The organism is Allomuricauda sp. CAU 1633 (genome assembly GCF_017313225.1).
Taxonomy (GTDB): domain Bacteria; phylum Bacteroidota; class Bacteroidia; order Flavobacteriales; family Flavobacteriaceae; genus Flagellimonas.
Window position 1 is genome coordinate 631,996 of the sequence record NZ_JAFLNE010000002.1, and the last position, 387,503, is coordinate 1,019,498.

General features: G+C 41.7%; 323 protein-coding genes, 1 pseudogene and 1 riboswitch (1 of these 325 running past the window's edge). Of the genes and pseudogenes, 166 read left to right on the forward strand and 158 right to left on the reverse strand.

Annotated features, from left to right (window positions below):
* The 5 genes from J0X14_RS07810 to J0X14_RS19200 all read right to left on the reverse strand — a co-directional run.
* Positions 1–469 carry the 5' portion of a Gfo/Idh/MocA family protein gene (locus tag J0X14_RS07810; RefSeq protein WP_207097197.1) on the reverse strand. The gene continues 935 nt to the left of window position 1, outside the view, so only the first 469 of its 1,404 coding nucleotides appear in the window; the start codon lies at positions 467–469; its stop codon lies off the left edge, out of view.
* A gap of 160 nt (positions 470–629) precedes the next feature.
* Positions 630–2,303, reverse strand: coding sequence for a RagB/SusD family nutrient uptake outer membrane protein (locus tag J0X14_RS07815; protein ID WP_207097198.1), 1,674 nt, complete (start codon positions 2,301–2,303; stop codon positions 630–632).
* Positions 2,304–2,328: 25 nt separating this feature from the next.
* Positions 2,329–5,550 carry a SusC/RagA family TonB-linked outer membrane protein gene (locus J0X14_RS07820; RefSeq protein WP_207097199.1) on the reverse strand — a complete coding sequence of 1,074 codons (3,222 nt, stop codon included), beginning with the start codon at positions 5,548–5,550 and terminating at the stop codon, positions 2,329–2,331.
* A 737-nt stretch (positions 5,551–6,287) separates the two neighbouring features.
* Positions 6,288–7,904 (reverse strand): cytochrome C, encoded by a 1,617-nt coding sequence (locus J0X14_RS07825; protein WP_207097200.1) that lies wholly within the window; start codon positions 7,902–7,904, stop codon positions 6,288–6,290.
* A 617-nt stretch (positions 7,905–8,521) separates the two neighbouring features.
* A complete protein-coding gene (locus J0X14_RS19200; RefSeq protein ID WP_207097201.1) occupies positions 8,522–12,445 on the reverse strand; it encodes a two-component regulator propeller domain-containing protein in 3,924 nt (1,307 codons plus the stop codon).
* 901 nt (positions 12,446–13,346) lie between these two features.
* Here J0X14_RS19200 and J0X14_RS07835 point away from each other — a divergent pair.
* The 5 genes from J0X14_RS07835 (at position 13,347) to J0X14_RS07855 (ending at position 24,086) form a co-directional block, all read left to right on the forward strand.
* Positions 13,347–16,550: a SusC/RagA family TonB-linked outer membrane protein gene (locus tag J0X14_RS07835; protein WP_207097202.1), complete on the forward strand. Its 3,204-nt coding sequence runs from the start codon at positions 13,347–13,349 to the stop codon at positions 16,548–16,550.
* A gap of 13 nt (positions 16,551–16,563) precedes the next feature.
* Positions 16,564–18,123: a RagB/SusD family nutrient uptake outer membrane protein gene (locus J0X14_RS07840; RefSeq protein WP_207097203.1), complete on the forward strand. Its 1,560-nt coding sequence runs from the start codon at positions 16,564–16,566 to the stop codon at positions 18,121–18,123.
* 92 nt (positions 18,124–18,215) lie between these two features.
* Positions 18,216–21,518, forward strand: coding sequence for a VCBS repeat-containing protein (locus tag J0X14_RS07845; protein ID WP_207097204.1), 3,303 nt, complete (start codon positions 18,216–18,218; stop codon positions 21,516–21,518).
* 204 nt (positions 21,519–21,722) lie between these two features.
* Positions 21,723–22,859, forward strand: a complete 1,137-nt coding sequence (locus J0X14_RS07850; protein WP_207097205.1) for a glycoside hydrolase family 26 protein — start codon at positions 21,723–21,725, stop codon at positions 22,857–22,859.
* A gap of 36 nt (positions 22,860–22,895) precedes the next feature.
* Positions 22,896–24,086 carry a glycosidase gene (locus J0X14_RS07855; protein WP_207097206.1) on the forward strand — a complete coding sequence of 397 codons (1,191 nt, stop codon included), beginning with the start codon at positions 22,896–22,898 and terminating at the stop codon, positions 24,084–24,086.
* Positions 24,087–24,199: 113 nt separating this feature from the next.
* Here the strand turns inward: J0X14_RS07855 and J0X14_RS07860 are convergent, their stop codons facing one another.
* The 3 genes from J0X14_RS07860 to J0X14_RS07870 are packed head-to-tail and all read right to left on the reverse strand — an operon-like array spanning position 24,200 to position 29,644.
* Positions 24,200–26,164 (reverse strand): hypothetical protein, encoded by a 1,965-nt coding sequence (locus tag J0X14_RS07860; RefSeq protein WP_207097207.1) that lies wholly within the window; start codon positions 26,162–26,164, stop codon positions 24,200–24,202.
* Positions 26,136–27,137 carry a glycosyl hydrolase gene (locus J0X14_RS07865; RefSeq protein ID WP_207097208.1) on the reverse strand — a complete coding sequence of 334 codons (1,002 nt, stop codon included), beginning with the start codon at positions 27,135–27,137 and terminating at the stop codon, positions 26,136–26,138. The genes J0X14_RS07860 and J0X14_RS07865 overlap by 29 nt, the downstream gene beginning before the upstream one ends.
* Positions 27,138–27,154: 17 nt before the next feature.
* Positions 27,155–29,644, reverse strand: a complete 2,490-nt coding sequence (locus J0X14_RS07870; RefSeq protein ID WP_207097209.1) for a glycoside hydrolase family 9 protein — start codon at positions 29,642–29,644, stop codon at positions 27,155–27,157.
* Positions 29,645–29,782: 138 nt separating this feature from the next.
* On the opposite strand from J0X14_RS07870, the gene J0X14_RS07875 reads away from it, so the two are divergent.
* The 4 genes from J0X14_RS07875 (at position 29,783) to mgrA (ending at position 34,208) form a co-directional block, all read left to right on the forward strand.
* Entirely contained in the window at positions 29,783–31,144 is a 1,362-nt protein-coding gene (locus J0X14_RS07875; protein WP_242527951.1) for an AGE family epimerase/isomerase, read from the forward strand.
* Between the two features lie 81 nt (positions 31,145–31,225).
* Positions 31,226–32,095, forward strand: a complete 870-nt coding sequence (locus J0X14_RS07880; RefSeq protein WP_317194434.1) for an AraC family transcriptional regulator — start codon at positions 31,226–31,228, stop codon at positions 32,093–32,095.
* A gap of 56 nt (positions 32,096–32,151) precedes the next feature.
* Complete coding sequence (locus J0X14_RS07885; protein WP_207097211.1) at positions 32,152–33,210, forward strand: SGNH/GDSL hydrolase family protein; 1,059 nt, start codon at positions 32,152–32,154, stop codon at positions 33,208–33,210.
* A gap of 5 nt (positions 33,211–33,215) precedes the next feature.
* Positions 33,216–34,208 (forward strand): L-glyceraldehyde 3-phosphate reductase, encoded by a 993-nt coding sequence (mgrA, locus tag J0X14_RS07890; protein WP_207097520.1) that lies wholly within the window; start codon positions 33,216–33,218, stop codon positions 34,206–34,208.
* A gap of 139 nt (positions 34,209–34,347) precedes the next feature.
* Here mgrA and J0X14_RS07895 read toward each other — a convergent pair whose 3' ends face one another.
* From J0X14_RS07895 to J0X14_RS07910, 4 genes are read right to left on the reverse strand one after another with little or no spacing between them, the layout of a single operon-like run.
* Positions 34,348–35,085: a glycoside hydrolase family 26 protein gene (locus J0X14_RS07895; protein WP_242527952.1), complete on the reverse strand. Its 738-nt coding sequence runs from the start codon at positions 35,083–35,085 to the stop codon at positions 34,348–34,350.
* Positions 35,082–35,564, reverse strand: coding sequence for a hypothetical protein (locus tag J0X14_RS07900; RefSeq protein WP_207097212.1), 483 nt, complete (start codon positions 35,562–35,564; stop codon positions 35,082–35,084). Before J0X14_RS07900 ends, J0X14_RS07895 begins: the two co-directional genes overlap by 4 nt.
* A 55-nt stretch (positions 35,565–35,619) precedes the next feature.
* Positions 35,620–36,801, reverse strand: coding sequence for an AGE family epimerase/isomerase (locus J0X14_RS07905; RefSeq protein WP_207097213.1), 1,182 nt, complete (start codon positions 36,799–36,801; stop codon positions 35,620–35,622).
* A gap of 32 nt (positions 36,802–36,833) precedes the next feature.
* Positions 36,834–38,666 carry a sodium:solute symporter family protein gene (locus J0X14_RS07910; protein ID WP_207097214.1) on the reverse strand — a complete coding sequence of 611 codons (1,833 nt, stop codon included), beginning with the start codon at positions 38,664–38,666 and terminating at the stop codon, positions 36,834–36,836.
* Positions 38,667–39,292: 626 nt separating this feature from the next.
* Here J0X14_RS07910 and J0X14_RS07915 point away from each other — a divergent pair.
* Positions 39,293–40,540, forward strand: coding sequence for an alpha-galactosidase (locus J0X14_RS07915; RefSeq protein ID WP_207097215.1), 1,248 nt, complete (start codon positions 39,293–39,295; stop codon positions 40,538–40,540).
* Between the two features lie 9 nt (positions 40,541–40,549).
* On the opposite strand, the gene J0X14_RS07920 is transcribed toward J0X14_RS07915, so the two are convergent.
* Positions 40,550–41,563 carry a glycoside hydrolase family 5 protein gene (locus tag J0X14_RS07920; protein ID WP_207097216.1) on the reverse strand — a complete coding sequence of 338 codons (1,014 nt, stop codon included), beginning with the start codon at positions 41,561–41,563 and terminating at the stop codon, positions 40,550–40,552.
* Between the two features lie 506 nt (positions 41,564–42,069).
* On the opposite strand from J0X14_RS07920, the gene J0X14_RS07925 reads away from it, so the two are divergent.
* From J0X14_RS07925 to mobB (J0X14_RS07945), 5 genes are all read left to right on the forward strand, one after another.
* The gene (locus tag J0X14_RS07925) at positions 42,070–42,987 is read left to right on the forward strand and encodes a multiheme c-type cytochrome (RefSeq protein WP_207097217.1); all 918 of its coding nucleotides are present in this window, start codon (positions 42,070–42,072) and stop codon (positions 42,985–42,987) included.
* 26 nt (positions 42,988–43,013) lie between these two features.
* Positions 43,014–43,889 carry a DUF1080 domain-containing protein gene (locus J0X14_RS07930; protein WP_207097218.1) on the forward strand — a complete coding sequence of 292 codons (876 nt, stop codon included), beginning with the start codon at positions 43,014–43,016 and terminating at the stop codon, positions 43,887–43,889.
* Positions 43,890–44,929: 1,040 nt separating this feature from the next.
* The gene (locus J0X14_RS07935) at positions 44,930–46,168 is read left to right on the forward strand and encodes a site-specific integrase (protein ID WP_207097219.1); all 1,239 of its coding nucleotides are present in this window, start codon (positions 44,930–44,932) and stop codon (positions 46,166–46,168) included.
* 262 nt (positions 46,169–46,430) lie between these two features.
* On the forward strand, positions 46,431–47,015 hold the full coding sequence (locus J0X14_RS07940; RefSeq protein WP_207097220.1) for a BfmA/BtgA family mobilization protein: 585 nt from the start codon (positions 46,431–46,433) through the stop codon (positions 47,013–47,015).
* Positions 47,016–47,020: 5 nt separating this feature from the next.
* Complete coding sequence (gene mobB, locus J0X14_RS07945) at positions 47,021–48,043, forward strand: MobB family relaxase (protein ID WP_207097221.1); 1,023 nt, start codon at positions 47,021–47,023, stop codon at positions 48,041–48,043.
* Between the two features lie 270 nt (positions 48,044–48,313).
* Here the strand turns inward: mobB (J0X14_RS07945) and J0X14_RS07950 are convergent, their stop codons facing one another.
* The 7 genes and pseudogenes from J0X14_RS07950 to J0X14_RS07980 all read right to left on the reverse strand — a co-directional run bounded on the left by J0X14_RS07950 (position 48,314) and on the right by J0X14_RS07980 (position 57,929).
* Positions 48,314–49,651, reverse strand: coding sequence for a serine hydrolase domain-containing protein (locus J0X14_RS07950; RefSeq protein WP_207097222.1), 1,338 nt, complete (start codon positions 49,649–49,651; stop codon positions 48,314–48,316).
* 280 nt (positions 49,652–49,931) lie between these two features.
* Complete coding sequence (locus J0X14_RS07955; protein WP_207097223.1) at positions 49,932–50,894, reverse strand: amidohydrolase family protein; 963 nt, start codon at positions 50,892–50,894, stop codon at positions 49,932–49,934.
* A gap of 147 nt (positions 50,895–51,041) precedes the next feature.
* Positions 51,042–52,157: pseudogene (locus tag J0X14_RS07960) on the reverse strand (tyrosine-type recombinase/integrase).
* A gap of 452 nt (positions 52,158–52,609) precedes the next feature.
* Positions 52,610–54,010, reverse strand: a complete 1,401-nt coding sequence (locus J0X14_RS07965; RefSeq protein WP_207097224.1) for an amidohydrolase family protein — start codon at positions 54,008–54,010, stop codon at positions 52,610–52,612.
* The gene (locus J0X14_RS07970; protein WP_207097225.1) at positions 54,003–55,403 is read right to left on the reverse strand and encodes an amidohydrolase family protein; all 1,401 of its coding nucleotides are present in this window, start codon (positions 55,401–55,403) and stop codon (positions 54,003–54,005) included. Before J0X14_RS07970 ends, J0X14_RS07965 begins: the two co-directional genes overlap by 8 nt.
* 62 nt (positions 55,404–55,465) lie before the next feature.
* Positions 55,466–56,428 carry an alpha/beta hydrolase family protein gene (locus tag J0X14_RS07975; RefSeq protein WP_207097226.1) on the reverse strand — a complete coding sequence of 321 codons (963 nt, stop codon included), beginning with the start codon at positions 56,426–56,428 and terminating at the stop codon, positions 55,466–55,468.
* 109 nt (positions 56,429–56,537) lie between these two features.
* A complete protein-coding gene (locus J0X14_RS07980; protein WP_207097227.1) occupies positions 56,538–57,929 on the reverse strand; it encodes a hypothetical protein in 1,392 nt (463 codons plus the stop codon).
* 648 nt (positions 57,930–58,577) lie between these two features.
* On the opposite strand from J0X14_RS07980, the gene J0X14_RS07985 reads away from it, so the two are divergent.
* From J0X14_RS07985 to mobB (J0X14_RS07995), 3 genes are all read left to right on the forward strand, one after another.
* Positions 58,578–59,813 carry a site-specific integrase gene (locus tag J0X14_RS07985; RefSeq protein ID WP_207097228.1) on the forward strand — a complete coding sequence of 412 codons (1,236 nt, stop codon included), beginning with the start codon at positions 58,578–58,580 and terminating at the stop codon, positions 59,811–59,813.
* A gap of 262 nt (positions 59,814–60,075) precedes the next feature.
* Entirely contained in the window at positions 60,076–60,660 is a 585-nt protein-coding gene (locus tag J0X14_RS07990) for a BfmA/BtgA family mobilization protein (protein WP_207097229.1), read from the forward strand.
* A gap of 5 nt (positions 60,661–60,665) precedes the next feature.
* Positions 60,666–61,688, forward strand: coding sequence for a MobB family relaxase (gene mobB / locus J0X14_RS07995; RefSeq protein WP_207097230.1), 1,023 nt, complete (start codon positions 60,666–60,668; stop codon positions 61,686–61,688).
* A gap of 176 nt (positions 61,689–61,864) precedes the next feature.
* Here mobB (J0X14_RS07995) and J0X14_RS08000 read toward each other — a convergent pair whose 3' ends face one another.
* Both J0X14_RS08000 and J0X14_RS08005 read right to left on the reverse strand, forming a co-directional pair.
* Positions 61,865–62,488: an FMN-dependent NADH-azoreductase gene (locus J0X14_RS08000; protein WP_207097231.1), complete on the reverse strand. Its 624-nt coding sequence runs from the start codon at positions 62,486–62,488 to the stop codon at positions 61,865–61,867.
* Between the two features lie 64 nt (positions 62,489–62,552).
* Positions 62,553–63,134 (reverse strand): Crp/Fnr family transcriptional regulator, encoded by a 582-nt coding sequence (locus J0X14_RS08005; RefSeq protein WP_207097232.1) that lies wholly within the window; start codon positions 63,132–63,134, stop codon positions 62,553–62,555.
* A gap of 247 nt (positions 63,135–63,381) precedes the next feature.
* Between J0X14_RS08005 and J0X14_RS19240 the strand changes: the two genes are divergently transcribed.
* The 9 genes from J0X14_RS19240 (at position 63,382) to J0X14_RS08050 (ending at position 70,006) form a co-directional block, all read left to right on the forward strand.
* The gene (locus J0X14_RS19240; RefSeq protein WP_207097521.1) at positions 63,382–63,573 is read left to right on the forward strand and encodes a DUF1398 family protein; all 192 of its coding nucleotides are present in this window, start codon (positions 63,382–63,384) and stop codon (positions 63,571–63,573) included.
* Between the two features lie 34 nt (positions 63,574–63,607).
* Positions 63,608–64,276: a VOC family protein gene (locus tag J0X14_RS08015; RefSeq protein ID WP_207097233.1), complete on the forward strand. Its 669-nt coding sequence runs from the start codon at positions 63,608–63,610 to the stop codon at positions 64,274–64,276.
* A 99-nt stretch (positions 64,277–64,375) separates the two neighbouring features.
* Positions 64,376–64,960 (forward strand): Crp/Fnr family transcriptional regulator, encoded by a 585-nt coding sequence (locus J0X14_RS08020; protein WP_207097234.1) that lies wholly within the window; start codon positions 64,376–64,378, stop codon positions 64,958–64,960.
* Between the two features lie 60 nt (positions 64,961–65,020).
* Entirely contained in the window at positions 65,021–65,998 is a 978-nt protein-coding gene (locus tag J0X14_RS08025; RefSeq protein ID WP_207097235.1) for a cyclase family protein, read from the forward strand.
* A 7-nt stretch (positions 65,999–66,005) separates the two neighbouring features.
* Entirely contained in the window at positions 66,006–66,452 is a 447-nt protein-coding gene (locus J0X14_RS08030) for a DMT family transporter (protein ID WP_207097236.1), read from the forward strand.
* A 1-nt stretch (position 66,453) separates the two neighbouring features.
* Positions 66,454–67,179, forward strand: a complete 726-nt coding sequence (locus J0X14_RS08035; RefSeq protein ID WP_207097237.1) for a GNAT family N-acetyltransferase — start codon at positions 66,454–66,456, stop codon at positions 67,177–67,179.
* Between the two features lie 5 nt (positions 67,180–67,184).
* Positions 67,185–67,817, forward strand: a complete 633-nt coding sequence (locus J0X14_RS08040; protein WP_207097238.1) for an NAD(P)H-dependent oxidoreductase — start codon at positions 67,185–67,187, stop codon at positions 67,815–67,817.
* A 221-nt stretch (positions 67,818–68,038) separates the two neighbouring features.
* Positions 68,039–68,968, forward strand: coding sequence for a pyridoxamine 5'-phosphate oxidase family protein (locus tag J0X14_RS08045; protein WP_207097239.1), 930 nt, complete (start codon positions 68,039–68,041; stop codon positions 68,966–68,968).
* A 51-nt stretch (positions 68,969–69,019) separates the two neighbouring features.
* Positions 69,020–70,006: a type I glyceraldehyde-3-phosphate dehydrogenase gene (locus tag J0X14_RS08050; RefSeq protein WP_207097240.1), complete on the forward strand. Its 987-nt coding sequence runs from the start codon at positions 69,020–69,022 to the stop codon at positions 70,004–70,006.
* 146 nt (positions 70,007–70,152) lie between these two features.
* On the opposite strand, the gene J0X14_RS08055 is transcribed toward J0X14_RS08050, so the two are convergent.
* The 7 genes from J0X14_RS08055 to J0X14_RS08085 form a co-directional block, all read right to left on the reverse strand.
* The gene (locus J0X14_RS08055) at positions 70,153–71,013 is read right to left on the reverse strand and encodes a phosphatase PAP2 family protein (RefSeq protein ID WP_207097241.1); all 861 of its coding nucleotides are present in this window, start codon (positions 71,011–71,013) and stop codon (positions 70,153–70,155) included.
* 165 nt (positions 71,014–71,178) lie between these two features.
* Positions 71,179–72,552, reverse strand: coding sequence for an FAD-containing oxidoreductase (locus J0X14_RS08060; RefSeq protein WP_207097242.1), 1,374 nt, complete (start codon positions 72,550–72,552; stop codon positions 71,179–71,181).
* 201 nt (positions 72,553–72,753) lie between these two features.
* Positions 72,754–73,311 (reverse strand): sigma-70 family RNA polymerase sigma factor, encoded by a 558-nt coding sequence (locus tag J0X14_RS08065; protein ID WP_207097243.1) that lies wholly within the window; start codon positions 73,309–73,311, stop codon positions 72,754–72,756.
* An 18-nt stretch (positions 73,312–73,329) separates the two neighbouring features.
* Positions 73,330–73,662 carry a hypothetical protein gene (locus tag J0X14_RS08070; protein WP_207097244.1) on the reverse strand — a complete coding sequence of 111 codons (333 nt, stop codon included), beginning with the start codon at positions 73,660–73,662 and terminating at the stop codon, positions 73,330–73,332.
* Between the two features lie 250 nt (positions 73,663–73,912).
* The gene (locus J0X14_RS08075; RefSeq protein WP_207097245.1) at positions 73,913–74,401 is read right to left on the reverse strand and encodes a YHS domain-containing (seleno)protein; all 489 of its coding nucleotides are present in this window, start codon (positions 74,399–74,401) and stop codon (positions 73,913–73,915) included.
* A gap of 185 nt (positions 74,402–74,586) precedes the next feature.
* On the reverse strand, positions 74,587–74,994 hold the full coding sequence (locus J0X14_RS08080) for a nuclear transport factor 2 family protein (RefSeq protein ID WP_207097246.1): 408 nt from the start codon (positions 74,992–74,994) through the stop codon (positions 74,587–74,589).
* A gap of 284 nt (positions 74,995–75,278) precedes the next feature.
* The gene (locus tag J0X14_RS08085) at positions 75,279–75,917 is read right to left on the reverse strand and encodes a peroxiredoxin (RefSeq protein ID WP_207097247.1); all 639 of its coding nucleotides are present in this window, start codon (positions 75,915–75,917) and stop codon (positions 75,279–75,281) included.
* 91 nt (positions 75,918–76,008) lie between these two features.
* On the opposite strand from J0X14_RS08085, the gene J0X14_RS08090 reads away from it, so the two are divergent.
* Positions 76,009–76,761, forward strand: a complete 753-nt coding sequence (locus J0X14_RS08090; RefSeq protein WP_207097248.1) for a LytR/AlgR family response regulator transcription factor — start codon at positions 76,009–76,011, stop codon at positions 76,759–76,761.
* A gap of 210 nt (positions 76,762–76,971) precedes the next feature.
* Here J0X14_RS08090 and J0X14_RS08095 read toward each other — a convergent pair whose 3' ends face one another.
* Both J0X14_RS08095 and J0X14_RS08100 read right to left on the reverse strand, forming a co-directional pair.
* Entirely contained in the window at positions 76,972–78,021 is a 1,050-nt protein-coding gene (locus J0X14_RS08095) for a response regulator (RefSeq protein ID WP_207097249.1), read from the reverse strand.
* Positions 78,011–83,794, reverse strand: coding sequence for an ATP-binding protein (locus J0X14_RS08100; protein ID WP_207097250.1), 5,784 nt, complete (start codon positions 83,792–83,794; stop codon positions 78,011–78,013). The genes J0X14_RS08095 and J0X14_RS08100 overlap by 11 nt, the downstream gene beginning before the upstream one ends.
* A 256-nt stretch (positions 83,795–84,050) precedes the next feature.
* On the opposite strand from J0X14_RS08100, the gene J0X14_RS08105 reads away from it, so the two are divergent.
* The 39 genes from J0X14_RS08105 (at position 84,051) to J0X14_RS08295 (ending at position 131,610) form a co-directional block, all read left to right on the forward strand.
* Positions 84,051–84,833 carry a helix-turn-helix domain-containing protein gene (locus J0X14_RS08105; protein WP_207097251.1) on the forward strand — a complete coding sequence of 261 codons (783 nt, stop codon included), beginning with the start codon at positions 84,051–84,053 and terminating at the stop codon, positions 84,831–84,833.
* 735 nt (positions 84,834–85,568) lie between these two features.
* Positions 85,569–86,300, forward strand: coding sequence for a cysteine hydrolase (locus tag J0X14_RS08110; RefSeq protein WP_207097252.1), 732 nt, complete (start codon positions 85,569–85,571; stop codon positions 86,298–86,300).
* 151 nt (positions 86,301–86,451) lie between these two features.
* Positions 86,452–87,279: a CPBP family intramembrane glutamic endopeptidase gene (locus tag J0X14_RS08115; RefSeq protein WP_207097253.1), complete on the forward strand. Its 828-nt coding sequence runs from the start codon at positions 86,452–86,454 to the stop codon at positions 87,277–87,279.
* A 505-nt stretch (positions 87,280–87,784) separates the two neighbouring features.
* The gene (locus J0X14_RS08120; RefSeq protein ID WP_207097254.1) at positions 87,785–89,422 is read left to right on the forward strand and encodes a glutamate synthase-related protein; all 1,638 of its coding nucleotides are present in this window, start codon (positions 87,785–87,787) and stop codon (positions 89,420–89,422) included.
* Positions 89,415–90,644 carry a cation:proton antiporter gene (locus J0X14_RS08125; protein WP_207097255.1) on the forward strand — a complete coding sequence of 410 codons (1,230 nt, stop codon included), beginning with the start codon at positions 89,415–89,417 and terminating at the stop codon, positions 90,642–90,644. The genes J0X14_RS08120 and J0X14_RS08125 overlap by 8 nt, the downstream gene beginning before the upstream one ends.
* A gap of 6 nt (positions 90,645–90,650) precedes the next feature.
* On the forward strand, positions 90,651–92,600 hold the full coding sequence (locus tag J0X14_RS08130; RefSeq protein WP_207097256.1) for a thiamine pyrophosphate-dependent enzyme: 1,950 nt from the start codon (positions 90,651–90,653) through the stop codon (positions 92,598–92,600).
* Positions 92,601–93,230: a hypothetical protein gene (locus J0X14_RS08135; protein ID WP_207097257.1), complete on the forward strand. Its 630-nt coding sequence runs from the start codon at positions 92,601–92,603 to the stop codon at positions 93,228–93,230.
* On the forward strand, positions 93,230–94,267 hold the full coding sequence (locus J0X14_RS08140) for a Rieske 2Fe-2S domain-containing protein (RefSeq protein ID WP_207097258.1): 1,038 nt from the start codon (positions 93,230–93,232) through the stop codon (positions 94,265–94,267). The genes J0X14_RS08135 and J0X14_RS08140 overlap by 1 nt, the downstream gene beginning before the upstream one ends.
* Positions 94,264–95,061 (forward strand): hypothetical protein, encoded by a 798-nt coding sequence (locus J0X14_RS08145; RefSeq protein ID WP_207097259.1) that lies wholly within the window; start codon positions 94,264–94,266, stop codon positions 95,059–95,061. Before J0X14_RS08140 ends, J0X14_RS08145 begins: the two co-directional genes overlap by 4 nt.
* A gap of 131 nt (positions 95,062–95,192) precedes the next feature.
* On the forward strand, positions 95,193–96,257 hold the full coding sequence (locus tag J0X14_RS08150; protein WP_207097260.1) for a helix-turn-helix domain-containing protein: 1,065 nt from the start codon (positions 95,193–95,195) through the stop codon (positions 96,255–96,257).
* Between the two features lie 131 nt (positions 96,258–96,388).
* On the forward strand, positions 96,389–96,901 hold the full coding sequence (locus J0X14_RS08155; RefSeq protein WP_207097261.1) for a hypothetical protein: 513 nt from the start codon (positions 96,389–96,391) through the stop codon (positions 96,899–96,901).
* Positions 96,889–97,587, forward strand: a complete 699-nt coding sequence (locus tag J0X14_RS08160) for an NRDE family protein (protein ID WP_207097262.1) — start codon at positions 96,889–96,891, stop codon at positions 97,585–97,587. The genes J0X14_RS08155 and J0X14_RS08160 overlap by 13 nt, the downstream gene beginning before the upstream one ends.
* On the forward strand, positions 97,550–98,011 hold the full coding sequence (locus J0X14_RS08165) for a YHS domain-containing (seleno)protein (protein WP_207097263.1): 462 nt from the start codon (positions 97,550–97,552) through the stop codon (positions 98,009–98,011). The genes J0X14_RS08160 and J0X14_RS08165 overlap by 38 nt, the downstream gene beginning before the upstream one ends.
* 744 nt (positions 98,012–98,755) lie before the next feature.
* Entirely contained in the window at positions 98,756–99,463 is a 708-nt protein-coding gene (locus J0X14_RS08170; protein WP_207097264.1) for a hypothetical protein, read from the forward strand.
* 26 nt (positions 99,464–99,489) lie between these two features.
* Positions 99,490–100,548, forward strand: coding sequence for a PCMD domain-containing protein (locus J0X14_RS08175; protein WP_207097265.1), 1,059 nt, complete (start codon positions 99,490–99,492; stop codon positions 100,546–100,548).
* Positions 100,549–100,852: 304 nt separating this feature from the next.
* Positions 100,853–101,929 carry a BamA/TamA family outer membrane protein gene (locus tag J0X14_RS08180; protein WP_207097266.1) on the forward strand — a complete coding sequence of 359 codons (1,077 nt, stop codon included), beginning with the start codon at positions 100,853–100,855 and terminating at the stop codon, positions 101,927–101,929.
* Between the two features lie 45 nt (positions 101,930–101,974).
* A complete protein-coding gene (locus J0X14_RS08185; protein WP_207097267.1) occupies positions 101,975–103,540 on the forward strand; it encodes an arylsulfatase in 1,566 nt (521 codons plus the stop codon).
* 35 nt (positions 103,541–103,575) lie between these two features.
* The gene (locus tag J0X14_RS08190; protein WP_207097268.1) at positions 103,576–105,120 is read left to right on the forward strand and encodes an arylsulfatase; all 1,545 of its coding nucleotides are present in this window, start codon (positions 103,576–103,578) and stop codon (positions 105,118–105,120) included.
* A gap of 61 nt (positions 105,121–105,181) precedes the next feature.
* Positions 105,182–106,945: an amidohydrolase gene (locus J0X14_RS08195; RefSeq protein ID WP_207097269.1), complete on the forward strand. Its 1,764-nt coding sequence runs from the start codon at positions 105,182–105,184 to the stop codon at positions 106,943–106,945.
* Between the two features lie 3 nt (positions 106,946–106,948).
* Positions 106,949–108,181, forward strand: coding sequence for a carbohydrate porin (locus tag J0X14_RS08200; protein ID WP_207097270.1), 1,233 nt, complete (start codon positions 106,949–106,951; stop codon positions 108,179–108,181).
* Positions 108,182–108,193: 12 nt separating this feature from the next.
* Positions 108,194–109,207, forward strand: a complete 1,014-nt coding sequence (locus J0X14_RS08205; protein ID WP_207097271.1) for an HAD family hydrolase — start codon at positions 108,194–108,196, stop codon at positions 109,205–109,207.
* A 26-nt stretch (positions 109,208–109,233) separates the two neighbouring features.
* Positions 109,234–110,265, forward strand: a complete 1,032-nt coding sequence (locus J0X14_RS08210; RefSeq protein WP_207097272.1) for a DUF481 domain-containing protein — start codon at positions 109,234–109,236, stop codon at positions 110,263–110,265.
* Positions 110,266–110,411: 146 nt separating this feature from the next.
* Positions 110,412–111,599 (forward strand): formylglycine-generating enzyme family protein, encoded by a 1,188-nt coding sequence (locus J0X14_RS08215; RefSeq protein ID WP_207097273.1) that lies wholly within the window; start codon positions 110,412–110,414, stop codon positions 111,597–111,599.
* A gap of 189 nt (positions 111,600–111,788) precedes the next feature.
* On the forward strand, positions 111,789–112,457 hold the full coding sequence (locus tag J0X14_RS08220) for a hypothetical protein (RefSeq protein ID WP_207097274.1): 669 nt from the start codon (positions 111,789–111,791) through the stop codon (positions 112,455–112,457).
* 70 nt (positions 112,458–112,527) lie between these two features.
* The gene (locus tag J0X14_RS08225; RefSeq protein ID WP_242527953.1) at positions 112,528–113,166 is read left to right on the forward strand and encodes a hypothetical protein; all 639 of its coding nucleotides are present in this window, start codon (positions 112,528–112,530) and stop codon (positions 113,164–113,166) included.
* A gap of 31 nt (positions 113,167–113,197) precedes the next feature.
* Positions 113,198–114,022 carry a hypothetical protein gene (locus J0X14_RS08230; protein ID WP_207097276.1) on the forward strand — a complete coding sequence of 275 codons (825 nt, stop codon included), beginning with the start codon at positions 113,198–113,200 and terminating at the stop codon, positions 114,020–114,022.
* Between the two features lie 498 nt (positions 114,023–114,520).
* Positions 114,521–118,042, forward strand: coding sequence for a PVC-type heme-binding CxxCH protein (locus J0X14_RS08235; RefSeq protein ID WP_207097277.1), 3,522 nt, complete (start codon positions 114,521–114,523; stop codon positions 118,040–118,042).
* A 23-nt stretch (positions 118,043–118,065) separates the two neighbouring features.
* Complete coding sequence (locus J0X14_RS08240; RefSeq protein ID WP_207097278.1) at positions 118,066–119,586, forward strand: MFS transporter; 1,521 nt, start codon at positions 118,066–118,068, stop codon at positions 119,584–119,586.
* Positions 119,587–119,599: 13 nt separating this feature from the next.
* Complete coding sequence (locus J0X14_RS08245) at positions 119,600–120,466, forward strand: sugar phosphate isomerase/epimerase family protein (RefSeq protein ID WP_207097279.1); 867 nt, start codon at positions 119,600–119,602, stop codon at positions 120,464–120,466.
* Positions 120,467–120,502: 36 nt separating this feature from the next.
* Positions 120,503–121,633 carry a Gfo/Idh/MocA family oxidoreductase gene (locus J0X14_RS08250; RefSeq protein ID WP_207097280.1) on the forward strand — a complete coding sequence of 377 codons (1,131 nt, stop codon included), beginning with the start codon at positions 120,503–120,505 and terminating at the stop codon, positions 121,631–121,633.
* A 193-nt stretch (positions 121,634–121,826) separates the two neighbouring features.
* Positions 121,827–122,672 (forward strand): EboA domain-containing protein, encoded by an 846-nt coding sequence (locus tag J0X14_RS08255; RefSeq protein ID WP_207097281.1) that lies wholly within the window; start codon positions 121,827–121,829, stop codon positions 122,670–122,672.
* Positions 122,673–122,676: 4 nt separating this feature from the next.
* Positions 122,677–123,585, forward strand: a complete 909-nt coding sequence (locus J0X14_RS08260; protein ID WP_207097282.1) for a TatD family hydrolase — start codon at positions 122,677–122,679, stop codon at positions 123,583–123,585.
* Positions 123,585–124,484, forward strand: coding sequence for a UbiA-like protein EboC (gene eboC, locus J0X14_RS08265; protein WP_207097283.1), 900 nt, complete (start codon positions 123,585–123,587; stop codon positions 124,482–124,484). The genes J0X14_RS08260 and eboC overlap by 1 nt, the downstream gene beginning before the upstream one ends.
* A 3-nt stretch (positions 124,485–124,487) precedes the next feature.
* The gene (locus J0X14_RS08270; protein ID WP_207097284.1) at positions 124,488–125,657 is read left to right on the forward strand and encodes a 3-dehydroquinate synthase; all 1,170 of its coding nucleotides are present in this window, start codon (positions 124,488–124,490) and stop codon (positions 125,655–125,657) included.
* Positions 125,654–126,844 carry a metabolite traffic protein EboE gene (gene eboE, locus J0X14_RS08275; RefSeq protein ID WP_207097285.1) on the forward strand — a complete coding sequence of 397 codons (1,191 nt, stop codon included), beginning with the start codon at positions 125,654–125,656 and terminating at the stop codon, positions 126,842–126,844. The genes J0X14_RS08270 and eboE overlap by 4 nt, the downstream gene beginning before the upstream one ends.
* Positions 126,841–128,214 carry an alkaline phosphatase family protein gene (locus J0X14_RS08280; protein ID WP_207097286.1) on the forward strand — a complete coding sequence of 458 codons (1,374 nt, stop codon included), beginning with the start codon at positions 126,841–126,843 and terminating at the stop codon, positions 128,212–128,214. The genes eboE and J0X14_RS08280 overlap by 4 nt, the downstream gene beginning before the upstream one ends.
* Before the next feature lie 2 nt (positions 128,215–128,216).
* Positions 128,217–128,579 carry a transmembrane 220 family protein gene (locus J0X14_RS08285; protein ID WP_207097287.1) on the forward strand — a complete coding sequence of 121 codons (363 nt, stop codon included), beginning with the start codon at positions 128,217–128,219 and terminating at the stop codon, positions 128,577–128,579.
* A 128-nt stretch (positions 128,580–128,707) separates the two neighbouring features.
* Complete coding sequence (locus J0X14_RS08290) at positions 128,708–130,867, forward strand: TonB-dependent receptor (protein ID WP_207097288.1); 2,160 nt, start codon at positions 128,708–128,710, stop codon at positions 130,865–130,867.
* A 116-nt stretch (positions 130,868–130,983) separates the two neighbouring features.
* Positions 130,984–131,610: a hypothetical protein gene (locus tag J0X14_RS08295; RefSeq protein ID WP_207097289.1), complete on the forward strand. Its 627-nt coding sequence runs from the start codon at positions 130,984–130,986 to the stop codon at positions 131,608–131,610.
* 82 nt (positions 131,611–131,692) lie between these two features.
* Here the strand turns inward: J0X14_RS08295 and J0X14_RS08300 are convergent, their stop codons facing one another.
* The 12 genes from J0X14_RS08300 to J0X14_RS08355 form a co-directional block, all read right to left on the reverse strand.
* Positions 131,693–132,235 (reverse strand): hypothetical protein, encoded by a 543-nt coding sequence (locus J0X14_RS08300; protein WP_207097290.1) that lies wholly within the window; start codon positions 132,233–132,235, stop codon positions 131,693–131,695.
* 87 nt (positions 132,236–132,322) lie between these two features.
* Positions 132,323–133,351, reverse strand: coding sequence for a helix-turn-helix domain-containing protein (locus tag J0X14_RS08305; protein ID WP_207097291.1), 1,029 nt, complete (start codon positions 133,349–133,351; stop codon positions 132,323–132,325).
* Between the two features lie 213 nt (positions 133,352–133,564).
* On the reverse strand, positions 133,565–134,686 hold the full coding sequence (locus J0X14_RS08310; protein ID WP_207097292.1) for a hypothetical protein: 1,122 nt from the start codon (positions 134,684–134,686) through the stop codon (positions 133,565–133,567).
* Positions 134,687–134,709: 23 nt separating this feature from the next.
* Positions 134,710–135,819 (reverse strand): DUF2911 domain-containing protein, encoded by a 1,110-nt coding sequence (locus J0X14_RS08315; protein WP_207097293.1) that lies wholly within the window; start codon positions 135,817–135,819, stop codon positions 134,710–134,712.
* A 183-nt stretch (positions 135,820–136,002) separates the two neighbouring features.
* Positions 136,003–136,890 (reverse strand): type IX secretion system membrane protein PorP/SprF, encoded by an 888-nt coding sequence (locus tag J0X14_RS08320; RefSeq protein WP_207097294.1) that lies wholly within the window; start codon positions 136,888–136,890, stop codon positions 136,003–136,005.
* A 34-nt stretch (positions 136,891–136,924) separates the two neighbouring features.
* Positions 136,925–143,557, reverse strand: coding sequence for a gliding motility-associated C-terminal domain-containing protein (locus tag J0X14_RS08325; protein ID WP_207097295.1), 6,633 nt, complete (start codon positions 143,555–143,557; stop codon positions 136,925–136,927).
* Positions 143,558–144,050: 493 nt separating this feature from the next.
* Positions 144,051–145,592, reverse strand: a complete 1,542-nt coding sequence (locus tag J0X14_RS08330) for a phosphatase PAP2 family protein (RefSeq protein WP_207097296.1) — start codon at positions 145,590–145,592, stop codon at positions 144,051–144,053.
* Positions 145,582–146,595, reverse strand: a complete 1,014-nt coding sequence (locus J0X14_RS08335; RefSeq protein ID WP_207097297.1) for a transporter — start codon at positions 146,593–146,595, stop codon at positions 145,582–145,584. The genes J0X14_RS08330 and J0X14_RS08335 overlap by 11 nt, the downstream gene beginning before the upstream one ends.
* Before the next feature lie 224 nt (positions 146,596–146,819).
* On the reverse strand, positions 146,820–147,431 hold the full coding sequence (locus J0X14_RS08340) for an alpha-ketoglutarate-dependent dioxygenase AlkB family protein (protein ID WP_207097298.1): 612 nt from the start codon (positions 147,429–147,431) through the stop codon (positions 146,820–146,822).
* Positions 147,415–147,663: an Ada metal-binding domain-containing protein gene (locus tag J0X14_RS08345; protein ID WP_207097299.1), complete on the reverse strand. Its 249-nt coding sequence runs from the start codon at positions 147,661–147,663 to the stop codon at positions 147,415–147,417. The genes J0X14_RS08340 and J0X14_RS08345 overlap by 17 nt, the downstream gene beginning before the upstream one ends.
* 1 nt (position 147,664) lies before the next feature.
* The gene (locus J0X14_RS08350) at positions 147,665–148,378 is read right to left on the reverse strand and encodes a 2OG-Fe(II) oxygenase (RefSeq protein WP_207097300.1); all 714 of its coding nucleotides are present in this window, start codon (positions 148,376–148,378) and stop codon (positions 147,665–147,667) included.
* A gap of 16 nt (positions 148,379–148,394) precedes the next feature.
* Positions 148,395–149,243: a methylated-DNA--[protein]-cysteine S-methyltransferase gene (locus tag J0X14_RS08355; RefSeq protein WP_207097301.1), complete on the reverse strand. Its 849-nt coding sequence runs from the start codon at positions 149,241–149,243 to the stop codon at positions 148,395–148,397.
* Between the two features lie 205 nt (positions 149,244–149,448).
* Here J0X14_RS08355 and J0X14_RS08360 point away from each other — a divergent pair, with 205 nt between their 5' ends.
* Together J0X14_RS08360 and J0X14_RS08365 are read left to right on the forward strand one after the other, a co-directional pair.
* On the forward strand, positions 149,449–149,904 hold the full coding sequence (locus J0X14_RS08360; protein WP_207097302.1) for a (2Fe-2S)-binding protein: 456 nt from the start codon (positions 149,449–149,451) through the stop codon (positions 149,902–149,904).
* A gap of 22 nt (positions 149,905–149,926) precedes the next feature.
* A complete protein-coding gene (locus J0X14_RS08365) occupies positions 149,927–152,131 on the forward strand; it encodes a xanthine dehydrogenase family protein molybdopterin-binding subunit (protein ID WP_207097303.1) in 2,205 nt (734 codons plus the stop codon).
* A 57-nt stretch (positions 152,132–152,188) separates the two neighbouring features.
* Here the strand turns inward: J0X14_RS08365 and J0X14_RS08370 are convergent, their stop codons facing one another.
* The gene (locus J0X14_RS08370) at positions 152,189–153,316 is read right to left on the reverse strand and encodes a PQQ-dependent sugar dehydrogenase (protein WP_207097304.1); all 1,128 of its coding nucleotides are present in this window, start codon (positions 153,314–153,316) and stop codon (positions 152,189–152,191) included.
* Positions 153,317–153,933: 617 nt separating this feature from the next.
* On the opposite strand from J0X14_RS08370, the gene J0X14_RS08375 reads away from it, so the two are divergent.
* From J0X14_RS08375 to J0X14_RS08435, 13 genes are all read left to right on the forward strand, one after another.
* Positions 153,934–155,388 (forward strand): arginine decarboxylase, encoded by a 1,455-nt coding sequence (locus J0X14_RS08375; protein WP_207097305.1) that lies wholly within the window; start codon positions 153,934–153,936, stop codon positions 155,386–155,388.
* A 19-nt stretch (positions 155,389–155,407) separates the two neighbouring features.
* Positions 155,408–156,346: an agmatinase gene (gene speB, locus J0X14_RS08380; protein ID WP_207097306.1), complete on the forward strand. Its 939-nt coding sequence runs from the start codon at positions 155,408–155,410 to the stop codon at positions 156,344–156,346.
* Complete coding sequence (locus tag J0X14_RS08385; protein ID WP_207097307.1) at positions 156,339–157,313, forward strand: deoxyhypusine synthase family protein; 975 nt, start codon at positions 156,339–156,341, stop codon at positions 157,311–157,313. The genes speB and J0X14_RS08385 overlap by 8 nt, the downstream gene beginning before the upstream one ends.
* Before the next feature lie 2 nt (positions 157,314–157,315).
* Positions 157,316–157,636 (forward strand): hypothetical protein, encoded by a 321-nt coding sequence (locus tag J0X14_RS08390; RefSeq protein WP_242527954.1) that lies wholly within the window; start codon positions 157,316–157,318, stop codon positions 157,634–157,636.
* Positions 157,637–157,714: 78 nt separating this feature from the next.
* Positions 157,715–158,167: an NUDIX hydrolase gene (locus tag J0X14_RS08395; protein WP_207097308.1), complete on the forward strand. Its 453-nt coding sequence runs from the start codon at positions 157,715–157,717 to the stop codon at positions 158,165–158,167.
* The gene (locus J0X14_RS08400) at positions 158,133–158,549 is read left to right on the forward strand and encodes a VOC family protein (protein WP_207097309.1); all 417 of its coding nucleotides are present in this window, start codon (positions 158,133–158,135) and stop codon (positions 158,547–158,549) included. The genes J0X14_RS08395 and J0X14_RS08400 overlap by 35 nt, the downstream gene beginning before the upstream one ends.
* Positions 158,549–159,334, forward strand: a complete 786-nt coding sequence (locus tag J0X14_RS08405) for an RMD1 family protein (RefSeq protein ID WP_207097310.1) — start codon at positions 158,549–158,551, stop codon at positions 159,332–159,334. Before J0X14_RS08400 ends, J0X14_RS08405 begins: the two co-directional genes overlap by 1 nt.
* A 12-nt stretch (positions 159,335–159,346) precedes the next feature.
* On the forward strand, positions 159,347–160,720 hold the full coding sequence (gene rimK, locus J0X14_RS08410) for a 30S ribosomal protein S6--L-glutamate ligase (RefSeq protein ID WP_207097523.1): 1,374 nt from the start codon (positions 159,347–159,349) through the stop codon (positions 160,718–160,720).
* 66 nt (positions 160,721–160,786) lie between these two features.
* Complete coding sequence (locus J0X14_RS08415) at positions 160,787–161,161, forward strand: hypothetical protein (protein ID WP_207097311.1); 375 nt, start codon at positions 160,787–160,789, stop codon at positions 161,159–161,161.
* 643 nt (positions 161,162–161,804) lie between these two features.
* On the forward strand, positions 161,805–162,773 hold the full coding sequence (trxB, locus tag J0X14_RS08420) for a thioredoxin-disulfide reductase (protein WP_207097312.1): 969 nt from the start codon (positions 161,805–161,807) through the stop codon (positions 162,771–162,773).
* Positions 162,774–162,991: 218 nt separating this feature from the next.
* A complete protein-coding gene (locus J0X14_RS08425) occupies positions 162,992–164,338 on the forward strand; it encodes a DUF1080 domain-containing protein (RefSeq protein ID WP_207097524.1) in 1,347 nt (448 codons plus the stop codon).
* An 11-nt stretch (positions 164,339–164,349) separates the two neighbouring features.
* The gene (locus J0X14_RS08430) at positions 164,350–165,672 is read left to right on the forward strand and encodes a Gfo/Idh/MocA family protein (RefSeq protein WP_207097313.1); all 1,323 of its coding nucleotides are present in this window, start codon (positions 164,350–164,352) and stop codon (positions 165,670–165,672) included.
* A gap of 4 nt (positions 165,673–165,676) precedes the next feature.
* Entirely contained in the window at positions 165,677–166,855 is a 1,179-nt protein-coding gene (locus J0X14_RS08435; protein ID WP_207097314.1) for a Gfo/Idh/MocA family protein, read from the forward strand.
* Between the two features lie 61 nt (positions 166,856–166,916).
* On the opposite strand, the gene J0X14_RS08440 is transcribed toward J0X14_RS08435, so the two are convergent.
* The 5 genes from J0X14_RS08440 to J0X14_RS08460 all read right to left on the reverse strand — a co-directional run bounded on the left by J0X14_RS08440 (position 166,917) and on the right by J0X14_RS08460 (position 171,112).
* Positions 166,917–167,366, reverse strand: coding sequence for a hypothetical protein (locus J0X14_RS08440; RefSeq protein WP_207097315.1), 450 nt, complete (start codon positions 167,364–167,366; stop codon positions 166,917–166,919).
* A 182-nt stretch (positions 167,367–167,548) separates the two neighbouring features.
* On the reverse strand, positions 167,549–168,271 hold the full coding sequence (locus J0X14_RS08445; RefSeq protein ID WP_207097316.1) for a head GIN domain-containing protein: 723 nt from the start codon (positions 168,269–168,271) through the stop codon (positions 167,549–167,551).
* A gap of 86 nt (positions 168,272–168,357) precedes the next feature.
* Entirely contained in the window at positions 168,358–170,094 is a 1,737-nt protein-coding gene (locus J0X14_RS08450) for a PspC domain-containing protein (RefSeq protein ID WP_207097317.1), read from the reverse strand.
* A 9-nt stretch (positions 170,095–170,103) separates the two neighbouring features.
* A complete protein-coding gene (locus tag J0X14_RS08455) occupies positions 170,104–170,433 on the reverse strand; it encodes a PadR family transcriptional regulator (RefSeq protein ID WP_207097318.1) in 330 nt (109 codons plus the stop codon).
* A 196-nt stretch (positions 170,434–170,629) separates the two neighbouring features.
* On the reverse strand, positions 170,630–171,112 hold the full coding sequence (locus J0X14_RS08460) for a DUF4870 domain-containing protein (protein WP_207097319.1): 483 nt from the start codon (positions 171,110–171,112) through the stop codon (positions 170,630–170,632).
* A 167-nt stretch (positions 171,113–171,279) separates the two neighbouring features.
* Here J0X14_RS08460 and J0X14_RS08465 point away from each other — a divergent pair, with 167 nt between their 5' ends.
* Entirely contained in the window at positions 171,280–171,735 is a 456-nt protein-coding gene (locus J0X14_RS08465; protein ID WP_207097320.1) for a DUF4442 domain-containing protein, read from the forward strand.
* Positions 171,736–171,854: 119 nt separating this feature from the next.
* Here the strand turns inward: J0X14_RS08465 and J0X14_RS08470 are convergent, their stop codons facing one another.
* Complete coding sequence (locus tag J0X14_RS08470; protein ID WP_207097321.1) at positions 171,855–173,165, reverse strand: hypothetical protein; 1,311 nt, start codon at positions 173,163–173,165, stop codon at positions 171,855–171,857.
* Between the two features lie 141 nt (positions 173,166–173,306).
* Here J0X14_RS08470 and J0X14_RS08475 point away from each other — a divergent pair, with 141 nt between their 5' ends.
* The 4 genes from J0X14_RS08475 to nudK all read left to right on the forward strand — a co-directional run bounded on the left by J0X14_RS08475 (position 173,307) and on the right by nudK (position 177,206).
* A complete protein-coding gene (locus J0X14_RS08475; RefSeq protein WP_207097525.1) occupies positions 173,307–174,113 on the forward strand; it encodes a TIGR00266 family protein in 807 nt (268 codons plus the stop codon).
* Between the two features lie 125 nt (positions 174,114–174,238).
* Positions 174,239–175,939, forward strand: coding sequence for a GMC oxidoreductase (locus tag J0X14_RS08480; RefSeq protein ID WP_207097322.1), 1,701 nt, complete (start codon positions 174,239–174,241; stop codon positions 175,937–175,939).
* A gap of 2 nt (positions 175,940–175,941) precedes the next feature.
* Positions 175,942–176,535, forward strand: coding sequence for a gluconate 2-dehydrogenase subunit 3 family protein (locus J0X14_RS08485; RefSeq protein ID WP_207097323.1), 594 nt, complete (start codon positions 175,942–175,944; stop codon positions 176,533–176,535).
* Positions 176,536–176,618: 83 nt separating this feature from the next.
* Positions 176,619–177,206, forward strand: a complete 588-nt coding sequence (gene nudK, locus J0X14_RS08490; RefSeq protein ID WP_207097324.1) for a GDP-mannose pyrophosphatase NudK — start codon at positions 176,619–176,621, stop codon at positions 177,204–177,206.
* On the opposite strand, the gene J0X14_RS08495 is transcribed toward nudK, so the two are convergent.
* Positions 177,200–178,483: a D-alanyl-D-alanine carboxypeptidase/D-alanyl-D-alanine-endopeptidase gene (locus tag J0X14_RS08495; protein ID WP_207097325.1), complete on the reverse strand. Its 1,284-nt coding sequence runs from the start codon at positions 178,481–178,483 to the stop codon at positions 177,200–177,202. The two genes, nudK and J0X14_RS08495, sit on opposite strands and share 7 nt — an antisense overlap.
* A gap of 119 nt (positions 178,484–178,602) precedes the next feature.
* Between J0X14_RS08495 and J0X14_RS19060 the strand changes: the two genes are divergently transcribed.
* Positions 178,603–178,800, forward strand: a complete 198-nt coding sequence (locus J0X14_RS19060; RefSeq protein WP_242527957.1) for a hypothetical protein — start codon at positions 178,603–178,605, stop codon at positions 178,798–178,800.
* Between the two features lie 30 nt (positions 178,801–178,830).
* Here the strand turns inward: J0X14_RS19060 and J0X14_RS08500 are convergent, their stop codons facing one another.
* Complete coding sequence (locus J0X14_RS08500; RefSeq protein ID WP_207097326.1) at positions 178,831–179,772, reverse strand: LysR substrate-binding domain-containing protein; 942 nt, start codon at positions 179,770–179,772, stop codon at positions 178,831–178,833.
* Positions 179,773–179,899: 127 nt separating this feature from the next.
* On the opposite strand from J0X14_RS08500, the gene J0X14_RS08505 reads away from it, so the two are divergent.
* The 3 genes from J0X14_RS08505 to J0X14_RS08515 all read left to right on the forward strand — a co-directional run bounded on the left by J0X14_RS08505 (position 179,900) and on the right by J0X14_RS08515 (position 186,000).
* The gene (locus J0X14_RS08505; protein WP_207097327.1) at positions 179,900–181,750 is read left to right on the forward strand and encodes a sigma 54-interacting transcriptional regulator; all 1,851 of its coding nucleotides are present in this window, start codon (positions 179,900–179,902) and stop codon (positions 181,748–181,750) included.
* 176 nt (positions 181,751–181,926) lie between these two features.
* The gene (locus tag J0X14_RS08510; protein ID WP_207097328.1) at positions 181,927–182,478 is read left to right on the forward strand and encodes an OsmC family protein; all 552 of its coding nucleotides are present in this window, start codon (positions 181,927–181,929) and stop codon (positions 182,476–182,478) included.
* 81 nt (positions 182,479–182,559) lie between these two features.
* Complete coding sequence (locus tag J0X14_RS08515) at positions 182,560–186,000, forward strand: thiamine pyrophosphate-dependent enzyme (protein WP_207097329.1); 3,441 nt, start codon at positions 182,560–182,562, stop codon at positions 185,998–186,000.
* Positions 186,001–186,004: 4 nt separating this feature from the next.
* Here the strand turns inward: J0X14_RS08515 and J0X14_RS08520 are convergent, their stop codons facing one another.
* Both J0X14_RS08520 and J0X14_RS08525 read right to left on the reverse strand, forming a co-directional pair.
* Positions 186,005–189,388, reverse strand: a complete 3,384-nt coding sequence (locus tag J0X14_RS08520) for a tetratricopeptide repeat protein (RefSeq protein ID WP_207097330.1) — start codon at positions 189,386–189,388, stop codon at positions 186,005–186,007.
* Positions 189,389–189,538: 150 nt separating this feature from the next.
* Positions 189,539–189,961 (reverse strand): DoxX family protein, encoded by a 423-nt coding sequence (locus J0X14_RS08525; protein ID WP_207097331.1) that lies wholly within the window; start codon positions 189,959–189,961, stop codon positions 189,539–189,541.
* An 81-nt stretch (positions 189,962–190,042) separates the two neighbouring features.
* On the opposite strand from J0X14_RS08525, the gene J0X14_RS08530 reads away from it, so the two are divergent.
* Positions 190,043–191,161, forward strand: a complete 1,119-nt coding sequence (locus J0X14_RS08530; protein ID WP_207097332.1) for an adenylate/guanylate cyclase domain-containing protein — start codon at positions 190,043–190,045, stop codon at positions 191,159–191,161.
* On the opposite strand, the gene J0X14_RS08535 is transcribed toward J0X14_RS08530, so the two are convergent.
* Positions 191,158–191,637, reverse strand: a complete 480-nt coding sequence (locus tag J0X14_RS08535; protein WP_207097333.1) for a GNAT family N-acetyltransferase — start codon at positions 191,635–191,637, stop codon at positions 191,158–191,160. The genes J0X14_RS08530 and J0X14_RS08535 overlap by 4 nt on opposite strands.
* Positions 191,638–191,935: 298 nt before the next feature.
* Here J0X14_RS08535 and J0X14_RS08540 point away from each other — a divergent pair, with 298 nt between their 5' ends.
* Positions 191,936–193,708, forward strand: coding sequence for a PorP/SprF family type IX secretion system membrane protein (locus J0X14_RS08540; protein WP_207097334.1), 1,773 nt, complete (start codon positions 191,936–191,938; stop codon positions 193,706–193,708).
* Positions 193,709–193,714: 6 nt separating this feature from the next.
* Here J0X14_RS08540 and J0X14_RS08545 read toward each other — a convergent pair whose 3' ends face one another.
* From J0X14_RS08545 to J0X14_RS08575, 7 genes are all read right to left on the reverse strand, one after another.
* Complete coding sequence (locus J0X14_RS08545) at positions 193,715–194,323, reverse strand: FMN-binding negative transcriptional regulator (RefSeq protein ID WP_207097335.1); 609 nt, start codon at positions 194,321–194,323, stop codon at positions 193,715–193,717.
* 21 nt (positions 194,324–194,344) lie between these two features.
* Complete coding sequence (locus tag J0X14_RS08550; protein ID WP_207097336.1) at positions 194,345–195,346, reverse strand: DUF3500 domain-containing protein; 1,002 nt, start codon at positions 195,344–195,346, stop codon at positions 194,345–194,347.
* 141 nt (positions 195,347–195,487) lie between these two features.
* On the reverse strand, positions 195,488–196,378 hold the full coding sequence (locus tag J0X14_RS08555) for a DUF4382 domain-containing protein (RefSeq protein WP_207097337.1): 891 nt from the start codon (positions 196,376–196,378) through the stop codon (positions 195,488–195,490).
* 131 nt (positions 196,379–196,509) lie between these two features.
* A complete protein-coding gene (locus J0X14_RS08560) occupies positions 196,510–197,271 on the reverse strand; it encodes a hypothetical protein (RefSeq protein ID WP_242527958.1) in 762 nt (253 codons plus the stop codon).
* Between the two features lie 20 nt (positions 197,272–197,291).
* A complete protein-coding gene (locus tag J0X14_RS08565) occupies positions 197,292–197,819 on the reverse strand; it encodes a nuclear transport factor 2 family protein (RefSeq protein ID WP_207097338.1) in 528 nt (175 codons plus the stop codon).
* A 372-nt stretch (positions 197,820–198,191) separates the two neighbouring features.
* Positions 198,192–199,034: a DUF4249 domain-containing protein gene (locus J0X14_RS08570; protein ID WP_207097339.1), complete on the reverse strand. Its 843-nt coding sequence runs from the start codon at positions 199,032–199,034 to the stop codon at positions 198,192–198,194.
* 4 nt (positions 199,035–199,038) lie between these two features.
* Positions 199,039–201,438, reverse strand: coding sequence for a TonB-dependent receptor (locus tag J0X14_RS08575; RefSeq protein ID WP_207097340.1), 2,400 nt, complete (start codon positions 201,436–201,438; stop codon positions 199,039–199,041).
* Between the two features lie 208 nt (positions 201,439–201,646).
* Here J0X14_RS08575 and J0X14_RS08580 point away from each other — a divergent pair, with 208 nt between their 5' ends.
* The 7 genes from J0X14_RS08580 (at position 201,647) to J0X14_RS08610 (ending at position 206,583) form a co-directional block, all read left to right on the forward strand.
* The gene (locus tag J0X14_RS08580) at positions 201,647–202,756 is read left to right on the forward strand and encodes a hypothetical protein (RefSeq protein ID WP_207097341.1); all 1,110 of its coding nucleotides are present in this window, start codon (positions 201,647–201,649) and stop codon (positions 202,754–202,756) included.
* 248 nt (positions 202,757–203,004) lie between these two features.
* The gene (locus tag J0X14_RS08585) at positions 203,005–204,348 is read left to right on the forward strand and encodes a 2TM domain-containing protein (RefSeq protein WP_207097342.1); all 1,344 of its coding nucleotides are present in this window, start codon (positions 203,005–203,007) and stop codon (positions 204,346–204,348) included.
* 174 nt (positions 204,349–204,522) lie between these two features.
* Entirely contained in the window at positions 204,523–204,801 is a 279-nt protein-coding gene (locus J0X14_RS08590) for a 2TM domain-containing protein (RefSeq protein WP_207097343.1), read from the forward strand.
* A gap of 39 nt (positions 204,802–204,840) precedes the next feature.
* Positions 204,841–205,143: a 2TM domain-containing protein gene (locus J0X14_RS08595; protein ID WP_207097344.1), complete on the forward strand. Its 303-nt coding sequence runs from the start codon at positions 204,841–204,843 to the stop codon at positions 205,141–205,143.
* A complete protein-coding gene (locus tag J0X14_RS08600; protein WP_242527959.1) occupies positions 205,140–205,451 on the forward strand; it encodes a 2TM domain-containing protein in 312 nt (103 codons plus the stop codon). Before J0X14_RS08595 ends, J0X14_RS08600 begins: the two co-directional genes overlap by 4 nt.
* Before the next feature lie 9 nt (positions 205,452–205,460).
* Positions 205,461–205,793: a 2TM domain-containing protein gene (locus J0X14_RS08605; protein WP_207097345.1), complete on the forward strand. Its 333-nt coding sequence runs from the start codon at positions 205,461–205,463 to the stop codon at positions 205,791–205,793.
* A gap of 34 nt (positions 205,794–205,827) precedes the next feature.
* Entirely contained in the window at positions 205,828–206,583 is a 756-nt protein-coding gene (locus J0X14_RS08610) for a LytR/AlgR family response regulator transcription factor (protein ID WP_207097346.1), read from the forward strand.
* Positions 206,584–206,673: 90 nt separating this feature from the next.
* On the opposite strand, the gene J0X14_RS08615 is transcribed toward J0X14_RS08610, so the two are convergent.
* Positions 206,674–207,864 (reverse strand): LETM1-related biofilm-associated protein, encoded by a 1,191-nt coding sequence (locus tag J0X14_RS08615; RefSeq protein ID WP_207097347.1) that lies wholly within the window; start codon positions 207,862–207,864, stop codon positions 206,674–206,676.
* Between the two features lie 168 nt (positions 207,865–208,032).
* Between J0X14_RS08615 and J0X14_RS08620 the strand changes: the two genes are divergently transcribed.
* The 3 genes from J0X14_RS08620 (at position 208,033) to J0X14_RS08630 (ending at position 210,843) form a co-directional block, all read left to right on the forward strand.
* A complete protein-coding gene (locus J0X14_RS08620) occupies positions 208,033–208,725 on the forward strand; it encodes a DUF4331 family protein (RefSeq protein WP_207097348.1) in 693 nt (230 codons plus the stop codon).
* A gap of 21 nt (positions 208,726–208,746) precedes the next feature.
* A complete protein-coding gene (locus J0X14_RS08625) occupies positions 208,747–209,490 on the forward strand; it encodes a DUF4331 family protein (protein ID WP_207097349.1) in 744 nt (247 codons plus the stop codon).
* Between the two features lie 66 nt (positions 209,491–209,556).
* Positions 209,557–210,843 (forward strand): tetratricopeptide repeat protein, encoded by a 1,287-nt coding sequence (locus tag J0X14_RS08630; RefSeq protein ID WP_207097350.1) that lies wholly within the window; start codon positions 209,557–209,559, stop codon positions 210,841–210,843.
* Between the two features lie 97 nt (positions 210,844–210,940).
* Here the strand turns inward: J0X14_RS08630 and J0X14_RS08635 are convergent, their stop codons facing one another.
* Positions 210,941–211,492: a mechanosensitive ion channel family protein gene (locus J0X14_RS08635; protein WP_242527960.1), complete on the reverse strand. Its 552-nt coding sequence runs from the start codon at positions 211,490–211,492 to the stop codon at positions 210,941–210,943.
* Positions 211,493–211,555: 63 nt separating this feature from the next.
* Between J0X14_RS08635 and J0X14_RS08640 the strand changes: the two genes are divergently transcribed.
* On the forward strand, positions 211,556–212,536 hold the full coding sequence (locus J0X14_RS08640) for a magnesium and cobalt transport protein CorA (RefSeq protein ID WP_207097351.1): 981 nt from the start codon (positions 211,556–211,558) through the stop codon (positions 212,534–212,536).
* Here the strand turns inward: J0X14_RS08640 and J0X14_RS08645 are convergent, their stop codons facing one another.
* From J0X14_RS08645 to J0X14_RS08675, 7 genes are all read right to left on the reverse strand, one after another.
* Positions 212,537–213,529 (reverse strand): bifunctional helix-turn-helix transcriptional regulator/GNAT family N-acetyltransferase, encoded by a 993-nt coding sequence (locus J0X14_RS08645; protein WP_207097352.1) that lies wholly within the window; start codon positions 213,527–213,529, stop codon positions 212,537–212,539. It abuts the gene before it with no gap.
* A gap of 76 nt (positions 213,530–213,605) precedes the next feature.
* Positions 213,606–214,400: an anti-sigma factor domain-containing protein gene (locus J0X14_RS08650; RefSeq protein WP_207097353.1), complete on the reverse strand. Its 795-nt coding sequence runs from the start codon at positions 214,398–214,400 to the stop codon at positions 213,606–213,608.
* 3 nt (positions 214,401–214,403) lie between these two features.
* The gene (locus J0X14_RS08655; RefSeq protein ID WP_207097354.1) at positions 214,404–214,931 is read right to left on the reverse strand and encodes an RNA polymerase sigma factor; all 528 of its coding nucleotides are present in this window, start codon (positions 214,929–214,931) and stop codon (positions 214,404–214,406) included.
* An 80-nt stretch (positions 214,932–215,011) separates the two neighbouring features.
* Positions 215,012–216,319: an MFS transporter gene (locus J0X14_RS08660; RefSeq protein ID WP_207097355.1), complete on the reverse strand. Its 1,308-nt coding sequence runs from the start codon at positions 216,317–216,319 to the stop codon at positions 215,012–215,014.
* Between the two features lie 51 nt (positions 216,320–216,370).
* Positions 216,371–216,670 (reverse strand): GNAT family N-acetyltransferase, encoded by a 300-nt coding sequence (locus J0X14_RS08665; protein ID WP_207097356.1) that lies wholly within the window; start codon positions 216,668–216,670, stop codon positions 216,371–216,373.
* 14 nt (positions 216,671–216,684) lie between these two features.
* Positions 216,685–216,888 carry a (4Fe-4S)-binding protein gene (locus J0X14_RS08670; RefSeq protein WP_207097357.1) on the reverse strand — a complete coding sequence of 68 codons (204 nt, stop codon included), beginning with the start codon at positions 216,886–216,888 and terminating at the stop codon, positions 216,685–216,687.
* A 54-nt stretch (positions 216,889–216,942) separates the two neighbouring features.
* The gene (locus tag J0X14_RS08675) at positions 216,943–217,527 is read right to left on the reverse strand and encodes a superoxide dismutase family protein (protein ID WP_207097358.1); all 585 of its coding nucleotides are present in this window, start codon (positions 217,525–217,527) and stop codon (positions 216,943–216,945) included.
* A gap of 238 nt (positions 217,528–217,765) precedes the next feature.
* Here J0X14_RS08675 and J0X14_RS19115 point away from each other — a divergent pair, with 238 nt between their 5' ends.
* Positions 217,766–217,891, forward strand: coding sequence for a hypothetical protein (locus tag J0X14_RS19115; protein ID WP_262897099.1), 126 nt, complete (start codon positions 217,766–217,768; stop codon positions 217,889–217,891).
* Positions 217,892–217,894: 3 nt separating this feature from the next.
* Here J0X14_RS19115 and J0X14_RS08680 read toward each other — a convergent pair whose 3' ends face one another.
* From J0X14_RS08680 to J0X14_RS08695, 4 genes are all read right to left on the reverse strand, one after another.
* On the reverse strand, positions 217,895–218,596 hold the full coding sequence (locus J0X14_RS08680) for a DUF2490 domain-containing protein (RefSeq protein WP_207097359.1): 702 nt from the start codon (positions 218,594–218,596) through the stop codon (positions 217,895–217,897).
* Positions 218,597–218,604: 8 nt separating this feature from the next.
* Complete coding sequence (locus J0X14_RS08685) at positions 218,605–221,811, reverse strand: VPS10 domain-containing protein (protein ID WP_207097360.1); 3,207 nt, start codon at positions 221,809–221,811, stop codon at positions 218,605–218,607.
* A gap of 73 nt (positions 221,812–221,884) precedes the next feature.
* The gene (locus J0X14_RS08690) at positions 221,885–223,171 is read right to left on the reverse strand and encodes a metal-dependent hydrolase family protein (protein ID WP_242527961.1); all 1,287 of its coding nucleotides are present in this window, start codon (positions 223,169–223,171) and stop codon (positions 221,885–221,887) included.
* 10 nt (positions 223,172–223,181) lie between these two features.
* Complete coding sequence (locus J0X14_RS08695) at positions 223,182–224,603, reverse strand: amidohydrolase family protein (RefSeq protein WP_207097361.1); 1,422 nt, start codon at positions 224,601–224,603, stop codon at positions 223,182–223,184.
* 263 nt (positions 224,604–224,866) lie between these two features.
* On the opposite strand from J0X14_RS08695, the gene J0X14_RS08700 reads away from it, so the two are divergent.
* Positions 224,867–228,253, forward strand: a complete 3,387-nt coding sequence (locus J0X14_RS08700; protein WP_207097362.1) for a ThuA domain-containing protein — start codon at positions 224,867–224,869, stop codon at positions 228,251–228,253.
* A gap of 194 nt (positions 228,254–228,447) precedes the next feature.
* On the opposite strand, the gene J0X14_RS08705 is transcribed toward J0X14_RS08700, so the two are convergent.
* The 6 genes from J0X14_RS08705 to J0X14_RS08730 form a co-directional block, all read right to left on the reverse strand.
* Positions 228,448–229,023: a YdeI/OmpD-associated family protein gene (locus J0X14_RS08705; protein WP_207097363.1), complete on the reverse strand. Its 576-nt coding sequence runs from the start codon at positions 229,021–229,023 to the stop codon at positions 228,448–228,450.
* Position 229,024: 1 nt separating this feature from the next.
* On the reverse strand, positions 229,025–230,638 hold the full coding sequence (locus J0X14_RS08710) for a M1 family metallopeptidase (protein ID WP_207097364.1): 1,614 nt from the start codon (positions 230,636–230,638) through the stop codon (positions 229,025–229,027).
* A 53-nt stretch (positions 230,639–230,691) separates the two neighbouring features.
* A complete protein-coding gene (locus tag J0X14_RS08715) occupies positions 230,692–232,026 on the reverse strand; it encodes a M28 family metallopeptidase (RefSeq protein WP_207097365.1) in 1,335 nt (444 codons plus the stop codon).
* A 9-nt stretch (positions 232,027–232,035) separates the two neighbouring features.
* Positions 232,036–232,539, reverse strand: a complete 504-nt coding sequence (locus J0X14_RS08720) for a VOC family protein (protein ID WP_207097366.1) — start codon at positions 232,537–232,539, stop codon at positions 232,036–232,038.
* Between the two features lie 89 nt (positions 232,540–232,628).
* A complete protein-coding gene (locus J0X14_RS08725) occupies positions 232,629–233,765 on the reverse strand; it encodes a nuclear transport factor 2 family protein (RefSeq protein WP_242527962.1) in 1,137 nt (378 codons plus the stop codon).
* A 44-nt stretch (positions 233,766–233,809) separates the two neighbouring features.
* Positions 233,810–236,020, reverse strand: a complete 2,211-nt coding sequence (locus tag J0X14_RS08730) for a bifunctional alpha,alpha-trehalose-phosphate synthase (UDP-forming)/trehalose-phosphatase (protein WP_207097368.1) — start codon at positions 236,018–236,020, stop codon at positions 233,810–233,812.
* A gap of 103 nt (positions 236,021–236,123) precedes the next feature.
* Between J0X14_RS08730 and J0X14_RS08735 the strand changes: the two genes are divergently transcribed.
* The gene (locus J0X14_RS08735; RefSeq protein WP_207097369.1) at positions 236,124–237,926 is read left to right on the forward strand and encodes a glycoside hydrolase family 15 protein; all 1,803 of its coding nucleotides are present in this window, start codon (positions 236,124–236,126) and stop codon (positions 237,924–237,926) included.
* 57 nt (positions 237,927–237,983) lie between these two features.
* Here J0X14_RS08735 and J0X14_RS08740 read toward each other — a convergent pair whose 3' ends face one another.
* The 8 genes from J0X14_RS08740 to purL form a co-directional block, all read right to left on the reverse strand.
* Positions 237,984–239,795, reverse strand: a complete 1,812-nt coding sequence (locus J0X14_RS08740) for an acyl-CoA dehydrogenase family protein (RefSeq protein WP_207097370.1) — start codon at positions 239,793–239,795, stop codon at positions 237,984–237,986.
* A 32-nt stretch (positions 239,796–239,827) separates the two neighbouring features.
* Positions 239,828–240,193: a four helix bundle protein gene (locus tag J0X14_RS08745; protein ID WP_207097371.1), complete on the reverse strand. Its 366-nt coding sequence runs from the start codon at positions 240,191–240,193 to the stop codon at positions 239,828–239,830.
* 36 nt (positions 240,194–240,229) lie between these two features.
* Positions 240,230–241,420, reverse strand: coding sequence for an acetyl-CoA C-acyltransferase (locus J0X14_RS08750; RefSeq protein WP_207097372.1), 1,191 nt, complete (start codon positions 241,418–241,420; stop codon positions 240,230–240,232).
* 75 nt (positions 241,421–241,495) lie between these two features.
* Entirely contained in the window at positions 241,496–243,901 is a 2,406-nt protein-coding gene (locus tag J0X14_RS08755) for a 3-hydroxyacyl-CoA dehydrogenase/enoyl-CoA hydratase family protein (protein WP_207097373.1), read from the reverse strand.
* A 15-nt stretch (positions 243,902–243,916) separates the two neighbouring features.
* Entirely contained in the window at positions 243,917–244,363 is a 447-nt protein-coding gene (locus J0X14_RS08760; RefSeq protein WP_207097374.1) for a MarR family winged helix-turn-helix transcriptional regulator, read from the reverse strand.
* A 135-nt stretch (positions 244,364–244,498) separates the two neighbouring features.
* Positions 244,499–246,268: an AMP-dependent synthetase/ligase gene (locus J0X14_RS08765; RefSeq protein ID WP_207097375.1), complete on the reverse strand. Its 1,770-nt coding sequence runs from the start codon at positions 246,266–246,268 to the stop codon at positions 244,499–244,501.
* A gap of 91 nt (positions 246,269–246,359) precedes the next feature.
* Positions 246,360–246,812, reverse strand: a complete 453-nt coding sequence (locus tag J0X14_RS08770) for a GNAT family N-acetyltransferase (RefSeq protein WP_207097376.1) — start codon at positions 246,810–246,812, stop codon at positions 246,360–246,362.
* 228 nt (positions 246,813–247,040) lie between these two features.
* Positions 247,041–250,727 (reverse strand): phosphoribosylformylglycinamidine synthase, encoded by a 3,687-nt coding sequence (purL, locus tag J0X14_RS08775; protein ID WP_207097377.1) that lies wholly within the window; start codon positions 250,725–250,727, stop codon positions 247,041–247,043.
* Between the two features lie 536 nt (positions 250,728–251,263).
* On the opposite strand from purL, the gene J0X14_RS08780 reads away from it, so the two are divergent.
* Positions 251,264–252,856, forward strand: coding sequence for an amidohydrolase (locus J0X14_RS08780; protein WP_207097378.1), 1,593 nt, complete (start codon positions 251,264–251,266; stop codon positions 252,854–252,856).
* Positions 252,857–252,939: 83 nt separating this feature from the next.
* On the opposite strand, the gene J0X14_RS08785 is transcribed toward J0X14_RS08780, so the two are convergent.
* The 3 genes from J0X14_RS08785 to J0X14_RS08795 form a co-directional block, all read right to left on the reverse strand.
* The gene (locus tag J0X14_RS08785; protein WP_207097530.1) at positions 252,940–253,842 is read right to left on the reverse strand and encodes a helix-turn-helix domain-containing protein; all 903 of its coding nucleotides are present in this window, start codon (positions 253,840–253,842) and stop codon (positions 252,940–252,942) included.
* Positions 253,843–253,918: 76 nt separating this feature from the next.
* Positions 253,919–254,761: an SDR family NAD(P)-dependent oxidoreductase gene (locus tag J0X14_RS08790; protein ID WP_207097379.1), complete on the reverse strand. Its 843-nt coding sequence runs from the start codon at positions 254,759–254,761 to the stop codon at positions 253,919–253,921.
* A 127-nt stretch (positions 254,762–254,888) separates the two neighbouring features.
* The gene (locus tag J0X14_RS08795) at positions 254,889–256,100 is read right to left on the reverse strand and encodes an RsmB/NOP family class I SAM-dependent RNA methyltransferase (RefSeq protein WP_207097380.1); all 1,212 of its coding nucleotides are present in this window, start codon (positions 256,098–256,100) and stop codon (positions 254,889–254,891) included.
* 59 nt (positions 256,101–256,159) lie between these two features.
* Between J0X14_RS08795 and J0X14_RS08800 the strand changes: the two genes are divergently transcribed.
* Entirely contained in the window at positions 256,160–257,191 is a 1,032-nt protein-coding gene (locus J0X14_RS08800) for a WD40/YVTN/BNR-like repeat-containing protein (RefSeq protein WP_207097381.1), read from the forward strand.
* Between the two features lie 135 nt (positions 257,192–257,326).
* Positions 257,327–258,304 carry a GNAT family N-acetyltransferase gene (locus J0X14_RS08805; RefSeq protein ID WP_207097382.1) on the forward strand — a complete coding sequence of 326 codons (978 nt, stop codon included), beginning with the start codon at positions 257,327–257,329 and terminating at the stop codon, positions 258,302–258,304.
* Between the two features lie 16 nt (positions 258,305–258,320).
* Here J0X14_RS08805 and J0X14_RS08810 read toward each other — a convergent pair whose 3' ends face one another.
* From J0X14_RS08810 to J0X14_RS08850, 9 genes are all read right to left on the reverse strand, one after another.
* Positions 258,321–259,550, reverse strand: coding sequence for a GNAT family N-acetyltransferase (locus J0X14_RS08810; protein ID WP_207097383.1), 1,230 nt, complete (start codon positions 259,548–259,550; stop codon positions 258,321–258,323).
* Complete coding sequence (locus J0X14_RS08815; protein ID WP_207097384.1) at positions 259,543–260,628, reverse strand: GNAT family N-acetyltransferase; 1,086 nt, start codon at positions 260,626–260,628, stop codon at positions 259,543–259,545. Before J0X14_RS08815 ends, J0X14_RS08810 begins: the two co-directional genes overlap by 8 nt.
* Positions 260,629–260,844: 216 nt before the next feature.
* Positions 260,845–261,276 (reverse strand): hypothetical protein, encoded by a 432-nt coding sequence (locus J0X14_RS08820; RefSeq protein WP_207097385.1) that lies wholly within the window; start codon positions 261,274–261,276, stop codon positions 260,845–260,847.
* Positions 261,269–261,796: a hypothetical protein gene (locus tag J0X14_RS08825; RefSeq protein ID WP_207097386.1), complete on the reverse strand. Its 528-nt coding sequence runs from the start codon at positions 261,794–261,796 to the stop codon at positions 261,269–261,271. Before J0X14_RS08825 ends, J0X14_RS08820 begins: the two co-directional genes overlap by 8 nt.
* 33 nt (positions 261,797–261,829) lie before the next feature.
* On the reverse strand, positions 261,830–262,372 hold the full coding sequence (locus J0X14_RS08830; protein WP_207097531.1) for an RNA polymerase sigma factor: 543 nt from the start codon (positions 262,370–262,372) through the stop codon (positions 261,830–261,832).
* Between the two features lie 263 nt (positions 262,373–262,635).
* Positions 262,636–264,456: an ABC transporter ATP-binding protein gene (locus J0X14_RS08835; RefSeq protein WP_207097387.1), complete on the reverse strand. Its 1,821-nt coding sequence runs from the start codon at positions 264,454–264,456 to the stop codon at positions 262,636–262,638.
* A gap of 4 nt (positions 264,457–264,460) precedes the next feature.
* Positions 264,461–266,167: a phospho-sugar mutase gene (locus J0X14_RS08840; RefSeq protein WP_207097388.1), complete on the reverse strand. Its 1,707-nt coding sequence runs from the start codon at positions 266,165–266,167 to the stop codon at positions 264,461–264,463.
* Positions 266,168–266,226: 59 nt separating this feature from the next.
* Positions 266,227–267,174 (reverse strand): glycosyltransferase family 2 protein, encoded by a 948-nt coding sequence (locus J0X14_RS08845; protein WP_207097389.1) that lies wholly within the window; start codon positions 267,172–267,174, stop codon positions 266,227–266,229.
* Positions 267,175–267,216: 42 nt separating this feature from the next.
* Entirely contained in the window at positions 267,217–267,738 is a 522-nt protein-coding gene (locus tag J0X14_RS08850) for a DUF4199 domain-containing protein (RefSeq protein WP_207097390.1), read from the reverse strand.
* 160 nt (positions 267,739–267,898) lie between these two features.
* On the opposite strand from J0X14_RS08850, the gene J0X14_RS08855 reads away from it, so the two are divergent.
* A complete protein-coding gene (locus J0X14_RS08855; protein ID WP_207097391.1) occupies positions 267,899–268,168 on the forward strand; it encodes a type B 50S ribosomal protein L31 in 270 nt (89 codons plus the stop codon).
* 82 nt (positions 268,169–268,250) lie between these two features.
* On the forward strand, positions 268,251–269,426 hold the full coding sequence (locus J0X14_RS08860; RefSeq protein WP_207097392.1) for a GlmU family protein: 1,176 nt from the start codon (positions 268,251–268,253) through the stop codon (positions 269,424–269,426).
* 1 nt (position 269,427) lies between these two features.
* Here the strand turns inward: J0X14_RS08860 and J0X14_RS08865 are convergent, their stop codons facing one another.
* The 8 genes from J0X14_RS08865 to J0X14_RS08900 all read right to left on the reverse strand — a co-directional run bounded on the left by J0X14_RS08865 (position 269,428) and on the right by J0X14_RS08900 (position 278,716).
* Complete coding sequence (locus J0X14_RS08865; protein WP_410548702.1) at positions 269,428–270,459, reverse strand: family 16 glycoside hydrolase; 1,032 nt, start codon at positions 270,457–270,459, stop codon at positions 269,428–269,430.
* A gap of 115 nt (positions 270,460–270,574) precedes the next feature.
* Entirely contained in the window at positions 270,575–271,447 is an 873-nt protein-coding gene (locus J0X14_RS08870; RefSeq protein ID WP_242527963.1) for a helix-turn-helix domain-containing protein, read from the reverse strand.
* Positions 271,448–271,669: 222 nt separating this feature from the next.
* Positions 271,670–272,548: a sialate O-acetylesterase gene (locus tag J0X14_RS08875; protein ID WP_207097394.1), complete on the reverse strand. Its 879-nt coding sequence runs from the start codon at positions 272,546–272,548 to the stop codon at positions 271,670–271,672.
* A gap of 216 nt (positions 272,549–272,764) precedes the next feature.
* A complete protein-coding gene (locus J0X14_RS08880; RefSeq protein ID WP_207097395.1) occupies positions 272,765–274,102 on the reverse strand; it encodes an amidohydrolase family protein in 1,338 nt (445 codons plus the stop codon).
* 42 nt (positions 274,103–274,144) lie between these two features.
* On the reverse strand, positions 274,145–276,190 hold the full coding sequence (locus J0X14_RS08885; RefSeq protein ID WP_207097396.1) for an amidohydrolase family protein: 2,046 nt from the start codon (positions 276,188–276,190) through the stop codon (positions 274,145–274,147).
* 65 nt (positions 276,191–276,255) lie between these two features.
* A complete protein-coding gene (locus tag J0X14_RS08890; protein ID WP_207097397.1) occupies positions 276,256–277,221 on the reverse strand; it encodes a 2-hydroxyacid dehydrogenase in 966 nt (321 codons plus the stop codon).
* 63 nt (positions 277,222–277,284) lie between these two features.
* Complete coding sequence (locus tag J0X14_RS08895; protein ID WP_207097398.1) at positions 277,285–277,761, reverse strand: DinB family protein; 477 nt, start codon at positions 277,759–277,761, stop codon at positions 277,285–277,287.
* Between the two features lie 190 nt (positions 277,762–277,951).
* Positions 277,952–278,716 (reverse strand): hypothetical protein, encoded by a 765-nt coding sequence (locus J0X14_RS08900; RefSeq protein WP_207097399.1) that lies wholly within the window; start codon positions 278,714–278,716, stop codon positions 277,952–277,954.
* Positions 278,717–278,912: 196 nt separating this feature from the next.
* Between J0X14_RS08900 and mtaB the strand changes: the two genes are divergently transcribed.
* On the forward strand, positions 278,913–280,259 hold the full coding sequence (gene mtaB / locus J0X14_RS08905) for a tRNA (N(6)-L-threonylcarbamoyladenosine(37)-C(2))-methylthiotransferase MtaB (RefSeq protein ID WP_207097400.1): 1,347 nt from the start codon (positions 278,913–278,915) through the stop codon (positions 280,257–280,259).
* Between the two features lie 50 nt (positions 280,260–280,309).
* On the opposite strand, the gene J0X14_RS08910 is transcribed toward mtaB, so the two are convergent.
* Positions 280,310–280,603, reverse strand: a complete 294-nt coding sequence (locus J0X14_RS08910) for a GNAT family N-acetyltransferase (RefSeq protein WP_036385576.1) — start codon at positions 280,601–280,603, stop codon at positions 280,310–280,312.
* A gap of 161 nt (positions 280,604–280,764) precedes the next feature.
* On the opposite strand from J0X14_RS08910, the gene J0X14_RS08915 reads away from it, so the two are divergent.
* Both J0X14_RS08915 and J0X14_RS08920 read left to right on the forward strand, forming a co-directional pair.
* On the forward strand, positions 280,765–281,427 hold the full coding sequence (locus J0X14_RS08915; RefSeq protein ID WP_207097401.1) for an alpha/beta hydrolase: 663 nt from the start codon (positions 280,765–280,767) through the stop codon (positions 281,425–281,427).
* Positions 281,428–281,477: 50 nt separating this feature from the next.
* Positions 281,478–282,440 carry a lytic transglycosylase domain-containing protein gene (locus J0X14_RS08920; RefSeq protein ID WP_207097402.1) on the forward strand — a complete coding sequence of 321 codons (963 nt, stop codon included), beginning with the start codon at positions 281,478–281,480 and terminating at the stop codon, positions 282,438–282,440.
* A 121-nt stretch (positions 282,441–282,561) separates the two neighbouring features.
* Here the strand turns inward: J0X14_RS08920 and J0X14_RS08925 are convergent, their stop codons facing one another.
* On the reverse strand, positions 282,562–283,077 hold the full coding sequence (locus J0X14_RS08925; protein ID WP_207097403.1) for a DUF2892 domain-containing protein: 516 nt from the start codon (positions 283,075–283,077) through the stop codon (positions 282,562–282,564).
* Between the two features lie 170 nt (positions 283,078–283,247).
* Here J0X14_RS08925 and rpmH point away from each other — a divergent pair, with 170 nt between their 5' ends.
* On the forward strand, positions 283,248–283,406 hold the full coding sequence (gene rpmH / locus J0X14_RS08930; RefSeq protein ID WP_072882462.1) for a 50S ribosomal protein L34: 159 nt from the start codon (positions 283,248–283,250) through the stop codon (positions 283,404–283,406).
* A 98-nt stretch (positions 283,407–283,504) separates the two neighbouring features.
* The gene (gene carB / locus J0X14_RS08935) at positions 283,505–286,357 is read left to right on the forward strand and encodes a carbamoyl-phosphate synthase large subunit (protein WP_207097404.1); all 2,853 of its coding nucleotides are present in this window, start codon (positions 283,505–283,507) and stop codon (positions 286,355–286,357) included.
* Positions 286,358–286,395: 38 nt separating this feature from the next.
* On the opposite strand, the gene J0X14_RS08940 is transcribed toward carB, so the two are convergent.
* The 3 genes from J0X14_RS08940 to J0X14_RS08950 form a co-directional block, all read right to left on the reverse strand.
* Positions 286,396–286,977, reverse strand: coding sequence for a hypothetical protein (locus tag J0X14_RS08940; RefSeq protein ID WP_207097405.1), 582 nt, complete (start codon positions 286,975–286,977; stop codon positions 286,396–286,398).
* Between the two features lie 114 nt (positions 286,978–287,091).
* Entirely contained in the window at positions 287,092–287,532 is a 441-nt protein-coding gene (locus tag J0X14_RS08945) for a carboxymuconolactone decarboxylase family protein (protein WP_207097406.1), read from the reverse strand.
* A gap of 66 nt (positions 287,533–287,598) precedes the next feature.
* Positions 287,599–288,174, reverse strand: coding sequence for a Crp/Fnr family transcriptional regulator (locus J0X14_RS08950; protein WP_207097407.1), 576 nt, complete (start codon positions 288,172–288,174; stop codon positions 287,599–287,601).
* Positions 288,175–288,399: 225 nt separating this feature from the next.
* Here J0X14_RS08950 and J0X14_RS08955 point away from each other — a divergent pair, with 225 nt between their 5' ends.
* From J0X14_RS08955 to J0X14_RS08970, 4 genes are all read left to right on the forward strand, one after another.
* Positions 288,400–288,804 carry a hypothetical protein gene (locus tag J0X14_RS08955; RefSeq protein WP_207097408.1) on the forward strand — a complete coding sequence of 135 codons (405 nt, stop codon included), beginning with the start codon at positions 288,400–288,402 and terminating at the stop codon, positions 288,802–288,804.
* 156 nt (positions 288,805–288,960) lie between these two features.
* Positions 288,961–290,043: an efflux RND transporter periplasmic adaptor subunit gene (locus J0X14_RS08960; protein WP_207097409.1), complete on the forward strand. Its 1,083-nt coding sequence runs from the start codon at positions 288,961–288,963 to the stop codon at positions 290,041–290,043.
* 24 nt (positions 290,044–290,067) lie between these two features.
* Positions 290,068–293,334 carry an efflux RND transporter permease subunit gene (locus J0X14_RS08965; RefSeq protein WP_207097410.1) on the forward strand — a complete coding sequence of 1,089 codons (3,267 nt, stop codon included), beginning with the start codon at positions 290,068–290,070 and terminating at the stop codon, positions 293,332–293,334.
* Entirely contained in the window at positions 293,321–294,751 is a 1,431-nt protein-coding gene (locus tag J0X14_RS08970) for a TolC family protein (RefSeq protein WP_242527964.1), read from the forward strand. The genes J0X14_RS08965 and J0X14_RS08970 overlap by 14 nt, the downstream gene beginning before the upstream one ends.
* A 182-nt stretch (positions 294,752–294,933) precedes the next feature.
* On the opposite strand, the gene J0X14_RS08975 is transcribed toward J0X14_RS08970, so the two are convergent.
* Positions 294,934–297,354, reverse strand: coding sequence for a TonB-dependent receptor domain-containing protein (locus J0X14_RS08975; RefSeq protein ID WP_207097412.1), 2,421 nt, complete (start codon positions 297,352–297,354; stop codon positions 294,934–294,936).
* Positions 297,355–297,479: 125 nt separating this feature from the next.
* Positions 297,480–298,889: an NADP-dependent phosphogluconate dehydrogenase gene (gene gndA / locus J0X14_RS08980; RefSeq protein ID WP_207097413.1), complete on the reverse strand. Its 1,410-nt coding sequence runs from the start codon at positions 298,887–298,889 to the stop codon at positions 297,480–297,482.
* Positions 298,890–299,052: 163 nt separating this feature from the next.
* Between gndA and zwf the strand changes: the two genes are divergently transcribed.
* The gene (gene zwf, locus J0X14_RS08985) at positions 299,053–300,582 is read left to right on the forward strand and encodes a glucose-6-phosphate dehydrogenase (protein WP_207097414.1); all 1,530 of its coding nucleotides are present in this window, start codon (positions 299,053–299,055) and stop codon (positions 300,580–300,582) included.
* Positions 300,583–300,696: 114 nt separating this feature from the next.
* Positions 300,697–301,422, forward strand: a complete 726-nt coding sequence (gene pgl, locus J0X14_RS08990; protein WP_207097415.1) for a 6-phosphogluconolactonase — start codon at positions 300,697–300,699, stop codon at positions 301,420–301,422.
* On the opposite strand, the gene J0X14_RS08995 is transcribed toward pgl, so the two are convergent.
* Genes J0X14_RS08995 through J0X14_RS09020 form a run of 6 tightly spaced genes read right to left on the reverse strand, consistent with a single transcriptional unit; the run spans position 301,403 to position 306,668 of the window.
* A complete protein-coding gene (locus tag J0X14_RS08995; protein ID WP_207097416.1) occupies positions 301,403–301,948 on the reverse strand; it encodes an acyl-CoA thioesterase in 546 nt (181 codons plus the stop codon). The two genes, pgl and J0X14_RS08995, sit on opposite strands and share 20 nt — an antisense overlap.
* Positions 301,945–302,313 carry a 6-phosphogluconate dehydrogenase gene (locus J0X14_RS09000; RefSeq protein ID WP_207097417.1) on the reverse strand — a complete coding sequence of 123 codons (369 nt, stop codon included), beginning with the start codon at positions 302,311–302,313 and terminating at the stop codon, positions 301,945–301,947. Before J0X14_RS09000 ends, J0X14_RS08995 begins: the two co-directional genes overlap by 4 nt.
* A 3-nt stretch (positions 302,314–302,316) precedes the next feature.
* Positions 302,317–303,639 carry a DNA recombination protein RmuC gene (gene rmuC / locus J0X14_RS09005; protein WP_207097418.1) on the reverse strand — a complete coding sequence of 441 codons (1,323 nt, stop codon included), beginning with the start codon at positions 303,637–303,639 and terminating at the stop codon, positions 302,317–302,319.
* Positions 303,640–303,699: 60 nt separating this feature from the next.
* Positions 303,700–304,479, reverse strand: a complete 780-nt coding sequence (locus J0X14_RS09010) for an ABC transporter ATP-binding protein (protein ID WP_207097419.1) — start codon at positions 304,477–304,479, stop codon at positions 303,700–303,702.
* The gene (locus J0X14_RS09015) at positions 304,479–305,510 is read right to left on the reverse strand and encodes an iron ABC transporter permease (protein WP_207097420.1); all 1,032 of its coding nucleotides are present in this window, start codon (positions 305,508–305,510) and stop codon (positions 304,479–304,481) included. The genes J0X14_RS09010 and J0X14_RS09015 overlap by 1 nt, the downstream gene beginning before the upstream one ends.
* Positions 305,511–306,668 (reverse strand): ABC transporter substrate-binding protein, encoded by a 1,158-nt coding sequence (locus tag J0X14_RS09020; protein WP_207097421.1) that lies wholly within the window; start codon positions 306,666–306,668, stop codon positions 305,511–305,513.
* 55 nt (positions 306,669–306,723) lie between these two features.
* Positions 306,724–306,956, forward strand: a riboswitch (cobalamin riboswitch).
* A gap of 68 nt (positions 306,957–307,024) precedes the next feature.
* On the opposite strand from J0X14_RS09020, the gene J0X14_RS09025 reads away from it, so the two are divergent.
* On the forward strand, positions 307,025–308,887 hold the full coding sequence (locus J0X14_RS09025; protein WP_207097422.1) for a TonB-dependent receptor plug domain-containing protein: 1,863 nt from the start codon (positions 307,025–307,027) through the stop codon (positions 308,885–308,887).
* A 28-nt stretch (positions 308,888–308,915) separates the two neighbouring features.
* Here the strand turns inward: J0X14_RS09025 and J0X14_RS09030 are convergent, their stop codons facing one another.
* Positions 308,916–310,409, reverse strand: coding sequence for a S41 family peptidase (locus J0X14_RS09030; protein ID WP_207097423.1), 1,494 nt, complete (start codon positions 310,407–310,409; stop codon positions 308,916–308,918).
* Between the two features lie 210 nt (positions 310,410–310,619).
* Between J0X14_RS09030 and J0X14_RS09035 the strand changes: the two genes are divergently transcribed.
* From J0X14_RS09035 to J0X14_RS09070, 8 genes are all read left to right on the forward strand, one after another.
* Positions 310,620–311,129 (forward strand): RNA polymerase sigma factor, encoded by a 510-nt coding sequence (locus J0X14_RS09035; RefSeq protein ID WP_207097424.1) that lies wholly within the window; start codon positions 310,620–310,622, stop codon positions 311,127–311,129.
* Entirely contained in the window at positions 311,116–311,535 is a 420-nt protein-coding gene (locus tag J0X14_RS09040) for a hypothetical protein (RefSeq protein WP_207097425.1), read from the forward strand. The genes J0X14_RS09035 and J0X14_RS09040 overlap by 14 nt, the downstream gene beginning before the upstream one ends.
* Positions 311,536–311,546: 11 nt before the next feature.
* The gene (locus tag J0X14_RS09045) at positions 311,547–312,089 is read left to right on the forward strand and encodes a DUF4252 domain-containing protein (protein ID WP_207097426.1); all 543 of its coding nucleotides are present in this window, start codon (positions 311,547–311,549) and stop codon (positions 312,087–312,089) included.
* A gap of 3 nt (positions 312,090–312,092) precedes the next feature.
* Positions 312,093–312,623 (forward strand): DUF4252 domain-containing protein, encoded by a 531-nt coding sequence (locus J0X14_RS09050; protein ID WP_207097427.1) that lies wholly within the window; start codon positions 312,093–312,095, stop codon positions 312,621–312,623.
* 100 nt (positions 312,624–312,723) lie between these two features.
* Positions 312,724–313,263, forward strand: coding sequence for a DUF4252 domain-containing protein (locus J0X14_RS09055; RefSeq protein WP_207097428.1), 540 nt, complete (start codon positions 312,724–312,726; stop codon positions 313,261–313,263).
* A 117-nt stretch (positions 313,264–313,380) separates the two neighbouring features.
* Positions 313,381–314,196, forward strand: coding sequence for a mechanosensitive ion channel family protein (locus J0X14_RS09060; RefSeq protein WP_207097429.1), 816 nt, complete (start codon positions 313,381–313,383; stop codon positions 314,194–314,196).
* A 275-nt stretch (positions 314,197–314,471) separates the two neighbouring features.
* Positions 314,472–315,626 (forward strand): ImmA/IrrE family metallo-endopeptidase, encoded by a 1,155-nt coding sequence (locus tag J0X14_RS09065; RefSeq protein WP_242527965.1) that lies wholly within the window; start codon positions 314,472–314,474, stop codon positions 315,624–315,626.
* On the forward strand, positions 315,623–316,195 hold the full coding sequence (locus J0X14_RS09070) for a DUF4411 family protein (protein ID WP_207097430.1): 573 nt from the start codon (positions 315,623–315,625) through the stop codon (positions 316,193–316,195). Before J0X14_RS09065 ends, J0X14_RS09070 begins: the two co-directional genes overlap by 4 nt.
* Positions 316,196–316,374: 179 nt before the next feature.
* Here J0X14_RS09070 and purB read toward each other — a convergent pair whose 3' ends face one another.
* Genes purB through J0X14_RS09090 form a run of 4 tightly spaced genes read right to left on the reverse strand, consistent with a single transcriptional unit; the run spans position 316,375 to position 319,680 of the window.
* Entirely contained in the window at positions 316,375–317,718 is a 1,344-nt protein-coding gene (gene purB / locus J0X14_RS09075; RefSeq protein WP_207097431.1) for an adenylosuccinate lyase, read from the reverse strand.
* Between the two features lie 48 nt (positions 317,719–317,766).
* A complete protein-coding gene (locus J0X14_RS09080) occupies positions 317,767–318,339 on the reverse strand; it encodes a hypothetical protein (protein ID WP_207097432.1) in 573 nt (190 codons plus the stop codon).
* Positions 318,336–319,031 (reverse strand): SIR2 family NAD-dependent protein deacylase, encoded by a 696-nt coding sequence (locus J0X14_RS09085; RefSeq protein WP_207097433.1) that lies wholly within the window; start codon positions 319,029–319,031, stop codon positions 318,336–318,338. The genes J0X14_RS09080 and J0X14_RS09085 overlap by 4 nt, the downstream gene beginning before the upstream one ends.
* Positions 319,032–319,065: 34 nt before the next feature.
* Positions 319,066–319,680 (reverse strand): hypothetical protein, encoded by a 615-nt coding sequence (locus J0X14_RS09090; protein WP_207097434.1) that lies wholly within the window; start codon positions 319,678–319,680, stop codon positions 319,066–319,068.
* 95 nt (positions 319,681–319,775) lie between these two features.
* Here J0X14_RS09090 and J0X14_RS09095 point away from each other — a divergent pair, with 95 nt between their 5' ends.
* Genes J0X14_RS09095 through J0X14_RS09105 form a run of 3 tightly spaced genes read left to right on the forward strand, consistent with a single transcriptional unit; the run spans position 319,776 to position 321,385 of the window.
* Positions 319,776–320,429 (forward strand): TrmH family RNA methyltransferase, encoded by a 654-nt coding sequence (locus J0X14_RS09095; protein ID WP_207097435.1) that lies wholly within the window; start codon positions 319,776–319,778, stop codon positions 320,427–320,429.
* A gap of 44 nt (positions 320,430–320,473) precedes the next feature.
* Positions 320,474–321,001 (forward strand): SRPBCC family protein, encoded by a 528-nt coding sequence (locus J0X14_RS09100; RefSeq protein WP_207097534.1) that lies wholly within the window; start codon positions 320,474–320,476, stop codon positions 320,999–321,001.
* Between the two features lie 3 nt (positions 321,002–321,004).
* Entirely contained in the window at positions 321,005–321,385 is a 381-nt protein-coding gene (locus J0X14_RS09105) for a VOC family protein (RefSeq protein WP_207097436.1), read from the forward strand.
* A 3-nt stretch (positions 321,386–321,388) separates the two neighbouring features.
* Here J0X14_RS09105 and J0X14_RS09110 read toward each other — a convergent pair whose 3' ends face one another.
* From J0X14_RS09110 to J0X14_RS09125, 4 genes are all read right to left on the reverse strand, one after another.
* Entirely contained in the window at positions 321,389–323,074 is a 1,686-nt protein-coding gene (locus J0X14_RS09110) for an alpha-amylase family glycosyl hydrolase (protein WP_207097437.1), read from the reverse strand.
* Between the two features lie 98 nt (positions 323,075–323,172).
* Positions 323,173–323,949, reverse strand: coding sequence for a carboxypeptidase-like regulatory domain-containing protein (locus tag J0X14_RS09115; protein WP_207097438.1), 777 nt, complete (start codon positions 323,947–323,949; stop codon positions 323,173–323,175).
* A gap of 75 nt (positions 323,950–324,024) precedes the next feature.
* Positions 324,025–325,773 (reverse strand): DEAD/DEAH box helicase, encoded by a 1,749-nt coding sequence (locus J0X14_RS09120; protein ID WP_207097439.1) that lies wholly within the window; start codon positions 325,771–325,773, stop codon positions 324,025–324,027.
* A gap of 140 nt (positions 325,774–325,913) precedes the next feature.
* Positions 325,914–326,495, reverse strand: coding sequence for a non-canonical purine NTP diphosphatase (locus J0X14_RS09125; protein ID WP_207097440.1), 582 nt, complete (start codon positions 326,493–326,495; stop codon positions 325,914–325,916).
* A gap of 60 nt (positions 326,496–326,555) precedes the next feature.
* Here J0X14_RS09125 and J0X14_RS09130 point away from each other — a divergent pair, with 60 nt between their 5' ends.
* Complete coding sequence (locus J0X14_RS09130; RefSeq protein WP_207097441.1) at positions 326,556–327,008, forward strand: methyltransferase family protein; 453 nt, start codon at positions 326,556–326,558, stop codon at positions 327,006–327,008.
* A 246-nt stretch (positions 327,009–327,254) separates the two neighbouring features.
* On the forward strand, positions 327,255–329,147 hold the full coding sequence (gene serA, locus J0X14_RS09135; protein ID WP_207097442.1) for a phosphoglycerate dehydrogenase: 1,893 nt from the start codon (positions 327,255–327,257) through the stop codon (positions 329,145–329,147).
* Positions 329,148–329,359: 212 nt separating this feature from the next.
* On the opposite strand, the gene rlmH is transcribed toward serA, so the two are convergent.
* Entirely contained in the window at positions 329,360–329,833 is a 474-nt protein-coding gene (rlmH, locus tag J0X14_RS09140; protein ID WP_207097443.1) for a 23S rRNA (pseudouridine(1915)-N(3))-methyltransferase RlmH, read from the reverse strand.
* Positions 329,834–329,925: 92 nt separating this feature from the next.
* On the opposite strand from rlmH, the gene nadC reads away from it, so the two are divergent.
* The 4 genes from nadC to priA are packed head-to-tail and all read left to right on the forward strand — an operon-like array spanning position 329,926 to position 334,646.
* Positions 329,926–330,783: a carboxylating nicotinate-nucleotide diphosphorylase gene (gene nadC, locus J0X14_RS09145; RefSeq protein ID WP_207097444.1), complete on the forward strand. Its 858-nt coding sequence runs from the start codon at positions 329,926–329,928 to the stop codon at positions 330,781–330,783.
* On the forward strand, positions 330,784–331,764 hold the full coding sequence (locus J0X14_RS09150; RefSeq protein WP_207097445.1) for a YihY/virulence factor BrkB family protein: 981 nt from the start codon (positions 330,784–330,786) through the stop codon (positions 331,762–331,764). It abuts the gene before it with no gap.
* Positions 331,739–332,188: a DUF2147 domain-containing protein gene (locus J0X14_RS09155; RefSeq protein WP_207097446.1), complete on the forward strand. Its 450-nt coding sequence runs from the start codon at positions 331,739–331,741 to the stop codon at positions 332,186–332,188. Before J0X14_RS09150 ends, J0X14_RS09155 begins: the two co-directional genes overlap by 26 nt.
* A gap of 1 nt (position 332,189) precedes the next feature.
* The gene (gene priA / locus J0X14_RS09160; RefSeq protein ID WP_207097447.1) at positions 332,190–334,646 is read left to right on the forward strand and encodes a primosomal protein N'; all 2,457 of its coding nucleotides are present in this window, start codon (positions 332,190–332,192) and stop codon (positions 334,644–334,646) included.
* On the opposite strand, the gene J0X14_RS09165 is transcribed toward priA, so the two are convergent.
* Positions 334,647–335,339 (reverse strand): LytR/AlgR family response regulator transcription factor, encoded by a 693-nt coding sequence (locus J0X14_RS09165; RefSeq protein WP_207097448.1) that lies wholly within the window; start codon positions 335,337–335,339, stop codon positions 334,647–334,649.
* Between the two features lie 235 nt (positions 335,340–335,574).
* On the opposite strand from J0X14_RS09165, the gene rpsF reads away from it, so the two are divergent.
* From rpsF to hisS, 6 genes are all read left to right on the forward strand, one after another.
* On the forward strand, positions 335,575–335,913 hold the full coding sequence (gene rpsF / locus J0X14_RS09170; protein WP_036385486.1) for a 30S ribosomal protein S6: 339 nt from the start codon (positions 335,575–335,577) through the stop codon (positions 335,911–335,913).
* Between the two features lie 4 nt (positions 335,914–335,917).
* Positions 335,918–336,214 (forward strand): 30S ribosomal protein S18, encoded by a 297-nt coding sequence (gene rpsR / locus J0X14_RS09175; protein ID WP_014031368.1) that lies wholly within the window; start codon positions 335,918–335,920, stop codon positions 336,212–336,214.
* 14 nt (positions 336,215–336,228) lie between these two features.
* A complete protein-coding gene (gene rplI, locus J0X14_RS09180) occupies positions 336,229–336,681 on the forward strand; it encodes a 50S ribosomal protein L9 (RefSeq protein ID WP_207097449.1) in 453 nt (150 codons plus the stop codon).
* 98 nt (positions 336,682–336,779) lie between these two features.
* A complete protein-coding gene (locus J0X14_RS09185; RefSeq protein WP_207097450.1) occupies positions 336,780–339,911 on the forward strand; it encodes a carboxypeptidase regulatory-like domain-containing protein in 3,132 nt (1,043 codons plus the stop codon).
* A 60-nt stretch (positions 339,912–339,971) separates the two neighbouring features.
* On the forward strand, positions 339,972–340,442 hold the full coding sequence (locus tag J0X14_RS09190; RefSeq protein ID WP_207097451.1) for a DUF6495 family protein: 471 nt from the start codon (positions 339,972–339,974) through the stop codon (positions 340,440–340,442).
* Positions 340,443–340,572: 130 nt separating this feature from the next.
* Complete coding sequence (hisS, locus tag J0X14_RS09195) at positions 340,573–341,961, forward strand: histidine--tRNA ligase (RefSeq protein ID WP_207097452.1); 1,389 nt, start codon at positions 340,573–340,575, stop codon at positions 341,959–341,961.
* Here hisS and J0X14_RS09200 read toward each other — a convergent pair.
* On the reverse strand, positions 341,945–342,493 hold the full coding sequence (locus J0X14_RS09200) for an NUDIX hydrolase (protein ID WP_207097453.1): 549 nt from the start codon (positions 342,491–342,493) through the stop codon (positions 341,945–341,947). The two genes, hisS and J0X14_RS09200, sit on opposite strands and share 17 nt — an antisense overlap.
* Positions 342,494–342,634: 141 nt before the next feature.
* Complete coding sequence (locus J0X14_RS09205) at positions 342,635–343,723, reverse strand: M42 family metallopeptidase (RefSeq protein WP_207097454.1); 1,089 nt, start codon at positions 343,721–343,723, stop codon at positions 342,635–342,637.
* 102 nt (positions 343,724–343,825) lie between these two features.
* Here J0X14_RS09205 and J0X14_RS09210 point away from each other — a divergent pair, with 102 nt between their 5' ends.
* Positions 343,826–344,530, forward strand: coding sequence for a DUF4294 domain-containing protein (locus J0X14_RS09210; RefSeq protein ID WP_207097535.1), 705 nt, complete (start codon positions 343,826–343,828; stop codon positions 344,528–344,530).
* On the opposite strand, the gene J0X14_RS09215 is transcribed toward J0X14_RS09210, so the two are convergent.
* Positions 344,527–344,766: a DUF6095 family protein gene (locus J0X14_RS09215; RefSeq protein WP_207097455.1), complete on the reverse strand. Its 240-nt coding sequence runs from the start codon at positions 344,764–344,766 to the stop codon at positions 344,527–344,529. The genes J0X14_RS09210 and J0X14_RS09215 overlap by 4 nt on opposite strands.
* Positions 344,767–344,822: 56 nt before the next feature.
* Here J0X14_RS09215 and J0X14_RS09220 point away from each other — a divergent pair, with 56 nt between their 5' ends.
* Positions 344,823–346,142 (forward strand): GntP family permease, encoded by a 1,320-nt coding sequence (locus J0X14_RS09220; protein WP_207097456.1) that lies wholly within the window; start codon positions 344,823–344,825, stop codon positions 346,140–346,142.
* Positions 346,143–346,150: 8 nt separating this feature from the next.
* On the opposite strand, the gene J0X14_RS09225 is transcribed toward J0X14_RS09220, so the two are convergent.
* The 10 genes from J0X14_RS09225 to J0X14_RS09270 form a co-directional block, all read right to left on the reverse strand.
* On the reverse strand, positions 346,151–347,044 hold the full coding sequence (locus J0X14_RS09225; RefSeq protein WP_207097457.1) for a DUF4249 family protein: 894 nt from the start codon (positions 347,042–347,044) through the stop codon (positions 346,151–346,153).
* Between the two features lie 3 nt (positions 347,045–347,047).
* A complete protein-coding gene (locus J0X14_RS09230; protein ID WP_207097458.1) occupies positions 347,048–349,447 on the reverse strand; it encodes a TonB-dependent receptor in 2,400 nt (799 codons plus the stop codon).
* Between the two features lie 73 nt (positions 349,448–349,520).
* Positions 349,521–351,743: an NADP-dependent isocitrate dehydrogenase gene (locus J0X14_RS09235; protein ID WP_207097459.1), complete on the reverse strand. Its 2,223-nt coding sequence runs from the start codon at positions 351,741–351,743 to the stop codon at positions 349,521–349,523.
* 638 nt (positions 351,744–352,381) lie between these two features.
* On the reverse strand, positions 352,382–352,732 hold the full coding sequence (gene rplS / locus J0X14_RS09240; protein ID WP_207097460.1) for a 50S ribosomal protein L19: 351 nt from the start codon (positions 352,730–352,732) through the stop codon (positions 352,382–352,384).
* Positions 352,733–352,868: 136 nt separating this feature from the next.
* Entirely contained in the window at positions 352,869–353,177 is a 309-nt protein-coding gene (locus tag J0X14_RS09245) for a hypothetical protein (RefSeq protein ID WP_207097461.1), read from the reverse strand.
* Between the two features lie 5 nt (positions 353,178–353,182).
* Positions 353,183–353,857, reverse strand: coding sequence for a tRNA (guanosine(37)-N1)-methyltransferase TrmD (trmD, locus tag J0X14_RS09250; protein WP_207097462.1), 675 nt, complete (start codon positions 353,855–353,857; stop codon positions 353,183–353,185).
* A gap of 19 nt (positions 353,858–353,876) precedes the next feature.
* Complete coding sequence (locus J0X14_RS09255; RefSeq protein WP_207097463.1) at positions 353,877–354,323, reverse strand: GNAT family N-acetyltransferase; 447 nt, start codon at positions 354,321–354,323, stop codon at positions 353,877–353,879.
* A gap of 41 nt (positions 354,324–354,364) precedes the next feature.
* A complete protein-coding gene (locus J0X14_RS09260) occupies positions 354,365–354,970 on the reverse strand; it encodes a tRNA (guanine-N1)-methyltransferase (protein ID WP_207097464.1) in 606 nt (201 codons plus the stop codon).
* Between the two features lie 117 nt (positions 354,971–355,087).
* Positions 355,088–356,536 (reverse strand): glyceraldehyde-3-phosphate dehydrogenase, encoded by a 1,449-nt coding sequence (locus J0X14_RS09265; RefSeq protein WP_207097465.1) that lies wholly within the window; start codon positions 356,534–356,536, stop codon positions 355,088–355,090.
* Between the two features lie 132 nt (positions 356,537–356,668).
* The gene (locus tag J0X14_RS09270) at positions 356,669–358,057 is read right to left on the reverse strand and encodes a S1C family serine protease (RefSeq protein WP_207097466.1); all 1,389 of its coding nucleotides are present in this window, start codon (positions 358,055–358,057) and stop codon (positions 356,669–356,671) included.
* A gap of 133 nt (positions 358,058–358,190) precedes the next feature.
* On the opposite strand from J0X14_RS09270, the gene dapF reads away from it, so the two are divergent.
* The 4 genes from dapF (at position 358,191) to J0X14_RS09290 (ending at position 361,332) form a co-directional block, all read left to right on the forward strand.
* Positions 358,191–358,967 carry a diaminopimelate epimerase gene (gene dapF, locus J0X14_RS09275; protein WP_207097467.1) on the forward strand — a complete coding sequence of 259 codons (777 nt, stop codon included), beginning with the start codon at positions 358,191–358,193 and terminating at the stop codon, positions 358,965–358,967.
* On the forward strand, positions 358,961–359,494 hold the full coding sequence (locus tag J0X14_RS09280; RefSeq protein WP_207097468.1) for a GNAT family N-acetyltransferase: 534 nt from the start codon (positions 358,961–358,963) through the stop codon (positions 359,492–359,494). The genes dapF and J0X14_RS09280 overlap by 7 nt, the downstream gene beginning before the upstream one ends.
* Positions 359,484–360,527: an endolytic transglycosylase MltG gene (gene mltG / locus J0X14_RS09285; protein WP_207097469.1), complete on the forward strand. Its 1,044-nt coding sequence runs from the start codon at positions 359,484–359,486 to the stop codon at positions 360,525–360,527. The genes J0X14_RS09280 and mltG overlap by 11 nt, the downstream gene beginning before the upstream one ends.
* 160 nt (positions 360,528–360,687) lie before the next feature.
* Entirely contained in the window at positions 360,688–361,332 is a 645-nt protein-coding gene (locus J0X14_RS09290; RefSeq protein ID WP_207097470.1) for a hypothetical protein, read from the forward strand.
* Positions 361,333–361,380: 48 nt separating this feature from the next.
* Here J0X14_RS09290 and J0X14_RS09295 read toward each other — a convergent pair whose 3' ends face one another.
* From J0X14_RS09295 to dnaA, 3 genes are read right to left on the reverse strand one after another with little or no spacing between them, the layout of a single operon-like run.
* Positions 361,381–362,121 carry an SAM-dependent methyltransferase gene (locus J0X14_RS09295; RefSeq protein WP_242527966.1) on the reverse strand — a complete coding sequence of 247 codons (741 nt, stop codon included), beginning with the start codon at positions 362,119–362,121 and terminating at the stop codon, positions 361,381–361,383.
* A gap of 4 nt (positions 362,122–362,125) precedes the next feature.
* Complete coding sequence (locus tag J0X14_RS09300) at positions 362,126–362,578, reverse strand: low molecular weight protein-tyrosine-phosphatase (protein ID WP_207097471.1); 453 nt, start codon at positions 362,576–362,578, stop codon at positions 362,126–362,128.
* Between the two features lie 14 nt (positions 362,579–362,592).
* On the reverse strand, positions 362,593–364,017 hold the full coding sequence (gene dnaA, locus J0X14_RS09305) for a chromosomal replication initiator protein DnaA (RefSeq protein ID WP_207097472.1): 1,425 nt from the start codon (positions 364,015–364,017) through the stop codon (positions 362,593–362,595).
* A gap of 204 nt (positions 364,018–364,221) precedes the next feature.
* Here dnaA and J0X14_RS09310 point away from each other — a divergent pair, with 204 nt between their 5' ends.
* Positions 364,222–364,617 (forward strand): acyl-CoA thioesterase, encoded by a 396-nt coding sequence (locus J0X14_RS09310; RefSeq protein WP_207097473.1) that lies wholly within the window; start codon positions 364,222–364,224, stop codon positions 364,615–364,617.
* Positions 364,618–364,703: 86 nt separating this feature from the next.
* Here the strand turns inward: J0X14_RS09310 and J0X14_RS09315 are convergent, their stop codons facing one another.
* The 4 genes from J0X14_RS09315 to ribD all read right to left on the reverse strand — a co-directional run bounded on the left by J0X14_RS09315 (position 364,704) and on the right by ribD (position 368,002).
* Complete coding sequence (locus J0X14_RS09315) at positions 364,704–365,312, reverse strand: IMPACT family protein (RefSeq protein ID WP_207097474.1); 609 nt, start codon at positions 365,310–365,312, stop codon at positions 364,704–364,706.
* A gap of 148 nt (positions 365,313–365,460) precedes the next feature.
* Positions 365,461–366,324, reverse strand: a complete 864-nt coding sequence (locus J0X14_RS09320; protein WP_207097475.1) for an EamA family transporter — start codon at positions 366,322–366,324, stop codon at positions 365,461–365,463.
* The gene (locus J0X14_RS09325; RefSeq protein ID WP_207097476.1) at positions 366,325–366,927 is read right to left on the reverse strand and encodes an HAD family hydrolase; all 603 of its coding nucleotides are present in this window, start codon (positions 366,925–366,927) and stop codon (positions 366,325–366,327) included.
* A complete protein-coding gene (gene ribD / locus J0X14_RS09330; protein WP_242527967.1) occupies positions 366,920–368,002 on the reverse strand; it encodes a bifunctional diaminohydroxyphosphoribosylaminopyrimidine deaminase/5-amino-6-(5-phosphoribosylamino)uracil reductase RibD in 1,083 nt (360 codons plus the stop codon). The genes J0X14_RS09325 and ribD overlap by 8 nt, the downstream gene beginning before the upstream one ends.
* Between ribD and J0X14_RS09335 the strand changes: the two genes are divergently transcribed.
* The 6 genes from J0X14_RS09335 (at position 368,001) to J0X14_RS09360 (ending at position 377,386) form a co-directional block, all read left to right on the forward strand.
* Positions 368,001–368,486 carry a GNAT family N-acetyltransferase gene (locus J0X14_RS09335; RefSeq protein ID WP_207097477.1) on the forward strand — a complete coding sequence of 162 codons (486 nt, stop codon included), beginning with the start codon at positions 368,001–368,003 and terminating at the stop codon, positions 368,484–368,486. The genes ribD and J0X14_RS09335 overlap by 2 nt on opposite strands.
* The gene (prmC, locus tag J0X14_RS09340) at positions 368,486–369,409 is read left to right on the forward strand and encodes a peptide chain release factor N(5)-glutamine methyltransferase (protein ID WP_207097478.1); all 924 of its coding nucleotides are present in this window, start codon (positions 368,486–368,488) and stop codon (positions 369,407–369,409) included. The genes J0X14_RS09335 and prmC overlap by 1 nt, the downstream gene beginning before the upstream one ends.
* A 29-nt stretch (positions 369,410–369,438) precedes the next feature.
* On the forward strand, positions 369,439–371,433 hold the full coding sequence (ligA, locus tag J0X14_RS09345; RefSeq protein ID WP_207097479.1) for an NAD-dependent DNA ligase LigA: 1,995 nt from the start codon (positions 369,439–369,441) through the stop codon (positions 371,431–371,433).
* 262 nt (positions 371,434–371,695) lie between these two features.
* Positions 371,696–372,004 (forward strand): hypothetical protein, encoded by a 309-nt coding sequence (locus tag J0X14_RS09350; RefSeq protein ID WP_207097480.1) that lies wholly within the window; start codon positions 371,696–371,698, stop codon positions 372,002–372,004.
* 581 nt (positions 372,005–372,585) lie between these two features.
* Positions 372,586–374,475 (forward strand): BspA family leucine-rich repeat surface protein, encoded by a 1,890-nt coding sequence (locus J0X14_RS09355; RefSeq protein ID WP_207097481.1) that lies wholly within the window; start codon positions 372,586–372,588, stop codon positions 374,473–374,475.
* An 835-nt stretch (positions 374,476–375,310) separates the two neighbouring features.
* The gene (locus J0X14_RS09360) at positions 375,311–377,386 is read left to right on the forward strand and encodes a BspA family leucine-rich repeat surface protein (RefSeq protein WP_207097482.1); all 2,076 of its coding nucleotides are present in this window, start codon (positions 375,311–375,313) and stop codon (positions 377,384–377,386) included.
* A gap of 369 nt (positions 377,387–377,755) precedes the next feature.
* On the opposite strand, the gene J0X14_RS09365 is transcribed toward J0X14_RS09360, so the two are convergent.
* Together J0X14_RS09365 and J0X14_RS09370 are read right to left on the reverse strand one after the other, a co-directional pair.
* Complete coding sequence (locus J0X14_RS09365; protein WP_207097483.1) at positions 377,756–378,667, reverse strand: metallophosphatase; 912 nt, start codon at positions 378,665–378,667, stop codon at positions 377,756–377,758.
* Between the two features lie 266 nt (positions 378,668–378,933).
* Positions 378,934–379,755, reverse strand: a complete 822-nt coding sequence (locus tag J0X14_RS09370; protein ID WP_242527968.1) for a 5'-nucleotidase C-terminal domain-containing protein — start codon at positions 379,753–379,755, stop codon at positions 378,934–378,936.
* A gap of 6 nt (positions 379,756–379,761) precedes the next feature.
* Between J0X14_RS09370 and J0X14_RS09375 the strand changes: the two genes are divergently transcribed.
* From J0X14_RS09375 to J0X14_RS09400, 6 genes are all read left to right on the forward strand, one after another.
* On the forward strand, positions 379,762–380,295 hold the full coding sequence (locus tag J0X14_RS09375; protein WP_207097484.1) for a DUF6913 domain-containing protein: 534 nt from the start codon (positions 379,762–379,764) through the stop codon (positions 380,293–380,295).
* Positions 380,295–381,185, forward strand: coding sequence for a 4-hydroxy-tetrahydrodipicolinate synthase (gene dapA, locus J0X14_RS09380; protein ID WP_207097485.1), 891 nt, complete (start codon positions 380,295–380,297; stop codon positions 381,183–381,185). The genes J0X14_RS09375 and dapA overlap by 1 nt, the downstream gene beginning before the upstream one ends.
* 106 nt (positions 381,186–381,291) lie before the next feature.
* Positions 381,292–382,137, forward strand: a complete 846-nt coding sequence (locus J0X14_RS09385) for an outer membrane protein assembly factor BamD (RefSeq protein ID WP_207097486.1) — start codon at positions 381,292–381,294, stop codon at positions 382,135–382,137.
* A 21-nt stretch (positions 382,138–382,158) separates the two neighbouring features.
* Positions 382,159–382,485, forward strand: a complete 327-nt coding sequence (locus J0X14_RS09390; protein WP_207097487.1) for a DNA-directed RNA polymerase subunit omega — start codon at positions 382,159–382,161, stop codon at positions 382,483–382,485.
* 3 nt (positions 382,486–382,488) lie between these two features.
* Complete coding sequence (coaBC, locus tag J0X14_RS09395; RefSeq protein ID WP_207097488.1) at positions 382,489–383,694, forward strand: bifunctional phosphopantothenoylcysteine decarboxylase/phosphopantothenate--cysteine ligase CoaBC; 1,206 nt, start codon at positions 382,489–382,491, stop codon at positions 383,692–383,694.
* Positions 383,687–384,577, forward strand: coding sequence for a DUF4835 family protein (locus J0X14_RS09400; protein WP_207097489.1), 891 nt, complete (start codon positions 383,687–383,689; stop codon positions 384,575–384,577). Before coaBC ends, J0X14_RS09400 begins: the two co-directional genes overlap by 8 nt.
* Before the next feature lie 71 nt (positions 384,578–384,648).
* Here J0X14_RS09400 and J0X14_RS09405 read toward each other — a convergent pair whose 3' ends face one another.
* The 3 genes from J0X14_RS09405 to J0X14_RS19205 are packed head-to-tail and all read right to left on the reverse strand — an operon-like array spanning position 384,649 to position 387,269.
* Positions 384,649–385,116 carry a hypothetical protein gene (locus J0X14_RS09405; RefSeq protein ID WP_207097490.1) on the reverse strand — a complete coding sequence of 156 codons (468 nt, stop codon included), beginning with the start codon at positions 385,114–385,116 and terminating at the stop codon, positions 384,649–384,651.
* Positions 385,117–385,127: 11 nt separating this feature from the next.
* Complete coding sequence (locus J0X14_RS09410; protein ID WP_207097491.1) at positions 385,128–386,435, reverse strand: hypothetical protein; 1,308 nt, start codon at positions 386,433–386,435, stop codon at positions 385,128–385,130.
* Between the two features lie 60 nt (positions 386,436–386,495).
* Entirely contained in the window at positions 386,496–387,269 is a 774-nt protein-coding gene (locus J0X14_RS19205; protein ID WP_207097492.1) for a helix-turn-helix domain-containing protein, read from the reverse strand.
* Positions 387,270–387,503 lie beyond the last annotated feature (234 nt).

A 387,503-nucleotide genomic window follows, 5' to 3' on the forward strand; every position in this document is an offset into this window, starting at 1 on the left:
CTTCCTCGATGTTGTGCACCATCGGTTTCTCACAATAAACAGCTTTGCCGTGGTCCATGGCATCCATGGAAATCCGATCGTGCCAATGATCGGGAGTTGCTATGATGACCGCATCAATATCGCGCCTATTTAAAACTTCCATGTAATCATTTGTGGTGAATATATCCTTGCCAAAGACTTCTTTGGCATGTTTTAGCCTTCCTTCGTAGAGATCACAAGCTGCCACTAGTTTTGTTCCCGGTGTGGCCAAGGCTGCACGGGTATCATTGAACCCTTGGATGCCCATTCCAATGGTCGCTATTTGGATGGTATCGTTAGGGGTGTATTTTCTTTGGGGCTCATTGATGGCAAAATAGGGTCTGTCCTTTGAATTTCCCAATATCAAAGTGGGAGTCGTACCGGCCAACAATGCGGTTCCCGATAGCTTTTTTATAAAAGACCTTCTTTGGTTTGAACTTGTTTTTTTCATTGTTCGTTGTTTTTTCGAATCAAAATTTTAGTTGCCTTTCACATGAAAATGGTTGCTTTTGGAACCCTTCCGATTCCCGGTGAATTTTTATCGATAAAACCAAAGGGTGCAATTCCCGACTGGCACCCTTTGGTATGAATGAAGGTAGTGATACTTGTTTTTATTGCCATTCTGGATTTTGCTCCAATACACCATTGCTCAAATCTATGGCTTCTATGGGTATTGGAAAAACACTGTGCTTCGGCAATACGGGAATGCCAAGGTCTATACCCGGAATGGTTCGTTCTTCGTTGGGGAAATAAGTGTTCATGGTGGATTCCAGTACCCCCCAACGTGCCAAATCAAAGTATCTGTGACCCTCCATGCCCAATTCAAGTCTTCTTTCAAAACGAACGGCTTTCCTGGCGAAGGCTTGATCGGGAAATGAAACATAAGGTTCTACTTGATAGTCTGTTGGGTTCACGCCTTCCACCGTGGGGACATAGGTCATGTTCTTGGCCCTGTTCCGGACTCGGTTCACATAGTCAAGTGCAGTATCCAGATCACCGGTTTCCACAGCGGCCTCGGCGGCCATCAACAATACATCCGCATAACGTATGACATTGTAATTTATGCCAGAGCGATCTTGGCCCCATGGTCCTCCCGTGGACCGTGCTTCCGGTTCCGAGGCCCTGTACGTGTTTTTGGCCGCTAAATAAGGTCCCCCTGCGGATTGCACCCTTACCCAATCGAAGCCTGGATTTCTTCCAAACCCGTTGAAATCAATGTCCCGTCTTCCAACGGTATAGTCCAATCTGGGATCTAAAGGTCCACTATGAACCGTAAAGGGCTCATCGGAAGCAATGCCCTGGTCATTGGTGACATCCGTTTGGTTCCATGTGTCCAATAGAGGCAGACCTGACATATCTGTTTGAAAGGAGTTTACAAGGTCCTGTGAAGGTTGAAAAAAGCCACAGCAGGTATTCAAAGGTCCACCACCCGGATGGTTAAGTGCACCTCCCCGGTTACCATTGAAGGAATCCCCACTATCGTTGAAGAATTGGATGCTAAAGACTGCCTCCACTCCATTTTCCCCACGAAGGTTGAAGTTGTCCACATATTCGGTATGGAGCCCGTAAGGCCCATTGTTGATTACATCCTGGAGCACGGCTAGTGCCTCGGTGAATTTTTCTTGATAAAGATAAGCTTTGCCCAAATACGCCTTGGCGGCCCAACTATTGGCCCTTCCTACTTCGCCACTCACTTCTGGTAGGTTATCTATGGCCGCTTGGAAATCCTCTTCGATTTTATCCCATATTGGTCCTGGGTTCGGTTTATTGGGATCGTTGAGGTCCTCTTCGCTCAAAAATGGAATGTTCCGAAAGGTACGTTGCAGTTCAAAATTAAAATGCGCCCGTAGAAACCTTGCCTCTGCAATCTGTTGGGTGAGATCCACACCTTCGATAACTGCCGCCTGGGCAAGAACGGCATTGGCGCGGTTGACTCCAGCAAACGGTCCGACCCATTCGTCCCTAATGTAAGGGTTGTTGGTGGCCCAGTCGAAGTGTTCCAACAAATAAAGCTCATTTTGGTCACCATTGGTGGCTCCTTTGTGGGCATCGTCAGATACCACATCAAACCACCAGTTATCACCACTTGATCTGTAATCCTGGGTAAGACCGAATCGAAATCCATCGAGCATGGAATAGGCCCCGATCAAAAGAAGGTCGACCCCCTGTTCGTTTGCCAATGCATCGGAATTAAGACTTCCCTTGGGTGCAATGTCCGTGAAACTTTCAGAACATGAAAGAAGTATTAAGAAAACGCAAAGTGTTTTGACTATTGTTTTTTTCATTTTAGTGAGTTTTTAAAAGTTATGTTCAGAAGTTGAAGTTCAAGCCTAAAATGTATGTTCTAGGTTGTGGAAATCGTCCATCATCAACTCCTATGGTTAGATCACCCGCAGGGGGATTCGGATCATCTCCAGCGGCAGTTTGGCCAATTTCAGGTTCGGAACCGTTATAATCCGTTATTGTGAAAAGATTTGTTCCTTGTACATAGACCCTGGCATTGGTGATGCTCAAGCTGGGAATTTCAAAGTTGTACCCAATCTGAATGTTCCGCAGACGTAGGTAGGATCCATCCTCTACAAAATAAGAGTTTGGTTGGGATTCATTGTTCCTGATACTGGTGCTGAGAGCCGGAAGGCTTGCATCAGTATTGTTCGGTGTCCAAGAATCCAAAACCCTTACACTTCTGTTACTGTTCAGAAATGTTGGAAAATCGCTCTCTATTTTAGCGAAATGGTATAGTTCGTTTCCATGGACCCCTTGAAGGAATAGGGTCATAAAGAAATCCTTGTAGCTCAAATTGGCATTTATCCCATAGGTGAAATCTGGATGTGGATTTCCTAGAATGGTCCGGTCATCATCATTGATCACCCCGTTTCCATCAATATCACGGTACCTAAACCTACCAACACCGTCCTCAGCAGTGGCAAATCCTTGATCGGGAGCACTGGACACTTCATTGGCGTTCTGGAAAATTCCAATAACGTCACGTCCAAAATAGTAGGAGATGGGCTGTCCACTACTACTTCTTGTAATTGTCCCTGATCTAAATACAGATCCGTTCAAAAATGCATCGGGGTTGTTACTGTTGACCTTTACAAGCTCATTCTTATAAGCTGAAACGTTCAATCCAATATCCCATTTTAATTGGGAAGTTTGGTCAGGGTTGAAATAGTTGATGGAGAAATCAACCCCTTTGTTGTTCACTTCACCCGCATTAATAAAGGCGGGATTGGCATCAATGGATGTTGTTGGCAATGGGCTCGCTATGATCATATCCTTTGTGGTGTTGTTGAAGTAATCCACAGATATGCTCAGGTTGTCATCAAAGAACCGGGTGTCCAAACCAATGTTGAACTGATTGGAACGTTCCCATTTTAAATCCTGGTTCCCCAAGGAGGAGAGAATGGCACCCGTTGCTACGGAAGCACCACTTATGGGATAAAACCCCACCTCCTGTTGAGCCTCTAAGATGTTGACATCTGGGTTTGGTACTGGAATATCCTGATTTCCAAGTTGGCCATAGGATGCCCTTAGTTTTAAGTAGGACAGCCAAGAATCATCGGGCATGAAGTCTTCCTCACTGACGACCCAACCAACACTGGTTGACGGAAAAAGACCGGTATTGTTTCCTTCTGCAAAACGTGATGTTTTATCGTGCCTCAATGAAATTGAAGCCAAGTATTTGTTCTTATAGGAATAATTTGCATTAAACAGGAAAGAAAACAATGTACTGGCCTCCCAGCGACTGTCGATTATGGATGGCGTGCCCGTTCCAGCTCCCAAAATGAAGAAATCAGTGTCCTCCAAAAGGAAATTCTGAACTCGTGTCGAGGTTATCCTAAAATCCTCCTTAACAGCTTCAACACCGCCCAATAGTTGGATATTGTGCTCACCAAAATCTTTATCCCATCGCAAGGTGTTGCTCCATATCCAAGATATGGAACGGCTCTGGGTCTCTGTGAGCGCATTGGTCTTTGGTTCAGGAGCTTCGGGATTGGCCCTTGCAATATCATTTGTCAAATTGTCCACCACGTTGAATCCAAAAGTTGATTTGGCGGTGAAACCATCCAAGAACTTTACTTCGGTGTAAACATCCCCAATGAGGCGCAATGCCCGGTCGAAATTATCCTTCCCACGAATCAATTCCGCTACCGGATTGGATACGTTGCTCAGACCCGCTGCTGTTGAGGGCCCACCACCGGCAAAGTTCCCGGCTTCATCATATATGGGGACCAATGGGGGCATGCGCTGGGCATTTCCCACTTGGTTTTGGGCGAGCTGATCGGTGAAAGAGGCACTTAAATGTTCACCGACACGGACATTGTCCAGAATATCGAATTCTGTATTGATCCTGGTAACGATCCGTTCAAAGCCCGTGTGCAATTGTATCCCTTCTGTATTTTGATATCCCACGGACATCAGATAACGACTTTTTTGATTACCTCCACTGACGGATAGGTCATAGTTTTGGATAATACCTGTTTGGAATATCTCGTCCAGCCAACGGGTGTCACCACTACGGGTAATTTTGTTGTCATTCATGTCATAGGGCATGGTATCAGTTCCCCTTATGAATTCTGGGATAGTGGCGGTAGGGCCATTGCCATATTGGGGGTGGGTCGGGGTGACCCCATCATTGTTGAAGCTTTCCCAAAGCACGTCACCCAATTGTTGTGCATTAAGGACATCCTGGGTTTTGGCCACAGTTTGAAAGCCGACATAGGAGCTAAAGCTAATGGAGGGCTTTTCATCCCTAGACCCCGATTTTGTGGTGACAATGACAACACCATTGGAAGCCCTTGCCCCATATATGGCAGCAGAGGCATCCTTGAGGACGTTAATGGACTGTATATCATTGGGGTTGATCTGGCCTAAGATATTGGCATCCGTGGTCTGCATGCCATCGATGACCAATAACGGGCCATTCTCATTGGTGGTACCAAAACCCCTGATTCGGATCAATGGGGTACTTCCCGGTTGTCCGCCACCAACGACATGTACACCTGAAGCCCTACCTTGGAGTGCCTGTCCCGCATTTTGTATCGGAACATCCAAGGCTTCCTCAGTATCAACTTGTACCATAGCTCCTGTGACCGTGGCCTTGGATTGCGTGGTATAACCAGTAATGACCACTTCATCCAATTGCCTTGCATCTTCCTGTAAAGTAACATCAATGGTTGAATTTCCATTTATGGCAATTTCCTGACTGGTAAACCCAATGTATGAAAAGACCAAAATGGCATCGCTGCCGGCCTCAATGGTATAGTTGCCATCAAAATCCGCTGTTGTGCCATTGGTGGTCCCCTTTACAATTACATTGGCACCAGGTAAGGGCATTCCACTGTCATCGGTCACCGTTCCGGTAATGGTCAGCTGAAGAACAGAATTTTTGGGACTCTCGACCCGGTTTTCAAAATTGGCCCATGTGACTTGCGTACATAGACAAATAATCATTGATAGGAGCCAAATGGTTTTGGGCAACCTTTTTTCTTTGGGCCCTATCCGATGATAGACATTTTTTTGATCCATAATGATTTCAGTTTGTTAGTTAATTAAGGTTTAAAATGAAGTGCCATTGCCAATCCACTGGATATGATTTCAAAGGGTTGGTAGAACTTCATAGCGTTAGATAATGTGAAAGTAACCGTAGTCTATCCGGATAAGGTCGAATAACAGTTTTAAGAAGTCGAATTATTATCACGATTCATTTAAAAAATGTAAATATTTGATAATGAGATATATGTAATAATTATTTAGAATCCCAGAATAGGTACTTATGGTGTGATTGGGTCAATTACCGGAAGTTAATTTCTGTAGCAAAATAGTTGTTGAAGGAAATTTCCCATACGTTTTTCGTTTCCCTTTTCTTGCTCCCCTGGGAAAATTATGTATGAAGCAATGGGTATTTGGGAGAGTTATTTCTTGTATCAACATCGAAACATTAATGGTGCACAAGCACAAAATATATCCCAACGATCTATATTCCTTTCGTGGGTTCTTGTCACTCAATGCCAATGGTATTGCTCGATATGGAAAGTAATCCTCCACTTCCTGTATTGCAAGGAAGAGCAGAACTTATCCGATCCCCTAATCCATTTAATCCCTAATACTATTGGAGTGATTTATATATGGAATAGGGTAGTAACTCGTGTTAAACGAGATCGGTCCCTTTATTTCATAAGGGACCAATAAGGTTATTGGGGATTTATGGAAGGAGTTCTTCATATGGGCTGATGTTTCGGTATGGCCCCACTTGACTTGGTTGACTATAGGCATAACATATAGGCAACCAAAGCCTCTTTTTCTTCCTTTTCAAGTTCCAGTTCAAGTACGAGGTTGAAAAATTCCACGGCATCCCCAAGAGTGGGACAACGGCCGTCGTGGAGATAGGGAGGAGAATCCTTGATTCCTCTTAGGGGAAAGGTCTTGATAGGTCCTTCTGGCCTTCCGTTGTAAAAGCGTTCCACTTGAAGATCGTGCATGTAATCATCAACGAATGCGGGGCCCGAATGGCAATTGATACATTTGCCTTTACCGTAGAATATCATTTCACCCTTCAGTTCCTGTTCAGTTGCTTTTTCTGAAATGAGCCTGCCCATCGGGTTCAGTTTGGGCGCCGGTGAAAAATCAAGGATGCTGTTAAAGTCGCCCATGCGGTTGGTAACCTGTCTTTGTTGGGATCGTGGGCCAATATTTTGCTGCATTCCAGGATCCCCATCAAAGTATTCTTCAACTTCTGCAAAATGGTCCATACTGCGTATGGAACGCTTTGAAGATAATTGCATGAGTTGGTAGTTGCCCCTCATGGTAGGGGTGTCCGTGCGCAGCCGTGCCATATTGGGTCGCGAATCAGGTGCCAATTCAAAGGCCCCGTTGGTATGTCCGTTCACATGGCAGGAAAAACAGGATACCCCAACACTTGGTTCCGGAGTAACTCGGTGGGTCGTATGGTTGAACCATGTGGTGGCAGTGGGCCTTAATAATTCCTTTAAGCCCTCCATTTGTTCCGGTGTGAGCAGACCGTTGAAAATTTCATAATAATTGGCCAATGTAATTTCCCTGCCTTCCGTAACATCACCAAGCTCTTTATGTGTGGTAAGATACATTGGTGGCGGAAATTCAGGTAGATATGAATCCGGAAAATCGTGATCGACATCAATGCGCAAATGTTCTGGGTGGGCCTTGTTCCACATATCGGGAAACACCATGTGTGCCACAGATTGCAGTGGATGGGCCAGTGGTTTATACGGAAAAAGATCTTGGTCCTTTATTTGGTCCGGTGTCATGGCTCCAAGATCTTCCCATGAGGAAAGGCCCTTTGGCAAACGGGCGATGGGACCATTCATGATTTTTTTTCTTCCGCTTGACATATACACACCATTTATAGCCTTTCCACTAAAATCGTAACGCGTGGCCATGTACTTTTTCACATCACGCATCAACTCTGGCTTTTGTTTCTTGTGAAAGGAAATCCATGCATCCCACGACATGGGCAACTGGGGGGAACCAAAAGATGTTTTGCCCTTTCCCCCATAGTTCCAAAGATCAAAGGGTGTACGCTCTCCCTTTGTTATGTCAGGATAGGGTAGGAGTTCCTTAGAATTTGAGCTTGTGGGAGATGTACCCTGGCCGTTTGTTTCCGTATGAGGCAGGTGTTCCCTAAAATTGGAACTTGTGAGAGAAGTACTCTGTCCTTCTGTTTCCGTTGCGATGACAGCGGCCCGACTTTGGAGCATGTGAAGGTCGGAGGTTTCTGCCAAGGATTGGGCACTTTCGGTCGGGGCATTATTAAGCCATTTTCCTATGGCCAAAAAAGCAATAGTGGCAAGTAAAATCAGAATTATAATGTTCTTTCTGTTTTTCAAAATTAGTTTATCCTTCATTTTTTAAGTTTATATATTGTACGTTCCAAATAGCCATACACTTTGGTTCATAGCGGAAGGAAATTATCAAAGTGAGATGATTCGATATCTTCTCACTTGAATGTACGATAATGAACATATCCATTCCATAATTTAGTTGATCTGTGTCTCACTCTCGTCCATATGAACTTGACCAATACAAAGCCTGATTTCCATCTTTTATTGGCAAATCCAACCTAATCATATAAGGACTTTTGTTTGGTAAAGAATTATGATTCTTTTGCCCATGGGCGCAAATCCAATATTGTAGTTGGTGGGCACTGTACAATTCATTCAGGTTGTTTAGAAGTCCCATGAAATTTTATTACATGAAAGTAGTTCGGCTTTTGTCAGTACAGGTTGAAATTTTGTTTTAAGTGGTCGAATAACTATCTCGGACAGTGTTTATCGTGCGGTATCAAAGGGTCTGTGATTTAAAGGCACTACCCTTGATATTTAAGCCCTAAGCCAAGGCAAATGGGAAAGCCATCATTCAAGTGAAATCAATTCTCATGCGTTCAGGTCTTTCCATAATTGGGAAACTGTTATATGGAAAAGTGTCCATATGGGCTGAGATTTTCAAAAGTTGTTTCCGAGGGTCATTCCATATCCTCTCCAGAAGGGATAATTTGATCTTTTGATTGGTTTTTTCTTTTGTTGGCAACAAAGGAAGATGGATTTTCACCATAATATTTTTTGAACAGGGTTCCAAAGTACTTGGCGTCGGAAAACCCGACATTGTATGCTACTTCACTGACATTATAATCATGTTCCAGCAACATTCTTCTACCTTTTTTTAATCGGATTGTCCGTAGAAACTCGTTCGGGGAAACATCCATTAGGGCCTTCAATTTATGATAAAATGATGTTCTGCTCATCCCCATGGCCTCGCACATGTCTTTTATGGTAAAATTGGGATCACTTAGGTTATCTTCCACCAATTGGGTTAGATTGGACATGAATTTATCATCCAATTCATTGGAAAATTGAATTTCCTCCTCGGTTTCATTGAAGAGCAGGAATTTACGCTTTAATACCTGCCTGTTGTGCAAGAACCCTTCAATCTTGCTCAATAAAAGTTCATAGTCATAGGGCTTAACAATATAGTCATCGGCACCGCACTCCAAACCTTGCATAATGTTTTCCTTCGACCCAAGTCCAGAGAAAAGGATAATGGGGACATGGCAGGTCTCAATGTTTTTTTTGAGGGCCGTACAGAATTGAAACCCGTTCATTTTTGGCATAAGGACATCACAGAGAATAATGTCCGGTAGATTGTTCCTTATCATTTTTTGGGCTTCAAAGCCATTGCTGGCCGTAATGACATGATATTCATCCATCAACCTGTTCCTGCTGTATTCCATTAGATCTTGATTGTCTTCCACAATCAATACGGTTTCTTTGTTGACCGAATTGGATTGCTCCTGATCTGGCAGTACCATCTCTATGAATGTTACTTTAGGATCTTCCAAATTGGTCAATGGTTTAAAAGGAAATTTCACAGCGAATGTGGAACCCTCGGAAGATGATTGGACCAAAGTGACATTGCCATTTATCAAACGGGCCAAGTCACGGGCCAGAACCAATCCCACCCCGGTGCCGATACTTCCTGATGTTTCAACATTATGCGCCCGATAAAAGAGTCTGAATATTTTCCTTCGTTCCGCCATTGGTATACCTATGCCGTTGTCCTTGATGAGTATTTCACATTTTTTTTCATTGACCCTGAGTTCAACGACCACTCGACCACCTTCCAATGTATATTTTATCGCATTGGAGAGAAGGTTGCCAACGATCTTATCCAAAATTCCCTCATCCGATTCGATCAGTAAGGAGGTTAGGTCGGTTTTTAATTCCATGGAAATATTCTTCTTTTCCGCTAAAATCGTAAAAGCAAAAATTTTGTCCTTTACCAACCATATCAAATCCATGGGTTGTGGGTTAACGGTATTCTTGTTGGTCTCCAACTTTCTGAAGTCCAGAAACTGGATAAGCTGCATGTGCACCTTCTCCGCATTTTTAAGGGCAATGTCCAGATTTTGGCGTATTGGGGCACCCATTGACATATTTTTGATCAGATCTTTAAGTGGCGCCTTTATAAGTATCAAAGGTGTCTTGATTTCATGGGCCATATTTGCCAAATACTTTAGCTTGCTCCTAGAATGTTTTGTCAATATCCATAATCGGTAGGAATACATGATCAATCCCAGTAAAAAGAGGAAAAGTATGGCATATAATCCGTAGGCCCATGGGGTCATCCAAAAAGGTGGGTTGACGGTCAATGCAATTTGTTTTATCGGTGCAAGGAGCTCATCCCTTTGTCCAGTGATCTTTAGCTTAAAAGTATACTCCCCAGGATTTAGGTTGGTATAGCTTGCAACGGTGGATTCGGGGTTGCTTATCCAATGTTCATCAAAATTTTCCAACTTCCAGTGGAAAATACCCTTATCAAAATGCATGAAATCAATGCTGGTAAATCCGAAAGAAAATGAGTTTTGGGCGTAATCAAGCTCAATGGCCTCTGTATGGTTCAAAAGCGTATCGAGTGGTGAATTTCTCCCAGGAAGTACTTGCCTATGGTTGAGATAGAAGTCCGTGAACAAAATGGTTTTCTTGGATTCAATGGGTTGGATTTCAAATGGATTGAAGGTAATGACACCTTCGCTGGTCCCAAAATAGACATTTCCATCAGCATCTGTCAATGCAGCATCATAACTAAAATCCACCGATGTCAATCCATCGGACTTGGTAAAATTATTAACGTTTAAGGATTTGTCAATTTGAGACAACCCCTTAGATGTGCTGGCCCACATGCCATTCGTGCTGCTGGTCAGGGCAAATATGCGATTGGAGAGAAGCCCGTCTCCTGTGGTAAGCCTCCGAATACTTTGTTTGAACAAATTGATGGTGAAAAGACCTTCATAGCGGGTACCCACCCACAAGAGTTTGTTCTCATCCATTGCCAGACTTGAGATCATTGCGGATTTTAATTGCGAGGTGTTGACAAAGGGAAGGTTGCTTAATTGACCTGTATTGGTGTCCAAAAATTTAAGTCCCGTGGATGTGCCAATGGCCAATAAACCCTGTCCTACGCTCAGCAGGGTCTGGACATTTCCAATTTCAATGGGATATCGGTCCAATTGCCCTGTTTTAAGGGAATAATGGTATATGCGCTTTGTCTCATCTTCACTGAACCAAATACTGTTCTCGGAATTGGCATATATTTTGTTTGCGTTCACTGCGTTGAGGTCAGCATTATAGCTTTTTGTGCTCTTATATTTCAATTTTTGGGATGCCTTAAAAACGATGGTGGAATCGGTGTATGAAGTGGCCCAAATATTTCCGTACCGATCTACAGAAATAGCTCTTGAGTTTGAAATATGGTTTTCCCCATTTAGATCAATTTCCAAATGGCTCCACTTATCCGAGGTTTTATCCCAGATACTGATGCCCTTGTCGGTACCGAATCCAATAATGTCGGGAGCGACATTGAACAGTTGAAGGACAACATTGTTCCTAAGGGAATTTTTTTTGTACAGATAATGGCGTATGGTCTTGAAATTTAGGTTGCCAGGACTGTATACATTCAGTCCTCCCCTAAAAGTGGACACAAAAAACACATTCGAACTGCTTCGGTAGACATCATGTACGGATGCCGAACTCAGGGACTCGGTGTCGTTTTGATGCGGGGTGATCTTTCCGACCTCCCTTCCTTCAATTATGTCCCATATCAATAGGCCCTCGCCATCGATACCAACGATAATTTCATGGGAGGAAAAGCGCACAATGCTCCGAACTTTAAGCCCTTTGTATTCAGTTAGTCCAGTTGGCATGGAGAACTCGAAGTTTACCAGATTGAAAGAGCACAGTCCTAACTTGTTCGACCCTACCCAAAGTCGATTGTTCTCTTTATCAAAAAACAATGAAGCTATCTGTGAACCCCTTAGACCCGTATTTATATTTTGGGTCTCATCCAAAAGGTTGAATAAAATGTTCTTATTTGAATCCAGCACATAAATTCCGTTTTCGGTTCCCAGATAATAGTTGTTCGAATCATCCTGAATGATTGAGGAAGTCCTGACTTCCACTCCCCTGAGTTTTTGGGTTAGCTTTGAATCCGGGTCGAAAACAAAAACACCCTTGTAGGTACCGATCCATAATTTGTTCGTGTGATCGATGTAAAAATCATTAACCTCTTGCTCTGACTCTGGTTTTTCCCTTATGGTATGATATAGGACAAATTCATCCCGTTGGGATTCATATCGATATAACAGTCCACCTAAGGTAATGAGCCAGATTCTATTGTTTGAATCAATGTTGATATGATACTCCACATAGTTGGCGGTTCGATATTCATAAAGTTTGGGCAGATTGTAATGCTTAAAATCCTTTCCGTTAAAACGGTCGACCCCTTCTTCCGTGGCGATCCAAATAAATCCCTCTCTATCTTCAACCGATGAAAATACAGCATTGCTGCTCAACCCCTCACTTACCCCAAATTTTTGAAAAGTGATATTCTCCACATTTTGGGAGTACAGCAATGACGTTAGGGCCGAGTAAATTGCTAACTTGAGACATATTAGTGTTCTCTTTCCAAATAATGAGATTGCGTTTAACCTGAACATAATTATTGATGCATAATGGATTTGAAATCTTTTTGAACCGCTGAAAAATAAACGTATGGAAGACTAATTTGCGAACTTGGCCATACGACCAAAAAAACCATTGTTCCGTGGTATAAGGCAAGGTTAAAGATATATATTAAATTGAAAATCAAGAAAATCATCTCCTTTGGCAATGACATTTTAAGGGATACATCAAAATTGACAAAGGGAGGAAATACGAGATGAAAACAATTATAATGAAGGTCTTTGCCCTAAATTTTTCCTGAGGTTGTTCCTTGAAAAAAGGACATCATTTTTTTATCCCGAGCACTTGAATCTGCATGAAAGGTTGTTCAATTCGAGAATAGCCCCATCCTTAAAACCCCATTGACCATAAAACAATAACGATTGAGACAATTTTGTACCAGTGTTCCCGATCTAATTCATGATTTTCTTTTTAGAAGATGAATAGGGTTAAGTGGTTCGCATTGGTTTTATTAGTGTGTCTTTGACACACCAAAATCAAATGCTTTGGGCAATGATTCGAATGCTACATCCCCATATCCATGTTGGATTTATTGGTTTTTCAGAACCCATGACTTTACGTCAAAGACATGCAAGAATACGTTAAGCAAGTAAAAATCGTATTAACAAATGATTAAATTTTGTTAATCTTCTGATAATACATGTTATACATTTGGGATATCTAAAAAAAATGTTCCAAAAAATGCGAATATGATGTTTTGAAGAAACTTCTGGAGTCATTTTTTTGGTCAAAGTGTAATTAATTTAATAACGAACCTGATAACTCAAAAAGATTATGAAAGAACCTTTTTTTAAAAAGTTTATTTTTCTGCTGGCTTTTGTAGTATGTGCTTCGGGATATTCCCAACAACGTATTACTGGTACGGTTTCCGATACAGATGGGATGCCATTGCCAGGCGCCAATGTTGTGGTCAAGGGCACAACCAATGGCACAACAGCGGATTTTGATGGAAATTATGCGATTGACAATGTGCAATCTGGGGCCACTCTCGTGTTTTCCTATATTGGTTACACTACACGTGAGATAGCGGTCAATGGGCAAAGTATTGTCAATGCAAGCCTTCAAGAAGACCTTGAAAACTTGGATGAAGTTATAGTGGTGGCCTATGGAACCACTACCAAAAAAGATCTGACCGGGGCTGTTGGTGTGGTTAGTGGAGAGGATTTGGCAAAGTTCCCAACATCCACAATCGATCAGGCCCTTCAAGGTAAGACGGCAGGTGTACAGATTGTATCCAACTCAGGGGCGCCAGGTGCTTCCGTTGCCGTGAACATACGAGGTACGGGAACCTTTACGACCTCCACTCCTTTATATGTGGTCGATGGATATCCCACCCAGGACATATCTTTTTTAAACCCAAACAACATACAATCCATATCCGTACTTAAGGATGCTTCGGCCGGGGCCATTTATGGGGTAAGGGCGAGTAATGGGGTTGTGATAATAGAAACCAAAAAAGGTACCTCGGGAAGAGTGACCTTCGAAGTGGATACTTGGTCTGGGTTTAGGCTTGAGCCTCAATTTTTGGAAGTATTGGATGCACAGACCTTTGCTAACTTTGCAGTTGGCCTGTCACAGGAGAACAATGGTCCTGATGAGCCCAATGAGCAACTGAGCCCTTTTCCAGGTTGGAGCGATCCGAGCAGCCTTACCAATGTAAATTGGCAGGACTTTGCCTTTAACAGTGGTTTCAGGACCTCAACCAATATAACTGCAAGAGGTGGCGGGGAGAACTCCCGTTTTTCATTTACCGCGGGACTGATTGATGAGGAAGGAGTCGTGGTCGGTTCGTCTTATCGTAGATATAATGCAGGTTTGAACGGTCAGTTCGATGTGACGGATAAGTTTAGGGTCAAGGGGGATATTAAATATGCGTACACTGAAAGTGTAACAAAACTGAACCAAGGTTATTACAATATCGTTAAATTGTTGGGCAATGTGCCCCATTTGGCCGATGCCGATGCGGTTAACATGCAGGGAGGGACCAATGGGACCAACCTGCCTTATGATGGCAATGGCAATTATGGAGGTTTTCCGGATATTGCACTGCAAACCTTCCGTGGAAGCGAGAATGTTATAGGAAGGGCGCTTCAAAACGACCAAGAGAATGGTAATACCAATATCTTTGTGAACCTAGGGCTCGAGTATGACATTTTTGATGGATTGATGGCAAAACTTAATTTGGGAGGCAATTCAAACACGTTCTATTCCCAAGACTTTTTCCCAGAATATTATCGCAGCTCGGTGGCTGTCGATCTTCGTGGGGATGCCATTTTTGATGTCCAGACCAATTATAGCAATGAGTTCTTGGGTGAGGCTCTTTTGGAATATAAAAAAGAGTTTGGAAAGCATTCCATAAGTATTTTGGGAGGTATTTCAGCACAAAGAAACTATTTTAAACGTGTAAGGACCCGGGCCGCCGGTTTCTTGAACAATGAGATCCGTGATATTTCTCAGGCTTCCGATATACAAGCATTGGAAGGGTATAGGACTCGAAGGACATTGGCCAGTCAATTTGGTCGGCTGAACTACAACTTTAACAGTAAGTATTACGCCACGGCGACCATCAGAAGGGATGGTGTGGGAGATACATTTGGTCCGAACAACCTTTGGGGTGTTTTCCCTTCTTTTGCAGCTGGATGGAACATTGACGAGGAAGGCTTTATGGACGATAGCGTTTTTGATGTTTTGAAACTGAGGGGTAGTTGGGGTGAAACGGGTAGTTTCTTTGGAATAGATCCATTTCAGTTTGCGGTATTCTATTCTGCCGGAAATGCCAATAATGATGCCAACTACGATTTTGGTGGAACAACATCGCCAGGGCTTTATCCCTTGGTATTGCCGAACCCTGACTTGAAATGGGAGGCGCAGATACAGACCAATGTTGGACTGGAAGCCGAACTTTTCAACCGAAGTCTCTACATTACTGCGGATTGGTTCAAACGTGAAGCGTCCGATTTCCTTTTCCGGGAACCCATCCCAATACAAAATGGTTTTGGCTTTAGGGCTGTAAACTCTGGAAGTGTGGTCAACAAAGGGGTAGAACTTTTGGTGGGCCATCGAAAAAGTCAAGGGGACTTTACATGGGATGTTTCGGCTAATGTCACCTTTTTGGACAATGAAATAACGGAATTGACTTCCCAACAGGATTTTGTAGTGCTCAACTCGGAGTTCGTCCCCAGTTTCAGTACCGCCAACTTTTGGTTCGGTCTGACCCGATCTGAAGTGGGTGGTGAAGTTGGGTCCTATTATGCCTTTAGAGCAGATGGGCTTTATCAGACCCAAGCAGAAGTAGATGCGGACAATGCAAGTGCCCAAGCTGCTGGATTTGATTTCTACCAATCTGAAGATACCTCTCCCGGAGACCGGAGATTTAAGGATTTGAACGGTGACGGACGTGTTGATGGTGACGATAGGGAAATTATAGGAAGTCCGATCCCGGATTTCTTCGGTGGTTTGAACATGAACTTTAGTTATAAAAATTGGGATGTCGGTATCGATCTTTATGGTTCCTATGGTAGCGAAATCATGAATTTTGTGAGATTGGAACTGGAGACAGCAGGAGGATACGGTCTCGGTGATGCCTTTACCAATATTGGAAGGGAGTACTATGAAAAAAGATGGACCGGCCCGGGTACCACAAACACCTACGCCAGGGCAATCGGAAACGATGGTCAAATACAGAACGGCAGGGCATCGGACTATTTTATGGAAGACGGCTCCTTTCTGAGGTTGAGAAATTTAAGGGTGGGTTATAATTTGCCTACTACTTTGATTGAAACTTTGGGCATGAGCAGTGCCAGGGTATATCTGAGTGGTCAAAATCTTGTTACGCTTACCGGTTATTCAGGCTATGATCCAGAGGTGGGGCAAAATGCCGATATCAATGGGGTCAACAATGTCCAGACCAGAGGTATTGATGCTGGGCAATATCCTATTTCACCTTCTTTCACAGTAGGTGTTAATGTACAATTTTAAAAAAAATTGAGTTATGAAGAAAAATAAGTTTTTAGGAATTTTAGCTTTGATCATGGTCCTTGGAACCACGATCTATAGCTGTGATGATGAAATGTTGCAAGATCCCAAGACAGATGGGGTCAGCGATGCTACAGTGTTCACTTCGGAATCCACAGCCATTGCAACCGTGACGGGTGTCTATGACGCTTTTCAAGGCGCATATGGTGGTCCTGATGGTATACCAAATGAGTACAATACCAAAGCCATCCATACGATTGATAGGTTGACCCAAGATTGGAAGGGTAATGCTACGGACGAGGAATACAGGGATTTTGAGTTGAACCCTGACAATGAGATATCCAATAAACTTTGGCCGGTGCACTATTATGGAATTGGTCGGGCCAATGTGGTTTTGTACAATCTTCCGCCAGCAATTGAAGGAGGCTTCATTTCTGAGGATCTTGGAAGCAGATTGATTGGTGAGGCATTGGTACTTAGGAGTATATTTTATTATTACCTGACCGCTTCAATGGGAGGGGTACCTCTTATATTGGAACCCAATACAGGGGACTCTGATTTTTTTGCACCCAGAAATACCGAAGAGGAAGTATGGAACCAACTGGCTTTGGATTTGGAGGACGCGGCCCCAAGATTGCCATGGAGCTACGACATGGAAAAAGGAAGGGTTACCCGAGGTACGGCATATGCCATGTTGGGAAGCGTATATATGTGGTTGGGACGTTACGACGATGCCGTTGATGCATTGGAACAATTGGAGGGGCACTATTCCCTAGAACCAAACTATCTGGACATCCATGCGCTGGCCAATAAGAACGGTGTTGAGTCATTGTTCGAAATACAATTCAATGATGAAGGTAACCTAGGCTGGGAAAGAAATGAGGAAAAAACGTTTCTTCAATCCTTTAATATGCCCAATGAGATCAATGGGGGCTGTTACGGGGGAATTCCAACTGAGGCATTGTATGAATCATTCGAATCGGGCGACTTAAGGAGGGATTATACTATCATCCCCCCAGGGGGCGAACACCCAGATCCATTGATCAACATCTCGGACTATCCAAATGTTCAGGCCAATTATGGTGGAATCAATACCTGTGGTACGGTAGCCGAACCTTGGTTGGGTACAGATGGTTCCGTGGGAAGAACAGGCTATTATGGTGTAAAAACTTGGCGTAATCCGCTCATAAGTGGTTGGAACGGGCCGAACATCTTTGGTGGTCAAAACCACATTTGGTTACGATATGGGGAGGTTTTGCTAAGTCTTGCCGAAGCATATCATAAAAGTGGTAACGATGCCATGGCAATGCAAACATTGATGAGGGTACGTAATCGTGCTTGGGGCGGGACTGCCCCGACTCCAACAGGTGATATGATGGATATTATTTTGCAGGAATACCGCCATGAGCTTGGAGGGGAGTTCTCTCTTTGGCTCTGCTTGAGAAGGACAGGAGAAGTGGATTCATATATGCAGGATGTGTTCGGTATTACCATTCCCCCTGGGCGTGATCTTTTACCGATTCCCAGGACACAGATTGATGTTAACCCAAATTTGGAACAAAATCCTGGGTATTAATATTGATTAGTAATAAGATTTCAACAAGGACTTTGGATTGAATTCAAAGTCCTTGTTAGCTTTGGAAAAGCCGTTGGACTAAACGCTGTTTTATGAAAAGGATACACTTTCTTTTGGTTTTGGTATTGACCCTTTTTTCTTGTGGTGAAAAAGAACGGAATAACACCCTTCTTCAATTCAGCTTACTTTCACCTGTGGATACCGGAATCCCATTTTCAAATAATATCAAGGAAACGGATAGTCTCAACTATTTCACTTACCCCTATATGTACATGGGGGGCGGGGTTTCAGCCGGTGATATCAACAATGATGGTCTGCTCGACCTTTTTTTTACGGCCAATATGGAATCGAACCGACTCTATCTCAACAAAGGGAACTTCAAGTTTGAGGATATTACCGAGCGTGCCAATATTGCTGGTGATGGGAGATGGTATACCGGGAGTACCATGGTGGATATCAATAATGATGGCCATTTGGACATCTATGTAAGCGTATCGGGAAAAGGAGAAAACCGTCAAAATGCACTTTATATCAATAATGGTGATTTGACCTTTTCTGAAAAAGCCGCTGATTATAACATTGACCATAACGGTCATACCACCCAAGGCTCATTTTTTGACTATGACAATGATGGGGATCTGGACCTGTACCTGGCCAACTATCCACCCACACAGTTCAACAGCCCTGTGGAACTCTATGCCTTTAGAATGAAGAACCCAAGGATTGAGGCATCCGATATCTTGTTCAGAAATGATGGAGATGGTTCCTTTACGGATGTGACCGAGGAGGCTGGTATATTGAATTTTGGACTTTCCCTGAGTGCAACGACCGGGGATTTCAACAACGATGGTTGGCAGGACATCTATGTTTCAAACGATTTTGATTCACCCGATTATTTCTATGTAAACAACCAGGATGGGACTTTTAAGGAGGTTTCCCGAAATGCCCTAAACCATACATCCCAATACGGTATGGGAACCGATGTTGCCGATTACAATAATGACAACCTTCTCGATATCGGACAGATGGATATGACCCCAGAGGACAATAAAAGATCAAAAGCCAATATGGGCAGTATGAACCCGGCCCTTTTCAATAGGATGGTGGGTTATGGATTGCACCACCAGTACATGCAAAACAGCCTTCAATTGAATCGTGGTATGGATGGGAGTGGAGAGTTAAGGTTCAGTGAAGTTTCCCGGATATCCGGATTGGCCACAACAGATTGGAGTTGGGCCATTCTTTTTTCAGATTTGGACAATGACGGTTGGAAGGATGTCTTTGTTTCAAATGGATCCCGAAGGGATATCAACAATAAGGATTACTTTAAAAAATTGGATGTGAAATTGAGGTTCAATAAAGCACTCACATCCGACGAGATTGAAAATATTCCCTCTGAAAAAATCAGCAACTATGTTTTTGCCAACAATGGCGATTATACCTTTGAAAATGTTACAAGGGAATGGGGCATGGACAATAAGACCTTTTCCAACGGGGCATTGTATGCCGATTTGGACAATGACGGTGATATGGATATGGTCATAAACAACATTGATGAACCGGTATCCATCTACAGAAACAATAACCCACGCAACCATAATTTTATGAAGGTCAAACTTGAGGGAGCTCCAGAAAATAAGAATGGATTGGGCTCACGCGTGTTCGTAAACACCAATTCAGGTGAACAAATGCAGGAATTGACCCTTACCAGGGGGTTTCAATCTTCAATGGCACCCGAGTTGGTTTTTGGCTTGGCCGACCAAGAGTTGGTGGAAATGGTGAAAGTAATTTGGCCGGATGGAAAAGTGTCCCGTATGCAGGCACAGAAGGCGAATCAAGTCCTGACCTTTGACTATCATCGGGATGCGCAAAAGGCCGAGGGTAGGGATGTACCCGGAAAAAGGGTCTTTAGTACTCTTCCCTTGGACAAATTGGCCATTGACTTCAAGCATACAGAAAATACATATGATGACTATGAAAAAGAACCGTTGTTGCCCCATCAGACATCAATGCTCGGGCCTGGTCTGGCCGTTGGTGATGTCAATGATGACGGGCTACAGGATTTTTATATCGGAGGCGCATCGAAACAGGCAGGAGCCATGTTTTTGCAGACTGTTGACGGTAAATTTGTAGCTGCAAACGAGAAGACTTTTGTATCGGATTCGGAAGCCGAGGATATGGATGCGGTCTTTTTTGATTCGGACGGTGACCATGACCTTGACCTATATGTGGTGAGCGGAGGAAATGAGTTTGCAGATGGTGCAATGTTGCTTCAAGACAGACTCTATATCAATGATGGAATGGGGAATTTCACAAAATCAAAAAAAAGTCTGCCCCAAATGTACACTAGTGGATCAAAGGTGAAACCCGCTGATTACGATGGGGATGGAGATTTGGATCTGTTCGTGGGTGGGCGGTTGACCCCTGGAAAATATCCATGGCCCGCCAAAAGTTACCTGCTTGAAAACAAGGGAACCTTTTTTGAAGATCGCACGGAAAACCTGGCTCCGGATTTTGGGAATTTGGGTTTGATCACCGACGCCGTATGGACCGACTTCGATGCCAATGGGACCATGGATATCATTATTGTTGGGGAATGGACACCTATTCTGTTTTATTCAAATACCGCGAACGGTTTCATCAATGTAACCGATAGTACGGGCTTGGAAAATACTGAAGGATGGTGGTTCAGTTTGGCACAAGCGGATTTTGATAATGATGGTGACATGGATTATGTGGCCGGGAACCTTGGTTTGAACTATAAGTATCAGGCATCCCCGGATGAGCCGTTTGAGGTCTTTGCGGATGATTTTGACAACAATGGAAGTAAGGATATTGTATTGAGCTACTACAATTTCGGTGAGGTTTTTCCGGTTCGGGGAAGATCCTGTTCTTCGCAACAGATTCCTTCGATAACCCAAAAATTTGAGGACTATAATTCCTTTGCCTCAGCTGATTTGGTTGATATCTATGGGAAGGAAGACCTTGATTCGGCGGAAATCCATTATGCAGCGAAAACCTTTGCAAGTAGTTATATAGAAAATTTGGGCAATGGAAGGTTTTCCTTGCACAAGTTGCCCAATGAGGCGCAATTCTCATCCGTGAACGGTATTTTGGCAATGGATATTGATGACGATGGTTTCAAGGATTTGGTCTTGGCTGGAAACCTTTATGTCTCTGAGATAGAGACCCCAAGGAACGACGCATCCTATGGCACATACCTCAAGGGTGATGGAACGGGAAAGTTCCATGCGTTGCCAAGCATGGAAAGTGGACTTTTTATCGGTGGAGATGTGAAGGACTTGGCCCATATGGAAGTGGATGGGGAAAAATTCATGATCGCAGCAAAAAACAATGACTTTCCACAATTTGTAAAGTTGGTCAAAGGCAAATGAAGTTCATTCACACTATATAATAGGATTGAATAACCAAACGAAGTGTAAATACTGTTTTTTTTATCGCAAAATGATTAAAAAGTATCAAAACCTACAAATGTTAAAATTTATATTTGTAATTGAATTGTTAAAGTGATTTTTTTTGGTATTTGATACTTTGATATTCTCTTTAAAATACGGTGAATAGGCTAGGAGGGAAAAAGAATGAAAAACATGTGTTCCGGTTCAAATAAGGTTTTTTATGGCCTACTTGGTTTTCTTGTACTGATCATGCAATCCTGCAGTTCCTATAAAAAGTTTGTCGATCAAAATACCTCCCTTACCGATAAGACCCCCACTTTAGGAACTAAGTTGTTATATCATAAAGTAAACAACATAAAGAAAGTAGGGTATGCTTTTGGCCATCAAGATGCCTTGGCCTATGGGATTGGATGGAAAAACAAGGGAAATGTCTTCAAGAGTGATGTCCAGGATGTTACTGGTGACCATCCCGCCATTCATGGTTTTGAAATTGGGCATATAGAAAAAGGCAGGGTCCAAAATTTGGACACGGTCAATTTTGACCTGATGAAAAGCCTCATTCGAAAAGCCCATCAAGAAAAGGGAATAGTGACCATTAGTTGGCACCCCGATAACCCTGTTTCCCAGAAGAGCGCGTGGGATACCACCGAAGCTGTAAAGTATGTACTCAAGGACGGGCCATTGCATCCAAAATATAGAGGGTGGCTTTCCCGAGTGGCTGATTTTTTAAATGACCTAAGGGATAAAAAAGGGAACCTGATACCGGTGATATTCAGACCCTATCATGAAATGAACGGCAGTTGGTTCTGGTGGGGGGAGGGCAATTGTACTTCAGCGGAATATCGGCAACTTTGGCGCGAAACTGTTGATATCTTAAGCAACGAATTTGATGTACATAATGTGTTGTATGCCTACTCGGTAAATACTTTTCGGACAGTGGAGGAATACTTGAAATATTATCCTGGGGATGCCTATGTGGATATTTTGGGAGTGGATATATATCAGCATGGTACCGTGGAGGACTTTGTTGAGGCCCTAAATACAGATCTTGCGATATTGAAGAAAATAGGAAATGACAAAAATAAACCCTTCGCACTTACGGAGGCCGGGTTGAACAAAGTCCCTATTGAGGATTGGTGGACACGGATTTTGGATAAAAACATTGCCCAATATGATATTTCTTGGGCCCTGTTTTGGCGGAATGCATGGTCAAGCCACTATTTTGTCCCCTACTCAGGAGCAACAAGCAGCTCCGATTTTGTGAAATTCAAAGAGCTTCCCCATGTATTGTTTTTAAAGGATATCAAAAAAATTAAATGAAGGTTAATTTCTGAATATCTACCATAAATCCCGACTATGAGAAATAATGTTATCATCCCAAATTTCCCGACAAAATATCATAAACTCTTTAAAGAACATCAAAAATTGGTGGATAGAAAAAATGTGATGGACGTAAAGACCAATGGAATCTATAATAGGTACAAATATCCGATCATCACAGCTGAGCACATTCCCATCCACTGGCGCTATGATCTGAACATGGAGACCAATCCGTATGGTCTGGAAAGGATCGGTGTCAATGCTGCCTTTAACGCCGGGGCCATTAAATGGAACGGAAAATACGTTTTGGCCATAAGAGTGGAAGGGGCTGACAGAAAATCTTTTTTTGCATTTGCCGAAAGTAATAACGGTGTCGACGGTTTTACATTTTGGGACAAGCCAATGATACTTCCCCAGAACGAGGAACCTGATGTCAATGTCTATGACATGCGTTTGGTGAAACATGAGGACGGTTATGTCTATGGCATTTTTTGTACGGAAAGAAAAGATCCAAAGGCTTCCGCAGGTGATACATCCGCAGCGGTGGCCAATGCAGGTATCATACGATCAAAGGACCTCAAAAATTGGGAGCGGCTGCCAGACCTGATATCAACGGCAAAACAACAGCGCAATGTAACACTGCATCCAGAGTTTGTAAATGGAAAATATGCAGTGTACACTCGACCGCAAGATGGCTTTATCCTTACCGGGTCAGGTGGAGGTATCGGACTTGGCTATGTAGATGACATGACCAATCCTGTGGTCAAGGATGAAGTCATTGTCAGTAACAAGGAATACCATACCGTCTATGAGTTAAAGAACGGACAAGGACCGTCGCCCATCAAAACCCCTGATGGATGGCTCCATTTGGCCCATGGAGTCCGCAATACCGCTGCTGGATTACGATATGTGCTATATATGTTCATGACAGGCCTTGAGGACATCACGAAGTTAGTCCATAGGCCCGGGGGGTATTTAATGGCCCCCAACGATCAAGAAATCATAGGTGATGTCGGGAATGTACTTTTCTGTAATGGATGGGTTGTTGATGACGATGGCAAGGTCTTCATCTATTATGCTTCTTCCGATACCCGGATGCATGTGGCGACTACAACAATCGATGTTTTGGTGGATTATTGCAAGAACACCCCTGAGGATAAATTGTATTCCAATAAATCGGTCGAGGCCATTATTGATTTGATTGACAGAAACGAAGGATTGTATTAGTTCCAAAATAAACCCTCAAAAAAAGGGCAAGTATAAAGAAACAAAAGCCCAAAAATGGAATCCCATTTTGGGCTTTTTAAGGGTCAGTGTTTAGGAAAAATCAGCAGCTAATTCTAGTCGTTGATCAGAGAGATAAAACTTGCCCCTTCCAATTCCACTATGGCCAAGCCATTTCGGACTGATACCGTCCTGATGGTTTCAAAAGACTTCTCTTGATTTGTAGTATAGATCTTTAATCGTTTGATACGATTGGGGATTCCGGTGATGGTGGCATTTCTTGTGGCCCCTTTATTGACAAGATGAACGGCCAATTTGTTCTTCCTTGAACTTAAAAAGGCGGCAGGGGTCACAAGATCTTCACTGGAGGTTATTGGAATTGCTTGGAGCCCCTTTGGGGTGCTCCCCAACTGTTTTAAATTGAAGAATCTCTGAGTGGGATACAGGTCCTGGGAGTCGTTACCGAAGATTCCTCCCCCTGACATGGGTGAGTAATCCGATGTCAATTGCCATTGTAGGATGGTCAACGGCTGTGATATGTTCAATATTTTCAAATACACATCAATTTCATCCAATGCGTAGGTCGGCTCTTCAAAAATCTGTGGATAGCGCCAAGCCCCGGCATCTATGCTCCCCTCTCCAACAAATAACGGCACCCCCACCCGTTTGGAAATGTCCGACCATTTCAACAGATTTTCGTCGGTCCACCCTCTCCAGGAGTGAAAAGAAACCCCTCCGATGTAAGGTCTTGTCTCTGGGTCTACGGAGGCGATGGTGGTAAACTTCCATCCATTGGCATCTGCGGTATCCCCCAAAAGAAACTTGGTATCCACCCCCTGGGACCTGAGGAATGTTCCCAACTCCTTTATCAATATATTGTGTTCTTCCGCTGTCTGGCGGACATCTATTCCCAAATCTGACTCATTAAAAGAAAACATGGCCGTTTCCACATCATAGGCCTCTTCCAAATACTTTATGTAGTCCGTAATAGATCTATAAATGGCCATTTTTTTGCTTTGGTCCAATGCATTGCCCCGTGTTCCGTCCGGGTTGGCCCCGCGTACCCTTTCTCCGATGATGGCCCAATCGGGAGGGAACCATGCTGCCAATATTACCGGGATTCCCATTTTGTCCAAGCGTTGTGCCATTTCCATGGCTTCCCTTACTTTTGGATGAAGGTTTCCATTTTTGGCCTCCTCAATGGGATTTTTGGAGAGGTCTGGGTGCCATTGTCTCCAAGGCATCTCAACCCTAGACCATGAAACCCTTAGATTATCCAGGCTATAGTCGATGACCTGAGGATCCATTCTAGGGTTCTGTAACCTAAAATTGCCTCCAATCCCATCAAATTTCTCCCCTAATTGATCAGGAAAAACTTCGAGCTCAATGGGGGATGTATCTATCACACCCGATGCGCTTATCGTGAAGGTATTGCTATATTGGGTATGGGCAGGTATTTGTCCACTGGCCAACCCAAAGTTGAGCTCTATTTTTGGGTGAATGGAATCCAGGGCACGAATGCTCACCTCAGTTGGTTTTTCAAAAAAAATGTTCAATTCCCGTGTTGGGGAAGTTACCTTCACTGACGTGGATGGGGCCTTATAATCAGCACCATCAAATGATTTATTGATATCGGCTAAATGGAATTGGGATGGGGTTTTGATGGCAAATTCGGTATCCGACCCAAATTCCTCGGGCAATTCAATTCTAAAGTAAGCGCCATTGATCAAAGTGTCAACGGTTGAGGAAAAATCAATCTGTACAACAGTTGATTCCTTTGGATTGGAATACAGGGTTTCCTTCCATAGGATGCTGTCCATGGCATATGAAAAAACTTTTTTATCCACCTCCCTTTTAAAGTCAATGCGTTGACGCTCCTTTCGGGTGGCCCTTTCCTCGGAATTCTGGTCGACCAAGACCAAACTGGACCTGAACTCCATCAATTGATTGTCAATTCGAATGCCCGTGATGTTTCCCCATGTCGTAAATTCGGTCTGGGAGAATCCTGATAATGGCATCAATGCAACAATAAATAGTGTAAAACAATATTGTTTAGTGCTTGTTGGTAAACTGTATCTCATCTTTTGTAATTGTTTTATCATAACCATAGATCTCTTTGACCCGTTCCGGGGAGTTGGCGGTTTCAATCCAATTGGACCAAACCATGAACCAGGACCATTTGGGTTGCGCTTTCAAGACCAATGGTCTCGGTAATTGGCCAACCTCACCCAAGGCAATGGGCTTTCCCTTGGCGAGTTTTACCAATTGATCATAATCTTTTTGTTCATAATCGCCATGGTAGACATCGGTGGCCAATATATCCACATACTTGTGTCCTGGATAAAAATCCTTGTAATCATAGGCTTGGTCCCCAGGTATGTCCCTTGGTCCGTTGGCATTCCAAACCCAGATCAAATTGTTCAATCGGTGATGGTTCACCAATCTGTCATAGAGCTGTTTCCAGAGCTTGACAAAACCGTCTTTCCCTTTTTTATTGCCCCACCAAAACCAACTGCCATTCATCTCATGATAAGGCCTCCAAAAAATGGGGACCTTGGCCTCCTGTAATTTTTTAAGGTGTACGGCCACTTGGTCCACCTGCTGCGTCCACCTTTGGTACAACTCGGTACCAGGGGTCAGCATATCGTCCCACTCCTTCTTACTGATTTCCCCTTGTACGCTTTCTCTCCAAGAAAAGGGTGGGTCATGTTTTGGTTGCCCTACGTGCCACATCAGGGTTACAATGGCCCCTTCGTGATATTTATCAATGGCCTCTTTTACGATCCGCTCTCCAGGATCATCCTTTCCATTCCAGTAAAAATCCGTTCCCCAGACCGCAGGGGCCTTTCCGGAGATTTCCTTGGCCTTGTTGTAAAAGGAGCTTGGGTTTTCATTATAACTGTGCTGTCCGGCCAGGATTTTCCCATCCAAGGAATGGATGTAATCCAAAAGCACTTTGACCTCTTCCGTGGCATTCCTATTGACCGGGCCGTATTGGGCATTCACTATGGACAATGCCAATAGAAGTATGGTAGAACATATAATTTTTGTCATTTTTATGTTGTTGGATTTCAAGGTTTATTGAGCAGTTCGTCTGCTGCCAAAATCAGAAACAGGTAATCGGTGGTCCCCCCACCCAACACATATTCGGTCTGTTGCCAAAGAAATGGCCATTCCAACAGTTCTGGAAAGTCAGGGCGAATCAGGGCGGTACCAGAGCCGATGCCACCAGGGATAAAGGAAAAATCACCTCTATTCACCCCATAGGCTTGAGTTAGGGAACGAGACCCGACACCTGAGGCAAATGAGGAGGTATTGATACCAGGGTGTACCCCCAGGATGAAATTCATGGCATTGAGCAAATAGGTTTTTGGGAATATTTGGGGAAAACTGGTATGTAGGAAATACTGTCTCACTCCAAAGTTTTGGATGCCCCATCCCGCCCCCCAAATATTGGGCTCATAAGGTATTCCATATGGCGTTTTATTTCCCAAATCTTCCACTTCCTTAAAGTAACCATGTACGGAATCCGTAATTTTTTTATGGAAGGCCGGGTCGTCCACAAGGGGCAGCACTGGGCCCACTACCCATCCCAACCTTGAAACGGCACTGGCAATTGCATCAGCGTGTTCCACTAAATAATCAGCATATTTTTTATCCTTTGTGGTCTGTAAAAGTTCAACGGCCAGTCCTACTTTCAAAAGGGGGTTTTCCACTTCGGTCAAATCCCATATCTCAAGTGCTATGGATGAACAATCCTCTGCCAAAGTATCGTTGTACCCTTTTAGGGCCCTTGCCGTCGCGGTCAGGGCAGCAGCTGTTCCCAATTCCCTGAACGGGTTCTTTTCCGTAAACACCCATCGATCATCGGGAGCTCCGGACTGACCTAGGGCAATTTTGTTGTCTTCCACCTTATTTGAAAATATTTCGTTATCACTGTGGTTCAAGGGGTCCCCAAGCAACACATATTGCTCCAAGGTGGGTACGATGATCCCACGGTAGAATCGGCCCATGCTCTTGTATCCCCCAACGATGGACAATGCCCCATGCTCAATTTGCTGTAAAATATCCGGCTTCCCATCAGGGGTCAATAAATCCACCGTCCTCTGTGACTGGTCAATGGCGGTGTTGTCATAACCGACGGCAAAGATTTCGTAAATCTGGGAAAGCCCATGGATGGTTGAGGCCTGGGATTCTACCCGGAGGTCATAATCCCCCGCATCATGCCAACCCCCAATGTTGATTCCAGGAACATGCTCTCCCGATAGGTATTGGGTCAGGGTCTCGGGCCCTTGCAGATATCCATCGAAGTGATTGGTATTGGTTGGGGCCATTCGGGCGTCGTCCATGTGACAGAGTCCATGCCAAACCTTGTATCGGTCATTTACTTGCATGTGGCACATCTGTACGGGCAAAAAGTACTCCAAGGTGGGCTGCCAGATATGGCGCTGATAAACGGTGCTGCTTATTTGGAATGGATGCGTAGTGTATTGTCCGTAACCAATTTTGTACATACCGGGTTCCTTGATTCCCGAAAAGTCAAATTGGTAATAGCGGTATCTTAAAAAATCGCCCCAGGACTTTGGGGTCTCGGACAGGACCTCGTAGAGCGCCCCATTTTCTCCAATACGAAACAAATAAGCTCTCTCAACGGTTTCATCGGTTTTATCTGTTTCGATCACGGCAATTTTTTGCTGTGAAGGATGGTACCCCACCTGGGATACCTGTACAACAGGGCTATAGGTGAAATTTTCCAATGTTTTGGGTGTAACCAACCACTGCACGGCATTTTTTGTGGCTCCAGGGGCGATCTGTGAACGCACAATGAACCATCCGTTGCTGTGTTGGGCACGTCCATCCAAAAGTTGTAGTGGGGATCCGTTCATGTTTTCAATGACCAGGGTCTGTTCAGGTGTTTCTGGGGCGATGACCAATTTCTTGCCCATGGCCAAGGGTTTGAGTTCATAAATGCCATGTGCATTTTTTGAGCCTGGACCATTGGCTTGGCGATTGAACAATCCAAAAGATCGGTCCATATAATATGACTTACCGAAGAGGATCCCGGGAAACAGTTCCAAGTTCATCCCCACCCTCCCTATCCATTCTTTGGGCAGGGGCTCATCAAGATCAACAATTATCTTAAAGGATTCACCAGATGGCACAATTTTTAAGGTGTAAGCGAAATTCAGGTCAGGGTAATCAATGGGGTTAAACCCTTTTTTGTTTTTGGATTCATCGGGATATGCCATCCTAATGCTGATCTCCTGTTGTTCGCGATCTACCATTCGCTCACCCACCTTAGGAACGGGTTGCCATTGTCCAGGAGTGGCTTCAAGGCGGAGGTCACCATTGGTGGCCACCCGGATGCCGTTTTGAATGATGCCAACACCCCCTTGGTGGCTTTCAGGGTAGAAATCATGGGCAAGCATCACATTGGCGCCCCTACGCTCCAGATACTCCGAATCGTTGATGATAAAATCTTGGTTTTGGAGTTCATTAGAGCTTTGGGCATGTCCCAGTGCGATAGTGAAAAAAAGAAAAACAAATGGGAAAGACTTCATGGTTGGCCAATAATTCAGGTAAAATTATGGGATACACCATGCAACTGTCAATATTATTTTGTCAATATAGAGTATGATTTTTTCAAGAATATTTAAAATATAAGGATTATTATATCTTTATTGTTAATTATATCTCGTATGAAAACTATTTGGACCCTATCTTTTTTTACCATTATACTGATGTTGGCCTGTACAACCGATAAAGGAAAAAAACCTATCAGTCACGATATGGCACTGGAATTCCAAATCGCGGCCAACGATGATCTACTTGATAAATGGTATCCCTTGGTGTTGGATACTGTGGATGGTGGCTTTTATAGTGAAGTGACCTTTGATTTTAAGTTAGGGGAACGTCACCACAAGATGATCGTTACCCAAGCCAGGCATATCTGGACCACTGCAACCGCAGCAATCCACAATGGTAATAATGAAAAGGAATATCTTTCCTATGCAGAACACGGATTCAAATTTTTACGTGATCATATGTGGGACGGAAAAAATGGAGGGTTCCATAATTTGGTGACCAAAAAGGGAAAGCCCATAGTTCGTCCGGGCGAGGCCAAAACTGCATACGGCAACTCATTTGCAATTTATGGATTGGCCACTTATTTTGCAGCTTCAAAAAATGGGGAAGCATTGGATTTGGCCAAAAAGGCTTTTCGTTGGTTGGAAGAACATAGCCATGATAGTATATATAAAGGATATTATCAATCCATGGACATTAGTGGAACACCCATTGCAAGAACTGGAGATTTTCCATCGACATCGGATATTGGGTATAAAGACCAAAACAGTTCAATACATCTCTTGGAGGCGTTGACGGCTCTTTACAAAGTATGGCCAGATCCGTTACTGGGGGAACGGGTAGAAGAACTCCTTGTTTTAATACGGGACTCCATTACTTCAGATAAGGGGTATATGAATCTTTTCTTTGAGGCGGATTGGACACCAGTAACTTTTGTTGATGCTCCCAGGGATACCATTCAAAAGCATTATTATCTTGACCATGTTTCTTTTGGCCATGATGTAGAAACCGCGTATCTTATGTTGGAAGCTTCCGAGGCCCTTGGCGGTCTACAATTCGAACAAACGTTGAAAAAAGGAAAAATAATGGTGGACCACGCCATCAAGAATGGTTGGGACAACAAACTTGGGGGCTTCTATGATGGGGGATATTATTATGCGGGGGACGAAAAGCTGAGCATCGTGAATTATGATAAAAATTGGTGGTCGCAAGCAGAAGGTTTGAACAGCCTCTTGATGATGGATACTTACTTTCCAAAAGATTCCATAAATTACAAGGTGTATTTTGAAAAATTATGGCAGTACACCAGCATGTATATCATGGACGCCGATTATGGGGGTTGGTATGAGTGGGGAATTGACACCAGACCAGAAACCAAGCTTGAGCCCAAAGGCCATATTTGGAAAGGCACTTACCACAATTATAGAGCACTTGTCAATTGTGCGGCCCGAATTGAAAAAAATAATATGGATTGATTTTCAAGTAATCGTCCATGGTTGTCCAAAATAGGGATGATCCATAATTAACTTTCAACCAAAATGGAAAATGAGCATCTTTTGAAAAACGTACACAGGGAGATAACCCCACTTGCGCCGGAGGATAGCTTTTTGGTATTTGATCGGTTAAAGCAAGATTTTGATTTTCCGATTCATTTCCATCCTGAGTTTGAACTCAATTTTATCAGTAATGGAAAAGGGGTAAGGCGCATCGTTGGGGACAACCTTGAGGAGATTGATGATATTGAACTGGTCCTCGTGGGCCCCAACTTGGTGCATGGTTGGGAAATGCATAGGTGCACGTCAAGGGATATCCATGAAATTACCATTCAGTTCCATGACGATCTTTTTGATGATAAATTACTTTCAAGGGCCATCTTTATACCCATCAGGGACATGTTCTATCGTGCAAATCATGGGATTCTTTTTTCCAAAAAGATTTCAACGGACATAATGCCTAGGATATTACGTCTTTCCAAAACTGCAAATATTGACTATTTTCTTGAACTCATCTCGATTTTGCACGATTTGGCCAATTCAAGAAATCAAAGATTGCTCTCCACGAATGTATCACAGTTGAATGATTTTGAGAACAGTAAAAAGATCAAGAAGGTATATGAGTATATCCAAGAGAACTATGACCGAAAAGTATCACTGGGTGAAATTTCCGATTTGGTTAATATGAGCGTGGTTTCCTTCAATCGTTTCATCAAGAAGCGAACAGGAAAAACATTCATTGAATATATCAATGATACCCGTATCAGCTATGCTTCCCGATGGTTGATAGAAACCGATCTGAGCATCGGTGAAATTGGGTACAAATGCGGGTTCAACAATATGGCGAACTTCAACAGAGTCTTCAAAAAGGTCAAAGGTACGACCCCAAGTTTATACAGGGCTGAATTTATAGGTATCAAAAGAGTGCTATGAAAGTATTGCGCAAAATATGTAAGCCGGTCTTACCGGTCTTGATAATTTTTCTGACTATGCATCTTGTGGGGTGTGGAAGGGGCAAAAAAGCTGTTGTTCCCCTCTTCGAGTCCGACGATTCTGCTTTTAGATTTCAAGGTAGATTTTTAAAAGAAGATGGCCATACCACTTTGATAAGCCCAGCTTCCGGTGTTGAGTTCAATGCTGTGGGGGATAGCCTGGAACTGTTCCTCAAATCGGGCAACTCTCCGTACAACTATTTTTCCCTTTCCGTTGATGGAAGATACAGGGGCAGGTACCAAATTAACGGTGATTCCATAAATAGAATTGCCATCGCATTGCCCGCTGGTAGGTCCGAATCCCATGAAATAGCCCTTTACAAGGAACGGGAAGCATCAAATGGCTCCATTCTTTTTTATGGTGCGAAAACTGAAAAAATAACATCGGCCAAAGTAAAGAGGAAAACAAAAATCGAGTTTATTGGAGATTCCATTACCTGTGGTATGGGAGCGGATCTGACCACCGTGCCCTGTGGAAAGGGGGAGTGGTTTGACCAACACAATGCCTATTTCGCTTTTGGGCCAAGGGTTGCGAGAGCACTCAACGCTGATTATTTATTGAGCTCGGTATCCGGCATAGGGATGTACAGGAATTGGAATGACGAGAACCTTGAGGAACCCATTATGCCAGAGGTCTATGACAATCTTTTTTTAAATTCCGACAGTGCGTATCAATATACCTTTGACCATGTTCCTGACATCATTTGTATATGTCTGGGGACCAATGATATGTCCGAAGGTGATGGGTCTAAGCCTAGATTGCCTTTCAGCAGGAAAATGTTTGTGACCAGTTGTATTGCATTTACGGAACACTTATTTGGGATTCACCCAAATACCCAATTGGTGCTGCTCAATTCTCCCATGGTTTCTGGCGACAAGGGAAACGTGCTTCTGGAAAGTCTTCAGGAAATCAAGGACCATTATCAAGATACACGAAAAGTATCCATTTTTCAATTTGGGGAGATGAGTCCAAACGGGTGTACATCACACCCAAGCGTTGAAGTTCACAAGGTCATGGCCTACCAATTACGGCCCTTTCTAAAACAAATACTTTGAAATTTATGGAACCCTATATTGCAGAAGCCAAACGTTACGATACCATGCCGTACAGAAGATGCGGAAAAAGCGGTTTGATGCTCCCCGCAATATCTTTGGGGCTTTGGCATAATTTCGGATATGTCGATTTATTTGAAGAGGGTAAAAAGATACTCCATGCCGCATTTGACAAAGGTGTGACCCACTTTGATCTAGCCAACAACTATGGTCCCCCGCCAGGATCTGCAGAAGAAAACTTTGGAAAGGTCATGAAGCAAAGCTTCTTGCCTTACAGGGATGAGATGATTATCTCCAGCAAAGCTGGATGGGGAATGTGGCCAGGTCCCTATGGTGATTGGGGATCCAAAAAGTACTTGGCAGCAAGTTTAGATCAAAGCCTAAAACGCATGGGTTTGGAGTATGTGGACATATTTTATCATCACAGACCAGACCCGGAAACCCCTTTGGAAGAGACCATGACAGCATTGGACCTTATAGTGCGGCAGGGAAAAGCACTTTATGTGGGGATTTCGTCCTATAACCACCACGATACTTTGAAGGCTTCAAAAATTTTAAAAAGTTTGGGCACTCCTTGCCTGATCCACCAACCCCGTTACAACATGATGGACCGCTGGGTAGAGGATGGTCTTATGGATGTTCTGGGCGATGAAGGTATTGGGTGCATTCCATTTTCACCCTTGGAACAAGGAATTCTCACGGACAAATACTTAAAATCAATCCCTAAAAATTCCAGGGCAGCCAAAAGCACAGGTTTTTTGCAGAAAGACACAATCACCGATAAAGTGCTTACGAAAGTGAAAAAACTGAACCAATTGGCAGGCAACAGGGGGCAGAGTTTAGCACAAATGGCAATTTCTTGGCTGTTAAAAGATGAGCGAGTGACCTCGGTACTGGTAGGTGTGAGCAGCACAAAACAACTGATAGACAATTTGGGCGCTTTACAAAACTTGCACTTTACCAATGATGAACTGGAAAAAATAGAGACAATCTTGAAGTAAAGAAACCCAAAAAAATTGAAGTCCCGTCCTTTGATTTTTCTATAGTACGTATACATTGATTTATTTCGAACAACTTTTCTTGAGATTCATAGACAATAGCTAAAATTGCTCCAATTTAATGAGGGGGGCCTTACTATAGTTAAGAATTGGGCGGTAGCCGGTACATTTCTGGCAGGTCATCTGCAAGAATCACCTTTGGTTTGGACACAAACTCCATAAAATCATTGGCACTGGGCAAACCGGGTACAGGTGTGCAATACTTGTCTTGATAATTATACCAAAACATGGTAAAACCAATCTTAACATCGTTATGGGTCAAGGCTTCAAAGAGGTTATTGGTAAAAAAACCTGGAATGGCCCCGTTTTCGATTAAAGTGACAAAATACCTTGTCTCGGTAAGTGAAGCTATTTTAACCCTTTCCTCTGTCAAGTCGGACACAATCTTTAGTTTTTGGTTCGCCCTTTCAACACCAGCTTGGCCTTGATTATTGAAATTCCCATAATTGTCCATTCCCATGATAGCCACAAAGTCATCCCTGGAATATCGTGCCAAGTATTCGCTTTCTGAAAAAAATCGGTTATCTGGTGAAAAAGCAAAGAGCATGTTGTTCACAGACAAGGTGTTTTTAAGGTATGTTACCGTTAACTGCCAAAGCTGTACATATTCTTCGATGGTGCAAAAGGATTGCCCCCACCAAAACCAATCACCATCAAATTCATGGAAAGGCCTGAAGATGATGGGGACCAATGCACCATTGGAACCCACCAAGCTCTCGGTGAACGATGTTATTTTATCAAGCTTTAGCTTATAGTAGTCATGGTTTTCACCTCCCGGCAAGATACTTTTCAGGGCATTTTCCCTTTGAAATTGGGTCATTTCATTTGTATAGAAATGTTCGCCCCCAAAAGGTTCACGAAAGTACCAACAGAAACATTGACCAAACCCATATCAAAAGCCCTGAGGACGTCATCCCTGATCTGGTTTTCTTGTTGGAAAAACCAATTGGAAGGGGTTCCATCGTTAAGATCGTCCGTAATGAACATGAAGTCCGACCCCAATAGTCCTGGATCGCTCCCGGTCATTTTTTTGATATCAGAATCCCCGGCATTATCTTGATAGAAGCTGCTGAATGCATCTTGCTGACCTACAATAAAACTATTTTGTGAAAGCAATTTTAAATTGTAAAAGAGCACAACAGTCTCTTCTGTGGCATCTGGGTTTACCATGAAACTTCTGGTCTCCTCGGGTTCAAAGTCAAGTTCACCAGGTGGAAGTGGATTTTCCGGGGTTGGGTCTTCTTCAATGGGTTCAGGTTCATAAAAACCGGAATCCGAATCTTTGGAACAACTGCTCATTGTCATCGAAATAATTGTAACCAAAATAAGAAAGTATTGTTTAGTCATGGTCCAATCATTGGCACATTAAAATACAGGCACGGGTAGTATGGTAGGGGGCTTTCCACATACTCACCTTGTCTTCTTCTTTATAGGGCCGTCCTTCAGAATCGACCCTAAAATGCCATTCTCCATGCGCTTTATCGATCAAGAACTGTTTTGTGAATTCCCATATACCAATGGATTTTTCAATATAATCAGGATTTTGGGTCAGGGAATGGCCATATTTCAACCCGATAAGAGCCTCCACTTGGGGCCACCAATGTCTATCGGTGTCCAAATGGTTTGATACTGTGTCCCTTTCATTCATTACGGCCCCATCAGGATCCAAAGCTTCCAACAAAAAAGTGTCGATTACTTTAATGGCCGTTTCTTGGGTCTGTTGAACCAAGCTTTCATCGTTTAATGCTTTGGCCGCCTCAATGACCAGCCAGGCCGTTTCTATATCGTGCCCAAAGGAAATGGTAGTGCTCAGGAGGCTCCATTCTTTATCAAAAAAAAGATCATAGTGGTTTGACTTATTCAAAAACTTAAATTGAAAAAGGACAATCAACTCCCGCAGTGCATCACTAAGCTTTTGATGGTCATACACTTTCAATAAACTGGTGTAAGCTTCCAAAACATGCAGATGGGTGTTCATGGTCTTGGCAGCGTTCATATCCTTATCGCTCAAACGCATATCGGGTATGGGGGTCCAATCCTCGTAAAAAGCTTCATAATATCCCAAATTATGCCTGTCCCTTGCATAGGTTTCCAAATTTTCAAAAAGGGAAATGGCCCAATCCTTTGCTTCTTCCTTTTGGGAAAACAGGTAATACTCGGAGAGCGCATAAATGGCAAAGGCCTGGGCATACACTTGCTTTCTTGTATTGAGAGGATTTCCGTTATGATCTACTTCCCAAAAAACACCTTTATGGCCTTTATCTTTGAAATAGGTCTTTAAATAGGTGTAGGCCCTATTACAATTAGATTCGTATTTTTTTGATTTCAGGTAATTGGACGCAGCTGAAAAGGACCAGAGGATACGGGTATTCAGAATGATTCCCTTGGATGCTTTCGGCACAAGCTGGTTGTGAAAATCACGTTGCCCTACAAAGCCTCCGTATTGATCATCAATGCCAAAAGTTGACCAATACGTCAAAATATTGTCCAATTCACTGCGCAATTCATCTTTAAGTTCTTTGTAATCTTTGGACATGGGACGAATTAAACTTTAAACATTTTCTGTTTCTAATCAAGTTGTTCCCCAAGGGTGTCCCACCAGAATTTTTTGAGCAAAAGGATGCACAAGATCAATACGGCCAAAAGAATCAGTACCGGAATGTTTTGTCTGAATATCAAATACATGGGAAGCATTACCAAGACCGTTTGTGCCACAATACCTGTAAGTACGTTGAACATATCCCTTTTAAAATGGGTGTTTTTCTTGAAGCCTGGGTTTTCCATGCGAATATTGTCGCTTATGGGTTTCCAGAAGCCCCATGGCCTAACATCGGTATAAAACGAGCGCAAAACCTTTTCTTCAGTGGGCGGTGCGGAATAGGTTCCAATCACACATCCCAGTATGGAAGTTATCAGCAAAATCGGAAAGTAATACAGGTCTAGGGTTGCCGAAAAGACATAGGGAAGTATCAATGCTGGTACCATACCCGCAACCATTCCCCAAAAGAAACCATGGCCATTGAAACGCCACCAATGCCATTTTAAAATGTTGGCCACCACATAACTTCCAAAAAGAGCGGAAACCAACCATTGTAAGACCGAATTGACGTCTTCAACGAAGAAACCTAGGAAGATACTCACCAGGACAACTAAGATTCCAGAACCATAGTTCATGACCTTTACTTGTTTTGGGGTCACTTCCGTTTTTTTATGGTTAAGGTATATGTCATTGATCAGATAGGCCTGCGCCGCATTCAAGGTTCCTGCGAAAGTGGACATGAAAGCCGCCAAAAGTCCGGCCAAGAGCAGCCCCATTAGGCCCACAGGCGCGAATTCCTTTATGGCTGAGGGCAGGATCAATTCAAAATCGACCTCACCCGTGGCGGTGATCAAATCCAGTTTTTCATAATAGATCAAAGCAAGGGCTGCAAATCCGGCAATCATCAAATAGCGGATGGGCATGAGGATGACGGATACAAAACCACTCATTTTGGAAGCTTCCTTGGGGTTTTTGGCAGAAAGAATCTTCTGCATGTCATAATTGGGGGCTGGGCCAGCCAAACTCACCAAGATTCCTTTGAAAATCATCATCATAAAAAATATGGTAAAGAGACCATAACCATCAGACCTTATTTTTTCATTTACCTGAGGAATGATATTGGACCAATCAAGGTCCAGTTCCCAACCGAAAAAGGGAGTTCCCCATCCATCGGGAACGTTCAAGGGGTTGTTTCCTATGGCTACAAACCCCAAGTAACCGATGACTATGGCAGAAATTGTCATGATACCGAATTGCAGCACATCGGCCCAGACAATTCCGGACATCCCTCCTAAAAGTGAATAAAAAACGGCGAACAAGGTAAACACAACACCATAAAAGTGGGGCACATATGCAGCCGGGACGTCAAATGGAACATAATTTGCCAAAACTTCCCATGGGATAAAAATCTCCATGAATTTTCCCAATCCAATAAACCCATACGCCAAAAAACCGAGACAGCTCAAAAGGGCAAAGACCACCACAATGGTATGTGACAGTTTTCCACCTTTCCCGTTTCCAAAACGTGTCCTAATCCATTCAGCCCCGGTGGTCACATTGGACCTTCTCAGCCATTTGGACAAATACACCATTAAAAAAACTTGGTTGAAGATAGGCCAGAGCCATGGAATCCATGCACTTTTAATCCCATACACGAACATGAGGGTAACCAACCAAATAGTTCCAGATATATCAAACATGCCCGAAGCATTGGAAAGGCCTAACATGTACCATGGTATGGAGTTCCCGGCCAACAAATAGTCTTCCTTGCTCCTTTGGGCCCTTCTTCTTAGAATCAATCCAATGAAAATGGTCGCTAGCAAATATGTTGCAATGATCACAACATCTATGGTCCTAAGCATTCCTGTAAATCTTGGTTAACGGATATTCCATATCTAAAATTCTGTCTTTTATATGTTACGGGCCTAGGTTTTCTGAAAAAATATTTTAGCTAAATCGATTTTGTCAAATGGCCACCGATTTTACAATTATAACACCTTTTAAACCCAGCGTCATTTATGTATTCTAAACTTTAAAAGGTTAATTATTATTTATTTATTATCAAAACGAATTAAAAAAAGTGAGGTTTGCAATCCAAAAATAATTATTGGAATGCAGAACATATGATACTAATTTGTCATACTGGAATAGTATTCTGGCATGATGTGCTCGCACGGTTCAAAAGGTGATAAAGCCGAACATGTGAAATATTAAAAAAAAACACATAAAGTTTTGAAAACTTCCAAAATTATCAAGATTTAATGGGTAATTGACAAAATAATATTAGAAAAATAGCATCGGTACAATACTTTTGGTAATAAGAGAAATGATAACTACAGATTGGATGGTTATTGTACTGAGTTCTAAATAGGAAGGACTTCATAAATACCAGATTTTCAAGTTAGTTTAATCTTTTTTGAGTTAGTTTTTTTTACTTCAAGAGAAAACCCCGTGAAATCGGGGTTTTTTTCTATACAAAACATTCAATATGAACAATTTCAAGTCTATTTTTTATCGAATATCAAGAAGCATTTTCATTATTGGTCTTTTTTTGACTGTCACATTCTCTTGGGGTCAAAAATTTAATGGGCTTGCCAAAACCCCTCCTATGGGTTGGAACAGTTGGAACACTTTTGCCACTGATATCGATGAACGTCTTGTTATGGACACAGCGGATTTATTTGTCACCCTTGGTCTAAAAGATGTGGGTTATGAGTATATTGTTTTGGATGATGGATGGATGTCCAAAGAGCGTGATGAAAATGGTAATTTGGTAGCAGATCCACAAAAATTTCCAAACGGTATGAAGGCATTGGCCGACTATGTTCATGGCAAGGGTCTCAAATTTGGGCTTTATGGTTGTGCAGGCTCAAAAACATGTGCAGGATTTCCAGGGAATAGGGGACATGAATACCAAGATGCACGTTCTTTTGCGGCATGGGGAGTGGATTTCTTAAAATATGACTGGTGCAATACTGAAAATCTGAACGCACAAGGCGCTTATGAGACCATGAGAGACGCTTTGGCCAAATCCGGCCGCCCAATTCTTTTTAGCATTTGTGAATGGGGCAACAATCGACCATGGGACTGGGCAGAAAATGTGGGGCACATGTGGCGGGTGTCCGGAGATATTACAAATTGTTGGGATTGTGAGGTAGATCATGGTGGTTGGTCATCTTGGGGGGTATGGAAAATTATCAATATGCGAAAAAATATTCGACATGCAGCTGGACCCGGTCACTGGAACGATTTGGATATGATGGAGGTGGGCAATGGTATGACAGATGCAGAAGATAAAAGCCATTTAGCCATGTGGAGTATTATGGCATCTCCTTTGATTTTGGGCAATGATCTTAGAAAAGTAAATCCCAAGACCCTTGAAATATTGACAAATGACCAAGTAATAGGAGTCAATCAGGATCCTTTGGGAATACAAGGTTTTAAGGTATCAGATGATGATGGCATTGAAATTTGGGCAAAACCTTTGTCCAATGATGCTTGGGCGGTGGTTTTTGTGAACATGACGGACCAAGTTTTCGAATTGCAATATGACTGGCATCTGGGTGGTATTGAAGATAAGCTGAACGAACTTAGACTTAAAATTGACACATATCACTACACCATAGAGGACTTGTTCCAGCATAAAAAACTAGGTGATACTTCAAGAAAATTAAATACTGCTCTGGATAGTCACGATGTGTTAATGGTGTTGCTTGAGAAAAAGAATAAATCTTGAAAAAATACATTACTTATTGCCCTTGTCATAGCTCTGCAATTTCTTTTTGAAGTATTTTCCTTGCCTTGAAGGCGTGTAGCTGTCATCTGTATAGAGTCGTGGGGCCCATTGTTTGTCAAATACCCAGACCACATATGAAATTCCCCTTTCATCACAATATTCTGTTATGGCGTCGCCGTAGGATTCATCACTTATCACCGGTACATGTGCTCCGGGATCTTCTGGGCCGGAAAACCCCATTTCGGTTAGTATTACGGGATAGTTGTTCTTCACAAAACCCCAGTCCGCTGTCCATTTTTCCTCCCAAGGCTTTTCTCTCTTTTGGGGGTAGGGGTGACTTACATAGCCAATTCCTTCGACATCCAAAGGAGAGAATTTTACAGGTGTAAGGTCATAGGCCCAATTAAAGCCTGCCACAAGGGGAATGCCCTTGCCACCATTGGCCCTAAGGATGGTGATAATTTCCTTATTTATTTTTTTCCATTCTTCCCAGGTCACTGTACCGAACCTATTGTTGAATGTTGTAGGCTCATTGTAAAGCTCATAAAATGCAACTACGGGATTTTCACCATAACGTACTGCAATGTTCCTCCAAAAATTGAAGGTTTCTTTCATATCGGTATCGTACATATCAGCCAGATAAATGCCCGTTTTAAGGTTGCCTATGCTGTGCCAGTCCATAATTACGTAAAGCCCTTCTTCCCCCGCCCATCGGATGCCTTCATCCAAAAGTTGTAAATACTCTTTCTTGCCCCTTTCCCTGACCCGTGCTGGATGTACTGGAAATCGGACAAGGTTTGCCCCCCACCTTTTAATTTCCTGAAAGTAACTTTTGCTCCATAGACCATCCTTTTCCAATTTATCCGGATCACTTGAGCTCAGGCCACTAAAAACAATGGTCTTGCCATCTTCTGTTACAAAATTGTTGCCATCGACTGATATACGTTCCAACGGTTGTTGGGCAGTTATGAATGTACAGTTCACCATTAAAATGAAGAAATACGGTTTAATAAAATTTACCATGATCTTATGTTTGAGTGGTTAAAATATTCAAAAAAACCATCAATTTTCAATACGTTTTTGTCAATGTTCCGTAGAATAGATAGTTTATTGACCTTGAGAAAAGCAATGTCGGCCAAAAAGGGTATTTTGGTTAAACTTTCATGGTCTTTGTCGCGTGATAGTTTCAATAGAGATTAAGAGCATGGTAATGTAATATCATGAAATTCCGAAAACGTTTTAGATATCTCTTTTTAATATTGATGGCTGTTGGGGCGCTTTTTCTAGCTAGGAAGTATTTTAATTCAATGTACGAGAGTCCTTATATTTCTGTTGAACCAATTGCTATGCATGGAAGTGGTAAAGGGTTTGCGGGATCAAATAGGTGCATAGGCTGTCATAAGGATCTTTACCAATCCCATATAAAGACACCACACTTCTTAACCTCCAGAGAAGCTGATAGCGTCTCAATAGAGGGAAGCTTTATCCAAAACAATAGCTATTTGCTCAATGATGAGATTATTTTCATTATGAGATCCGAGGAGGATGGATTCTATCAAGAGGCATTTTCAAGGTTGGATAATGCTCTGATTGATTCCAAAAAAATGGACATAGTGATAGGTTCCGGGACCAAAGGACAATCTTATCTTAACTGGGAGGGTGATGATCTATACCAATTGCAGGTATCTTATTTTAAACCTTCCAAAAGTTGGGTCAACAGTCCAAACTATCCAAATGGCATTTTTGCACCAAATAGACCCATTCGGCAGCGCTGCCTTGAATGTCATGTCACTTTTGCAAAAAGCAGGAACACGTTCAACAAACCCCATTCATATGACAGGTCACAACTCATATATGGCATTGATTGTGAACGTTGCCACGGGCCTGGGAACGAACATGTAAACCACCACCTGTCCAATCCCAATGAGACGGAAGCCCTATATATTTTGTCGTATTCCGATTTATCACAAAAACAAAGACTGCAATCCTGTGCCCTTTGTCACTCGGGAACCCAAAGGCACAGGGAAGAGATTCCCTTTTCATTTATGACCGGTGATACCCTAATGGATTTTCCCAATCCTGAATATGACAGCAGCAGTTTGGAGTCGTTGGATGTGCATGGAAACCAATATGGTCTACTTTTGGCGAGCGCATGTTTTAAAGGGAGTAAGAGTATGGATTGTGTCAGTTGCCATGACCCTCACAAAAATCAGCGGGGCGACCTTAAAATGTTCAATGCCAAATGTATTGCCTGTCACCAAGGGACCGGGCCGGGCGGGGAAATCCCATGTAGTATTGAAATGGACTTGAGAAAATCCAAGGACAACAATTGTGTGGAGTGCCATATGCCACTAACCCCCTCCAAATCCATGTCGATTTATGATTCAAAAGATTCCTTGCTCGTCCCCGTAGAGATCAGGACACATTTAATAGGAATTTACGAATGACAAAGAACAGGAAAACTCATGCAAATATGAACTCAAATTTAAACAAGACTATGGATAAATCAACTTTTTGGATCGGTATATTATCGATGATTGTTATTATGGGATGTAGATCAAAAAAGCCCGAAAACAATTGGGAGAATCTTTTTAATGGTACGGACCTATCGGGTTGGGACACTTATATCGGGGCAGAATTTTCAGGAGGTGATTGGGAGGATTGGACAAAAGGGGAAAGGTTGGGTCTCAATAATGACCCGGATAAAGTGTTCAAAGTAGATATTTTAGATGGGGAACCTGTTATTCACATATCCGGAAAACGATTTGGGGGGCTTTCAACCCATCGGGAATTCCAAAATTACCATTTACAAATGGAATTCAAATGGGGTACCCATAAATATGCTCCCAAGGAAAATGCTCCCAAGGACAGTGGGTTACTTTACCATGCCGTAGGAGAACATGGGGCAGATAGTGGATTTTGGATGCGTTCCCAGGAATTTCAGATACAAGAGGGGGATACCGGAGATTATTGGGGGTGTGCAGGTGCAACTTTCGATGTACCGGTCAGACTTGAAGAAAATAATTTCATTTATGACCCAATGGGTGAGCTGCTACATTTTTCACCTGACAATGAACGTGGAAGACATGTGGTAAAGTCAACTGATGCTGAAAAACCTTCTGGTGAGTGGAACACTATCGATTTGTTTTGTTTTGAAGGGACTGCCATTCATGTAATCAATGGAAAGAAAAACATGATACTCTACAATTCTTCCCAAATCAATACTGCGGGCAATGAAATGCCGTTGGTGAAGGGAAAAATACAAATGCAATCAGAAGGAGCCGAAATATATTTTAAGAACATACGAATCAGGACTTTAAAAGAGTTGCCCAAAAAGTATTTAAGATAATTGCCCTTAAATTATTTGATCATGTGGAATTTCAGACCTCGTGGACCAAATGTGATTATTTTGTTGGTTCCGATTTACGTATCTCACAAAGGTGTCATGCCATTATACGTTCCCTAAGGTCCTTTATGATTATAAAAAGCACGGCCATTTCATTTCATTTCCAAATCAATATCAGCGGTCCATGTGGGCAATTAGTGTAATTATCTCAGGTTCGTTAAAAAGGATCTCTTTGTTTTTTATAGGGTTGCAGGGCCGCACCTTGATATCCCTTTTACGGGTCTTTGACCTATCAATGTAATTTAGGATGGAACTCATAACCCCCATCAGTCCTTGCACTAGGGATAGAAAATAGAGATTTATCAACCACATAGTTCATAAAATGAACCGTATTAGGCTGTATGTGATGATTGTAAATTTTCGAACTCCAAAAGCTTGGAACCATGGATCATTTCATCAAGTAATTGAGAATTTTAATAGCGTGAAGGAACTCTTAAATTTAATCGGTAGTATCCTAAATTCAACCATCGCTCGTGCAAATTTTCTTCAAAATCACAAAAGAAGGATAATCCCTTGTTCATTGCCATGATCGTGGCGCTATTCATTATAGCCTACTTTTCAGGACTTGGTCTGTGCTTACCAAGTTTGTTAAATTCAAATCAATAACCTATAAATATCTTTAAATAGTATTAATTTAGCGTGGAAAGTATATCGATATGGTCAAAAGTTACCTATTCGGTTACCTTTTTTGAAGAAATACGCGTAACATATTGGTCTATAGTTGGATACTGAAAATTTATTGGGTCAGTCATCCCGACTTACCTTATTTAAGTAAAATCAAAACACTGTTAATCTTATGATTTTCAGTGTTTTGTGTTTTTAGGCATATCGTTTGAATTCATTTAAAACCATCTAAAATCATATCAGGCGTGTTCCCATCGGGAGCAAACACTTACAGTTCTTGTTGTAACTTTAAATGACTTTTAGAACCATTTTTCTTGTGTTTTGACTTTCACAGTATTCACACTCTAAAAGGTTACAACATGCAGAAAAACAATCGTTTAACAATCAATTTCTTTACAAGAAAGCACAAGGTTCAATCCGAGAACCTAATTGTCTATTGCAGGATCACCATAGACGGTGAGCGCACCGATTTTAGCATAAATCGGGAGATAAAAGCCAATTTATGGGACAATAACCGTAAAAGGGGCAAGGGTTTTTCTAGTTATGTGATTTCCCTGAACAAGTACCTAGACCAAATTTATACAGGACTACATGAGGCCCATCGATTAATGATGGCAGAAGAAAAAGTAATAACTCCACTATCTATCAAAGCAAGATTTTTTGGGGAAGATGAGGGCGGAAAAACATTGAAACAATTGATTGCCTACCACAATGGAACCATGCACACTTCTTTACGTCCGGGAACCAGAAAGAATTACCACATCACAGAAAGATGCATAGGCATATTTTTACAAGAGGAATATGGGGTTGAGGATATAAAGCTTAAAAAGTTGAACTATCGTTTCATATCCGACTTTGAACAATACCTTAGAAAGTACAGACCATCTACACGAACAAAATGCACAAATAATGGTGCCATGAAGCACATGGAACGGCTTAAGAAAATGTCGAGGTTGGCCGTTCGGTTGGATTGGATAACGAAAGACCCTTTTGAAAACTATAAACTACGTTTTGAGAAAACCGAACGGGAATATTTGACAAAACGGGAATTGAGGTTGATTGAAGAAACCACGTTCACTAAGGATGGGGTTGAGAAATGTAAGGATGTGTTTCTTTTCTCGTGCTATACTGGTCTATCCTATATCGATGTCAAGGCATTGACCCCAGACCACCTAATTAAAGGAATCGATGGTAATGAATGGTTGTTTACCAAAAGGATAAAGACGGACGAAAAACTTAAAATCCCCCTACTACCGCAAGCAAAGGAAATCATCAAGAAATATGAAGATTCAGCCGAAAGAAGAATAGCGAAAGTCCTATTGCCTGTTTATAGCAATCAAAAGGTCAATTATTACTTAAAGGAAATCAGCAGAACCTGCAAGATTTACAAGAAAGTGACATTCCATACAGCAAGGCACACTTTTGCAACAACGATAACCTTGTCCAATGGAGTCCCTATAGAAACTGTCTCAAAGATGCTCGGCCATACCAAATTGTCCACTACCCAGATCTATGCCAGGGTATTGGAACACAAGATAGGTGAGGACATGCAAAACCTAATAAATCATATGCAAACTAGCCGATCAGCCGAAGGATGATAAGGATGTATTTCTTCTGTCCCGCTTGCGGGACGTAGGAATAGCAAGAGGGTGATGCGCAGATTGCGCCATCACGGTTGTTTTCGGGTCTTCAACGAGTTGAAAACCAGTTAATTGAACAGATTTTGGAATACTGCACATAATCAGGGGCTACAGTAGACTTTTCCGAAATCTACAGTAAACCCTTTGGGAAGCCCAATAAACACTGGAAATTTTTGACGAAAAAATTGACGCATTTTCACTAAAAAACAAAATCACACCTATGGAAAAGCAATCAGCAATTGGTAGAACAAAGAAAGGGAGCGGTGGTTGTTCCAATATCACCGTAAAGAAGGAAACAGCCACACGCTTTCGCAGTTATTCTAAAAAGTTTAACAGATCGCATAGTGAAGTATTGGACGGGATGATACAATACTTCAAGGAGAACAACCTTGACCCTTTTGGAGAGGGAACAAAGATCATCCTTGACAGCATCAAAAAACTGGAGCGTCAGATGATGAAAAAATTTGATAGGCTCATCGCCATTATCAAGAACATGGAAAAGACCAGTATCCGGCCCACCTATGAAATGATGCTCATTCTTTACGAGGCCTATGTAAAGGATGGAAGGAAACCGAGAAGGGAACCTATCCAAATTCAGGAAGAGCGAATGGATTTTTTGGAGCCTAGGAATACTGTTCCAAAAGTGGAGCACGAGAGAATGCTGCAAGAATTCAATGAATATAAAAAACGCTGCAATGAAATGCTCAACAGCGTTGAAAAGGTGGAACCCATGATGGGAAAACCATATCTAAAGATCAATATGGGCTTTGGGGATTTTGAAAGCCTGAAACATCAATTAAGATAACGCCCATGTACCTTATCATCTCAGCACAGAAAATGGGCAGTACCTATAACTCCAGTGTAGGGAACTATGTGGACTATCTGGAAAAGGAAAACGAGGACAGGTTGCCCGAACAGAGGGAGGAATTCTTTGACCAAGAGAACGACAGCGTAAGTCCTCAAACGGTCATCGATGAAATAGATGCCAATACGGCCAAACTGAGACAGAAAGATCCAAAATTCTACTCCATAGTGGTCAGTCCCAACCAAAGGGAGCTGAAGGCCATCGGCAATGACCCAAATCTGCTTAGGGAATATACAAGGAAGCTCATGGAGGACTATGCCAAGAGTTTCCATCGCAGCCAAGAGGTTAAGGCCGAAAACCTAAAGTATTATGCCAAGATCGAGCATGAGCGCACCTATCGGGGCTTCGATAAACAGGTACAGGAGAATGCCCCATACCGTGGCGAAATAGCAAGGCTCAGGAACGAGATACGAAAAGTGGAACGGGGCGAATCCATTGGGAATGTCAAAGAGCTTGAAAAAAGAATCAAAGAGCAAGAAAGATTGGCACCCCACAAACAGAACGGGCAACTGGTGGCCGCAGGGATGAAGAAAGAGGGGCCACAGACCCATATCCATATCATAGTCAGCAGAAGGGACATAACGAACACCTATACGCTTTCCCCAATGGCCAAGCACAAGGCATCCGAGGTTCAATTAAATGGAAAGACGGTCAAGAGAGGGTTTGATCGGGACAGTTTTTACCAAGCAGCCGAAAAGACCTTTGACAGGACAACTGGCTTCAAGAGGAACTATATGGATTCCTATGTGGGGAGAAAAGCCCATGCCAAGGAACCGGGCAAGTTCTTTGCCAAGGTTATGGGACTGCCCACCAAGGAAAAGGACATGGCCTTTAAATTGCTTAAAACGATGGGTATCAAAGCTCCCAGTATACCGACCAATAAAGTACAGATAGGGGTCAAAATCATCAAAGCCCTTGGAAGGGGTATCAATAAGGCAAGGGGAGCGGGTGAGGATATGGGCTACTGAGATTCAAAATGTAGGTTGCGCCCTACCGGGTTTTTGCTTCACGCTTATCTTCCCGATCGCTACAAAAACCCGATAGGATCCATGCGCAAAAGTTGAGGGTAGGATTTGGGGTTCTTTTTCTTATATTTTGAAACAGTTCGGTTTTAAGGGGAGCTTACACAAGGATTTTCAATTATTTTTTTCAGTTCTGTATTCATTTCAAAATGAAAGCCAACGCTTTTGATAAAATGAGTTTTAATTCATTTTATCTATTGTTGTAGTTTGTTTTAACTAGTTAAATAAATCAGATTTGGCGATCATCCTTGATATTAAAGGTAGTTTGTTTTCATTGTTATTTTCGTCTTTACTTCCGAAATATGCAATAACTAAATCCTTTTTGGGAGAAACATATAATCCAGACCCTCCAAAACCTGCTTTCCAAAAATCACCATCTTCCATAACAAATTCCCATTGGTATGTCTCATGCTTAATAGGCTCACCGTATAGTAAGTTTTTAGTATTTGAATCATTATCGGTAAACCAGTCAGTACTTTTAGTTTCTAATAATAATTTTGGTCGACCTTCCATTTGAATTGCCTCAAGATGTCTGGTAGAAACAACAGGATTATTATTTCTTCTGCCTGAGGGTGTGTAGAGCATCCCTAGACGGGCTAAATCTCTCAAAGTAGAGCTAAATCCAAGAGGTGACGCTGATCGGCCAAATGCTGCATTCATTATTACTGCGTCAGACATAGCTCCAGATTTTTTCCAGATCTCTTGTTCAATAAAGTTTGAATACTTTTGACCGCTTACTTCTTCAATTAATGCAGATAGGATAAGGGGATTAATGTCGGCATATTCAAAAACTTCGCCCGCCGGTCTATGTGAGGCAATTTCAGCAAAATATTCAAGTGGATTTTCTAAGGCCATTGAAGTATTTGGCCACCCCCATACAAGAAGCGATTTTTTAAAACAATCACCGCCATGTGATTCACTTGGAACACAATCGAGACCAGAAGTCATGTCTAGAAAATCAATGACTTTAATTTTTCCTGCATGACTCCCCTTTAACTCAGGTATATATACTTCCACAGGGTCTTCTGTATTAATTTTCCCCTGATCAATTAATATTCCGACGGAAAGAGATACCAATATTTTTGAAATTGACATATAAGTATGTTTATCATCTGGAAGCATCCGTGGATAGGATTCAAAAATAATATTCCCTTTATGTATTACAATTGCACCGTTTGTTGGTGAATTATTTATGTAATTTTTAAAGATGAAGTCTTTCTTATCCAATGCAAATTGAAATTGAGCTACATCTTCGCGAAGATGAATCGGTAGACATTTTTTGTATTGACCAGCTTTTATAATTGTATGTGGCCAAAACTCAGAAAAATGAAGATAAATATATCTGGAAGCATCACCTTGCAACGCCCAGGACTCAAAATCATCCCAGTTTTCATCATTAAATCTTTGATGTACCTTTTTAGATTTTTCCAGTGAAAAATCGATATAGTCACTTTCAGGAAAACCTTGATCATTAGAATTACTTTCAACAGTTTTTTGATTTTGTGTGCAAGAACACAATGTCAATAAAATAAATATTTGGATAGCAGACTTCATTTAGTTCTATTTTATAAACTACAATGGCCACGCGGCTATGGCGAGTAGTGTTGCGAGCTTGCTCGCAAGAGCTACAGGCATTTTTCCCAATGGCCACGCGGCTATGGCGAGTAGTGTTGCGAGCTTGCTCGCCAGAGCTACAGGCAGCCATTAGACGCTGATTCGCTATAGCCGTAGTTGGGAAAAGTACTTTTTTCCTTTGCGGCGCGCTGGCCTTTAATTGTTAAACTTGGAATAAATATAGCGAATAAGCGGTCGTTTCAATGCCGCTTATACATTGTTATGGGCTTTTGAGTTTTGAAATTTCTTCCTCACTTAGTCGAAGGAACTTGGCAGCATTATTAAAAAATATATCCTCCTTTTGTTTTAATGTTAGGAAATCAGCATTGTTAACCGATTGAATTCCAATTGTAATCAGTTCGGGAAATACCATCTGATCACTTCCATACATAATTCTATCTCCAAACCCAGAATTAATTAACGATTTCAGATAGGTATTCAATTCTTCTTGAGGTAAAATCCAATTGATAAGAGCGATATCGACATACAGGTTAGGGTGTTCATACATCATTGCTTTAAGATCGTCCACATAGGGCCATCCACCATGCATGATAAAAAGTCTTAAGTCGGGATATTTAAACAATACATCTTCTAGCTGTAAGGGATTGGCGTTGTATGCACGCATTCCACCCTGTCCGGGCAAAATGTGAAATCCATAATTTGGGCCTCCTGGTAAAACGTGAAAGCCAATTGGAATATCAAACTCTTGAGCTAATTCAAAGTAGGGTATTTGAGAGGAGTCGTTAGCTAGTATTCCTGCAAAAAAAGGTGTCATTTCAGCAATAGCCTTTACACTTCCATTTTCAATTTGATTTTTCAACTCATCAATATCCCTAGACGATTTTGCGTTTATAATAATATCTGGAGCTTCCTTTACCCATCCTTGTGCATTTGTTACCAGTGCCTTGACTATATTATGCTCTTTAAACTTGGATAGCATCAAGTTTTTTAGTTCTTCAGCTGATGTTGCTCCCTGAAAAGTTTCGCCACGTAATGTTGGGGGATGAGTCATACCAAGCATTTGATGCCCCTCATGAAATGCGTGGAGATGCATATCGATAATCGGTCCGGTGTATGTAGTTGAATTGGCATCATTAATAGTGGAGTTACTTTTCTCTTGTTGGTTATTGCATGAGGTTAGCAAAAGAAGAACTGTTAAAAAGGTAATAGTTTGTGGTTTCATATTCTTTCATTTATTGCCCATAACTTGATTATATACTGAACTTTGTTGGGCATATACCGCCAATTTGGTTGGCTATGCCCAAGTTTCTTAAATTATTGTTCAGTATAGTTTCCATTTTTATCTTCTCAGTATGCAATATAAAGATAATTAAAGGTCATCAAATGGGTTGTTGATGTTTTTGATACTATTCTCGGTTACATGGGTATAGATCATGGTGGTCTTTGGGTTGTTGTGCCCCAAAAGTTCTTGGATATAACGGATATCGGTTCCACTTTCCAATAAATGTGTAGCAAAACTATGCCTTAACGTGTGAAGAGTAACCTTTTTCCGTATTCCAGAACTCATAACAGCCTTTTTTAAAACGCTTTGAGCGCTTCTGGCACTATATTTTAATGTTTTTTGACCTTCAAACAGATATTCTTTGGGCCTGAACTGTTTATAATACTCCCGAAGAATCTTCAGAAAACTGGCGGAAAGTTAAGTATATCTATATTTTTTCCCTTTTCCGCCCTTTATGTGTATCAACATTCTTCTACTGTCAATATCATCGATTCTGAGATTCATAGCTTCACCTATTCTTAGCCCTCCAGAGTAGATGAGGGACAATAGTGTTTTATGTTTTAGGTTGTGGGTGGCATCGATGATGGACCTTACCTCCGCCTTGCTCAGGACAACAGGAAGTTTTTTCTCTTTCTTTGGTCTACTTAGGTTCAACGCACCAATATCGATACCCTTGAACGAAAAATACTTCTTTTTGCCATTTATACATTGATTTTGATATGATATGGATTTTCCTTCACGGACGATGAATTCATAATTAAAGGATTCGACCAACCTTTTTGAGTAGTTTCTAGAATTTCTCAAGATGGTGTACCTGAGAAAAAAACTGGTTACCTCAACGTAGGTGTCCACAGTATTGGGACTCAATCTCTTTTCCTCTAACCACCTCCTGAACTTATCCAAGTTTTGTTTGTTCAGTGAATCAATGGGCGGTAAATAAAGTTTTACTTTCTTTTTAGGTTTATCATTTTGCTTTTGCTTTAATTCGGTATAGTCCACATAGCAATTTATCTTGCACATATGGTTAAATACAAGACTTAAGTTCTGCCCCGTGTCCTTAATATAAAATTTGCCACTTGAATTGTCTCTATTCAACTCTTTTAGTTGCATAAGATGGTTCTCCAATGTTTCATTGGCATAGAAGCTAACGATGATAACATTTTCACCGTTTTGTTTTCCTTGAATCAGTTTTACAGTTTTCATCCAAATTTTTAAGATTCTTGAGGGTATGCTGCGCCAATTATTGGAAATATTATATTTCAAATTACGAAATCAATTCATATTAAGTAGTCATATCTTGTGAAGGATGAATGTTTTTCTAAGTTTTGGACATCCCAAATACCATCGCTGAAAGAACCGGCCATTGTCGGGCTATCATAAAATTGTTTCTACGATTTTTTGTATCTTAAAGGAATTAAAAGAGAGCAAATTATATCTCCGAAGTTCTTTTGATGGTTTTGTTGTGCAATCAGGTGTGCAAAATTTGAGAATTGAGTATAAAATACTGAATAGCAGTATATTGTGTGTGTTAGGCTAGGTCTGCCCCACCGACCATCAAGCAAAAGACTGCTAACTTAGTTAGTGGCCTTTTTTGATTTTATCTAGCGCAACGTTATAAAGCTATAATAAATCTAAAAAAGGACGAATTCTAGTATTCATTGCGTTTTTAGAGATGCTTTCAATTCACTAATTTTACTTCGGTCATAAATAGTATTTCCTTTCAAGACCAAATCTATACTTCCGACATTTTCAATGTTCACTAGTGGATTCTCAGTGAGCATAATTATATGAGCCACCTTGCCAACTTCAATGCCACCATAATATTCCTCAAGTCCAAAGAACTTTGGACCGCTTATGACTGACGTTGATAAAGCCTCCTTAGACGTGAGTCCCGTTTCAACTAGTAATGCCAATTCGCTATGTAAAGCGCCCCCCGGATAAACATACGAATTGGATGGACCACAATCTGATCCAGCTAGAATAGTTATACCCGCTTGATACATCGGTAACACCAAGCTCCGTTCCCGAGTGTCCATATCAAGCATCAATTGCCTTGCTTTAGGACTACGATTTTGTGCTTGCTTTATCCTTCTTTCGTACGTTTTTTGAATGCCAGGTCCTATCAGCGGTAAAAGGCTATCCACAGTAGGATCCATTTTGTCCAGTTGCATAATCACTTGTGAAACATATAAAGTTGGGGTGACATAGAAATCCTCTGAAGCCAGTTTGGCAATAGCATCTCTTGCGAGATCTTCATCATAGGTTTCAAGAATTTGTGGGAACATACCAAAACCTTGGTTTTGTTGTCTTAAACTATCCCCAATAGGAGAGGCAAGGCTTAGAAAAGAAAAAAGGTGTTCAACACCATCAAGGCCCAATTCAACAGCTTTAAAATGATCTGCGGACAAGGGTATATGTCCTGTTACTTTAAGACCGCGCTTTTCGCACGCTGTTATAATACGGTAATATAGTTCTGGAGATAGTGAACTGGCATAGATTTTCACAAAATCGACTTTTAGGTCTTCCAGTGAATCCAAAGCAGGTAGGATATCTTCTAACTTGCCGATTGGAATTGATCCGACCCAAAACGGATCGGCACCGTCAAGCTTTGGCCCTGAGGTAAAAATATTGGGTCCGGTCAGTTGACCTTCCCTTATTTCATTTCTCCATTGCAGTACCCTTTGTGAAATATCACCTCCCATATCCCTAACAGTGGTCACACCATGGGCAATAAATAGAGGCAATAAGTCTTTATTTTCGTTGATCAAGGAATCACCACCTCTAAAATGAACATGATTATCCCACAAGCCCGGCATGACAAACTTTTCTTTGGCATTGATAATTTGATTGGACTCATACCTATCTGCGGATGCCATATTGGCGACCAATTGAATAGTGTCGTTGTTGATACCTATGATCTTCCCAGGTAAAACCTTTCCACCAGCAACATCAATAACCGAAGCGTTGATAATTAGTAAATCAAATTTTTCTTTTGCTTTCGGTTGACAGGCAACCATAAGAATCATAACAAAACAATAGAGCGGTAGTTTATTCATTGTGAATAGGATTAATAACTCCGGATCTCATGACATGGGTTATTGTTCGAAAGTTAGTAATATCAATCGCGGGGTCTTTTTCTAGAATGATAAGATTAGCGAACTTTCCTTTTTCCAAGGTTCCAAAATCATCAGCTCTATCCATGGCCATGGCTCCATTTTGTGTAGCCATTACAATGATATCTTTAGGTTCAATTCCTGCTTTTTGCATAATTTCCATTTCATCGTATATGGATATTCCATGAAAAGTGCCTGGATTCCCTGCGTCCGTAGCCACTGCAACCCGTATTCCAGATTCATGCACTTTTTTCAAGTTGAGCATCATTATAGGTTCGGTTCTAAGACATAGATTCTTTAATAAGCTTATGCGTTCTTCAAGATTAAAATCTTTTGGTAGCTTATCTAAATAGTCAGTGCTTGTTTCTAAAAAAGTTTTTGCACTAACATCCAATGCATTATTAGCATCATCAAAATCACGTTTTTCCTTAAAGGATTTAAATGCTTCTAAATAACCTCTAGTTACAGTTATTGTTGGTAGGTAGATAATATCATTCTTTAGGGCCAATTGTATAAATTCTCCATCTACCTCTTTATCATCAACACTATGTACCAGAATCTTAGCACCAAGTCGTAACGCTTCTTTTGCTTGGTCTAAACTTGTGGCATGAACAATGAGTTTATTGTTTTGGTTATGGGTTTCATCCGCAACCGCTTGTAGGCTTTTCATAAAAGAGGAGTCCTTTAGCATAACCCCCCAAACTTTAATTCCTGTGGAACCTAGTTTACTGTATTGTTTTACGGTTTCCCTTCCCATTTCTGGCGATGACAAATACACCATTTGTTTGGCGTCTGAAGTATTAAAGTAGTCTAGTCGTTTTTCATCAGCACCAGAAAGTAATGGTCCTGATGCAGCTACATGAGGTGCTTTATAATTGTTTTCAGCATCTTTCTGTCGTGTAATGCTCCATAAAAACCCACCTACGTCATAAACCCCCGTAACACCGGAACGTAAATAGGCATCATAATAAGATTGAGGATTGGTCTTTAAATCATCTTGAAGTTCGTCAAAATCAAAATAGTCTCTAAAATCTATTACGTTTGGTCTTGCATCAAAAAATCCAGTTTGAGCAAAATGAATATGAGAATCTATAAGTCCAGGAGTTACAAATTGCCCAGTAATATCAATTATTTCAGCTGCTTTTGGAATGTTTACGGTTTTATCGCCAATCTCTACTATTGTACCACCTTGGATAATAATTATTCCATTTTTAATTACGTCACCTTTTCCATTATAAATGGTGGCATTTTTTAGTACAATCACATCACTTGGCTTATTTTGTGTGCAACTGCATATAATAACGAGACACATTAAAAAGTAAAATGGTTTTTTCATGTTTTCAAATTATAGCTAACATTCTGAATATGTTGTCTTGGCTGACGATGGGAGGCCATGCATTATCCTCCGTGATATTCCATATTTGGTAATTTTTCTTTTCTGATCAGGAAGCGATTGAACCATTCTAGGACATCTATTTGCCTTTCTTCACGGTATTCCGAAATACCATGATCCCCGCCTTCGTATAGAATCAGCCGGTAAGGGACTCGGTATTTACTGAATTCCATGGCCAGTAACAGAGAGTTTTCGGCTCTTACCCGCCAATCAGATGTCCCATGCAAGATCAATATGGGCACATCTTTGGGAAATCGGTCGGCCCATTTAACGGCTGACCTTCTGTTCAGTGCCGCTGTACGGCTAATCTTATAGTCCGGCATCAAATCCGCAAAAACATTCAATTCCATTTCCGGCCGGTTCCGACCGTTCAAAAACAGATCTGAAACCGCTCCGCCTACTACCACCGTTTTTATCTTGTCAGTCCTGATCAAGGTCATATAAGACATCATTCCCCCCCGGCTCCAGCCGTACATTCCTACCGACGAGGTATCGATTTCTGGAAAGCTTTGGAGTATATTGATTAGGTTAACTACGTGGTCCACGTCCTCTCCACCAAACTCATCTTTCACTTCGCTATTGCTTTCGTCTTTATAATTACAGGCTATAACTGCATACCCGCTTTCCACCAACTTGCCAAATTTCCTTGGTACTTGATCTGCTGTGAAAGGGTAGAATTTGGCGCTTCCGCCATCATTCCACAAAATCGTCGGATTGTTGGTTGTATTTTCCGGTACGGCCAGATACCCGTTAACTTTTTTATTATTGCTTAAAAAAGAGAAATGATAGTACTTGATTCCTGTCGCTTTTGCATAGTCCGATTGGGCGGAATTCAATTCACTTTCGGAAAACTCCCATCGCTCTAATAGTTGATTTTCATTGGTCTGACCGTAAGTCAAACCTATTAGAAAAGTGAAAAAAACAACAAATGACTTAATTCGGGCAACTTGTTTTATTTTTTCGTTCATAAGAATTACCATTTATTAATTTGTCATAATGAAGCACAACGTAATACTACATTCAGTAGGCGAGGAAGCTAGCCTATTGGCTTGTAGGTACTGTTACATAATATTTTACCTATTCCGGGGCATTTTGCCATTTATTCCAAACCGGACTCAAATCCACACCAGTTGCCTGAGACATTATAGACTCAATCTCATTATATTTAAATGCTCTTTGATTTTCATTTGACCAACTAAGCAATCCAAGAATAGCATCTTTAAAGGATTTTTTCCCGTTGCTTTGTTTTTGAATATAGGTATCTAAATCATAAGCCATTAAAGCTCCCCTTGAAAAAAGATTTTTCCCTATTCTAAAATCGGAGGCATATTGCGTCGAACCCAAAAGAGATAATTCCTTTAAGGATTTGGTTTTAATAAAATCCGGAGCATTGTCCACGGTGGTCTTCCACCAGTTTAACCTTTCCTCGTTAGTGAGGATTTCTTGGAAAGAAACATACCATATAAATCCTTCGTTTAGCCAGATTGTCTCTATCAGGGGCGCCACTTGCCATGCAAATGGGCGGTATCCTTCCCCCCAGGACCTTAATGGAACCCACGAATGTCCCATATGATGTATGATGGTTCCCAAATCTCTATTGGGATAAAATTCCTTTGAAATATCCCGGTGCGCCGTCATGCTATTTAAATGTTCCATATTAAAACCATAGTCATGTCTCTCTGAAATAGGTGTTAAAAACTCATAAACTAAGGTGTAATGAGGCATAGGAATGTACCCAAAATAATCATCCAGTTTCTGCAGCGATAATAAGCCTGTATTTCCAATTCCTTCTAAATCAATGATTGTCTCACTCTCACTATAGGCCACTACAAATAAAGGAATATGTGCTTCTTCAACACGAATAACCTGGACTCCCTCACCTAAGAGGTACTGAGCATCAACTAATTCGGCATAGTTCTCTACCTCATAATTATCCATCCCATATTTTCTTTTGGTGTCTGGCCGTAGAGTACTAAAAATGAGCCATGAAGAATCGGTTTTGATGGTTAATTTGATTGCTTCGCTTTCAAGGCCTTCAATAAATCCGAACGCGGAATACCCAAACAATCCAAGATAGTCTTCTCTGGCTTTGGAACTCGAAGAGGCATCCAATAAATCAATTTCCATTTTTTGTATGTCGACGGTATAACTCACTTTATTCAGAAGGTCATTACTTTCTCCAAATGTAAAGAAGCTTCCGTCCCCTATCATCCCTGATAATTGCTTTCCTGTAGTGGTATAACCGATAACATTATCAACAAAGGCCATATAGTTGGTCAGAATATAGGTTCCCGGGGCACTTCTTGGAATTACCAGTTTAGCATCTTTGGTTGCAAATGAATCAAAATTTATTTCAACGACAGCCTTATTCGAGCTTGTTTTATAGTTTAGAAAATAGGAAACCTTATGCTGAGCACATAAAGAGGCATTAACTATTATGATGGAAAATAAAACTATAATTCTATTCATGTTGCAAATGTCGTGTAACACCAAGTGGATATGGCTAGTTGCGTTGCGAACTTGCCAGCAAAAGCAATGGTAGCCCTTAGATGCAAAATGCATCTGTTGCACAAGTTAGGTAAAAAAGTCCCTGATAATCAATAAAGTATATAAAATCGCCCAACCTTTAAATATGCAGGGGAAATGAAGTTCCAAGAAAAGCGGTTTGAATCAAGTATCAAAATTTATTCATATCAAGAAGATGTATTCCATTAAATTTTTAAAGCTGAAAACAAATGGCATAAATATTATTATATTTGTCGATACTTAAACACATGAGATTTGTGTTCAAAAGTTGTTTATTGCTTTCCGTGTTCTTAACGGGAATACCTTCAAGATTGCAGTGTTAAAACAATGATTTTCAACAATATAGAATTTAGTCGATGATTCAGTCATCCCGACGAACCACTAAATAGGTGGTATCAAAGCACTGTCAACGGACTGATTGACAGTGCTTTTTGTTTTTATTGCATTCAATTGAATTCATTTAAAACCATATAAAAGGTGTAGAGTTCGGTGAATGGTTCGGTACGTTCATTGTGCATAATTTAGATAGCGTTTGACGCTGTTCATGGGTGTTTTGCAAACCTGTTTTGTCAAACCCGAAAATTATGTATTATGCGCAATTCCAACACTTTAAAAGTACTTCTCTTCACGCGGGACATTTCAAATAATCCCCAAAAGTTGACCATTTATGCCCGTATCACCGTCAATGGGAAGAGGGCGGAAATCAGTTTGAAACGCTATGTTTCGGTTAATGAATGGGACGAAAACAGAGGAAGGCTTCATGGACTTACCCATAAGGCCCGTTTATTGAACAGCTACCTTGATGAGGTTTATGCTGCAATCATGGACACCTATAAGGTATTGTTGCGGGAAGAAAAGGTGATCACGGCACAGGCAATCAAAGCCCGTTATCTAGGGCAGGACGAGCAACATAGTACCCTGCATGAACTTATCGAGTATCATAATAAAACACAAAAGAGTGTGCTCCGCCCCGGAACAATGAAGAACTATTATGGGACCAAAAAGTATCTTTTTCGCTTTTTGGAATCCAAATACAAACTCCCCGACATCCGATTGAAACAATTGAACTATAAGTTCATTACTGATTTTGAACACTATCTATTGAACGGCCCACAACTCCAAAAGGGAAAGAAATGTACCAATAATGGGGCTATGAAACACTTGGAGCGTTTGATGAAAATGGTCAAACTGGGCGTTAAGTTGGAATGGTTGGACAAAGACCCCTTCTTAAACTATAAGCTTAGATTTCATAAAACTGAACGAAGTTATCTAACGGAAAGGGAACTTAGGCGCATTGAACAAACGGACTTCACTGGAGCAGGTTATGAAAAGGTCAAAGATGCATTCCTTTTCGCCTGTTATACTGGCCTATCCTATATCGATGTCCGGGAACTTGAAAAGAATCAACTGGTACTTGGTATTGATGGAAACCAATGGATTTATACCAAAAGGGAAAAAACATCGGAAAGTGTAAAACTGCCCTTATTGCCCAAAGCAAAAGAAATCATTGAAAAGTATTGGGACAGTCCAGAGACCGATACTAAAATACTACCTGTACTCTCGAATCAAAAGACAAACAAATATCTAAAGGAAATTGCTAAGGCTTGTGGTATTTATAAAACCATATCCTTTCATTCGGCCAGGCACACTTTTGCAACCACGGTAACCCTTTCCAACGGAGTCCCGATAGAAACAGTTTCCAAAATGCTCGGTCATACCAAACTATCCACTACCCAAATCTATGCCAGGGTATTGGAACACAAGATAGGGGAGGACATGCAAAATCTGATAGAACATATGCAGACCAAAAAAGTAGCCAAAGGATAATAAGGTAGTATTCATTCGGTCCCGCTTGCGGGACGTAGGAATAGCAAGAGGGTGATGCGCAAATTGCGACATCACGGTTGTTTTCGGGTCTTCAACAAGTTGAAAACCAGTTGATTGAATTGATTTTGGAATACTGTGCAAAATCAGGGCCTACAGTAATATTTTCCGAAATCTACAGTAAACCCCTTGGGAAGCCCAATAAACACTGGAAATTTTTGACGAAAAAATTGACGCAATTTCACTAAAAAATAAAATCGCACATATGGAAAAGCAATCCACAAACGGTAGAATAAAGAAAAGAACAGGTGCTTATTCCAATATCACCGTAAGGAAAGAAACGGCCACACGCTTTCGCAATTATTCCAAAAGGTTCAACAATTCCCATAGCGAGGTCTTGGAAGGAATGATACAATACTTCAAGGAGAACAACCTTGACCCTTTTGGGGAGGGAACAAAGATCATTCTTGATAGTATCAAAAAATTGGAAGTGAAGATGATGAAAAAAATCGATAGGCTCATCGCCATTATCAAGAACATGGAAAAGACAAGTATCCGGCCCACCTATGAAATGATGTTGATTCTATATGAGGCCTATGTAAAGGATGGGAGGAAACCGAGACGGGAACCTGTTCAGATTCAGGAAGAGCGAATGGATTTTTTGGAGCCTAGAAACACTGTTCCAAAAGTGGAGCATGACAGAATATTGCAAGAATTCAAAGAATATAAAAAACACTGTAATGAAATGCTTCAAAATGTTGAGAAGGTGGAACCCATGATGGGAAAGCCGTATCTGAAAATCAATATGGGTATCGGGGATTTTGAAAGCCTCAAATACCAATTAAAATAACACTTATGTACCTTACCATCTCGGCACAGAAAATGGGCAGTACCTACAACTCCAGTGTTGGGAGCTATGTGGACTATCTGGAAAAGGAAAACGAGGACAGGTCACCCGAACTCAGGGAGGAATTCTTTGACCAAGAAAACGACAGCGTAAGCCCTCAATCGGTAATCGAGGATATAGATGCCAATACGGCCAAATTAAGGCACAAGGATCCGAAATTCTATTCCATAGTAGTCTGTCCCAACCAAAGAGAACTGAAGGCCATAGGCAATGATCCAAGTATGCTAAGGGAATATACAAGGAAGCTCATGGAGGACTATGCCAAGAGTTTCCATCGCAACCAAGAGGTCACGGCAGAAAATTTGAAATATTATGCCAAGATAGAGCATGAACGTACCTATCGGGGCTTTGACAAACAGGTACAGGAGAATGCTCCCTATCGAGGGGAGATAACAAGGCTCAGGAATGAGATTCGCAAAGTGGAACGGGGCGAATCCATCGGGAACGTCAAAGAGCTTGAAAAAAGGATCAAAGAGCAAGAAAGATTGGCCCCACACAAACAGAACGGGCAGCTGGTGGCCGCAGGGTTGCAAAAAGAAGGGCCACAGACCCATATCCATATCATCGTCAGTAGAAGGGACGTAACGAACACCTATACACTTTCACCCATGGCCAAGCATAAGGCCTCCGAAGTGGAACTGAATGGAAAGATGGTAAAAAGAGGGTTTGACCGGGACAGTTTTTACCAATCAGCGGAGAAGACCTTTGACAGGACAACGGGCTTCAAAAGGAACTATGTGGAATCCTATGTTGGGAGAAAAGCCCATGCCAAAGAGCCGGGGAAGTTCTTTGCCAAGGTAATGGGACTGCCCACCAAGGAAAAGGACATGGCCTTTAAACTGCTTAAAACAATGGGAGTCAAAGCTCCCAGTATACCGGCCAATAAAGTGCAGATGGCTGTCAAAATCATAAAGACTCTTGGGAGGGGTATCGATAAATCAAGGGGTACAGGTGAGGATATGGGTTACTGAATTCCAAAAAGTAGGTTGCGCCCTACCGGGTTTTTGCTTTACGATTATCTACCGGAACGCTACAAAAACCCGACAGGATCCATGCGCAAAAGTTGGGGGTAAGATTTGGGGTGCCTAATATCTACAGTAGGCGAGAACGAGCTATTACTTATAACTATCTTTGCTGGCAATGGTCTTTAAATCTGTTCAATCTTCTGGTAAATTTCTTTTTTAGAGTTCTCAAATAGTTCTCCACCAAACTCTTCATTGTCCAATGAGATTATTCTAATGTCTTTGATGCCCATAATACCGAAAACAAACTTCAAGTAGGTGGTTTGAAAATTCATGTGTTCATTTTTTTCGTTTTCTCCATAACCTGTGTCGCCACGACTTGACAGAATGAACATTTTTTTATTTTCTAGAATTCCAACATAATCCCCGTCTGGTTTGCCTGAACGGAATTTCCAGGTTTCGTTGATTCTCATGAGTTGGTCGATGTAAGATTTAAGTCCACTCGGAATAGACCAGTTATACATTGGTGTTCCCAAAACATAAATATCATGTGATTTAAACTCCTTTACCAATTCATCGCTAAAGGCAACACCCGATTGGTTTTCTTTTGTTCTTTCACTGGGTTTGACAAATGCACTGGCAATCCACTCTTCATTTATCGGTGGAACTTCCTCTAATCCCACTTCTCGGTGGGTAAAACTGTCGCCTGGGTTGTTCTTTTTCCAAGTTTGCTCAAAAAGTTGCGTCAGTTTTCGGCTGTGTGATTTTTCCTTTCGTACACTAGCGTTGATGATCAATACTTTGCTCATAATTCTTGATTTTTGATTATGAAACAAAGTTCTATATACGAAATAGGAAAAAAATTGACCTAGTTCAAGATGCGTTCATTTTTTTGCGCATTCTACTTAAAAATTCGGCTGAAACCCCCAAATAAGATGCAATCAGATAATTGGGCACTTTCTTTGAGATTTCTGGGTAAGTTTTTAAAAAATCCAAATAGCGTTGTTCTGCATCAAGAGTTTTGTTTAAGATGATTCTTTTCTGCAAACTCCCCAGATAATTTTCAAGGATGATTCTGAAAAAGCGCTCAAGTTTTGGAATCTGCCCCAACATTTTTTGAAAAGAGTGGTAGCCAATCTGTAGTAGAACGGTGTTCTCAATGGCTTGGATGTTGTAGATGGAAGGTTGTTGTTTTTGAAAACTTTCAATATCCGTTGCCCACCAATTTTCAATGGCGAGATAGAGTATCTCTTCCCTTCCTGTTTCGGGATTGATATAAAAAGCCTTTACTGCTCCATTAACAATAAAATTATCTGTTCTACATGTTTCTCCGTTTCTTAGAAGATAATCTCCTTTTTCAAGGGTTTTCTCGTCCCAAAAAGTCGCTACAAGGCTTTTTTCATCAGCGCTTAACGCAATGTATTTTGAAATTGATTTGATGAGTTGCTCTTTCATTTAATTTATGTGCAACGGTCTCCTTTAATTTAAATTCATAACTTGATTCAGGAAAAGAGGAGAACTAAAAACGACACCGTTTGGTTGGTTGTTTTCTTAAAAGTAGAAAATTAAGTTTAGGATGGGAGAGAACTGAGGGTTTTAGCCAGCTATGTTGTAAGTTATTTATCTGTCTATTACAAAAGAATTACGTTTCCAATGGGACGGACAATATATCATGGACCAAAGGACTTTATGCTAGAGAGAAATCCAAAATACCCGGAAATACCGGTGGAGGACCTGGGTTCACCAACATGGACAAACGGATTATCCAACATTTTGCAAACAAGCAGCTGAAGCCGGAGTTGAAAAATGGACCACCCATATGGTTGAAAAGACCATTACCTATTGGGATAAAAAAGGGCAAAAATTGATTGTTGAGCCCATACCTGAACTTTGAACAATGGGGGTGGTACAAACTATAACCATACCAAATGGAAATTCAAGAACTGAAAATATATACCCAAAGCCTTTTGCGACAGATTGATTTTTATTCAAAAAAAATTGGATTGGATGTAATCGATATGTCCGAAAATCAAGCAGTTTTTCAAGTGGGGAAATCAAAATTAAGGATGATAAAGAGCGAAAGGTTCCATCCCTATCACTTTGCCATCAACATACCCTGTAACAAAGAAATTGAGGCTTTGGAGTGGCTACGGAAGCGGGTGGAGATCTTAACGGATGGAATCCGTGAGATCCAAGATTTTAAATCTTGGAACGCTAAGGCGGTCTATTTCTACGACCCAGATCATAATATAGTGGAGTTCATCGCCCGCAAGAACTTGAAAAATGAAAGGCAAACGGATTTTGATGCGGCCTCTTTACTGGAGATTTCCGAAATTGGAATGCCGGTCAGTGATATAGAAACCGCTTTTAACACATTGTATACTATTGCAAATGTCGAAAAATATGATGGTGGATTTGAGAGTTTTTGCGCCATCGGGGATGAACATGGGCTGTTCATTTGCATCAATAAGCAGATCAAGTCTTGGTTCCCAATAGGGGACAAGGCCAACTCTGCTGATTTTGAGATCAAGTTCAGAGAGCAAGGAGGTAGACATGAAATAGCATTTGTAAATGGTGAAATAAGGGAATTAGGGTAGGGTATGGACCATGCTCGCTACCATCCTTGGGATGTCGGAAAGACCATTGAACACGAATGAACAAAACCTATTATTGATCATAGCTGATCGTTCAACTATATGTATGATGACTTAATCCATAACATCAAAGAACTTGTCCCCTTGAATGAAAGGGATGTCCAACTTGTCAAAGCTGCTTTTCGGCCCGTAAACCTGAAGAAAAAGGAGTTTTTGCTCCAAATAGGTGAACCATCGAACCATATGCGGTTCATAGCCGAAGGGTGTGTCAAGTTGTATAATATAGATGAAACGGGAAAGGAGCACATTCTTCAATTTGGGATCAAGGGTTGGTGGGTGAACGACCTATATGCCTATCTTACACAAAAACCGGCCAAATTTTTCATGCAGGCCATTACCGATAGCCTTGTTCTACAGATCCATAGGGACCAACTCGACACGCTCTTCGATCAAGTCCATATGATGGATCGGTTTTTCAGGATCAAAACCCAGCATGGTTATGTTGCACTGCAGGAACGCACCATTAATTCCATGAGCCAAAGTGCCGAGGAACGCTATTCTGAATTTATAAAAAAATACAGGGTCATGGAGCAGCAGATTCCACAGTACATGATCGCTTCTTATTTGGGAATAACCCCAGAGCACCTAAGTGCCCTTCGGAAAAATCTTGCGAGAAAGCTTTCTTAAGATACCTTAATTGATTTGACCTGCGTGGTTTGAAAATTTGCACAATCAAATTATCAAATCATGAAAAGTACACGTTTTTTAATGGCCATACTGCTTACCTCGCAGATGGCAACATTTGCACAACAAAAGGAGACCGTGGGCATGAGCCCATGGGGAAGCGATGATCAGATCGGTGCGCTCAACCTAATGAGCGATGTTTCCCGGGGCAAGGTATTGTCCCAAATTATATCTAGTAAGGTCTATGACTTGAGCGTGACCTATTTCGTGGGCATGCCGAGCTTTGATGCGTTGGGCGACCCGGGCTACCAATATTGGCTTACCCATACCCCTCACGGAACGGTGGTTGACAATCCAAACGGATTGGGCGAAACCATGAACCATAAGGTGAGCTATACCGGGGATGCCATCTCCATGTACACCCATATGGGCACCCACATTGATGCCTTGAACCATTTTGGACTGGATGGAAAGATATGGAATGGCTTCACGCCCGAAGAGCATCTTGGGGACAAAGGCTGGAAAAAGGCCGGGGCCGAGACCATACCACCCATCATTTCCCGTGGTGTGCTGATCGATGTGAAGGCGTCCAAAGGGAGGCTCCCGAAGAATTATCGGATCACTGCCCATGATCTTAAGGATGCACTTAGAAGACAACGAACAAGGCTGGAACCGGGTGATATTGTCATTATCCGTACAGGTCAGGCCCAGTTTTATCAGGATGCCGATCATTATCTCGACAACTATCCCGGTATCAGCCTTGATGCGGTAAAGTGGCTCGTTGAAGATAAGGGCATCATGCTCTTGGGCTCGGACAATCTTAGCTTCGAGGCATTCCCTCCCGAAAAAGAGGATAATTGGGTCCCCGTCCATACCTATCTCTTGGCGGAAAGAGGCGTGATGTTCATCGAACAGATGTACTTGGAAGAACTGGCCCAAGACATGGTATATGAATTTGCCTTTATCGCAGCTTCGTTGAAACTGAAAGGAGCCAGTGGTTCTCCCTTGCGACCTTTGGCCATTCCAATCAACACTAAATAATAGATAGATGAACAATCCAGCATTGATGCTTCTCTCTTTTTCGGTTGGAATAATGGTCGTTTTGCAAGGTGGGATCAGCGCCCGACTGGGAACCCTGCTCAATAATTCGCTGCTGGCCACATCCACGGCATTGACCTTGGGGGCCAGTTTTACCCTGATTACCGTGTTTATTACGGTACGACAGTTTCCAAGCGTGCATCAGCTAAAGGAGGTTCCATTGTACATGTGGGTGAGCGGTGGACTGTTGAGCTTTATTGCGGTGACCCTTTTCTACTACGTCATTCCGAGATTGGGCATTTCAAAGGCAGTGACCTTTGGACTGGCGGGGCAACTCATTTTCGCTGCAGTGGCCGGACATTTCGGATGGTTCAACATGCCCATCGAGCCAATTACCATCAAGAAAATTGTAGGATTGGTGGTGATGATCTCCGGGGCCATTTTAATCAAGTCGTAAAATGGATTTGATCGAAGCGAACATAAACAATCTGACCGGTCTTTGGAGGATAGCTGGACGTTTGGCGGGACAATACATGGAAGGGCCGGATTTCAGCCTGAGCATTGCGGGAAGTGGTGATTGGCCGAACAAACTCTGGTTTTCCAGGCCTGTTGATCAGCAAATCGTGGCCGGCATACCGCACAGGCATTTGGATAAGCTGGCGATTCCCATTTGGGGAAATGACCTTTCAACACAGGAGTTGATGCTCAAGAACCAGGGTTTTTTTGTGAAGTCGGAACAAGTCGCCATGTCCATAAAGTTGGATGAAACGCCCGCTCATTTGGGGCGTTTGGTGGCTCGTAAGGTGACCAATGAACGAATGGCCCTTACGTGGTCACAACTTTTTCAAGAAGCTTTTGGTTATTCGATAAGTGCGGATACGGTGATAAAGACCATGTGGGACATTGCCTATTTCATTGGTGCGGATGAGGAGGTTCCCGTCGGCACTGCAGTATTATTTATGGATGAATATGGCATAGCCGGTATCCACTCCATGGGAGTGGTTCCATCACAGCGTAGGAAAGGGTATGCACGTGACCTACTGGTCCACTTGCTGAATATCGCAAGGATAAAGGGTGCCGCACATGCCACCCTTCAGGCTTCCCAAATGGGCAAAGGGGTTTATCTGCAAACCGGTTTTCAGGAAGATTTTAATATTAAAACATTTATTAAACATAAAAACTAATGGATATGGATTTATTGGACAAACTCAATTGGCGGTATGCCACAAAAATATTTGATGCCACAAAAGAAGTGTCAAACGAAGAGCTCAATTTTTTAAAGGAAGCCATTCGCCTATCGGTTTCCTCATATGGCCTGCAGATGTACAGGGTGCTTATCATCGAAAACATGGAAATCCGCAAAGAGCTGCGAAAAGCCTCTTGGGACCAGGCCCAGATCACGGATGCGTCACATCTCTTTATATTTTGCAATTATACTGTTCATCACGGGCAACATGTGGACAATTACATCCAGCGTATCATGGATACCCAAGATAACTTGGATGCGAAGGGGCTGCAACGCTATGGGGAGTTCATTAAATCCGACCTTGCGAACAAGACTTCACAGGAACTTGATAGCTGGGCGGAAAAACAGACCTATCTGGCACTTAACAATCTTATTGTTGCATGTGCGGACAGGCAGATAGATGCCTGTCCCATGGAAGGTTTTGACAAGCAGGCCTACAATCGTATCCTAGGCCTTGATGAGATCGGTCTCAATGCATCAGTCATCGCACCTGTGGGATACAGATCAAGCAAGGATGAAACCCAAAAAAGAAGAAAGGTACGCAAATCTGTCCAAGAGCTGTTTGAAACAATTTAAAAGAATTGAGAATAAGGCAATGGTATCGAGATGCCAAAGAAGTGACAGTTATGATCAAGTATTTGGCATGGCCTAACTTTTTGATTCCAGTGAATATTGATGCCGGTATCGATGATCTCAGTTTAGTTCTTTTTTGGAGGGTATGTCCTTGAGATGGCTAGAAAGCATGAAATAAGTAGTTGAAAAATTAAGTTCCAACACAAAAATCCTACTAACGTGATATGAACAACGAGATATTTCATGACGGCGAACTTACCGTCCAACGTAAACTGGGAGTGGAGAGGCAGGCCAGCCGACTCAAAAGGATGGTAGCCCCTGCAATATCTCCTCAGATAGTACCATTTATCGAAACGCAGGCCCTAATCTTTGTTGGAAGCACCGATGCAACAGGACAGCCTTGGTCATCGGCCTTATATGGTGAACCAGGATTTTTACAGGTTCCTGAAAGTACCGAGTTGGTAATCGACCAGGAAATGATAAAGAGTCCCAAGGGGGATATGTTCTTTGCAAATATCGAGACCAATCCAGAGGTGGGCTTTCTTTTCATACACCCCGAGTCTCGGACTCGCTTCCGGGTGAACGGGTATGTGACACGGCTGGGCAGGAAGATTAAGGTGCGGGTTGGGGAGTCCTATGGTAACTGTCCAAATTACATCCAAGCAGGAAACTTAGTCATTGACAATACCTTTGATGCCAATCGAGGTACAGTGTTTCAGGGATCGGCCCTTGATGACAGGGGGTTAGAGATGATATCCCGTAGCAATACCTTCTACGTATCCTCAAGAAACACGGACGGAAGGACCGACACCTCGCATCGAGGAGGCAACGACGGGTTTGTTTCCGTGACACCCGAGGGAAACCTTATGATTCCAGACTACCCGGGGAACAATCTGTTCAACACCTTAGGCAACATACACCAATATCCGAGGACCGGACTATTGTTCATGGACCACGATAATGGGACAGTACTTCAATTGGCTGGTGAAGCCCGAGTACTCTATGACAGTGATTCTAAAAAACAACTTACAATCACTGGGGGTACCGGTGTATTTTGGATATTCCGCCCAATAAAGTGGATACGGACAGAGGGTCATTTTAATGGGACCTGGAATTTTCATTCCTACTCGCCCTTTAACCCAAAAGTAGAATAACAGGTCCCCTAGCGGGGCATTTTAAATAGTTTATAATAATAAATCAAAACAATGAAAAAAATTGGAATCAATGGAATGGGCCGTATAGGAAGGGCGTCCCTGAAGATCATCATGGATACCCCTGGACTTGAGGTCGTGGCCGTGAACGATATTGCCCCACTTGACAATATCGCATACCTCTTGCAATATGACAGTGTCCACGGGAAGCTGGATCGTAAGGTATCGGTGTCGGAGAACGTTCTTACCGTAGGAGACCATGAAATCCGCTTTTATAGTGAAAGAGAACCTAAAAATATCCCTTGGAAGGAGATCGGGGTAGATACCGTAATCGAAAGTACCGGAGTTTTTACCAAGGAGGAGGATGCTTCTATGCACATTGAGGCTGGGGCCAAAACTGTTGTAATATCTGGTCCGACGAAAAGTGTAGGCGTTCCCACAGTGGTCCATGGGGTGAATACCTCGGACGGAAAGGTATCCATCTTTTCCTGTGCCAGTTGTACTACCAACAACATTAGTCCGGTGATAGAAATCTTGGGTAGAAGAATAGGTATAAAGAAGGCAATCATGACTACCATCCATGCCGATACGGCATCCAACAGTATCGTGGATTCCCCTTCGGGAAATGTAAGAATGGGACGGTCGGGCCTGAACAACATTATCCCCACAACCACTGGTGCGGCAGTAGCTACCACAAAGGCAATGCCGGAATATGCCGGTAAGTTCGATGGAATGGCCTTCCGTGTCCCGGTGGCTGTGGGATCCGCATCTGATATAACTTTGGTTACCGAGCGGAAAACCTCCGTGGACGAAGTTAACGCTATTTTCAGGGAAGAGGCGGCAAGCCCACGTTACAAAGGTGTATTTGAAGCAGTGGACCAACCATTGGTATCCAGTGATATTGTAAAGGATCCACATGCCTCTATAGCTGACCTTTCCATGACTAAGGTAGTGGACGGAGATCTGTTGAAAGTGGTGACCTGGTATGATAACGAATGGGGGTTTGCTAATCAGATGATACGACAGATACTTGATAATTAGTGTCTTACATGGTGAAGAAGTTTATTTCCAAATCCCTATTTAAAGTGCGTTACGTCTTTAAATAGGGAATTTGGTTACTCCTTTATCTGTTTGACTTTTTCTACGTGTTATGAAATATTCAGGTTGGTTCTCTTCATAATTTTCGCCTAAAAATTCATGGCAACTCCAACACCGCTGGTCTTTAATACCAATCGCCAGCTCACCCTTTTTTCTAAATTTAATTTTTCCTGTTCTGAGGGATTTCCGTAACGCTTGTCCAGATAATTGTCGATAGCCTCGACCGTTGCTATACTTAGAGCAACGCTCAATGCAATATCCGTAAGCCAATGGGCACCGTTCCAAAGTCGCGTTAAGGGAGGAATACTGCCCAATAGATAGATACCACCCTTTAACCAAGGATTCTTGAATTGCTTGGCCAAAGCATGGGCATTACTGAAAGCGAGTGCTGTGTGCCCAGATGGAAAGGAATGAAAATCAGAATTTCGCTGAAATGGACGAAAATCATTTTTCTTCAGCCCCGTTCTTGGCCTGGCCCTACCCACCAGTGATTTGGAAATTTGTTGAAGTAGACCGGTAGCTGTAGCAGATGAAATCATTAGTACTCCAGTTCTACGTATCTTATCGTTGTTGGTAAAAAGGCCAGTGAGGTAAACAATACCGTTAAATGCATAGTTATTTTGTGGATTACCATAATACCATCCGTAATCTTCAATCAGTTTAGGTATATGCGGTTCTTGATTCCTGAACCACCTATCAGCTTCATCGTCAATGGTATATAAGCCCAAAGTGCCAATTACAACACCTCCAAAAAGCCCAACTTGGTTTTCCTCCCAGGACAATGGACGGACATAGGCATGACCAATACCTCCTACAATGCTGTTCAAATCATAGGTGAACTTTTCCCAGTTATTATTTTTGTTAGGTGCACTATTATTAATCTGCTGCGTGAATGCCATTGAGGTACAGAACAACAGTGTGGATAGCATGTTGATATAATGAATTTTCATAATCCAAACCTAATGTCCTTGCACAGACTTTTTTTTAAGGAAATAGGCACCATATTCAATTTTTGCTCATTGTTTTTGGTAGGAAAAACCCAGACGATAGTCTGGGCTTTATTATTGAATGATGTGATATGGATTTCTTTAGGCTTATGCTATACGTGAAGATGTTTAAAAGTTTATGGGCTTTAATTCACCCAACATAGTGGGTATGAGTTCTGATACCGTAGGGTGTATATGCACGGCATTCAATATGATTTTGTACGAAGCTTTCACATACATTAAATCCAACATTCCATGAATGATTTCATCTCCATTTAGGCCTAGAATGGTTGCACCTAGGATTTGCTCTGTATCCGCATCTATGATGACTTTCATGAAGCCGTTTTCCTCGCCATTTTCCCTCGCACGGGCAATTTTTGAAAAAGGTCGGTGCCCTTTTAACAGTTTTCTATTTGTTTTAAGCGCCTCCGTTTCTGTAATTCCAATTCTTGCCAAAGGTGGATCGGTAAATAGAGCATAGCATGGAATTCTATTTTTTGCCCCTTTATTTGTACCTTGAAAAAGAGTATCTGCCACAATTTCAAAGTCATTGTATGCGGTATGTGTAAAAGCTCCTTGGGCATTCACATCTCCCAAGGCCCAAACACCCTCCACATTCGTTCTCAAAAAATCATCAGCTTCTATATAGCCACGCTTATTCAGGATAATGTCAGTATTTTCCAAACCAAGGTCATGGGTGTTGGGTAATCTACCCGTAGCAACAAGGAGGTGAGTACCGGTCAAAGTTGTTGGTCCGTTATTTGAAGCAAGTTCTAATTTGATTCCATTAGCATGTGGGAATGCCCGAATACATTTTGCTCCTAAAAGAAATTCAATTTCTTCTTTTTCCAATATTTTTTTCAGTTCAATGGAAACGTCAGAATCCTCCCTTGGTACCAATTGAGAACTGGACTCAATTACAGTAACTTTGCTGCCAAACCTTCTGTACATTTGAGCAAATTCCAATCCAATATAGCTACCTCCCAAGATAATCAGGTGTTCCGGTACAAAGTCGACATCCATAATAGTGCTATTTGTGAAATAGGGGATATTATGGACTTCACTTGGTACTTGCGCCCTGGTTCCAATATTTATAAAGATTTTAGGAGCAGAAAGATGTTTGTTCCCTACTTGGATTATCTTGTTCTCCAAGAATTTGGCATGACCTTCAATAATGTCAAGACCAGCGAGTCCTGATAACCATCTATGCAAACCTTGCGACGATCTTTGTACAATTTCATCTTTACGTCTTTTAACGGTTTTCATATCCGTCTTCACCGGACTATGTATTGTAAACCCAAATTCGCTTCCTCTTTTTGCTGTATGGATAGCTTTGGCACTTGCAATCAAAGTTTTGGTTGGGGTGCATCCGTTGTTTACACAGGTGCCACCTAACCATTTTCGTTCAATCAAAGCTACTTTCTCACCCTTTGAGACCAATTTGGCAGCAAGGGAAGGCCCAGCTTGACCTGCTCCAATTATTATTGCATCATAATGTGTCATTATCTTTTTGGTTTAATGTGTTGTGGAGAATTATGCGGAATATGCTCCTGATTACTTGGTTGATCTGGATATGTTATGGATAAATCGATTGTTAATTTTTTCACCCTTGCTTTGATCCTCCGCAATATTTCAATCATTTTTATGCCCACGTAGTAAAAATGTAGTTGTAGGTTTGACCAAGTTTTCCATATAACTTCATTGCTAATTCCCATTCCACCAATTTTCATTTAGATATTGATGAAGTTTCTTCCTAGCCCTATGTAGCGATACCCAGCAAAGCGATTGGCTAATTTGTAATTCTTCACAGATTGCGTCTGTTTTAAAGCCTTTTTTCTTTAGTTCCAAAACCTGATGCTCACGTTTGGATAAATTGCTCATCCCAGAATTAAGAACCAATTCCAAATCATTTTCATTGATGCTTTCTGGAATTGGGTCATAGGTAAATTCATAATTGTATTCCATTTTTCTATCCGAACTCAATCTGGATTCTATGTTTTCCCTGATATGGTACTTTTTATTATTGTTGCCACGATAGTGGTCTGCGATTTTGTACTTTAAAATAGCCGTTAACCATACTCTTTCACTGGAGGCCCCTTTAAATCTATGCGCGGAATTCAATGCGGCAAGAAATGTATCCTGCACAATGTCTTCCACCATGTCATGGGGTAGTTTTTTATATGCGAAATTGAATAAGTATCCTTTGTACTTGTGTACCCAATTTTGGGGTTCTAATTGCTGAATGGAATGATTGGTTTGCATTGTTGATGTAATTGGTTATTAATTAAAATTTTGTTTTGAAACTTCTGTTCTTGGACTTGTCCTAATTGAATTTTGTAATAGCTTGTTCGATTTGAGGTGTTTCATTATGGAAGGGTTTTGGGTGTAAACCTCATAATCCATTCTACGGGCATGAACCATTATTCGCTCAATCAAAGCCAGTATAACCTCTTCAGCCAAATATTTAGATTTGTTGATGTTCAAAAGCATTAGCTGGTTTTTATTTACGAATCGATACTCGATGGAAGCGGATTGGCCATTCAGTACAAACTCATAAAACAATTTATCGTCATCGCTTCTGAATATGAGGGGAATTATGGCGTTCTCGTACATGATCTTTTTTTTCTTATGCTAAAGCTCCCGATTATTTAAGATGTAATTCTGGCAGATTATGCTGTTCTGTTCTCAAATTGCTCTCTGTATTGGGTTAAAAAGAACTAGAATTATTTTGTATAGATTTATATGGGATATAAAAACAAAGAAGGAGTAGATTATTGGTCTACTCCTTCTTTCAAGGGGTTTTTAAGGAAACCTAATTACAGTAAATGGCAGTGCAAAATTTATGCTTTTCCATCCAGTGAAATTAGCTTTTGAATTTTTCCATTGAATCCCAATTCTTATCTGCTTGGGAGATATGCTTGCCATTGCCTTCTTTTTCCCAAACCTCTACAAAATCCCCTTCAACATTTTTAGTGAACATGTAGAGTTTTCCGTTCACGATTCTGAATCTTGATGGGTCTGGCTGGAATTTTGCACCAAGAGAGACTGCAAATGCGCACCAACCCCCATATTGCGGTTTGTATTTTAAAGGATTTGCATCAAAAGTTTCTTTTTGCTTTTTGTTGGTAAAATAATACGCCACTCCGTCATAAGTGGATTTGTATTTTTTGTTGCCTAGTTCTGCCTTTTCCAAATCAACATAGGAAACAGGACTATACCCTTCCAACGCAATTTTACTGTCATCAATACTGTAACTATGGGATTGTGCGGAAAGTACACCAAGACCCATGAATAGGATAACAGCAAACCCACTTACTTTTTTAATTAAATTAAGATTGCCAATTGTTTTCATTTGATATATTTTTTATGAATGAATATGATTTGGGGTAAAAGTATGTTGGTGATCAAGATGGAAATTTAGTCTACTAACCCTCTTATCAAATACTTGCTCTTTTTATTCAGTGTTTTGACGGAAATAAAAAAAGCAGGATGTTGTTGGCACCCTGCTTTTGTCTTTCCCAGTTTCTGTGGCACCGTCTATAGCTTTCGCTCTGATTTCAAAATAGAAAGGTCATTGATACTTGCATACCTTTTTCGCATAAGACCATTTTCATCAAACTCCCAATTCTCGTTTCCATAAGCTCTGAACCATCCACCAGACCGATTGCGATATTCATACTCAAATCGGACTGCAATTCTATTCTCCGAGTGAGCCCAATATTCCTTTTTCAATTTATAGTCCAATTCATTTTCCCATTTGCTTGCCAAGAACTTCTGAATTTCCTCTCGGCCGTTGATAAATTGGGAACGGTTGCGCCATTCGCTATCAATGGTGTATGCCTCTGAGACTTTTATTGGGTCTTGACTGTTCCAGGCATCTTCCGCCAATTTTATTTTCTCCTCGGCACTTTCGCGTGTAAAAGGGGGTATAGGATTTTTTATCATTTTAATATGTAGGTATTGTTACAATAAAATAGGTCATCCGGACAACCTTGCTAACTACTAACTCAAACTAACTATTTATGTGCAATGTCTTTAAGTTTAAGGAGTTCTTGACAAATATCTTGGAAAGGTTTGGCACAAAACGTTTGCTTTATGCTTCTCTATTCTGTAATTGCCTTTTTGTCTCTGGGGACGAATTGTTTTGTGATTGGAAAGTACTCCTGAAATATACAAATAGGGTAGGGAAGAGGGAATTTCGACTTAATAATGATTTGAGGCAGTAAGTGTTAATCTGCTGATGGATTTGCAGTAAATCTTAGATACGCTGCTTTTTTGGTAACTTTAAACGGATATTGTTTTTCAGCCTCTTGATCACTTAAGGAAGGACTTACGATAACATCTTCACCTTGTTTCCAGTTGGCTGGTGTGACAACCTGATGTTGGCTGCTTAATTGTAGTGCATCGATCACGCGAAGAATTTCATCAAAGTTTCTGCCAACGGACATAGGATAAGTCAAATGCAATTTTATTTTCTTATCAGCCCCAATTATAAAAACAGATCTAATTGTATGTTTATCAGAACTATCTTTATGAATCATTTCATATAATTGGGCAATTTTAGCATCCTCATCAGCAATTATGGGAAATCCGATTTTGACATTCATCGATTTTTCAATTTCCAATTTCCAACCGTTATGGGACTCCAAACTATCCACACTAAGAGCTATTGCTTTGACGTTTCGGTCACTGAATTCTTGTTCCAACTGCGCTACAGCTCCCAACTCGGTTGTACAAACAGGGGTGTAATCTTCAGGGTGGGAAAATAGTAAGCCCCAAGAGTCTCCCAACCAATCATAAAAATCAATAGGTCCAATTGTGGTCAATGCCTTAAAATTAGGCGCACTGCTTTCCAATCCTAATGCCATGCTAATCTTCTGATTATAAACCCTAAATTAACATATTACTTTTATTTAATTTATATTTAAAAAAATAATTGTTTCAAATACTCGGAAATTGGTGGAAATACGAGCAGTTATAGTGGATGACGAGGAAAGGCACCACAACATATTGGGAAAAATGCTAAAGAATTTTTGTCCTGGAATACGTGTTGTGGGAAATGTCTTCTCAATAAGTGAAGCCATTCCACTGGTTGAAGGTGAGAAGCCAGACTTGGTCTTTTTGGACATTGAAATGCCCGGAGGAAATGGATTTACAATTTTTGATCATTTTGAAGAACCACCGTTTCAAGTCATTTTTACCACAGCCTTTGATCTTTATGCCATAAACGCCATTAAATATGCAGCTTTGGATTACCTGTTGAAACCGATTAACATTGGGGAATTGAAAAATGCCGTAGCAAGGGCGGAAAAGATACTTGAAAAGCAAAGCAAGGTAAACCTAGAAAAAATTCAAGTCCTTAAGTCAAATATTCAACTTGAAGATAGAAGTTTGACCAAAATAGCGTTGCGATCTTCTGAAGGGATTGATTTTGTGGAAGCGCAAGATGTGATTCGTGTTGAGGCCAATCAGGTCTACTCCAATTTCTACCTCCAAAATGGAAAAAAAATCTTGGTGTCCAAACCTCTGGGTGAATTTGAAAGTATGTTGGAATCCTGCAATTTTTTCAGGGTGCACAAATCACACATGATCAATCTTGACCATATTGTTAAATACGTAAAGGGCAAGGGAGGATATGTGATTATGAAAGATGGTTCAAATGTTGACGTTTCTGTTCGTAAAAAAGACAAATTTCTTAAAAGGTTTGTGTAGACTTTTCTTTTACCAGAAGTTTTAAAATCTTAATTCAATTCATTTCTTTTTTGGCTTATATTAAAAATTGATGTTTAGAGTTGACAGCTTGGACGCGTTAGGGATTTGAGAAAAAAGGAAGGCAATTAAAATATTGACAGACGATAACGATAAAACTATAACGGTTAACCAATTTGCAAGAAGGGTGGTTTAGAGGGTGTTTCTCAAAGATCAGTGTAGATCATTTGGAAAGCACAACAATACTATTGTTCCTGCAGGCGCATCATTTTCATATAGATCCTCGATTTCCACTTTAAATTCCTTCATTCTTGCATCGATATTGAGCAATTCCAACCTAGCTTCAATATTGGACATTGCAATCGATTTGTACTTTTTTGGATTGTTCTTTTCAGCCTGCTTTCTGCCGATTCCATTGTCGGTAATGATACAGTGAACTCTATCGTCCTGTTCTTTGAGACTCAATGTCAATTTACCCATACGATCTACCTTTCGTAAGCCATGGATTATGGCATTTTCCAAATACGGTTGAATGATCATGGGTGGAACCATGATGTCCTGAAACTCGTCAATTTCCAGAATGATTTCAAAATCAAATGAATTGTTGAACCTTGTCCGCTCCAATTTTAAATAGGTTTCCAGAAAACGCAGTTCTTCCACTAATGTAATGTATGGTACTAATGAATTTTCAAGGTTTTGACGCATTAAACCAGCGAACTCGGATACATAATCTATGGCTTTATCTGTTTCATTGGATAAAATGAATTCTTGGATAGAAGAAAGTGCATTGAATATAAAATGTGGATTCATTTGTGAAGACAGCATGTTCATTCGTGCCTGAAGGGCCTCATCACGTTCATTTTTAATCTGGTTCAAATGAAATCGAGAAGCAGAAATAACCGATGAAACACGAACTTTAAGAACCAAATGGTTAATGGGTTTCCTTATATAGTCCTGTGCGCCCAAGTCAAAACATTTGGTCAGGGTAGTATCTTCATCTTCCCCTGTAATTATGATAACAGGAAGATTGTGGTATTTGGGATGTTTCCTAATTTCCTTCAACAAATCATAACCACTGATTCCAGGTAGATTTACATCCAGCAAAACTAGGTCAAAATCTTGTCTGTCCAGTCGTTGGAAGAGAAACTCACCTTTAGGTATAAAGGAGATGTCAAATCCCTCTTCGGCCAATATATGATTGACTTGTTCCAACACTTGGCGGTTATCGTCCACCACCAAAATTTTAGCAAAGTTATTGGGCATTTATAGTATTTGATAAAAGTATTCTCAATCCTTCATCATCACCCGAATAAATTGCTTCTTCAAGTTTGTTGAATTCATCTGGGGGTAAGATCGAATTTAGCGGTTCGGCTGCAACAACCAATTTTTCAGTTTCAAAAATTGGTAGTCGATTAAGCAAATTGAACGATTTGTTCAGTATTTGTATTTCTTCTTTGTTTAATATTTTAGTTACTTGTTGCTTATCTTCAATCTCCACAAACAGGTATTTTTTCAATACCCTAACCAGTTCAGATACCTGAATTGGTTTGGTTAGATAATCACAGAATCCTGAATTAAGCGCTATTTCCCTGTGTTCCGTAAAGGCATTTGCGGAAAGACCAATTATAGGGGTTTTATTGTTCATTTTTCGAATTCGCTTTACGGTTTCGAAACCATCCAAATTGGGCATATGTATGTCCATGAAAACAATCTCAGGATTATACTTTTCGGTGATTTTGATTCCAGATTCCCCATCTTTGGCCAACATGATTTCGGATCCCAACTCAGCGAATAAGGCCCTGATCATTTCCTGGTTCATGGCATTGTCTTCAACCACCAGGATTTTTTTGTTGGGCGGAATCTTGAAATCTGCCAAGGATGTCTCTTTGTCCTCGACCCAAGAATTCTTGGCTTGCTCATAGGGCAGGTAAATCTTAAATGAAGTTCCATGGTCCAATTGACTTGTAACTTCAATTTTGCCATTCAGCAATTCTATCAAATTTTTGGTAATGGTCAATCCCAATCCAGTTCCACCAAATTTGCGATCAATTCCGGCATCAGCCTGTATAAAGGGATTGAAGATTTGTTGCAACTGATTTTCCGGGATGCCAATTCCTTCATCCTCAACGGTAAAAACAATAAAGGATTTTTCAAGTTTCGCATCAACATAAACGTTCTTTTTTTCTGGCGTAAACTTGATGGCATTGCCAATTATGTTCATCAAAATCTGTTTAAGCTTACTGCCATCCGTATGGATGTATTTAGGAAGGTTGGAGCGGAAATTACACATTAGATTTACTTCCTTTGATTTACCCAAACCCTTATTGATACGGCACACGGAAGTCACCATTTGGTTTAAATTGATGTCCTCTTTGGTAATTGTAAATTTACCGGCTTCAATTTTGGACAAATCCAGAATATCATTGATCACTTCTGAAAGTGATTCGGCACTTTGGTGAATGTTATTCAAGTATCTTTCAAATTTCTGGGTCAAATTCAAATCTTTGCCTTGGTTCAATAAAATTTGAGTGAAACCTACAATTGCATTGAGAGGTGTTCTTATTTCATGACTCATATTGGCAAGAAATTGTGATTTCGCCTTGTTGGAACTGTCTGCGTCGTTTTTTGCGAAGAGAAGCTTTCTTTCAGCTTCTTTTCGCATTTCTATTTCTTGTTGTAGATGTTTTGTTCGTTGCTTTATTCGCTCTTCCAGGGCAACATTCACCTTTGCTAGCTCTTCTTGGGAAATGGCCAACTTTTTGTTCAGGGCCATAGCTTTTTCGAATAGTACGGAATTTGTTATGGAAATAGCAGCTTGGGAAGCAATTACCCGCAATACTTCTAGATCACCTTCGGCAAAAAGTCCGGGAACCTGACGATTTTCGAGATAAACCATTCCAACAAGATCATTCTGTTTCAACAAGGGCAACAAAACCAACGAGGCTATTTGCTTGGATTTGAAGTAACTTTCCTTTTGGGAACAGATTTGGTCAACATTGTTGATTTTAATTTCTTTAACGTTGGTTATTGCATGTTCTATAAGGTTTGTGGGGAGGTCATGGAAAGACTCCAATTCAAGTTTTTGGAAATTATCCTTTTTGTGGTCTTTGGTGTCTATAAGCGCCTCTACATGTGGTATTTTATTTTTTATGAGAACTAGAGCGCCCTTATCAGCACCCGCATTCTCCATGACAATGGTTAAAAGACGTTGCACTAATTTGTCCAAATTAACTTCCGCGGATATAGCCTGAGTAGCCTTTATTAAGCTTTGAGCGTCAAAGCTTGCCATGGGTTTTTTATCAAGCCTTTCACCACGTGTCATCTTCAGACCTTGGAAATCTGAATTGACAAAATCCTTGGGCTTTGATACGTCTTCAAAGGCCATCTCTTGCATACGGGATTTTAGAAAGCCATACTTTCTATCAGGTAATAAGGTGCTCCCCAATTTGAATATCAGAGCGCGGATGGTTTTTAGATTTCCATCTTCTGACCAACGGAGGGAATCCTCAAGATGGAGCACGGCCGACTCGTAGTTGTGGCGGCTGCAACTTATCAAAAACTCCACCATCATTGTTTCCGCCCTAAAATTCTCTTGTGAACTATTGCACCAACCCCGTAATCTAGCCTGACGCTTATCTATGTTGTCTAGAAATGCTTCAGAAGGATTATTTTCCAGCATTAACTCACAAACCGATTTTAAAATCTCATTTCTAAAATAATGTGGCTGTGAAGTGGCATAGAGAATGAACTTTTCATTCAATTTAATTTGTTCATAAGCCTCGTCATATTTTCCTAGAAGACAATAAACCAAGCATTTGTGTACATAGTGTTCGGCCAGCTCGGCAAATAGCTTGTTTTCCAATAGAAAGTCAATGGCATCTTGCTCAATTGCTTTGTTCCACTTTGAATCGCCATTGTGAAGTAACTGAAGGTTATTCTCAAAAAGTGAGATTTGGAAATTAATATTTCTTTGGTACAAACTTGATAGAAAATTCGTCGCTTTCGAAGACTTGATGAGGTATTCGGAAAAAGCCGAATCGGATAACATCTGGTTCCTCAACTTAATTTTTAAAAAGGCGTATGTACACGCCATATCCCCGGAATCCATACAGAGCGATGTCCAATTATCTAAATCAGGGTGGATTGTGTCAAATGAGCTTCTAAAATGCCCAATAAGATTGTAAAAAATTGAAATCGTGCGGGATTTATACCTGTCAGATTTTAGCTTCTCGGCAAGAGTAACGCCTTCATTTGCGAATTTCAGCCCTAGATCAAACTTACCATATCTGGAAATCAACAGCGATCCCAGATGTACCAGTGCTAATGATGTGGAATCGGTAACTCCTTTTTTGAGTGAATGATTGACCATTTTCAGCACAATCAAGGGGTACAGGTCTTGGTTGTTAAATAGTGCAGAAGAAGACATATTGGCCAGTACTTCCATGAAGATCAGATCATCTTGATCTTCAATATGTTCTGTAGGAACAAGCTCATTTATCGGTAACTGCTCTATCATTGCGCTTAGCGAAAGATATTCACGTTGAATGAGTGATTCCAGGATGCCGTTGTTAAAGATATCTTTTGTCCCTTTTCCCAATAGCTCAAGGGCCTTCAGTCCTGCATTTATATTATCCTCATAATGTGCATGAACTTCATAAAATTTCATGCACATCAGCAAGGTCTCTACTTCTTGTAAAACATTTCTTGCTTCGGCCATGGCCTTTTTGGCAAGGGTATTTCCCTTAGCCATGTCATCTAATAGAAATTGGGTTTTCGCAAGACCCAGTAGTAATGCAAATCGATGTTTGGAAATATTGAATTGTCGACTCAGGGATAAACCAAAACTCAAATAGGCATTAGCTGTAATGGGGGAATTGGAATCATTTGCAGCATCCGCGGCTTTAATGACATATTCAAGGGCTTGAAGAGCGGTATTTTTGGAGTAAAGCCCCTTCGCCTTCATGAGATGATCAACGAGTTGATTTAACTCCAGCGAACTTTGGGTTTTACCCTTGGCAATTTTGTATTGAGCAATATTGAAATGTAATTCTTCAGGATTCAAGTCAAATCCAGGAATATCCAAGAATAATGCAACCTGCTGGATTTTAGTATGATTAAAAGCAAAAGTCCCCTTGGATGAATCAACTTTGGATAGTAAGCCTGCTTGATACAGGATTTCCAAAAGAAGATGAACAATCTTTTCTGGAAACCCACAAATTTCAACGAGCAATGGAATATCAAAAACCCCATTGTTATAGGCTGCTACCTTAAGTAAAACTTGTGCCTGATAAGATTGCAACGCAATTTGGGATTCTATTATAGGTACTACATTTTCTGCTACCTCTAGCTCCTTCACCTTTATGAATTCAAAATCCCACCTATGGGCCTTATGGTCGAAAGTGAGAACCTTTTGGTCATAAATAAGCTTTAGGAAATGATTTATATAATATGGATTTCCACGGGTCTTCTCAAAGATTACCTCGGCAAGTTGATTGATGTTTTTACCTTTTTCGGACAGCGTTTTGCCGACTATTCGTTTGACAGCTGGTTTAGTGAGTGATTTTAGCCGAATAGTGGCCGTCAAACTCTCGGTGTCTTCCAATTCTTTTTGTAATTGTAGCAAGGGATGATTTTCATCGATGTCGTTCGGATTATATGCCAAGACAAACATGACCCTGGATAAGGAGGCGCCCATCAAATAGCTAACCAATCTTAGGGAAGGTAGATCTGCCCAGTGTGCGTCATCTAAAAAAATTACACGCTTCAGACTAAGCGAATCTAAGACACGACAATATCTTGCAAAAACATTTATGAACCTATTCTGGGTTTCTATGGGATCTAACCTTTCTGGGGGAGGTATCTTCCCTATTAGTTCCTCTAGGTCGGGCATAACATCATAAAGAAGGGACAGATCGGAACCCAATCCTTCTTTAAAAGCCTCCGCAAGTTCCTTATGGCCGCACCCAGATTGTATGAAGATCCTTTGGACGACATTTTGAAAGGCTGTTTGAAACCCTAGATATGCAGGTGTGTAGTATTTATCAAACTTTCCGAATGAAAACAGGACACCGGGACCAACAATGTTTTCAGCAAAGGCCTTGCCAAAACTCGATTTGCCCATTCCCTCACCTCCTTCAACGAAAACAACTCCAGACGCCCCATTTTTTACATCATTGTAAACGGAAACCAATTTTTCCAACTCCTCCTGTCGCTCACAATAAACCTGATCTAGCTTTAAAACACCTGGATTATAATCCAAACTCAATTTTATATTACCTCTACGGTTTCCTGATCGGTTCAATTCTTTAATGTTGCTTAAATCCTTAATAATACCCAATGCGGAATGATATCTTTCGGAAGGATTCTTGCGTAACATTCCGGAAATAATCTTAAAAATACCTGTTTCGCTCCAGGGACAATCATTGGAAGCTTGGTAGCTTTTGGTGAGATGTTGATGCATTATTGCTTGACCGTCTGATCCGTCGACAAAGTAATTTCCCGTCAACCAATAATTTAGCAATATCCCTAGGCCATAAAAATCTGCTCTTTGATCAGGAATGTGATTGGTCCTTGAATTAAATTCTGGTGCAGCATATCGATATACTGATTTGCCATATTCTGTAACATTTAAGCTGTCGTATTTTTTTCTGATGGCACCAAGTCCTGTGATAATAAGATTTCCATTTCCATCAGGCAAAAAACGTTCTTCGTTCAATAATCCAAAGCAATAGCCTGCTTGGTGGACGGCCGAAATTGATTTGGAAATGGTCAAAGCCAACTCCAAAAAGTATTTAAATTCAGATTTGTTCTTAGGTGGAGAGAATGCATTTGTTTTGTACGTAGGTATGGAATAGGAAATCTCACCGCTCTCTTTGATCGTTATATCCTGAATGGAACAGTAATCAAAAAAACCAAGTTTCCTCAGGACCTCTATGGCATGTGGCTCAATTTCTTCATTTAAACGCTCTACAACAAAATACCTATTGGACAGGTCGTCTTTCTTAAGGTCCACATACAAAGATTTTGACGCTATCATTGGGAATAATTTAATCTTCAATGTAGTGAATTTATGTGAAAACATGGTTACTTTAAGAAGCTTAACAGCTACGTTAAGAAGATCTTTTTTGACGAATTATTATTTCATTTCAACTCGATTTTCAAAGACTCCTAAGAAGTTTTACGCTTATTAGAAAAATGCCTACGCTTAAACACTTCAGCTAGTAACGCCACGATTGTTAAACTAGTTTTGGGTCAACGAACAATAGTCAAGGAACTCAATAAAATCAGTAACCATGGAATATGTAAAGAAACTTAAGGAAATTATAGAGGTGAAGCAAAGCGTAAGAAAATTGGCCCATAAAAAGAGCGTATTTCTTTTTCTGATAAGCAATAGGAATAGTCAGTTGGAATCCGATGCAAACAAGGATTATCAATTTCTTTTTCACTTGGAAGTTTTGGATGATACTGTTGTTGAAGGGCCATTGGTGATAGGTATGTACAATGGCGTATTTGGAAAGATGAATCTAGATATGGAGTATGATAGTTTTCAAAAGCAGTCCTTTTTGGATGATGCATTGAGCAATCAACTGGCCATTTACTTGACACAAGAGCTCTTATACAGACCAAGTGAAGATAAATGGTATTTGGAGAATATGGTTGTCACCATGGCCGATTATTTGGTGAAACAGATTTCAAGGAGCCTGGCCAAAAATGATGGGCATAAAATGGGTATAACACCATTTCAAATGCAAAAATTAAAACATCATATCATAGAAAATATGGATCATCAGATTAGCACCACTGATTTGGCGTCCTTGGTAAAGTTAAGTGTGCATCATTTCATTAGAATGTTCAAGCGGACTACTGGTGAGACTCCACAACAGTTTGCGAAACGGTTGAAGATGCAACGCGCTAAGGAGCTACTGCTGTACTCTGAAGATAACATCATACAAGTGGGTATGGGCATAGGTTGTGATAATGCCAGTCATTTTACGCAATTGTTCAAAAGTAGCTACGGTATCACCCCGTTGAAGTTTAGGAAAGCACATCGGCAAATGACCCGTGCTGCTTCTTAATTATGAAGTTCAAATTCTAATTCTGTGAAAATGAAATACCAAGGAAACTACAATGAGTTGAATGAGAAAAAATTCAAAATGGTCAATGTCCATGAAGATTTTGCGCCACTTATGAAACGTATTAAGAGACATATTGAAGAATCGAGATTCGATTGTATCATTTGCTTGAATTAACATTGACGGGAAACACCCCATAAAATCAGTATAGATCAATAATCGAAATCAAAATCCAATCATGAAAATCAAAGAACTACTTGCAACAATTCCATTTAATCACCGGGTATTGGATTTATTCCGTAATCAAATAAAAAGCACACCTGAGGTCAGCAGTCACAATACCAATTATTGTGATTCCGGTAATCAAATAGATTATTACTGCGATGAGAATGGATGGTTTATTTGAAACCAGAAGTATCCGTTTTTATGTGACCTTATCATAAAACTTCACGCTCTAGCTTTAATGGGATTCTCTTCTTTTCCCAAAAATCACCTTTGGATCGTTCCTTGGGTGATTTCTTATTTTAATTTGAAACTATTGAAATCTCTAAACACCGCAATTAAGAAGCAAACATGGAACATCTCAGCTAAGATTGCACAAATTCAGCTATTTGCTGAGGCTACTTTTGGGTTAAATAACAATGGGATTACTAGATGACATCTTCCTCAACGCGAATAAAATGTCGTTCTATAATCCATCGAAAAATTAAATGAACATTTAACGCAAAATCAAAAAAAATGAAAAGTAAGATTACAAAAACTCTTTTATTGTTAGCTGTATTAATAAGTTCAAGCTACAAGCTCAGTGCGCAAATCCCGGATCCAGGATTCAAAGTGGATAAAACTACCGCAATTGTTATAACGGATCCACAAAATGACTTCTTAAGTCCAGATGGAGTAACATGGGGTGTAATTGGAGAAAGTGTTATGAAGAACAAAACCGTGGAAAACTTGGAAACATTGTTCAAAATAGCAGAATCAAACGGTATAAAAGTATTTATTTCTCCCCACTATTATTACGAGCATGACCACAAATGGCAGTTTGAAGGAGCGCTTGAAAAATTAATGCATGATATAGGGATGTTTGATCGCGGAGATCAATTGAACAAAGAAGGTTTTGAAGGATCTGGAGCCGATTGGTTGCCGAGATATAAAAAGTATATTGAGAAAGATTTTGTAACTGTTGTTGGTCCTCACAAAGTCTATGGTCCTGAGCAAAATGATTTGTCCCTTCAGTTGAGAAAGCAAAAAATTGACAAAGTGGTATTGGCCGGAATGTCAGGTAACCTTTGTGTGGAATCCCATCTTCGAGAATTATTGGAAGACGGTTTTGAAGTAGCTGTTGTAAAGGACGCTACAGCTTCGGCTGTCGCTCCAGGTTTTGATGGCAATATAGCGGCCGAAATCAACTATAGGTTTGTTGCCAGCCATGTATATACTACTAAAGAGTTTGAATCGCTCTTTAAATAGGCTGTGCAATTGTGTTTAGTGTGTTGGGGCAGGGTGAAAACCCTGTCCTTGTGCATCATGGTGCACTAAGGTGGTTTAAAGAGAATTCTTTTGGGTGTATTCTGTAACATTGTTGCCATTGAATAGTTTCCGGATTAAATTCTTTATTGCTATGAAAAATAGTTCTCCCTTCTTTTTAGGTGTAATTATAATTTTTACAATTTTTTTTATAATGCTCATCCCTATCGATGTGTTTCTTTCCGATGGTTATTGGTCACCATTTCAGATTGAATATACATCGCTGGCTATCAAAATGTCATTGATTTTTATAGTGGCCATGATAGGGATAAAAAGGTTAAAACTTTTTTCCTTAGCTGGGTTGTCCCGAAACAACAAGTGGACTTCTAAGCTCCTAAATACAATACCCTTTTACCTATTTCTCATAGGTATTTCTTCTGTGATTGGTAAAGATTTATCAGGAATAAGTATAACTAATCTTTTATTATTGCTTTTCGCCTGTTTATCCGTTGGATTTGCGGAGGAATTTATGTTTAGAGGTTTTCTTCAACCATTTTTTATCCAAAAGTATGTATCAAAGAAAAATGGTCTTTTTAAAAGTATTATGTTTTCGGCAATGTTCTTTGGAGCTTCCCATCTAATTAACTTAATGGTCAATGACAATGTTCCACAAGTGCTAGGGCAATCAATTTATGCCATATTGATTGGCTTCTTCTTTGGAGTACTTTTATTGAAAACGAATAAATTGTTTCCTATAGCTATCACACATGGGCTCATCAATTTTTTCTTTTTGTTTAATTCACTTCCAAGTATAAAAAGCAGTATGCCAATAGACATTGAACCTCAAACGAACTCTACATTGGTTGAACAAATACAAGTGAGTTTGCTGCCTATCATTATGTTTTTGCCACTTTTCATTGTCGGTTTGTTGGTGTTTAAGAAAATTGACAAAGAAAAGATCCTAGACAAGTTAAATGGATAGAAAAACTGGCCATTGCGTAACCCTCCCTAAAAATTGGACAGGTTGGTATTTAGTCAATAATGTGGCATGTTAATTTTTCCTTTCGGGCACCAACTTTACCATTTTGGAGTCATATTATAGATTTATAACCATTTGATATTCAGTCTTTTTTGTTTTAGAGCGTAGCCTTCACCTCGCGCCAAGCATTATAAAATTGAATTAAAAGGCTATCTATCTCTTCAAACCTTAAACTATCATCCCTAGGCTCCGGGCTATCCAATCGTGTTTGAATGATAGAATGGCAGTATATTTTTAAGAGGGTGGCCCAAGATTTATTGATGTTTGAACATGGAGGAGTAAAGACCTGAATAGCCAAAGAAAATTCTACTTTACAACCTGTAACTTCAAATCGTATTCTTCAGATATCCTTTGGTTATAGAATGGGCTAATTGGTTTGAAATCACGTATTCGAACGTGTTTGCCATGAGCAATGACTTTATTTGTCACATACGCAAGAAAATCGGGTATGGGCAACAAAACCAAAATTGAACAACGAATTCAGGTAGTGGAAGTTTCCAAATTGGAAAGTAAAGTTCCATTTTATGCCAAGGTGAACACCATTGACCTAGTCGTGATCAAACACGAAAAAGGGATTTCAATACTTTATGGTAGATGCCATCACAGAGGTGCTTTGCTTGCGGATGGGTATATCGATGGAAAAAACCTGATATGTGGGTTACATGGATGGGACTATAGATACGAAACAGGCATTAGCGAATACAATAATGCTGAGCGACTTCACAAGTTTAGCGAAACTATAGAAAATGGTTTTCTATATGTTGATGCCAATGAAATTGATGAGTTTGAATGGAAACACCCCCAACCCTTTAATACAGACAAGTATCTAGGGTTATATGCGGACACAAACCCAGAATCCACGGAACCATATACATTACAGATAAAAGAGCTAGCTCAAAATGGACTGAAGAATATTGGACATCATGGCTTTTCGGCATCAATGGGCGTAGATCGTGATACTTTGCCCAAGTGGGAAAACCTACAGTTTTTACCGGCCCAGTTGGCTAGAAAACCATTGTTGGATGATGCTGAGGTTTCAACCAAGGTAATCATAGGTCCAAATGCAAATAGACCATTGGAACTGGATATTCCTTTGTTTGTAAGTGATATGAGTTTCGGAGCCTTATCCAGAGAAGCAAAGATTGCACTGGCCAAAGGGGCAGAAATGTCAGGTACGGGTATTTGTTCAGGAGAGGGGGGGATGTTGCCCGAAGAACAGCAAAACAATTCAAGGTATTTCTATGAACTGGCATCTGCCAAGTTTGGTTTTTCATGGGATAAGCTCAAACAAGTACAAGCCTTTCATTTTAAGGGAGGCCAAGGCGCAAAGACGGGAACAGGAGGGCATTTGCCGGGAAATAAAGTTAGCAAGGAAATAGCCAAAGTGAGGGGTTTGCAAGCGGGTGAAACGGCCATATCACCTTCAACATTTTCAGAATTTAATGGAGTCCAGGATTTCAGGAATTTTGCGGATAAGGTAAGACAACACACAGATGGAATCCCCATAGGATTTAAGATTGCGGCCAGCCATATAGAAGAAGACCTTCAGTTTGCCCTTGATGTAGGCGTGGACTATATCATATTGGATGGTAGGGGAGGCGGTACGGGTTCTGCCCCAACTATTTTAAGGGACAATATCAACATACCGACCATTCCGGCTTTGGCCAGGGCCAGAAAATATTTGGATCAAGCGAAAGCCACAGGAGTTTCCCTCATTATAACGGGTGGACTTCGGGTTGCGGATGATTTTGTAAAAGCCTTGATGTTGGGTGCCGATGCTATTGCCGTTTCCAATTCTGCATTGCAGGCAATCGGATGTTTGGGAATGCGGGCCTGTGGCACCAATAATTGCCCAGTGGGAATTGCCACGCAAAAAGAATCCCTCAGGGAACGGTTGATCATTGCCTCTTCAGCAAAACAATTGCACAACTTTTTTGATGCTTCAAACAGTTTGATTGAAGTAGTGGCCAGAGCATGTGGTTACGACGATATATCAAAATTCAACCAGGAGGATTTGACCACCTTCAATTGGGATATGCACAAGTTGACAGGAATAAAATACGCGGGAATCACGACACATGTTTGAGATAATAATTGGAATAGTGGCCTTGGCGGCATTGTTGAGCTTCATCAATGCAAAAGCACTTAAATTACCTGAAACCATTGGGGTAATGCTACTCTCCATTGCCGTTTCATTGTTTCTGGGAACTTCTTCATTTTTACACCGGACCACATTTGCGCAGATCTGCCAAATAGTGGATCAGATAGAGTTTAGGGAAATCCTGTTTGATTTTTTACTTGGGATATTGTTGTTCGCTGGATCAATCCATGTGGATTTAAGCTATTTGCTTAAACAAAAATTGCCAATAATGCTCTATGCAACCCTTGGGGTAATCCTTTCAACATTTCTGATAGGCACACTTTTTTATTATGTGACCTTAGGTGTGGGACATCCCATGGATTATTTGTTCTGTTTGGTTTTTGGTGCTTTGATTTCCCCAACCGATCCCGTAGCTGTGTTGGCCATTTTAAGAAAGGCCAACGCACCAAAAAGAACTGAGATAAAGGTAGTGGGGGAATCCCTTTTCAACGATGGGGTGGGGATAGTGGTTTTCCTGTCCATTTATTCCTTGGCCACTATGATGCAAGAGTTTGAGCTATCACACATTGTCAAAGAATTTTCCCTAGAGGCAGGCGGAGGAATACTTATGGGTGCATGTTTGGGTTTTTTGGGAAGGACATTGGTTCAAAAGGTGGTCTCGGAACCCATCATTGCTGTTCATATCTCCCTAGCAATCGTCTTGGGTGGTTATAGCCTCTCCTCATTGTTGCATGTGTCCGGGGCCCTTGCCATGGTTGTGGCAGGATTGATCATGGGACAGGGACTCAGTTTGGAAAAAACTCCGGAAAAACTCAAACAACATATGGGTATTTTTTGGAACGTATTGGATGAAATTTTCAATGCGGTGTTATTTGTTCTGATTGGCATCGAGGTCATTTCCTTAAAGTTTGAACTGGTTTATCTGCCTATTTCCATACTATCCATTTTGATTATAATCCTATCAAGATATGTTGTGATTTTTGTTTTGGAACCCTTTTTACCAAAGGCACAAAGAGCTGGCAAGAAAGAGAGAATGGTCCTTACCTGGGCTGGATTAAGAGGGGGAATATCCATTGCATTGGCATTGACCTTGCCCGAAAGCGAAATAAGGGATGCCATTGTTTTTACAACATACATTGTGGTAGTTTTTTCCATTGTGGTACAGGGCCTTACCATAGAAAAACTTCTTATGCGCACATATAAATAGAAAACAATGAAGAAAGAAATGGTTTGGCATAGAGTATTGGACAACAAGCGGGAGCTACCCGAAGGTAGGGTAAAAACGGTGACTGTGGACAACCGAGACCTATGCCTCACCCATTTCAAGGGAAAATTTTCCGCTTTGGATAACAAATGCCCACATCAAGGAGGGCCATTGGGAGAGGGTTCCATCGAAAATGGTATGCTAAGATGCCCTTGGCATGGTTGGGATTTTCATCCATGTACGGGAAAACCTCCAGGAGGCTTTGATGATGGTGTGGAAACTTTCGTGGTTAAGGAAGAAGGAAACCAAGTGTATGTTGCCATTGCTTCACAAAAGGAACATCAGCCAACCATTGCCGATGAGATGATGGAAACCATGGTGAATTGGGGAGTTGAGACTGTTTTTGGAATGGTTGGACACAGCAATCTAGGAGTAGCCGATGCTATGAAAAGGTTGGAACAAAAAGGAAAGCTGAAATATTATGGAATCCGACATGAAGGCGCGGCCGCATTTGCTGCATCCGGCTATGCAAAACTAACAGGTAAACCAGCTGCGTGTCTGGGAATAGCAGGTCCCGGGGCGACCAATATGTTTACGGGAATGTGGGATGCCAAAGTAGACCGTGCTCCCATGCTTGTGCTTTCAGGGCAAGTCGAAAATCAGGTTTTTGGAACGGGAGCTTTTCAAGAAGTCGATTTGGTAAGGGCATTCCAAACCGTTGCAGATTTCAATCACGCCGTTCAAGAAAATTCAAAACACAGCGAACTCATGTCCCTGGCCATCAAAAACGCATTGTTGAAAAGGGAAGTTTCGCACATTACATTTCCCGATGAGGTGGCATTTGCTCCTAAGCAATCCAATTATAGGCCCCAAAATCCTGATGGGAGAATAACACCGACCAATATTGGCCCACCCCGTCTAATGCTGGATAAAGCCATCAAAATGCTTGGGCAAAGCAGACGACCTGTGATCATAGTTGGGCATGGGGCACGGTTTCATATGGAGCAAATAATCCGTTTTGCCAAAATTTTGAAGTGCCCTGTAATTACAACCTTCAAAGGAAAGGGACAAATCCCTGACAATCATGAATTGGGTTGTGGCGTATTGGGCCGAAGTGGGACCCCGATTGCTTCATATTTTATGAATGAAAGTGATCTGATCTTGGTATTGGGGGCTTCTTTTTCCAACCACACAGGAATCACTCCTAAAAAACCACTGATCCAAATAGATTTTGATCCTATGGCTCTCAGCAAATTCCATAAGGTCGATGCCGCTTTGTGGGGAGAAATTTCAGAAACCCTCTCCTTGATAGAGGAACGCACCCAAAATGCCATCGATACGGTTGACCAAAGGCCAGAAATTGCACAGCGATGGTCTATTTGGAGAGAAGAAAAAGAAAGTAGACTTAAGGATAATCGTGGTCATGGCATAAGTTCCATTGCCGTGTTTGATGCCATGAACCGTATAACGCCCGAAGATGCCATAATTGCTGTTGATGTGGGAAACAACACCTATTCCTTTGGACGTTATTTTGAAGCCAAACAGCAATCGGTATTGATGTCGGGCTATCTTGGATCCATAGGTTTTTCGTTACCAGCGGCCATGGGGGCTTGGGCAGCGCAAGGAGATAAAAGACCCGTTTGGTCCGTTTCAGGTGACGGGGGATTTGCCCAATATATGGCAGAGATGATGACCTTGGTGAAATACAACATGAACATAAAGCATGTACTGTTGAACAATTCCGAACTGGGAAAAATCTCCAAGGAACAAAAAGCGGCCAATCTTCAGGTTTGGCAAACCGGACTCCACAATCTGAATTTTGCTGAATATGCAAAAAACTGTGGTGCTTTGGGAATTAGGGTTGAAGATAGAAAAGATTTGGAATCCGCAATGATACAGTTAAGGAACCACGATGGTCCTGGACTGTTGGATGTAAGATGCGATGTAAACCTTATATAAATGTTGGTCTTGATACATATAGTGTTGGTGATTTTGGCAATCTATTTTTGCATTGGGTTATGTTTTGGTATCTATTTTGTACTTGCCGGGGCGGCCAAAATAGACCCACTTATAAAGGAAAGCAAATTCAATGTTCGATTTTTGCTGGCACCGGGAAGCGTGGCCACTTGGCCCGTTTTGATGTTGAGACTACTTGGGAAATCAACAGGTGCCAAAGGGGTAAACTTGATTAAAACGCATCGAATCATCTGGTTGTCCATTGCAATCATTGTTCCCGGCCTATTGTTTTTATCCATAGAGAACCTAAGTTTTCAAAATATTGATGTACCAACTTCAGACAGACCACAAAGTGAGTATGAAAAAGTTTTGAAATCCAAGGAGAACAGATTCTTGATAGCATCAATTGTGCACGTTCAGGATAACAAGATGCAACTGGACGTGACAGTGAAAAAGTCTTTGGAGTATCCTACCCTGACCCTATACGCCATTGGAGAAAATGGAGATCGAAATAAACTGATTGGGCAAATTGGCTCAAAGGGAACATACCGCTTTACAATAGAAGATAATATAAATGGCATTTTACTTTATGATGCCCTTAAAAAGATAACAGTAACAAAATTTGAATTCTGATGGGACTGGACTATCAATTTGTATTGTGGAACAGAAATAAAAAGAGATATGACATCATCATTGTCTTTGGAATGTTGTTCTATCTCTTCCTGTTTACGGGTTTAACATTGATATTCAAGTCACAAACAACAATGGAAACCCTTTTGATACGCGCTTTTGGAACCTTGGCATTGCTGATGTTGCATATCATCTTGGCAATAGGGCCACTGTGTAGGTTGAATACAGCTTTTTTGCCCTTGTTATATAATCGACGGCATTTGGGGGTCAGTATGTTTTTGGCTGCGTTGGTTCATGGGGGATTTTCCTTGTTTCAATTCCATGCCTTGGGCAATACAAATCCAATTTACTCGCTTTTTACCTCAAACATGGATTATGGCTCACTCACCAATTTCCCGTTTCAGGTTATGGGCTTTTTTGCATTGCTCATTCTGTTTGCCATGGCGGCAACAAGTCATGATTTTTATTTGAAGAATCTTTCGCCCAAAATTTGGAAAGGACTACACCTAATGGTCTATATAGCATATGTTTTCATATTGTTCCATGTTTTCTTGGGAGCTTTTCAGCAAGAAACATCTGTACTTACCGTGTCTTTTATGGGATTGGGTTTTCTAAGCCTTGTTACCTTGCACATTATAACCGGAATCAGGGAAGCTGGAAAGGAAAAACAGGAATATGAAATCAATGTAGATCAATGGTTGAAGGTATGCCATGTGTCCGATATAAAAACGAACAGGGCTAAAATATGCACTATTGATAATGGGCCAGTGGCCATCTACAAATACGATGGAAAAATTTCCGCCATACATAATACCTGCAAACACCAGGGAGGCCCTCTTGGAGAGGGGAAGGTCATAGATGGATGCATTACCTGCCCATGGCATGGGTATCAGTATTTGCCTCATAACGGACAATCGCCACCACCTTTTACAGATAAGGTCCAAACCTATCAACTTAAACTGGAAAAAGGTATTATTTATTTAAACCCGAGAGCTTTGCAGGAAGGGACTTACGTGGAACCGATACAGATAGAAAAATGAGGGAAGATAAAGAGTTTTATGTGGGCTATTTTGATGAAATGGGCCCAAATACGAAAAGAAATATCAAGGGATTCATTGTGCTTGTGGTCTTGATAGTAGTATTCTGCGCCATGGTCTTTGGTTTGTCGCAGCGACCATTTGCGAACAGTACATTCGAATTTGGCTCTGATACCGAAATTACTGGGATTTACCATGAAATGCCCTATCCTATGTTACGTGTTGAAGTTGCCGAAAATGAATACAAGAACATCGTTCTTTTAGGTTTTGGCAAATCGAGCATAAACCCCTTTTTGAAAAAGATTAGAAGGAAGGGAACCCGACTTACGGGAAAGATTTTGACCATCAAAGGAAATTTGATCTATTATAACGGGAAAACCTTGATTCAACTTACCGATGAAGAAAATGTGAGCATTAAAAACCAGTTGTTTGTTTCAGAATTACCAATAAAGGATGAGATGGGCAGGGTTTCTTTTATGGGGGAAATTGTAGACCCCAAATGTTATTTTGGGGTAATGAAACCCGGTTATGGTAAAATTCACCGTAGTTGTGCTGTGCGGTGTATTTCTGGAGGTATTCCTCCGGTTTTAGCCACTAAGGATAATGAAGGGAACGATAGATATGTACTATTGACCGATTCCTCTGGAAACCCAATCAATGAAGCCATTTTAAACTACATTGGAAAACCCGCCAAAGTAACCGGTCACTTGGAAAGAATGGAGGATTGGGATTTTTTGCGTCTCAATACAGGTGACATTGAAGTTTTGGATCAAGAATCCGGAATTTACGTACAGTAAATCTTCAAAACAGTTACAATAAGGTAAACTTCTGAAATCCTAACGTAACCAACTGAAATAGAAAGAGATTATTTTTATATTTATGGGCATCTTGCGCTTTTTTGGGCAATCCATTTTTTTCTTTCTCTTTCATGAACATAGGAATTCAGAATATTGTACCTATCCTGATTGTCTTTCAGAGCACTCTTTTTGCGATTTACCTGTTCACCTATAAGGGCCCAAAAAAAGTCAGTAATCGAATCTTGGCTTTTTTCTTGGCTGTTCTTGCCCTACAGTTTCTTGCCCTTTTGAACCTAATGGGGCAGACCCGTTTGGAAGAAGTGTTTGCCATACGATGTATTTTTGGGTTTCTATATGGTCCACTCCTGTATTTGTACAGCAATTCCCTTATCTATGATTATTTTAAGCTAAAAAAAAAGGATGTAGTACATTTTATACCCGCCCTGGTCATTTTGGTGGCACCAATGCTGGGCCATTATCTATGTGATAGAGCAGTGCCCCTGATGTATGTCATTTTGATTGGCTATATACTATTTGCAATTGGGGAAATCATTTCCTACCGAAGAATTATGCTGCACACCCATTCTTCCATAGATCGGGTGGATTTGAGTTGGGTGATTTGGACGATGACTATTTTTTGTTCTGCACTTCTCATGGACATTGTCAGCCAATATTTGATTAACATTAATAGGGTATTAGATATACCACTAGTACATATTTTTGTGCTGTTCTTGGTGAACTGGATGTTCTATAAAGGATTGAAGCAGCCCCAGATATTTTCAGGCATTTCCAGAATAGATGAGATGATTGTGCGCCAGCGACTGGAAAAGGATGAAAAGGACATGGAGGGCATAGATCTGGAGATGGAAAGAATTGAAAAGTTTATGGAGTCAGATCAACCCTTTATTGACTCAGATTTATCCCTTAACGGGCTGGCCCATAAACTACAGATGCCAGCACGGAAATTGTCCAATGTCATCAATCATGGGTTTCAGAATAATTTTATGGGCTTCATCAATGATTACCGTATTGAATTGGCCAAGGAAAGGTTTGAAAATCAATCTGACCCCAAGGAGACCATATTGGAGGTGATGTTCGATGTAGGTTTTAATTCCAAATCCTCTTTCAATACCATTTTTAAGGAAAAGACCGGGTTGACACCTTCTGAGTACAAGAAAAAGGTTTCCTCTATATAGGTTCACTTTAATGAATTCTTAAATACCTACTCATTCCATCCCTTTCAATACGTTTGAATTCGTGTTTCCGAACGATTTACGGGCATTTATACCATTATTTTGCTTAATAAATAACTGTTGACCAAATAGCCATGATCAATAAAGTGACCCTTGAACATTTGAACCAGCTTAGAGGAATATTGGTACAGCTGACCGACGAACAATTTGCCGAAAAGCTATCTATAATGGAAGGTGCCTCGATTGGAAGCCATACTAGACATGTGCTCGAGTTCTATAACTGTTTGTTCAATGCCATTGAGCAAGGGGAGCTTTGTTACGATCGAAGACAGCGTGACAAGGAAATGGAAGTTAGTGTGAACAAGTGCATTTCGTCCATTGATGGCATATCTGAAATATTGCAATCAGGCCCAAAGGATTTTCAGCTTCTGCTCACTGCTGATTTTTCGTTAGATGAAGAATCTGGGCAAAAAATTGCCACGCAAACTACATACCACCGGGAATTGCTGTACAATATTGAACATATGGTACATCATTTGGCCATCATTCGGATAGGTGTTAAGTCCATGCCGTTTCCTGTTCATTTTGATGATACTGTGGGAGTGGCAGCATCAACCATTAGAAACAAAAAAATATGTGTACGGTAAGCTATGTTCCATTTAAGGAGGGGTATATTTTAACCTCAAACCGAGATGAAAATCCGCTAAGGGTCACCAAACTGCCCAATAAGATTGCTTTGGAAAACGGAACCACGATTACCACCCCTACAGATGTGGCTGGAGGTGGGTCTTGGATAGCATTTGATGAAACTGGGAGAGTAGCCTGTCTGTTGAACGGCGCATTTATAAGGCATATCCGCAAATCCCATTATCGGGAGAGTAGGGGCAGATATGTAATTGAAGCTTTTGAAAGAACTTCTTTTGAGGATTTTGCCCAATCTGCTTATTTGGAAGACATTGAACCCTTTACACTATTACTGATCGAACCGAAGAGAATACAAAAACTTATATGGGATGGGGACAAGAAATATCTATGGGAATTGTCTTCCGACTCGGTCCATCTATGGTCGTCGGCTACCCTGTATACTTCCAAGGATCAGCAGGAGAAAGAACATTACTTTATTAACACGCTCAATGACAATGGTATTGGAGAAGAACAGATTCTTCAAATACATGGAAGAGACCACAATACTCCATTCATTATAAATCGCCACAATGTTAAAACGGTTAGCATAACACAATTGGTTTACAATGGAGAGAAATCAAACTTGGAATATATTTTAAAAAAAGAACGTAATGAGAAAATTGTACCTACTAGCTTTCATCTTAGCTAGTTTTAATGGATTGTATGCACAAAAAACCGAGAAGAAGCACATTAACTATGAAAATGGGCTGGCTCTTCAGGGGTATGATGCTGTAAGTTATTTTATGGGAAAGCCCATGAAAGGAAAATCTGAATTTTTGGCAAACCATAATGGAGTCAAATACTTATTTGGAAGCGCTGAGAACCAAAAAAAATTTATGGAATCTCCAGAAAAATATCTCCCCAAATATGGGGGATGGTGTGCCTATGCTGTGGGAGCCAAAAATGAATTGGTGAACGTAAATCCCGAAACATTTAAGATCATCAATGGGGAGCTTTATCTTTTTTACAATGCCTATTTCAACAACACATTGAAGAAATGGAACGCAAATGAGAAAGAGCTTCAAACAAAAGCAGAGGAAAACTGGGAGCATATTTTCAAAGATGACCAATAATTAGACTTGGGTAATATTGGGATATAATATGGATAAAGACCTTGTTTTTTGTAATCCAAATCAAGAAGGATTCAAAATTTTAAAGAGATGTAATTCAAAAAAATATTTTAAAAGAATTTCATTAAATTTACTTTGTAAAACATCCATAAGTTTTGCCTCTGAATGTGCTGTTTTACAGACAGTTTAGAGTTCGGTTAATCAGCTTTAGAACACAGTATAAGGCGTTGATTGTTAGTTGTTTGTAAATACATCTTTCTTCCAGTCATCCCGACATACAAAAGCCGAACATATGTTCGGCTTTTTTTTGTTTTATCCTCCCATCTTTTCAATCAAAAGCAATCCAAGAGATTTGAAACACTTGTGGTACTTCGCAATACTCTTATTGATCCTTGGTTTTCTAATTTAAGGAGAAGTCACACTGTAGTGTTATGGTGAAACAGGAGCATATGGTTTTTTTGACTATCTTATTGAGGTATTTTCAGGCATTTTAAACACTGACCGTTATAGGAAAATTACAATCCATCCAGTTGGCTTGGGCCGCAGGATGCTGAGCATTACGCTAATTTTCAATAAGCAGACTTCCCCCTTCAAAGAAACCTCGGTCGAATCCATGGGTTCGCTTCTGGTTTTTTGACTCTTCTAAAAAATCGGTCTATAGGTAGACAAAAATGAATGATTTTTTTAGTCATATCGATGCATAGTAATTCAATAAAAGATATCTGTTGCTATACTAATTTGACCTCTATGAAGAAGTATATTGTTTTCCCCATACTGTTTTTTTTGACCTCCATGGTTATGGCTCAAAATCATAAGGCAGACTCAATTACCAAAAATATTATCCAAGGCAGCAAATATTTGAATATATCTTTTTCGCTGGATCAACGAAAGGCCGAAAATGAAAACCAATTGTTGCGGGATGTGGTCAATCAAGATAAATTAAACTATGATGTAACCCTATCGAGCGGTTATGCCATCAAAGAAAATTTTACCTTGGGTCTGGGTTTAAGTTATGGGCGACAAAGGGAGGACATTGTGTTCCTCAATGAGGAAAATCAGGAAATCACCAATAAAAGTTTAGGACAGGATTTCTCCATTATACCCAATATGCGAAAGTATATTCCCCTTGGAAATGGGACCTTCCAGATTTTTGTGCAAACAGACCTTCGCTTCACGTATGGGGAATCCCTGCAAAGGAATTTTTTGGTCAATGAAGTCGAGAAAATAGAAACCGATTTTTTTGAATTGCGTTTTGGTGTACAGCCAGGTGCAATCATTTTTTTCGATAAAAATTTTGCGTTTGAAACCTCTGTAGGTTTGGTGGGCTTGTCCTCAAAATGGAGCAGCAAAACCGTTAATGGCGATGTTGACAATCAAACAAAAATAACCGAGAACAACATAAACCTGGATTTGAACCTATTATCCCTTCAATTAGGAGTGGCCTATTATTTTTAAATGAGCAATGTCCAAAACGGAAAACTATGAGAAACGTATTCTTCACCATGGGCTGTACTTTTTTAATGGTACTATGCTTGGGCTGTATTAAGGAGGATAAATTTGGTCTCTCTGATTATAAAGAGATCAAATCCTTTGAAATTACAGGTCAGGCAGCAACTACAACCATCAATGCCGAAGAACGCACCATATCCATTCCCTTTAATGAGGGAGAGGATGTTTCCGCCAAAGCTCCTTCCAGAATAGAGATTTCAAATATGGCCACCATTTCACCCGCTGCAGGTGAGGCTCAAGACTTTGGTAATCCAGTTATATATACCGTTACTGCAGAGAATGGCTCCCAAGCCACTTGGACTGTTTCGGCCGTTGTGGCTGAGTCCCAACCTCAAATTTCCAATAGCAATTTTGATGTGTGGTACGATGCCGGGGGATACCAACAGCCCGGTGCTTCGTCCGATGATACTGTCTGGGACACCCCTAACAAAGGCATAGCCATTGTTGGAGACCCAAATACCACCCCGGAAGATCTTGGCAACGGGGATTATGCGGCAAAAATGGTAAGTGTCAGTGCTCCTATCTTGGTTCGTATGGCAGCAGGGGCCTTGTACACAGGTTCTTTTACCGATGGTTTGTTGAACCCAGCCGACCCTGCATCAAATGTAAATTTGGGGATTGTATTTACGGCCCGTCCAGATGCTTTTAGTGTGGATTATAGATATCTTCCCGGGGAAGAATATCTCGATGCCGATGGAAACCCCTTGGAGGGTGAAGATCATATGGATATCTATCTATTGCTCGAAAAAAGGGAGGGCGATCAAGTCGCTAGAATTGGAACAGCATGGTACCGAAGTGATGCCACCGTTGAAGATTGGACAAACTTGCAGGTGCATATCAAGTACGGACAATTGAATGCATCCGACCCTGAGTTTGAATATGCAAATATTAAAGCGGGAGAAACATGGGCATCCCCAGATGAAACCCCAACACATATAACCGTGGTGTTCACCTCGAGTGCTTTGGGCGACTTTTTTACAGGAGCCATTGGCAGCGAGCTTTGGATCAATAATTTTGAGCTGATCTATTGAATTGGTATATACCTTATTAAAAGCCCCGCTTAAAACTGAATTCAAATGAAAAAAATCAGGGGATAATCGGGGATGGTATATTTTTTTTCTTTAAATTGAAGTACCGAATCTTCTTACAAATATGAGATTGCACACGCTTTTGCTACAACAATTGCATTTCTTCCCCCACACGCAATCCATAGCGTGGTTTTTTATGGCATAGGTGAGGTTGAGTATAGGACGGTTGGCTTCTAAAAACCAAGAGCATCTTTTTAGAAAATGAATAATGATGTTGGTCCGGTTACAAATGCCAAGAAAAACATATATGAACACAAAAACTGTTTTTTTGACACTATGTATTATGGGGGCCAGTATGGCTTGTTCCCAAGATTTGGATGCACAACAGGATGAAACAGCCAACGAAAAAGGAGAATTCAACGTAGTGCCCTATTTTAGCTATAACTCTACTTTGGGTGCCGGTTTTGGAGCGGTTTCCCTATACTCTTTCCATGTCAATAAAGAAGATGAGATTTCACCAAAGTCAACGGTGGGAGTGGCGGGCATTTATACGACCAACAACACCCTGGCTGCCTTGGGGTTTGGGAGTTTTTATTTGGATGAGGATAAGTGGCGGGTCATGTTTGGAGCTGGTTACAATGAATACAACTTTCAAACCTATTTTGATGCGCAAGACTACAGGGGCTCATTTGTAAATTACGACACCAAATCGTTCTTGGCAGCAATCCTTGTTCGACGAAAAATCATCCGGAAACTATATTTTGGATTGGGTTACATTTTTCAGGACTCCAAAACGGAATTTGAGAACAATGTACAACCCGAAATCACTACCACCCTCAACACCCTCAATTTTGAGTTGTTCCGGGATGTACGCGATGATGTTAACTATCCCAGACAGGGCAGCCTGGCCGTATTGCAATGGAGAAACACGCCAGAATGGTTGGGCAACAACGAAACCATCAACGTACTTTTTGCCAATTACAACCAATACATAGGAGTTCAAGGCAATCGGGATGTTTTGGCATTTCGGTTTCATCTCAAAGCAGGCTTGGGTGAACTTAACTTTCAACAACAACCCGTTTTGGGAGGGATTGACCTTAGAGGGTATTCGCAAGGAAAATATAGGGGCGATGGCATTATGGATATCCAGGGCGAGTACCGCTGGAATTTTGAAAACAAATTGCGATTGAGTGCCGTGGGCTTTGCAGGAGTAGGAACACTGTATGGGTCGGATACGGAAGATTTTAACTGGAAGGCCTATCCAAGTGTAGGTGCCGGTATCCGATGGACAGCCCTTACCAGCAACCATTTTAACGTAGGGATAGATGCTGGGTTTGGTAAGGACGACTGGGGCATCTATTTCCGATTTAATGAAGCATTTTAATACATCAAGTAATAATGAACCTTTTGTAAACTAAATTCTTGTAAGATGAAACAAATTATTCTAGCTTTTGTGGCACTTCTTTCGGTTGGAGTTGCCGTGGCCCAAAGCGCGGACAGACCGAATATCTTGGTAATCATGGTTGACGATGTTGCGCCAAATTCGCTTGGAGCATACACTATGGGAATGCAGTATCCAACACCCAATATTGACCGAATCGCTAAAGAAGGTGCCCTGTTTACTGACCATTATTCACAGCCCAGTTGTACGGCGGGTCGGGCAGCATTTATCACGGGGCAGAAACCCGTAAGAACAGGATTGACCACTGTTGGGCAACCGGGTAATCCGCTTGGTTTAAAAAAGGAAGACCCCACTTTGGCCGAATTGCTAAAACCATTAGGGTACATGACAGGTCAATTTGGGAAAAACCACTTGGGTGATCGCAATGAACATTTACCTACAGTGCATGGTTTTGATGAATTTTTTGGAAACCTCTATCATTTGAATGTTTCCGAAGAGGAAGAACAGGCCGATTACCCTAAAAGCGAAGAGTTTTATGCCAAATATGGCCCTCGGGGTATTATAAAATCCTATGCATCAGATACCTATGATTCCACCGAGGACCCACGATTTGGCGTCATTGGAAAACAAAAAGTGACCGATGTAGGTAAGCTTACCTCCAAACGTATGGAAACCTTTGATGAGGAGTTAGTGGCCTTGTCAAAAGACTTTATGAAACGTGCCAAAGATGCCAATAAACCGTTCTTTATTTGGCACGCCACAAGTCGTATGCATGTGTACACCCACTTAAAGGAAGAATCCAGAAACTTGGCTACGCCCATCAGTACCGATATGGATCTTTTTGGTTCGGGTTTAATGGAACACGATCAGCATGTAGGCGAGCTGTTGGATTATCTCGAAGAATTAGGTGTTGATGAAAATACCATTGTTATTTATACTACTGATAACGGACCTGAGCAAAGCACCTTCCCTCATGCCGGGGTTACTATGTTCAGGGGTGAAAAAATGACCACCTGGGAAGGAGGGGTTCGTTCCCCGTTTTTGGTAAGATGGCCCAAAGAGATTCCTGCAGGATTGATACGAAATGGGATATCGGCCCACGAAGATGTGTTTCCCACCCTAATGGCGGCCGTTGGAAACAATAAAATCAAAGATGAACTTAAAAAAGGCAAGAAGATTGGCGACATGACCTATAAGGTCTACATTGATGGATTTGACAATCTGAATTATTGGACCGGAAAATCAGATACATCTGCCCGCAATTATTTCTTCTACTATTACGAATCTGGCTTAACGGCCATGCGCGTAGGGCCATGGAAAATGCACTTTGCAACCAAGGAGCGCTATTTTGATGATATGGTTTCCCACACTATGCCACAATTGTTCAACTTGCGCAAAGACCCTTTTGAAAAATACGACGACATTACCGGGTTTCATTTGATTATGGAAAAGTCGTGGGTAATGCAACCTGCTATTGGTTTGTTGAATGAGCACCTATTGACCTTTAAAGATTATCCCCCACGCCAAGCAGCGGCTTCTTTGGACATCAATAAGGCCATTGAGGCCATATTGCAATCAGACACAAGAAAGTAAACACTATAAATTCTATAAACTTTAATTTAAATGGTATGAAAAAGTTGATTTTAGCTTTTACGGCACTTCTTTCGGTTGGAGTTGCCCTGGCCCAAAGTAAAGACAGGCCCAATATTCTAATTATTTTTCCAGACGATGTAGGTTGGAGTAACGTAAGTGCCTATGGTCATGGTGTAATGGGGTATACTACGCCCAATATAGACCGTATTGCTGAACAGGGGGTTATGTTTACCGAACACTATGCACAACCCAGTTGTACCGCAGGACGGGCCGCTTTGATTACGGGCCAATATCCTATTAGAAGTGGAATGACAACGGTTGGTAGACCAGGAGGCCCTCTAGGTTTAAAGAAAGAATCTCCCACGCTGGCCGAGGTGCTTAAGGAACAAGGGTATGCCACGGGTCAGTTTGGCAAGAACCATTTGGGAGACCTTAACTCACATCTTCCTACGGTACATGGTTTCGATGAATTTTTTGGCAACCTATACCATTTAAATACACAGGAAGAGTACCAACAAAAAGATTATCCACAAGATCCAGAATTCTTTAAAAAGTACGGCACCCGTGGTGTTTTGCACACCTATGCAACTAATACGGAGGATACAACGGTAGATCCACGGTTTGGTAAAGTGGGGAAACAACGCATAGAGGATACAGGTCAACTTTCCAAGGAGCGAATGGAAACCGTAGATGAAGAGTTTATGGCCGCTTCCCTTGATTTTATTAAAAGGGCGCAAGACGATGATAAGCCATACTTTGTATGGTTCAACCCCAGTAGAATGCACATGTATACGCATTTAAAACCGGAACATCGTTATTTAGCACAGCCTTATACCACAGAGCACGACTTTTATGGCAGTGGAATGATGGAACATGATATGATGATAGGTGAACTGTTGGATAAATTGGAAAAAATGGGGGCTTTGGAAAATACCATTGTTATCTATTCTACGGATAACGGTCCTGAGCACAGTGCCCGTCTGCATGGTGGCACCACACCATTTAGAGGTGAAAAAATGACCACTTACGAAGGTGGCGTTCGTGTACCTATGTTGGTCATGTGGAAAGACCATATTCCAGCTGGTAGAACACTTACTGGTATTCAATCCCACATGGATATTTTTACTACGCTGGCGGCGGCAGCGGGAGTACCTAATGTGGCTGATAAAATGTTGAAAGAAAGAAACCAGCCTATTGACGGAGTTAACAATTTAGACTATTGGTTGGGCAAAAGTGAAAAGAGTAATCGTAATAATTTTATTTATTATTACGAATCTACCGTGAAGGCTATTAGAATTAATCAATGGAAAGTACACTTTGAAACAAGTGAAAACTATTACGCACCCTATGAAAAACAGAAGTTTCCAATCATGTACAACATCCATTTTGACCCATATGAAAGTTTTGATAATCTAACGGATCGTTCGGATATAGTACAGAAAAAACAATTCTTAAATGAACCGATGCAGGAAATATTGGGAGAACACATTCAATCCCTTCAAGACTGTCCTCCGGTTCAAAAGGCGGCGACGTTTGACTTTTCAGAACTTGTAAAACAATTGCAGGCTGGCAAGCAATAATTGAGATTTAAAAAGGCAGACAATTGAACTGTCTGCCGTTTTTAACAAAAACTATAAAGTCATGAAAAGAAAAGGGATACTCATAGCTTATCTCAGCACATTTTTGCTGCTGTTTTCTTGTAAGGATTCAACAAAGAAAAGTGGTTCACAAAACGCCAAAGCCGAACCTTATCAACTTAGGCAAACGCTGTATTATGGGGGCAATATCATCACTATGGAAGGGGATCAACCCCAATATGCCGAAGCCGTAGTGCAGCGTGAAGGCAAGATTGTTTTTGTGGGCTCAAAAGAAGAGGCCTTCAACCAATTTAAAGAAAAGGCAGACGAGGTTGATTTACAGGGCAAAACCATGGTTCCGGCTTTTGTGGATGGCCACGGTCATTTTTACAATACAGGATTTGCCTCCATTGTCGCCAACCTTTTGCCGCCACCAGACGGGCCTTGCGGAAGCATTCAAGAAGTTGTGGATGCTACCAACAAATGGAAGGAAACCGAAGATGGAAAATTTGTTTTGAATAAATTCGGTTGGATTATCGGACACGGTTATGATGATTCCCAACTAACCGAAAAAGACCATCCGAAAGCCACCGACCTCGACAAAATAAGCGAGGATATTCCAGTACTGTTGATCCACCAATCCGAACATTTGGGAGTGATGAATTCAAAAGCACTGGAACTTTCAGGTTACACCAAGGATGCCAAAGACCCTGAAGGCGGGCATTTACGGAGAAATCCAGACGGAAGTCCAAACGGTGTTTTGGAAGAAAAAGCCATGTACAATATTTTGTTTCCATTGCTTGGTAAGGCCGATGAAGAGTTTGCTATGAAATGTATTGAAAAATCGCAGGAACAATACGCCCAAAATGGTTATTTAACGATTCAGGACGGACGAACCACTGCGGCCCAATCTAAAATCCTGAACAAGGCGGCCACCAAAGGGAAATTTTATTTGGATATTATTTCGTATCCCGATATTGATGAGCAAGGCTTCACAATGGATGAAGAATATTACAATAAAAACCAGTATAAAAACCATTACCGTGTAGGTGGTGTAAAATTGACTTTAGACGGTTCGCCCCAAGGAAAAACGGCTTGGCTAACGCAGTGCTATCATGTAAACCCGGTAGGTAAGGATGGCTGCTACAAAGGCTTTCCCATCATGAATGATGAAAAGGCAAAACAATATGTCGACCAAGCCTTTCAAAACCAATGGCAAATCATTTGTCATACCAATGGCGATGCGGCCATAGATCAGTATTTGATGGCCATTGCAGATGCAGAGGAAAAATATGGTTATCCAGACCATAGAACCACCATTATTCACGGACAGACGTTGCGCAAAGACCAAATTCCGATGGTAAAAGAGCTTGATGTGTATTGTTCACTTTTTCCGACCCATACCTTTTATTGGGGCGATTGGCATAGAGAATCCGTTTTAGGTGAACCGCGTGCCGACTATATTTCGCCTTGTAGGGATGTGATCGATGCCGGTATCAACCTTACTTCTCATCACGATGCACCTGTAATTTTCCCAAACTCGATGCGGGTTTATGATGCCACGGTAAATAGAGTAACCCGTACTGGTTATGTATTGGGCCCAGATCAAAGGGTAACACCTTACGAAGGACTTAAAACTTTGACGATTTGGGGAGCAAAACAAAACTTTGAAGAAAACACAAAGGGAAGCATTTCCGAAGGAAAATTGGCCGATTTAGTGATTTTGGATAAAAACCCATTGAAGATAGACCCAATGGACATTCACAATATACAAGTGTTGGAATCTATTAAAGAGGGGAAGACAGTTTATTCAAAAGAAAAAAAATGATGCATGAAGTATAACGTGCAGCTTATGGTGTTGCTATGTTTTGCGCTTTCAATACTATCGGCGCAGGACATAACACAACGTAACTATTTGTTGGGAAATTGGAATGGTTTAAGGGATAGCTTGGAAGCCAAAGGTCTGTATATTCAGCCGCGGGTAACTGTTTTTAACCAGAATTTTGTTTCCGGTGAAGGTTCCAACAAAAGCGTTTTCAACGGAAAGACACAGTTGGATGTTAAATTCAATGGAAAAACACTGGGCCTAAACCGTTGGACATTGGTTACCAAAGCCGAATATAATTTTGGGAACGCCCTTGATGGGTCAGGGCAGGTATTGATTCCCAAAAATACAGCAATCACATTTCCAGGCTTTGAAAGTGGTGAGCGGTTCGATATAAGTAATGTGTATTTGGTATACGGCTGGAAACCCGGTAACCAAGTTGTTTTTGGTAAAATCAACATGGTGGATATGGCTGCAGGAACCAAATTTAGTGGAGGTGCAGGTCTTGATGCATTTTGGAATTTAGGTTTTGCAGCACCTGTTTCGGGGATTACCCCGCCGTATTTGTTCGGTGCTATCGCTTCTGTTGGCAACGAAAAATTAAGATGGACGTTTATGGCGTACGACCCAGTGAGTGTGGTGGGTAAAACAGGCTTTGAATCCCCTTTTGACGAAGGTATTGTGCTGTCAGCCTCACCATCGCTCAATGTGAAAATTGGGAAACTAATGGGTTCACACTCGTTACGTTTTGTTTACAGCACTCAAGATGGAACCAATTTGTATGCACTAGGTGATATAAGCTCGCCCGTAACCATTCCGATCAGCGATAAAAAACATCGATTTTATGGAAGTTATGCCATTAGTCAGCCCATAATGAAACTAAATGAAGACCCATCGAGAAGTTGGGGATTCTTTGGGCAAATTGCATTTTCGGACGGCAACCCCAATCCGGTCGATTTTAGCTTTTTCGCAGGTGTTGGAGGCAACAGTTTTATTAGAAACCGTTCACAAGATAAATGGGGAATTGCCCTTTACAACTATTCATTAAGTACTATTGTTGATGATATAGCAGACTCAATGGGCATGCCATTGCGGAATGAGATGGGACTTGAGGTTTTTTATCAGTATTGGGCAACAAATTGGTTTTCACTAGGTGCCGATTTGCAAATTACCGATCCCATTATTAAAAATAATGCGACTGCAACATTTTTAGGATTGAGGTCGTCGATTAAACTGTAAAGAATGATAGGTATGGTCAGCACAAAGTATGTAATGGCATTGTTTTGTATGATTTTGGTAATGCCGTCATGCAAAAACAAGCATGAAGAAGCCCAATCAAAGGAACCTGTTGAAAACCCACTACCTTCTTTTAACGATGTACAATCAAAAACCGACATCATCAATTTTGTAACATTAGTGACCGATTCTTCCGGTACGCAGTACGTAAGACCTGAAGACCGGATTGTTTGTTTTGATAACGACGGTACACTCTGGGCAGAGCAGCCCTTGCCATCGCAATTGTATTTTGTGTTTGATAAGGTAAAGGAATTATCGCAAACCAATTCAAAATACAAAACCGAAAGTCCCTATAAGGAAGTGGTTGAAAACGATGTGGAAGGATTAATGAAAGTCGATAAAACCAAATTGATAAGCATGATCGGTGAAATCGATTCGCTCTATCACGAAAATTACAGTGAAACCGTCAACAAATGGCTCGGTACCGCAAAACACCCTGTATTAAAGCGGACATATACCAAGACGGTCTACCAGCCTATGTTGGAATTGTTGGACTATCTGCGCGCCAATAACTTTACCATTTATATTGTTTCGGGAGGTGGTGCCAAGTTTATGCGTGCATGGCAACCCCAAATTTATGGTATTGAAGAAAATCATATTATTGGGTCAACCTTCAAAACAGAAACGGTTCAACTTGAGGATTCCATAGCGGTTGTACCCACGTCTACATTTGACTTTTACGATGACCATCTGGGAAAAGTCATCAATATTGAAAAAATAATTGGCAAGAAACCCATTATGGTTGTGGGAAATTCTGATGGGGATTTGGAAATGATGGAATACGCTTCTACCAATAATCCGCATCCAACTTTTATGCTGTACCTAAACCACACGGACGGCAAGCGTGAATTTTTATACGATGAAAAAACTCCGGCTGGTCGTTTGGAAGAGGGAATGGAAATCTCGAGAAAGCAAGGTTGGACCCTAATTGATATGAAGCAGGATTGGAATAGGGTCTTTGTTGATTAATGAGATATGGGAAAATGAAAAAAGGGATGATAAAATTTTTACGCTACGTTTGCTTTTTACTACTTGCTTTTTCTGGGCTAAAAATCCATGCCCAGTCCGATACCATTGTGCTCAAAAATCAGGACAAACTTGTTGGTGAAATAAAGCGCATGTCCAAAGGTGTGCTGACCATGGAAACCGATTATAGCGATTCCGATTTTGAAATTACATGGTTGGAAGTACTCTCAATGTCTAGCGAGCAGACCTATTTTGTAACCCTGACCAAAGGGTATCGGTTTGAAAGTAAAATCAGGGCCGAACAAAATGAACATGGTGTGATCTATTTAAAAAGGGTGGATACCTCTTGGGTAAAAGTTCCCGTTCAGGACGTGGTGGAGTTCAAGGCGGTGAAATCCAACTTTATAAGCCGGATTTCCACGAGTATTTCGTTGGGCTACAATTTTACCAAAAGCAATAATTTAAGCCAGTTTGTTGTAAACGGCACTTTAAGTTATGTAGGCTTTAAATGGGAAGCGGATGCCACTTACAATTCAGTGGTAAGCAAACAAGAGGATGTGTCGGGAACCAAACGTATTGATGCTGGATTGAACTTCAGGTATTTTTTGGAAAGGGATTGGTTTTTGGATTCCAATGCATCTTTTCTCTCGAACAATCAAATAGACTTGGATTTACGTACCAACCTACGTGCTGGGGTCGGTAAATACCTAGTGCACAACAATAGCCTATATCTAGGGCTGGGAGGTGGACTGGCCTGGAACAACGAACAGTATTTGACCGCTCAGGGTGCCGACAAAAACTCGTTTGAATCGTATGTGGGGTTGGAATTTAATATGTTCGACATGGGTGATTTGGATTTTTTTACCCGAATGCTTCTATATCCCAGCTTAACTGAAAGTGGGCGACTAAGAAGCGACATAACTGCCAATTTAAAATATGATTTGCCCTTGGATTTATTTATAAAAATTGGATTTACATACAATTATGATAATCAACCCGCAGAAGGATTTTTAAAAGACGATTATGTATTCAATACCACCTTTGGTTGGGAATTTAATTAAAAACAGGGCTGTGAACAGAACCAAAAAAACTAGAAAACCTATTCAATTAACGTAACTTAAGCAAGGGAAAGGTTACTTCGGCATTCAATACCGATAACACGATAGTCCTTTCCTTCATGTTTTAATGGAATAAAGAACCTACCCAAATGAAGATTACTACGTACAAAGTTCCAAGCTTGCTATTTTTTGCACTATTGCTCACCATGTGCAAATCGGAAAAAAAGAAGGCCGGGCCAGAACTTGTTTCGGCAAACCACTATTGCTATGTTCCTTCAGATTCCCTTATGGGAAAACAATATCTGGACGGCAAAGCCCTGGCAAACATTGGAAATATTCACCCAGATGAAAACAGATTGACGAACACTTCCGGAATGGTGCTCATAAAAGGAGGCATATTTGATATGGGGGGCGATATGCCCTCAAACCCAGAAGGCATGCCAGCCACAGCATTGCCACAGCCCGATGAATTTCCCAAACACTCCGTTCAAGTTTCTGATTTTTATATGGACGAACATGAGGTAACCGTTCGCGAGTTTTTGGAATTTGTTGAGGCAACAGGATACAAGACTGTGGCCGAGTATGATGTGGATTGGGAAGAATTAAAAAAGCAAGTCCCCCCTGGAACACCCAAACCAGATGATGAAATGCTAAAAGCGGGTGCTTTGGTGTTCCATTATGTGCCCAAGGGTACGCCAAAGGACAATTTGGCCAACTGGTGGTCATTTCAAACAGGGGTAAATTGGAAGAATCCTGATGGTGGCAATCCAGCATTGGATGCCATTTTAGATATGCCCGTTACCCAAGTGTCGTGGTACGATGCCATGGCCTATGCCAAATGGGCCAATAAACGCTTGCCCACCGAGGCAGAATACGAATATGCCATGCGGGGCGGTAGCAATAACACCATGTATCCCTGGGGCAATGAAATAGTGCACGATACTGATCTGAGAGGGAATTTTTTACAAGGGGATTTTCCTTACGAAAATACAGTGGAAGATGGTTTTAAAGCATTGGCGCCCATAAAATCATTCCCCCCCAATGCCTATGGTTTATATGATATTTCCGGGAATGTGTGGGAATGGACTTTGGATTGGTATGGCGCCGATTATTATCAAACTTTGAAAGATAAAGGGCAAACCGTCTTGAACCCAAATGGCCCGGAAAGGACCAATGAGGTCTTTAACCAACAGGCCACCAATAAAGTGGTTCGGGGAGGGTCATTTTTATGCAATGATGGGTGGTGTTCCGGGTTCAGGAATTCCAGAAGAATGCGTTTAAGCCCAGATTCCGGTATGCAACATGTCGGCTTTAGATGTGTTAGGGAAGTGAGATGATGGAACTGCACATCCTTATGAGGGTGCAGTAGAAAAGAAATAGGGGTAAAGCCTTAATTTTCAATACTATTTGATGCACATAAATAGTGTTTTTTACCGAAAAATATGCTAAATTGAAGACAGTATGATACTCAATTAGTACGTTTCTGGAGACCAGAGTTCGCCTGCTTTAATTAAAACTAAAATATCATGAAATCAACCTCATTACAATGTTCGACAATACTATTGTTGACTGCTTTTTTGTTTACAGGATGCGCTAGTACAATAAATTTAAAAGGCTCTTGGAGCGAAGATGCCTTACAAAGTAAATTGGAAGAGGGCAACAACCTGATTCTTGTAAAGGTCAACGATAGAAATGCCCGATATGTCTTGGAAGAACAGTTTAAGGTTAGACTTGCCGAAAAAGGGATTCAATCCGAAACAGCCTCAATTAAATTTCCACCCTTAGATCCCAACAAAAAAACAACCGAAGATCAGGTCAGTGAAACTGCCCAAATGTTTAAGAGTGAGAACATTGATCTTGTGGTATTGACCACATTAAAGGAAATTGACCAAACTGTACACACCCAAACCAGTGGAGGGTATTATGCGGGCGGAGGGTATTATGCACCACCTTACCGAAGATTTTCAAGGTATTACTACAGTTATTACGATCCAGGGGTGTATGTACCCTTGAGCAGTACTACATCAGTTTCAAAAAATTATCATTTGGAGACCGTCGTCTTTGATCTAAACGGTAATGAAAATGAACAATTACTATCGGTAACGTCGGTAGAGGTAAAAGACCCCGGAAATATAGAAAAGGTTGCTGCAAAGTATGCCCAATCTGTGGTGGATAGGATATTAGGCAGTGAATAAGCAAGAAGCTATGAAGGCAAAGGTATTTCTTCTGTTTGCATTTTGTGTCCTTTTCGGCTATGGACAAAATATGAACCATGTTAGTGCAGATATATTCCTTCCCGTTTTTGGTACTGCACAATTCCAATATGAGCGTGGTTTTAACAAAAATATGACTGCTAGCCTTTCCATGGGAGGAAAATTCTCCTCTGGAATCTTTAGGGTTGAAGGTATAGATGGGAACCGTATTATGACGGACGACTTCAACTTTAAAGGGTTTAAGTTAATTCCTGAATTCCGATGGTATGTGCAGAAAACCAGCACACCATACTATGGATTTTATGTAGGGGCCTATGCCAAATTTCAACGAACCAAGGATGAAATTAAAGGCATTTACATCGCTGAGGACGAAACTCAACATGAGTTGCAAATAGATGCCAAGATAAGAACCTTTGGATACGGCCTTCAAGTGGGCTATAAATTAGAGGTGTACAAATCCTTCTTTGTCGATTTCATCATTTTTGGTCCGGGATTGACCTTCAACACTTTTGAACTAAAGGAGAAAGTACCAGTTCCTGAAGCCTTTTATGATGACCTTTCCGAAGCTTTGTCCAACTATGGGATTTTTGAACAATGGGGAGCGGATTTCGAAATCAATCCCAATGGAGAAACAGAAAGAATTGCCTTACCGGCATTGCGATACGGTATCAAAGTTGGGTATTCTTTCTAATAGCATAGATCAATCATTTTAATTCAATATCATGAAAACTCAAAACCTCTCGGAAGCATTAAAATTTGTTCTAACGTTCATTATTTCATTGAGCACGTGTCTTGTTGCATATTCTCAGGACCAGCAAACCTCCAATGCTGATGAATTGGCAAAAAAATTGCAGAATCCGGTAGCAAGCCTTATCAGTGTTCCATTCCAGGGAAATTTTGACTTTGGGATTGGTCCGGCCGATGGAAGTCGCTTTACCTTGAACATTCAACCAGTGATTCCCATGAGCCTAAATGAAGATTGGAACCTTATAGCTCGGGTTATTATGCCGATTACCTTCCAGAGTGATGTTTTTGGGGACAGTGGTTCCCAATCCGGATTGGGAGATGCCACAATAAGTGCCTTCTTTTCCCCGAAAGAGCCAACATCCGGTGGTTTAATTTGGGGTGTGGGTCCAGCACTCCTGATTCCTACTGCGACAGATGATCTATTGGGAACAGGGAAATTTGGCGTGGGACCTACTGCGGTAGGATTAAAACAAATTGGAAATGTAACAGTTGGAACGTTGGTAAACCATATTTGGTCCATTGCGGGCGATGCGGATAGGGGCGATGTGAGCGTTACCTTTTTTCAACCTTTTATCGCAAAAAACTTCTCTGGAGGCTATGCCATGGCATTGAACACCGAATTGACCCAAAATTGGGATGCCCATTCAACCTCAGGGAATCTAAATCTCGTTGGTTCCAAAGTAATTTCACTGGGAAGCCAGTTGGCGCAAGTGGGCGGTGGACCTAGAATTCCCTATGGAAATGGCAATACGGCAGAATGGGGCTTTAGGGTCATCCTAGTGCTGTTATTTCCTAAATAGGCCGAATACCTTTGCTTACATAAATACCCTTCATTGCTGTTTTTGTAAGCAATATATTATTGCATCCATTTCTACTCAACCCTTTGAGGAGATGAGCAATATTGCCATCCTTGGATTTTCAGTATGTATACCAAATGCTGATTGATCAATTTCTTCGCAAATAATCCACAAGTCAATCTGAGTACGTTGTTTACTTCTAAATTAATAACGATAGTGGTCGTACCGATTTTGTGCAAAGTGTGAATTCAGATGAACATAAGCGATAAAAAAGGAAATCGGAATTAAGATTCTTGTGATTATTTAGAAAAGCTACATAAAACCTCAAATATGTTAATCTTATCCTAAAAAGAATGTTTTATTGATCGCATGCAGGTGAAAAAAATGACAATTTGAAAAAAAACCTTATTTTTAAAAAGTGTGAAGCGAACACTTTATTTTCAACGGTTCACTTTACAAGTTAAATCAAATCAAAATCAAGTAATAACCAATTATTAACGAATGCAGACTAAAAAAATTTGGCTAGGCTTGGCCTTTGTGGCTTCACTATGTGTCATGATCAGCTCATGTAAGCCCAAGAAATCCAGCACAATAGACAATACTCCAAAAAGAATGGAGATTCTCTTTTTGGGTCATAAAACCAATGCCCACCACAACTCCGAAAAATTGGCTAGTATTTTATCGAGAGAGTACTTTAGGAGTGGTATCAATATTTCATTTACCGATAATCCAGACGATTTAACCAAAGAAAATCTGGACCATTATGCAGGATTGGTGATTTATGCAAACCATGATTCCATCACAGAGCCACAGGCCGAAGCGCTTTTGGGTTATGTTAAGGGTGGAAAAGGATTGATTGCACTGCACTGTGCTTCCTTTTGTTTTAGAAATAACGATGAGGTCGTTGAGATGATTGGCGGTCAGTTCAAAAGTCATGAGTACGATACCATTCAAAACGTTATCCTAAAGCCAGAACATGAGGTTATGCAAGGTATTCCAGCCTTTAAAACTTTGGATGAAACTTATGTGCACGATAAGATTTCACCCAATATAGAAGTGCTGGCAGAGCGCGTGGAAGGTGATCATCATGAACCCTACACTTGGGTAAGACCCTATGGAGAAGGCCGGGTGTTTTATACCGCTTACGGCCATGACGATAATACATTCAGTAATCAAGGTTTCTTGGATTTGGTAAAGAATGGAATCATGTGGTCCGTTGGAGAGGAAGCAAAAGCAAACCTTGAAAAGGTAACTATAGCTAAACCCGAATATACAGACGGACTTGTGCCCAACTACGAAAAAAGAGACCCCGCACCGCGAGTCCAACAACCTTTGACTCCCGAAGAATCGATGTCCTTAATGCAAGTCCCTGTTGGATTTGAGCTGAAACTGTTTGCATCGGAACCCATGCTTTATAATCCAATGTACATGAACTGGGATGAGAAAGGAAGACTTTGGGTCATTGAAACCGTAGATTATCCCAACGAAGTAAAGGATGATGATATGGGGGATGACCGTATAAAAATATTGGAAGATACCGATGGCGATGGCAAAGCAGATAAGGTAACTACCTTCGCTGAAAAATTGAACATCCCTACCAGTTTTGTGTTCTCCAATGGCGGTATCATTGTTAGCCAGTCCCCATCATTTCTGTTCCTAAAGGATACGGATGGTGATGATGTGGCGGATGTGCGGGAAGATATTCTGCCTGGTTGGGGAAAACATGATACCCATGCCCAATCTTCAAACTTACGGTATGGTTTGGACAACAATATTTGGGGTATGGTAGGCTACTCTGGTTTTGAAGGCGTGTCGCAACAAGGCGGTGCGGATTCTTTGAAGTTTGACAATGCCATGTACAAGTTTGACCCCAACACAATGGACATTGAGCATTTAGGTGATACTTCAAACAATACATGGGGATTAGGTTTTTCTGAAGAATTTGATGTTTTTGTTTCCACAGCCAATAATACGCACACCGCATTTTTTGGTATTCCAAAAAGATATTTCGAAAAAGCGGACATCGATGAAAACGGTATCACAAAATTAGATGCCCATTACGATATGCGCTATGCTATCAAAGCCCTTCGACAGGTGGATGTCATGGGAGGGTTTACTGCAGCAGCGGGTCACAGTTTATATACCGCAAGGGATTTTCCCAAATCGTATTGGAACAGTGTGGCATTTGTTACCGAACCAACAGGTAGATTGGTGCATAGAGTGAATCTAAAACAAGAAGGAGCCGGATTTATAGAAGATGGCGATGGATGGAACCTATTGACCAGTGGTGATGAATGGGCAGGGCCCATTCAAGCTGAAGTAGGACCTGACGGAGCTGTTTGGATTGCCGATTGGTACAATTTTATCATTCAGCATAACCCAACACCTTCTCCTAGTTCTGCTGGGGTAGAAGCGATGAATGGTTATGGAAATGCGTATGTGAACCCTTTGAGAGACCGTTCTCGCGGACGTATCTACCGCGTGGTTTACAAAGGACATGATAAGCACAACACCCTTGAATTGGACAAAAACGATAAAAAAGGTCTTGTAAAAGCATTGTCCAACAATAATATGCTCTGGAGAACACACGCACAACGATTGTTGGTGGAAAATGGAGATACCTCTGTATTTCCAGAATTGTATACGTTGGTACAAGATGAATCCGTTGACGAAGTAGGAATCAATGCTCCAGCTATTCACGCCTTATGGACACTTCATGGGTTAGGTGCTTTTGATGGTTCCAACAAAGAGGCATTGGATGTTGCCACAAAAGCATTATCACATCCTACCGCAGGTGTGAGACGTGTCGCAATTCAAGTGTTGCCCAAAAATGTGGAAACATTTGAGGCCATTGAGAAAGCTGGACTGTTTGCAGATGAGGATTACAGGGTACGATTGGCAGCAGCATTGTTCACTTCTGAATTGCCTCCATCCAATGCTATTGGAAGTGTATTGGTAGATATGGCCGAAAAGGAAGAAAATTTCACCGATATGTGGTTGAAACATGCCTTGACCATTTCGGGTAAATTGAATGCAGATGGATTTAAGGCAGAGTTTGCCAAAAGGGGGTACAAGCAGAATCCTTCCTTAATGGAAGCCTCTCTTGCTCAGAAATTGGCCTATGGTTCCCAACTAAATATGGTGCAACTGCGCAGAACGTGGAGACGTGCAGTTCCACTAACTCCAGAAGTGGCCAATAGGGAATGGATTGTTTCCGGTGACATTGAAAATAATTCAGACGAAGAGCATTCAGGGCTTATTATGGTGCAAGGAAACCGAAGAAACGGGTATGGACTGTTCTTTATGGATGGACAATTAAATTTTGTCATCAACCAAAATGGCAGAACGTATAAAGTGGTGAATTCGGAACGGCTTCCCAAGAACTTCAAATTTGTGGCAGGATTACAGGAAGACGGTGTAATGAAGTTGGTAATTGATGGAGAGGAAGTTGGTTCGACCCAGACGGCGGGTCTTTTCAAAAATGATTTAGAAAAAGAACGTGGTGTAAGGGTTGGTTTTGAAAGAAGTACCGGCGGCGATAAAGTGGCCGATTACCCTGATTTATTCTATTCCAGAACAACCTCATTCAGAAATGGAAAGCTAGAAATTTTAGATACTTCTGCAGTGACTGAAGTTGTTGAGGATGTGGATCAGGTAATTGTCCTGAACACCTTGAAGGACGTCATGAAATATGACAAAGAGTTAATTACGGCCAAGGGGGGCACAACCATTCAGATTGTGCTTAACAATCCAGATTTCATGCAGCACAATTTGGTGCTGGTTCAACCTGGAACCAAGGATAAAGTTGGGGCAGAGGCCGATAAATTGGCAATGGCCAGCAATGGGCAAGAATTGGAGTATATACCCCAAATGCCCGAAGTCATCGCCGCAACGCCTTTAATTAATTCAGGAGGCAGTTATACATTGACCATAAAATTGCCGAATAAGCCAGGGGATTATCCTTATATATGCACATTCCCAGGACACTGGCGAATTATGCAGGGAGTATTGCGTGTAAATTAATCAACCATTAAGTAATTAAAAGTATGAATAATCAAACTGCTTCCGCGCCAGATAGGCTGTTGTTCTTAACGTGTTTTGTTGCATTGGTAACCACAGCTTTTGGATTTATCCTTCGGGCTATCGTTTTACCGCAATGGGGTATAGATTTTAATTTGACCCAGACCCAGTTGGGGGAAATTTCAGGAGTTGGTCTCTGGCCCTTTGCCATTAGTATTGTCCTTTTTAGCCTTGTGGTCGATAAGATAGGCTATAAAACTTCCTTAGGTTTTGCATTTGTATGCCATGTTGCCTCGGTAATTCTTACCGTTACCGCTACAGGCTATAGCTCACTGTACCTGGCCACTTTTATTGGGGCTATTGGGAATGGTGTTGTAGAAGCTGTTGTAAATCCAGTGGTAGCGACCATGTTTGCCAAAGAAAAAACCAAGTGGTTAAATATGCTGCATGCCGGTTGGCCGGGAGGTTTGGTATTAGGGGGTGTTTTTGCCTTAATAATGGGTGCAGAAATGGATTGGGAGTATAAAATTGCCCTTACACTAATACCAACGTTGATTTATGGTGTGATGATGTTGCGTCGCAAGTTCCCTGTGAATGAACGTGTACAGGCGGGTGTTTCCTATAAAGAAATGTTGCAGGAAGTTGGTGCTGCAGGAGCGCTTATTATTGTATCCATAGTGGTGTTTCAATTAGGTGAGGTGTTTGGTTGGACCCTTTGGTTGAATGTGATCATTATCTTGCTGATTACCGTATTATTTGGACTCTATACACGAAGTTTCGGCCAGCCATTGTTTGTGATACTTTTGTTGATCATGATACCGTTGGCGGTAACCGAACTCGGTACGGATAGCTGGATTACCGACTTAATGACGCCAGCAATGACCAAAATAGGGCTACAAGCTGGATGGGTATTGGTGTATACCTCTGCAATTATGTTTGTGCTGCGTTTGTTTGCCGGGCCCATTATCCATAAAGTGTCGCCGCTCGGTTTATTGGCCATTTGTTCATTGGTGGCTGCGGCAGGACTATTTTTCCTTTCCCAGTCAGTTGGCGTAATGATATTGGTGGCTGCCACCATTTACGGATTCGGTAAAGCCTTTTTCTGGCCCACCATGCTTGGTGTGGTCGCTGAACGTTTTCCAAAGGGAGGTGCCTTGACCCTCAATATAATTGGAGGCTTGGGTATGATTGCAGCTGGTGTTATTGGAGCGGGAATTATTGGATTTATTCAAGATAGCTCTATTGAAAAAGGAATCAAGGAATATGACAACATCCAAAATACGGAATTGAGCCAGAAATTTATTACCGATGAAAAAACCAGTGTTTTTGGGGATTACCGGGCCTTGGACAAACAAAAATTGGAGAATGCATCCGATGCTGAAATTGAAACCATAACGGAGGTTCAGCATCAGTCCAAAAAGGAAGCATTACAATACATTGTTATTTTTCCGATTTTAATGTTTATAAGCTATATGGCACTTATCCTATATTTCAAAAAGAAAGGGGGCTACGCTGCCGTAGCACTGACTACGCATGATGATAATTGACAAGTAAGAACACATGACTTTAAAAAATATTAAGTTTGGTGCAAGTACGTGGTTATGGGCTTCCCCTTTTACAACGGAAACCATCGAAGCACTTTTTCCAAGGATTTCCCAATTAGGATTTGATGTCGTAGAAATTGCGGTTGAAGATCCTACATTGATAGATGTACAAAAAGTAAAGGAAGGTCTAGATAAATATGGACTTGACGTAACCATTTGCGGAGCATTTGGAAGCTCCCGTGATTTGACCAATGAATCCGTGGAAGTTCAAAAAAATGGACTTTCTTATATTGAAGCGTGTCTGGATATCTGTGAGGAATTGGGCGTTTCCTTTTTTGCGGGACCTATGTATTCCGCCGTTGGGAAGGCAAGGATGTTGCCCCCTGAACAAAGAAAGGCGGAATGGGATTTGGCTGTGAAAAACTTGCGAAACGTTTGTGAAATGGCTGAAAATAGAGGGTTAGAAATCGCTTTGGAGCCATTAAACAGGTTCGAATCAGATTTGGTGAACACCACGGATGATGCCCTTCGAATGGTAAAAGACATCAATCATTCGGCGGCTAAAGTAATGATTGACAGTTTTCACATGAGCATTGAAGAACGCGATGTGGAAAGTGCCATCATGGCAGCTGGTGATAAATTGGTTCACGTTCAGGTATCCGAAAATTACAGAGGCGCTCCTGGAAGTGGTCAAACCCCATGGGGTGCCTATAAAAGAGGACTCGAAGCCATCAACTATGAAGGTGTGGTTTCCATTGAAAGTTTTACCACCCAAAATGTGGAATTGGCGGGAGCAGTTTGTTTTTGGACGCCCAAGGCAGATACCCAAGACGATTTCGCTAAAGACGGACTTCAATTTTTAAAAAAATGGGCTTCAAACTAAGAAGCTTGTTTCATCAGAATTATTAAAATATAAAACATGAGTAAAAAAATTAATGTGGCCATTATAGGTCTTGGTTTCGGAGCAGAATTTATTCCAATCTATCAGAAGCACCCAAATGCTGAAATGTACGCTATTTGTCAGCGTAACGAGGAGAAAATGAATGCTATTGGTGACGAATTTGGAATTGATGTTCGTTACACAGACTATGATGAGCTTTTAAAAGACCCAAATATTGATGCGGTCCATATCAATACCCCCATTCCTAATCACGGGGAACAGTCCATCAAGGCACTAAAAGCAGGGAAGCATGTGGCATGTACCGTACCTATGGCAACAACCGTAGAGGAATGCAAACAAATTGTGGAATTGGTCAAGGAAACGGGTTTAACCTATATGATGATGGAAACTGTGGTGTACGCACGGGAGTTTTTGTTCATGAAAGAGTTGTATGACAAAGGAGAACTGGGAAAAATACAATATTTAAAAGCCAGTCACCAACAAGATATGGACGGATGGCCCAATTATTGGCCAGGATTGCCTCCAATGCATTATGCGACCCACTGCGTGGGACCCGTGTTGGCATTGACAAAAGGTGAGGCGGAATATGTGTCTTGTTTTGGTTCCGGAACTATTCGAGAAGAACTTATTCCGATTTACAATTCTCCATTCGCGGTGGAAAGTACGCACATAAAATTCAGAAATTCAGATTTAAGCGCGCATGTGTACCGATCACTTTTTGATGTGGCACGCCAGTACCGCGAAAGTTTTGAAGTGTATGGCTCCAAAAAATCGGTGGAGTGGCCATTGATAGAGGGACATCCCTTGGTGGTCCATACGGCTAAAAAACCCGAACCCGAAATACCCGAAGAAATGGAATCGCCAGATTACGCCAAGTATCTGCCGGAAGAAATCCAGCGCTTTACCACCAAAGGGGTTTACGATACGGACGATAATCAACACTTATCCTTTACACAAGGTGCCGGCCATGGTGGTTCGCACCCACATTTAGTGCATGAGTTCGTTAATGCGCTTGTACAGGGTGAAGAACCGTATCCAAACGCTAAGCAATCAGCCAATATCACCTGTGTTGGTATTTTGGCACACGAGTCGGCCTTGCAGGGGGGCAAGCAAATTAGTTTACCGGACTTCACTTTAAGTGATGAATAGTTTTAAAATAATTTATCAAAAAGAAAAGAGCCCCAATAGTTTTATTGGGGCTTTTAATTGAAGTCAAGCATTGAAGATTCGCTTTATTGCAGAGACTCAAAAGGTTTCTGTTTAAAGATAAATCGATGGGATTAAATAAATTCGTTCAACCCTCGTTATATTTGTAAAACCAAAAGATTCTAGTCAATATTTTATGGCCAAAACCTCTAAAGAATATCTCTCCGATATTCTGAAAATAAATTTAAGCGATTCTGAATTCCAATGGTTGGCAAATGCGGTGGAGCAAATCTTTGATACAAAAAGCAAAAAAGATTTGTATATCACCTACAGTCTTTGTGCCTCAAAGATTTCCAATGCCCCAATTACGGATTTTGGCTCTAAGGATTACGAATGGAAGAGCTATTTGGAGGTTCAAAAGGCATCAACCTTGGAAATTGCAAGGATTTTTGTTCTTTCTTCGGTACTGGACGCTGCTGATGAGTTTTTAAAGCCCGTACAGCAACTCATTCAAGTGGCGGATATAACCGAGCTGGAAACGTTCCTAAAATATTTGGTTCTGTTACCAGAGCCTAAGAACTTTAATTTTGCGGCTGTAGAAGCACTTAGAACCAATATAGCCACGGTTTTTAACGCCATATCCCAATATAATCCATACCCATCCCAATATTTTACAACGGGTGAGTGGAACCAAATGTACCTTAAAGCTGCTTTTATGCAGCAAGATTTGAAAAAGATACCGGAAATCGAAAAAATGGCCAACAAGGATTTGGCACGAATCATCTCCGACTATGCCCACGAAAGATGGGCAGCTTCTAGAGCAATTGACCCTCTGTTCTGGAGACCCGTATCCAACTTTTTGGAAGGTAACCTGATTGAAGACATAGAACGTTTGTTCAAAAGTGAAGATGAAAGGGAACAGAAGGCAGCAACTTTGGTTTGCTACCATTCAAAAGTTGATAAAGCAAAAACCTTGCTCAATACATATGACACCCATCTAGAAAAAGTTGAAAAGGGTGAACTAACCTGGAAAAATTTATAATATCATGGATGATAAAATGATGATCATAGACCCACACGTACACATGACCTCAAGGACCACGGATGATTATGAGGCCATGGCGGCGGCAGGGGTCGTTGCGGTAATAGAACCTTCCTTTTGGTTGGGACAGCCTCGAACACAGGTAGGCTCATTTCAGGACTACTTCAGCAGTCTTGTAGGCTGGGAACCGTTTCGAGCATCACAATTTGGAATAAAGCATTATTGCACTATTGGTCTTAACTCTAAAGAAGCCAACAATGTGCCTTTGGCTGAAGAGGTGATGGAGTTGTTACCACTTTATCTTCATAAGGAAAATGTTGTCGCCATTGGTGAGATTGGTTATGATGACCAATCCGAGGCAGAAGACCGTTTCTTTAGGGAACAATTGGAGTTGGCCAAAGCCTTTAACATGATGGTCCAGGTACATACCCCGCATAGAGATAAAAAAGCAGGTACCATCAAAAGTATGGAAATTTGTTTGGAGCATGGTTTAGATCCTGGAATGGTGGTAATAGATCACAATAATGAAGAGACCGTACAAGAAGTACTCGATAGAGGCTTTATTGCAGCATTCACTATTTACCCCAAAACCAAGATGGGCAACCAACGTATGGTGGAAGTGGTAAAAAAGTTCGGTAGTACAAACATTATAGTGGATAGTTCTGCCGACTGGGGTGTGAGTGACCCATTGGCTGTTCCCAAGACAGCAAATTTGATGCTTCAAAATGGCGTTGCTCGCGAAGATGTCGTAAAAACATGCTACCAAAATGCCTTGGACTTTTTCGGAAGATCAGGAAAAATGAAAGAGGAGCACTGGCTAAGCCCAGAGGCTATTGACCAAAGAAAACTTTTTAATGACAATAGTGTTCTTCGTGGTCAGGAGCCCAAGGTAGAGGATAACAAAATTGTTTGATGAGTCCAAAGTTAAAGGCATATCTTCAACTGTGTAGGCCTGCCAACTTACCTACTGCAGCAGCTGATATTATTGCTGGAATATCAATATCTGGATTTTTTGCTGGTCTGAGCGCTTTTGAAATACCGCACAGTAATTTCTTTCCTGCTTTAATTTTGATAATGGCCTCGATGTTTTTATATGCAGGAGGTGTTGTACTCAATGATGTTTTTGACATAGAAATCGATAAGGTTGAACGTCCAGAAAGACCCATCCCAAGTGGTATAGTTCCTTTGGGCAAAGCCAGATTGTTTGGGTTTATTTTACTATTGGTCGGAATTTGCTTGGCTTTTTTGATACATAAAACATCTGGTTTTATTTCTGTTTTTTTGGCTGTGGCCATTTTGTCTTACGATAAATTTGCAAAGCACCACGCATTTTTAGGGCCGCTGAACATGGGTGTTTGCCGGGGACTTAACCTTCTCATGGGGATTTCTTTGCTGAATGCAATGGGAAATTGGCCCTATGTTTTGATTCCTGTGGTGTTTATCTTTGCGGTTACCATGGTGAGCCGGGGTGAGGTCCATGGGAAGAACAAAGGCAATATTGTGCTTGCAGGACTGTTATATATACTGGTGCTGCTAGGTGTATATTATCTTCATTGTGTTTACACGGGTGGAGACCTTTGGTACCTTGTGTTTTTAGCACTGTTCGCTTTTATGGTATTTAGGCCATTGATTAACGCATATAGGGAAAATAGCCCGGCAAATATCAAAAAAGCGGTAAAAACAGGGGTTATATCCATAATTCTATTGGATGCGGCCATAGCAGTGGCCCATTCCAATATAATTGTTGGACTTATTATTCTATTATTATTGCCATTATCAATGTATTTGGCAAAACAATTTGCAGTTACTTAGTATATGGACAAAATTACATTGCCAACCATTCAACAAGAATTTCAAGTACGGTATACATATCAACTATTGTTTACCCAGCATTTATTTGCATTGGAAAATCCGTTGTTCAAAAATGTTTTGGCAGAGTATCGTCCCAATCATCCCATAAAATGTCTATTTGTGGTAGATCAGGGAGTTTTGGACCATCATTCCTATGTAAAGGATGAAATAGAAGCATATTGCAAGCACTTCAAGGACCAAATTCAGTTTACGGAATTGATTTCAGTGCCCGGCGGGGAACAAAGTAAAAAAGACCAGTCCAGTGTTGAAAAATGTTTGGCAGCCATCAATAGAAATGCTATCTGCAGGCATTCGTTTGTAGTAGCCATTGGTGGCGGAGCTGTGGTGGATATGGTTGGCTATGCTGCGACAATTGCCCACAGAGGCGTTCAACTCATCCGAATCCCAACAACGGTATTGGCGCAAAACGATGCCGCGGTAGGCGTGAAAAACAGCGTAAACGCCTTTGGAAAAAAGAATTTTTTGGGAACATTCGCTATTCCATTTGCCATAATAAACGATTTGGAATTCTTGCAGACCCTGGAACAAAGGGATTGGATTGCAGGGGTGGCGGAAGCCATCAAAGTAGCCCTATTGAAGGATAAAGTTTTCTTTGATTATATCGAATCCAATGCCGAAGCACTGGCCAATAGGGAAATGGAACCCATGGCCTATCTGATTCACCGGTGTGCTGAATTGCACATGCAACATATTGCCAAAGGCGGAGACCCTTTTGAAAATGGCTCTTCCAGACCTTTGGATTTCGGACATTGGTCTGCCCATAAATTGGAATATATGACCCAATATTCCCTAAGACATGGCGAAGCCGTTGCTATTGGAATGGCTATAGATATGGTCTATGCTAAGTTGACAGGAACATTGGGTGAAGATTTGGATAGAATCCTTTCCGTGATGAAGAAGGTGGGATTCAATTTGGAAGTTCCTTTGGAAACTGATGCTGAAATCAAAGAACTTTTGAAAGGTATAGAGGAATTCCGGGAACATTTGGGAGGCGAACTTACCATCACTCTTATTTCAGAAATAGGCCAACAAATAGATGTTCACCATATTGACTACAAAGTAATGGAAAAAGCAGTCCGTAGCTTTATTCTCAAACCTCAGAATTCCATATGAGAATTAAGGACAAATACCATTTAACGTATTGTACAAATATTCATGCCGGAGGAGATTGGGAAGAAACTTTTACCAGTCTAAAGCAAAATTTACCCGAAATTAAAAAAGCAGTTTCTCCGAATGATTCCTTTGGGCTTGGATTAAGGTTGAGCAATACAGCGAGCGTTGAACTGGACAACGGGAAACTCCAAGGTTTTAAGGACTGGCTTGATGAAAATGACTGCTATGTGTTCACTATGAATGGATTTCCCTACGGGAATTTCCATGGAGAACCAGTTAAGGACAATGTCCATGTGCCCGATTGGACCACAAAAGAACGATTGGAGTATACACAGCGTTTGTTCAAACAATTGGATTTTTTAGCACCTGAAGGTATGGAATGCGGTATTTCCACTTCGCCTGTTTCCTATAAACATTGGTTTGACGCTGAGTCAAAAAAAGAACAGGCTTTTGTTCGTGGTGCACAGCATATGGTCCAAGTGGCGTTGCAACTGCATAAAATTGAAAAGGAATCTGGAAGATACATGCATTTGGATGTGGAACCCGAACCCGATGGTTTTTTGGAGAACACCCAAGAAGTGCTGGATTTTTACAAGGACTATCTCATTCCTGAGGCCATCAAGGCATTTGAGTCGTTTAAATTGAGTACGGATAAGGTAGAGGAGTTGCTAAAACGATATATTACCGTTTGTTATGACGTATGTCATTTTGCATTGGCTTACGAAGCGCCAAATTTGACATTTGAAAGATTTAAAGAGGTAGGAATCAAAACGGGTAAGATACAAATCAGTGCGGCCCTGAAGATTCTCTATCAACAAGATAAAGAAGAAGAACTTTGGAGTACGTTGGCTCAATTCAACGAGCCTGTGTATTTGCATCAAGTTACAGAAAAGGTGAATGGAACAGTCAAGACCTATAACGATTTACCCATAGTTTTGGAAAAAAAAGCGCCTTTTGACGAATTGCGTTCTCATTTTCATGTGCCCATTTTCTTGGAAGATTACGGGTTGTTGCAATCCACACAAGACCAGATTGTAAAAGTATTAGAGTATTTGGAAGGGCATTTTGTAAGTAATCATATAGAAGTAGAAACCTATACTTGGGATGTTTTGCCAGACAAATTGAAGGTTCCAATCACGGAATCCATTGCAAGGGAGTTGTCCTGGATGAAATCGAGATTGAAATGAACAAAACGGTTGTAATCAACATTGTTGGACTCACCCATAGATTAATAGGAGAACATACCCCATTTATAAAATCATTTTTGGATAAAGGAAAAGGCAGTGTGGTAAAACCTGTCTTGCCAGCCGTTACCTGTTCATCCCAAAGTACCTATCTTACGGGAAAGTGGCCCACAGAACATGGCATTGTGGGCAATGGATGGTTCTTCAAAGATGAACTTGAGGTCAAATTTTGGCGACAGGGCAACCCTTTGGTACAATCCCCAAAAATTTGGGACGAGTTAAAAGTCATCAATCCAGAATTTACATGTGCCAATATGTTTTGGTGGTATAACATGTATAGTACTGTCGACTTTAGTGCCACCCCAAGACCCAATTATCTGGCCGATGGAAGAAAAATCCCTGATATTTATACCTATCCAGCTGAGTTGAGAGACAAACTGCAGGCCAAATTGGGCACATTTCCGTTGTTTAAATTCTGGGGACCCAAAACGTCCATAGCATCCAGTAGATGGATTGCTGAAGCGACCCTGGAAATGGACAAAGAAAACAATCCAACCTTGACGTTCGTCTATTTACCCCATTTGGACTATAACATTCAGCGCCATGGGCTGAATTTCGATATTATTCAAAAGGACTTGCGTGAAATAGATGCCGTAGTAAAGGATTTGGTGGAATACTATGAGCAAAAATCGGCAAACATTGTATTGTTATCTGAATATGGAATTACCGATGTTTCCAATCCAATTCATATCAACCGCTATTTAAGAAAAAAAGGGTATTTGGGCATTCGAATAGAGAGAGGACTTGAACTTTTGGATGCTGGGGCAAGCGAAGCCTTTGCCGTTGCGGACCATCAAATTGCCCATATCTATGCAAAAGAATCGACTGATTTTGAGAAACTGCATGAATATCTGAAAACAATTCCTGGGGTAGAAAAGGTTATTCCCAAAAATGAACTTGAGGCCCATCACTTAAACCATGAACGCGCTGGGGATTTTGTCCTTGTCGCTGATAATGATAGTTGGTTTACCTATTATTTTTGGGAAGATGACGCTGTTGCACCCGATTATGCCCGAATGGTGGATATCCATAAAAAGCCTGGATATGACCCCGTTGAAATGTTTACTGACCCAGCGGATAAGCTGGTTGTTCTCAAAGTGATTTGGAAACTCTTAAAAAAGAAACTGGGCTTTAGGACCGTAATGGATGTAATCCCCTTGAAAGCCGAATTGGTGAAAGGTTCCCACGGAAGAATCCCAGAGGACAAGGAGGATTGGCCTATTCTTGTGACTAATAATGTGGGCAACTTGCCCAAGCTGGAACTACTTGCTACCGAGGTGTATGATGTGCTTAAAAATCATGTAATTCAATAAATATGGAAACGTTCTTCAAAATTTTCGCAATTGTTTTCACCCTGTTATTTGGTTATGCTATTGTGGTTCAGTTCAATGACCCAGATGCGCTAAAATGGGTATTGATCTATGCGGTAGCTGCTGTAGCATCGGTTTTATTCCTGTTGAAAAAACTAAAACCGATCATCTATTTTGTACTCACTGCCTTCTTTTTGGTATTATTTGTGGTGTATTGGCCCGAGACTTATGAAGGGGTCCAGTTGGACCATGGTATGAAAACCGTAAACATTGAAGAGGGCAGGGAATCCTTGGGCTCTTTGATTGCAGCTGTCGTGATGTTGATTTATGGATTACGGACCCGTTTCTTGAACAAAGCAAAGGGCTAAACGATTTATAGGGGTGTAACGAGCAGCATCCTACGGTTCATAAACCGAAATTAACAGTTCGGTTATTCTTTTTGTGGCTTTTTGACTAGCTGTATGACTTTTGGGCATCAACCAAAAAGCAAACAGCAATGAAATTTTTTGTACTTGTCCTATTTTCAGCCATAATATGGACATCTTCAGCCCAAGAAACCATCAGCGGCAAGGTCGTTGACACATCGGGCAATCCCATTGTTGGGGCCAATGTCTACCTAGAAGGTACTTATGATGGGTCCTCGACAGATGAAACGGGCAATTTTAGTTTCCAAACCTCCGAAACCGGCACACAAACCCTTGTCATTTCCATGATGGCCTACGAGCCACATTATGAAATAGGGGAGGTTTCCTATTTAAAAAACCTTGACATCAAATTGATTGAGGCTGTTAACCAGTTGAGCGGCGTAACCCTATCGGCAGGAACTTTTGAAGCTGGCGACAATTCCAAAGTCTCAGTTCTAAAACCTCTGGACATTGTTACCACAGCCGGGGCGGCAGGCGACTTTGTGGCGGCCTTACAAACCTTACCCGGAACCACAACGGTCAATGAAGATGGACGTTTGTTTGTTCGAGGGGGAAGTGCTGAGGAAACCCAAGTTTTTATTGACGGACTTCGGGTGTTCCAACCATTCAATGCCACTACCAACAATGTTCCCACCCGGGGCCGCTTTTCTCCATTTTTGTTCAAGGGAATTACGTTTAGTACGGGAGGATATTCCGCTGAATATGGACAGGCCCTTTCCAGCGTTCTTTTGTTGAACACCACCGATGTGCCTGATGAGGAAAAAACAGATATTTCGGTGATGTCAGTTGGTGGGGGAGTGGGGCATACCGAGATTTGGGACAACACTTCTTTGAGTGTAAATGCAAGCTACATCAATCTTTCTCCATACGAAGCGTTGATTCCATCTACCCAGGGAATGGAATGGAATGACCCCTACGAATCCATTTCGGGGGAGAGTGTATTTCGAGTCAAAGGGGACCGGAGTATGTTTAAATTTTATACGGGATTTAATCATGCTGCCCTTGACATTGCCCAAGAAGATATCAATTTTGAGGACTTGATCCGGTTTCAACTGAAGAATCGAAATCTATATTTCAATACCTCATACAAGCATTTTTTTGAGAACAATTGGAGTATTTTTTCAGGAGTTAGTATGGCAAACGATGTAAACGAGATTGCTATCATGGAAGATGCTGTTGATTCTGAAGAGATCAATTCCCACATAAAAATCGCAGCCAAAAAAGGATTTTCCAACCGATTTGAATTGAATACTGGGGTTGAACTGTTCAGCACGAAGTATGATGAAACCTATCAAGATGTCGATGGATTTACTTTTGATGGAGGCTATGATGATGTATTGGTAGCAGGTTTTTTGGAAGGAGATATCTTTTTCAACCAAAAATTTGCGGTAAAATTGGGCGTTAGGGCGGAAGACTCCAATGTATTGGACCAGTTTTCCATTTCCCCCCGATTGTCATTGGCCTATAAATCTAGTGAGAAAGGTCAATTTTCTTTGGCTTATGGTGATTTCTATCAAAAACCATTGGCTGAGTCCATCAAGTTTGACCAAAGCTTGGATTTGGAAAAAACCTCGCACTACATCCTAAATTACCAATACCTCGATAATGGCAAGACCTTTAGGGCGGAGGCCTATTATAAGGATTATGATGATTTAGTAAAATTTGACACGCAATTTCCTGAATTCAATTCCAATTACTCCAATTTAGGAAAGGGATATGCCGCAGGCATTGATGTATTTTGGCGGGATAATAAGAGTATAGACAATCTGGACTATTGGGCATCGTACAGCTATTTGAACACCGAACGCGATTATCGCGATTTTGCAGAGGCTGCAACTCCGAATTTTGCCCCAGAGCACAATTTTTCATTGGTTACCAAGTACTGGGTGAATGAACTTCGATCACAGGTTGGGCTTTCGTATTCCTTTGGTTCAGGTAGACCCTACGATAACCCAAATACCCAGGAGTTTATGGCCGAAAAAACTAAGACCTATAACAACCTTAGCCTTAATTGGGCGTATTTGATTGACCAGCAGAAGATACTTTACTTTTCAGTGAGCAATGTCCTAAGCTTTAATAACGTAAGCAATTACCAATACGCCAATGTTCCGGACAGTACTGGTTTTTACAATCGGAGGGCCATTACACCTCCTGCGGATAGTTTCTTTTTTGTAGGGTTCTTTTGGACCATCAGTACCAACAAAAAGAGCAATCAATTGGACAACTTGTAACAGTTCATCCGTAAAACTTCACAACTCAGTAACCTAAGATTTTAAAAAAAGGGTTGCCACCGCATCTTTGAATCACTAATAAATCACTCATAAAACGAATTTAAAAATCAAAAGAAATGAAAAAACTAATCGTCACACTTTTTATTGCAGTATCCATTACTGCCTCCGCACAAGATCGTTACACCGAAGGAATGTCTAAAGCTATGCAGCTTTGGGGAGAACAAAAGATAACGGAAGCTTCCAATCTTTTTGAACGCATTGCCATGGCTGAACCGGACAATTGGCTGCCGTATTATTATGCAGCCCTTGTGAATACTACGGCCTCTTTCGGTGAGAAGGACGTAACAAAATTGACCCAGCAATTGGAAAAAGCCAAGGAATTTTCGGATGTTGCCAAGAACATATCCCCAGAAAACCCAGAACTATTGGTTCTGGAGGCATTGATAAACACAGCTTGGATAGCGTATGATGGGGAAACCTACGGGATGACCTTATCGGGTAAGAATGCACAATTGTACAATGAAGCATTGCAACTGGCACCCAATAATCCCCGAGTGATATTCTCCAAGGCAGAATGGGATATGGGGTCAGCACGCTTTTTTGGCAAAGACATTACACCTTATTGCCAAGATGTGGAAAGAGCTGTGGAACTTTTTGCCACTGCGGAATCCAAAGAGGAACCATTCTATCCAGATTGGGGTGCGGATAGAGCCAAGCAGGTGCTGGCACAGTGTAAATCATAATCAAATACTGATAAGAATAATAACAGCGGGCCAAACAGGGTACTCTTAAAACCCCAATGGTGTTTCTTTAGGAAAAAGGTGATTAATTATCTTTTGTATAAACACTTTTGGAAAAAGGGAACCATGTCTGGCCCTTATCAAATGTTCCCTCTACCAAGTGCGTAAAAGTTTTTGGACCAAAATTGGTATACGATAATTTAAAGGAAAGTTCCCGGTTATCTTCCATTCGTATGGGCTCATCTGATTGAAGATTGGTAAACACCAGATTTTCGTCCACCCATTCACCAACGTAAATGTCCATCAATCCGTATTCCTTATCCATGGCGGAAAGCTTGTAGCTATTGATTCTGCTGTCAAATCCAATGTGGGTGATCATGTTGATTTCCCCAAAGCCAGTAATGTATTTAGCGTGCTCGCTGATAAATCTTCCATCATGTTCCAAAGCAATAGTTGCGTTGGATACCCCTGTGCTTACCCAGCCTTCACCTTGTTTATTTTCAAAATTTTCAAGGGACCAAGTGCCCTCCAAAAAATGAAGGTCTTTCATTTGTTGTGGAATTTCAACATTTTGTGACCTTCCAACTACGGCAAATAATAGGAACAATAACGTTGTTGATATTCTCATTGGTTATAGGATTTGATAGGGGTTTAAATATATAGTTAAGAATCATGGATTTTGAATGAGATTGCTGATTAAGGCAAGAATGAACCTTCAAAGAACACTGTATTCCTTTCCTTTTCCAATAAATTCTTTGGGAGAACACCCTGTCTCTTTTTTGAATGCATTGTAAAAAGCGGAAGGCGTGTTGAATCCTACTTCGTAGGCAACCCCCTCAATGGTGTAATCGGCGAGGACCTGGTTCAACAGAATGCTTTTTACCTCTTTAATACGATAGGAATTTACAAACTCCGGGAATTTTTTGCCGTACACGTGGTTGATGGTGTGGGAAACAACATAGGCAGGTTGCTCAATGGATTTGGAGAATTCGTTGAGGTTGATGTTTGAATCGAGATAAACTTTCTCATTTGTAAAGTGCTGTTCGATCAAGTGTCTGACCTTTTCCATTTTTTGACGGGACAAGGAAGCTTTGTTTCCATTTGTTTTGGATTTTTTTACCGTGAAAACAGCAAGTTTAAAAATTAGCCCGTACAATACCAAGGAAGCCATGAGGGTTCCAAGGGTGTACATTTCAATCCCCGTGGAGAAAATTTGAAACACAAAAGTTGCCCAGATAATGCTTACTCCAACCATAAAGGAAGTGGTAATGGATGCAGTACTGGATTGATTGGACTCCTTTCTGGAGTACTGTTTTTTCCATGACGCAGCGAGGTAGGCTCCCAAGATGATCGTACCGGACCAGTACCCCAAGACAAGTTCATTGATGCCCATGGCCCAACCCGTAGTAATGGCAATCAAGGATGGGGCAAAGTGTAAGGCATCCGTCCAAGCCAGTTTCATTTTGGAATGGCTTACTTTCATATAGAGGTATAGCAATGGCCCAATGGCCAATTTCCCCATCAATCCAACAGAAATGGCAAAAAATGAAATATCAGGATATACGTAATAAAAGATGGATTTGCTCACCCGAAGTGATAGGGCCAGCAACAAAAGAGCCAACAATACATCTGCAGATGATTTGTACGGCCTTTTTTTGACCAATAGAACCATCAAGAAAAGACTATTCAAAATAGCCAAGGTACAGAACGCGACGATCCAAATTTGCATGGGTGAATTTTCCATCTATAATGCCCAGGTTTTAATTGAATGAGACCCTAACTTCATCCATTTGTTACAAACTTTAACAATCTTGACCCAACAATTGGCAAAGTATTCTAAAATACTGGGTATTACTGTTAAATCAAAAAGAAAAGTGTTAATGTGCTGTTTGGGGAGGTTTATTACAGTATTGGGCCTGTAAGAAACATTCTAAGGCAATTGAAACAGAAAATGGGATTATTCAATAATTTTTTCTTGGGCGTCCATCCTAATTACTCCGGTTCTGTTTCCATCAGAGTCATATGAAACTAGGATTTTATGATAACCGTTGGCAGGGTGAACTACTCGTTCCTGATTTTCTCCATAGAATTCCATTAGAGTAATGTCCTGTTTTCCATTGAATTGATAACTTGTTTGGTGTATGCCTTCATTGCTTACAGTAGGGTTTCCATCGGTATCCAAAAAGTTCATGCTAAAAGCTGAAGATTCCCCCAATTTTTTATTCTTCCATGTAAAGTCATAGACCACTTTGGCATAGTCGTGCTCCATCGCAAAAACCGACTTTCTATTGGCCAAGTTCCCATCTAAATCTTGGAATTCCCATCCCATTTCATTTCCATAGGCATCAAAGTCAAAGATTACCTTGGCATAGCCGGCCGCATGGTTCAATTGAGCCGAGTTGTTTATCGTATCCAGATTGGTAATGCTGTGGAGATGCCCTTTGTCATCAACTGTAATCAAAGATTTGTGGAAAGGAAAGTATTCGGTCAGTATGTTTCGACTACCATCTTTCTTATATTGATTTTGCTCAAAAGACCCATCAGCATTTGTAATCCATGAATATCTAAAGGTTCCAAAACCATTGGCGACGGATATGTTGGAAGTGTCTTTTAGGGCTAAAGCACTTTTAAGACCCTTGGAATCTGTGGAAAATTTCTCTTTGTGGATGTTGCCACCTCCGTAATAATGCCTACTCATGTTCCCCTTTTGTCCTTCAGCATCATAATATCTTCTAACAAGGCTATCTGGAAAATAGGAGTAAACTACCTTATGCATTCCAAAGTAGCTATCATTGCTCTTGCCCTGTTTATTGAAGTATTCAATTTCCAAAACCCTGCCATTGGCATCATAGCTGAACTGGTAATGGGACCGATCTTTTATACTGTCCTTATGCATTTCACCCCTTGGATTGTAGTCCATATAAGGGGAAATGATTCCTGTAAGCTTGGAAAAATACTTTTGTTGGTGTTCAATGATTTCTTTTTCTGCCTTGGTTTCGATTTTACATGATACTGAAAGCAGGATAAACACACCTACACTGATTTGTACTGTCTTATGGGAAAAAAGACGGGATTTCATCCTAGTGCTATCTCAATGTATTGTTATCCTTGACCCAAGGTAAATGTACCATTCTCTATTTCTTCTGAAATTTCTTTGACCCTAGGTTTAAAACCTTCTGGAGCATTGGCAAGGGCATTTTCCAAGAGTGTAGTGGTCTTACGACTCTTTTTCTTGGCAAAATATTGCGCAATGGCAGCGTTCAGTTGTAAAAACCATGTGTTGGGATGTAGTTCCAAGGCATGATCAGTCATGGACAATGCCTCATTGTACAAGCCATTTCGCAACAGAAAAATACTGAATCCGTTGAGGTCGTAAGCCGGAGCATCCATGCTAAGCGCATCAGCTACGGTTTCTTTTAGGGCGTCGGTTTTGTCCAACTTTTGAAGCAACCGGGCTTTGGTCTGTAAATTTGAAAGGTTCTTGTTGGCCGCAAATCCATGAAATCCACCATTTATGGAACGGTCCGCCCACTCCAAAGCTTCCTCAAGGTTGGTGTTATGTTGAAGGCACCAGTTCGCGGCATCGTTCCATGCTTCCCAGCGATACGTATTTAAACCTCTGAGCTCATTCCTAAAGCTTTCAACCACCGTTGTGTTCAAATCAACGCTCACCGTAAATGGTAATCTTTGTTCACCCCATTCCAAACCAACCACTACGCTATTTTCGGTCCTGTTTAGAAATTCATAATCCAATTGCTCGGTCTTTGGGCAAGATTCAGCTTCAATAGCAATGCTCAACGATACATCATTCTCCACATCGAGGTAGTAGCTGCCCCATTGATTATTGTTATGGGCAAACAGCAAAGTATAGGTATCTCCTTTTGGAATGACATGAAAGCCATATTTCCCGGCGCTCAAGGGTTGATCATTGATCATTACATCTGTACTAAATGAGATAGTGGTGTTCATATTCGCTCCCGCCCGCCATGCAATAGGCTCTCCATTTTGTGGGATTACATTGGGGTCGTTCCAAACATCCCGTTCATTGAGGGCAGGGCTGTGGTAATTGATTTCAATTTCCGTTACCCCAAGTTTTTGCATTTCTATGACCTGTGGACTTTGACTTGGAAAATTAAGGGTGTGGAAGGGGTTGTTTTGCGCTAAACCGATTTGACCTAACAAAACCAACATTGGGAATACTACTTTTCTCATACTACATTTTAAATTTTCGGAAAAGTATGGGGATTGGCATCATTACGATTCCCGATTTAGCAAAACTGGAGAAATTTGGAATAAGAATGTTCCAATTATCAGGATGCAAAATCGGTCTTATTCATCTTCATCCTTAAAGATGTTTTTATGAAACAGATTTACTGTTGTTTTTGCTTGTATGAACTACATTTTTAATCGCATAAAAAGCTCATGAGTGGCATTGTCGATACCTTCCACAGGTTTTTGAAGGGCATTTTCATACGCGTAGCCCAAATCGAATCCTCTTCCCACATTGAACATAAAAAGACCGCTTATGCTTTCATCGTATCGGTAGCTGGAACCAAAACTAAATCTGTGACCAAAGTCCACTATTCCTGTCACCTCATACGATAGGGGAGCGGCTTCTACATAGCGAATCATGCCCATGGCTTGCAAATTGGTGGTTTTGGATAGGATAAAATCATATCCACCGCAAAGGTATCCGTGGATTTTATCGGTGCCCAAGAAGGCATTGCCATTCTGCTCCTGAAGCCTATCCGGAGAAAGCAATTTTGGTGCCGACAAGGATATGAAATAACGTTCATTTTTTAGATATACCCCAGCGCCCACATTGGGAGTGAACCTACTTTCATAATTCATTAAGGAACCATCTTGACCAACTCCATAAGTGACCAAGCCTTGGGTGTTGGCATCGTAGGAATTGGCACTTGCCTTCAGTCCAAAATAAAGAAGATTGCCATCATTGAGTTGGATGTGATACGACACATCAATACCCACCCAGGTCTGACTTTCAATAAAGGTCTTATCGTTAAGGATGGATACGCCCAATCCCACATTTTTACCCATAGGCATTCCAAAAAGGGCACTTTGGCTCTCAGGGGCACCTTCAACCCCAGCCCATTGACTCCGTAGCCCAAGAGCGAGCTCGGCACCTTCTGAACTGCCCACATAGGCTGGGTTTATGATGTTCATATTGTACCTATAAAAGGTGAAATGCGGGTCCTGTTGTCCAAACACATTTGATGTGATTGTCAATAAGAGAACTCCTATGGTGGTTAAAACGGTTTTCATTGGTTTGATTTTGATATTTTGTTGATTTCGGTTTTTAGTAATTGATAAATATCCAGCCTTCCATTGGGGCAGACCCATCTCCCAAGTCTATCACGTATAGATAGGAGCCCGCTGGGAGTTTCTCACGATTCTCCTTGTAAATACCGCCCCAGTCATTGTGATAGGATTGGGTGGCAAATACCTCATGTCCGTAGCGGTTGAAAACCCGTACCACATTATTGGGGTAGTTTTCAATACCTGGAACAATCCAAGTGTCGTTGTTTCCATCGCCATTTGGCGTGAAAGCTTGAGCTGGAATGATACTCGGTTCGCTTTCCATCGGGAAATCGTCGTCACCATCCGGAACACCATCGTTATCATCATCGTCATCGCCATTGTCCCCTATACCATCACCATCATTGTCCGAATCCTCACTGGAATCTTTAGGGAAGGCATCCTCACTATCTGGTGTGCCATCATTGTCATCATCAGGGTCGCTGTTGTCGCCTTGCCCATCACCATCGGTGTCGGTATCCTCTGAAGCATCCCACGGGAAGGCATCTTCGGTATCGGGGGTTCCGTCGTTATCGTCATCCGTATCGACATTGTCCCCTTGACCATCCCCATCGCTGTCCATGCTTTCGTTGGGGTCGTTAGGGAAAGCATCCTCAGCATCGGGAACGCCGTCATTGTCGGTATCAATGATTTCCCCATTGGGATAGACATCCTCATCATTTGGGACTCCATCGCCATCAATATCATCATCTGTATTGTCCCCAGTTCCATCCCCATCCGTGTCGGTGTCTTCGGAATCGTCAAATGGGAAGGCATCTTCACTGTCTGGCGTACCATCATTGTCGTCATCTTCATCTGCATTGTCGCCGGTTCCATCGCCATCGCTGTCTACACTCTCGTTGGGGTCGTTAGGGAAGGCATCCTCAGCGTCGGGAACACCGTCGTTGTCCATATCTGTAATTTCTCCATCGGGATAGACATCCTCATCATTTGGAATTCCATCGCCATCAATGTCGTCATCCGCATTATCCCCCTGGCCATCACCATCTGTATCGGTATCTTCGGAACCATCCAATGGGAAGTCATCTTCACTATCAGGAGTACCATCATTGTCGTCATCGGCGTCTGCATTATCTCCAGAGCCATCGCCATCAGTATCGGTATCCTCGGAATCATCCAGTGGAAATGCGTCTTCACTATCTGGAGTGCCATCATTGTCATCATCATCATCTGTATTGTCACCAGTTCCATCACCATCAGTATCGGTGTGTTCGGAATCATCGAATGGGAAGGCATCTTCACTATCTGGAGTGCCATCATTGTCATCATCGGTATCGGTACTGTCCCCAATACCATCGTTGTCGGAATCCAAGTCGTAATACATGCCATTTACAAAGCCCAAAGGTTTGGTGTCATTGCCTGCTTCATCCCGTGCAATACCATAATTGTCATTGAAAAAGACCAATTCTCCAGGTATCAGCGGGGTAACAGTAATGTTATAGACTAATCCTGGGGTTACTTCTTGAAGTGCCCCAAGGTTTGCCATGGGTTGTCCGTTGCCATCCGGTGCAATCATTACGGGATATGGCGCGAGGTTAAACACCGGTTCTGAGAACTGTAACTGAATGGTAAAAGGTTCTAAATAGAGCGATTCATCAATCACCAAGCTGGGCTGAGGCCCTGTGGTATCGATGGTCACAGAACTACCATCCGTAGTAGTCGAGGCCACTAAATTATCGGTTGATGGGTTCGCGGTTAGAGTGAATCCAACCGGGCCTTCTGACATGGCATCGTTGACCTCTATATATCCCAAGTAGGTATTTTCACCAATGAGAGCACTGTCATCGAACATTATGGTCGCACCAAGAATGGAAAGAGCCACTTGATTCACAGCCCTGTTGAAACCAAACTCCACCGAGATACGGTCACCCTGCCTAGCCAGTTCTGGAGAGGCATTGTCCGAGGTTATCGTGATGTAGGTGAACTCAAGATCGGTAATGATGGTATGATTGGTATTTGTCACCTCCGCTGGGTCATTGCCCAATGCATCTTGATAAACCAAAGTGATATCATAGGCAGCACCATTTACCAAAGAACTACTGCTCGCTGAAACCACTTCTGAGGCGGAAGCAAGGTTCTTGGCATCAATGTCAAATGTATTTATGTCATTCGCGACTGGATCTTGCAATTGAAGTGTAATGGGGCTATTTACATCTTCGACTGATTCAAAAATCAATCGTACACTATTGGCCAGTGGTGCTTCGGGTACGTAATAATTAATCGTAAGATTATCGTAAGATGTGCCATCGGTGGCTGGTAAAGTCATAGCTGGAGTGGTGGTCTGCGTATCCACTAAAGGATTGGGATCCTCACCATCCAAAAGCAAGTCATTATCGTCATCTGTATCGGTATTGTTACCGATTCCATCACCATCGGTGTCAGTATCTTCGGAATCATCCAACGGGAAGGCATCATCTACATCGGGGGTGCCGTCACCATCGTCATCGATATCGCACACATCCCCTTCCCCATCAGAGTCGGTATCCAATTGATTGTTATTAGAGATGGAAGGGCAGTTGTCCACATTATTTTTGATTCCATCCCCATCAGAATCGGTATCCTTAGTGGTGTCATCTGAAGCGGGATTTCCTTCATTGTTGCTATCATCGGTAAGGGTGACCGATAAGGTGATGGTGCCATCTTCCAGACCGCTGAGGTCTATGCTTGAAATTTGATCGGTGGCCGTGGCAATGGTGCCCGTTCCAGTGACATCGGTCCCGCCCCCGTCGCTACTGAAGGTATAGTCGTAAGTGGCACCCACTTCAGCATCAGCAAAGGTGAAACTGGCTGCATTTTCATTGTCTGCATCAATTGGATTTTGATTGATGACAACGGTATATCCATTAGGTGCTGTGGTGTCTTTTTCAATATCGTCAGTCGCAGGATTTCCTTCATTGTTGCTATCATCAGTAAGGGTGACTGATAGGGTGATCGTTCCGTCTCCCAGACCACTAAGGTCTATGCTTGAAATTTGATCGGTAGCTGTAGTAATGGTGCCCGTTCCGGTAACATCGGTTCCGCCACCGTCACTGCTGAACGTATAGTCATAGGTAGCTCCCACTTCTGCATCGGTAAAAGTGAAGGACACTGCGGCCTCATTGTCGGGGTTGATGAAATCTTGATCAATTTCAACATTATAGCCATTAGGTGCAATCTCGTCCTTATCGGTGACCATGACATCAAGGTCCATTGAATTGTCCCCTCCACTGGCTGTGGCTGTAATGGAAACTTCATAGGTATTGTCTGTATTGGCATCCGTCGGATTCTCATAATCCGGTGGGTTGATAAATGTGAGTATTCCAGATGCCTCATCTATATTGAACAAATCATTGTCTCCTCCTGCCGCTAATGCATAAGTTATTTCTGCATCCGATGGGCTTCCCGCACCATCATTGGCGTCAATGTTAGCCGCTGAAGCTGTGTTGTTTTCTTCAAAAGATACTTCGAAAGGAGCTGTGGGATCAGTGAATACGGGGATGAAATTATGTGTAAAACCACTCAGGGTCCCTGTTCCGCCAGAAGTAGTCACCGCGACATCTCCCGAAGCCCCAGTTCCAACTGTGGCAGTTATCTGCGTTGCGGAATCTATGGTAAAAGATGTTGCATCAACCCCTCCAAAAGTAACTGATGTAGTTCCCAAAAAATTGGTTCCCGTAATGGTGACCGTATCATCTTTAAGTACCGAATTTGGTGTAAATGAGTCTATGGTCGGGGGCAATCGATAGGCTATGGCATAGTGTTGCTTTACCCAATAGCTCCAATCGCAGCAGCCGTTGGAACCATCACTGTGTTTATAAAAAATCCCACCCCAGCCTTTGGCGTCTACATTGAGCCCGACCGATTTTAAATATTCTTCAACATCAGGTATCTCGTTCAATCCTGATTCAATGGTATGGAAGCTTCCATATTCTTCGGTCACCAATTGAATGTACATACCCTCAGGGGCTTTAAAGTATACTGGATTGGGGATGTCATAATAAAACCCATAATCCCCATCGGTATGGGCCCACTGTGTTGGAGACCCATCTTCCTGGAGAAGATTTATAAAAACAAAATCGGTGGCTGTAGCATTCCCTAAGGGATTAATGACCGTAAGGTCTCCTGAGGAGCCCGCACCTACCACAGCCGTAATCTGATTGTCCGAATCTACATTGAAACTTGCGGCAGCGGTTCCACCGAATTGCACTGAGGTTGTACCTGTGAAGTTACTTCCCGAAATGGTTATCGTTTCGCCATTGCCCGCAGCTTTAGGAGAGAAATCAGTTATGGTTACCGTATCATCTAAATTAGTGACCGATACCGTAATCAATTGGTTCGAGCTTCCATCACTATCCAATGCTGTTACAGTAATCTGATAGTTGTTGTCCGTGTTGGCATCATTGGGACTTTCAAAGTCAGGAGCGGATTGAAAAGTTAATTCACCCGTGCTAGCATCTATGGAAAAGAGGTCGTTATCACCTCCCGAAGCCAAACTATAGGTGATACCGGCATCACTGCTGCCCCCATCTCCGTTGTTGGCATCAACATTTAATACCGTGCCCGTACCATTTTCAGCAAAATTGACTGTATTGGCACTGGTGAAAGCCGGAAGGTTCAATAAGGTGTTGTTGGTTACCTGAATGGTTTCGCTTAAATCATCCGTAGTGGCATTGCTATCCGTTTGGTCTTGGGTATGACTTACCGTGTTGGTGATATTATTGGAACTACCATCGTTACCCACCACATAATCTGCAGTGGCTTCAATGATCAAGGTCTGAACTGCTCCACTAGCGAGAGTACCAATTGTCCAATTAGGGCTGGACCAACTACCGGTTGAAGGTGTAGCATCCACTAAAGTTAATCCTGCTGGAAGCGCATCGGTAACCACTAAATTGGTAACGGGCGCATTTCCTAGGTTCTGTACCCGAATGGTAAAATTCACGGTATCCCCATCGTCAATACTGTTGGTGTCTGCCGTTTTTCGAACATATACATCTGGGTTGCAGTAGTAGACCGAGGTGGTCTGGGAATCATAATCACAATTACTTTTGGACACCCTTACGAAATAGTCTCCTGCTTCTGTAGGGTTATAGGTATCTGAAGTGGCTCCTACAATTTCTTCGCCATTGAAAAACCATTGAAAAGATTGGTAATCCCCCGAATTGGTAACCGCAAGGCTTGCTCCTGGAAGACACACATCTCCAGTTACGGACACATTTACATCAGAAACATTGTCAAAACCGGAAAAATACCCGGCCACACTTCGATCGCCTACATATCCAAAAAAACCTACAGCAATTGACGAGGTTGAGGTAACTTCAACATTACCGCTAAGCCCGCTCATGTAGAACGTTTTCCAATCTGAATTGCCCGGAACTGCTTGCGAAGCAGGTTTGGTCACCACTCCTGTTCCATCGGTAACTACGATATCATTATCGGCTGATGCTGTTGATGCGATAATGGTAATTCCTGAGGTAAAACTTAGGCCAGCAATATTGGTAATATCACTGATGTTGTCCAAAGCATCTGGAAGCAAACAACTAACGGGAGCAATAAAGTTCATTCCGATATTGGCTGCAGATGTGGTCCCGGCAATGTTTTGGTAGGCATAGGCGTTTTTTGAAGTCCTCACATACATATTGGACCCCGCCGAAGTCCCAGAGTAGTTTGTTCCATCCACCCTGTAGTATTCCCCGGCGTCAATAGTAGCGGCAGGAGTTCCACTGCTGCCCACGTAGATATCGGTATCGTTTTCCGTGGCTAGGATAATGGCGAATTCCAAGGTATCACCGCCATTACCGCGCACAAAAATGTATTCTTTTCCCAATAAATCAACAGGGACGGGTTGGTCTATGCCAGCATCCCTAAGTTCGGAAGTGGAAAGTACGGAGTAATTTAAACCACCATTACTTATTACAATATCTTTATCAGAAGATACCAAGGCACCCAACCAACCCTCTAGGTTGGCATCGGTTTGGTCCACCACGGCCTCAACTACATAACTTTCATTGGCATCCAAATTTATGGTCAAAGTGTTATCCGTGATACCACCTGCATCGGAACCCAAACGGAATTCACTGTCGGGGTCATAACCGGAAATGGTCACCGAAGTATTATCCTCAGTGGCCATGATTCCCAAAGTTGTTGTGTTATTGACGTTTCCGGATCGTGATTGCGGAATACCTCCCCAACGAAATTCTGTTCCCATAGCGGCCCGACCTTTACTGGTCAGGGATGTTGCCTGCGATCCACTATAGGCTCTATAGTTCACATAAAAATCTTCCCCGTTTTCAGATTCAAACCGAAGACCACTATTGGCAAGGACAATACCCGTATTGGTATCGCTAACCATGGTAATGTCATTGTTTCCACTGGTCAAACTATACTCACCAGGTGATGTATTGGAAATGGAGATGGTGGTAACCGGCGTAGCACTGGTTCCCACATACACATCCACATTAAAAGCTGTTGTGGACGGGGTGGACAGATAAACGGATTGAACATCAACTGCACCTGTAGTGGCGCGTTGTTTCAATGGTGGCAAATAGTGTAAATCGCTAAGTTGTGCAAAACTTTTTCCTACACATAAAAACAATAGGACGAAAAAGAAAATTGATGGTTTTTGGTTGCGCATTGGTCGTAGACTTTTGGTATCTATTGGTTTTTGGTTTTTATTTAGTTTGAGAAATGGCATAGCAAGGTCATGCCACCAGACAGCGGTTATTTTGAATTTGGCCCCAGATGTATTGAGGCACCCTGAAAAGCTTGAAAAATTTTGGAAGGGACTCTAGTAACGCTATATCATAAAATGAAAACTGTTTTTGGTTAATTCTCAGTTATTGCATTTTATCATTTTCTTACAGCGATTCACCGAATATTGTACGATGTTTCTTATTCTCATGAAAGAAACGGGAGTGGTATAAGGTTATTTCATGTAATCACAAAAAAAATTGACAAATGTCAATTTTGTGTCATTTTCTTACAGATAGTGAAGGTGGGTTGTGGAAAAAAATGGCCTTCCCCGAATCATATAAAATGAATTCATAGGAAGGCCAATTCAAAAGGATAAAATAATTATGGTAATCTACAAATGGAGTTTAGCGCATAACCATACAACTGGTTTGATACTAATTATCGGCTCCATCAGCCCTTGCACGGTCTATGGTGTATTGGGCAACCTCACGACCCTGTTCTGTACCTACGGTGGCATCAAAACTCCAATGGATTCCTCCATATACCCGTGATATGGCAGCTTCCTCAGCCCATGCTCGTACTGTGGAAGCTTCATCCGGAAAAATATAGGCCAATACTTCAGATGCGGCAGCGGAAAACACACTGTGACCAGAGGTGTAGCTTGGGAAATTTGGAGTACCCGCTATAGTTTCAAATCCTTCAATGAGCTGAATGGGCCTTGGATAATGATAATAATATTTGGCGTCCCAACAACTGATTCCCCCATCCATGATGGCCATATTCATGTAGGCCAATGTTCGGGCTGTTTGCAAAGGATTCAATTTGTATTCCACAATAAATTCATTGGCAATACGATTCCAGTGACCTGGTGGGGTATAGGTGCCCAGTCCGTCTTGCCAAAAGTTGGCAATCCGTCTTTTTTCATCCGTCATGTTTCGGGCATGATCTTTTAACAATTCCACATCGTCCAAAAATTCTTGGGAGTCCAATTGTGGTGGGGGAATGGGTCGTACACTTTCTACATCATCAATACTCCACATGGTTACTTGACTAAACAATGGTGTAAGTCCAACCGGGCGTACTGGGATTTCAAGATTGTCCCAAGCCCATCCAAATCGATCATAAGCAGCTTGTTTAATGGAATCTGAAACTGCTTTTGGAGTTTGCGCACTGCTCATACCGTCTGTACTGGCACGGGACAATCCCATGGCCGAAACGGCATCGCCGATGGCCACACCCGCCGTAATATCACTCTGTACATTGCCACCAGAATTTATAAGACTCTCCAAATGTTCTTCTTCCAATTCTTGCAGATATTCAGCTTCCAACGGAAACATGGCTGTTAAAATGTTGCGTGACGCTCTGGCAATTACCGCTCCATCTGAAGGATAAGAAGGAATGTCATTTTCTTCGTAGGCATACCTAATGCTTTCATCAACTTGATAAGGTGCGGCTCTATTATATTGGTATTTATAATGCCAAGCACTGATGAGACCATCGAACTGGGCAACCGACATATAGGCCAACGCTCTGCTGGCATACGGAGGGTGCGCGAATGGAAAAGCCGGTGGACCTTCTGGATTTGATGGATTCGGTAAGGTATAGCTACCGTCTTCATTGGGGCCTGGAATCAAGTTGTATTTGGCAATGAGTTCCAGCGCGATTTCGTTCCAGCGTACCGTAGGATTATTGGTCCAGTATTTTACGGCATTCTTTTGTTTTGAGGTCATACTGACTGTAGCAGTTTTTGTGGCATCAAGCTCATCCTGATACGCTTGGGAATCCGTGGCATCAGGAGCGTCTATGTCAATGGCGTCTCCAGCATCCAATAAAACTGGGGTCCAGTCCCCTCCATTTTCGTTGAGTTCGGTAAAGGTATACCCCTCATAAGGAAGGTACCTTGGTGTATCCTTTTCACAAGAGGCCAAAAGAATAAGCCCGATGGCCAATAGCAGTGTATATATCTTATTGTTCATTTTCTTCTACTTGGATTGATTTCTTGAATGGGTTGAACTGATAGGTAACACCAAAACCGGTGTTACTTAGTTTGGGCATATTTTGTCCGTCAATGATCCTATTGTGATAGGCCACAACGCCCAATCCTTTCACTGATTTAAAATAGTACTGGGCGGAAAAGCCAATGCGATCAAATTTCACCCGGTTTGTGGGTTGTGCCGGATTATAGGCTCTGATGTCATCTCCGCTGGTCGATGCCAATCCCGTATAGTTGAACTCAAGTTTAAGGGAGTAATCAAAGAACCATTTTCCCACAACGCCATCATAGGTCCATGCATTGGGCACGTCCATCCAAGCGGTATAATAACTGCCATCGGCATAATAATAATCCCGTTCGGCTTCGGTATAGCCACGCCATAAATGGGCAATGGAACCTCGTACATAAAATCCATTGTTCCATTGGTATTGACTAATGGCCCTAAGTCCGAACTCAGGAGCACCAGCACCAATGCTATAAGGTTTGTAATCCGAAAGATAATTAGTGAAAGGGGTAGAGAAACTTGCTGTGGCAAAGGCGGTGAGTTCCCCATTGTTCACAGTTTCTTGTATGGCACGATACTTAACGGCCAATCCTAAATCCTGAAAACCACGTGCACCGGTAAATTTCCCTCCATTGGGTTCCGATGATTCGGTCCTAATAAAAGGCAATCCGATATAAAAGTTGAGGTCATCGAAAATACCAATAGCCGCCATAGGAAGCACTGTATTACGGTCTACTGTTGCAATGGTCTCATTGGAGCGCAGGTAATCGCCTTCCCAGTACCGGTCAAAAGAACCCATGTCATAGGCAAATAAGACGCAAATATTCTTGGAAGGCATCATAAGGGCGTCGCTGGGAGTCTGTGCTTCCAAGGATGTTGTTGAACCAACATACAAAAGGACTTGGAGCATAAATGTGCAAGCCCCAAAGAAGCCAATTTTATGCTTGGATGAAACTCTACAAGCATTCTTTGTTTGAATCATGTTTAAGGTTTGATTGAAAGGTTTCTTAATAGATTGATTTTCAATGCATTGAAAAGATTTATCTTGCAATGCTGTTGTTGCGGGCTAAAATAGACTTATGGATCAAGCGCAATGACTAATAAAAGATTAAGGGAGGTTAGGAAAAGAATAATGAAGCTAAGGAAAGACTAAAATAGACTAGCTTGTACTTAACTATTGAAAAACAATACCTTGAGCTGGGTTACTTAAAAGGATTCTATAGTCCTAAAAGTAAGGTTGATTCTTGGTTTGTGAATGACTTTGGTAGGGGGGAGGCGATGCAGCCAATGGGTCTGTGTGGAACCTTTCATCACCAACAAGCTGCCATGTTCCAAGAGCAAGGTTATTTTTTCCTTGGTTTTTTTGTGCTTAAAAGAAAATCGCCGCTCCGCTCCAAAGCTTAAGGAACCAATGGCACCGTCTTTTTTAAGGTCTTTTTCGGCATCACTGTGCCACGCCATGCCTTCCTCCCCAGAGTGGTAAAGATTCAACAAGCACGAATTGTAGGTTTCCCCACTTTGTTTTTCCACCAATTGCTTCAATTCCAAAAGTTCCTCGGTCCATGGCAGGGCTCTTTTAGTGGTATTGGAGTAGGTATATTCAAAAGGTCGGTCACCATACCAAGCTACCTTTCGCTTGGTTTCAATGCGTTTCCCATAGATAATGGCCACATCATTTTTCCAATCGATGGTTTCCAACAGTTTTTCGTAATAGCTATTTGCAGCTTCAAAACCCATGATTGCGCCATGATAATTGACAATACCATCGCAGGGCAACCAATTTTTGCTGGGGTCTATTTGGCTACTGAATAAATCCATTCTTCCATTTTTTATACGCGGTCTTCATGCAATGTCCGCAAGGTCTGTACTCCATGGAAAGTGCTTCCTCTTCCGAAGTGAAAAATACACGGTTTTTACGCTTCATGCGTTTACCCGAGGTGCATTTCAAGGTACCATAAATCTTTAGATTTTTGTTTCCACCAAATAGGATTTTTCCATTTTTGATACCTTGTCTGACCGTTGAATCCGTTAATAAAGAGTGCTGTTCCATTTTAACTAATGGCATCATGAAAGATAATGCCCAAGGCATATCGGTTACCTTGGTGGACCTCGCTCACTCCATGTTTCATGTTGACACGATAGTACCCTTTTTGTCCCTTTACAGGTCTAAAATTGGTGGTAAAGAAAAGTAAATCCCCTTTTTTGGGCTTAAGTACAATGGCTTTGGATTGTGCTCGTGGGGTTTGCTGGGTCATTACAAATTCACCCCCGAGAAAGTCCACATCCGGTTCACTCAGTACAAGCAAAGCTTGTATGGGAAAATAGACGTCTCCATACAGGTCTTGGTGCAAAGTGTTGAAACCTCCCTTGCCATATTTGAGTATCAGTGGGGTAGGCTTCAGTTGCCCTTTTTCCTTGCATTGTTCCAATAATTGTTGATGGGTCTCAGGAAAAACCTTGTCAATTTTTAAGGCTTTCATCCAAAGATTGGCCACCGGAGCAAGATGGGGATAAAACGCTGTCCTCAATGTTTGGATTTTCTCTGGGAGTGGATAGTCAAAATACTTGTATTCTCCCAAGCCAAATCGGTAACGTTCCATCACCACCGTTTTTCGGTAACCATTGGGTTTTTGATAAAGCTGCACCAAATCTTCGCATTCAGAAGAACTTAGAAAACTTGGGACGATTGCATAACCATTTTGATGCAAATTTTCGTGCACCAAAGTCCAATCAATTTGAGGCATAGCTTGTTCTGTCTTTTCCATAGGATTCTGGATAATATTATTGTGCTATATCCATTTGTGCTGCCTCCCAACCGATGATGGCATTCTTTCGGGTGTTTCCCCACATATACCCACCGATTTGTCCAGAGGATTGAATTACCCTGTGGCAGGGAATTAAAAAGGCAACAGGATTGTTTCCAATGGCTGTACCAACAGCCCTTGACGCTTTTGGACTATCAATTTTTTGGGCAATGGCACCGTAGGTGGTCAAACTTCCTTGGGGAATTTTGAGCAAAGTTTCCCAAACTTTTAGTTGAAAAGGGGTGCCGTTCAGGTGCAACTTTATATGGTCCAGTTTGCTCCAATCATGTTGAAAGATGAACAATCCGTCCTGTTGGTTTTTGTCCAATAATTGATGATAATCAGCATTTGGAAAACGAAACTTTAAGTCTTCCAATCCCTTCTGCTCATCATTAATAAAGGACATGTGGCAGATTCCTTTTGGAGTAGAAGCGACAATGAGGTTTCCAAAGGGACTTTCGGCAAAACTATAATTGATTTTTAAGCTCTCACCGCCATTTTTATACTCTCCCGGAGTCATTCCCTCAATATTGATAAAAAGGTCGTGGAGCCGACTTGTTCCTGAAAAACCAGTTTCTTGCGCAGTATCGAACAAGGTGGCCTGTCTTTCCTTCAACAGCTGTTTTGCATATTCAATGCTGATGTATTGCATAAATTTTTTGGGACTTACCCCAGCCCAATCCGTGAACAGACGTTGAAAATGGTATGGACTTAAATGGACCGATTCGGCAATCTCATTTAAAGAAGGTTGCTCCTTAAAATTTGTAGTAATGAATTCAATAGCCTTTGCTATTCTGTCGTAATTGTATGCAGCTTGTGTTGTCATGGCTTACAGATTATTTTGATAGCAAAAGTATGGGGCATCTAATGCCCTTGAAACCCGAATCTTGCGCATTCTCATTTTTAGGTAAGGTACAAATTGTAGTGTTCACAAAACACTTACGCCTTTAATGTTAATTTTTTTCTAAGATGTTACAATTTGGGATGGCCCTTGACAAAAAACCCATAAATTCAAGTGAATTTTAGACAACATGGCAACATTTACACTCAACATCAACGGAAAAACGCAAGAAGTGGACGTAGATCCATCCACACCCATTCTCTGGGTTTTGCGAGACAATTTAAAATTGGTAGGAACCAAATATGGTTGCGGTATTGCACAGTGTGGTGCCTGCACCATCCATTTAAACGGTACAGCTACAAGATCGTGCATGTTACCGATATCCTCTGTGGGCAACCAAGAAATAACCACTATTGAAGGACTTTCGGAAAATGGAGATCACCCCGTACAAAAAGCATGGCTGGAAGTGGACGTGCCCCAATGCGGCTATTGCCAAGCAGGGCAGATTATGACGGCATCCGCACTTTTGGAGCAGAATCCAAATCCTACGGATGAAGAGATTGAAATGGTCATGAACGGAAACATTTGCCGTTGCGGAACTTATGTTAGAATACGGAAAGCCGTAAAAATGGCATCAAAATCATAACCTTTCTTTAAAACATATAATCATGACGCTTGTAAAGACAAAAATTGGACGTCGCGCCTTTATACGGAACACAGGTTTGGCCGGAGGAGGGCTCGTTCTAGGATTCAACTGGCTGGCTTCCTGTAAAATGACCCCGGAACAGGTCAACAGCATGCCCAAAGAATGGTTTGAACTCAATGGATTTTTAAAAATAGGAGACAATGGTTTGGTGACGATTATGTCGCCCAATCCCGAAATAGGACAAAACGTAAAAACGGCCATGCCCATGATTGTGGCCGAGGAATTGGATGTAGCTTGGAAAGATGTAATTGTGGAACAAGCTCCGTTGAACACCGATATATTCACACGACAATTGGCAGGGGGTAGCCAATCCATTCGTCAAGGATGGGAAGGGCTTCGAATGGCTGGGGCCACTGCCCGACAAATGTTGAAGGAGGCCGCTGCCCAAGCTTGGGAGGTGCCTGTTGGTGAAATCACCACTTCGGAAGGAGTGCTCACCCATAATGCTAGTGGTAAATCTGCAGGGTATGGTGAAATTGCTTCTGCTGCTGCCGGAATTGAAGTGCCTGAAGAAGTTGAACTCAAGGAACAAAAAGAATTTAAAATAATCGGAACCGACCGCATGAATGTGGACGGAACGAAAATTGTGACAGGAAAACCGCTTTACGGACTGGATATTCAGCGCGAAGGGATGCTCATAGCCATGATTGTACATCCACCTGCGTTTGGAATGAAATTAAAGGACATGGACGCCGAATCGGTAAAATCCATGCCGGGCATCAAAGATGTCTTCCCCATTGTGGTTTATCCAGAAGATGCTGAAAAACAATGGTCCGATGGCGGAGCCATTGCAGAACTGGCCGTAGTGGTTGGAAACAGTACTTGGGAATGCATGCAGGCCAAAAAGGCGTTGCAGGTGCAGTGGGAAGAAGATTCCAAACCCGAAAGTACGGCATACCATGATGAAGCACTGACCGAGTTGTTGAACACGGCCCCAAAAGAAGCAGCCCGTAAAGACGGGGATGTGGAGGCCGCATTCAAAACCGCTGCAAAAATTGTGGAGAGCACCTATAGTGCGCCTTTTTTGGCCCACAATACCATGGAGCCGATGAATTTCTTCGCTCATGTTACTTCAGAAAAAGCAGAGCTCTTGGGTCCGATTCAGACTCCAGAATTCTTGGAAATGACCTTGGTTTCGGTATTGGGTATGCCCAAGGAGCAGATAGATATTCATATGACCCGAATGGGTGGAGGTTTTGGACGCCGATTGTATGGTACCTTTGCCGTTGAGGCCGCAGTAATTTCCCAAAAAATGGGTGCTCCCATTAAATTGGTGTATACCCGTGAGGATGATATGACCCAGGGAACCTACAGACCTTCCTATAAAGTAAGGTACAAGGCCGGTTTAGATGAAAATGGCAATTTGATCGCATGGCATGTTAGAGGAGCAGGAACCAACGACGACCTCATTTTTGAGAATCGTTTTCCGGCAGGTGCTGTGGATAATTACCTTGCCGAAAAGCATAGCTTACAAACCAATGTTACCACAGGTGCATGGCGAGCTCCTCGTTCCAACTTTATTGCTGGTGCGGAGCAAGCTTTTATGGATGAAGTGGCAGAAGCTGCTGGAAAGGACCCTATTGAATTCCGATTGGAATTATTTGATCGCGCTATCTCAAATCCTGTTGGCAATCCTGAACAAAATGATTACGACCCAGAGCGTTATGCAGGTGTGTTAAAATTGGTAAAAGAGAAATCCAATTGGACTAACGGAACCAGCGGGAAATCCCGGGGAGTATCGGCATACTATTGCCACAATTCCTATGTGGCGCAAGTCTTGGATTTGACCATGAATGGTGATGCCCCCAATGTGGACAAAGTTTGGTGTGCCGTGGATTGTGGAATTGTCATCAATCCGCTTAGTGCCAAAAACCAGATTGAAGGTGGTATTGTGGATGGCATCGGTCATGCCACCTATAGCGCAATGTCCTTTAAGGATGGTGTGCCAGAGCAATCCAATTTTGACAGCTATCGCTTGATTCGAAACATGGAGGCACCGAAAGAAATAGAAACCTTTTTTGTAGATAATGGTATTGACCCAACAGGTTTAGGTGAACCTTCATTGCCGCCAATTTCAGGGGCATTGGCAAATGCGATGTACAAAGCGACAGGAAGAAGATTTTACAAACAACCATTTATATCAGATAAACCGCCTTTGGTGGGCTGATATTTTTTGGTGAACCTGTGTAAGTTCATGATCTATAAGGAAAAAATGTGGAGCAATTTAATTGGGTATGAGTTTATAGATTGCTCCACCATCTACCCCAATATACAGATGACCATCCGGGCCCTGTCTAACCACCCGTATCCTTTTTCCAAAGTCCTCCAATAGCCGTTCTTCATGGATTATTTTTCCATTTTTCAATACCAATCTATTCAGATGTGTCTTTGCCATGGCTCCAATGAAGAGACTCCCCTTCCATTTTTTGAAGGCATTACCTGAGTAGAATTCCATACCACTGGGAGCGATGGATGGAACGTAGTAGTGGTTCGGTTGTTCCATACCTTCCGCATGGGTTATCCCCTCACCAATTGGAGTATCGTCATAATCAATGCCATGACAGATTATAGGCCAGCCATAGTTGAGACCGGGCTTAATATGATTGACTTCATCCCCGCCTTTTGGCCCATGTTCATGTAACCATAGTTCTTGGGTATTGGGGTTAAGGGTAAGACCTTGTGGATTTCTATGCCCATAACTCCAAATCTCATGTCGTGCATTTGCAGTTCCAACAAATGGATTATCATTCGGTATCCTGCCATCATCAAAAATGCGCATTACTTTTCCCAAATGATTGTTCAAGGTTTGGGCAGAATCCTTTAGATCATAACGGTCACCCATGGTAAAGAACAGATATCCTTCTTTGATGGCCATACGCATCCCGTAATGACTCGGAGAGCTATAATAGGGAAGTGCCGTAAAAATTCGCTCAATTTGGGACAAGGAGTCGCCTTTGAGTTTTCCACGCTCAATGGCCATGGTGCTTGCAATGGAATCCCCTATGGAATGCGCAAAATACAACCAGCCATTTTTTTCATATTCAGGGTGGGGGAGAATGTCCAGTGCCCCTCCATCACCACGGCAATAGGATTTAGGAATTCCCTTAAGTACTTTTTTTGTTCCAGACGCTAGGTCAATACGTATAATTTCTCCCGAAAATCTATTGGTAACCAACATCTGATGGTTTGGTAAAAAACACATCCCAAAGGGGACACGAATACTATCGGTTACCATTTCCAATGCAAAGTTTTCTTCCTCGCTTTCAAATGCCAATTTGGGATTTTCCCCCCTACAAGAAATAAGCAGTACTAAAAGCCAAAGGGCAGCAGCCCCCACTAAGTTATCTTTCATAAATCAGTAGAATAGGTTTAAAACATGTGATATAAATATGGCGTACCTGTTTGGGCTACTTTTTTTGATTTATAGTAAACTCATACGGATTTATAAATCTGTCAATGGAAAGGTGATATTGATATGGATTTTTATGCTATCCTGTTTCCAATGAAAAATCACATAAAAAAGTGGATAATCCTAAGCGTTCCATAGTGACATTATTGTGCGTTTTCAATTGGCTGATGACTGGTTTTACTATTATTTTTTATATATAAATATTTGTATATCAATGAATTATATATCATAAATATTTTTTTAAAAAATGTTTGCAATATTCATTTTTTGTTTATGTTTGCTTCATGAATGAGTCCAACAAAGGACGCATTGCCTATAGCTTTGAAAACTTTTTTCATGTTCGGGCTTTTGGGAATAAGGAAGTCTACCCAACAAGCCGTCTTACGAGTAAGACACCGAATACTAGGGCTGACTTCCGAAATGCACTCCGTAATCCGTGATTTCTCACGGAGCCCTTTCTTTGTGGCCTATACTGTATTTGAATTTCGCATCTGAGAAATTCTGATTTTCAGACCTCTATTTTTCTCACTATCTTTTTATAAAAAAACAGCGAAGTTTAAATGAAAACAAAGTACATCGACTTGATCGAGCAGACTTATGATTTTCCCCAAGAGGAATTTCAACTAAAGGACAATAAATTGGAGTTCCATGGTATTGACCTATACGATTTGGTCCAACGTTATGGCACCCCTTTGAAATTCACCTATCTGCCCAAAATATCCAAAAACATACAACGGGCAAAAGAATGGTTTGGCACTGCCATTTCCAAGCATAATTATGCAGGGTCTTATCACTATTGCTATTGTACCAAAAGCTCTCATTTTGAGCATGTGTTGAATGAGGCCCTTAAGAACGATATTCATATTGAGACCTCGTCGGCGTTTGACATCAATATTGTGGAGCATTTAAAAGAGAAAGGTAAAATTTCAAAGAATACCTATGTCATCTGTAATGGGTTTAAACGAGATCAATATGTGCAAAACATTGCACGCTTGATCAATGAGGGACATAAAAACTGCATCCCAATCATTGATAATTATGAAGAAATAGAGCTGTTGAGCCAAGCCATTGAAGGCAAGTTCAAAGTGGGTATCCGGATTGCATCAGAGGAAGAACCAAAATTCGAGTTCTATACCTCCAGGCTTGGTATTGGTTACAAGAATATAGTGCCTTTTTATAATCAATCCATCAAAAACAATGACCAGGTGGAGTTAAAGATGTTGCACTTCTTCATCAATACGGGGATTAGGGATACCGCTTATTATTGGAACGAACTTTTAAAATGTTTAAAGGTCTATATCAGCCTTAAAAAGGTATGTCCAACTTTGGATAGCTTAAATATTGGCGGAGGGTTCCCCATAAAGAACTCTCTGGCTTTTGAATACGATTATGAATATATGATTGATGAAATCATCCATCAAATAAAGCAGGCGTGTGATGAGGCTGAGGTTGAAGTGCCTCACATTTTTACCGAGTTTGGGAGTTTTACTGTGGGTGAAAGCGGTGGAACCATCTACGAAGTGCTCTATCAAAAACAACAGAACGATAGGGAAAAATGGAATATGATCAATTCATCGTTCATTACTACTATGCCAGATTCGTGGGCCATTAGCAAAAGGTTCATCACATTGGCCATAAACCGGTGGAACGAGGAGTATGAGCGTGTTCTATTGGGTGGACTGACCTGTGATAGCGACGACTATTACAACTCGGAGCAGCACATGAATGCCATTTATATGCCCAAGTACAAAAAGGACAAACCACTTTACATTGGCTTTTTTAATACAGGGGCTTATCAAGAAACCATTGGAGGGTTTGGCGGATTGCAGCACTGCTTGATTCCCCATCCCAAACATATATTAATTCAGAAAGACGATGATGGTAAGTTGAAAAGCTCTGTTTTTGCAGAACAACAAACCGCCGAAGAATTCCTGTCCATTTTAGGATATGGTCCCCAAAAAGATAAAAATGGTCTTTTGGACCCCAAAAAACTGCTGGTTTCCAGCAAAAACTGATTACGAACTAGTTTAAAAAATGAAAACGAATAGAATGTATGCCGGTATTCCAAAGGAATACGGGTCGGCTGAAAAAGCAAAAATTGTATTGTTGCCTGTTCCCTATGATGGTACCAGTACTTGGGGCAAAGGTTCCGACAAAGGTCCGGAGGCCTTTTTGGAAGCTACTGACAATATGGAGCTGTATGACATTGAGACCGATAGTGAAGTCTATAAAGTAGGGATTCATCTCGCTGACCCCATTGATGAATTAGACACACCAGAGAGTATGGTTCATGCGGTACATAAAACGGTAAAGGAATACATCAAACGGAACAAAATAGTTACAATGGTAGGTGGGGAGCATTCCATTTCCATAGGTGCGATTAGGGCCTTCAACGAATGTTTTGAGGACCTTACCGTGTTGCAGATTGATGCCCATACCGATTTGCGAAAAGAATACAACGGGTCAAAATACAACCATGCCTGTGCGTTGTATGAAGCCAATGAAACCACAAATTTGGTACAAGTAGGCATCCGCAGCATGGATCATTCCGAAACCTTGGTCATGGATAAGGATAAGGTATTTTTTGCCCATGAGATGGTTACTGATGATTTTTGGATGGATAGTGCCATAGATTTGATGACGGACAATGTCTACATCACTTTTGATTTGGATGCACTGGACCCTTCCATTTTACCATCCACCGGAACCCCGGAACCCGGCGGTCTTTTTTGGTATGAGACCCTCGATTTTTTAAAGCGGGTATTCGAAGAACGGAATGTGGTGGGCTTTGACATTGTGGAACTATGTCCTAATGCAAATGACCGTTCCTCAGACTTTTTGGCGGCCAAACTATATTATAAAATGTTGAGCTACAAGTTCAACGAAAAAAATGAATATATCGAAGATGGATTTGTTGATGAAGACGAAGATTTCAAAAAATCCAACACAATACTAGACGATTACGATGAGTAACAAAGGAGAAATATCACAATTTATAGAGAAGTACTACCTTCATTTCAATGCAGCAGCCCTAGTGGATGCCGCAAAAGGATATGAAGCACAATTGAACCAAGGTTCCAAAATGCTGGTTTCCCTGGCAGGAGCCATGAGTACCGCAGAGCTGGGTAAGATTTTTTCAGAGATTATACGTACCGATAAAGTACATATTGTTTCCTGTACCGGGGCCAACTTGGAAGAGGATTTAATGAACCTAGTGGCACACTCGCACTACAAACGGGTGCCCAATTACCGAGACCTTACCCCTCAAGATGAATGGGATTTATTGGAAAAGGGATTAAACCGCGTCACCGATACCTGTATTCCGGAAGAAGAAGCATTCCGACGCTTGCAAAAACACATTTTCAAACTTTGGAAAAAGGCTGAAGAGGAAGGCAAACGCTATTTTCCCCATGAATATATGTACCAGCTCTTATTGTCTGGAGTCTTGGAAGAATATTATGAAATAGACATTAAGGATTCATGGATGTATGCCGCAGCCGAAAAGAACCTTCCCATTGTGGTTCCCGGATGGGAAGATAGTACCATGGGAAATATTTTTGCCAGTTACGTTATTAAAGGCGAGTTGAAGGCCAGCACCGTAAAATCGGGTATTGAGTACATGACCTTTTTGGCGGATTGGTACAGCAAGAACTCAGATAAGGGCATTGGTTTCTTTCAAATTGGTGGAGGTATCGCGGGTGATTTTCCCATTTGTGTAGTGCCCATGTTGTATCAGGATTTGGAACAGACCGACATCCCTTTTTGGAGTTATTTCTGCCAAATCAGTGATTCCACAACAAGTTTTGGCTCCTATTCTGGGGCCGTGCCCAATGAAAAGATCACTTGGGGAAAACTGGACATCCATACCCCAAAGTTCATTATAGAATCTGATGCTACCATTGTGGCGCCTTTGATTTTTGCGTACCTTTTAAATATGTAATGATGAAAAACAGACAATCATTGGCGTTGAAACGCGTAATTGTGGATTTCAAGAAGTTGGACAACCGAATACTGAACCTCTTGGTGGAAAAATACCCTGATGGGTATGACGATGACGATATCGTTACCTATAGAAATGCCAGCAATGAAGTAGTGGAGTGTATAGAGGTGCGTACCGAAGATACTGCGTATCTGATAAAAGTGAGCAAACGCTTGGTCATGGCTATGGAGGATTATGATGTAAATGATGACAATGACGATAGCGATGAAGAAACATCCTTGGATACGGATGGATTGGAAGAAAATCCAGATGATGAGGAGTAGACATTTAGGTCAGTAGCACTGAGATATCAATTATGAAAAGGTTGGGCAGTCCCAGCCCTTTCATGAAAATATAACGATATGGAAAGAGTGGTCAAATCACGTCTGATCGCCTTGCACAAAAACAAGGTGCTGGTACTGCAAAAAGTGGGCAGACCACTACGGTACACCTTGCCTGGAGGCGTAAAGAAAAAGAAGGAGACGGAGGAAGAGACCCTGATCAGGGAAGTGGGAGAGGAAATCAAACTAAAACTGTCGCCCGGCGAAGTACAGTTCTATCTGTCCCACATAAAAAAAGGCAATTCAGGTGCCATCATTAAAAATTATTTTTTGGTTCAATTGCAACCGTCTGCCATCAAAGTAAAGGAAAAGCACAAGTTTGAAGCTGCCTTTTGGGTGGATTGGAAAGAAGCTCTGCCCTTCATGGACAAATCGGATAGGTTGGCGGTGCGGTCATATTTTAAAAGTTTTGGAAGAAAAACAAAGAAAAACGGAAAAAATGGAGGTCAAGTTCCACCTCGCCTTGCCATGTAAGGACATTACGGAGACACGGACCTTCTATCAAGAGGTCATTCAGGCCAATTTGGGTAGACATACCGAAAAATGGCTGGATGTTGACCTTTTTGGTCATCAATTGACATTTACACAATCGGGAAATTTTAATTTCGATTTTAAGAATTACCGCTTGGAAGATTACATCCTGCCATCATTCCATTTTGGAATCATTGTTCCCGTTGCCACTTGGGGCGAGCTGTACTCAAGGCTGTTCCAATTGGACCTTGAAATTACCACAGAGGCCACTTTTATGCAGGATAAGGTAGGGGAGCACCTCTCCTTTTTTGTACAAGACCCCAACGGATATATGGTAGAATTTAAAAGCTTTAAGGACGCTACGGAGATTTTTGCAACAGAATAATGGACTTTAAAGCCATAGCCCTTCACCTAGCCGGAAGTATTGATATTTCTGGTTGTAGGCAGGCGTTTCATAAAAATTTGTTGTTTGGCGATCGGGATGAACTCTTTTATGCCGATGAGGGAGGATATGTGTATATTTTCAGATACGGTATCGTGTCCTTTTTCGGGTTTGATGAAGCCTCCATTGCAGCCACTACGGAAGAAATTAAACCGTTCTGCCAAGGATGGCAACAATCGGAACTTACCGAAGAGATAGGTGTAGAGCTCTTGTCGGGTGATGTAAAACCCAAGGTTACCAACAACAAGATTGTTTTGCCCGAAGCTGACATTGAGGTCATGCGCTTGACCCTGTTGCATCTCTCACAATCCGTGGCCTTGGATTATTTTTCGGGACTTTCGGACCAAATCATGAAAGAGACCCGGCAACATACCAACCATTTGGAGCTTTATGGAAAACTGGATCTTGGTGGCAAGAAACTCAAAAAGCACATCGGCAGGGTATTGAACATTAACAACCAGATTTCCGAGAACCTTTATATTTTTGATTCCCATGAAGTGGCTTGGGAAGACGAAGATTTGGACCGATTGGACAAAAGCTTGAAACAAATCTTTGATTTAAAGGAACGATATCGTACCATTAAGGAGCAAGGGTACATTATAAAAGAAAACCTGAGCCTTTTTAAGGACATCATGGACCACAGGGAAAGCAGTCGACTGGAATGGATCATTATTATTTTGATCTTGGTCGAGGTGGTGGACCTGTTCATCATGCGATTGATAAACTAAGAATAGATATTTATTTTGGACAGTACTAAAATATTGGGCAGCGAAGAGTGGTGTAGGTTGGGGGATTTGAGCATTCCGGCCATCAAGGCGCGTGTGGATTCCGGAGCAAAGACGTCCTCCATCCAAGCCAGCAAAGTAAAAATTTTCACCAAGGGATTGGAAGATTGGGTGCGTTTTGAAGTCAACCCCATTCAGGATAATCGCAGTATTTCCATCCTGTGCCAAGCCAAACTATTTGATGTTAGGAGCGTAAAGAGTTCGCAAGGTATCTCTGAAGAACGTCCCGTGATCAAGACACCGGTCACCATTGGCGACAATACGTTCGAGATAGAGCTAACGCTTGCCAATAGGGACACCATGGAATACCGCATGCTTTTGGGGCGTGAGGCCATCAATGCCCGATATTTGGTGGATCCGGCCGAAAGTTTTTGCCAAGGCGATATAACTTCGGAAGAAATCTCGAAGAAATACAAGCCTTACATGAGTGAAAAATCGGGGTTGACCTTGGGTCTTTTGGCCAGTAACCCTGAGTTGTATAGCAATAAACGAATCATTGAAGCCGGAGAAATGCGGGGCCACAAAGTGGTTTTTTTAAATGTGGAGAACGCCTATATGAAACTGGATGCCAGTTCTCCCGAAATCCGTTATCGTGGTGGGAATGTTTTGGACAAATTCGATGCTGTGATTCCTCGTATAAAACCATCGGTAACTTTTTATGGATGTGCACTACTGCGGCAGTTTGATACTTTGGGGGTGTACTGTCTCAATTCGGCAGATGCCATTAGCAAGTCGAGGGACAAGCTCTTTGCTTCGCAATTGTTCTCCAAGCACGACATCCATATTCCCATAACGGGCTTTGCCAAATCCCCAATGGATACCAAAGACCTTATCCGTATGGTAAATGGTTCTCCTTTAATCATAAAATTATTGGAGAGTACGCAAGGTAAGGGAGTAGTACTTGCCGAAACCAATAAGGCAGCCGAAAGTGTTATTAATGCCTTTAAAAGTGTGCAAACCAACATTTTGGTACAAGAATTTATCAAAGAAGCCAACGGGCAGGACATCCGTTGTTTTGTGGTTAACGGAAAAGTGGTGGCTTCCATGCAGCGTCAGGCTCAGAAAGGAGAATTCAGAGCAAATATTCACCAAGGAGGTGCGGCATCCAAAATCAAAATAACTCCTGAAGAGCGAAAACTGGCTGTAAAATCGGCCAAGGTTCTTAATTTGGATGTGGCCGGGGTAGACATCATACGTTCCAATCGAGGGCCTTTACTTTTGGAAGTAAACTCATCCCCAGGCTTGGAAGGTATAGAGAATACAACTGGATTGGATATTGCCAATGTTATGATTGAAACCATTGAGCGAAAGTTGAAATATCATAATTGATTGATAACTAAGGTATTTCTTGTTAAATAATTTGCTTTTCTGATTATTTCTTTTATCTTACAAGGTATGGTTGGAAAAGAAATCGATGAACATAAAGACTTTTTAGAGCGGGCAATAAACTATCTTAAAGAAAGAGGTTTTACCAATATTAAGACAGATTTGCCCGGATACGAATCACCCAAAACTTTTGTACAGAAAAAGGGCGGGACCAATCTTTCTGCCGATATATCTGCGCATAAGAATGGTAGAAAGTATTTTTTTGACATCAGCCTTAAATCTTTTGATCCAAGCAAGCTAAAATCCAAATGGTTGCTCTTGGATACTGTGGCGCGATTGCGGTCCAACCGGTTTAAAATTATAACCACTAAAGGGCATTTCAAATTTACCGACACACTTCTCAAAGATGTGAATCTCACTAGTAAAGAGCCCATCAGAATATAAAATAGAGACCTCTTAACGAGGTCTTTTTTTATTTAAGGTAGCTCTCAAATTCTCCATATGAAACCTAAAATTGCACCAACACATTTTTGGGATTCTTCCTTTTACTTTTTTTGTACTATAACTTCTGACGTGAAAGTCTAAAAACGTGGATTCATACCATTCCCTTAAAAAAGTATGAATTGAAAAGGGGTATTCCTTAAGAGATATGCCCCATTGATTAATTGGGAGCATGTTTGAGCCTAAATCATGCTAAGTTTACCCCAACAGAGCAAAACTCTTTGTAGTCATAGCACAAACCTCCCGAAAATGGGATACGTTAATTGTAAGGTATTTTTACCTGTACTTAACCTACTGTCTTGTTCAAAAGAGGTTTACGTTGCGCCAGGGGGTTTTGAGGTTGAGCCCCTTGGTTGTAACGGTTTTTATAATCAAGATATATTTTTCTTAAACTTGGCCTACTTATTCAAGAAAAAGAGCCCTTCCCATGGGGCTCTTTTTTTATTTACCGCCGAATGTATTGGAGGTATCTTTTACATTGTTCACATCTTTTCAAAAAATAGGGGCAAATCACACATTCCCCTTTTGTAAGGTTCTATACAAAAAAGCTACTTTTGTAAGATAAAATAATGAGGAAGATTTAGCTATGTCAGAACAATTGGAAAGAGTAAAAACATTGATTATAGGGTCGGGACCAGCTGGATATACGGCGGCAATATATGCAGCTAGAGCTGATTTAAAACCTGTTATGTATACCGGTATGGAACCTGGGGGTCAGTTGACCACCACTACAGAAGTAGACAATTTTCCGGGGTATCCCGAAGGGATAGACGGTCCCACAATGATGATTCAATTGCAGCAACAGGCCGAGCGTTTTGGCACTGAAGTCAGAATAGGCATGATTACCGCCGTTGATTTTAGCGATGAGGCTGGGGGCATCCATAAAGTTACTGTGGACGATTCCACAGAGATTGAAGCCGAAACCGTGATTATTTCAACTGGGGCATCTGCCAAATATTTGAACATTCCAAGTGAACAACGTTTGCGTGGAGGTGGAGTCTCCGCCTGTGCCGTTTGCGACGGATTCTTCTACAAAGGACAGGAAGTAGCCATAGTGGGTGCTGGGGATACTGCTGCTGAGGAGGCTTCCTATTTGGCCAATATCTGTAAAAAAGTGACCATGCTGGTTCGGAAAGACCATATGAGAGCTTCCAAAGCCATGCAACACCGCGTCAATAGTATTGACAATATTGAAATAAAATACAATACCGAGGTAGATGAAGTTCTTGGCGACCAAGTGGTGGAAGGTCTTCGAATGGTGAATAATCAAACTGGAGAAAAAGAGGAGATTGCCATCACTGGACTTTTCATTGCCATTGGGCACAAGCCAAACACCGATATATTCAAAGGTCAGTTGGACATGGATGACACGGGTTATATCATTACCCAACCTAAATCCACCAAGACCAATAGACCAGGGGTGTTTGCCAGTGGCGATGCCCAGGATAAAATTTACAGACAGGCTGTTACTGCAGCGGGAACAGGCTGTATGGCGGCACTAGATGCTGAAAGGTACTTGGCTGCTGTGGAGAGCAAGGAAGCTGTTGTTTCCTAACAGTAGAAATAAAACAAATCATGATAAAAATGTGGACTTTTAAGTCCACATTTTTTGTTTGGATACATTTCACGCAAGTAAATACTACAAAAACCTTAAATTGTGGGAGGATTGTCCAAATCAAGAATCAATGATAAGGATGATTTGAAAACTTCAATGCGTAAGAATTAGCTAAAACCAAAAACGTGAAAACAAACAAACAATTCATTTACATCGGAATGTGCACCCTTCTGATGACTACATTTATTTTGGGCTGTAAGAATGAACCGAAGGACACCACACCATGGCAACCCTTATTTGATGGAAATACCTTTGACGGGTGGACCATTTTGGGCGGTAATGCAGAGTACCAAATAGAGAATGGTGAAATTGTAGGCAAGACCATCCACAATACGCCCAACACCTTTTTAACCACGGACACAAAATACGGTGACTTTATTCTGGAGTTGGATTATTTGGTGGATTCCACCATGAATTCTGGGATACAGATCAGAAGTGCCAGTATTCCTGAGTATCATAATGGGCGTGTACATGGATACCAAGTGGAAATTGACCCCTCTGATAGAGCATGGAGCGCCGGAATTTATGAAGAGGCCAGACGCGGATGGCTTGTTCCGCTCACCAATAATGAAGCGGCACAAAAAGCCTTCAAACAGAATCAATGGAACCATTATCGGGTTGAGGCCATTGGCGACACGCTAAAAACATGGATAAATGGTGTTCCAGCATCGTATTTGATAGACGAAGGGGCAGATACCGGTTTTATTGGGCTGCAAGTACACAGCATTGGCGAAGATCAAAAGGCAGGTACGGAAATCCGATGGAAAAATGTTCAGATTCTTACCGATAGTCTTCAAAACTACACCAAAGAAATGTCTTTAAATCCAATAATTACAAAAAACAGCCTTACCCAACATGAAAAAGAAGCAGGCTGGGAATTGTTATGGGATGGAGAGACCACTACAGGATGGCGAGGTGCCAAGTTGGACAATTTTCCAGAAGCAGGCTGGCAAATTGAGAACGGGGAACTCACTGTGTTGGCATCAGATGGAGGTGAATCGGCAGCAGGAGGGGATATTGTTACCGAAGAATTGTATGGCAATTTTGAACTGAAATTGGATTTTAAATTGACCCCCGGAGCCAACAGCGGTATAAAATATTATGTGGATACGGAATTGAACAAGGCCGTAGGTTCGGCCATTGGATTGGAATACCAATTGTTGGATGATGCCCGTCACCCCGATGCCAAATTGGGTAACCATGAAGGCAGTAGAACCTTGGCATCATTGTATGACCTTATCCAAGCAGACCCTGCAAAGTATGTAAAACCCATGGGCGAATGGAATTCGGCCCATCTCATTTCAAACAACAACCACGTGGAGCACTGGTTGAACGGGATGAAAGTATTGGAATACGAGAGAAGCAGCGATGACTATAAAAAACTGGTATCGGAAAGTAAATACAAGATATGGCCAAATTTCGGCGAAGCTGAAAAGGGTAACATCCTACTCCAAGACCATGGGAACAGGGTAACGTTTAAGAATATAAAAATCAAACAACTATAAAAATCAATGTCATGAACACACGAAGGGATTTTATTAAAAAGACAACGGTGGGGGCCACCGGCCTGACATTGGTGGGAATGCCCAATTTTGGATTATCCAATGTTTTGGGAGCTAATGACAAACTACGCGTAGCGGTCATTGGTGTTCGAAGCCGTGCTAAGGCGCATATTATTGCCATTCATCAAGACCCCAACGCCGAAATTATATACAATTGCGATGTGGACGATGTTGTTATCAATGAACACAATGCATGGTGCCAGCGTACTATTGGGTATGTTCCCAAAGTAGAAAAGGATTTTAGAAAAGTTTTAGAGGATAAGGATGTGGATGCAGTTTTTATTGCCACACCCGAGCATTGGCATGCCCCCATGGCCATCATGGCCCTACAAGCGGGGAAAAATGTTTATGTGGAAAAACCCTGTAGTCACAACCCCTATGAGAATGATCTTTTGGTAGCGGCCCAGAACAAGTATGGAAAAAAAGTGCAAATGGGTAATCAACAGCGTTCGGCACAAACCTCCATTATGGCTATAAGCGACATTAAAAATGGGATTATTGGTGAAGCCTATAAGGCAGAGGCCTATTATTCCAACAATCGCGGCTCCATAGGAAAAGGAACAAAAATTGCTGTGCCCAAAACCTTGGATTGGGAGCTATGGCAAGGACCTGCTCCCCGTGAATCATATCGAGATAATGTACACCCCTATAATTGGCATTGGTTCCGTACTTGGGGTACAGGTGAAATCCATAACAACGGTACCCATGAAATTGATATCAGCCGTTGGGCGCTAGGTGTGGATTTCCCAGAAACAGTGACCTCATTTGGTGGAAAATATACATTTGATGATGATTGGGAATTTGTAGACAATCAACAGGTTACCTACACCTTTCCTGGAGATAAGTTTATTACATGGACCTCGCATAGTAGGGGTATTATGAAACCAGAGCGCCCTGGAAGAGGGGTGACCATTTATGGTAGCAAAGGAACAATTGAGCTGAGTCGTAATTTTTACAAATTGTATGATTTGGGAGGAAATCCTATTAAGTATGAATTTGAAAAATCCCAAAGTGCCACTACCGATACTCAAGGAGTAGGCGGTTTGGACGTAGATCACGTGAAGAACTTTTTCAACGCTATACGGAAGGACGAATCATTGCATGCAGAAATCAATGATGCCAGTATTTCTACTATGCTGTGTCACTTGGGGAATTTTGCACAAGACGCAGGTCATACACTTAAAATTGATAGTAAAACAGCCAAGATACTTAATGATGAGACAGCCATGAAAAAATGGAAGCGCGAGTATGAAAATGGATGGGAACCTAAACTGTAATTAAATGAAACGTAGGGAATTTACCAAGAAAAGTAGTGTGGCGTTGGCAGGGATATCCACTTTAGGCACTGGAATTTGGAAGCCATCAAGTAATGATATCGTTAAAGTTGGGATAGTAGGAACAGGAGATCGGGGCGGTGGTCTAATTTCCATTATGAATGACATTCCTGGGTTACAGGTAGAAGGGTGCTGCGATGTATTGCCTTTTCGACTGGAAAAAGGAATGCAAAAGGTGAACGGTAAAGCCAAAGGCTATTCAGATTACAGGGCACTCTTGGATAATAAGGAAATAGACGCGGTCATTGTTTCCACGCCCTTTAGCACCCACGAACAAATAGCAATGGATGCTCTGGACGCTGGAAAGCATGTGTACTGTGAAAAAACCATGGTTAAAGGGTTCAATGGGATTCAGAATACGGTTCAAGCGGCCAAGAATTCAAATATGGTGTTTCAAACTGGTCACCAATATCATAGCTCAAGACTTTATACCCATGTGGTGGATCTTATCAAAGATGGAAAAATAGGCAGGGTAGTGGACATTGTTTGTCAATGGAACCGTAATGGGGACTGGCGTAGGCCCGTTCCAAATCCAAAGTATGAAAGAGCCATCAATTGGCGGATGTACAAAGAATTTTCGGGTGGCTTGCTGGCAGAACTCTGTTCGCACCAATTGGATTTTGCCAATTGGATTTTGGATGCTGTGCCTTTAAGGGTTATCGGTGAAGGGGGCATTAATTATTGGAAAGATGGCAGGGAAACCTATGACAATGTGCATATGATCTACACATACCCAAATGGGGTGAGGGCCAAATTTACCTGTTTGACAAGTAATTCCAAGGATGACTACTTAATTAAGGTTTTAGGGGACAAGGGGACGATTACCATAGGGTATACCAATGCTTGGTTCTACCCAGAAAAGTTAGAGAAAAACAAACAGTTGGGAGAAGTTGATGGAGTTTCCGGTGCAACCCTAGAGTGGGATGATCACAAAGGTATACCAATTATGGTGGATCATTTAGATCCTACCAAGCAAGCTCTGGTGGATTTTCAACAGTCCATTACCCGCTCAACCATGCCAATTTCCAATGTTGAGTCTGGGGCCAAGACCGCAATTTGTGTACAAATGGGTCTAGACGCTTTGTACAATGACACGGTGGTGCCTTGGAAAACAGGTATTGTTTAAAAAAGAAAAAGGCCCTGAAAATTTTCAGGGCCTTTTTGGTGCATACCTAATCCAATTTAATCTAATCTATGCGCCTGTAATTTTCAGAGAAGGTCTTGTTGCCTTCTTCATCTACGGTTATTTGACTGTATGTGTCACTTTGCAAATCAAGTTCAAAAACAAACTCAGTCAATGTATCCAAGGCCTTCATCATTTCGGCATCTCCATATATAATGGTTTCGTGGAGCTCATCATCGGTAATATAATAAGACCCATAGCCAAATCTTCCATTATTATCGTTGGGCACATATCTGGACCACATAACCTTGCCATTATAATACATTTTTACTTGGCGATACCCTTCTGCTTTGGGCATGGTGTCCGATACATTCACACCATCGTCATAACTGTAGAAACTTATCAATTCCCATGTCCCTTCAATGGAATGCATGTTGTGAGGTTTTGGAGCTGTAAATCTTGTGGCCGAGATTAATATCAACATTAAAATGGCCAATCCCAATATTTTCTTCATAGTTGTTAGTTTTAGCGTTAGACTACATTTCCCTTAATAAGATACAAATAATTTTAACAAACATTTAAAAAAAGACCTGTAAAATTAGGGATGTGTCAAATGAAAAAAGGTCTGGAAAATGACCAGACCTTTAATCCTAATTAACTGAAAAAAGTATTTAAGAATACATGTTGCTGAATGGATCAATATTTGTGTACGCTGCCGGAAACAGATTTCTTTTTCTGAATGCTGGCCTCTCCGGTGTAGGATATGTCAGCTCCGCTGCTTGCATCGGCCACCAAGCTCTCTGAAACATTTACGGAAATATCCGCTCCACTGCTGGCATCGGCATTGCACGTCTTGGCCATAAGGTCCTTGGCTTTAATGTCCGACCCGCTGCTGGCATCCGCATAGAGCATATCTGTTTTTCCAGAAAGTCTAATATCGGCACCACTACTGGCATCAGCAGATACCTCACGAGCCACAACTTCAACCTGAAGGTCGGAACCGCTGCTGGCATCCAACTCCAAAGTTTCGGCTTCGATTACATTTTGTGCAATGAGGTCTGCACCGCTGGAACTTTTTAAAGCCGTAACCGTTGGTAGGGAAACGTATACCTTCTTGGTGGCTCTTCCAATGTTCTCAATGGCATGGATTTTCAATTTTCCGTCCCTGATATCTGTTCCGATTAGGTCGATAATGTTTTCATCCGCCTCAACGGTTATCTTGTATTCTTGGTCTTGGGTCACAAATACATCAAGGCCTTCCGAAGCGGATACTTCGGTAAAATCCTCTGAAATGTTTCGGCTTTCTTCTACTACCTCGCCGTTTCCTTTCTTGCCGTCGCCAAAGCTCATATCGAACATACAGGATGAAGCAAAGAGTGAAAATAGGGCCGCGATGGCTAATCTTGCTAGTGTTGTCATGATTGTTGTTTTAATGATTGATTCGAAATTCGTTATTGTTATTTGTATGATGAATTACTAATTACCCAATTGTTGAAAAAGAGGTCTCAATTGTTATTTTTTTCTCCTGCCTTTACTTTAATGCCATCCTCATTGATTTTCATCTCAAAGGAATCCGAATGATCTTTTAGATTGATGTCCACGCCATCTTCATTGATGATGATTTTTCCACCTTCTTCCTCTTCATCGTTTTCTTCCGGTTCATCGGGACAGTTCTGACACTTGAGTTCCCCGTCGTCGCCCATCACCCAGAGATATCCCACAATTCCACTGCGATAGTACCCCTTATCGTTAAGGATGCCGCTAGAGACATGGCCTCTAGTGGATTCATCAAAGCGTACAACGCTCCCGTTGGGAATATAGATGGTTGTGGTTACTTCCTGATTTCTGGCTTTATTGGAAACATCGGTGACTAGATGTTCATCAACAATGATTTCATTACCTGACATAGTAAAACCATAATTAATGGCTTTCGCCCTTTCCCTTGCAGCAAGCAAAGTACTACCATGGGCATCTTTTCTGATATTGACATTGATCAAAGAATCCACGGACTTTCTCAGTTTAATGTGAACATCGTCCGAAATCAATATTCTATTATCGTTTTCATCATAAGTAAATGCCATTCTTCCAAAGTGCATGTTTTCCATGTTGTGGTCATATCCAGAATCCTTCATCTTAATAATTAAAGTATCATTAGGATTCTCCAACACCATTTCTTCCCGCTCATTGACGCTGCCCACATTGGCAAATTCAGCCGCCTGACGAACTCCAAGGGCAAACAATGCCCCAACGGAAATCAGCCAAAGTCCCAAAAGTGAAAACTTGGCAATATTTCCGATAGATTTAAGGTTGTTGACCAAAATCTTCAATCCCAAGTAGAGGACAAAGAAGAACGGAATGCCAAAGGCAAAGAACAGGAGCACTGAAAGTACCCAAACCGGAACACCAGTGGTACCCACGATTTCGTAAAAATCAACCCCGGGAAAATGTACAGCATTCAGCATACCCACAGAAAAAAGGGCAATGAACAATCCTATAAGTGCAGTTGCACCAACGATGATCAACAAAATGCCAATGAACTTGCCAAATACTTTGAACAGGAACATGATAATATCCCCTATGGCATCAAAAAAGGTCTTGGAGCTGCTTTTGACCTTGTTGCCTACTTTTTCGTAGTCAACATTTTTAACTTTGTCGGCAACATCATCAAACCCCTCTTTAACCTTGCGTTCTATATTGCTGATGTTGACAGGCTCTCCCCGCATATCCAATTTTTGCGAGGTGGTGGCCGCTTCTGGGACCAAAATCCAAAGTAAAATGTAGGCGATCAGACCAAATCCGGTGAAAACGGCCAATAGGATAAAAATCAAGCGAATCCAAAGGGCATCAAAACCTAAATAATGTTCCAGCCCGGCACAAACACCACCAATGTATTTTTGGTCGATGTCCCTGTAGAGCTTTTTCGCTCTTGATTTGGGTTCGGCATAGGTCTTTTTTGGTTCATCCTCAAAGATGTCTTCGTCCACCATATAGTCTTCGGGCTGTCCCATGACATTGATGACTTCGTCCACCTGCTTTTGGGTGATGACCTGTCGTTCGTTTTCCATTTTCTCTAAAAAGAGTTCGGCTATGCGAGCCTCGATATCGGCGATGATCTCATCGCTTCCCGGTGTGCCGGAAAAGGACCTTTTTATGGACTCCAAATATCGTCTCAGCTTGTTATACGCATCATCATCGATGTGAAAGAGCGTATTGGCTAAATTTATATTTACTGTCTTGTTCATTTTTGATACTTATTTTGTGTTGGTTACCAGATTGACTGCATTTCTTAGTTCATCCCACGTTCCGTTAAGTTCATTAAGGAACAATTTACCGGTTTCGGTAAGGGCGTAGTATTTTCGGGGAGGTCCCGAAGTGGATTCTTCCCAACGATAGTTGAGCAAACCTGCATTTTTCAACCTCGTCAACAAAGGGTATATGGTACCTTCCACTACTAACATCTTAGCGTCCTTAAGGGCCTCCAGAATCTCGGAGGCATACTTGTCATCATCCTTTAGGATGGACAAGATGCAGTACTCCAGAACCCCTTTGCGCATCTGTGCTTTTGTGTTTTCTATGTTCATAATTTCTTGGTTCTAATTTTGCCGAACTGGGTTCGGTATCTGATTAACTGTTCGTTTTGTGTTTCCACTCCAGTCCCCTGTGATGAGCAGGGGAGTGGAAACGTTTTTTGATTGATGATTTTTGATTGACCCTTCGACTGCGCTCAGGGCAGGTTAATTTTTCGTTTTTTGATTGATGATTAAACTCCTATTTTGATTATTTGATGAATTTTATGGTCAAGGGATATCGAAACGTCTCCCCTTCATTGGTTCTAATAGTGGCCAGAATGGTATACACAATGTTCACTATGGCCAGTCCAACTTGAATGACACCGCTTATACCCGCGGGCCAAAAAAGGCGACCAAACTTAAAATCGTCGCTACTGATACTAATGTTTATATTGTTAAAATCACTCAAACGGTGAATTCCAAAAAAATCCCAATCCCATACATCGGGCCAAAAACCGATAAAAAAGGGAATACTGATCAAGCCCGCAACGATAGAGTAGAGGAGCATACTTATTTGAAAGTTCAAAGCCTGCTTCCCATTATGGTCCACAAAAGGATGTTCCTTTTTGTTGGCCGTCCACAGAATCAAAGGAAGAATAAAATTCCCAAAGGGAATAAACCACTTTGAAAAGGTGGACGCGTGAATAATCGCGGATAAATTTCGTTCGTGTTTGGTTAAAGTTGTAGCCATTTTTGATTGATGATTTTGCAAATAAAATTAGTTTACCTATTAGCTTACGATGCAAATATATATCCAAAAGACAGTACTATGCAAAACAAAGTACTATAAATTAACAATTATTTAACAATTGAAATCGTTGCTTTTTTGCCTATTTTTAGAACTCCTAAACTCATGATATGGCGCTCACATCCAGTAAAATCAACACATTTACCTTTTTAAAACTACCATCGGCTTGGTGGAGCGGCGTACGACTCAAGGCTATTGACGAAAATAGAGCCGTGACCACGGTAAAGTACAAATGGTTCAATCAAAACCCATTTAAATCCATGTTTTGGGCTATTCAGGGGATGGCTGCTGAGTTGAGCACCGGGGCTTTGGTGATGAACGAAATCCAGAAAAGTGGTAAAAATATCTCCATGTTGGTGGCCAACAATAAAGCCACCTTTACCAAAAAAGCCACTGGAAGAATCGTTTTTAGCTGTGAGGACGGCCATTTAATAGCCGAAGCCATCCAGAAAACCATAAAAACGGGTGAAGGACAAACCTGTTGGATGAAATCAATTGGTATCAATGAAGATGGGGTGGAGGTCTCCACGTTTCATTTTGAGTGGACCGTTCTGCTAAAAAAATAGATTAATAATATCTGTCTTTGTCACCCTGAGCGCAGTCGAAGGGTTGAATGGACGGTGAATTGAAGGGAAAAAGCGGGCGAATGGTGAAAGGTTAAGGGGGTTCCTCTTGTTATAAGGGACTAATTGAAACCAAAAGTTGGTGCTTTTCCAACAATTCTAGAAATTTTCATATTATCATCTACAAATACATTGGCTTCATCCATGTCAATTTCTTGCCAATTATAAACTAATTTTGAACCATTAAGGGCTATACTATGAACAACATCAAACTTCAAATAGCGCATTGAGAATGAACACCCATAATAATGGTCTAACGAATTTCCTAAAACAGTCTCACTTGATTTGTCTTGAATGAAATCAATTTTGCTTTCAAATTCTTGTTCAATTAAAATTGAATCATCAACCCTAATGGATAAGGCATTATCACCCCAATTAAAACCCATGTTTAAAAAAAGCAGTCTATTATCAAAATTTCCAATAACTTTTAGAATAAATACATCGGAATTATTATCAATAATTCTCATACACAAGTAATTATCTTCATTGAAATACACGGAAATCCTGTTTCTGTTTTTATTATTCCCATAGTCAAACAAATATTCGTTCCTTCTTTCTTTTCCAAGTTTAGTCAGGATGACCATATTAACCGCTAATCCTTTAAATCCAGAATAGTAATTATTACTGTTGAGTCGATTTTTAAAAATAGGTCTGAAAAGAGAATCAACTTTAATATCTTCTAATTGTAACTCTTTTTCAGCTAAAAATGCTTTTCGTTGCTCAATGTAATCAGAAATGAAACCCATATTTTCGGCTTGTCTATGGGTTATTGGAACAAAATTATACTTCTTCTGATATAAACTGTCTTTCAACAAAGAATCGATTACTTCAGAATCTAATGAAACAATCAATCTTGTGTCATCGGCAAAAGGGTGAGACACAGCATTTTTGATTCCTGTTAAAGCAATTTTTTTGCTTACCGCGTCGGTATCAAGATTCCTAGTGAATTTTGGAAACCCAGCAACGAAATTGTATTCTCTTTTCCATTTTTCAAAATAATCTGTTGAATCAAACATTAGAAACGCAAATTTTTTATTTTGATTAGTATTTTTAGATACAGGAGGTGCCTCAGTGGTCATATTGTCATAAGCTTCTTTTAATTTTGGTCCCCAAATAATTGTTAAAACAGAAATTAAAACCGTTAAAACAAAATTGAAAAGGGTAGGGTACCTATTAGACCAAGATTTATTTACCTGCTTGTTCAATTCAGCAGGCTCTGTAAGCAGTAAATCAATAAGCTCTTCTTTAGCTTTGTTTTGAAAGCTTTTGAACCCCATATCTTCACATAGCGCTTTTAGCTTAGTTGAGGATTTTTTAGAGATTTTTCCGCGAAGCTGTTCAGTGTTTCTACTAGCAGGTCTAAAGAAGTTCATTTGGAAATTAAGTTACTCATTTTCTCAAAGTTAGTTATTACCTAAGGATACCATGAAACTCTTGATAAAAGTATTTAGCAGTAAAGTGTAACAGATAAGATAAGAACTATACCAATCATATATATTTAAACAAATCGAATGATGAATAGCACAAACCACGAAATAGACTACCACATTTACGGGGAAGAAATGCAATATGTGGAGATAGAACTGGACCCGCAAGAAGCCGTTGTGGCGGAGGCCGGCAGTTTTATGATGATGGATTCCGATATAAAAATGGATACCATCTTTGGCGATGGTTCTAACCAAGACTCTGGGGTTTTGGGGAAATTGTTTTCCGCGGGTAAACGACTGCTCACAGGGGAAAGCCTCTTTATGACCGCTTTTCTGAATGTAGGACACGGTAAAAAACTCGTAAGCTTTGCTTCGCCCTATCCAGGGAAGATCATTCCTATTGACCTTTCCGAAAAAGGCGGGAAGTTCATCTGTCAAAAAGATGCTTTCTTGTGCGCTGCCAAAGGAGTTTCGGTAGGTATTGAATTTTCCAAGCGTTTGGGCCGAGGTTTTTTTGGTGGTGAGGGCTTTATTATGCAAAAACTGGAAGGTGATGGTATGGCGTTTGTACATGCGGGTGGAACCATGGCCAAAAAAACACTAGCCGCTGGAGAGACCCTAAAAGTGGACACCGGTTGCATCGTGGGCTTTTCCCAAACCGTGGATTACAATATTGAATTTGTAGGTGGAATTCGCAATACCGTTTTTGGTGGTGAAGGCTTATTCTTTGCAACGCTACGAGGACCTGGGACCGTTTACATTCAATCACTGCCCTTTAGCCGACTGGCCAGTAGGGTATGGGCCGCTGCTCCCAAAGGTGGTGGGAAAGACAAAGGCGAAGGCAGTATTTTAGGCGGTTTGGGTGATTTGTTGGACGGCGATAATAGATTTTAATTCGCAACCCAAAAAATCACTTTTTAGCAACACGTAGTTAAAAATGTGTACAAAACACAATTCATTTGTCCTGACAGCTATTAATGGCTATATTGATTGAAAATTAACTTTCATCAAACAGATTAATGGCAAACTTTAACATCGACGCCAAGAAAGACGTAACCTATGATGCCATAGTTATTGGCTCGGGTATCAGTGGCGGATGGGCAGCAAAGGAATTGTGTGAAAAAGGATTGAAGACCCTTGTCCTTGAACGCGGAAAAATTGTGGAACATGTAGTGGATTACACCACCATGAACCTAGATCCATGGGACATGGAACTTCGCGGTGGACTCACCCCTGAACAAAAGAAAAAGCATTACAAAGCCATCCGGTCGGGCTGGATTGGAACAGACACCGAGCACTTTTGGGCCGATGATGCCGCCAATCCTTATACCGAGGAGAAACCTTTTTTGTGGCTTCGAGGTCATCAAATGGGGGGTAAATCCCTGCTTTGGGGAAAACAGACCTACCGATGGAGTGATTTGGACTTTGAGGCCAACGCCAAGGATGGTCACGGAGTGGACTGGCCCATTCGTTATAAAGACCTTGAGTCGTGGTACACCTATGTGGAAAAATTTGCCGGTATTAGTGGCGAGGCATTGGGGCTTCCCCAATTACCAGACAGTCATTTTCTTCCGCCCATGGAACTCAATTGTGTGGAAAAACACATAAAATCAAGAATAGAAGAACAATTTAAGGGTAGAAACATGACCATTGGCCGGGTGGCACACCTTACCCAGCCCCACAACGGAAGAGGGCAATGTCAATATCGAAACAGGTGTAGCAGAGGCTGTCCTTACGGGGCGTACTTCAGCAGTAATGCCACTACCTTACCAGCTGCAAATGCCACGGGAAATTTGACCATCCGACCCTTTTCCATTGTGCAATCGGTAATCTATGATGACCAAAAAGGCAAGGCCACTGGCGTCCGTATCATTGATGCAGAAACCAATGAGGATATTGAATATTCAGCCAAGATAATTTTTGTAAATGCATCAGCCTTAAGCACGACCCAAATCCTGATGAACTCCAAATCCAACCGATTTGAGAATGGTTTGGGCAATGACAGCGGGGAATTGGGACACAATCTTATGGACCATACCTATAGAGTGGGTGCGCTTGGTAAGGTTGAAGGCTTTGACGATAAATACTACAAAGGCCGAAGGCCCAACGGGATTTATATTCCCAGATACGTCAATATTGATGAAGCCTCCAAATCGGACAAGTTTGTACGTGGGTTTGGCTACCAAGGTGGTGCCCATCGTGGCGGTAATGCCGCAAATATTGAATCATTCGGAGCAGAATACAAGGATAGTATCTTAAAACCCGGTCCTTGGGAATTCTTTATCACAGGATTTGCAGAATGCTTGCCGTATCATGAAAATAAAATCACCCTGAACAATGATGTATTGGATAAATGGGGACAACCGACTTTGACCATCGATGCTGAATTTAAGGAGAACGAAAAAGCCTTGAACAAACAAATTCAGGAAGATGCCGTTGAGATGCTTGAAGTCGCAGGTTTAAAAGATATTATAGGATTTGACAAAGAACATCCGCCGGGGTATGGCGTACATGAAATGGGAACGGCACGTATGGGCAGAGACCCCAAAACATCAGTTTTGAATGAATTCAATCAAGTTCATGCGGCTAAAAACGTGTTTGTGACCGATGGAGCATGTATGACGTCGTCATCCTGTGTAAACCCATCGCTGACTTATATGGCTCTTACGGCCAGAGCAGCGGACCATGCCGTATCAGAACTCAAAAAACAAAATCTATAAAGATGGATAGGAGAAAAGCATTACAAAAAACCGGACTATTTGCTGGGGCAACCCTTATGATGCCTACCATGTTGTCCATTTTACAATCGTGCAAAGAGGAAAAACGATTGGATTGGCAACCGGAATTTTTCACTGAGGATGAGGCAAAAACGGTTTCGCTATTGGTAGACATGATCCTACCCCGCACGGATACACCCGGAGCACTTGATGCAAAGTCGGACATTTTTATGGACAAAGTGATTGCGCGTACCTATGATGCCAAAGGTCAGGAACACATGCGGTCGGAAATTGCGGCCTTCAACGCCAAATGTGAGGAGAACTATGGTGCTGTTTTTATCGATTTAAAGGAAGCGGATAGAATTGCTGTTTTGAAAGAAGCCGAGGCGAATTCTGGAAAATTCAACCCTGGGGTTTGGGGAACTTCTGTGGGTGAGCAAGAGCCCATTGGATTTTACAGAGGATTGAAATCCATGGCCATTTGGGCTTATTTTACTTCGGAAGAAATGGGGAAAAATGTATTGAATTACGACCCCATTCCAGGCAATTATGAACCTTGTAAACCAGTTTCGGAAGTTGGGAACCGATGGAGTCTCTAACCTTCCTTGAATAAGAAAACTAAAAATGAACCATGCTTCTTTCAAAAATTAGGAGCATGGTTTTTTAATTAAAGAATCAGCTAGTGGAAAATCATCACATCAAGAACATAAAAAAAGAACTGCTATCCGATAATTGGTATACCCTGAACAAGTTCACCTATGAATATTTACGGCCAGATGGTACCTGGGAAACCCAACATCGTGAAGCCTATGACCGCGGTAATGGTGCCGCCATTCTACTGTACAACCCAAAAAAGGGAACGGTGATATTAACGCGTCAGTTTAGGATGCCTACATATGTCAATGGAAACGAAGATGGGATGATGGTAGAGGTGTGTGCCGGACTTTTGGAAAAAGGCAACGCAGAACAAACCATTAAAATGGAAGTGGAGGAAGAGACCGGATATAAAATTGATGAGGTGAAAAAGGTTTTTGAGGCCTATATGTCGCCAGGCTCCGTAACTGAAATCCTTTACTTTTTTACTGGAAGGTATGAAGACGCCATGAAGGTAAGCGAAGGTGGAGGAGCCGAGGATGAAACGGAAAACATTGAGGTAATGGAACTCAAGTTTCAGGATGCCTTGCAGATGATGAAGACGGGAGAAATCCGGGATGCCAAGACCATCATGTTGCTACAATACGCCCAAATCAATAAACTATTGGGTCAGTAGTGGTCATGAAGTTCTTTTAGGGTGGAATAAATGGTATTTCGAATCTGTGAGGTGTTGACTTTGAAATGATTGTTCATAAAACTAAAAATGAGCCACTTTCCTGATTTGGTCTTGAGATAACCACTGAGGTTATAATTATTTCCCAATGATCCTGACTTTGCAAAAATGAAGGGTTCGGTTAAGGGATCCCCCCATGTTTTTATGGTTCCGGATGCATCCCACATCGGAAATAGGACAAATAAGCGTTCCTCAGGAACTTCATTGTACAGCTTTTGAAGGATTTGTATGAATGACTTGGGTGTAAAGAGATTGTATCGAGATAAACCGGAACCGTCCACCCATCGTGGTGGTTGTTCCAAATCACTCAAATGGTTTTCCAGCATATGTGCAATCACTTTTTTTGTGCCCAAGGTATCCGAGAGTGTTGAGGAGGCTACCATCAACAATTGCTCAGCCAAAAAATTATCACTTTCAAAAAGCATGTCCTTATATATGGAATCCGTTTCCATACCATAAAGTACCTGCTTTTCAACAGGAGGGAAGTGGTCCGTTAAAACAACTTTTTTCTGTAGCTCAGATTCTATTAGATCTTTGGTAAGGGAATCACTGGTCATGAACGGAACTTGCAAGGTATCCTGTTCTGTGGATGAAATATAAAAATGATTTTGTAGCTCGTCTCTCCTTAAAGTGGTATCCCTGGTTTCAACCTTATCCATAAAATAGGGTGGTGAAACGTGTATTCCATTGGCATGGGACAAAGTCACAACATTGCCATAGAGGGGAAGTGTACTTTTTTCCGGGGAGAAATAGGCGTCATAATCCTCCCAAGCCCAGCCAGGACCATATCTAGACTCTTGAGAATTTTGGAGGTGCACCACCAATGTACCTTGTTTTTTAAGCCATTGTATCGCAGTACTATCCGCCAAACGGGGGTGTAACCATGATGGATCTCCAACACCTTCTATATATAAGGTGTCGTTATAAACCCCGTATTTTAGCGTAGGAATGTTTTTGGGCAATAATTTAATTGAAGCGTAGAATGTGGCGATTTTGGTATTGCTGGCAGGGGTAAAATAGCGGTCGGCATTGTATGCGTATATCGTTTTTTGAGTTTTGGCGTCCATTACCACTAATCCATGGAAAGAATTTTCAAACGTATTATTTTGAAGTTGGTGGTTTAACGTTTTACGTACTGAAGAACATCCAAAAAGTAAGAAAAACCCCGCTACCGACATGATAGTCAGAAACTTAAATTTTTGAAAATGAGGATGGTGCATAGAGTAGTTTATCGAATTTAACACGAAATTATCCAATTTTTAACTGCGGATGAGATCATGCAAACAAGTTTTTTGCTAACTTAGTTGCACAACCACTTAATCAATTTAATCAAATTTCTATGCCCAGAGCAATGTTAGATTACACCAAGACTATCCTACAAAAAGTTAGTTTTGATGCTAGACTCTTCTCTAGAGAATTGAAAAAAGCTATTTCCCGGTTACTACCTAGTGAAATCGAAGAACTTAAGATCTGGTTACAGTTTTATATTGTTGACAAACCAGAATTACAACCCACATTACTACTATTAAAAGCTTAAAATAACCAAAGAGCCGCGAAAGCGGCTCTTTTAATTTTTGGCCAACGGGCTAATGATTTTCACATCCTGAAACGCAATGGCGCCCCGAACTATACTGGAAATCACCTCTTTTAAAGCATCCGTAATTTGAATTTTTAGTTCACTCTTGTGGTATATTAAGCTGATTTCCCTTGCGGGTGAAGGACTTTTAAAAGGTTTGAGGTTCCGTTTTTTATTGGTATCCAGTTGTAACGTATTAAGATAGGGGAGTAACGTCATACCCATACCCTCATCCGACAAACTCACCAAGGTTTCAAAACTTCCGCTCTCAATCTTAAAATGTTCCCCTTGAATATTTCGAGTGGATTTGCACAAATTTATAACACCGTCCCTGAAGCAATGTCCATCTTGAAGGAGTAAAATGTCATTGACATCCAAATGTTCCGTGGTCAATAATTCTTCTTTGGCCAATCGATGATTTTGGGGCACGTAACCCACAAAAGGTTCGTAATACAGTGGTTTTTCCTTAATAAATTCTATTTCCAAAGGTGTGGCGGCAATGGCCGCATCCAAATGACCATCCAAAATATTCCGGATAAGGGTATCGGTGGATTGCTCCTTGATAATGAGGTTTACTTTGGGATATTTTTTAATGAACGTATTCAAGAACATGGGAAGCAGTGTAGGCATTACCGTTGGAATGATCCCCAACGTATAATCGCCCCCAATAAAACCTTTATCCTGATCTACAATATCTTTGATGCGTTCTGCCTCGGCCACAATATTTTTGGCTTGAGCCACTATTTTTTTGCCCACTTCAGTAATGGTGATGGGTTTTTTCCCTCGATCAAAAATCAAAACACCAAGTTCGTCCTCCAATTTTTGCACCTGCATGCTTAGGGTAGGCTGGGTCACATAGCTCTTTTCGGCGGCCAAGGTAAAGTTTCTGTACTCGGCAACTGCTAAGACGTACTGTAGCTGGGTAATGGTCATACATTATAAATTTGAACCATAAAAATATAAAAACCTATCAATTTTATTTATAGAAAAGTAGCATAGATGCCATGTCTATCTCATAAATCTTTATATTTATTTGATGCAGAACCTTTGAGCACGTACAATGACCTCAACCGAACAGAACGAATTGTTGGATTTTCTAGCAGAAGTACCCTTTTTTTCTGAAGTGGAACGAGCTTCTTTGTTGGAATTGTATAAAAACTCTGAATTGGAGCAATACATCGCTAATAATCGGATCATTGAAAAAGGTGATGTGGGGGATGCTATGTACGTGATTCTGGATGGGAAGGTAAAAGTGCATGATAAAGACCATTCCTATGGCACCTTGTCCAAAGGCGATTGTGTTGGGGAATACGCCCTTATTGATGAAGAGCCAAGGTCGGTATCGGTTACTGCTTTGGAGGATACCAGCGTATTAAAAATCCCAACCACACATTTTTCCCAGCTCATGGACTCGGATAAAGGCTTTGTAAAAGGCGTTATGTCCGTTTTGATTAAAAGGCATCGGGAACTCGATATCATCCAAGAGCAATTGGCATCTTCCAAAAAAGAGGTGGAATTGGCCAATTCCAAGATGGCAGGGCTCATTGATGGGGCCATGGATGCCATTATAATGTTCGATGGGAATTTTAGGATACTCCTCGCCAATGATTCAGCAAAAACTATCTTGGAAAATAGCGAAGTGACCCAAAGGAACATCCTGTTCTTTTTAGATGATGACGGTGCGGACATGCTTGAAGACTTGGTGAAGTCAAAACAATCAGGTTTCCAGCAAAATAAAAATGCCTATTTGCCCAAAATCATCAAAGTCATCGGGTCTGATGGGACTGAAACCCTACATGAAGGTACGCTCAGCTGTTACGGGGATGAAAAAGAAGTATTTTACACGCTGATTCTTCGCAATATTGATGATCGCTTGACCGCGGAGCATAAAATCAGCTCACTTGAAACACAAACGGAGTACTTACAGGAAGAAATCAAGGAGTTGACCAACGACCATGGTATCATTGCCCAGCATAAATCCATGAAAAAAGTACTGGACCTGATTTCCCAAGTGGCCCAGACGGAGGCTACCGTATTGATTCATGGGGAAACGGGTACCGGAAAAGAACTCGTGGCGCGGGCCATTCATGCGGCCAGCAACCGTAGTAAAGGTCCTTTGATTCGTATCAACTGCGGAGCCATTCCAGCCAATTTAATCGAGAGTGAACTCTTTGGACACGAAAAAGGAGCCTTTACCGGAGCTACGAGCAGTAGGAAAGGTCGATTCTTATTGGCGGACAAAGGAACCATCTTTTTGGATGAGATAGGGGAGTTACCGTTGGACCTTCAACCCAAATTATTGCGGGTCATTCAAGAAGGGGAGTTCGACCCCGTGGGAAGCTCCACTACCCAAAAAGTGGATGTGCGTATTATCGCTGCATCGCACCGAGACTTGCTTCAATTCTCCAAGGAAGGTAAATTTCGGGAAGACCTGTATTATCGATTGAATGTATTCCCGATTGAAATCCCAGCTCTACGAGATAGAGGCAATGATGTTTCCCTGATTGCGGATGCCATGGTGGAACATTTTTCCACCAAACTGAATCGGAAAATAAAGAAACTGACCCAAGAACAGAAAAAGCTTTTTCAAGAATATGCCTGGCCCGGAAACGTTCGAGAGCTCCAAAATTTGGTGGAACGTGCTGTAATTGTTTCCCAAAATGGAGAGATTGACTGGTCGTTCATTATTCCTAATACCAATCCTAGAATAGCTGAAGGACAAACCGTTGAGCCAGACCACATTCTTACTGCTCAAGAAATGACCCAATTGGAAAAAGGGAACATCCTAAAGGCTTTAAAGCAGACCCGTTGGAAAATTTCAGGAGAAAAGGGTGCCGCAGCCCTTTTGGGTGTGCCACCCACCACATTGACTTCTAAAATAAAGGCATTGGGCATCGTTCGGCCCGTGTAATTTCACGAAATCCCGTAATTTCTATAACGAAATATCGTAAATATACGAAATATCGTTGTACTTTACTTATTCTAAAATCATTTTAAATGATTGATAATCAATTAATTATATTTTTTGGCACGCCAAATGCATCTACTCTGGCAAATGTTAATCAATTAATCTAAAAAACAAAAAAAATGATTACAACAGCAAACATTAAAAACGGAGTAAACGTAGATCAGTTGGTAGAAACTATCAACCACGTACAACAAGATCCTTCATTGGCTAAGTTCGAGTTCAGAGCCAAAAACAATTGGATTGAAGGTGGACATTGTGTCACTAGCATCCAAGATTATTATGGAGTAGGTCAAGAGCACCCAGTTAGAAAAGACAACTTTACTATGGAAGCTGACCACGTTGAGGTTCTTTTGGGCCAAGACCAAGCGCCAAACCCTGCAGAGATCGTTTTGCACGCCCTTGGTTCTTGCTTGACTGGTGCCATGGCGTACCACGCTGCTGCCAACGGTATCGAAATTGAAGGAATGGAGTCCCGATTGAGCGGTGATGTTGACCTTCACGGATTCTTGGGTCTTGACCCTGAAGTACGTAAAGGATACAACGGAATCACTGTAAAATTCAAAGTGAAGTCCGATGCTTCTGAAGAGCAATTGAGAGCTTTGTCACAATTCTCTCCTGTTTTTGACATGATTACCAACCCAACTCCTGTTACTATCGAGTTCGAAAAGTAATCCATCTGAAATAAGCCGCTCCTAACTTTTGGGGCGGCTTATTCCTTTTTTATCACAACAAACTATTACACACTTCCTCCCATGAAAATGCAACAACATATCATTACCAATGCAAATCAGGCCGTTGCGCATATTGCGTATCGTATCAATGATGTGTTTCCTATCTATCCCATTACACCATCCTCGGAAATGTCCGAATTGGTAGAGGAGTGGAGTGCCCACCATCAAAAAAACAGTTTTGGCAATGTTCCTTCCGCATTTGAAATGCAGAGTGAGGCAGGAGTGGCAGGTGCCATGCACGGAGCCCTTCAGACCGGATCATTGACCAGCACATTTACCGCATCACAGGGTCTGTTACTGATGATGCCAAACATGTATAAAATAGCCGCGGAGCTGAGCCCAAATGTGATTCATGTGGCCACCCGTTCCGTGGCCACCCACGCCCTTTCGGTTTTTGGGGACCATAGCGATGTTATGGCTGTACGTAGCACAGGTTATGCCATGTTGTCTTCTGCATCGGTGCAGGAAGCCATGGATTTTGCGTTGATTTCACAAGCTGCTTCATTGGAATCGCGAATCCCTTTTGTGCACTTCTTCGATGGATTTAGAACCTCCCACGAAGTGTCCAAGATTGAAAGCGTAAGTGATGCAATCATCAGCCGAATGATAGATGCTGATTTGGTGACTGCCCATCGAAATAGAGCCTTGAATCCCAATGCACCAGTACTTCGAGGAACTTCGCAAGCCGCTGATGCCTTCTTTCAGAGCAGGGAGGCGGTGAATACCTATTATGAAGCATGTCCAAACATCGTTCAACAAAAAATGGATGATTTCACGAAACTTACCGGGCGCCAATACAAGATTTTTGAATACCTAGGTCATCCCGAAGCTGAGCAAGTCATCATTGCTATGGCATCAGCAGCGGAGACCATTGAGGAAACCATACATCATTTGAACTCCCAAGGTGAAAAAGTGGGTCTTGTAAAAGTTCGATTGTACCGACCTTTTAGCGCGAAGCATTTCATCAATAGTCTTCCAAAAACCTGCAAGGCGATTGCGGTTTTAGACCGTACCAAAGAGCCTGGCTCCTCAGGTGAACCTTTGTTTTTGGATGTAGTGCAAACTGTGGCGCAAAGTGAAAGATTCTCTACGCTTCCCAAAATGGTTGGCGGTCGATACGGATTGAGTTCCAAAGAATTTACACCAGACATGGTGAAGTCCATTCTAGACAACCTGAAGCAGCCAAAACCAAAGAACAATTTCACTGTGGGCATCACTGATGATGTGACTCAATTGAGTCTACCAGAATCCAGATTGGAATTACAGAAAAAAGGAAATCAAGCCTTATTTTTTGAGATTAAGAGTGAAGATACTTGCTCACGGTTCAATTCTGTACTGAAATTGATTGGCGAAGAAAACAACTTTGTGCAGGGCTACCAAGAATTTGATTATAAAAAGTCCAACTCCCGAAGTGTGACCAATCTTCGTATGGCACCTAAACGAATTAAGGCCCCATATGGCATTACCGATGCGGATTTTATCGGTTGTACTGATGTTGATTTTTTAGAAAAGGATACGGTTATGGAAAGGGTTAGGCAAGGAGGGGTTATTGTGATTCAATCCGATAAAAGTCCAACCGAATTTTGGAACAATCTTTCTTTGGAAACCCAAAAAGGGGTTAAGCAAAAAGGTGTTGCCCTTTACGTAATAAACGCGCAAAAACTACCTAGCCTCGATGCAGCTATTTCTCCGTTGCATGCCTGTTTTTTAGCATTGCACTCCGAAATAGTGGAAAATTTCACTTTTGAGGCATTCAAAAACCAGTTACAGAAAGTAAATACCACAGCCATCACAGCATCGAAAGAGGGCATTTTGTCGGAGGATGCAGATTTCTCAAAAACACTTTTAGGTCAGTTATTGGCCGGAAGGGGAAATGAAGTGCCTGTGAGCAAATTGCCTGTTGACGGTACGTATCCGACCAATACGTCACAGTACAATCAGAGAATACTTGCTAAGGAAACCCCAGAGTGGATACCCGATTTATGCACACAATGTGGTGCCTGCGGTATGGCCTGCCCATCTGGAGCATTGCGTATGAAAGTGTATGATGACAAAACCCTTTTTGAGGCTCCGTCGAGCTGGAAAGCCATTGAAATTGATACGATCCTAGCGGATATTGATTTACTGAATTATACCATACAAGTAAATCCTGATCAATGTACTTCATGCAATGCCTGTGTGGATGCGTGTCCCGCAAAAGCATTGGTAATGGGTAAAACTGAAACTAAAATTGAAAAAGAGCGGAAAAACTGGGACTATTTCGCAAGTATTCCAGAATTGGACCGTAATAGAATTGATATCGCAAAAGTAAGTCAACAACAGTTGCAAGAACCTTTGTTCAAATATCCAATGGGTGAGGATGGCTGCGGAGAAGCACCGTATTTAAAATTGATGTCCCAATTATTCGGGGATCGCGCATTGGTGGCCAATGCCACGGGGGCTAGCTCCATTTTTGGAGGAGCGCTTCCCACAACACCTTGGGCTAAAAACCAAGAGGGGAGAGGTCCCGCATGGTCCAACTCTCTATTCGAGGACAATGCCGAATTTGGATTAGGCTTCCGATTGTCCTTGGACCAGCAAGAAGTGGAGGCAAGGGAACTGCTCAAAAAAGTATCCGCATTTATCGGTGACCGATTGATTCGGGATATTTTGAATGCAAAACAGACCACCGAGCGCGAAATCAACCAACAGCGAGAGCGAATAGAAGAATTAAAGTCATTACTCAATAAGGTTAGTATGCCGGAAGCTCGGAAATTGTCGCGAATTATGGATAGCCTCATAAAGAAAAGCGTATGGATTGTGGGCGGTGACGGCTGGGCCTATGATATTGGCTACGGCGGATTGGACCACGTGCTGGCATCGGGTAAAAATGTAAATATTTTGGTGTTGGACAACGAGGTGTATTCCAATACTGGGAACCAAATGTCCAAGGCTACACCTTATGGTGCTTCGGCAAAATTCGCTGCGACTGGAAAACGCAAGCAGAAAAAAGACTTGGGAGCATTGGCCATGCATTATGGTGATGTGTATATGGCTTCAGTGGCCATAGGTGCCGACCAAGAACAGACGTTAAAAGCTTTTGTGGAGGCCGAGGCCCATGATGGCCCTTCGTTGATCATTGCCTATTGCCATAGTCCGGCGCATGGCATCGACATGAAAACCCCATCAAAGTATCATAAAATGGCAGTGGCATCAGGGCAGTGGTTGTTGTATCGGAATAATCCAAAAAGAACTAGCGAGGGGTTACCGACTTTGCAACTGGATTCGCAGGCTCCAACTATTGGAATAGAGCGGTATCTGCAAATGGAAAATCGATTTAAGGCCATTTTTGAAAATGAGAGGGAAGCTTCTTCGGAAATGATTCGGAATGCACAGTGCAGCATAGACCTGCGGTTTAAAAAATACCGACAAATGGCTACACCGATCGGTCTGGAAATGAGTTTGGTGGAACAGCTAAATTAACGGGTTACTTTTCGTGCATTACCGTTCCGGATGCCCAATCTTCAGGAGGTCCTAAAACAGCATATTTTCGGGCCATATCGTGAAAATAGTGCGCTACTGAATCTCCGGGATTTTTGTACAGTACCCATTCAAAAGCAGTGGAAGCTTCATTGAACTGACTGTCAAAAAACAACTCAATACCTTGTTCATAATGCGTTTTGGTCTCCAGTTTCAAAGAAATACTTTCAATACTATCACCATCGATACATTCATAAATTTCTAAAGCCTTTTGTTTGCCCTTGACGCGTACTTTGCCCAAATACCTAAAATTGAACCCTGATGGGTCTTCCATCAATTCTAAACTGGCACCACTAATAATGATATTGGCACCAAAGTGTTTCGTCATCCCTTCTACACGGGCAGAGCTATTCACCGTATCGGCAATTACGGCCGGGTCATTTCTTTTGGAATCTCCAATGATTCCCATAATCAATGGCCCTGTATGCAACCCTACGCCAACGGACAAGGGTTTATACCCCTTTTCTTCCACCCTTCTTTTGTTGTAGAGTGTTAGGGTACGTTGCATTTCAATGGCGGCATCCAAAGCATTTTCTGGATTTTTTGGAAATAGGGCCATAATGCCATCCCCCATATATTGGTTTACAAAGCCTTCATTTTCTTTTATGATTGGTCCCATCCGGCCAACGTAGGCGTTGACAAACTTAAAGTTCTGCGAAGGGGTCATCCCTTCTGCCAATGATGTGTAATCCCGAATATCCGAAAATAGGACCGTAACGTTTTTTTCGGTATAATCCCCAAGTTTAATATCGGTTATGGACTCTTTTCCAACTGATCTCACAAATTCTGAAGGCACAAAACGGGATGTGGCCTTATGGATGGTATTCAGGTTTAGGTGTGTTTTTATGCGACTCAACAATTCTCCTTTGGAAAAAGGTTTGGTAAGGTAATCATTGGCACCAGAATTAAAGCCAGTGACCAAATCATTTACTGTGTTTTTAGCTGTCAGTAGGATAATGGGCAGATCACTTGTGGAATACCGCTCCCTGATTTTTTCGCAAACCTCGTAACCCGACATGCCTGGCATCATAATATCCAGTAAGATCATACTGAAATCTGACTCGTCGCCTATCAGTTTTAGCGCTTCTTTGCCATTATTAGCTTCAACAACTTGGTAACCGGCCATGCTCAGATGGTTTTCCAACACCCTCCTGTTTACGGGTTCATCATCCACAATAAGGATTTTTGGAGCTTCTTCGGAGAGCTGTGGTTTTTCTTTGGATATGACCTTTACAGGACTACTGCTGCTTATAGCTTGAATTTTAGCCAAAGGTTGCTGTACGTCCATCTTAAGCTCTTTGCGGGTTTTGTCGCTCAGCGGAAGTGTAAAAGTGAAAATGGAACCTTTTCCTTTTTCCGAAGAAACGGAAATACTACCACCATGAAGCTCAACCAGCTGCTTGGTCACGGATAGTCCAAGACCTGTTCCACCAAATTCCCGTTGTACCGAACCATCGCCTTGCTCAAAAGAGTTGAATATGTCATCCATTTTGTCCCTGGGAATTCCAATTCCTGTATCTGAAATGGAAATGGAGAGCATGTCATCCTTAACTTCTGCAAATAGAGTGATGTACCCTTTTTCCGTAAACTTGATGGCATTGCCCACCAAATTGTGCATAATTTGTTGCAACCGGTTCTCATCGGCAACCACCAAGGGAACATTTTTGGGAATGGAATTGATGATTTTAAGCTGTTTGTCCTTGAGCAGCGGTTGAGACAGGCGCAATACAATATTGGAAATGGCATAAACGTCCACAGGAACTTTGGAAAGAACAAGATCTTGGTTCCTCAGTTTTGAAAAATCAAGGATGTCATTCACCAAATGGGAGAGACGTCTCCCACTATTGGCAATCATTTCTAAATTCTCAAGAGCTTCGCTTGGCAATTTTCCTGCCACGCCATCTTGCAACGACTCCGTAAGTCCAACAATACCCACCAAAGGCGTTCTGAGTTCATGGGAAGTGTTGGCCAGGAACTCATCTTTCAGCTTATCGATTTTTTGAAGTTCAGCCACCCGTTGCTTTTCCAATTCTGTGCGTTTTCGTTCTTCCAAAATGGCTCTTTGCTTTTCTTCCTCGGCTTGTTTGGCCCTTTGATTTTGTTTGTATCGATTAAAAGCAAACCAAAAGAAGAGCAGGGCAGCGGCCGCTATGCCGATAATGATGTTTCTCAGGGTCTTTTGCTGGTTGAGCTTGAGGGAATTGATTTCGGCATCTTTTTGGAGCGAGGCGATGGCATCCTGTTTCTTTTCGGTATCAAAACGGACTTGGAGCTCTTCTATTTGTTTTGATTTTTCTACATTGAAGAGACTGTCTTTTATGGCAATAAATTGGTTTTTGAAAGCTAGGGCATTTTCAAAATCACCGGTTTTTTCATAAATGGAGGATAAGATTCTATAATTGTCCTGTAATTCTGCCCGTGCTCCAATGCCCTTTGCAATTGCAATGGCCGCATTACTATTTTCTTTAGCCTGTTCATAATTCCCCATTTCCAGGTAAATGTTTCCAATTTGGGTATAGCTCATGCATAGTTCCAACCGTTGCCCTAACTTTTCCCGAAGTAATAGGGCCTTCTTATGGTACTCCAATGCTTGGGGATATTTTTTTTGATGGCCATATACTTTGCCCAATGCTTCATAATCAAAAGCGATGCCCCATTCACTGTTAGCCTCCTGATCTAGCAGCAAGGCATCGTTAAAATATTGAAGGGCAATAGTATAGTCTTTCAACAGCATGTGGGCATCCCCTATATTGAACAAACAATTGGCGATTTCCATTTTCTCGCCTAGAGATTTGAAGATTTCCAATGCTCTTTGGTAACTTTCCAAAGCTTGGTTCATCTTTCCAGTTTTTTTTAAGATCTCGCCTAGGGCATTCAGTGTGGTGGCAATGCTAAATGGGTCATTATGCTCTTCGTAGATTTTTAAGATATCGTAATAGATTTTCAGACTCTCATCATAATTTCCCAGATTATCCAGTATAATGGCTTTTTGATATAAGCCATTGGCTGTTGCAAACGGTTCTTTTTTGGTTTGATGAAAATTCAGATAGCTATCAATATGGACCAGTGCTTGACTGTAATCTCCTTGTTGCCTTTTTAGAACAGCATATTGGTAATCGGCCATGGAAACTCCCCAAGGAATATTACTTTTTTTACTGATTGAAAAGAAGCTGTCGATGTGCTTTTTGGCCAGGTGGGCATTCCCTCTATTATTCAAATATTCCCAAGAAATATCTTTTAGGATACGTATTCGAAGTGAATCAGATTTTACAGTTGAATAGATTTTCTGAAGGCTATCAATACGATGTGTTTGACCATGCAATGCGTTCACAGCAATGCATAATAGGATTACTATGGAGGCTGACCGTTTGATGATTTTGGTTTAAGGTTGATGTACAGTAACTTAAATGTAGTGCATTAAAGTGTTACCCACAAAAATAAAACCCGCTTGTGCGGGTTTGTAATTTAGGTTGATAGGTTTTTATTGTTGCATTTTCAAGTAATAATCGGCCGAATGTTTTCCAGACCCATAAAGTGCAAAAAAGATACAGGCCAAAAACACTATAATGGCCAAAACAAGGTTGGATAAATTCATCACTCCCAAAAAGTTGGTCAAAATGGCGCCCAACAATATGGGCAGCTGAGCGATTACGGCCCATCGGGTAAGCAGCCCCACAACGATTAAAAAGCCACCCACAAAATGAGCAGGGGCCACATAGTGCAGAATGATCATGCCGCCCGGCATTTCTTGAAAGGGTCTGGCTATCTCAGACATTTGCTCATAATTGGTCATGAACTCAATTCCTTTGATAAAAAGAAATACCCCCAGGGCAACACGTAATAGGTCCAAAGGATAGTAGGTGTGGGCATTGGCCCATTTGTTCAAGCTTTTAACTGTTCCCATGGTTTCTGAATTTAAAATTTACACTATAATATACTCATTTTTAGCTATATGTAAAAGGGATTTTGTTCAGTAGCCGATAGAATGCACTACTTTTGGGTTGTGATGATTCATCCCAAATACATCAGATACCTTAAACAGGCACTTTTGTTTGCCTGCATCTGGTTTTTGTTCGGACTGATCTACGGTATTGTGGAACAGGGCTTGTTGGGAAGGATTGACTTATATCCATCGACCCGTAACCGATATGATTTTAAAACCTCGCTTACCTATGCCAGTATCGGAGGTTTTCTAATGGGGTTTTTACATGGATGGGTAGAAGTTACGTGGTTGGGGAAAAAGTTTACAAAAAGTCCACTTTGGATAAAAGTGGTCATTAAAACCCTGTTCTATCTTCTATTCATTATTATTTTTCTTATTGTTTTGGCCTCGAGTGTGAACTCCAATCGATTTGATTTATCCCCATTACATCCAACAGTAATTCATAGTGTAAAACAGTTCATGAACAGTTTTGCATTTTGGAGTGTGGTCATCTATATCGGCTTTGGAATTACGATAGGGATGCTTTTGTTGGAAATCTCCTCATTTGTGGGAAGCGGGGTGTTCTTGAATTTTGTATTTGGAAAATACCACACCCCAAAAAGGGAAAGCCGCATTTTCATGTTCTTGGATATGAAATCCTCCACGACCATTGCCGAACAATTGGGACACGCCAAATTTTTTGAACTGCTTAAAGCGTACTATGCCGATATGGCCATTCCCATTCTGGAGACATCCGGTGAAATTTATCAATATGTTGGGGATGAAATTGTGGTGACCTGGCCTGAAAAAAATGGCTTATATGCCAATAATTGTATTGAATGTTTTTTCCGTATTTCAAAGGCATTGGAAAAAAGAAAGGCGGACTACTTAAAGAGATTTAATTTTTTCCCATCCTTTAAGGCAGGATACCATATTGGGTTGGTGACTACAGGAGAAATAGGAATCCTTAAAAAAGAAATCATTTATACCGGGGATGTGCTCAATACCACGGCTAGAATCCAAGCAGAATGCAACAATTATGATGTTCGGATTCTTTTATCCGAACAACTCGCCAACCAATTGAAAAAAAGCAAATTATATAACTTTATAAAGATGGATAATTTGCAACTCCGCGGCAAAAGGGAACTAATTCAGTTGTATGCACTGCACATCCTTGACTAAGAAGGGGAGAGGATCAGCTCCATTTGAATATCACTGCGCTCGTAGGGTGAAGTTGCGCCCACAATTTCCTTGAAACCCAACTTTTCGTAAAGGCTTAGAGCGGGCTTTAAAACCCGGTTGCTTTCCAGATATATTTTTTTGGCTCCCATGGATTTGGCCTTTTCCACCACGTGTTGTCCCAAAAGCTTTCCAATACCCTTTCCTTGGGCTTTGGGCGAAACTCCCATTTTGGCCAGCTCAAAGTCGTATGCTTCTTGGTTACTTGGGATGAGGGCACAAACCCCAACAGCTTCACCATTGAGCAGTGCAACGGCAATATAACCACCCTTATCCAAGATATATTCCTTTGGATGGTTCAAGGAAACCCGGTCCATTTCCTCCATTTTAAAATATTTTATAATCCATTCCTCGTTAAGCGACTTAAAAGCAGCAGCATAGGTGTCAGAATACGGAACTATGATCACAGGGTTGTCCATAGGTTAGAACAGTTGAATTAAGAAATCACAAAATTAGTTGGAAAGAATGAAAAATAATTACAGCTAACATGCTCTTTTCTAGGGGTAACACTCAATTTTTTTTGATCATTTACGTTGTATTATCGAGTAAGTCCGTTTTTTAACGAAAAAATTAGCGGTTTACCGATAAAATACCTAAGATTGTATATATTTTAAGTAGTAAAACTCTTACAAGTTTCCCAAATCTTGCTAATGAGACCAAACAAAAGACATCAACCTGACCCCATCAGGCCCATTAACCTACAAACCCCCATCGGCTATGGATATAAAACTACCTTTATTTTCCAAATACATCTCCCTGCTCTCGTTTGACCGGGTTTTTTATTTGATTTTATGTGGCTTTTTACTGGGCCCCATGGCCCATTCACAGGATAGTAATCCGTATGTGACCTACAATGTTCCGTTCCAGAATTTATTGAAATTCAACCGGTTTCTCATTAACCCTACTTTTTCTTCGGTAAGGGAGGACAAATCGTATGTGAACCTGTTCCATAGAAGTCAAAGTGCAGACTTTGAAAACAACACGCAAAATTATTTTTTGAGTTATAGTGGACAGGTGAATGATAGGATAGGTGTTGGATTTAGTCTGTACAACCAGCAAGAAGGGGTTATCTCAAACCTTGGGGTAATGGCCAATTATGCGCATGGTATTCAATTGGGAAGAGAGAGCAGCCTCACGTTTGGAGTCAATATTCCCTATTATGTAAGTAGTTTTGACCCAGACAGGGCGATTACCATAGAGGATGATCCCTTGCTCAATGATACCTCCAAAAACTCCATCATTTCTTTTCAACCTGGGTTAAACTTGTCTGTAGGTAAGTTTGATTTTGGGGTGTTTGCCCATAATCTATTGGATTACAATGTGAGTTCTGGAAAATCATTGACCAATCTGAGCCAAAAAACCTTTTCGGGGCATATTCAGTTTACGCAGCAGTTTGAAAATGGCTCTGGGATTTTTGAGGATGGACGATTATTACCCTTGGCGAGAGTTCGAATGGAAGGGGAAGAAGACCCTGTTTTTGGTGGTGGAATAATCTTAGACCTCCCTAAATTGGGTTGGATTCAAGGAGGGTACGACCAGTTTTATGGCGCCTCGGCCGGTACAGGATTCAATCTTAATCGAAGACTTTCCTTTGGCTATAATTTTGAAAAGAATTTAAATAATGATTTCTTAAACCTGGGTGTCACCCACGAGATCTCAGTGGCTTACTCCTTCGTACCCATGATGGCCAAGAACATCATGGTAAATAATGAAGATGATCCCAAAGGCCCAAAACCCATTGAGGGTGGATTGGTGGCAGATGCCAAAAAAGAGAAGCCAGAGAAAAAGGGCAAGTTGGATGTTGATACCACTTTGCGCCCTACCAATAAAGAAGATTTAGCGTTTTGGGAAGAACAAATAGCCATTTTAAAAGCACAACAAGAAGATAGCCATGCTGTGATTGACGAATTGCTTTTTAAAATGGACTCGATGGAGCAAAGTCGCCAAAAGGATCTTGAAAAGCGATTTGAAATGGTCATGCGCATGGTAAAGCGGCAAACGGATGATGAGCATCCAGATGTTGAGGATAAAGCGGAAGAACTGTATTTTGCCAATAGTCAGGATTTGGACTCCATCTACAATTCCATGCAAAAAGAACGCTTAGTGGATAATTCAACCATTGTCAAAAAAGAGGCTCCAGAGGAAAAAGGCACATTCAATGGCGGAGCGTATAAACCTATTGAAAAGTTCATTAGTCTGGACGGCGTGGGAAAAGGGCATTATATTGTGGCCAACGTTTTTAAGAACGAGCATTATCTTAAAAGTTTTATGGAAAAACTCAAGGGAGAAGGCCTAAACCCGAAGTATTTTAAAAACCCGGACAACGGACTCAACTATGTCTATTTGGCCAAATTTGACCAAGATACTGAAGCTTATGCGGCATATCAATCCAAAATGGAAGGGGAATACAAGGATGAAATCTGGATCATGCATGTGGACAATCCCCGCTATTCCAATTGGGCCGATGCCATTTTCCAAGATATTGAATAGGTTGCCCTAGGGTGTTCTATTTTTCATTTCTGAAGCGATAGCCTTGCTGTTTGCATCCCGTTCTTCGAGTTCAGAAATGATTTTGGCATGGTCTTCAACTCGGGTTTGTGAAAGCTTGTAAGTAGCTTGTATATCGCTGACCTCAATTTGAAAGCCTACCACCCCTTTTACTTGCCGCAAGGTTTTGGGCGACATATTTTTGAGTGATATGGGCTGCTTGGAACCCTGCTCGTATTTCTCCACCAATTTGTGCATGGAAGCCATGGTTTCTTCTTCCGACAAGATTTTCAACGTACCATAGACATGCACTGCAATGTAGTTCCAGGTTGGCACCTCCTCTTCTTTGTACCACGAAGATGAAATGTAGCTGTGCGGCCCGTTAAAAATGCAGAGTACTTCTTGTTCCTCTGAAAAATGTTTCCATTGAGGATTTGCTTTGGCAATGTGCCCAACAAGAATGTCTTTTCCATCATGGGCTTTATCTAATTCCAAAGGAATATGGGTGGCCCACGGTTTGTCATCCACTGTATTTATTAAGATTCCAAAACTGTTATTGACCAAGAATTCCTTTATTTCGGCAAGGTTTTCATTCTTGTAGTATGGGGGTGTATACATAAATGGGTAGGCTACTGTAAATTAATTGTTGTGATGATGGGCGTAGTGTTCTTGAATAAGGTCCCTGCCAAAATCACCATCAAAATCACGCCAAACAGAATGGATGTGATTGGCATTGTTCTGGGAATTATCAAATTCAATTAAAAAAGTCTTTCCTTGAATGCTGTAATAGTGGGGCTTGCCCAAAGAAGTCGCTCCAGCCCATGCAAAATGGATGTTTTGCATTTCCTCAGATTCCAATTGTTCCATTCGGGTTTTGGCAATTTCATCAGGTACTGCCGAGATATATTCGTGGATTAGCTTCGTTAAAGCTTCCTGTTGTGATTTATCCAATTCTGGAAAAGGGATACCTTTTGGACTATCGGCCGATACTCTCACCGAGTTCTTTGTTATGATATCCGAAGGCGCCTGTTCATTAAAAATGGCCTTGGTCTTTTGCTTATCGGACAGTGAATTGATGAGTTGTAACCCCAAATTTTCTTCATTGGCCAAGGTGTGTTCGCCTTTTCGTGGGCCCGATTGAACAATGGCAGGATTGGCACCAAAAAAACGGGGCGTGAATGATATTTTGTCGTCAACACTGGTAAAACTTAGTAGAATGTGGTGTCCCTCAAAAGTCCAACTCCACACAGCGTCCTGTGCTGGGTTCCCATAGACCGAAATGTGAAATTTATTGATATCCCGCATATGGGTGTCACCTGTTTCGTCCGCAAGTACGTCTTCCAAGCTCATAATATCCATGGTCTTGTTGTATCCTGATTGACTCAAGTGATGCTGCAACATTTTATGGAACAATTCCTTCTGTTTTGCATTCAGTTCTCCCAATTGAATCCCGGTTCGGGGCCACATAGTTGCTGGAAAATAGTGCCAGGTTTCCCGTGATACATCATCAAATTGCAATTGGGTCTTACTGAGTTGGGCATCATCAAGGGCATTCAGAAAATCTAGGACAGGATTTGCAGCATACATCTGCAAGGAAAAAACGAATAGAATGCAGAACAGGAAAGGGATATTTTTTTTCATGGGTTTCAGATAATCAAGCCATTATAGCTTATAATTGATTAAAGATAGGCCAAAATGGATTCAAAGACTGATGAATGAAAAAATATCACAATAAAAAAGCGGGACAAACGTCCCGCTTCTATCTATTTGATATGGATAAGCTTAATTACTTTCTTCCTCAACCATTTCGGCCTCCAAAACAAAATCTTGTACGGTTTTGTTAGCGGCCACAATATTGACTTCCAAAGTGTCACTGTTAACATAACCGGTCATGGAAGCAAAAGCCTTGTATGTACCTGCTTCAAGACCCATAATGGCATAATTTCCATCAATGTTGGTGGCACCAGAGGTGATAGGCTCATCATCAGCATCCAATATGGATATCTGGGCATCTTCCAACACAATGGTTTCTTCACCTTCAATGGTTGTAACAGTTCCACTTAAGGTTCCTGCTGTGGAAAGGTTGGATGCCTTGATAACAGGTTTAAAATTGAAGCCATTGATGCCATCCACAGAGCTTAAATTTCCTTTGGCGACAAAGCTACGGCTTACATCAAAGTCCAATAATAGATCACTGGAAAGGCCTCCTGCGACAGTCAATCCTGGATCAATGAATATTTTGATTCCGGTCTGCTCTCCACTAGGAACATCCAAGTCAAAAGTTCGGTCATCTGTCAGGACAACATTTACACCTTTTACATAAACCCGAACCAGGTCATAGGTTCCGGCGGGGACCTCCAAATCGGCCAACTCTTCGGTAACACCATTGGTAAGGTCCAAAAGGTTCACAGATATTTCTTCTTCCATTAAGGTAACAAAAGAAGATGCATCCGTGTCATCCATTTCTTCATCTTCGCTATCTTTTAATCGTGCATCTACTTTAAAGATGGTAACATTGGCTTCCGCAACCATGTCAAATGGAAATGGGGCGTCTGTAAGCTGAACGGTCATTCTTCCAGTACCACTGGGATTTCCGTTGTTTTCATCTTCAGAACAGCCAATGAATGCCAAAAAAGCTAGGCTTACTGCATAAAAAAAGATTTTAGTTCTCATAAATCGGGGTTTTATTTATTAATAGTATTCTAACTAAATACGCAGAAAACCCGATGAAAGACTGAATATACTTCCGTTTTTCGATGAACTACATGTTTTTTTGATGTTTTTGAAGCTAAAATCCTACAGGATTACTGCCCCCCACGAGCCACGACCTCACCAGTGGAACCACTTAGGTCCTTTCGGTAAACCCACAGTTCACCCATGTCACCATTGGTTGCAGCTTCCACGTCCTTTAGAAAACCTGCAAAGCTTCCGGTACCATGAACTTCTTCATACCATTGCGGAAACTTATCTTCCTCGCCCATCCATGCAGATGTATCAAAAAAATCGACCCAGACAAAATCCTGCCCATCCATATTGGGCATTTCGTTATAGTAAGCACCCCATTGCTGGTCTGGATCTTTGGTTTTGAAAACTTTGTATACCCGGTCCAATATGGAATTAAACTCCATCTGCTTGAACCGTTTAATATCTACCATAAAAATAGAAAGGTTTTTAAGGCTAAAATCTTTGGAGAAATTGGAATGGGCCAAATCATTTTTCCAATAGTTGGTCTCCATTTCGGGCAAGGCATTTGCGGCCACATTGGTGTTCCAGTCCGTGGTGTGGGCATCATCATAGTTGTTCACCTCGTCCAATGCCGCCCAAGCGGTAGGCCCCATGCTCCAAATGTATTTTCCAGAATTCTTGCCACTGGCCACCCAAAAAACACTTACCGTACCTGCACCATCAGCATGATACTTTTTGTTGTGGGCTGCCAGACCTGCTTCAAAAGCATCAATTTTTTCAGGATGCGGGGTCATCATTACATTCATAAAGATTGGGGGTTGCATGTCCTGTGCCATGGTAATCAGCGGCACCATTGTTAGAATTAATAGTAGTCGTTTCATTTTGTGTTGTTTAGTGTTGATTATTCAGTTTGCTCTTCCTCCATCATTTTGGCTTCAGCTGCAATTTTTTGAAGTTCCAAAACAATTTCAGTGGGATCCCAATACCCATGCTCCCTAACAATTTTGCCATCTACAAATCGAAAGGTTAAATGCACGGGGACTTCAAATTCTTTATCGTTGGCTGCCAATGTACCTTTCCATGTCAACCAACAGTTTACCCAGGTCTCACCATCGTCCGTCACCACCATTTCATATTCTTGGTGGCTATCTGCAAAACCTCTGGAAGCATATTCACTGTCGGCTTCCTTGTGAAAAGCAATAGCCTCATTGGGAGACAATGCATCGTCGTTGGTGTTGTAGTACGTTTTTGATGAGTCTGCAAACACACTGGTGTCATAACTTTTAGTGTCGTAGTTGGAAATCACTTTTTTGACGATGTCGATTTCCGGGGAATTTTGAGTGTACCGGGTTGGGCCTTGTTGACAAGCATTTAGGACCAGCGCAAAAGCGGCGCATAATAAAAGGATTTTCGTTGATAGTGTTTTCATAATGTTGATATTTAGGTTTGATGTGTTACGTATCTGCAATCAATAGATTTGATTGGAAAAACAACTTGCCTAATTTTCAACTTCGTGAATCATGTCCCGTGCAAGTGGAAGGTCTACTTTAATCTATAGGGAACTAAAAAAAGAGAGGGGCTACGGTCACTAAACTACCGTTATTAAATATATTAAAAAAATGTTAATAAAGTGCACTTTTTTTCAAATTTTATTGATGATAAACTTTTTAAAATCAATTGCTTAGCCTTTTTCTTACAAATGACTGGTATTGCCTTGGCGAAATTTATTTTTACGCTTTTTTCGGATGGTTATAAAGCAAAAAAAGCCCAGATGAATTCATCTGGGCTTATTGGAAAGAGATTATTGAATCGTGTAGGTGGTTTTTATGGCCTCGGTGACCCTAAAATACCCGTAGGCGATATTTTCAGGGTTGTCTGTATTTATGCAGTTGCCTACCAACGGAACCGGAGTAGGGCTAAACGGGGTTCCGGAATTTTCATACTGCTCCACCAAAAGACGGAGATAATCATGGTATTGTTCCGATATGCCATAAAAGGCAATGTCAACCATTTCACCCGGTTGAAATTCCCCGATACCATCATCTTCATCCTCTATTTTTTCATAATATATGGTAAACTCATTTCCATCAATAAACTCATCCTTGATGTAATAAAGCTCTGGAAGTAGGTCTACATCACTTTGAAAACGCAGAAAATAATAATTGATAGTATCAGCAGGATCTTGAAAAGTAACATTCACTTCCAAGGCATCTTCATCCTCCCCATCTTTAGTGGATTGAAATACATCTACAATCTCACTTACAGGAATCAAGGTTTCGGTGGCCGTATATCGCTCACCATTATAGATGATTTCCAGTTGGTATGTATTTCCAATTACAGGAACAAAGCTTGAGGTGGTATACTGACCATTGTTTTGGTCCTCAAAAATAAACTCAGCTCCAGAATCTACATTGGTAACCTGTACCGACGCCCCAAGAACGGGAGAAATCTTCTGTTCTGCAAAGAAAGGGGTAGAGGTGCTCAATCGAATGATCTGGTTGTTTCCAGCAGTGCCTTGTTCCCAATCCAATGAAGCTTCAACGGTGAGCCTTGGAGGAGCTTCGGGAACATCAACTTCAATGACATCGGTACAGGAAACGGCAACAAACAAAATGCAGATATAAACGATATAAAATGGTTTCATTTTTTTAGAATTTAAAATTATAGGTTACTGAAGGAACAATCCCAAAAATGGCAGTGCGGGTGGCTTCGTTGGCCCCGGTCTCCAAATTTTGACCAAAGGAGATGGAGGCCGCATTTTTCCGATTGAACACATTGTAGATGCCAAAGACCCATTCGCCCTTCCATCTTTTGTCAGGTCTTCTGTTAGGGCGATAGGTAGCTGAAACATCCAAACGGTAATAAGCGGGCAACCGGTCCGCGTTTCGCTCTGAATAGCTGGCAATGGAAACCCCTTCATATTGATATTGTCCATTGGGGTAGGTGATGGGCCGACCTGTTTGGTAGATGGCATTGGCTCCAAAGCTCCATTTGTCATTGAATTGATAAGCTCCGGTAACCGAAACATCGTGGGTGCGATCATAGGGCGTACTGTACCAATCCCCATTATTAATCCCGGGGCCACCAGCATCGCCTCCAGGAGTGCGTTGCTCAGATTTGGCCAAGGTATAGGCCACCCAACCTGTAAATGCTCCTTCATTTTTGCGTAGCAATACTTCAAGACCGTACGCTCGGGATTCGCCGGAGAGTACTTCACGTTCAATGGTGTTGTTGCCAATCAGGTCAGAACCATCAATGTAATCAATCCGATTATCCACCGTTTTGTAGAAGGTTTCCACTTCCATGGAATAGATCTTGTCCTTAAAGTTTCGGAAATAGCCTATAGCAAACTGATCGGAAAGCTGCGGTTTGATGTATTTACCACTGGGCGTCCAAACATCAATAGGGGTAACCGATGTGGTATTGGATAACAGATGAATGTACTGTGCCGCTCTGGAATATCCCATTTTCACCGAAGAGAGCTCATTAAGCTGATAGGCTAAAGATACTCGTGGCTCAAAGTTGCTGAAGGTTTCAATACTTTCACTTTTGGAGTACACCGTCTCGCCGATGGGGTCTTGTCGCTCATAAATACGGAGCGTGCTGTTATACACCAACGGACGATCATTCAAATAGTCGTTCAAAGGTTGTCCACCCATTCGGTTAAAGTGGCTGAACCGAATACCATACTGAGCGGTTAAATTGTCGGTGAGTTTATGCTCCGCATTAATATAAGCCGCACTTTCAAGCGCTCGCTTTTTGTCCAATTGCAATTCGTTGATGGCAGAGGTTGGTCCTGTAGGCTTTATCTGCCCAGGATCAAACTCATACTTTATGGTACTTACCCCAAAATCCAACTTAAAGGCATCATTGAAATAATACTTTAGATCATACTTAATATTATAGTTTTGGATTGAAGAGACCCAATCAAACTCAAAATCGTTGATGTTGAGTTCGTAATCATAGTTGCTGTAGATCAAGGATAGGTTGGAGAAAAGTCGATCGCTAAAAATGTGGTTCCAACGAAGGTTCCCCGATGCATTTCCATAACTACTGCTAAAGGAGCCGCCAATATCAAAAAGGTCACGACCAAAATATCCGGAAAGATACAGGCGGTTGTTCTTGTTGAGGTTGTAATTGGTCTTTAGGTTGAGGTCATAGAAGCTGGCACTGTTGTCCTCGCCAGCCAGTTTTAGGAAGAGATGGGCATACGAACCTCTTCCAGCGACCAAAAACGAGCCTCTGTCATTGAACATGGGTCCTTCTAGGGCAAGCCTACTGGAAATGGCACCAATTCCCCCTGTCATTTCAAAGTTTTTACTGTTTCCATCCTTTTGACGAACATCCAAAACAGAGGATACTCGACCTCCAAATCTGGCAGGAATACCGCCCTTATATAATTTCAGGTCTTTTACAGCATCGGCATTAAAAACCGAAAAGAAACCCAAAAGGTGCGAGGTATTGTAAATGATGGCTTCATCCAATAATACCAGGTTCTGATCCACAGCGCCGCCGCGAACATGGAAACCGCTGGAACCTTCACCGTTGCTGGTAACGCCAGGGAGAATTTGAAGCGATTTAATAATATCCACTTCGCCCAAAACCACCGGCATTTGCTTCACGGTCTTAATATTGAGTTTGGAAACACTCATTTCTGGTTTTCGGAGTACGGCACGTTCGGGTTCCTCTGCTGTGACCTCGACTTCATCCAGTTGCGTTGAGAATTCCACAAGCTCCATATCCAAGGTCATATTTTGATCAAGAACCACTTCTTTGCTCACTTCATTAAAACCCATATACGAAAAAACAAGAGTGTAGGAACCTGGCGGAGCGCTTATGGAATAAAATCCATATTCATTGGTAATGGCCCCAATATCAGTCCCCCTTAAAAAAATGGAAGTGCCAAAAAGGGTTTCCCCGTTGCTTTGATCCGTTACTTTTCCACTAATGGTAAAATTGTTTTGGGCATGCACTGCTGATGAGCCCAATATAAGGCTTAGGACCAGGCCCCAATAGGCCGCCCTATTCCCTTTCTTTTTTTGTTTCATGTGATGATTTGATTTAAGAATTTGGTATTCGTTTTTTGATGTCTTCGCCTTAATGACATTTCAAAAAAGAAAGGGTTGCATTTGAGGGAGAAAAAAAATAAACAATGAATAGGAGGTGTTCGTTTGGGCAGAGACGTTGTTCGTCTAAGTTTCGGGGAAGTGACCCAAAAGATTCCCTAAATTCCCTTCATTACCTAATAACAATACAATGAATAGATTTCTTTTAGTGATGGCCTTGGTGCTATCCTTGACCGCATGTACAGAAAAAAATAAGATTCCGGTTTACGCATGGATTGGAGGCCCAGGTGAGGCTACTGACCAAGAATTGACAGAACAATTTTCAGATTTGAAACAAAAAGGCGTGGATGGGTTGATGTACAATGGCGGACATGATCCACAAACCTACAAACGAGTGGGGAAGTTGGTAAAAGCAGCGGGAATGGAGTTTCATACATGGATTCCCACTATGGTGCAGGGGGAAAATCCCAAATTGAAGAAAGAGTGGTACGCCATCAACGGGAAGGGGGAATCAGCTTTTGACAAACCTGCCTATGTTCCCCATTATACCTTTTTGTGCCCTAGCAAGGAAGGTGTATATAATTTCTTGGCCGATCTCTATGGAAGTGTGGCCGAAATAGAAGAAGTCGATGGTATTCATTTGGATTACATCCGTTTTCCTGATGTGATTCTGGCCCGAGGCCTTTGGGATAAATACGGTTTAGTCATGGATCGCGAATATCCACAGTTTGATTACTGCTATTGCGATGATTGCACATCGACTTTTAAGGACAAAACCGGAATTGACATCAAAGAGGCGGAAGATCCATCACAAGTAGCTGAGTGGAAACAATTCCGATATGATTTAATTACGAATATGGTCAATCGTTTGGCAGATGTGGTGCATTCCAAGGACAAAAAAATCAATGCCGCTGTTTTTCCAGGCCCTTCCATTGCCAAAAAATTAGTGCGACAAGATTGGGGCCAATGGAACTTGGATGCCATTTATCCCATGAACTACAATGATTTCTATTTGGAAGGCCCAGAATGGGTTGGGGAGATGGTGAGTGAAGAGGTGGCCACAGCAAAAAACAATGCTCCGGTGTACAGCGGACTTTTCATTTGTCCAAGACCTGAGAAAAAAGGAAGCGAAAAAGATCCAGAAAACCATGGACTACTTCCAGAGGAAATAGGAGCGGCCATTCAAGGTTCCATGGAGAATGGGGCAACCGGGATTTGTTTGTTCACCCCGGGAAGAATGACTGAAGCGCATTGGGAAGCTTTTGAAGAGGCTATCCACAAAGGGTACAGTGTTAAATAGTTGTTTAATTATTGAGTGTTCGCCCGGCAATCGATTGGTTGTCGGGCTTTTTTTTGATACAACTCATCCTACCAAAACAACAATTCGGTCATTCTTTCTTTCCAAAAGTCTTTCTTTTGGGCACTTTTGGTGCATCAATCAAAGAATCATCAGTCAAGACCATAAAAAGGGCGTGGAAACTTTTTGCTAATTTTAGCGGGTGTACGCCCTTTTTCATGTAAAAGAAAACGCGGTTAAGAATACCAAGAATGGAAAAAGCAATCAAATATATTGGCAAACTATTATCCGTAGCCATATTGGTTGGTCTTGTTTTGGCGACCATTTTTATTGGATTGGAAGCACTTTCAGGCGGGGATGTGGCTTTTGATGCCAACATGATGCGCGAGGTGGGGTATTATATTTTTTACTCCATTGTACTTACATTTCTCAACAGTTTTTATTACGACTACATAAACCAGAAAGTGACATGGAAGCGATATGCCAAATATCGTTTGGTGATAAGTGGTTTTGGAGGTGTTCTTGTGACCATGCTGGGTATTTTATGGATTAGAATCGTTGTGGGGTTAGGTTTTGAAGGAAAGGACTGGGAAACCTTTGTGCAAGGCGAGGAGCCTGCATTTTATGTCGTGGCCCTGTTGATTACCATGGTAGTCTCTGTTTTTTTTCATGCCGTATATTTCTATAAGAATTGGCAAGAAAAGCGGGTCAAGGAGCAAAAAATTATTGCTGGGACGGCATCGGCACGGTTTGATGCCTTGAAGAATCAATTGGATCCCCATTTTTTGTTCAACAGCTTAAATGTACTCACCAGTCTTATTGAGGAGGACCCGGACCAGGCCCAACGGTTCACCACATCCCTTTCCAAAGTGTATCGGTATGTATTGGAGCAGAAGAACAAGGATTTGGTCACTGTGGATGAGGAACTCAATTTTGCCAGAACCTATGTTCGGCTCTTAAAAATGCGATTTGAAGACAGTATCATTTTCGAAATTCCAGAGAATTGTTCCATCCCAGATGCTAAAATTGTTCCGCTTTCCTTGCAATTGCTACTGGAAAATGCCGTGAAGCACAATGTGGTGACTGTTTCCAGACCATTGCACATTAAAGTTTTTGAGCAAGATGGAATGCTGGTAGTGAGCAATAATCTTCAAGAGAAACAAGTGGTAAAGAAAAGTAGTGGTGTGGGGCTGCAGAACATCAAACAGCGCTACAATATTTTAACAGACCGTGAAGTGGACATAGCAAAGAACGCACTAGACTTTAGTGTTTCTCTGCCCATGCTCACCCAACAAGTGTCCGCAACGGAGACCCAGCAGAGCTATATTGAAGAAAAGCGATATGCCAAGGCCAAGGAACATGTAAAGGCCATTAAGGAGTTCTACAGTAATTTAATAGCCTATTGTGTTGTGATTCCGTTTTTGTGGTGGATCAATTTAAAGACCACGGATTTTCTTTGGGCATTTTTTCCAAGCATAGGCTGGGGCTTTGGGGTTTTGGCCCATGGTATGGAAGCTTTTGGGTACAATCCGTTGTGGGGCAAACGCTGGCAGGAACGAAAGATCCAAGAACTTATGGATAGCGAGGATTTTTGATTTTTTGGACAAGAGACAAGAGATAAGAGACAAACCTTTTACCATTCAACCCTTAACCCATATTTTCCACCACAATTCATCCCTAAAAAACAACAGTTCGCGAAACTACTTTTTCCAAAGCACTATCGTATTCCGAATTTTGAAGTGTAATCAAAAAACTAAATCCAATCAGTTATGGAAAACTTAGATGAAATCAGGTATATTAAAGCAAAAGAGCAGGTTGAAAAGATTAAATCCTTTTATTCGAGTCTATTGGCCTATTGCATTGTAATTCCAATTTTAGCCTATGTAAACTATAGGACCACCAATTTTCCTTGGGCGATATTTCCGGCCATGGGTTGGGGAATTGGACTTGTATTTCTTTGGATGTGTGCCAAGGGTTACAATCCCATTTTGGGAAAAGATTGGGAAGACCGTAAGATTCAGGAACTTATGAAGGACAAAAATTTTTAACAATGCCTATATTTAGGAATGCTATAGAAAACAAGACACATGGAAAATTTAGATAAAGAAAGCAAGTACATGAGGGCAAAAGAGCGGGTTGATGAACTTAAAAAGTTCTATGCCAACCTGTGGTCCTACATATTGGTCATTTCGGTGCTGGCCTTGATCAACTACCTTACCAATAAATTTAGCTATATGTGGTTTTTATGGGCTGCATTTGGCTGGGGAATCGGAGTCTTTTTTCATGCCGTGGGTACGTTTAACCTGAATCCATTCTTTGGAAAAGGCTGGGAGGAGAGAAAGATAAGAGAGTTTATGATAGAAGATGAAAAAACAAAAAAATGGAAATGATCATGGAAAATTTGGAAAAAGACAAATATAAGAGGGCCAAAAAGCGGGTGGAAGAAATGAAGGGGTTTTACATTCACCTCTCCGTCTATCTTGTGATCAATGTGTTTATTCTGGTCAACATTTATCTGCATTCTGATTATTTTTGGCAGTGGCCCCATTTTATCACTCCATTTGCTTGGGGCATTGGTTTGGCCATGCATGGGGCAAAGGTGTTTGGATACAATCTGATATTTGGAAAAGACTGGGAGGAAAGGCAAATCCAAAAGTATATTGATAAAGATAAAAAAGACGCAGATAAGTACGTGTAGCCTATCAATATGGAAGACGTGGAAAACAAATACACTAAGGCGACCAAGCGGGTCAAGGAGCTTAAAGATTTTTATAGACACCTAAAAATCTTTTTCATCATAAATGCCATTCTGTATCTTTTTAAAGCTGGGGTGTTGCAGCAGTTCCTTCCAGAAGATATCTATTTAAAACCCTACTATTTTAATTGGGTAGACGCCCATTTGGTCATTTGGATTTTAATACTGGCGATTCATGCAGGATTTTTGTTCCGACATAAATTACCTTTCTTGCAAAAATGGGAGGAACGGCAAATCCAGAAGTACATGGAAAAGGAAGAGCATGAAAAAAGGAGGTATAAATAATACTATTTCAAGAAACAAATAATAACCAAAGGAAATGAACGTAATCATCATTGAAGATGAAAAACCGGCTGCAAGACGTTTGAGTCGGTTGTTGGCGGAACTGGATGTAGAGGTGTCCACCATGTTGCACTCCGTGGATGAATCCATTGAGTGGTTCCAGAACAACCCCCAACCGGACCTTATCTTTTTGGACATTCAATTATCCGATGGTCTGTCGTTTGAAATTTTTGATGTGGTCGACGTTACAAGCGCCATCATTTTCACCACTGCTTTTGACGAATATGCCCTCCAAGCATTCAAGCTTAATAGCATTGATTATTTGTTGAAACCCATCGATGATGAAGACCTCGAAAAGGCCGTGAAAAAGTACCAGAATTTTAAACCCGAAAACCAAAAAATTTCGGTGGATTTCAATGACATTAAAAAGCTCTTGGTAGACCCTTTGGAGCGAGAATACAAAAAACGATTTACGGTAAAAGTGGGGCAGCATTTAAAAATTGTAAATGCTGATGATGTGGAATGTTTCTATTCAGAGAATAAGGGAACCTATGCTGCAACTTCCGATGGAAGAAATTATCTGCTCGATACCACCTTGGAACAGTTGGAGGAGGAGTTGTCCCCAAAAGTTTTTTTTAGGGTGAGCAGAAAGTTTTATGTCAACGTTAGCCACATAAAAGATATCATTTCTTACACCAATTCAAGGCTTCAAATCAAAACAAATCGCTTTAATGAGCAAGAAATCATCGTGAGTAGGGAGCGGGTAAAGGACTTTAAGCTTTGGTTAGAATAATTATGAATAATAAACTGAAAACCAATTATATAAAATATAAAAAAACTCACTATAAATTTCTCTTATAGTAGGTTTTTGGGCTGAAAAAGGCTAATCTTTCTCAACTCGGTTGTCATCAAAAGCGGATGGAAGCAATTTAGGAATCAGTTTAATGAAAATGGGCAGCAAAACAGCTCCGCCTGGTAACATGAAAATGGCCAAAGAGGGAATGCTTTTAAAAATATCCAACAGTTGGTTTTGAACTTTTTTCTTCTCTTTTGCACTTAAATCCTTTACGGTCGACTTAGATAAAAGTGCCAAAAGTTCCCTACTTTCCATAAGCTCTTTTTTGAGTCTTTTGCTGTTTCTGAGAATAAGTTTGCTCACATTTTTGGACATACCATCATAGAATTGAACGGCTAAATTTTTATCATTCAGGTAGGCGATTTTATCCTTGTTGTCATCAAAAAATTTCTTCACAAAATTTAGCTCAGATTCCACCTCGTTTTCGGACTTTCCCAAGTCTTTTCCAAGACCAAAAATATAGTCAGATTCTGTGTAGTCCAAAGACTTGTCTTCCCAGATGGTCAAGCAGGCCATATCCAGAAAATAATCCTTTTCAATTTTGGTGAAATTCTTACTGAACAGATCACGGTATGTGCCATCAAATTTTGCTTCATCCAAATCCACATAGGTTAGGGAAGAGGCCAAAAGTTGTATCAATTTGGCATCCTTTTCATGGGTCTCTTTTGAATTTAGGGCATGATATGCAATGTTTATGGTCACATACTCCAAGAGTTGACCGTGTTCCATCATGGAAATTTTTCCTTGCAAATAGACCCTAAATATCAGTATGTCCACATAGAGTAGGGAATTGGTAAGACTGTTTCCAAAGGCACGATTAAATGCATTTCCACCCAAATAAATACGGGAATCAATCAGTTTTTCCAACTGCGATTCTGTTTTGGAACCGCTCAAAATTTTGTTCAGAAATGAAATTCGACCCACTTCCAATGCTTGGTAGTACTCAAAAATGGTGTTTACAAAATCAGTGAAATTGTGATTTTCCTTTTCAAATTGAAAGGTAAAGTAAAGCGCAGTGAGCAAATTTATTTTGGCAATCTCATCTTCACTAAGGGTATGTTCCACTTCAATAAAGGAAGGAATATCTAAATGTACCCCATAGACAAACCCATTCCTTTTAAGTTCTTGATACAAGCTCTCAAAATCTGGAAAAATTCCGGTCTTCTTATCAACAAGGTGACCAAACTTGTTAATCCATCCAGAAGCAGAAGGGTTCATAGCATTTTATTTGCAGGTCAAAGTAACACAAATTACGCGACTTTTTATGAACCATGCGCAATTACAGCATTATCATTTCATTAAGATTTTTTTAACAATTAAAAACCAAACCGCTCTTTCAAAGGTTCCGTAGGTAGGGGTGTAGGAAACATATAAAAACAGATAACAATGAAAAAAACAACAAAAATTGCAATGGGATTGGGCGTATTGGCTCTTTTGGCCATTGCATTGGTATCAGCAGATCACATTGATGCACCATCAGCAGCAGGTTCCACGGCGGACATAGCCGATTTCTATGCCTTTGAGCCCAGTGAGGGCTCGGACAATACGGTATTTGTGGTGGACGTACAATCTGATGTGCTGCCCGATTTGGCCTATGGTTCCTTTGACGAGGATGTATTGACAGAGATCAATATTGATTTGGACGGAGATTTAGTAGAAGACCAAGTAATTCAGGCTATCGCAAGAGATGGTAGAATGTACTTTTTTGGACCGACCAGTCCTGATCAGACAGGATTGAACAGTCAAGTGCTTGTAGATTATCCATTGGGAGATGTACAAATTTCCGGTTCAACCCCAACGGTGGAGACCACATCGGATGGGGTGTCTCTGTTTGCAGGCCCTAGACAGGATCCTTTCTTTTTCGATTTCTTCCAGTTCAATGCCGTAATCTCTCCTGAAACGGATTCAGCCCCACGTGGATTTCTCCCACCCGAAGAAGCAGCCGACACTTTTGATGGCGCAAACACCTTGTCCATCATTGTAGAAATTCCCAACAGTATGTTGGGAGCGCCAACGGCTACAAACGCCTTGGGACTTTCAGTATACAAAACTTGGGTAACCACAAACAGAAAGCAATAAACTTCTAAAAAAGAAAAGAACATGAAACTACAACATATAACATACGTAATGGCCTTGATGCTAACAATAGGTTTGGCAACGGGATGCAGCAATGATGACGAATCTCCGGACTATTCTGGTATGGACGACGACATGATGGTGGATGATGACATGATGATGGATGACGATGACATGATGGGAACCGATTTTACAGGAACCTATGCCCAGGTTGATCATTTGGGTCGTCCCGGAATCAATACTACGCTTAGCTTTGATATGGAGGGTGAACCTAGCGTAAAGGATGCGCACAACACCACTATTCCATCTGAAATGGGAACTACTTTCCAAGCAGGTTTTCAGGCACGATTAGAACAGTATCATGATGTTTATGCGCTTAAATTGGGCCTTGATCCAGCGGATGTAGACTATGAGAACAACATTTTAGGATTGGATGCAGCCACACTTACAACAGTATTGGCAGCAGATGTCTTGGAGGTTGCCCCAGATTTACCTACTACATATTTTGACCCCGGTACGGATTTCGACAATGACGGCAGAATCTTGGTGCCAGATGGTGACGAAGTGGCCCTTACCGGCAGACATCCCAATGATGATATTATTGATGTTTCTCTGATCTTGTTTTTTGGTGGAGCCGAAGGTGATCGCTTTAGCGGTCAAGATTTGGATGACGATGGAATGGCAGATTTGCCGAGACTTACCTCAGATGGGGTTGGGCTTACAGCAAATATATCTACAACTTTCCCGTATTTGGGAGATCCTGAGTAATTGCTATGAAAAGGAGTGGGGAGAGGCTTGTCCTCTCCCTTTTTTAAACAACAACACAATTCAATTATGGACACTAAAAAAATAAAATATATACCACTCTTTTTAATGACAATGGTATTGTTTTCCTGTAAACAAGAAACAGGCTTTACAACCCAAAGGGATGATTATGATCGTTATTTGGCAGCGAAACCCGTAAAGACCACCTCAAAGTATTTTCAGCTTTGGGACAACAAGATAAAGTCGGACAGTTTACAGTTGTTGAGCTTGGGCAATGTGGCAGGCGAATACAACAGGTTTTTTCAAGGTACAGGCGATATCAAATATTTAAAAATGGCAGAGCAATCGCTACAAAAGGCGGTGGATATCGCAGCCGTCGGAAAAGCGGGGTATTACAGAGCATTGGCTCGTAACTATATTTCCCAACATCGATTTAAGGAAGCTTTACAACTGACCCAAAAAGCCAGAGAAATGGGGAGTGGCGTCAATGATACCCAAGGACTTTTATTTGATGTGCACATGGAATTGGGGAACTATGACGAGGCCCATGCTTATTTGGACAGTATCAGCAATATGTCAGATTTTGGATATTTGATTCGATTGGCTAAGTGGAATGACCACAAGGGTGATTTGGATACTGCCATCCGTTTTATGGAAAAAGCGGTGGTCAAGGCTGAATCTTCCAAAAATAGAAGTATGCTCTTATGGTCCTATACCAATTTGGCTGATTTTTATGGTCATGCTGGACGGATAGAGGAGTCATACCAGATGTATTTGCGTGCCTTGCGATTGGACCCACAAAATGCCTATGCCAAAAAAGGGATTGCTTGGATTGTCTATTCCCATGAACGCAATGGAGAGGAAGCCTTACGGATTTTGGATTCCATTTTGCTGAAGCACCAATCCCCCGAATACTATTTATTGAAGGCTGAAATCGCAGAATTTATGGGCAATGAAGTACTCAAACTGGAAGCTTTGGACAACTATTATAAGAAGGTTCAGAATGCGGACTATGGAGATATGTACAATGCCTACAATGTAGATTTTTATATCGACATGAATGTGGAGGAAAAAGCGATGAAATTGGCACAAAAGGAAGTGGAAAATCGACCCACACCGGAATCTTATAGTCTATTGGCTTACAGTTACTTCACAAAAGGAGAAAAAGAAAAAGCACTCGAGATTGTGGAAACACATATTGCCGGAAAAACTTTTGAACCAGGGATACTTTCCAAGGCTGCCGAAATCTATAAAGCCAATGGCGATCATGGCAAAGTAAAGGAGTTGAAGCAGGAATTGGTAGGGGCTATCTATGAACTAGGGCCGGTGATGGAATCTCAAATTCTAAGCCTCTAACACCAAACCCCCTTGATATTTAAAATAAAGCGGTGGTTCATGCTACGGCTTGGTTGTTGTTTTGGATACGCCATGGTTTTTCTGTGGCGTATTTCATTTAATCCTCAAAACTTTTTTCCTCAGTATCTTCTTCCTCGTCCTCATGTTTAAGAATTTCAATACCCTTTTGAATGACCAAATTGGTAGGGATGGTAATTCTACGCCCATCATCAGTCCGCATAAAAAGGTAAAAACCACTTATATCCTCTACCTTTCCCGTCCAGTCAAAATCCTTGTCCAAAACTCGTATCCGGTCGCCCAAACGAAGAGGATGGCTAAAGAACAAAATTACACTGGCCGTTAAGTTGGAAAGAATGGACCATTGGGCCACAAAGCCAATACCTACAATAGCCAATACGGAGGAAAGAAAAAGCGAAAAGTCCTCTAAGTTTACCCCCCAAATCAAGGAAATCCCCACAAAAGCCAGCAAATAGAACAAAAGATTACTCAGATAAAAAATAATCTTTCTGCTGTTCATGTCTATGGAACTGGTCCTTCCATATCTTCGAATGGCCCTTTTGGTCAGCGAATTCAAAGTGATGATCACCACCAATAAAATTACGGTAACCAAAATTTCGGTTTTAAAGGACATTGGGTCTAACATGGACATTACTTAGTAAATTTGAGTTAACTTATACTCTAAACTACAAATAACGGATTTACTTTTACTACAATGGTAACGGATTTTGAAAATAATACATGGGTCATCAATTACTCTATTGATAATTATTACAATAAGAAGTTTTCTTTGGCCGATGACTGTACACTTTCCAAAAAAGATAAGACCGTAACATGGATCAACACCTATGGCCTTGACTATATGGATGAGTTCAGGTCTATGGTTCTTAGCAATGAGCTGGATGATTTTTTGCTGCGGCTGTTCGCGAATCAAAATTTGGGCAATAAGGTCATAGAGTTGGAAGAGCAACTCTTTATTGCCGTACGGATTTTAAAAACCGAGAACCATAATTTGGAATCCGAGCAGATGTTCTTTGTGGTGGGCAAGGATTTTATTTGGTGCATACAGGAGAAGTGGGGCGATCATTTTGACTGGATTCGCAACCGAATCTTTGAAAACAAGGGCATCATCCGAAAAAAGCGGGCCGATTATTTACTCTACTTCATTTTAGAAACCATAATTTCCAATTACAAGGAGAAATACGAAGAAATTGTGTTAATGGAAAATATGTTGGACAGAGCCACCAAATTGGAACCCACCCCAGAGTTTATGTTTGAAGTGGAACAGAACAAGGCCACAATCCACCAATTTAAAAAAGCATCGCATGGACTCCGTGACATTGCAGTGCGTTTGGAGCGAGTGGAGGTAAAAGGGTTTCACACTAAATATTTTAGTGAAATCAGGGAGCAAGTGAATGGGCTGACCAATGATATTGATTCGGACATTCAAGAATTGGAAAGCCAGATAAACCTCTTTTTCAGTATTCAGGGGCATCGATTGAACGAGGTGATGAAGACCCTCACCATCTTCTCCGTAATCTTCATTCCCCTTACTTTTATGGCGGGGATTTATGGGATGAATTTTGAAAATATTCCTGAACTCAATTGGCATTACGGCTATTTTATTCTTTTGGGATTAATGTTGGTGGTTACTCTTATTTCCATTATTATTTTTAGACGTAAAAAATGGTTTTGACTAGTAAAGGGGTAAACGAAAGCCATATACTTGAAGATCTTCTTGTTTAAAATTCAAATCAGTTGACGGTACAAACCCCAGTTTTTCATACATTTTCCAGGCAACTTTCATATAGGCCGTGCTGTGAATGATTACTTGCGCATGACCTTTTTTTCTGGCCTTTTCAATACAAGCAACACTCAGGGCCCTTCCTATTCCCAACCCTCTTGCAGATGAGTTAACAGCCAACAATCTAAACCCTGAAGCATTTTTTTCTTGGGTAACCGTTCCTCCTGCGCCATACTGTTTTAAATCTCCAAAATAAAGCACAGCTCCAAGAATTTTGTTGTCGTGGGATATAGCCATTAAAAGCTCTACCTCTGGTTTTTGGGTGAAATCGCCTATGTTGGCCAAGGTTTGGTAATATTGCGGTTGTTCATCCGCTTTGGGAAACCCTTCCAGTCCCGAATACACATCTACCATAAGTTTGCCAATTTCCTTAAAATCTTGCGGTCTTGCATTGCGAATGGTATAGGCTTTCTGCCCAAAACGCTTCTGATAGCGCTCCTTAAAACCCAGAGCATCAAAATTCTGCTCCAATTGATTCAAATTTTCCAAGAATGCATCGCTCACAAACTCTTGTAAAACCTCTTGAATCCGACTCCATTCTTTCTCAAAAGCAGGCAGTGCTTTCTTTCCTTTTTTAGAGAGTTGAATAAAGGTCTTCCGCCCATCACTGGGGTCTTTATGGCTCTCAAGATAACCTTGGGCTTTCATTTTTTTGGTAATCTTGATCATGGCCGGATGGGAAAAACCCAAGGCACTTGCAATTTCCGTTACAGTAAGCTTTTCTTTTTCCTTCAACAACAAAAAAATAACATGCCAATTGGGCTCAATACCTAAATCTAAATTCGAATAATGCTCCAAGGTACTTGCAACAATCTTTTCGTTGAGTCTTTTGATTCGTGCGGTAAAACCTAAATGTTTAATCTGTTGTAAAAAGTCAGTCTCCATATAAATACGTAACTAGTTACGCAAATTTACAAAAAATACGTAATCAGTTACATAAAATTATATTCAAAAAGATGGATTATGCGCCAACAGCACCCAAGGTGTACAATTGCTCTAGGGTAGGGGTCTCACTTCCGCCTTCGGGCTCTAGGGTGATACCAAACGCCTCGGAAGCATTTGAATTTTCAAGCGTGAATAATTTTGTGTCGTTAGATGTCAAATCATCCAATAAACCGATACTGGTCGGAGTCAAAGGGTCTAACTTTAAAGACCAGACTTGATAGGTAAACCCAGGTGGAGGTTCGGGAAGCCCTTGAGCATCGATGATGACTTTTTGCTCTTCCCGGTTCCAATAGGCTTTGGCATAGGAATTCGGAGAAACGGTTTGGCCACCAAGAGCAACCACAGTGACATTTCTATCCCGTAGTTCTTGTAATAAAGTTTCTTTGTCGGCAACCTCTTCGCGGGTTGTAGAAATGATTTCCTCCAGACTCTCTTTTTCTTGATTGCTGATTTCTATCTCAGATTTTAAGCTCGTGTTCTGCAAATACATCCAAAGGGTGCCCGCCGCAAATAGTATGGCTGCCGCCCAACCCAAATAACTGCGCCATGGTGTCCTTTTCTCGGATGCCGTAGGCATAAATGGAATTACATCATCCAACTCCGCCCTAATTTTTGCAAAACCATCTTCGGGCATTTTGGGAGAGGCCGTTCGGGTCAGCTCCAATAGGGCAGCCTCAATCGCTTCAATTTCCTTTTTAACCTCAGGATATTGAATGGCATAATGCTGCACCTCCAAGTTTTCCTCGGGCGTTAAAGCCCCTGCAACGTAGAGTTCCAAAATTCCGGATGCTATGTACTTCTCAACTTCCATGTGCTAGGCCATATTTTTCCGAATTTCGGAAATACAGCTTCTAATTCTTGTTTTTATGGTACCAATGGGGGTTTTAAGCTCCTTGGCCGCTTCTTTTTGAGTATACCCTTTAAAATAGAGCATATCTATTAACAGGATACACTTGTCCTTAAGTCCTTTTAATAAGGACTGAAGACCAATAGTATCAATTTTTCCGTTTAAATCATCATCACTCTCATAGATACCTACGAGAGAATCAACAGGCAGGTTTTTCTTTTGATTTTTATGGGATTTTGAGCGCAGTTCATCGATCGCAGTGTTTCGCGCTATATTCAAAATCCAGGTAAAAAATCGACCTTTGGAAGTGTCGTACTGATCGGACTTGTTCCAAATCTTCACAAACACATCCTGACAAAGTTCTTGGGATCGCTCTGGGTCTTTGAGGATGACATTGATAACCCCACAAACATTTTCTGCATACATATTGTACAACGTTTCAAACGCGACCTTATCCTTCTTTTGAAATTGTTGTATGAGGTTGTCTAGATGCATAGCAATTCCGCTAAAGATATAAAAAATAGAGTTGGTTCTTCATACCCAAAATGCAAATTGAAAAACCAATAATGCAGCAATTATTGAGGATTTTTGGCCTTAATACTGGCTATGGCCATAAACGTTAGGAAGGCCAGACCCAAGTAACCTACCAATCGGTAGGAGCCAAATGTTGAAAAGAAAAAACTGAAAATAGGCGGAGCCAAAGCACTCGCCAAAACCAAAAAACTCATCACTTTGCCCGTAATGGCACCCAAATGGTCACGACCGTAGAAGCGGGGCCAAGCAATAGCATTCAACACAGCAAAAAAGCCCGCCATGGTCCCAAACCCGGCCACTAAAAAGGGCACACCAAAAGGATAGGCCAGGAACAAAAAGCCCGAAGCAGCCAAAATACCGCCGGCCAGCATCAAATAGAGATACAATTTTAGAGGAAGGCTGTCACTCAACCAATTGAATACTGTTGAAATGGTAACGGCCACCACCGAGCCGGGCAAGAAAATAGAGATGGCGTCTTCCTTTGGGAATCCTTCACTGGCAAAAATAGAAATGACATGAAAGGTCAATCCGGTGATAAAAAAGCTGTTGAACGAAAGCATAAGGGCATACATCCAAAAAGCTCGGGTAGCCATCGCTTCTTTTAAATTGAATTGCTTGTAGCCAATTTGTGTGGTTGTATCGCCCACTTCTGTACCATTTTTATGACCATCGGGAATTAGTCCATGCTCTTCAGGCTTGTTTCTGTAGAAGAGAAACACCAAAATGCTAAAAACAAACAATCCCAGAGCCAAATAACGCCATGCGTTCTGCCAGCCATTGCCATCTATCAATGCACTGACCCAAAGCGGCGAGGACGAAAAACCAAAGGATAGGGCCACACTGCTGAACATATTTACCTTCCCACGGTTTTTATCGAACCAAATCATGATCATATTTCGGGAGGCCATGGTCAAAATACCTTGACCCGTAAAACGCAGTAGAAAAAAGAGGGTGGTAATCAGCACGAAAGGGATAATCCACGTATCTTGACTAAGCAGCTGTTTGATAAATTCACTCAAATGAACGGACCAAGAACAGAGTAGGAGAGTGGCGCCCAATACCATTGAGGCAAAAAAGGCCACATAACGGGCACCATAGCGGTCAAACCAAACCCCACCACGACTTATGAACAAGGAACTCATAATGGTGCCAATCATATACGCATTACTGAATTGGTTGCGGCTTAGGCCCAAGGCATCTTTTACGGGGTCGGTAAAGACCGAAACGCCTATGGTTTGCCCTGGAATGCTGCAATACACGCCCAAGGTGCCCATGAACAAGATAATGTACCCATAAAAAAATGGGCTCTTGGCAGGATTGATGGCAAAACTGTTTTGGAATTTGGACATGGTTGGTTGTCAGCTGACAAAAGTAGTGGTTTTGTCAACAAAACCTTATGATTATCCGATGTTGATGCCTTTCAGCACCAATTCTTTCCATTGCGGATGCCGTTTTAGGTAAAGGGCTACAAAAGGGCAGAGGGGAATGAGGGTCAAATCTTGGGTTTTGATGTGTTCCAAGGTTTGTTTTATAAGTTCAGAACCAATACCCTTGCCTTCATACGAGCTGGGGACTTCGGTATGGGTTAGGTAAATTTTTTCCTTGGCCTTTATGTATTCGATTTTTGCTATGGCATCGCCCAAGTCAAACTGAAATTGTTTGGCCTCAACGTTATCAACAAGCTTATATTCTTGTTCCATTTGCTTTGGAAGTATTAGTAGTAGCTCAATGCTCCCGAGGGGCATTTGGATATCTGGTCCTTTAATTCTTGGGTGGAGGCATTTTCAACTTTGATCCAAGGTCTTTCCTTTGGATTATAGACCTGTGGCAACATTTTTACGCAAACGCCAGCATGTTGGCAAAGTTCTGATTTCCAAACTACCGTAATCTCACCGTTGGAATACGTTTTTTCACTCATAGTAGTTTTTTTGATAAAAAAAGCTGCCCATTTGGGCAGCTTTCAATTATGGGTTTATTGAATAATTCCAGTACAGGAAATCCGGGCACCAGCTGCTCCACTGGGTTGCGAAGTAAAATCGTCCACACCTTGGTGTACAATTACAGCCTTCCCTAGAATATTCTTGGTTTCATCATCACATCCGATGCACCATTCATCCGTTTCAAATTCTACAGTGGCGTTGCCATCGGCGTCTGCGGTAAAGTTTCCAATATCGCCTTTATGGTAGCCTTCCTCAGCACCCCACTGGCCATGGGGTTGGAAGGTTGGATTCCAATGGCCACCGGTTGAGGTTCCATCATCTGCGGAACAATCTGCCTTTTCGTGAAGGTGTATGGCATGTTCACCCTCGGAAAGACCGGAAAAAACAGCCTTCATGGCTACTTCTCCATTCCCCGTAAAGGTGACCTCACCACTTACGCCACTATCGCTTTTGGGTTCCATTTTGAAGGTGATGACCGTAGGCTCCACTTTTTCAGCCATTTGGTCAACGGTTTCCTCTATTTCTTCGGAAGCTTCTTCCGCTTCTTTTTTTACTTGCTTGCAGCTAAAAGCCGTTATTAAAACCAGCCCTAGTGCAAATGCTTGTAATTTTTTCATTGTAAGAATTTTTAGGTTTAAATCTAAGGTACTCAATATTTGGAGTGATGTCAATAAATTGACCAATCAATCCCATTTTTTACTATAGGTCAATACGAATTCTTGAGTTGGCCCGTTATGGAAGTATACCAATACATTAATTATAAAGCCTTAAAAATTGACGCATTTAGCTTCCAACTATATCAATTTCCTTGTGTACTGCCAAAAGAGAAAATCTTTTTGCAAAGGGTACCATCGTTTGAAGCAAAACAAACTCAAAGGGTATATCAACCAAAAGGACTACGTAAAATCTTTGCGTAAAATCTATAATGCTACCATTGAGTTGGAACTGGACTATTTTGACATCCGACACATGCGCCTTTAAGGGTTAATCCCCGTCCTCACCCTGCTTTTTAAAAAGTCCCCTTAAATCTGGATTGTAAAAGAACCCGACCTGTAAACGGTCATAGACGGCATTGGAGAACTGATTTCTCAAGTATCCAAATTGAACGCTGCTATTCTCTGTGATGTGGACACCGACAGCGCCATACAGTCGATTTTGACCAAACAGGTCATCCTGTAAATTGATGAACAACTCATCATAAAAGTTTAGGAAAAAAGTATCGGTCAACGGCAATGTCATTTGAATACGATATCGAGCCCTATGTTGAGTATCTGTGGTTTCTCCAAAATCAAGGAAACGCTGCTCCAATCGGTAGCGATGCTCAAAAAGAAACTCCCAGACCTTATTCTTTAGAATAAATTGCTCAAAAATTCGATGTTCCTTGCTGTTGGTTTCATTGGGAAACTCTTCAAACGTACCATCGGTTGAAATAAAACCATATCCCCCAGTGGCAATGGCATTGGGATTGATATGGTAATTGAGTCCTGTTCGCAACAAAAGTTGATTGAAATTACTGGTGGTTTCATAAAAACGGAACTGCGCTTCGGTATGGATACTAAAACGTTCTGCAATTTTATTGGTGCCAAAGTACATGTACCAAGCCCCCATTTTATCCTCTCCGGTATCCTGGGCATTCCCAACTGCAATAATCAATATGACCAAAAGGGTCGTTACTCTTTTTGACATTCTATTCATTAATCCAAGCTAAAAGTTTCTGTTTCTTTAAAGGGTGACAAATCCAAAGATTCCATGGATTCCCGATACGGTTTCCATTTCTCGTTAAAGAATGTATTGGTTTTGCCCAAAGCAGATTTTAATTCCTCTTCCGCAAATTCTACAAGTCTTGTTTCTGTGGCTGTAACTCCTGTTTTTCTGGAATTGACGTAAGATTCAGCCGTATTCAAACGTAGCATTACAGAGGGTTCTGGATTTCGGGTGATGCCTTGGCGTTTGTCTTCTTTTCCAAGATATAAGGCAATTACGGAATCAATTTGTTTTGTTATGGTTTTGGAAGCCTCAATTTGGTCCTTGAATTTTTCTTTGTCCAAATCATTAAGCTCCTTCTGATATTTATTGGCCAAATTCTTGCTTTCCACCAATTGTTTTACCGCGTCCGCAGCAGTCTGGGTGTGTTTTTCCAACCTTTTGCCCAAGGCGTACACCTCATTTATGGAGGCCGTGGATGTGTCCAATCTAGGGTCGGTTTTAACCGTTACCGAGGTGGAGTCCGATGCTTCGCCATAGTTGACCTTTACCTTATACGTTCCCGGTTTCACATTGATTCCTCCAGATTCGGTGTTGCTTTTTGAGATGGTCCGTGATGGTGAATCAGGTCCTTTTTCATCCAAATTCCAATAAATTCTGTGAAAACCTGCCTTTTCTGGGGTCTTGTATTTTAGGGTTCGAATCAATCTATCCCCATCGTAAAATTGGAAGAAGATGGAATCTTTGGTTTTTTCCTTGGATTTTTCTTCAGGTTTGGATGCTTCATCACCTTCATCCTTCTTCTCAGAATTTTTGTCTTTTTTGTTTCCTTCTTTCAAATAGTAGGTAATCATGGCACCAGATTCCCGGTTTTCAGCATTGTATAACGCATCGCCACCAAAACGGCTTCCAGTAGGTTGTTGGTAAGCGGCCAAATAGGCATCTGGACTTTTAAAAAGAGCTACCTCTTTTTGTAAAACAGCAGAGTTGCTGGCTAATTCCCGAAGCGGACGAATGTCGTCCAACACCCAAGCTGCCCTTCCGAAAGTTCCTATGACCAAATCCTGCTCTCTGGGATGAATGGCCAAATCCTTGGTGGAAACAGTTGGGAAGCCTTTATTCCATTTTTGCCATTGAGTTCCAGCATCCAATGAAATATATAGCCCATCGTCTGTACCTAAAAACATCAAATTTGGATTTTCAGGGTCTTCTATGATCGAAAGGGTGTAGCTTTCTACATCATTTTGATCCACAATTCTGGTCCATGTCTTTCCATAATCTGTGGTTCTGTACGCGTATGGCGTATAGTTGAACCTTCGATAATCGTTTGCAATCAAAAGAGCTTCGCCCTTATTATTTTGGGATGCTTTAATTTGAGGAATCCAACTGCCTTTGGGCAGCCCTTTAATATTATTGGTAACTTCAGTCCATGAAGCTCCGCCATTTTGGGTAAAATGAACACGACCGTCATCGGTTCCCACCCATAACATATCCTTTTCAACTAGGGAAGGTTCAATAACAATAATGGTACAATGATTTTCAGCTCCAGTGGCATCCATGGTAAGTCCGCCACTTTCACTTTGTTTCTGTTTCTCAGGATCATTGGTGGTTAAATCGGGAGAAATCACTTCCCAAGTCAGACCTTTATCGGTTGATTTATGCACAAATTGACTTCCAAAGTAGACCGTACTGTTATCAAAAGGGTCTTGTCCAATGGCTGCATTCCAGTTAAAACGAAGCATGGTTTCAGGATCGGGTGGAGTCGGACGAACCGTATAGTTGTTTCCGGTAATCCAATCGTAACGCCGTACATGACCTTGTTGACTCATGGCGTATCCATATTGACTATTGTCTTTATCTGGGACGACATCAAACCCATCCCCAAATGCAATTTCTTGCCAATAGCTATTGCGGATGCCTTGTTCTTTCCAGACATATGCAGGCCCTCTCCAAGAACCATTGTCTTGCATACCACCATACACATTATACGGAAATTCATTGTCGGTATTGATGTGATAGAATTGGGCTACAGGTAAATTTCCGATAAAGCGCCAAGTTTTGCCACCGTTTTTGGTGATATTCAATCCACCATCGTTTCCATCCAGCATAAATTGTCCATTTTCAGGATGAATCCACCAAGCGTGATGGTCTGGATGCACACCATTGCTTACACCATAAGCAGGCATCAATTCGGTGAAGTTTTTACCCCCATCCTCTGAAACATTGATATAGGTAAAAACTGAGTAAATTCTATTTTCATTCTGGGGGTCCACATAAATTTCAGAGTAGTAGAAAGGGCGGTTGCCTATATCATTTTTGTCGTTGATTTTCTCCCATTTAAACCCTCCGTCCGTTGATTTGTATAGCGCATTTTTCTTGGCTTCCACCAAAGCGTAGACAATATTGGGCTTGTTTCGGGCAATGGCGATGCCAATTCGCCCCAACTCGCCTTTGGGCAACCCATCTTCTTCCGTAATTTCTTTCCATGTAACCCCACCATCATGGGTCATGTACAATCCGCTACCTTCCCCACCAGATTTAAAAAACCAAGGATCACGTTTGTGCTCCCACATAGCTGCAATCAATTTATTGGGATTGGAGGGATCCATGACCAAATCAGCCACCCCGGTTTTATTGTTTACGAACAACACTTTTTCCCAGGTTTTACCTCCGTCGATGGTCTTAAAGACACCGCGTTCCGGATGTTCGCCCCAAGGCGAACCAATGGCTCCTACGTAAACGATATCTGGGTTGGTGGGGTCAATGATGACACGGTGAATGTGTCGGGTTTTTTCCAACCCCATGGATTTCCAAGATTTTCCACCATCCAAGGATTTATAGACACCATATCCTCCATTGAGACTGTTTCTAGGATTTCCTTCTCCGGTTCCCACCCAAATAACAGAGGGGTTGGATTGTTGAATGGCCACAGCTCCAATGGAGGCAGTTACTTCATTGTCAAAAATAGGTTCCCATTTAATGCCACCAGATGTGGATTTCCACAATCCTCCAGAAGCAGTACCCACATACATGACATCTGGATTGGTGTGCAGCACATCAATGGCAGTAACACGCCCGCTCATTCCAGCAGGACCGATGTTTCTGGGTTTTAAGTCTTGGAGCAAGTCCATCGAAAATTCTTGGGAAAATAGGGATACGGATGCCAGAAGCATCAACAGGAAAAGAGGCTTTTTCATTCTTAGAGTTAATTAGTCGCCTAAAGATACCAAAAACCCAAAGTGGATTTCTTAAAAGGATGTTAACTGAAGGCTATTCATTTTTGTAGATTACACCATCCTTCATCACAAACTTCACTAATCGCATTTGTGCAATAGTATCAATGGGATTGCCTTCCACAGCAATAATGTCGGCCAAACAGCCTTTTTGAATCCTTCCCAAATTCTCAAGATGAAAGATATCGGCATTACCCGAGGTGGCGGACTGCAAAACTTTTAGAGGCTGCATACCGTAGGCCACCATCAGTTCCATTTCCCGATAATTCTCTCCATGTGTAAAAACACCTACATCACCTCCAAAAACAATATCCACTCCAGACTTCAAGGCCAATTCAAAAGATTTCTTTTTTTGAACGATTCTATCCGTGTCCGGTTCCTTTCCCTTTAGCCAGCCTTTGTATTGCTCCGTGGCATCCCCAGCGGCTATGGTAGGGCAGAGAGCGACATTGTGCTCTTTCATCAGTTTAAAGATTTCCAAGGTGCCTCCATCACCATGTTCAATGGTTTCCACACCTCCTAAAATGGCGCGCTTCATTCCTTCTGGGGTACTGGCATGGGCCACCACATATCGGTCAGCTGTGGTCGCTGTGGCCACCATGGCATCAATTTCTTCCTGCAAAAAAGTGGCTTGGGAGGGTTCATCCTTGCCCCAGCGATAATCGGCATATATTTTAATGAGATTGGCCCCATTTCCCATTTGATTTCGAACTTCCTTAATAGCTTCAGCTTTACCGCTGACAGGGATTGCTCCAAGGGGTACGGTAACTCCTTCGTGAAATCCCTTCGGGCCGTAGGCCCCAGTGGCCACAATGGCGGGCCCTGCCACCAGCAATCGTGGGCCGGGAATGATTCCGTCATCAATGGTCTTTTTGAGATACACATCGGTATAGCCCGCTCCTTCTGAACCGAGATCCCGCATGGTGGTTACCCCGGCCATCAGCGATTTTTTGACGTGAACCGTTGCCCGAACAGCCCTTTCGGCAGCAGATTCCTTTAAAACTTGATCATTCCATTCCGTTTCATTGTAGGGATGCAATAGAATATGGGAATGTCCTTCAATAATTCCAGGCATTAGGGTTTTGCCATTTAATTCCTTTCGTTGGTAAGAGTTGGCGCGCTGTAGATCAGTTTCTGGACCGGCATAGACAATTTGATTTTCATTTACGGCCACCACCCAGCCTGAATGCATTTCTTCTCCATCAAATACGCGGTCAGGAACCAACAGATGTTGAGCCTGCAAAGGAATGGACAAGAATAGTAATAGGATACAACTCCAGTATTTGGTTTGATTCTGTTTTTTGGTAGTAGTTAGGTATGACATTGTTTGTTTTTTAGTCCATTATGGCACTTTCCAAAAGTTTTTTAAGTTGTTCTTTGCTGAATACTTGGGTTCCTTTGATGACCATATTGATGTTTTGGGTTTCTTTGATGTTTTCCATCGGATTGCCATCCAACATCACCAAATCTGAAACTTTTCCTTCGGAAATGGTCCCGTAGTCGTTGGATTTGTCCAAAAACGTGGCTCCATTATAGGCGGAGGTCCGTAAGGCATCCAATGGAGAAATTCCTTTTTCTACCATGGCCTTGAGTTCGCGGTGCAACGAAATTCCTGGATAAATGTAAGAGTTGAAAGCGCCACAATCCGAACCTGCCAATAGACCTACCCCAGCAGTGTTCAGCGATTTGGCCAGCTGACCAAAAAAGGTGTCCAGTTCCTTTCTGTTCTTCCGAGCTTCCTCAGAAGACCGCAAAGCACTTTGTATTCTCCCCTGATAGGTGGTAATGATGCCCTGTCCCATATATTTCAGATACGGGTCATTGGAATGGTCCACTTCGTCCAGATAACTGAGGGTGTTTCCAATATATAGGGTTGGAACGACAAAAACGTTATTTTGCTTTAATTTTTGGAAGGTGTTTTGAGCTGTACTGTCAGTAAATCCATTCATTAGGGAAGGCATGGCATCCCAAAAACCCATTTCCCCGCTGATCATTTTTTGGGTAACCTCTTTTTCGTTGCTGGCACAGCCTTTCATTACATAATATAAATGTTCTATGGCATCCATACCCGCATTCACAGTTTCATCGAGTGTAACCGTAAAAGGCATGTGTCCAGAAACGGTAAGTCCTCTTTTTTCGGTTTCCGCTATAGTTTTCAGGTACAGCTCCCCGGAAAATCGGCTGTCGTATAATTTCACAAAATCAACATTCAATGCTTGCAAGGAATCCAAAGCCACGGGGATGTCCGTTTCGTTTTCTACCACAAGCGACCCGGCCCAGGTGGAGTTGGGGCCATCAATTTTTGGGCCTGCGGTGAATATGGTGGGGCCGACCAAGTCCTCATCGGCAATCTGTTTTTTCCACTCCATGACCGAAGGAGTCAAATCACCTCCCGCATCCCTTACCGTTGTGATACCATTGGCAATAAAGAGTTTGAGAAAGTTTTTATTGTTGGCAATCAAAGAGTCGCCTCCCCTTAAGTGGATATGATTGTCCCAAAATCCAGGTAGGACGTATTTTCCAGTAGCGTCAATCAATGAATCAGCTTTGTATGCACTTTCTTCGCCTACATTTTCCAAGGATTTGATTTTGCCATTGGTGATAAAAATGTTTTTCGCCGTGACCTCACCAGTTTCTAAATCAATGACCTGGGCATTCATAATCGCCAAATCCACGGGTTGGGTATTCTTTTTCTGGCAAGCGGTCAAAATCAGTAAAATGACAAGGAAGGGAAATTTGTCGAGGGGGTTTCTCATGTTCGGTTTGGATATTTTAGGTTTAGCGCCCATAAAGCTACAATTTCCTGTAGTCATTCCTGCTGGATTTCCTTTCATTTATTACTGTTGAGCCTTACTGATTTCTCTTTATAAACCTGATAAATCATAAAATTTTCATAAAATCCTGTTGGGGGTATATCATCTATGGTTACAATTGTGAAATACTGGGGAAAGATTTAAAAAATGAATTTGGCACAGTGACTCACTTATATGTATTTTTAAACGCACATAAATTAGCTTTAATGAAAAATGTATTGGTATTGACCGCTGCTGTACTTGTCTTGGGTCTAACAAGCTGCAGTAAAAAAAGAAGCGGCCCTGCAAAGGTTTTGGTTTTTTCGAAAACCGTGGGCTATGTCCACGCCTCCATTCCCACCGGAGTTGAAGCCATTCAAAAGTTAGGTTCTGCAAACGGATTTGAAGTGGACACCACCAAAAATGCTGAATTGTTCACGGATGAAAATTTGGCACAGTATTCAGCCATTGTTTTTTTGAGCACTACCGGAAATGTCTTGGATCACAAGCAAGAAGCCGCCTTTGAACGTTACATTCAATCTGGGGGTGGATTTGTAGGCATCCATGCCGCTACCGATACCGAATATGACTGGGGCTGGTACAACAAATTGGTGGGTGCACAATTTCTGAGTCACCCTAGAGGCACCCCAGAGGCAGATTTCATTATCAAAGATAAAAACCACCCATCTACCGAATTTTTTACAGATAGCGTTTGGCATCGAACCGATGAACTCTACAATTTTAAAAATTTTAATGATGGGGTGAACGTTTTGGCCACTGTGGATGAGTCTACCTATGAAGGAGGGGAGAATGGTGACCACCACCCAATGGCATGGTATCATGAGTTTGATGGTGGCCGAGCCTTTTATACAGCAGGCGGGCATACCGATGAGAGTTTTTCCGAGGAATTGTTTTTAAAACATCTTTTAGGTGGAATCAAATATGCCATTGGTGACAATTTGGAATTGGATTATGCCAAGGCAAAATCCCAAATTCCACCAGAGGCAGATCGTTTTAGCAAGGTTGTTTTGTCCACAGGACAGTTTTTTGAACCTACCGAAATGACCGTACTACCCAACAACGATGTGTTGATTTCACAGCGTAGGGGAGAAATTCTATTATTTTCCGACGCCACTCAAGAGTTGAGCCAAGTGGCCTTTTTGGATGTGTACTACAAAACCTTGGAAACCCCGGGGGTAAATGCCGAAGAAGGGGTGATGGGATTGCAAAAAGACCCAAATTACGCCGAAAACCATTGGATTTATGTCTACTATTCCCCAACAGGTGATAAATGGGTGAATCGACTTTCACGGTTCAAGTATATGGACGGTACATTTGACATGAATTCCGAACAAATCATCCTTGAAGTGGATAGTCAACGTGAGATTTGTTGCCATACCGGAGGTTCCATTGCTTTTGGACCCGATAATCTTTTGTACCTCTCAACTGGAGATAATTCCACTCCTTTTGATGAGCGGGATGTAAAATACGTGAATAATGGCTATGCCCCTTTAAATGATTTGCCCGGGAAAGAACAGTACGATGCCAGAAGGTCTTCAGGAAACACTAATGATCTTAGAGGGAAAATCCTTAGAATTAAGGTCAATGAAGATGGCAGCTATGATATTCCCGAAGGGAACCTTTTCCCTGTTGGTACTGAAAAAACACGTCCCGAAATATATACCATGGGGCATCGTAACCCTTACCGAATTTCTGTGGATGTAAAACGGGGTTATTTGTATTGGGGTGATGTTGGGCCAGATGCCCGTGTGGACAGTCTAAAAACGCGTGGCCCACGTGGATATGATGAAATGAACCAGGCCCGTGAACCCGGAAATTACGGCTGGCCCATGTTTATCGGAAACAATTTTGCCTATAACCGGTATAACTATGAAACAGGTGAATCTGGTCGATTTTTTAATCCCGAAAAACCTATAAATGATTCCAATAATAACACTGGATTAAGGGAATTACCACCTGCCCAACCCGCCTATGCCTACTATCACTATGGCGATACTCAGGAATTCCCTGAATTCGGTTCTGGAGGAAGAAACGCAATGGCAGGACCTACCTATTGGTCGGATTTATACCCTAATGGTGGTGGATTGCCAGCTTACTACGATGGAAAAGTAATTATCTATGAATGGATGAGAGGTTGGATGAAGGCCGTGCATCTTTTTGAAGACGGCTCCGTAAATAAAATGGAACCTTTTGCTTCTGACATTGAATTGAGCAACTTGATTGATATGGAGATGAGTCCAGATGGACGGGTTTATCTATTGGAGTATGGTAGCGGCTGGTTCTCTGCAAATCCAGATAGTGGATTGGGTTATATTGAGTTTAATGGAGGAAATCGTCCGCCTGTTATCGATAGTTTTATCGTAGACCACGATTCCGGTTCACTACCACTTTCGGTTACGGCAACTGTTGAAGCCCACGATCGTGAAGGCGATGACATGAGTTATGTTTGGGATTTGGGTGATGGGACCACCCAAGAAACCACAGAACCAACATTGACCTACACTTATGGCGAGGCAGGTTCATATAAATTGAATGTTACCGCAAAGGATTTAGGGGGTGAAGCGGCTTCAAGTTTTAACCAGACCATTGTTGCCGGTAATGAGCGTCCAGTTGTAACCATTAATTTAGAGCAGGCAAATACATCATTTTATGTTCCAGGTCAGCCTATTAACTATACCGTTTCGGTTTCGGATGCGGATGGTGAAGTGAATGAGGACAATGTATATGTTTCCGTGGATTACCGTTCTGGAATGGACGAAGTAAATATGAATTTGGGGCATCAACAAGTTTCAGGTGCCGTAATGGGTAAAGCATTGACACAAGGTTTGGATTGTAAATCCTGTCACAAGGAAAAAGAAGCATCCATCGGACCAAATTATCTTGAAGTTTCCGAAAAATATAAGGGCCAACGTGGGGCTACCAATTATTTAATGGCAAAAATCATTGGAGGTGGTTCCGGTGTTTGGGGAGAGGTTGTCATGCCAGCACACCCTAACGTGACCCAGTTGGAGGCTAGACAAATTACCCAATACATCCAATCATTGACTGGGGATGGGAATAAAAAACCATCACTCCCATTAGTGGGTACGGTTAAACCTGACCCCAAAGAGAATGGAGAGGTATTCTTGTTGACTGCAAGTTATACCGACCAAGGAACTGAAGTGGCTCTACCCTTAACCGGTTCTGAAACTGTTGTTTTAGCGAGCAATAGTATGACTTTTCCTGAAGGCACCCCAACGGAGGGCATGCAAGCCATGAGCTTTAACGGAGTGCAGTTGCAGTTAATGAACAGCGCAAATGGATGGTTAAAAATTGAAAATGTGGATTTATCTGGTGTAGGCACCGTAATAGCAATTCTTGGTTGGCAAGCACCGCCCAGTACACCCTATACCATGGAGCTTCGTTTAGGAGCTCCAGATGGTACGATTTTGGGTACGGGTAAATTAAACCCAAGTAGTCTTAATGGCCAAGGTGGAGCTGTGGCAATACCTATTGAAAAAACCGATGGCGTTCAAGAAGAGCTGTACTTGACATACAAAGCGGAGGGCGAGCCAACTACTTTTGCTTTGACGCAGGTTCAATTCAATAAGTAAGGCAAGGATTGCATCTTTTCAATTTCTTTAATGGTCTACAAATGAAGATTTCCTGAAAATGGACTGTCGTTTTATTTTACAAAATCAGCATTCAATGTTTGGAGTGAATCCACGCAACCGGAATGGTTTCTTTATCTTGATATGAGGTCAGGATGAAAAGGAAAGCAGGGAATGTTACTTTGTTAAGGGGTTTCTCATCTTTGGTTTCGGTATTTTACATTTTTGGACGCTAAGGCCACGATTTCGTGAATTCGTTTTTGTCGGGTTTCTTCCCGTTTGGCCTGATTAAGCCAATAGAGATAGCTTTTTCGTTGGCTATGGGTGAAATTTTCAAAATTCTCAAAAGCATTTTTGTCCGCTTTCAATGCTTTTTGAAGTTCTTTAGGAACCACTCCGTTTTCCACTTCGTCCAAAGCCTCCCATGAACCGTTCTTCTTGGCTACATTTATGGACTTTAGGCCACTTTTATGCATTAATCCATTGGATTTCAAATCTTTGATATGGTCTTTATTGACCTTGCTCCAAACACTTTTAGGCTTTCTGGGGCAAAAATATTGTCGTCGTTTGCCATTGCCCAAGCTTTTTACCGTACTATCTATCCAGCCAAAACAAAGAGCCACACGCACGGCTTCTTCCCATCGCATGCTTTCTTTGTGATGCTCCACTTTGTAAAAAATAAGATGTATCCCGATGGAAGTATCGTGGTTTTCATGGAGCCATTTGCGCCATTCGACATCATTTTTAAAGTAATGTTCGGGAAGATGGTCCAAATCAGATTTTTTCGGTTTCTATCAAAAAGTTTTTATCAAACTTGAGCTTGTCATTTGCCAATTTTTCGGTCTTCCATTCCGAGCTGGGAAATAACCAATGCTCTTTTCCTTCTACAAACACACGAATGGGCATATCAAAGTCTTCCACAATATCTACATAGCGATAGGTAACGGAATCCCCTTCAAATTTGTATTCCAATTTGGGAATCATGGTGGTCCGTAAATATTGGTTAAAGAATGCTGACAAATCCTTATTGGTTTTTTCACTGAGATAATCCTCTATCTGTTTTGTGGTCACGGTTTGGTGATAGAAATCAGCATTCAATCCCCTAAGGATGCTTCGCCACAGCCCATCATCCTCAATGAGCTGTCGCAAAGTGTGCAAGATATTGGCTCCCTTGTAATACATGTCCCCGGAACCACTGGTATTTACATCATACGGGCCAATAATGGGAATATCATTCTGGATATTGGCTTTGGTGCCGACCACATATTCAGAAGAAGCTTTAGTTCCAAAATGGTAATCCAAATACAGATTTTCGGAATAGGCAGTGAACCCTTCATGAATCCACATATCGGCAATATCTTTATAGGTGATGTTATTGGCAAACCATTCGTGACCAGCTTCATGGATAATGATAAAATCAAACTGTAATCCCCAGCCAGAGCCTGATAAGTCCCTACCCAAATATCCATTGGCATATTGGTTTCCGTAAGTGACCGAACTTTGGTGTTCCATCCCCAAATAGGGAACTTCCACAAGCTTGAACCCGTCCTCATAAAAAGGGTAGGGGCCAAACCAATGCTCAAAGGCCTTGAGCATCATAGGTACCTGAACAAATTGTGCTTTCGCTTTTTCAAGATTTTCAGGAAGGACATAATAATCCACATCCAACGTCCCTTTTTCACCTTCATATTTTTCGCCAAAATGAACATAATTGCCTATGTTCACGTTGACCCCATAGTTGTTTATGGGATTGGCCACAAACCAATGATAGGTTTTGAAATCTCCATTTTCATCCACACGCTCCAGCTTTCCGTTGGAAACATCCATCAAGTCTTTGGGAACTGTAACACTGATTCGCATGCTGTCCACCTCATCGTACATGTGGTCTTTGTTGGGCCACCAAACACTGGCGCCAAGCCCTTGGCAAGATGTGGCCACAAAGGGATTGCCTTCGGAATCCTTCTTCCAAGAAAAACCACCATCCCATGGTGCCCGTACCGCTTTTCTAGGGTTTCCCGAATATTCAATCTTGATTTCATTGAACTCTCCCTGCACCTGTTTTTTCTTTAATTTGATAAAATGGGCGGCACCTTCTGAGGTGAATTTGAGCTTTTTGCCGTCTTGGGTCACAGATGTAATCTGCATAGGGTCCTGCAAATCAATTTGTAGCACATCCGATGCTTCCAAAACCTTATAGCGAACCACATTGTGGCCTGAAATAAACTCTTTTTCCGGCTCCACTTTTACATGGAGGTCGTAATAATTCAAATCCCACCATTCACGTTCCGGGGTTATGCTGCCCCTCAAGCTGTCTTGACGGGTAAAATTTTGGGCAGAAGCAGTAAATGCTCCCAAAAGGAATAAAGTTGCAATAAGAAATTGTTTCATGAGTATTAATTATGACGTTCTATTTTGATTGAATGATGATAGGCATTTTATTTCTACCTAAAAACTTTGTTTGGGAAAACCACAGGGCTTTCATGGCCATCCTTGCCAATGGCAGCTACTCCAAAGAAAAAATTATCAATGACAATGCCTTCCAAAGTATGTTCGGTTATATCACCAACATATCTGAAATTGTCCCAAGTGGGAGAAGTGGTATCCCTCCAATAGATTTTATACCCTACGGCACCATCTACTTTACTCCATCTAAGTTTGGCATTGGGTTCAACAACCCCACCTATTTCTACAGTTTCGGGAGCAGGCGGCCCCCAAGCTATGGATGCCAGATTGATAGCATTCACTGCGGTCAATTTTTTGGCATACTCAAAATTGACGTGCTCCAAAACATCTCCATAGACAATACCGTTTTCCACCCGAATGTCCTGATGTTGTTGGGTATAATTCTCATGGGCTTCCATGATTCGGATGCCAGCAAACCCTGCATCGTTGAAAGGTCTGTGGTGTCCACCACGACCAAATCGGTCCAAGCGATAAATGAGCATAGGGTTCATTTCGGGCATATAGGTCTTGGTGGTTTTATATACATATCGTGCCAATTGACGGGAAATGCCATCTACTTCACCACCATAAAAGCGGCGTGCATTGCGTTCTTCTTTAGTTTCGGTTGGAGGAACAGGTTCAGAGAAAATTCGGAAATCGCGATTACTTACAACTCCATCAACCCCAGTAATGTTGCCAATCATGTCGTTGTTGAGAATCCCAACAATGTCCCAATTGTTTTCCTTGGCATACGCAGCCAACCCTTTACCACCATAAAGTCCTTGCTCTTCACCAGAAAGTCCAACGAAGATGATGCTGCTTTCAAAATCGTATTTGGATAATACCCGAGCGGCCTCAATGGTTCCGGCCATACCACTGGCATTGTCGTTGGCACCAGGAGAATCCGAAGTGAAATTTGTGGGGTCGCTCACTCTTGAATCAATATCCCCGCTCATAATAATGAACCGGTTTGGATATTTGGTACCACGTTTAATGGCCACTACATTCACCACCCAAACATCCTTAACGATTCGGGCATTGTCCCCTTTTTTGATTAAATCCTTTTGATAGAAGACTTCCAAACAGTCATTACAGGCTGTTGAAATGGTTTCAAATTCCGATTTTATCCAACGCCGCGCTGCTCCAATTCCACGGGTTTGGGAAACCGTATCGCTCAGGGTGTGCCTAGTGCCAAAATTGGCCAGTTTGGTCACATCGTTTTCAATACGCTCTACGGATACAGAATTAATGATATCGTACAAGCGGGTATCGGTCTGTGCATGGAGCACGGGAAGGCATAAAAGTGCAAATAGCAGTGTGTAAAGTTTCTTCATGAGTATGGTTTAGTTTCCGATAAGTTCAATGAACAGCCCATCGGGGTCTTGAATTAAGATAAAAGTTTTCCCGTTGGGAAATTGTAGTGGGGTATCTCCCAAAGTTTTAATGTTGTTTTCTTGGATGCGCTGCAGTACAGATTCTGTTGATTTAAGGTAGATGGTAATGTATCGAAGCCCATTTTTATCTTGAATGACCTCACCCGCTTCCTCCTTGGGATTTCCAAAGGATGCCAATTTGAATTCTGTGGAGTGCGGGTCATCAATAAGCTTTAGAATTTTTACATCATACGCAGTACCTCCAGTGAGCCCAGACCTTTTACCAAAAGATTCATCAACGGTGAAACCTCCAGTTTCAACCATGCCTATGATATTGGTGTAGAAATCGTAAGACACATCCATATCCGATGCAATCATGGCAATGGAAATAGAAGGGTTTTCAACTTCGTTTTGTGCCTGACAAAAACCTAGTGCCAGAACTAGAAATATTGGGGTAAACAGGATACGCTTCATTTTGTTGCGGGTTGAGATGTATTAGACCGCATGAAAGTAGGGAAAAAGAGCCAAAATAAAAACCCGATGGGTTTAAATGGGAATTGAACTCAATCCACAAATGTCACCTTTACAATTTTGCCGTTTTCCACTTCATAAATGGCCACGGCGCTAATTTTTGAGCCATTGAGCGTAACGTACTCTTCATCAATCACTTTATTGCCAATAACAATCCTGTTTTTGATTTCACAATACAAATCGGGAGTACTTTCAAAAAAAGTTCGGTAGCGTTGCCTCATTTTTTCTTGTCCCTCCAAAAAGAGACTGTTTGGATAATCATACAGTTTAATGTCTTCGGAATAGGTCTCCATAAAAGCATCAATATCCCGGGCATTGTAGGCCTCAAGCTGTTTTTGTACAATGATTCTTGGCGATTCTTCGGCGACAAAGGCCAATCGAGTTCTTGATGGATTGACAGCAATTCGGGTAATGTTGTTGATTTCCTCTTGTTCAAAGTGGATGATGGGGTCCCATGCAACCTCAGTCCGTATGTCATACGTTAGAATAGACTTTCCAGAACCTGTCACCAACGTATTCTTATCCAACCAGCAAATATCTTCTTCATTTTTATAGGTGTTGGCTATCTTTTTGGTGGCCCCGGATATGGGGTTCAACGATTTGATTTCCCAGGTTTCATTTTCCTTACTGATATAGCTTATCAAATCCGTTCCTGGAATTTTATGCAACGACCGCCCCACATTGGTTTGGTAGGTGTAATTGTTTTTATTCTTTAGATTATGGACTACCAAGTTCATTTGGTTTCCTACCAAAACCGTGCAAACTAAGATGTTGTCATTGTACCATACATGATAACCGATTTTCAGGTAGGAAATTCCGGCAGACTCTCCCGTTTTTAGGTCATACTCATATAAACGTTGCATTCCGTTCAAATCCAACCGAATGGCAGAGATGGCATTTTTTCCTGGAATTCGCAATGGGGAATATTCGCTTCCGGTTGGGGTGTTTGTCACCCAAGAAGAGGTACTCCCTTCGTTGATGTTGAGGCGCAAAATATCGGTCTGGTCCTCTCTTGTGGACGAAAACAATACGGTATCATCATCCCAAAATGAAGGTTGGTTGTCGTACCCTTCATTGTTGGAGATATTTTTTGGGTTGGACAAAATGGGATTTCCATTCTCTAATGCAAGGTCAAAAAGATAGACCTCTGTGTTTGTTTGCCCATTCATGTGGCATACTGAAAGCAGAAATAAGAGTATTATGAATCTACTGGTCATGGTTTTGCAAACCGTTTTAAAAGCTCCCGTACCCGTTTGGTGTTCTCCACATGGTACTTGGCCTTGGTTTTTTTCAATCCTACTTTTACGGTAATGGCAGCATCGGGAAGATCTTGGAACATAAACTCATCCGTCCAGTCATCACCAATGGCAAATACAAAATCGTAATCATCCTCACTTAGCATTCGTGTGGCCGCCCTACCTTTGTTCACGTTGCTATTTTTCACTTCCATGACCTTGTTGCCATTAAGGACGCTAATATCGTCATTGCCTATTAAACTGGTCAATACGGTATCCAATTCGGTGGCTCTTTTCTCCCCAAAATCGGGGTCGGTGTTTCTATAATGCCAAGCCAAGGAATAGTTTTTTTCCTCAATAAATGACCCTGGTGTACGATCTACGAAAGATTCCAAAACAGGACGTATTTTTTCCATCCATTCTCCTTTTACTTTTTCCAACATCTTAAAATCTTCCCCATTTTTGGATATCCAAACCCCGTGCTCCACAATCATATTGTATTTTTTGGGAAGGAACCATCTGCCAAAAGTCTGCTTGTCCCTACCGCTTATTAAAAACAGGGTGGTGTTTTCTTGACTGTTCAACTGGTCTAAAAGTTCATACAACTCCTCATCGGGGGATGCCTTTTGCGGATCTTTATGGAACCCCGCCAATGTTCCGTCATAATCAAGGAACAGCAAACGTTTTGAGGCATTTGAATAGCTCTTTGCAATCTTGTTTAGACGATCTTCCGTAATTTTCTGGGATATAAAAGCATGGCCCAACGCTCTTTTTTGGTTCAGGGAATTCATAAATTCATTGGCCCAAACCTCCACGTTATAACGTTCCAACCGATTTTGTAAAAACGTATTTCGAGATATCTGCTCTTCCACGGGCATGTTAATCGCCTGCTTTAAGGTATCTGCCTGTTCCTCAAAATTGTTGGGATTGATCAAAAGGGCCTCGTTCATCTCATAGGCAGAACCTGCCATTTCGCTCAAGATAAGAACTCCCGTCTTGTCCGTTCGGGTGGCGATGTACTCTTTGGCCACCAAATTCATTCCATCACGGAGTGGTGTCAGCCATGCAATATCACTGAAGGTATAAAGATCAATGAGGTTTTCAAACGGTAGCGAACGGTAAAAATACCAAATTGGCGTCCAGTTCACTGTGGACAATTCCCCATTGATTCGCCCTACCAGTTCATCAATCTCTTTTTTCAGCAATTGATATTGGGGAACGTTGGAGCGAGAAGGAACGGCAAGAATGATCAAGCGTACTTTTTCTTTGTATTCGGGATATTTGTTCAGGAAATATTCAAAGGCATTGAGTCGTTTGGCAATGCCCTTACTGTAATCCAATCGGTCTATGGAAAGGATGAGTTTAGTGTCCGGGGCTGATGCTTTATGACTGTCCAACCGTTTTTGAAGGTCACTTTGGTTGCCCTGTTTATTTTGATCATGGGACAATGCGGCCTCCTTGAATTTTTTATAGTCAATCCCCATGGGGAAGGAATCCACCTTAATAACTCGATTTTCCATAAAAATCTCATTAAAGCTGACCTCCAGTCCCAAAAGTCTACGAACCGAACTCAAAAAATGGCGTTCGTAATCATACGTATGGAAACCGATAAGGTCCGAGCCCAACAGTCCTTCCAAAATTTCTTCCCGCCACGGAATGGTCCTAAAAATTTCATAGGAAGGAAAAGGAATGTGCAGAAAGAATCCAATGGTGGTGTCAGGCCGTTTTTCGCGTACCATTTGTGGTACCAACATCAATTGGTAATCATGCACCCAAATGGTGTCGTCCTCTCCTGAATTTTCAATGATGGCATCAGCAAATTTCTGGTTTACGGATTTATACGTATTCCAAAAATCGAGCTCAAATTCCGAATACTCCAAAAAATAATGGAAAAGGGGCCATACCGTTCTATTGCTAAAACCAAAGTAAAAACCATCTATCTCTTGGGCATTGAGGCCCACTTTGGAGCAACCGTGCTTTTTTAAAGCCTGGTCAATATCATCCTCCAGCTCTGGAGGAATATCCTCATCGGTAAGTCCAGACCACCCAATCCACAAACTTTCACCACCGCTATGAACGGATTTCATACCTGTGGCCAACCCGCCCACACTTGGCACTGCATTGATGCCTCCATTGTTAATTTGTAATTGAACGGGTAGTCGATTTGAGATTATGATAGTTTTGCCCATAAAAGGATGCTTTTTGTCAGTTTTTACTATTTTGTTTCTTTAAATTTCGGGAAATTCGAGCGTAAAACCAATTCATAAGAACCCTTTTGAGGATAATTGACCTATGAACAACCTGAATTACGGAATTATTGGAAATTGTAGAACAGCCGCTTTGATTTCAAAAGCAGGTTCACTGGATTGGTGCTGCCTGCCCCAGTTTGATTCTACTTCGGTATTTGCAAAGATATTGGATGAAGAAAAAGGAGGGAGTTTTGAATTCATTTTGGATGACGGGTACAGCGTTCACCAAGAGTACCATCCCAATACCGCCATATTGGTCACTCGTTTTTCCAGTGGAAAGGATGTCTTTGAAGTGCATGACTTTATGCCCCGGCATCACAAGCTCAATAATGGAAAATATAACGCCCCACCTGAAATAGTGCGGTACATCAAACATGTCTCGGGAAAGCCAAAGTTCAGCGTTAAGTATGACCCCAAGCTTGAGTATGGAATTGGACAGACCAAGCATTTTGTAAAGAAGGATTTTATTGCGAGCCTTACCCAAAAACAGAAATACGATACCCTTTTTCTATATACCTCCTTCGATAAAAACGCGGTATTGGATGGAGATGAAATTACCCTCACCCAAGATGGCTATTTTTTGATTTGCTATAATGAGAAAATCCTGAAGGCGACCACGGATAAGATGGCCTTGGAACTGGAACGAACCAAGGTGTATTGGTTGGATTGGGTGGACAAGACCCCAACCTACCACAAATTTGGGGAGCAAATCATTAGAAGCGCCATTACCCTAAAATTATTGACCTACGATAAAACAGGAGCAGTTTTGGCCGCAGCCACCACCTCTTTGCCAGAAACTATTGGCGAAGTGCGAAATTGGGACTATCGTTTTTGTTGGATCAGGGACGCTTCCATGGTCATAAAGGTGGTTTCGGAGTTGGGCCATAAAAATTCCGCCAAACGGTTTCTTCAATTTATAATTGATTTGATGCCTGATAAGGATGAAAAACTCCAGATTATGTATGGCATCAATAAAGAAAAGAAGCTTACTGAGAAGACGCTCGACCATTTGGATGGATACAAAGGTTCCAAACCTGTCCGCATAGGAAATGCAGCCTACAAGCAAAAACAAAATGACATTTATGGCATCTTGATGGATGTGATTTATGAGCAGTTGATAAAATTCAGCAATGATATTGAAAACGGGGAGGAGTTATGGAGCATAACCAAAGGTATTGTTTGGATTGTTAGTAAGCACTGGAAAGAACCGGACAAAGGGATTTGGGAATTCCGTGGTGAGGACAAGCATTTTACCTTCTCCAAGGTGTTGTGTTGGGTAGCGATGGACAGGGCCATAAAAGTGGCCAAAATTTTTGGAAAGACCCATAAAATTGAAAAATGGACGGCGCTGGAGCAGGAAATCAAGGAGGATATCCTTAGCAATGCGTGGAACAGCGACATTAATGCGTTTGTGCAATGTTATGGTTCCCGTCATTTGGATGCTTCGGTACTGTTGATGGAATCCTACGGATTTATCCATGCAAGGGACCCAAAATACGTGAGTACGGTTAGGGCCATCGAAGAAGGTTTAAGCAATGATGGGTTGTTATACCGCTATAAAAATGAGGATGATTTTGGACTTCCTTCATCTTCCTTTACCATTTGCACCTTCTGGTTTATCAATAGTCTCTTTAAAATTGGCGAAGAGGAGAAAGCCTTAGAGCATTTTGAGCGATTATTGGGTTACAGCAATCATTTAGGACTCTTTAGCGAGGACATTGATTTTAAGACTAAACGCTTGTTGGGGAACTTCCCTCAAGCCTATTCGCATTTGGCATTGATTGAGTGTGCCATCAACTTTTCGAGAAAACAAAGAGAGGAACGGATTTTGGAATCCATCAGTTAAAAAAAACGCCCCAACTGGGGCGTTTCTCAAATTAGCTTTGTTTCAGCATTATTTGAATTAGTCGAAGGTATACCCATTATCCGCAGCGACTTTATCCGCAATTTGGGTGCGGAGTGCCACAACATTGGGTTGATTTGTATATTTCGTGAAACGTTTTAACCCCATCAACATCATGCGTTGCTCATCGCCTTCAGCAAAAGAAACAATCGCTTCTTTTCCTTTTTGATTGATAATGTCCACAGCTCTATACAAATAGAGTTTGGCCATGGCAATTTGCGTCGCTTGCGTGTCCTCTCCAAATCGTTTTGCGTTTTTCTCGGCACGAAGGATAGTGGATTCCGCTAGATACACCTGAATCAGAATATCTGCTGCCGACATTAATAACATTTGGTGCTCTTCCAAATTCGGTCCAAATTTTTGAACTGCGCTTCCGGCAACCATAAGGAATACTTTTTTTAATCGGGCTACCATGTCTTTTTCTTCAGAGAGCAATTCAGAAAAATCAGGGGTGTCAAAAGATGGAATACCCATCAATTCCTCCCCAACAGCCGTTGCAGGTCCCAATAGATCTACATGACCTTTCATAGCCTTTTTTACGAGCATGCCCACAGCCAACATTCGGTTGATTTCATTGGTGCCTTCATAAATCCTTGAAATACGGGCATCTCGCCAAGCGGATTCCATTGGTGTATCGGCGCTAAAGCCCATTCCACCAAAAACCTGGATACCCTCATCGGTGGTGTGCTGCACGTGTTCGGAAACGGCCACTTTTAGAATGGAACATTCAATGGCATATTCTTCAACCCCTTTTAGTTCTGCTTCTTGGTGGGAGTTACCACTGGCTTCGCGGATGGCGATTCTGTCCTCAATATTTTTGGCAGCACGGTAACAAGCTGATTCATCCACATACGCATTGGTGGCCATATCAGCAGTTTTGGCCTTGATGGCTCCAAAATTCATAATAGGTGTTTTGAACTGGACTCGTTCATTAGCATATTTGGTGGCTTCGTTAAGGACACGCCTTTGCGCTTCCAAACAGGCCGCAGCTAATTTGATTCTGCCAATGTTTAAGGCATTCATGGCAATTTTGAACCCATTTCCTCTTTCCGATAACATGTTCTCAACGGGAACCTTGGTCTCATTGAAAAATACTTGACGGGTAGAGGAGGAGTGGATACCTAGTTTTTTCTCTTCATCTCCAAAGGAAATACCATTTTCAGGGTCGTTTTCTACAATAAATCCTGTGATATATTTGTCATCCTCAATTCGGGCAAAAACAATGAACATATTGCAGAATCCTGCGTTGGAAATCCACATTTTCTGTCCAGTGATACTGTAGTATTTTCCATCTTCAGATAATACAGCCTTTGTTTTACCTGAATTGGCATCTGAACCCGCTCCGGGTTCTGTTAAACAATAGGCGCCAAACCATTCACCAGAAGCCAGTTTTGGAACATATTTTTGTTTTTGTTCTTCGGTTCCATATAGGGTAATCGGCATAGTTCCTATTCCTGTATGCGCACCAAAAGCGGTACTGAAAGAACCTGTGGCTCCCGAGATATAATCGCAAACCAACATGGTGGAGACAAATCCCATTCCCATACCGCCATAGGCTTCTGGGACAGCGACACTCAAAAGCCCCAATTCACCAGCTTTCCGCATGCACTCTTCGGTGTAGGCGTAGTCTTTTTTCTCAAAACGTTCCCAATGCGCCCAAAGCTCACGGTCTACAAACTCCTTGGTGCTTTCGCGCATCATTTTTTGCTCTTCGTTGAGGTCTTCCAGGGTGAATACGTCTTCACATTTGGTTTCCTTCACCAAAAATTGACCTCCTCTTAGGATGTCCTTTTCCATTGTTTCGGCACTCATATTTTTAAGATTTAAGAATCAAGAAACAAGACTCATGACTTGCTGCGAAGTCCACCTTGAAATCCTGAAATCATTTTTTGTAATAATTGGATTTTATGTTCTAAAAGCTCAAATTGCTCAGTTGAAATATATTCTTGGTTATGCGCCACTATCAGTTGTGTTTCCCATTCAAAAGAGGAGCCTAGACTATCCTCTATATATTTGTTAAAATGCTTATTGGTAGATTTGCTTGTTCCTTCGGCAATGTTTGAAGGAATTGAAACTGCACAACGGGTCATTTGGGATATTAGATTAAATCTTTCCGTATCGGGGAATTCACTCACCAGTTTATATGTTTCGCTAACCAAATTCATACCTTCTTGCCAGATTTTTAATTTCTTGAAATTGTGCCTTTTCACAGTCTTTTTTCGTTTTTCTCTGGCTCTTGGTTCTTTCTAATTTAAAAACTCATAAATCCCCGCTGCGCCTTGTCCTGTACCAACGCACATGGTCACCATTCCGTATTTTCCTTTCATATCGCGTTTGCGCATTTCATCAAAGAGCTGGACGGATAATTTTGCTCCGGTACAACCCAGTGGATGTCCTAAAGCAATAGCTCCGCCATTTACATTGACCATTTCTGGGTTCAAGCCCAATTCACGGATAACTGCCAACGACTGCGAAGCAAAGGCTTCGTTCAATTCGATGAGTTCCACATCATTTTGTTGCAATCCAGCTTGTTTCAACGCTTTTGGAATCGCTTTTACAGGACCAATTCCCATAATGCGAGGCTCAACACCGGCTGCGGCATAATTTACCAAACGGGCAATGGGTTCTAGATTGAGTTCTTTTACCATTTCTTCACTCATGACCATGACAAAAGCGGCACCATCACTCATTTGTGAGGAATTCCCTGCTGTAACACTGCCACCAGCGGCAAAAACAGGTCTCAATTTGTTCAAGGTAGGAATGTTGGTGTCCTTTCGGGGTCCTTCATCCTTGTTGACGGTATAGTTTTTAGTTTCTTTTTTTCCGGCTTCGTTTACAAAAGTGTGATGCACCTCAATAGGAACGATTTGGTCTTGGAACCGATTTTCCTCTTGGGCTTTCAACGCTTTCATGTGGGAGTTGTAGGCAAACACATCCTGATCTTCACGGGAAACTTTGAATTGTTTTGCAACCGCTTCAGCAGTAAGTCCCATGCCCCAATAATAATCTTCATGGCCTTCCTTGGCAGTAGCGTAATCAGGAGTTGGTTTGTAACCGCCCATGGGAATGTAGCTCATACTCTCCGCACCTCCTGCAATAATACAATCTGCCATTCCAGATTGAATTTTAGCTGTAGCGATTCCAATAGTTTCCAATCCAGAGGCACAATACCGGTTGACGGTTACCCCTGGAACATCTTCAATGTCCAAGCCCATTAAAGAAATGAGTCGGGCCATATTTAAACCTTGCTCGGCTTCTGGCATGGCGTTGCCCACAATGACATCATCTATGCGTTTTTTATCGAGTTGGGGCAGTTCCTTCATCATGTATTCGATGGTCTCCGCGGCCAATTCATCAGGTCTTTTAAACCGAAACAAGCCTCGTGGTGCCTTACCCACTGCCGTTCTGTATGCTTTTACAATATATGCTGTTTTCATTTTTCTTTTTGATTTTTAGATTCAAGAACCGAGAGAAAAGACTTTGGTCTTAGCCCACATTCTTGACTCCTTTTTTTAATTGCGAAGTGGCTTTCCGGTTTTCAACATGTGCTGGATGCGTTCCAAAGTCTTCCGTTCGGTACATAGCGAAAGGAATGCTTCACGCTCCAAATCCAACAAGTATTGTTCACTTACGTAATTGGCTTCAGATAAATCTCCTCCGGCCATTACGTAGGCCAGTTTATCGGCAATTTTCTTGTCGTGTTCCGATATGTAATGTCCTGCTTCCATGGAATCGGTTCCTACCAAGAACATTCCAAGTGCCTGTTTACCCAAAACCTTCACATCTTTTCGTGGTATGGGTTTCGTGTATCCTGCTTCCGCCATTAATTTGGCATAAGCCTTGGCGGTAGCTATTTGTCGGTCTTTGTTCACAACCACTACATCTTTTCCTTTTTGCAGGATGCCCAAATCAAAGGCTTCATAAGCTGAAGTCGACACTTTCGCCATACCGATGGTCAAAAAGTACTCTTGCAACACGTTCAGTTCCACATCATTCTTTTGGAAGGTATCGGACGCTCGAAGCGTCATTTCCTTAGAACCGCCTCCACCGGGAATGACCCCAACGCCGAACTCTACCAACCCGATATAAGTTTCTGCGGCTGCGACCACCTTATCTGCATGCATGGAAAGTTCGCATCCACCTCCTAAACACATGCCATGTGGAGCAGAAACGGTCGGGATGGACGAATAGCGCATACGCATCATGGTATCCTGAAAGTACTTGATGGCCATGTTCAACTCATCATATTCTTGCTCGACGGCCATCATGAAAATCATTCCAATGTTGGCTCCAACAGAGAAATTGGCGGCTTGGTTACCGACCACCAATCCTTGGAAATCTTTTTCCGCCAAATCAACAGCTTTGTTCAGTCCAGCCAAAACATCACCACCAATAGTGTTCATTTTGGATTGGAATTCACAGTTCAATATGCCATCACCCAAATCCTCAATGACCACGCCGCTGTTTTTGAATACTTCCTTGGACTTTCTGATGTTGTCCAAAATGATAAAGGCATCCTGACCTGGAACTTTTTCCATGGTCTTTTTTGGGATATCATAAAAGTAAGTGGCACCGTCTTTTACGGTATAGAATGAGTCGATACCCGCTGCTCTCATTTCGGCGACCCAAGAGGCTGCTTCCAATCCTTCGGCCTTGATAAATTCCAGACCCTTGTCCAGTCCCACAGCATCCCAAATTTGAAATGGACCATGTTCCCAGCCGAATCCGGCTTTCATGGCATCATCAATCTTATACAATTCATCGGTGATTTCGGGAATGCGATGGGTAACGTAGGCGAACAACGCCCCGAAGCTTTTACGGTAAAACTCCCCTGCTTTATCTTTTCCATCCACCAAGACAGGAAATCTATTGATGACCTTATCTATGGTCTTGGTAAGCTCCAAGGTGGCGAATTTTGCACTCTTTTTGGCGCGATAATCCATCGAATCCAAATCCAACGTGAGGATTTCACTCTTGCCATCATCACCCTGTACTTTTTTGTAGAAACCTTGTCCGGTTTTGCTGCCCAACCATTTGTTTTCCATCATGGTATTGATGAAATCAGGGAGTTGGAACAGCTCATGGCGCTCATCATCCTTACAGTTTTCACTGATACCGTTGGCCACATGCACTAAAGTGTCCAACCCCACCACATCAACCGTACGGAAGGTAGCGGATTTTGGTCGACCAATGACAGGTCCCGTAAGCTTGTCAACCTCTTCTACCGTCATGCCCATTTCTTTTACGGCATGGAACAGGCTCTGAATGCTGAAAATCCCTATTCGGTTACCAATAAATGCGGGCGTATCTTTCGCCACCACCGAAGTTTTGCCCAAATACTGTTCCCCATAACTGTTCAAGAATTCCAAAACTTCTGTGGAAGTTTCGGGACCAGGGATAATTTCAAAAAGTTTTAGGTACCGGGGTGGGTTAAAGAAGTGGGTTCCGCAGAAATGTTCTTTGAAATCCTGACTTCTGCCTTCGCTCATAAACTTAATCGGTATGCCCGAAGTGTTGGATGTTATGAGTGTACCCGGAGTTCTATATTTTTCCAAGTTTTCGAAAACTTGTTTTTTAATGTCCAATCGTTCCACAACCACCTCAATAATCCAGTCGACTTTGGAAACTTTGGAAATGTCATCCTCTAAATTTCCAGTTGTAATTCGACTCGCAAATTTTTGATGGTAAATAGGGGAGGGTTTTGACTTTAATGCTGCAGCCAAGGCGTCGTTCACCAAACGATTACGAACCACTTTATCCTCCAAGGTCAGGCCTTTGGCCTTTTCCTTGTCGCTAAGTTCCCTTGGTACAATATCCAGCAATAAAACCTCGACACTGATATTGGCAAAATGGCAGGCAATGCCGCTTCCCATAATACCAGAACCGATAACGGCAACTTTATTGATATGCCTTTTCATTGATGTATGTTTGTTTTAATTAGTCGTTTTTATGTACACTTTTTTATCTGAAATCAGTTTGTTGATAATGTCCGCAGTCTTAAAGAAACCGGCAAGATCCTCTTCAGAGACGTTTTCCTTGACCACTTCATTAAAACGGAGTACAACGTCCTTGGATTCCTTTCGTTTTTCAAGTCCCAATGCAGTAAGGTGAATTAAAACCCCTCTGCCATCATTAGGATTTGGTTTCCGTTGGATAAATCCTCTTTCCTCAATATTTTTTAAAATCCTGGATAAACTTGTGGATTCCATTCCCATTTTGGGTCCCAGTGCGGTACTTGGAGTGCCTTGCTTTGGGTCGATGCTCAAGAGCGTAAAACCTATGGCCATTGTAACTCCATAGTTCTTGGCCTCTTCATTGTACATTTTACTGACGGCTTGCCAAGTGGCTCTCAATGCATAGTCAATGGTCAAATCTTTCATAGAACAGGTTTGGTGTTTTCAAATATATGAAAATTTATTATGCATGCATAATAAATTGAATCAAAATATCCTATGAAAGTGAAGTCGTCTAAATTGTAATTGTGGACTTACTATTTTAGTAAGGAATGGGAGAGGTCAGTGACCGTAAATATCATTGTAGAGATCTAAATATTTCTCCTTCACAATTTTACGTTTTAGCTTCATGGTAGGGGTTAGGTGCCCTTCTTCCACACTCCAAACATCTGGGGTAAGCCTAAATTGTTTAATTTTCTCCCATTTGGCAAAATCTTCGTTGGACAGATCTACCTCCTCTTGAAAACGGGCAATAACCTTTTCATTCTTGACCAAATCAGAATTTTCACCTATAGCCACTTGATGTCGTTTGGCCCATTCACGGACAAAATCGAAGTTAGGTTGAATCAGTGCAGCGGGCATTTTTTCACCTTCACCAACCACCATGATCTGTTCTATAAAACGGGATTCCTTGCATCGGTTTTCCAATAATTGTGGTGCGACATATTTCCCTCCCGAGGTTTTGAACATTTCCTTCTTGCGATCGGTAATCTGTAAAAAGCCATCTTCATCAATCTCACCAATATCTCCCGTGTGAAAATACTCCCCTGTCATCACTTCTGCTGTTTTTTCTGGGTCTTTGTAATAGCCCATCATTACGTTGGGTCCTTTGCAAAGGATTTCTCCATCCTCGGCAATTTTAATCTCAACACCATCCATAATTCTGCCCACCTTGCCTATCTTCCAACCGTGGTTGCGAATTTCACTCACTGAAATCCCAGGGGAGGTTTCGGTCAAGCCGTAGCATTCCATAATGGGCATATCCGCAGCGGCAAAAATATGTCCAAGTCTAGGCTGTAGTGCTGCACTACCGGAAGCCATCATTTCCAGATTGCCTCCAAGTGCTTCTTTCCATTTGCTGAAAATCAATTTTCTAGCCAGCTTTAGTTTCAGTTCATACCACCAACCATTTGCCTTGTAGGGCTCAAATTTGAATCCAAGTTCCACGGCCCAAAAGAAAAGCTTCTTTTTGATTCCGGTCAGTGCCGTACCCTTGGCAATGATGGCATCGTATACTTTTTCCACCAATCTTGGCACCACGGTCATACAAGCTGGCTTTACTTCTTTGACATTATCACTGATTTTATCCAGTCCTTCTGCAAAATAGATTTCATAGCATAGATAGATGTATGCATACGAAAATGTTCGCTCAAAAATATGGCAGAGGGGAAGGAAACTCAGAACCCTATCTCCAGGTTTAAGGGGCAATCGGTTTTGTGCAGACAGCACATTCGATACAATGTTATTATGGGACAGCATCACACCTTTGGGTTTTCCTGTGGTTCCAGAGGTATAAATTAGAGTGGCCAAATCACCAGGAGATACTCCTTCTTTTCTTTTTTCAACTTCTTCTTGTGTGGACGTATCCGCTCCAAGTTCCAAAACCTCTGTCCAGTTTTTGCAATTGTTCAATTGATCAAAAGAATACACATCTTTTAAAGTCTTGAGGTTTCCACTGATGGCCAAGACTTTTTGAAGTACTTCATCACAGGATACAAAGCAATATTTGGCCTCGGAATGGTTCAAGATATATTCATAATCTTCTTCAGCAATGGTTGGATAGATGGGCACATTCTGCGCACCTATTTGGAGTATGCCTATATCGGAAATGCACCATTCGGTTCTATTGGTAGTGGAAATTAGTGCAATCTTATCATTAGGTTTTACACCTAGTTGAAGCAAGCCCCTGCTAAATGCATTGGCTTTATCAATATATTCTTTTGTTGAGGTTGCTACCCATTGGCCGTTGTATTTAGTGACCAATGCCTTTTCGAGGGGGTGTTTTTCCATTTGGTAGTATGGAAAATCGAACAATCGGGTAACTGTTTGCATAGTAAGTTTCTATTAGGTAATTGCAAAATAGGGAAAGGAAACGGTATTTTAAAACCACTTATTCAAAAAGGGACATAAATTTCTACCAATTTTACACAAAATGTAATTTCATGCCCTCGTGGGAATCGGTAAAGCCCAAGGACTTATAAAACGCCAGTGCATCTGGTCTTTTTTTGTCTGTGGTCAGTTGTACCACGTGGGCTCCTTTTTCTTCGGATTTTGAGATGGCCCACTTGAATAATTCTTTTCCAATTCCTTTACCGCGAAAGTTTTCATGGACCCGAACCGCCTCTATTTGTGCCCGGATTCCGCCTTGATAGGTAAGATATTGAATAAAGCTCAATTGAAGCGTTCCAATGACTTGACTTTCTTCATTTTCGATGACTACCAATTCTTGATTGGGGTCATTGAAAATATTACCAAAGGCTTGGTAGTAGGTGTCAGGAAGAGGGTCTCTATACGCTTCCCGAAGCTTGCCCAATGTATCATTGGCCAGCATGTGCACTATGGCAGGAACATCTTCTTTTTCTGCTTTTCGTATCATTAAACAAAAAAGGCTGATATTAAAATCAGCCTTAACTTTTAAAATAACAATAATATAAAAATTGCTACTTCAACTAATGAGATTTTTATCTCAATATTACCAGATTTAATATGCATGGTAATTTAGTTGTTGTATGCTCAGTATCCAGAGCGATTCATCCAAAGTATAGAGTTTTAAAACAGCAGCGAGTATCTATACCGTTAACTAATGTGACTCACTGTGATAAAGTTAATTATTTTTTTCCACCCACTCTCTAGCATTTATAAAAGCTTGCAACCATGGTGACACCACATCAGTTCTATCCTTTGGATAGTGGGCCCAGTTCCATGGAAAAGTGGACCGCTCAATATGTGGCATGGTCACCAAGTGGCGCCCTGTTTTGTCGCAAAGCATAGCGGTGTTGAAATCACTACCATTGGGATTGGCGGGATAACCGTCGTACCCATATTTGGCTACAATGTCGTACTCGCTTTCAGCATGGGGGAGGCTAAATTTACCTTCCCCATGACTTATCCAAACCCCAAGCGTGGTACCTGCCATGTTGGAAAGCATTACCGAATTGTTTTCTTGTATTTTTACCGAAGTAAATCCGCTTTCGTGCTTGTGCGATTCATTATAGGTCATTCTGCCGTGGGTTTCATGTTCTGGATTGATCAAATCCAATTCCATAAACAATTGGCATCCGTTGCAGATTCCAACAGATAGCGTATCGGGGCGGTCAAAAAAGTCCTTTAACGCCTTGTTAGCCTTTTCATTGTATTTAAAAGCACCGGCCCAACCTTTGGCACTTCCGAGAACATCAGAATTCGAGAATCCTCCCACAGCACCAATAAATTGGATGTCCTCTAAAGTTTCCCGTCCCGTGATAAGGTCGGTCATGTGCACATCTTTCACATCAAATCCGGCCAGGTACATGGCATTGGCCATTTCCCGTTCCGAATTACTTCCTTTTTCACGAAGAATGGCCGCTTTGGGTCTCTGGTTGAGCGGTGGTTCCTGAGCGGAGTCGAAGGAAGCCAACGGAAGCTTTCCATCAAAATTTTCAGGAAAGACATAATGTAATGCCTGATTCTTGTAATTGTCATAACGGTCTTTGGCCAAACCTTTTGCAGTCTGCTTGTTGTCCAACAGATAGGAAGTTTTGAACCACGTATCACGGAGTGATGTAATGTTTAGTCCAATCTCAACGCCATTATTTTTGATGCTGAGGGTGCTCTCCGAAGTAACACTACCAATTTTATGGAATTCAATGCCGGCATCGTGCAATACGTTTTCTACGGAAGCATCCTTGGCTTGGAAAACGAGCCCGGTATTTTCTGAAAACAACAGTTTAATGCTGTCCGATTCTCCAATAGAGGTTAAATCCAGTTGTGCTCCAAGGTCATTGTCGGCAAAGCAGAGTTCAAGTAGTGTTGTAATCAATCCTCCGGAAGCCACATCATGACCTGCCAAAATCTGGTTGTTTTTAATCAACCCTTGTAGGGTGTTGAAAACAGTCTTCACATATTCCGCTTCCAAAACCGAAGGCGTTTCATTGCCAATACCATTCAATATTTGGGCAAAGGAAGAACCTCCCAATTTGTGGTTGTCCTTGGAAATGTTAATGTAGTAGATGTCTCCCCCATCTTTTTGGAGCACAGGTTCTACCACCTTGGTGATATCATTGCAATGTGCTGCTGCCGAAACGATTACGGTTCCAGGAGACAGTACTTCTGCATCCTTATATTTTTGTTTCATGGAAAGGGAGTCCTTTCCGGTAGGCACATTGATACCGAGTTCAATGACAAAATCAGACAAGGATTCCACGGCTTTGTACAAGCGGGCATCTTCACCTTCATTGCGGCAGGGCCACATCCAGTTGGCGGATAGCGAAACGGACTTCAATCCCTCTTTTAAAGGAGCCCAAACCATATTGGTCAAGGATTCCGTTACACTATTTCGACTTCCCGCAACAGGGTCAATCAAAGCGGAAATGGGAGAATGCCCAATAGTAGTAGCTATCCCTTCCTTGCCTTTAAAATCCAGGGCCATCACCCCACAGTTGTTCAAGGGTAATTGCAATGGACCGGCACATTGTTGCTTCGCCACGTGCCCACCCACACATCGGTCTACTTTGTTGGTCAACCAATCTTTACAGGCTACGGCTTCCAGTTGCAATACGTGCTCCAAATACTCATGGAAATGCTCCAAGGAATAGGAGAGGGGTGGATAAGTTTGCTGTGCGGATTTATCATCCATGATGGTCTTGGGTGAGCTTCCAAACATATCCGAAAGTTCCAAGTCCATCGGTTTTTCACCAGAATTGTGGGATTCAAAAGTGAAACGATGGTCACCAGTAACCTCACCCACATTGTACATGGGGGAGCGCTCACGAGCGGCTACGCGGTCCAGCAAATCCAAGTCCTTTTTCCCGATTACCAATCCCATACGTTCTTGGGATTCGTTCCCAATCAATTCTTTTTTGGAAAGGGTAGGGTCACCAATGGGCAATTTATCCGTATCGATATTTCCTCCAGTTTCTTCAACCAGTTCCGACAGACAATTGAGGTGTCCACCAGCGCCATGGTCATGGATAGAAACAATGGGGTTATCATGGCTTTCCAACAATCCACGAACAGCGTTCGAGGCTCGTTTTTGCATTTCAGGGTTGGAACGTTGTACAGCATTCAACTCTATGGCGGAACTAAATTCACCTGTATCGGCACTGGAAACAGCCGCACCACCCATTCCAATACGGTAATTGTCGCCACCTAGAACGACTATTCTGTCTCCTTTTTTGGGTGTATCCTTCAAGGCTTGGTTGGTTTTACCATAACCGATACCTCCAGCCATCATAATTACTTTGTCGAAGCCTAATTTCCGGGCTTCTTCTTGATGTTCAAAGGTGAGTACCGAACCTGCGATGAGTGGTTGCCCAAATTTGTTTCCAAAATCGGAGGCACCATTGGAGGCTTTGATCAAAATATTCATTGGAGTCTGGTAGAGCCATTCACGCTCTGACATCCCTTTTTCCCAGGGACGGTCAGCCTCCAACCGAGAGTAGGAAGTCATATAGACTGCGGTTCCTGCCAAGGGCAACGACCCTTTTCCACCCGCCAAACGGTCGCGAATCTCTCCTCCGGAACCCGTTGCGGCTCCGTTGAAAGGCTCTACCGTTGTTGGAAAGTTATGCGTTTCGGCTTTTAGGGATAATACCGAATCAAATTCTTTTTCTTCGTAAAAATCGGGTTGATCGGCACTTTTTGGCGCAAATTGAATCGCTTTCGGCCCTTTAATAAAAGCCACATTGTCTTTGTAGGCCGAAACAATATCGTTAGGATGGGCTTCGGAGGTCTTTTTGATCAATTTGAATAGGGAAGAGGGCATCTCTTGACCGTCAATCACAAAGGTGCCGTTGAAGATCTTATGTCGGCAATGCTCCGAGTTCACCTGACTGAAACCAAATACTTCAGAATCCGTCAACTTACGACCCAATTTTTTAGAAAGCCCTTCGAGGTATTCAACTTCCTCGTCACTCAAAGCCAAACCTTCTTTTTGGTTGTAGGCGGCAATGTTGGCAATCTCCTGAATGGGCTCGGGAACGATGTTAATCGTATAAATATCCTGACCCAATCCCTTGTATTTTTGGGAAAGCATGGGGTCGTACTCCGTAAAGTCTTCGGCAACGGCATGGAACTCCTCAATCCGAATAATTCCAGTGATGCCCATATTCTGGGTAATCTCGGTGGCATTGGTGCTCCATGGGGTGACCATGGCGGCCCGTGGCCCAACAAAAAAGGCGTCGAGTGACGCCGCTTGTATCTTGGGTTGGTTGCCAAATAACCATACTAATTTTTCAATATCTTCCTTTGCAATCTCTTGAGCGGTTTGGACGGCAAAAACCTTGGTAGCCTTGTCCCCAAAAAAATGGATCATACAATCTGAGCGTTGAACGGTTTAAGAAAGTGCAAATTTACGATTTTGGGTTGGATTTCATCACTTCGAGACCAGAGAGTTTTGAACCGTGTGTGTTGATAGTTGATTCATCAATTCTAATCCATCATCGATGCATCCATCCTCTTGATCACCACTTCATTGTATTAGCTTTAAAAATGATGGATTTGTCTTTGAAGTATGGAAGAAAAAAGAATTTCTAAACGCAGACGCCTGATTATTTTCATAACCCTTTTCGGCATCCTATTGATTTTGGCCGGGAGTTGGGACGATCGCGAATGGATTAACTTTTTCAGGCATCTTCTTAGAAATATATTTCTAAGCCTTTTTTGATACCCTTTTTACCTAAGTGTTTGACAGATTTCAATCCAATACAGTGTAATTGTCTTGAAATACCAATGATTTAGGTGGTATTTTGTTGAGTAGTAAAAATTAAAGCGTAACTATCAAGCAGCATAGTAATTCTTGTAACGTTTCCCTATCTTAGAAGGATTAATGCTAATTCAAAATCCAACTCTATGAAAACTGTCAATACCCTATTGACCGGGGCACTATTATTTTGCTGTGTTGCATCTACTATCGCCCAAAAAAAATACTCCAAAAAACAAATTGAAAAATTAAAGACCGAGGTAGCCCAAATTGTGGAAGACCACAAAAAGCAGTCCCAAGTAATGGTGGACAAGATTTTCAGCTTTGCTGAACTCGGTTTTCAAGAGGAGGAGAGCTCCAAATACCTCACTGGCATATTGGAAAGTAATGGATTTGCCATAGAACACTCCATTTCAGGAATTCCCACGGCATGGTTTGCTACGTGGAGCAATGGAGATGGCCCTACAATTGCGCTGGGCAGTGATGTGGACTGTATTCCCAAAGCTTCGCAATACCCTGGTGTGGCCTATCACAAACCTATGGTGGAAGGTGCGCCCGGTCATGGCGAGGGCCACAATTCTGGTATTCCATTGAATATCACATCGGCCTTGGCGGTAAAAGAAATCATGGAGCGTGAAAATATTGGAGGCACCTTGATTCTTTGGCCTGGAATTGCCGAGGAATTGGTCGCCGCGAAAGCATGGTATGTACGTGATGGTCTTTTTGATGATATTGATATGTGCATCTTTACCCACGTAGGGAATAATTTTGGGGTTTCTTGGGGTCCCACCCGAGGAACTGGACTCATTTCCGTGGAATACCTTTTTGAAGGGGAGGCTGCACACTCGGCTGGATCACCATGGAGAGGAAGAAGTGCCTTGGATGCCGCTGAGCTGATGAACATCGGGTGGAACTACAAACGCGAGCATTTGCACCCTTTAAAACGTTCGCACTCCATTTTCACCGATGCGGGAGATCAACCAAACGTTGTTCCTTCTAAAGCAGCCATCTGGTTCTATTTTAGAGATATAAAATATGAAGGCATCATGGAGATGTATGCCCAAGCCAATGATATTGCCAAAGGTGCCGCTTTAATGACAAATACCACCATGACATCCCGAGTTTTAGGGACTGCATGGCCCAGACACTATAATAAGGTGATTGCTGAAACCATGTATGAGAATATTGAAAAAGTCGGATTGCCCACATGGTCTGAGGCAGACCAAACCTTGGCTAAAGCCGTACAAACTGAAGTAGGTTCTGAAAAAATTGAGGGCTTGCCCACCGAGTTGGACGGTATTGGTCTCCCAGTATTGGAACCTATAAGCGGTGGTTCGGATGATATTGGGGACATTTCTTGGAAAATCCCAACCGTTACTATGCGCTTTCCTTCCAATATTCCTGGGTTGCAAGGCCATCACTGGAGCAACGCTATTGCTATGGCCACACCTATTGCCCACAAAGGGGTTACGGCTGGCGCAAAAGCAGAGGCCATGACCCTATTGGACTTTTTGTTGAAACCTGAATTACTAACGGGTGCCTGGGACTACTTTAACAATGAACAGAGCAAAGAGACGAAATATGAACCCATGATTGCTGCGGATGATATGCCACCCATTTATTTAAACAAAGAGAAGCAGGGTGAGTTTCGTGACGAGTTGGAGAAATTCTATTACGATGAGACCAAATATGACACCTATTTGGAGCAGTTGGGGGTTGAATACCCTACAGTAAAGGAGTAGGAATGAATTGAATTGTCAGTTCGAGCGGAGTCGAGAACCTTTAATGCGCATCTCGACTGCGCTCGATATGACGCTGGTGTAAATCAGTTAAAAGATGCCCTAAATTCTACAGGTGATTGCTTGGTCTTGCTTTTGAAAAGTTTACTGAACGATTGGGAGTGTTCAAATCCCAAAGTGTAGGCAATCTCACTTATGGAAAGTTGTGTCGTTGACAGTTTTTCCTTTGCTTTTTCAATCAATTTTTCGTGGATATGCTGCTGGGTGCTCTGTCCGGTCAATACCTTGAGTAGACTGCTCAGATAGTTGGAGGAAACATTCAAGGCTTCCGCAACATATTGGACCGTAGGGAGCCCTTTATGAACGGCTTCCTCGCTGTTGAAGTAAACGTTGAGAAATTCCTCCAACCGAACCAAAATCTCGTGGTTGGAAATTTTTCGTGTGATGAATTGACGTTGATAATAGCGTTCTGCATAATTGAGAAACAGTTCCATTTGAGCAATGATGATATTTTGACTGAATTTATCCGTATTGGAATGGTATTCCTGCTGAATGTTCAACAAGATATCCGTTAGGGTTTTCTCTTCCTTTTCGGAAAGAAAAAGAGCCTCATTAATAGCATATCCGAAGAATTCATAGTTTTTGATGTTTTTGGCCAGTGGGGTATTCCATAAAAAATCGGGATGAATCAGCAATAGCCAACCAGAAGGTGCTGTTTCGGAAGGCAACATTTCAAGCTGAAGTACTTGTCGGGGAGCAATAAAACTCAACAGCCCCTCGTCAAAATCGTACTCCTGTTGACCATATCTTACCTTGGCAGGTATATCTCGTTTTAAACCAATGGAATAGAAATTTTGTATCCAAGTGACCTCCTTCTCATGGGTTTGGTAATTCACTTTTCCATAATCAACCAAGCTAACCAAAGGATGCTCTGGTTTTGGCAGGTCGCAAAAGGTGTGGAATTCACTCAATGTGTTGAAGGTATACATGTAAATTTGTATCAAAAATTTGAAAGAAAATGCCGGCCGAACCAAGTGGTCGGCCAAGCACTTACCAAATTAACCATTAATTCGCAAAGTCGGTGGAATAGCTTAATTCCTTACCTGCGCGCAAGGCGCTTTCCAAGGTTTTCAATTTATTCTCGACCATGGCATACGCATCACTTCCCAAGAATAAGTGTAGTATGGGATTGTCACTTTCAGCCACTTGGATTAGGACTTCCGCGGCTTTTTCGGGGTCGCCCAACTGATTTCCGGAAATTTCTTCAATGTGAAGACGTTCAAACTCGCGGGCTTGTGCATAGATATCCATTCTGTTAGCGGCCAAATGCAAGGAATCACTCGTCAAGAATTCAGTACGGAAATAGCCAGGGTAGACCAGTGTGGTATTGATTCCGAACGGTTTTGCTTCTTCTGAGAGAGCCTCGGTTAGCCCAACCACAGCAAATTTTGTGGCACAGTAGATACCAAATCCGGGGAAGTTGGCCACCATACCTGCAACGGAAGCAATATTGAAAATATGCCCAGAACCCTGTTTCCTTAGAATCGGCATGGTTTTGCGAACTACATTGAGAAGCCCAAAGACATTAACGTCAAAATTTTCACGGGACTCTGCGTCGGTCAACTCTTCCAAGGTTCCATTTTGACCATATCCTGCATTGTTGACCACCACATCCAGACTTCTAAAGGTTTCAATTGTTTTGGAGATTCCCGAGGCCACACTTGCCTCGCTCATTAAATCAACCTGCAAGGGCAGAAAATTCTCCTGATTGCCCACCGCACTTTCCAGCGCAGTTAAACTTCTTGAGGTAGCAGCAACCGGGTACCCTTGGTCCAATAACTTTTTCACGAGCGCCAGTCCAAGACCTTTTGAGGCCCCTGTGACCAACCAAACTTTTTTTGTGTCCATTTTTCTTTGTTTTAAATTTTTATGAATTGACACTGCAAAGTTGGTTCCAATAAAAAAGAGGGATGTAGCCAAATCCTTGGTTGTTGTAGTCGAATTTGGAAGCTAATATTTTAAGAGAGTATAAGTTCTAATTCTTTTTCAACAAAGCCATATAAAATCCATCAAAGCCACTTTCGGAGGCATAGACGTTTTTCTCCTTGATGAATTCAAAGTCTTGTCCGGCTTCGGATGCCAAGAATTTGTTGACCTGCTCTGTGTTTTCTTGGGGAAGGATGGAGCAAGTGGCATATACCATCTGTCCTCCTTTTTTTAGCATTTTGCTATAGTTCTGAAGAATATCTTGCTGTACACCCATGATTCGGTCAATGAATTCAGGTTCCAACTTCCATTTGGAGTCGGGATTTCTTCGAAGTACGCCCAAACCGGAGCAAGGAGCATCGAGCAATAGTCTATCAGCACTATTGTGCAATTTTTTAATGACTTTGGTGGAATCAATGACCCTGGTTTCAAAATTATGGACCCCATTTCGTCTTGCTCTGATTTTGAGTTTTTTCAACTTACTCTCATAAATATCCAAAGCGATCAACTGACCTTTATTTTCCATTTGCGAAGCCAAGTGAAGGGTTTTGCCTCCAGCACCGGCACAGGCGTCAATGACACGTTGCCCAGGTTTCACCTCCAAAGAGGGAGCAACCAATTGGGAAGAAGCATCCTGAACTTCAAACAGCCCATCCTTAAAAGCTTCTGTGGTAAAGACATTCTTGCGCTCTTTCAGGCGAAGGGCATCTGGGTATCCTTCCAAGGTTTCGGTTTCAATATCGTCCTTGCCCAAAAATGCCTGTAATTGTTCCTTTTGGATTTTTAGGGTGTTGGTACGGAGGATGACATCGGCCTGTTGGTTCAATGCGGCAATTTCCTTGGTCCAAAGTTTATCTCCCAATGCTTTCTCGCCCAATTCGTCTATCCAATCTGGAATGGATTCCCGAAACTTCCTAATTTTTGACAACTCATCAAACCGTCCCTTGATGCGGCGTTCAGGGGTGCCTTCCAGCTGTTTCCAATCAGGAATTCGGATACCCCGCAACACACACCATACCGAAAACAATCGAAACAAATGGGGGCGGGTGAAGGGTTCGTTCGTTTCAGCGATTTCAGCATAAAGCCGTTTCCATCGAACAATATCATACGTCGTCTCCGCAATAAAGGCGCGATCCCGAGAGCCCCAACGCTTATCATACCGTAACACTTTTTCAATGACTTTATCGGCATATTCCCCTTCATTGAAAATCATATGCAAAGCATCAATTACGGCAAAAACAAGATTTCGATGTAAACGCATGGTGTAAAATAAGGTTGCAAAGGTACCATTTCTGTGTACTTTTACGGAAAATAAATAGCATGCGATTTCCCCTATTGGTTTTGTTTACCCTCATTTTAGCTTCTTGTGCCCAAGAACCAAAGTACCAACCCTACCAATCTGTTTCGATTACTCCGGTTTATGAAGATTCGGTCAGTATTAGGGCCATTACGTTTTTGGATGGTAGAACCTTAGCTTTCGCTGGAAGTGGGGGTAAGTATGGAACTGTAGATTTGGTATCCCAAAAGGTTCGCTCCAACGTTCAACACCATGATTCCATTACACCTGCTTTTCGAGCGGTGGGAAATACCTCCAATGATTTTTTTATGCTTTCCATAGATAGTCCGGCGCTACTCTATAAAACAGGTGATCACGGAAAAATGGAGTTGGTCTACAAAGAAGAAGGAGAGGGCGTATTCTACGATTGCATGGCATTTTGGAACGAAACTGACGGCATTGCAGTGGGTGATACGGTTGATGGATGCCTTTCCATTATTATTACTAGGGATGGTGGGCAGACCTGGAACAAGATTCCGTGTTCGGATTTACCCGAAGGTATTGAAGGTGAAGGTGCTTTTGCCGCAAGCAACAGTAACGTAGCCGTAGCAGGAAAACAAGCTTGGATTGGGACCACAGCGGGACGGGTATATCATACTACAGATAAGGGAGTAACATGGACCGTGCAGCAAACGTCCATTGTTCATGAAGAGGAAACCCAAGGCATCTATTCCATGGATTTTTATGATGAAAACACTGGATTTGCCATTGGCGGGGATTATACCCAACCAGAATCCAATAGGGCCAATAAGATGATTACCCATGATGGTGGAAAAACGTGGAATCTTATTGCGGACTGGCAGGAGCCCAACTATAAAAGTTGTGTACAGTTTGTTCCCAATTCGGAAGGGAAAGGGTTGGTAGCTGTTGGATTCACGGGAATTTCATATTCTGGGGATGGCGGTGAGCACTGGAAAATGTTCAGTGATGAGTCGTTTTTTACGCTTCGGTTTTTGAATGATTCGGTGGCCTTTGCTGCGGGAAGAAATCGAATTTCGAAATTGGTTTTTAGATAAAAAGCAGCCCTTGTTTCTACATCTGAATGAAACATCCACTTATCGTCTTTTCGAGGAAAAGTAGCGGATGTGCCGTATCTTTATAATCCAATTTATGTACGAATTGGCACTGTGTGCTTTTGGTTTAATTGGACTTTGAAAACAGTATTGGATATGACGTATGCCTCTGGTTTTACATTTGACCTTTTTCTAAGGCGAAGGCTGCATCCTTACTATTCCAATCTGCTACGAAACTTGATTACGGACAAAGAGTTTGCCCCAATGCCTTTAAGTTCACTCCCTGAGACTGGCAGCTTTTCAATGGTGACCGATGTTCCGGATTACCTTGATGTGTCCCTAAAGATGGAGTCGAATCAATTAAAAACCAAAAAGGTAAAGCAATATCAAGGTTTTTTATGCGATTTGTCGGATTGTGAAACGGCTTTGGACTATATGTCCACCAAATTCAGCAAAAAATCCATCAAGAATATCAGGGCCAAAAAGCGGCAGCTCGAAACCCAATATAATATAGTCTACAAGAACCATTATGGGGAAATCGATAGGGAGCATTATGATTTTTTGTTTGACAGGTTTTATGACCTGCTGAAAAAAAGGTTTGATGAAAAGAAAATCCAGAACAGATATTTGTTGGTCTGGAAAACGTACCACGAACTGGTCTATCCCATGATTTTACGCAAGGAAGCATCATTGTTCGCCATTTATGATGGCGAAGAGCCAATTGCCCTGGCCTTAGATTTTTATGTAGAGGATATTTCTTTTGGATACATTCAGGTATTTGATGCAGAATACCAAAAATACTATATGGGAGATGTATTTATGATGGAGCGTTTGGATTGGTTGTTATCCCATACGTTCAAGATATTCGACTTTTTAATGGGGGAGACCTATTACAAAATAAAATGGTCCAACCACAGCTACACATACCATCATCAACTTTTTTATAAACCCAATTCGTTGATGGGCAACTTAAAAATGCAGTATGTAAAAGCCAAGTTGCAGTTTAAACAGTATCTGCGGGATAAAGGGATTTTGGGCAAACTATTCAGTATGGACCGATTGCTGTACCGTCGGATGTCCAAAAAATTGAAGGGGTATGATTGGAAAAACCCATAATCGCTACGCTATAAAATTAGGTGAGGCGGGCTACTTTTTTAGAATTTTTGCCCCGAAATAGATATTGTCCATTTGAGCCACGATACACCTCAACATCTTTGGCTGACTCATTGTTCAAGTATAAAAAATCAAAAAACAGTTTAATCACCTGTGGACTATACCCATCTGTTGGTTGGAGGGCTGAATCATCCTGTACTTCAGCCTCTTCAAAAACTACAGTTTTACCCTTTTCATCTATTGTGTTTTCGGAATCCCATTTCTTTTTACGAAAAGAGAAAAGAGCTTTGTTCAATAACCGGTTGAGGTCCTTTTCCCGGAGATACTGCTTTAGTTTGAAGTAATTTTTGGCCATCACGGCCTTTGCAGTGGATGAAAGTGATTCGGAGTTGTAGAGAATGTGGTATTCAAAATTGTAATCTCTTGTGGCCCACCGGGTTTTATAATCAAAATAACCTTTGGAAAAGTCCAGTATTTGGAATTTGTTGGTAATCCCCCAATCAATAAGATGCATAATATTGACCGAACCCAAATGGAATTTGGCATAATCAATATCAAAAACGGTAATGGCATCAAAAATAATGTCCTTTGAAAAATAGACCAATGTAATGGCAATGGGAAGATCTCCATTTTTGACGACAAAGAGCCCAGCTTCGTTTTTTATGATCATGGGATAAGCCACCTTTTTATAGAAATCCCATTCCTTTTCATCCAAATTGTTATTGTACTCTTCCTTGTCTAGAAATCGTTTTTCCAAAAGTTTCCTAAACCTGTCAAAGAGTAAGTCGTACTCTCCTTGGGTAATATCACCCACGTGCATCTTTGCTTTTATATCAAAGCATTCCGAGAGTCTTCTGCTGTATTTGTTCAGTTTGTATCTGCTCGATTTCTTAAACTTTTTCTGGAGGTAATCTTGCAAGCTCGAAAAACTGTCGAGCTCAATTAAGAAACCAGGATATTGTTTGATTCGTAGAAGTTTTGTGGGCTTTACCCCTTGAGGTTGAGGGATGTTGAAATAAGTTGGGACATCAAAAATCAGCAAAGTTTCTTTTTTAAGGGCCAAAGAATGCTCCAAGGTGTATTGCATCCCCTTTGTATGGGTTTTTCCGTAATTGGTGTGTATACCCCATTTTCCCATATAAAACTTGGGGCCAAAAACTCCCTTGACTTCAATTGGTGTGTTTTCTTTACTGAAAGATTTAGCCCATATTTTTGTGAAGGTCTCAGACAAAAATGGGTTGTCAATCATCGCTCAAGCAGTTTATTTTGGAAATCTCTGTTTCATTACAGGCTGCATCCTGTCGGTAGAGCGGGAAAAAGCAGGAGTTTTTATCAATTTCATGCTTGTTTAAAGCTTCCCGTTGCTTCAAAAGCTTTTCATACTTAACATCATCCACTACATACTGCCACGAACAGAATGTCTTAAAATCCTTAGAGAACCCAGATTTGAAGTAAAACAGGGAATCATTGTCATGTCCACTGAGTCCGCCACCCAAATTGAAATTAACAAACCCTTGTTGGGCAGCTGTTTTTCGGACATGGTCTATGAGCAACTTAATTGGGTTTAGATGAAAATATTCATTTTTAACTCCTGACAGGTGGTACTGTACGGTGCCATTGTTTTTGGTGAAAATGGCACCTCCTGCAAAGTCGCCCGATTTTTTGTGTCGGGCCACTAAAAGTTCAGCATGAATTTGACCACTGGCCAAAAGTTTATAAAAATACTTCTTACCAAAGAAGTAACTGGGCTTGGCATGTAGCCTTTTCATATTATCACAGTAAGTGCCAATAAACTCATCCAAAAAATCTTCATGGGTTCCATCAATAATTTCATATTCCTTGGCTTCCTTATTGATATAGGTTCTCAATCTTCTACCGTACTGTTGCTTTTGCTGCTCCAAACTTTGGGTAAGATCTATGTTCACCACATTGCCATGTGGGACAATTTTCCCAACACCCTTAAGAACCGCATCTTGTTTGGTGATATATGGATGTAGCCTAGAGAATACAGAAACAATCTGATTGTCTCTCAAAAATGCACAGAGTTGCTTTTTAAAATCTTCATTATTGAATTCTGGGCCTATATTTTTCCCAATGGGTCCTACATAACCGTAAACCGAAGTGGCATCCTTAAGTTCGGTTCCTTCAATATCCCTAATAAGCAATGGAATAGCAATAAGGGAGTCGCCCCTTTCATATTTGACCAAAATTGGCCGCTCACCAGTTTTTTTTGATATCTGATGGTAGTCGTACGTGTGATAAAAATCTGCTTGCTCACATTGGTCCACAACCTGTCCCCAAGCATTTCTATCCTGAAAGACTTGCATAAGTTCAATTTTGTAAATATAGCGAAAATAGTAGTAGAAGGTTTTAGGAAACATGACAAAAGTCATGTGTATCAGTAGATTGGTTGAATCGTTTGAAAAACTCGATGAAATTACCTTAGGGTGTACAATTTTTGTTGTTCAAGCAAAATAAACAAGACAGTTTAGCCTTTGGTCAACATAAATTTTTAGGAGAAAAACAAATCTTACGCCTAAGAATTATCCTCCTCCTTGCTTCCTTCTATATTGCTGTAAAAGGCGTTTTTTAAAATCATCTTCCGCCTTTAGCAACAGCAGCACTTTTTTTGGCGAAATTACCTTTCTGATTTTTGAAATAAAAGCTTGGTCGGCGTCATACTTTTCGGTTTGGAGTGCAAGAAGATTGTCCAAAAGAGCTTCGGATTCACTATCGGAAAGACCTTGGGCAGCAGATAAGCGGGATTGTATTTCCTTTCTTCGGATGTTTTCCAAAGCATCCTCATGCTCATTGTATATAGGCCAGAATTGTTGGGCTTCTTCACTTGTTAATCCAACCCGTTCTGTGATAAAGGCCACTTTTAAAGTTTTTATGCGATCTCTCATGGGACCTTGGGCGTGCAGCCATACGGTTCCTATCAGAAAAGCAATGAGTATGTGTATTCTTTTATTCATAATCGTTGTAATCTAAGTTTAAATCTTCAATATCCTCCACGTTTTCATCCAAATATTCCAAAATGTTTTCGGCTTCAATGTCATTCTCCAACATATCGTTCAGCTCCAGATGATCCAGAGGAACCAATTCGGCAAGCTCATAGGTGCTCATATCAATCTCTGTAGTTTCAAAATAGGCATCGATTTCCGTGTTGGCCAAATCCTCAAAATCGATTGGTATTTCTGATTTCCAGTTGAGGCCAAAAACTAAAAGGAAAATTGCAGCAATGGCGGCCGCGCCATAATAGAATTTTCTGTAGGATGTAAGTTGGATGACTTTTGCCTCACTCTCTGTGGTTTTGGAAAGAACTTTTTCAGTAACCGAATTAAAATACCCTTCAGGTAGGGCAAAACCATCCGATTTTGGGATAATGGATTCCAGTTGGCTTTCTTCTTTACCGATTTTGTCCATGAGTCGCTCATGAAAGTTCTCAAAGTAGCCTTCTGGAGTATTGAAACTATTTTTTTTATCCTTTTTCATGTGTATCTATTGACTTCAAAATCGGTAAATGGTTTAATTTTCCTTGAGATACGTTTCAATTTTCTTCACTGCCAAATGGTACGAGGTCTTTAATGCTCCTACGGAGGTTTCCAACACATCGGAAATGTCCTGATACTTCATTTCCTGAAAATACTTCATGGTGAAGACCAACTTTTGTTTGTCGGGAAGAGTGGCCAAGGCCTTTTGTAATTTTAGTTGGATTTCATCACCTTCAAAATACACGTCCGACTCCAAATTTTCAACCATTCGGTTTTTGAGTTCTTCATTACTAACCCCCATTTTTCTAGACTTCTGCTTTAAAAAAGTGAGCGATTCATTGGTGGCAATTCGGTACATCCACGAAAACAATTTGCTTTCGCCCTTGAAACCATCAATATTTTTATACACTTTAATAAAGGTGTTCTGGAGCACATCGTCCGCGTCATCATGGTCCAAAACTATCCTTCGGATATGCCAATACAAGCGCTCTTTATAAGTGTTGACCAACACCTCAAAGGCCTTCGCTTGGCTTTCCTTTTGTTTCAGTTCGTGGACTAGGGCTTCTTCAGCAATCAATAAATTGTGCAATTTGGTGCTTTGACTTTCCTAAAGGTAAAAGGTTTAATGCAATGGACAATTTTCAATAATCAATAAACAATGACCAATGTACAATTGTCATTTTCAGTACGGCCTAGAATCTAAGAAACCGACACGAATTGCTCAAATTTTCTCGAATGCTCTCACTTTAATATAGAACACCGCTTGCTTAAGGATGGGATACCGAAACAAGTTCGGTATGACATTGCTTTTGTCATTCTGAGCGGAGCGAAGAATCTCCTTTAAAACGACTGCATTTCCACCAGCTTTTTATAGCCCTTTTTAGACTTCATCAATTCTTCGTGGGTGCCCTGTTCTACAATTTTGCCTTTGCTCATAACCACAATGGAATCTGCATTTTGAATGGTAGACAGCCTATGGGCGATAACAATGGAAGTTCTATTCTTCATCATTTTTTCCAAAGCATCCTGTACCAATCGTTCGCTCTCGGTATCCAGGGCTGAGGTGGCCTCGTCCAAGATCATAATGGGGGGATTTTTGAGCACTGCACGTGCAATGGACAGACGCTGTTTTTGTCCGCCACTCAATTTGTTTCCACTATCGCCAATATTGGTGTCGTAACCATGGGGGAGGTCCATGATAAAATCGTGGGCGTTGGCTACTTTTGCCGCTGCAATGATTTCTTCTGTGGTGGCATTTTCCTTACCCAGGGAGATGTTATTCTTGACTGTATCGTTAAACAGGATGGAATCCTGTGTTACCAGTCCCATAAGTCCACGGAGCGATTTTTTGGTAATACTCTTAATGTTGGTGCCATCCAACAAGAGTTCTCCTTCGTTGACATCATAGAAACGGGTTACCAAGTTGGCCACCGTACTTTTTCCACTTCCCGATTGACCGACCAAGGCAACGGTATGTCCTTTCTCAATCTTTAGGTTGAAATCCTTCAGCACATATTCGTCCTCATATTTAAACGAAATATTTTTGAGCTCAATACCAGAATTGAAATCCGTTTTCTCAGTGGCACCTTCCATATCCTTGATGGGATTTTCGGATTCGAGGATTTCCAAAACTCGTTCTGCAGCCGCGTTTCCTTTTTTAACCCCGTAGGATGCCTTGCTGATGGCTTTGGCCGGGGTAAGGATGTTATAGGCCAAGCCCATATAGGCGATAAAGGAGGATGCATCCAAAGTTTTATCCACCAACACCATTTTTCCGCCGAACCAAAGTAATACCCCAATCACTAAAATCCCCAAGAACTCACCCGTAGGAGAGGCCAAGTTCTGTCGATTCAACAACGAATTGGAAAATCTGAAAAAGCGGGTTGTTGAATTTTTGAAGGTATTGTAAAATTTAGATTCCGAATTAAAGGCTTTGATGACGCGGAGTCCACCCAAAGTTTCCTCCACAATGGAAAGAAATTCGCCTTGTTCTTTTTGAACCCTGTCGGATTTTCGTTTGAGTGATTTCCCAATTCTGGAAATCAACATTCCAGCGATAGGGATGAAAATAAAAACAAAGAGGGTCAGCTTGGCACTTATGCCGAACATTACCAAAATGGTAAATAAGATGGTCAATGGTTCTCGTACAATCAATTCCAAAATGGAGAGGAAGGAGTGCTGTATTTCCAATACATCTGAGGTGATTCGGGCTATAACATCACCTTTTCGCTTCTCCGAGAAATAGGAGATAGGAAGGTCGACTATCTTTTTGTACATAGTATTTCGGATATCCTTGAGCACACCATTTCTCAAAAAGGTAATGAAATACATCGCCAAATAGTTAAATGCATTTTTCAACAAGAAAAGTATGAGCACCAAACTAATGACCAATACCAACCCTTTCATATCATCATCCCCTGAATATGCGGTAACCCTATAGTTGATGTAATCCTGCAAATAATCCTTTGATTTGGAAAAGCCTTCATAAATGGGCTTTACGTAGACTTTTTGCTCTGGTTTAAACAACACATCCAGCATGGGAATAAGCGCAGCAAAGGACAGGGCACTGAAAAGCGCATAGAGAATATTGAAGAAAATATTCAAATAACCGTATTTGCGGTAAGGTCCCGCAAAACGGAGTATCTTTTTAAAGTAGTTCATTCACCTACAAATTCAGTTCAGAAAGAATACCATCAATCTTGGTATCCAACTGCGAATTTACGGATTTATACTCCTCGGCCTTATCTAATTTTGTGTTAGTACTGATGTAGAACTTCACTTTGGGCTCCGTACCACTGGGTCGGGCCGCAATTCGAGTGCCATCCTCGGTTTCGTAGATCAATACGTTGGATTTGGGGAGATTCATGGTACGTTCCTCTCCCGTCTGCACATTTTTGGCGATGGAGGTGTTGTAATCCTCAATCCATAGTAATTTAGAGCCTTGTACAGACTCCACAGGATTTTCCTTAAAGTCGATGAGCATTTGCTTGATTTCCTCGGCACCGCTCATTCCTTTTTTGGTGAGGGAAATCAATTTTTCCTTGTAAAATCCAAACTGGACGTAGGCATCTATCAAATCCTTATAAAAAGAACTACCATTAGCCTTAGCATTGGCGGCAATCTCACAAGCGAGCAGGGTAGAGGTTACAGCATCCTTGTCCCGGACAAAGTCGCCCACCATATAACCGAAACTTTCTTCGCCTCCTCCAATGAATTTGGAATTGGGAAAATCCTTGATCATTTTTCCAATCCATTTGAAGCCTGTGAGCGCCGTTTTGAACTCCACGCCATAGGCGCGGGCCATTTGCTCCATCATGGGTGTGGAAACGATAGTAGTGGCTATAAATTCGTTGCCCTTAAAGCCTTTTTCTTTGTATTGGTCCAAGAGAAATTTGGTCATCAACACCATGGTCTGGTTTCCATTGAGGAGTTCCATTTTGCCCTCCAGGTTCCGAACTGCAATTCCAAGTCGGTCACTGTCCGGGTCGGTGCCCACGACCATATCAGCTCCAATTTCCTCTGCTTTTTTGATGGCCATGGCCAATGCTTCGGGTTCTTCGGGATTGGGTGATTTTACCGTTGGGAAATTTCCATCAGGCTTTGCCTGTTCCTCAATAATGGTGACATTGTTGTATCCGGCACGTTTCAGCACTTCGGGAATGGCCGTAATGGAGGTTCCATGCAAGGAGGTGAATACAATCTTAAAGTCGTCTTTTCCTTTGGCATCAAAACTTCCATTTTCAACAGAGGCTTTAAAAAAAGCTTCGTCCACTTCTTCATCGATTAGGTTAATGAGACTTTCTTCAGCATTAAATTTAATGTCCTCGAAAGACAGTGCATCAATCTCAGCAATGATTTCGCCGTCCTGAGGGGGTACAATCTGTCCGCCATCGGCCCAATAGACCTTGTATCCGTTATATTCCGGTGGATTGTGGGAAGCGGTCAAAACAATTCCTGCGTGACAACCTAAATACCGAACTGCAAAGGAAAGTTCTGGGGTGGTACGCAATTCTGAAAACAAATGAACCCGAATTCCATTGGCAGAAAAAACCTCCGCTACGGTTCGGGCCAAGGTATCCGAGTTGTGTCTGCAATCATAGGCAATCACCACCTGAAGGTCGCTATCAGTATAGGATTTCTTCAAGTAATTGCTGAGCCCCTGCGTATTTTTTCCTAAGGTATACTTATTGATTCTGTTGGTCCCAACCCCCATAATGCCGCGCATACCTCCAGTACCAAATTCCAAATCTTTATAGAAGCGTTCCTTAAGCTCTTCCGTGTCGTTCTCTATAAGATTTTGAATCTCCTTTTTTGTGTTTTCGTCAAAAAAATCGGTTAACCAAGATTGCGCTGTAGAAGTAATGGAATCCATATAGAATATGCTTGTTTAGTAATGTTTAAAAATACAAAGATTATCAGTTTTGGAAGGTGCTAAATGTTTATTTTATCGGAAATGGAATAACGCGTGTCATTTTTACGGGATCGTACCATAATTTCCCCTAAAAAGCCAGCCAAAAAAAGTTGTGTCCCTATGATCATGGCTGTTAGGGAAATGAAAAACTGAGGTCGTTCTGTGATCAGTCGCCCCGTGGGATTTAAAAATAATTTATCGATACCCAGATAGAGGGCAAATCCGAAGCCGACAATAAACATAAGTACACCCAGAGCCCCAAAAAGGTGCATGGGCTGTCGACCAAATTTGGATACAAACCAAATGGTAATCAAATCCAAAAAACCATTAATGAAACGCTCCACACCAAATTTGGTAGTCCCATATTTTCGGGCTTGGTGCTGTACCACTTTTTCGCTGATGTTGGAAAAACCTGCATTTTTGGCCAATACAGGAATGTACCGGTGCATTTCCCCGTGCACATCAATGTTTTTTATCACCTGGCCATTAAAAGCCTTGAGTCCACAGTTAAAATCGTGCAGTTTTACCCCAGAGGTTCTTCGAGCAGCCCAATTAAAGAGTTTGGAGGGAATGTTTTTGGTGAAGAGGGAATCGTACCGTTTCTTTTTCCAGCCTGAAACCACATGATCGCCGTTTTCTTTAATCATGCGATAGAGTTCTGGTATCTCTTCGGGATTGTCCTGAAGGTCAGCATCCATGGTAATGACCACATCGCCCTGGGCAGCTTTAAAACCAGCATGCAAGGCTTGTGACTTTCCGTAATTCTTTAAAAACCGGATACCCTTGACCTGCTCATTTTTTTCCGAAAGCTCCAAAATGGTTTCCCAGGAACCATCCGTGCTGCCATCGTCAATAAAAATGATTTCATATAAAAAATGATTGGATTGCATTACACGTACAATCCAATCATGTAGTTCGTTAAGCGACTCTTGCTCGTTGAGTAAAGGAATTACAATGGAGATTTGCATTGCTTGTTTCTCGAATTCCCTTCAAAAGTAGCATTTTTTGGTTTAGTATTCCGACTTGGATTTTTTTAGGATCAGTCCAGTGATAAGGCCCACGACCAAACCGATCACACAGCTGAATATTAAACCGATGGGATACCGTAGCCAACCCAGTTTTTTCTGCATGGCCACACCTTGTTCCCATTGTTCATCGGTCATTGAAGGATTTTGCTCCAAAGCCTTGGGTTTGGCCAATGCTATGGCTTTATCCATAAAATCAGGCTCAATAAAATTGATAAGAACATATTGGTACAGCAAAGAGATGATGGTGGATACCAAAGCGATACCGACCGCAATTTTTAACGCCTCGGAAATGGTCAGATACCCTCCGTTTGCTTTTTTGTACGCATTGATGCCAAGAAAAATGGCCACTACACTCAATAGGATTGAAATAACGATTACGGGCGTACTCATTTCGTAATGCATCTTCTGGGTGTAGAGCATTACCCCGAAAACAACTGAGACCAGACCTAAAATAAGGCCGTAGTTCAGCATAAATTTACTGGCTTTTGGTTGTTGTTCTTCCATTTGTTTATTTTTAGTGTTGATTATAAATAGTTAGTGAGGTCAAGGGGAAATTTGTTACAGTTAAAGGTAGTTTTTTTCTTTTTTTCTTTTTTCAGTTGGAAGAATCAAAGAAATCCTTAAATTTGCACCTCGAAAAATCTGAGATTAAGTAGTTAAGACGATGAAAAAAGGCATACACCCAGAGAATTATAGATTAGTGGCTTTCAAAGACATGTCCAATGAAGACGTGTTCATCACTAAATCAACCGCAGAAGCCAAAGAAACCATCACGGTTGATGGTGAGGAGTATCCTTTGGTAAAGTTGGAGATTTCCAGAACTTCGCACCCTTATTACACTGGTAAAACCAAATTGGTGGATACCGCTGGTAGGATTGATAAGTTCAAGAATAAGTACAAGAAATTCAGCAAAGAAGAGAAGAAGGCCGAGTAGGTTACTCTTTTTAACGAAATATATGGACGCTCCTGATAATTCTCAGGGGCGTTTTTTATTTTTATACCATCAACACTGAGCCATGAACTACATTCTATCCGACGGAACCCATAGAGAAGCCCTTTTCCCTTTTACGTTCACTAGGCCTGTGGCCGAAATTCGAGTGGGGATTCTTACCATCTGTGAAAAATGGGAAAAGTGGTTGAATGCCTCGGTCAGTGTGAAAACGGAGGACTATCTGTCCACAAAGTTTCTGTTGAAAACTTCCTCAGAGAATGTAATTATCAATGCCAGTTATCTTCCAGATGCGGATTTGGTGAAAGCTGTCCAACAACTTCAACTAGGAGAGGCCTTGATGGATGGTGACACCTACATCGCCTATGCCACTACAGATGTGGAAGCTACTTTTGATGCCTCAAAGTATACCGCCAACTCATTTCAACCCAAAGGGTTGACCATCAAAAACACGTGGGATATCTTTTCCAAAAATGGAGGGGCATTGCAATCTGACTTTGAAGTATTGATCGCTGGAAGGCAGAGTCAGCCTATTTCAAATACCAATCAGGTGGTGCATCCAGAGAACATTTTTTTGGAGGAAGGTGCCAAGGTAGAGTTCAGTATTTTAAATGCATCCACGGGGCCTATTTATATCGGCAAGGATGCTGAAATTATGGAAGGCTGTATTGTTCGTGGTGGGTTTGCCCTCTGCGAAGGTGCCATTGTAAAGATGGGAGCAAAAATCTATGGGCCAACCACAGCAGGACCATTTTGTAGATTGGGAGGTGAGGTCAACAATTCGGTGTTGTTTGCCTATTCCAATAAAGGGCACGAAGGGTTTTTGGGCAATTCGGTGCTAGGCGAGTGGTGCAATTTAGGCGCGGATACCAATACCTCCAATATGAAGAACAATTATGCTCCCGTGCGGTTATGGAGCTACCAAACCGAAGGTTTTGCCAAAACCGGTCTCCAATTTTGCGGATTGATGATGGGCGACCACAGCAAATGTGGTATCAATACCATGTTCAATACGGGAACTGTGGTTGGGGTGAGTGCCAATATCTTTGGTAGTGGGTACCCTCGGAATTTTATCCCCAGTTTTAGTTGGGGTGGTGCCTCAGGGTTTACCGCATTTAAGACCAACAAGGCCTTTGAGGTGGCCGAAGCCATGATGAAACGCCGCAATGTGGAATTTACTGAGGCCGAAGCCCAGATTTTGGAGCACGTTTTTGAACTAACCCAGAAGTGGCGGAAGTACTAACCTATTCTACCTTACCGATTAAGCCCCAGCCATTGGCTTTATCAATAACAACGCAATGGAGTGTGTTTTCGCCTTTCTTAAGATGAATCGGCAATTTGTTGCCCCCTAGTCCCAAGTGACCTTGAAATTGGTTGCCCTTAAACCGAAAAGCATTGTTCCCATAAAAAAGAAACTCCCCATTTAAGAATACCATAATTTTATCACTGTAATCAAATGAAAATAATTTGGTTTGTTCATCATCCACTGTAATGGTGTGTGATGCCACGGTATAGGCTTCTTTGTTGTTTTCAAAATTGCCCGATGTTGGCTTTACCAAATATTTGGATATGGGCAGCAACCCCGATTTTTCAGTAGTTGCCTTAGTGGTTTTGGCTTTGGTAAAATCATTAAAATGGACATGACCTTCCGCATAAGGCATGGCAGTGGTAATATCCCATTCCGTAATGACACCTGGTTCTGTTTCGATTTCAGTAGAGGGTTGACTCTCTTGCAGTTCCGCCTTTCCCATTTTAGTAACTCTAAAGTTGGAAAATCGGTTACCAAAGAGGGCAAAAATCCCAATTTCTCCTATAAGATTGCCAGATTTTAATGGGTTGACCTGTAAAACGTTTTCACCATTCACATATATTGTGGCTGTATGGTCCATCACTTCAACCCGCAAGCTGTTCCATCCTTCACTTTTAAAGGTTACATTGGCTTGATGCTCCCGATATAATTGCCAATTGCTCTCACTGTTATAAGTGGGGGTATACTGGACTGCGTCAGGTTGTCTGGATTTGTGCATGCGCATGTAGGTCTCTTCCATGGTGCCACCCTGTTTTCTAAAAGCAAACCCCGCAAAGCTGCGCATGGTATTGGCATACACATCCATTTCAAGGACTCCATAGGAAAATTCCATGTCTTTAACCACGGCGTTACCGTTAAGAATCATGGTTTCCCGACCATCAAAAGCCTCAAAAGAAACGATAGCCCCTTCGGCAATGTTCCAGTAATCGGGTTGCATGGGTATGGTTTCCGTTGTCTGTGCCAACACTTGATGTGTTATTAAAAGTATACTTATGAGAAGAATTGTCCGTGATAGAGTCATTTTTCCGTTTTTTGATAGTGCAAAGTTGTTCAGTTTTTGGAGTTCCCTACATATCAATTTGTTATAAATACCTATCATTTTGGTAATTAAGTCGGTATTTGCGTGGGGACTGCCCAGTTAGACGGGTGAAAAATCGGGTTAGATTGTTGGGGTCACTAAATTGGAGATTGTGTGCAATCTCTGAAATGGTACGATTCGAATAGCGCAGTTCCATCTGCACCTCTTGTAATAACCGAAATTGTATGACTTCCTTTGAAGTATGCCCAAAATAAGCCCTGGTAACTTGGTTCAATTGGTGGCGGGTCATATTCAAGAGACGACAATAATCGTCAACGGCATGGTGCTTTCGAATATGCATTTCCAAGGCCTCTTTAAACCGATAAATATTCGGCTCTGAATGGGTTTCATGTGACAGTTTGTATGCTTTTGAGTACATACGATTCAATTTGGACAAGGCAAAATAGAGTAGCGGTCTGATCAGATGAAGGCTATCCTTTTGGAAGTTCTGGATTTCGATGACAATCTCGTTAAACAAGGTCTGGATGAGCTGGTATTCACTCGGAGAAAGTTGTAGGTATTGCGGGTGAAGCGCATTGTAAAAGTATTGCAATCGGTATACAAAGAGTTTGTCCTCAAAAAAATTGGCCAAAAAATCGTTTTGGAAGACCAAGTGGAAACCTTTTACAGAATTTCGGTTGATACGACAGCTCTTTTTTTGATAGGGCGAAGTAAAGAACAGTGTAAATCTATCAACTTCCAGATAATGGCCGTTGAGTTCTATAGTGCCATTGCCCTGCTCAAAGACAAAGATTTCAAAGAAATCGGTGATATGTGGGTTTGGCTCAAAAAAAACATTGGGGTTGTCCTCGAACTTGTGGAGGTCCATCAATAGTTCAAAACCATATTTTTCTTTGATAAAATGAAATTCCCGCAACTTTGTTTCTCAGGTATTGTAAATCCACTTCAAAGATAGCGGTTTGCTAAGGATAGTACTTTGAGGCTAATGTTTTCCATTTCTATGATGCCCCGCAAGGGAGTTGTACTTGATGAACAGGAACCGCAGATTTTGGAGCATTTGTTTGAACTGGCCCAAAAGTGACGGAAGTATTAGTGCTTTTCGGTATAGTTCAGTCTATGGGAATCAGGTGATTGTTCGCTAGTTTGTTATATCAAGGTATTTGTTTGCCATTCTTTGACCAAGTTTTCTTTGAGATTCAGAATCAAAATGAATTTTATCTCCTTTGTGTATCAGGTCTCCAGTTTCAATAACGCCAAGGTTCTTATCGGTTTCAACAACATTATGGATTATAGTGTTTATTGAATCCCATTTCATCTTTTTTTCAATCGGTTCAGCATAGCTCCCTAATTCGCCTAAAATTATTGGAAGAGAGTCGTTTTCGACAAGGATTCTGAAAGTATTAATCAAAGAATCCAATCGCTGGGAATATTTTGGAATCAATTCTGATGTTGCATTGCTTTCGCCTTGATGCCATAAGATTCCCTTAATTGTGCCATAGTCATTTACAAAGTTCACTTTCTCCTTGAAATTATCAAGTAGCGTTACTCCACGAAAGGTTTCATTGTTCAACCACTGTTCGACGGAACTGCCTCCAACGGCACAAGGAATAATGGCAATTGAAACTCCATCAGGCACCGAATCAAGTAGGTTTTTTCCAAAAGAAAGTCCGCAATCAAGTCCTGTTAGTGAAGGTTCATAAAAATGGAGAGGTTCTTTGGCATAGATCCAGTTATTTGACTTATCAATAGTCAATATTCTTGAGTTTGGCACCGTATCCTGTGGTTCAACAAATCCACGCCCAGCCATATTTGACTGTCCCGCCATAATAAAGATGTATAGACTATCAGGATTTGGTAATTGGTCAACATAGTTTACAGTGCGCGGAAAATTAGCTCGCCAATCTTGATTGACTTTGTAGGTATTATTTTCCTTATACATTTTTGGCCCGGCATAGAAAGAGGAAATTATCCCAATGGCCATTAAAAAAAGCCCTATTATTTTAAATCTGTTTTTCATTTATTCTTGGTATAATGAATTATGTCCACCGCTACTGAAACGAGTTTAGCCTGTATAACGAAGTTCGTCAAAAAACTGCATGCATCCAATATACTGTAAAACAACACACTACGCTTTTATCAACAAAAAAGATGGGAGCAAAGATCATATTGGTCTTTACAGGTTGTGAACCATCCAATTGTTCATTTGCTTGACGTCATTTCTTAAAGATTCCCGCTAATGAATCTCGGCGTCCTTTAATAAATTGTCCAGTTCCCCCCGATCCAGCAATCGGCCATTTAAAATAACACTTTCTATGGTTTGGGTGTTGGAAATGTCCTCAAGGGGATTTTTATTGAGCAAAACCATATTGGCTCTTTTTCCTTCTGAAATAGTCCCGTCTTCTGCATATTTCCCTAAATATCTTGCGGGATTTACGGTGGTTGTTCTTAGAATGTCGTAAGGTTTCATACCGACTTCTTGCATAAGTTCAAATTCTCTATGCAGGGAGAAACCCACATAGGCTACCCCAAAGGTGTCACTGCCACTCATCAGCATCACATGGCTGTCAGAAAGAATCTTTGTGAACATTTTCATCCATTCAAGGTACCGGGAAAACAGGATAGGAGCTTTGGTTCCTTCAAACTCTAGTTCTTTTAAGCTCCTATATTCATTCTTTTCGGTTAGGAATTTTGCCCGTTGGTCCGCGGGAAGGTATTTTGTAAGTGGGTCTTCTTGAAGCTTTTTGAAGGTGTCATCATCCAAATATTGGTTGACGGTTTCAAATACCACCAAGGTTGGGGTGACATAAAGGCCACTTTGCTGTATACTGTTGGCCGTATCATATAAATCTTGGGTGTTGTTGTTCAAATAATTCCATTCTTCTTCCTTGTTGAATACATAAATAAAATCCTCGACATGTTCAATGGATTTCATTCGCAAGGAAAATTCCAGAGGCAGTTTCCTTTGGGCGTGACCTATAACCGGAATTCCACTTTTCTGAGCTTTTTCCAAAAGATGCAAGTACAGTTCTTTTGGAAGGTTATCTGCCAGTTTTAAAAAATCATAACCTTTGGACACGTGGGATTCAACAATCTGATCTATCTGCTCTTTGGACTGAAGTTGTCCCTGTTTTAAGTAGGGTCCAGTGGTGTAATAATCTGGCCCCAAAAGCGCACCTGAGTTGATTTTTTTTCCTACTGCAACATGATCTTGTCCACCATATTCGGCCATATTTCTTACGGTGGTAATACCATTGGCCAGAAGCAATTTTAGGTCGTGCTCTATTCCATTTTCAGTACTTCTCCAGTGATAGTGCATTTCGGAGAGTCCCGGAATAAGATATTTGTTGGTTCCATCAACAATTCTATAGTTTGAAGCTGTTCTTTCTGTTGGGGAATTCTCAATCTTTAAAATTTTACCATGGGCAATCCATACATCCTGATTTTCCAAAGTGATTTCCCCGACCATGGGAATAACCGTTACGTTTTGTATGAGAATGGAATGGTTTGTTTGACCAACGCAAGTACAGATGGAAAAGAAAAAAATCAAAATGAGGCCAAGCGAATTCTTCATAAATTATCTTCTTCGAGGTATGATTTTATCTGTAGCGATGCTTTATTCCGTCACCTCTGGTTTTTCCGTAAACGGTGTAATCCCAAAAGCAGGATATACCTCGGTTGGATAGTAAAACGTACCCCCTCTGGACACCAATGCAATGGTCTTAATGGCTTTGATATCTTCCACGGGATTACCGGGCACCAAAAAGAAATCGGCCAGTTTACCGGGCTCAATACTGCCCAAATCTTCTTGTCCCAAGTACTCGGCCATATCATACGAAGCCAATTTTAGGAGCTCGGCAGGGGTGTAGCCCAATTGTTGGTTGTACAGTTCCAACTCGCGGTGGAAGTTAAACGCTCCGCCCAAATCGGTCCCTGCCACAATGAAGATGCCTTTGTCTTTCATCATTTTCAAGGTTTCCACAATTTTGGCATAAGCTTCGCGATAGGCTTTGTCCTCTTCTTCATCCGCAATTTGTGCCAAGGCCACTTTTAGGCTACGTTGCTCGTTGGGTGGCATGTGGTCGATATAATCCACAGCTCCGGGCGTCACTTCTCCGTTTCGGGAAAGCATCAACATTTCGTGGATGGCCAGCGTAGGGTCTATGGCAGTATTGTTCGATACAAACAAATCCATCGTTTCTTGAACTTTTGGGCTGTTCAAATCCAATTCTGGAAAGCGTTTCATGGCAGTAAGGCGCAACAAAGTTCGTGTGTCCTCATCGGGCTCCAAAACCCAGCCCAACATCGTCTGATTAACGTGGGTCATTTCATCAAAGCCCGCATTCAACATGGCATTGGCATTGGAAAAGGCGGGTACGTGACCCGTTACAAATAAACCTTGGCCATGTGCTTTTTTCACAATGTCGGGAGCCCATTCGCCATTCATGCTGTTGTACAGTTTCACACCATAAAACCCAAGGCTGTCATAGGTATCCACAGCAGCAAGGGCTTCTTCTTTGGTCTCCACCAAAATACCATTGTTGCTGTTGTAAGGACTTTTTCCTTCAATAAAACCCAATCGAGTCACACGGGGACCGGCTAAAACCCCGGATTCAATTTTTTCGATAAGACTGGTCAGTACTTCCGTGTCATTCCCCATATCCCGGAACGAGGTGACACCCGCCAGCACATTCAGAAGGGCATCATCATCCCCAGTATGGGCATGCATCTCAAAAAGTCCAGGGACCAACGTACCGCCATTTCCTTCAATCTGCACTTCACCTTCCGAGGAGGCATCGGCAGCTTCAATGGCGGTGATTTTTTCTCCTTCAACCACTACCGAAACCGGGTCGGTCAAGGATAAGGTATTGGGGTCAAAAACCCGCACATTGCGAATGCGTACCTTGCCCTCATAGTTATGGGCAAATTCTTTTTGTAGATTTTCGTAGCGCTCCGCGGAATAATTTTCGGACAGTTGACGCATGTCTTTTTCAACCGCCTCAAAACCTTCGCGGATAACAATATAACGTGGTGATATAAAAGCAAAGAATTTTTGGGCATCATCCACAATAAAATAGGATGGGTCAAGGTCCGCCCCAGACAGGGCATAAGAAGTAAGGCTTAATTCGCCGTCACCCGCAGGCATAGGAACAGTAAGGTCTTCCATTTTGGTAAGGGTGAGATTCCCTGCAGGAAGTACGGGCAATGTGTTTTCAGGAGCTTTTAGCAACAATCGGGCTGCCAAAACGGTAGAGTAGGGGCTTCCAAATTGGTTTACATACAATTGAGGTTCGCCAAGGGTAGCACTTCCCGAACCAGTGGCATCGGTCCATGAGGCATTGTTGCCTTCCAGGGAAAAGTGTTCATCAACAGCATTGCCAAAAGTGGTGTTTCCGGTCACTTCCCAACTTGTTGGAAAACCATCAGCATTGAGGACAATGGTTTCTTTCATGGTGGGACCACGGCCATTGTTCTTGTAATCGTAATCAATATTGATGGTGTCGCCAGAAATGTTGGTTTTCAAGTAGCCTACCTTGTTTTCACCCACAATAACGGTGTAGGTTTCATCTCCTTGATGATTGGCCAAGGATGAAGTTTGTTCCTTTTTGCAGGAATAACTTGCTAGGACAACGAGGCCTAGCAGCAGTAAACGGAGTTTCATAGTAGTCGGATTTTAGTCTGGCTGAAGGTATGGATTTTTAAGCAATACACCGACCCTATTTCCAACTAGGTCACGGGGTGGGGTATTTTGCCTGTTTTGTAGAAATCAATGATATTTTGGGCGGACATCCGGGCCATTTCATTGCGGGCTTCCACTGTTGAGGAACCAATATGGGGCAACACGGCCACATTCTCCATTTGAAGCAGTGGATTGTTGGGCTGCATGGGCTCTGGATTGGTAACATCCAGTCCTGCTCCCCAAATGGAACCATTTTTTAAGGCTTCTATTAAATCAGTTTCATTGTGTATTCCTCCACGAGCCGTGTTGATGAAAACAGTACTGTTTTTCATTTTGGCAAAGGCATCCTTTCCAAATACACCTTTGGTTTCTTCGGTAAGATTGCTGTGCACGGAAAGGACATCACTTTGGGCCAAAAGTTCATCAAAGGATACGTATTTTGCATTGAGCGTGTCCTCCGCCGCTTGATTTCTGGACCGATTGTGATAGATAATATCCATGCCATAAGCGGCTTTACAGCGTTTGGCCATAACCATACCAATGGTTCCCAATCCGAAAACGCCTAAGGTTTTGCCATCCAGCTCAAAACCGAGATTGGCAGTGGGGACAAAGTGCTCCCATTGGCCTTTTTCAATGGTTTTGTGCATGTAGACCATTTTTCGGGAGACCATGATCATAAGCCCAAAGGCCACATCCGCAGTGGCTTCGGTCATGGCGCCAGGGGCATTTCCAATAACAATACCGAATTGTTTTGCGGCTTGCACATCGATATTATCATAGCCCACGGCAAATTGTGAGATGACGTCCAAATGCTGACAGCTTTTCAAGAAATGCGCATCAATCTTGTTGGAACCCGTGCTGAGGAGAGCATCGTACTCTTGGCAGATGTTGATTAACTCGTCTTGGGGAATGAGGTTATTACTTTCGTTGATGGTAATGTCGAATCCAGCTTGTGTCAGCATGTCAATGGCAAGCTGTGGGTATTTTAGACTGAGAAAAACTTTTTTAGGCATGTTAAAAAACAAGGTTAAGCTATAAAGATACCCTATTTAAGGCTTTGTTTTTTCAAAGTATGGTTAAGATTGAATCATAATCCCCCGGTGGATTAAATTGCTACTTACAGGTTGTATCCCAATTTCTCGGGCCCAAACCGAGAGTTGTCCCATATGGTGTATTTCGTGCGCAATGATATGTCGCAACGCTTCTCCGTAGGTGCAATGGATGGAGGATGAGGGAAAGTCCATATGTAGCACTTTAATCTCAAGCGAGTCGTCCCATTCGTTAAGGTATGGTTCCACATCAGCATGAAGCTTTTGGGACAGGGCAATAATTTTGTCCAATTGGTCGTAGGAAGAAAAATCCAAATCCAAGATAGGCACTCCTTTTAGGTCGCAAATCCAATTGTGCTCCACTACGACAATATGATAAAGTGTATGCAGAATATTGCCCAAGCCGCCGGTTCTTGACTGAATAAGTTCTTCGTGAGAAGCCTTTTGCAGCGCCGCAAACCACTCGTCACGGACCATCCAATTATAGTTAAAAAGAAATTTCATTGTTGTGATTTGGTTAAAAGAAAGCTGTTGAAGCTTTGGGGTTAAAATTGGGGTTTCGTTATCGGTTTGGCTATGAGTAGTTACGTGGTTTAGCACTTAACTTTGCAAGTACACACCAAACTGAGAATTCGCGTGGATTTTCAGAAGTAGGCGAGAACTGGCAATTACTTATAGCCATTGTTGTGGCAAGTTATTCATTCATAAAATCAGATATAATCTTATCTAGTGATTCTATATCTTCTTTCTTATTCAGATACTTATCAATGTTCGCATCTCCCATAGTTTGAATTTTGTATTCTGGTAATTTTTCTTGGAACATTAGATATACAAAAATGTCTACAATTCTTTCTTTCAAACCGTGAGAAAGGTTGTATTTGCCTACAATTGAATACTCCATTCCCATATGAGTGATTTCGTGAATTATTGTGTAGGTGGGATTTTTATATTTCATAAACCCACCTTCTTTATTTGTTAGTAAAGTTATTATTCCTTCATCAGGGTCATAGCTTCCTCCAGTTCCATATAAAGTGAATACAACTTTGTATTTGTCGAACATCATAAAATTCCAATCCCAATCAATTTTTTGCTCATTAATCTCATTGAGAAGGTTGTTCAATAAGTCAACCTCATTTCTAACTTTCCGTATTGCTTGCTCATAATTCTTTTGCTCAAATACATTGGTTTCAACAAGTGTATAGATTGCAGTATAGTCCTCATTTCCGAAAGTCCCATTTTTAGATTTTTTCACCATTGAATCAATCAATGAATCTTTTGGTAGATTAATATTATATCCTTGTTTTTCAAGAAGATTTATGTCATTGATTGTTCTCCAAATTGAAGTAGATTCTTGTTCTATAGTAGGTTGAACGATTTCAATCCAAGACTTCTGTTTTTGTGATTTACAACTCGAGCTGAGTATCAAAAAATAAAGAAACAATAATTTGGATATTTTCATATCGTTTTAATTTGCCACAACGTTAAAAGATATGAATCGTTTTAATGATTTATATCGACTGATAACGAAGTTAGCAGAAAATAAGCAGAGTTTCAATACAGTCCATAAAGTAGTATGCATAAATTACAAACATGGCTTTAATGTCTAACTCTCAACAAATCACTATCTTTGCGCCCCTGAAACAAGGACCGGACCAATGAACAAAAAAGTCGCTTTTTATACACTGGGTTGCAAGCTCAATTTCTCCGAAACTTCCACCATTGCACGAAGTTTTGAAAAGGAGGATTTTGAGCGCGTGGACTTTTCCGAAAAAGCAGACATTTATGTGATTAACACCTGCTCTGTAACCGAGAATGCGGACAAACGTTTCAAGACCATTGTAAAACAAGCGCAAAAGGGAAATCCGGATGCTTTTGTTGCTGCTGTGGGTTGTTATGCCCAATTGAAACCGGAAGAGTTGGCTGCAGTAGATGGAGTCGATTTGGTTCTGGGAGCCACAGAAAAGTTCAAGATTACCGATTACCTGAACGATTTATTGGATTCGGACCCTGAGCGTAGTCGAAGGGTCGCCCAAATACATTCCTGCGAAATTGAAGAAGCCGATTTTTATGTGGGCAGCTATGCTATTGGCGACCGAACCCGTGCTTTTTTGAAGGTCCAAGATGGCTGTGATTACAAATGTACCTACTGTACCATTCCTTTGGCTCGAGGCATATCACGTAGTGATACTTTGGAAAATGTTTTACTGAATGCCAGTGAAATAGCTTCCAAAGACATTAAGGAAATTGTGTTGACAGGTGTAAACATAGGGGATTATGGAAAGGGTGAATTTGGGAATAAACGGCATGAACATACCTTCTTGGATTTGGTCAAAGCTTTGGACCAAATTGATGGGATTCATCGGTTACGTATTTCGTCCATTGAGCCCAATCTTCTGAAAAACGAAACCATCGATTTTGTGGCCCAGAGCAATTCCTTTGTGCCGCATTTCCATATTCCTCTCCAAAGTGGGAGTGATGCCATCTTAAAGCTGATGCGCCGTCGCTATTTGTCCAATCTGTATGTGGACCGGGTAAAACGTATCAAAGAGGCCATGCCCCATGCCTGTATTGGGGTGGATGTAATCGTGGGCTTCCCTGGGGAAACCGATGAACATTTCTTGGAAACCTATCATTTTTTAAATGAATTGGATATTTCCTATTTACATGTATTCACTTATTCGGAACGGGACAATACCTTAGCGGCAGAAATGGATAATGCTGTACCAAAAAAAGTACGAAGCAAGCGCAGTAAGATGCTCCGCGGACTATCGGCTAAAAAAAGAAGGGCTTTCTACGAAAGCCAATTGGGTACCGTAAGGACGGTTCTTTTTGAGGGCGAGAACAAATCGGGCTATATTCATGGGTTTACCGAAAACTATGTGAAGGTAAAGGCACCTTGGAACCCAGAATTGGTCAACACCTTGCACCAAGTGGAGCTTACCGAGATCGATGAGGATGGCTTGGTGCGTTTTCAGTTTGTTTCCGCTTCAGTTTCGGCATAAAAAAACCTCCCAATTGCTTGAGAGGTTAACATCTTGTTGGTTGTAGTTGGTCAGATGCGGATGCCTACGGGCAGCATCTCTTTGTATTGTCTGTTTTTTCTCAAAAAACCAGCTATATGTGGGCTTGTAGGTACTACCCTTAGGTTTTTCTCTTGAATCTCGTTTAAAACGGCTTTGATAAAAGCTTCTTTAAAGCCTTCTTGGGTGATTTCTTCTGGGATTACCAGCTTGGTCAAAAATACTTTACGCTCTTGGGAAGAGTATTCAATTTTGGCTAAATGCCCGTTGACCCTAGTTTCAAATTGGCGCAAGAAACTATTGTCGTTAATTTCCATTTCTGTCATATAGTACTGTTTTTAAATTGATACCGTACGATTACCAAAACGGTAATTTGGTGTCCCCTTGTTACAAAATATGTTCAAATAGGCGGGGTTAGTTATAAAAGGGATACAAAATTAGTCAAAATATTGTTAATTTCCTAGACCTTATCGATATTTGGTGTGAAATGTCCGACAAGAAAATCCATGTCTACTTCATGCCCGGGATGGCTGCCAATCCATCCATTTTTGATGGGATAAAACTACCTGAAGCTTCTTTTGAGACCCATACCTTGGAATGGTTTCTTCCCGAAAAAGGCATGTCCTTAGCAGATTATGCCCAAAAAATGTGCGAAAAGATAAAACATGAGGCCCCCGTACTTATTGGTGTCTCTTTTGGTGGGATGTTAGTACAGGAAATGGCGAAGGTCATTCCAACCAAAAAAGTTATAGCGGTTTCCTGTGTAAAGACCTCGGATGAATTACCCAAGCGGATGCTTTTTGCCAAGTATACCAAAGTCCATAAATTATTGCCCACAGGACTGGTGAACAATGTGGAGTTGTTGGCCAAATACGCTTTTGGTGAAACCGTTACCAAGCGGTTGGACCTTTATGAAAAATACCTTTCGGTTAGGGACAAGGGCTATATTGACTGGGCTATAGACCAAATTGTAAATTGGAAACAGACCGAGCCTCCTAAAAACTTGATTCACATTCATGGAGAAAAGGATGCTGTTTTTCCCATAGCCAACATTGCTGATTGCATTACCGTGAAAAATGGAACACATACCATGATCATACATCGGGCCAGATGGTTCAATGAAAACCTCCCCACAATTATTTTGGAATAATTTCGTCTTTATAATAGTATCTTTACGGTACTCAAATAAAAGATTTTGCTATGAAATACTTAAAAAACATATTAGCTCTAATCGGATTGGTCGCAGTGGTCAGCACGCTGATTTTTGCGGTGCAGTCGAATGAAGTGGAAGAGACTCCCGCAGTAAAGGAGCCTGTGGCCAAGGATAAAAATGTGGCAGATACCTATCAGATTAGTGCCATAGACATTCCCGATGATTTGAATTTTGCAGGAGAACCCGTCCCCCAAGAAGATCCTGAGATCATGGAACGTGTAGATCGCGAGTTTTTGGTGAACACCTACTGGCAATCCAACGCCGTATTGTTGATAAAACGTGCCAACAAATATTTTCCAATTATCGAACCCATTTTGAAGAAGAATGGCATCCCTGATGATTTTAAATATTTGGCCGTGGCTGAAAGTGGTCTTGAAAATTTGGTTTCTCCGGCAGGGGCAACCGGTTTTTGGCAAATTATGAAAGGAACAGGAAGAGAGTATGGCTTGGAGGTAAATGATAATGTGGACGAACGCTACCATGTGGAAAAATCTACCCAAGTGGCCTGCGATTACTTGAATAAATGGAAAGAGCGTTTTGGCACTTGGACCCTGACAGCAGCTGCCTATAACGCGGGACCCGCTGGAATCCAAAAATATATGGGTATCCAGCAGGTGGACGATTACTACGACTTATTGTTGGGGCAGGAGACCGGAAGATACGTGTTTCGGATATTGGCCATTAAGGAAATCATTTCCCATCCCGAAAAATACGGTTTTGAGTTGGAGCAAAAAGACATGTACGAAAAAGTACCCACCTTTACCGTGGAAGTGGATGAGCCCGTGGCCAACTGGGCGGAGTTTGCCGAGCTTTACGAAATCAACTACAAAGTCCTCAAAAGGCACAACCCCTGGTTGCGTGAACCACATTTAAACAACGCATCCCGTAAAAAGTATACTATCGAGATTCCAAATAAGGGGTATTATCGAGTTGGAAGTGCTGGGCAGTAGGTAAAAATACAGATAAGGGATAATGAGTATAAAATCTTGATTCGGCAAAAGCTAAGCACCAAGCTCCAAATTCCAAAAAAGGAAATTGGGATTTAGGTTTTGTAATTTGGGATTTTTATGGCTAGATCTTCTTCATCTGCTGCTGCATCATCTTGATCTGTTCGGTAAGCATGTTGTTTTTGTCCAACTTTTTGGCTTCCTGAAGCAATTGGGTGGCTTCGCGCTTTCTGCGCTTTTGCATGGCAATACCGGCCAAGCTCAATTTGGTCATGGCCACATCGTAATCCATAGTGAGACCAAATTTCAAGGCCTTTTTAAAATATTTCTCCGCTTGGGTCAGGTTCTTTTGGGAATAGATGATACCGTGTAAGTAGTTGTAGTAGCCCTCTTGCTTTTTAATCAAGGCGACGGATGGGTTCTTGATTTTGTCCAACCACTTTTGCGTACCTTCCATGTCCTGTTTACGCATCCGAAGAAAGGCCAACAAAATCATTTCGTTTCTAAAATAAAGGAAAATAAAAATCAACGAAAACAGAATCAAGGCAATTCCGTTGCCAATATTCCCTTCAATAAATTGATAAACGGCATATCCAATGATCAATGCGGCGATAACAAGTTTGATGTTTTTGTTGAACATATTCCAGCTGATTTTTTCCTTTTAGTAACGAGGGGGCAAAAGTACTAAAAACTAATTTAAATATTTTTGCGGTTGACTTGCCAAAATAAAAAGTCTTTGTATATTTGCGCCCAGAATTTTTCGGGAAGATTACTTTTCCCACGAACAAAATCCATTAAAAGAGTTCCGAAATGAAAAGAACGTATCAGCCGTCAAAAAGGAAGAGAAGAAACAAGCATGGTTTTAGGGAGCGCATGGCGACTGCCAATGGTAGAAAAGTTCTTGCGAGAAGAAGAGCCAAAGGAAGAAAAAGATTAACTGTTTCCTCTGAGCCAAGACATAAAAAATAATGATAGTATTTTAGATTTAAATTAAAGGTGTTACTTTTCCAGTAACACCTTTTTTTTGACGTGCCAACAAAAGAAAACGAGTAACACCCTATATAAAAATGCCAAAAAGAAAAGATTTAAAATCCATTTTGATTATTGGTTCTGGCCCCATCATCATTGGTCAGGCATGTGAGTTCGATTATTCAGGTTCCCAAGCACTTCGGTCGCTTCGCGAGGATGGTATTGAGACCATCTTGATCAATAGCAACCCCGCTACGATTATGACAGACCCCACCATGGCAGACCATGTGTATTTGAAACCGTTGAATACCAAATCAATTGTTGAGATTTTAAAGAATCACCCCAATATTGATGCTGTTTTGCCTACCATGGGAGGTCAAACCGCATTGAACCTTTGCATTGAGGCTGATGAAAAGGGAATTTGGGAAGACTTTGGAGTTGAAATTATTGGTGTGGATATTGATGCCATCAACATCACTGAAGACCGTGAGAAATTCCGGGAATTGATGCTGAAAATAGGCATTGGAATGCCTCCTCAGGCTTCCGCAACCTCCTTTTTAAAAGGAAAGGAAATAGCACAGGAGTTCGGTTTTCCCTTGGTAATCAGGGCTTCATTTACCCTTGGAGGGGCTGGAGCAGGTATCGTTTACGATCCAGAGGATTTTGATGATATGTTGAGCCATGGTCTGGAAGTATCGCCCATTCACGAGGTGATGATAGACAAGGCCTTAATGGGCTGGAAAGAATACGAGTTGGAGCTGCTTCGCGATAAAAATGACAATGTGGTCATCATCTGTACCATTGAAAATATGGACCCGATGGGAATCCACACAGGGGATTCCATTACCGTGGCTCCTGCGATGACCCTCTCGGACCGTACTTTTCAGCGGATGAGGGATATGGCCATCCATATGATGCGCAGCATTGGGGATTTCGCTGGAGGGTGTAATGTGCAGTTTGCGGTAAGCCCGGATGAAAAAGAAGACATTATCGCCATCGAGATCAACCCAAGGGTGTCTCGATCTTCAGCTTTGGCCTCAAAAGCAACGGGCTACCCCATTGCTAAGATTGCGGCCAAATTGGCGATTGGGTATACTTTGGATGAGTTAGACAACCAAATTACCAAATCTACTTCGGCCTTGTTTGAGCCCACTTTGGACTACGTCATTGTAAAGATTCCACGTTGGAACTTTGACAAGTTTGAAGGTTCGGACCGAGCTTTGGGGCTACAGATGAAGTCTGTTGGGGAAGTGATGGGCATTGGTCGCTCGTTCCAAGAAGCCCTGCATAAAGCCACGCAATCCCTTGAAATCAAGCGAAATGGATTGGGCGCCGATGGAAAAGGATATAAAGATTACGAAAAAATCATCCAAAAATTAAAAGTGCCCAGTTGGGATCGGGTATTTGTGATTTATGATGCCATTCAACTGGGTATACCGTTGAAACGCATCCATGACATCACCAAAATAGATATGTGGTTCTTAAAACAGTATGAAGAACTACACTTCTTGGAGATGGAAATTTCAAAATATACGGTTGAAAGCTTGCCCAAGGCCTTGCTTTTGGAAGCTAAACAAAAAGGCTTTGCCGACCGCCAGATAGCGCACATGTTGGATTGCTACGAAAGTGAAGTGCATACCAAGCGTACCGATTTGGGCATCAACAGGGTGTATAAATTGGTGGACACCTGTGCGGCTGAATTTAAGGCCGTTACACCTTATTATTATTCCACTTTTGAGGAGGAGATTGAAACGCCTGATGGGGAGCGTTATGTGGCCAATGACAGTGTGGTGACCGATAAGAAAAAAATTGTGGTTCTGGGTTCAGGCCCCAACCGAATAGGGCAGGGGATAGAGTTTGACTACTGCTGTGTGCATGGAGTCTTGGCAGCAGCAGAATGTGGTTATGAGACCATTATGATCAACTGTAACCCGGAAACCGTTTCCACGGATTTTGATACTGCGGACAAGCTGTATTTTGAGCCTGTTTTTTGGGAGCATATCTACGATATTATCCGACATGAAAAACCTGAGGGGGTTATTGTACAGTTGGGTGGTCAGACTGCATTGAAACTGGCCGAAAAATTGGATAAATACGGTATCAACATCATTGGAACCAGCTTTAAATCCTTGGATTTAGCCGAGGACCGAGGAAGCTTCTCCACATTATTGAAAGACAATGACATACCTTACCCAAGATTCGGGGTGGCGGAAACCGCTGAAGAAGCCTTGGATTTGGCCGATGAGCTGAACTTTCCACTTTTGGTAAGACCTTCGTATGTTTTGGGGGGACAAGGGATGAAAATTGTGATCAACAAGGAAGAATTGGAAGCCCACGTAGTGGATTTGTTGCGAAGTATCCCAAACAACAAACTGCTCTTGGATCATTATTTGGATGGTGCTATTGAAGCAGAAGCAGATGCTATATGCGATGGGGAGGATGTGTATATCATCGGTATCATGGAGCACATTGAGCCCTGCGGGATTCATTCAGGAGACTCCAATGCCACTTTACCACCGTTTAACTTGGGTGAATTTGTCATGCAGCAAATCAAGGACCATACCCGTAAAATTGCATTGGCTTTGAACACTGTGGGGTTGATCAACATTCAGTTTGCGATCAAGGATGACATTGTTTACATTATTGAGGCGAACCCAAGGGCATCCAGAACGGTCCCCTTTATCGCCAAGGCCTACGGTGAACCGTATGTGAATTTTGCCACCAAGGTGATGCTGGGCGAGAAAAAGATCAAGGATTTTGACTTTAAACCACATTTGGATGGCTACGCTATAAAACAACCTGTGTTCTCCTTCAACAAGTTCCCTAACGTGAACAAAAACCTGGGGCCAGAAATGAAGAGTACCGGAGAGAGCATTTTGTTTATCGATAGTCTAAAAGACGATGAGTTTTACAATTTATATTCCCGAAGAAAGATGTACTTGAGCAAGTAATTCCAATACATTAAAAAGTAAACCTTTGCGATGGTCGCCTAATCTTTGACAGTAAAAGATTGAGCAATTGTCTCAAAGGTTTTTTTATGCTCCTTTTTTTTGCTTTTCAAGGTCCAGGACATCACCATATGAATTTTGCTCTTTCCATCGATAAACGTTAGGAAATAGCTCAATTCTTCCCCAATGTTATCCACCTTGGCATCAATCTCAATGGCTTCGGCCTCCAATCCAGAAATGGTCATTGGAGTAGACTCTGATTGATAGGTGATTTGCATTCGTTCTGCCAATCGTTTTAACTGAATATCCCTGTATAGCGCAATATTGAATTCATCCCCATAATCCAGTTCGTTTAGCACAGTGATGAACTCCTTTTTTGGTTCATCAATGACGATGGTATAGATTTCTTTATGGATATTTTGACGCTGAAGGGAGGCATCATTGTTCAAACCAGTGGTCTGTTGCATGTCCTTGGGAATACCGATTTCATAATCATCAACAACTATTTTGTGGAATTCAACTTGGCTGGTGGTTGACTCTGGTGTTTTCTTTTTACCATCCATGCAGGAACTTAAAGAAAGAGCTAGGCTAGCTGTAAGTAGGAGAACGATTTTTATTTTCATATTGGGATTGAACTATTTGGAACGAAATAAAAATAAACAATTTGAAAATCAAACCAAAAGCAACCAAAAAACCCCGCAAAGCGGGGCCTTTATCATCTGTTACAATTGTAAACCTTAACCCTCAAGAGGCTTGTGGGTACTGATGGCAATCCGGTTCCAAGCATTTATGGTCACTACCGCCATAATGATTTGGGCAAGGTAATTCCCATCAAACAATTCCATAGCTTTTTCATAGGTTTCCTGCGTTAAACCATTCTCATGAACCAAGGTGACCTCTTCAGTAATTTTAAGAATGACTTGTTCCTCTTCTGAATATAAGTCGGTGTCCCACCAAGCGTCCAACAAAAGCAAACGTTTTGGATTTTCTCCCAGTTTCAGGGCTTCTTCTGTATGCATGTTAATGCAAAACGCACAACCATTAATTTGGCTAGCTCGAATTTTAATGAGCTTGTAATGGTTTTTGTTTAATTGGCCCTCTTGCAAATATTTTTCCAGCCCAAACATGGCATTGAAGGCTTGAGGTTCTAAGGCATCAATTTGAATTCTGTTTTCCATTTTTTTATTGTTTTTTGAATGTGGAACGAAGGTATTTCATGCTGTATTCAAAAAACTTAAACAGGTTTAAGAACGCTTTTTGGCCCGTATCTCGCTCACATATTCTGGGGTAAGACCTAAGAAAGAAGCAATCAAATATTGGGGGACGCGTTGGGCAAATTCGGGAAAGTGTTCGGTAAAGTGAAAGTAGATCTCCTCTTTGGAAAAATCGAACAGATATTTCATTTTCATGATGGAGGAGCCATACCCAATTTGGTACATGATTCTAAAATAACGTTCAAGCTGAGGGAATTCTTTGAGCAATTGCTCCTGTTTTTCGTAGGATATAGACAGCAATTCAGTGTCCTCAACCGCTTGAATGTTAAAATCTGTCCTAGTTTGGTTCAAATATGCCAATCCATCGGTCATCCACCAATTGTCAATTGCGAATTGAACCGTGCGTTCCACTCCTTTTTCACTGGTAAAGTACATATGAAGACAACCTCTGAGCACAAAGTAATTTTGGTCACAGGGACTTCCCGCTTCCATTAAAATTTGCTTTTTGGATACGCTTTGGGATTCAAAAAATGAGTTGATCCTTTGAAAATCTTCATTGCTAACGGTGACAAACTTGTTGATATGTGCAAAGAGTTGCTCAGACATAGTTGTTCCAAAAGTAAAAAGAAAGAAGCTTCAACGTTTTCTTGACTCTTAACCGTTTATCGATAAATTTTTGTTAAAACAATATAAAGAATTTTGCACTTAATTGAATTATATGAAAAAACTATAAGCTTTTTTGTAAAAATGATAGGAGCTATGACAATTTTAACCATAATTAACAATGACAATTTGTGCGGCAAATCCCCGTGACATAGTTTTGTTCCCCAAATGAGAAAAGCGTTAAAAAGATATTTGTTTCCACTCTGCATCCTATTGTTGGGAGGATTCATCAATCATTTATATGCTGACGTACAAGACAGTATAGAAAATGAAAATGCTTGCTTTTCACAATATGAGTTCCTTGGCCACGCCTCGGTGGACACTCCTTTGGTCGGAATTGAAAAAAGCCTTTTTGCTGAGATAACCGATGTTGAAGAACAAGAGGAAAAAGACGAGGATTTTGCATCTTATAGTTCTGATTTACAATTTGGCAGTTACTTTACTGCCTTTTTTTATCCCTCAGTTTCTGGGCAAGAATTTCGTGAACTAGAAATAAACCATGGGTTATTCCAACCCACTTCAATTACTGCGCCCTATAAGCGGCATATTCAATTTCAAGTTTTTCGAATTTAGAATTACACTTCTCAAGTAGGTCTATATCTGTATAGGGCCACTTATCATCAACCCATTGAATCATATTCAATAACCTGGGGCAAGTCCATACACAGTCAGATTTGGGCTTCCCTGCCAAATTTTTCAATACACCAATTTTTTTAAACCCGTAACATTATGAGGAGAATTCCCATGTTCATTGGCTTGTTTGTATTGCTCAGCCATACAAGCTGCGAGTCCAAGAAACACGAAAAAAAGGACGAAACCAAATTCCTAGTGAGCAGTCCCATTAAAAAGGACACTTCCATTACCAAAGACTATGTGTGCCAAATCCATTCCATTAGACATATTGAGCTCAGGGCTTTGGAAAAAGGATATTTACAGCACATTTCTGTTGATGAAGGCCAGCATGTAAAAAAGGGCCAACAGATGTTCCACATTATGCCCAATGTGTACGAAGCGGATTTGCAAAAGGCCAAAGCAGAGGCTGAAGTGGCCGAAATCGAATACAAAAACACCAAATTGTTGGCTGATGGCAACGTAGTTTCCGAAAATGAATTGGCCATGGCCAAAGCCGAATACAATAGAGCAAAGGCGGAAGTCACCCTAGCTGAAACACACTTGGGATTTACTGATATCCGTGCTCCCTTTGATGGCATTATGGACCACCTCGAAGCCAGGGAGGGCAGCCTTTTGGATGAAGGCGAACTCTTGACCACCCTTTCCGACAACAGTAAAATGTGGGTCTACTTTAACGTGCCCGAAGCCGAGTACTTGGATTATATCACCAGTGCCAAAAAGGATAGCAAACAATCCGTTGACCTTCTTATGGCCAACAATAAAAAGTTCAATCATTCAGGAATTGTGGAAACCATTGAAGGAGAGTTCAACAATGAAACCGGTAACATCGCTTTCAGGGCCACTTTCGATAATCCAGAAGGTATCCTCCGTCATGGGGAGACCGGAAGTATTTTGATGCGGGTCCCGCTGGACAATGCCATGCTCATTCCCCAAAAGGCCACATTTGAGGTATTGGATAAAAAGTATGTTTTCGTTGTGGACAAAGACGACAAGGTGCAACAACGTGAGATTACCATAGGAGCAGAACTGCCTCATCTCTTTGTAGTGGAAAAAGGATTATCGGAAAATGATAAGGTGTTGTTGGAAGGAATCCGAATGGTGCGTAACGGAGAGAAAATCCATTACGACTTTGAGAAACCGGAGGAGGTTTTGTCCAACCTAGAGTTATACACGGAGTAGCACAAATCCTTAATCTTCTAAAAGATGTTTAAAAAATTTATCCATAGGCCCGTATTGGCAATTGTGATCTCGGTGATCATTGTCTTTACCGGTCTACTCGCTATAAAGCAATTACCCATATCGCAGTTTCCACAGATTGCGCCAACCACGGTCAATATTTTTATCGCCTATCCGGGATCAAGTGCGGACGTGTTGGTGAAATCAACCCTGATTCCTTTGGAAACTTCCATAAATGGAGTACAGGGCATGCGATATATTGCCTCCGATGCTACTAGTGCCGGAGAAGGTACATTGCGTGTAATCTTTGAACCTGGAACCGACCCCAATCAAGCGGTGGTTCGGGTAAAGACCCGGGTAGACCAAGTAATGCCGCTGCTTCCCGAGTTGGTGCAGCGTGAAGGTGTCATCATCACCCCCGTACAGCCCAGTATGTTGATGTACGTGAACCTATACAGTGACGCCAAGAACAACGACGAAAAATTCCTTTACAACTATGCCTATACCAAAATGATTCCTGAAATCCAGCGGATCAATGGTATTGCCAGTGCCCAGATATTGGGTAGCCGTAAATTTGCCATGCGCGTTTGGTTAAAGCCAGACCGTATGCGGGCATACAATGTTTCGGCCGAAGAGGTTTTAGAGGCCATGGAAGACCAAAGTATTTTGGCACGTCCAGGCCGATTGGGACGAAGCTCCGGTAAAAAAGCCCAGTCGTTGGAGTATGTATTGGTGTATCAAGACCGGTACAGTGAACCGGAACAATATAAGGATATCATCATCAAGGCCAATGAAGAAGGAGAAATCTTGAAATTGGGTGATTTGGCCGATGTAGAACTCGGAAGTGAGTTCTTTGATATTTATTCCAACTTGGATGGTAAGCCGTCGGCGTCCATCGTATTGAAGCAAACCTTTGGTAGTAATGGTAGTGATGTTATCGCTGCGGTGAAAGATAAACTGAAGGAACTGGAAGCGGAAATGCCTCCGGGAATCGATTACAAAATCAGTTATGACGTTTCCAACTTCTTGGATGCCTCCATAGAACAGGTACTCCACACCCTTCGAGATGCCTTTATTTTGGTGGCCATTGTGGTGTTCCTGTTCTTGGGGGATTGGCGGTCTACACTTATTCCGATTATCGCCGTACCTGTTTCCTTGATTGGAGCCTTCTTTGTGATGCAACTCTTCGGACTGTCCATCAACCTGATTACTTTGTTTGCCCTTGTATTGGCAATTGGTATTGTGGTGGATAACGCCATTGTGGTGGTGGAAGCCGTTCACGTAAAGATGCACGAAGAAAACCTTACGCCTTACAAAGCTTCGTATGAAGTGTTGGGGGAAATTGGTGGGGCCATCATCGCCATTACCTTGGTAATGACCTCGGTTTTTATTCCCATTTCCTTCATGACTGGTCCAGTTGGGGTGTTTTATCGGCAGTTCTCCATTACCATGGCAGGATCTATTGTCATCTCGGCTATTGTGGCCTTGACCTTGACCCCAGTGCTTTGCGCCATGATGTTGAAGAACACACATGGCAAACCACGTAGAAAATCACCTGTAAACCGTTTCATTGATTGGTTCAATGCCAAGTTTGAAAAGCTTACGGGAAGGTATGTTGGTGTGCTGAACAAGATTGTAAATCGAAGAGTAATCACCTTTGGGGTATTGTTGGCGTTTTGTGCCGGGATTTTCTTTACCAATCAGGTATTGCCTGCCGGATTTATCCCCAATGAAGATCAAGGAATGATCTATGCCATCATCCAGACCCCTCCCGGAGCTACCTTGGAGAGGACCAATGAAGTGGCCCGAAAACTTCAAAAGATATGTGAGGAGACTGAAGGTGTTGAGTCGGTTTCGTCATTGGCCGGTTATGAAATCATGACTGAAGGTCGTGGTTCCAATGCCGGGACTTGTTTGATCAACTTAAAACCATGGTCGCAACGGGAACACTCCGTACATGAAATTATGGAAGAGTTGGAAGAAGAGACCAAGGACCTGGGTGCAGTAATTGAATACTTTGAGCCCCCCGCTGTGCCAGGTTTTGGTTCTTCCGGTGGTTTCTCCATGCGTTTGTTGGATAAGACCAATGGTACCGATTACCATGAGTTTGAACGTATCAACAATGAGTTTATGGATGCACTTCGCGAGCGCAAGGAGTTAACAGGTTTGTTTACTTTTTTTGCAGCCAATTATCCGCAGTACGAGTTGAAAATCAACAATAAGGCTGCCATGCAGAAGGGAGTATCCATTGGTAGGGCCATGGAAAACCTGAACATTCTTATTGGTAGTACCTATGAACAGGGTTTTATCCGCTTTGGACGCTTCTTTAAGGTGTATACCCAAGCTGCTCCCGAATATCGGGGCATGCCTTCGGACCTGGAGAAGTTGTTTGTGAAGAACGAAGAGGGCGAAATGGTTCCTTATTCTGCCTTCATGACGATGGAGAAAAAGCTTGGCCCGAATGAAATTACACGTTACAATCTCTATAATTCGGCAGCCATTCGCGGACTTCCTGCTGCTGGATTTACCAGTGGGGATGCCATCAAGGCCATTCAGGAAGTGGCCGAGCAGAGTCTACCACGAGGGTACGACATTGCTTGGGAAGGGCTTTCCTATGATGAGGCACAACGCGGTAATGAATCCATCTACATTTTTATTGTGGTGTTGATTTTCGTATATCTCGTATTGGCCGCCCAATATGAAAGTTTCTTGTTACCACTCGCGGTGATTTTGTCCTTACCCGTTGGGGTGTTTGGTTCCTTCTTCCTGTTGAAAGTCATGGGATTGTCCAATGACGTTTACGCCCAGATTGGTATGATTATGCTGGTAGGGCTGTTGGGTAAAAACGCAGTATTGATTGTGGAGTTTGCGGTGCAGAAGCATCGACAGGGCGCCACCATCTTGGCTGCGGCCATCGAGGGGTCCAAACAGCGGTTCCGACCTATTTTGATGACCTCATTTGCCTTCATCGCTGGTTTAATTCCCTTGGTTGTTGCTACAGGAGCAGGGGCCATTGGAAACCGAACTATCGGTGGTTCCGCCTTAGGTGGAATGCTCATCGGTACTGTATTTGGGGTATTGGTGATTCCAGGTCTCTACTACATCTTCGCTAAAATGGCTGAAGGCAAGAGCCTCATCAAGGATGAACACGATGAACCAATTTCCGAAGAGTTCTTCAAAACTAGAGATGATAGTAAACTTCGGGCTCGTTTGCGTGAAGTGAATCGACTTTTGAAAAAAATGACCACAAGAAATGGAAACAATAAGAAAAAAGGGAATAATGATGAAGAATAGAAAATCATTTGTGATAGGCGTTCTCGCTGTAGTGGCCCTGTATTCTTGTGTGCCTACGCGGGAGATTCGGGATGAAAATACTTCCGTCCCTGAGCAGTATCAGAATCAATCCACCGATACTACAAATACAGGCTTGGTGCAGTGGAAGGAGTTTTTTAAAGACCCCAATCTCGTTGTGTTGATTGATACCGCTTTGGTGAACAACCAAGAGTTGAACATTATGCTCCAACAAGTGGATATGGCCAAGAATGTAATTCAGGCTAAAAAAGGGGAATACCTTCCCTTTGTCAATATCCAAGCCGGAGCGGAAGTGGAAAAAGTAGGAGAGTATACTCGTAATGGCGCTGTGGAGAAGAACCTCGAGGTTAAGGAAGGGGAGGAGTTCCCTGAACCCTTGACCAATTATGGAGTGGGAGCCTTTGCCACATGGGAATTGGATGTTTGGAAGAAGTTGCGCAACGAGAAAAAAGTAGCGGTTTTTGAATATCTGTCCAGTGTTGAAGGTAAAAACTTTATGGTGACCAATTTGGTAGCAGAGATTGCGGACTCCTACTATGAGTTGATGGCGTTGGACAACCAATTGGCCATCATTGACCAAAATTTGGAGATTCAGCAGAATGCCCTAAGGATGGTAAAACTGCAGAAGCAGGCAGCTAGAGCTACTGAGTTGGCCGTAAAACGTTTTCAGGCAGAGGTAATGAAAAATCAAAGCCATAAGTATGAAATCCAGCAGGAAATCGTGGAAACGGAGAACCAACTCAATTTCTTAATCGGGAGGTCGCCACAACATATTCAAAGGGTCTCGGATAATTTCATTGATACGCCTATTGATCTTATGTATGCCGGGATACCTTCGCAATTATTGCAAAACCGTCCGGATGTGCGCCAAGCGGAATTTGAATTGGCAGCCGCCAAGTTGGATACCAAAGCGGCCAAGGCCAGTTTTTATCCCCAGTTCACCATAAAGGCAGGAGCAGGATTGCAAGCATTTGATACAAAGTATTTGACCACAACCCCAGAATCGGTGTTGTATTCCGTGATGGGGGATATGGTAACACCTCTGATCAACAGAAATGCAATCAAGGCTCAATATAAGAATGCTACAGACCGACAGTTGCAAGCGGTTTATGAATATGAAAAGGCCATTTTAAACGCCTATATCGAAGTGGCCAATCAGTTGTCCAACATCGACAACTTAAAAAAGAGCTATGAATTAAAAGAAGGTCAAGTAAAAGCCCTAACCGAATCCATAGACCTGTCCACACGTTTGTTCCGATCCGCGAGAGTGGAATACATTGAGGTGTTGTTGGCTCAGCGTGAAGCATTGGAATCCCGAATGGAACTGGTAGAGACCAAAAAAGACCAGATGCTGGCCCAGGTCACCATGTACCGGGCCCTGGGAGGTGGCTGGAATTAGATTGCCCCAAATCGAGATTAAATAGTGTTGTTGTTCCTACTTAACAAGCTATCGGTTATCTCAAAAGTGAAAGCCCATGTTACAATTGTATCATGGGCTTTCTAATTTTTTAAAGAACTGAAAATTTGAATTTTATCAATTATAAATAACTTGTCCAAGTCGAGCAATCTTTCTTTAGAAATTCAAAATTTATAATTGTAACCAATTCGGATTACCTGAGTTTCATAATAGTCAGAACTGGTGTATGAAAAATTACTCCCGTCAATTTCTTTTTTTATTACCATGGTGTTGAATAGGTCGGTTGCGTTGAGGAACAATTCCCCTTTTCCATTTTGAATCATTTTTTTAATACCGAGATCAAGCGAAAATCTTGAATCTATAGTACCCTGCGGAATAATGTCTGGTGCTAAATAAATGGCGGTGAATTGGGCTTCAGTGTTTCCACCTAATTTTAGATTGGTGTTCAATTTAATGTTCCCAGAATAAACATCTTGTTGTTCAGAATTGAAGGTGTGTGCCACAGGATATTTGTTCATTATGGAAAAGGCATCAATTTGATTATAATATCCATTTAAATTCAAGTTAAAGTTTACTTTATCCGAAAGTTCTTGATTAAAAATCAGCTCCAAACCAGTGTTATGACTTTTTCCTGCATTTTGAGAGGTATTGTAAATGAGATTTGAATCATCTACGGTAGTGGCCACCCGCGTAATGGTTCCATCTGAAATACGATAATAACCTGAACCGTACAAAAATCCGTTGTACCAACTGTTCTTATACCCAAGCTCAAAACTGTTGGTGAATTGGGGTTGCAAGGCCGGATTCCCCACTTTTATGATTTCAGCATCATCATACTTTGGAAAAATACGGATATCCACTTCATCCGGACGATCTACCCTTCTATTGTAAAAAGCAGACAATCTATTGTTTTTATTTATTTTATAGGTAAGCCTGGCATTTGGAAACGGCTGAAAATAATTATAACCATCGCTTTGATACGTATTGTGGCTGGGGTCAACATCATATTGTAGATCCACATACTCCATACGTAACCCAATTTCGGCTTCCCATTTTTGGACTTCGTAGGTATAGTTTCCGTAAAATGCCGGAATGGTTTCTTTGTAGGTGGCAACACCATCGGCACCAGTGTCCAACACCGAATTGTTTGCAGAGGGATTGAATTGCATATCCGTGGGGATTGTTCTTCTACGAAGTTTCAGCCCAGTTTCCAGCAAACCATGTTTCAAAGGTTTTGTGTAATCCAAAGTCAAGTCAGCCACCTTTTGGTCGGCAATCAAAAAAAAGGATTCATCTGTTGTAAAAGTAGGATTGGTGTTGGTAAAGAAATATTTTTCATCTTCCCTATCAAATGTATAGTTGAACCCAATATTTAGTTTATGCCCAGGTTGCTTAAATTTATGTTCATAGACTACCGAGCCCATTATGGCCGTTAATACTTCATCTTCCAAAAACTGCCAAAGCCTAAGATTTTCGTTGGTGTTACCATTAAAAAATGGCTGGTCCCCATAATCTTTTATGCTCTCCTGACTAAAAAATCCAGAAACGGTTAGCGTATTTTGATCATCTATGAACCAATCCATCCCTGCATTTGAGGTGAAAAAGTTGGTATCTCTGTTTCGTTTCAACTGTTGGTCTATCACCGTTCCATCGTCATAGACCCTGGTAACAAACTCATTTTTGTTAAGGGTTTCCGTGTAAAGATTGTCGGCCTGTATAAAGAGATTGACCTTGTTTTTTCGATAGTTTAGGGATAGCGAAGGATTTATTTTAGGTGTGGCGGTGTATTGGGGCCGAATCCCAGGGAGATTCTCTTTTCGTACCCACAATGCACCTAAACCTGCGGTCAGTCCAATGGTACCGTTCAATCCTTCTTGACTTTCTTTCTTCATTTTGATATTGATGATACCCGCATTCCCATTTGCATCGTATTTTGAAGAAGGATTATTGATGATTTCTATTTCTGCTATGGCGGAAGCAGGAATATTATCCAGGCCATTTTGGTTTCCAAACCCTGTGATGGCAGTTTGCTTTCCGTCAATAAGGACAACCACTTGATCATTACCTCTAAGTTGTACTTGCCCATCTTGAACGGTGACACCGGGGAGGTTGTTCATGGCTTGAAGCACGCTGCCACCGCCTTGGCTTAGGTTTTTATCTACACTATAAGATTTTTTATCCAATGCACCGGTAATCTCGTCTTGTTTGGTTGTTACCACTACCTCATTCAATTGTTGCACATTTTCCTCTAAGAAGAGGGTGCCCAAATCAAGAAATGCAGAGTTGGAACCAACAAAGAGTGGGGTGTTGTATTTTTGGTATCCCAAATAAGTTACTTCCAAAACATAATCTCCCGGTTGGGTGTCCGAGAGAGTGAAAAATCCATCTTCATCAGATATGGTGCCCAACACAAAAGTCAAGTCATCCGATTTTTTCAATACCACATTCACATAGGGTAAATTTTCACCAGTACCCTTGTCCTTGATGATACCTGAAACATTTACAGAAGTGGTTTGTGCTAACAGCGCAAAAGGAAATATCAAAGCACAAAGAATCCATAATGTGCTTGAATAGTGTATGCTCATATTTTAAGTATTGCCTTTAAAAAGTACATATGATCAAGGCCGTATCCCATAGGGATACAGGCGACCAAAAGAATGAGGTTGCTGAGTAGTTTTTTCATTATGTTGAGTTTAGTTGATTATCTATTTTATTCCTCCCACTCGGTATGGAAAATCCCTTCTTTGTCCACACGTTCATAGGTATGTGAACCAAAATAATCGCGCTGTGCCTGAATCAGGTTCAATGGCAAACGACTACTAGTATATGCATCAAAATAGGTAAGGGCATTGGAAAGTCCAGGCAAGGGAATACCGTTGGTGGCTCCATAGGCAACCAATTCGCGAGCTGCGGCCACGGTTTCCTGCACTTTTTCCACAAAAGAGGGGGAGAGCAACAAGTTCTCTAAATCTTCATTGGCCCGATAGGCCTCGGTAATGTCCGCCAACAAAGCCGCTCGGATAATACAGCCCGCACGCCAGATTTTGGCAATTTCACCCAGTTCCAGCTCGTAGCCGTACTCTTTTGAGGCATCGGCCAATTGGTGCATGCCCTGCGCATAGGTAATGATAAAGGCAAAATACAGTGCCTGCTCCGCCTTATTGATAAAATCCGTTTTGTCCACCGCATCTGGAATGGGCCGATCATACAGTTCATCTGCTTTGACACGCTCGTCCTTCAAGGCTGAGATTTCACGCATGCTCACTGCCACATCGATGGTAGGAACGGGAATACCCAGGTCCATCGCATTTTGGGAGGTCCATTTTCCCGTCCCTTTTTGCTTGGCTTTGTCCAGTATTTTATCCACGAGATGGCCATCTCCCAAATCATCTTTTTGCTCGAAAATTTCGGAAGTGATTTCCACCAGAAAAGACTGCAATCGACCTTCATTCCAAGTTGAATACGTTTCGTGGAGTTCTTCGTTGGAAAGTCCACCTGCTTTTTTCAAAAGGTCATAGATTTCGGAAGTGAGTTGCATCAATCCATATTCAATCCCATTGTGCACCATCTTCACATAGTTCCCAGCTGATTTCGGACCCAAATAGGCCACGCAGGGTTCCCCTTTGTATTTGGCGGAAACCGCTTCAAAAATGGGTTTTACATGTTGATAAGCATCACGAGAGCCCCCGGGCATAATGCTAGGCCCCAATCGGGCACCTTTGGCCCCACCGGAAACCCCAGCACCAAAAAAGTTGATCCCTTTTTCTTTCAGATAGGCTTCACGCCGGTCCGTATCCGTAAAAAAGGAGTTTCCGCCATCGATTATGATGTCATCTTTATCCAAATGGGGCAGCAGACTTTCAATGACAATATCCACCACTTTTCCAGCGGGCACCAATAGCATAATTTTTCGGGGCGTGGCCAGTGCATCCACAAAGGTTTTTATATCGGTGGAGGCATTCACCTTGTCCGTATTGCCACCTTCAGAAATCAAGGCATTCACTTTTTCATCATCCAAATCATTTCCAAATGCGGTAAAGCCATTATCGGCCACATTCAGAATAAAATTGCGTCCCATTACGCCAAGGCCAACCAGCCCAAAATCATACTTCTTTGTCATGTTCTTAGTTTTTAGCCCCTTACGTTAAGACAACACTAAGTAAGCTATTTGTTGAAATCCGAACCTAAAATAAACCTTATATTCGTTACGCTCAAATAATAATGGTCTCATCTGAAAACGAGGTGTCCATTTGAAAGATTCAAGCAGCAAAAACCTTACAGCTATGAAAAAGACCGATAACCAGATGCTCGTAATTTTTGGAGCATCGGGTGATTTAACTGCCCGAAAATTGATTCCGGGACTCTTTAACCTTCATTTGGCGGACCACCTGCCCAAAAATTTTGTGGTTTTAGGGGCGAGCCGGAGTAATTTAACCGATGCCGATTTCAGGGACAGGGTAGTTTATAAAAGCTCTTACCTGAAGGATAAAGTAAGGGACGCGGGGGAAGCCAAAACCAAAGCTTTTGCCGATAAGCTTTACTACGAGGATTTGGGCAAGGACTACGATACGGATTATGGCGATTTACGAAAAAGGATTGAGGACCTGAAGGAGAAACACGATACCTCTGGGAACATCATCTATTACCTTTCTACGCCTCCAACTTTGTATGAAACGGTGGCCAAAAACCTTGCCGATGCGGAAATGAACACCCAAAACCATGGTTGGAAACGCTTGATCGTGGAAAAACCTTTTGGATATAGTTTGGAGACAGCCAAAAACCTGAACAAAGGACTGCATCGGTTTTTTGAGGAACATCAGATATACAGGATTGACCATTATTTGGGAAAAGAAACCGTACAGAACTTGTTGGTGACCCGGTTTTCCAATAGCATTTTTGAACCACTTTGGAACCGGAATTATATTCATCATGTGGAAATCACCAATGCCGAGAGCGTTGGGGTTGAAAAGCGAGGGGGGTATTATGACAAATCGGGCGCGTTGCGTGATATGTTCCAGAACCATTTGTTGCAACTTGTTTCTTTGGTGGTGATGGAACCTCCCATTGGGGATGACGCGGAGGAAATTAGGAATGAAAAGGTGAAAGCCTTGAAATCCCTTCGAGTGATGACAGATGAAAAGACATTGTACGACAATACGATTCGAGCTCAATACGTAGCCTCGGAAATCAACGGAAAGAAGGTGAAGGGCTATCGCGAAGAGGATGGGGTTGATCCCAATTCCACCACGGAGACTTATGCGGCCATTAAGTTTTATGTGGACAATTGGCGTTGGCACGGGATTCCGTTTTATGTCCGTACCGCCAAACGTATGCCTACCAAGGTCACGGAAATCGTGATTCATTTTAAGGAGCCCCATCACCAAATCTTTCAAGAATCGGGAATGCATCGGGACAACAAACTGGTTATCCGAATTCAACCTGATGAGGGTATATTGATCAAATTTGGGGTGAAAGTACCCGGCCAGGGCTTTAAAGTGGAACGAGCGAATATGGACTTTTACTATTCCAGTTTGGCGGAGACCTATGTCATGGAAGCGTATGAACGACTTTTATTAGATGCCATGCAGGGTGATGCCACTTTGTATGCTCGAGCTGATGAGGTGGAGGCTGCCTGGGAATTTGTAGATCCCATCCTAAACTATTGGAAAAATGGAAAGGATGTGAGAATGTATGGGTATGCTGCAGGAGTTTGGGGCCCTGAAAATGCGGATGATTTGATTGATGGCAATGGTATTTGGCGGAATCCGGGGGAAAACTTGGCCGATGATCCCGGTTATTGTGTGATATGTTAGTTTTAGGAGTTAGGAGTTAGGAGTTAGGAGTTAGGAGTTAGGAGTTAGGAGTTAGGAGTTAGGGTGGTGTATGTCAGTTCGAGCGGAGTCGAGAACAAAAGAAATTGGATTTAGATGGAATTAAAAGTATACAGTGATAAACACGAAGTCGCAGAGCAATTTTCCGCCTATTTGGTGGATAAACTAGGGACTGGTAAAACTTTTCATGTGGCGCTGTCAGGAGGAAGTACTCCAAAAATTGTATTTGATGTGTTGGCTGAGAATTTTTCAGATAAGGTGGATTGGAGCAAAGTCCATTTTTATTGGGGCGATGAGCGTTGTGTACCTCCAACGGATGATGAAAGCAATTACAAAATGACAGTGGGGCACCTCTTTTCAAAAATTGAGGTCCCCAAAGAGAATATTCATCGGGTTTTAGGGGAAAAAGACCCGGAAACTGGAGCTATGCGCTATGCCAACTTGTTGGAAATCAATTTGGATAGGGTTGAGGATGTTCCCCAATTTGATTTGGTCATTTTAGGCATGGGCGATGATGGGCATACCGCCTCTATTTTCCCACACCAAATTGATTTATGGAATGCGGAAGACCACTGTGTGGTAGCCACCCATCCAGAATCTGGTCAAAAGCGGGTGTCCATTAACGGGAAGGTCATCAACTCGGCCAAAGAAGTCGCTTTTTTGGTTACAGGTGCCTCAAAGGCAGAAAAAGTAAAGGCCGTTGTGGAAAAAACCGAAGGTTCGGAAGTCTATCCGGCCACTTTGGTCGACCCAAAATCTGGAAATTTGGTTTGGTTTTTAGATAAGGATGCGGCGGCAGACCTTAATCCAAGTCCATCTTAGCATTTTCACCTTCCAAAAATTCCAAAAACTCGTTTACCTTAAAGTTGGTGGATTCATATTTGCTGTCACGATGGAAGGCGGATTGTTTCCGCTCCTTGCTTCGGGCAAACCGGCGGATATCCTGTTTGGTTTTTAGGATCAATCCAGGTACTGTTTTGTTTTTACCATCTTTTCCTTTGGACACCATGGTGAAATATGAAGAATTGCAATGTTTGACTTCTCCCGTGGTTACATTTTCAGATTCCACGCGAACGCCAACCACCATGGAGGTTTTTCCGGTATAGTTGATGGAAGCTTTCAGCGTAACCAATTCTCCAACATCAATGGGGTTTAAAAAATCAACCCGGTTCACGGATGCAGTTACGCAGTAACTCTGTGAATGCTTGGAGGCACAGGCAAAGGCAATTTGGTCCATAAGATTGAGGATGTGCCCACCGTGCACTTTGCCCCCAAAATTGGAATGGGAGGGAAGCATCAGTTCGGTAATGGCAACCCTACTTTCTTTGGACGACTTAAATTTTTTCATTGGTTTCTAAATAATGGGGATTTTTCGGTCTGCACTTCAGTGATAAAATATTTGGTATCGCCCAACCAGAAAAAGGTGGCGTATCGTTCTTTGTACGTCACTTTAATATATTGACCTTGATATTCTTTCATCTTTTCAATGATTTCCTCCTCTTTATCCTCCACAGAAAAGGAAAACACATTGGTTCCAGAAAGCCCTTGACTGATTTGACCTTCCCAGGTTTTGACCAAAACTCCCTTGTGACTAAATTTCATGAGCTCACCTGAACGATACCCCTCACTGTAGGGTACGTAGTAGATAAAGGCAAAATAGCCCACCACTCCGAGTACAATGACAGAAATGGTAATAAATAGAATCTTTTTCACGGGTTATGGTTCAAGTTTTGGATTGTCATCAGAATCATCCTCAAGGGCACGTTTCAATAGTTTTTCATCAATACTCTTGCTTGCTTTGGCCCCTAGTATTTTCAGGTTCTCTACCTTTTTAATCAAATTTCCACGACCGGTCAATTTTTTCATGGCACTTTGATAGGTATTTTGGACTGTTCCAATTTGATTGCCAACCTTCAACAAATCATCCGTTAAATTGGTGAATGAATCGTATAGTTTACCTGCTTCAGTGGCAATTTCTATGGCAAACCTTTTTTGTTTGTCATTCTTCCAAAGATTGTCGACCAACTTTAATGCCGCCAACAGCGTGGAAGGGGTCACAATAATGATGTCCTTCACAAAAGCTTCTTCGTACAGATTGGGTTCGTGTGCTGATGCTATGGCAAAAGCGGGCTCTGTGGGGATGAACATAAAAACTGTATCGGGGCTTTCTTCTATCAAAAGCTGATAGTTTTTTTTGCTGAGTTCTTCCACATGTCTTTTAATGGAATCTATATGTTGCTTCAGGTAAAGTTCTTTTTGTTTTTCATCTTCTTCTGAAACATATCGTTCAAAATGAACAATGGAAACTTTACTGTCCACAATCATTTTCTTTCCATCGGGCAAATGAATAAGAACATCAGTTTGATACCTTTTACCTTCCTCATCTTTAAAACTGTCCTGAAGGGTATATTCCCGGTCTTTTGTCAACCCGGATTTCTCTAAAATCCTTGTGAGGATCACTTCGCCCCAGTTCCCTTGCATTTTACTGTCGCCTTTTAGGGCTTTGGTCAGGTTTTCGGCTTCTTGAGTAATTTTGAGGTTTTGACTGCGCAAGTCCAGCAGTTGCTGCTTTAAAGACGAGTGTAATCCAAAATTTTCTTGCTGGGATTTTACAACTTTTTCCTCGAACTCCTTTATTTTTTTGTTGAGCGGGTTTAGAATATTTTCAATATTCTCTTTATTGCTCTTGGTAAACTTTTCGCTTTTTTCGTCCAAGATTTTGTTGGCCAGGTTTTCAAATTCTTTGGTGAATTTTTCCTGTAACTTTTCCAATTCCTCCTTTTGCTCGGAAAGTTTTATTTCCAAATTGCTGGATTTGGCTTCTTCTCGTGCCAATGCTACTTCAAGATTGGATTTTTTTTCTTGAAATTCCTTCAATTCATTTTTTAAAGTGAGTTCTTGTTCCTTGGACTTGGTTTCCAATTCTTTCCAAACGGTTTCGTTGGATTTGGTCTTTAATTTTTGAATATAGATGCCTACAAACAATCCTATGGCAAGTGCCAAAACTCCAACAATAAGGTAAATCAATTCGGTACTCATAACGATTTCTACAGGATAAAGATAACGGATTCCAATCGATGGAAGGAAGGGAAAATGAACTTACTTATTCACTTTAAACGAACCGGTCTTGGTATCAAACTGTACCATTTCCGAAGGAAACAATTGCTCAAAATGCTTTTGTTCTATCAATTCACAGGGGTCGCCAAAGGGATTGGTGTCACCGTCCAAAATCAGGATTTTATCACATAGCTGAATGGCCAAATCAATTTCGTGGGTGGTGAAAACGATGGTTTTTTGACTTTTATGTGCCAGTTGTTGGAGCAATTTCAAAATCTGAACCTTATGGTAGAGGTCCAAATGGGTGGTGGGTTCATCCAATAAGATTAAGGGCGTATCCTGTGCCATGGCACGGGCAATCAACACACGCTGTAATTGACCATCACTCAATTCATGGCATTTAGTGTTGCGAAGTTCCTCCAACAAAAAGGCTTCCATGCTTTTTTGAATATGCATTTTGTCTGCAGAAGTCAGTGTTCCAATCCAATTGGTATAAGGTTGTCGTCCCAAAGTAATCAATTCTTGAACCGTCAAATTTTTGGATGTAGGTTGTTCCGTCAGAACCACACTCAGTTTTTGAGCAAGGTCTGATGGGGTATATTTTTCCAGGGATTTGTTTTGAATTTCAATCTCTCCGCCCAGCTTTGGTTGAAAGTTGGCCAGGGTTCGCAATAAAGTGGATTTTCCTATGCCATTGACACCAACAATTCCACAGAGTACACTGGGTTCTAAACTAAGGTTGATGTTTTTGGCCACTACTTTTGAACCATAACCAACGGCCAATGCTTTCACTTCGATTATGGAATTCTTCGGTTCAGCCATTAGAACATCATTTTTCGTTTTCGTACCAAGAGCCAGATGACCACCGGAGCCCCTACCAATGAAGTAATCGCATTAATTGGAAGCACGTTGGCCGTATTGGGCAATTGTGCCAGGGTGTCACACAACAACATCAAAATGGCACCATATAAAAATACGGCTGGAATCAGGATACGGTGCTCCATCGTGTCAAAAATCTGTCGGGTGAGATGGGGCACCGCCAACCCCACAAAAGCTATTGGGCCAGCAAAAGCGGTGATTCCACCTGCCAACAAACCTGTTGCAATAATAATCAGCAATCTTGATTTTTTAAGGGAAACCCCTAGACTTAACGCATAATTTTCACCCAATAAAAAGGCATTTAACGCCTTGATAGATAGAATGGAAAGCAAGGTTCCCAAAAGAACAATGCCCCCCAAAAGCAAAACTTGTTCGGAAGAGAGGTCACCCACACTTCCAAACGACCAGAAAATAAAGCGTTGTAGGCTTTCCGCACTTGAAAAATACGCCAAAACACTCACCAAGGCCGAGGTGATGCTGCCAAACATCAACCCTATAATAAGGAGTGCCATGGTATCCTTGATGCGTTGTGCGACCAGCATTACAACCAATAGCACCAAAAAACTACCCACACTAGCGGCAATGGCCAGCGAGATGTCGCTTAAAAAAGCAATGGAAGTCAATCCGGTTAAGAGTGAAGTGCCCATTAGCAATAACGCGGCCCCCAAACTGGCCCCCGAACTAATCCCCAAAACAAAAGGCCCCGCCAGTGGATTTCTGAATAAGGTTTGCATCAGCAGTCCGCTCAGAGACAATCCACCACCCACTAAAATTGCGGTAAATGCTTTGGGAATACGATACTCCCAAATAATGTACTGCCAAGAAGCGATGTCCACAGGCCTGCCAAACAAAGAGGATAGGGTGGCGCCAAATGGGATGGCAACGGACCCCGAGCTTATGTTCAACAGCCATGCGAGCAACAAAGCCACAAAAATTAGCACAAAAGAAAATCGATATGATTTTGGTGTGTGCATTTAGCGGAGGGGTTTAAAGAAAAACGGTTCGTAATCGGGCAATACATCGGGATGCAAAATGTGGATGAGGTCTTTGAGGACCAAATCTGGTCGTTGTGGTGCGAGTTCATAGAATATTAAGCCGCCTTTGGCACCTTTTTCAATAGCATTGGAATAGATTTTTCTATCTGTAAATGCCTTAAATTGTTGATAATGTGCATTGATCTGTTTCACCTCTTCATACGTAGTATGGGAGGATGGATTGAACCAAAAATCGGCCTGCTGCCCCTTTTCAAGCACAGCTTCCAAACTCAATCCGATACTTCCTGTATTTTCAGATTCACTCCAGATGTAATCGGCATTGGCATCAGCTAAAAATTGAGCCATCCAGCTTTTTCCTCCTGCCACATACCAAACATCTTTATAGAGTCCGCCTGTGAGGACAGTAGGTTTTTCTGTTGCTTTTTGAGCCATTGTTTTTGCTTCGGTATACCCCGTTTCAATTTCCGAAAAAATACGGTCAGCTTCCTGTTCTTTTTGAAAGAAAGGAGCAAAAAACTTAATCCACTCCGCTTTTCCCAAAGGAGTCTGCTCTACCCAATCCCCATTATAAACCACTGCAATTCCAGACTGCTGAACGGTGTTGTACGCCTTGTTGGTGTCATTTATACCAAAGCCCATTACCACCTCGGGATTGAGTTCCAGCACCATTTCGGTATTGATGTTTTCATTGGTGCCCAGTTCCTTTATATTACCATCATCCACCAATTTCCGAGCTTCTTTTGATGAAATGAGGTTTGTATTTGGAAATCCGCCCACGGTATGCAAAACACCTAATGCTTCCAATGAAGGAATATGGGTGGTGGAGGTGACTACCATGCGCTGGACAGGGGTGGCAATGATGGCATCATAGGCATCCCTTGGAAATGTCATTACCGCCAGCTTTTCTCTTGGAACCAGGGCATAGGTAAAACTTTTTTCTGCTCCCGGCCAAGCCGAAGTAACTTCAATTTCAGTAAAGTCGGGGTTCTTTTGGATGGAAAACCCAGTGGCATATTTAATCCCGGATTCGGGGCCATTTTGTTCAACGGGAATTGACTTTTTTTTCTCCCAACAACTGATAAGGAAAACCAAAATAAACCCGCTCAAGAGGAGATTTCGCAACTGATTTTTAACCATAGCCCCAAAAGTAAGATTATTTAACTTTTGCAAGAAAAGATTAAACAGATTGATTACATTCGTGCCGAATTTTGGTTCATGTAAGACTTGGTTTTACATGATTAAAAGGGAATCCGGTGCAAATCCGGAACTGTTCCCGCAACTGTAAGCTGTGCCGAATCGGCACTGATGTTTTTGAGCATCAGTACGTAGGAGGTGCTTGCCACAACTTCAAAACCACTGCTGTAAGGCGGGAAGGTCGTTGGCAAGACGCAAGTCAGGAGACCTGCCAAATTCAAACAAACAATGTTAAACTTTCGGGATAAAAGTTTACGTATGGGTATCATACTATTCTCCCGTTTATTCTCGTAAACGAAATGAAAAAAAGTTATTTATGGGTATCTGCCGCGATTTTGGCAGGCAACGGACTTTCTGCACAGGAACAACAGAAAGATTCCATTCCACTGCAAGAATTACAAGAAGTGGTGGTGAGTGATTCCAAGTTTGAATTGAAACGTGAAAATTCAGGAAAAACGGTGATTAAAATTACTGCCAATGAATTAGAACGGAACCAAGGCCGAACTGTGGCTGAAATTATCAATACTAAAAGCGGTGTTGAAATCGCCGGAAGTCGAGGTCGTGATGGCGATGTTCTGGGTGTTTTTGCCCGAGGCGGTCGCGGAAAACAGGTTTTGGTGTTGATTGACGGAGTTCGGGTTTCGAACCCATCCAGTTTTTCACCAGAGTATGATTTGCGGTTGTTGTCGCCATCGACCATCGCATCCATTGAAATTATCAAGGGGGCGGCCAGCACGCTTTATGGAACCAACGCGGCTACGGCGGTCATCAATATCACCACGAAAAAGAGTGTCAAAAAGCCCATTGCCGGCAATTTCCAAACCAGTGTAGGTACCAGTCAAACCGCAGAAGACCAAAATTACAATCTGGGAAGTTTTGCCAATTCGGTTTCTATTAACGGTACTTTGGACAAATTCAGCTATGCTGTTGATTTTGCTAATCGTTACAGAAGTGGACTCTCTGCATCGGTGACTCCCGAAAATGAGGAGGATATTTTCTCCCATTTCAGCACCAATGCACGATTGGGGTATCAATTCTCCAAGGATTTAGAAGTATCTGTATATGGAAATCAGACCAAGTATAGTAATGAATATGATGCTTCCTCAGTTGATGCTCCAAATTTGGGTAAAAGCAACCAAAAAAGGGTAGGGGTGTCATCCTCTTTTGGCTATGGCAAGGGTTCCATTCAATTGAATGCCGCCTACACCGAATACGAAACCAATTCCAAGGATACGTTTGGCGAAAGTACCACCGAAGGAGACAATATTGTGCTAGACCTGTACAACAAATATGTTTTCGATGACCAATGGCATACCATTTTAGGGGTGAACTACAGCAAGGATGAGACGGTTTTTTCGGATGAGGCCGAATTTACCATTTTTGACCCGTATGCCAATGTGGTTTATGTTTCTGATTTTGGATTGAACTTGAATGTGGGCGGACGGTTGAATACCCATTCAGAATATGGAAATCATTTTGTGTACAATGTGAATCCTTCCTATGTTTTTTCGACCCCGGAAGGATATGTGAAACTTTTAGGCTCGTATGCTACGTCCTATATCACACCAAACTTGACACAGTTGTTTGGGGCTTTTGGAGGCAATCCAGATTTGGAACCTGAAGAGAATAGAACCTTGGAAGGAGGGATTGAATACGCCATCAACAAAAAGTTTAGAGTTAGCGCCTTGTATTTTGACCGAAATGAAAAGAACACGATTGGGTTCGACCAAAATTTTATGAGCATCAACCTTTCCGATGAAATTAATGCCAATGGTGTAGAGGTAGAAGCATCATGGCAGGCATTTGATGCATTGACTTTGGATGCCAATTACACCTTTACGGAACGAAAGGGAGATAACGCCATTCGTATTCCAAAACACAAGGCCAATTTAAATTTAGGTTATCAGCTTTGTGAAACCACCAATATAACGTTGAATTATGCCTATACCGGCGAACGGTTTGATACCGATTTCAGCACCTTTACTGATGTGGCTTTGGAATCCTTTTCCTTGGTCAACCTCTATATTGGACATGAGCTTATTGACCATAAACTGAGCTTGTTTCTAAGTGCAGACAATCTGTTGAATGAAGATTATACCGAAATCATTGGGTTTACGACCCGGGGACGGAACTTTCGGATTGGGATGAACCTGAATCTTTAAAGAAAAAGGCGGCCATTGGCCGCCTTTTTTATTCGATGATAAGATTATTGATTTGGGTAAAATCAATATCCAAGGGTTTGTCCAAATACATATTGTCCCTCGTTGGGGTGAGGAGCCTTGAACTGGCAAAGGATTTGGCGGGCATTTGTGTTGCAAAGCTTTTTTTGCTGGAAATCCCCGTAATTTCTTCAATGGCTCGAGCCAATAAGGGCTCGTTGGAATCGCCCAACACGCCGAGGTTGGCAATATCTTCCAGTAAAATAATATCTGGGGAAAGACCGTCGGTGTAATCATAAAAACCATCTGCGTTTTCGTTACGCCCTACCAAGGGTTGTAACCCCCAACTATTATCGGAATTGATATTGTTCTCACGACTACTACTGTACACAAAACCGTTTCCAGGGTCATCTACCAAGGTTATGGAGAACTCATTTTTTCCCCTAGTAGTTTCGCCTATGTGAATGACCTCAACATAAGGAGCCAGACCGTTCATGACCAACTCACTGGCAGAGGCTGAGTCGTTGGTGGCGATAACAAAAACCCTGCTTAAATTAAGTGAGTTGATGGCACTGGCACCCGTGGAATTGGCAAAATAGTCCTCCAGTTGGTCATCGCTTAGCTGTTCCTGGACTTTGGCATTCCATCGCTGTCTAATATATAGGTCGCTCGTATTGGTGCCATAGACCATACTGGCCAAAAGACGGGAGGTATTTACCGAACCACCGGGGTTGTAGCGCATATCTAAAACGAGTTCGGTGGCTCCCTCGGCTACAAATTCGCCAAAGGCAGCATTGAGCTGTTCATTAAAGTTGCTTAAGAACCGGTTGTACATTAAATAGGCCACTTTAGTACCGTTAACATCAAGGGTTTCTGCCACCAAAATGGGATCCTCAACTTGGTTCTCGATTTTGGTCAAAGTAACTTCGGTATCGTTGTCCACAATTTGGTTGCCCACAACATCCGCCATGCCCAAGGTGTAGGTGGTATTACTTCCATATAATAGACTAATGTAGTTATCAACGGTAAGCGGTTGGCCATCCACACGGGTAAAAACATCCCCTCTTTGAATATTTTTGGTTGAAGCATCAGAATCAGGAACAATGTAGAGTACATAGCCAAAAACGCCATCACCTTCGGAAAACTGCACTAAATTGAATTCCAATCCATTGCTTCGGGATACGCCCGATAGATTGTTGACCAGTTCGCTGTAATCATCATTTAAAAAACTGAAGCGGTCTTCGTTGAAAAGAAGCACATCGTAGTAAAAATCAGCTGGGTCAGGAGTTTGCTCTAAAAATTCGGTGTATTCGGCATCCGAAGAAAATCGAGTATCGGACAGTACATCAACATCACCTTGCCAAAAATACCAGAGGTTCAGGGCCTGCCACATAAAATGTTGTGTGATGGCATCAGAGCCGGCCAACAGCTGAGGGGTCTCCCCATTTTTAATCTGGTTGTCGTCATTGTTACATGCTGATACGAGCAAAGACAGCCCCAAAAACAGAAGAACATATTTTTTCATAGCAAAGTTTTTACGGAATACCTCAATTTTCATTCCATTTATACATCAAAGAGGTTGGTAAGTTAGGCGGCGATTTTAAAAATTCTTACGAATTTGTGCTACAAAATAGGTACATAATGGCAGATTACAAATTTTTTGTAACAAATTTCGATATGTGTCGTCGTGATAGTGTAGGTCGATAAATATGACCTGAAACAACGAAAACAACCAATGAAACAAGCTGAATTTTTAAATGTGGTAATGCCCTTTAAAGACAAACTCTACCGACTGGCAAAGCGCCTGTTGGTTTCGAGGGAGGAAGCGGAGGACGCCACCCAGGAAATTTTGCTGAAACTATGGTCAAAAAACGAGGTGATGGGAACCTATAAAAATGTAGAAGCCTTTGCCATGACGATGACCAAGAACTTTTGTTTGGACCGATTAAAATCCAAACAAGCCGGTAACCTGAAACTGGTGCACAGCAATTATAGCGACGAAAGCACCTCATTACAACATCAATTGGAGGCGGAGGACAGTATAGGTTGGATGGAACGCATCATGGAAGAATTGCCGGAACAGCAGAAAATGGTATTGCAACTGCGCGATGTGGAGCAATACGAATTTGATGAGATATGTGATTTATTGGACATGAAACCCACCGCAGTGCGGGTAACCTTGTCCAGAGCACGAAAAACAGTAAGAGAAGAATTGATAAAAAAACATAGCTATGGAATTGGATAACATAGAAAAATTATTGGAAAAGTACTTTGAGGCCAGCACAACGGTGGCTGAAGAGGAACAGCTCCGGGCGTATTTCTCTCAAGAGAACGTGGCCACACATCTTGAGCAATATAAGCCCATGTTCACCTACTTTTCCATAGCCAAGGAAGAACGCTATACCAAGCAGGTTCCATTAAAACCTAGCGTAAACTATTACAAATGGATTTCCGTTGCAGCGGCAGTAGTGTTAACCTTTGGCATCTATTTTGGTAATCAATACCAAGAAAAAAAGAAAGCAGAATACGCTTACGAAGAAACTATGAAAGCCTTTGAGCTCCTCGCGGAGAACTTTAACAGAGGTACAGAAAAAGTAGCGTATTTGAAGGAGTTTGAAGAAGCAAAACAAAAAATTTACAACAACAATTAAATCGTAAAAAAATGAAAAGAAATATTTTAATCGTTTTGATCGCCGTTCTGCCCTTATCTGGATTTTCACAGTCCTTGTTCGACAGGTTTGAGGATATGGACGATGTTACATCCGTAGTGGTGAACAAGAGTATGTTCAATCTATTGGCTAAAATTGATGTGGAAGTGAACGACCCTGAAGCCAGGGATTTCATGGACATTGCCAGTAGTCTACAAAGCTTGAAGGTGTTCACCACCGATAATGAGAAAATTGGCTCGGATATGAAGTCTTCTGTAGATAGTTATTTGAAGTCTTCACGTATGGAAGAGCTTATGCGTGTAAAGGATAAGGATGCCAATGCAAAGTTTTACATTAAGCAAGGAAGGGATGATGACCACGTAAGCGAACTCTTGATGTTGGTCACCGATATCAATGAAATTGAAGCTGATGGAAGAAAAATAGAGACCGTTCTGTTGTCCCTAACCGGTGACATCGATTTGAACAAAATCAATTCATTGACCAAGAAAATGAACCTTCCTGAAGAGTTGAACAAAGCAGGAAAAAAAGGAAATTAAGCTATGAAAAGACTAGTGATTTTAATGCTTTTGACTTGTGCTCCTTTTTTGGGAACCTCACAATCCATTTTCGACAAGTTTGAAGATTCTGATAGAATAGGTTCGGTGACCATAAATCGGGGAATGTTGGATATTCTGGCAACAATGATGGAACATGATGATGATCCAGAGACCAAAGAATTCATCCAGATGGCAAAGAACATCAACAATATCAAGATTTTCTTATCTGAAGATAAAGGAGCTGCTGCTGATATGGCGGCAACCATGTCACAGTATGTGCTGTCGTCCAGATTGGAGGAGCTGATGAAGGTAAAAGATGGGGATACCCAAGTGAAGTTTTACATCAAACAAGGGAAGGATGAAGACCATGTCGAGGAATTGTTAATGTTTGTGACAGGAGTCGATGAGGTTAAGGACCATCATTTTGAAACTGTTTTGTTGACTATGACAGGTAACATAGACTTAACTAAAGTGGGAACATTGACCAATAAGATGAAGCTTCACAAAGGCTTGAATAAAATTCAGGAGAACTAAGTGAGATAGCCGGGGGAAAGACTTGGGATTTTGTAACAAAATGCAGTATCCGAGGACTTATTAACGTAGCGTATTAAAAATCAATCAAAAAAAGAAACAGATGAAATATATTTTTAAAAGCGTTTTGGCAATGGGAGTCCTGCTTTTGGCTTCCTGTTCCTCGCAACAAAGCCTTCAGGAATACTATGTGGATAATTCGGAGAATCCGAATTTTATTTCCATTGACCTTCCGGCAAGTATCCTTAAAATGGATGCTGTGGATTTGAACCCTACCCAAAAAGAAGCGGTGGAATCGTTACGAAAGTTTAACCTATTGGCCTTTAAGAAGGATTCTGATAATGCATTGGAGTTTGAAGCAGAGAAAAAGAAGGTGCGAGAAATCCTAAAAGGCGATGACTTTGTGGAACTGATGAAAATCAATTCCAAATATGGTAAAGGCGTGATCAAGTATTTGGGCGATGAAGATGCCATAGATGAAGTCATTATTTATGGCGATAGCGATGAAAAAGGCTTTGCTTTAGTACGGGTTTTGGGCAAGGACATGAACCCAGCCCATATTGTGCAACTTATGCAGGCCATTCAAAAATCAGATTATAAAGGAGAAGGATTAGGTGACATAGGTGATTTCTTGAAAGGATAAAAAATACATCAATCAATAAACGATAAAAAGGGCAACAAGTGTTGCCCTTTTTTTGTGACCTTATTTTTATCTTAGTGTCTCATTATAAGAACACTAACAAATCAAATCACCAGCATCATGGAAAAAGCAGAAGAATGGATGAACTACGGTTTAGACCTAGCCAAGGAATTTGGCCCAAAACTCATAACAGCCATCCTTATCTACCTTGTGGGGATGTGGATCATCACAAGGATAGTACGGGGCACTCGAAAGGTAATGTCCAAAAGCAAGTACGATGAATCCTTGCAGAAATTCTTGTTAAACCTTTTTTCCTGGGCCTTAAAAGTATTCCTGATCATTGTTGTAATCTCTAGGCTCGGTGTGGATGTCACCACCTTTGCCGCCGTAATCGCTGCTGCTGGTCTTGCCGTAGGTCTGGCCTTGCAAGGTTCCCTTTCCAACTTTGCGGGTGGGGTATTGCTCATGATTTTTAAACCGTATCGCATTGGCGATCTAATTGAAGCCCAAGGGGTGCTGGGTGTGGTAAAGGGAATTGAAATTTTTACCACCAAATTGGTCACGCCCCAAAACAAGCTTGCCATTGTGCCCAATGGGGCCATGGCTAACGGAAATATCATTAACTATTCCGCCGAAGGGAAAATGCGGGTGGATACCGTTATTGGGGTGGGTTATGGAGAAGACATCAAAAAAACCAAGGAGGTTTTATTGAAAGTGCTAACCGATAACCCCAAAGTGTTGCAAGACCCCGCACCCTCTGTAAATGTGATGGAATTGGCGGACAGCTCCGTGAATTTTGCAGTGCGTCCCTTTTGCCAACCCCAAGATTATTGGGACGTGTATTTTTCTACCTATGAAAATTGCAAATTGGCCCTGGACGCTACCGGAATTGAGATTCCTTACCCACATTCCGTGGAAATTCATAAAGATGCATAGTTATTGAACAAAAAGAAATCTATACCCCAGTATAATTCGCTGGGGTTATTTTTTAATTCGATGTAATCAATCGTATTCGTTGATCCAAAGATGCCATACATCCATTTCAGCTGGATTTTATAGGCAAAAAACGCTACCTTCACTTATCGGTCTATATAAATCACTTTGTACTGAGCGCAGCCGAAGTATTGAAACGATTCATATCTTATAACGTTGGCTGCAAGCTGAACAAAAAACTAAATTTTTACATTTGACCTCTGAAATAAAAATAATTCTTGAAAGTAGAACATAACATATCTCGATTAAAGCATTTACTGAAAATGTATCAACTCTCAGTATCTGACTTTTTATCGAAAATCAGTGAAGGGTTGAAAAAGCCCATTACTGAAAAAGATGTTTTTTCAGAAAGAATAGAAATTGGACATTTAAAAAGAATAGACAAGCTTTTCGAAAAGGGAATTCATTACTATTTAGACCCAAAGGCACCCGAAAACTCTAAAGAGGCAAGTGTGTTTTTTAGGAAAGAAAGTTTTGGAACTGACTTAAATTTTAGAGCAAAAAAAATAGTTAGTCAATTTGAGGAATTGAAAATATCCATAGCAGCTATTTCTAAATTAGCAGAATTGGATACCAAAAGAAAAATTCCAAAATTTAGTATTCAAGATAATCCGAAAAAAGTAGCAAACGAATTTAGACAAATTCTTTATCCTGATTTCACATCTAAACGTAGAGATTTTCTAAAAGCCCTTATTTCAAAGTTTGCAGAAAGCAATATTTTAGTTTTTGAGTTCGTAGAAACTCATAACCGTAAAGAAAAAGCCAATATCGATGGTTTTTTTCTTAAACCAAACGTCATTGTTTTAAAAAGACATCAATCTTTCAGAAGAGAATTTTTCACTTTAGCACACGAATTAGGTCACTTTTTACTCGATAAAGAAGAAATTGAACTACTTGATTATAATGTAATTGCTGACAAACATTTATCTAATATAGAAAGGTGGTGTAACGATTTTGCATATCATTTTTTGGTTGGAGAATTTGGAAAAATGCTCAAAAATATTGAACCTGCCAATTCGTCAAATGATTATCATTTTGATTTAATAAAAACGGTTTCTGAAAACACTCATTTAAGCCAAATAGCATTATTTACAAGGTTATTGTTTGAAAATCAAATAAGTCAATCTAACTATAATAAAGTTAGAAACGACTTTGAGGAGCAGTTCAAAAAACACCAAGAAGAAAAAGAGCGAGAAAAGGAATTACAAAAAGAGAAAGGAATAAAGATAAGAGGTTCAGTTGCTCAACCAATCTCTTCACCTTTGTTTATCTCTACCATTCAAGCTGCATTTTACGAAGGCATTATAAATGAATATGACGTTTGTAAAAAACTGAATATTAAGCCTGAAAAATTGGACAAATTCATTCAATGATAGTAGTAATAGACACAAGTTCGTTATTGTCCTTGGTTCGTTATTACTTACCATTCGACCAAAACAACAAGCTTTTTAATTTTATAAAAAAAGAAATACAAAGTCATAATATAGTTGTTATTGACGAAGTACTAAACGAATGTAAATTAGTTTCTGGCAAGCTGGTTGTAAAGAAATTAGATTTCTTAATCGATAAAGATTTTTTAAAGGCACATAAAATTCCAGTGAAAACTGAAAATCTAATTCCACCTTCACCAAAAAAATTCTACAACCTTGTAGATAATACTTTTATAACAACAAACGCAAAACGTTTAAATAGTGCCCAATTCGAACAGCAAAAAAAGGAATTTCTAAATTCTGCAGACGCAAGAATGATTATCTACTTACTAACTCAAATTAGTAAAAATTCATTTGAAAAAATAATCCTTGTAACAGAGGAAACGGAAGGTAGTAATGACTTAAAAGCTTTCAAAAAGCTACCAGCGATTTGTAAGATTTTGAGTATTGAGGTAAAAACATTGCCTGAATTATTGGAATTGTATTCTGATATTAATTTCTCGTTTGAATAAAATAAAGCAGCAGCCAACAACGTATATAAAAAATAGCGGTTTTGGTGCTTAAACGAAAGATAAATAATAAAATAAAGGTCAGTTATCAACCTAAAAGTTAGTGAGTATAATCCTCTACTTTTCATATACAAGACCGATAAGTGAAATCCAAATTCAATTCACTTTTTTAGAACTATGACCTAAACCCCCGTATAATTAGCTGGGGTGATTTGTTTCAATTCCGTTTTAATGGCTTCCGAAACCTCTAGTGTCTCAATAAAATCTGCTATGGATTTTTGGGTGATTTTCGCATTGGTTCGAGTCAAGCCCTTTAGGGCTTCGTAGGGATTGGGATAGCCCTCGCGACGCAAAATGGTCTGGATGGCCTCCGCTACCACGGCCCAATTATCCTCCAAATCCTGTTCGAACTTGTCTTGGTTCAATACCAATTTGCTCAACCCTTTTAAAGTCGATTGGAATCCAACCAAGGTATGTGCAAAAGGCACGCCCACATTTCGCAATACGGTGCTGTCGGTCAAATCCCGTTGCAATCTGGAGATGGGCAATTTTGCAGACAAATGCTCAAAAATAGCATTGGCTAGTCCTAAATTCCCTTCAGAATTCTCAAAATCTATGGGGTTTACCTTGTGCGGCATGGCCGAGGAACCTACTTCCCCTTTTTTGATTTTCTGTTTAAAATAATCCATGGAAATATAAGTCCAGATGTCTCGGTCCAAATCTATAAGGATGGTATTGATGCGTTTTAATCCATCAAAAAGTGCCGCCATGTGGTCGTAATGCTCAATTTGGGTGGTAGGGAAAGAGTGGTGCAAGCCCAGTTTTTCTTGCACAAATTGCTTTCCAAACGCTTTCCAGTCCGTTTTGGGATAGGCCACTTTGTGGGCGTTGTAATTTCCCGTGGCACCCCCAAATTTGGCCGCACTGGGAATGTCATTCAATAGATTGAACTGCTCTTTGAAACGCTCCACAAACACCTCAATTTCCTTGCCCAAACGGGTAGGAGAGGCCGGTTGCCCATGGGTGCGTGCCAACATGGGAATATTTTCCCATGCCGCCGCCAGTTCCTTTAATTTTTCAAACACCTCAAAATACGATGGAACGTACACTTCATTCATTGCCTCTTTGATGGAAAGTGGAATGGCGGTGTTGTTGATGTCCTGAGAAGTCAGTCCAAAATGGATGAACTCCTTGTGTTTTTCTAAACCCAACGCATCAAATTGCTGCTTAATGAAGTACTCAACGGCCTTTACATCATGGTTGGTGACCTTTTCAATATCCTTGATGGCCTGCGCATCTTCCGAAGAAAAATTCTTGTGGATGTTTTGCAGCGCTGGAAATTTCTTCGCATCAAAATCGGCCAATTGCGGCAGTGGAATTTCACAAAGCGCGATGAAATACTCAATTTCAACCTGAACACGGTACTTGATAAGCGCCTCTTCGGAAAAATAATTCTTTAGGCTTTTGGTCTTGTTTCTATATCGGCCATCAATGGGTGAAATGGCGTTGAGTTGTGTTAGGGACATTTTTGCGAACAATTTTGAAAGTTGCAAAGATACTCAAACTGAAAGAGTTTAATGGCCTATTTGGGCCAACTTGTCCAGGGTTTTTTTGGCCCGGTTTTTATAACCTGTGGTGCCAGAGCCATAAGTGTCTTCCAGAACTTGGCGCAATTCGGGATGGACCCAGTCGAATTTTAGCCCCAAATAGTAGAGAGAAGTCATGGAAAAGACTTTTGGAGCCATGTTCATTTCGCTGATAAGCCAATCAAAGCAGGCCGTCATGATTTTTTCCAACTGTTCGTCAGTGACATTCTTTTGGAAAGCCGGGTCTTTCTTTTTAAAATAAGCCGCACACACCATTTCACAGACACAGGCCATGGCCCGAATAGTGGCTTCTGATTTCAAATGGCCCAACATTTCAGTAAAATTGTCAAAAAAGGGCAACAGATAGTCCAATTTCTTTTCAACAAGATGCCGAAACGTCCAACTGGCATTGAAAGTGCCTTCCTGTTCCTCCACCAAAATTTCTTTCAAAAGGGCACCCACCAATTTGGGCTGAAGTATCAATTCGTCTACCAAATGGTTTACATCAGCTTTGGAAAGCCTTCCGGAATGCAAAGCGGTATGGAGTTGTTGTTCCGTCATGATTTTGGTACCAATTGCTCTACCAGCTTGGGAACACCTTCTGCCGCTGTTTCTGCAATGACCGTGAGCTTGTCAAAATCGGATGAGCGGATAGTGGGCCTGGGATCTATAAAATAGATGGGTGTTTCTTTTTGTGCATAATGGATTAGACTAGCCGCAGGATACACTTGCATGGAAGTGCCTATTATGATTAAAATTTCAGCCTCTTGGGTGATTTGCGCCGCCGTTTCCAACAAGGGAACCATTTCCCCGAACCAAACGATATGCGGACGTAGTTGATGCCCATTTTCATCCAAATCACCCAGGACCAAATCCGAGGTCCAATCCAGGATATGGGTTTCATCCCAAGTGCTACGCACTTTGAACAATTCGCCATGCAGGTGCACCACATGTGAACTACCCGCTTGTTCATGGAGATTGTCCACATTTTGGGTAACGATGCTTACCTCAAAGTGTTGCTCCAGGGTGGCAAGCGCCAAATGTCCTGCATTGGGATTGACTTCCAATAATTGCCGCCTGCGTTGGTTGTAGAATTCCAAGACGAGTTCTGGATTTTTGGCAAAACCTTGGGGCGAAGCCACTTCCATAACATCATGGCCTTCCCAAAGTCCATCGGCATCCCGAAAAGTTTTGAGACCACTCTCGGCACTCATGCCGGCTCCGGTAAGTACGACTATTTTTGGTTTGGGCATTTTATGCAAAATAAATTTGACTATTTCCTATATTTCATTCATATATTACAGGCTCAATTTCATCGATTTCCCATATTTCATTGTTGTTTTTTATATATACTAAGGCTGTAACACCACATTGTTGACCACAATTTGCAGTAAAATCTAATATTCCAAACTTTTTTTGGTCATCGAATTGAATTCTGGAAAAACCCATTAATCCTAACAAGTAAAAGTCTTTACTTCTTTCATAGCGCTTTTGTGGTCCCGGAACTTCACTTAGATATTTATAGTCATAGTCCTCTTTTTTTTCAAGTTTTGTAATATCCAGCCTAAATTTCTTCCCAATACTGGTTGCATCAAATGTCAAATTCATGTTTGAAAAATGCTGATTTACATATTTTTCATAGAAAGATGAATTAAATTCATATACGGAGTCCCTGATTCCAAGTATGGTATTAACGGAGGTTTCTTCTACCCAAACAGAAGTACTGTCCTCTAGTATTTTTGGAATCATATACTTTCCACTCAAATCTCCAAATTGAAGATCAATAATTTTTGGCACTACTTCATAAAACACTTTTTGTTCAAATCGCAGATCGTTTTGTGATTTTGAACATCCAATAACTGCAAAAATTAAAAATAAACAGAGGAGATATCTTTGAATCATAAGCAGCAATTAGGTTTTTTGCGGTAAAATACGCTCTTATCTCTTCAAATCCAATATCGAGTACCACAAACTCTGATTTTCCCTATCTTGTTTCAATGTTCAACGATGCTCTGCTCACTTATTTGGAAACTTATCTCACTGAAGAGCGAAAGCAGCGTTTTTTGGACGTACTGCAAAACCGGACCAGATGGCTCACCGTAGCCCTAGAGGATGTGTACCAAATGCACAATACCAGTGCCATTATCCGAAGTTGTGATGTGTTTGGGGTTCAAGATGTACATGCAGTGGAAAACCGTTTTGGTAAACGGTTGGACAAAAACATAGCGATGGGAGCAGAGCAGTGGGTGGATGTGTACCGCTATCAGACTACGTCTGAGTGTCTCGATAAACTAAAAAGTGACGGCTACCAAATCATTGCCACCACACCCCATGACAATTCACAATTGTTACCTGATTTTTACCCCAAAACCAAAACAGCCCTCTTTTTTGGAACTGAAAAAGAAGGCTTGAGTGAGGAAGTCATGCAGCGGGCCGATGGGTTCCTAAAGATTCCTATGGCGGGCTTTTCGGAAAGTTTGAACGTTTCGGTGTCTGCGGCCATCATCATTCAAGAACTAGCCAAAAAAGTAAGGGATTCTTCCTTGGATTGGCCGTTGTCGGACATCGAACTATTAGAAAAGCGATTGGACTGGACCAAAAAGTCGATAAAGGATGTGGAAGGGATTATCAACAGGTATTTGTCCGATTAAACTTTTTTGTATTTTTAGCTGATAACCAATCTTTTAAACTCATGATGACAGTTCTTTACATTTTAGTAGGCCTAGTGCTGCTGATAATCATTTTGGCCGCCATAGCCCCCAAGACCTACAATGTTTCCCGCACTACAACCATCGCTAAACCCAAATCTGAGGTTTTTGCCTATTTGAAGTCTCTTAAAAAGCAGGGCGAATGGTCGCCTTGGGGCAAACGTGACCCCAATATGGAACAAAAGTTTACGGGAACGGATGGCGAGGTAGGTTCCATGAACTATTGGAACGGAAACAAAGAAGTAGGCGAAGGGGAACAGGAAATCACAAAAATTGTGGATGGCGAACGCATTGAATCCGAACTCCGATTTTTGAAGCCTTGGAAATCCACTTCAGATGCCTATATCACTACCGAAGAAGTGGATGCAAACACTACCAAGGTAACTTGGGGTTTCTCAGGAAAAAACAAGTTTCCCATGACGATTATGATGTTGTTCATGAACATGGACAAAGCCGTTGGAAAGGATTTTGAAGAAGGCCTGGCCAGTTTAAAAAATATTTTAGAAAATCAATAGGTTATGGAGTTCAATTTGGTAGGTTGGTTCGAGATTCCTGTGGTGGATATAGATCGTGCGAAAAAGTTTTATGATGCTGTATTTCGGGTTGAAATTCAGTTACACGATTTGGGTGGCACAAAAATGGGATGGTTCCCTGCGGACCATGGGAAACCTGGAGCTTCAGGGTCATTGATTCAAAATAAGGATTGGTACACCCCCAGTGAACGTGAAGGGGTTTTAATTTATTTTAATAGTATCGACCTTCAAAACGAACTTGACCGCATAGAACCGAATGGGGGTAAAATTGTTCAGGCCAAGACCCAAATCAGTCCGGATATAGGGTATATGGCTGTATTTTTAGATTCAGAGGGCAATAGGATTGCCTTGCATTCCAGACAATAAACATTATTCCACCAATTCCAAAAGGGCAATATCAAAATCATTTTCCAGAATGACTTTGCCATTGGCAACGGTTACCTCAGTTTCGGAATAGGTGTCGTATAATTTGGTGCCATCGCCAAAGAATCCCTTTACCCAAAGTGACTTTTTACCTTTTGGTAAATCAAGCCCAACCACTACTTTGTCCCGATAATCTCCGTTGTCATAGGTTCTTGAGAATACGTAAGGGGATTTGGCCAAGCGTTTGTGCTTTCCGGCCCCAACAGCAGGGTGGTTTCTTCGGAATTGCCCCAATTTTTGCCAGTGTTTGTGCGCTTTTTGGATTTCTGGAAGGCTATCCAGTTCTTCCCAGTTCATGAAGGAACGTAGGGTGGCATCACCTTGAGTACCTTCAATGATAAGGCTTCGTGAAGTTTCATCACCATAATATACTTGTGAAGCCCCGGGCGTTAGTAAGAGGACATTGGCAGCACGATAGGTTTTCTTCCGTTCCGGGTCATAAGGAGTGCCATCATCATGCGAAGTCAGATAGTTAAGCACACTTTTGTCCTTCAGTTTGGTATGGAGCAAACCACTATATTTTTTAAAGATGGTTTCGTAGTTTTTATCAGCATCGGTCTTCAACTCAAAATTGATAAGGCTTTTAAATCCATAGTTGAAGAAATCCACTTTTTTATCGCCAAAATCAAAATTACGCCCTCCTGAAATCCCATAATTGTAGACTTCCCCGACCATGTAAAATGGATTATTGTCCATAATTTGGTTTGGATGCTTTTTCTTCCACATTTCAAAAGCATAGGTAGCTTCCTTGTGAAGGTCTTCCCATGCATTTTCATTGACATGCTTTACGGTATCCACCCGAAATCCATCCACGCCATAATCGTTGATGTAATCCGTTAGCCATTTAATGATGTAATAGCGGGGCGCCCTTGGATAGCCGGTACGTTCAAAGAAGAGTTGCAGCTCGTCCAATTCCTTGCTCAAACGCCCCTCATCCTTCCATTTGGCCAGCAAGGCATCTGGAAGTTCCACAGGCTCATTGGATTCCGTAAGAATGTCGGGCAAGTTTTCCACCAAAGTACAGGCGGTAGTATTTTCGTAGGTGGTGAACTCGCATGCAGGCCCTGTCCGTACCCAATCCTCGGGCCAAACGGGGTCTTTATCTGTAACGGGCCCTGTATGGTTCAGAACCACATCCAAAAGAATTCGTATGCCTTTCGCGTGTGCGGATTTCACCAAGTTCTCCAAGTCCTTTCTCGTTCCAAAATTAGGATCAAGGGCCGTCCAATCCTTGGTCCAATAGCCATGGTATCCGTAAGTGTTGCCTGTTCCCTCATTGGTGGCCCCATGTACTTGCTCTACAAGAGGAGTGAGCCATATGGCATTTATGCCCAAATCGGTAAAATAGCCTTCTTCAATTTTTTGGGTGACCCCAGCAATATCCCCCCCTTCAAACCCCCTTAAAACAGCAGTTTCCTCGATTCTTTCAAAATTAATGTCGTTATCGGGATTTCCGTTATTGAAACGATCCGTTAAGAGAAAATAGATGTTGGCGCCTTCCCAAACAAAGGGGACCTCTTTTTTAGGAGTTTCCTGCTCAACTACCTGTTCAACGGTTTGCTGTTTTTTTGCAACCTCTTTACAGCCTAGAAAAAGGGAGAGTATAGACATGACAACAAGTAGCTTTTTCATGTTTTGGGATTTTGTCTAAAGCTATAAAATGAATACGGAATTCTAAAATTTATTTAGCCGCAGGACATTGGCCCAAAATGGGAAAATAGTTAAGGGATTTACTTTCTGTTTAGCACTTTATACTCTTCGTAACAGCTTGAGATGGCATCCAAAATCTGGAGGTCATTGGCTGTATTGATAAATGACTTGGAATAATTGCAATTATTGAGAATGTCTTCAATATCCACTTTTTCCAACTGCAACAATTCGGTAAGAACTTCACGGTCAAATTTGGAAGCGAGCAGGTTTCTGATTTCATCATCTGCTTTCATTTGCTGCAATTTTCGCAATTGTCTGGGTTTTTTGCCAAACAGGTTCCGCAAGAGGTCGGCCGGATTCAAGATGGCTCCCAACACTTTGGTTACCGCACTGGGGCTTTTGTTGCCAGCTTCATAGCTTGTATTCAATCCCGAAATACTATACTGATAGGCGTTGTTCACGGGAAGATTCTTTACATCGATTTCCAAATATCCGGTAAGTTGGTACGGAGTTACAATCACTTCTTCCAATGCGTAGGCCAGTTCGGTCAAAGCAATTTTGGTATCCTTGATCTTGAACATATCATTGGTGACCCGCACTTTTTGTGATTTGAATCCCAAATAACTGAGGTAAAGGGTGTCATTTACGGCAGCCTCAATGGTAAATTTCCCATTTTGGTCGGTGATAGTCCCAATTACCTGGCTCAGGTTGATGACGTGCACACTTTCCAAAGGAAAATCACTCTGTGCATTGACCACGGTAACCGTTAGTTCTTCCAGAACTGGACTTTCATCCTCGTTTTGGGCCAAGCCTAGCAAAGGGATAATGGCAAAAAGTGTAAGTAGTATTCTTCTCATGCAATCTTTGTAGGTATAAAAGTACTAAACAAAGAAAAATAAATAGGAGCCCCTTACCATTTAATATAGAATTAACTAATAAAAGCCCTGTCTCTTTTTGCCTCCTTTTTTACCGTAACCTCCTTTTTTGCCTCCTTTAAAGGATTTGTTTCCACCACTTTTGCGATTACCACGTTTCCGGTCTCTTTTTCGTCCTCCTTTACCTTGACCTCCAGGTTTTGTGGAAACTTCAACATTGATAAAGCGCCCATCTACCTTGAATTCGGTGAAGGTCTGAAGGATAAAATCCGTAAGCTGTGCATCAGAGTTGAAAAATGAGAAGCTATCCTTGGTGTCTACGTTATAAATGTCTTCTTTTTCAAGATTTAAGGTGTCCCGAAGGAAATCTTTTAGCGACATCCAGTCGTAACCATCTCGTTCCCCAATGTTGATAAAATAACGTACTGAACCACTATTATCCGAGTCGGCATTTCCTTTCGATACACTTTCACGGCCACTTTCCGATGTATTTAGGTCCTTGGTCTTGCTGTAGTAATTGGAAAATTGGGTAAACTCAACAGAGACCATCTTTTTAATGAGTTCCTCTCGGTCGATACCTTCCAAAACATCATTGATGGCAGGCAAATAGGCATCAATTTCCTTGTTGATTTTGGTGTCTTTGATTCTATTGGCTAAGTGGTACAATTGTATCTCGCAGATTTCAATACCCGTTGGAATCTTTTTAGCAATAAAATCCTGCTTGACGATTTTTTCAATGGTCTTGATTTTCCGAAGCTCGGAACGGGTAACAATAACCATTGAAATTCCAGATTTCCCAGCTCTACCGGTACGGCCACTTCGGTGGGTGTAGGTTTCAATCTCATCAGGGAGTTGGTAGTTGATCACGTGGGTCACATCATCCACATCAATACCTCTTGCCGCAACATCGGTGGCTACCAACATCTGTACTTGCTTTTTTCGGAAAGCATTCATCACCAAATCACGTTGGTTTTGGCTTAAATCGCCATGAAGTGCTCCCGCGTTGTAGCCGTCTTCAATCAATTTTTCGGCTACACGTTGCGTATCGCGTTTGGTTCTACAAAAAACCACAGAAAAAATTCCGGGGTTGGCATCGGCTAAACGTTTCAATGCTGAGTAGCGATCACGACCACCTACTACATAATACTCATGTTGAACGGTGGATGCTCCTGCATTTTTGGTTCCAACGGTGATTTCAACCGGTTGGTGCATGAATTTTTTAGCAATGGAAGCCACTTCCTTCGGCATGGTTGCTGAGAACAACCACGTTAATTTTTCTTGTGGTGTGTTGGACAAAATATCCTTGATGTCTTCATAGAAGCCCATGTTCAACATTTCATCGGCTTCATCCAAAACGCAATAGTCAATCTTGGAAATGTCCACCATTCCGCGACCGATCATATCTTTCATTCGGCCAGGGGTAGCGACAACAATTTGTGCTCCTCTTTTAATTTGTTTGGCCTGTTCCGTAATGCTGGCACCGCCATAAATGGCCACAGTGCTCAGTCCTTTTACGTATTTGGAGTATAATTTGAGTTCGTTGGTAATCTGCAAACAAAGTTCACGTGTGGGGGAGAGAATCAGACCTTGGGTGGTTCTGCTCTCAGCATGTATTTTTTGAATCATGGGAAAACCAAAAGCAGCGGTTTTTCCAGTTCCTGTTTGTGCCAAGGCCACCAAATCGGTGTCTTGCTCCAATAAAATTGGGATTGATTTTTCCTGAACTTCAGAAGGGGTTTCAAATCCAAGATCGGAAATAGCATCCAATAGGGGTTGATCCAACCCCAAGGCTTCAAATTTTGTCATAGCGGTGTATACCTTAAATCGCAAATATGTTGTGTTGCATAGAGCGATTCCTGTATAACCTTTAAGCCCAGCGCAACACCTTGCCCATACCGGCGGCGTTAATAAAGCGGCAAATGTACGCTAAATTTATACGGTGGCGACTATAAAGTCCTGTTTTTTAAAAAGTTTACCAATTTCTGAATGGCTCTTCCACGATGGCTTATGGCATTTTTGGTTTCCGAAGAAAGTTCCCCAAACGTTTGGTTATATCCATTGGGTTTAAAAATAGGATCGTAGCCAAATCCCCCTAAACCGTACTGCTCAGTGGTGATGGTGCCTTCCACAATGCCATCAAACGTATAGCTTACCCCTTCAAGATTCAGATGGATGACCGTTTTGAAGTGGGCTTGGCGGTTTTCTTTCCCATCCAATTCCAATAAAAGCTTGGTCATATTATCTACAGCATTTTTTTGCTCACCAGCATATCGAGCAGAATAAACACCTGGTGCTCCATCCAAAGTATTGACCAATAAACCCGTATCGTCCGAAAAGCAATCCAAACCATAGGTTTGGGTAACAAAATCGGCCTTAATTTTGGCATTTTCCTCTAAGGTCTCGCCAGTTTCTGGAATTTCGTTAAAGCACTGGATGTCTTTTAGGGAAAGTAGTTCAATGGATTCGGGAAGTAGCTGTTGGACTTCCTTTAATTTATGGTCGTTATGGGTTGCAAAAATGAGTTTCAAAGCGACTAATGATTCAATTGCGCATCAAAAATAGTAATTTCGAAATGTAAACTTTGAAGTATGAAATTTTGGATACCACCTGCATTGGTGATGGTGATTTTTGGAGGATTTATGTACCTGTTGGCTCGGTTTCTTCCGTTTGGGAGTTTTAACTTTTTTGGCAGAGAGGAACTTGCCTACTTTCTTTTTGGGTTGGGATTTTTGGTCATTTTGATAGCAGTGGTCCAGTTTGGCAAAAAACGGACAACCACTGATCCTTTACATTTGGAAAAAGCAAGCAGTTTGGTCGTAAAAGGTATTTACAACTTCACTCGAAATCCCATGTATTTGGGGATGTTGTTATTTTTGCTGGCATTTGGATTGAAACTGGGCAATGCCTTCAACACGCTTTTGGCTGCGGGTTTTGTGTATTGGATAAACCATTTTCAGATCATACCGGAAGAAAAAGTGCTATTGGAAAAGTTCGGCAAGGAGTATACGCTCTACTGTAAGCTCACACGTAGGTGGTTTTGATGTTTGAAGTCAGAAGTCAGAAGTCAGAAGTCAGAGGTCAGAAGTAGGGTATTTGAACTTGAACTTGATTCTTGAACTTGATCTTTATGTATCACCTCATTGCAAAACGATGAGTTTTAGGTACCATTTGAAACAAATCGTAGCGGATTTTTGATTTATCCACAAATGTGTAAGGTTTTTGATAACTTCCGATTATAAGGATGGAATTAATGTTTAATTTTACGCCTTAATTTTTTGTAGCTATCCATGGTGGAAACAGGGCGCAAATATGTTTTTGATTTTGACAGTACCCTTACTCGGGTAGAGGCGTTGGATGTGCTGGCGGAGATGACCCTTCAGGGCAACCCTAAAAGGGAAGAGATTGTTGCTGAAATACAGCATATTACCAATTTGGGGATTGATGGTGACATCTCGTTTACAGAATCCCTGGAACGAAGAATTCGTCTATTAAAGGCCCATAAGAGCGATTTGGAAAAGTTGGTGGTCGAACTCCGGCAAAAAATCTCTAAATCCATTGCAACAAACAAGGACTTCTTCCATGAATTTTCTGAAGATATTTATGTGATATCCTGTGGATTCAAGGAGTTTATTGACCCTATTGTTGAGGAGTACAACATCCCTTCGGACCGCGTTTACGCCAATACCTTTACCTTTGATGAAGAAGGGAACATTACTGGGTTTGACGAGACCAATGTGTTGGCTTCCCACAATGGAAAAATAGAGTGCTTAAAACGACTTGATTTGGACGGAGAGGTCCAGGTCATTGGAGATGGCTACAGTGATTATGTGATGCGTGAAGCTGGAATAGCCCATAAGTTTTTTGCGTATACTGAAAATGTGCATCGTGAAAAGGCTACGAACAATGCCGACCACGTTGCGCCTAACTTAGATGAATTTTTATTTGTGAACGATTTACCAAGAAACCTATCCTATCCCAAAAATAGGATCAAGATCCTTTTACTGGAAAATGTACACCCGGCCGCTTTTGAGAATCTTTCGGAAGAAGGCTTTTCTGTTGAACTTGTAAAGCACAGTCTTCCCGAAGAAGAGCTCATTGAGCGCATCAAGGGCGTGCATGTTTTGGGAATCCGCTCCAAGACCCAAGTGACCCAAAAGGTTTTGGATGCCGCCAACAAATTATTGGTGGTAGGTGCGTTTTGTATTGGAACTACCCAGATTGACTTGGAATATAGCAAGAAAAAAGGGGTGGTGGTTTTCAATGCGCCTTACAGCAACACGCGTTCTGTAGTGGAACTCGCTATAGGGCAGACCATCATGCTAATGCGTAGCATTTTTCCGCGTAGTACAGAGATTCACAACGGTGAATGGAACAAAACAGCCGCAGGGTCACAAGAAGTACGTGGCAAAAACCTTGGGATTGTTGGTTATGGTAACATTGGTAAGCAAATGTCCGTTTTAGCCGAAGCCATGGGGATGAAGGTGTATTATTACGATGTAAATGACCAATTGGCTCTTGGTAACGCGGTTAAATGCAGTACTTTGGAAGACCTTTTGTCCATTTCGGATGTAGTTACGCTTCATGTGGATGATAACAAGGCCAACAAAAACTTTATCGGGGAACGCGAGATCAACCAAATGAAAGATGGTGCCAAGCTCATTAATCTTTCTAGAGGTTTTGTGGTGGATATTGATGCTTTGGCTGCCGCTTTAAAAAGTGGAAAATTGGGTGGGGCTGCTATTGATGTGTATCCGTCCGAACCACGTAGCAACGGCGAATTCTCAACGCCTCTACAAGGTTTGTCCAATGTTATTTTGACCCCGCATATTGGGGGAAGTACGGAAGAGGCCCAACGGGATATAGCGGATTTTGTCCCCAATAAGATTATGGATTACATCAATTCTGGAAACACAGTTGATGCTGTGAATTTCCCGAATATCAGATTGCCTAAACAGAATAAGGCACACCGATTCTTACATATCCATAAAAATGTACCGGGAATCATGGCCAAGATTAATGAGGTATTGGCCAAATATGGCTTGAACATTACCGGACAATACCTGTCCACCGACCCAGAAGTGGGCTACGTAATCACTGATTTGGATAAGGAATATGACAAAGAGGTGGTTAAGGCACTGAAAAATGTGGAGAACACGATTAAGTTCAGGGTACTTTATTAGGAAGCTCAAGTGTCAAGTATCAAGAGTCAAGACTCAAGGAATCAAGACGAAAGAGAAAAGACACGAGACAATACTCAATAACCTAATAACTGAGTAACACAGTAATCGAATAACCGGTCAACAAATCCCAAAAACAAGCTAAAGTTCAAGAACTAATAGACTGTCTTTTCTCTTGAATCTTTGAGCGAAGCGGTCTTGAGTTTGAACTTTTATCATTGATGATGATACGGCTCGTTCCGTAAAATAGTGAACCCTCGATACAACTGTTCCACCATAAACAAACGTACCATCTGATGGGAAAAGGTCATTTTGGAAAGGCTTATTTTCCCATTGGCTCTAGCGTACACGGTTTCACTGAAACCATACGGGCCCCCAATCGCCAAAACCAAGTTTTTGATGCCACTGTTCATCTTCTTCTGAAGGAATTGGGAAAACTCAACAGAAGTGTACTGTTTTCCACGTTCATCAAGAAGCACTAAGATGTCTGAGGATTGAAGTTGACCCAATATCAATTCACCTTCTTTCTCCTTTTGTTGGGCCTCGGAAAGGTTTTTGCTGTTTTTGATGTCGGGAATAATTTGGAACTGGAACTTTATATAATGTTGTAACCGCTTCTCATAAATTGATATAAGTTGTTCCAAGTCAGAACTATCCGTTTTTCCAATGGCAATCAAAGTAATCTGCATACCCAAAAATAAGGTTTAAAGTGAAATACATCGCAATGGGAATCGTGGAGAAGCAGCAATGTTTTTACTATTTTCGTTAAAACCACTGTTGGATGATATCCGAAGAACAATTTCAAAACGAACTTGATTTAATCATAGCCAATGCAATTCGGGAAGATATAGGTGATGGCGACCACAGTTCCTTGGCCTGTATTCCTACTTCAGCGACTGGAAAGGCCAAATTATTGGTCAAAGACGAAGGCATTATTGCCGGTGTTGATTTTGCAAAGCAGGTGTTCCAAAAAGTTGACCCTGAATTGCAAGTTGAGGTATTGATAACCGATGGCAGCCTTGTAAAATATGGAGATATTGTTTTTTATGTGGAGGGAAGCTCCCAAAACATTTTAAAGGCCGAACGCTTGGTACTCAATGCCATGCAGCGGATGAGTGCCATAGCCACCAAAACCAAACAATATGTTGACCTTTTGGAAGGAACAGGCACCAAAATTTTGGATACCCGAAAAACCACTCCAGGAATCAGGGCACTGGAGAAATGGGCTGTTAAAATTGGGGGAGGGGAGAACCACCGATTTGCTTTGTATGATATGATCATGCTCAAAGACAACCATATCGACTTTGCTGGGGGTATTACCAAAGCCATCCAGAAAACGCAACAGTATTTGAAGGAAAGCAGCAAAGATTTAAAAATTATTGTGGAGGCCCGGAATTTGAATGAGGTCGAAGAAATTCTCCAATCCCAAGGGGTGTACCGCATTCTGTTGGACAATTTTAATTACGAGGACACTAAAAAAGCGGTCAATTTGATTGGAGATCAATGCCTTACCGAGTCCTCTGGTGGAATCAATGAAGATACCATCCGAAAATATGCTGAATGTGGGGTAGATTATATTTCCTCTGGGGCATTGACCCATTCCGTTTACAATATGGACCTAAGTTTAAAAGCCGTTTAAATGTCTGTAGCCATAGAAGAGCAATTAGAAAAAATACCCGTCATCAATTGGTTGGTACGGTTATTAAAAAACATAAAGCTAAAGGCTTTCGAGGGGCTCTCTTTTTACGATTTAATGGAAATGTATGTGGTTGGTATCGTAAAAGGTGCCGTATCTACCCGTGCCAGTTCCATCGCATTTAGCGTTTTTATGGCCTTGTTTCCCTTGCTCATTTTTATGGTGACGCTCATTCCTTTCGTGATTCCGTATGTGCGAGTGGGAAATGAAAACTTTGACGCCCAGTTTCTCCTTTTTTTGGAATCTTTTCTGCCGTCTGCCACTGGAGATTACTTTGGGGACATCTATCAGCAGATTAAAGATCAAAAGCAAGGAGGGTTGCTATCCTCTGCTTTCTTGGTTTCCATTTTTTTGGTGGCCAATGGGGTAAATGCCATTTTTGGAGGGTTTGAAAACTCGTACCATGTAGAGTTGACCCGGAATTTTTTTCGTCAATATGCCTACGCCTTAATGGTAGGGTTGATTCTTTCCATTTTATTGATTGTGGGAGCTGTGGCCTTTGTGTATTTTGAGTTCTATATTGTGGAATATACCAGTGAGTACTTTGGAAAGACCTTTGGGACCGATATTGAAAAAGGGGACACGGTGGGAATCCAATTGGCCAAAATCCTGTTTTTTATGGTGCTCTCATATTTGACCACGTCCATACTATACTTTTTTGGAACGGCTGAAGGACGCAAGGCTAGATTCTTTTCAGCAGGTGCCTTAATGACCACCCTGCTGTTTGTGCTCACCTCATATCTTTTCGGGATTTATGTAGAAAAGTTTGCCCGATATAACGAACTTTATGGGGCGCTGGGAGGATTGTTGATTTTGATGGTGTTCATTTGGCTGAATTCCAATATTCTCCTATTGGGATTTGAACTGAATGCCACCCTTAATTCATTAAAAAAACAGCATGAAAAGCAAAAAGATGTCCCTTAAATGGATACTGCCACTGTTTTTTCTTGTTTTTCAAGCGGTATCAGGACAAACCGTATTTGGAAAGTGGAGAACCGTTGATGACCGAAGCGGAATAGCCAAGGCCATTGTTCATATCTACAATGAGAATGGGCTGCTACAGGCCAAAATTGTGCAGGTTTTGGAAAAGGGCAAGGAAGATGCCATCTGCACAAAGTGCGATGACGAATTCAAAAATAAGCCCATTTTAGGCATGCATATTTTTCAAGACCTTGAAAAAAATCACAAGGACGAATATAAAGGGAACAAGATGTTGGACCCAGAACACGGTATGAAATTTCGAGGCAAGCTGTGGCTGGACCCCGATAATGACAATCAATTGAAAGTACGGGGATATTTGGCCTTTTTGTATCGAACACAGACTTGGTATCGGGTTAAGGAGGAATAATATGGATTATTTTTTGGATGTTGTACTGCCCATTCCCCTGGAACGTCTTTTTACCTATAAGATCACCCAACAGGAAGCAGATTTTTTACAACCTGGTATGCGGGTGGCTGTACCCTTTGGGAAATCCAAGATTTATACGGCACTGGTATACCGCACCCACAGCAATGCTCCAACGGCTTATGATGCCAAAGAAATCTATCAGATTTTGGATGAAACGCCCCTGGTGAATGCATTCCAACTAAAGCATTGGGAGTGGATAGCCCAATATTATATGTGCACCTTGGGAGAAGTCATCCGTAGTGCCCTTCCCAGTGCCTTTTTGCTGGAAAGTGAGACTTTGGTCATGCCCAACAAAGAAGCTGATGTTGATGAAATGGGGCTCAAGGACGATGAATTCTTGGTATATGAAGCCCTGCAACATCAAACCGCCCTTAAAATTGGGGAAATCAGCGATATCGTTGACAAAAAACACGTGCTCTCCTTGGTCAACCGATTGGTGCAAAAAGGGGTGGTGAACCAAAAGGAGGAACTGTATGAGCAGTACAAACCCAAATTGGTGCGGTATGTAAAGCTTTCGGATGTATATGATGATGAAGCCCAATTGGAAGAGCTGCTCAATGAACTTTCCCGAGCTCCCAAACAGAGTCAGGTGGTGCTGTCACTTTTTCAAATACGGGTCAAGAACAACAAACCCATTCCCATTGATGACCTTGAAAAAGAAAGTGGTGCCTCCAGAGCAGTCATCAAAGCCCTGATAGATAAAAATATTCTGAAAGAATATCAAATCCGTAAGGATCGGGTGGATTATAAAGAAGAATCCGAGGAATCTGAAAATATTGGGTTGAATGAACATCAAACCAAAGCGCTGGAGGATATCCAGGCTGGATTTGGTCAAAATAAACCCGTTCTCCTGCATGGGGTCACCTCGTCTGGGAAAACCGAGGTGTACGTAAAACTCATTCAGCAGTGCTTGGAAGAGGGTAAGCAAGCCCTGTACCTGCTACCTGAAATTGCATTGACTTCCCAATTGATTAATCGACTACGGCATTATTTTGGGCACAAAGTATCGGTGTACCATTCAAAATATAGCATCCATGAGCGAGTGGAGGTTTGGAACAATGTCTTGGCCGAAGCCGAAAAGGCACAAATTGTCATTGGCGCCCGTTCTTCTTTGTTCTTACCTTTTTCCAATTTGGGTTTGGTCGTAGTGGATGAGGAGCATGAAAGCTCTTTCAAGCAATTTGACCCGGCACCACGATATCATGCACGTGATGCAGCCATTGTTTTGGCTTCTTTGCATAAGGCTGATGTAATTTTAGGTTCGGCCACACCCAGCATTGAAAGCATGGACAATGCCAAAAAGGGAAAGTATGGCTATGCATCCATCCAGTATCGATATGGAGATGTTTTGATGCCGGACATCAATTTGGTCGATATCAAGGAAGCCACTCGGAAAAAGCGAATGAAAGGTCATTTTTCCGAAACCTTGCTCAAAGCGATTGAAGAAGCTTTGGAAGAAGGGGAGCAGGTGATTCTTTTTCAGAATCGAAGGGGATTTGCCCCAGTGGTAGAATGCACCACCTGCGGACATGTGGCCCAATGTCCCAATTGCGATGTTAGTTTGACGTTCCATCAGCATAGAAACCAACTACGATGCCATTATTGCGGTTATCATATGGCGTTGCAGCAAGCTTGCCTTGCTTGTGGAAGTGCTACTTTGGACAACAAAGGCTTCGGTACGGAACAGATTCAGGAGGAACTCCACCAACTTTTTCCCAAAGTATCGGTGGGTCGAATGGATTTGGATACCACCCGCGGAAAATACGCCTATGAAAAAATCATTTCAGCCTTTGAAAACCAAGAGATGGATATTTTGGTGGGTACTCAAATGGTGACGAAAGGGCTCGATTTTAGAAATGTAAGTTTGGTGGGCATCATGAACGCGGATTCCATGCTGAATTTTCCAGATTACCGAGCCCATGAACGAAGTTTTCAAATGCTGACCCAAGTGGCGGGCAGGGCAGGGCGGACTCAAAAACGGGGTAAGGTGCTTATTCAGACCTATAATCCTTATCATCAAATATTGCAGCAGGTGACTACCAACAATTATGCGAAAATGTTTGCCGAACAGGTATATGAGCGGGAGCAGTTTAAATATCCACCCGTGGTGCGCATCATTAAAGTAACCTTGAAGGCTAGGGATTTCAACACATTGAATGAAGCGGCCCAATGGGTGGCCGATTCCCTCAGGAATGTACTGGGACACCAGATTTTGGGCCCTGAATATCCCCCAGTGGCGCGCATCCGAAGGGATTATCTAAAGAACATATTAATTAAAATACCCAAGAGACAATCATTGGCACAAACAAAAAATAGCATTAAACGGATTGAAAAATCCTTTAATGCTATTTCCAAGTATAAAAGTGTAAGACTGGTCTACAATGTGGACCACATTTAGTTATACATTGGCCAATGCTTCGGCCAATTCAGTCTTTTTGTTTCTACTCAATGGAATCTGTCTTCCCCCTACTTCAACATTTTTGCTGTTGAATTTTTCAATCTTCTCCAGATTCACAATATAAGATTTATGGATACGTAGAAATTTTTCGGCGGGCAATTGCTTTTCGAAAGATTTCATGGTGGAAAGGATTACGATGTTGGCTTCATCAGTCACCAACTTGATATAATCTCCCAATGCCTCGATCCATTTAATATCATTTAGGATAACCTTACGTTTTTTAAGGTTGCTCTTTACAAAAATGTGCTCTTCATCCTCATCAACACGATTCATTTGTTCGTATTTGGCAACGGCTCTTTTTACAGAAGCTTCAAAACGGGCCAGAGTGATGGGTTTGTGAAGGTAATCGGTTACGTCGTAGTCAAAAGCTTTAAGTGCGTAATCAGGTTTTCCAGTAATTAAGATGACCTGTGGTGGGTTCTCTAGGGCCTCCAAAAGGTCGAAACCACTAATAATGGGCATTTCAACGTCCAAGAAAATCAAATCTACTTCATGATTCTTGAGGCCATTTTTTGCTTCAATGGCGTTGCTGTACTCAGCAACCAAAGCAAGATGTGGATGATTGTTGACCAATTTTGCAACGGCCATACGCTGCATGGAGGAATCGTCTACAATTATACTTTTTAATTTCATAGAATGGGGTGATTTGTAGGGTTTTAAATCATCGGCAAATTACACAAAAAAGACGTTTAAGCGCAACAAAAGATGTAAACATGGTCTATTTTGTTGTGTATATTACCATATACGATATGTAGGTTTAAAGGGTTCACTTTTGTTAATAACTCTTGTACTTTAAACGAAGTTTTTTTGGTTTTCTTGCAGGGTGAAGGAAATATTACTAATTTTGCGCTCCTTTAAAATATATTATATGAACCATTACGAAACTGTTTTCATTTTGAATCCCGTTCTGTCTGAAACACAGATAGAGGAAACAGTCAAGAAATTTGAGGATTTCTTGATTAAGAATGGTGCCAAAATGGTCTCCAAAGAAGACTGGGGACTTAAAAAATTGGCCTATCCCATTCAGCACAAAAAAAGTGGGTTTTACCACTTGTTTGAATTCCAAGCTCCCGGTGAGGCCATTGGACCTTACGAACTAGAGTTTAGGAGAGATGAGCGCGTTATGCGTTTCTTGACCGTTAAGCTGGACAAGCATGCAATTGCTTGGGCAGAAAAAAGAAGAACCAAATTAAAAGCAAACGCATAGGGTTATGGCATCTATTGAACAACAAGCAAAATCCAAGAAAGACGGGGAAATCAGATATTTGACCCCGCTCAACATTGAGACCAGCAAGCAAAAGAAGTATTGTAGGTTCAAAAAATCTGGCATTAAGTATATTGATTACAAAGACCCGGATTTTTTGATGAAGTTGGTAAACGAGCAAGGAAAATTGCTTCCAAGAAGACTTACCGGTACTTCCTTGAAATACCAAAGAAAAGTGGCACAAGCTGTTAAACGTGCACGCCACCTAGCGTTAATGCCGTACGTAGGCGATATGTTGAAATAAAAAAATACCGAAGAATGGAACTTATTCTAAAAGAAGATGTACAGGATTTGGGATTTAAGGATGATATCGTTTCCGTAAAGAACGGTTACGGCAGAAACTTTTTGATCCCTCAAGGATTGGCCGCTTTGGCCACACCTTCTGCCAAAAAAGTTTTGGCAGAGAACCTAAAGCAAAGAGCCCACAAAGAGAAGAAAATCATTGATGAGGCCAATAAAACAGCGGAAGCCCTAAAACAATTGGAAATCCGCATCCCAGCCAAGGTTGGAGCAGGTGATAAATTGTTCGGTTCTGTAACCACAATTGACCTTGCTGCCGCATTGGACAAAGAAGGACACCAAATTGATAGAAAGTTTATCAATATTAAAGGTGGAGCCATTAAAAGGGTAGGACCTTATGAAGCAGTCATCAGACTTCACAGAGAAGTTATTGTTGAGTTTCCTTTTGAAGTGATTGCCGAAGCGAAATAAACATTATTTTTTCGTTAATAACTTGTTAAGAGCTATGCGTGCATAGCTCTTTTTTTTGTCTATCTTGTCAGCACTCAAACAACTTAAACTCAACACGTATGAAGAAACTCTTATCTACGGGAGTGCTGTTTTTTTTGGTGCTCACTTCAGCAATTTCTCAAGTTACTACCTCAAACATTAGGGGAACCGTACTTGACGACCAACAGGAACCGTTATTGGGGGCCAATGTAGTTGCCGTGCATACCCCAACAGGAACACGTTACGGCGCCATAACCAATGAAGAAGGCCGCTACAACCTATTAAACCTTAGAGTAGGGGGACCTTATGAGGTTACCATATCGTATGTAGGTTTCAAGACCAATACCCAAAACGATGTTTTCCTAACGCTTGGTAAAACCTTTAACTTTGATGTAACCCTTGTTCCGGACAATCAACAATTGGATGAAGTAGTGGTCGTTTCCGATCAGTCAGGTACTTTTGGTAGTGACCGAACCGGGGCCGAAACCAGCGTAGGTCGCAGGGAATTGACGCGGTTACCCACAATTTCCAGATCCACTAACGACTTTACACGTTTGGAGCCCACCGCAAGCAACGGTTCCTTTGGAGGACGAAACGATCAATTCAATAATTTCTCGCTGGATGGGGCCATTTTCAACAACCCTTTTGGGTTGGATGCCGCCCAACCTGGCGGGCAGACCGATGCCAACCCCATCTCCATAGATGCTATTGATCAAATTCAAGTAACCACTGCGCCGTATGATGTTACACAATCCGGTTTTACGGGAGCTTCTGTAAACGCTGTGACCAAGAGTGGTACCAACGAATTCTACGGAACGGTTTATGGGTTCTATAGAAATGAAGATCTTACCGGAGGTAAAATAAAGGGCGATGATGTGTTCAAAGCAGATTTGAGTCAAACCCAATATGGTATCAGTATCGGAGGGCCCATTGTAAAGAACAAACTGTTCTTCTTTGCCAATTTTGAGAAAGATGACCGTACCGATTTGGGAAGTGCGGGCTTTGTGCCAAACCGAGGAACGGGAAGTATCAATGAATCTAGGGTTTCGGCTTCGGATTTTGAGCTGGTTTCCAATATATTGAGCCAAGTCTCCATCGGTAATGGACAATTTTATGATCCAGGAAGGTTCGAGGGCTTCAATTTTGACCAAGAGTCCACAAAGGGAATCTTCAAGTTGGACTGGAACATCAATGAAAATAACAGATTGGCCATTATTTATAATTTCTTGGATGCTTCCAAGGAAAAACCGGCACACCCAACGGCATTGGGCTTCAGGGGTCCCAACTTATCCACCCTTCAGTTTGAAAATGCAGGATACCAAATTAACAACAAGATTCAATCCGTTCAATTGGAATTGAACTCCACGCTTTCTGACGAGGCAATCAACAAATTACAGATTGGGTATACGCATTTTGATGATTTCAGAAACCCGAAGTCAACTCCGGCCCCAACCATTACACTATTGGATGAGAATGGAAGTTCCAACTATATTATTGCAGGTCATGAACCCTTTTCAATCAACAACCGTTTGGACCAGAAAGTATTCCAGTTAACCAATAATTTAAACTTTTTTAAAGGCGACCACACCTTCACAGTGGGTTTCTCCTTTGAAAGATTTGAATTTGACAACTCCTTCAATCTGGGGGTTTATGGGGCACAAGGGGTATTTTTCCCTACAGGTTCCATAGCAGATTTTAGAGACCCAAACAATGAAGCAAGTTTGGTGGCCTTTTATCAGGATGCATTTAATACTGCGATTGCCGCCGATAACGCCCTAAATGCTGCCGGAGAAGGAAATTTGGGTGGATGGGCCTTGGCCGAGACCAATGTGGGCCAAATGGCTTTTTATGTACAAGATGAATGGAATGCCACCGAGAATTTTAAGCTCACCTATGGAATTCGGGTTGACAAACCTTTGTATTTTGATTCTTCAGAAAAAGCCCAGGATGTTATTGATGTGGCAGCAGCTTATGTGCCCGATATTCCCTATGTGAATCCTAATAATGGTGAGACTGTATTTTTTGATTCGACCAAAATGCCAACGGATGATTGGTTGATTTCTCCCAGAGTAGGATTCAACTGGGATGTTCACGGTGATAATTCATTCCAGTTGCGGGGTGGTTCCGGAATCTTCACGGGGCGTTTCCCATTTGTATGGCTTGGAAATCAAATAGCCAACCCCAATGTTTTCTTTTATCAGGTGGTGGACCCAGACTTCAAATGGCCACAGGTTTGGAGAACAAGTTTAGGAGCAGATTACCGCATGGAAAATGGCGTTGTTTTGACAACGGATTTTTCGTATTCCAAAGATATCAATGGTCCCCATGTACAAAACTGGGGTCTTTTACCTCCTTCAGAAACGTTGCAAGGTGTTGACAACAGACCAATTTACGGTCCAGATGATTTAATCAACAATGCCTATGTGTTTTCCAACTCGGATAAAGGAAGAATATGGAATGCGGTATTCAAAGGACAAAAAACTTGGGACAACGGGTTATATGCAAGCTTGGCCTATAGCTATTTGAACTCTAAAGACGTAAACTCCATTGAAGCGGAAATCACTGGAGATGCCTTTGCAGCCAATGCAATTACCGCCAATGCCAACGACGATGTGCTTTCGTATTCCAGATACGGAGATACCCATCGGTTTATAGGGGTTATTTCCAAAGCCTTTAAAACAGGAACCACGGTCTCCACCTTTTTTGAGTATGCGCAAGGAGGTCGATTCAATTATTTGTATGGAGGTGATATCAATGGAGATGGGTCTAGCATCAACGATTTACTGTATATTCCCACTGCTGCTGAAGTAGGTCAAATGACTTTTAGCGGAGCGGGACAGGCCGAAGCCTTCGAAGCTTTCATCCAACAAGATGATTATTTGAGTGAAAACAGAGGGCAATATGCAGAGCGATATGGTGCCTTGGCGCCTTGGAGAGGTCGCTGGGACCTTAAAATTCTTCAGGATATTAAATTGGCTCCAAAAAATACCTTGCAGTTAAGTCTGGATGTCTTGAATGTGGGTAATCTGATCAGTTCTGAGTGGGGTATTATCGACATCCCCACCAACCAGCAAGTTCTTGGGGTTACGGTTGACGATAACAACAATCCAACCTATACCTTCGACCCAAACCTGACTGAAACTTTCAGTTCAGATACCAGTTTACTATCCAGATGGCAAGCACAATTTGGAGTGCGCTATATTTTCAACTAACCACAGCAGAAATACTATGGAAAGGCTGCGCAATAGCGCGGCCTTTTTTATTTTTGCAGCATGAAGTACAAAAGACTCTCAAAGGAACAATTGGAGGAACTGCATCCGGAATTCATCAATTTTTTGGCTACACAGTCCATTACAGCGGAAGAGTGGAAAACCATTAAAAAAGAGAAGCCTGAGGTAGCTGAAGAAGAGATAGATGTATTCAGTGATTTGATTTGGGAAGGGGTACTTTCCAAAGTGGAATATCTGGAAAATGTTTCTGAACGCCACATGCACCTCTTTCATTTGACCGAGAAAGAAATGAAACTCCTTTCAGTGAAAGTCATGAATCCAGAAATTGACCTACGTACCAAAGTGGGTTTCGACTGGTTCAAACGTAATTTCCAATCCGATTTTGTGGAGTACCTTACTGCATCCAAAGCCTATAACGAGGATAAGAACGTAGACAAGTTTGAAATTATAAAACAAGGCGCGGTCATTACCAAAGGCGAACTCTACCAGTGGTTTGAGCAGATTATGGAGTAAACACTTTTGTTTTTAGAGATACTTCAAGATTTGGAAAATCATTAAATAACTCGATATTTGCGCAATAAAAATGTACCGGTCTTGGTCCTCGAACCGAGTGGGAAGGTATTTGAACCATATAAATGTCTAAATGGCACAGAAACCATCCATACCTAAAGGAACCCGAGATTTTTCACCAGCTGAAGTAGCCAGGCGTAACTATATCATCCAGACCATCAAAAAACATTTTGAAACCTATGGTTTCCAGCCTATTGAGACGCCTTCTTTTGAAAATTCAGAGACCTTAATGGGGAAATATGGAGATGAAGGGGATAGATTGATTTTTAAAATTCTGAATTCCGGGGATTTTATCTCAAAAGTGGATGACGTAACCTATAGTTCCAAGAACTCAGCTTCCTTGACACCAAAAATTTCGGAAAAAGCGCTGCGTTACGACCTTACCGTACCCTTTGCCCGTTATGTGGTGATGCACCAAAACGAGATTGATTTTCCCTTTAAACGCTATCAAATACAACCTGTTTGGCGAGCAGACCGACCTCAAAAAGGTCGTTTTCGTGAGTTTTACCAATGCGATGCCGATGTGGTCGGTGCCAATTCCCTGTTGCAGGAAGTGGAATTTGTACAACTGTACGATGCTGTTTTCACCGATTTGGAATTGAAGGGAACCACCATCAAAATCAACAACCGAAAAATTCTTTCTGGGATTGCCGAAGTTATTGGGGCCAAACATCTCTTGATAGATTTCACAGTTGCTTTGGATAAGCTCGATAAGATAGGAGAGGAGAAGGTAAAAGCTGAAATGTTGGAAAAGGGCATATCCGAAGCGGCGATTGCCAAGGCCCAACCCCTGTTTTCTATGTTGGGTTCAGCTTTTGAACAACTAGCGGAATTAAAAACATTGCTATCCGAATCAGAAATTGGCCTACAGGGAGTGGTAGATTTGGAAGAAATCATAAACACGGTTGAAGCCGTGGGGTTGCAATCTGCAAGCCTACAGTTGGATGTCACTTTGGCCCGCGGACTGAACTACTACACAGGTGCCATTTTTGAAGTTGCAGCCCCAGAAGGCGTTAGCATGGGCTCCATTGGCGGCGGCGGTCGCTATGATGACCTCACCGGCATTTTTGGTTTGAAAGATGTAAGTGGTGTTGGAATTTCCTTTGGATTGGATAGAATCTATCTGGTCTTGGAGGAATTGAACCTCTTCCCTGATAGTTTGGATACGTCTTTGGATGTGCTTTGCCTTAATTTCGGAAAAGGAGAAGGTATGGCAGGGCTTAAATTAGTGTCATCTCTCCGAAAAGCAGGGCTTCGAGCTGATCTATATCCCACAGATGCCAAAATGAAGAAGCAGTTTAAATATGCCGATAAGCGAGGAGTTCCCTATGTGATTCTTTTAGGGGAACAGGAACTCACCGAAGGCAATTTTGTGGTCAAAAATATGAAGACAGGTGACCAAAAGGCTTATAAATTGGATGAAGCTGAGCAGTTCGCAGAAACCGTTAGAGCCGCTTTTTGATTTCTTTAATGATGGTTTTATAGTAATCAACGCCATGGGGTACATATTTCCCAGTATTGGCCATTCCCCAAGTTTCCTCGGCAAATTGGAGTAGAGGAACCAAGTCCAAAGCATCCACTTCACTATCTTGTTTGGTCAGTCGATTTAATGGTGTTTTGAGTTCACAGATAAAAACATGGTGGAATTCGGCATCAATAAAATCCTCCGATATCTGATGGATTGCCTTAAAAGTTCCGATAGGCTCCAAATCCGATTCAGAAATGGCTAAACCAACCTCTTCGGCAACCTCGCGAACGGCGGCAACTTTAATGTCTTCTCCAGACGACACATGTCCCGCAACGGAAACATCCCAAAGGGATGGATGGGTTTCCTTATGTCTTCCCCGTTGTTGAATGAGTACCTTACCGTCTCTGGTGTAGAGCCAAACATGAATAGTAGGGTGCAGCAGTCCTTTTTGGTGCGCTTCGGATTTTAAGCAGGATTCTCCCGTTGGGTTTCCATGCTCATCCAAAATGTCGACCTGTTCATCCATGCAAATACAAAATCGTCAATTCGAGTGATTTTTCGAAATGAAATGAAGAAAAATTGTATCGAGAATAGGTTTCGTTTTCAAAACTACCAGTTCTCGATACAAAATTCCTTCGGAATCTCACTCGAACTGACGCTTACTCTATTAATCAAAATAACTGAATGTCTCGCCCTCTTTGATGGTCAACAAAGTTTCGTAGATCAAACGAATCACATTTTCAACATCATCCTTGTGCACGGTCTCAACCGTAGTGTGCATATAGCGCAACGGCAACGAAATCAAAGCTGAGGCCACACCGCCATTGCTATAAGCAAAGGCATCAGTGTCCGTTCCGGTATATCGGGAAGCTGCCAATCGCTGGAATGGTATCTTTTTAGTTTCGGCCGTTTCCAAAATACGTTCGCGAAGCTTGTTTTGCACCGCTGGGGCATACGAAACCACAGGGCCGGAACCAATTAATATCTCGCCTTCTTTCTTTTTGTCAATCATAGGCGTAGTGGTGTCGTGGCATACATCGGTAACAATGGCCACGTTGGGCTTAATGGTCTGTGTGATCATCTCAGCACCACGCAATCCAATTTCTTCTTGAACGGAATTGGTAATATACAGTCCAAAAGGAAGTTCCTTCTTGTTTTCATGTAGCAACCGGGCCACCTCTGCAATCATAAAACCTCCGACACGGTTATCCAAAGCGCGACAAACAAACTTATCCTTGTTCAATGTGTGGAATTCATCTGGGTAAGTGATGACGCATCCCACGTGTACGCCCATTTTCTCTACTTCTTCCTTGTCCTTGGCGCCTATATCGATAAAAATATTCTCAATTTTTGGGGTTTCCTCTTTGGCTTTGTCCCTGGTATGGATAGCTGGCCACCCGAAAACGCCCTTAACAATGCCATTTTTGGTATGGATATTTACCCATTTTGAAGGTGCAATTTGATGGTCGCTGCCCCCATTTCGGATGACATAAAGCAAACCGTTGTCGGTAATATAATTGACATACCAAGAGATTTCGTCGGAATGACCCTCTATGACGACCTTATATTTGGCATCAGGATTAATAACAGCTACCGCGGTCCCGTAAGTATCCGTAATGAAGTCATCCACATACGGTTTTAGATATTCCATCCATATTTTCTGCCCTTCCCACTCATAACCCGTAGGAGAGGGATTGTTCAAGTATTTTTCAAGGAACGTAAGCGATTTCTCGTTGATGATTTTTCCTGCTGCCATGTGTTTAATTTAGTCCACAAACATACTAATATTCACTTTTATTTAATAACCAAATCTTACCTTTATCTTTACTTTTGGCAAGACTTTTGAGCAATGAACCGGATGTTGAGAACGTATATTCTTGTTGTTTTTATCGCTTTTAGCGCCCTAGGATTTTCACAGGAGATTGAAAATGATTCTGTGTTGAATCCCAATGATTCCATTGCTGATTTTTATGTTCGGTTTGAAGGGGATTCCATTCTTCACAGCTCTATTGAACTGGATGAAGTCTACATCTTTGGTAAACTGGAATTTGCTGATAAAAATGAAAGGATACGATATCTTATTTTACGTCGGAAGACCTTAAAAGTGTATCCGTATGCAAAATTGGCAGCGGAACGTTTGGTGGAACTGAACGATAGCTTGAAGCATATCAAAAAAAGGAGACACCAGCGCAGGTATACCAAAAAGGTGCAGAAGTTTATTGAGGAGGAGTTCTCGGAAGAGCTCAAAAAACTAACCCGTACCGAAGGCCAAATTTTGGTAAAATTGATCTATCGGCAAACAGGGACAACCGGATTTGATTTGGTAAAAGAACTTCGCAGTGGATGGCGGGCCTTTTGGTATAATACTACGGCCAGTTTGTTTAGCATTAGTTTAAAGGAAGAATTTCACCCTGAAAGCATACATGAAGACTATTTGATTGAGGACATTCTGCAACGTGCCTTTGCGGCCAATCAACTGGAACGGCAGAAATCGGTGCTGGATTACGACTATGCCCAGCTGAGCAACAAATGGAAAAACACTCCTCCGGAAACTAAAAATTAGTCTTTGGATTTCTTCTTCCCAAAGACCGCGTCCATAACAATGTTCACGGACCGAAAACCTAAATAAATGGCTAAACCTCCAAACAGAATTCCCAAAATCAACACAGGAATGAAAAGAGGGTTATCATCATTTTTAATGGCTTCATAAAAGAGTACTGGGCCTAAAAACATACAAAAAATGGTATAACCAAACGATTTTAATCCTTTTACCAAAAGTTCCTTGTCTGTTCGCCTCATGGGACCAAAGTAGGAATATTAGCTTATATTTAGAGGATATCGCATAAAAATTGACCATGGAACTTCTCGTTTTGGGCCTTGTGGTACTTTTCATTATTGTGGCCACGGTAAAGTTTAAAATGCATCCCGTTTTTTCCCTGACTTTGGCGGCAGTGGCATCAGGATTCCTATTGGGGCTGAATTCCCAGGATATTATGAGCACGATTGCAGAAGGATTTGGAAAAACACTTTCCGGAATTGGACTGGTAATCGCTTTTGGGACCGTTATTGGAATCTATTTGGAGAAAACTGGAAGCACCCAGGTCTTGGCCAATAGTATTTTAAAACTCATTGGATTAAAGCGCTCTCCGTTGGCCATTAATTTGGCGGGATTTGTAATTTCCATTCCGGTGTATTGCGATTCTGGGTTTATTATCCTTTCCTCCTTGAACAAGGCCATTAGCAGAAGAACGGGTATTCCCGCTTTGGTTTTTGCCATTGCCTTGGCCACTGGGTTGTATTCTGCGCATGTATTTGTGCCGCCCACTCCTGGGCCTTTGGCAGCGGCATCCATACTGGAGGCTGATTTGGGCTTGGTGATGATTTTGGGGCTTTTGGTGGCCATTCCCGTTTCCATTTCGGGGTATTTTTGGGCCCATTTTATTGGTAAATCCCTCAAGGAAGATGAAATGGCTGAAGCCATGGAAGAAAAGGAAGAGGTTCCATCCACGGTAAGACCGTTCCAAGCCTTTTTACCCTTGCTTGTCCCCATTATTTTGATAGCCATGAAATCTCTGGTCAATTATCCTACCTATCCATTGGGCGAAGGAGTTGTGTTTAAAATCATGGACTTTTTGGGAAGTCCTATTATTGCTCTATTGGTTGGTGTGTTCTTTGCATTTTCATTGGGGAGACAAACACCATCCAAGGAAAAACAGGCTTGGGTAGCGGAAGCGTTTAAGCAAGCGGGAGCCATTGTCTTGATTACGGGAGCGGGAGGAGCCTTTGGTGCCATTTTACGAACAATTGATATTGCTTCCATCATCAATTTGGAGTCGAGTTCGGGTATCGGTGGACTTTTGATAGCCTTTGTGATTGCTGCGGTGTTAAAAACAGCACAAGGGTCATCCACGGTCGCCATTATTACCACATCCGCTATTATAGCTCCTTTATTGGAAACCTTTGGGTTGTTGTCCATCACTGATAAAGCCTTGACCGTTTTGGCTGTCGGGGCAGGGGCCATGACGGTTTCACATATCAATGACAGCTATTTTTGGGTGGTTTCCCAGTTTTCCAATATTAATGTAAAAATCGCATTGCGAGGGCATACTTTGGGAACCCTAGTGCAAGGCATCACAGGTATTTTAGTGATACTCTTGTTATATATCCTATTGTGATATGTTATTTATTCGATGGTTAAGCTCCTTTCAAATTCTTGAGCAACGGCAAAATAGCCAAGGGCATAGTCGTTTGGTCGTTCCACGTTGTCAAAAATGTTGATGTTATCCAAACCTGTTATATCAAAAACATTACCACGAACCGTGGCCACAGGAGTTTCAAAAACACCACCATTATTTTCTGTTTGTTCCACCAAAAGGTCCATATAGTTGTAAAAGTCCTCAGTGGCTCCCAAAATACTTACAGAAATATCGTTGCCGGCCTGTAGGTTATCATCGTAGAAATAAGAAAATCGAAATTGTTGCCCTTGGAAAAATTGGTCATCCACAGCTTGAAAATTACCGAAATCGAAGTCAAATACATAATAATCATCTTGTTCAGGGGTGTCCGTAAACGTAACAACTACTTCTGTATCATCTTCGTTGAAAAGGGTTCCATCTCCCTGCTCCAAATTATCAATTGGAACGGTTGGGGCATAGTCTGTTCGTGCGTAGTACCGTCTTCCCTTATGGTTAAGTTGCAAAATAAAAGATACGCCAGGCTCCACTTGTGCAGTGCGGATGCGTTGGTCTGAGGTAAAGCTTAAATCTGGCACATAAATGCCACTTCCGGGTGTTTCCTCTGTTAAATTTGAAAATGCTAACCATTCAAACAGTCCATCCCTAGTGGGTACACCATAGGTAATGACCGGACTTTCGACTTGGGTAGCTGGATTATCCTCGAAAAAATTGCTGGTTTCCCGCATCGTTATTCTAACATCCACAAATTCTTGGCTTTTATCCACACGCAATAATCCCTCAACAATAAGTCTGGGCTCGGTATCAGGTAAATCTACGTCCACAACATCTTCGCATGACGTAAACATGAAAATGACCCCTATAATGATGATTATTTTTTTCATACGCTAGAATCTAAAGTTATAGGTTATGGCTGGAATGATTCCAAAAATGGAGGTTCTAATTGCCTCGTTCCTTCCGGTATCCTCATTCTCTCTAAAATTGATGGATGCCGCATTTTTTCTACTGTAAACATTGTAGATGCTGAACACCCATTCAGATTGGATTTTTTTGCGTTGGTTTCGTTTAGGGGTTAATTTGGCCGATACATCCAATCTATGGTAGTCCGGAAGTCTCTCCTTGTTTCTAAATCCGTAGTATGGTACTGTGAGCCCTTCAAACTCGAACTGGCCAATGGGATAGTTTGTGGGCTGTCCTGTCTGAAAGACAAAATTCGCATTGAAGTTCCACTTTTCATTGAGCTCAAGGTTTCCATAAATGGAAAGGTCGTGTCTTTTGTCGTACGGAGTGCTGTACCATTCGCCTTGATTGATGCCCGTTTCAAGGTCTGAGCGCCCTGTGTCTATGCCCAGGTCCCTTCCGGGGGTTCGTTGTTCCGATTTTGACCACGTATAGGCCAGCCATCCTGTGAATTGGCCTTCATTTTTCCGAATTAGAAATTCCAACCCGTACGCTCTGGCCACACCATTTAATATCACCTGCTCTATGGCATTATTGGCAATCAGGTCCGCACCATCAATATAATCAATCCTGTTTTGGATATCCTTATAAAAGCCTTCGGTCTCAAAACTAAAAGCACCATTTTTGATATTCCTAAAATAGCCCAAGGCGTATTGATCCAGCAATTGGGGTTCAGTAAAAGGACCACTAGGGGTCCACACATCCAAAGGAGTGGGTGAGCTAGTGTTCGAGAGAAGATGGAGATATTGTGCCAGTCGGGTATAACTTGCTTTAATAGAGCTTTTGCCGTTAAAGTTATACGATGCGGATACCCTGGGCTCTAGATTGAAAAACTTTTTAAGTGTGCCACTTCTCCCCGGATTTATGGTGTCAATGGGAGTAGCCTCTTTGTAAACAAGGGTAAAGGGGTCAAAGATGACGGGATTATCATTTTCATAAACGTAAAATTCATCCTGCCCTAAGCGGTTGAATTGACTGGCCCGAAGGCCGTACTCCAAACTTAAATTTTCCGATACCTGATGCTCAATATCGACATAGATGGCGTTCTCATTGGCGTATTTTTTGGTCAGTTGTTCTTCCAGAATCCCAGAATCTGGACTGTTGGGCTTTATTTTTCCGGGATTGAACACATAGTAGGTGTTGTTGAGACCGTAATTGAGTTGTAGTTTATCGTTTATATAATGTTTTAGATCATACTTTAGGTTGAAGTTTTGGATGCCCGAATCCCACTCAAACCCCACGAAATCAAGCTCTAAACCATAGTAATAATCAGAATAGATAAGAGACAGGTTTGAAAACAGCCTATCGGAAAATAAATGGTTCCACCTGAAGTTCCCCACAGCATTTCCATAGGTATTCACGAACCGATCACTGATGCTGAACAGGTCACGTCCAAAGTAACCTGAAAGAAAAATATTGTTCCGATGGTTGATTTTGTGGTTGATTTTGGCGTTCAGGTCATAGAAATACGCCTTATTATCCACGTCAAATAACGACAAAAATAGATGGGCGTAAGAAGCTCTTCCACCAACCAAAAACGCGGTTCTATCTTTCTGGATAGGCCCTTCCAACAATAATCTACTCGCAACCGCACCAATGCCCCCATTGACCTTAAAATCTTTACTATTTCCTTCCTTTTGAAATATTTCCAATACGGAAGAAACCCTTCCGCCATAGCGCGCAGGGATACCTCCTTTGAACAGCTTTACATCTTTAATGGCATCAGGATTGAAAACGGAAAAGAACCCAAACAAATGTGACGTATTAAACACAGTGGCTTCATCCAAAAGGATAAGGTTTTGGTCTACTGCTCCTCCACGAACATTGAATCCTGAAGATGCTTCTCCGGCATTGGAAACCCCTGGCAAAAGCAATAGTGACTTAATCACGTCTGCTTCTCCAAGCACCACAGGAATCTGTTTTATGGTCTGTACGGCCATGGTGTTGACGCTCATCTGCGGTTTGCGGATATCGAGCCGTTCCACATCATCGGAAACAACAACTTCCTCTAATTGTTCAGCCTCTTCAACCAGACTAAAATCACGCTTAGTATTGGAATTTAGGTTGATGGTCTCCCGCACATCCTGAAATCCCAAATAGCTTACCACTACCGTGTATTCCCCTTGTGGAAGGGTAACGGAATAGAATCCATATTCGTTGGTGGTAACGCCGGTTTTAAGCTCAGGAAATGCAATGGTAACCCCGATTAAAGTCTCATTGCTATTAGCCTCTGAAATGGTTCCGCTGAGTGTAAACTTTTGTTGCGCCTGTGCAAAAAGACTGCAAAGGAATAGGCCAAGACAAAAGACAAAATGTCTATTCGGCATTTTTTAGGTTTTCCTAAAAATACACATTAAATGTGTAGCTGGAAAAATAAAAATAGGCCGGTGCTTTTGTTTTTTATCCTATGGAATCCAAAATAGAATTAAGCGTTGCGCTGGGGCGCATGGCCTTGGAGGCCATCTCCACATTTGGTAAATAATACCCGCCAATATCCATTGGAAATCCTTGGGAATCAATCAGTTCTTGAGCTATCTTGGCTTCATTGGCAGAAAGCGCTTCGTACACTTTACCAAAAGTGGCTTTCAATTCCTCATCCTCATTTTGGGTGGCCAATTGTTCGGCCCAATAGAGCGCCAAATAGAAATGACTGCCCCTAGTGTCCAGTTCATTTACTTTTCTGGATGGGGATTTGTCGTTATCCAAGAATTTCTCGGTTGCTTTGTCCAATGCATCGGCGAGAATCAAAGCTTTTTTGTTCTTATTTTTTTCGCTGTAGAATTCCAAGGAAACCCCTAAAGCCAAAAATTCACCCAAGGAATCCCATCGCAAGTGGCCTTCTTCCAGAAACTGTTCTACGTGTTTTGGAGCTGAACCTCCAGCACCGGTTTCAAACAGACCACCGCCGTTCATCAAAGGAACAATGGAAAGCATTTTGGCACTGGTACCGACTTCCAAAATAGGGAAGAGATCAGTAAGGTAATCCCTGAGCACGTTTCCAGAAACGGAGATGGTATCTTTTCCATCTTTTAGTCGCTGAAGCGTAAACTTGGTTGCTTCAATAGGGGATAGGATTCTAATGTCCAATCCAGTTGTATCATGATCCTTTAAGTACAGATTTACTTTTTTGATCAATTCAACATCGTGGGCCCTACTTTCGTCCAACCAAAAAACAGCAGGGTCATTTGTAGCTTTTGCACGACCTACGGCTAATTTTACCCAATCTTGAACGGGTGCATCTTTAACCTGGCACATTCTCCAGATATCACCTTGCTCCACTTGGTGTTCAAGCAAAGTATCGCCAGTGGATTGACTTACAACTTTAACGACTCCACCTGCAGGAATTTCAAAAGTTTTGTCATGAGATCCGTATTCCTCAGCTTTTTGAGCCATGAGCCCCACATTGGGAACAGTTCCCATGGTGGCGGGATCAAAAGCACCGTGTTCCTTGCAGAAATCTATGGTTGCTTGGTAGATACCTGAGTAACTACTATCAGGAATGATGGCTTTGGTATCTTGAAGTTTTCCATCTTTGTCCCACATTTTCCCTGAATTCCGGATCATGGCGGGCATGGAAGCATCAATGATAATGTCACTGGGCACATGCAGGTTGGTAATTCCTTTTTCGGAATTCACCATGGCCAAATCGGGTCCATTTTCAATGGTCTTTTGAATGGCGCCTTCAATTTCTTTATGTTGATTCTCTGGTAGCTTGGCAAGTTTATCATACAAAGTCTCTAAACCATCGTTGGGATCAACACCAATCTTTTCAAAAGTCTCACCATATGTTTTGAAGAGTTCCTCAAAATACACTTTTAGGGCATGACCAAAAATGATGGGGTCAGAGACCTTCATCATAGTTGCTTTAAAATGTAGGGACAATAACAGGTGATTTTTTCTAGCATCGGTAATTTCTTTGGCGAAAAAGTCCACCAAAGCTTTTTTGCTCATAACCGTGGCATCAATAATCTCGCCCTTTTGCAAAGCAAGCTTGTCCTTCAAAATTTTGGTTGAGCCATCGGCTCCTACCAATTCAATGCGAACCTCATCTGCATTGGATAGGGTAAGGGATTTTTCATTGGCCCTAAAATCACCATGGGACATAGTAGCCACATGGGTCTTGGAATCTGACGACCATTCACCCATGGTATGTGGGTTTTTCATGGCGTAGTTTTTTATGGCCTTTGGAGCCCTTCGGTCCGAGTTGCCCTCACGGAGTACTGGATTTACAGCACTTCCCTTTATTTTGTCATACTTGGCCTTGATGGTTTTTTCTTCATCATTTTTAGGCTCATCTGGATAATCTGGAAGGTTATACCCCTTCTCTTGCAGTTCTTCTATAGCTTCTTTTAATTGTGGAATGGAAGCACTGATATTCGGCAATTTAATGATGTTGGCTTCAGGTGTCTTGGCCAATTCGCCCAAAATGGAAAGGTCATCGGAGACCTGTTGGTCGCTGTTGAGAAATTCGGGAAATACCGCTGCAATTCTACCGGCCAGGGAAATGTCCTTGGTTTCGATGGTGATGTTTGCGGTTTCGGTATAAGCTTTTACAATAGGTAGGAAGGATAATGTTGCTAAGGCGGGTGCCTCGTCTGTTTTCGTATAAAAAATTTTGGCCATTTATGTGTATTTGTTTGAGCGGTGCAAATATACGATTTATGGACGGTGTACTAATAATGAATTTTTTAAAAGTGAGGGGTAATACTTGAAGATTTTCTAAAAAACAAAAGCCATATCCATGTGCGAACATTGATATGGCTTTCTATAAAGGACTAAAAGATTTGTTTTGTGTTGCTACAAAACCGCAATCCTAAGATTGCATCTGTTGCCCTTTAGACGTTTACTCTGCACTATCCATTCGGTTTTGCAACCCAACTTTATCCTGCAAAGTGTCCTGATAATTTCCTAAATCTTATCAAAACGGGAAATTGCTCTCCCATCCGCACATAAAATTTACGAACTCTCCTTGAGACTCCGCCGAAGCGTCTTCCCAATTTGAAATTCCTTTTGTGATCAGTAGTGTTACCAATTCAAAGGGAAATTTTCAGTTTTTAAAGAACGTCAACTCTAAAACCGAAACATGGACTTGACTTTCATCATTTTCATATTTCTTCTACTAAAGTACTTTAAAGAACGAGAAAAACAAATTTTATAATCGATTAAAAATCAACAATATATGAACCGGTGTTATTAACAATTGTTCATAAAAAAAGCACCTTGGAAAAGGTGCTTTCTTGTTTTTCTTTCGGGATGTTGAATTACCCCCTAACTTCTTTGATTCGTGCCTTTTTACCGGTAAGACCTCTAAAGTAGAAGATTCTTGCTCTACGTACTTTACCTTTTTTGTTTACTTCAATTCGTTGCAATGCGGGCATGTTGATTGGGAAGATTCTTTCTACCCCAACGGTACCGGACATTTTACGAATGGTGAACGTTTCTGTGGCTCCGCTACCTCTTCTTTGGATTACAACTCCTTTAAAGAACTGGGTACGGGTCTTTTCACCTTCCTTAATTTCATAGTACACAGTGATGGTGTCTCCTGATGAAAATTTTGGAAATTCTTTTTTTGGAACAAATTCGTCTTCAACAAATTTTATTAGGGATTCCATGGTTTAATTTTTAATGTTTAGCAAGACCAACTTTCACGTATCTCGTCAGAGGTTGATTTTGAGATTGCAAAAGTAATGCAATATTTAGAAATAGCAAGGTGTTTTTTGTTTTTTGAACACCTTAATCTTTGTGAGGTTATTTTTTTACCTGCTTCGCAGCGAATAATAACAATCCAATGGCAAAGAGAACGTAGGGCAGAGGGTTTAAAATACTACCCAAGGCATTAGCTTTTACAATTGATTCAGGTCCGGTTTGTGCAGAGAACGTGGTCAAAAGTAAAGTGCCCAGGGAGAATATAATGGACAGCACACTACCTAGGAACATGAGTATTGTGCCCCAGTTCCGTTGTTTCGCAAGTAGGATTCCACTGGCCAATACAACAATAAGTTTTGCCAAAGAGGTCAAACCACCTCCAATCATATAGTACGCTTCGTAGTTTTCCATTGAATTTATTTTAAAAGGTCAGGTCTTCGTTTTTGGGTTCGTTCCAAGGCTTGCTCCTCGCGCCATTTTTCAATTTTTGGGAAGTCGCCACTCAACAAAATTTTTGGAACTTCCATTCCTTTGTATTCCGAAGGGCGGGTATATACGGGCGGCGCCAATAAATTATCTTGAAAGGTATCGGTAAGTGCAGAAGTTTCGTCATTCAAAACCCCAGGAAGTAATCTGATTACGGCATCGCACAAAACAGCAGCGGCCAATTCGCCTCCAGATAGTACATAATCCCCAATAGAAATCTCACGGGTCACATGCATATCCCGCACCCTTTGGTCCACACCTTTATAGTGTCCGCACAAAATAATAAGGTTTTCTTTCAGGGAAATTTGATTCGCTATACCTTGGTTGAGGGTTTCACCATCCGGGGTCATATAAATGACTTCGTCATAGTTCCTTTCAGACTTCAGTTGAGAAATACACTTATCAATGGGCTCTATCATCATTACCATGCCGGCACCGCCGCCAAATTGGTAATCGTCCACCTGTTTATAGTTACCTGAGGTGTAATCCCTAAGGTTGTGCAGATGCACTTCAACCAAATCCTTTTCAATGGCTCGCTTTAAGATAGAAGCCTCAAATGGACTGGTCAAAAGTTCGGGCAGTACTGTGATGATGTCTATCCGCATGGGTGTTGATGAAAAATGCTTAGGCTTTTGAATTTTTCCAAAAGTAGTGAATGTAGTCGGTATCTTTTTTCCAATCCAAACGCTCGTATAATTTTTGTGCGGGATTGTCCAATGCGGTTTCCAAAGCCAACCCCTTAAAATCCATTTCTTGACAGTGCAATTTAGCCTGATTCAACAATGCCTCCCCGACACCTTTCTTCCTAAATTTTGGGGAAACGTATAGGTCATTCAGAATATAAGAAGGCTGAAGGGATACGGATGAAAAGGTCTTGTATAATTGGGTAAATCCTGCGGGCTCTCCATTTTCCAGGGCAATGAAAATTACCGTTTCATTTTGTGAAAACCGCTCCTTTAAAAAATTCTGGGCGGCATTTAGGTCCGAAGTCTGCCCATAGAACACTCGGTACGCATCAAAAAGGGGCACAATGTGCTCTAAGTCTGAAAGGGTTGCCTTTTTGATGGTCATTGAGTCTGAATTTTAAAAGGCTCCCTTTCGGAAGCCTTGACTTATTTTTTCTGCTTGTTCAATTCGTCCTGTAGCTGACGGCTTATTTTTTGCTCACGTTCTAAAGCCCGTCGCCTGTGCTGTTCATAATCCTGTTCTAGATCAGCCAAGGCTGTTTTCGCCTGTTGGGTCAAGAAATTACTGTTCCTAAATCGATAAATAAAGAACAACAAGAACAACAAAAGCGCAAAAATAATAGACCACAAAATAAAGTTATAGGTTCCTTTACTGATCAAGGCTCCAAAAAAGGAAATACTGTCCTTTTCTTCGGTAACGGTATTCAATTTATTGGTGGTATCCTGCAATTTGGCATTGAGGTCCTCTATTTCAGCTTTGTTCGCCGTAATGGTCGCAGAAAGATCTTTTATGGATTCATAGGCCGTATTTATGGTATCAAAGATGTTGCTCTTTACTTCGTTTAGACTTGCGAGTCGTATTACCTCGTAGGGAACACCATTTCCAGATCTGTAATTGGTGGACTTCCGTTCCATGTCCTCAAACTGACCTTTTATGGTCATGTCCTGGTTTTCGTCGTTTTCCTCTTGTGCAAGGGATGAAAAGAAAGGTGCAAGTAGGGCTAATGCAATGAAAATTCGTAAATGCTTCATAGTCAATATATTCTCGTAAATAATTTAGATTAAGGGTAAGGCGAAATTACACCAATAAACCTAAAATCAAAAGAAAAACCCATTTACTGGACTTGTGTTCCCGCTTTTCCCAAATCTTTAGTAATACGTATAACGCCTAACCTTGGCAATATATTTCGCCAATCGGATGACTTGATGGGAATAACCATACTCATTATCATACCATATATATAGCACCACACTTTTTCCATCTGCCGAAACAATAGTGGCCTTACTGTCATAAATAGATGGAGCAGAGGTGCCCACAATGTCTGTGGAAACCAGCTCATTGCTCAGCGAATATTTTATCTGTTCCACTAAATCACCTTCCAAGGCATATTTCTTTAATATGGTATTGATACTTTCTTTAGAGGTCTTGTTCTTTACTTCCAAATGCAGAATGGCGAGTGAACCATTGGGTACAGGTACCCGAATGGCATTGGAGGTCAGTTTTCCCTTCAGTGAGGGCAAAGCCTTGGCCACGGCTGTCCCAGCCCCGGTTTCTGTTACCACCATGTTCAAGGCAGCGGCACGCCCCCTTCTGTATTTCTTGTGCATGTTGTCCACCAAATTTTGGTCATTGGTGTAGGCGTGGATAGTCTCCAAATGCCCTTTTTTTATACCGAGGGAATCCTCAATAACCTTTAGAATAGGAGTAATGGCATTTGTTGTACATGAAGCGGCAGAATAGATTTTGGTCTTATCTGGATCAAATTCAGTATGATTGACACCGTGCACAATATTGGGAATTTCTTTTCCTGGAGCGGTAAGCAACACCTTACTGGCGCCTTTGGATTCCAAATGTCTGGAAAGTGCTTCTTTATCTCTAAACGCACCGGTATTGTCAATAACCAAGGCACTATAGATTCCATATTTGGAATAATCAATGTCCTCTGGTTTATCGGCGCTGATAAATTTCACAGTGGTACCGTTTATGATCAAGGCTTGGTTTTTGGCATCCACATCCACAGTTCCCATAAATTGGCCATGGACAGAATCCGTTTTTAATAGCGCTGCTCGTTTTTCCAAGACTTCTTGGTTCAATTCTCCTCTGACTACCACCGCACGGAGTCGCAATTGACTTCCTCGCCCGGTCTTGGCCATGAGTTCCCGGGCCACCAACCGACCTATTCGCCCAAAACCATAAAGCACTACGTCTTTGGGTTTTATTTCCTTGGTTTGCTGGGCATCCTTCAGCTTATCCACAACAAAGGCCTTTACGTTAAGGTGATTGTTGTCGTCTGAATGGTATTCATAGGTGAGTTTGCCAATATCCAACTTGGCAGGGGGCAGGTTGATGTCATTTATGGCTCGTAAAATTTCAACGGAATCAAAAATGGAAATGGGCTTTTGCACAAATTCACCAGCGTATTCGTGTAGGTTGATGATGTCGCTGACATTTTTATCGATAATCTGGTTTTTAAAGAGGACCACTTCAATGGCTTTGTCGTACCAGAGATCACTGATAATTTTGATGAATTCGGTGGTTGCCTTTCGTCTATCTGCCTGAAAGGCAAGCTCTTTTTCATAGGATTTAATGTCTCCCATAGTTGTTTGTTTGAATTTGTTTAGTTGTTGCAGGGGCTAAATTAGCTATTTTCAAACGTTTTCGTAAAAGAAATGAGGTACAAAAAAAGCACCATTTTACAGGTGCTTTTAAGTGTGTTTTTGTCACTTTTATTAGAAAATCATGTGCTCTTTTTCACCATTTTCATTGATCATGGTAAAGCTGGTTCTGCCGTATTGAGAAACTTTTCCAAACTCTTTCTCGGCATCTTCAATATTATCCACATCAGTATCATTTACCTTAATGATGACCTTGTTGCGTAAATCATATCGACTGTAGCGTTCTGGAACATCAATAATCTTCACACCATTTGAAACTCCAAACTTTTTCTTGTCCTCTTTGGAAAGGTTCTTTACCAAGAATCCTGTAGCGGGCAGAAGAACTGTATTTTGCTTTTTAAGGGTCACATTTTTGGTAATGTTTTCACCATCCCTATCTATGATTACCTTAACAACATCGCCAGGTCTTTTGGAGGAAAGATAGCCTGACAATTCGGAAAATTTGTGAACCGTAATATTATCCACTTGCTTAATGATATCGCCTTTCTGCAGATTTGCATCAGCAGCACCGGATTCCTCGGTCACGTCAGATACATACACCCCTTCCAAGTCATCAACGCCCAACTCGTTGGCCACATCGGGATTAAGGTCGCCTCCTCTGATACCCAAAAGTCCTTTTTGAACATTCCCATATTCCATAATGTCCTCTACCACTTTTTTAGCAGTATTGCTGGGTACGGCAAAAGCATACCCCACATAAGAACCGGTTTGAGAAGTTATTGCAGTATTGATTCCAATCAAGTCTCCATTGGTATTGACCAAGGCTCCGCCGCTATTGCCTGGATTTACGGCGGCATCAGTCTGAATAAAGGATTGACTTCTACCCAAAGATCGTGCCTTGGCACTCACAATTCCTGCTGTAACGGTTGAGGTTAGGTTAAACGGGTTTCCAACGGCCAGTACCCATTCCCCGATTTTGGCATGGTCTGAATCTCCGAAAGCCAAGTACGGAAGGGCATCTTCAGCATCAATTTTCAACAAAGCGATATCGGATTCGGAATCCGCTCCGATGACCTCAGCATCGTAGGTTTTGTTATTATTTAAGGTAACCTGTAATTGACTCGAGTTGACAATTACGTGGTTATTGGTCACAATATAACCGTCAGGGGAGATGATTACTCCAGACCCAGAGCCCACTTGAGGGGTTTGCTGGCGTTCAAATCCGTAGAAAAAATCGGAAAGGCTGCTTGAGCCTTTGCTGATGGTGAGGTTTTTTACGTGGACCACTGAATTTACCGTTTTTTCGGCGGCTAGGGTAAAATCAACCTCGTTGATGCCTGCACCTCTGGCAGAGGTAGGCAGATTACTTGTGGTCAGGAATGGACTTTCCTGTTCAAAGGTCACCACTTTATAGTTGTCTTTTTCAAAAAATAATTTGTAGGACCCCAGTGTAATTGCGCCTGCAAATACGGAGACTAGGAGCAAACTGGCTATTTTCTTCATAATTCTGTATATTTTTAACATTTCGGTTCAACAAAATTAAAGGAATTCATTTTTTCACTTTGTCGGTTTAACTCCCTTTTAACTGCAAAAATTTCCTTAAAGAATATGCTATTTTTGTTCCTTTGTAGGGATTATGAAATTGCAGTTTTTTAAATATCAAGGAACAGGGAACGATTTTGTCATCATCGACAATCGCCAAGATATATTTCCCAAAAACAACACCAAACTTGTGGCGCAATTATGCGACAGACGATTTGGAATAGGCGCGGATGGTTTGATTTTGTTGGAGAATGACAAAACTTCCGATTTTAAGATGGTCTACTACAATGCGGATGGAGGCGAAAGCTCCATGTGTGGCAACGGGGGTAGATGTTTGGTGGCCTTTGCGCATTACTTGAGGTTGATAGAAAATAAAACCACTTTTAATGCTGTGGATGGATTGCATGAAGCCACGATTGATGGCGATTTGGTCAACTTGAAGATGGTGGATGTGGATGAAATCCGCGAAAAAGCAGCCTATACTTTTTTGGATACAGGGTCTCCACACCATGTGCAATTGGTTGAAGGATTGCAAAAGTTTGACGTTCACAGGGAAGGTGCAAAATTGCGCTATGGGCTGTACGGAAAAGCGGGAAGTAACATTAACTTTGTAGAGCAACAGAATGTAGATACGTTTCAAGTGCGTACCTATGAAAGAGGTGTAGAGGATGAGACGTATTCTTGCGGGACCGGAGTTACGGCGGTGGCCATAGCCATGCATAAATCTGGAAAAACCCAATCCAATACCGTAAAAATCAGCACCCCTGGAGGGGATTTGTCCATCAGTTTTGAACAAAACAATGGGCATTACACCAATATTTATTTAAAAGGACCAGCCATTCAGGTCTATAAAGGAGAGATAGCATGTTGAACCTAAAAGGAAAACAGGTGTATCTAAGGGCCTTGGAGCCCACTGACTTGGAATTTCTTTACCAATTGGAAAACGATACGTCCATTTGGGAGATCAGTGGCACCCTAAAACCCTATTCCAAAAAGGTACTTAAACTGTATTTGGAGAATGCGCATCGGGATATCTATGAGGTAAAACAATTGCGTTTGTGCATTTGCAATTCAGACGATACTTGTATCGGCTTGATTGATTTATTCGATTTTGACCCCAAACACGGAAGGGCTGGAATGGGCATTGTCATTGCCAATTCTGAGAATCGAAATAAAGGAGTGGGGGCAGAGGCCATGCAACTTTTATGCAATTATGCGTTCTCTACTTTGAATCTACATCAACTCTTCGCCAATATTCTGGAAGAAAATAAGGCCAGTATCCATTTGTTTGAAAAAATGGGCTTTGAAAAAATTGGGGTGAAGAAAGAATGGATTCGGACCAGCAAAGGATTCAAGAATGAAATCATGTTTCAAAAGATAAATGCAAATGAATCTTAGAAAAGTACTTTGGGCAACCGCTATTTTGGGGCTTTTGATCTGTGGGTTCATTGCCTATCAAATTTACAGCGCCATTTTCAGCCCCAACACTCAGTTTAATAATGAGGAGGCATATGTCTTTATCGCATCCGATGCCACTTTTTCTGAGGTGAAAGAATACTTGGAGCCTTTGTTGAAAGATTTATCCACTTTTGAAGCCGTGGCCCAACGGAAGGGATATATCACCAACATAAAGGCGGGAAAATATGCGCTTAAAAAAGGGATGAACAACAATGAGATTATCAATACCCTACGTAGTGCAAACCTACCGGTGAACGTATCTTTTAATAATCAAGAATCGTTGGCATTATTGGCGGGCCGTATATCAGAACAGATAGAAGCCGATAGTCTATCGTTGCTTCAAGCTTTCAATGATCCTGGGTTTTTGAACGAAACCAATTTTGATGAGGACACGAAATTGGGCATGTATTTGCCTAATACCTATGAATTCTTCTGGAATACCGATGCAGAATCTTTTAGGGATCGTATGTTGCAAGAATATGAAAGATATTGGAACGAGGAGCGGGTGCAAAAAGCAAAAGATTTGAATTTGACCCCTGCTCAAGTGATAGCTTTGGCCGCTGTGGTACAAAAAGAAACCGCAAAGGTAGATGAACGTCCCCGTGTGGCTGGAGTGTACCTTAATAGAATACGAAAGGGGATTTTGTTGCAGGCAGACCCCACGGTAATTTTCGCCATCAAAAAGCAAACAGGCAATTACGATACCATCATTAAACGGGTTTTGTACCGTGATTTGGAGATGGATTCGCCCTACAACACCTATAAATATGCAGGTGTTCCACCAGGGCCCATCACCATGCCGGATATTTCATCCATAGAGGCAGTTTTGAACCCCGAAAAACACGATTACCTCTATTTTGTTGCGAATGTCTCCAACTATGGCTACCACATGTTTGCCAAGACCTTGGCGCAGCACAACCGAAATAAAGCGCAGTATATCCAATGGCTCAATGCGCAAAAAGTGCTCAGATAATGCTTTTTGCCGTTAATTTTCAACGCTTTAACGGATTTTGGGCCTCTTTTAAGAAAATCTTAGGAGCTTTACGGGTACCGTTACAATGACTCCCCCTATATTTGCCGGCCAAATTGATTTTTGATACGTATATAGTATCGAGATCACAAATATGAACATTATGAAAAGATGGATAGGTTTTGTACTACATCTTGCCATGATTGTAGTTTTAACAAGTTTTGGTACGTACACCGTAATGAAAAAAGTGAATGTGGAAATTCCAGATTCATTGAGGGTGACAACGGACATTGAAATACCTGCTCCCAAGGATTCCATTGCATTTTCTGGGGGAAAAGTAATCAACCCTCCCTTTTTGGGAAAAGCTTATAATGGCTTTAAAGATGCATTGGCCTTTAAAGAATCCCAAGGAAAATATCATGTGGTAAATACATTGGGGTATTTGGGAAAATATCAGTTTGGGGGAAGTACCCTAAGTTTGATGGGGGTACACGATATAGATTCTTTTTTGAATGACCCTATACTTCAAGAACAAGCTTTTGATATAAATGTGGCCCGTAACAAATGGATTTTGCGAAGGGACATCAAACGTTTTACCGGAAAGCGCATCGGGGGTATTGAGATTACCGAATCGGGTATTTTGGCAGCAGCACATTTGGCAGGAGCTGGAAATGTAAAGAAGTATTTACGTTCCTACGGTCAGGATGATGTGGCGGATGCATACGGAAGTAGCATCTCATACTACATGAAAAAATTTGCGGGATATGATACTTCCAAGATTCAACAACGGAAGAATCCAAAAATATAGTGGCAAGGTAACAATTAGCGATAACCCAGAATTCTATTCTGGGTTTTTTTATGCCTGAATGATATAGATAGTGGGCCTTTTGTCCAAATCAATATGGATTTCACTCCACTCATGGGCACTCTTGGTCTGAATGAACTCTGTAGGAAGGGTAATGTCACAAGCAATGCACAATCGGGTGGTTTTATGCAATATCTTAATCAGTTCTTCCAACAATTTATTGTTTCTATACGGGGTTTCCATAAAAATTTGGGATTGTCCCTTTTCCCGCGAAAGATGCTCCAGATTTTTTATCATGGCCTTACGCTCTTTATTGTCTATGGGCAAATACCCATTGAACGCAAAATTTTGACCGTTCATTCCACTGGACATCATCGCCATTAAAATAGAGGAAGGGCCAACCAAAGGAACTACTTGGATTCTTTTTTCATGGGCTACCCGCACCACCGAGGCACCTGGGTCTGCAATGCCGGGGCAACCCGCCTCGGACAGCACCCCAATATCATACCCATGAATGCAAGGGTCTAAAAAAGAGGGAATGACTTCGGGTTTGGTGTATTTGTTTAGGCTTTGGATATGTAAGCTGGGCTGCGGCTTGCTTGGACTCACTTTTTTGATGAAACGCCGCGCCGTCTTTTCATTTTCCACAATATAATGGTCAATTTTCTCAATGGTTCCCTTAAGGGAAATCGGTAAAACCTCCAAGGGGGCATTGTCTCCCAAAGTCGTGGGAATCAAGTACAATTTCCCCACTACCAGTCCAGGTTTCGACGGTTCCTGCATTTCTTCCATAGGATCAATTTAGTTTTTTCGCAATTGCCTCGCAAGCCAAATCGATCATTTGATAGACATCTTCAAACCCATCCTCACCTCCATAATAGGGGTCGGGAACTTCTTGGATACCCACATTGACCTCGCTCAACAAGAGTTTTACTTTTTCAACTTCTTGCTGGTTCTGGGCCAAACTGGCAATATCCGAAAAGTTATTTCGGTCCATTACATAGATAAAATCGAACTCCTTAAAATCAGTTTTGGAAAAACGTCTACATTTTTGAATGCTGATATCCAACCCATGTCTTTGCGCCACGGCAACAGATCTTGGGTCAGGAGGGTTGCCCACATGATATCCCGCAGTGCCTGCTGAATCTACAAAAACAGCATCAGCGCTCACCTTGGACTGCAAAATGCCTTCGGCCAATGGTGATCTGCAAATGTTGCCCAAGCAGACCATCAAAATTTTGGTTTTCATTAAATAGGAGGTAGTTAAGAGAACTTTTTGTTCAGGTCCTCAATATATTTTCTGAATTGTTTATCGGTTTCAGCAAGATTGTCCACGGTTTTGCAGGCATGAAGTACAGTAGCGTGATCCCGCTTTCCAATTTGTGAACCGATACTGGCCAAAGAGGCCTTGGTGAATTTTTTGGCAAAGAACATAGCCAATTGTCGGGCCTGCACAATATGGCGCTTACGAGTCTTGGACTGTAAGGTGGCCACATCCATTTCAAAATAGTCGGAGACCACTTTTTGGATATAATCGATGGAAACTTCACGCTTGGTATTCTTGACGAATTTTTCCACCACTTGCTGTGCCAATTCCAAGGTGACCTCACGCTTGTTGAAGGAAGATTGTGCAATCAATGAAATAATGGCACCTTCCAGTTCACGGATATTGGTCTTGATGTTCTTGGCCACATGGTCAATAATATCTTCCGGCATTTCCACACCGTCGCGATACAATTTGTTCTTCAAGATGGAAACGCGGGTCTCATAATCCGGACTTTGCAATTCCGCAGAAAGTCCCCATTTGAAACGGGAAAGCAATCGCTGCTCAATATCCTGCATATCCACCGGAGCTTTGTCCGATGTCAAAATAACCTGCTTGCCATTTTGGTGCAGGTGATTGAAGATATGGAAGAATACATCCTGCGTTCCAGATTTACCGGATAGGAACTGCACATCATCAATAATGAGCACATCAATCAATTGGTAAAAATGAATAAAGTCGTTACGGGTATTCTTCTTTACCGATTCTATATATTGCTGGGTGAACTTCTCCGCAGAGATGTACAACACCGTTTTTTCTGGGTATTTGTCCTTGATTTCCACCCCAATGGCATGCGCCAAGTGGGTCTTTCCCAAACCAACGCCCCCAAATACCAACAGGGGGTTAAATGAGGTGCCACCCGGTTTATTGGCTACGGCCATTCCAGCGGAACGGGCCAGTCGGTTGGAATCCCCTTCCAAGAAATTCTCGAAATTATAATTGGGGTTGAGTTGCGACTCAATTTTAATATTGCGAATCCCTGGAATGACAAAAGGGTTTTTTAACTCCGGGCTTTTGGAGGTGATCGGCACATCCAATTCTTGGGGTCCTACAGCGGTACGGTTGGAACTTGGAATCTGTTCGGTGAACGGTTCCTTATTTCCGTACTTGTTTTCCATTTTTATAATATAAATGAGTTTGGCATGACTTCCCAATTCCCGGGTCAAAGCCACCTTCAAAAGCTTTACATAATGCTCTTCCAGCCACTCGTAAAAAAACTTGCTGGGAACCTGAATACTGAGTGCCTTGTCTGTTAACTTGATGGGCTTAATAGGTTCAAACCACGTTTTGAATGCCTGCGGTTGGATGTTATCCTGGATAAAAGCCAAACAGTTGTTCCATACGGAATTAGCAGTAACACTCATGAAGTTTTTCCTTGTTTTATTGGTTAGCTTTAATACTTAAGGTTAAACATCTAAAGGGATTATCAAGATGCTTATTGGATGCGACAAATATGTGAACAAATCTTTTAAAAAAAAAATCATTTTGTCATTGAAAGTTTTGTTTTTTTTTCGCATGTTGGCTCCGCATCAAGCAAGACACTAAATATATAATTTTTCACGTAAAGTATGGGGTTAAATTTGTATTCTTTTCGGGTAAGGTACTCAGAAACTGACCAAATGGGGGTGGTTTACCACGGTAATTATGCCCAATATCTGGAAATGGGTAGGGTGGAATGGTTAAGGGCCTTGGGAGTCACTTATAAGAGCATGGAGGATAATGGAATTATGTTGCCCGTAATATCGTTACACATTGACTATAAAAAGTCTGCACTATATGACGATTTGATAACCGTGGAAACCCAATTGAAAAACAAGCCCATGGTCAAAATTGAATTCGATTATAAGATTTATAACGAAGCCAAGGAACTTTTGGCCACTGCAAATACCGTTTTGGCCTTTATGGACAAACAAACTGGAAAACCCATCAAGTGCCCGGGTTATATTTTGGAAAAACTGGATTGATGATTTTTTAGAGACAAGAGACAAGAGACAAGAAACAAGGGAAGGGACTCTTTATTCTAGTATCTGGTAGCGAAGCGGTCTTGGCTCTATTCTATAGCTAAGACAACTACATCCTGCATTTCCTCAAACAATTGAAACGTCTCTTCCGCTTCATTTAGCCGGACTGAAATCACCAACTCACAATCCATTTCCATTTTTTGGGAGACAATGTTCAGGTTTTTTTGTTTGATGGCCCGCATAACCTTGTCCATTTCGGGGTAGCCAAATTGAAGCTTGAACTGGGATTCAATCACCCGTTCCACAATTTTGGCGTTTTCTAAGGCCATTTGGGCGGCAGTTCGGTAGGCCTGAATCAGACCACCAACACCTAGTTTGGTGCCGCCAAAGATTCGCGTTACGGTGACCAACACGTTGGTGACATCAAAGGATTGTATTTGCCCGTAAATAGGCATCCCAGCCGAGTTGTTCGGTTCGCCATCGTCATTGGCTCGATAGGAAAGGTGCTGTTCGCCCAACTGCCAAGCGTAGCAGATATGGTTGGCCGTGTGGTGTTTCTTCCGAAGTTCCTCAACAATGGGTTTTACGTCATCTTCCGAAACAATGGGGAAAGCCTGCGCGAAGAATTTACTTTTCCGGTCTTTGTACAGAATTTCTTCCGAAGGTTTGGCAATGGTTTTATAAGTGTCTTTTTGCATCAAGACAAAACTATTGATTCCTGTTGATATGTTGGATTTTTAGGAGTCAGGAGTCAGGAGTCAGGAGTCAGGAGTCAGAGGTCAGAAGTCGGGAGTCGGGAGTCTGAGGTCAGAAGGTTGGATTGTTGGGGTTTGTTGATTTGTTATTTTAGAATAAGGCTACCAAAATAATGCTGACAACGGCCAAAGCCACGCCTCCCCAGTTTTTAAGGCTCAATCGTTCCTTGAACAGCAAAATACCCAATAGAGTTGAAAGCATGACTATGGCCACATTGTTCAGGGTAAAAATGGCAGCGCTTCCGAGCATATCGGAACGAAGCGCAATAATTAAAAAATAGATGGAAAAGTAGTTAGGTACACCAAGGGCAATTCCCCCCAAAACATTCTTAAAGTTGATTTTAATCGGAGTCTTTTTAGAACGTATGCTTATAAATACAAGCCCAGATAATGCGGCGCAGCCAAAGACCATGGATGAAAAAATAGGAACCTCTTCATCGGTCAAATGCAATTCCTCAAAATATTTAATGCTGGTGTCAATAATTCCTGAACCTAGAAACACCAAAAAAGGGAGTAAGAGGGTTTTTCGATTAATGACAATATGCTTTTCCTTTAATGAGGCTAGGTACACAGCCACCAAAGCCAATACAATGCCTATGACTTGAATCCATGTCAGGCTTTCATTGTACAGCCATATCCCAAAAATCACAGGAATCACCAGCGACATTTTGGTAGCCACCGAAGCCACGGACACTCCAGCCACCTGAGCTGTCTTGGCCATAAGGTTGAAAATGGTGATAAAGAGGATACCCATGACTACTGGCCCCCAAAACCAAGAACTGTTCACCAATTGACCAATATCCACAGAGCCCTCATAAAGAAAGAAGCCAGTCATGCAAGCTACCACATAATTGACGACTATGGCATATAGAGTTTGCACCTTGTACACATCGTACAATTTAAAGACCACGAAAATGAGGGTGGAACTGAGAATACTAAAGGCCAGGGCTATCATTTACAAGAATCGATTTAGTTGTGTGATATCCTCTTGCCCCACTTGAAGGTTCCAAACATGAATACCCAATCTGGCAGCCGAGTCGGTATTTTCTTTTACATCATCCACAAACAACGTTTCATGGGCAGTTAGCTTATTTTGATCTAGCACAAACTCAAAAATCTCGGCATCTGGTTTGCGCATGCCCATCTCGTAGGAGAGGTAAAACACCTCAAATGCATTTTTAAACCGATTGAACCGTTGCATTCCCATTTGCTCTTTTACATATTCAATATGAAGGTCATTGGTGTTGCTCAGAAGAAAAAGGCGGTATTGATTTTCTTTGGCCAAATTTTCAAGAAAATTTAAACGTACCTCAGGGAAATCCAATAGAATAGCGTTCCATGCGCTCAGCAAATCATTTTTCTGTGCTCTTGGAAATTGATGCGATACCTGATGTAGAAAGTGTTCTGAATTTACCAACCCCTTTTCATAATCTTTGAACAAGGTATCCAACTCTGGAGTGATACTGGTAAAACCAAATTTTAGCATCTCCCGAGCCGTGGCCGGTTTATCCAAATTGATGAGCACATCGCCAAAATCCAGAATAATGTTTTTAATCATGGGTATAGATCGATAAAGTGTCCGACAAAATGGATTGTTCGCTCTGAAGTTTTCCCGTAAAACGGGGCGCTGGAATCCCTTTTTCAAAGAATTTTTCAGCCTCATAGATTCGGGCTTCGTCCCATAGATCTTCATCAATAAAAGTTTGAAGCGTTCTGGAACCACCTTCAATAAGAACACTGGTAATGGAATGCTTGTACAATACATCGCAAACTTGGGCGGCAACAGATTGGGAGAAATCGATTACTTCGTAGTCAACCCCAATCACATATTTTGAGCTATCCTTGATTTGGGTCAGAACTAGGGTCTTAACGGATTGGTCCATCACATGAAAATGCGAACCAATCTTTAGGTCTTTGTCTAGAACTACCCGAATGGGATTTTTTCCCGCCCAATCGCGCGTGTTCAGTTTCGGATTATCCTCCAAAACGGTATTGGTGCCTACCAAAATGGCCTGTTCCTGACTCCGCCATTGATGCACCAATTGCTTGGAGTAGGGGTTGGTAATCCAAAAAGGTTCTGGAGTTGATTTTCTGAGATTTGGGTCTGGAGCGATAAAACCATCCTCCGTTTCAGCCCATTTTAATATAATGTAGGGTCTTTTTTTCTCTTGAAACGTCAAAAATCGTTTCAAATGCTCTTGGCATTCGGCTTCCAGAACTCCCACTATAACTTTACAGTCTGCAGCTTCCAGTTTTTTAATGCCTTTTCCCGCTACCTTGTCGTGCGGGTCCTTTATTCCAATAACAACTTCACGAATATTATGCTTGATGATTAAATCAGCACAGGGCGGTGTTTTGCCATAATGTGAACACGGTTCCAGAGTGACATACAAGGTGGCTTTAGCCAGCAAACTTTTGTCTTTTACCGAATTGATGGCATTCACCTCGGCGTGCGGACCTCCATACGGACTGGTGAACCCTTCCCCGATGATTTTTCCATCGTGAACAATCACGCAGCCCACCATGGGGTTGGGAGCTGTGGTGCCCAACCCTTTTTTGCCCAGTTCAATGCTTCTAAGGATGTATTTTTGGTGTATATTCACCCCACAAAAATAGAACAATAAACGCAACATGGAAGATACAGTGATTCGCGAAATCACACCTGAAGATAATGCCCAAGTGGCCCAAGTAATTCGGAAAGTTTTTGAGGATATGGGCATTGCCAAGGTGGGAACGGCCTATGCCGATAAAGCGCTGGATGATATGTATTCTGCCTACGATGTACCCAAAGCCACTTATTTTGTGGTGGAGCACCAAGGTAGCATCATTGGTTGTGCGGGAATTGCCCAACTACAGAATTACGAAGGTAATGTCTGCGAACTTCAAAAAATGTATTTTTTGGAAGAGGCGAGGGGCAAAGGAATCGGTTCACAAATGATTACCGCATGTTTGGAGAAAGCCAAGGAATATGGTTTTGAAGCGTGCTATTTGGAAACCATGCCTTATATGAAAGCCGCCCAAAAACTCTATCAACGAAACGGGTTTGATTATATCGATGCCCCCATGGGCAACACGGGACACTACTCTTGTCCGGTCTGGATGCTTAAAAAATTATAATGTTACTGCGGGAAATCAAGAACATATTCCATAAGGAACTGGATGGCTTATTTCCTGCTGAGGAGGTGGATACCTTTTTTTACCGATGTGTGGAGCATTATTTAAAGCTGGAGCGCTTTGTTTTAGCCGTACAACCGGAACTTACATTGACTAAGGAAGAAGAACACCCCTTGTTTGAAGCATTTTCCCAATTAAAGCAAGAACGACCCTTACAATATATTTTAGGTGAGGCCCATTTTATGGACTTGGAACTTAAAGTGAATGAAAGCGTATTGATTCCCCGACCCGAGACGGAAGAATTGGTGCAATGGATTTTGGATGATTTGGACGCTGAGCGAAGTCGAAGCGTCATTTCGACTTCGCTCAATGACCGTTCCTTGCAAATTCTTGATATCGGCACCGGAAGCGGTTGTATAGCCATTGCCTTGGCCAAGCATTTACCGGGCGCAAAAGTATTCGCTTTGGATGTTTCTAAGGAAGCGTTGGAAGTCGCTCTGGAAAATGCACAAAAAAATAAAGCTGAAATCACTTTTATCCATCAGGATATCCTTGAACCTGAACTTGCACTTAAAACTGAGCTTGGTCTTGAACTTGCACTTGATTTTGATCTCATCGTTTCCAATCCGCCCTATGTCAGGGAGTTGGAGAAGTCAGAAATCAAAAAAAATGTAATGGAATACGAACCCCATACAGCACTTTTCGTGCCTGATGATGACTCTTTGCTATTTTACCGAGCCATTTCCCAATTTGCCAAAACCAATTTGAAGAAAAATGGCAGTTTATATCTGGAAATCAACCAATATTTGGGGGCGGAGACCAAAGCCCTTTTGAAAGCCCATAATTTTTCGGAAATTGAACTGCGAAGAGACCTTTTTGGCAACGACAGAATGCTAAAAGCAACTGTCCCCTTGAGGGGACTTTAGGGGTGTTTTTCATCTTGAAAAGAAAAAATATGAACATTGAACAACAGATAAATTCATTAAGGGATGAACTCCGCGAGCACAATTACAAATACTACGTGCTGGACCAGCCTTCCATAACAGATTTTGAGTTCGATATGAAACTCAAAGAGCTTCAGAAATTGGAAGCGGAACACCCTGAATTTTACGACCCAGCATCTCCAACCTTGCGTGTAGGGGGCATGGTGACCAAGAATTTTGAAACGGTAGCGCACGAACATCGCATGTATTCTTTGGAAAACTCGTATTCCAAGGAAGATTTGGAGGATTGGGAAAAACGTATCCAACGTATTTTGGGTGATGTTGAAGTGGAATTCACCTGTGAGTTGAAATATGATGGTGCATCCATTAGTCTAACCTATGAAGAGGGGCAACTGGTCCGTGCCGTTACCCGAGGCGATGGGTTTCAGGGCGATGATGTGACCAACAACATCAAAACGATAAAGTCAGTTCCCTTGCAATTGAAAGGGGATTTTCCACCAAAATTTGATATCCGAGGAGAAATCATTCTCACCTTGGACGGTTTTGCCAAAATGAACCAAGAACGTATCGAAGCTGGGGAAGACCCGTACATGAACCCTAGAAATACGGCTTCGGGAAGTTTAAAGTTACAGGACAGCGCCTTGGTGGCCCAACGTCCGCTAGAATGCTTGTTGTATAGCATTGCTGGAAATAATTTGGGGATTTCCTCTCAATTTGAAGTCTTGGAAAAAGCGCGTTCATGGGGGTTTAAGGTTCCAACAGTGGCCAAATTGTGTGAATCCACCGAAGAGGTCATGCAATTTGCCGACCATTGGGATATCAATCGGCATAATTTACCGTATGAAACGGATGGAGTGGTGGTTAAGGTGAACAACATCCAACACCAGGAAGAATTGGGATATACGGCAAAGTCCCCGCGTTGGGCGATGGCCTATAAGTTTAAGGCAGAATCGGCCACAACCGTTCTGAATGAGATTACTTATCAAGTCGGAAGAACGGGAGCCATTACCCCAGTGGCCAACTTGGAGCCGGTATTGTTGGCGGGCACCACCGTAAAGCGCGCTTCGTTGCACAACGCGGACCAGATAGCGAAGTTGGATGTTAGGGTTGGGGATACTGTTTTTGTGGAAAAAGGCGGCGAAATCATTCCAAAAATTACAGGGGTGGATTTCACCAAAAGGTCTGTGGATTCAGCCCCAACGGAATATATTTCCAACTGTCCCGAATGCGACACGGAATTGATTCGGAAGGAAGGCGAAGCGCAACACTTTTGTCCCAACGATACAGGATGTCCTCCACAGATTACTGGCCGAATTCAGCATTTTATTTCCCGAAAGGCCATGGATATTGAAGGATTGGGAGGCGAAACCGTTGAACTACTCTTCAAGGAGGGGTTGATTTCCAATTATGCTGATTTGTATACTTTAACTAAGGAACAAGTGATTCCTTTGGAGCGTATGGCGGAAAAATCCGCAGAGAATTTGGTCAATGGTGTAGCAGCTTCCAAGGCTATTCCTTTTGAACGTGTACTTTTCGCATTGGGAATCCGATATGTGGGTGAGACGGTAGCCAAAAAATTGGCCAAGGCCTATAAAAATATCGATGCATTGATGGTGGCAAGCCATGAGGAATTGGTCGCTGTGGATGAAATTGGGGAGCGAATCGCGGAGAGTGTCATCAAATTCTTTTCCGAGCCCACCAATCTGGAAATTGTGGAACGCTTAAAATCCTATGGATTGCAATTTTCGCTGTCGGAAGAACAATTGGAAAATCAAACCGATAAATTAAAGGGGCTGACCTTTGTGGTTTCTGGGGTTTTTGAAACTATCAGCAGAAATGACCTTAAAAAATTGATTGAGGACAATGGGGGTAAAGTGGCTTCCTCCATTTCTTCCAAAACTTCGTTTGTGGTGGCAGGCGACAATATGGGGCCGAGCAAAAAAACCAAGGCAGAGAGTTTAGGGGTTCCTATTATATCGGAACAAGAGTTCATGGGAAAATTATAGTTTTCAATGATCAATGAACAATAAACAAATCCCCAAATCAACAAACCCCTTCACCCAATTTTTAAGAATCAAGACCAAGTTCAAGACTCAAGAAACAAGAACAAAGAGAAAAGACCCAAGAAACTTCGTGCCAATTCGTGAGATTCGTGTCAGTAAACAATAAACAAATCCCCAAATCAACTAACCCTTCACCCTCAACCCTTCACCCTCAACCCATGACCTTATCAAAAACACAAACAATTTTCATATTTTAGGCAAGACTATGACAAATACACCCGAATCCTATCAATCCTTTCAGGAAACTTTAGGTAATGACCGACCTTCCAAAGATTGGCCAGAGGCACTTCAAGCCTTATGGCACGATGCAAAAGGGGATTGGGAAGCTTCGCACAATATTGCTCAGGACCTCCACACTACCATGGGCAGTTGGATTCACGCCTATCTCCATCGCAAAGAAGGGGACAAATGGAATGCGGGTTATTGGTATAGACAAGCAGGCAAACCTTTTCCAGACTATTCGTTGGAGGAGGAACTAGAGGTATTGGTAAATTCAATTATCAATGTTCAATAAACAACTACCTAGGGACAAGCACCAAATTCCAAACATCCAACTATCCAATAATCAAGTGAGATTCTTCACTCGCGTTGCTTGTTCAGAATGACAATATCCAATGAACAAGTTCAAGAGCCAAGAAAAAAGAGAAAAGAGAAAAGAAACAAGAGGCAAGAAGCTTCGTGCTAATTCGTGAAATTCGTGTCAGTGGGCAGTAAACAATGAACAATGAACAATGAACAAATCCCCAAATCAACAAACCCAACACCCTTCACCCAATTTTTAAGAATCAAGACCAAGTTCAAGACTCAAGAAAAAAGAAAGAAGAACAAAGAGAAAAGACCCAAGAAACTTCGTGCTAATTCGTGAGATTCGTGTCAGTGGATAATAATCTGTCATCAGTAGGCAGTATCCAATAATCAAGAGCAAGCTCAAGTATCAAGTTCAAGTAAGCCACCAACCACCATCAACCCTCAACCACCAACCAAATAACCAAATAACCCCCACCCATCAACCCATACGGGACATCCATCAATTCATCCTTACAAGTTCTAAAAGGTTTTTGCTACTTACCCTATCGTAATCAAAAAAATAAAGTTATGAAACAAAGAAAATTGCTGGCTCTAGCGCTTTTTGCTATGGCTTTTATGATTTCCTGTAGCAAGGATGATGGCCCACCAACGCCTGCAACACAGGCACCTACCATAAGCAGGTTTACCCCCAACTATGGAACTGTGGACACGCAGTTTGAGATAATCGGGACGAATTTTAGCACCACACTCTCCAAGAACACCGTAAAGATTGGCAACGTCACCGCAACGGTATCAGCTGCCACCACCACCAAAATAACCACTAAGGTGCCCCAAGGCGCCATTACGGCCAAGGTAAGTGTTACCGTAGGGGGAAAGACCGCCACTTCCACTGATGATTTTACAGTGACACAGCCACAGGCCGCTAACAAGGCTCCTACCATTACAACAACGAATCTTTCGGTCACCGAAAATCTTCAAAGCGGTGCTGAAGTGGGCCAGGTGGTTGCCACCGACGATGATGGGGATGCCCTAACCTTTTCCATGAACGATGAATCCGGAACTTTTGTGATGGAAGCGGCCACTGGAAAAATAAGTTTGGGTGAGGGGAAAACCTTGGACTTTGAAACTACTCCCGAGTATACGGTAACTATAGGTGTTGCTGATGGAAAAGGAGGTTCGGACAGCAAGGACATTACCATCACCATAACCGATGTGGATGAAAGTCTGGCTGCAGACCCTACTTCATTTATTACCACTTGGACCACCCCTTCTGATAATTTTGAATTGATTATCGGTACCAACAGTGAACTGAATTACGACTTTACTATTGATTGGGGCGATGGAACCGTGGAAAGCCTTTCTGAATTAACCGAAGACCCCTCCCATATCTATGAAACAGAAGGCACCTATACCATAGCTATCAATGGGGTTTTTCCTGCCATACAAATGTATAGGTTTGAGGTAGATGAGTTGATACCATCCCAACAAGCCTTAATTGGAATTGAACAATGGGGCGCCATATCTTGGGAAACATTCGCCAGTGCGTTTCAAAATTGTGTAAACCTTGCAGTATATAATGCAGAGGATGTACCCAATTTGGCCAATGTGGCAGTTTTGACCAATATGTTTTATGGAGCAACTCTATTTAACGGAGATATTAGCGATTGGGATACAACAAATGTTACCAACATGGGGGGAATGTTTGGTCTTGCCGAATCCTTTAACCAAGATATTTCCTTTAAAGAAGGCACAGGAAGTTGGAATACCTCTAACGTAACCAATATGGGTTCCATGTTTTTTAGAGCGACTTCCTTCAATCAAGACATTGGAAATTGGGACACTAGTGAAGTGACTGATATGAGTTTTATGTTTGTAGGGGTTACAGAATTTAACCACTACATAGGAGATTGGAACACCACTAAAGTTACAAGTATGGCAGCAATGTTTAACGATGCACATTCGTTCAATCAGGATATATCGTACAAACAGGAAACGGATAGTTGGAATACATCCAATGTAACCAATATGGAGACGATGTTCTCTGTAGCAACATCCTTCAATCAAAACATTGGGAATTGGGATACTTCAAAGGTTACCAGAATGAATGCTATGTTTTATAGTGCAGAAAACTTTAACCAGGATCTTTCCAACTGGGACACCTCAAAAGTTACTATTATGATTTATATGTTCAATGGAGCTGCTGCTTTTGAACAAAGTTTAGGCAATTGGAATATTAATGAGGTGGCTCTGATGGGAAATATGTTGGATAATTGCGGCATGTCTCCCCAAAACTATTCCGATACCTTGATCGGTTGGGCGGCAAACAATCCACCAAGCAATCAGAATTTTGGGGCGGAGGGGCTTCAATATCTGTGCATAGCCAGTGATGCTCGAGACGCATTGCTAAATTTAGGATGGGACATAACTGATGGTGACTTGGCAGAACTTTGCCCTTAAATTAATATCATCAAAATTTAAAAGGCACCGCAGGGACATTGGTTTTTGCGGTGTTTTTAATTCCCCTTTTGAGAGGGGCTAGGGGTGTGTCAATAACCAAGTGTCAAGTTCAAGAGTCAAGTTCAATAACGAATAACAAATAATCAAAAACCAAGTATCAAAGTATCATTTCGAAATGAGATGCAGCCCATCGATTGAGAAATCTGTTTTTCAAGACTCAAGAAAAAAGAACAAAGAGAAAAGACCCAAGAAACTTCGTGCCAATTCGTGAGATTCGTGTCAGTAAACAATGAACAAATCCCCAAATCAACAAACCCTTCACCCTTCACCCAATTTTAAGAATCAAGACCAAGTTCAAGACTCAAGAAAAAAGAGCCAAGAAACAAGAACAAAGAAAAAAGACCCAAGAAACTTCGTGCCAATTCGTGAGATTCGTGTCAGTTGACAGTAAGCAGTAGGCAGTGTTCAAGGGTCAAGAGCAAGTTCAAATATCAAGTGAGATTCTTCACTCGCCCCTTCGACTCCGCTCAGGTTAACAGCTCAGAATGACAATATCCAATGAACAAGTGCAAGACTCAAGAAACAAGAACAAAGAGAAAAGACCCAAGAAACTTCGTGCCAATTCGTGAGATTCGTGTCAGTAAACAATAAACAAATCCCCAAATCAACAAACCCATCAACCATCAACCATCAACCATCAACCATCAACCATCAACCATCAACAAATAACCCAATAACCTCCACCCATCAACCCAAAAATAGCATCCGTCAGATCGCGCACAAAAGTCCGCCCGGGTTTTGGGAAATTGTGGCTTTAACCTATAATATTATAAAGATGAAACAAAAAAAATTGTTAGTTCTGGCCCTTTTAGCTTTGGGCCTTGTAATTTCATGTAGTAAGGACGATGGTCCATCGACCCCTGTGACACCTGCACCCACCATAACAGGTTTATCGAAAACCTCTGGGCCCGTGGGCACAGTATTCGATATAAATGGTACCAACTTTAGCACCACGGCCTCCAAGAACACTGTAAAGATCGGTACCGTCACTGCTACCGTATCCGCGGCTACGGCCACCAAGATCACCACCTCGGTGCCCCAAGGGGCCACTACCAACAAGGTAAGTGTTACCGTAGGGGGAAAGACCGCCACGTCCACAGGAAATTTCACCGTGACCCAGTCACAGACCGGCAACACGAATCCTACCATTGGTACAACAGAGCTTTCAGCTGATGAGGACCTGCAGGGCGGGGGTGAAGTAGGTACGGTGCTCGCAGCCGATATCGATCAAGATCCCCTTACCTTCTCCATGACCGATGAAGCCGGAATATTTGTAATAGGTGCTACCACAGGGACAATAAACCTAGACGAAGGCAAGACCCTGGACTTTGAGACCACTCCCGAGTATATCGTGACCGTTGGTGTTTCCGATGGCAAGGGCGGTACCGCCAGCCAGTTGATCACCATTAACGTGACCGATGTGGACGAAGTCCCCGCTATAAGCGACCAAGGCTTTGATGCCGCAGAGGATATTACGGATGCGGACGAGATCGGTACCGTAGTGGCTACAGATCCTGAAGGTACCGCACTGGAATTTGATATTATAGTAGATGACAGTGGCCTGTTTGAAATTGACAATAACGGTGTGTTGAGCCTATTGGCCGGCAAGACGCTGGACTTTGAGACCGACACCGAACACATGCTTACCGTGGAGGTGACCGATGGCACCACCGAACCCGTTACCGCAGAGATCACCATAACCGTGACGGATGTTATTGAAACCCTGGCCGAAGACCCTGAATCTTTTGTGACCACTTGGACCACCGGGGCCGATATGGAGGATGTTGCATTTGGACTTGATCCCTTTGCGGGCAACTATGATTTCCAGATTGACTGGGGGGACGGAACCATTGAAAATTGGAGCAATGCCAACCTGCAAAGCACGCTGCTTACGCATCCGTACGAAACTGCGGACACCTATACCGTTGCTATAAAAGGAGCGTTTCCTAGCATAAATATGACCGTAATGGGAAGTACGCCCGATAAACTGGCAACTATTGAGCAGTGGGGCGCCATTGTATGGAAAACCATGAACCATGCTTTTGAAGGCTGTGGTAATATGGTGTACAACGCTACGGACGTGCCCGATCTATCCAACGTGACCAATCTATCAGGTATGTTTGCAGAAACTGATGCCTTCAATGGTGATCTTAGCGGTTGGGATGTAAGCACCGTGACAGATATGTCAAGGATGTTTTATATCGCTACTGCTTTCAACGGGGACATAAGCAATTGGGATGTGAGCACTGTGGCAGATATGTCATATATGTTCAGGGCAGCTGTAGTCTTCAATGGGGACCTTAGTGGCTGGGATGTGAGCAATGTCACCGATATGGGGGACATGTTCAAATTTGCTGACTCTTTTGAAGGTACGGGCCTTAGCAGCTGGAACACGGGAAGTGTCACTAGGATGAGCGGTATGTTTTATTCTGCCACTAACTTCAATGGGGACCTTAGTGGTTGGGATGTAAGCAATGTCACCTCTATGTCAGGCATGTTGACTTCTGCAGTTTCATTTAACGCTCCCATAGGGGATTGGGATGTAAGCAATGTTACAGACATGCAAGAGATGTTCTTCGACGCTTCTAACTTTAATAGAGACCTTGGCGGGTGGAACATTAGTAGTGTTACCAATATGGCAACTATGCTCACCGGTTCAGGGCTTTCCAGTCAGAACTATAGCAACACCTTGATCGGTTGGGCCAACCCCAGTGCCCCACAAGGTATCTCTTTAGACGCTCTTGGGGTTCAATATTGTGATAATATATCCACAGGTTTGGCACTTACCTTTTTGACCAATGATAGAGGTTGGACCATATCTGATGGCGGTATTGATGTCAATTGCAATTGATTAGGGTTTTGGCTATATTGTTATATATATTTAAGCTATACCTACACCCATGTACTGCACCGGGAGGCGTCTTTTTGGCCCTCTCGGTGTTTTTTTGTTTAAGGAGACAGGAGACAGGAGACAGGAGCAAGTTCAAGTGCAAGACTCAAGAAAAAAGAGCAAAGACAAAAGACTCAGAAAACTTCGTGCAAATTCGTGAAATTCGTGTCAGTGGGCACTAAACAATGAACAAATCCCCAAATCAACAAACCCTTCTCCCTTTACCCTTCTCCCAATAACCCAATAACCAAGTATCAAGAGCAAGTTCAATGACTCAATAACAATTTTGAGCTTGTTTCTTGAATTTGATTTTTGAACTTTCCGCAGGAATTAAACCGAAATACTCACCCCATTGGCCGATGCGTTCTTGTCAGTATCAAAATAGAAATCAATTCGGCCGAGGTTAAGTCCATAGCATCCTACTTGGTTCACCAGCACAGAATCCCCATTTTTGTTGATGCGCACATCCGGTTTTTCCAAAAACGTATGCGTATGTCCGCCAATAATCAAGTTGGTATGGTAGGTCTGCTGTGCCAATTGCGTATCCGAAGGCCGTTGTGGGTTTTCATAATCGTACCCCAAATGCGAAAGACAGACAATAAGGTCGCACTGTTCCTCTTCCTTCAATTGGCGTTCCATATCCAAAGCGATCTCAAAAGGGTCTAAATATTGGGTTTCCTTGTACAATCGTTTGGTCACGAGACCATCCAGCGCAATCCCAAGACCGTAGACGCCAATTCTGATGCCATCCACTAGATAAATTTTGAAAGGTTTTACATAACCCTCCATCACGGTGTTGGAAAAATCATAATTGGCGGAAATCATCTCAAAGGTGGCATGTGGCATTTGCGCCAACAGGCCATCAATGCCATTATCAAAATCGTGGTTACCAATGGTGCTGGCATCATAATTGAGTTTGCTCATCAGCTTAAACTCCAGTTCCCCGCCATAAAAATTGAAGTAGGGCGTACCCTGAAAGATGTCCCCGGCATCAAAAAGCAAGGTGTTAGGGTTCTCATTTCGAATTTGACTCACTAAGGAAGCTCTTCGGGCAATCCCACCCAAATTAGGGTATTGGGAGTGTGAGGCTGGAAACGGGTCTATATGGCTGTGCACATCGTTGGTGTGCAAGATGGTCAACTTTTTGGTCCCCAAACCCGAGCAGGAGGTGAGGCTGAGTCCGCCCAAGCCGACCAAGGTTGAGGCTGCTGCCGTATTCGTTATAAAATCTCTTCGCTTCATCTGTTTGAAATTTTTTGATTCTGAATCTTCAAAAAACTTGAATGCATTCAGGAACCTGCCTTAATTTTAATTGTTTTCACACGCACCCCATTTTGAAGGGAAAATTCGTCAGTTCGAGTTCGTTTTCGCAACAGCGTGGCGAAAATGAGTATCGAGAATAGAATTTTCCTTAAAGCAACCACATTCTCGATACTAAATTTTTGCAAAGTTTCACTCGAATTGACGGTTTTCAAATTTGGTACGGTGAATAAGTATGTTCGTTTCATCTAATTCAATTGAATAAAGCGGTCATCCACCGCAGCTTTCAGGGTATCCACTTTTTTGAAATGATCTATGATGGCATTTCGCAATAGATAATCAATATGTGTGGTTGAAAGGGTATCTTTAAAAAAACCAATGCTTGGGCCGCCCTGTACCAAATAATCCGAAGTACCCACAAAATAGGTGCGGTTTTCATCAAATGGCTCTCCTTGAATGTTAACGGATTCCAAGGAACCGTTCTTGTCCAACACAATTTGCATGCCTGCAATAGGGTGTACTCGGCTTGCCGTACTAAGAAAACCGATGAGTTCCCGAACGGCAGTACCGCTCATTTCCACAATGGCGATGTAATTTTCAAACGGCATGACTTCGTAGGCGTTTCGGGCGGTAACCTTGCCAGCGGAAATAATGGATCGCACCCCTCCATAATTAAGTACCACAAAGTCCAAATCGTTCCCGGTACGGGATTTAAAAATGGGTGAAGCTTCCTCAAGGACAATATCGGCCATAAGGTTGCCCATGGAAGTATTGCGGGCGCCATCATCCAACAAAAAAGGTTTTGGGGCATAAGCTAAAGTGCTGTCCAATACCTCATTTATTCGATTTCGGAAGGGTTCCACAAAGTTGGAGATGGAGTCAACTTCCTCTAGAGAGGTATCTATGGGAACTTGCGCACCATCAATTTTGGAGAGTGTTCCGGTTTCCTGTTTGCAGGAAAATAAAAAACAAAGCGTTGTAAATACAACAAATTGTTTGAATTTTAAACCAATCACGTGCGTATCTTTGTTAAGTATCTTGGTAGAATATTTACCTTTGTAAAAATGCATAAAAATATGTTCATAAAGGGGCTCCAAGATAAATTTAAGGTTAAATCAGGGCTTAAATATTTAAAGGAGGAAATGGAAAAGCCTTCTTTGCCCATAGCCCGGGAAAAGGGGATTACCAGTGTTGGCTGTATTGTTGATGTGGATAATTTCCAGAATGCGGAGACCTTTTATGAATTGATTGACGAGTTTTCCCTAAGACCCAATGCCATAAAGATCATTGGTTACAAGAGGGAGTACGACAAAAACTCGCCCTATGCCATCCAGATATTTTCGGATAGGGATTTGGGATGGAAAGGCCAGATAGAGAACGGTTATGTACTGGAGTTTTTGGGAAGGGAATACGATATGTTGATCAATTATTATGAGGAGGACAATTTAATGATGAAGTTGTTGTCCGTAAAGACCCCAGCTCGATTAAAAGTCGGTTTGGGTTCACAGGACCCCAAGGTGAACGATTTGATCTTAAATACAAACATGAAGGATTTTGCACTCTTTAAGAGTGAGTTGAAAAAGTATTTAAAGGTTTTAAAAGAATTGTGATGGAGAAATTGGTAGGTACAGGCGTTGCCTTAGTGACCCCTTTCAACGAGGATTTTTCGGTGGATGTGGATGCGTTGGTACAGATTGTTGAACACAACATTCAAAATGGTGTGGATTATTTGGTGGTGTTGGGCACCACCGCAGAATCAGCTACCCTTTCCAAGACCGAAAAGCAATTGGTTATGGATACGGTGATTCAAACCAATGCCGGACGATTGCCCTTGGTTGTAGGAGTGGGAGGCAACAATACCATGGCCGTTGTTGAGGAGTTAAAAGAATTGGACCTGTCCGAGTTTGATGCCATTTTATCCGTTTCACCGTATTACAATAAACCTACCCAAGAGGGCATTTACCAGCATTTTAAGGTGATTGCCAAAGCGTCACCAAAACCTGTTATCCTTTATAATGTGCCTTCCAGGACTGGCAGCAATATGTTGGCCGAGACCACACTGCGTTTGGCGCACGAAGTCCCCAATATTTTGGGTATCAAAGAAGCGTGTGGGGAGATGGTCCAGATTGATAAGATCATTAAAGAAAAACCAGACTATTTCATGGTGATTTCCGGGGATGACCCAACTGCATTGCCAACGGTGTTGGCCGGTGGGGCAGGGGTGATTTCCGTTTTGGGACAAGGATTACCGGCGCAATTCTCTAAAATGATACGCTTGGGACTTCAAGAAAGCTCCGATGAAGCTTACAAGATTCATCACCAGCTCTTGCCTTTAATGCAATTGATTTTTGAGGAAGGCAACCCAGCGGGGATTAAAAGCGTCTTTGAAAACTTGGGCCTCTCCAAGGCGGGAGTACGCTTGCCTTTGGTTGAAGCAACCCCATCATTAAAAAGCAGGATAGGAAGTTTTTTGAAGGCGTTTGACACCGCCCACGCCTAGATTTCGTTAAAACTTGCCCAAAACCTTGGGTCATTGCCTTTGCAGCTGTTACTTTTGAGCGATAAATTGTTTTTTTATATCCGTTCATTATCACTAATTTTGCAAAATGTTTTTGAAAATGAGGTCAATACTCCCTTTATTAGTCATATTTGTTTTTCTTGCGTCCTGCAGTGAGTACCAAAAAGCACTCAAGAGTGAGGATATTAAGCCCAAGTACGACTTGGCCGAGAAATTCTATGAAGAAGGTGATTACAAAAGGGCAAAACGATTGTACGAGCAGATTGCTCCCAAATATGTGGGAAAACCCCAGGGCGAGCGCGTGATGTTCTTTTTTGCTGATTGTTACTTTAAAACTGGCGATTACTATTTGGCAGGATATCAATTTGAACGTTTTATCAAGTCTTACCCAAGAAGTGATAAGATTCAGGAAGCCAGTTTTTTGGGAGCAAAGAGTTATTACCAACTCTCGCCAACGTATTCGTTGGATCAAACAGATACAGATAAAGCCTTGGCCAAACTACAGACGTTCATCAACACCTATCCAGAATCGGAATATTTTGAGGAAGCCAATGCCATGGCCCGCGAATTGACCACAAAAAAGGAGAAGAAACAATTGGAGATTGCCAAGCAGTTCAACAAGTTGGGCAAGTTCAATTATCCCATTTTGGTTTCGGCAATAACGGCATTGGATAATTTTATCTCAGACAATCCAGGCTCTGTTTACAGGGAGGAAGCATTGTATTATCGCATTGAAGCCACCACCAATATGGCCCTGAACAGTACAGAAAATAAAAAACAGGAACGTCTTCAAGAGGCTCTTGATTCGTATAATACTTTAGTGCGATACTTTCCAGAGTCACAGTTTAAAAAGGAAGCGGATAATTTATCCGATAAGATTCAAAAGGAATTGAGCGCATACACAACCGTTTCCACTACCAGTACTACTAAATAAAATTTTTTAAAATAGCTGCACATGCAAGATTTGAAAAATACCAAAGCCTCGGTTTCCACCGTAACCGTTAACCGAAACGAATTTGACGACAAAACCGAAAACATCTACGAAGCCATTTCCATAGTGGCCAAACGTGGTATCCAAATCAATTCCGAAATAAAAAAGGAGTTATTGGAAAAATTGGAAGAGTTCGCTACATACAGCGACAGTTTGGAAGAGGTCTTTGAAAACAAAGAGCAGATCGAGGTTTCCAAATTTTACGAAAAGTTGCCAAAACCCCATGCTTTGGCCGTTCAGGAATGGTTGGAAGATAAAATCTACTACAGGAACACAGAGAAAGACGCCTAAGAAATGCTTGGCGGTAAAAATATTCTTTTGGGCATTACCGGGGGAATCGCCGCCTACAAAACCACATTTCTGGTTAGGCTATTGATAAAAGCTGGTGCCCAGGTCAAAATTGTAATGACCCAGAGTGCTGGCTCTTTTGTTTCCCCACTTACCCTGTCCACCTTGTCCAAAAATCCGGTATTAACGGATTTTGTTAACGAAGAGGACGACAGTATCTCATGGAACAATCATGTAGAACTTGGACTTTGGGCTGACTTGATGATTATTGCCCCTGCAACGGCCAATACCTTATCAAAAATGGCTAATGGGGTTTGCGACAACCTGCTTTTGGCCACGTACCTATCTGCGAAATGCCCGGTGTATTTTGCCCCGGCCATGGATTTGGACATGTACCAGCATCCCTCAACCAAAACATCCCTTGAAAAATTGGAATCCTTCGGGAATACAATGATACCTGCTGAATCTGGAGAACTAGCTAGTGGATTGCATGGTGAAGGACGAATGGCAGAGCCCGAGAACATCGTACAGTTCATTCAAGAGGATTTGGCCAAAGGACTGCCTTTGAGTGGCAAAAAAGTGCTCATCACGGCTGGCCCAACCCATGAAGCTATTGACCCTGTTCGTTTTTTGGGGAATCGCTCCTCGGGGACCATGGGTTTTGAACTGGCAAAAAAGGCAGCAAGCCTTGGTGCTAAAGTTGTTTTGGTTTCCGGACCAACAAATCTGGATGTCAATCATAGTTCCATTGAGTTGATTCGGGTAACTTCAGCCCAAGAAATGTATGAGGCTTGCCACAAATATTTTAAAGATGTCGATGTGGCTATCGCCGCCGCCGCAGTAGCCGATTATCGTCCTAAAAATCCAGCCCCGGAAAAATTAAAAAAGAAGGATGGCGACCTAAACATTGAATTGGAGCGCAACCCTGATATTTTACTTTCGTTGGGCGAACAAAAGGCCCATCAGTTTTTGGTGGGATTTGCTCTGGAGACCGAAAACGAACTGGAAAATGCCAAAGGCAAGCTACAACGCAAAAATTTGGATGGGATTGTTTTGAATTCCTTGAAAGATGATGGGGCTGGGTTTGGTGGAACCACTAATAAAATCACCTTCATTGATAAGAATTTGAAGATAAAAACGTTTGCATTGAAGACGAAGCCCGAAGTGGCTTCCGATATTTGGGAAGAAATCATCTCCAGAATTCATGCGTAACACTCTATTGCTCACTTTTTTATTTGTTTTCACCCTTGCTGTTTCCGCTCAGGAGCTCAGCTGTGTGGTTACGGTAAACTCTGATCAGGTAGGACAGACCAACCAGCAGATTTTTAAGACGTTAGAACGTTCTTTGAACGATTTTGTGAACAACAGTAAATGGACCAATCGCGTGTATCGGGAGAACGAAAAGGTGAATGCACGAATGTTCATCACCGTTACACAATATGAATCGGATAGGTTTGAGGCCAATATTCAGATACAATCCTCTCGACCTGTTTTTAATACTTCGTATGAAAGTCCGGTGTTCAACTACAAGGACGACGCCTTCAATTTTCAGTATCAGGAATTTCAGCCTTTGGTGTATAATCCCAATTCTTTCGATTCTAATTTGGTAGGGGTCATTTCCTATTATGTCTATGTTCTTTTGGGCTTGGATGCGGATACCTTTTCGCTGGAAGGAGGAGATGATTACTACCGAAGGGCACAGAATATTGTTACCCAAGCACAAGGTTCCAACTTTAGCGGATGGAGCCAAGAAACGGGAGAACGTACCCGTTTTGAGTTGGTGGATAATCTCTTGAGCAATTCGTTCCGGGAATATCGCATAGCCATGTACAACTACCACCGAAAGGGGTTGGATGTTTTGGCGGATAACAACAGTACCGGAAAACAGATTATTGCCGGGAGTCTACGATTGTTTGAAACTTTGATCAACCGCAGACCGAACGCCTTTTTGATTCAGACCTTCTTCGATGCCAAATCCGAAGAAATCCAAAATATCTTCTCCGATGGCCCTAAAGTGGACATTGTAAAACTCAAGGAAACCCTCAACAGGGTGGCTCCATTTTATTCCAGTACTTGGAATGAGATTCAGTATTAATTTTAAAAGTGTTTGTAAAATAAAAGCTCCCGGTGAAATCGGAAGCTTTTGAAAGGTTAAGATTGCAAACGTTAATTCAAAAGCCACGGTCGCAAAGGCTGACTTTCCTTTTTTCTAAATGTATAAAAGAAAGAAATGATTTTGGAGTCTCCCATAACAAATGTGGTCAAAATTTCATTGTTCGAGACTAAATGGTAAACCTTAGCGTAATCAGTATGGGCAAAATTAAGTTTCAGTTCTAAGTCCTCTAAGTCAGAATTCCGTACCAGTTGAAAATCTTCATTTTCATAAAGTGTCATTTTGAGTCCTACAATATGTTGCTGAATCAACCCTATCATATTTTTTTTCTTCTCAGCATCGATAACGATATCTTGGTTAATTTCCAAATAAGATGAAAACTCAGAATAATTCAAACACGCATCTTCGTTTAAAACCATTTCCTGTATGAAAGAATTTATAATAGACTTATCATGCTTAGTTTCTTGACAGCTTGTCAATGATAGTTTTAATAAAATCGATAAAAAAAACAGTTTTTTCATAATAAAAAAAGTTAACATCCTTTCTTGTTTGTTGGTGCATTACCACCACTAAGATTCTTTTTTATGCCAGTCGTATTATTTTTTCGCATATTTTCTCCCAAGGCACCTGGGTTTGAACCTCCGCCCCCCAACCATGTTCCATCTGATTGAGGTAATTTAAGGCCGGCAATATTTCCTATGGTTATTCCAAAGTCGGTACAATTTTTTGTGTTAAGATCATATTGACTGTTTGTATAATTATAAGTGGTATTCAAAATTCTTTGCAAAGTTGAACCACTTACGGTTCTCGAAATACTTACATCATATACTTCTCTTTGATCATTTCCAAAAATACCTGGCATTGATCGATTAAATGGGTCTGGGTCGCCATCCGGGTAAAACCCAAAAACACTGGTATTTCCTCCTTGTTCAATCGATACAAAAGTATGACCCACTACATACTGAGGTCTAAAGATAGAACCTACATTTATGTATGCGTCACTTGAATTTGGTTTGGGTTGATCGGCATAGATTGTAATTTTTGCACTTTTATTAATGTCAAAGCATTTTAAGTAGTCTCGAATATCATTAATTGGATTATCAGGGCTATAAACAACATAATTACTGACATAACTAGAGTACCCAGATGCATAACTAATATAGCTATTGTTTAAATAATTTTGGTACACATTTGCATATGAGATATTGATATTTATGGGAATGTAATTCCATTGATTATTATTGGGAGGGGTCAAAACAATTTCATCCAAAGTAATTCCACAAGCTATTCCCCAGCAGGGTTTTATTATATCTTTTCCCGTTCTTTGAGTAATCGTTTTAGGAATTTTAAGCTCTGAGGTAGTTTTACCATTTTGGATTTTGTATAGACTTAAAACATTTCCCAAGTCATCAGTATAAATCAATAGTCCGTTGTAGTCTGAGCCTACATCATCTACCCCTGACTTAAACAAGTGAACAATCACTGCCATTTCCTCTCCATTTAATTTTGTTTGCCATGCTTGTGATTTCAACTCTGGATATTTAGTTTGGACATCTGTAACAGTCACTTTTGCACTGTGATTGGTAAGAGGTTTATGTCTAATAGAGTTTAGATTAAACCTAAGTCCAATAGGGTTGATTGTGTCAATTCTTTTTAAATCATTGTCTATCTCAGAAAACTGTTTTAATGACTTTTCAATAGGAATAGTTTCAATAAATAGATTTTTTTGAAAATCAAAACTTTCAAGTTCTGAAGCTTCATCCATTACATTTTTAGAACAGCTGAATACGGTAACCGACATAAGAATTAACGGTAATAAGTAGGTGTTTTTTAATTTCATGATTTTTAAGATTTGTTTTGGGCAAATTATCTAACTAGTCATGAAATGAGGTTCAAAATCTTAAGAATCCTTAAAATTTTGAACCTTTTTGTAATCACTTGGAGTCATCGAAGTCAATTTCTTAAATACGGTATAAAAGTTTGATTTAGAATTAAAGCCTGATTCTAAAGCTATTGCTTCGATGGTGTACTGCCTATACTCTTTATTATCTAGCATTTTTTTGAATGCCTCTATTCTTAGTTGATTAATATAATCTGTAAAACTTTCTTTCAGGTAGGTTCCAAATAGTTGGGATAGATAACCGGCACTAATATTATTTTTTTCTGCTAATGTATTTAGTGACAAGTTTGAATCAAGAAATAACTGCTCCACCATTATAGCATCAATTATTTTGTCAAATAGGATTTTTGTTTTACTAGTTGCATCACTTTTCAAAATCCTCACATTTTGTATAAATTCTGATTTGTGCTTTCTCAAATCCTCTCTTTGCTTCAAAATTTTAAGTTCAATAACACCTTTGTATCCAACCCAATAAATTATAATGGAAATAGCAATCCATAGGAGATAGAACATAGAAACAACACTTCTGCCTTTATAGAAGAGGTTGAAGGAAACAATGACCCATAACAAGCAAGCTAAAAGCCCAAATAACAAAGTTATCTTTATCCATCGGGTGCTTATCCTAATTTTACGAGCATTATAGGTACGGCTAGCTTTTTCATATTTAATGATTTTAAAGAAAATTAAAAAAATGAGGTATACTGAGTAGAGGATAGTAAGCATTTCAAAAGCCAAGTTGAGCGATTCAACCAATGGTTTTGAAAACTTTTTCACATGACTCGTAACTTGATAAGACATTCCCATTAAGAACGGCACAAAAGTTAATAGAATTATTTTTGTAGGAATCTTATGGTTTAGATAATGTAGAACGAACAAAAAGAAACATGTAGCCTTCCCTAAAAATAGGACAGCTTAAAATTAGAATTTTCTAACTTTAAATTTTAACTGTCACATGAAAAAAAGCAAGTTTACCGAGAGCCAGATCATTCGGGCACTTAAAGAGAACGA

Excerpts from the sequence above, each read along its gene's own strand:
- J0X14_RS08205 (WP_207097271.1), top strand. The coding sequence starts at position 108,194 with ATGGTCAGCACAAAGTATGTAATGGCATTGTTTTGTATGATTTTGGTA.
- J0X14_RS09310 (WP_207097473.1), top strand. The coding sequence starts at position 364,222 with ATGGGGTTAAATTTGTATTCTTTTCGGGTAAGGTACTCAGAAACTGAC.
- J0X14_RS08240 (WP_207097278.1), top strand. The coding sequence starts at position 118,066 with ATGAATAATCAAACTGCTTCCGCGCCAGATAGGCTGTTGTTCTTAACG.
- dnaA (WP_207097472.1), bottom strand. The coding sequence starts at position 364,017 with ATGAGTGTTACTGCTAATTCCGTATGGAACAACTGTTTGGCTTTTATC.
- mobB (WP_207097221.1), top strand. The coding sequence starts at position 47,021 with ATGTACCTTATCATCTCAGCACAGAAAATGGGCAGTACCTATAACTCC.
- J0X14_RS08320 (WP_207097294.1), bottom strand. The coding sequence starts at position 136,890 with ATGAAAACCGTTTTAACCACCATAGGAGTTCTCTTATTGACAATCACA.
- J0X14_RS09290 (WP_207097470.1), top strand. The coding sequence starts at position 360,688 with ATGAAAAGATGGATAGGTTTTGTACTACATCTTGCCATGATTGTAGTT.
- hisS (WP_207097452.1), top strand. The coding sequence starts at position 340,573 with ATGGCACAGAAACCATCCATACCTAAAGGAACCCGAGATTTTTCACCA.
- J0X14_RS07920 (WP_207097216.1), bottom strand. The coding sequence starts at position 41,563 with ATGGTAAATTTTATTAAACCGTATTTCTTCATTTTAATGGTGAACTGT.
- gndA (WP_207097413.1), bottom strand. The coding sequence starts at position 298,889 with ATGACAAAGAAGTATGATTTTGGGCTGGTTGGCCTTGGCGTAATGGGA.
- priA (WP_207097447.1), top strand. The coding sequence starts at position 332,190 with ATGGATTATTTTTTGGATGTTGTACTGCCCATTCCCCTGGAACGTCTT.
- J0X14_RS09255 (WP_207097463.1), bottom strand. The coding sequence starts at position 354,323 with ATGACCATCAAAAAGGCAACCCTTTCAGACTTAGAGCACATTGTGCCC.
- J0X14_RS09375 (WP_207097484.1), top strand. The coding sequence starts at position 379,762 with ATGTTCATAAAGGGGCTCCAAGATAAATTTAAGGTTAAATCAGGGCTT.
- J0X14_RS08210 (WP_207097272.1), top strand. The coding sequence starts at position 109,234 with ATGATAAAATTTTTACGCTACGTTTGCTTTTTACTACTTGCTTTTTCT.
- J0X14_RS08305 (WP_207097291.1), bottom strand. The coding sequence starts at position 133,351 with ATGGAAAATTCACCCATGCAAATTTGGATCGTCGCGTTCTGTACCTTG.
- coaBC (WP_207097488.1), top strand. The coding sequence starts at position 382,489 with ATGCTTGGCGGTAAAAATATTCTTTTGGGCATTACCGGGGGAATCGCC.
- J0X14_RS08485 (WP_207097323.1), top strand. The coding sequence starts at position 175,942 with ATGGATAGGAGAAAAGCATTACAAAAAACCGGACTATTTGCTGGGGCA.
- J0X14_RS08570 (WP_207097339.1), bottom strand. The coding sequence starts at position 199,034 with ATGAAACCATTTTATATCGTTTATATCTGCATTTTGTTTGTTGCCGTT.
- J0X14_RS08770 (WP_207097376.1), bottom strand. The coding sequence starts at position 246,812 with ATGATACGAAAAGCAGAAAAAGAAGATGTTCCTGCCATAGTGCACATG.
- dapA (WP_207097485.1), top strand. The coding sequence starts at position 380,295 with ATGGAGAAATTGGTAGGTACAGGCGTTGCCTTAGTGACCCCTTTCAAC.
- J0X14_RS08750 (WP_207097372.1), bottom strand. The coding sequence starts at position 241,420 with ATGAAAACAGCATATATTGTAAAAGCATACAGAACGGCAGTGGGTAAG.
- J0X14_RS07965 (WP_207097224.1), bottom strand. The coding sequence starts at position 54,010 with ATGAATAAACTACCGCTCTATTGTTTTGTTATGATTCTTATGGTTGCC.
- J0X14_RS08510 (WP_207097328.1), top strand. The coding sequence starts at position 181,927 with ATGATTACAACAGCAAACATTAAAAACGGAGTAAACGTAGATCAGTTG.
- J0X14_RS08165 (WP_207097263.1), top strand. The coding sequence starts at position 97,550 with ATGAGAAAATTGTACCTACTAGCTTTCATCTTAGCTAGTTTTAATGGA.
- J0X14_RS08280 (WP_207097286.1), top strand. The coding sequence starts at position 126,841 with ATGAACAAAACGGTTGTAATCAACATTGTTGGACTCACCCATAGATTA.
- J0X14_RS09165 (WP_207097448.1), bottom strand. The coding sequence starts at position 335,339 with ATGAAATTAAAAAGTATAATTGTAGACGATTCCTCCATGCAGCGTATG.
- J0X14_RS08435 (WP_207097314.1), top strand. The coding sequence starts at position 165,677 with ATGAAACGTAGGGAATTTACCAAGAAAAGTAGTGTGGCGTTGGCAGGG.
- J0X14_RS07895 (WP_242527952.1), bottom strand. The coding sequence starts at position 35,085 with ATGACCCAATTTCAAAGGGAAAATGCCCTGAAAAGTATCTTGCCGGGA.
- J0X14_RS08200 (WP_207097270.1), top strand. The coding sequence starts at position 106,949 with ATGAAGTATAACGTGCAGCTTATGGTGTTGCTATGTTTTGCGCTTTCA.
- J0X14_RS09110 (WP_207097437.1), bottom strand. The coding sequence starts at position 323,074 with ATGAAAAAGCTACTTGTTGTCATGTCTATACTCTCCCTTTTTCTAGGC.
- J0X14_RS08760 (WP_207097374.1), bottom strand. The coding sequence starts at position 244,363 with ATGAAAGATTTGACCATTGACTATGCATTGAGAGCCACTTGGCAAGCC.
- J0X14_RS09055 (WP_207097428.1), top strand. The coding sequence starts at position 312,724 with ATGAAATATATTTTTAAAAGCGTTTTGGCAATGGGAGTCCTGCTTTTG.
- J0X14_RS09025 (WP_207097422.1), top strand. The coding sequence starts at position 307,025 with ATGAAAAAAAGTTATTTATGGGTATCTGCCGCGATTTTGGCAGGCAAC.
- rpmH (WP_072882462.1), top strand. The coding sequence starts at position 283,248 with ATGAAAAGAACGTATCAGCCGTCAAAAAGGAAGAGAAGAAACAAGCAT.
- J0X14_RS08290 (WP_207097288.1), top strand. The coding sequence starts at position 128,708 with ATGAAATTTTTTGTACTTGTCCTATTTTCAGCCATAATATGGACATCT.
- J0X14_RS08130 (WP_207097256.1), top strand. The coding sequence starts at position 90,651 with ATGAAGAAAGAAATGGTTTGGCATAGAGTATTGGACAACAAGCGGGAG.
- J0X14_RS08800 (WP_207097381.1), top strand. The coding sequence starts at position 256,160 with ATGCGATTTCCCCTATTGGTTTTGTTTACCCTCATTTTAGCTTCTTGT.
- J0X14_RS08885 (WP_207097396.1), bottom strand. The coding sequence starts at position 276,190 with ATGAAACTCCGTTTACTGCTGCTAGGCCTCGTTGTCCTAGCAAGTTAT.
- J0X14_RS09070 (WP_207097430.1), top strand. The coding sequence starts at position 315,623 with ATGATAGTAGTAATAGACACAAGTTCGTTATTGTCCTTGGTTCGTTAT.
- J0X14_RS08505 (WP_207097327.1), top strand. The coding sequence starts at position 179,900 with ATGACCTCAACCGAACAGAACGAATTGTTGGATTTTCTAGCAGAAGTA.
- J0X14_RS08035 (WP_207097237.1), top strand. The coding sequence starts at position 66,454 with ATGGATTTGATCGAAGCGAACATAAACAATCTGACCGGTCTTTGGAGG.
- J0X14_RS08875 (WP_207097394.1), bottom strand. The coding sequence starts at position 272,548 with ATGAAAAACAGATTTAAAATAATAGGGCTTTTTTTAATGGCCATTGGG.
- J0X14_RS08075 (WP_207097245.1), bottom strand. The coding sequence starts at position 74,401 with ATGAAAACAATTGGCAATCTTAATTTAATTAAAAAAGTAAGTGGGTTT.
- J0X14_RS07900 (WP_207097212.1), bottom strand. The coding sequence starts at position 35,564 with ATGAGCAGTTGTTCCAAAGATTCGGATTCCGGTTTTTATGAACCTGAA.
- J0X14_RS07815 (WP_207097198.1), bottom strand. The coding sequence starts at position 2,303 with ATGAAAAAAACAATAGTCAAAACACTTTGCGTTTTCTTAATACTTCTT.
- J0X14_RS08640 (WP_207097351.1), top strand. The coding sequence starts at position 211,556 with ATGGTAACGGATTTTGAAAATAATACATGGGTCATCAATTACTCTATT.
- J0X14_RS08725 (WP_242527962.1), bottom strand. The coding sequence starts at position 233,765 with ATGAATGGGCAAACAAACACAGAGGTCTATCTTTTTGACCTTGCATTA.
- J0X14_RS08635 (WP_242527960.1), bottom strand. The coding sequence starts at position 211,492 with ATGTCCATGTTAGACCCAATGTCCTTTAAAACCGAAATTTTGGTTACC.
- J0X14_RS09355 (WP_207097481.1), top strand. The coding sequence starts at position 372,586 with ATGAAACAAAGAAAATTGCTGGCTCTAGCGCTTTTTGCTATGGCTTTT.
- trxB (WP_207097312.1), top strand. The coding sequence starts at position 161,805 with ATGTCAGAACAATTGGAAAGAGTAAAAACATTGATTATAGGGTCGGGA.
- J0X14_RS08125 (WP_207097255.1), top strand. The coding sequence starts at position 89,415 with ATGTTTGAGATAATAATTGGAATAGTGGCCTTGGCGGCATTGTTGAGC.
- J0X14_RS08340 (WP_207097298.1), bottom strand. The coding sequence starts at position 147,431 with ATGGATTTATTCAGTAGCCAAATAGACCCCAGCAAAAATTGGTTGCCC.
- J0X14_RS08615 (WP_207097347.1), bottom strand. The coding sequence starts at position 207,864 with ATGAACCCTTCTGCTTCTGGATGGATTAACAAGTTTGGTCACCTTGTT.
- J0X14_RS08675 (WP_207097358.1), bottom strand. The coding sequence starts at position 217,527 with ATGAAAAAATTACAAGCATTTGCACTAGGGCTGGTTTTAATAACGGCT.
- J0X14_RS08080 (WP_207097246.1), bottom strand. The coding sequence starts at position 74,994 with ATGATAAAAAATCCTATACCCCCTTTTACACGCGAAAGTGCCGAGGAG.
- J0X14_RS07835 (WP_207097202.1), top strand. The coding sequence starts at position 13,347 with ATGAAAGAACCTTTTTTTAAAAAGTTTATTTTTCTGCTGGCTTTTGTA.
- J0X14_RS08140 (WP_207097258.1), top strand. The coding sequence starts at position 93,230 with ATGGGACTGGACTATCAATTTGTATTGTGGAACAGAAATAAAAAGAGA.
- J0X14_RS08215 (WP_207097273.1), top strand. The coding sequence starts at position 110,412 with ATGAAGATTACTACGTACAAAGTTCCAAGCTTGCTATTTTTTGCACTA.
- speB (WP_207097306.1), top strand. The coding sequence starts at position 155,408 with ATGAAAACGAATAGAATGTATGCCGGTATTCCAAAGGAATACGGGTCG.
- J0X14_RS08895 (WP_207097398.1), bottom strand. The coding sequence starts at position 277,761 with ATGAAATTTCTTTTTAACTATAATTGGATGGTCCGTGACGAGTGGTTT.
- J0X14_RS07855 (WP_207097206.1), top strand. The coding sequence starts at position 22,896 with ATGAGAAATAATGTTATCATCCCAAATTTCCCGACAAAATATCATAAA.
- J0X14_RS09235 (WP_207097459.1), bottom strand. The coding sequence starts at position 351,743 with ATGGCCAAAATTTTTTATACGAAAACAGACGAGGCACCCGCCTTAGCA.
- J0X14_RS08945 (WP_207097406.1), bottom strand. The coding sequence starts at position 287,532 with ATGGAAAACAGAATTCAAATTGATGCCTTAGAACCTCAAGCCTTCAAT.
- J0X14_RS08115 (WP_207097253.1), top strand. The coding sequence starts at position 86,452 with ATGAAAAATAGTTCTCCCTTCTTTTTAGGTGTAATTATAATTTTTACA.
- J0X14_RS19060 (WP_242527957.1), top strand. The coding sequence starts at position 178,603 with ATGCCCAGAGCAATGTTAGATTACACCAAGACTATCCTACAAAAAGTT.
- eboC (WP_207097283.1), top strand. The coding sequence starts at position 123,585 with ATGAGTCCAAAGTTAAAGGCATATCTTCAACTGTGTAGGCCTGCCAAC.
- J0X14_RS08440 (WP_207097315.1), bottom strand. The coding sequence starts at position 167,366 with ATGAAGAAAATATTGGGATTGGCCATTTTAATGTTGATATTAATCTCG.
- J0X14_RS07955 (WP_207097223.1), bottom strand. The coding sequence starts at position 50,894 with ATGAAACCACAAACTATTACCTTTTTAACAGTTCTTCTTTTGCTAACC.
- J0X14_RS08970 (WP_242527964.1), top strand. The coding sequence starts at position 293,321 with ATGATGAAGAATAGAAAATCATTTGTGATAGGCGTTCTCGCTGTAGTG.
- dapF (WP_207097467.1), top strand. The coding sequence starts at position 358,191 with ATGAAATTGCAGTTTTTTAAATATCAAGGAACAGGGAACGATTTTGTC.
- J0X14_RS09270 (WP_207097466.1), bottom strand. The coding sequence starts at position 358,057 with ATGAAGAAAATAGCCAGTTTGCTCCTAGTCTCCGTATTTGCAGGCGCA.
- J0X14_RS08665 (WP_207097356.1), bottom strand. The coding sequence starts at position 216,670 with ATGGAACAAGAATATAAGCTTGTTGATAACGTTGAGGCCAAACAATTT.
- J0X14_RS07840 (WP_207097203.1), top strand. The coding sequence starts at position 16,564 with ATGAAGAAAAATAAGTTTTTAGGAATTTTAGCTTTGATCATGGTCCTT.
- J0X14_RS09205 (WP_207097454.1), bottom strand. The coding sequence starts at position 343,723 with ATGGCAGCAGGAAAAATCATCAACGAGAAATCGCTTACGTTCCTTGAA.
- J0X14_RS08195 (WP_207097269.1), top strand. The coding sequence starts at position 105,182 with ATGAAAAGAAAAGGGATACTCATAGCTTATCTCAGCACATTTTTGCTG.
- J0X14_RS07985 (WP_207097228.1), top strand. The coding sequence starts at position 58,578 with ATGCGCAATTCCAACACTTTAAAAGTACTTCTCTTCACGCGGGACATT.
- J0X14_RS09365 (WP_207097483.1), bottom strand. The coding sequence starts at position 378,667 with ATGAAGCGAAGAGATTTTATAACGAATACGGCAGCAGCCTCAACCTTG.
- mgrA (WP_207097520.1), top strand. The coding sequence starts at position 33,216 with ATGGAACCCTATATTGCAGAAGCCAAACGTTACGATACCATGCCGTAC.
- J0X14_RS09210 (WP_207097535.1), top strand. The coding sequence starts at position 343,826 with ATGTTGAGAACGTATATTCTTGTTGTTTTTATCGCTTTTAGCGCCCTA.
- J0X14_RS09390 (WP_207097487.1), top strand. The coding sequence starts at position 382,159 with ATGCAAGATTTGAAAAATACCAAAGCCTCGGTTTCCACCGTAACCGTT.
- J0X14_RS08170 (WP_207097264.1), top strand. The coding sequence starts at position 98,756 with ATGAAGAAGTATATTGTTTTCCCCATACTGTTTTTTTTGACCTCCATG.
- J0X14_RS08825 (WP_207097386.1), bottom strand. The coding sequence starts at position 261,796 with ATGAAAAAGGATAAAAAAAATAGTTTCAATACTCCAGAAGGCTACTTT.
- J0X14_RS09335 (WP_207097477.1), top strand. The coding sequence starts at position 368,001 with ATGGAAGATACAGTGATTCGCGAAATCACACCTGAAGATAATGCCCAA.
- J0X14_RS09040 (WP_207097425.1), top strand. The coding sequence starts at position 311,116 with ATGGAATTGGATAACATAGAAAAATTATTGGAAAAGTACTTTGAGGCC.
- J0X14_RS08300 (WP_207097290.1), bottom strand. The coding sequence starts at position 132,235 with ATGAGAATATCAACAACGTTATTGTTCCTATTATTTGCCGTAGTTGGA.
- J0X14_RS09090 (WP_207097434.1), bottom strand. The coding sequence starts at position 319,680 with ATGATTCAAAGATATCTCCTCTGTTTATTTTTAATTTTTGCAGTTATT.
- J0X14_RS08735 (WP_207097369.1), top strand. The coding sequence starts at position 236,124 with ATGAACAACCTGAATTACGGAATTATTGGAAATTGTAGAACAGCCGCT.
- J0X14_RS08535 (WP_207097333.1), bottom strand. The coding sequence starts at position 191,637 with ATGGACAACCCTGTGATCATAGTTCCGTATTCTGACACCTATGCTGCT.
- J0X14_RS08785 (WP_207097530.1), bottom strand. The coding sequence starts at position 253,842 with ATGTATACCTTCAACACATTGAGTGAATTCCACACCTTTTGCGACCTG.
- J0X14_RS08250 (WP_207097280.1), top strand. The coding sequence starts at position 120,503 with ATGAGTAAAAAAATTAATGTGGCCATTATAGGTCTTGGTTTCGGAGCA.
- J0X14_RS09085 (WP_207097433.1), bottom strand. The coding sequence starts at position 319,031 with ATGCCCAAACCAAAAATAGTCGTACTTACCGGAGCCGGCATGAGTGCC.
- J0X14_RS08180 (WP_207097266.1), top strand. The coding sequence starts at position 100,853 with ATGAACACAAAAACTGTTTTTTTGACACTATGTATTATGGGGGCCAGT.
- J0X14_RS08595 (WP_207097344.1), top strand. The coding sequence starts at position 204,841 with ATGGAAAATTTAGATAAAGAAAGCAAGTACATGAGGGCAAAAGAGCGG.
- J0X14_RS08920 (WP_207097402.1), top strand. The coding sequence starts at position 281,478 with ATGAAATACTTAAAAAACATATTAGCTCTAATCGGATTGGTCGCAGTG.
- J0X14_RS07925 (WP_207097217.1), top strand. The coding sequence starts at position 42,070 with ATGAGATCCGAGGAGGATGGATTCTATCAAGAGGCATTTTCAAGGTTG.
- J0X14_RS09015 (WP_207097420.1), bottom strand. The coding sequence starts at position 305,510 with ATGCACACACCAAAATCATATCGATTTTCTTTTGTGCTAATTTTTGTG.
- J0X14_RS08850 (WP_207097390.1), bottom strand. The coding sequence starts at position 267,738 with ATGGAAGAACAACAACCAAAAGCCAGTAAATTTATGCTGAACTACGGC.
- J0X14_RS07850 (WP_207097205.1), top strand. The coding sequence starts at position 21,723 with ATGAAAAACATGTGTTCCGGTTCAAATAAGGTTTTTTATGGCCTACTT.
- J0X14_RS09405 (WP_207097490.1), bottom strand. The coding sequence starts at position 385,116 with ATGAAAAAACTGTTTTTTTTATCGATTTTATTAAAACTATCATTGACA.
- J0X14_RS08525 (WP_207097331.1), bottom strand. The coding sequence starts at position 189,961 with ATGGGAACAGTTAAAAGCTTGAACAAATGGGCCAATGCCCACACCTAC.
- J0X14_RS08395 (WP_207097308.1), top strand. The coding sequence starts at position 157,715 with ATGGAAAGAGTGGTCAAATCACGTCTGATCGCCTTGCACAAAAACAAG.
- J0X14_RS08475 (WP_207097525.1), top strand. The coding sequence starts at position 173,307 with ATGAATAGCACAAACCACGAAATAGACTACCACATTTACGGGGAAGAA.
- J0X14_RS08765 (WP_207097375.1), bottom strand. The coding sequence starts at position 246,268 with ATGCAAACAGTTACCCGATTGTTCGATTTTCCATACTACCAAATGGAA.
- J0X14_RS08925 (WP_207097403.1), bottom strand. The coding sequence starts at position 283,077 with ATGTTCAACAAAAACATCAAACTTGTTATCGCCGCATTGATCATTGGA.
- J0X14_RS07870 (WP_207097209.1), bottom strand. The coding sequence starts at position 29,644 with ATGAAGTCTTTCCCATTTGTTTTTCTTTTTTTCACTATCGCACTGGGA.
- J0X14_RS07980 (WP_207097227.1), bottom strand. The coding sequence starts at position 57,929 with ATGAATAGAATTATAGTTTTATTTTCCATCATAATAGTTAATGCCTCT.
- J0X14_RS08560 (WP_242527958.1), bottom strand. The coding sequence starts at position 197,271 with ATGAAACGACTACTATTAATTCTAACAATGGTGCCGCTGATTACCATG.
- J0X14_RS08405 (WP_207097310.1), top strand. The coding sequence starts at position 158,549 with ATGGACTTTAAAGCCATAGCCCTTCACCTAGCCGGAAGTATTGATATT.
- J0X14_RS07865 (WP_207097208.1), bottom strand. The coding sequence starts at position 27,137 with ATGACAAAAATTATATGTTCTACCATACTTCTATTGGCATTGTCCATA.
- J0X14_RS08040 (WP_207097238.1), top strand. The coding sequence starts at position 67,185 with ATGGATTTATTGGACAAACTCAATTGGCGGTATGCCACAAAAATATTT.
- J0X14_RS08730 (WP_207097368.1), bottom strand. The coding sequence starts at position 236,020 with ATGGGCAAAACTATCATAATCTCAAATCGACTACCCGTTCAATTACAA.
- J0X14_RS07885 (WP_207097211.1), top strand. The coding sequence starts at position 32,152 with ATGCATCTTGTGGGGTGTGGAAGGGGCAAAAAAGCTGTTGTTCCCCTC.
- pgl (WP_207097415.1), top strand. The coding sequence starts at position 300,697 with ATGGAATTAAAAGTATACAGTGATAAACACGAAGTCGCAGAGCAATTT.
- J0X14_RS08940 (WP_207097405.1), bottom strand. The coding sequence starts at position 286,977 with ATGAAAATAAAAATCGTTCTCCTACTTACAGCTAGCCTAGCTCTTTCT.
- J0X14_RS08515 (WP_207097329.1), top strand. The coding sequence starts at position 182,560 with ATGAAAATGCAACAACATATCATTACCAATGCAAATCAGGCCGTTGCG.
- J0X14_RS08450 (WP_207097317.1), bottom strand. The coding sequence starts at position 170,094 with ATGAACAAGACAGTAAATATAAATTTAGCCAATACGCTCTTTCACATC.
- J0X14_RS09035 (WP_207097424.1), top strand. The coding sequence starts at position 310,620 with ATGAAACAAGCTGAATTTTTAAATGTGGTAATGCCCTTTAAAGACAAA.
- J0X14_RS08470 (WP_207097321.1), bottom strand. The coding sequence starts at position 173,165 with ATGAACTTCTTTAGACCTGCTAGTAGAAACACTGAACAGCTTCGCGGA.
- J0X14_RS09120 (WP_207097439.1), bottom strand. The coding sequence starts at position 325,773 with ATGACAAAATTTGAAGCCTTGGGGTTGGATCAACCCCTATTGGATGCT.
- J0X14_RS08625 (WP_207097349.1), top strand. The coding sequence starts at position 208,747 with ATGAAACTACAACATATAACATACGTAATGGCCTTGATGCTAACAATA.
- J0X14_RS08955 (WP_207097408.1), top strand. The coding sequence starts at position 288,400 with ATGAGAAAAGCGTTAAAAAGATATTTGTTTCCACTCTGCATCCTATTG.
- J0X14_RS08110 (WP_207097252.1), top strand. The coding sequence starts at position 85,569 with ATGAAAAGTAAGATTACAAAAACTCTTTTATTGTTAGCTGTATTAATA.
- J0X14_RS08890 (WP_207097397.1), bottom strand. The coding sequence starts at position 277,221 with ATGCCTAAAAAAGTTTTTCTCAGTCTAAAATACCCACAGCTTGCCATT.
- J0X14_RS08085 (WP_207097247.1), bottom strand. The coding sequence starts at position 75,917 with ATGGCATTAGGATTGGAAAGCAGTGCGCCTAATTTTAAGGCATTGACC.
- J0X14_RS09385 (WP_207097486.1), top strand. The coding sequence starts at position 381,292 with ATGTTTTTGAAAATGAGGTCAATACTCCCTTTATTAGTCATATTTGTT.
- J0X14_RS08960 (WP_207097409.1), top strand. The coding sequence starts at position 288,961 with ATGAGGAGAATTCCCATGTTCATTGGCTTGTTTGTATTGCTCAGCCAT.
- J0X14_RS08660 (WP_207097355.1), bottom strand. The coding sequence starts at position 216,319 with ATGTCCAAATTCCAAAACAGTTTTGCCATCAATCCTGCCAAGAGCCCA.
- J0X14_RS08415 (WP_207097311.1), top strand. The coding sequence starts at position 160,787 with ATGGTTGGAAAAGAAATCGATGAACATAAAGACTTTTTAGAGCGGGCA.
- J0X14_RS08360 (WP_207097302.1), top strand. The coding sequence starts at position 149,449 with ATGGCAACATTTACACTCAACATCAACGGAAAAACGCAAGAAGTGGAC.
- J0X14_RS08425 (WP_207097524.1), top strand. The coding sequence starts at position 162,992 with ATGTGCACCCTTCTGATGACTACATTTATTTTGGGCTGTAAGAATGAA.
- J0X14_RS08845 (WP_207097389.1), bottom strand. The coding sequence starts at position 267,174 with ATGCAAATCTCCATTGTAATTCCTTTACTCAACGAGCAAGAGTCGCTT.
- J0X14_RS09115 (WP_207097438.1), bottom strand. The coding sequence starts at position 323,949 with ATGAGAAGAATACTACTTACACTTTTTGCCATTATCCCTTTGCTAGGC.
- J0X14_RS08810 (WP_207097383.1), bottom strand. The coding sequence starts at position 259,550 with ATGATTGACAACCCATTTTTGTCTGAGACCTTCACAAAAATATGGGCT.
- J0X14_RS09230 (WP_207097458.1), bottom strand. The coding sequence starts at position 349,447 with ATGCCGAATAGACATTTTGTCTTTTGTCTTGGCCTATTCCTTTGCAGT.
- J0X14_RS07820 (WP_207097199.1), bottom strand. The coding sequence starts at position 5,550 with ATGGATCAAAAAAATGTCTATCATCGGATAGGGCCCAAAGAAAAAAGG.
- J0X14_RS08070 (WP_207097244.1), bottom strand. The coding sequence starts at position 73,662 with ATGTACGAGAACGCCATAATTCCCCTCATATTCAGAAGCGATGACGAT.
- J0X14_RS08050 (WP_207097240.1), top strand. The coding sequence starts at position 69,020 with ATGAAAAAAATTGGAATCAATGGAATGGGCCGTATAGGAAGGGCGTCC.
- J0X14_RS08355 (WP_207097301.1), bottom strand. The coding sequence starts at position 149,243 with ATGACAACACAAGCTGCATACAATTACGACAGAATAGCAAAGGCTATT.
- J0X14_RS09105 (WP_207097436.1), top strand. The coding sequence starts at position 321,005 with ATGGAGTTCAATTTGGTAGGTTGGTTCGAGATTCCTGTGGTGGATATA.
- J0X14_RS08795 (WP_207097380.1), bottom strand. The coding sequence starts at position 256,100 with ATGCGTTTACATCGAAATCTTGTTTTTGCCGTAATTGATGCTTTGCAT.
- J0X14_RS09370 (WP_242527968.1), bottom strand. The coding sequence starts at position 379,755 with ATGCATTTTTACAAAGGTAAATATTCTACCAAGATACTTAACAAAGAT.
- J0X14_RS08350 (WP_207097300.1), bottom strand. The coding sequence starts at position 148,378 with ATGGAAAAGACAGAACAAGCTATGCCTCAAATTGATTGGACTTTGGTG.
- J0X14_RS08855 (WP_207097391.1), top strand. The coding sequence starts at position 267,899 with ATGAAAAAAGGCATACACCCAGAGAATTATAGATTAGTGGCTTTCAAA.
- J0X14_RS08255 (WP_207097281.1), top strand. The coding sequence starts at position 121,827 with ATGGCCAAAACCTCTAAAGAATATCTCTCCGATATTCTGAAAATAAAT.
- J0X14_RS08400 (WP_207097309.1), top strand. The coding sequence starts at position 158,133 with ATGGAGGTCAAGTTCCACCTCGCCTTGCCATGTAAGGACATTACGGAG.
- J0X14_RS08345 (WP_207097299.1), bottom strand. The coding sequence starts at position 147,663 with ATGGAACAGCACTCTTTATTAACGGATTCAACGGTCAGACAAGGTATC.
- J0X14_RS08690 (WP_242527961.1), bottom strand. The coding sequence starts at position 223,171 with ATGTCATACCTAACTACTACCAAAAAACAGAATCAAACCAAATACTGG.
- J0X14_RS09315 (WP_207097474.1), bottom strand. The coding sequence starts at position 365,312 with ATGCAAAAAGACACTTATAAAACCATTGCCAAACCTTCGGAAGAAATT.
- J0X14_RS08335 (WP_207097297.1), bottom strand. The coding sequence starts at position 146,595 with ATGATTCAAACAAAGAATGCTTGTAGAGTTTCATCCAAGCATAAAATT.
- J0X14_RS09245 (WP_207097461.1), bottom strand. The coding sequence starts at position 353,177 with ATGGAAAACTACGAAGCGTACTATATGATTGGAGGTGGTTTGACCTCT.
- J0X14_RS08445 (WP_207097316.1), bottom strand. The coding sequence starts at position 168,271 with ATGACAACACTAGCAAGATTAGCCATCGCGGCCCTATTTTCACTCTTT.
- J0X14_RS08610 (WP_207097346.1), top strand. The coding sequence starts at position 205,828 with ATGAACGTAATCATCATTGAAGATGAAAAACCGGCTGCAAGACGTTTG.
- J0X14_RS08575 (WP_207097340.1), bottom strand. The coding sequence starts at position 201,438 with ATGAAACAAAAAAAGAAAGGGAATAGGGCGGCCTATTGGGGCCTGGTC.
- J0X14_RS08555 (WP_207097337.1), bottom strand. The coding sequence starts at position 196,378 with ATGAGAACTAAAATCTTTTTTTATGCAGTAAGCCTAGCTTTTTTGGCA.
- J0X14_RS07860 (WP_207097207.1), bottom strand. The coding sequence starts at position 26,164 with ATGAGATACAGTTTACCAACAAGCACTAAACAATATTGTTTTACACTA.
- J0X14_RS09060 (WP_207097429.1), top strand. The coding sequence starts at position 313,381 with ATGGAAAAAGCAGAAGAATGGATGAACTACGGTTTAGACCTAGCCAAG.
- J0X14_RS09200 (WP_207097453.1), bottom strand. The coding sequence starts at position 342,493 with ATGGATGAACAGGTCGACATTTTGGATGAGCATGGAAACCCAACGGGA.
- J0X14_RS08460 (WP_207097319.1), bottom strand. The coding sequence starts at position 171,112 with ATGGCTACAACTTTAACCAAACACGAACGAAATTTATCCGCGATTATT.
- J0X14_RS08160 (WP_207097262.1), top strand. The coding sequence starts at position 96,889 with ATGTGTACGGTAAGCTATGTTCCATTTAAGGAGGGGTATATTTTAACC.
- J0X14_RS08245 (WP_207097279.1), top strand. The coding sequence starts at position 119,600 with ATGACTTTAAAAAATATTAAGTTTGGTGCAAGTACGTGGTTATGGGCT.
- J0X14_RS08715 (WP_207097365.1), bottom strand. The coding sequence starts at position 232,026 with ATGAAGAAACTTTACACACTGCTATTTGCACTTTTATGCCTTCCCGTG.
- J0X14_RS08385 (WP_207097307.1), top strand. The coding sequence starts at position 156,339 with ATGAGTAACAAAGGAGAAATATCACAATTTATAGAGAAGTACTACCTT.
- J0X14_RS08605 (WP_207097345.1), top strand. The coding sequence starts at position 205,461 with ATGGAAGACGTGGAAAACAAATACACTAAGGCGACCAAGCGGGTCAAG.
- J0X14_RS09100 (WP_207097534.1), top strand. The coding sequence starts at position 320,474 with ATGACAGTTCTTTACATTTTAGTAGGCCTAGTGCTGCTGATAATCATT.
- rplI (WP_207097449.1), top strand. The coding sequence starts at position 336,229 with ATGGAACTTATTCTAAAAGAAGATGTACAGGATTTGGGATTTAAGGAT.
- J0X14_RS07825 (WP_207097200.1), bottom strand. The coding sequence starts at position 7,904 with ATGAAGGATAAACTAATTTTGAAAAACAGAAAGAACATTATAATTCTG.
- J0X14_RS08645 (WP_207097352.1), bottom strand. The coding sequence starts at position 213,529 with ATGGAGACTGACTTTTTACAACAGATTAAACATTTAGGTTTTACCGCA.
- J0X14_RS08995 (WP_207097416.1), bottom strand. The coding sequence starts at position 301,948 with ATGAAAAAATTTAAGTCGTCCAAAGAAAGTAGGGTTGCCATTACCGAA.
- J0X14_RS08330 (WP_207097296.1), bottom strand. The coding sequence starts at position 145,592 with ATGAACAATAAGATATATACACTGCTATTGGCCATCGGGCTTATTCTT.
- J0X14_RS09325 (WP_207097476.1), bottom strand. The coding sequence starts at position 366,927 with ATGATTAAAAACATTATTCTGGATTTTGGCGATGTGCTCATCAATTTG.
- J0X14_RS09295 (WP_242527966.1), bottom strand. The coding sequence starts at position 362,121 with ATGGAAGAAATGCAGGAACCGTCGAAACCTGGACTGGTAGTGGGGAAA.
- J0X14_RS08145 (WP_207097259.1), top strand. The coding sequence starts at position 94,264 with ATGAGGGAAGATAAAGAGTTTTATGTGGGCTATTTTGATGAAATGGGC.
- trmD (WP_207097462.1), bottom strand. The coding sequence starts at position 353,857 with ATGCGGATAGACATCATCACAGTACTGCCCGAACTTTTGACCAGTCCA.
- J0X14_RS07930 (WP_207097218.1), top strand. The coding sequence starts at position 43,014 with ATGAACTCAAATTTAAACAAGACTATGGATAAATCAACTTTTTGGATC.
- J0X14_RS08815 (WP_207097384.1), bottom strand. The coding sequence starts at position 260,628 with ATGCAAGTCTTTCAGGATAGAAATGCTTGGGGACAGGTTGTGGACCAA.
- J0X14_RS07875 (WP_242527951.1), top strand. The coding sequence starts at position 29,783 with ATGAAAACTATTTGGACCCTATCTTTTTTTACCATTATACTGATGTTG.
- J0X14_RS08030 (WP_207097236.1), top strand. The coding sequence starts at position 66,006 with ATGAACAATCCAGCATTGATGCTTCTCTCTTTTTCGGTTGGAATAATG.
- J0X14_RS08600 (WP_242527959.1), top strand. The coding sequence starts at position 205,140 with ATGATCATGGAAAATTTGGAAAAAGACAAATATAAGAGGGCCAAAAAG.
- J0X14_RS07905 (WP_207097213.1), bottom strand. The coding sequence starts at position 36,801 with ATGTCCAAAGATTACAAAGAACTTAAAGATGAATTGCGCAGTGAATTG.
- J0X14_RS09190 (WP_207097451.1), top strand. The coding sequence starts at position 339,972 with ATGAAGTACAAAAGACTCTCAAAGGAACAATTGGAGGAACTGCATCCG.
- J0X14_RS08880 (WP_207097395.1), bottom strand. The coding sequence starts at position 274,102 with ATGAAGAATTCGCTTGGCCTCATTTTGATTTTTTTCTTTTCCATCTGT.
- J0X14_RS08695 (WP_207097361.1), bottom strand. The coding sequence starts at position 224,603 with ATGAGAAACCCCCTCGACAAATTTCCCTTCCTTGTCATTTTACTGATT.
- J0X14_RS08915 (WP_207097401.1), top strand. The coding sequence starts at position 280,765 with ATGTCCGACAAGAAAATCCATGTCTACTTCATGCCCGGGATGGCTGCC.
- J0X14_RS09095 (WP_207097435.1), top strand. The coding sequence starts at position 319,776 with ATGTTCAACGATGCTCTGCTCACTTATTTGGAAACTTATCTCACTGAA.
- J0X14_RS08260 (WP_207097282.1), top strand. The coding sequence starts at position 122,677 with ATGGATGATAAAATGATGATCATAGACCCACACGTACACATGACCTCA.
- J0X14_RS08155 (WP_207097261.1), top strand. The coding sequence starts at position 96,389 with ATGATCAATAAAGTGACCCTTGAACATTTGAACCAGCTTAGAGGAATA.
- purB (WP_207097431.1), bottom strand. The coding sequence starts at position 317,718 with ATGTCCCTAACACAACTCAACGCCATTTCACCCATTGATGGCCGATAT.
- J0X14_RS07935 (WP_207097219.1), top strand. The coding sequence starts at position 44,930 with ATGCAGAAAAACAATCGTTTAACAATCAATTTCTTTACAAGAAAGCAC.
- mltG (WP_207097469.1), top strand. The coding sequence starts at position 359,484 with ATGAATCTTAGAAAAGTACTTTGGGCAACCGCTATTTTGGGGCTTTTG.
- J0X14_RS07970 (WP_207097225.1), bottom strand. The coding sequence starts at position 55,403 with ATGAAAAAACCATTTTACTTTTTAATGTGTCTCGTTATTATATGCAGT.
- J0X14_RS08100 (WP_207097250.1), bottom strand. The coding sequence starts at position 83,794 with ATGATAGCGTCAAAATCTTTGTATGTGGACCTTAAGAAAGACGACCTG.
- J0X14_RS09185 (WP_207097450.1), top strand. The coding sequence starts at position 336,780 with ATGAAGAAACTCTTATCTACGGGAGTGCTGTTTTTTTTGGTGCTCACT.
- rpsR (WP_014031368.1), top strand. The coding sequence starts at position 335,918 with ATGGCATCTATTGAACAACAAGCAAAATCCAAGAAAGACGGGGAAATC.
- J0X14_RS09150 (WP_207097445.1), top strand. The coding sequence starts at position 330,784 with ATGTCTGTAGCCATAGAAGAGCAATTAGAAAAAATACCCGTCATCAAT.
- carB (WP_207097404.1), top strand. The coding sequence starts at position 283,505 with ATGCCAAAAAGAAAAGATTTAAAATCCATTTTGATTATTGGTTCTGGC.
- J0X14_RS09215 (WP_207097455.1), bottom strand. The coding sequence starts at position 344,766 with ATGAGGCGAACAGACAAGGAACTTTTGGTAAAAGGATTAAAATCGTTT.
- mobB (WP_207097230.1), top strand. The coding sequence starts at position 60,666 with ATGTACCTTACCATCTCGGCACAGAAAATGGGCAGTACCTACAACTCC.
- zwf (WP_207097414.1), top strand. The coding sequence starts at position 299,053 with ATGAAAAAGACCGATAACCAGATGCTCGTAATTTTTGGAGCATCGGGT.
- J0X14_RS08365 (WP_207097303.1), top strand. The coding sequence starts at position 149,927 with ATGACGCTTGTAAAGACAAAAATTGGACGTCGCGCCTTTATACGGAAC.
- J0X14_RS08495 (WP_207097325.1), bottom strand. The coding sequence starts at position 178,483 with ATGCACCATCCTCATTTTCAAAAATTTAAGTTTCTGACTATCATGTCG.
- J0X14_RS08060 (WP_207097242.1), bottom strand. The coding sequence starts at position 72,552 with ATGACACATTATGATGCAATAATAATTGGAGCAGGTCAAGCTGGGCCT.
- J0X14_RS08965 (WP_207097410.1), top strand. The coding sequence starts at position 290,068 with ATGTTTAAAAAATTTATCCATAGGCCCGTATTGGCAATTGTGATCTCG.
- J0X14_RS08740 (WP_207097370.1), bottom strand. The coding sequence starts at position 239,795 with ATGAGTGCCGAAACAATGGAAAAGGACATCCTAAGAGGAGGTCAATTT.
- J0X14_RS08430 (WP_207097313.1), top strand. The coding sequence starts at position 164,350 with ATGAACACACGAAGGGATTTTATTAAAAAGACAACGGTGGGGGCCACC.
- J0X14_RS08185 (WP_207097267.1), top strand. The coding sequence starts at position 101,975 with ATGAAACAAATTATTCTAGCTTTTGTGGCACTTCTTTCGGTTGGAGTT.
- ribD (WP_242527967.1), bottom strand. The coding sequence starts at position 368,002 with ATGTTGCGTTTATTGTTCTATTTTTGTGGGGTGAATATACACCAAAAA.
- J0X14_RS08975 (WP_207097412.1), bottom strand. The coding sequence starts at position 297,354 with ATGAGCATACACTATTCAAGCACATTATGGATTCTTTGTGCTTTGATA.
- J0X14_RS07950 (WP_207097222.1), bottom strand. The coding sequence starts at position 49,651 with ATGAAGTCTGCTATCCAAATATTTATTTTATTGACATTGTGTTCTTGC.
- J0X14_RS08755 (WP_207097373.1), bottom strand. The coding sequence starts at position 243,901 with ATGAAAAGGCATATCAATAAAGTTGCCGTTATCGGTTCTGGTATTATG.
- J0X14_RS07990 (WP_207097229.1), top strand. The coding sequence starts at position 60,076 with ATGGAAAAGCAATCCACAAACGGTAGAATAAAGAAAAGAACAGGTGCT.
- J0X14_RS08175 (WP_207097265.1), top strand. The coding sequence starts at position 99,490 with ATGAGAAACGTATTCTTCACCATGGGCTGTACTTTTTTAATGGTACTA.
- J0X14_RS09030 (WP_207097423.1), bottom strand. The coding sequence starts at position 310,409 with ATGAAAAAATATGTTCTTCTGTTTTTGGGGCTGTCTTTGCTCGTATCA.
- J0X14_RS08285 (WP_207097287.1), top strand. The coding sequence starts at position 128,217 with ATGGAAACGTTCTTCAAAATTTTCGCAATTGTTTTCACCCTGTTATTT.
- J0X14_RS08295 (WP_207097289.1), top strand. The coding sequence starts at position 130,984 with ATGAAAAAACTAATCGTCACACTTTTTATTGCAGTATCCATTACTGCC.
- J0X14_RS07975 (WP_207097226.1), bottom strand. The coding sequence starts at position 56,428 with ATGAACGAAAAAATAAAACAAGTTGCCCGAATTAAGTCATTTGTTGTT.
- J0X14_RS09045 (WP_207097426.1), top strand. The coding sequence starts at position 311,547 with ATGAAAAGAAATATTTTAATCGTTTTGATCGCCGTTCTGCCCTTATCT.
- J0X14_RS08310 (WP_207097292.1), bottom strand. The coding sequence starts at position 134,686 with ATGAAATCCCGTCTTTTTTCCCATAAGACAGTACAAATCAGTGTAGGT.
- J0X14_RS08230 (WP_207097276.1), top strand. The coding sequence starts at position 113,198 with ATGAAAACTCAAAACCTCTCGGAAGCATTAAAATTTGTTCTAACGTTC.
- J0X14_RS09300 (WP_207097471.1), bottom strand. The coding sequence starts at position 362,578 with ATGAAAACCAAAATTTTGATGGTCTGCTTGGGCAACATTTGCAGATCA.
- J0X14_RS08655 (WP_207097354.1), bottom strand. The coding sequence starts at position 214,931 with ATGCATCTAGACAACCTCATACAACAATTTCAAAAGAAGGATAAGGTC.
- nadC (WP_207097444.1), top strand. The coding sequence starts at position 329,926 with ATGATATCCGAAGAACAATTTCAAAACGAACTTGATTTAATCATAGCC.
- J0X14_RS08835 (WP_207097387.1), bottom strand. The coding sequence starts at position 264,456 with ATGAACTACTTTAAAAAGATACTCCGTTTTGCGGGACCTTACCGCAAA.
- J0X14_RS08135 (WP_207097257.1), top strand. The coding sequence starts at position 92,601 with ATGTTGGTCTTGATACATATAGTGTTGGTGATTTTGGCAATCTATTTT.
- J0X14_RS09320 (WP_207097475.1), bottom strand. The coding sequence starts at position 366,324 with ATGATAGCCCTGGCCTTTAGTATTCTCAGTTCCACCCTCATTTTCGTG.
- J0X14_RS09130 (WP_207097441.1), top strand. The coding sequence starts at position 326,556 with ATGAAATTTTGGATACCACCTGCATTGGTGATGGTGATTTTTGGAGGA.
- prmC (WP_207097478.1), top strand. The coding sequence starts at position 368,486 with ATGTTACTGCGGGAAATCAAGAACATATTCCATAAGGAACTGGATGGC.
- J0X14_RS08220 (WP_207097274.1), top strand. The coding sequence starts at position 111,789 with ATGAAATCAACCTCATTACAATGTTCGACAATACTATTGTTGACTGCT.
- J0X14_RS08190 (WP_207097268.1), top strand. The coding sequence starts at position 103,576 with ATGAAAAAGTTGATTTTAGCTTTTACGGCACTTCTTTCGGTTGGAGTT.
- J0X14_RS09155 (WP_207097446.1), top strand. The coding sequence starts at position 331,739 with ATGAAAAGCAAAAAGATGTCCCTTAAATGGATACTGCCACTGTTTTTT.
- eboE (WP_207097285.1), top strand. The coding sequence starts at position 125,654 with ATGAGAATTAAGGACAAATACCATTTAACGTATTGTACAAATATTCAT.
- J0X14_RS09260 (WP_207097464.1), bottom strand. The coding sequence starts at position 354,970 with ATGAAGCATTTACGAATTTTCATTGCATTAGCCCTACTTGCACCTTTC.
- J0X14_RS08020 (WP_207097234.1), top strand. The coding sequence starts at position 64,376 with ATGTATGATGACTTAATCCATAACATCAAAGAACTTGTCCCCTTGAAT.
- J0X14_RS08005 (WP_207097232.1), bottom strand. The coding sequence starts at position 63,134 with ATGAAAGAGCAACTCATCAAATCAATTTCAAAATACATTGCGTTAAGC.
- J0X14_RS08390 (WP_242527954.1), top strand. The coding sequence starts at position 157,316 with ATGAAAAACAGACAATCATTGGCGTTGAAACGCGTAATTGTGGATTTC.
- J0X14_RS08025 (WP_207097235.1), top strand. The coding sequence starts at position 65,021 with ATGAAAAGTACACGTTTTTTAATGGCCATACTGCTTACCTCGCAGATG.
- J0X14_RS09010 (WP_207097419.1), bottom strand. The coding sequence starts at position 304,479 with ATGGCTGAACCGAAGAATTCCATAATCGAAGTGAAAGCATTGGCCGTT.
- ligA (WP_207097479.1), top strand. The coding sequence starts at position 369,439 with ATGAACATTGAACAACAGATAAATTCATTAAGGGATGAACTCCGCGAG.
- J0X14_RS08650 (WP_207097353.1), bottom strand. The coding sequence starts at position 214,400 with ATGGAAGTTGAGAAGTACATAGCATCCGGAATTTTGGAACTCTACGTT.
- J0X14_RS08545 (WP_207097335.1), bottom strand. The coding sequence starts at position 194,323 with ATGTATACACCCCCATACTACAAGAATGAAAACCTTGCCGAAATAAAG.
- J0X14_RS08700 (WP_207097362.1), top strand. The coding sequence starts at position 224,867 with ATGAAAAATGTATTGGTATTGACCGCTGCTGTACTTGTCTTGGGTCTA.
- J0X14_RS08270 (WP_207097284.1), top strand. The coding sequence starts at position 124,488 with ATGGACAAAATTACATTGCCAACCATTCAACAAGAATTTCAAGTACGG.
- rlmH (WP_207097443.1), bottom strand. The coding sequence starts at position 329,833 with ATGCAGATTACTTTGATTGCCATTGGAAAAACGGATAGTTCTGACTTG.
- J0X14_RS08550 (WP_207097336.1), bottom strand. The coding sequence starts at position 195,346 with ATGAAAAAAAATATCCCTTTCCTGTTCTGCATTCTATTCGTTTTTTCC.
- J0X14_RS08045 (WP_207097239.1), top strand. The coding sequence starts at position 68,039 with ATGAACAACGAGATATTTCATGACGGCGAACTTACCGTCCAACGTAAA.
- J0X14_RS08790 (WP_207097379.1), bottom strand. The coding sequence starts at position 254,761 with ATGGACACAAAAAAAGTTTGGTTGGTCACAGGGGCCTCAAAAGGTCTT.
- J0X14_RS08480 (WP_207097322.1), top strand. The coding sequence starts at position 174,239 with ATGGCAAACTTTAACATCGACGCCAAGAAAGACGTAACCTATGATGCC.
- J0X14_RS09280 (WP_207097468.1), top strand. The coding sequence starts at position 358,961 with ATGTTGAACCTAAAAGGAAAACAGGTGTATCTAAGGGCCTTGGAGCCC.
- J0X14_RS08455 (WP_207097318.1), bottom strand. The coding sequence starts at position 170,433 with ATGAACATAGAAAACACAAAAGCACAGATGCGCAAAGGGGTTCTGGAG.
- J0X14_RS08530 (WP_207097332.1), top strand. The coding sequence starts at position 190,043 with ATGCACTACTTTTGGGTTGTGATGATTCATCCCAAATACATCAGATAC.
- J0X14_RS08585 (WP_207097342.1), top strand. The coding sequence starts at position 203,005 with ATGGAAAAAGCAATCAAATATATTGGCAAACTATTATCCGTAGCCATA.
- J0X14_RS09225 (WP_207097457.1), bottom strand. The coding sequence starts at position 347,044 with ATGAAAAAAATAATCATCATTATAGGGGTCATTTTCATGTTTACGTCA.
- J0X14_RS08325 (WP_207097295.1), bottom strand. The coding sequence starts at position 143,557 with ATGCGCAACCAAAAACCATCAATTTTCTTTTTCGTCCTATTGTTTTTA.
- purL (WP_207097377.1), bottom strand. The coding sequence starts at position 250,727 with ATGATCCATTTTTTTGGGGACAAGGCTACCAAGGTTTTTGCCGTCCAA.
- J0X14_RS08910 (WP_036385576.1), bottom strand. The coding sequence starts at position 280,603 with ATGACAGAAATGGAAATTAACGACAATAGTTTCTTGCGCCAATTTGAA.
- serA (WP_207097442.1), top strand. The coding sequence starts at position 327,255 with ATGGTGGAAACAGGGCGCAAATATGTTTTTGATTTTGACAGTACCCTT.
- J0X14_RS08580 (WP_207097341.1), top strand. The coding sequence starts at position 201,647 with ATGAATAGATTTCTTTTAGTGATGGCCTTGGTGCTATCCTTGACCGCA.
- J0X14_RS08670 (WP_207097357.1), bottom strand. The coding sequence starts at position 216,888 with ATGAGTGAAAAAACGTATTCCAACGGTGAGATTACGGTAGTTTGGAAA.
- rmuC (WP_207097418.1), bottom strand. The coding sequence starts at position 303,639 with ATGAGTACCGAATTGATTTACCTTATTGTTGGAGTTTTGGCACTTGCC.
- J0X14_RS08375 (WP_207097305.1), top strand. The coding sequence starts at position 153,934 with ATGAAAACAAAGTACATCGACTTGATCGAGCAGACTTATGATTTTCCC.
- J0X14_RS08315 (WP_207097293.1), bottom strand. The coding sequence starts at position 135,819 with ATGAGAAAAGTAGTATTCCCAATGTTGGTTTTGTTAGGTCAAATCGGT.
- J0X14_RS08120 (WP_207097254.1), top strand. The coding sequence starts at position 87,785 with ATGGGCAACAAAACCAAAATTGAACAACGAATTCAGGTAGTGGAAGTT.
- J0X14_RS08000 (WP_207097231.1), bottom strand. The coding sequence starts at position 62,488 with ATGAGCAAAGTATTGATCATCAACGCTAGTGTACGAAAGGAAAAATCA.
- J0X14_RS08840 (WP_207097388.1), bottom strand. The coding sequence starts at position 266,167 with ATGGATTCCATTACTTCTACAGCGCAATCTTGGTTAACCGATTTTTTT.
- J0X14_RS07910 (WP_207097214.1), bottom strand. The coding sequence starts at position 38,666 with ATGCTTAGGACCATAGATGTTGTGATCATTGCAACATATTTGCTAGCG.
- J0X14_RS08900 (WP_207097399.1), bottom strand. The coding sequence starts at position 278,716 with ATGAAAATATCCAAATTATTGTTTCTTTATTTTTTGATACTCAGCTCG.
- J0X14_RS08500 (WP_207097326.1), bottom strand. The coding sequence starts at position 179,772 with ATGACCATTACCCAGCTACAGTACGTCTTAGCAGTTGCCGAGTACAGA.
- J0X14_RS08590 (WP_207097343.1), top strand. The coding sequence starts at position 204,523 with ATGGAAAACTTAGATGAAATCAGGTATATTAAAGCAAAAGAGCAGGTT.
- J0X14_RS08225 (WP_242527953.1), top strand. The coding sequence starts at position 112,528 with ATGAACCATGTTAGTGCAGATATATTCCTTCCCGTTTTTGGTACTGCA.
- mtaB (WP_207097400.1), top strand. The coding sequence starts at position 278,913 with ATGAACAAAAAAGTCGCTTTTTATACACTGGGTTGCAAGCTCAATTTC.
- J0X14_RS08370 (WP_207097304.1), bottom strand. The coding sequence starts at position 153,316 with ATGAAAGATAACTTAGTGGGGGCTGCTGCCCTTTGGCTTTTAGTACTG.
- rpsF (WP_036385486.1), top strand. The coding sequence starts at position 335,575 with ATGAACCATTACGAAACTGTTTTCATTTTGAATCCCGTTCTGTCTGAA.
- J0X14_RS09020 (WP_207097421.1), bottom strand. The coding sequence starts at position 306,668 with ATGGTTAAAAATCAGTTGCGAAATCTCCTCTTGAGCGGGTTTATTTTG.
- J0X14_RS08055 (WP_207097241.1), bottom strand. The coding sequence starts at position 71,013 with ATGAAAATTCATTATATCAACATGCTATCCACACTGTTGTTCTGTACC.
- rplS (WP_207097460.1), bottom strand. The coding sequence starts at position 352,732 with ATGGAATCCCTAATAAAATTTGTTGAAGACGAATTTGTTCCAAAAAAA.
- J0X14_RS08860 (WP_207097392.1), top strand. The coding sequence starts at position 268,251 with ATGAACTACATTCTATCCGACGGAACCCATAGAGAAGCCCTTTTCCCT.
- J0X14_RS08720 (WP_207097366.1), bottom strand. The coding sequence starts at position 232,539 with ATGAAGCGTATCCTGTTTACCCCAATATTTCTAGTTCTGGCACTAGGT.
- J0X14_RS09360 (WP_207097482.1), top strand. The coding sequence starts at position 375,311 with ATGAAACAAAAAAAATTGTTAGTTCTGGCCCTTTTAGCTTTGGGCCTT.
- J0X14_RS08820 (WP_207097385.1), bottom strand. The coding sequence starts at position 261,276 with ATGAATAAAAGAATACACATACTCATTGCTTTTCTGATAGGAACCGTA.
- J0X14_RS09350 (WP_207097480.1), top strand. The coding sequence starts at position 371,696 with ATGACAAATACACCCGAATCCTATCAATCCTTTCAGGAAACTTTAGGT.
- J0X14_RS08235 (WP_207097277.1), top strand. The coding sequence starts at position 114,521 with ATGCAGACTAAAAAAATTTGGCTAGGCTTGGCCTTTGTGGCTTCACTA.
- J0X14_RS09220 (WP_207097456.1), top strand. The coding sequence starts at position 344,823 with ATGGAACTTCTCGTTTTGGGCCTTGTGGTACTTTTCATTATTGTGGCC.
- J0X14_RS08565 (WP_207097338.1), bottom strand. The coding sequence starts at position 197,819 with ATGAAAACACTATCAACGAAAATCCTTTTATTATGCGCCGCTTTTGCG.
- J0X14_RS09265 (WP_207097465.1), bottom strand. The coding sequence starts at position 356,536 with ATGGGAGACATTAAATCCTATGAAAAAGAGCTTGCCTTTCAGGCAGAT.
- J0X14_RS08620 (WP_207097348.1), top strand. The coding sequence starts at position 208,033 with ATGAAAAAAACAACAAAAATTGCAATGGGATTGGGCGTATTGGCTCTT.
- J0X14_RS08540 (WP_207097334.1), top strand. The coding sequence starts at position 191,936 with ATGGATATAAAACTACCTTTATTTTCCAAATACATCTCCCTGCTCTCG.
- J0X14_RS07915 (WP_207097215.1), top strand. The coding sequence starts at position 39,293 with ATGAACAATTTCAAGTCTATTTTTTATCGAATATCAAGAAGCATTTTC.
- J0X14_RS08150 (WP_207097260.1), top strand. The coding sequence starts at position 95,193 with ATGAACATAGGAATTCAGAATATTGTACCTATCCTGATTGTCTTTCAG.
- J0X14_RS07940 (WP_207097220.1), top strand. The coding sequence starts at position 46,431 with ATGGAAAAGCAATCAGCAATTGGTAGAACAAAGAAAGGGAGCGGTGGT.
- J0X14_RS08710 (WP_207097364.1), bottom strand. The coding sequence starts at position 230,638 with ATGAAACAATTTCTTATTGCAACTTTATTCCTTTTGGGAGCATTTACT.
- J0X14_RS08630 (WP_207097350.1), top strand. The coding sequence starts at position 209,557 with ATGGACACTAAAAAAATAAAATATATACCACTCTTTTTAATGACAATG.
- J0X14_RS08780 (WP_207097378.1), top strand. The coding sequence starts at position 251,264 with ATGAAAACTGTCAATACCCTATTGACCGGGGCACTATTATTTTGCTGT.
- J0X14_RS08065 (WP_207097243.1), bottom strand. The coding sequence starts at position 73,311 with ATGCAAACCAATCATTCCATTCAGCAATTAGAACCCCAAAATTGGGTA.
- J0X14_RS08015 (WP_207097233.1), top strand. The coding sequence starts at position 63,608 with ATGGAAATTCAAGAACTGAAAATATATACCCAAAGCCTTTTGCGACAG.
- J0X14_RS09400 (WP_207097489.1), top strand. The coding sequence starts at position 383,687 with ATGCGTAACACTCTATTGCTCACTTTTTTATTTGTTTTCACCCTTGCT.
- J0X14_RS09050 (WP_207097427.1), top strand. The coding sequence starts at position 312,093 with ATGAAAAGACTAGTGATTTTAATGCTTTTGACTTGTGCTCCTTTTTTG.
- J0X14_RS07845 (WP_207097204.1), top strand. The coding sequence starts at position 18,216 with ATGAAAAGGATACACTTTCTTTTGGTTTTGGTATTGACCCTTTTTTCT.
- J0X14_RS08680 (WP_207097359.1), bottom strand. The coding sequence starts at position 218,596 with ATGTCAAAAAGAGTAACGACCCTTTTGGTCATATTGATTATTGCAGTT.
- J0X14_RS08095 (WP_207097249.1), bottom strand. The coding sequence starts at position 78,021 with ATGCCCAATAACTTTGCTAAAATTTTGGTGGTGGACGATAACCGCCAA.
- J0X14_RS08465 (WP_207097320.1), top strand. The coding sequence starts at position 171,280 with ATGGCGCTCACATCCAGTAAAATCAACACATTTACCTTTTTAAAACTA.
- J0X14_RS08685 (WP_207097360.1), bottom strand. The coding sequence starts at position 221,811 with ATGAAAAAGCCTCTTTTCCTGTTGATGCTTCTGGCATCCGTATCCCTA.
- J0X14_RS09410 (WP_207097491.1), bottom strand. The coding sequence starts at position 386,435 with ATGAAATTAAAAAACACCTACTTATTACCGTTAATTCTTATGTCGGTT.
- J0X14_RS09080 (WP_207097432.1), bottom strand. The coding sequence starts at position 318,339 with ATGACGGAACAACAACTCCATACCGCTTTGCATTCCGGAAGGCTTTCC.
- J0X14_RS08105 (WP_207097251.1), top strand. The coding sequence starts at position 84,051 with ATGGAATATGTAAAGAAACTTAAGGAAATTATAGAGGTGAAGCAAAGC.
- J0X14_RS08950 (WP_207097407.1), bottom strand. The coding sequence starts at position 288,174 with ATGTCTGAGCAACTCTTTGCACATATCAACAAGTTTGTCACCGTTAGC.